The sequence below is a fragment of the Sphingomonas sp. 22R3R2A-7 genome (assembly GCF_036856055.1).
Classification (GTDB): domain Bacteria; phylum Pseudomonadota; class Alphaproteobacteria; order Sphingomonadales; family Sphingomonadaceae; genus Sphingomonas.
Map to the genome: position 1 here is coordinate 3,247,336 of NZ_JASPFR010000001.1, position 453,093 is coordinate 3,700,428.

Here is a 453,093-nt window from a genome sequence, read left to right on the forward strand (position 1 = left end):
ACGAGCTGGCGGCGTATCCGCAGGCGTTCGAGCAGAGCTGGGTCAAGAAGGAGCTGTCGGTCGTCCGCAACGTCGTGCCGCTCGTCAAGAAGTTCGGGGACTTCCTCGGGTCGGGGCTGGCGGGCGTGACGATGTGGCTCGAGCATTGGGGCTTGAAGGTGCCGTTCACGCTGCATCACCATCCCGACCACGAGAGCCTGTGGCGCAAGGACCTGGTCAAGCCGATCGTCTATCCCAAGGCGGACGGCGTGCTGACCTTCGATCGCCTGTCCTCGGTGTTCATCTCGAACACCAATCACGAGGAGGACCAGCCGGTCCATCTGACGCTGAAGGACCCGTCGGTTCCGATCGCGTACAACCTTCCGTTGTACGACGAGCCGGCGCAACGCTATTGCCCGGCTGGCGTTTACGAGGTGGTGGGCGAAGAGACCGGTGACCCCAAGTTCGTCATCAACGCGCAGAATTGCGTCCACTGCAAGACCTGCGACATCAAGGACCCCACCCAGAACATCAACTGGGTGGTCCCCGAAGGCGGTGGAGGCCCGAACTATCCCAATATGTAAACGCCTGTTGCTCGGTCTCGTCATCGGCATGGCGCCCAGCGCCGCCATGGCGGGGACGAGCGACTTGTCGGCCTATCTCCAGGCGCGTGCCGCCGATGCCGATGGCCGGGTCGATGTCGCGGTGGCGGCCTATGCACAGGCGCTCGCGGCGGATCCCGCTGATCCGGTTCTCGCGATCCGCGCGTATCGCGAGGGGATCGAGGCGGGCGACATGGCGCTGGTGGACCGCGCGGCGCGCGTTCTGAATGCGGCCGGGGTCGCGCCTGCCGACGCCGCGCTGTTCCCGCTCGCGGAGGCGGCGCGCAAAGGCAATGCCAGCGCCGCAAGCGCAGCGGTCGCTACGCTGGCCAAGGGACCGCTCGTCGTGCTCGCGCCCTCGCTCTACGGGTGGATCGCGCACGCGGAGGGGCAGGATCCGACGCCCGCCCTGGCGACCGCGGCAAGGGACCCGGTCGCCAACCGTTTTGCTGCCGAAACGCGCGCGCTGCTCGCCAACGCGCCTCGCAAGCAGGCGCTTGCGATCGGCGTCTCGCGGCTGCTGGGACGCCTGGCGGGGGATCTCGTTGGCGGCGAACCCTCGCCGCTGTCCGTCGCGCTGGCGCAGGCGGCCTTGCTCGCCGATCCCGGTTTCGATCGCAACCGCGTCGTCTCTGGCGGCGGGGCTTGCGCGGAACGCGATCGTCGATCGCGCGCTCGCGGTGCTCGACGGCGTCGATCCGAAAGGGGCGTTCGCCGATGCCGCGATGAACCAGCGGATCGATATCCTGCTGAATGCGGACCGCGAACCCGAAGCGCTGGCACTGGCGTCGGCGCGCGCGGAGGCGAAGACGGCGGCGGTCGCGGACTGGCAACGCTATGCCGACCTGCTTGTGACGACGAACGATCCCGTCGCGGCGGCGCGGTGGTACGGCAAGGTGGTCGCGGCGAACGACGCGACGTGGAGCGCGTGGCTGCAATATGGTGGCGCGCTCGATCAGGCGGGGCGGTGGCCCGAGGCCCGCGTTGCGCTCGCCAGGGCGGTCGCGCAGGCGCCGACCGAACCGCTCGCGCTGAATTATCTGGGGTTTGCGCAGATCGAGCATGGCGACGACATCGCCGCGTCGACCGGCATGCTCGAGCGTGCCAGCCGGCTCGATCCGCAAAATGCGTCGATCACCGACTCGCTCGGATGGGCGTATCACCTGTCGGGCAGGACCCCGCGCGCGCTCCCGCTGCTCGAACGGGCCGCACAGGCCGAACCGACCAGCATGGAGATCAGCGATCATCTCGGCGATGCCTATTGGACCGTCGGACGGCGATACGAGGCACGCTATGCCTGGCGCGCGGCCAGCCTGACCGCGGAGGCCAAGGACATGCCGCGGATCGCCGACAAGATCGCGAATGGCCTGCCCGGAGCGGCGCGGCGATGACCATGATCGCCGAACCCGCGCCCGCCAAGATCAACCTCGCGCTCCACGTCCGCGCGCGCCGGCCCGATGGCTATCACGAACTCGAGACGCTGTTCGCCTTCGCCGCGGACGGTGATCGCGTAACCGTCGAGATCGCGCAGACCAACAGCTTCACGATCGTCGGCCCGTTTGCCGCGGCGCTTCTCCCGTCTGGCGGGTCGGACGTCCACGAAACGCACGCGCACGCCGCTGCCCGGGAAACGTCCGGGAACGCCCCTTGGCACGGGAACCTCGTCACTGCGGCCGCCGACGCGTTCGGCGCCATGTTCGCCATCGACGCGCGCCACGCGATCATCCTCGACAAGCATCTTCCGATCGCTTCGGGAATCGGTGGCGGCTCGGCGGATGCGGCGGCGGCGCTTCGCGCGCTCGCCCGGCTTCACGGTATTGCGGCAACCGACCCGCGCCTTCACCAGATCGCCGCCCGCCTCGGTGCGGACGTGCCGGCCTGCCTTGTCAGCCGTACGACGCTTGGCGTCGGCAAGGGCGAGGTCCTGGTCGAACTCGCCGGGCTGGCCGGAACACCCTTGCTGCTGGTCAATCCCGGCGTCGCGGTGTCTACCGCGACGGTCTTCGGCGCCTGGGACGGGCTCGATCGCGGACCGATCCCCGAAGGCGATCTGCTTTCGCGTGCGCGTGCAAGCCGCAACGACCTCGAGCCACCCGCGGTCGCGCTCGCACCGGTGATCGCAGAGGTGCGGTCCTTTCTCGACGCCGCTGACGGCGTGGTGTTGGCGCGGATGTCGGGCTCGGGCGCGACCTGCTTTGCCGTGTTCGATACGATCGCGGCGCGCGATGCCGCCGCCGCTGGGGCAGCGGCCCGGGGGTGGTGGACGCTGGCGACGACGCTGGTGTGACCCGCGAACGCGATCGGACCGATGTCGACCGACCTCGGGGCGCCAAACGTGCGGGATGTATCATGTTCCGCTCTTGTTCTTGGAGAACAAATGGAATACATTGCGTTTGACGCGTTGAATGGCATGCGCGCTTGGTTTAGCGATGGGAGCTTCTTCGATGGCCGCTAATTTGAAAGTGATCAACACCGGCATGGCAACCGCAACCAACGACCGCCAGAAGGCGCTCGACGCCGCTCTCGCGCAGATCGACCGTGCGTTCGGCAAGGGCTCGGCGATGCGCCTGGGTTCGAAGGAAACGATGCAGGTCGAGGTCATCTCGACGGGGTCGCTCGGGCTCGACATCGCGCTTGGCGTCGGTGGCCTGCCGCGCGGGCGCGTGATCGAGATCTACGGCCCGGAAAGCTCGGGCAAGACGACGCTTGCACTGCACGTGATTGCCGAGGCGCAGAAGACGGGCGGGACGGCTGCATTCGTCGACGCCGAGCATGCGCTCGATCCGGTCTATGCCAAGAAGCTGGGCGTCAATATCGACGAACTGATCGTGTCGCAGCCCGACACCGGTGAGCAGGCGCTCGAGATCGTCGACACGCTGGTCCGCTCGAACGCGATCGACGTGCTCGTCGTCGACTCGGTCGCAGCACTCGTGCCGCGTGCGGAAATCGAGGGCGAGATGGGCGATAGCCATGTCGGCCTCCAGGCGCGCCTGATGTCGCAATCGCTGCGCAAGCTGACGGGGTCGATCAGCCGTTCGCGCTGCATGGTCATCTTCATCAACCAGCTGCGGATGAAGATCGGCGTGATGTACGGGAACCCCGAAACGACGACGGGCGGCAACGCGCTGAAATTCTATGCGTCGGTGCGGCTCGATATCCGTCGCACGGGTGCGATCAAGACCGGCGAGGAAGTCACGGGCAACCAGACCCGCGTGAAGGTCGTGAAGAACAAGGTCGCGCCGCCGTTCAAGCAGGTCGAATTCGACATCATGTACGGGCAGGGCGTCTCGAAGCTCGGCGAGATTCTCGATCTCGGCGTGAAGGCCGGTCTCGTCGAGAAATCGGGTGCCTGGTTCAGCTACGACAGCGTCCGTCTCGGCCAGGGCCGCGAAAACTCGAAGACGTTCCTCAAGGACAATCCCGAGACCGCGGATCGTCTCGAGAAGGCGATCCGTGCACGCACCGAGAAGGTCGCGGAAGAGATGATGGCAGGTCCCGAAGCCGACGACGACGTCTGATCGCCGGCACCGGACTGACCGGATTTGGAAAGGCCCGTCGGCAACGGCGGGCCTTTTTGCGTGAGAGATGGCGAGCACCGTAATTGCGCCGGGATAGGTGCGCCGCGCGGTTGTCAGCGTCTCGGTATCGTCGGGCGGATCGACGGCGAGATCTGGCGCTGGCACTGCGTATCGGCCGATCGATCCGCCATGATCGACGATGACGTATCGCCTCGTCTTGGGATGCGGCGCGGTCTATGACGAGGCATGACCGAGGCGTATGACTGGACCAACCGCGTAGGCGATATCTGGGCAAGCGAGTGGGTGCGCACCGACCGGAGCTTTGCCGGCCTGTCGCGACATCTCGACGCTGCCGTCATCGCCGCGACCAGCAAAGATACCCGAACGATCGTCGATATCGGATGCGGCGCAGGCGGGACGTCGCTCGCGATCGCGCGCGCGATCCGCACCGCGGTCCCGCGCGCGCGTATCGTTGGCATAGACCTGTCGTCACGGCTGATAGAGATTGCCCGGTCGCGCGTGCCCGCGGAAGCCGACTCCGGCCGGCTTGTCTTCACCTGCGGGGACGTCACCGCGGCAATCGACGACTGGGCGCCGGTCGAACTCTATATGTCGCGCCACGGTGTCATGTTCTTCGCCGACCCCGTCGCCAGTTTTGCAGCGCTCGCGCGCGCGGCAGCGCCGGGGGCGACCCTGATCTTTTCGTGCTTTGCTGACCGCGCCGCAAATCGCTGGGCGACGGAGACGACCGCGACGGGCGGCGACGACGACGGGGCATCCGGGGCGCCCGTATCGACTGCGCCCGGACCGTTCGCGTTCGCCGATCCGGGGCATGTCGATGCCATCCTGACGCGTGCGGGCTGGCAGACGACATCGCCGCACTATGTCGAGTTCGCCTATCGTGCGGGCGAGGGCCCCGATCCGGTTGCGGACGCGGTGGCGTATTTTCGCCGTATCGGTCCCGCCGCATCGTGGATCCGCGATGCGCCCGACGACGAGCGCGCCGCGAGGATCGCGCATCTTGTCACGGCCTGCGAGCGTTACCGTGTTGGCGACGTGGTGGAATTTCCTGCGGCGGCCTGGATATGGACGGCACACAAGCCCGTCGCCCCTTGTGAAAGCACGACGTCATGATCATCGTTCACCATCTCGAAAACTCCCGCTCGCAACGTATTCTCTGGATGCTCGAGGAGCTTGGTCTTCCCTATGACATCAAGCGCTATGAGCGGAACAAGGAGACGATGCTCGCGCCGCCGGAGTTGAAGGCGGTGCATCCGCTCGGCAAGTCCCCCGTGATCGACGACCGCGACGCCGATGGCGGGCTGGTGATCGCCGAGACGGGGGCGATCGTCGAATATCTGGTCGACAAGGCGGATGGTCGGCTCGGCGCGCCGTCGAAGCGCGCCGCGGCGCTGCGCTACCGCTTCTTCCTCCATTATGCGGAAGGCTCGATGATGCCCCCGCTGCTGTTGAAGCTGGTGCTCGCGCGGATTCCGGTCATGGGGAAGATCGCGGTGAAGAAGATCCAGCCGATGATCGACGTGCATCTCGATTATGTCGAGTCCGAACTGTCGCAGCGGCCGTGGTTCGCGGGGGACCAGATGACCGCCGCGGACATCATGATGAGCTTCCCGCTCGAGGCCGCGCGGAGCCGGGGCGGTCTGAACGAGACGCGGCCCGCGACGATGGCGTGGCTGAGCAAGATCCATGCGCGGCCCGCATATCAGGCGGCGCTCGCCAAGGGTGGGCCGTACGCCTACGCCTGACGCACGGCCCCGCGATGTTCAGGCCTGTCCCGGTCCGATCTTGTCGTAGCTGTCGATATTCACCTTAGGCCCGTGGCCGGTCGGTGCCGCGGGCGGATCGCGATCGGCGGGTTCGCGTTCGTCGAGCCCGCCCTCCCATTTCGCGACCACCGTCGCTGCGACCGCATTGCCGATGACGTTCGTCGCCGAGCGGCCCATGTCGAGGAAATGGTCGACCGCGAGGATCAGCAGGATGCCCGCCTCGGGGATCTTGAACATCGACAGCGTGCCCGCGATGACCACGAGCGACGCGCGCGGCACGCCGGCAATCCCCTTCGACGTCACCATCAGCACGAGCAGCATCGCGATCTGCTGCCCGATCGGCATGTCGATGCCGTAAGCCTGCGCGATGAACAGCGACGCGAACGTCATGTACATCATCGACCCGTCGAGGTTGAAAGAATAGCCGAGCGGCAGCACGAAGCTGGCGATCCGCGGCGGCACGCCGAACCGGTCGAGCGCCTCGAGCGTCCGCGGATACGCAGCCTCCGACGACGCCGCGGAGAAGGCGAGGATCAGCGGATCGCGGATATAGCGCACCAACAGCCGCGTGCGCGGGCCGATCAGCACGAAGGCGATCCCGATCAGCATCACCCAGAGCAGCGCGAGCCCGAGATAGAAGGTCAGCATGAAATAGCCGAGATCGCCGAGGATGCTCGGGCCCCGTTCGGCAAGCGTCGCGGTGACGGCGGCGAAGACCGCGAACGGTGCGAACCGCATCACATAATTGGTGATCTGCAGCATGACCGCGACGAGCGCCTCGATCGCCTTGACGAGCGGGGCGGCCTTCTCGCCGACCGCGGTGATCGCCACGCCGACGAACACCGAGAACACGACGATCTGAAGGATCTCGTTGCTCGCCATCGCCGCGATCATCGAGTCGGGGACGATGTGCGAGATGAACTTCGCCAGATCGAACGCCGCGGCATCGACTCCGCTGGAGGCGGTCGCGGGCGGAATCGCAAGCGCAAGCCCGACACCCGGCTGGAGCACGTTCACGAGGATCATGCCGAGCGTCAGCGACAACAGGCTTGCGCAGATGAACCAGCCGAGACTGCGCAGGCCCACGCGGCCAAGCGCGCCGGTATCGCCCATATGCGCGATGCCGACGACGAGCGTCGAGAAGACCAGCGGGGCGATGATCATCTTGATCAGCCGCAGGAACAGCGACGTCACGATCGAGAAATAGCCCGCGATGTCCTTCAGTTGCGCCGCGGACTGCGCCGTGCCGTCGTCGATCGACGCGTTCAGGATCCAGCCGACGGCCATGCCCGCGACCAGCCCGAACAATATGTAATAGGTAAGCCGCTTGGCCATTAATCGCTCCCGAAACTCGCCGGCGAGGGAAGGGGATTGCGGCGCCCGGGTCAAGGACCCTATCGTCCGGCGATGTCGATCCCGTCCAATTTCCCCACCCGTCGTCACCTGCTCGGTGCCGCGGCCGCGCTCCCGCTGCTGTCGTTCGGCGCGGTCCTGCGCGCGGCCGAGCCCGACCTGTCGGCGCTGTCCGATATCACCGGCGCGGCCAGGCCGATCGATGCCGCCGAACGCGCGGCCCGGCTGGCGCGCGCGCAGATGCTGATGAAGGCGGCGGGCATCGGCGCGGTGCTGATCGAGCCGGGATCGTCGATGATCTATTTCACCGGCGTACGCTGGGGGCGCAGCGAACGGCTGACCGCGGCGATCCTGCCGGTCGAGGGCGAGCCGTGCATCGTCACGCCGTTCTTCGAGGAACCGTCGGTGCGCGAGACGCTTCCGGTGCCGGCCGAAGTGCGCGTGTGGCAGGAGGACCAGAATCCGCTGGCTGTGGTGGCGGGGTTCCTGCGCGATCGCAAGCTGGCAGGGCGACCGGTCGCGGTTGAGGAGACGGTCCGCTTCTTCGCCTCGGACGGGCTGACACGCGCGCTGCCGGGGGTGACGATCGTCTCCGCCAATCCGGTCGTCCGTGGCTGTCGGATGATCAAGACGCCCGCCGAGATCGCGCTGATGCAGATCGCGACCGACGTGACGCTCGCCGCCTATCGCTGGACAAAGCCGCGAGTCGAGACGGGCATGACCGGTGCCGAAATCGGCGCGCTGATGACGGCGGCGACCAGGAAACTCGGCGGCGCGCCCGAATTCGCGCTGGCGCTGATCGGCGAGGCGTCGGCCTATCCCCATGGCAGCCGGGAGGTTCACCGCATTGCGGACGGACAGGTGGTGCTGATGGACTGCGGCTGCACGGTGCAGGGCTATCAGTCCGACATCTCGCGCAGCTGGGTCCACGGTGCCGCGTCGGCCGACCAGCGCAAGGTATGGGATCAGGTCGCACGCGGCCAGCAGGTCGCCTTTGCTGCGGCGCGGATCGGGGCCACCGCGGGGAGCGTCGACGATGCGGTCCGCCGCTATTACGAGACGCTCGGCTACGGCCCCGGCTATGTATTGCCGGGCCTGTCGCACCGGACGGGCCACGGGATCGGCATGGATGGGCACGAGCCGGTCAACCTCGTCCGCGGCGAGACGACGCGGCTCGCGGCGGGCATGTGCTTCAGCGACGAGCCGGGGATCTACAGCCCCGGCCGCTACGGCATCCGGATCGAGGATTGTTTCCACATGACCGATGCCGGCCCACGCTGGTTCAGCACGCCACCACAGTCGATCGACGAGCCGCTGGGGTGAGGGAAGTCGTGCTTCGGGCGGTTCAGGCCGCCTGGGTCATCCACTGTTCGGCCTTGGCCAGCGCCGGTGCGTCGTCGACGTCGATCCAGTCGAGGTCGCTGCAATCGACGACCCGCGCGGTGCCGCGGGCGGCGAGGATACGGACGCCCTCGGTCAGCGACGGCGCCTTGAGCGTCGCCAGCGCGGCGATCAGTGCTGGCCCGATCGCGAACACGCCCGTGTCATAGGCATCGTGCGGTTCGAGGCCCTTGCCGATCGCAGTGATCATGCTGCCATCGGTCGCGACGCAGGTGACGTCTTCGGGATCGACCCAGGGATGGCCGAGCCGGCGGTCGATGCCGAGCCGCAGTCCGTCCCCCGCGCCCGCCTTCGCCATCCGCGCATAGAGCGTTGGGACGACGAGGTGGTCGCACATCGCAAGCACGGCCTCCTCGCCCTGGAGCGCGGTGCCGGCAGCCAGGACGGAAACGCCGTTGGGCTGACGATGGTCGGCGGCGATCGTTTCGACGATCAGCGGCCAGTTATGGCTGGCAAGATACGCCTCGATCGCGTCGCGGCCATAGCTGACCGTCACGAATGCGCGCTTGATGCCGGCAGCAGCCAGTCCCTCAAGCGCGTGCGCGATCAGCGGCCGCCCCGCCACCGCGCAGAGCGGCTTGTACGGGGCGGAGGAACGAAGGCGGCTGCCTTCCCCGGCGGCGAGGATGACAGCCGTCTCGATCATGTCAGGCGGCCTTGATGAACCGCTCGACTTCGATCTGCGCGAGATCGTCGGTCATCTGCGTGCGCGGGTGCTTGCAGAAATAGGCCGAGGCGGGATCGATCACGCCGGCGATGCCGCGGTCCTTGGCGATCTTGGCGCAGCGGATCATGTCGATCGCGACACCCGCCGAGTTGGGGCTGTCCTCGACCGAGAGGCGCAGCTCGAGGTTCATCGGCACGCCGCCGAACAGCTGGCCTTCCATGCGCAGGAAGCAGACCTTGTTGTCGTTCTGCCACGGCACGTAATCCGACGGGCCGATATGGACGTTGTCGTCGTCCATGCGCTCGGCCGCGACCGACTGGACGGCTTCGGTCTTCGAAATCTTCTTCGACTCGAGACGGCGATGGTTCGACATGTTGAGGAAGTCGGTGTTGCCGCCGGTGTTGAGCTGGTAGGTGCGATCCAGCTTCACGCCGCGCTTGGCGAACAGGTCGGTGAGCACGCGGTGGACGATCGTCGCGCCAAGCTGTGCCTTGATGTCGTCGCCGATGATCGCGACGCCGGCGTCCTCGAACTTCTTCGCCCAGACGGGGTTCGATGCGATGAAGACGGGGATGTTGTTGACGAACGCAACGCCCGCCTCGATCGCGCACTCGGCGTAGAATTCGGTCGCTTCCTGCGAACCGACGGGCAGGTAGTTCATCAGAACGTCGGCGCCCGACGCCTTCAGATCCGCGATGACCTGCTCACGCGTCGGCTCTGCGGCGTCGGCGAGGAGGAACGTGCGGTCGTCCTTGAAGTCGGCCATGTGGTCGGCGACGCCGTCCAGCGTCTTGCCCATCTTCACGATCGTGCCGGTGTTGCCGACATTGGGTGCGAACACCGCGGTGCAGTTGGGCTTGGCGAAGATCGCCTCGGCGACGTCCTTGCCCACCTTGCGACGATCGACATCCCAGGCCGCGACGACCTTGATGTCGCTCGGCTTGTAGCCGCCCATGTCGAAATGCATCAGGCCGACCTGGTCGTTGGCCCCCTCGCGATAATGCTCGAGACCCTGCACGAGCGAGCTCGCGCAGTTGCCGATGCCGACCACGGCGATCCGAATGCTATTCATTATTGACCCTGTTCCTTAAGAAAGATGCATGCGCGACGCGGTCTTTGGTCGCGGCGTTGTGGTATTACGAACGAAAGCGCGCTCGACACGACGGTGCCAGACGAGCCCGACGATGGCGACGAGCGTCAGAGGGACGATCTCGAACCACCAGAAGATGCGTGGGTTGCCGGCGAAGCAGGCGACGAAGATCGCCCATACCCGGACATTCGCGGTAAGCAAGGCCATGAAGCGCAGCGGCGCGACGGCGCGGACCGCGTAGCGATGACCGAGCTCGACCGGATCGGCCGCCTGGCCCAGCGCGCGTTCGAACGGCATCGCGATCCGGTCGATGCGGCTGGCGACGCCATCATAGAAGCGGACCAGCGCATTGCCCGTCGGGACGGGCGGCGCGGCAAGCGCCACTCCCTTGATCCGGCGATGGAACCGCGAGCGCTCGCCTTCATACAGATTGGACTGCACCGCATGCGCGCCACCGGCGGCAAAGGCGAGGACCCACCCCTCCGCGGTGCCGGCCGTCACCGCCAGCGCGACATAGATCAGCGCGAAGACGCCGTGATCGCAAAGCCCGTCGAGCATGCGTCCTAGGGGGCTCGCGGTCTTGGTGGCGCGTGCGACCATCCCGTCCAGACCGTCGGCGATCAACCAGCCCACGGAAAGCACGAGACCCAGCACCGCAAAGGCCGGTCGATCCCACTGCATGTACGAAAAGGCAGCGAGGCCGCCGAGGCAGAGCCCGGCTATCGACACCGCGTTGGCCGACACGCGACGCGCGAGCGCGATCGGCAAAAGCGCGCGGCCTGCCGGGTGAATCAGCCAAAGGTTAGATGGGATCTCGATCCGGCGATCGCGCGATCCATCCGGTGGAGCCACTGTCATAGGATTTTCATAATGCGCGCCGCTTGAGACTTATGCAAGATGGCGCGGTTAACCCGTTGGAACGCCTGACCGCAATTCTTCGATCCATAGCGTGGCGTTTCCGTCGGACGGTGCGCGCCAGTCCCCGCGCGGCGACAGCGCGCCGCCCGCGGAGACCTTCGGGCCGTTGGGCATGGCCGAGCGCTTGAACTGGCTGGTCGTGAAGAAGCGGTGCAGGAACTTCTCGAGCCAGTGCCGGATCGTCGGCAGGTCATATGCGACGCGGGCCGTGACGGGGAGGTCCGCGGGCCATGCGCCCACCGACGCGTCGCGCCATGCGTGCCACGCCAGAAACGCGATCTTCGACGGCGCGAGGCCGTGGCGGATCACGTAATGCGCGAAGAAGTCGTTGAGCGCATAGGGCCCGATCATCGACTCGGTGCTCTGCAACGCGCCGTCCGCACCGGCGGGCACGAGCTCAGGCGAGATTTCCTGCGCGAGGATCGTCGACAGGATCGCGTCGGTCGTCGCGTCATACTGGTCGGTCCGGATGCACCAGCGGATCAGGAACTGGATCAGCGTCTTGGGCACGCCGCTGTTGACCGCATAATGACTCATCTGGTCGCCGACGCCGTAGGTGCACCAGCCGAGCGCCATCTCGCTGAGATCGCCCGTGCCGAGCACGATCCCACGGCGCTGGTTCGCCAGGCGGAAGAGGTAATCGGTGCGCAACCCCGCCTGCACATTCTCGAAGGTGATGTCGTAGACGGGTTCGCCGTCGCTGAAGGGGTGGCCGATATCCTCCAGCATGCGCTGCGCGGCGGGGCGGATGTCGATCTCCTCCGCGGTGATGCCGAGCGCGCGCATGAGCGCCCAGGCATTGGCCTTCGTGCCTTCGCCGGTCGCGAAACCGGGCATCGTGAAGCCGAGGATGTTCGTGCGCGGGCGGCCGAGCCGGTCCATCGCCTTGGCCGCGACGATCAGCGCGTGCGTCGAGTCGAGCCCGCCCGAGACACCGATCACGATCGTCTCGGCATGCGCCGCCACCAGCCGTTTCGACAGCGCCTCGACCTGGATGTTGAACGCCTCGTAACAGTCCTCGTCACGCCGCGCCGGGTCGTTAGGGACGAACGGAAAGCGGCGCACCGTGCGGGCGAACGAGGTGTCGTCGTGGCCCGGTGCGTGATCGAACGCGATCCGTCGCATGCGCGTTTCGGGGTGGCCGGCGAGGACCGCGGCGTCGTTGAACGTGCCGAAGCGCAGGCGTTCCTGCGTGATCCGCTCGCAATCCACGTCCGCGACGACAAGCTCCGGCTCGGTCGCAAACCGCTTCGACTCGGCGAGCTGTTCGCCAAGCTCGTGGATCAGTCCCTGGCCGTCCCACGCGACTTCGGTCGTGCTCTCGCCCGGTCCCGCGGCGGCATAGACATAGGCGCACACCGCGCGCGCCGACTGTGCCGCGGCCAGCATCGCCCGTTCGCGCGCCTTGCCGATGACGATGTTCGAGGCGGACAGGTTGCAGCAGATCAGCGCGCCGGCGAGCGCGCCCATGGTCGAGGGCGGAGTGGGCGCCCAGTAATCCTCGCAGATCTCGGCATGGAAGACGAAACCCGGCAGATCGCGCGCGGCGAAGGTCAGGTCGGTCCCGAACGGCACGGTTTCACCGCCAAGCTCGATCGTCAGGCCGGCCAGCCCCGCGCCGCTCGCGAACCAGCGCTTTTCGTAGAATTCGCGGTAATTGGGCAGGAACGACTTCGGCACCACGCCGAGAACGCGCCCGCGCGCGATCGCCAGCGCACAATTGTAGAGCCGCCCGCCACGCACCAGCGCCGCACCGACGAGCAATACCGGCCGCAGCGTCGCGCTCGCCGCAACGACCGTAGCGATCGCCGAGAGCGTCGCGCGTTGCTGTGCGGTCTGGAGGTGGAGATCGTCGATCGCATAGGAAGTGAGGTTGAGTTCGGGGAACACGACGAGGTCGACGCCGCGGTCATCCGCCTCCTGCGCGAGCGCGATCGTCGCTGCGGCGTTGGCGGCGGTATCGCCCACCGAAGCCCGCGGGGTCGCTGCGGCAACCCGGATCAGCCCGTGGCTATGGATCGCGTAGAATGGATGCGTCATGCGCCTCCGATAAACGCCCCCGGCGCGCCACGCCACCGGCTTGCGAAAAAGGGCGGAGGCTTGCGAAAAAGGACCGCGGCGCACCGCAGTCGCTGTGCACACAGTGGCGCCGCGCGGCATATCGTGAGAAGGCGGGGGGCATGAAGACCCGCTCGATCCGGCTTTTCGCGCTTTTGTTCGTGAGCGCGTTGTACTGGCAGCTGGTGGGTCAGTGGTCCGGCGTGGCGGAGCCCTGGGATGCGGGTGGCTATTGGCGGCTCTGGTATCCCGTTTCGTTGGCATTGTCGGCGGTCGCGGGTTTTGTGCTGCGATCGCGCTGGGGACTCGCCGGGGCGGTCGTCACCGTCGCGCAACTGCTGGTGATGGCCGTGCATGCGCAACCCGGCGCGCTGATGATCGGCGGGATGATGATCCTGTGTATCCTCGCCATCCCCGCCGCGGCGGTGTCTGCGCTGGCGGGCAGGCTGCGCGCTCGGGCCCGCATTGACGATGGGAAAGGCGGGGCCGGGTCGCTATGACGCGAGGCGCCTTGGTGCGGCCGCACCGATGCTTCAGGCGTCGAAAGGGAGGGGTGTTTTGACGATCACGATGTTCGGAATCAAGCAGTGCGACACGGTTCGGAAGGCACGGACGTGGCTCGATACACAGGGTGTCGCCCATGCATTCCACGATTTTAAGACCGCCGGGATCGATGCCGGACATCTCATGGACTGGATCGACCGTGCCGGCCTCGATGCCGTGCTGAACCGCGCGTCGACGACGTTCCGCAAGCTGCCCGAGGGCGATCGGGCCGATCTCGACACCGATAAGGCGGTCGCGCTGATGATCGCGCAGCCCTCGACGATCAAGCGTCCCGTGCTCGACACCGGTGCCACGCTGCTGTTCGGGTTCAAGCCCGAGCGCTATGAGGCGGCGGGGCTGGGAAACAACTGAGGATCGAGTCGATGCCAAAAGCACAGTGGAACGGTCGCGTGATCGCGAGCTCGGACGATACGGTCGTCGTCGAGGGCAATCACTATTTCCCCGCCGACAGCGTGGATGCCGCGCTGCTCGAAGACAGCCCGACCCAGTCGAATTGCCCGTGGAAGGGAGTGGCGAGCTACAAGACGCTGGTTGTCGACGGCAAGCGCAACGTCGACGCGGCATGGTATTACCCCGAGCCCTCCGCCAAGGCCGCGCCGATCAAGGGACGCTATGCTTTCTGGAAAGGCGTCGAGATCGTCTGAGCGTCGCGCTTGCCTATCCCGCCAGTCCGGCGCAGTCTGTTAACCTGAATTAACAGGGCGCCATCGGGTGCAGTGGGACAGGGCAGACGGGAATGATCTTCGTGAGGCGGGGGCCGATGTGGTTCAGGATCGCTACCGTCCTGCTGGTCCTGTGGGCGCTGATCGGCTGCTTCAGCTGTATCCAGCAAATGCGACTGGGCGCGGACGCGATGGGCGCCGCGACCGATTACGACCGGGCGCTGTATGCGGCGTTGCCCGGCTGGTATGATCCGGTGTTCGCCACGGCGGTGCTGACCGGGCTGGTCGGTGCGATCCTGCTGTTCATGCGCCGCGCCGCGGCCCGCCCCTTTCTCATCGCCTCGCTGCTCGCCATCGTCGTCCAGTTCGGCTGGCTTTTCACGGCGACCGATATCGTGGCGCAAAAGGGGATGGCCGAGACGCTGGCGGTCCCCCTCATGATCGCCCTGATCGCGCTCGCGGCGATCCGGCTCGCGACGCATGCGCGGCGCAACAGCTGGACGGTCTGACGCGGGCTTGCGACGCGAACGGGACGTGGTCTGGGCGAGCGGCGTTGCGGACGCTAGGATAGCGGCATGTCAACGACCTACACCCTCGATACCGCGACGAGTCGCGCGAACCCGACCCCGGCCCCGCTCAAGCGGCTGACGATCCCGGCGATCCGCCGCCAGAAGGGGGCGACCCCGCTGGTGATGCTGACCGCGTACACCGTCCGCAATGCGCAGCTGCTCGATCCACACTGTGACATGCTGCTCGTCGGCGACAGCCTGGGGCAGGTCATCTACGGGCTGCCGTCGACCGTGCCGGTGACGCTGGAGATGATGGCGGCGCATGGTGCCGCGGTGGTCCGGGGCAGCTATCACGCGGTGGTCGTGATCGACATGCCGTTCGGCAGCTATGAGGCATCGCCCGAAAAGGCGTTCGAGAGCGCCGCCTGGCTGCTCAAGCAGACGGGTGCCGCCGCGGTGAAGCTCGAAGGCGGCACGGCGATGGCGCCGACCGTCAAGTTCCTGACCGAGCGCGGGATCCCGGTCATGGGCCATGTCGGGCTGACGCCGCAGGCGGTGAATATCCTGGGCGGCTACGGCGCGCGCGGGCGGACGCCCGAAGAGGCTGCGAAGATCGTCGCCGATGCGCAGGCGGTCGCCGAGGCGGGTGCGTTCGCGCTCGTCATCGAGGGCGTCGTCGAACCTATCGCGATCGAGATCACCCGCACCGTCGCCTGTCCGACGATCGGCATCGGTGCATCCGCCCTGTGCGACGGACAGGTCCTTGTCGCCGAGGACATGCTTGGCCTGTTCGACCGGACCGCGCGGTTCGTGAAGCGGTTCGAGGATCTTGCCTCGAAGATTTCGGGCGCGGCGGAAACCTATGCCGCCGATGTCCGGTCGCGCGCGTTTCCCGGACCCGATCAGACCTACGCACCAAAGGACTGATGCGCGCAGGAGGGGCGGGCGCGGGGGCAGGATCGATCCGGCTTCCGTTTCGTCCGAGTGGCCGCTAAGGTCCCGCCTCTTCACAGCCATTCCCGGTTTTGTTCCCTCCATAGTTTCCGGAGTTACCCTTGGCCCTGCCGCCGAAAACCGATCAAGCCTTTCTCCGTGAGGTCGACGAGGAGCTGCGCCGCGACCAGCTCGCCGGGTTCTGGACGACCTGGGGCAAGTGGGTCGCCGTCGCCGTTGTCGCGGCACTCGTCGCGCTCGCGGGGTACATGTACTGGCAGCACCGCCGCGAGACCACCGCGGGTGTCGAGGGCGAGCAGCTTCAGATCGCCTATGACGCGCTGTCCGCCGACAAGGTCGCCGAGGCGAGCAAGACGCTGACCCCGTTGGCGACGTCGGACACTGCCGGATACAGCGCACTCGCGCGGTTCACCGAAGCCGACATCCTGCTGCAGAAAGAAGATATGAAGGGCGGCGCGGCCAAGCTCGCGGCGATCGCCGCCGACACGTCGGTTGCCCAGCCGTTCCGTGATCTCGCCCTGATTCTGCCAGACGTCGGCGGAGTATGACACGCTCAAGCCGCAGGTCGTCGTCGAGCGGCTGCGTCGCCTCGCGGTCACGGGCAATCCGTGGTTCGGGAGCGCGGGCGAAATGGTCGCGGTCGCCTATCTGCGACAGGGCCAGCGTCCGCAGGCGGGGGCCATGTTCGGCCAGATCGCGCGCGACGCGGGCGTGCCGGAAACGATCCGTCAACGCGCGGTTCAGATGGCCGGTGTACTGGGCGTCGATGCCGTGGTCGATACGGCGGCGTCGAAAGCCAGCGGCGCAGCGCCAACCGCATCGAACACCGGGACTGCTTCTAACGAGGATACCAAAGCGCAATGACGAAGTCTTATCGGGTGACGGTCGCAGTGGCTGCGCTCATGGCACTGAGCGGCTGCGGTATCTTCAAGGGTAGCGTGAAGAAGACACCGACGGTCGGCGACCGCGTGTCGATCCTGACCTCGGAAAACGGCGTCGAGACGGACGCGACGATCGCCGACGTCCAGGTCCTGCTGCCCGCGCCGGCGGTCAACGACGCCTGGGCGCAGCCCGGCGGCAACCCGGCCAAGTCGATGGGCCAGCTGGCGCTTGGCGCGCAGCTCAACCGTGCGTGGCAGGCGACGATCAACGGTGGTTCGAACCGCGAGCGCATGGCGGCATCGCCGGTCGTCGGCGAGAACAAGCTGTTCGCGATGGACGTCGGCGGCATGGTCCATGCCTATGCCGCGGATACCGGGGCCGCGCTCTGGACGGTGTCGATCACCGAGGGCAAGACCAACCAGTCCGCGCGCTTCGGCGGCGGCGCGAGCTATGACGACGGCAAGGTCTACGCCACCGACGGCGTCGGCGACGTCGTCGCGATGAACGCCTCGGACGGCGCCATCCTGTGGCGCGCGAAGCCGGGCGGTCCGCTGCGCGGCTCGCCGACGGTTGCAAACGGCGCGGTCTATGTCCTGACGCAGGACAACCAGATCTTCTCCATCAACCAGGGCGACGGCAAGATCCAGTGGGTCCAGTCGGGCACGCTCGAAACGCAGGGCGTGTTCGGCGTCGCGGCGCCTGCGGTCAGCCAGGGCACGGTCGTCTCGGGCTTCTCGAGCGGCGAACTCAGCGCGTACCGGTACGAGAACGGCCGCATCCTCTGGCAGGACGCACTGTCGCGCACGTCGATCACGACGTCGGTATCGAGCCTGTCGGACATCGATGCGGCGCCGGTGATCGACGGCGGGCGCGTCTATGCGGTCGGGCAGGGCGGTCGCATGGTGGCGCTCGAGCTGGCAACCGGGCAGCGGCTTTGGGAGCAGAATTTCGCGGGTATCTCGACGCCGTGGATCGCGGGCGAATGGCTGTTCGTCGTGACCGATGACGCGCGGCTGGTCTGCCTTTCGCGATCGAACGGCAAGGCGCGCTGGATCGCGCAGCTCCAGCGCTTCGACAACGAGAAGAAGAAGAAGGGCCCCGTGACCTGGTACGGTCCGGTGCTCGCGGGTGAGCGGCTGCTGCTCACCAATTCCCGCGGCGAGATCGTCTCGGTCAACCCCGGCGACGGCAAGGTCGCCAACACGATCGAGACCAAGACGCCGTTCACGCTGCCGCCGATCGTGGCCAATTCGACGCTCTACACGCTCGACCAGAAGGGCAAGATCACCGCCTATCGCTAAACCCGGCGCCCCTCTCCCGTGGGGGAGAGGGGTAACAGGTGACGACGGCCGCTTCGCACGCTAAGGGCGGGCCATGTCCAAACTCCCCGTGGTCGCAATCGTCGGCCGCCCCAATGTCGGCAAGTCGACCCTTTTCAACCGCCTCGTCGGCAAGAAGCTTGCGCTGGTCGACGACCGCCCCGGCGTCACGCGCGATCGTCGCGAGGGCGACGCGTCGCTGATCGGGCTTGAATTCCGCATCATCGACACCGCCGGATACGAGGATCACGACGCGCAGACGCTGCCGGGCCGGATGCGCCAGCAGACCGAGGCGGCGGTCAACCAGGCCGATGTCGCGCTGTTCCTGTTCGACGCGCGTGCGGGGATCGTACCGCTCGACGAAGAGATCGCCCGCTGGCTGCGCACCGCCGACGTTCCCGTGATCCTGGCGGCGAACAAGGCCGAGGGACGCGCGGGCGAGGACGGTATCCTCGAGTCGCTCGCGCTGGGTTTCGGCGATCCCGTCCAGCTCTCCGCCGAGCATGGCGAGGGGATGGGCGATCTTTTCGAGGCGCTGCTGCCGCTGCTCGAGGGCAAGGACGAGCTTCCCGAGGAACAGCCCGACAACGAATATGAGGGGCCGCTCAAGCTCGCGATCGTGGGGCGTCCGAACGCGGGCAAGTCCACGCTGGTCAACCGTATCCTCGGCGAGGACCGGATGATCACGGGGCCCGAAGCGGGGATCACGCGCGACTCGATCAGCGTCGACTATGACTGGCATCCGACCGGCGGCGAAGCGCGCAAGGTCCGGCTGATCGACACCGCGGGCATGCGCAAGCGCGCCAAGGTGCAGGACAAGCTCGAGAAGATGTCGGTCGAGGACGCGCTCCACGCGGTCGACTTTGCCGAGGTGGTGGTCTTGTTGCTCGATGCCACGCTGGGCCTCGAGGCGCAGGATCTGCGCATCGCGGACAAGGTCCTGCAGGAGGGGCGCGCGCTCGTGATCGCGCTCAACAAATGGGATGTCGCGGAAAGCCCGTCGTCGCTGTTCAACGGCGTCAAGCGCGCGCTTGAGGACGGGCTGAGCCAGGTCAAGGGCGTGACCGTGATGACCGTGTCGGGCGCGACCGGCAAGGGGATCGACCAGCTTCTTCAGGCGTGCTTCGACACGCGCGAGGCCTGGTCGAAGCGCGTCGGTACGGGCGAGCTCAACCGCTGGTTCGAACGCGCGATCGAGGCGACGCCGCCCCCGCGCCGGGCGGCAAGCGGATCAAGATGCGCTACGTCACGCAGGTGAAGTCGCGTCCGCCGAGCTTCGTCATCTTCGGCACGCGTGTCGATCAGCTGCCCGCGAGCTATGAGCGCTATCTGGTGAACTCGATGCGCAAGGATCTGGGCTTCGGCGCGGTGCCCGTGCGGCTGATGTTCCGCGCGCCGAAGAACCCGTACGACGAGGACAAGTAAGCGGGGCGGCGGATGATGCATATCGATGCCAGGGGACTGCGCTGCCCCTGGCCCGCCGTGCGGCTTGCCAAGGCGCTGCGGCAGGGTGCGGACGCGGTGACGATCGCTGCCGACGATCCGCAGGCGCCTGCCGAGCTGGCGCTGGTCGCCGCGGCGGCTGGCGCCGATATGTCGATCAATACGGATGCAGTTGCGCCAACTTTTGTCGTGACACGCCGGCCGGTCGGCAACACTGTCTTTACACAATCGCCATAAGGTCGCGAACGTCCTTCATGGCAGTCCAGCCGAACGGGAGAAGGTGTCGGTGTCGTTCGAGGGAAGCACTCTGGTCAACTGGCCTGCGTTTCAGCAGGCCCGCAGCGAACTGGGGGGCGGGTTCATCCGCATCCTCGGCTATTTCCGCGAGGATGGCGTCAAGTCCGTCGCGGCGATCGAGGCGGCGATGCGTGCGGGCAGTGCGGCGGCGCTGATCATTCCCGCGCATACGCTGAAGGGGGAGGCGCGCCAGTTCGGCGCAGAGCCGCTCGCCGATCTCGCCGAAACGATCGAGACGATCGCGCGGGACTGTATTGAAGTGCATGATACGCCTGAGGCCGCGCTTGAGCATGTCGCACGGCTGCGCCCGCTGTTCGGCGAAACACTGACGTTGCTCGAGCGCGAAGCCAACCCGGTGGTCGCGCGCCGTCCGGTCGGCGGTGGCTTCGGGCGTCGTGCCGTACCCACCGGTTTCGGCACCGAATAAACGCGCCGTCAGGCCGCGATCGTTCTTGTAAGACGCGCGGCCCGCTGACCCCGATCGCTCGCGATCGTGGTCAGCGGATACCGCGTCGCTCACGCCTTCAGATAGGGCGCTGCGCCGGCTTTGGGCGAGTCGTGCTCGGAAATCGAGTTGAGCTGGATGTAGTTGTGGATGCCCATCCGGGCGATCATCTCGAACTGGCGCTCTAGCGTGTCGACATGCTCTTCCTCGCTGGCGAGGATCCGCGCGAACAGGTCGCGGCTGATATAATCCTTCACGCTCTCGCAATAGGCGATGGCGCCCTTCAGCTGGACCGTCGCCTCGACCTCGAGCGCGAGGTCCGACTTCAGCACCTCCTCGACCGTCTCGCCGATCCGCAGGCGGCCGAGCAGCTGGAAGTTGGGAAGGCCATCGAGAAACAGGATGCGCTCCGACAGCCAGTCGGCATGCTTCATCTCGTCGATCGATTCCATGCGCTCATATTGGGCGAGCTTGTAGACCCCCCAATGTTCGAGCATCCGGTAGTGGAGCCAATATTGGTTCACCGCGGTCAGCTCGTTCTTGAGCGCCTCGTTGAGCAGGTCGATTACTTGGGGGTCGCCGCGCATGGCCATATCTCCGTCACCTCTGGCGATCATGTAGCGGGGTGACAGACCAGACGGCAAGCCCGGATACTGGCCGATTTCCGAGAGTTATTAGATGCAAACGCTATGCAGCAGCGCGTTCGTCTTCGATGATCGCGCGCGCGACCGACGTGCATTGCCCACATTTCGGCCGACGACCGAGTGAACGAAACGCCTGGCATGGCGTGGTGCATCCGCCCCGCGCGCAGCTGCGGACATCGGATTCTCGTATGGCATTGCAAACGCAGACGACCATGAATGCTCCTCTATGAGGCGCATGATCTAGCGATAATGCGAACCAGTCGCAAGCGCTTTTGCGTTTAATTCGCAACAAGCCTGGTGTCCGGCGTGGGGGCACTGCCACGCCGGATCGATTGACTCAGGCCAGCGCTGCGTCCGTCCCCATGAGCTTGGGGAAGAAGCCTTCGTGTGCAGTTCGAAGCGTATCCAGCGTGATGACGTCGTCGCGGTCGGGGCGTTCGAAGATCAGGCGCTTGCCGCCCGTGCGGCCGAGTGGCTCGGCTTCGACGTCGGCAGCATGCGCCGCACCGAGGAAGTCGAGCAACGCATGATCTTCGACCGTGACGATGTAGACGCCCTGGTCCTCGGCGAAGAACGCGCGCGCGCAGTCGAACGGCTGCTTGCGGTCGATCATCGCGCCAATGCCGCCCGCGAGCGCCATCTCGGCAAGCGTTACCGCGATGCCGCCGTCCGAGACGTCGTGGACCGCGGTCAGCTGGCCGAGGCTGATCGCCTCGCGGATCAGGTCGCCTACACGGCGCTCGGCGGCGAGATCGACGGGCGGCGGTGGGCCGGCGTCGCGCTGTTCGCGACCATGGCATTCGCGCAGCCACAGCGACTGACCGAGATGCCCGCCGCGCGTGCCGACCGCGAGAATGATGTCGCCCGAGCCCTTGAACGCGATCGTCGCATTCTTCTGCCAGTCGGCGAGCAGGCCGATCGCGCCGATCGCGGGCGTCGGCAGGATCGCCGAGCCGCCGCCGGTCGCCTTGGATTCATTGTAGAGCGAGACGTTGCCCGAGACGATCGGGAAGTCGAGCGCGATGCACGCGTCGCTCATCCCCTCGAGGCAGCCGACGATCTGCCCCATGATCTCGGGCCGCTGCGGGTTGGCGAAGTTGAGGCAGTTCGTCACCGCCAGCGGCAGCGCGCCGACCGCGGTGAGGTTGCGCCATGCTTCGGCGACCGCCTGCTTGCCGCCCTCGACGGGATCGGCGAAGCAATAGCGCGGCGTGCAGTCGGTGGTCATCGCCAGCGCCTTCTGCGTGCCGTGGACGCGGACGACCGCGGCGTCGCCACCGGGGCGCTGCACCGTGTCGGCACCGACCATGTGGTCATACTGCTCCCAGATCCAGCGGCGCGAGGCGATGTCGGGCGAGCCCATCAGCGTCACCAGATCGGCGGCGATGTCGTTGCTGTGCGGCGCGTTCTTGAGCGGCGCGGGCTTGGGCGTCGGCACGTGCGGGCGATCGTAGAGCGGCGCCTCGTCGGCGAGCGGCCCGAGCGGAATGTCGCAGACCGTCTCGCCCTTGAACGTCAGCACCATGCGGCCGGTGTCGGTGACGCGGCCGATCACCGCGAAATCGAGCTCCCACTTCTTGAAGATCGCCTCGGCCTCGGCCTCGCGACCGGGCTTGACGACCATGAGCATGCGCTCCTGGCTCTCGCTCAGCATCATCTCGTACGGCGTCATGCCGGTTTCGCGCTGCGGCACGTCGTCCATGACGAGTTCGATGCCGACGCCGCCCTTCGACGCCATCTCGACTGACGAGGAGGTGAGGCCGGCTGCGCCCATGTCCTGGATCGCGACGATAACGTCGGTCGCCATGAGTTCGAGGCAGGCCTCGATCAGCAGCTTTTCGGTGAAGGGATCGCCGACCTGGACGGTCGGGCGCTTGGCATCCGAGATCCTCGCCGAAGTCCGCGCTCGCCATCGTCGCGCCGTGGATGCCGTCGCGACCGGTCTTGGAGCCGACATAGACGATCGGATTGCCGATGCCGCTGGCGGCCGAATAGAAGATCTTGTCCTGATCGGCGATCCCGACGGTCATCGCGTTGACCAGGATGTTGCCGTCATAGGCACTGTGGAAGTTCACCTCGCCGCCGACCGTCGGCACGCCGACGCAATTGCCGTAGCCGCCGATGCCGTGGACGACGCCCGAGATCAGGTGGCGCATCTTGGGATGATCGGGCCGGCCGAAGCGCAGCGCGTTCAAATTGGCGATCGGCCGCGCGCCCATCGTGAAGACGTCGCGCAGGATGCCGCCGACGCCGGTCGCCGCGCCTTGGTACGGCTCGATATACGACGGGTGGTTGTGGCTCTCCATCTTGAAGATCGCCGCCTGGTTGTCGCCGATATCGACGACGCCGGCATTCTCGCCCGGGCCGCAGATGACGCGCTCGCCCTTGGTGGGCAGCTTCATCAGGTGGATCTTGCTCGACTTGTAGCTGCAATGCTCGGACCACATCACCGAGAAGATGCCGAGCTCGACGAGATTGGGCTCGCGGCCGATCGCGTGCAGGACGCGCTCATATTCTTCGGGGGACAGGCCGTGGTCGGCGACGATCTGGGGCGTGATCTCGGTCATGGGGCGGGCTTTAGCGGGGTAGGGCGCGCCCGTCACCTGTGCGCGCCCCGACAAATTGCGCGCAGGGTGGATTTATGCGGCTCCGGCGTTTGTCGAAAACCCCGTCATCCTGACGAAAGTCAGGATCCAGAGCCACAGAGTGCAGCATTCGGTTACCTTGGATCCTGACTTTCGTCACGATGACGGGCGGGGCGATTGCCCGCGCGCCCGGTCTAATCAGCCGTACGGCGGCTGCGTGTAGCCCTTGGGGCTGAGCGTGAAAATCTCGCAGCCGGTCTCGGTGATCCCGATCGAATGTTCGAACTGGGCGGACAGCGAGCGGTCGCGCGTCACGGCCGTCCAGCCGTCGTCGAGCAGCTTCACGTCGGGGCGACCGATGTTGATCATCGGTTCGATCGTGAAGATCATGCCGGGGCGCAGTTCGGGGCCGGTGCCGGGCTTGCCGACATGGACGACCTCGGGTGCGTCGTGGAACAGTCGGCCGACGCCGTGGCCGCAGAAATCCCGGACCACGCCGTAGCGATGCTTTTCGGCATGACGCTGGATCGCGTTGGCGACGTCACCCATGCGGTTGCCGGGCTTCGCCTGCTCGATACCCAGCATCAGGCACTCATACGTGACCTCGACCAGCCGCTTCGCCTTGATCGGCACGTCGCCGATCAGGTACATCCGGCTCGTGTCGCCATGCCAGCCGTCGAGCAGCGGGGTGACGTCGACGTTGACGATATCGCCCGATTTCAGCGTCTTCTCGCTCGGAATGCCGTGGCAGACGACATGGTTGATCGAAATGCAGACGCTGTGGGTGTAGCCGCGATATCCGAGCGTCGCTGGCACGGCGCCCGCAGCGGTCACGAAGTCGTAGATCAGCCGGTCGATCTCGGCCGTGGTTACGCCTGGCACCATGTGCGGCACGATCATGTCGAGCGTCTCGGCCGCAAGCCGGCCGGCCTTCATCATGCCCTCGAACGCGGCGGGACCATGAAGCTTGATGGCGCCGGTGCGTGCCTCGGGAGCGTCGGACGTGACGGTTACATATTCGGTCATGGTGAAGGATATAGCGTGGCGGCGGAGCTTTTGCGAGGCTATGCAAAGGCCATGGGACAGGAACGCATCTGGACGGCCGCGCTGACGATCATCGGCGACGAAATCCTGTCGGGCCGGACGCAGGACAAGAACGTCGCGCAGATCGCGGCGTGGCTCAACGTGCAGGGCATCCGTCTGGCGGAAGTGCGTGTGGTCGCCGACAGAACGGAGGCGATCGTCGAGGCGGTCAACACGCTCCGCGCGCGCAACGATTATCTGTTCACGACCGGCGGGATCGGGCCGACGCATGACGATATCACCGTCGATGCGATCGCCGAGGCGCTCGGTGTTGCGGTCGAGCATCATCCCCGCGCGATGGCGATCCTCGAGCGCTATTACGCGACCCGCGGCGGGCTGAGCGAAGCGCGCGCGCGGATGGCGCGGACGCCTGCGGGGGCCGAACTGATCGACAACAAGGTATCGGGCGCGCCGGGTATCCGGATCGGCAACATCTTCATCATGGCGGGTGTCCCGCATATCACCGCGGGCATGCTCGACGCACTGACGGGGACGCTCGAGGGCGGTCGCCCCGTGGTGTCGAGGACGATCGGCTGCTGGGTTGCCGAGAGCGAGGTCGCCGACCTGCTGCGCGATGCGGAAAAGGCGCATGAAGGCGTTGCGATCGGCAGCTATCCCTTCTTCCGCGACGGGCGGACGGGCGCCAATTTCGTGGTGCGCAGCGCCGACACGGACCTCGTCGACCGGTGCATCGCCGATCTCGTCCGCGATCTCGAGGCCGCGGGGCGGGTGGTCGCACCCGACGGGATCTAGCCGCCTCCGGGCGACGGTGTCGCGCGCTCGCGGCGATGTTCGCGGATCACGCAACGCGCTTGCATGGCGTTGCGATCTCGGTCTAGCTTCTCAAAAAATAATGGAGAGGCTGTATGACTGCGAGCAATGTAATGCTGACGATCATTGGATGTATTGCCGCGTTGCCGATCTTGGCGCTCGCCTTCGTTGCGTTGCGCCCGGTCCGTTCGGGTCGGCCGATCGACTGACGGCAGCCTGAACAGGATTTGGCGTCAAGCCGCCGCGCGCGCTGACTGCGAACCGACGCGCATGCCGGTGACGCTGATGACGAGCGTCTCGATCTGAGCTTCGGTATAGCCCGCGTCGAGGAACCGGGCGATCTCGCCCGTCGGCAGCGCGAAGCCGCGGCGCCAGGCATAGACCGCAAGACGGCGGAGCGCTTCGAGACGCGGGTCGGCGAGGCGCGACGCAGCGCCCAGACCAAACAGGCTGCCCATCGCGCGCGAAACACGGCCGGGGGTCGTCAGGCTTCGCAACGTGTCGCGCTTCGCCATCGCGATGACGCTCCATTCGATCGCGGAGAACCCCGTCGGCGCGGCGGCGGCGGAGGCTGCGCGGCACCCTGAGGGCGCGGCGAACATGTTGTCGAGGTCGAGATATGCCATGCTGAATCCCCTTGTCCCGTGATCGCGCATCGACACTGCCGGCAAGCGTGACGCACGCGTCCAATCGCAGGCTCGTCTGTATCGAGGCGTGTAGTGCCAATTCCCGTCGGGCCGCCGAAGCTGGCCCTGAAGACGTCAACCGGTCCCGGTCGAAGCTTCAATACCAGTCGGTATATTAAGTGGACGCAGAGGCGTCAATCACATTCTGTACTGGCCGGTAATTTAAGCGGGTCGCATACCGCGTCGCTGTCGCCGGCAGATGTCGACCGGTCTCAGCGCGTCGGCCAGACCATCATGCTCGTCGCGACGAGTTGCTTCAGTTCGTCGCACGTCGCGCCCGAACCTCCCTGGATAGCCAGCCCCTGCATGATCGCGAACAGGTACCGCGCCAACGCGGGCGACTCGAGCCCGGGGGGAAACTCGCCTGCAGCCTTGGCCTGGTCGAAACGGCGGATGAGCGCGGCCTCGGAGGATGCGCGCCGCTTGACGACCTCGGTCTTGATCGGCTCGGCCTCGGCACCGCAAGCGACCGAACTGATGACGCCGAGACAGCCCTTGGGATCGCAGCTGCTCGTCTGCATCTGCAACGCGCCCATCAGCAACCGCTCGGCCACCGCGCGCGCGCTGGGTGCATCGAGCGCGGACGTCATATAGGCCAGTTTCTCGCGCTCGTAGAGGTCGAGCGCCTTGTGGAACAGCGCTTCCTTGTTGCCGAACGCGGCATACAGGCTTGGCTTGGTGATCTTCATCTCGGCGGTCAGCTCGGCCATCGATGCCGCTTCGTAGCCGTTCCGCCAGAACACGCGCAAAGCCGCCGCAAGCGCCTGATCGAGATCGAACTCCCGAGGGCGGCCCTTCGGGGCGGTGAATGCGCAAATCCTATTCATACCGCTTGGTATATAGGCCCGGTGCGGAAAACGTCCAGTGATCGCACGGGGTTTGCCGGACGTGCCGGCGCGCGGGGCGGCGGCCCCGTGCTGGCCGTGACGGAACGCGAGCAGGGCTTGGTCGCTTTGGCACGGACAGGTGGCGGTCGCCGCCATCGTGGTGAGACAAGGACAACGGCATATGAAGATCGGATTCATCGGCTTGGGCCAGATGGGGATCGCAATGGCGACCAACCTGATCGACGCGGGACATGACGTCACCGTGTGGAACCGGTCGGCGGCAAAGGCTGACCCGCTGCTGGCACGCGGCGCGACGCTGGCGGCGACGCCGGCTGACGCGGCGCAAGGCGAGGTGGTGATGACGATGCTCGCCGACGATGCCGCGCTGGAGACGGTCGTATACGGCGAGCGAGGCATTATCGGCTGCCCCGCCTTGCATGTGTCGCACAGCACGATCAGCGTCGCGCTCGCCGAGCGGCTGACGGCGGATCAGGGGAATGATGGGGGATTCGTATCGGCGCCGGTGTTCGGACGGCCACCGGCCGCTGCGGCGGGGGCGTTGTTCGTCGTCGCGGCGGGGGCGGATGAGCGCATCGATCGGTGCGACGAACTGTTTGCGGCGATCGGCCAGCGCGTCTTTCGCGTCGGCGATGCACCGTCGGCGGCAAATCTCGTCAAGCTCAGCGGCAATTTCATGATCATGGCGGCGATCGAGTCGATGGCCGAGGCGATGACGCTGGCGGAGAAGGGCGGGGTCGACCGCGCGATGCTGCTCGAAGTGCTGACGGGGACGCTGTTCGGGGCACCGGTCTACAAGACCTATGGCGAGATCCTCGTCGAGGACCGCTTCACGCCGGCAGGCTTTGCCGCGCCGCTGGGGCTCAAGGACATGAACCTCGTCGATGCCGCCGCAGGGACGCTTCGCACGCCGATGCCCGTCCTCGGCGTGGTTCGCGATCACCTCCGCGCGGCAATCGCGCAGGACGGTCCAGACGTCGACTGGGCAGCGGTCGGGCTCGTCGCGCGTCGCAGCGCCGGCCTCTAGCGTCAGACCGCGTCCCGCCCCCGAGCAGCGTCTGCAAACGGGGGCGGACGACGAGGAAGCCGAGATAGGCGCGTTCCATGAGCCGCAACGCCAGCGGGTTGCGGGCGAGCATGCCGAGCGGCCGCAGCACCGGGATCGCGCGCCACATTGCGGCGAACGCGGCGGCGCCGGATAGCAGCATGCCGTCCTCGCGGGCATGAAACCGCGCCAGCAGCGCGCGCCGGTCGATCGGACACGTCGCGTCGGGGCTGGTCGCATCGATGAATTCGATCGCACCGCGCCGATCGAGGCGTCGCATGATCGCAATTTCCCGTCGGCATAGCGGACAGTCGCCGTCATGCCAGACGGTCAGGCGGGTCATCGGGCGCGATCCGTGTTGGTCGCGCTGATCCGCGCTGCAAGCACCGTCGCAAAACCCAGCCAGCCGACAAACGGAACGCCGAGCAGTGCCGCCGGGCGGTCGACCTTTGCCGCGGTCGCGACGTAAGCGCCGCCGGTCGCGACCATCGCGCCGGCGACGGCGGCGCTCGATCGCAGTGCATGCTTGCGGAAGAACATCTCGGTCCAGCCGCCGACCATCGCGGTGTTGAGCAGCCAGAGTCCGACAGCGCCCGTACGCATCGTGCTGGCGGGCTGACGGAGCAGGCGATAGCCGCCCACCGCGAGCCCGGTCTCGAGCACGGGCCAGACCGCACCGAAGACCGCATCGGGCGGCGTGAAGGACGGCTTGTCGAGCCGCTTGTACCAGCGCCGGGTCGCGGGGTGCGACGGATCGGGCGCGTTGCGTCGCCCGATCGCCGCACTCACGCCGAGCACCGCGACGATGATGAGCGCAGACGCGGCGCGTGACAGCGCGGGGCCGCCCGAGTTGACCGCATCGTCCGCGGCATCGGTAGCGGGGAGGGGGTGCGCCATGACTCAGCGCGCCGCGAGATAGCGTTCGAGATCGTCACAGCCGCCGATCGTCTCGCCGTCGATCACGATCAAGGGCGTCGTCGCGATGCCGTGCTCGGCCTTGAACGCCTCGACCGCGTCGCGGTCGCGCAGGATGCGGTCATCTATGTCATAGCCTTCCGCCTGCAGCAACTGCTTCGCACGGATGCCGAACGGGCAGACATGGTCGGGGAGCACCATCCGGTGCAGCGTGGCGGTACGGGGTTCGGTCATCATCGTCCTCGCGGTCGCGCGATCCGATCATCGGACCGCGCGCATGCCGCTATAGCGCGGGACCGGGGCGGACGTTCCGTGGCCGCGCTGTCGAACGCCGCGCGCATCTCAGCGTTTGAGCGCGCGCCGTATTCTCGACCAGCTGACGAACTTGAAATTCTGCGTGTCGGGCGCATTGTCGCCGTCCTGCGCGACGAACAGCCCCGTCGGATAGTCCGGCCCGAAATTGCCGAGCGCGAGTTCGATCCCGTCGGTCTCGCTCGTGCCGTCGATCGCGCCGCCACCGATACGGAACCGCCCCGCAAAAGTCGCGCCGGGCAGTCGGTAAAGCGTGTAGGCATTGTCACCCTGACTCGAGGCCACGAGATAGCCGCCGGTCCGGCCCGACGGGGCGAGCGCAACCCCTTCGGCATCCGCGACGAGCGTCTTGCCGTCGACCTTCGCGATCGGCGTCGCGGTCGGCGCGGCCGCAGGCTCCGCGTCGAACCGCCAGAGCCCGACATCCTCCTCAGCGACGTAGAGCAGCCCGGTCCGGTCGTCGACGACGCAGCCTTCGGCCTGGCTGGCAAGCTTCATCGAGCGCACCGTCGTGACTTTGGGGGCGGCAGCCGAGAGGTCGATCGCGACCTGGTCGATCCGGCCGTCCTTCAGGACGACAAAGCCGAACAGCGCCTTGTCGCGTGCGCGGGTCCACAGGCACATGCCATAGGCTTCGCCGGGACCGACGGGAAACCGGCCGAGCGGCACCAGTCGTGCCGCAGCCGTGTCGAGCACGAACAGCGCGACGTGCGCCGTCGCCAGCTCCGCACGGTCGCTCGCGGCGGCGATCACGCGCCCGCCCGACGTGCGAATGTCGACATTATTCAATCGCGCGGCGGGGGTGAAGCTCAGCCGCTTGCCGGCAAGGCTGTAGACATGAATCCCCACCTGCTTGTCCGTCCCGATCACGAGGCTTTTCGCGGGATCGGCCGCGTTGCGCCAGATCGCGGGATCGTCGGCCGCATCCGACACGCTGTCCACCGGATCGGTCTCGGCCGTCGCCGCCACCGTCGCCGCCACCGTTGGCACGGCGGCTGGCGTCATCGTCGTCTGCGTCACGCAGCCGCACAGCAGGAGCGCGGCAAGGGGAAACGCGCGCATCAGAACGTCACTCGCACGCCGCCGGTGTAGCGGCGTCCGAACGTCTCGTGCTCGATCGTGTAGGCCGACGATCCGGCATAGCGGCGACCGGGACCGTTCAGCAGGTTCGCGAAATCGCCGTAGATCTCGACGTTTCCGTTGATCGCATAACGTACGCTCGCGTCGAGTTCATTGTCCTTGGCCCAATAGAAATCGCCGCCGTCGATCCCGCGGACGAGGCCCGAGATATTGGCGGTGCCACCGATCGCATCGAGCCATGCCGACCGGTTCTGATACGAGACACGCGCCGAAAAGCCGTATTTCTCGTAATAGGCGATCAGGTTGTAGATCGCGTCGGAGGCGCCGGGAAGCGGGACCTTGCGCGACGGCAGCGCGGCGGTGCCGGGGGTTTCGGCGCGGCTCTTGTTGATCGTCGCGTTGAGCTGGACGCCGAACCCGCCCATCCATTCGGGCAGGCCGAGATCGGCGACGAACGGATCGAGCTGCTGCTGGATCGCGCCTTCGATCCCCATGATATAGCCGCTGCCGCCGTTGACGACGGTCGAGAAGACATAATCCGAGCGATCGACCCCGTTGGTGTTCAGGATCGACCGGCCAAAGCTCTGCGTCGAGTCGAACAGGACGTCGGTGACGTCCTTGTAATAGGCGCCGATCGACAGGAAGCCGCGCGGCATCGTGTAATATTCGACGTAGAGATCGACACCCTTGGCCTTTTCGGGCTTCGCGTCCGGGTTGCCGCCGCTGATCGTCCGGTTCGCGTCGTCATAAGACAGGTTGGGGCGAAGCTGGTCGTAATCGGGGCGTGCGGCGCCGGTGTTGAACGACAACCGCGCCTTCATCCGGTCGTTGACGTCCCAGTTGAGGTGAAGGCTCGGATAGACGAGCGTCTGGCTCGATTTCACGTCGAGCAACCCGACGGTCGAGAAGGCCTGCGCATCGTTGCGGATATGCTCGACGCGCGCGCCGCCGATCACGCTGCCCCAGTTGGTTGTCGCGGTCGCCATCGCATAGCCCGCATAGACCTGCTCGCCGACGTCGTAGAAATTGGCATCGGTACGCACATAGCTGCCGACGGCCTGTGCCTGGTCGACAAGCCCGAGGACCTTGTCGCGGTCGAAATACTGGAAGGTGTAGCCGAGCGGGATCTCGCCCTGGAACCCGCCGGGCTTGGCGATCGCCGCATAGTTGGTCGGAATGCCGGCCGCGGCGAACTGCGCGGGCGTGCTCAGGTCGAGCAGATATTCGTTCGAGATCTTGGTGCGGTCGTCATAGCGGATGCCGGCCGCGAACACCGTCGAGGCCCCGAACACCGTCGCCGCACGGCTGATGTCGAGCTTTGCGGTATAGGCCTCGGTGACGTCCTGCGCCTTGAGCGAGCGCAGGCGCGAGAGGGTGCGCGGGAAATCCTCGATCGCGGTCACCCGGTCGCCGCGCGAGAAGGTGCCGTCTGGGTTGCGGATCGTGCGGTACAGCTCGACCTTCGCGAGCTGCGGATCGGTCAGGTCGTAGCCGACGGTCAGCCGGTTGGCGGCGTTTGCGCCGTTGGTCCCGAACGAGGGGCTGTCATAGTTCAGCTGCGCGGGCTGCGACCGGTCGTCGATCGAGCGCGTGAAGTTGCCGCGCCATGCGACCTTCCAGTCGCCCAGCTCGTGATCGCCGCCCAGCGTGTTGGTGAACACCGACTGCTTGTACTTGCGCACCGTGAAGTTCGAATTGAGATCGACGCCGTACACCGTGCCGAGCAGCGGCGTGTTGCCCGTGCAGACGTCGGCATAGCCGGTGGTCCCCGAGGCGGGACGCGCGTTCACCGAACAGGCGGCGGTGCCATTGGGTGTGCGCGATTGCTGGTCGTCGAGATCGAAGATGTAGTTGTTGCGCTGCTCGTCGTCCTGAAACGCCGAATAGATGGTTTCGGCGAACAGCTTGTGACCGGGGGCAGGGCGCCAGTCGAGCCGGGTCGACAGCGAATAGTTCTTGCGCGTCAGCCGGTAGAGCTTGTTCTCGGTCTCGCGCGCCCAGTTGCGCGTCTGATAGCCCGGGCGGAGGTCGCGATCGACCGCCTCGAAATCGGTCTCGAAATTGTCGGTGACCATGCCGCGCCGATACAGGCTGGCGGACGAGACGATGCCGAACTCGCCGATTCCCGTGTCGATCCGGTCGGACACGACGAGCGAGCCTTCATATTCCGTCTTCTTGCCCAGTTCGACATGGCCCGCCCCGCCCTTGGCCTGCACCTTCAGCCCTGGATAGTCGAAGGCCGAGCGCGTGATGATGTCGACATTGCCCGCGATCGTCTCGCCGGTCATGTCGGGGGTCACCGCCTTGCGGACGATGATCTGCGACGCGATCGCCGAGGGGATCGAGTCGAAGCGCGCATCGCGGCCCTCCGGGCTGACGACGTTGATCCCGTCGAACGACAGCGTGGTCCAGTTGATCGGCGCGCCGCGCAGCGTGATGTACCGCGCCTGGCCCTGGTCACGCTGGACGCCGACGCCGGGCAGCCGGCTGACCGCCTGCGCGACGTTCTGGTCGGGCAGGCGCCCGATCGAGTCCGACGCGATGACCGAGACGAGCGACGGGCTGGTCCGCTGGATCTGAAGTGCTGCGGCTTCGGACTCGGCGATCGGCCGCGAACCCGAAACCACGATCTCCGCATCGGCGTCAGGCGCCGACGCCGTCATCGCGACGTCGAGCGGCACTGCGGCGTCCGCGACCGTCACGCTGCGCGTGACGTCGGGGAAGCCGACATAGCGGATCACGACATCGTGCGTGCCTGCGGGGACGCCGGTCAGCGAGAACCGCCCCGTCCGGTCGGCGGCGGTGGCGAGGCCCAGCGCGGGGATCGATACCGACGCGCCATCGAGATAGTCGCCGCTACCCTGCTGCGACACGACGCCGGTGATGCTGCCGCTCGCGCGCGGCGCTCCGGCGGGGTCGGCTTTCGTCTCGGCGCGCGCAATGCCCGATGCGAGCGGCATCACCGCACAGCCGAGCAACAGCGCGCGCAGGAGAACGGGACCGCGTGAGCGGTGCGACAGGCCGATGATCATGATACTTCCCCCAGTGGTCCAGCTGGTCGGCTGGCCTGCGGGGGTGCCTATGGGACGCGGATGGCATCTGGGTGACGTGGCGGTGACAGTTCGGTGACGCGGTCGTCACCCGTGTCGTTCGGGACGTGGATCGCGGTATCGATCGCTCAGAAGCATCTTGCGCCGTCCGCGCCGAGCCGATAGACGCTCGCCATCGCAGTGCGATGCGGTTCGGCTGGTCGATCGACCAGCGCGAATACGGCATGCGGGTGTAGCTCAATGGTAGAGCTTTTGCTTCCCAAGCAAGTGACGAGGGTTCGATTCCCTTCACCCGCTCCAGTCGTTGCGACAAAAACCCCGAGATCTGGAACTTTGGGCCGCAGGGCGTTCTCTAAACGCGTCTGCGAAAGACGGGCGCCGCCTGGGTGAGACGGCGCCCGGGATAGCTTATTCGAACAGGATGACCGCCTTCGACACGGTCATGTAGATGCCCCACAGGATGGGGATCCCGACCGCGACCCAGGCAAACACGACCATGGGGCTCGATGCGGTCTTCGCCTCGAGCGCTTCGGCTGCGGACGTCGACCCGTCGATGGTGATGGGGGCGGGGGTCTCGTCCGCCGGCATGTGGAAACGGTCGGCGACCGGCTTGACGAACAGGTTCGCGACGAACCCCACGACGAGCATCGCGGCCAGCATCAGGAAGATCGGCTGATAGACCTGATCGCGCGGAATCCCTGCGGCGATCCGGCCGTCCCGCATGTTGGCGACCAGCAGCGGCCCGACCACGCCGGCCGTCGACCATGCGGTCAGCAGGCGGCCATGGATCGCGCCGACGAACTTGGTCCCGAATATGTCCGCGAGATAGGCAGGCACCGTCGCAAAGCCGCCGCCATAGGTGGAGGCGAGGATGCAGAAGACGAGGATGAACAGGCCGAGGCTGCTGCCCGCCAGTGCGGGTGCCGCGATACCGTAGAGCACGGCACCGATCGCGAGGATGACCGCGTAGAGCGGCTTGCGCCCCAGCCGGTCGGAGAACCATGCCCAGAAGAAGCGGCCACCGATGTTGAACAGGCTGATCGCACCGACGAAACCGGCGCCGACTGCGGCGGCTGCGACCTTCTGGCTTTCCGAAAACGCGGTGAAGATGACGCCGGGTGCATCGATCAGCCGCCCGCCGAATATCTCCTGCAGCATCGGCGAGGCAACGCCAATGATACCGATCGACGCCGAGACGTTGAGCAGCAGCACGACCCAGATGAGCCAGAATTGCGGCGTCTTGTGCGCGTCCTTCAGATGGACATTGAAGCGGCTGATCGCGGCCTTCGCATCCGTTGGCGCCGTCCAGCCTGCGGGCTTCCACCCATCGGCGGGCACACGATATCCGAGCGCACCGGCCATCATGAACACGAAATAGATGACCGCGAGGACGAGGAACGTCTGCCAGACGCCGACGCCCGTGGGGCTCGCGAAATACTTCATCAGCGCGTTGGCGAGCGGGCTGCCGATCATCGCGCCGCCGCCAAAGCCCATGATCGCCATGCCCGTCGCCATCCCGCGGCGATCGGGAAACCATTTGATGAGCGTCGAGACGGGCGAGATATAGCCGAGACCGAGGCCGATGCCGCCGATCACGCCCGAGCCGAGCCAGATCAGCCATAATTGGTGCATCGACACGCCGATCGCGCCGATCCCCATGCCGCCGCACCAGCAAAAGGCCGCGACCACGCCAGCCTTGCGCGGACCCGCGCGCTCGAGCCAGCCACCCCAGATCGCGGCGGCCGCGCCGAGCACGACGAAGAACAGCGTATAGGTCCAGACAAGATCGCTGACCCGCCAGTCGCACGTCGTGGTCGTCAGCGCCTGCACGAGCGTCATGTTCTCGCAGACGACGGGATCGGTCATCCCGATCGCGCGCGACAGCGGCAGCCAGAAGACGCTGAAGCCATAGGCCATGCCGATGCACAGATGGATGGCGAGCGCACAGGGCGGGACCAGCCAGCGATTGAAGCCTGGCCTCGCCACCGTGCGTGCCCGGTCGAGCAGGCCCCCGGTCAATCCATCCGCCATGATCATCATCCTTTAGTTATTGCGATCACCCATGCGGGCGGATTGTACGAAAAGAAACCCGACTTAGGTCTCGGCCCGGGACAATCGCATGCGCCGCGACGATCAGTCGGCGAACCGGATCTCGAGTGGCTCGAGGTCGGCGATGGTTGCGCGAACGTGCTGGCCGGGCGTGATCGGGCCGACGCCCGCGGGTGTCCCGGTGAAGATCAGGTCGCCCGGCGCGAGCTCGACGAAGCGCGACAGCGCGGCGATCACCTCGGCTACCGACCAGATCATCATCGACAGATCGCCGGCCTGCCGGGGCTCGCCGTCGATCGTCAGCGCGATCGGTCCTGCCGCGGGCGGCGTACCGCGCGTCAGTGCCGCGATCGGGGCGGACCGGTCGAACCCCTTTGCCATGTCCCACGGGCGCCCTGCCTTTTTCGCAGCGCCCTGCAGGTCGCGCCGCGTCAGGTCGATGCCGACGGCATGGCCGAAGACCGTCGCGAGCGCGTCATCGACAGCGATGTCCTTTCCGCCCGCACCGAGCGCGACGACGAGCTCGACCTCGTGATGCAGGTCCTGCGTCATGCTGGGATAGGGCAGCGTGCCGCCGCCCGGCACGACCGCATCCGCGGGCTTGGTGAAGAAGAACGGCTCCTGCCGCTCCGGATCGGAGCCCATCTCGCGCGCGTGATCGGCATAGTTCTGACCCACGCAGAAGATCCTGCGGACGGGAAAGCGATCGGTCGCGCCGGCGATTCCGATCGTGGGGGCGGTGACAACGGGACACTGCATCTGGTTCTCCTCCGATAGCCCGGGCTCGGGTCGGAGCGCGTTGGACCGCGCGGCCCGGCATTGCAACGCTGTGGCAGGCCCGTCCTCCAGGGCATCGCCCGCCAGAGACGGTAACGGTGCGCGACCGTACGCAACGCGTTGAACGGGAACGCCGTGATAGGGCGGAGGGTTACGGCTAGGTAACGATAGGAGATTCGCCATGGCCACACAGCCCGTACGTTTTGACCCCTCGGTCGAGACGATCGCCGACGACGAGGCGGAGACGCTTGCATCGCTCAAGGACAGCTTCCGCGAGATCCTCGACACGACGTCGAAGGATTATGGCCATGCGGTCCGCGCAGTGCATGCCAAGGCGCACGGCATCGTCCGGGGCGTGTTCACCGTCGCCGAGGGATTGCCCCCGGTCCTCGCGCAGGGAATCTTCGCGACGCCGGGCACGCACGACGCGATCCTGCGCATTTCGACCAACGCGGGCGATATCCTCGACGACAGCGTGAGCCTGCCGCGTGGCATCGCGCTGAAGATCCTCGACGTCGAGGGAAGCCGGCTGCCGGGCGCGGAGAACGCGACCACGCAGGACTTCATCATGGTCAACGGACCGGCGTTTGCCGCGCCCGATGCCAAGGCATTCTCGAAGAACCTCAAGCTTTTGTCGAAGACGACGGATCGGCTCGACGGTCTGAAGAAGGCGATGTCGGCCACGCTGCGCGTCGTCGAATCCGCGCTGGAAGCCGTGGGCACGGAATCGGCGACGCTGAAGACGATGGGAGGCGCCAAGCCCGTCCATCCGCTCGGTGAGACCTATTTCTCGCAGACGCCGTTCCGCTACGGCGCGTATATCGCCAAATTCGCGCTGTTCCCGGTCGCCCCGGAACTGACGCGGCTGACGGGTGACATCGTCGACATCACCGCGCGTCCCGATGCGCTGCGCGAAGTCGTGCGCGAGGAGTTGATCGAGCATGGCGGCACGTGGGAATTGCGTGTGCAGCTCAACACCGATCTCGAGACGATGCCGATCGAGGATGCGTCGGTGGAATGGGACCAGGCGCAAAGTCCGTTCGTGACGGTCGGCAAGCTGACCGTCGAACCGCAGCTGTCGTGGGAAAACGGCGCGAGCGAAAAGACCGAGGACGCGCTGTCGTACAGCGTCTGGCACGGCGTCACCGATCACCAGCCGCTCGGCGGCATCAACCGCGCGCGCAAGGAAACCTACGAACTGTCGGCGGATTTCCGCGGCTCGTTCAACGGCTGCCCGATCCATGAGCCGTCGCGGATGTCCGAAATTGCCTGACCAGGCGGGGCAGGGTGGTCGCGGCCTGACGCTGTTTCATGTCAGCGACGTGCATTTCGGTGCGGAGGACCCCGCGGCGATCGCGTGGTTCTCCGCGTGCGTGAAGGCTGAGCGTCCCGATGCGGTGATCATGACGGGCGACCTGACGATGCGCGCGACCAAGGCGGAGTTCCAGCAGGGCGGCGACTGGCTGCGAAGCCTCGGCGTGCCCGTGACGCTCGAAGTCGGCAACCACGACATCCCATATTACTGGGACCCGTTCCGTCGCCTGTTCGCCCCCTATCAGCGTTATGCGGCAGTCGAGACGATGATCGAGCGGCCCCTCGAACTGCCCGGGATAACCATCGTCCCGCTCAAGACGACCGCGCGCGCACAATGGCGGTGGAACTGGTCAAAGGGCCGCGTCGGCTCGGGATCCCTGTCGCGCGCGCTCACGCTGATGGGACAGGTGCCCGCGGGCAATCTGATCTTCGTCGCCGCGCATCATCCGTTGATCGAGGGCGGGACCAGCGCCACGGGCAAGACGCGCAACGGCGACGTCGCGCTGACCGCACTGGCCGATGCGGGCGCGCATGCGGTGCTGTCGGGACACGTCCATGATCCCTTCGACGTGCCCGTCGAGCGGAGCGGTCGGACCGTCCGCATGATCGGCGCCGGGACGTTGTCGAAGCGGACTCGCGGCAGCCCCGCGGCGTTCAACGAAATCCGCATCACCGGCGGTTCGTTCGAAACGATCCCGCGGACGCTGGACACGATCCCCGCCTAGTCCGCGTCCGCTGCGACCGGGACCATGAAAAAGGCCGCCGCCCGGTTTCCCGGACGGCGGCCTTTTTGCCGTCAGCGTCTGACGCGCCCGATTACTCGGGCGTGTTCAGATAGTCGCCGGCATCCGCATCGGTGCCGGTGCCCGACGTGACGACGGTTGCGAGCGGGTCTTCACCCGCGCCGCCGGAGTCGCGCGGCGAGCGGGCCAGCTCGGCGTCATGCTCTTCCTTCGCCGACTTCGGCGCGATGATCGAGGCTTCGGCCATCTTGCGCTGCGCGACGCGCATCGACGCGTCGCGGCTGTTCGCCACGACCCGCAGGCGGTTGAGGCCAGCGCCGGTGCCTGCCGGGATGAGCCTGCCGACGATGACGTTTTCCTTCAGGCCCATCAGCATGTCCTGCTTACCCTGGACAGCCGCTTCGGTGAGGACGCGCGTGGTCTCCTGGAACGATGCCGCCGAGATGAAGCTGCGGGTCTGCAGCGACGCCTTGGTGATACCGAGCAGGATGGGCTTGCCCTGCGCACGCGCCTGCTTCTTGTCGAGCTTGTCGTTGGTCGCGTCCATTTCCTCGCGATCGACCTGCTCGCCCTTCAGCAGCGTGGTGTCGCCGCCGTCGGTGATCTCGACCTTCTGCAGCATCTGACGAACGATCGTCTCGATGTGCTTGTCGTTGATCTTCACGCCCTGGAGACGATAGACCTCCTGGATTTCCGACACGAGATACTCGGCGAGGGGTTCGATACCCATCGTCTCGAGGATGTCGTGCGGATCGGGCGAGCCGCCGATCAGGTTGTCGCCGCGCTTGACGTAATCGCCTTCCTGCACGTCGATGACCTTCGACTTGGGCACCAGATACTCGACGACGTCGCCGCCATCCTCGGGCTGGATGCCGATCTTGCGCTTCGCCTTGTAATCCTTGCCGAACACGACGCGGCCCGAGATCTTGGCGATGATCGCCGAGTCCTTGGGGATACGCGCCTCGAACAGCTCGGCAACGCGCGGCAGACCACCGGTGATGTCGCGCGTCTTGGCGCTCTCGCGGCTGACACGGGCCACGACGTCGCCGCCGAACACCTGTGCGCCATCCTCGACCGACAAGGTCGCACCGATCGCCAGCATGTAGCGGCCGGTTTCGCCCGACGTCTCGTCGAGCAGGGTCATGCGCGGACGCAGATCCTCCTTCGACTTGGTCGCCGCACGATATTCGATCACGACGCGCTGGGCGATACCCGTGGCTTCGTCGGTCTGCTCGGTGAGCGTCTTGCCCTCGATCAGGTCGACATATTTGATCGTGCCCGGGTTCTCCGTGATCACCGGCATGGTGAACGGATCCCACTCGGCCATCCGGTCGCCGCGCGACACGATGTGGCCATCGTCGAACAGCACATAGGCGCCGTACGGGATACGATCGACCGAGAGCTCGCGGCCGTCCATGTCGACGATCGCGATTTCGCCCGAGCGGCTGAGCACCACGCGACGGCCACGCTGGTCGACGATGATACGCAGATCGCGGAACTGCACCGTACCGTCGGCATGCGCCTCGAGGTTCGACGTTTCGTTGAGCTGCGCTGCACCACCGATGTGGAACGTACGCATCGTCAGCTGCGTGCCCGGCTCACCGATCGACTGCGCGGCGATGACGCCGACAGCTTCACCGATGTTCACCGGCGTACCGCGGGCGAGATCGCGCCCGTAGCACTTGCCGCAGACGCCGATCTTCGACTCGCAGACCAGCGGGCTGCGGATCTTGCACGACTGCGTGCCGAGGCCCTCGATCGTCGTGATCATCGGCTCGTCGAGCAGCGTGCCCGACGGGATGATGACCTTGCCGGTCTTCGGATCGACGATGTCCTCCGCGGTCGTACGACCGAGGATGCGCTCGCCGAGGCTTGCGATCGTCGAACCACCCTGAAGGATCGCCTTCATTTCGAGTGCGCGCGTCGTGCCGCAATCGGGTTCGATGATGACGCAATCCTGCGACACATCGACCAGACGACGCGTGAGGTACCCCGAGTTCGCCGTCTTCAACGCCGTATCCGCGAGGCCCTTACGCGCGCCGTGGGTCGAGTTGAAGTACTCAAGGACGGTCAGGCCTTCCTTGAAGTTCGAGATGATCGGCGTCTCGATGATCTCGCCCGACGGCTTGGCCATCAGGCCACGCATACCGGCAAGCTGCTTGATCTGCGCCTGCGAACCACGAGCACCCGAATGGGCCATCATGTAGATCGAGTTGATCGGCTTTTCACGGCCGGTCTCCTTGTCGACCTTCACCGCACGGATCTCGTCCATCATGGCGTTCGCGACCTGGTCGCCGCAACGGCTCCAGGCGTCGATCACCTTGTTGTACTTCTCCTGCTGCGTGATCAGACCATCCTGATACTGCTGCTCGAAGTCCTTCACGAGCGCCTTGGTGTCGTCGACCAGACCCACCTTGGCGTCCGGAATGATCATGTCGTCCTTGCCGAACGAGATGCCGGCGCGGAAGGCGTGGCGGAAGCCGAGCGTCATGATCGCATCGGCGAACAGCACGGTCTCCTTCTGGCCCGTGTGACGATAGACCTCGTCGATCACGTCGCCCACGTCCTTCTTCGTCAGAAGGCGGTTGACGGTGTCGAACGGCACCTTGTGGCTGTGCGGCAGGCACTCGCCCAGCAGCATGCGGCCCGGGGTCGTCTCGTAGCGCTTGAGGTACTGCTTGCCCTTCTCATCGGTCTGCGGGACGCGGCTGATGATCTTGGTGTGCAGCGTGACCGACTGCGCGTTCAGTGCCTGATGGACTTCCGACATGTCGGAAATCATCATGCCCTGACCCGGCTCGTTCTCCTTCATCATCGACAGATAATAGAGACCGAGGACCATGTCCTGCGACGGAACGATGATCGGCTTGCCGTTGGCGGGCGACAGGATGTTGTTCGTCGACATCATCAGGACGCGCGCTTCGAGCTGGGCCTCGAGGCTCAGCGGGACGTGCACGGCCATCTGATCGCCGTCGAAATCGGCGTTGAACGCGGAGCAGACCAGCGGGTGAAGCTGGATCGCCTTGCCCTCGATCAGCACCGGCTCGAAAGCCTGGATGCCCAGACGGTGAAGCGTCGGCGCACGGTTCAGCATGACCGGATGCTCGCGGATCACCTCGTCCAGGATGTCCCAGACTTCCTTGCGCTCCTTCTCGACCCACTTCTTCGCCTGCTTCAGGGTCATCGACAGACCCTTTGCATCGAGACGCGCGTAGATGAACGGCTTGAACAGCTCGAGCGCCATCTTCTTCGGCAGGCCGCACTGGTGCAGCTTCAACTCAGGCCCGGTCACGATGACCGAACGACCCGAATAGTCGACGCGCTTGCCGAGAAGATTCTGGCGGAAGCGGCCCTGCTTGCCCTTGAGCATGTCGGACAGCGACTTGAGCGGACGCTTGTTGGCGCCCGTGATCGTGCGACCGCGGCGGCCGTTATCGAACAATGCGTCGACGGCCTCCTGGAGCATGCGCTTCTCGTTGCGGACGATGATGTCCGGCGCGCGGAGCTCCATCAGGCGCTTGAGACGATTGTTGCGGTTGATCACGCGGCGATACAGATCGTTAAGATCCGACGTCGCGAAACGACCACCGTCCAGCGGCACCAGCGGGCGCAGCTCGGGCGGGATGACCGGCACGACCTCGAGGATCATCCACTCGGGGCGGTTGCCCGAGATCGATGAAGCTCTCGACGACCTTCAGCCGCTTGATGATCTTCTTGGGCTTCAGCTCGGACTTGGTGACCGCGAGCTCTTCGAGCAGCGTGGTACGCTCACCCTCGAGATCGAGCGATTCGAGCATGATGCGGACCGCCTCGGCACCGATACCGGCCGAGAACGCGTCCTCGCCATACTGGTCCTGCGCGTCGAGGAGTTCGTCCTCGGTCATCAGCTGGTACTTTTCGAGCGGAGTCAGGCCCGGCTCGATGACGATATACGCCTCAAAGTACAGCACGCGCTCGAGCTGCTTCAACTGCATGTCGAGCAGCAGGCCGATGCGCGACGGCAGCGACTTCAGGAACCAGATGTGCGCAACCGGGGCGGCGAGCTCGATATGGCCCATCCGCTCGCGGCGGACCTTCGAGACGGTAACCTCGACGCCGCACTTCTCGCAGACGATGCCCTTGTACTTCATGCGCTTGTACTTGCCGCACAGGCACTCGTAATCCTTGATCGGACCGAAGATGCGCGCGCAGAACAGGCCGTCACGCTCGGGCTTGAACGTGCGATAGTTGATGGTCTCGGGCTTCTTGATCTCGCCGAACGACCACGAGCGGATCTTGTCCGGGGACGCGATGCCGATCTGGATCTGGTCGAACGTCTCGGTCTTGGCGACCGGATTGGCGAAGGGGGTCATCTCGTTCATGAGCTGTCCTTAGGAAGAATCTTCCCCCCTACCGCGTGCGGGAGGGGAGGGGCCCAGCCTCTTCAGGCTGGGAGGGGGTGGGCGCCCGGCATCGACGTCGCGTTTCGCTGCCGGCCGGGAGCCCACCCTCGGTCCCCTCCCGCGAGCGGGAGGGGAGGGCAAAGGATTTACTCCGCCGCGATCTGGATGCCGTCGCTGTCGAAGCCGGGTTCCGACTGCTTCAGGTCCACATTCAGGCCGAGCGAGCGCATTTCCTTGACGAGAACGTTGAAGCTCTCCGGGATGCCGGCCTCGAACGTGTCGTCGCCCTTGACGATCGCCTCGTAGACCTTGGTGCGGCCGACCACGTCGTCCGACTTCACCGTCAGCATTTCCTGCAAGGTATACGCCGCGCCGTAGGCCTGGAGGGCCCAGACCTCCATCTCGCCGAAGCGCTGACCGCCGAACTGCGCCTTACCACCCAGCGGCTGCTGCGTGACGAGCGAGTACGGCCCGATCGAGCGTGCGTGGATCTTGTCGTCGACCAGATGGTGGAGCTTGAGCATGTAGATATACCCAACCGTCACCTTGCGATCGAACTTGTCGCCGGTACGTCCGTCGAACAGGTCCGACTGGCCCGACGGATCGAGACCCGCCAGTTCCAGCATCGCCGACACGTCCGCCTCGCGCGCGCCGTCGAACACCGGCGTCGCCATCGGCACGCCACCCTTCAGGTTCTTGGCCAGCTCGATGATCTCGTCACCCGAACGGGCGTCGATTTCGTCGTGATACTGCTCGCCATAGACGGTCTTGAGGCGATCGCGGACCGCTTCCGGCATCGCGCCGGCCTTGGCCTCGGGATTCTCCTCGCGCCACGTCTCGAGCGCCGCGGTGATCGACTGACCCAGGCCGCGTGCGGCCCAGCCCAGATGCGTCTCGAAGATCTGCCCGACGTTCATGCGGCTCGGCACGCCCAGCGGGTTGAGCACGATATCGACCGGCGTACCGTCGGCGAGGAACGGCATGTCCTCCGCCGGCAGGATGCGGCTGATGACGCCCTTGTTCCCGTGACGGCCGGCCATCTTGTCGCCCGGCTGCAGCTTGCGCTTCACCGCGACGAACACCTTGACCATCTTCAGCACGCCCGGCGACAGCTCGTCACCACGCTCCAGCTTCTCGCGACGATCGTGGAACTTGTCGGTGATCAGCTTGGCGGCATCGTCATACTGGATCTTGACCGCTTCCAGATCGCTCTGGATCTTGTCGTCGGCGACCGCGAACTTCCACCACTCGTGGCGGTCGACGCTGTCGAGCAGATCCATGTCGATCACGACGCCCTTCTTGACGCCCTTGGGCGCCGAGGTGGCCGTCTGGTCGAGCAGCATCTCGCGGAGACGCGACCAGGTCGCACGGTTCAGGATCGAACGCTCGTCGTCCGAATCCTTCTTCAGCCGCTCGATCTCCTCGCGCTCGATCGCCATCGCGCGCTCGTCCTTGTCGATGCCGTGACGGTTGAAGACGCGAACGTCGACGACCGTACCCGACACGCCCGGCGGCAGGCGAAGCGACGTATCGCGCACGTCGCTGGCCTTCTCGCCGAAGATCGCGCGGAGAAGCTTCTCCTCCGGCGTCATCGGCGATTCACCCTTGGGCGTGATCTTGCCCGCGAGGATATCGCCCGGCTCGACCTCTGCACCGATGTACACGATGCCCGCCTCGTCGAGGTTGCGAAGCGCTTCCTCGCCGACGTTCGGGATGTCGCGCGTGATGTCCTCAGGCCCGAGCTTCGTATCGCGGGCCATCACCTCGAACTCGTCGATATGGATCGACGTGAACACGTCGTCCTTCACGATCCGCTCGGAGATCAGGATCGAATCTTCGTAGTTGTAACCGTTCCACGGCATGAACGCGACGAGGCTGTTGCGACCCAGCGCCAGCTCGCCGAACTCGGTCGACGGACCGTCGGCGAGCACGTCGCCGGCCTTCACCACGTCGCCCACCTTCACCAGCGGACGCTGGTTGATGCAGGTCGACTGGTTCGAGCGCTGGAACTTCATCAGCGTGTAGATGTCGACGCCCGACTTGCCGGCATCGATCTCGCCGGTTGCCCGGATGACGATACGTGCCGCGTCGACCTGGTCGACGATGCCCGCACGCTTGGCCGAAATGGCGGCGCCCGAGTCACGCGCGACCGTCTCTTCCATGCCGGTGCCGACGAACGGCGCCTCGGCCTGGACGAGCGGAACCGCCTGACGCTGCATGTTCGAGCCCATCAGCGCGCGGTTGGCGTCATCGTTTTCCAGGAACGGGATGAGCGATGCGGCGACCGAGACCAGCTGCTTGGGGCTGACGTCCATCAGCGTGATGTTGTCGGGCAGCGCCATCAGGAATTCGCCCGCCTGACGCGACGACACGAGCTCCTCGGTGAAGCCGCCGTCCGACGTCAGCTCGGCGTTGGCCTGCGCGATCGTGTGCTTGGCCTCTTCCATTGCAGACAGGTACACGACGTCGTCGGTCACCTTGTGGTCCACGACCTTGCGGTACGGAGTCTCGATGAAGCCGTACTTGTTGACGCGGCTGAACGACGCGAGGCTGTTGATCAGACCGATGTTCGGGCCTTCCGGCGTCTCGATCGGGCAGATGCGGCCGTAATGCGTCGGGTGAACGTCGCGGACTTCGAAGCCTGCGCGCTCACGCGTCAGACCACCCGGTCCAAGTGCCGACACGCGACGCTTGTGGGTAACTTCCGACAGCGGGTTGGTCTGATCCATAAACTGCGACAGCTGCGACGAGCCGAAGAATTCGCGGACCGCGGCAACCGCAGGCTTCGCATTGATCAGGTCGTTCGGCATGACGGTCGAGACGTCGACCGACGACATGCGCTCCTTCACGGCGCGCTCCATGCGGAGCAGGCCGACGCGGTACTGGTTCTCGAGCAGCTCGCCGACCGAACGGACACGACGGTTACCGAGATTGTCGATATCGTCGATCTCGCCCTTGCCGTCCTTGAGGTTCACGAGCGTCTTGATGACCTCGAGAATGTCCTCGGTGCGCAGCGTCGTGACCGTGTCCTCGACGTCGAGGTCGAGACGCATGTTGAGCTTCACGCGGCCGACGGCCGACAGGTCGTAGCGATCCGGATCGAAGAACAGACCCGAGAACAGCGCCTCGGCGGTCTCGAGCGTCGGCGGCTCGCCAGGGCGCATCACGCGGTAGATGTCGGACAGTGCCTGCTCGCGCTCTTCGGCCTTGTCGACCTTGAGCGTGTTGCGGATCCACGGGCCGGTCGCGACGTGATCGATGTCGAGCAGCTCGAGACGCTCGATACCTGCCTGGTCGAGCAGTTCGAGGTTCTCGGCGGTCACTTCGTCACCGGCTTCGATGTAGATGCGGCCGGTCGACTCGTCGATCAGGTCGTATGCCGAATAGCGGCCGAAGATTTCCTCGGTCGGGATCAGCAGGTCGGTGAGGCCGTCCTTGAACGCCTTGTTCGCCGCGCGGGGCGAAATCTTCTGCCCGTTCGGGAACACGACTTCGCCGGTCTTCAGATCGACGATGTCGAACATCGGCTTCTGGCCACGCCAGTTCTCGGCCTGGAACGGAACGATCCAGCCACCCTGGCCGCGGACGAACGTCACGCGGTTGTAGAAATAGTTGAGGATCTCTTCCGACGTCATGCCGAGCGCGTAGAGCAAAGCCGTCACGGGCAGCTTGCGCTTGCGATCGATGCGGACGTTGACGATGTCCTTCGCGTCAAATTCGAAATCGAGCCACGAACCGCGATACGGAATGACGCGCGCGGCGAACAGATACTTGCCCGACGCGTGCGTCTTGCCGCGATCGTGATCGAACAGCACGCCCGGCGAACGGTGCATCTGGCTGACGATGACGCGCTCGGTGCCATTGATGAAGAACGTGCCGTTCTCGGTCATGAGCGGCATGTCGCCCATGTACACGTCCTGCTCCTTGATATCGATGACCGACTTGGCCTCGGTATCGGGATCGACCTCGAACGCGGTCAGACGCAGCGTGACGCGCATCGGCGCGGCGTAGGTGATCCCGCGCTGGCGGCATTCCTCGACGTCGAACTTCGGCGGCTCAAGGACGTAATCGTCGAAATCGAGATAGGCGGTGCCGGCGAAATCCTGGATCGGGAACACGCTGCGCAGCGTCTTCTCGAGACCCGAGACATGGCCGATCGACTTGTCCGAACGCAGGAACTGCTCGTAGCTCTCGCGCTGGACCTCGATCAGGTTCGGCATCTGCACGACTTCGTGGATGTTGCCGAAAACCTTGCGGATGCGGCGCTTGGCCGTGCCGCCTTCGTTGATCGCCTTGGAAGCCATAGGTTATTTGCCCTCAATAAACTGACGGGTCAGCCGTAATTTCGTGCCCGGGAACCCCCGGACGGGACGTGCATTAACGACAAAAGGCCGCGCGCATCAGGTGCGGCGGCTTTCGGCGTATGAAACCCCGGCATCCAATACGATCGACATGCTGCGCGACGGCGTGTCATTTCCCGGATGCTGTGGTGAGGGACCCATATAGGTGATGCGAACCGCGCTGTCAAAAGCCTCGTGCTGCAGTGTCACGGGCCGCTCCCATCGACGGTGCGGCGCGGACGCATCCCGGCCATCGGGACCGCGCGGCCGAATTGTAAAAATAAAAGGGGTTATTCGGCAACGTTTTGCTCATCGCCCGTTCCGACATTCGCCTCGCAACCGAGGAGAAGGGATGACAGTACTAATTCGGATCAGTAGGTGGGAAGGGTGTACCGGGACTGGCCCGTTGCCGCGACGAGCACGACGTTTGTGACCTCTCCCAAAACCATGCGCCACAGCGCGACAGCGATACTCGCGCAGCAGGGGGCATGCCGGTGATCCACGAGAAATTCCCGAAGCCCTTGCCGCCGATGCCCGCCCGGCTATCGCCACTCTCGAGCGATGGCCGGACGGCGCCGGGATACGTCGTGCCGTATGCGAGCGGCCTGCCGCGCATCCTGTTCGTCCATGATTACGATCCCGTTTCGCGTCAGACCCAGGTGGAGCTTCGCGGCATCGGTTATCCGGTCGCGTGGATCGGCCGCGGCGAGGAGATCGCGGCGGGCGTTGCCTTTGGACCGGACGTGGTCGTCGGTGACCGTGCCGCGCTCGGCGGGCGTATCGACGAGCTCCTGGCCGCCTTGGGTGGCACGTGCCCGATGGTTGTCATCAAGCCGGCGGGCCCTGTCGGGCGATCGCCCGATCGGCGCCCCGCGGGCGGATCGCATCTCGTGCTCGGTGTGCTCGACCAGGCCTACAAGATGGACGCGCTGACGGAGATGCTGACGGCCGTCACGCCGCAGCGGCGCGACGCGGCGGTGCTCGAGCGCGCGATGCTCGATGCGCTGGCTGACGGACGCTGCCTGCTCGACAATCTCTACTATGACTTCCTGCCCAAGATCGATCTCCGCCGCGACACGATCGCCGGTTATGAGGCGCTGGCAAGGCTGCGCAACCTCCCGTCGATCAACCCGGAGATCCTGTTCACCGCGGTCATGGACCTGCCGCTCGAGATCGCGGCGACGCTCTGTGCGGTGCGGGCCGCGCTTACCCTGTGGCGTGCGCTCGCCATCGAACAGCGATCGGCGGCGGTCGCCGTGAACTGCAGCCAGGCGGTCCTCGCCGATCCGGGATTCCAGGAGGCGCTGCAGCGCGAGGTCCGCGACCGCGCGGTGCCGGTCGGCGTATTGCTCATCGAGATCACCGAGGACGCCCGGCCCGTGCCGATCGCTGCCCTGGTCACCGACATGACGACGCTGCGCGAGGCCGGGATCCGGTTTTCGCTCGACGACTTCGGCAAGGGCGCGACGAACTTCGATCGTGTCTTCAACCTGCCGATCTCGGAAGTGAAGATCGACCGGGGCTTTTTCCGGCAATGTCTCGAACATCCCGATCGTCTTGGCATTCTCGAGCAGGTGATCCGGTCGTGTCGGCAACGCGGTGTCCAGACCGTGATCGAAGGGATCGAGACCGAAGAGCATCTCGTCGTCGCCAGACGGCTGGGCGCAACGCTCGCGCAGGGCTTTTACTGGGGGCGGCCGATGCCGGCAGGGACGTTCGCGCATATCCGGCCCTATTGAGCGGCGGAGAGGCGGATCGTCTGGTCGTTCGTGCCGTGCAACTCATCGCATGCCGGCTTGCCGTCGTCCCGGGTTCCGGGTCCCCGCGCAGTCTTGCGTGAGGGAATTCCGACGATGTTGACCAAACCGGGTGGGGCAGGGCTGATCCCGCCGGCCATGCTTCTGCTGACCTTGGCGAGCGCAAGCAGCGCACAGACCACGTCGCCGACCACGACCGAACCCGTGCGGGGCCTCGAAGCGCTGCAGGCGAATGCCAACACGCCGATCCCGGTCCCCGATACGCCGACACTCGTCCTGCCCAGTGCGGCGCGGCCGGCGCGCGACCCCGGGGCCCAGCGCCAGCCACGGCAGGCCACGCAAGCGTCGCCGACCGATCGGCGGCAGCGCGGATCCGAACCGGCGCCAGCGGCGCGCGAACCGCGTCCCGGCACGGGTAGCGACCGCGCCAGGCCTGCGCCCGTCGCGCGGCCTGCGTCACAGCCAGCGCGGGTCGAGCAGGACGTCCGCCAGCCCGACGAAGCGCGCGTGCCCGCGTCGGTGCCTGCGACCGCGCCGACACCCGGCTCGGCATCGGAACCGCAGACCCAAGTTGCACCGGTGCCGGCGCCCGTCGCGCCCGCCGCAGAGCCGGCGGCTTCGTCGCAGACCTCCATCGCGGCCCCCGAAACCGGGCGGTCGATGCCGTTCTGGCTATGGCTCGCGGTGATCCCGCTGGTGTGCGGCGTCGTCTGGCTGCTGCAGCGCCGCCCCCGAACCGCAAAGCTCGAAGATCATCGGGCGGACGTGCGGGAAACGGCTGATCCAGCGCCGGACGCTTCGATCGTCCAGCCGGCCGCAGACATCGGAGCGGGCGTTGCTGACACGCGGCCGTCGCCCCGGCCCGTCACGCCTGCGATGCCAGCCGCTGTCGCGATTCCACCAGCCGCAGCCGCAGCCGCAGCCGAGCCGGCCGCGCCACGCTTTCTCGAACCGCGTGCACCGACGCGGGCACGCGCGCGACTTTCGGTCGAGCTTCGCCCGCTCCGGGCCGGTCTCAACCTGCTCAGCGCGACGGCCGAATGCCAGATCGTCGTCACCAACACTGGGGTCGAGCCCGCAAGCGGCATTCGCATTCACGCCAGCCTGCTGACCGCGCATGCCGGGCAGGATGCGGATCTCGCAGCGATCAATGCGGCGCCGGTGACACGACCGGCGACCGCGCCCTTCGCGCTCGCCGCGGGCGAGAGCCGCGTGGTGCGCACGGTCTCGGCGATACCGCGCGATGCCATCCACGGCATGACCGCGGCGAACCGGCCCATGTTCGTGCCGATCGTCGCGGTCAACATCCTGTACGACCGTGGCGACGGTCCGGCGCAGACCGCGCGCGCCTGGGCGATCGGGGTCGAGCGCGTCGACTCGGCCAAGCTCGCGCCGTTCTGGCTCGATGCGCCCGCGCGGATGTACGATAACATCGCCGCACGTCCGCATGCGGTTGCCGTCGATCGCTGAGGTCGGCTGCACCGTCGGGCTTCGGCCCGGCCAGGCGGCCCTCGCGGGACCCGTCACGGCTGCAATAGAAAAAGGGCGACCCCATCGCTGGGGCCGCCCTTTTCTGTAGCTGCGACCAGCAGGGGCAAAGCCCCTGCTTCGTCGGTCGGTGCGCTGCACCGCCGGCCGGCCTTGCGGGGAGTGCGCTTCAGCGTGGCTGAAGCGTCTCTCCCGCTGCGGCTTACTTGACCTCGACGGTCGCGCCAGCTGCTTCGAGCTGTGCCTTGATCTTGGCGGCTTCGTCCTTCGACACGCCTTCCTTGACGGCCTTGGGAGCCGACTCGACCAGCGTCTTTGCTTCGGTCAGGCCGAGCGACGTGATCGCGCGGACTTCCTTGATGACGTTGATCTTCTTGCCACCGTCGCCGGTCAGGATGACGTCGAATTCGGTCTGCTCTTCAGCGGCCGGTGCGGCTGCGCCGCCGCCAGCTGCCGGTGCTGCAACCGCTGCTGCGGCCGAAACGCCCCACTTCTCTTCGAGCAGCTTCGAAAGCTCAGCTGCTTCGAGAACGGTCAGTTCGCTCAGGCTCTCAACGAGCGCGTTCAGGTCTGCCATGATAAATCTCCATCTCGGGGCATGTGCCCCATCAGTTCAAAAAGTAACGAAAGAGCCTGCAAGATCAGGCGGCTTCCTTCTCCGCGTAGGCGGAAAGCACGCGCGCGAGCTGCGCTGCCGGAGCCTGCGTGATCGTCGCCAGCTTCGTGGCAGGTGCCACGATGAGGCCGAGGATCTTGGCACGCAGTTCATCCAGCGAGGGCAGCGTTGCGAGCGCCTTCACACCGTCGACGTCGAGGGTCGTCGCGCCCATCGCCCCACCCACGATTTCGAACTTGTCGTTCGTCTTCGCGAATTCCACGGCCACCTTGGCGGCCGCGACGGGATCGATGGAGCTGGCCAGACCGACCGGACCCGTGAGCATGTCGCCCAGCGAGCTGTAGTCGGTGCCGTCCATTGCGATCTTGGCAAGCTTGTTCTTCGAGACCTTGTAGGTCGCGCCGGCGTCGCGCATCTTGTTCCGCAGCACAGTGGACTGTGCGACGGTCAGGCCGAGGTTGCGCGTCACAACGACGACGCCGACCTCGGAGAAGGTGCGGTTCAGCTCGGCTACGGCCGCGGTCTTTTGATCACGATCCATGCCATTCTCCACGTTTTCAGGTTCACCATTTGCACGGTGGACCCGGTTACTAACCGGAGGCGCAGACAAGCCCGCGCTTCCGGGTGTCTCGTCGATGGGGCATGGGAGAGGGCAGGCGCCGGAAGCGCTCCGCAAAATCTCATTCCCCGTCTAGGTGGGAGATTAAGCGCCGGCAAACCCGGTGCACCCACTGTCTCGGACGGAGTTCGGCAGGCGGACCCGCCGAACGAAGCCGCCGCATAGCCGAATCGGTCGCGAAGTCAACCGCCCAGATGCGGTCCGGCGGGTGTCGCGGAACCGTCACGCGACTGACGCGAAGGTGTCTCCGTTCCTTCACCGCACTGCCGCTTTACCCGGCCAAAGCTCCCCGCAGCGGTCAGATCGGCCGATCCGGGGGGACGTATGAAAATTCCGACGAACATGACGATGGCCTATCACGATGGCGATATCGACACGAACACCAGCGCCAATCCGCATCTGAACGATCTGATCGCGGTGCGCTATTCCCGTCGCCAGACGCTGATGGGCGGCCTGTCCGCCGCGACCGCCGCGGTGTTCGGCGGCATGCTGCTCGCCGGTTGCGACGAGGATGACCCGCGGCGTGCGGTTACCGTGCAGGCCGGTGCATCGGGCGCGACCTCGGCAGGCAAGACGGTCACGCTGACAGGCACGGTAGCGTCGGGCAGCGCGACGGGCGTCGCCTGGGCCCAGACCGGCGGCCCGGCCGTGACGCTCGCCAACGCGAACACCGCGACCGCGACCTTCACCGCGCCCAGCGTCGCTGCCGACACCACGCTCACCTTCACCTTCACCGGCACCAGCACCGACGGCATCCGCAGCGAGACCTCGACCAGCGTCACGGTCAGCCCGGCGCGGCTCGACTTCACCGCGGTTCCCAAGAGCCTTGCCGATGTCGTCGCGGTGCCGGCCGGCTACAGCGTCACCGTCCTCTACCGCCTGGGCGATCCGATCGCGAGCGGCGTCGGCGCCTATGCCAATGACGGCAGCGACACGAACTTCGCACGCCGTGCGGGCGACCATCATGACGGCATGAGCTATTTCGGGCTGGCCGCGACCGGCAGCACCCCCGACGCCAACGGCAACACGCGCGGCCTGCTCGTGCTCAACCACGAGAATATCACCCAGGCCTATCTGCACCCCAACGGCGCGACCAGCACTGGCGGCGCGATAGGTGCGGGCGGTGTCCGCCCCGAGTCCGAGGCGCTGAAGGAGATGGAATGCCACGGCGTCTCGGTGATCGAGATCAGCCGCTCGGCCACCGCCTGGAGCTATGTCCCCGCCTCGGCGCTTAACCGCCGTATCACGCCGCTGACGCCGATGAGCTTCAGCGGTCCTGTCCGCGGCAACGCACTGCTCAAGACGCGCTATTCGACCGACGGCACGGCGGGTCGCGGGACGATCAACAATTGCGCGAACGGCACGATGCCGTGGCACACCTATCTGACCAACGAGGAGAATTGGGCGGGCTATTTCCGTCGCCAGTTCGGTGACGTCGCCGCACGCGGCGGGTCGACCGCCAAGCAGAATGTCTCGCTCGCCCGCTACGGCATCCGCGAGACCGCCAACGCCACCACCTTCAACGGCAATTACGGCTGGGCCTCGGTCGTACCCGCTGACGCTGCCAACACGCTCTATGCGCGCTGGAACGTCACCACGACCGCCGCGACCGATGCCACCGGCGATTTCCGCAACGAGGCGTTCCAATATGGCTGGGTGGTCGAGATCGATCCGTTCGATCCCGCCTCGACCCCGCGCAAGCGCACCGCGCTCGGCCGCATGAACCATGAGGGTTGCGAGATCGGCCGGACGATCGCGGGCGTCAAGCCGGCCTTCTACATGGGCGACGATGCGCAGAACGAATATATCTACAAGTTCGTGTCCGCCACGCCCTGGTCGGCGGCAGACGCGACCGCGACCAACCGGCTCGCGATCGGCGACAAATATCTCGACTCGGGGACGCTCTACGTCGCCAAGCTCAACGCCGACGGGTCGGGCCAGTGGCTGCCGCTGGTGTTCGGGCAGGGGGTGCTGACCAGCGCCAATACGACCTATCCGTTTGCGGATCAGGCCGATGTGCTGATCAACGCGCGTCTGGCGGGCGACGTGCTGGGCGCGACCAAGATGGATCGTCCCGAATGGACCGCGGTGAACCCCGCGACGGGCGAGATGTACTGCACGCTGACCAACAACTCGTCGCGCACCGCGGGCAATGTCGATGCGTCCAACCCGCGCGCCTATACCGACCCCAAGACCACCGGCGGCCAGACCACCGGCAACGCCAACGGCCATGTCATCCGCCTGCGCGAGACCGGCGACACGTCGGAGGCGACCGCCTTCACCTGGGACATCTACGCATTCGGTGCGGGCAGCGATCTCGACGCGACCAACATCAACCTGTCGGGGCTCGACGCGACCAACGACTTCTCGTCGCCCGATGGCCTGTGGTTCGGCCTGCCGAGCAATCCGACCGGCAATGTCACGCCGGTGATGTGGATCGAGACCGATGACGGCGCCTATACCGACGTCACCAACTGCATGCTGCTCGCGGCGATCCCGGGCCGTGTCGGCGACGGCGGCACGCGCGCCGTGACGAGCACGCTCGGCGGGACCAGCAACACCGTGACGACGCGGATCGGCAAGGCACCGGCCACGACGCTGCGCCGCTTCCTGGTCGGGCCGAAGGAGTGCGAGATCACGGGCATCCACTCGACCCCGGACGGCCGCTCGCTGTTCGTCAACATCCAGCATCCCGGCGAGAATGGTGGTCCCACCAACATCACCAGCAGCTGGCCCGCGAACCAGGCCGGTGCAGTCGCGACCCCGTCGCGTCCGCGCTCGTCGACGATCGTCATCACAAAGAACGATGGCGGCATCATCGGGCTGTAAGCAGGGCAGGGGGCGGGTCCTGTCACGGACCCGTCCCCCGCGTCCGGCGTTACCTGTCCCGAACGCGCATCCCGCGTCTCCGGAAAGGTTCGACCATGACTCTCCCCGCATCGCCCGTCTGGTTCATCACGGGTTGCTCCACCGGCTTCGGCCGCGATCTCGCCAGGCTGGTCCTCGATCGCGGCTGGCGTGCCGTCGTCACCGCGCGTGACGCCGACCGGGTCGCCGATCTCGTCGAGGGGCATGACGAGACCGCGCTCGCGCTCGCGCTCGACGTCAACGACCAGGCGCAGGTCGACGCGGCGGTTGCCGCGGCCAACGCGAAGTTCGGCCAGATCGACGTGCTCGTGAACAATGCTGGCTATGGCTATCAGGCGACCGCCGAAGAGGGCGACGAGGCTGAGATCCGCGCCCAGTTCGACACCAACGTGTTCGGGCTGTTCGCGATCACCCGCGCGGTCCTGCCGATCATGCGCGCGCAGGGCAGCGGCAACATCGTCAACTTCACCTCGGTCGCCGGGCTCATCGGGTTTCCGGGATCGGGCTATTATGCGGCATCGAAGCACGCGGTCGAGGGCTGGTCCGACGCGCTGCTCGCGGAGGTGGGGCCACTCGGGATCGGCGTGACCTGCGTCGAGCCGGGGCCGTTCCGCACCGACTGGGCAGGGCGATCGCTGCGTCAGACGCCAAGCCGGATCGCCGACTATGCCGACACCGCAAAGGCGCGGATGGAGGGGACCAAGCAGGTCAGCGGCACGCAAGCCGGCGACCCCGTCCGCGCGGGCGAGGCGATCATTGCGGCGGTCGAGCAGGAAAACCCCCCGCGGCATCTGGTGCTCGGCAAATGGGGCTATGACGCGATCACCGCCAAGCTGAAGGAGCGGCTCGAGGCGATCGAGCGCGCGCGGGACGTGAGCCTCGGTGCCGACTTCCCGGAATAAGCGCCGCTCGATGCGCGGGGCCAATAGCTCCAGACAAAGAAAAGGGCCGGGATCGCTCCCGGCCCTTTCTCATGTCTGAAGCAGGGCGGGCGTAAATCCCGTCCTCGTCGGTCGCGGTGGAACCGCGCCGGCCGGCCTTTCACCGCACGTGGCTGGCTCAGGCCAGCCACGTGCGGCTCAGGCTCAGGCGCCAGCCACTTCGGTCGTGTCGACCTTGATGCCTGCACCCATGGTCGACGAGATCGCGACCTTGCGGACGTACTTGCCCTTGGCGCCCGACGGCTTGGCCTTGACCACGGCGTCGACCAGCGCGTCGAAGTTCACGCGCAGGTCTTCGGCCGGGAACGACGCCTTGCCGATACCCGAATGGATGATGCCGGCCTTCTCGACGCGGTATTCGATCTGGCCGCCCTTGGCGTCCTTGACCGCCTGCGCGACGTTCATCGTCACCGTGCCGAGCTTCGGGTTCGGCATCAGGCCCTTGGGACCCAGCACCTTACCGAGACGACCGACGATGCCCATCATGTCCGGGGTTGCGATGCAGCGATCGAAATCGATCGTGCCACCCTGGATGGTCTCCATCAGGTCTTCCGCACCGACGACGTCTGCGCCTGCTGCGAGAGCCTCTTCAGCCTTCGCGCCGCGGGCGAACACGCCGACGCGGACGGTCTTGCCGGTGCCCTTGGGCAGCGTCACCACGCCGCGGACCATCTGGTCGGCATGACGCGGATCGACGCCGAGGTTCAGCGCGACTTCGATCGTCTCGTCGAACTTCGACGTGGCGCCCGAACGTGCCAGCGCGATCGCCTCGTCGATGGCGTGCAGCTTGACGGTGTCGACCGTGACGGCCTTCTGCTTCTTGGTCAGCTTTGCCATGATATCAGCCCTCCACCACTTCGAGGCCCATTGCGCGGGCGCTGCCTTCGATGATCTTCGTCGCGGCGTCGATATCGTTGGCGTTGAGGTCCTTCATCTTCGTCGTGGCGATCTCGCTCAGCTGGCTGCGCTTGATCTTGCCTGCGACGACCTTGCCCGGCTCCTTCGAACCCGACTTTAGACCGGCGGCCTCCTTGATCAGGTACGATGCCGGCGGGGTCTTCGTCTCGAACGAGAACGAGCGATCCGCATAGACCGTGATGACGGTCGGGATCGGCATGCCCTTCTTCAGTTCGCCCGTGCCGGCGTTGAACGCCTTGCAGAACTCCATGATGTTCACGCCGCGCTGACCCAGCGCAGGCCCGATCGGCGGCGCGGGCTTTGCCTCGCCTGCAGGGACCTGCAGCTTGATGTATCCGGTAATCTTTTTAGCCATGTCACTCTCTTGATAGGGGCTGCGAACACGATCGCGTTCCGCCCGGTTTCGAGTCTAGCGGTAATGACGGCTCGCGTACGACGCGCGCCTCCCGCAGGTTCCACCATCGGATGTTGGAAGCTGGCGCGCATAGCCGACGAACCCGGCAAGTGCAAGGTCGCGGGCCGCCGATATCGCGGCGCTTGCGGTCACCCCATGGCGCGCACGCCCAACAAGACGCGCAGTGGCGCTGCGTGGGTTTGCACAGACGGGGTGATCGCGGCGTCGGGCGCGCAAGCTGCCTGGCAGGCTTCCTGAAAATGAAAGTCATTACAAACTAACAGTTGCGACTATTTGCCGTGCGTATATCTACATCAACAGTCTGATGGATCAGGCACATGCTACATGACGAGCGATGAAAATGAGGTTTCTCACAATTATATTGTGCACTGCACTCGGGATCATGGTTCCGACCGGCTTTGTACTGGCCTGCTCGCTCATTCTGGATATGCCTGTCGTTATACTTATTGTAGGAATAGTATTCGGATTCGCAGCGACATATGCGCTATCCGTCATTTCCGAAGGCGAGGGTGACGAGGCGGTTGCCATGCAGAAAAGATGGGATGTCGCGATGCCGGCATCTATCATATGTTTGTCTGCAGCGCTTATTCTGAGCGGTCTGTATTTGTACATATCCGACAGACCCTATTATCTTTTGTACAAGAACATGCCGCATATTGCAGCGGCGATGATCTTTCTGCCGGGGGCGCTTATCGGTTGCGGCGCGATTCTGTGCATGCTTGCGGCATACGCATTCGCCACGCGATTGCAGCGCCACGAGCATTGAAAGATGGCGATGACGCCGACTTGGTGCGCGTGCAGTCTATAAAGGAGGTGGGGCGGGGGTCTTGAAGCCCATTTCCATGAGTGTCGGCATGAGCGCGATCGATAACCTTACCGGTACAGAGACTTGCTGGGACATGACCGAGTCCCGACACGTCGTCGACGCCATCGCGCGAACGATGCCGATCATCCGGTTCGGGCTGGACGGGACCGTGCTGTTCGCGAACGATCGCTATCTGAACATATTCGGTATGGACGCGGTCGATGTCATCGGTCGGCATCACAGCGTCTTCATCCGTCCGCACGAAGCGGCGAGCGCCGGATATGCGATGTTCTGGAATACGTTGCGAACCGGGCGGTCGATGCAGTCCGAGTTCTGCCGGGTCGGAAAGGACGGTCGGGAGGTCTGGCTCCAGGCGACCTACATGACGATCGGCGACCCCGTTGGTGAGCCGCGCGAGATCCTGAAGATCGCGCAGGACGTGACGAACGCGCGCGAACATGCCGCCGATCATCAGAGCATGCTCGAGGCGATTTCGCGGTCGACGGCGATCATCGAATTCGCGCTCGACGGCACGATATTGTCCGCCAACGCACATTATCTGGCGATCACGGGCTATACCGAGTTCGCCATCCGCGGCCGTCACCACCGCATGTTCCTCACCCCCGAAGACGCGCATGATCCGAGCTACGACCGGTTCTGGGAGCGGCTTCGCCGTGGCGAGTTCATCCGTTCGGAATTTCGCCGAATCGGCAGCGACGGCCGGCCGATCTGGCTGCAGGCGAGCTATAACCCGATCCTGGACGCGAACGGCAAGCCCACCCGGATCGTCAAGATCGCGACCGACATCACCGAATCCGTCGAGCTCCACAACGAGACCACGCGCCATGCGTTTTCGGACGCGCTGACCGCGGTTGCCAATCGGCGGCGGTTCAACATGACGCTGGTCGACGAAATCCGCCGGGCGGCAAGGACAGGGAATGACCTGTCGCTGATCCTCGTCGACATCGACTATTTCAAGACCTTCAACGACACCTATGGCCATCAGCAGGGCGATGCGTGCCTGAAGGCTGTCGCCAATGCGATCCGCGGCGTCGTGCGGCGGGCCAGCGATCTGGTCGCGCGCTTTGGCGGCGAGGAGTTTGCCGTGCTGTTGCCCAACGCAACCACGCGTACGGCCGCGATCGTCGCGGAAAATATACGCGCCGCGATCGAGGCGCTGCAGGTCGAGCATCCCGATCCGTCGAAAGCGGTGCTGACGGTGAGCGCGGGCTATGCGTCGCTCGGCTCGGAGCGGCTGACCACCGATCTGCTCGCCACCGACCTGATCGAACGCGCCGATCGCGCGCTGTACCGTGCCAAGGCGGCGGGGCGGAACCGGGTGTCGGGCGAGGCAAGGGTCATGCCTCAGTCCCTCGTGAAGACGGTCCCGAACGCGTCGAAGCCGGTGACCTAACCGCGTGCCCCGCACCCGCATTACCGATCGCTACACGCTGAACAGCCGTGAATATTCCTGCTCGGGGCGCCCATAGGTCCCGCCCGCGAGCGCAATGAGTTTTGCCCGATCCTGTACGACGACCCGCGCCCGGATGGCGCGGATCGCGCGTTCCTCCTCGAGCCGGTGCAACGCGTCCGTCACGCTGCTGCGGCGAACGCCGAGCATCAGCCGGAATTCCTCGTGCGTCATGCAGATCTCGTCGCCCTGCACGCGATCGTGATACAGCAATATCCACCGCGCCATGCGACGTTCGATCGAATGGGCGAGCGACGATACGATCGTGCGCCCCATCTGCAGCATGAACACGTGTACGAAGCGGAGCAGCGCCGCGCGCAGCGTCGCACTGTGATCGACCGCCGCCATCAATGCTTTCGACGACACGCGCAGCGCATGGCCGGTCTCGGCCCGCACCGTGACGTCATAGGGTGACCGGTCGGTGCCGAGGAGGCGTGGCCAGCCGATGAACCCTTCGACCCCGACCAGGCCAATCGCATAGCTACGATCGCCGTCGAGCGTTTCCAGCACCCCGGCAATGCCCTGTTCCAGCAAACAGATGCTCTCGATCGGATCGCCCGCGCGCGTGACGAAATCGCCCGCGGCAAAGCAGACCGGCTCGAGATGGGGCATCAACAGCGCGAAGTCGGCATCGGACAGGCTGGCCAGAAGCCGGTTGTTCGACCGGCCTTCGAACCGCGGGGATTCCCCTGCAAACATCGTGTGCTGAAGGCTGACAATCGGTGGCAACGCCGTCTCCGCTGATTACCGGCGCGACTGATTGGCACGGTTCCGTACAGAAACGTGGACACCTCCCGTTTGTTCATGCTGCACAACAGGAGTAAGATATGTTCAATATTTCAAAGCGTTCGTCCGCTCGCGCGGTCGTCCTGGCAAGCCTGCTCACCGCGTCGGCGGGCGTGCTCGCACAGTCCGCTCGCCAGCCCAGCGCACCACCCCCGCCGCCGCCGCCGGCAACCGCGACACAGCCTCCCAAGGCCGCGCCCGACATGCAGATGGTGCTCGACGCGCTGGCGGGTCTGGGCGGCAAGCCGATCGAGACGCTCACCCCCGCCGAAGCCCGGATGCAGCCGTCCGCTGCCGACGGCGCGAAGGCGGTGATGGCGAAGAAGGGCATGCCGACGACGCCCGATACCGCCGTGACGACGAAGGACGTGCCCTATGGCTCGGACCCGAAGCAGTTCGCCCGCATCTACAAGCCTGCCGCGGCGCCCGCCGGTGGCGCACCGATGCCGGTGATCGTCTATTATCACGGCGGCGGCTGGGTGATCGCGGACGTCGGCACCTATGACGCGGCACCGCGGGCGATGGCACAGGCGCTGAATGCGGTCGTCGTGTCGGTCGAGTATCGCCACGCACCCGAGTTCAAATTCCCGGCACAGCACGACGATGCGGCGGCAGCCTATCGCTGGACGCTGCAGAATGCCGCGAGCTGGGGTGCCGATCCCGCGAAGATCGCGGTCGCAGGGGAGAGCGCCGGCGGCAACCTCGCGGTCGCCACCGCGATCTACGCGCGCGCCAACCGATTGACCCTGCCGCGGCACATCGTCTCGGTCTATCCGATCGCGAACAGCAGCAAGACGCTGCCGTCACGCCGCGATTCAGCCAATGCCAAGCCGCTGAACGGTGCGATGCTGAACTGGTTCGGCCATTATTACCAGACGAGCCCGGCGGATGCGCAGGATCCGCGTCTGAACCTGGTTGCGGCAAACCTGCGGGGGCTGCCGCCGACGACGATCATCAACGCGCAGATCGACCCGCTGCGGTCCGATGGCGAGACTCTGGCGACCGCGATGCGGACCGCGGGCGTGAAGGTCGAACAGAAGACGTTCCCGGGTGTGACGCACGAGTTCTTCGGCATGGCCAAGGTCGTGCGTGGCGCCAAGGATGCGAACGACCTTGCCGTAGCACGGCTGAAGGCGGCATTCGCAGCGGCGCCGCGTCGTTGATACCTCGATCGGGCGGCAGAGCCGTGCCGCCCGATCATGTCGAAAAGGGGAAGGCAGGATGTCCTCGTGGCGCCGTGACTCGCTCGCTGAACGACCAGCGGACATCCTGCGGCATCACGACATAGACATGTGAAACGGTTGGCGGTGTTGTGCGAGGCGCCGAAGTCTCCGCGCGAACGCTGGTCCAAAACAGGATTGGCCCCGTCAAGCATGGCGGGGCCAATCGATATCGTTCGTGATCCGGGCGAAAGCTCAGTCCTTGGCGCTGCCCGGTTCCGCCATCTTGCGATGCTGTTCCGCGAGCACCGAACCCGGTGTGACATTGGCAAGAACACCCTGGATCTTCGTCTTCCAGCCCGAGAAGATTGACGGCTTGCCACCCATCAGCGCGTCCCAGCCATCCTTTGCCACGTCGGCGGGGTCGCTCTTGTTCGGATCGGTGCCCACGTCGGTATCGTTCATGTCGGCGCGATCGAAGAATTCGGTATCGACCGGGCCGGGCATCAGCGTCGTCAGCGTGACGCCGTCCGCCTCCTTGATCTCGTTGCGGAGCGCCTCGGTGAAGCTGTCGATGAACGCCTTCGAGCCGTTATAGACCGCCTGGAACGCGCCGGGGATATAGCCTGCGACCGACCCGGTCACGAGCACCTTGCCGTCGTTGCGCGCGACCATCGCGGGCAGCACCTTCTGGATGAGGTAGAGCGTGCCGGTGATGTTGGTATCCACCACGTTGCGCCAGTCGGCGAGCGTCTGGTCGAGGAAGCCGTGGCCGAGACCTTGGCCGGCGTTCGCGCACAGCACGTCGACCTTGCGGCCATTGGTCGCGGCGAGCAGCGCGTCGACGCCCTCGATCGTCGAAAGGTCCGCTTCGACCGCGGTCACCTCGGTGCCGAACTGCTTGAAGTCGGCGGCGGCGGACTGGATCAGCGCTTCGTTGGCGACGACGAGGATGTCGTAACCGTCCTTTGCGGCAAGCGTCGCGAGTTCGAAGCCGATGCCCGTCGAGGCACCGGTGATGATTGCGAATTTATCGGCCATGGTCTCGTATCCTCTCAATTGAAGCCGGGTTTCAGCACGACTTTTGTCACTTCGTTCTGATTGTTCTTGAACATGTCATAGCCCTTGGGCGCGTCCTCCAGGTCCATCCGGTGCGAGATCAGGAAGGTCGTGTCGATCTTGCCTTCCATGATCGCGTTGAGCAGCGCGGGCATGTAATGCTGGACATGCGTCTGCCCGGTCTTGAGCGTGAGGCCCTTTTCCATGAGCGCGCCGAGCGGGAACTTGTCGATGAACCCGCCATAGACCGCGGGCATCGACACGCGCCCGCCCTTGCGGCAGGCGATGATCGCCTGGCGGATCGAATGCGCGCGATCGGTGCCGAGGAAGGTCGACGCCTTGATCTGGTCGAGCACGTTGTCGACGAAGAACCCGTGCGCCTCCAGCCCGACGCTGTCGATCACCGCGTCGGGGCCGATCCCGCCGGTCATCACCATCAGCGCCTCGTAGACCGCGCTCTCCTCGTAATTGATCGTCTCCGCGCCGAACCGCTTGGCGAGTTCGAGACGGCGAGGAAAATGGTCGATCGCGATGACGCGCTCGGCGCCCATCAGGAACGCCGACTGGACCGCGAACAGACCCACCGGGCCGCAGCCCCAGACCGCGACCGTGTCGCCGGGCTCGATCTGCGCATTCTCCGCCGCCATCCAGCCGGTCGGCAGGATGTCCGAGAGGAACAGAACCTTCTCGTCGTCGACGCCGTCGGGAATCACGATCGGGCCGACGTCGCTGAACGGCACGCGGACATATTCCGCCTGACCGCCCGCATAGCCGCCCGTCATGTGGCTGTAGCCGAACAGCCCCGCCATGGGCTGGCCGTACAGTTCCTGCGCGATGTCCTGGTTGTCGGCAGGCAGGCCGTTGTCGCACGCCGAATATTGATGCTTGCCGCAGTGATAGCAGCTGCCGCACGCGATCGTGAACGGAACGACGACCTTCTGACCCTTCTTCAACGTCGACTTCGCGCCGACCTCGACGACCTCGCCCATGAACTCGTGGCCGAGGATGTCGCCGGCCTGCATCGTCGGAATGTAGTTGTCGTAGAGATGCAGATCGGATCCGCAGATCGCGGTCGCGGTAACCTTGATGATGCAGTCGCGCGGATTGACGATTTCGGGATCGTCGACGGTATCGACGCGGACGTCGTGTTTGCCGTGCCAGGCCAGCGCGCGCATCAGGCGGTCTCCTCTTCATGCTGCTTGCGGTTCATCGCGGCGGTCGCGATCTCGCCGGTTTCCATCAATTGCTTGAACCGCCGCAGGTCGCGGCGTGCCTGGATCGCGGGTTCGCGCTGGAACATCTTGGCGATGAGCTTTCCCACGACACCGGCGGGTGGGTCGTACAGGATCGAAACGGTGACGACGGTGCCGCGCGCGCCGGCGTCGCGGAACTCGACGCGGCCGCTATTGGCGACGTCGGCGCCGTCTTCAGATCGCCACGCGATGAAGCCGTCCGGGGCCTCGTCGGTAATCTGCGAGGTCCACTCCACCGTCTTGCCGGCGGGCGCCTTGACGACCCAGTGCGAGCGCTTGTCGTCGAGCAGATCGACGCGCTCGACATTTTCCATGAAACTGGGAAGATTCGAGAAATCGCGAAAATAGGCGAACACGTCACTAACCGGACGGTTGATCGTCACCGCGCGTCCGACGAAGGATTCGCCCTCTCCCGTGACGAAGCCGGCGACTTCGGTGCCGCCGCCATGCTTCCACGTGGTCGGTGGCGCGTCGTCGCCATGCTGAGCGGCCTTTGTGACGTCAGCGGATGCCATGCCCGATCTCCTGTAACAATGTCAGGCGGTCAACGCGCGATGAGGCGACGCGGCGCGTTCGGTGCGCGTTCTACTCACCGCGCCGATGACACATCTCATCCATGATCGCAGGCGTTGTTGATATCGATCAATAGGAAAATATCCGGGACGACCGCGCGCGTCGGAGATTGTGCAGGCTCTACGGCTGCCATCGCAAATCCTTGGAGCGTCACAGTATTACGCAAGGTGAATGCTCGTCGCCGATGGATGCTCTCGGCGATGCCGCGGCGCAATTCGTCGACAGGCGCAAATCAACTCTTAGACTTGCCGCCCGGGGACCAACAACCTTCCGGGCTATGCTTGCTTCGTGTACCGCGCGATCCGCTGGCGGGGGTGGTGGTCAGCGTCGTAATCAAGCGTCGGATTTGCGCACCGGGGCAGCGTGCTGCATGGCAATCCCATGCTCGTACTTCTCGCCGTCTCGCTTATCGGAAGTTGCCTGCTTCCCCTCATCGCGCGGGTGATGACGCGCGGAGCGGGGCTTGTCGTCGCGCTGTTTCCGCTCGGGCTGTTCGTCGCGTTCGTCCGGATGTCCGACATCGTCGAACGCGGCTGGGTGCGCACCGAGCAGCGCAGCTGGTCGCCGGAGATCGGGTTCGACCTGACATTGCGCCTCGACGGCTTCTCGTTTCTCTTCTGCCTGCTGATCACCGGGATCGGCACGTTGGTGATGGCCTATTCGGGCGGCTATCTGACGGGCAAGCCACAGCGGCAGCGTTCCCGGTTCTTCACGCTGATCCTGCTGTTCATGACCGCGATGCTCGGGACCGTGCTCGCCGACAACCTGCTGTTGATGGCGACGATGTGGGAGGCGACGAGCATCCTGTCGTTCCTGCTGATCGGGTTCGACAGCCGCTCCGCCCGCGCGCGTCGTGCGGCGGTGATGGCATTGCAGGTAACCGCGGGTGGCGGGCTGGCGCTGGTCGCGGCGGTCGTGATGATCGGCCATGTCCTCGGAAGCTATTCGCTTGCCGAGGCGGTCAATCGCAGTGGCGAACTCGCTGCATCGCCCTGGGCGACGCCGATCGTCATCGCGGTGCTGGTCGCAGGCTTCACCAAGTCGGCGCAGTTTCCGTTTCACTTCTGGCTACCCAACGCGATGCAGGCGCCGACGCCGGCATCCGCCTTCCTGCATTCGGCGACGATGGTGAAGCTCGGCATCTACCTTCTCGCGCGCTTCGAGCCGCTGATCGCCGCAACCGGGTGGGGCCGCACGGTCATGATCGTCGTCGCATGCGTGACCATGGTGATCGCTGCGGTCCAGGCGCTGCGGGCGGAGAGTTTCAAGGCCGCGCTCGCCTATTCGACGATTGCCTCGCTCGGCATCCTGGTATTGCTGATCGGGCTCGACGGGCCGACCGCGACGGTCGCGATGATCGGCTTCCTGATTGCGCACGCGCTGTACAAGGCCGCGTTGTTCTTCTGTGCAGGCTCGGTGCTGCACTTGACGGGGCAAGGGTCGCTCCGCTCGCTCGGCGGGCTTGCGCGCCGGATGCCGATGACCGCGATCGCGTGCACGGGGGCCAGCCTGTCGATGGCAGGGATCCCGCCCTTTTTCGGCTTCATCACCAAGGAATTCCTGTTCCAGGCGCAGATCGAAAGCAGCTGGGAAAGCGTCCCGATCGCGATCGCGGTTCTTGGTCAACGCCGTGATGGTGGGCGTCGCGGCGGTGGTGACGCTGCGACCGTTCTTCCTCGCATCGGCCGAACCCGTCGAGATGCGCCACCGCGAGAGCATCTCGCTGGGTGTGCCGCCGCTGCTGCTGGCGATGCTCGGGCTGTTGCTCAGTCTCGATCCGAGCTGGATGGAGCGCGTGGTGATACGGCCTGCCGTCGCTGCCGTGTATCGCCGGCCGATCGATGTCGATGTCGCGGTGTGGCACGGGATCACGCCGATGCTCATGCTTAGCGGCCTCGTCGTGCTGGTGGGCGTCGTCATCGCGGTATTCTGGGCGCCGATCCACACGATGCTGCGCGGCAGCGACCGGTTCGAGCAATTCGGTATCGAGCAGTTCTGGGAACGCAGTCAGCGCGCGATGATGGCATTCAGCGCCCGGACGGTGGCGTGGACCGAACATGGCGACCTCCGCGTGCTGCTGGGAGTGGTCATCGCCACGATCACGGGGATCGCCGGGTGGGCGATCGTTGCCGGCGCGGGGCCGCTTCGGATCTCCCCGGGTGCTGCGCCCCATCTCGCCGATATCCTCATCGCGCTCATCGCGGTCGCCGGTGCGGTCGTGGCCGCGCGGTCGGCAAACCTGCTGACGACGATGCTGGGGGTCGGCCTGACGGGCTTTGCGGCCGCGATCCTGTTCATGGCCGGCGGCGCACCCGATCTCGCGATCACGCAGTTTGCGGTCGAGGCATTGCTGGTCGTCATGCTGACCGCGATGCTCGCGACGCTGCCGCTCGTCGCATCGCGCACGCGAACGGTGTCGCAACGCGGCGTCGACGCGCTTCTTGGGGCGGCACTGGGGACGATCCTGTTCGTCGCGACGCTCGACGCCGCGGCGATCGACCATCCTGCGCTTGCGTCCGACTTCTTCGGCCAAATGAGCTATATCGCAGGGCGGGGGCATAACGTCGTCAACGTCATCCTCGTCGACTTCCGCGCGTTCGATACGCTGGGCGAAACCGTGGTCATCGCCGCCGCAGCGATATTGGGGGCGGCGTTGCTCCGGGGCGTCGATGCCAATGACGGCGATGCGCGGCACGATGTCCATTTCAGTTTCTCGACCACCGCCAAACCCCTCTTCATCCTGCTCATCGCCGCGTCGCTCGTGATCCTGTGGCGCGGGCATGATCAGCCGGGCGGCGGCTTTATCGGAGGTCTGGTCGGGTCGCTCGCCTTTGCCGTGCTGTCGCTCGCCCGCGGTCCCGTCGCGGCAGCGGGCACGTTGCGCGTTTCGCCGATCACGCTGGTGGGTGCCGGGCTGCTTCTGACGATCGGGAGCGGGCTGGCGGGGATGTTGGCGGGGGACGCCTACCTCACGCATCTGTGGTGGGAGCCGGACAACTGGCTGCCCAAGATGGGTACCACCATCGTGTTCGATGTCGGCGTCTATCTCGTCGTCCTGGGGGCTGTATTGACCTATCTGTTCGGGCTCCAGCGGGAGGCGGCGCGATGATCCTTCTCGATGCGCTGGCAGCGGCGGTCATCATCGCCTGCGCGCTGTACATGATCCTGTCGCGCAACCTCGTGCGTATCCTGCTCGGCCTCGCGCTGATGGCGACGGGGGTGAACGTGATGCTGTTCGTCGTCGGCGGAAACGGTGTGCGACAGCCGCCGCTGATACGCGATGGCGAGCAGGTCCTTGGGCCATCCGCGGACCCGACCAGCCAGGCGCTGATCCTCACCGCGATCGTCATCGGCTTTGCGCTGACGATCGTGCTGGCGACGATCGTGCTGCGCGGGTGGCGTTCGACAGGGTCGCTCGACGCGCGCGACCTCGAAGCCACCGAGCAACAGCGCGACGCCGAATCCATCGGGCCAGCGTCATGAACGACGCCGTCACGCTGCTGGCGCCGGTCGCCGTGCCGTTATCGGGTGCTGCGATCGCGGCGCTGCTGCGGAACCACGCGTCGTTGTGCAGGGCCTGGTCGGGGCTGATGACCGTGCTCACGCTGCTGGCAGCGGGAGCGTTGCTGGCGCGCGCGATCGATCCGGCGCCGCTCGCGATCGTCGTCTTTGGCGGCTGGCCGCAAGGCATCGGCATCGGCTTTGCGGCCTGGCTTCCGGGCGCCGTGCTTGTCGTCGTCGTCGCGCTGGTCGCAACCGCGGCGGCGATCTTCGCGATCGCCGATATCGGCGCACGTCGCCGGCGGGCGGGCTATGACGCCCTGATGCTCGCGCTTGTCGGCGCGGTGAACGGTGCGCTTCTGACCACCGACCTGTTCAATCTCTACGTGTGGTTCGAGCTTGCGCTGGTCGCGGCGCTGGGCCTGATCCTGCTCGACCGGCGGCGTCATCAGGTCGGCGGCGCGACGCGGTACGCGGTGTTCGGCATGGTTGGCGCAACCGCGATCCTTGCGGGGATCGGGCTTCTCTACGGCGCCACCGGAACGCTCGACCTTGCGAGCCTCGCCGCGATCCTCAAGACGCAACCGCCAAGCGTCGCGACGAGCGTCGCGGCCGCGCTTCTGCTGTCGGGCTTCGCGCTGAAATCGGGCCTCGCGCCATTTCACGTCTGGCTGCCTGCCTCCTACGCATCCGCGCCGCTGACGGTGGCCGCGGTGTTCGCGGCGTTGATGACCAAGATGGGATTCTACGCGCTGCTGCTGGTCATGGCCGGCGTTTTCGGCGCGGGCGCGGCGCAATTGTCGCCCGTCATCGCGATCCTCGCGGCGGCGACGATGCTGCTGTGCGCGCTCGCGACGCTGGCGCAATCCGACATGCGCCGCCTGATCGGTTACCATGTGGTGGCGCAGGTCGGGTATATGGCGGCGGGGCTTGCGATCGGTTCGGCGGCCGGGCTCGCGGCGGCGACCTTCTACATGGTGCATTCGATGATCGTGCAGGCCAATCTGTTCCTCGGCATCGGCGCGATCCGGCGTGCGACGGGCAGCTGGGACCTGAAGCGCGCGGGCGGCATGGTCCGCTCCGATCCGATGTTCGTGTTCCTGTTCGCGGTTCCGATGCTGTCACTGGCAGGGATCCCCCCGCTGTCCGGTTTCTGGGCGAAGCTCTTCATTCTGCGTGCGGCGGTCGCCGGCGGAATGGGCTGGATGGCACTCGTCGCGCTGATCGCCGCGATGCTGACCATCGTGTCGGTCGCCAATCTGTGGGCGGAGGCCTGCTGGAAGGCCAGCCCGATCAAACGCCAGGCGCGCGCGATACCGCATGCGATGCGCGCGGGGATGGCGGTGCTGTCGATTGCGACGATCGCGATCGGGCTGTTCCCGCAACCGCTCTGGATCGTTGCAAAGGCGTCCGCGCATGCGCTGATGGAGCTCGGCCAATGAAGGCTATCCGCCGTTTCGTCGCCGTGCCCGCACTGCTCCTCGTCTTTCTCTGGGATCTCGTCGTCTCGTCATTCCGCGTCGCCGCGATCGTGCTCGGCAGGCCGGTACGGACTCATCCCGCGATCCTGGTTCTGGTCACCGACCTGCGACGCCCATGGGCGGTCGCGCTGCTCGCCTATCTGACGTCGCTGACCCCCGGTTCGACATGCCTTCATGTCTCCGACGACCGGCGCACATTGTATCTGCACGTCCTCGATGCGCGCGATCCGGCCGCCACGATCGCGCGGTTCCGGCGCCTCTACGAACGCTGGGTCAAGGTACTGGAGGCATGATGGCGTTCGACCTTTCCGCGATCGTCTGGGGGATGATGGCGATGCTGTGCCTCGTCACCGGCTTGGCGGCGTGGCGGATGCTCCGCGGTCCGACGTCCGCGGATCGGTTCGTCGCGTTCGACATGCTCACCGCGGTCGCGGTCGCGTTCTCCGCGTTGATCGCGGTGGCGTCGGGCAGGAGCGGGTTTCTCGACGTCGCGCTCGTGCTGTCGCTGGTCAACTTCGTCGCGACCGCCGCGTTTGCGCTCTTCCTCGAACGAAAGACGCGCTCATGACGGTGCTCGGGCTGATCCTCATGGGGGCGGGCGTCCTGTTCCTGCTGGTCGCCGCGATCGGACTGGTGCGGCTGCCCGATGCGCTGCAGCGGATGCACAGCGCGACCAAGGCAGGGACATTGGGAACCGCGCTGGTGATCCTCGGCGCGATGCTCACGGGTGAAGTCGCACGCCCGCAATCGGGGTTGCTGACGATCATCTTCCTGCTGGTGACGCTGCCGCTGGGAGCGCAGCTGCTCGGGCGCGCAACCTATGTCGCCCGCACGCCGCTCGAAGGGCTCGAGGACGACCCGCTGGCGGAGGACGAGGGATCGGGGCTGACACGGAAATAGCCGGATCGACCGTGCAGACGCGGGCACCGTCTTCGCGCGAAGCCATCGGGAAGTCCGGCGGCGGGTGCCTGGATCGAGATGATGGTGCCGGTTGCAGGAATCGAACCCGCGACATCCAGTTTACAAAACTGGCGCTCTACCAACTGAGCTAAACCGGCCTGAATCGCCTCATGCGTCAGGTGACGCCGAAGGTCCAGCCTTCGGTGGCCGCAATATGCGCTGTCATTGCAGGCGGGTGCCAGAATTTTTCCGTACACGCGTGCCGACGAAGCCATGCCGCGCCGACGATCGCATCGGTCGAGTGATCGTCATACTGGCGAAGCGGGGCGTGCGCCGCCGAACCGAACGCCGCGAGCGCGGCATCGAGCGCGCCGGGGTCACGGATCTTGCTGCGTCCCGCGGGCACTCCCGCGGCGCGCGCGGCGATGCTCGTGTAGATTTCGACGATCGTCGCTCTGGACGCCGACGGCGGATCGAACGGCCAGACGGGTATCGCCCGATCGAGACGGTGGAGCAGGCGCATGCCCGCAAAGCTCGCCTTGGCGACCTGCGCGGCGCCGATCGCGTCGTAGACCGTCGACGGTTTTCGTCCCCCGTCGCTCGCGATCTCGCAGCGCCGCCAGTACAGGAAATTGGCCTTGGTACCGTCCGCTGCGCCCAGGTAGAAATGTGTGCCGCGTCGCCGTTCGATGAACGAAGCGGCGCCCAGGTCGGCGTCGTCGCTCTCCGCGTCGACGCTCGCCCACAATGCCCGCGCATCCGAAGTCGCGGCGTCACCGGGAAGGTGTGCGCCCCGTTCGACGAACGGCGCGGAAAAGCTGAAATCGAACCCGACGAGCAATGGCGCATCGCGCTTCGTGAGGAGCCAGTCGAGAACGGCGGTCCGCGACCAGACGCCGTCGGGCGCGGGGACCAGCACGGGTGCCGCGGATCCCTGCTCGCACAGCGCGACGGCGATCCCCTTGTGGCGTCTGCCCTTTGCACCGGACCAGTCGATCACCGCAAACTGCTGGAAATGCGCGGGTGTAGCGATCACCCTCAGCGGCTGCTCGCACGCGTCGCCGCAAGGATCGCAGCGGTGAACCCGGCAACGTCGAACCGGGCCGCACCGGGATCCTCGCCACGCCGGACCACCACCAGACGCTCGGACGGGACGACCATGACATATTGCCCGCGATTGCCCTGCGCGGCGTAGCTCCCGGCGGGCAGGCCCTGCTTTTCGCCGAACAGCCACATGGTCGCGCCATAGCCGGGGCCCGTTGCGGGTTGCGGGCCGCTCGGCGTGGTCATGTACGTCATCCACCCCGCAGGCAGCAGGCGCGTGCCGTTCCAGACGCCATCGTCGAGCCACAGCTGGCCGAGCCGCGCCAGATCGCGCGCGGTGCTCCAGACCTGGCTGGAGAGGATGTAATTGCCCTGCCAGTCGGTCTCGGCGACGCTGTGCGTCATGCCCAGCGGGGCAAAGAGCGCGCGCTGCGGGAAGCCGCGATAGCGGTCGCGCATGACGCCGCGCAGGCTGTGCACCGCGAGCAAGATGTCGTTGTTCGCATAGCGGAAGCGCGTGCCGGGCCTCGCCTCGAGCGGCCAGGCCGTCGCCTGCTCGGTCACGGTCGTCCCGCCGAAATAGATCGCGTCGGTGCGGTTGCCCGCGGTGTCGCTGTGCAGCCCGCTCGCCATGCGCAGCAGCTGGTCATAGGTGATCGCGCCCCGCGGATCGCCCGCCAGCGGCCAGTTCGTCGTGCGCGCGCCGGGCGTCAGCTTCGCGTCGTGGAGCGCGATCCCGAGCAGCGTGCCGGCGATGCTCTTGCCGACCGACCAAGTCCGGTTCGAGACGAACGGCCCGAACCCGTCGCGGTAGCGCTCGGCGACGACCTTGCCGTCCTTGACCACGACGACGCCGACCGTTTCCGACTCCGCGCCATAGGTCGCACGGTCGAACGCCGTCGCGACGGCCGCGTGGAGCGGCTGAATCGTCGAGGGCGTGATCCCGGCGTCGCCGAGCGGCCAGGGGCGGGGGTCGGCAGCGGCGGGGCGGGGCGCCGCCGCCGGAGTTGCGCTGCGACCCGCGACGCTGCCGATCGGCGCGGTGGTGCAGCCGTTCGCGGCAGTCCAGCTGACCCTGCGCGGGGGCATCGCCGGATCATAGGCGACCGTCACCACGCTGCGCGCCCGGTCGACCTGCGCCGTCAGCGTCGGCACGATCGCGTCATATTGCGGGTAGATGCCGCGAAGCTCGTCCCGGTCGATCTGGCCCGCGGTCCGGCCTGCGTTGAACATCCCCGCACAATACATCGCCGCCTTGTACCCCGCCGCGATCGCCCGGTCGTGCGTCGTCGCGGCGGCGGCCGGGATCTGCTGCGCCGTCGCCGTCGCTGTCGCCGTCGCCGTCGCGAGCGGGGCTGTCAGGACGAGGAGGGGGACGAGCGCGCGGCTAGCTGTCTTTCGCATGGCGCCGGTCGTCCCACCAGGCGAGCCGCTCGGCAAGACGTTTCTCGAAGCCGCGATCGGTCGGCACGTAGAAGCTTTGCGGCGCCATCTCGTCGGGCCAGTAGTTCGACCCCGAAAATGCATCCTCGGCATCATGGTCGTAGGCATAGCCCTTGCCGTAGCCGATATCGCGCATGAGCTTGGTCGGGGCGTTGCGGATCGCGGCGGGGGGCATCAGCGAGCCCGTCTCGCGCGCCGATTTCCACGCCGCCTTCTGCGCCTTGTACACCGCGTTCGATTTGGGCGCGGTCGCCAGATAGACGCAGGCCTGCGCGATCGCGAGCTCGCCCTCCGGGCTGCCGAGAAAATCGTAGGTGTCTTTCGCCGCGATGCATTGGACCAGCGCCTGCGGATCCGCGAGCCCGATATCCTCGACCGCGGCGCGGGTCAGGCGGCGCAGCAGGAACAGCGGCTCCTCGCCCGCGGTCAGCATCCGCGCGAGATAATAGAGCGCCGCCTGCGGATCGCTGCCGCGGATCGATTTGTGGAGCGCGGAGATGAGGTTGTAATGCCCCTCGCGATCCTTGTCGTACACCGCGACGCGGCGTTGCAGGAAGTTCGACAGCCCCGCCGGATCGAGCGGTTCGGGCAGGTTGACCGAGAACAGCGTCTCCGCCTGGTTGAGCAGGAACCGGCCATCGCCGTCCGCGCTCGCGATCAGCGCGTCCTTGGCGGGCGGCGTGACGGGTAGGGGGCGCTCCATCACCACCTCGGCACGGTCGAGCAGCTGTTCGAGCGCACCGCGGCCGAGCCGTTCGAGGATCAGCACCTGCGCGCGGCTGAGCAACGCGGCATTGAGTTCGAACGACGGGTTCTCCGTGGTCGCGCCGACCAGCGTGACGGTGCCGTCCTCGACATAGGGCAGGAAGCCGTCCTGCTGCGCGCGGTTGAAGCGGTGGATCTCGTCCACGAACAACAAGGTGCGCTTGCCCATCCTGGCGTGCTCGCGCGCCTCGGCGAACGACTTCTTCAGCTCGGCCACACCCGAGAACACCGCCGAGATCGCGACGAACCGCAGGTCGACCGCGTCCGCGAGCAGCCGCGCGATGGTGGTCTTGCCGGTGCCGGGCGGGCCCCACAGGATGATCGAGGACAGTCGTCCCGCCGACACCATCCTGCCGATCGCACCCTCGGGGCCGGTAATGTGGTCCTGCCCGACCACCTCGTCGAGCGTGCGCGGTCGCAGGCGATCCGCGAGTGGCGCGTTCTCGGGGGGCGTTTCGGTAGGGGCGGCGGGTTCGAAGCCCGCGAAGAGGTCGGCCATGCGGCAGAGATAGGGGCGGGGGGCGGTTTGCCCATCCATGCGCGCCGCTCCGCACCAATACGTGATGGTCCTCCGAGGAAACCGACGATCGAAAGTCGGCAGGATTTCCCGCACGCCCCTTGAACGCGAAACAGTCTGCGATATATCTCAGTTCATGAATGAAGATATATCGGAGAACACTCAAATGCGTTTTGGTATGGGATATGGTGCTTGGACCGGTGGCCCGCGTGGCGACGGCGAAACGCGCGGTCGCGGCGGGCATGACGGGCATGGACGGCACGGGCATCGCGGAGGCCCTGGCGGTCGGCGCCGGCTGTTCGATGGCGGCGAGCTGAAGCTTGTCATGCTGAAGCTGATCGCGGACGCGCCGCGCCACGGCTACGACCTGATCCGCGAGATCGAGGGGCTGACCGGCGGCGGCTATGCGCCGAGCCCGGGGGTCGTCTATCCGACGCTCAGCATGCTCGACGAGATGGGGCTGATCGAGGAGCAGCAATCGGAGGGCGCCAAGAAGCGCTTTGCGGCAAGCGACGAGGGTCGCACGCATCTCGCCGAGAACAGCGCGGTCGTCGATGCGCTGTTCGCGCGGCTGGCGGCGGTGGGCGCGGAATCGGAGCGGACCGACGGCGCGCCGATCCGGCGGGCAATGGGCAATCTTCGGCAGGTGCTCCAGCACCGGCTGATGCGCGAGGACGTCAACGAGGATACGCTGCACGATGTCGCGGCGCTGATCGACGAGGCGGCGCAGAAGATCGAGCGTCTGAAGTGAGCGTCTCGGTCGCACGCGTGCCGACGCATTCGGCGAGCAGGTATCTTCAGCAGCTTGCCAAGCACTGGGGCCACAAGATGGACGTCACGATGTCGGAAGAGGAGGGCCGTATCGCCTTCCCGAACGGTGTGGTGCTCGAGATGCGCGCGGACGGCGAGACGCTCGACGTCGCGCTGACGGTGCCGGACGGCGAGGATGTCGGACGGATGCGCGGCGTGGTGTCGAGCCACCTCGATCGCTTCGCCTTCCGCGAGGCGCCGCTGACGTTCGACTGGGTGACCGTCTGACGCTGACCGGTCCGCTGACCGTGGTCGATCAGGCGCGCCCGCGACGCGCCATCACCGCGAGATAGGTGTCGAGCACGGTCTGGTTGATCACGTCCCAGCGATAGCCCGCCGCTTTGGCATGCCCGGCATCGCCCATCGCGTGGCGCAGGCCCGGCTCGGCGACGATCCGGCCGATCGCGTCGGCATAGCCGGCGATGTCGGTCGGCGGCACCAGGAACCCGGTGCTGCCGTCGTCGATCAGGTCGACTGCGCCAGTCGCACGCGCCGCGACGACCGGAACGCTCGCCGCCATCGCCTCGAGCGTGACGTTGCCGAACGTCTCGGTCACGCTGGGATTGAAGAACACGTCCATCGACGCGACCGCGCGGCCAAGTGCGTCACCCGACTGGAACCCGGTGAACACCGCTTCCGGGACACGCCCTGCAAACCAGTCGCGCGCCGGGCCCTCGCCGACCACGACGACGCGGTGGCGGACGTCGCGGCGACGCAGTTCGGTCAGCACGTCGGCAAAGACGTCGAGCCCCTTTTCCTTCACCAGCCGGCCAAGAAACCCGACGACCATCTCGTCATCGGCAATCCCGAGCGAGCGGCGCCACGCCAGATCGCGTCGTTCGGGAGCGAACCGGTCATGATTGATCCCGCGCGACCAGATGCCGATCGACGACTTGACGCCCCAGTGCCGCAGCAGGTCGGCCATGCTCGGCCCGGGCACGACGACCTCGTCGACCAGATTGTAGAAGCGGGTCAGGCGCTTTTTCGCGAGCGGCTCGAGGAACCCCATCTTGTAATAGCGGAAATAGGTCTCGAACCGGGTGTGGAACGAGGCGACCGTCGCGATGTCGCGCTTGCGTGCATAGGCGACCGCCGCGTGGCCGAGAAACTCGGGCGCGGAGACATGGACGATATTGGGCGCAAACGCGTCGATGTCGCGGCGGACGCGCGGCGTGATCCCGAGCGCAGCGCGATATTCGCCGCGCCCGCCGACGAGCGGGATCGCGGGGACGTCGACCAGATCGCCGATCGCGGGAAAGGCGGGCTTGGCGACGGTCGGCGAATAGACGCGGACCTTGACGCCGCGCGAGAGGAGATGTCCGACGAGCAGGTTCAACGACTGGTTCGCGCCATCGCGGACGTAATTGTAATTGCCGCTGAAGAGGGCCACGCGGAGATCGGTCGGCTGCATCACCCGGGCGGATAGCGTCGCCCGCCCGCAAGCGCCAGACAATCCGGCCGCGAAGCGCCGCCGGGTCGCATCGGGGCGAACGATGTTCCCTTATCGTTCCTGTTGGGCTAGACCGCCGGCATGGCAAAGATCCAGAAGCGTTACGTGTGTCAGGCCTGCGGTTCGGTCGCCTCGCGCTGGGCGGGGCAGTGCGCGGACTGCCACGAGTGGAACACGCTGGTCGAGGAGGCGAACACCGCCGCGACGCCGTTCCATTCGAAGCACAACCTCCAAAGCGGTGGCCGTGCGATCCAGCTCGTCGGGCTCGATGCCGAGATCAAGCTGCCCGACCGGATGGCGACCGGGATCGCCGAGCTCGACCGCGCGCTGGGCGGCGGGTTCGTCGAGGGGTCGGCGACGCTGATCGGCGGCGATCCCGGGATCGGCAAGTCGACGCTGTTGCTGCAGGCCGCGGCGAAGATGGCGCTCGCGGGCCAGTCGGTCGCCTATGTCTCGGGCGAGGAGGCGGCCGATCAGGTCCGGCTGCGCGCGCGACGGCTGGGGCTCGGCAATGCGCCCGTCCAGCTCGCGGCGGCGACCTCGACGCGAGACATCCTGACGACGCTCCAGACGCGACCCCCGCGCTGCTGGTGATCGATTCGATCCAAACGATGCATTCGGACCTGATCGAGGGGGCGCCCGGCACGGTCAGCCAGGTCCGCGCGTCGGCGCAGGAGCTGATCCGCTTCGCCAAGGAGCGCGGCACCGCGGTGGTGCTGGTCGGGCACGTCACCAAGGACGGCTCGATCGCGGGGCCCCGCGTGCTCGAGCATATGGTCGACACGGTGCTGAGCTTCGAGGGCGAGCGCAGCCATCAGTACCGCATCCTGCGCGCGATCAAGAACCGCTTTGGCGGAACCGACGAGATCGGCGTCTTCTCGATGCAGACCGAGGGGCTGGCCGAGGTCGGCAACCCGTCGTCGCTGTTCCTGACGCACCGCGACGACGCGATGACCGGCGCGACGGTGTTCCCGGCGCTGGAGGGGACGCGGCCGGTGCTCGTCGAGATCCAGGCACTGACGGTGCGACTGGCATCGGGCGCGACTCCGCGGCGCGCGGTGGTCGGATGGGATTCGGGGCGACTGGCGATGATCCTCGCAGTGCTCGAGGCGCGGTGCGGGCTGAGCTTCTCGACCGCCGAAGTCTATCTCAACATTGCCGGGGGATACCGCGTCCAGGATCCCGCCGCCGATCTCGCGGTCGCGGCGGCGCTGATCTCGGCAATGGCGGAGCGGCCGGTGCCCGTCGATGCGGTCGTCTTCGGTGAGGTTGCGCTGTCGGGCGAGATCCGCCCGGTCGCGCACGGTCCGCTGCGCCTGAAGGAGGCCAGCAAGCTCGGGTTCGATTGCGCGCTCGTCCCGGCATCGATGACGGGGGAGAAGAGCGGGATGAAGCTGTCGGGATTCAAGACGCTGGCCGCGTTCGTCGACCACATGCTCGGGCGCGGCTGACGGCGCTGGCGGCGACAAGCCGCATCGCCGCACTAGCGGATGCCCGCGCACGTCCCTATTCCAGAGCCATGAACCTGTCCGCCCTCGACGTGATCGTCCTGCTCGCCGTTGCCGGTTCGGCTGTTCTCGGCCTGTTGCGCGGGTTCGTCACCGAAGTGCTGTCGATGTTCGCCTGGGTCGCGATGGTGGCGATGCTCAAGCTGTTCCACATCCCGGTCGCCGCCGCGCTGACCCCCTCGTGGGGACGGTGAGCGGGGCGGCCGTGCTGGCGTTCGCGATCATCACCGGGCTGACCTATATCGGTGGACGGCTGGTCGCCAACGCGATCGGCGCGCGGACGCGGACATCGATCCTGGGGCCCGTCGACCGTGCGCTGGGGTTCGGGTTCGGGGCGCTCAAGGGCCTGATCCTCGCCAGCCTCGTGTTCCTGCTGGCGACGCTGGTCATCGACACGATGGGCGGCGGGCCCGCGCGGCGGCCATCGTGGATGACGGGGTCGCGGACCTATCCGCTGCTGAATGCGACGAGCGCCAGCATCGCCGACTTCGTCGACCGTCGTCGTCGCGGCAAACCGGTGTTCGGCGCGCGAACGCCGGCATCGCCCTCTGAAAACGCAAGTGAGCCAACGTCATGAGTGCCACGCTGTACAATGCCGAGATCCTGCGCCTCGCCGCGTCGATCCCGCACAACGAGCGGCTGTCAGAGCCGATGGCGACCGCCGAGCGACGCTCGCCAATCTGCGGGAGCCGGGTGACGGTCGACGTGACCGTCGACGCCGATGGCCGGGTCGACACGGTCGGATTGCTGGTCCGCGCCTGTGCGCTGGGGCAGGCGTCGTCGTCGCTGCTGGCGGCGAACATCGTCGGGCGCGATGCCGCCGAACTCGGCGCGATCCGCGATCTCGCTGACCGCATGGCTCGCGCGCGAGGGCGATCTGCCGGAATGGCCGGGGCTCGACATCTTCGTTCCCGCGCTCGACTATACCGCGCGACATCCCTCGATCCGGCTCGCGTTCGAAGCGGCTGCCGACGCCGCTGCCGCCGCTGCGAAGCAGAGCGGTTCGCGAGCGGATGCCGACCAGCGATCGGCGACCGCCTCCGCCGGGGCCGACGTCTGATGCACGACGGCACGACGCCGTCACTGCTTCGCGACGGGGTGGTCCTGCTCGGATTCGGGCTGGTCTTCGTGCTGCTGTTCCGGCGGATCGGGCTCGGCGCGACGCTCGGGTATCTCGTCGCCGGCGCGGTGGTCGGGCCGCATGTCCTCGGGCTGGTCGGCGATGCGGAGGCCAAGCTTGGCATCGCCGAACTCGGTATCACGCTGCTGCTGTTCATCGTCGGCCTCGAGCTCAACCCGACGCGATTGTGGCGGATGAAGCACGAGATCTTCGGGCTCGGGCTGATGCAGGTGGTCGCGTGCGGCTTGGCGATCACCGCGATCGTGTGGCTCTTCGCGCATTTCTCGCTGCCTGCCGCGCTCGCGCTCGGATTGCCGCTCGCGCTGTCGTCGACCGCGCAGGTGCTGCCGATGCTCCAGTCGTCGGGCCGGATGCGGACGCCCTTCGGCGAACGTGCCTTCTCGATCCTGCTGTTCCAGGATCTGTCGATCGTGCCGCTGATCACGATCGTCGCAGCGATGAGCCGCAACCCCGCCGACGCCAACGCGCCGCCGGGATGGCTGCTCGCGATCTACACCGTCGTGGCCGTAGGCGGACTGATCATCGCGGGGCGCTTTCTGCTGCGGCCGTTTTTCCGGCTGATCGGCAATCTGGGCGAGCGCGAGATGTTCGTGTTCGCCGGATTGTTCACGGTGATCGCGAGCGCGGCGGTGATGGAATGGCTCGGGCTGTCGACCGCGCTCGGCGCGTTCATCGCGGGCGTGATGCTGGCGGACAGCCCGTACCGGCACGAGCTCGAGGCCGATGTCGAGCCGTTCCGTTCGATCCTGCTCGGGCTGTTCTTCCTCGCGGTCGGCATGCTGCTTGATCTCGGCGCGATCGCCGAGCGGCCCTTCTTCGTGCTGGCGATGGCGATCGCGTTGATCGCCACCAAGACCGGCGTGATCATGGCGATCGGGCTGGCGTTCAAGATGACCTGGCGACAGGCGTTTGCGCTCGGCCTGTTGCTCAGCCAGGGCGGCGAGTTCGGGTTCGTGCTGTTCGCGCAGGCGCAGGCCGGGCTGCTGATCGATCCCGAGGCGGCAAGCCTGTTCGGCGCGATCATCACCCTGTCGATGGCGACGACGCCGTTCCTGATGGGGATCACGCGCCGGTTCCGCGCCGAGCCGATTGCGGCGGGTGGCGACCGCGATGGTCCGACGGCGGACGGATCGAACGCGATCATCGTCGGCTATGGCCGGTTCGGGCAGACGGTCGGGCAGATGCTGCTGGCGCAGGACATCCCCGTCACGCTGATCGATACCGATATCGAGATGATCGATATCGCCGGCGAGTTCGGCGCAAAGGTCTATTATGGCGATGGCACGCGGCTCGACCTGTTGCGACAGGCGGGCGCGGCGGAGGCGGAACTCATCTGCTTTTGCATGGACGGCGACCAGCTCGATGCCGAGATGCTCGACACGATCCATCAGGCGTTCCCGAAGGCGGCGCTCTACGTGCGCGCCTATGACCGCCGCGCGCTGGTCAAGCTCAAGACGTCGGCAGCCGACTATGTCGTGCGCGAGGTCCTCGAATCGGCGGTGAAGATGGCGCGGCTGGCGCTGCGCGGGCTGGGGGTCACGCCCGCCGAGATCGACCGGGCGGAGGAGCGGTACCGGTCGCGCGACAAGGAACGGTTGCGGATCCAGGTCGCCGCGTCCGACATCGGCGCGGCGCGGGCAGAGACCGCGCAGCGCTTTCCATGGGGGAATGATCCGCGATGATACCCGTTTCATTCCTCGTGATCGCCGCTGCGCTGTCCGGTGCGATCGCCGTCGCGGCGGGGGCGTTCGGTGCGCATGGTGCGAGCGGGGCGGCGGTCGAATGGCTCAAGACCGGCGCCCAATATCAGCTGATCCATGTCGTCGCTGCGCTGGTGGCGATACGGATGGAAGCGCGCGGGCCGGCCTGGCTGTTCGTCGGCGGCGCGGCGATCTTCGCGGTGACGCTCTATGCGATGGCGCTCGGGGCGCCGCGGTGGCTGGGCGCGGTCACGCCGATCGGCGGCGTCCTGCTCATCGCTGGCTGGCTCTGGCTGGCGTGGAGCGCGCGGGGCTGAGGGGCCCGCGCGGCGCGTTTAGCGCTTCTTGCGACAGGCGTCCGAGCAATAGGTGACATTGTCCCAATCGCGCGCCCATTTCTTGCGCCACGTGAACGGACGCTCGCAAGCCGGGCAGATCTTGGTCGGCAGGTTCTGCTTGGCGACGCCGTTGGGCATTATCGCGCCTCCGCGTCGAGGAAGCCCGCGACGGTCGACAGGTTCACGGTCTTGTCGAGATAGGTCTGGCCGATGCCCCGCGCGAGCAGGAACGGCAGCGTGCCTGCCGCCATCTTCTTGTCATGGCGCATATGATCGACGAGCCGGGCACCGGTCGCCGATATCCCGGCGGCGGCGAGGCCATCGGGCAGCCCGACGGCACGCCAATGCGCCGCGACGCGCGTCGCGTCCTGGCCCGGGCAGATGCCCTGCGCCGCGGAAAAGCGGAAGGCGAGCGCGCATCCTGCGGCCACGCCTTCACCGTGTATCAGCGCCTGCGAAAAGCCCGTCTCGGCCTCCAGCGCGTGGCCGAAAGTATGGCCGAGGTTGAGCAATGCGCGTGTCCCGGTCGTCTCATGCTCGTCAGCGGCCACGATCCGCGCCTTGGCGGCAACGCTGTGCGCGATCGCGTGGGTGCGCAGCGCGACATCGCCCGCGAGCAAGGCAGCGCCGTTCGCCTCGCACCATTCGAAGAACGCGAAATCGTCGATCAGGCCGTATTTCACGACCTCGGCATAGCCCGCGCGCAGCTCGCGTATCGGCAAGGTGTCGAGCAGTTGTGGATCGATCAGCACCATCGCGGGCTGGTGGAAGGCGCCGATCAGGTTCTTGCCCGCGCGCGTGTTGATTGCGGTCTTGCCGCCGACCGAGCTGTCGACCTGTGCCAGCAGCGACGTCGGGATCTGGACGAACTGGCACCCGCGCTTGAGGATCGCACAGGCGAATCCGACGAGATCGCCGATCACGCCACCACCCAAAGCGACGACGTGATCGCCGCGTTCGATGCCGAGGTCGAGCAGCCGGTCGCACAGCGTCTCGAGCGTCGCCCAGCTTTTCGATCCCTCGCCGGGGGGCAGCACGATCGCCTCGCTCGCGACGCCGTTCTGCGTCAGCGAGGCTTGGAGCGTCGCGAGATGACCGGTCAGGTTCGCATCGGTGACGATGGCCATCGTCCGCCCGCGCGCGAGCGGCGCGAGACGCGCCCCGGCGGCGGCGAGCGATCCGGCCTCGATATGGATCGGATAGCTCCGGGCGCCGAGGTTCACGGTGATCGTCGTCATAGTCCGATGGCTTTCAGGATGGACGCAACGGTCGCTTCATGCGGGGCCTTGTTGCTCGCGATGTGGATATGCGCCTTGGCGTAGATCGGGTTGCGGATGCGCGCGAGTTCGGCGAGCACCTGGCCCGCGTCCCGGTTGCGCAGCAGCGGCCGCGTGTTGCGCCGGCCGACCCGCTCGACGAGAATGTCGGGATGCGCGCTGAGCCAGATCGCGGTCGCTTCCGCGAGGATCAGGCTGCGCGTTTCCTCGTTGATGAACGCACCCCCGCCGGTCGCGATGACCTTGGGCTTGCCGTCGATCAGTCGCGCGATCACGCGGCGTTCGCCGTCGCGAAAATACGCTTCGCCGTATTTTTCGAAGATCTCGCTGACGGTCATTCCCGACGCCGCCTCGATCTCGTGATCGGCATCGACGAACGGCAGGCGGAGGCGTTGCGCGAGGCGGCGGCCGACCGTCGTCTTGCCCACGCCCATCAATCCGACGAGGACGAGGGGGCGGCCGCTCCAGGGGGCAATCGGGTTGTGGCTTTGCAACATCGCGGGCCGCGCTATACAGCGACGCTGCGCGGGGGAAACGCCAACCACGTGCGTAATTGCTCTGTTCGCCTTCTTCGTATCCGTCTCAACAAGGTTTTGCGTATGTCCCGCCTGATAGTCTCGGTCGTCGTCGTTCTGGTCGTGGTCATCGGCGGGCTGTTCCTGCTCGCAGGGCGCGCCACCGAACGCCCCCAGACGCAAGTCGAGAAGGCCGTGACGCTTGCGAACCTTTCCTAAGGTCACGCTGGCGGCGCTGGCCGCGACCTGCGCGCTCGCGGCGCTGGCGCCGGCGATCGGGCAGGATCGTCCCGAATCGATCCTGCCCCCGGGTTCGGTGACACGACGCCGGCGCCGGCACCGACCCCGCGGGCACCGTCCTCAGGCGCACCGGCCCAGCCCGCCCGGCCGGCTCCGTCCGGCCAGCCCGGAGCCCCCGCACAACCGGTCGCACCCGTTCCGGCGCCACCAGGCGGTCTGGCGACGATCCAGCCGCTGCCGCCCTCGTCGCCTCCGACGGGGCCGGACGGGGCGCCGATCGTGCCCCCGGTCGGCACACCGGCGCCGATCGATCCCGCGGTCGTCGCGCAATATGAAATGCCGGCCTTCGCGCGCCGCTCGCTCGATCGGGTCGGCGCGATCGGCCAGACCGAAGGCGGCCTTGCGGCAGACGCCTTCGGTGCGGCCGATGGCCCGTATCTCCAGACGCTGATGCGCCGGCTGACCGCGCCGCTGCCGTCGCGGTGGATGTCGATCCTGCTGCGGCGCGTGCTGGTATCGCGCGTCGAGACACCGGCAGGCGTCAACGGCGCGGATTTCGCCGCCGAGCGCGGCTGGCTGTTGCTGCGGATGGGCGAGATCGGTTGCAGCGCGCGCGGTCGTGCAGGGCGTCGACACCGCCAACTACACGCCCAAACTCTATCAGGTGGCGATGAACACCGCGCTGGCGACGGGCGATCCCGGCGGTCTGTGTCCGCTGGTCGACGGCGCAATACAGCGCGTGCCGGCGCGAAGCTGGACGCTGGCGCAGGCGATGTGCGCGGGCCTGTCGGGCGAACCGTCGCGGGCGGGAACGCTGATCACCGCGGCGCGGCGGCGCAACGTCGCCAGCGGCGTCGACATGCTGCTGGCGCAGAAGGTCGTCGGCGCCGGCGGGCAGGGCCGCCAGGCGGTGACGATCGAGTGGGACGGCGTCGATCAGCTGACGACATGGCGGCTCGGGCTGGCGATGGCGACGGGGGTGGTCGTTCCCGATCCGTTGTTCGCCACGGTCGGACCGCAAGCGACCTATTGGCGCGCCTTGTCTCCCGGGCTGACGATCGGCAACCGGTTGGCGGCGGCCGAGGCGGCAGCGGCGCAGGGTGTGCTGTCGAATGCCGCGCTGGTCGACCTGTACGGGGCAGCCGATGGTGACGACAGCGTCCAGAGTGCGGCAACCGCGACCGCGCAGGACCTGCGCACCGCCTATGCCGATCGCAACGCAGAGGCACGGCTGACCGCGCTGCGATCGATCTGGGGGGCGAGCACGGATGCCGCACCCGCCTATGCGCGACTGGTACTGACGGCGCGGGCCGCGGTGCGGATCCCGGCGGCGCTGGGCAAGGGAGATGCCGACCGGCTGGTCGCGTCGATGCTGTCCGCGGGGCTGGACCACAGCGCGTCACGCTGGCTCGGCGTCGTCGATCGCGGCGGGGACGCGTGGGCGATGCTCGTGCTCGCCGACCCCAATCCGGGGGCCCGGTTGAGCTATGGCGATCTCGCCTCCTATTCGGGCGGACCCGGCGATTCGGCGCTGAAGCAGCGGATGCTGTTCGCGGGGCTCGCGGGGCTCGGCAGGCTGAGTGCGGGCGATATCGAGCGGGCGGCACAAGCGCTCGGCGTGCCGATCGGGACGGAAAATGCCTGGACGCGCGCGCTCGACCGCGCGGCGCGCGCGGGACAGCCCGGAACCGTCGCGCTTCTTGCCGCAACCGGTCTGCAGACGGCACGCTGGCATGGTGTCCCGCCCGAGGCGCTGTACCGGATCGTCGCCGCGCTGCGGGCCGTGGGGCTCGAGGGCGAGGCGCGGATGCTGGCCGCCGAAGCGATCGCGCGCGCGTGACCGCGGCGCCGGCCCGACCGCGTGCGCGAGGGCCTCGTGATGCATGACGGCGACGACGACGGCGTCTCCGCCGACACGCTTGCGTCGGGGAGGAGCGCGGACCTCGCCGACCGTGCGCTGATCGACCGGTTTCTCGAGATGATGGCGGCGCAGGCAGGGTCGGCGGCGAACACGATCGCCGCCTATCGCAGCGACCTGTCGCTGGCGTCCAAGATGCTCGATGGCGATCTGGCGACCGCGGATGGCGAGGCGCTCGTCCGGCTCTCGGCGACGTGGCGTGACCTGTCACGCGCGACGATCAGCCGGAAATCGGCCGCACTGCGGCGGTTCTACGGATTTCTTGCCGACGAGGGGCACCGGGAGGACGATCCGGGCAAGGCGCTGCCCCGGCCCGGAACGGCCCGGTCGCTCCCCAAGATCCTGGGGCATGACGACGTCGACCGGCTGTTCGCGGCGATCGTCGCGCGAATCGGGCGCGATCCACCCGACCCGCGCGATGTACGACTGTCGTCGCTGATCGAGCTGCTCTACGGCTCCGGCCTGCGCGCGACCGAGCTGATCAGCCTGCCGCGCAATGCGGTGCACCCCGATCGACCGTTCGTCATCCTGCGCGGCAAGGGCGGGCGCGAGCGGCTGGTGCCCATATCCGATCGCGCGCGCGCCGCCGTCGCGCTCTGGCGCGCGCATGTCCCCGTCGATTCACCTTGGCTGTTCCCCTCGGGCAAGCGGCATCTGTCGCGCATCCGCCTGTACCAGCTGGTCAAGGCACTCGCTGCCGAGGCAGGGGTGCCGCCCGACCGCGTGAGCCCGCACGTGCTGCGCCACGCCTTTGCCACGCACCTGCTTGCCGGCGGGGCCGATCTGCGCGCGCTGCAGGCGATGCTGGGCCATGCCGATATCGCCACCACCGAGATCTATACGCATGTCGAAGCGAGCAAACTGGTCGAACTGGTCAATACGCGCCACCCGCTGAACGACGCCGCGAACCCGCCCCGCGTTGACGTTCAAGTCCGCGAGCCGTAACCGGCGCGGATGCCAAGCTTCCTCGACTTCGAGAAACCGATCGCCGAACTGCAGGGGCGGATCGACGAACTCCGTGACACCGCGACCGACGGCAGCGTCGATCTGTCCGCCGACATCGCCCGTCTGCAGGCCAAATCGGACAAGCTCCTGAAGGATACGTTCGCCCGGCTGACGCCGTGGCAGAAGACGCAGGTCGCGCGTCATCCAGAGCGTCCGCACTTCAAGGATTACGTCGCCGCGCTTTTCGACGAGTTCATCCCGCTCGCGGGCGACCGGGCGTTCGGTGACGACCAGGCGATCCTGGGCGGGTTCGCGACGTTCCGCGGGCGCAGGATCATGGTGCTGGGGCACGAGAAGGGCGACGATACCGCCAGCCGTCTCCGCCACAATTTCGGCATGGGCAAGCCCGAGGGCTATCGCAAGGCGATCCGTCTGGTCGAGCTGGCGAACCGCTTCGGATTGCCGATCGTGACGCTGGTCGACACCTCGGGCGCGTTCCCCGGGATCCAGGCCGAAGAACGCGGCCAGGCCGAGGCCATCGCGCGCTCGACCGAGGCGTGCCTCAACGCCGGCGTCCCGATCGTTTCGGCGATCGTCGGCGAGGGCGGGTCGGGCGGCGCGGTCGCGCTGGCCGCGGGTAATCGCGTGCTGATGTTCGAACATGCCGTGTATTCGGTGATCAGCCCCGAGGGCTGCGCGTCGATCCTGTGGCGGACCGCGGACAAGGCACCCGAGGCGGCCGAGGCGATGCGGATCACCGCGCAGGACCTGAAGACGTTCGGCGTGATCGACACCGTCGTCGCGGAACCGCTCGGGGGTGCCCACCGCGATTCGGCAACGGCGATCGACGCGCTCGGCACCGCGATCTCGGCCGCGCTCGACGAGCTCGTGCCGCTATCGGCGGGGGATCTGCGCAAGGAGCGTCAGGCGAAGTTCCTCAAGATGGGACGCCTCTGAGCGTTCCTGCCGGGCAGGGCGTCCAAACGAAAATGGGCGGCGGATCCTGTGATCCGCCGCCCATTCGCTGTGCAATCCGGTAAAGGATCGCGGAGGATCAACCAGCCGTCATCTTGCTGCTGACGTTGTTGAAGGTCTTGTTCAGGCTCGTGCCCAGACCCTGCATCGCGGCGATGGCTGCGACGGCGATCAGTGCGGCGATCAGGCCGTACTCGATTGCGGTCGCGCCCTTGTTGTCCTTGAAAAGCTTGCGGATCATCTGCATTCCGGTCTCCATCGTTAAAAAGCTTCAGTCACCCGGCCGGCCCGGATCGACCGGAACAGCAATTCCGATCCCTAGGCGCGAGCGATTGAGAAATTCTTAAAACCGCAAATCTTTCGTATGCTTAGCGGGCGGCCGCGACCCGGGTGTGGAGCATGTTCCACAGGGACGAGGTGCTGTCGGCGAGCATCACAAGCCCCGTCATCATGCCGAGCACGACGAGGGCCAGGATCAGGCCATATTCGACCGCCGTCGCCCCGCGGAGGTTCCCGAGCAGCGTGGTGGCCACACGCAGGACGCGGGCACAGACTGGCTTTACGCTTCGGAGTTTCGGCCTCATGCCGCGTCGTAATAGAGTCAGGAGCTTAACGAATGGCCAATGATACTGCGCTGTTGCCCGTCGTCGCGGCGGCGTTGGTCGACGCGGATGGTCGCGTACTGTTGCAGCAGCGACCCGCGGGCAAATCGCTTGCCGGGCTCTGGGAATTTCCCGGGGGAAAATCGAGCCGGGCGAGACGCCCGAGGACGCGCTGATCCGCGAACTTGAGGAGGAACTGGCGATCATGGTGCCGCATGCGTGCCTCGCGCCGGCGGTCTTCGCGAGCGCGCCGCTGGGCGACCGGCACCTGCTGCTGCTGCTGTTCGTCACGCGGAAGTGGACGGGCGTTCCGCGCGCGCTCGAGGCGGACGCGCTGCGGTGGGTCCATCCGCGTGACATGCACGACCTGCCGATGCCGCCTGCCGACAAGCCGCTCATCGGCCTGCTGGACGCGCTGCTATAGCTGTACCGAAAAATCTGGTCAGCTGATCGAATACTGGATCGGCTTGAACGATCCGCCGTTCGACTGCAGCGCCGAGCACGCGGTCAGTCCGATGATCAGGTCCATCTCGGCGCGGAACGTGATCGTATCCCCGGCGCGGCTGAGTGGCGGCTCGACCGTGAACGCGCCCGTCGACCCGTCGATCGGCACGTTCATGAAACAGTTGAACGCGGTGGGGATCGCGTCGGGCTCCACGCCATAAGGCGCCAGCGCTTCGGCGAGATTGCCGAAGCATCCGCGGTGTGGATCGGTATCGCCGTAGATGATGGCGAAGGTTTCACGCGAGCACGGCGTCAGCAGGAAGTCGTGCCGCCCCACGTCGTCGCCGATGATGTCGAGCATCACGTTGCTGCGGTTCGAATAGAGCCGATCCCCCGTCGTGAGGTACAGTCGGCTGGCGTAATCGAGCGTACGCCCCGACGAGATCACTTCGCGTATGTCCGTACGGCTGTACGCGAGGAGATCCGCGACCTGACGGCCTTCGGGATCGATGACGGTCAGAGTCTGGCCGCGATCGAGCGTGAACCCGGCGCCGGAGCGCGGTGCAATCGTATCAACCATGCGCGCTGCTCCGCTTGAAGGGACATTTCCACGAGTCGTCGACGACCCGGCCGCTATATTGCCGCGCTTCGCTCGATTCTCCGTGACGCGCGAGCATCGGGTTCATCGTCCCCGCCAGTTGCAGATCGCGATCGAGGATCGACGTCCGCAGCTTGTCATAGCGTTGCTGCGTGCGCAGCACCTCGAACTGGTCGTGCAGGTTGAACACCATCGCCGGCGTCTGGAACCGGCGCGCGGGGCGGCTCGCATTGGGGTGAAGGCCGACGACAAAAAATGCCTCGCCCGAAAAGCTCAGCGAGAAATGCGGATCATCCGGATCGGCGCTCACCGACGGATCGGGGCGGTTGCCCAGCCATTCGTCCTTGTCGCTGAGCGACTGCGCGCGCGCCCAGAGATGCGCTTCGAATTCCTCTTCGCTCAGCTGCTCGGGGCCTTCGAACAGCACGACCATCGTGCGGAAGATGGCGCGATCCTTCTGGTATTTTCGTACCGTGTCGGCGAGCATCGGGAGGATCCGCAGATCGTCCCAGGCCGAGCGCACATCGCGGGCGACGACGATGTCCATCTGCCCGCGACCAAGCGCGGATTTGGCGCCGACGCACGGAAAGGCGGTAGCCTGAACCGTCGCGATGAACGCCTGGGCGAGAGGGTGGTCATTTTGGGTCTGGGGGAGATACATGCCGACGCCGAACAGTCCACGACGCACAAGGTTTCATCTGCGAGCGGAGTCGTTGACCTCGATCAGTCAGAAAACTTGCAGCCGGCATACTTCAGTTCGTACAGGCAGGCGTAGACAGCCGGCGGCTTACAGGCAGGGTGGACGGGCGATGGCGACCGCAAAGGGATGGGGATGCTGACAGGTAAGTTTCTACTAGGTCGCGGTCGGGATGAATTGACCGAAAACGAGGCCATGATCCTCGAAAACAGCGTCCATGACGTCAAGACGATGCCCGGCCGGTTCCGGCTCGTCCGCGCAGGCGAACCCGTGGAAACGAGCACGTTGCTGCTCGAGGGGTTCATCTGCCGCTACATGGACGACCGTGACGGGCTGCGGCAGCTCGTCGCGGTGCACGTCCCCGGCGATTTCGTCGACCTGCACGCCTTCCCGATGAAGCGGCTCGATCACGACGTCGCGACGCTGGGACCGGTCAAGGTCGCGTTGTTCGAACATGCCACGCTCCAGACGATCACCGAAAACCACCCGCATCTCACGCGGATGCTGTGGTTCAGCACGTTGCTCGACGCCGCACAGCACCGCGAATGGATCTTCCGGATCGGACGACTGGGCGCGGAAGGCCGCATCGCGCACCTGTTCTGCGAGATCTATACGCGGTTGCAGATGGTCGGACTGGCCAGCGACGGTCGGTTCACGCTGCCGATGACGCAGCCGGACCTGGCCGAGGCCTGCGGCATCACCGGGGTCCATGTGAATCGTGTCCTGCGGATGCTTCGCGAGCGCAACTTGTTGACTTTCAAGGCAAATGCTGGACACATCATTGACTTCCCGGCGCTTGCCAAGATCGGCGAATTCGTTCCGGACTATCTGTATGGCAAGGCCGAAACCGAGTCGGGAGCGTCTCATGATCGATAGAATGAAATCCGAAGACACGCCGGGCGTTGCCGCCGCGGAAAGCGGCGAAGTGACGCTGGACGGCCCCGATGGCGTGGCGATCACCTTCAGCCCCGCGGCAGCGCGCGAAACGGGTCAGCGCTTGATCCAGGCGGCCGATATGGCCGACAAGCAGCGCAGGGATGCTGCAATGGCCCCCGGTGGCGATGTGGGGGATGGCGATGACGACGAGGGTGATGAATAGCCTGAGGGCTACGGTCCGGCAGGCGGATCGAACGCGGCGGTTCTCCTGGCGCGGCCTGGCGAGCATGGTGCCGCTCGCCGTCGCCGTCTCTGCGGCCGCACCAGCGGCGGGACAGGAGGCCGCTGCCGCACCAGCGGCGCGGTCTTCGGCGTACGACAGCGTCGACCCGATGATCGGCACCGGCGGCGAGGGGCATACGTTCCCGGGCGCCAGCGCGCCGTTCGGCATGGTGCAGCTGAGCCCGGACACCGATACCGGGTGCGAGATCCGCAAATGCTATGCGCACGCCGCGGGCTATCGCTACGACGACCCGACCATCCAGGGTTTCAGCCACACGCATTTCTCGGGCGCCGGGCATTCCGATCTGGGTGACATCCTGGTGATGCCGATGTCGGGCGACGTGACGTCGTTCGATCCGGGGGATCCGGCGAAACCGGGGACGGGATACCGGTCGCGGTTCAGCCATGCGAGCGAGATCGCGCAGCCGGGCTATTACGCGGTCACGCTCGACGACGCGAAGGTGCGTGCCGAGATGACCGCCGGGACGCGGATCGGCGTGCATCGCTATCGCTTCCCCGCGGCAACCGCCGCGCATCTGATCATCGACCTGCGCAGTTCGCTTTATGCGTACCCCGGCAAGATCCTCTGGTCGTCGTTGCGGCTGCGCGCCGACGGGACGCTGACCGGGATGCGCGAGACCCGCGGCTGGGCGCCGGGGCGCAAGCTGTTCTTCGCCATGCGCTTTTCCAAGCCGATCACCGCGCACGCGTTCGTCAACCGAGAGACGGACGTACCGTATAGGGGCTTCCAGGGACCGGGGCGCGGCACCGATGCGGTTCCCGAGCTGCTCGGTCGCGCGCTCGAGGCGCGGCTCGATTTCGGGCCGCTCGATGCGCCGCTCGAGGTGCGCGTCGCGGTGTCGGGGGTCGACGAGGCGGGCGCGATCGCCAATCTCGACAGCGAACCGGGCGGGTTCGACGCGGTTCGCGCCGCGACGCGGTCCGCCTGGACCCAGGCGCTCGACGCGGTCGCGATCGCCGCCGCGCCGAAGATGCGGACGAACGTCTATACCGCGCTGTACCACAGCCTGCTCGCCCCCAGCGTCTGGAGCGATGCGGATGGCCGGTTCCGCGGTCCGGACGATCAGGTGCACAAGGCCGACGGCTACACCGTCCGATCGACGTTTTCGCTATGGGACACGTTCCGCGCCGAGCATCCGCTGCTGACGCTCGTACAGCCCGCACGGACCAGCGACGATATCGTCCGGTCGCTAATCGCAAGCCGGACGTTCAGCCCGCACGGGATCCTGCCGGTATGGCAGTTCGCCGGACGCGAGACGTGGACGATGATCGGCTATCATGCGGTTCCCGTCATCGCCGATGCCTATCTGAAGGGCGTGCAGGGCTATGATGGCAATGCGGCGCTCGACGCGATGGTCGCGAGTGCGGACTATGCCCCCTATGGCGGGCTCGGCGACTATATCGCGCAGGGCTATGTCCCGATCGATAAGGAGCCGGAGGCGGCGTCGAAGACGGTCGAATATGCCTATGACGACTGGACGATCGCGCGGATGGCCCGCGCGCTGGGACGGAACGACGTCGCCGCGCGGTTCGAGAAGCGCGCGGGCAACTGGCGCAACAGCTTCGACGTCAAGACCGGGTTCCTGCGCGCGCGCAAAAGCGACGGCAGCTTTCGCGTCCCGTTCGACCCGACCGCGATCAATTACGGATCGGACTATACCGAGGGCAATGCCTGGCAATATTCCTGGTTCGTGCCGCACGACCAGGGCGGGCTGTTCCGCCTGCTCGGCGGCGACAGGAAGGTCGTCGCCAAGCTCGATGCGATGTTCGACTTCGACAATTCAAAGATCGACTACAGCCATGCCGAGGATATCGCCGGGCTGATCGGCCAATATATCCATGGCAACGAACCCAGTCATCACGTCGCCTATCTCTATGACTTCGCAGGACAACCCTGGCGGACGCAGGAGCGGTTGAAGCAGATCGTCGAGAGCCAGTACAAGCCGACGCCGGACGGGCTGTCGGGCAATGACGATCTGGGCCAGATGTCCGCCTGGCTCGTCTTTACCGCGCTTGGCTTCTATCCGGTGGCGCCGGGCACCGGCGAATATGTCATCGGCCGCCCGTTCGTCGATCGCGCGGCGTTGACGGTCCCCGGCGGCAAGACGTTCACGATCGTTGCGGACGGACTGACGCCCGCCAACGCCTATGTCGGGCGCGTCACGCTGAACGGAAAACCGCTCGCGAAAAGCGTCGTCACCCACGCGCAAATCCTCGCCGGCGGCGAATTGCGGTTCGTCATGCAAGCCAAACCCAACGTGAAATGGGCGACGAGCAAGGCTGCGCGTCCCTATTCGATGACGCCCTATTAACCGCGCCGCGATGACTTCGCGCACCGCCCACTTTTCGAGGCGGGCGGTGCACGGGGTTTCGCCACGCAACTTTATTGCTATGCTGCGGCCAACATCGTCCGGGAGAACCATGTGCATTTTCTACCTCTCGTCTTCAGTGCAGCTGCGCTGATGGCGTCTACGTCCGCGATCGCGCAAACTGGTGCGGCGCCTGTCGCGCCCGCCGCCAACCCCCTGCTCGCCGACTGGACGGGCCCGACCGGCGGCGTGCCGCCCTGGGACAAGGTTCGACCCGAGCTGTTCCCACAGGCGTTCGAGACCGCGCTCGCCGAGCGCACGGCCGAATATCGCAAGATCGCGGACAATCCGGCCAAGCCGAGTTTCGCCAACACGATCGTGCCGATGCAGCTGGTCGGCAAGCGCTATGGCCAGGTGATGACGCTGTTCGGCGTGATGACCAGCAACATGAACACGCCCGCGTATCAGAAGCTCGACCGCGAATGGTCGCCGAAATTCTCCGCCGCGTCGGATGCGATCACGTTCGACAAGCCGCTCTTCGCGCGGATCCAGGCGATCTACGACGCGCGCAATTCGAGCGGGCTGAACGCACAGCAGATTCGGCTCGTGACGCGGATCTACGACAGCTATGTCCGTCAGGGCGCCAAGCTGAACGATGCGCAGAAGGCGCAGCTGTCGCAGTACAACCAGCAGCTTGCGACGCAGTTCTTGACATTCGGCGAGAAGCTGCTCGCGGACGAGAGCAAGGCGATCTCGGTCACCGACGAGGCGCAGCTCGCGGGGCTTCCCGACAGCGTGAAGGCGGTCGCCAAGGCCGCCGCGGCCGAGCGCAAGCTGCCGGGCTACGCGATCGTCAACACGCGCTCCGCGGTCGATCCGGTGCTGACCTACGCCACCGACCGCGCGCTGCGTGAGAAGGTGTGGCGCGCGTTCGTCAATCGCGGCGATAACGGCGATGCCAACGACACGAACGCGACGATCGCGCAGATCGTCAAGCTGCGTGCCGACCGCGCGCACCTGCTCGGGTTCAAGACGCATGCCGACTGGCGGATGCAGGACACGATGGCCAAGACGCCCGCCGCGGCGATGGACCTGATGATGCGCGTCTGGCCCGCCGCCAAGGGGCGCGTCGCCGAGGAGGTGGCCGACATGCAGAAGATCGCCGGCGCTTCGCTGACGATCGAGCCGTGGGATTACCGCTTCTATCAGGAGAAGGTGCGTAAGAGCCGCTACGATCTCGATCAGGCGCAGCTGAAGCCGTATTTCGAGCTCGGCAACATCATCCAGGGGTCGCTCTACGCCGCCAACCGGCTCTACGGTCTGAATTTCAAGGAGATCACCGGCACCGTTCCGGTGTTCGAGCCGAACATGCGCGTGTGGAGCGTGACGGACAAGGCCGGCAAGGATGTCGGGCTGTTCTACCGCGACGACTTCGCGCGGACGGGCAAGCGGTCGGGCGCCTGGGCGAACACCTATCGCGGCCAGCGCGGCCTTGCCCCGGCACAGCTCGTGCTGTCGTCGAACAACAACAACTTCGCCAAGGGCGCACCCGGCGAGCCGATCCTGATCAGCCTCGACGATGCGCAGACGCTGTTCCACGAATTCGGCCACGCGATCCACGCGATGCTGCAGAACGTCGAATATCCGGGACTTGCCGGCACGCCGCGTGATTTCGTCGAATATCCGAGCCAGGTGAACGAGCATTGGCTGCTGACCCGCGACGTGCTCGACAAATATGCGCGGCATTACCAGACCAAGGCCGCGATGCCGCAGGACCTGCTCGACAAGATCGAGAAGTCGCGGACGTTCAACCAGGGGTTTGCGACCGCCGAATATCTGTCGTCGGCGATCGTCGACATGAAGATCCACACCGTCGCGGACGGCGTGATCGATCCCGACAAGTTCGAGGCGGCGACGCTTGCCGAGATCGGCATGCCCAAGCAGCTGGTGATGCGTCACCGCGTGCCGCAGTTCCAGCATCTGTTCTCGTCCGACAGCTATTCGGCGGGCTATTACAGCTATTTGTGGTCCGAGACGATGGACGCCGACACGTTCGCGGCGTTCGAGGAAGCGGGCAGCCCGTGGGACAAGCCGACCGCGGACAAGTTCGCGCGCATCCTGCTGTCGACGGGGAACGAGACCGATCGCGCCGAAGCCTATCGCGCGTTCCGCGGCCGCGATCCGGACGTCAACGCACTGCTGAAGAAACGGGGCTTCGATCCCACGCAGGCCGGGAAGGGCGCAAACTGATGGCACCCGATCAGAAGACACGCCTCAAGGCGATCATCGGCGGATCGACCGGCAACCTCGTCGAGTGGTTCGACTGGTATGTCTATTCGGCGTTCACGCTGTATTTCGCGCCGCATTTCTTCCCGTCGACGGACCGCACCGCGCAGTTGCTGAGCGCGGCGGCGATCTTTGCGGTGGGCTTCCTGATGCGGCCGATCGGCGCGTGGATCATGGGGGTCTATTCGGATCGCCACGGCCGCAAGGCGGGGCTCACGGTCGCGGTCACGCTGATGTGCGCAGGCTCGCTGATCATCGCGTGTACGCCGGGATACGAGACGATCGGCGTGTTCGCGCCGATCATGCTGGTGATCGCGCGCCTTATGCAGGGGCTGTCGGTCGGCGGCGAATATGGCGCGTCGGCGACGTATCTGACCGAGATGGCGGGCAAGGATCGCCGCGGCTTCTTCTCGTCGTTCCAGTATGTCACGCTAATTTCAGGCCAGCTGCTCGCGATCTGCGTACTGCTGGTGCTGCAGTCGACGATGAGCGAGGCGGCACTCGATTCCTGGGGCTGGCGCATACCGTTCGCGATCGGTGCGGTCCTGGCCGTGGTCGTGTTCTACATCCGCCGCGGGCTGGCCGAAACGCAGAGCTTCGAGAATGCCAAGTCCGAGGCGGGCGACGGCAAGCCGAAGTCGGGCTTCCTCCAGCTCGTCACCAAGCATCCGCGCGAGACGATGACGGTGATGCTGCTGACCGCGGGCGGTACGCTCGCCTTCTATGCCTACTCGATCTACATGCAGAAGTTCCTGGTCAACACCAGCGGGTTCAGCCGCGAAGTGGCGAGCCAGATCAACGCGGCCACGCTGTTCGTGTTCATGCTGTTGCAGCCGGTCGCGGGCGGTCTGTCGGACCGGGTCGGGCGCAAGCCGCTGATGATCGCGTTCGGCATCGCCGGTGTGTTGTTCACCTATCCGATCTTCACCGCGCTCGAGACCGCGACCAATCCGATCTATGCCGGGTTGCTCGTGATGGCGGCGCTGGTGATCGTGACGGGCTATACGTCGATCAACGCCGTCGTGAAGGCAGAGTTGTTCCCGGCGCATATCCGCGCGCTGGGCGTCGCCTTGCCCTATGCGCTCGCCAACACGCTGTTCGGCGGGACCGCCGAGGTCGTCGCGCTGAAGTTCAAGGATGCCGGGTTCGAACGCGGCTTCTACTGGTATGTGACCGCGATGATCGCGGTGTCGCTGGTCGTGTATCTGATGATGAAGGATACGCGGACGAACAGCCAGATCGTCGAGGACTGACGCCCGCACACCCACTCCGTCATCCTGACGAAAGTCAGGATCCAGAGCCCAATGACGTAGCGGTCGTGGTTCTGGATCCTGGGTCGAGCCCAGGATGACGGATCGGGGCAGGCGTGCACGCCCGGCCTCGCCTCAGCGCGGCAATTCTATGATCGCGTCGAGCCCGCCGCCCACGCGGTTTACAAGGCGGATCTCGCCGCCGGCCTCGCGGATGATGGCGCGGGCGAGCGCTAGGCCCAGCCCGATCCCCCCGGTTTCGCGGTTGCGCGACGTCTCGAGCCGGGTGAACGCATCGAACACGTCGCCCATCCGGTCCTCGGGGATCCCGGGCCCCTGGTCAGCGACGACGATCGCGACCGCACGCGCGTCCGCCTCGACGCGGACCTCTGCCGATCCACCGTATTTGACCGCGTTCTCGATCAGGTTGCGGACCGCGCGACGGATCAGCGACGGCCGCAAATGCATCCGCAGCCGGTCCGCCTCGACGAACGTCACGTCGTCGCCGATATCGCGGAAATCCTCGACCACCGCGTCGACCAGTGCGGCCAGATCGACATCGGTCGGTGGCTCGCTCGGGCGACCCAGCCGGGCGAGCGACAGGATGTCGTCGAGCGTGCGGTTCATCTCGGCGATCGTCTCGGTCATCCGTGCGCGATCGGTATCGTCGTCGACCGATTCGATGCGGACCCGCAATGCCGCGAGCGGGGTGCGAAGGTCGTGGCCGATCGCGCCGAGCATCCGATCCTTCTCGTCGAGCATCGCCGTGATGCGCAGCCGCAGCGCATTGAACGCGACGATCAGCGCGGCGACGTCGTCAGGCCCGTGCGGCGACAGCGGCACACCGGGCTCGCCGGGGCGAAAGCGTTCCGCCGCCTCGCGCAGGTCGCGCAACGGCCGGGACATCCGCCGCACGATCCAGAGCACGGGGAGCAGAACGACGCCGTAGAGGATCGCGGTCTGCGTCAGCACGGCGATCAGAAGTCGCCAACCCGGTTGCGGCCAGGGCGCGGTGATCGCCAGCCAGCCATGGCCCGGCTGCTCTACCGCGATCAGCAACGTGCTGCCCTGCCGGTCGGACCGGTGATCGGCGGACGTGGTATCGGATGCCTTCTGGCCGTTCCGGTGCCGCGACCGGTTGGAGTCATCGTCCTCGGGGCGCAGCCCGGTATCGATCCGCCCCACCACGACACCTTGATCGGCGAGCTGACGGCGAAGCTCCGCGGCGACCTCCGGATGGCGTTCGGTCGTGCCGTGCCTGATCGGATTGGCGGGCAGGCGCCGGATCCGCCCACGATCCGCGGTGAGAACGCGGCCGCCATGTGCCTCGCGGTCGAGCGCATCGGCAATCCGCGTCGCGACCGGACGCGTCGCCTGCGCGAGGCGAAACTCCGCACGGTCGCGCAAGATGAGCGTGAAGTTGATCGCCTGCGCGACGAACAGCGCGATCGCGATGAGCAGCGCCATCTGGCCTGCGAGGCTGCGCGGCCAGGGGCGGGTGCGGATCGCGGGGGACCGGCTCAAAGGCGGATGACCTCGGCGGCGAGCGTATAGCCGCCGCCCCAGACGGTCTTGATCAGTTCGGGCGTCTTGGCATCCGCTTCGATCTTGCGGCGCAGGCGGCTGACCTGGTTGTCGATCGCACGGTCGAACGCTGCGGCCTCGCGTCCCTGTGTCAGGTCGAGCAGCTGGTCGCGCGTCAGGACCTGGCGCGGTCGCGTGACGAGCGCGAGCAGGAGGTTGTATTCGCCGGTCGACAGCGGCACCGAGACGCCCTCGCGATCGACGAGCGCGCGTTCGCCCGATTTCAGCACCCAGCCGGCAAAGGCGTAGGAATTGGCCTCGGGGGCGTGCTGCCGTGCACCGCCTGCCGTCGCACGGCGGAGAATGACCTTCACGCGCGTCGCGAGTTCGCGCGGAGAGAAGGGCTTCACGACATAATCGTCGGCGCCCATCTCGAGCCCGATGATCCGGTCGGTCTCCTCCGCGCGCGCGGTCAGCAGGATGACGGGGACGTCGCTGGTCGCGGCGATGTGCCGGCACAGGCTCAGCCCGTCCTCGCCCGGCATCATAATGTCGAGGATGACGAGATCGATCGCATAGGCGGTCAGCCGCGTCCGCGCGCTTTCCGCATCGCCCGCCTGCGTGACGCGGAACCCCTGTTTGCTCAGATAGGCAGCCAAAGGCTCACGGATCGAACGCTCGTCGTCGACGAGCAACAGATGCGGCATGTCTCCCATGGGGGCGACGTCTAGCATGGTGCGTGTCCATGTGAAGCGTCGGACGGATTTGCTCCGTCCGACGTGTGGGTGTCATTCGCCGGTCGTCGCCGCGTCAGCCCGATCGGCCTCGTCCAGAGTCGGCAAAGCGGTCGCGCCCATCGCATGGTGCCGACCGCGGCCGGGACCACGCCGCATCGCGCGACCACCCGGGCGTTCGCTCGCGTCGAGGCGGCCATCGCGGTTGGCGTCCATCCGGTCGAAGCGTTGCGCGGCGCGGTCGCTGAACTCGGCGCGGGTCACCACGCCGTCGTCGCGGCCGGCGCCGGCGCGCTGACGATCTGCGCGGCCCATGCCGCCCCGTGCGCCCCGATCGGGGTCGCGACGAGCATTGGCGTGATCCGCTCCCGCAGCCCCGCCCTGCGCCGCCCTGCGCTGTTCGCGGCGCTCGCGCATCGCCTCACGCCGTTCTTCGCGGAAGCTGCGTCGCTCCGCCGCAGTTAGGATGCCGTCGCCGTCCGAGTCCATCCGGGCGAACCGCGCATCGGCGTCCGCGATCGCCTCGGCGCGCGTCACCGCGCGCATCGGGCCACCGCGCCGTTGCGGACCGCGATTCATCATCTCCGGGCGAGCCGGGGCGGTGGTCTCCTGGGTCTGTGTGGCGAGCGTCGCCGACAATGCGGCGCGATTGGCGGCGGCGGTGTCGGCGCGGCTGCTCGGTGCCGCGGGGGCGGATTGCGCGGCGCAGGCGGTGGCCGCGATGGTGCCGGCGGTAAACGCCAGGGTCAAAATGGTCTTGCGCATCTGCGATCTCCGGTCGGGTGGGGGCGATCCCCATCGAATGTCCGACGTCTGGGCTCAGGCTGTCGCATGGCTATGTCACCCCGTCGGCAAAGTGTCGCAACTTGTCCCAGTGCAGGTTCAGTGCGCGCCGGAGTGATGGCTCGGTGTGCAAGTCAGGCGAAGATCGCGACGCTCTGCATCTGTTCGGCGATCGGCAGCCCGTCGGCGTTCCAGATCGCCATGGTCTGGCTCGAACTCCCGGCATGGACATAGTCGGTCGTCGCACGCAGCAGCCACCAGCCGTCACGCGTCGTCGGCTGCGGCCCGAGGATGTTGAGCAGCCAGGTCATCGAGCTGAGCGGGGCGGGGCCGCCGAGCAGCTTGAGCGCGGAGGGCGGCAGGCAATCCGCCACCGCGATCAGTTCCACCATCGGGTCGAGCCCGTCACGATCGGCAAGCCTTGCCCAACGCAGCCATTCAGCCGCGCCGACCCCATCGTCGCGCCGGTCCACCAGGTCGAAATTCTGCGAGAAGGCGACGCCGCGATGCCCGCGATAGGTCGCCGTTTCAGAATCGGGCGCGGGAAACTCGGGGGTCGCGCCCGTCCGGTGATCGATCACCGACTCGATCGCGCGCATGAACACGAACGTCGCGCGCAGCCCGAGACCTGCGGCACTCTCCACGTCGACCTGGATGAACGCGGCATTCCGCCCGCGGCGCAACCGGCTGGCGCGCAGCGTGATCGCGCCCGACAAGGGGCCGATGAACGCGATCTGTGCCGAACGCAGCGGTGGCAGGTCGGAGTCGGATCGTTGCGCCACGTGCAGCGCCAGCGCGGCTGAAAAGCCCCCATAGGCCGTCCGCCCCTGCAGCCAGTTCTCGGGGATGCTCCCGCGCCAGCCGTCGTCAACGGGTTCGAGCGCCGCGATGGCCTGTCCGAGACTCGTCATGCGCCCAGCAACCGGTCACGAAGCTCGCGCTTGAGCACCTTGCCGATCGCGCTGCGCGGCAGCTCGGCGACGGCGTGGATGCCCGCCAGACGCTGCGTCTTGCCAAGCTGCGCGTTGGTCCAGGCAAGGATCGCGGCGGGGTCGGCGTCATGCGTCCGCGGAACGATGATTGCCACCGGCGTCTCGCCCCACGCCTCTGACGGCATGCCCACCACCGCGCAGTCGGCGACGTCGGGATGGCGGGCCAATATAGCCTCGAGATCGGACGGATAGACGTTGAAGCCGCCGGAAATGACTAGGTCCTTCTTTCGGTCGAGCAAAGTCAGGAAGCCGTCCGCGTCGAACCGCCCGACATCGCCGTGGCGGATGTAGCGGTTGCCCGCCGCATCATACCATTCCGCCTCGCGCGTCGCCTCGTGGCGACCATGATAGCCATTCATCATCGCGGGGCTTCGGCCGACGACCTCTCCGGTCTCGCCCGGCGCGACCTCGTTGCCGTTATCGTCGATCAGCCTGATCTCGTGGCCCGGCATCGGCTGGCCGACCGTGTGCAGCTTCGTCGGGTTCGCACTTGCGTTCAAAGCGCAGCTCGCGCCGCCTTCGGTCATGCCGTAGAATTCGACGAGCAGGCCGGGCCACCGTGCGACGACATCGGCCTTGAGAGCGGCGGAGAAGGGCGCGCTGGTGCTGGTCTTGAAGCGGAATGCGGACAGGTCGAAATCGGCGAAATCGGGCAGCGCCATGATCCGCTGATACTGGACGGGAACGAGCATCGTGTGCGTCGCACGGTGACGCTCGGCAAGCACGAGATAGGTGCGCGCATCGAACTTGCCCATCAGCACGACCGTCCCGCCCCAGCCAAGTGTCGGCAGCACGCTGACCAGCGTCGTGTTCGAATAGAGCGGCGTCGCGATCATCGTGACCGCGGTGTCGAACCCGGCCGCGGCGTTGCGCGCGATATGCGCCCAGCGCATCGCGTGGCTCTGGACGATCCCCTTCGGCGTCCCCGTGGTGCCCGACGAGTAGATGATGTTGAACGCGTCCTCCGGGACGATCGACACGTCTGGCGCGACCGCATCCTCCGCGGCCAGCCACGCCTCGAACCGCTGCGGCCCGGACGGGACCTGCGGATCGGCATCGGTCGGGCCGGGGGCGGAAGCAGGATCACCTGCGCGGTGACATGCATCGGCCGAAGCACGTCCGCCTGCTCGGCATCGACGAAGACGATCGGCGCGCCGCTGTCGGCGATCATCGCGCCGATCGCATCGGGCGTGGCGGAGGGCGCGATCGGCGTCGCGACGCAGCCCGCGCGTACCGCACCGAGGAAAACCGCCATATACTCGACCGACGGCGCGGCGACGATCGCAACCGCCATGCCCTTGGCAACGCCGTCACGACGCAACGCGCTGGCGACCCGGTCCATCAGGCGGTCGAGCGTCGCATAGTCGATCGCATGGCGGGAATCCGCGAGTGCGAGCAAGTTTCCGCGTTCGCGGCCATGCGCGTGGATCAGATCGGGGAGCGTGGCAAAGCCCGTGGCGAGCATGTCGGCGGCGGTCGTCATCGATCCCTGGCTATGCGAATTATCGCGCGAATGCCATACGCCATGTTCGAAAACCCGAATCGTGAAGGCTCTTGCCCATGCTGTTCTACGATAGCGCGTCACCGGCCCCCAATCCGCGCCGGGTCCGGATATTCCTCGCCGAGAAGCACGTCCGGGTGCCGATGGCGCAGGTCTCGATCCCGAAGGCCGAGCACAAGGCGGCGGCGTATCTCGCGGTGAACCCGCATGGGCAGACGCCGGCGCTCGCGTTCGACGATGGCCGCGTGCTGACCGAGAGTGTCGCGATCTGCCGCTATTTCGAGGCGCTGCATCCCGACCCGCCGCTGTTCGGGCAGGGGGCGCTCAACATCGCCGAGGTCGACATGTGGACGCGCCGCGTCGAGATGCGGCTGATGACGCCGCTCGGGCTCGTCTGGCAACATACGCATCCGTGGACCGCGCGGATCGTGAAGCCGCAATATACCGAGTTCGGCGAGACGCAGCGCCCGCGCGTGCTCGCGGCGATGGCAGAGTTCGACCACGCGCTGAGCGGCGGATCGTGGCTCGACGGCGTGCGGTACACGATCGCGGACATCGTGCTGCTGACGACGATCGACTTCGCGACCTTCGTGGGCATCCCCATGCCGGGCGAGCTGGGCAATCTGACGGACTGGCACCGCCGGGCCTCCGCGCGGCCCAGCGCGCAGGCCTAGCAGCGGACAGGCGTCACCGATATCGAGGCGGCGGCCCCGACTTTGGTCGGGGATGATCGAGATTGCCGAAACTTCCTTTGCAACACGTCGGCAAAGCTGCCATGAAGCCCGCATACCCGACTTTCAGTTTCGTAGACGAAGCGAAGTGACGGAGGCAATGTGCCGTCGACATGATCGATGTCCGGCCATTCCAGGGGCATGCAGGCCAACAGGTCGCGCCCGGTAACGAGGTTGGAGAGGGGATAAGGCGGAAGGCCGGCATGGCCGGACCTTCCGCCGTCCTTCTGTTTCCCAACGTCCTGCACACATCAGTCGCACATCCAGGCGGAATGCACGTCATTCCCGGATCGATCAGGCGCAGCGTCCCACCCATCGACACCCAGAGGATTTCGAAGAGCGGTTTTGGCCGACCCGGACGTTTCACGGGCTGTCGTTCGGCCCTGGATCCGTAATATTACGTAGCAATTTGCTACGCTTTTACCGCTTGACGATCGTCGCTGTGAGGCATCTATTCGAAGTTGCGGTACGGGCCATCAGTGCTCCGGCCGGACAGGGAGAGAGATGTGGCCAAGCAGCGCTATTTCGTCGCGTGCGCATTTTCCGTACTCGCATGTGCACTCGTTTCGCCGGCTGCGGCGCAGGTCGGGGGCGATCCGCGACCTGTCGGCTCGGCGGGGCAGTCCGGGGCGCAAACGGGCGCCGACGCGACGCTCGGCAGTTCGTCGAATGCGGCGTCGTCGAATGCCGTGCAGAACGGCAGCCCCGACATCATTGTCACGGGATCGCTGATCCGTGGATCGTCGGAGGATGCCGCCGCGCCGGTCGACGTGATTTCGGGGGACGAGCTCGCCAAACAGGGCGCGCCCACCGCGGTCGAGCTGCTCAAGAATCTGCCGACATCGAACGGCGTCACGGGCGACGCGAACCAATTCGACAGCCGCAGCCAGGGCAATGAGGGCGTCGCTTCGGTCAATCTGCGCGGGCTCGGCCCGCAGCGCACGCTCGTGCTGCTCAACGGCAAGCGGCTGGTGCCGGTCGGGGGCGGCATTCCGATCGTCGACATCAACCTGATCCCGTCGGGTGCGATCGGGCGGGTCGAGGTGCTGAAGGACGGGGCCGCCGCGACCTATGGCTCGGATGCGATCGCCGGCGTCGTCAACTTCATCACGCGCACCGACCAGAAGGGCTTCCTCGTCTCCGGCGACTATCGCTATATCGACGGGTCCAAAGGTGATTACGGCACCGCGATCAGCTATGGCCATAGCGGCAACGGCTTTCGCATGCTCGCCTCGTTCGGGTATCAGCACCGGTCGGAATTGCGGACCACCGACCGCGACTTCACGATCCAGCCCTATGCCAACAATCCGCAGGGCGGCTGGACGGGGGCGGCAACCCGGGCAATTTCGACTTCAACGCGACGGTGCCGTTCGTCGACCCCGCAACCGGGCGGTTGTTCACCGGCTATGGCGCGACCGGCGCGTCGAACGGTGTCAACTTCATCCGCGATCTCGGGTGCGAATCGCTCGGCGGATTCCGCAGCACGCCCGGGTCGAGCACGCCGACGCCGACCGCGGTTGGCACGATCGCGGTGCCGACGGATCGGTGCTTCAACAATTACGGGCAGTTCGGCAATCTCGTCGAGCCCGAGGATCGCTATCAGGCCTATGCCGAATTCGCGATCGACCTGACGAGTTCGCTGCAGTTCACCGCGAGTGCACTGTACGGGTCGACCTCGACGCGGATCACCACGTCGCCGACCTATCTACCGACCTTGCCGCCTTCGGCCAACGCCGCCGGCGGGGGTTCGGGGTTCTTCCAGGTGCCGACCTACGCGCCCGCGCTGCGTGATTATTGCCAGACCTATGGAACTGCGGCGGGGTGTCTCACGGCGAACGGGACGCCACTCGCGCCTGCGCTGGCGTTCCCCGTCCTGTTCCGGCCCGCATTGCTCGGCGGCAATCCCGTCTTCCAGGGGGGCGACAATGATCGCGGATCGGCGTTTTCGAAGCGCCAGTCGGACTCGATGCGCTTCACCGCCGATTTGTCCTGGGAAGTCACGGACCGCATCAACCTGACCGCCAGCGGCACCTATTCGGAATATTATCGCGAGAATGAGGGGACCGACACGTTCGGCGACCTGCTCCAGAACGCGATCGCGGGTTTTGGCGGCGCGAATTGCGCGTTCGCGACCACCGCCTCGCGCGCAGGGCTCAGCGCTGCCCAGATCGCGGCGCTCGCGGGCACCAACGGCTGTACCTTCTTCAATCCCTTCTCGACCGCGGTCGCGGTCAACCCCGTCACCGGTCAGGCCAATCCCGCCTATGCCGGATCGCGCGGCACCAACGGCCTGAGCACGACTCCGGGCGCCGGGCTGGTCAACGACGTTGCGACGGTCGACAATTTCTTCCGCACGACGCGTACCGTCTACGACACCAAGCTGTTCGTCGGCGACCTCGTCCTTGGCGGGCGGACCGGGCTGCGGCTTCCCGGTGGCGATGTCGGCTTCGCGATCGGTGGCCAGTATCGCCGCAATCATTATTCGGTGAACTACAACGCGGACAGCAACCTCGCGACCAACCCTTGCCCCGGCTCGCCGCTCAACCCCAATGCGACCTGTACGCCGCAGACGGGCGCGCTCGGCTTTCTCGGGACCAATCGCAATGCGTCGTCGGTCGGCGACGTGAAGGCGCTGTTCGCCGAACTGCAGCTGCCGATCTTCCAGGCGGTCAACGCGCAGCTTTCGGCGCGCTATGAGGATTATGGCGGAGCGGTCGGATCGACGTTCAACCCGCAGGGGCGCCTGCGTGTCCAGGTTGCGCCGTGGCTCGCGCTGCGCGGCGGTGCGGGCACGACGTTCCGCGGCCCGCCTGCGCAGCAGCTCGAGGGCAACCTGACCGCGCTGCAGATCATAGGTACGTCGTTCCGCGCGGTCGATATCAACGGCAACCCCAATCTGTCGCCCGAGAAGGCGACGACGTACAGCGGTGGCGTGATCGTCGACATCGGCGGCTTTAACGCGAGCGTCGACTATTTCCGCTATGACCTGAAGGGGCCGATCGAGCAGGAGCCGACGCAAGGCATCGTCAATGCGCTGTTCGGCGCGAGCGGCATCGCGAACTGCGGCAATGCGGCGTTTGCGGCGCTCCAGCAGCGGTTCACCTTCACCGGCGCGGGTTGTGGTGTCGCGAACGTGCAGCGGTTGCGGACGGTGTACGTCAACAGCGCGGACGTGACGACCTCGGGTCTCGACGTCCAGGCGACCTATCGCGGCGACATCGGGCTCGCGACCGTCACCGTCGGCGCGACGGGCACCTATGTCATCGAATACAAGACCAAGGACGTGACGGTCGAGGGGGTCGTCGTGCAGCCGGCGTTCAACGGTGTCGGCCTGCTCAACTACCAGACGACCGCCTATCCGGTGCCCGAGATCAAGGGCAATTGGTACGTCCAGGGCGACTATGACATCGCCAGCCTTCGGCTCCAGTTCAACTATATCGACGGCTACACCGACCAGCGCGGGGCGGCGATCTTCGGGCCGAACTTCGGCGCGCTGGCTGGTGCTTCGGTTACGGGGGGCAAGGAGATCGGTGCGTTCAAGACGATGGACGCAACGCTCAGGATCGCGTTGCCGACGGGATCGACGATCTCGCTGTCCGCGCTCAACATCTTCGATCGTGCCCCGCCCTTTGCCCGACTGGATCAGAATTACGATCCGTTCACGGCATCGCCGCTGGGCTTCACCGCAAAAGTCGGTTTGTCGCAACGATTTTGATTTTCTCGACACCTGGCCTCGCTTTCCTGCATCGGGTATGGTCCAAGCAGGTCGTGAGGCCAGTAACGAGTTGAGAGGATGATCATGGCGACAGCGTTCAAGACGCACCCCGAGATCGCAGACGCATTGGCCATGAAGCGTCGCGGATTGACGCTCACCCTACTCACGCTGACCTATTTCTTCAGTTACATGGACCGGCAAATCCTTGCGATCCTGCTCGAGCGGATCAAGGCGGATCTCGTCCTCACGGATACGCAGCTGGGGCTTTTATCCGGGCTCGTCTTTGCGATCTTCTATGCGACGCTCGGCATTCCCGTCGCGCGGCTTGCCGACCGGACCAGTCGTCGCAACATCATCGCGGTCAGCCTGACGATCTGGAGCGCGATGACCGCATTGTGCGGGTTAGCGCAGAATTTCACACAGTTGATGTTGTTCCGTATCGGCGTCGGGATCGGCGAGGCGGGGTCGAGCCCGCCAAGTCACTCGATCATCGCGGATCTCTATCCACCCGAAAAGCGTGCCAGCGCGATGGCGGTCTATTCGCTCGGCGTCGTCCTGGGGGCGGGGTTCGGCACGCTGATCGGGGGTGTCGTCGCGCATGCCTATGGCTGGCGGATCGCGATGATGACGGTCGGGCTGCCCGGCATCGTCCTCGCCGTGGTGGTCCGGCTGTTCATGGTCGAGCCCCGCCGCGGCCTGTCGGATGCCAGTCGCGTGGCGGAGCAACAGGCGATGCCGAGTATCGCGCAGGGCTTTGCATCGATGTGGGCGAGCGCGCCGGCGCGCCATCTGGTGATGGGTGTGACGCTCACGTCGATGATCGGGTATGCGCTGACGGGCTGGGGGCCGAGCTTCATGCAGCGCTCGCTCGGGATCTCGATGCTCGACGTGTCGCGCTACATCGCGCTGCCGGGGGCGCTGTTCGGCGCCATCTCCGCGCTGGCAGGCGGCAAGATCGCGGACGTGCTCGCCAAGCGTCACGGCTTGCACGTCCAGTCCTGGGTGGTGCTTGTGATGAAGGCACTCGCGCTGCCGTTCGCGCTGGCCTTCTACATGATCGACGTGCCCGCGATCGCGATCGGCAGCTATTTCATCTACCTGATCTTCGCCAATTCCTACCTGGGACCGAGCTTCGCGCTGATCCAGCATCTTGCCCCCTTGCGGATCCGTGCGATGTGGGCGGCGATCACGCTGCTCGTCATCAACCTGATCGGGCTGGGCCTCGGCCCGACGATCGTCGGCTGGCTGAGCGACATCCTGAAGCCCGGCTTTGGCGAAGACTCGCTTCGCTATGCGCTGGTCATCGTCGTCATGATGACGCCCTGGGCGCTGTTCCACTATTGGCGTGCAGGCGTGCTGCTCAAGCGGGACGAGGACATCGTGACCGCCGCGCGCGCACACTGAAAGATTGGCGCGGGGCGGGCGGATGCCCGGTCCGCGTCAAACTACCGGTCTTGCGGACGTGCCGTGTCAGTCCTGGCCCATGCGGTCGTCGAACAGGCCGTAGAGGATCGTCGAGGCGTAGAGCTGGATCGCTTTTTCGCGGGGCATCGTCGCTGCCCATTTGCGCATGTCGAACGCCGCATTCTGCAACGCCATCAGCGCCTGCGCCGCGATCAGCGCGTCGACCGCACGGATCGACCCTTCGCCGATCCCGTCCATCATCATGCCCGCATAGCGCCGCGCGATGCCGTTCGACCGTTCGACCATCGCATCGCGCACGCGCGGCGGGAGTCCGCTGAGCGCGGTCGTCCGCAGCAGCGGCCCGCTCTCGGCGAACTGGACGTCGAGCAATGTCGCCAGCGTGCTCGACAGCCGGTTCCAATAGGTGCCGCCCTGCGCCTCGCCACGTGCCTGCGCATCCGCGATCGTGTCGAAGCTCCGCTTGTAGCAGGCGATGACCAGATCGTCCTTCGCATCGAGATGGTGGTAGAAGCTGCCTTTGGTGACGTTCAGCTCGGACGCGATCTTCTGTACCGAGGCGCCGCGATAGCCGAGCTCGTTGATCAGCCGCGTCGCCGCCAGCAGAAAGGCCTCGCGCCCCGGTTCGGCATCGTCGTGGCTCAGGTCGATCAGCTTGGGGACCAGCGCGCGGAGGGGCCCGCGATCCCGTGCGCAAATACGTCCATCAGCCGCGTCTCGACACGCGCATATTGGTCGGGCTCGTACCGCGTCAGCCAGATCGGCAGCCAGAACGTGTTCTCGAGCAGGACGTGCGCACGCGCGCTCTGGATGTCGGTCTGCGCACGGCCCGTCGAAGGACCCCATAACAGTCGCGTGCGACGGAACACCTCGCGCCAGCCCGCCATCAACCGGCTGCGGATCGGATCCTCGGTTGCGCGCAGGTCGGACAGGACGGCGAACGACTTTTCCTCGCCGCGCTGGACGCGTCCGAGCCGGGCCATGTTGAGCGAGAGATAGCGCGCGACGCGTTCGCGCGGCGTCGCTTCCTCCATCGCCTCGTCGAGCATGCGCAGGAGATAGTCGAGCGTGTTCTCGAACGCGGCGGCGGCAAGGTCTTCCTTGCGCTTGAAATAATAGGTAACGCTCGTCGTGTTGAGGCCGACGCGGCGCGCGACGTCTGCAAACGTCATGCCCTTCGCGCTCTGTTCGTTGATCGCCTCTGCCGCTGCGGCAAGTATGGCGTCACGTTTCGCGCGGAAGCGCTTCGTGCCCTGTTCGCCCTCGTCGCCTGCCGCTGCCGGAATCTTCATCGAAACACCCTAACAGTTTCAATTTGAAGATACAGTGCTTTTTAGGCGCTTTCGCCGTGGCTTGTAAAAGGCGTGTCTGACGCCTCGTTCGATGCTTTACCGAAGATGCGGTATGGTTTACCCGGGTCATGAAACGGGATTGCGAAGGAGGCCGCACGTGGATTTCACCTTGAGCGAACGAGAGACGTATTTTCGCGACCGGGTGCGGGATTTCATCGACCAGAACATCCGTCCGCGACAGTCCGATTATGACGCGCAGGCGCATGAGGGCGAGCGCTGGAAGGTGATTCCGGTCATCGAGGAGATGAAGGAGAAGGCCAAGGCCGCGGGGCTCTGGAATTTCTTCATGCCGCCGCATTCGGGCCAGACGCATGTCGATGATTCCTTCGCGTTCGAAGGGACGCAGCTGACCAATCTCGAATATGCGTTATGCGCGGAAGAGATGGGCAAGGTCAGCTGGGCGAGCGAATGCTTCAACTGTTCCGCACCCGATACGGGCAATATGGAGGTGTTCCACCGCTATGGCACGCGCGAACAGAAGGAGGCGTGGCTGGGGCCGCTGATGCGCGGCGAGATCCGGTCCGCGTTCCTGATGACCGAACCCGCGGTGGCGTCGTCGGATGCGACCAACATCGAGACGTCGATGGTGCGCGACGGCGATCATTACGTGATCAACGGGACCAAATGGTGGTCGTCGGGTGTCGGCGATCCGCGGTGCAAGATCGCGATCGTGATGGGCAAGACGAGCCTCGAGGGCTCGCGTCACCAGCAGCAGAGCCAGATCCTCGTGCCGATGGACACGCCCGGCGTGACGATCAAGCGGATGCTGTCGGTCTACGGCTATGATCATGCGCCGCACGGGCATGGCGAGGTCGTGCTCGACAATGTCCGCGTGCCCGTCGAGAACGTGCTGCTGGGCGAGGGACGCGGGTTCGAGATCGCGCAGGGCCGGCTTGGACCGGGCCGCATCCACCACTGCATGCGAACGATCGGTGTGGCCGAGACCGCGATCGAGGCGATGGCGCGGCGTCTGCTGACCCGCGTCGCGTTCGGCAAGCGGATCGCGGACTTCTCGGTGTGGGAGGAGCGGATCGCCACCGCGCGGATCGATATCGAGATGACGCGGCTGTTGTGCCTCAAGGCGGCGGACATGATGGACAAGGCGGGCAACAAGTCCGCGCAGATCGAGATCTCGATGATCAAGGTCGCCGCGCCGAACATGGCGCTCAGGATCCTCGACGACGCGATCCAGGCGCATGGCGGCGGCGGCGTATCGGGCGATTTCCGGCTGGCGCACGACTGGGCGGCGATGCGGACGCTCCGGTTCGCCGATGGTCCGGACGAAGTCCACAACCGCTCGATCGCGCGCAACGAATTCGGGAAATACGGCGACTTCCGCAAGGGTGGCGTATCGAGCGGGGATATCGGGGTGAGCCGGTAAGCCCGCAACGCCTTCACTTAGTCTGCCTTCGTCATCCTGGGCTCGACCCAGGACCCAGAGCCACAAGCGCGACGACCTTGGCTCCGGGTCCTGATTTTCGTCAGGATGACGGTCTTGATCCGGAGCGCATCGACCCATGAAAGCCGCCGTCCTTTTCGAAGCCAATACCCCACTCAGCATCGAGGACGTCACCGTCTCGAAGCCGGGCCCGCGCGAGGTCCTGATCCGGACAATGGCGGTGGGCGTCTGCCGTTCGGACCTGCACTTCGTCGACGGCGCCTATCCGCATGCGATGCCGACGATCCCCGGCCACGAAGCCTGCGGCGTGGTCGAGGCGATCGGTGACGAGGTCGGCATGGTCAAGGTCGGCGACCATGTCGTGACGTGTCTGTCGGCGTTCTGCGGTCACTGCGAATTCTGCGTCACCGGGCGCATGGCGCTCTGCATCGACGCTTCGGTGCGTCGTCCCAAGGGCGCCGCGCCGCGGCTCATGCTCGGCGACCGGCCGATCGCGCAGATGCTCAACCTGTCCGCCTATGCCGAGATGATGCTGGTTCACGAGCATGCGTGCGTCGCGATCGATCGCGACATGCCGATGGATCGCGCCGCGTTGCTGGGCTGTGCGATCACCACCGGGGCAGGCGCGGTGTTCAACACCACCGACGTGACGCCGGGCGAGACGGTGTGCGTCGTCGGCTGCGGTGGCATCGGGCTCGCGGCGGTGAACGCGGCGAAGATCGCGGGCGCCGGCAAGATCATCGCGCTCGATCCCGTACCCGAAAAGCGGGCGATGGCGGAGAAGCTCGGCGCGACGCACAGCATCGACGCGTTGTCGGATACCGCCGCCGACGAGGTCGTCGCGATCACCAAAGGCGGCGTTCATCACGCGATCGAGGCGGTCGGGCGGGCGCAATCGGCCGCGACCGCGGTCAAGGTGCTGCGCCGCGGCGGGACCGCGACGATCCTCGGGATGATGCCGCTCGGCGAGAAGGTCGGGTTGTCGGCGATGGACCTGCTGTCGGGCAAGCGGTTGCAGGGCGGGTTCATGGGGTCGAACCGGTTTCCCGTCGACATTCCGCGTCTCGTCGATTTCTACATGCGCGGATTGCTCGATCTCGACACGATCATCGCCGACCGGATGCCGCTCGAGCGGATCAACGACGCGTTCGACGAACTGCGGCGCGGCGACACGACCCGCAGCGTGATCACCTTCGCATGAGCAGCGACGCAGCCAGCACGATGGTCGGCACGATCGCGGTCGGCGAGAAGGACCGGCTCGATCTCGACCGGCTGACGGCCTGGATGGACACGAACGTCGACGGATTTGCCGGGCCGCTGACATACGCCAAGTTCGCCGGCGGTCAGTCGAACCCCACCTACCGGCTCGACACGCCCGGGCGGGCGTATGTCCTGCGACGTAAACCGTTCGGGCCGATCCTGCCCTCCGCGCACGCGGTCGACCGTGAATATACGGTGATCGCCGGCCTCCATCCGACGGGCTTTCCGGTGCCGCGGCCATATGGGCTCTGCGAGGATCCCGGCGTCATCGGCGCGGCGTTCTACGTGATGGAGATGGTCGAAGGACGGACCATCTGGGACGGTTCGATGCCCGGCGCGACGCGTGCCGATCGTCGGGCGCATTATGATGCGATGGTCGACACGCTCGCCGCGCTTCACAATACCGATCACGTCGCGGCCGGGCTCGGCGCCTATGGCAAGCCTGGCAATTATTTCGAGCGACAGGTCGGGCGGTGGACCAAACAATATCGCGCGGCGGAGACCGAGCGGATGGATTCGGTCGAACGGCTGATCGAATGGCTGCCGCGCACGCTGCCCGAGCAGACGCGGACGTCGATCGTGCACGGCGACTATCGTATCGACAACATGATCTTCGCACCCGCCGAGCCCAGGGTGATCGCGGTGCTCGACTGGGAGCTGTCGACGCTCGGCGACCCGCTCGCCGATTTCTCCTACCTGCTAATGAGCTGGGTGACCGAGCCCGAGGGACGCTCCGGCGTGCTCGGAATGACCGGGGACGAGACGGGGATCCCGACGATCGAGCAGGTCGTCGAACGCTATTGCGCGGCAACGGGGCGCGACGGCGTTCCCGATCTCAACTGGTATTTCGCGTACAATCTCTTCCGCCTGACGGGGATCGTCCAGGGGATCAAGCGGCGGATCATCGACGGCACGGCGTCGAGCGCGCAGGCGGAGAAGACGGTGGCAAAGATCCACGGTCTCGCGGACGCGGCCTGGGGGTTCGCGGTCAAGGCGGGGGCGTGAGACGCGCGACATGACGTCCCGTCCTTTGGCGAGACTCAGTCTTCGCTGATGACGGGTTTGGAGGAGCGGTAGGCGTTCACGCCGTCAATCGACGGAACAGGGAGCAAGCAGATGTCACAATTCGACCTGACCGGAATGGTCGCGATCGTTACTGGGTCGTCGCGAGGCATCGGCCTTGCGTCGGCGCGCGAACTCGCCGAGCACGGCGCGAAGGTCGTCATTTCGAGCCGCAAGCAGGACGCGTGCGATAGTGTGGCGCGCGAGATCAATGCCCGGCACGGCGATGGCACCGCGATCGCGATCGCGGCCAACATCTCCGACAAGGCGGGATTGCAGGCGCTGGTCGACCAGACGCAGGCGGCGTTCGGCAGGATCGACATCCTCGTCTGCAACGCGGCCTCGAACCCCTATTACGGGCCGCAGGCGGGTATCGCCGACGACCAGTTCCGCAAGATCCTCGACAACAACATCGTCTCGAACCACTGGCTGATCCAAATGGTCGCGCCGGAGATGATCGAGCGCGGCGCCGGGAGCATCATCATCATCTCGTCGATCGGCGGTCTTCGCGGCTCGCCGGTGATCGGCGCCTATTGCATCAGCAAGGCCGCCGATATGCAGCTCGCACGCAATCTTGCGGTCGAGTTCGGTCCGTCGGGCGTCCGCGTCAACTGCATCGCGCCCGGCCTCATCAAGACCGATTTCGCGCGCGCGCTGTGGGAGCATCCCGACCGGATCGAGGCCGCGAATACGCGCGTGCCGCTGCGACGGATCGGCGAGCCGCACGAGATAGCGGGCGCGGTCGTGTTCCTCGCATCGTCCGCGAGCAGCTTCATGACGGGACAGACGATGGTCCTCGACGGCGGGGTCACGATTTAACGGAGGGCATCATGCGATTTCAGGACCGGTCGATCATCGTCACCGGCGCGGGCTCGGGCATCGGTCGGGCCGCGGCATTGCTGTTCGCTGCGGAGGGCGGCCGGGTGGTCGTCGCGGATCTCACCGAGGGCGCCGACGAGACGGCGCGCATGATCACCGATGCGGGGGTACGGCAAGCGCGATCCGGATGGACGCGGGATCCGAGGAGGATGTCGTCCGCACGGTGGCGCTGGCGTGCGACAGCTTTGGCGGGCTCGACGTGATGTTTGCCAATGCGGGGATCTCGGGCGGGATGGCGAACCTGTTCGATACCGAGGTGGCGCTGTTCACGGAGGTGCTTCGCGTCAACCTCATCGGGCCGTTCCTTGCGGTCAAGCATGCCGCACCGCGGATCGGCGAGCGCGGCAAGGGGGCGATCATCCTGACCGCGAGTGTCGCGGGGATCCGGTCGGGTGCCGGTTCGCCCGCCTATTCCGCCTCCAAGGCCGGCGTGATCAACCTTGCCGCGGTGTCGGCACAGCAATTGTCGGGGTCCAACGTCCGGGTCAACGCGATCTGCCCGGGCCTGACCGAGACGGGGATGACCAAACCGGTGTTTGATTATGCCCGCGAATCCGACAAGATGCACCGCGTCGGTCGGTTGAATCCGCTTCACCGCGGCGCGCAGCCCGACGAACTCGCCAAGGTCGCGCTGTTCCTCGCGTCGGACGATGCCAGCTATGTGAATGGCCAGGCGATCGCCGTCGATGGCGGGCTGTCGTCGAGCCATCCGGTGACGCGTCAGGACTATGGCAAGACCGCGGTCTGACGCGGTCCCGGGGTCGGGCGGGGCGCTGTCGGCTCAGCGCCGCATCCGGATCAGTCCTTCCTGTGCGACGCTTGCGACCAGCCGGCCGTCGCGCGAGAAGATCTTGCCGCGGTTGAAGCCCCGCGCGTGGCCCGACCAGGGTGCATCGCAGGTGTAGAGCAGCCAGTCGTCGGCGCGGAAATCCTCGTGCAGCCAGAGCGAGTGATCGAGGCTCGCGGTCTGTAGCCCCGGCGTGATCCAGTTGACGCCGTGCGGCAGCAGCGCGGTCCCCAGCAGCGCCATGTCCGAGGCATAGGACAGGACCGCGCGGTGCATCGCGGGGTCGTCGCCGATCGGCGCGACGATGCGAAACCAGTTGGCATGGTTCGGCGCCTGCGCGGGTGGATCGATCCAGCTGCGCGGGTTGACCGGGCGGACCTCGATCGGGCGCCAGCGGAGCATGTGCGCGCGGAATTTTTCGGGGATGCCGTCGAGATTCTCCAGCCGCAGGTCGCGGTCCGAGCGGAGCGTCTCGGGTGGCGCGACGTCGGGCATCACGTCCTGGTGATGCAGGCCGTCCTCGGGCGTCTGGAACGATGCCGCCATGTTGAGGATCGGCTGCCCCTTCTGCATCGCGATCACGCGGCGCGTCGCAAAGCTGCGGCCCTCGAAGTCGCGGACCACGCGGTAGACGATCGGATAATCCTCGTTACCCGGGCGCATGAAATAGGCGTGGAGCGAATGCGCCGCCTTGGGCGCCTCGGTCGAGCGCTGCGCGGCTTGCAGCGCCTGCGCGATCACCTGACCGCCGAACACGCGACCGACACCGCCGGGCTGGCGCTTGCCGACATACAGGTCGGTATCGACCTCCTCGATCTCGAGCAGGTCGACAAGGCCCTTGGCGAGGGCTTCGGGGGACGTATCGGCAGTATCCACGCGTATCTGACCTCCATGCTCTCCCGCGAAGGCGGGAGCCCAGTCTGGGCCCCCGCCTTCGCGGGGGTACAACGTAGCGTCAATAGCCCGCTGCGATGGCCAGTCGGTCGGCATGGAAGTTGGCGTCGCCGAACAGCTCGGCGAGCACGCGGGCGCGCTTCATGTAGAAGCCGATGTCATATTCGTCGGTCATGCCGATGCCGCCGTGCATCTGGACGCTTTCCTGCACGCTGAGCGTCGTGGCGAGCGCGGTCATCGCCTTGGCGACCGAGACAGCCTCGTCCGCGCGGTCGCTTCCCAGGTCGAGCAACTGCTGCGCCTTGAGCACGGCGGCGCGCGCGACCTCCATCTCGGAGTAGAGATGCGCGGCACGGTGCTGGAGTGCCTGGAAGCTGCCGATCAGCGTGCCAAACTGCTTGCGCTGCTTCATGTAACCGATCGTCATGTCCATCGCGCCGCCGCCGACGCCGAGCAGCTCGGCCGACGCGCCGGTGCGGCCCGCGCGCAGCAGCCGGTCGAGCGGGGCGCGGCCGGCATCGACCTCGCCGATCACGGCGTCCGCATCGACCTCCACGCCGTCGAAGTCGAGCCGCGCGGCAAGGCTTGCATCCGCGAGGCGTTCGGCGTTCGCGCTGAGCCCGGCGGCGTCTTTCGGCACTGCGAACAGCGTGATCCCGTCGGCATCGTCCGCGCCGCCTGCGGTACGCGCGGCGACGATGATCAGGTCGGCGGTGTGGCCATGCGCGACGAAGCGCTTGGCGCCGGTCAGTCTGAAGCCGTTGCCTGCGCGTTCGGCGGTCATCGCGATGCTGTCGCGGTGCTTGGCAGCCTCGTCGATCGCGAGCGCAGCGACGGTCTCGCCGGCGATGATGCCGGGGAACCAGCGTTCGGCCTGGCCGGTGCCCTTGAGCGCCTCGACCGCGGCGACCGCAGTGGTCAGGAACGGGGAGGGCGACAGGTTGCGGCCGATCTGTTCGAGCACGACGCCCGCCTCGACATGGCCGAGCCCGAGTCCGCCCTGGTCCTCGCCGATCAGGATGCCGGTAAAGCCCATCTCCGCGAACTGCTTCCACAGGTCGCGCGAGAAGCCGGTCTCGTCCTCGGCGTCGCGGAGCGCGCGCATGTGGCTGACGGGGGCGTGTTCCGCCACGAAGTCGCGGATCGTGTCCTGAAGGACTGTCTGGTCGTCGTCGAGATAGAGTGGCATTTCTGTTCCTTCTGCTCCCTCTCCCCGCCGGGGTGAGGGGCGGGGTGAGGGGTGGTGGGGCGGATCGTCCGAGCCTCACTGCCCCTCACCCGCCTTCGCTTCGCTGCGGCACCCTCTCCCCGGTGGGGAGAGGGAATGAATTTACGCCGGCAGTTCGAGGATCCGCTTGGCGATGATGTTGAGCTGGATCTCGCTCGTCCCGCCCTCAATCGAGTTCGCCTTGGTGCGCAGCCACGACCGCGGGATCGCACCGCCGCGCGAGCGGTCGCTGTCCCATTCGAGCGCGTCCGAGCCGCCCGCCGCCATCATCAGTTCGTAGCGAGACTTGTTCAGCTCGGTGCCGTAATATTTCATCATGCTCGGCTGCGCGGGATGCGCCTTGCCCGCCTTCAGTTCGTCGATGAACCGCTCGGACATCGCCCCGAACGCCTTGGCGCGCACCTCGAACAGCGCGATCGATGCGCGCAGCAGCGGGTCGGCGAGGCGGCCGTCATGGCCGAGCCCGACAGTGGCGATCGCGCCGTCGATCAGCGGGTTGCCGCCCGACGAGGCGAGCCCCATCCCCGAGATCATCTCGCGCTCATGCCCGAGCAGATATTTGGCGACGTCCCAGCCCTTGTTCTCCTCGTAGACGCGGTTGACCTTGGGGACCTCGACATTGTCGAAGAAGGTCTCGCAGAACGGCGAATTGCCGCTGATCAGCAGGATCGGCTTGGTCGAAACGCCGGGGGTGGCCATGTCGAACAGCACAAAGCTGATCCCGCCCTGCTTCGAAGTCTTGTCGGTGCGGACGAGGCAAAAGATCCAGTCCGCCTTGTCGGCATAGCTGGTCCAGACCTTCTGGCCGTTGACGAGATAATGGTCGCCCTTGTCCTCGGCCGAGGTGGCGAGCCCGGCAAGGTCGGAGCCCGCATTGGGTTCGGAATAGCCCTGGCACCAGCGGATCTCGCCGCGTGCAATCTTGGTGAGGTGATCGAGCTTCTGCTCCTCGGTGCCATATTTGAGCAGCGCCGGTCCGAGCATCGAGATGCCGAACGAATTGAGCGGGTTGCGGGCCTTGATGGCGGCCATCTCCTCGCGGAGGATCTTGGTCTCGGCCGGCGACAGGCCGCCGCCGCCATAGGCCTTGGGCCAGTCGGGGACGGTCCAGCCCTTGGCCGCCATCCGGTCCAGCCACTGTTTTTGCGCGGGGCTCGATGGCTTGAACTGGCGACCACCCCAGCAGACGTCGTCCTCCGAGCGCACCGGCTTGCGCATCTCGGGCGGGCAGTTCTCCGCGAGCCAGGCGCGGGTTTCGGTGCGGAAGGTGTCGAGGTCGGTCATCGTGTCTTCCTTTCTCCCACTCCCCTGCGGGGAGAGGGTGGGGTGAGGGGCTGCCAGGGGCGGAGCACTGCTTGGCGGCCCCTCACCCCGGCCCTCTCCCCCGAGGGGAGAGGGAGTAGAAGTTACTTGATCTTGCCACCGCTGGCGGCGGCGTCCTTGAGCGACTTGGCGACGGGGAACCCGTATTTCTCGAGCCCAGCGACGACCTTCGGCAAGCCTTCCGACTGCGCCCAGAACATTGGGCCGCCGCGATAGACGGGCCAGCCATAGCCGTAGATCCAGACCACATCGACGTCGGACGCGCGCTGGGCCTTGCCCTCCTCGAGGATCAGCGCGCCTTCGTTGACCATCGTGTAGAGCGTGCGGACGACGATCTCCTCGTCGCTGATCTCGCGCGGGGTGACGCCGGACTTGGCGCGGAAATCGTCGATGATCTCGGCCACGCGGGGGCTGTTCGAGGGCGTGCGCTTCTCGTCATAATCGTAGAAGCCCGCCTTGGTCTTCTGGCCCCAGCGGTTTTCGGCGGCGAGTGCGTCGCGGATATTCTCGATCCGGCTCGGGTCGCGGTGCCAGCCGATGTCGACGCCGGCGAGGTCGCTCATCTGGAACGGACCCATCGGCATGCCGAACGCGACATGGACCTTGTCGATCTGCTCGGGGCTCGCGCCCTCGAGCAGCAGCTTAGTCGCCTCGACCTGGCGCGGCATCAGCATGCGGTTGCCGATGAAGCCGTAGGTGACGCCCGCGACGACCGCGACCTTCTTGATCTTCTTGGCGAGCGCCATGACGGTCGCGAGCACATCGTCCGCGGTCTTGTCGCCGCGGACCACCTCGAGCAGCTTCATCACATTGGCGGGTGAGAAAAAGTGCATGCCCACGACGTCCTCGGGACGCTTCGTGCAGGCCGCGATCTCGTCGATGTTCAGATAGGAGGTGTTCGAGGCGAGGATCGCGCCGGGCTTGGCGATCGCGTCGAGACGCGTGAAGATGTCCTTCTTCACCTCCATCGTCTCGTACACCGCCTCGATGATCAGGTCGCACTCGGCGAGATCGGCGAAGTCGAGCGTGGGTTTGAGCGCGCCCATCGCCTGCTCGACCTGCTCTGGCTTCATCCGGCCCTTGGCGGCGGTCGCCTCGTAGTTCTTGCGGACGACGCCGGTGCCGCGGTCGAGCGCGTCCTGCTGCATCTCGACGATCGTGACGGGAATGCCCGCGGACAGGAAGTTCATCGAGATGCCGCCGCCCATCGTGCCCGCGCCGATCACGCCGACGCGTTTGATCTCGCGCAGCTTGGTGTCGGCGGGGACGTCGTCGATCTTGGCGGCCTGGCGTTCGGCGAAGAAGATGTGGCGTTGCGCAGCGGACTGGACGCCCATCATGAGCGCCATGAACTGCTCGCGTTCGAACGCGACACCCTCGGCGAAGCTGGAGCCGTGGGCCGCCTTCTCGACGCAGGCGATGTTGGCGGCGGGCGCGTCGAAGTTGCGGAAGCGGCGCGCGTTTTCCTTCTTGAACGCGGCGACCGCGTCGGGATCGGCCTCAGCGGTCTTCTCCGACGCGCGGGGCAGGGGGCGCTTGGCCGCGATCTCGCGCGCGAAGGCGATCGCGTCGGCCTCGAGGCTGTCCTCGCCGACAATCTTGTCGATCAGCCCGGCGTCGAGCGCCCTCTTCGCGGAGATCGGATCACCCTTCGCGGTCATCTCGAGCGCGAGCTTGACGCCGGCGATGCGCGGGATGCGCTGCGTGCCGCCGGCGCCGGGGAGCAGGCCGAGCTTCACTTCGGGGGTGCCGATCTTGGCCGAGGGGACGGCGACGCGGTAGTGGCAGCCGAGCGTGACCTCGCACCCGCCGCCGAGCGCGGTGCCGTGGATCGCGGCGACCACGGGCTTCGACGACGCCTCGATCATGTCGACGACGGTCGGCAGGCCGGGCTCGATCATCGGCTTGCCGAACTCGGTGATGTCGGCGCCGGCGAAGAAGGTCCGGCCGTCGCAGCGGATCACCATCGCGGTGATGCTCGCATCGGCGACGCCTTCCTTGATCGCGGCTTCGAGGCCCTGGCGGACCGCGGCGCCGAGTGCGTTGACCGGCGGATTGTTCGAGATGATGACGAGCACGTCGTCATGGCGTTCGGTGCGGATCGGGCTGGTCATATACTCTCCTGCGGTTTGAACGTCATGCCAGCGAAAGCTGGTATCTCCTCGTAACGGGGAGACCCCAGCGTTCGCTGGGGTGACGGAATATCTGGATGGCGGCAAATCAGGTCATCGCCGCATAGATCATCGTCTTGAGTTCGCGGCGGATCGGGTAGAGACTGCTGGGCGAAACCTGCGTCATGAACACCATCGACAGCCGCTCGACCGGATCGATGAAGAACGCCGTCGAGAACATCCCGCCCCAGTAATATTCGCCCTTCGAACCGGCGATCATCGACCTGGCGGGATCGATCGTGATGGCAAAGCCGAGACCGAAGCCGGTGCCGGCATTGGCCGCCTCGCTGAACAGCGACTGCGACAGCGTCGCGAGATCCGCCCCGCCGGGCAGATGGTTCTGCGTCATGAGGTTGAGGGTCTTGCGGCCGATGATGCGCGCGCCGTCGAGCGTGCCGCCGTTGAGGCACATCCGGCAGAAGCGGTGATAGTCGAGCGCGGTCGACACGAGCCCGCCGCCGCCCGACAACAATGTCGGCGGACGGCTCCACGCGCTCTTCTCGCCGCGGTCGAGCATCGTCCGTCCCTTGCCCGGTGCGACGGTGTAACAGTCGGTCAGACGATCGACCTTGTCGGCGGGGACCTGGAAGAACGTGTCGTCCATCTTGAGCGGGACGAAGATCCGCGTGGTGAAGAACGTGTCGAGCTTCACGCCCGCGATCCGTTCGATCACCGCCCCCAGCACGTCGGTCGCGACCGAATAGTTCCACGACGTGCCGGGCGAGAATTCGAGCGGCAGCGCCCCCAGCGCGCCGATGAAACCGTCGAGATCGAGATTGCCGTGCCAGTTCTCGATCTTGCCCTCGCGGTACGCGGCATCGACGTTCGAGCGGTTCTGGAACCCGTAGGTCAGCCCCGAGGTATGGCGCAGCAGATCGATCATCCGCATCGGTTCGGCGGTCGGCTTCACCGCGAACGGCACGCCTGCGCCGCCGCCATTGTAGACGCCGATCCCCTTGAACTCGGGCAGGACGTGGTGGACGGGCGTATCGAGCGCGACCAGCCCCTGCTCGACCAGCATCATGAACGCGATCGAGGTGATCGGCTTGGTCATCGACGCGATCCGGAACAGCGAGCTTTCGTCGATCGGCGCGCCCCCTCGCGGGCGAGCCCCTGATGCGAGAAATGCACGATCTCGCCGTCGCGCGCGATCAGCAGCTGCGCGTTGGGAAGCCGTCCCGACGCGACATACCGGTCGCGAAGGAGCGTATCGATCGCGGTAAGGCGTGCAGGATCAAAGCCATGCCGTTCGGGATCGCCGAGGATCGTGCCGGTCATCGCGCATGCCTCATGATGTACCATACCCCCGGTTCGAACATTGTTCATGCTATTGCCTTGAGCGCGGCGTAAATCAACTCTAAACCCACTGCCAGTTGGGCGATAAGCCAAACCCGAAATTCATATTTGGAGTGGACCGGCCTTGGTACAAGAACCGATCATCGCCCTGGACCCGCGCTGGCCCGTCATGTCCATGACCGAGACCGAGCGGCTGCTGACCGCGGCCGGAAGCAAGTTCGAGATGGACGTCGTGACGATAGGCGGCGTGGAGACGCGGATCTGGAAGAACGCGCCGCCGTCGCTGCGCTATCTGATCGAGGCGGCCCGCGCACATGGCGAGCGTCTGTTCACGATCTACGAGGACGAGCGCGTCAGTTACGAGGCGACATGGCGCGCGGTCACGACGCTCGCGGCGCATCTGCGCGCGCTCGGGGTGGGGCCCGGGGACCGCGTCGCGCTGGCGATGCGCAACCTGCCCGAATGGCCGGTCGCGTTCTTTGCCGCCACCGCGATCGGCGCGATCATGGTGCCGCTCAATGCATGGTGGACGGGAGCCGAGCTTGAATATGGGCTTGCCGATTCCGGTGCGCGGGTACTGATCGCCGACGACGAGCGGCATCACCGGCTCGAGACCGCCTATGCATCGCTGCCGTCGCTCGAGCATGTGCTCGTCAGCCGCGCGGTCGAGCCGCTTGGTGGAATCGCGTCGCCGCTCGAGCAGATCATCGGCGCGCCACAGGCGTGGGCGACGCTGCCCGAACAGCCGCTCCCCGACGCGACGATCGCGCCCGACGACGACGCGACGATCTTCTATACCAGCGGCACGACGGGGGCGCCGAAGGGGGCGCTCGGGACGCATCGCAACATGATGTCGAACATCATGACGGGCGGGTATTCGGGGGCGCGGTCGGCGTTGCGCCGCGGCGAAACGCCGCCCGAACCGGTACCCCGCGTCAGCCTGACGGTGATCCCGATGTTCCACGTCACCGCCTGTTCGGCGGGGATGATGGGGGTGATCGCGACAGGCAGCACGATGATCTTCATGCGCAAATGGGACACCGTGCGCGCGATGGAGATCATCGAGCGCGAGAAGGTGAACGTGACCGGGGGTGCCGACGATCGCGTGGCAGCTGATCGAGCATCCCGACCGCCATCGCTACGACCTGTCGTCGCTCGAATCGGTCGCCTATGGCGGGGCACCGTCCGCGCCCGAACTGGTCAAGCGGATCCATGCCGAACTCGGCGCGCTGCCCGGCAATGGCTGGGGCATGACCGAGACGATGGCGACGGTGACGCATCACGGCGCGGAGGATTATCTTAACCGCCCGACCAGCGCAGGGCCGCCCGCGCCGGTGGTCGACCTGAAGATCGTTGCCGAGGACGGCGTCACCGTGCTGCCGCTGGGCGAGGTCGGCGAATTATGGGCGCGCGGGCCGATGATCGTGAAGGGGTATTGGAACAAGCCCGACGCGACCGCGGCGACGTTCATCGACGGCTGGGTGCGGACCGGCGATCTTGCCCGGCTGGACGAGGAGGGGTTCTGCTACATCGTCGACCGCGCCAAGGACATGATCATCCGCGGCGGCGAGAACATCTATTCCTCCGAGGTCGAAAACGTCCTGTACGAGCATCCTGCGGTGACCGATTGCGCGCTGATCGGCATCCCGCACCGTACGCTCGGTGAGGAGCCCGCGGCGGTGGTTCATCTGGCGCCCGGCATGCACGCGACCGAAGCTGAACTCCAGGCATGGGTGCGCGCCCGGCTCGCTGCGTTCAAGACACCCGTCGCGATCCATTTCGTTGGCGAGACGCTGCCGCGCAACGCCAATGGCAAGATCCTCAAAAGGATCTTCAGTCGCTGTTCGCCGACCGCGCGATGGCGAGCGCCTGAGACGGCGTGTCACCCCCCGGCGACGATGACGGGCGTGCGGTAGCGTGGCGCGCGCGCCACGCACTGACCGTCGCCTGTTATCGCCGCCTCTATCCCTGCTTGTAACCCGCTGCGATTGCGACAAGGAGAGGGGGAAGCAGAGGGTGGCGACATGACGAACGACGAATCTTCCGGAGAGCCGGCCTTGTCCGCCGATGTTGGCCAGAACCGGGATGTGGCAGACGGTTCGTCACCGGGCAGCGGCGCGGATGGCGCGTTCGGATTGCCGATCGGCGTCGGCGTCGAGGACGCGATGCGGATCGCCCAGCGACGCGACCGGTTGCTCGCCGCGCTGACGCTGACCGCGGGCGTCGGGCTGGTCATCGCCATGCCGTTCGCGCTGAAGGCGGGCGCCGAATTCTTCCTGCCGCTGACGACGGCATTGGTGATCGCGGTCGCGTTGATCCCGGTGCTCGAATGGCTCGAGCGGCGAGGCGTTCCTTCGGCGATCGCGGCGCTGGCCTGCATCCTGGTGTTCCTCGTCGCGGCGAACATCGCGATCGCAGCGATCCTGGTCCCGGCGACCGACTTTTTCCGCCTGCTGCCGACCCGGCTCGACCGGATCCAGAGCAATCTTGCGCCCCTGCTCGACCTGTATTCGAGTCTCGAAAAATATGTGAACCGGACGCTGCGCCAGGTCGCATCGACCCCGATCAAGCAACCGGCGACGGCAGGTGTCGCCGCGCCGAGCTCGATCCTCGAATTCGCGGCGACCTCGGCGCCGGCGGTGATCGTCCAGCTGCTGTTCGGTATCCTGATCGTGTTCTTCTTCCTGTCGGGATGGACCGGCATGCGGCGGCAGACGATCACGGGACGGACGAGCTTCGACGGCGCGATGGCGACGGCGCGCGTGATCCAGGACGTCGTCGACGACGTGTCCGCCTATCTGGGGACGATCACGCTGATCAACGTCACGCTCGGCATCGTCACCGGGGTCGCATTGTGGGCGATCGGTATGCCCTATCCGGCGATGTGGGGCGGGATCGTCGCGTTGCTGAACTACATCCCGTATTTCGGGCCGGTGATCGGCGCGTTCCTGCTGGGGCTGGGCGGGTTGATGACGTTCTCGGACATCTGGATGGCGATGCTGCCGCCCGCGCTGATGTACGGGCTCCATCTGGTCGAGGCGAATGCGATCACGCCGTTCATCGTCGGTCACCGCCTGACGATTTCCCCGTTGCTGATCCTCATATCGCTGAGCTTCTGGGGATGGGTCTGGGGCACGCTCGGCGCGTTGCTCGCGGTACCGCTTCTCATCATCCTGCAGACGGTCCTGGGGGCGGCGGGGAAGCCCGATATCGCGGGGTTCCTATTCGAACACGGCACGCTGGTACAGAACAAGACGGGGCGAAATCGACGTCGCGGCGACGCATCCGAGCAACAACGTGAAACGGGGGGTTGACGGTATCCGAACCCTCGCCTAGTTGCCGCCTCCACGCTGTTTCAGCGGGTGTAGCTCAGTTGGTTAGAGCGCCGGCCTGTCACGCCGGAGGTCGCGGGTTCGAGTCCCGTCACTCGCGCCATCGTTTGGATGGTTCGAGAGAGTGTTAAGGTTTTGACGAGCCTTCCGCTATGACCCCAGGGTCGCTAGGGGTCGTCATTGGGAATGCGGGTGTAGCTCAGTTGGTTAGAGCGCCGGCCTGTCACGCCGGAGGTCGCGGGTTCGAGTCCCGTCACTCGCGCCACCCTTGATGGGGTGGCCGAGATTCCTTTCCAGATTTAGGCGTGCCGCGAGCATCCCTCCCACATACCGTTTGTGCTGAGTAGAGACCGAGTAGCTCCGTCAGGAGCGTATCGAGGGCTCGTATCGAAGCAACGTAGCCGCGCGCCAACCTGTCCTTCGATACGCCCTCTCGATACGCCGCCTGCGGCGACTACTCGACGGCTACTCAGGACGAACGGCAGGAGGGGGGCAGTGGAGCGCCTCGGCTCAGGGAGACGGCAGGTAGGGCTGGGCTACCGCCCGATCTCCATCCAGCGCAGCACCGGCTTCAACGGTGCGATCCAGATCAGGCCGGTAAACAGATAGAACACCAGCTGCGCCAGCCAGTGCCAGCTGCCGACGATGGTCGACAGGCTCACGATCGCCACGCACCACAGCATGATCAAGAGCAGGATGCCGAGCATCCCAACGGGTTTGCGCCAGCTCGGCGTCATAGCGTGATCCATTCGCGTTCGGTGGCGATGGCGTGGAGCGGGACGTCCCACGCATCGGGTGTCAGCATTTCGACCTCCTGCACTGACAACGCAACCCCGACGCGCCACGCATCGGGGTGCGCAAGGAACGCGCGGTCGTAATAACCGGCGCCCTGGCCGATCTGGTTGCCGCTGCGATCGAAGCCGACAAGCGGGGCCAGGATGATGTCGGGCGCCAGTTCGGCCGCGTCCTCGGCGGGCTGGTGGAGGCCGAACGGGCCGGCGATCAGCGCGGCTTCGGTCTCCCATGCCAGAAAGCGCATCGGTAGCGACCGACGTACCACGTGCGGGAGCGCGATGACGCAGCCCGCGTCGACCGCGGCGCGCGCGAACGGGGACGGATCGGCCTCACCGCCGAACGGGACATAGGAGGCGATGGTCATTCCCGGCTTCAGTCGGGCCAGGAACGCCGAGGGCACGGGGATAGCGACTGGGGCGCACGCGTCTCGTGCGGCGCGTAGCGCGGCTCTGAGCACGCTCTTCTCGGTCATGCGGGCAAGCCGTCGAAAGGCGGTGGTGTGGCGGGCCCACCATGGCCGTGTGCCGGGTTATCCACTGACGCACGGTACGTCAGGTGGGGACCATGTGCTTCGGACCAGGATCCTAACAGGGACAGCCCCCTATGGATGATGAATAGCCTCAGGGATAATAAAGGCTCGTACCGGGCAGAACCCGCCATGCTCAATCTAGGCGCTTGGGGGGCTTTGCTCAAGGGGGCTTTGCTCGAGCGCCTGTGCGAGGCCCTCGAGCCGATCGGCGATCCGGGTCAGCGCGATCTCGCTCACCGCGGCGCCTTCGGGCGGGCGATGCGCCGCTTCGTCGAGATCGTCGGCGAGCATGAGCGCGACGAACAGCATCGCGCGCTCGGCGCTGAGCCCGCCTGCGGCACGATCGGCCACCGGCCAGCGCTCGGCGAGCATCGCGCCCAGCATCCTGACACGCGATTCCTCCCCGTCGCGACAGGCGACCGCGTGCGGACGGCCGCCGATATCGAGCATGACCTGCGCCATCAGTTGGCGCTGCTGCGGGTGATGACGTCGTCCAGCGCGGCGACGGCCTCGGCCATGCGCGCCTTCAGCGCGGCGTGGCGCCGCGCCAGCGCCGCGCCGCTCTCGGCACGCGCGTTGATCGCAGCTTCGATTCTGCCCGATCGCGGCGTCGATCCGGTCGACGGCCGTCGGCGCGTCGGGAAGTGTGTCTGACATGCCATGCGAGATAGCATGGCAGGGAGGCGCGACAAGCCTGGATTGGAACAGTTTAGACCAACCCACGGTGTTGACAGGGCGGCCCGCCGCCCCGCAAAGGCAGCGCGCCCGGAACGGACTCACGGGCGTAGCGGAGATAAAGCCATGACGGTCAAGGTTGCGATCAACGGTTTCGGGCGCATCGGCCGTCTCGTTGCGCGTGCGGTGCTCGAACAGGCTGACAGCGCGCTCGAGCTCGTGGCGATCAACGATCTCGGCGATGCGAAGTCGAATGCGTGGCTGTTCAAGCGCGACAGCGTCCACGGAAAGTATCCGGGCGAGGTATCGGCCGAGGGCAACGAACTGGTGGTCGACGGCAAGCGCATCCGCGTCACTGCCGAGCGCGACCCCGCCAACCTGCCGCACGCCGAGCTGGGCGTCGACATCGTTCTCGAATGCACGGGCTTCTTCACCGACAAGGCGAGCTGTCAGAAGCATCTCGACGCGGGCGCGAAGAAGGTGCTGATCTCGGCACCGGGCAAGGGCGTCGACCTGACCGTCGTGTACGGCGTCAACCACGACCAGCTTACCGCCGAGCACACGATCGTCTCGAACGCGTCGTGCACCACCAACTGCCTCGCGCCCGTCGCCAAGGTGCTGAACGACGCGATTGGTATCGAGCGTGGGCTGATGACCACCATCCATGCCTATACCAACGATCAGAAGATCCTCGACCAGATCCATCCCGACCTGCGCCGCGCGCGCGCCGCGGCGATGTCGATGATCCCGACCACGACGGGCGCTGCCCGCGCGGTCGCCGAAGTGCTTCCCGAACTGAAGGGCAAGCTCGACGGGTCGGCGATCCGCGTGCCGGTGCCGGACGTCTCGCTGGTCGACCTGACCTTCACCCCGTCGCGCGACACGACGCGCGAAGAGGTGAATGCGGTGCTGAAAGCGGCGTCCGAGAGCGGCCCGCTGGTCGGCGTGCTCGACTGGTCGGACGAGCCGCTCGTCTCGATCGATCTCCAGCATACGCCCGCGTCGTCGACGGTCGACAGCCTCGAGACCGCGGTGATCGACGGCAAGCTCGTCCGCGTCGTCAGCTGGTACGACAACGAATGGGGCTTCTCGAACCGCATGGTCGACACCGCCACCGCAATGGCGAAGTTCATCTAAGGCGGACGGACGCTGCGCTCCATTCCACTAGTCCGTCATCCCGCCCCAAGCCGTCATCCCAGCGAAAGCTGGGATATCCCGGTTCGGGCCGCGGCGGGCGCGCATGGGGAGACCCCAGCGTCCGCTGGGGTGACGGCGTTGGGACGGAGTAAGGGTGTCCATTGGGCAACGGACCATGGCTGAAGCCGTGACGGGCACGATCGCCGGCATCGCGCGGCACGCCCGCGCGAAAGCCCCGATGGAGGTCATCGACCATGTCGAGATCACCGTCGAGGCCGGCCTGCACGGCGACTTTCGCGGCTATGTGAAGCCCGGCGGCAAGGGGCGGCGTCAGGTCACGCTGATCGAGCGTGTCGACTGGGATGCCGCGATGGCCGAGGTCGGCTGCGATATTCCCTGGTACGAACGTCGTGCGAACCTGCTCGTCGACGGCTTCGACCTTCCCCAGATAGCCGGCACGCGCCTGCGCATCGGCATGGACGTTGTGCTGGAGGTGACGCGGCACACCGATCCATGCGAACGGATGGAAGCGCTGGCACCAGGATTGTTCGCCGCGCTCACGCCCGACTGGCGGGGCGGGGCGTGTACCCGTGTATTGATGGGCGGCAGGATCGCCGTCGGTGACGAGATCAGGATCGAGAAACCATGACCAAGCCTTTCAAGACTCTCGACGATATGGGTGATATCCAGGGCAAGCGCGTGCTCGTCCGCGAAGACCTCAACGTGCCGATGGCCGAGGGTCGCGTCACCGATGACACGCGCCTTCGAGCCACCGTCGCGACGGTCGGCGAACTGGCGGACAAGGGTGCGATCGTCCTCGTCCTCGCGCATTTCGGGCGGCCCAAGGGCAAGCCCAGCCCCGACTTCTCGCTGTCGCAGGTCGTAAAACCGTACAGCGAAGTGCTGGGTCGCGAAGTCCGCTACATCGATTGGGAAGGTGCCGAGGATCTGGTCGCGACGCTGGAGCCCGGCGACATCGCGGTGCTCGAGAACACGCGCTTCTTCGGCGGCGAGGAGACCAACGATCCCGCCGTCGTCGCGCGTTTCGCGAGCCTCGGTGACCTGTACGTCAACGACGCCTTCTCCGCCGCTCACCGCGCGCATGCCTCGACCGAGGGTCTGGCGCATGTGCTGCCCGCCTTTGCCGGGCGTGCGATGGAGGCCGAACTCGACGCGCTCCAGAAGGCGCTGGGCGAGCCCGAGCACCCGGTCGCAGCGGTCGTCGGCGGCGCGAAGGTGTCGTCGAAGCTCGACGTGCTGCGGCATCTGGTGACGCGCGTCGATCACCTGATCATCGGCGGTGGCATGGCCAACACGTTCCTCGCCGCGCGGGGCGTCGATGTCGGCAAGAGCCTGTGCGAGCATGAGCTGGCGAGCACGTGCGAACAGATCATGGACGCCGCCGACAAGGCGAACTGCACCGTCCACCTGCCCTACGACGTCGTCGTCGCGAAGGAGTTCAAGCCCAACCCTGCGACGCGCACGATCAACGTTCACGAGGTCGCCGCCGACGAGATGATCCTCGACGTCGGCCCCGCGGCGGTCGAGTCGCTTGGTGACGTGCTCAAGAACTGCCGGACCTTGGTGTGGAACGGCCCGCTCGGCGCGTTCGAAACACCGCCGTTCGATACCGCGACCGTTGCGCTCGCGCGCACCGCGGCGGCGTTGACCGAGGGCGGTTCGCTCGTTTCAGTTGCTGGGGGCGGCGATACGGTAGCCGCACTCAACCATGCCGGAGTGGCGGGGGCATTCACCTTCGTGTCGACCGCGGGTGGTGCGTTCCTTGAATGGATGGAAGGCAAGACTCTTCCCGGGGTCGCCGCGCTCCACGGTTGAAATACGCCGGCATCCGAGCTATGTTTAACATGTTAAACGGAGACTCGGATGCTCGGCGTCAGGCTCGATAGCGAACTCGAAGAACGCCTCGCGGCGGTTGCGCGTACCCAGGGGCGCAGCAAGAGCGATATCGCGCGTGAAGCCGTGCGACGCTATGTCGAACGGCACGACGAGGCTTTTCTCGCGGAGGCGCGGCGGCAGTCGATGAAGGCTGCTGCACGCGACCGCGCGGTACAGGACGAGAATTGGGATTACCTGATCTCGGCGCCGTCCGCGTGAGGATCTTGCGTGGCATGATCGTGGTCGGGGCGGGGCCAGATGACGCCCCCGAAAACCGCGGCCTTTTCTCGTCGTCCAGTCGGATGTCTTCGCCGAGCATGCGACGGTTTCCGTCTGCCCGCTGACCTGCGTCACCAGCGATACGAATCTGTTCCGCGTGCCCCTTGAGGCATCCCCGGACACCGGGCTTCACGACGCCGCCGAAATCCAGGTCGACAAGCTGGATAGTCTCGCCCGCGACGAGATCGTGAAGATTGTCGGCACCATTCCCATCACCACCATGACCAGCGTCGACGATGCGTTGCGCCGCTGGCTCGAGCTTTGAAGGAACAACCATGACCACGACGATCACACCGCAGATCAAGACCATCCTCGACAAGTACGAGGCCACCAGTTCGGCGGTGAAGGCGAACCTCGCGCGCATCCTGATGCAGGGCAAGCTCGGCGGCACCGGCAAGCTCGTGATCCTGCCCGTCGACCAGGGCTTCGAGCATGGCCCTGCGCGCAGCTTCTCGGTCAACCCGGCGGCGTACGACCCGCATTACCATTATCAGCTCGCGATCGACGCGGGGCTCAGCGCCTATGCGGCGCCACTCGGTATGCTCGAGGCGGGCGCGGACACGTTCGCGGGGCAGATCCCGACGATCCTGAAGTGCAACAGCTCGAACAGCTGGGCGACGTCGATCGACCAGGCGGTCACCGCGACCGTGGCGGACGCGGTCCGGCTCGGCTCGGCGGCGATCGGCTTTACGATCTATCCGGGTGCGGACCAGTTCTTCGACCTCGTCGAGGAAATTCGCGAGCTGAGCGAAGAGGCCAAGTCGGTCGGCATCGCGACGGTGATCTGGTCCTACCCGCGCGGCGGCGAGCTGACCAAGGATGGCGAACTGGCGCTCGACGTCGGTGCCTATGCCGCGCACATGGCGGCGCTGCTCGGCGCGCACATTATCAAGACCAAGCTGCCGACCGATCATATCGAGCAGAAGGAATGCAAGTCGCTCTACGCCGGGACCGACTGGTCGAAGCAGGCGGATCGCGTCAAGCACGTCGTCCAGTCGAGCTTTGCCGGACGGCGCATCAACGTCTTCTCGGGCGGCGCGTCGAAGGGCGAGGATGCGGTGTTCCAGGATGCGCGCGACATTCGCGACGGCGGCGGCAACGGCTCGATCATCGGCCGCAACACCTTCCAGCGTCCGCGCGACGAGGCGCTGGCGATGCTCGACCGCATCATCCGCATCTACAAGAACGAGGAATAAGCCGCAGCCGGCCTGCGCGTCATCCCGGCCCTGCGCCGGGGTGACGCGGCAGGTGCGAGCGGCTAGGGGGCCGATATGACCGAAGAAGATCCGCTGGGGCCCCTCGATCCCAATTTCGCCGAAAACTTCCGCCGCGAAATGCGTCGGCCGCCGTGCCAGCTCTATCTCGTCTCACCGCTCGACGTGTCCGGCGACTTTCCCGATCGGCTCGCACGCGCGCTCGATGCCGGGCCGGTGGCCGCGTTCCAGTTCCGCGTGAAGGACATCGACCAGCATGCCGCCGCGGCGCTGGGTGCGCCGTTGCGCGCGATCTGCGCCGAGCGCGACGTCGCGTTCATCGTCAACGACGATATCGGCCTTGCCAAGCGGCTCGATGCCGACGGCGTTCACCTCGGGCAGGGCGACGGCGATCCGCGCGAGGCACGCGCGCAGCTTGGCCCCAATGCGCAGATCGGCGTGACCTGCCACGGCAGCCGCCATCTGGCGATGGAAGCGGGCGAGGCCGGCGCGGACTATGTCGCGTTCGGCGCCTTCTATCCGACGACGACCAAGACGGTCGAGCATATGGCGGAGCCGGTGACGCTGTCCTGGTGGTCGACGCTGTTCGAGATGCCCTGCGTCGCGATCGGTGGCATCACGCCCGAGAACGCGGCGCCGCTTGCCGCAGCGGGCGCAGACTTCATCGCCGTGTCGGGCGCGGTCTGGAACGGTGACGAAGTCGCCGCGATCAAGGCGTTTGGCGAGGTGCTCGCCAAGGCTTGAGCCGGGTGCGGGCCGGGCGGTGCGGAAGCTGCGCCGCCGGCCTTCAGCATGCCGCGCCAAGCCGTTGGAAACAACCGACGCGCCGACCGTTTGGTCCACAGGCGTAACGGTTTGGGACCATGGCATGACGACAGCATTTCTGACGAAGACCTCGGTTCTTGCCGCCTGTCTGCTGGGCGCCGCAACGCCCGCGTTTGCACAGCAGGCGTCGACGGCCCCCGTGCCGATCGATCGCAACGTGCTCCATGTGCAGGTGATTCTCGATCATCTCGGCTTTGGTCCGGGCGTGCTCGACGGTCGCGGCGGACAGTCGCTGGTTGCCGCGCTCAAGGGGTTTCAGGAAGCGAAGGGGCTGCCGATCACGGGCAAGTCCGATCCGCAGACGATGCGCGCGCTCTATCCCTATCGCGCCGCGCGGCCGACGGTGACGATCGCGCTGACGCCCGACATGCTGGCCGGACCGTTCGTCAATCCGCTGCCCAAGGATCCCGCGAAGCAGGCCGAACTCCCGTCGCTCGGCTATCGGACGGTGATGGAGAAGCTGGGCGAGATGTTCCACACCACGCCCGCCGTCATCATGGCGCTGAATGCGCCGGGCACGCGACTTTCGCCGGGCACCAAGGTCGTGTTCCCCAATGCGCTGCCGTCGTCGCGCGCCTATGACGAGAAGCTCACGCCCGAATGGCGGGCCACGCTCGCCATGCTCAACGTCGATGCGACGCAGCCGCAGGCCGATCACGTCGTCGTCGACAAGTCGGACAGCGTGCTGCGCGTGCTCGACAAGAACGACAAGCTGATCGCGCAGTTCTCGGCGACGATGGGGTCGAGCCACGATCCGTTGCCGCTGGGCACGTGGACGATCAAGGGCGCGGACTATAACCCCAAGTTCCATTTCAACCCGGCGCTGTTCTGGGATGCGAAAAAGGGCCAGCAGAAGGAGATGCTGCCGCCGGGGCCGAATGGTCCGGTCGGCGTGGTCTGGCTCGACCTCTCCAAGCCGCATTACGGGATCCACGGGACGCCAAGCCCCGAGACGATCGGCCGCGCCGAAAGCCATGGCTGTATCCGCCTGACCAACTGGGATGCCGCGCGTTTGTCGATGATGGTCAAGCCGGGGACCAAGGCGAAATTCCAGGCCTGAGCCGATGACCAGGACGTTCTGGATCATGCTCGGACTGATCGTGGTGATCGGCGGCGGGTTCGCATCGATGCTGTCGTTCGGCAGCGGCGGCGCGCCCGTGGCGGTCGAGCGGGAAGCCGGTGAATCGGCGCCCGCGGAGGACTCGACCAGCGCGTCGCCGGGCAGGCTCGCGGTGCCCGTCATCGGCGTGCGTGCCGGCGCGATCGCCGACAGCTGGGACGATGCGCGCGGTGACGGCACGCGGGGGCACCGCGGCACCGACATCATGGCACCGCGCGGCACCATCGTCGTCGCCGCCGCGCCGGGCCGCGTCGAGAAGCTTTTCGACAGCACGCTGGGCGGGATCACGCTCTATGTCCGTTCGCACGACCGGCACTGGACCTATTATTACGCGCATCTCGCGGGCTATGCCGCGGGGGTCCGCGAGGGGATGGCGGTCAAGACTGGCGATCACCTCGGCTATGTCGGCGATACCGGCGATGCGGGGCCGGGCAATTACCATCTGCATTTCGCGGTCACGCGGACGCAGCCGCAAGACCGCTGGTGGCAGGGGGAGGACGTCAACCCGTACCCCCTGCTTGCCGGAACCCGGGCATCCCGCTAAAGCGCGCGGCTTCGGGTTTCCGCACGGCCTTGCCTGGCGGACGGCCCCTAGCTCTTTCCAGCAGGAATCGGTCATGAAGATCAACGCGGTCGAGATTCGTCCCGGCAACATCCTTGAATATGAGGGCGGCATCTGGCGCGCCGTCAAGATTCAGCACACGCAGCCCGGCAAGGGCGGTGCCTATATGCAGGTCGAGATGAAGAACCTCATCGACGGCCGCAAGAACAATACCCGCTTCCGCTCCGCCGAGAGCGTCGAGAAGGTCCGGCTCGACACGGTCGATTTCCAGTATCTGTTCCGCGACGGCGACGCGCTGACGTTCATGGACAAGGTCAATTACGAGCAGATCACGCTCGATGCCGATATCCTGGGCGACGCCGCGGCGTTCCTGCAGGATGGCATGGACGTGGTGATGGAGCTCTGGGAAGAGCGGCCGATCTCGGTCCAGCTGCCCGACACGATCGAGGCGCTGATCGTCGAGGCGGATGCGGTCGTGAAGGGGCAGACCGCGTCGTCGAGCTACAAGCCTGCGGTGCTCGAGAACGGCGTGCGCGTGATGGTGCCGCCGCATATCGGTGCAGGTACGCGGATCGTCGTCGATGTGTACGAGCAGACCTACGTACGTCGCGCCGACTGATACGCATTGCCCTCTCCCCGCCGGGGAGAGGGTCGGGGTGAGGGGCGGCCCCATAGACACCGCCCGGAACAGCCCCTCTCCCAACCCTCTCCCCGGAGGGGAGAGGGCTTAAGGTAAAAGACATGCCAAGCCATTCCGGCATCATGACCGTCATCGAGCGCGCCGCCCGCAAGGCCGCGCCGCGCCTGCGTCGCGACTTCAACGAGGTCCAGCAGCTCCAGGTCAGCCGCAAGGGGCCCGCCGACTTCGTCAGCCAGGCCGACCAGCGCGCCGAACAGACGATCTTCGAAGAGCTGAGCCACGCGCGTCCCGACTGGGGCATGTTGATGGAGGAGCGCGGCGAGGTCGCCGGCGATCCGAACAAGCCGCGCTTCATCGTCGACCCGCTCGATGGCACGTCGAACTTCCTTCACGGCATCCCGCATTTCTGCATCTCGATCGCAGTCGAGGAGCCGATGGCGAACGGCAAGCGCGAGGTCACGACCGCGCTCGTGTACCAGCCGCTGACCGACGAGAGTTTCTGGGCGGAGAAGGGGCGCGGCGCCTGGCTGACCGACCAGCGGCTGCGCGTGTCGTCGCGTCGCGACCTGTCCGAATCGCTGATCGCGACGGGGATCCCGTTTCTGGGACACGGCGATTTTGCGCAGTGGAGCCGGATCTTCGGTGCAGTCGCGCCCGAGGTGGCGGGGATCCGTCGTCTCGGTGCCGCGGCGCTCGATCTCGCCTGGCTTGCGGCCGGGCGGTTCGACGGCTTCTGGGAATCCAACCTGAAGCCGTGGGACGTTGCCGCGGGGATGTTGCTGGTCAAGGAAGCGGGCGGTTACGTCACGGACTTCCGCGGCGGCGACCGCGCGATGGAGCGCAACGAGTTCCTTGCCGCGAACGACGCGCTGCATTCGCGACTGCATAAGCTGGTGGCCGGCGCGCTGCGCTGAGCCGATCGACGGTTCCGCTCCCGCGAGGGGGGGCGGGCGTTGGTCTGGCCGAGCGGGCGTTCGGGGATTACCTCGGTCGCGTGTCCTCCCCCTCCGTCACCTTCGGCGACACCTCCCCCTGGTGGGGGAGGATCGGATCCGCCAGCATCAGCCGCTCCGTGTCCCCTCTGGATCGGTGATTTGCCCTGCCGTGTGGTCCGGAACCGGACGGGAACTGCTGGCCGGATCCGGTGACGTCACACCGCTTTTACGCCTGCAGCTGCCACGCCCATACCGGGTAACGCAGGTGTCCCGACGGGCTGATACAGCTGTTGCGAGTGATTCTCACGGGCTCCCAGCCTTGCCCCACGGGGCCCATCGGCCTAAAGGCTCCCCATCTGTTCGCACATGCGAGAACCCCTTTGGTCGACCTGTCGCAATATCTACCCATCCTCCTGTTTCTCGGCGTCGCGATCGCGCTGTCGAGCACGTTCGTCTTCCTGCCGATGGCCGTTTCGCGCCTGACCGGGTCGCACAAGCCGACGCCCGAGAAGCTCAGCGAGTATGAGTGCGGCTTTCCCGCATTCGAAGACCCTCGCAGCCAGTTCGACGTCCGTTTCTATCTGATCGCTATCCTCTTCATCATCTTTGATCTCGAGGCTGCGTTTCTGTTCCCCTGGGCCGTCTCGGTGTTCACGCTCGGCTGGACCGCGTGGATCTCGATGATGATCTTTATCGGCGAACTGGCCCTCGGCCTCGCCTATGCATGGAAGAAGGGAGCACTCGATTGGGAGTAGAGCTTCAGCCCGCACCCGGTTCGCCCAGCTCGCTGGTGCCACCCGATCAGGGCTTTTTCGACAGCCTCAATGGCGAACTGACCGACAAGGGTTTCCTGGTCACGTCGACCGAGGAACTGTTCCAGTGGGCCCGCACGGGCTCGCTGTGGTGGATGACGTTCGGGCTCGCCTGCTGCGCGGTCGAGATGATCCACGTGAACATGCCGCGCTATGATCTTGAGCGTTTCGGCGCTGCGCCGCGCGCGTCGCCGCGTCAGTCGGACGTGATGATCGTCGCGGGCACGCTGTGCAACAAGATGGCGCCTGCGCTGCGTCGCGTCTACGACCAGATGTCGGAGCCGAAATACGTGATCTCGATGGGATCGTGCGCGAACGGCGGCGGCTATTATCATTATAGCTATAGCGTCGTCCGCGGTTGCGACCGGATCGTGCCCGTCGACATCTACGTCCCCGGGTGCCCGCCGACCGCGGAAGCGCTGCTGTACGGCATCATGCAGTTGCAGCGGAAGATCCGGCGGTCCGGGAGCATCGAACGGTGAGGGCGCCCGCACCAGCCTATGCCGCCAATGACGGCACCATCGACGCAGCGCGCGCCGCGCTCGGCGGCATGCTGCTCGACGCGGTCGACAAGGTCGGCGAGGTCGCCCTCCACGTCCGTCGCGAAGACCTGTACGACGCGATGATCGCGCTGCGCGACACGCCGGGGCTTGCCTATCAGCAGCTCATGGAGATCGCCGGCGTCGACTATCCCGATCGCGCGGAGCGGTTCGAGGTCGTCTATTGCATGCTGTCGCTCACGCGGAACCACCGCCTGCGCGTGCATGTCGCGACCGACGAGGAAAAGCCGGTGCCGTCGGTGACCGACATCTGGCCAGTGGCCGGCTGGCTCGAGCGCGAAGTGTACGACATGTACGGCGTGCTGTTCAGCGGTAACCCCGACCTGCGTCGCATCCTGACCGATTATGGCTTCCGCGGTCATCCGCAGCGCAAGGACTTCCCGCTGACGGGCTATGTCGAGCTGCGTTATTCGGAAGAGGAAAAGCGCGTCGTGTACGAGCCGGTGCAGCTCGCGCAGGACTTCCGCACGTTCGACTTCATGAGCCCGTGGGAAGGTGCCGAATACGTCCTTCCGGGTGACGAGAAGGGCGCATTGCCGCAGGCCAAGGGCGCACAGACGCCGCTCTCGGCCGATACGATCGTCAAGGCGGATGCCGCGCAGAGCACGACCAAGGCGCCTGACGCGCCGAGCGAGCCCTATGCGAAGAAGGACGTCCAGAACACATCGCAGAGCGGTGCGGGAGAGCCCGATCCGGGCAACCAGAAGCAGGACAAGCCCGTGGAGTCGGACGTGATCCCGACCAAGGGTGGAGGACAGAACCAGTGAGTCTCTACGTAGAGGAGCTTCTGGGCGAGGCGGATGCAGCCGATCCCACGACCGGCGACGTCACGATCCAGAACTACACGATCAACTTCGGTCCGCAGCATCCCGCGGCGCACGGCGTTCTGCGCCTCGTCATGGAGCTCGACGGCGAGATCGTCGAGCGCGTCGATCCGCATGTCGGGCTGCTCCACCGCGGCACCGAGAAGCTGATCGAGTACAAGACGTACACGCAGGCTTTGCCCTATTTCGATCGTCTCGATTACTGCTCGCCGCTGTGCATGGAGCATAGCTGGGTACTCGCGGTCGAGAAGCTGCTCGACCTCGAAGTCCCTGAGCGCGCGCAGTATCTGCGTGTGTTCTTCGCCGAGCTGACGCGCATCTCGAACCACATGCTCAACCTCGGCAGCCACGTCATGGACGTCGGCGCGATGACGCCGAACCTCTGGATGTTCGAGATCCGCGAGGATTGCATGAACTTCTTCGAGCGCGTGAGCGGCGCGCGCATGCATTCCAACTATTTCCGTCCCGGCGGCGTGCATCAGGATGCGCCGCTCAAGCTGCTCGCCGACATCGGCGACTGGCTCGACACGCGGCTGCCGCGGCTGTTCGAGGACGCGATCTCGCTCGTCGCGGACAACCGCATTTTCAAGCAGCGCAACGTCGACATCGCGGTCGTCAGCCGCGACGATGCGGTCAAATGGGGCTTTTCGGGTCCGATGATCCGCGGTTCGGGCATCGCCTGGGATCTGCGCAAGTCGCAGCCCTATGACGTCTATGCCAAGATGGACTTCGACGTGCCCGTCGGCACGCGCGGCGACTGCTATGACCGGTTCATGGTGCGCGTCGAGGAAGTGCGTCAGTCCGCACGGATCATGAAGCAGTGCCTGCGCGACATGCCCGAGGGGCCGATCGCATCGCTCGACCGCAAGGTCGTGCCGCCCAAGCGCGGCGAGATGAAGCAGTCAATGGAAGCACTGATCCATCACTTCAAGCTGTATACGGAGGGCTTCCACGTGCCCGCCGGCGACGTCTATGTCGCGACCGAAAGCCCCAAGGGCGAGTTCGGCGTGTATCTGGTCGCCGACGGCAGCAACAAGCCGTATCGCTGCAAGATCCGCCCGACCGCGTTCTCGCATCTCCAGGCCTTCGACTTCATGGCGAAGGGCCACATGCTGGCGGATACGACCGCGATCCTCGGCGCGATGGATATCGTTTTTGGTGAATGTGACCGCTGATGGCTGAAGCTCCGAAAATCCCCGACGAGGCAGAGACCCGCGCACGCTGGGGCTCGTTCGCCTGGACGGACGAGAACCAGGTGAAGGCGAACGAGATCCTCGGGCGCTACCCCAAGGGCCGCGAACAGTCGGCGTCGATCCCGTTCCTCGATCTCGCGCAGCGCCAGGTGGGTGCGGAAACGCAGACTCAGGGCTGGTTGCCGGTGCCGGTGATCGAGTTCGTTGCGCGTCAGATCGGCGTTCCGTACATGCGCGTGTACGAGGTCGTGACCTTCTACACGATGTTCAATCTCGCGCCGGTCGGCCGCTATCACGTGCAGGTCTGCGGCACGACGCCGTGCATGCTGCGCGGGTCGGACGACGTTCTGGCGGCGTGCAAGAACCGTGGCCTCGTCAAGGGCGGCACGACCCCCGACGGCATGTTCACGCTGACCGAGGTCGAGTGTCTTGGCACCTGCGCGAACGCGCCGATGGTGCAGATCAACGACGATAACTTCGAAGATCTCGACTACGACAAGACGACCGAGATCCTCGAGGCGCTCGCCAATGGCGGCACGCCGACGCCGGGGCCGCAGTTCGGTCGTCGTGCGAGCTGCCCCGAAGGCGGCCCGACCTCGCTCACCGCGATGGTCGACGCGAACCACGATTACCGGGGGAGTGGGCCTGATGCTCGCCGACAAGGACCGCATCTTCACCAACGTCTACGGTTTCCAGCCGTGGAACATCGACGCAGCGATCATGCGCGGCGATTGGGACAATACCAAGGACCTGATGGCGCTCGGCCAGGACGCGATCATTGACGTGATGAAGGCGTCTGGTCTGCGTGGCCGTGGCGGGGCAGGGTTCCCGACCGGCACCAAATGGTCGTTCATGCCCAAGGAGCCAAAGCCGGACCGGCCGAACTTCCTCGTCATCAACGCCGATGAATCCGAGCCAGGTAGCTGCAAGGATCGCGAGATCATCCGGCACGATCCGCACAAGCTGATCGAGGGCGCGCTGATCGCCGGGTTCGCGATGCGTGCGCGTGCCGCGTACATCTACATCCGCGGCGAATATATCCGCGAGGCCGAGACGCTGTTCGCGGCGGTCGCCGAGGCCTATGATCGCGGCTTCATCGGCAAGAATGCGTGCGGGTCGGGCTACGACTTCGACGTGTTCGTCCACCGCGGCGCGGGCGCCTATATCTGCGGCGAAGAGACCGCGATGCTCGAAAGCCTCGAGGGCAAGAAGGGCCAGCCGCGGCTGAAGCCTCCATTCCCGGCGGGCGCGGGGCTGTATGGCTGCCCGACGACGGTCAACAACGTGGAGTCGATCGCGGTTGCGCCGACGATCCTGCGCCGCGGCGCTGCGTGGTTCTCGAGCTTCGGCGCGGAGAACAACCGCGGTACCAAGCTATTCCAGATCAGCGGGCATGTGAACAAGCCGTGCGTCGTCGAGGAAGAGATGAGCATCTCGTTCCGCGACCTGATCGAGACGCATTGCGGCGGGATCCGCGGTGGCTGGGACAATCTGCTTGCGGTGATCCCGGGCGGCTCCTCGGTGCCGCTGGTGCCCGCCGCGCAGATCATGGACTGCGCGATGGATTTCGACGGTCTCAAGGCGGTCGGCTCGGGCCTCGGCACCGCGGCGATCATCGTCATGGACAAGTCGACCGACATCGTCCGCGCGATCAGCCGCATCTCGTACTTCTACAAGCATGAGAGCTGCGGCCAGTGCACGCCGTGCCGCGAAGGCACCGGCTGGATGTGGCGTGTGATGGAGCGGATGCGCACCGGCGACGCCGAGCTGTCCGAGATCGACATGCTCCAGCAGGTCACCAAGCAGGTCGAGGGTCACTCGATCTGCGCGCTCGGCGACGCCGCAGCGTGGCCGATTCAGGGCCTGATCAAGCATTTCCGCCCAGAGATGGAGCGCCGTATCCGCGAACGTGGTGGCGACACCGCGCCGATGATGGAAGCCGCAGAGTAATGCCTACAGTCAAAGTCGATGGCGTAGAGATCGAGGTGCCGCAGGGCGCCACCGTGCTGCAGGCGTGCGAGCTTGCCGGCAAGGAGATCCCGCGTTTCTGTTATCATGAGCGTCTGAGCATCGCCGGCAATTGCCGGATGTGCCTAGTCGAAGTGAAGCCTGGTCCGCCCAAGCCGCAGGCGTCGTGCGCGCTGCCGGCCGCGGACAAGCAGGAGATCTTCACCAACTCGCCGATGGTCAAGAATGCCCGCGAGGGCATCATGGAATTCCTGCTGATCAACCATCCGCTCGATTGCCCGATCTGCGATCAGGGCGGCGAGTGTGATCTGCAGGACCAGTCGGTCGCCTATGGCCGCGGCCATTCGCGCTATGACGAGAACAAGCGCGCGGTCACCGAGAAGTATATGGGTCCGATCGTGAAGACGGTCATGACCCGCTGCATCCAGTGCACGCGCTGCATCCGCTTTGCCGAGGAAGTCTCCGGCGTCGAGGAGATCGGTGCGATCTTCCGCGGTGAGGACATGCAGATCACCTCGTATCTCGAAAACGCGGTCAAGAGCGAGCTGTCGGGCAACGTCGTCGACCTCTGCCCGGTCGGTGCGCTGACGTCGAAGCCCTATGCGTTCGAGGCGCGTCCGTGGGAACTGCGCAAGACGCTGACGATCGACGTCATGGACGCGGTCGGCACCAACATCCGGCTCGATAGCCGTGGTCGCCAGGTTCTGCGCTGTGTCCCGCGGATCAACGAGGACGTGAACGAGGAGTGGGCGACCGACAAGACGCGCCACGCGATCGACGGTCTCGTGCGTCGTCGTCTCGACAAGCCCTATGTCCGCGTCAACGGCAAGCTCCAGCCCGCGACGTGGGACGAGGCCTTCGCGGCGATCAAGGCGGTTGACGCCGGGTCGAGCGTGGCTGCGGTCGCCGGCGACCTGGTCGACTGCGAGACGATGTACGCCGCCAAGGCTTTGCTCGCGAAGATGGGCTCGACGATGCTCGAGGGCCGTCAGACCGGCATGGCCTATGACACGTCGAGCATCGCTGCGGTCAATTTCAACACGACGATCGCGGGCACCGAGCGCGCCGACGCGATCCTGCTGGTGGGCACCAACCTGCGCTGGGAAGCGCCGCTGGTGAACACGCGGGTCCGCAAGGCGATCAAGAAGGGCGCGAAGGTCTTCGCGATCGGGCCGGAGACGGACCTGACGTACAAGGTCGAGTGGCTTGGCGACGATCTGGCGCTGCTCGGCAATCTGCCCGACGCAGTGACCGAGGCGTTCGGCAAGGCCGAGCGTCCGATGGTGATCGTCGGTGGCGCGGCGCTGAAGGGCGGCCATGCGGCTGCGCTGAAGCTGGTCGATACGCTGGGGCTCGTGAAGGACGACTGGAACGGCTTCAACGTCGTTCATATGGCGGCGTCGCGAATGGGCGGGCTGATGCTCGGCTATGCGCAGACGGGCGGCATCGCCGACGTGATGGGGGCGAAGCTCGGCTTCTTCCTCGGCGCCGACGAAGTCGATTTCAGCCAGTTTGCTGGCTTCAAGGTGTTCGTGGGGCATCACGGCGACAAGGGCGCGGCGGCTGCCGACGTCATCCTGCCGGGCGTGACCTATGCCGAGAAGTCGGGAACGTGGGTCAACCTCGAGGGTCGCGTCCAGCGCGGCGAGCGCGCGGTGTTCGCGCCGGGCGACGCACGTGACGACTGGTCAATCTTCCGCGCGCTGTCCGAAACGCTCGGCCACACGCTGCCGTTCGACAGCTTCGAGGGTCTGCGCGAAGAGATGTTCTCTGCCGTTCCTGCGCTGCGTCACCAGGCGCTCGCGACGTTCGACTGGGCGGTGCCGTCGGGCACGGACGCCGGGAATAAGGGTGCCCACGGCGTCCTCGCCGGCTATCCGATCAAGGACTTCTACCTGACCAACGCGATCTGTCGCGCATCGCCGACGATGCAGCGCTGTTCGGCAGAACTTCTCCACGGGGAAGACTTTGCGGAGGCCGCCGAATGATCTCCTGGTTCGAACCGGCGCTCGGCTATGGCTGGGCGTATTTCATCGCGACGATCATCGACATCCTCGCGATCGCGCTGCCGCTGATGCTCGCGGTGGCGATGATCATCTATGCCGATCGCAAGATCTGGGCGGCGATGGCGCTGCGTCGCGGTCCCAACGTCGTCGGCCCCTTCGGCCTCCTGCAGAGCTTCGCGGACGGCCTCAAGGTCTTCCTGCAGGAGACGATCGTCCCGGCCGCGGCCAATCGCGGTCTGTTCCTGCTGGCGCCGATCATCACCTTCACCACGGCGCTGATCGTGTGGGCGGTGATCCCGTTCCAGACCGGCGTCGTGCTGGCCAACATCAACGTCGGGCTGCTGTACGTGCTCGCGGCGTCGTCGCTCGGCGTGTACGGCGTGATCCTGTCGGGCTGGGCGTCGAACTCGAAATACCCCTTCTATTCGGCGCTGCGTGCGGCCGCGCAGATGGTCAGCTATGAGGTCGCGATCGGCTTTATCCTGATTTCGGTCGTGCTGTGGTCGGGCAGCTTCAACCTGTCGACGATCGTGCTGTCGCAAAAGTCGCATGTCTGGTTCTTCAACGGGTACATCCTGAACCCGCTGCTGTTTCCGATGGCGGTGATGTTCTTCATCTCGAGCCTCGCCGAGACGCAGCGCGCGCCGTTCGATCTGACCGAGGCGGAGAGCGAGCTCGTCGCCGGGTACCAGACCGAATATTCGTCGATGGCGTTCGCGCTGTTCTGGCTCGGCGAATATGCCAACGTCATCATGATGAGCGCGCTCAACGCGACGCTGTTCTGGGGCGGCTGGTTGCCACCGGTCGACTGGGCACCGCTTTATTACGTGCCGGGGATCATCTGGCTGTTTGCGAAGATCCTGTTCTTCTTTTTCCTGTTCAGCTGGGTCAAGGCGACCGTGCCGCGCTATCGCTATGATCAGCTGATGCGGCTGGGTTGGAAGATCTTCCTCCCCGTCTCGCTGTTCTGGGTTTTCCTTGTGTCGGGCTATCTCATGCTGATGCGCGTTGGAGTGGGTTCATGAGCGTCGCTCAGATCATCAAGTCGTTCACCCTGTGGGAGTTCGTGAAGGCGCACACATTGACGCTTCGCTATTTCTTCAAGGAAAAGGCGACGATCAACTATCCGTACGAGCGTAACCCGGTCAGCCCGCGGTTCCGCGGCGAGCATGCGCTGCGTCGTTATCCCAATGGCGAAGAGCGGTGCATCGCGTGCAAGCTGTGTGAGGCCGTGTGCCCCGCACAGGCGATCACCATCGAGGCCGAGCCGCGCGACGACGGCTCGCGCCGGACGACGCGCTACGACATCGACATGACCAAGTGCATCTATTGCGGGCTGTGCGCCGAGGCGTGCCCGGTCGATGCGATCGTCGAGGGGCCGAACTACGAATTTTCGACCGAGACGCGTGAAGAGCTGATCTACGACAAGTCGAAGCTGCTCGATAATGGCGACCGTTGGGAAAGCGCGATCGCGGCGAACCTTGCCGCCGATGCGCCGTACCGTTAAGCGAGCGCCGCGATGACCCAGATTAACTCCGTCATCCCAGCGCAGGCTGGGATCTCGTGCCGCAAGGGCGCGCTCTGCAACCGGAACGCCCCAGCTTTTGCTGGTGTGACGCGGAGGGTGATACCGTGATCCAGGCACTCGCCTTCTATCTGTTCGCGTTCGTCGTCGTGCTGTCGGGTGCGATGACCATCGCGTCGCGCAATCCGGTCCACTCGGTGATGTGGCTGATCCTCGCCTTCTTCAACGCCGCTGGTCTCATGATCCTCGTCGGCGCCGAGTTCATCGCGATGCTGCTCGTCATCGTCTATGTCGGTGCGGTCGCAGTGCTGTTCCTGTTCGTCGTCATGATGCTCGACATCGACTTCACCGAGATGCGCGCGGGCGTCGCGCGCTATTTCGGGATCGGTCTGGCACTTGCCGTCGCGCTCGCAGCCGAGGTCATGATCGCGGTCGGCGCATGGAGCACCGGGCCGATCCAGCTCGCGCGCCGTGCGGCGCCGATCTCCGACACCGTGCCCAACATCCAGGCGATCGGTAACCTGCTCTACACGCGCTATCTGTTCGTGTTTGAAGTCGCCGGTCTGGTCCTGCTGGTCGCGATGATCGGGGCGATCGTCCTGACGCATCGTCAGCGTGGCGGGGTCAAGACTCAGAATATCAGTCGCCAGAACGCGCGCCGTCCGCAGGACGCCACGCGCAACACGAGCCCGGTCGTCGGGCAGGGAGTCGAACTGTGACGATCGGTCTCGTCCATTACCTGGTCGTCGCGGCGATCCTGTTCACGATGGGGGTGCTCGGCATCTTCCTGAACCGGAAGAACCTGATCGTCATCCTGATGGCGATCGAGCTGATCCTGCTCGCGGTGAACATCAATCTGGTCGCCTTCTCGGCGTTCCTGAACGATCTCGTCGGGCAGGTCTTCGCGATGTTCGTGCTGACCGTCGCTGCGGGTGAGTCCGCGATCGGTCTTGCCATTCTCGTCATCTATTTCCGCGGTCGCGGCACCATCGCGGTCGACGACGTCAACCGGATGAAGGGGTAATACGGTTGATCCAGCTTATCGTCTTCCTGCCGTTACTGGCCGCGATCGTTGCCGGATTCGGCAACCGCGCGATCGGCAACGTGCCGGCGAAAATCGTCACCACGGCTGCGTTGTTCGCGTCGTGCCTGTTGTCCTGGCCGATCTTCCTCGGCTTCATGGCGGGCACCAGCACCGCGACCGTCGCGCCGCTGCTCGACTTCATCCAGTCGGGCGACATGAACGTCGCGTGGTCGCTGCGCGTCGATGCGCTGACCGCGGTGATGCTCGTCGTCGTCACGTCGGTCTCGGCGCTCGTCCATCTGTATAGCTGGGGCTATATGGACGAGGATCCCGACCAGCCGCGCTTCTTTGCGTATCTGTCGCTGTTCACCTTCGCGATGCTGATGCTCGTGACCGCAAATAACCTCGTCCAGATGTTCTTCGGCTGGGAAGGCGTGGGTCTCGCGTCCTACCTCCTGATCGGGTTCTGGTTCCGCAAGCCTTCCGCCAGCGCCGCCGCGATCAAGGCGTTCGTCGTCAACCGCGTCGGCGATCTGGGCTTCATGCTCGGCATCTTCGGCACGTTCCTCGTGTTCGGCACGGTGTCGATCCCCGAGATCCTGGCGGCTGCACCCGGCATGGCCGGATCGACGATCGGGTTCCTCGGCTACCGCCTCGACACGATGACGGTGCTCTGTCTGCTCTTGTTCGTCGGCGCGATGGGCAAGTCGGCGCAGCTCGGCCTGCACACCTGGCTGCCGGACGCGATGGAGGGCCCGACGCCGGTGTCCGCGCTGATCCACGCGGCGACGATGGTCACCGCGGGCGTGTTCATGGTCTGCCGTCTGTCGCCGATGTTCGAGATGAGCCCGGTTGCGCTGACCGTGGTCACTTCGGTCGGTGCCGCGACCTGCCTGTTCGCCGCCACCTGCGGTCTCGTCCAGACCGACATCAAGCGCGTGATCGCCTATTCGACCTGTTCGCAGCTCGGCTACATGTTCTTTGCAGCGGGCGTCGGCGCGTACGGCGCGGCGATGTTCCACCTGTTCACGCACGCGTTCTTCAAGGCGCTGCTGTTCCTGGGTGCCGGTTCGGTGATCCATGCGATGCACCACGAGCAGGACATGCGCTATTATGGCGGGCTGCGTAAGAAGATCCCGGTGACGTTCTGGGGCATGATGGCGGGTACGCTCGCGATCACCGGCGTCGGCATCCCCGGCATCTTCGGGAACACCGCGTTCGGGTTCGCAGGCTTCCATTCGAAGGATGCGATCATCGAGGCGAGCTGGGCTGCGGGGCAGCCGGGCGTGTGGTTCGTCGGCGTGCTCGTCGCGCTGCTCACCAGCTTCTATTCGTGGCGCGTGATGTTCCTCACCTTCTGGGGCAAGCCGCGCTGGGCCGCATCGGATCATATCCAGCATGCGCTCCACGACGCCCATGGCCATGACCATGCGCACGACGCGCATCATGCCGACGACCATCATGCGAACCCGGCCCAGGCCGAGGACGCAGGGCACGCGCCGCACGGTCATCACGACGCAGCGCATGCACCGGCGGAAGGCGATGGCGGGTATCACCCGCATGAAAGCCCACTGCCGATGCTGATCCCGCTGATCGTCCTGTCGATCGGCGCGGTGCTCGCGGGCTTCGTCTTCCACGGTTACTTCATCGAGCCGTCTGCGGGCGAAGAGTTCTGGAAGGGCGCACTCGCGTTCCGCGAACATCTGATGCACGAGATGCACGGCGTGCCTCTGTTCATCAAGCTGTCGGCGACGATCGCGATGCTGCTCGGGCTGCTGACTGCCTGGTACGCCTATATCAAGAACCCGTCCTTCCCGGGCAAGGTGATCGAACAGTTCGGCGTGCTCTACGACTTCCTGCTGCATAAGTGGTATTTCGACGAGCTGTACGACCTGATCTTCGTCCGCCCCGCCTTCGCGATCGGCCGCTTCCTGTGGCACCGCGGCGACGAGAAGACGATCAACCGGTTCGGCCCAGACGGGTCGGCGTGGCTGGTCCAGATCGGCGCGCGCGTCGCTGGCCGCTTCCAGACGGGATATCTCTACACCTATGCCTTTGTCATGCTGATCGGCCTGACCGCAGCCGTCACCTGGGCGATCGGACTCTATTGATGACCGGCTTTCCTATCCTCTCCGTCCTGATCGCGGTCCCGATGATCGCGGCCATCGCGTGCCTGTTCGTTTCGGCGAACACCGCACGGATGCTCGCGCTGGCGGCGACGCTGATCGACTTCGTTCTCGGCATCATGCTGTGGATGAACTACGACATCGGCGGCGCGCAGTGGCAGTTCGTCGAGCATGCCCCGGGCATCTTCGGCCCGTTCGGCTGGTCGCTCGGCATCGACGGCTTCGCGCTGATGCTGATCATGCTCAGCGTGTTCCTCATGCCGATCTGCATCGGTGCCAGCTGGCGCTCGATCACGACCCGTGTGCCCGAGTACATGGCCGCGTTCCTGTTCACCGAAGTGCTGATGATCGGCACGTTCGCGGCGCAGGATCTGTTCCTGTTCTACGTGTTCTTCGAAGCCGGCCTGATCCCGATGTACCTGATCATCGGCATCTGGGGCGGGGCGAACCGGATCTACGCGTCGTACAAGTTCTTCCTGTACACGCTGCTCGGCTCGGTCCTGATGTTCATCGCGATGTTGTACATGGCGAAGACCGCGGGCACGACGAGCATCCCGGCGCTGCTGAACTACGACTTCCCGGCGCATGTGCAGACATGGCTGTGGCTGGCGTTCTTCGCATCGTTCGCGGTCAAGATGCCGATGTGGCCAGTCCACACCTGGTTGCCCGACGCGCACGTGCAGGCGCCGACCGCAGGGTCGGTGATCCTGGCGGGCGTGCTGCTGAAGCTCGGTGGATACGGTTTCCTGCGCTTCCTGCTGCCGATGTTCCCCGAGGCTTCGGGCCAGCTGACCTGGCTGATCTTCGGACTGTCGGCGGTCGCGGTGATCTACACGTCGCTCGTGGCACTCGTGCAGTCGGACATGAAGAAGCTGATCGCCTATTCGTCGGTCGCGCATATGGCGATCGTCACGATCGGCCTGTTCGCGTTCAACCGGCAGGGCATCGAAGGCGCGATGATCATGATGCTGAGCCACGGGCTGGTATCGGGCGCGTTGTTCCTGTGCGTCGGCGTGATCTACGATCAGCTCCATACCCGCGAGATCTCGCGCTATGGTGGTCTCGCGATCAACATGCCGCGCTACGCGGTCCTGTTCCTGTTCTTCACGATGGCGTCGATCGGTTTGCCGGGCACCAGCGGCTTCGTCGCCGAGTTCCTGTCGCTGATGGGCACCTATCAGGTCTCGACCTGGACGGCGTTGCTGTGCACGACGAGCATCATCCTGGGCGCTGCGTACATGCTGTATCTGTACCGTCGCGTGGTGTTCGGCGAGATCAGGTCGGACGACGTTCGCGGAATGGTCGACCTGTCGGCACGCGAATTCTGGTTGCTCGCACCGATCGCGGCCGTCGTGCTGTGGATGGGCGTGTATCCGGAGAGCTTCCTGGCACCGATGCGCAAGGACGTGAGCGTGCTGCTCGCCCGCGTCGACCGCGCCAAGCCCGCCAGCGACTCGAACCCAACTGCGGGGAAGCCCGCCACCGTGCTTGAAGCCGCGCACGGGGAGGCACACTGATGGATTACGCCGCTAACATCGCCATGACCTTGCCCGAGCTCGTGCTCGCGCTCGGTGCGATTGCGCTCATGCTCGTCGCCGCCTGGGGTGGGGAGAAGGCCACACGCGCGATTTCGATCGCTGCCGTCTTCGTCCTGGTCGGTGCGGGTATCGCGTTGACCGGCCCGGCATCGTCGGGTGGTTATGCCTTTGACGGCATGTTCCGCGCCGACGCGTTCGGCACGTTCGCCAAGGTCCTGATCTACATAGCCTCCGCGGTCGCGATCATGATGGCGCCGAGCTTCTTCGCGCGGACCCAGGGCGACAATCTGCGTCCTGAATATCCGGTGCTGATCCTGCTGTCCGCGTGCGGCATGGGGATCATGGTATCGGCGAGCGACATGCTGACGCTGTATGTCGGCCTCGAGCTGCAGAGCCTTGCGGCCTATGTCCTTGCGAGCTTCATGCGGCGCGACGGACGGTCGGCGGAAGCGGGCCTGAAGTATTTCGTGCTCGGCGCGCTGGCCAGCGGCATCCTGCTCTACGGTATCTCGCTCGTCTACGGGTTCAGCGGGACGACCGTGTTCGCAGGGATCGCTGATGCCTATGCCGGCACGCCGTCGCTCGGGCTGCTGTTCGGCCTGGTGTTCGTGTTCGCCGGGCTCGCGTTCAAGATCAGCGCGGTGCCGTTCCACATGTGGACGCCCGACGTCTATGAGGGCGCACCGACCCCGGTCACCGCGTTCTTCGCGTCGGCGCCCAAGGTCGCCGCGCTTGCCATGTCGGTGCGCGTCGCGGTCGAAGCGATGGGGCCGGCGACGGACCAGTGGCGCCAGATCGTGATCTTCGCGGCACTCGCCTCGATCATCCTCGGCGCGGTCGCGGCGATCGGCCAGACCAACGTCAAGCGGCTGCTCGCCTATTCGTCGATCAACAATGTCGGCTTCGCGCTGATCGGTCTTGCGGCAGGTACGCCCGAGGGCGTGTCGGGCGTGCTGATGTACCTGACGATCTACGTCGCGATGACGCTGGGCTCGTTCCTCGTCGTGCTGCAGATGCGCGGCGACGATGGCCAGCCGGTCGAGAGCATCGCCAGGCTGTCGGGGATGTCGCGGACGCGGCCAGGTCTCGCTGCGGCGCTGGCGATCTTCATGTTCAGCCTTGCCGGCATCCCGCCGCTGTTCGGCTTCTACGCGAAGTTCGCGGTGTTCAGCGCTGCGGTCGACGCCGGGCTGTTCCCGCTCGCGGTGGTCGGCATCGCCGCCTCGGTGATCGGCGCTTATTATTACCTGCGTGTCGTCAAGACGATGTATTTCGACGATCCGGCCCCGGCGTTCGCGCCGATGGACAACAAGGTCGAGGGCGGCCTGATCGCGCTGGCGGCGATCTTCGTGTCGCCGGCGGGCTATCTGTTGATCCCGGTGATCGGCGCATGGACGATGGCTGCGGCACGGGCGCTGTTCTGACCACGATCAGGACCGTTGCGGAGACAGGATCGACCAATGCCGACCTGATGGCGCTCGCACGCAGCGGTGCGGCGGACGGTCTGTGGCTGCGTGCGGTTCGTCAAACGGCGGGGCGCGGGCGGATGGGACGCGCGTGGAATTCGCCCGAGGGTAATCTCTACGCGAGCACGCTGGTTCGCCTCCGCGCGGGCGACCCGCCGGCCGCGAGCCTTGCGCTCGTCGCGGCGGTCGCATTGCAGGAAACCGTCTCGACCTTCCTCGTCGCCGGCATCTGTCAGGGCACCACCGACTCCAGCGCGGTCCTCGCGCTGAAATGGCCGAACGACCTCCTGCTCGCGGACGCGAAGCTTTCCGGCATCCTCCTCGAGCGCGCGGATGATGCGGTCATCATCGGCTACGGCGTGAACATTGCCCATCATCCCGATCTGCCCGATCGCCGGACGACCGATCTCGCGGCGCACGGCGTGGTCGTCGAGCCCGCCCTGTTCCTCGACATCCTGGCGGATGGCGTTGCGCGCTGGGTCTCGCGGTGGCGCACGGAGGGGATCGCGCCGGTGCGCGAGCGCTGGGTCGATTGTGCGCACCCGGTCGGCACCGCGCTGACGGCGCATCTGCCAGACGGCAGCACGGTCGAGGGACTGTTCGCGGGGCTGGACGCCGACGGTGCGCTGATCCTGCGCGTGGCGTCGGGCGAGCGCCGCGTCATTCACGCCGCCGACGTCTTCCTGCTGTGATGCCGCCAGTCGCCATCGCCCGACGTCTGGCCTATGCCCGACGCGAACGGAAAGGTTGAAGGCCCCATGCTGCTCGCCATCGATGCCGGCAACACCAATGTCGTGTTCGCGCTCGTCAACCAGACCGAGCGCGGCAGCGATATCGTCGCGCGTTGGCGGATCGCGACCGACCCGCGGCGTACCGCGGACGAATATGCGGTGTGGCTGAGCCAGTTGATGCAGCTTGGCGGGCACGACCGCTCGACGATCGAGGGTGTCATCGTCGCGACCGTCGTGCCGCGCGCGCTGCACAATCTTCAGGTCCTGGCGTCCAAATATTTCCATACCACGGCGCTGATTGCGGGGCAGGCGCCGGTCGAATGGGGGATCGCGATCGACGTCGACGAGCCCGCATCGCTCGGCGCGGACCGCGCCGTCAACACGATCGCGGCGCATGCGCTGCACAAGGGCGACCTGATCGTCATCGACTTCGGGACCGCGACGACGTTCGACGTGGTCGACTATACCGGCGCGTACAAGGGCGGGATCATCGCGCCGGGGATCAACCTGTCGCTCGATGCGCTCGTCACCGCCGCGGCGAAGCTGCCGCGGATCGCGATCGAGGCACCGGGCGATATCAGCGTCATCGGCGTCAATACCGTCTCGCAGATGCATATCGGCATCTATTGGGGCTATGTCGCGATGATCGAGGGGCTGGTCGCGCGGATGAAGGCCGAGATCGGTCGCCCCGTGAAGGTCGTCGCGACGGGCGGCCTTGCCACACTCTTTGAAAAACAGACCGACGTGTTCGACGTCATCGAAGCCGACCTGACGATCCAGGGGCTGGCGATGATGTGGGCGCGCCACCATATCAAGGGCCACTAGGGCTCGCGCCGACCGGCCTGCGGGCCGCATTTCCATGTAATACCGAAAGTAATCAATGACTCCGAAGAACGAACTTCTTTTCTGTGGCCTGGGTGGCTCCGGCGAGATCGGCATGAACGTCAACCTTTATGGTTGCCAGGGCAAATGGGTGATGGTCGATCTGGGCATCACGTTCGCCGATCCGCAATATCCGGGCGTCGACGTGATCCTGCCAGACCTGTCCTTCATCGAGGACCGGATCGACGACCTGCTCGGGATCGTCATCACGCACGGGCATGAGGATCATATCGGCTCGCTGCCGTATCTTGCCGAGGACCTCGGTGTGCCGATCTATGCGACGCCGTTCACGATGGGGCTCGTCCGCGGCAAGCTCGAGGAAGAGGGCATCGCCAACCGCGTGAAGCTCAAGATGATCCCGATGGGGGGCAGCTTCCAGCTCGGGCCGTTCGGCTTCACCTTCGTCGAGATGTCGCATTCGATTCCGGAAGCGAACGCGCTGCTGATCGACACGCCTTACGGCCGCGTGTTCCACACCGGCGACTGGAAGCTCGACAAGAACCCGGTGATCGGCAACCCGACCACGCCCGAGGGGTTCATGGCGATCGGCGACAAGGGCGTCGACGTCCTCGTCTGCGACTCGACCAACATCTTCAACACCACCGCGTCGGGCAGCGAGAGCACGGTCCGCAAAGGTCTGTTCGAGGAGGTCAGCAAGGCCAAGGGCCGGGTGATGATCACCAGCTTCGCATCGAACGCGGCGCGTCTGCACACGTTCGGTGAGGTCGCCAAGGAAACCGGGCGCAAGCTGTGCGTCACCGGGCGTTCGCTCGACCGGATCATCAAGGTCGCGCGCGCGACGGGGTATCTGAAGGATTTCCCCGAGACGATCGATCCCGACACCGCGATGCGCCTGCCCAAGAACAAGGTGTTGATCATCGCGACCGGCGGGCAGGGCGAGGAGCGCGCGGCGCTCGCGCGGGTCGCCAATGGCAGCCACACGATCACGCTCGACCCCGACGATACGGTGATCTTCTCGTCGAAGCAGATCCCGGGCAACGAGGTGCAGATCGGCCGCATCCAGAACACGCTGGCGGCCAAGGGCATCCGCATGATCACCGAGCGCCAGGCGCATGTCCATGTTTCGGGGCATCCGGGCCAGCCCGAGCTCGCGCAGATGTACGACTGGCTGCGGCCTGACGTACTGGTGCCGACGCATGGCGAGATGCGCCACATGATGGAGCATGCGCGCTTCGGGCTCGAACAGGGCATTCCGCGCGCACTGGTGCAGAGCAACGGCGACATCGTGCGGCTGGCGCCAAAGGGCCCGGTCAAGATCGGTAACGCCACCGTGGGGCGCCTCGTGCTCGACGGCGACGTCATCCTGCCTGCCGACGGCACGACGCTGAACGAGCGTCGCAAGCTTGCGATCAACGGCCAGATCTCGGTGGCGGTCGCGATCGGCAAGGACGGGCGGATGCTCGGCCAGCCACAGGTTCGCGTTCAGGGCGTGCCAGTCGAGGAGGATCGTGCGGCGTTCGTCGCGGATGCGGTCAAGGCGACCGCGGATGCGGTGCGGGGCGGCAAGCGCGACATCGACAAGCTGCGCGAGCAGGTCCGGCTCGCCGTGCGCAAGGTCTCGACGCGCTGGACGGGCAAGAAGCCGATCGTCGACGTCCTGCTGATCGAGGGCTGAGCCCGTGCGCTGGACCTCGGCACTTGCGATCTACGTCCTGTTCTGGGCGTTTTCGGTGTTCCTGGTCCTGCCGTTCGGCGTGCGGACGACGCGCGAGGCCGGGGGCGATCATGTCCCCGGCCAGTCCGAAAGCGCGCCGCACGAATTCAGCGCAGGCCGCGTCGCGTGGCGCGTGACGATCGTCGCGACCGCGCTGTTCGTGCTCTTCCAGCTCAATTACCACTATGGCTGGGTCACGCCGCAGATGGTCGACTTCTTCGACACCCGCGACATGGTCCGCCGCTAAACGCCAACGACGCCGCGCGGCGTCAGCGCAGCCGCTCGATCGCCTGTGCGAGCGCGACGTAGAGCTTTCCCATATCCGACGACAGCAGCGTGACGCCCAGCGGCGAGCCATCGCGCTGCGCGAGGATCGAGCGCAGCATCGATTCGAAGTCGTGGATGTAGCGGTTCACCATCTCGCGGAAGCCCGCATCCTCGTCGTACAGCCCGGCGATCGCCCGAACCTCTCCCGCGTCGAGGATCCGGACCGCGCGGCGCGTGAAGACGCCGCGATCCCCCTTGAGATACGCCGCCCATGCGCTGTCCGAGACTTCGGGCGCGAAGGTCTTTGTGATGTCGATCGAGGCGGAGTTCAGCGATTCGATCAGCAGCGAAACGCGGCGCGCGAACGTGTCGCGGTCGGCGGTCTCGCGTTCGCTGCGCGCATCCTCGATCCGCGTCTCGACGATCGCGGTCTGGTCGGCGACCACCTGAACCTGTCGCGCGAGCCGCTCGGTAGCCCGCGTCGCGGCATCGACCGCGGCGTCTGCTGACTCGGCAATCGCCTGGATCTGGCGGTCGACGGTATCGCTCGTCACCCGGCGCATCGCGGTGCTGCTGGCAGCCTCGAGCGCGGCCGCGGCGTCGGGAATGACCTTGGCCAGCGTCTCGCGTGCATTGTCGGCAGCGGCACTGGCGGTCTCGCGGACACGCAGCAGCGCCTCGACGAGGCGCGGAGCGGCGTCTTCGGCAAAGCTGTTCGTGCGGCCGATCGTCTCGTCGACCATCTGACCGAGCGCATCGGCCTTCGCGCGACCCGAGGCGAGCGTTTCGATCAGCGTGTGCGAAAGCCGGTCGAGGACGTGGCGCTGTTCGGCAATGACGCCGGCAATCGCATCGATCGCGTCGTGCGTGCTCTCGGCGGCGGTGACGAGCGCGAGCAATTCGGGTTTTGCCGCGACGACGATCGCCTTGCTTTGCCCGACGCGCGCATCGAGACGGCTGAGCGCGTCGGGCAGCGTCTCGTCGATCTCGCGCGCGGCGGCGTCGAGCGCGATCAGCAGCGATTCGGTCGTGCCGATCGTTCGGTTGGCCATCGCCTCGCCCGACTTGAGCGCCTCGGTCATCGCATCGGCAGAGCCACCAAGTGCGCTGATCGATGCGGCGAGCAACTGCGTCCGCTCGAGCCCCTGGCGGTGCAGCGTCTCGATCCGCGTCTCGACACCGCCGAGCCCGGAATTGAGTGTGTCGACGATCGCATCGCCCGATGCGCGCTGCTGGTCGAGCCGTTGCGCGACGCGTCCGATCGCATCCTCGACGCTGGCGACCTGGTCGGCGAGCGCCTCCGCGCTCTCGCGCGTCGCGGTGTCGAGCGCGGCGTGGTTGGTGCGGACCATCGCCAGCATCGCGTCGCCCTGCGCGGCGATCCCCTTGCGCGCCTCGTCGACCGCGTCGGCGGTCCGGCCGAGCAGCGCATCGACCGCGGTGGACATCGAATCGGTGACATCCTCGAGCCGTGCGCCTGCGGTCTCGCTGGTCGCCTCCATGCGGACGATATGCGCAGCGAGGCGCTGTGCGGCACCGCTCGCCATCGCATCCGCCTCGCGTCCGCGCTCGGCGAGCGCGACGATCTGCGCGTCGAGCGCGGCGGCATGCGTGTTCGCCGACAGGCCGATCTGGCGGAGATTGTCCGCCATCGTTTCGGTCTCCGCCTGCGCACGCGGCAGCGAGGCGAGCAGGACGCCGAGCGAGGTCTGCGTCGCATCTGCGGCCGCGACCAGGCTGCGGGTGTGCGCATCGGCGCGTTCGATCTCGGTCGCGAACCCGGCACCGATCGCGCCGAGGAATTGATGCGCGGTGTCGCCCATCGTCATCAGTGTATCGACCTGATCGGCGAGATCGGCACGATTACGGTCGATCGTTCCTGCGATCGCGGCAACCGTGCGCTCGAGACGCGCCGCCTCGTCCTGCATCGCGCGCGCGGTCACCCCGAAGCGCAGCGTCTCGCTCCGGCTGGTGCGCATCGCGAGCAGCCAGATGATGCCGACCAGCGCGGGGACGACGCACAGCGCCGCGATCAACTGCACGAGCGTGACCGGATCGATGCTGCCGATGGCACCGCGAACGATCCACGCCATGCTGCCGAGCCAGACCGCCACGACGCCACCCGCGACGAGCGCGAGCGTGCGGCCCTGGTCCCATGCGTCGTCGGTCGGGTCGTTATAGTCTTCGGTAAACACGGACGCGGGTCCCTTCAAAGGCGGTGGTGGGACGTCCGCACGAAACGGGTCCGGTGCGGGCTCCGCACGTAGGCCGATGATGGAAGAACCCCCGTTCATGATCTGGGTTTTACCATGATTTCGCGATCGACAAAGCGAATAGCGCAACCTCCTCTTAAGCCTATCGCATCTAGGGGTCGGCTCATGGCGTATGATCCCGGAGCAATCGATGCGGCGCTCGCGGCCGCGGTGGGCGACGAACCGCTGCTGATCGCGGAGCTGCGGCTCGCGTTCATTGCCAGCGTCGAGGGGGCGCTGACGCAGATGAGGATGTCGACCGACATAGACGCGTGGACGCTCGCTGCGCGGCGCATGAAGGGGCTTGCGGCAAGCTTTGGTGCGGTGCGGTTGATGGCGGCGGCGACGGCGGCGATCGACAGCACGCCGCACGATACCGAGGTGATGCGCCGGATCCATCACGAGATAGCGCGTCTCTAGCGAGCCCGGTCGCATCCGCGCGCGGAATAATGCGAAATTGATCTGCATCAGGCCCGGCGTTTGGCTGGCTCGCGGGGACGAACGGTCCTATTGGCATGCTGCGCGGGCTTTGCATCTCGCGCTATGGAGCCTAACAGCCGCAGATGCTTGCCGGGCTTCTCTTCGCTATTCATGACGCCGACGATCGTCCCGATCGTCTTGCCGCCACCCTGCCGTTCAGCGGCGTGACGCTGATCGAGTATCAGGCCAGACTGCTGATCGCCGCGGGCGTACGGCAGATGATCGTCGTCGTTGCGCGGCTGACGCCCGAACTGCTCGGCGCGATCAACCGCATCAACCGCCGTGGCATCACCGTCGACACGGTCCGGTCCGCGAGCGAGGCGATGGAAAAGCTTCATCCGCTCGCACGCGTGCTGATGCTCGGCGACGGGCTCGTGACGACCGAAAGCATCGTGGCCGCGATCGCCAACGAGGGCGGCGATGCGCTGCTCGTCGTGCCCGAGGACGATGCGGGGCCCGGCTTCGAGCGGGTCGGCGGGCAGATGGCCTGGGCGGGTGTTGCGCGGCTCGACCCTGCGCGGATCGCCGAAGTGGCGGGGCTGCCGCAGGATTACGACTTGCAATCGACGCTGCTTCGGATGGCGGTGCAGGCGCGCGCGGTGCAGATCCTGTTGCCGACCGACGCGATTCGCAGCGGCCACGGGATCGAACGCGAGGCACGCACGCTCGAGGAGCGTGGCCGCGCGGTGCTCGCGACGATCGTATCGGGACGCAGCGGCTGGTTCGACCGCTATGTACTGGCGCCGATCGCGCGGCTCGCGCTGCCGATGCTGGTCGACCGGAACGTTGCGGGTACCGCGGTCGGCGGCGGCGCGGTGGGCGTCGCGCTGGTCGGGCTGGTCGCGATGGGGTTCGGCTGGCTGACCACGGGCCTCGTGCTCGCGAGCGTGGCGGGGATCGGGCTGGCGATGGGGGCGGTGCTGAGCGGGCTACGCGACGACGAAGCCGTCGCCGTGGTCCAGACGCGCGGCATCGGCATCGTCTGCGCGCTGGCGGTGCTGGTGTTCGCCTATTTCACGACCGGGTACAGCGGCGATAACACCATGCTGGCGGTCGCGACCGCGCTCGTCGCGATCGCCGCGCTGGGCGAACGCGCGATCGTCGAACGCGAGCGACGGCTGTGGTGGGGTAGTGCACCGGCGTATCTGCTGGTCGTGACGCTGTTCGAGCTCATTGGGTTTCCGCTGGCCGGCCTCGTCGCCGCGGCGGCCTATGCAACGGTGACACTTGCCGCGGCAATCGAACGACTTCGTCTTCAACCTTAGTCTCGTTTTAACGACAAGCCGCTAGTCCCGGCGAAATGTCGGTCGGTCCTGACCCGATGCGTGATGCCGCTTTGTCCCGCCTGCATGCCATCGCGCGTGCCGAGCGCGCGCGGTCGCGTGGCGAGGATCGGCTCGACGGCGCCATCGCCGACTTTTTCCTCGATACCCCGGCACGGCTGGATGACCGCGCGCGTGCGTTGATCGCGCAGTGGCTGCGCGGTGTCGTCGGGGGAATCGAGACCGATATCCGACGGCATGCGGCGCGACTGCTCGTCGCCGCGGGAGAGACCGCGCGCGCAGAGGCGATGCTGACGCAGGGCGGCGCGATGCTGCGGCTGACGCGCGCCGGACTGTTGCGCGACCGGGATCTGATGGGCGAACTGATCGCGCGGGTTCGTCACGACCTGATCGCGCAGGCGCTGCCGAGCGCAATTTCCGGGCCCGATACCGCCAGCCTGCTCGTCCGGCTGGCCGCGGTGCCGGATACGATCGTCGCGACCGCCGCGACCGCGCTGCTGGTGGCGGACAGCCGACGGCGTACCGCCAACGAGACGGGCGCGGGCGCGCGCAGCGAACTCCCCGCCGAACTGCATCACCGGCTCGTCTGGTGGGTTGCGGCGGCGATCCGCGAGGGCCTTCACGATCTGATGAAGGATGCGGGCGTACCGTCCGCGACCGGGGGCGTGGTGCAGAGCGACCGGGCGATCACCGATGCCGCGCTGCGCTGCCTGGCGGCGCACGACGAAGGCGAGCGGCTCGAGGCGGTCGCCGCGCGGCTCGCGCTCGCGATCGACGCGCGACCCGACGAACTGCCCGCGTTGCTCGTCGAGGCGCTGGGCGACCGCCGGCTCGCGCTGTTCATCGCGGTGCTGGCCTCCGCGACGGGCATGGATTTCGACCAGGCACGGGCGATCGTCGTCGATCCCGAGGGCGACCAGCTCTGGCTTGCCTTGCGCGCGAACAACCTCGACCGCGAGACGATCGCGCGGATCGGGCTTGCCCTGTCCGAGGCGGATCCACGACGCGATATCGAGAGCTTCGCCGAGGCGCTGGACGGCATCATGGCGGTCACCGAGGCGGATGCGCGGGCTGCGATCGCACCGCTCTCGCTCCACCGCGATTTCCGGGTTGCGTTGCGCGCGCTCACGCGTTCTGACCGGTAATGACGACGCACGCTTCGTTTCATCACCCGGCCGACGATCCGGCCGTGGCGCAGGCCGCGGTCGCGCGCGACGGCGTGCTGCTGTCGGCGGACCCGGTACTGGTGGCGTTGAACACGCGCGCGGGCGGCATGATCGGCGCGCCGCTCGCGGTGCCGCAACTCGCTGCGATCACGAAACTGTCGCAAAGGCTCGGCATCATCGTCTCGCGCGGGACGGTCATCGCCGACGACGATGTCGATATCGACCTGTGGGTCCGCGCGCAGCCCGATGGCGACCATATCCGCCTGACCGTCAGTGGCTGGCGTGAGGTCCAGCCGTCCCGGGCGCCCGCCTCGCCACGCCGTGCGGTCCTCGACTTTCAGGCTACCGGGGCGGATCTGCGTTGGGAGACCGATGCGAGCCTGCATCTGACGTTCGTCTCGCTCGACGCGGGGACCAGATACGGGTTCGATCCGCTCGCGCTGCTGGGCCAGCCGATCTCGGCGATGGTCGCGCTCGATGCCGACCAGAACGAGGGCGCGGCGATCCTCGATGCGCTGTCGCAGCGGCGCGCGTTCGCGATGCTGCCCGCGCGGTTTCAGGGGACGGGGCTGAGGGTCCGTCTATCCGCCGAGACGCGCCATGACGCGCACGGCGCCTTTGCCGGCTATGTGGGGGGCGTTCAGGTGGTTACCGATCTCACCGCGGGCGGCGAGCGCGGGGTGGTCGAGGCCAAACCGGAGTCGGATCAGCTGTCGCCGACCTTCACCGCGGGGCTCGACCGCGCGCTCCGCAAGCCGCTGGCCCGGATCGTCGCGAATGCCGACAGCATCCATGCGCAGGCCGATGGCCCGGTGCGACACGATTATGCGGATTATGCGTCGGACATCGCCAATGCCGGGCGTCATCTGCTCGCGCTCGTCGACGACCTGGTCGATCTGCAGGCCGTGGAACGACCCGATTTCACGCTGCTGCCGGAGCCGATCGACGTCGCCGACATCGCACGTCGGGCCGCGGGTTTGCTGTCGGTCAGGGCGGCGAACGCGGATGTCGGCGTCGCGCGGCCGGCGTTCGACGCGAGCATCGCCGCGCAGGGCGACTTCCGCCGCGTGCTGCAGATCCTGGTCAACCTGATCGGCAACGCGGTCCGGTATTCGCCAAAGGGGGGCACGGTCGTCGTGACCGCGAGCACCCATGGTGATCGCGCCACGGTGACGGTCGCGGACGAGGGCAAGGGCGTCGCGCTTGCGGATCAGACGCGCATCTTCGAGAAATTCGAGCGGGTCGATCCGTCGGAGCCCGGCGGCAACGGGCTGGGGCTCTATATCGCGCGGCGGCTTGCGCGTGCGATGCGCGGCGACCTGACGATCGACAGCGCGGCCGGCGAGGGTGCGCGGTTCGTGTTGACGTTACCGACGCAGGCGGCGCGCGACCAGGATCAGCAGCAGCCCTAACACGGCGAGCGCGGCGCCGCGGTCCGCCCATGGCCGCTGGTCGAGCATGAAGCTCGACTGCGGCCAATGGACGTAGCCGAGGCCCTGGCCGATCCAGAGGAACCCCATCAGCGTGCAGACCACGCCGATGACAATCAGGATCGGCCTGAACTTCATCTCAGCACCCGATCTTCGAGGCAGGGACGCGCATCAACGCGATGCCATCGGCGTGTAGTCACGCTGCGTCGGGCCGCTGTACAGCTGACGCGGACGGCCGATCTTCTGGTCGGGATCGGTGATCATCTCGTTCCACTGCGCGACCCAGCCGACGGTGCGCGCAAGCGCGAACAGCACGGTGAACATCGAGGTCGGGAAGCCGATCGCCGACAGGATCACGCCCGAATAGAAATCGACGTTCGGGAAGAGCTTCTTCTCGATGAAGTACGGATCGTTGAGCGCGAGACGCTCGAGCTCGATCGCGACGTCGAACACGGGGTCAGTGACGCCCAGTTCGCCGAGCACTTCCTTGACGGTCGTCTGCATGACGGCCGCGCGCGGATCGTAGTTCTTGTAGACGCGGTGACCGAAGCCCATCAGGCGGAACGGATCGTTCTTGTCCTTCGCGCGCGCGATGAACTCGGGGATCCGATCGACCGTGCCGATCTCGTGCAGCATGTTGAGCGCGGCTTCGTTCGCGCCGCCATGCGCGGGGCCCCACAGGCAGGCGATGCCCGCCGCGATGCACGCGAACGGGTTGGCGCCCGACGAGCCGGCGAGACGGACGGTCGAGGTCGACGCGTTCTGCTCGTGATCGGCGTGGAGGATGAAGATGCGGTCCATCGCCTTCTCGACGATCGGGTTCACGACGTACTTCTCGGCGGGGACGCCGAACGTCATCTTCAGGAAGTTGCCGGTGTAGCTCAGCGTGTTGTCCGGATAGACGAACGGCTGGCCGACGCTGTATTTGTACGCCATCGCGGCGATCGTCGGCATCTTGGCGATCAGGCGGTGCGACGCGATGACGCGCTGTGCCGGATCATGGATGTCGGTCGAATCGTGATAGAAGGCCGAGAGCGCGCCGACGACGCCGCACAGGATCGCCATCGGATGCGCGTCGCGACGGAAGCCGCGGAAGAACTGCGCGAGCTGCTCGTGCACCATCGTGTGGCGCGTGATCGTGTTCGAGAAGGTCGCGAGCTCGTCCTCGCTCGGCAGCTCGCCGTTGAGCAGCAGATAGGCGACTTCCATGAAGTTCGACTGCTCGGCGAGCTCGCCGATCGTGTAGCCGCGGTGCAGCAGCGTGCCCGCGTCACCATCGATATAGGTCAGCTTCGACTGGCACGATGCCGTCGAAGTGAAGCCCGGATCATAGGTGAAATTGTCGGTTTGTGCGTACAGCTTGCGGATATCGATGACGTCGGGGCCGACGGTACCCGACATGACCGGGTAATCGAATTCCTTGCCATCGACCTTGAGGTTTGCGGTCTCGCTCATGCTTGTATCCTTCCTCGAAATCTTATCAGCTTGCCATCCGGTCGGCGATCCGACCGAGGCTCTCGTCGCGCCCGAGCAGGTCGAGCACGTCGAATATTCCCGGTGACGTCTTGCGTCCCGTCAGCGCGGCGCGGAGTGGTTGCGCGACCTGGCCAAGCTTGAGGCCCCGCGCTTCGGCCACGCGCCGTACCGCGCCTTCGAGGGCCTCCGTATCCCACTGGTCGAGCGCGTCAAGTTCAGCATGGGCGTTCCCCAAAATCGCACTCGCCTCACCTTGCAAAAGGCTCGCCGCGGCGTCGTCCATCGCCAATGGACGCTGGCTGAAGAGGAAATTCGACCCCTCGGCCAGTTCGTTCAGGTTGGCGGCACGCGGCTTCAGGACAGGCATTGCACGCGTGAGCAGGTCCAGTCCGCCGGTCGGCAGGTCATGGCCGAGACGATCCGCCGCAAGCTGCGCGAGCCGTGCGTCGTCGGCCTCGCGGATATAATGACCGTTGAGGTTTTCGAGCTTCTTGAGATCGAAGCGCGACGGTGACTTGCCGACGCCGCCGAGGTCAAACCATTCGACGGCCTGATCGCGGCTGATGATCTCCGCGTCGCCATGTCCCCAGCCGAGCCGGAGCAGGTAATTGTCGAACGCCTCGGGAAGGATGCCCATCTCGTCGCGGTACGCCTCGATCCCGACCGCGCCGTGGCGCTTCGACAGCTTGGCGCCGTCGGACCCGTGGATCAGCGGGATGTGTGCGTAGATCGGATCGGGCCAGCCGCCCTCGATCGCGTCCATCGCGCGGTAGATCGGCAATTGGCGGAACGCGTTGTTAAGGTGATCGTCGCCGCGGATGACGTGCGTCACGCCCATATCATGATCGTCGACCACGACCGCGAGCATGTAGGTCGGCGTCCCGTCGGAGCGGAGCAGGACGAGGTCGTCGATCTCCTCGTTGCGGACGGTGACCGCGCCCTGAACCCGGTCCTCGATCGTGACCGCGCCTTCCTGCGGTGCGCGCAGGCGGACGACATGCGGCAGATCGGGCGCCTCGCTCGCCGGGCGATCGCGCCACGGGCTGCGGATGCGCAGCGGCTTCTTGGCTGCCTGTGCCTCGGCGCGCATCGCCGCGATCTCGTCGTTGGTCATGTAGCAGCGATAGGCGTGCCCCGCCTCGACCATCTGGTGCGCGACCTGCGCGTGACGGTCGGCGCGGGCGAACTGCATGATCGCGTCGCCGTCCCAGTCGAGCCCGAGCCAGCGCATTCCGTCCAGAATGGCGTCAATTGCCGGCTGGGTCGAGCGGACCCGGTCGGTATCCTCGATCCGGAGCAAAAACTTGCCGCCATTCGCCTTTGCGAACAGCCAGTTGAACAGCGCGGTGCGCGCGCCGCCAAGATGCAGGAACCCCGTCGGCGACGGAGCGAAACGGGTAACCACGGGTGCGGCCGAACCGACGGCATCCGTATCAGATATTGCGCCCAACCGCGGGTGCTCCCAGACTGTAGAAACGATGGAGAAACGATGGCCATGACAGCCGTCGCCGCCCCTAGCATGCGTCCGTGGCGGCGACAAATGGGCGTGCCGCAATGGGCGGTGGCGGCAGGCATCGCGGTCGAGCGCTGGCTGGAGGCGGAGCGCGATCAGCTCGCCTTGTGGCTGCCGGTGATGACGGGGGGCGGGGTCGCGTTGTGGTTCGCGCTGCCCGGTCCGGCGGCGTGGCGCGTCGCGTTGCTGATGCTGGCGGCGATATCGCTGGCGGGACTGGCGATCGGGCAGGGCGGGCGCGCGGCGCGGGCGCTGGCGATCGGGGCGCTGGCCGCGGGCCTCGGCCTTGGGCTGACCTGGCTGAGGTCAGACAGCGTCGCGCGTCCCGTGCTTGGCGGCCCGACCTTCGCCACGTTCCGGGCGCGGGTCGAATCGATCGAGCCGCTGGTCGACCGCGACCTCGTCCGTCTGACGCTGCTGCCCGAGGGCGCGGGCGCGGATGGGCAAGGGCGGCCGGTGGCATTGCCCTACCGGATCCGCGTCAACCTCGCCGAGCATGACGTGCCGACGCTGCTCGGGCGAGGTGCGGTCATCGGTCTGCGCGCGCGGCTGATGCCGCCCGCGCTGCCGGCCGTTCCGGGCGCCTATGACTTTGCCCGCGTCGCGTGGTTCGCGGAGATCGGCGCGACGGGCAGGGGATTCGCGCCGGTCCGGGTGATCGTGCCGAGCGGCCGGGGGCGGGGATACGCGTGACGCTGTCGCAGCATATCGAATCGCGACTGACGGGGAGTGCAGGGGGCATCGCCGCGGCGCTGGCGACGGGCGATGTCGGGGCGATCAGCGACGCGGATTCGCAGGCGATGCGCCGCGCCGGGCTAGCACACCTCCTGTCGGTCAGCGGGCTGCACATCACCGCGGCGGTCGCGGCGACGATGCTGGTGGTGATGCGGCTGCTCGCGTTGTTTCCCTGGCTGGCGCGCCACGTCCGGCTGCCGCTGATCGCGGCGATGGCGGGGGCTGCCGCGGCGATCGGCTATACGTTGCTGACGGGCAGCCAGGTGCCGACGATCCGATCCTGCGTCGCCGCGCTGCTCGTGCTCGCGGCGCTGGCGATGGGGCGCGAGGCGATGACGTTGCGGCTGGTCGCGGCGGGGGCGATGTGCGTGATGCTGGTGCGCCCGGACTCCGCCGCGGGGCCGAGCTTCCAGTTGTCGTTCGCCGCGATCACGGCGATCATCGCGCTCCACGAACATCCTGCGATCCGGGAATTCTTCGGTGCGCACGAAGAGCGCCGTCTGGCGCGGGTCGCCCGCGGGCTCGGATCGCTGCTGCTGACCGGGCTGGTCGTCGAGATCGCGCTGATGCCGATCGCCGTCTATCACTTCCACAAGGCGGGCGTTTACGGCGCGTTCGCCAATATCGTCGCGATCCCGCTGACGACGTTCGTGATCATGCCGCTTGAGGCGCTGGCGCTCCTGCTCGACGGGGTCGGCGTTGGCGGGATCGTCTGGCCCCTCGTTCAGCTGCCGCTCGACGCACTGCTCTGGCTGGCACACCGGGTCGCCGCGGCGCCCGGCGCGGTCCGATCGCTGCCCGCGATGCCCGACGCGGCGTTCGCGGCGATGGTGACCGGCGGGCTGTGGATCGCGGTCTGGCGGACGCGCTGGCGGCGGCTGGGTGCGGTCCCGCTTGCGATCGGCGCGATCTGGGCGCTGACGACGCCGCCGCCCGATATCCTGGTGACCGGCGACGGGCGGCACGTCGCAGTGCGGACGGCGGCGGGGCTGGCGCTGCTGCGCGACCGGGCGGGGGCGTATATGCGCGACACGCTGGCGGAAAATGGCGGCGTCGACGGCGAGCCGTTGCTGCTGGCGGATCAGCCCGATGCGCGGTGCAGCCGTGACCTGTGCATGACGGATGTCGTGGCAGGCGGACGGCGCTGGCGCGTGCTGGCGACGCGCAGCATGTATCGCGTGCCGATCGCCGAACTCGTCGCCGCGTGTCGCGCGGCGGATATCGTCGTCAGCGAGCGGGGGCTGCCAAAGACGTGCGAACCGCGGTGGCTGAGGCTTGACCGGTCGACGCTGCAACATACCGACGGTGTCGCGCTGACGTTGCGGACGGGGCGGGTGGCGACGGTCCTCGAACCTGGTGACCGGCATCCCTGGCGTATGCCACCGACGCTCGAACGATCCGCGGGGCGGTTCGGCCACGGGGCCGGGCGCCGGGTCCGGTCCTGGTCGTAAGCGGAGCGCACCGACGTTCGGGATGACAACGCGCTCGTGCTAACTCCTGACGGGATTTTCTGGCTGGTGGACCGTTGGCGGTAATGGCTTTGCTGTATCGTGCGGGCTGGATCAGTTCCGGCTCCCGCATCGAGCCTGGGCCCGCGCTGAACGGTTTGCGTATCCGGGACTAACGGGACGAGGCTCTTGGCTCTGGATCCTGACTTTCGTCAGGATGACGGGGGTAAGCCAGAGCCGGAATAGGAGTGAGGCTTTTTTCCGGTCCTGACAGCTGGCGAAAGGGTGCAGGAAAGCGTCGACCGCTTCGTCGCCTCCCTCCCGCGTACCCCATAGTCAGTCGTAACGCCGCAGGATGCCCGACAGCTTGCCCTGCACACGGACCTGCGCGGGCGCGTAGCGTTGCGGGTCATAGGAGCGGTTGGCGGGATCGAGCCGGACCATCGCGCCTTCGCGGCGGAAATATTTGAGCGTCGCCTCGCTGTCCTCGATCAGTGCGACGACGATCTCGCCGTCGCGGGCGGTCTCGGTGCGGCGGATCAGCGCATAGTCGCCATCGAGAATTCCCGCATCGACCATCAGAATCGCCGGACACCTCGAGCGCATAATGCTCGCCCGAGCCGAGCAAGGCGGCGGGGACGGCCAGCATCGAGCTGCCTTCGAACGCCTCGATCGGCACGCCTGCGGCGATCCGCCCGTGCAGCGGAATCTCGACGACGTCGTTCGCGGCGACCGGGATATGCGCCGGGCGCACGCTGGGCGACGGCTCGGCGTTTGCCGGAGCGGCCGGGGGCGCGGGCTTCGCGGCGGCCGATTTCGTCGCGGGCATGTCCGGACGCTCGGGCATCCGCAGGATCTCGAGCGCGCGCGCGCGGTTCGGCAGGCGGCGGATGAAATTGCGCTCCTCGAGCGCGCTGATCAGGCGGTGGACGCCCGATTTGGATTTCAGGTCGAGCGCGTCCTTCATCTCCTCGAACGAGGGCGAAACGCCCGTCTCTGCGAGGCGATCGTTGATGAAGCAGACAAGCTCGTGCTGCTTGCGCGTGAGCATAGCGGTTCTCCGTCCGGAACAGACGAGGAACTTCTATGGAACACAATGTCCGGCGTCAAGCGATCCGTCAGGCGATGATGAGGATTTCCGCCGAGTCGCCCGCACGCGCGGCCGGCGCGTCGCCGTCGCGGACGATCAGGCAGGTCGACCGCGCGAGCGTGAGGAGCATCGAGCTGTCCTGGATGGTCGAGGCATAGGCGCGCCCGTCGCGCAGTTCGGCGCGCATGTAGTCGGTACGCGACTCGTTCGGCGGCAGATCCTCGCCGAGCAGCGCGTGCGTCGTCTGCGGGAGCGGATCGCGCGCGCCGAGCATATGCGCGACGACCGGGCGGACGAACAGGATCGCGGTGACGAAGGCGGAAACGGGGTTGCCGGGCAGGCCGAGCAACATCGTCCGACCGAGCGTCCCCGCCATCATCGGCTTGCCCGGGCGAAGCGCGATCCGCCAGAAGTCGATGCTGCCGCCCGCCGCTTCGATCGCGGGGCGGACGAGATCATGGTCGCCGACCGACGCGCCACCGGTCGTCACGAGCAGGTCGGCGTCGACGCCTGCAAATGCGTCGCGCAGCGTGTCGAGACGATCGGGCAGGATGCCGAGATCGACGATGTCGACGGGCAGATCGGCGAGCAGCGCCGCCAGCATGATGCCGTTCGATTCGGGCAGGGGGACGGGATCCTCCGTCGAACCGGGGGGACGAGTTCGTCGCCGGTCGCGGCGACCGCGACGCGCAGGCGCCGCCCGACGGGGAGCGCGCCATGCCCGCCGGTCGCGGCGACGGCGATGCGCGCCGGGCTCAGCCGGTCACCCTGGGCGATCAGCCGCGTGCCGGTGGCGAAGTCGAGGCCCTTTCGGCGCGTGTTGCGGCCTTCGTACGCGGGGCCATCGCCGTCGAGCGACAGGCGGTCGCCGTCGCGTGCGGCCTCTTCCTGGACGAGCACGGTGTTCGCGCCGGCGGGCATCGCCGCGCCCGTGAAGATGCGCGTCGCCTCGCCCGCGCCGACGGTACCCGCAAAGGGGCGGCCCGCAGCGCTTTCGCCGATCACGCGCCACGGCCCCGGCATGTCGGCAAAGCGGATCGCATAGCCGTCCATCGCCGAAAGATCGGTTGCGGGCTGGGTCCGGCGCGCGAGGATATCCTCCGCCGCCCAGCGCCCGATCGCGGCGCGCAAGGGAACGCGCTCGGCAGGAACGCGCGCGGCCATCGCGAAAAGGCGGGCCTGGGCTTCGGCAACGGGGACGAGAGGGGGCATGAAGGCTCCGGTGGGCAGGCGTGGGAAAGGATGCGGGGGGATCGATGCGGGGGCTGGAGGCAGATGGGGTAAGCGGCTGGTCGTATGAACCCGCGAACGGGGATAGCGGGCCGCGTTACGGGTGGCGATGGTGCGATAACGTCCCGACCCGCCGAGACGTTGCGGATCGCGGTGCGCGACGGTGCCGCATGCAAATCCTGTCGTCAGCCGCGGCAAAGCGCGCTAACCTGGATTGGCTGATCGGGCGCAACCCGGATCGGTACAGATCGCGTCGGTGCCCCTCGGGGCTTGAATGGGAATGCGGTGCGGGGTTCGCCCCAATGCCGTGGCTGTCCCTGCAACTGTAAGCGGCGAGCGACACGCACGCGCCCCCTCAAAAAGGGCAGCCACTGGGCCATCGGCCTGGGAAGGTGTGCGTCGAGCCTTGACCCGCGAGCCAGGAGACCTGCCGGCGTCTGGTCGCTCTTGTCCCGGTCCAGGGGGTGACCGAGGCACGGCAAGCGCCGTCTGAGCGACGACCATGTGGCTGGGGCCGCATCGGCGACGCGTGCCGGCCGCTCATGGCGTCCGGCCGGCGCACGTCCCGGCCGTTCGCGCGGCAGGCCCCCGCCCGCGTCGGACGCCGGGGGGTAGACATGACGAGCTTGACGATCGAACGACCGGTGCGAGGCTCCGTGCGCAAGCGTGTGGGTGTGATGTTCGCGATGCTGGTCGCCGCGAACATCGCCGCGTGGGGGTGGGCGTTCTCGCTGTTCCACGAACAGCCGCTGATGCTCGGAACCGCATTGCTCGCCTGGGGGCTTGGCCTGCGTCACGCGGTCGATGCCGATCACATCGCGGCGATCGACAATGTGACGCGCAAGCTGATGCAGGAGGGGCAGCGGCCGATCGCGGTCGGATTCTGGTTTGCGATCGGGCATTCGGGGATCGTCCTGATCGCCGCGGTCGCGATCGCGCTGACCGCCAATGCGCTGTCGCAGTTCGAGGCGTTCAAGCAGGTCGGCGGCGTCGTCGCGACGATGATCTCCGCGCTGTTCCTCTTTACGATCGCGGCGATGAACCTGATCATCCTGCGATCGGTGTGGCGGACGTTCGGGCACGTCCGGCGCGGCGGGGCCTATGTCGAGGAGGATCTCGACCTGTTGCTCGGCAATCGCGGGCTGCTCGCGCGGCTGTTCCGGCCGATGTTCCGGCTGGTGACGCAAAGCTGGCACATGGCGCCGCTTGGCTTCCTGTTCGGGCTGGGGTTCGACACCGCGACCGAGGTGGCGATCCTGGGGCTGTCCGCGAGCCAGGCGGCGGACGGTCTGTCGATCGGCACGGTGCTGGTGCTGCCGGTGCTGTTCGCGGTGGGGATGGCGCTGGTCGACACCGCCGACGGCGTGGTGATGCTCGGCGCGTACGAGTGGGCGTTCGTGAAGCCGATCCGCAAGCTGTACTACAACATCACGATCACGCTGATCTCGGCGATCGTCGCGATCGCGATCGGGGGAATCGAGACGCTGGCGCTGATCGGGTCGAAGCTGGGGCTGAGCGGCGGCGTGTGGGACGCTGCTGCCGCGCTGGGGGAAAATTTCAACGGGCTGGGGTTCGCGATCATCGCGCTGTTCGTCGCGTGCTGGGTGCTGAGCTTTGCGATCTATCGGTGGAAGCGGTTCGACGAGATCGACGTGGTGCGGGGGTAAGGTCTTCGCTGATCCTCCCCCGCCAGGGGGAGGATTGTGAGGGCGATGTGCATTGGCAGCCTTTGCGAATTGCTCTAAGTTGGTCCTCGAGGATTGGTTCTACCGATCCTCGTTGATCGCGCCGGTGCCCTTCGGGGCTTGAATGGGAATGCGGTGCGGGGGCTTTGCTCCCAATGCCGCGGCTGTCCCTGCAACTGTAAGCGGTGAGCGAGACGCACGGGCCCTCCAGCGCGGGGGCAGCCACTGGGTCGCGGACCTGGGAAGGCGTGCATCGAGCTTTGACCCGCGAGCCAGGAGACCTGCCAGCGTTATGGTCGCTCTTGCCTTGATCCAGGGGATGGTCGCGGCACGGTAACCCGTCTGAGCGACGAACATGTGCGGCCGCGAGGTCGTGCGTGCGTGTGGCTGCGGACGTGCGTCCGTCCGTGGCCGTCGTTCCGACGCCGTGGAGAGCAAGCATGTCCGATATCCAGCCGAATCCGGCCCCCGAGCCTGGCCAAGGTTCCCGTCACCATCGTCACCGGGTTCCTGGGGGCGGGGAAAACGACGCTGATCAGCCACCTGATCCGCAATGCGGGCGGGCGGCGGCTTGCGGTGGTGGTCAACGAATTCGGCACGCTCGGAATCGATGGCGACATCCTGAAGGGTTGCGCGATCCCCGATTGTCCGGCGGAGAACGTCGTCGAGCTGGCCAATGGCTGCATCTGCTGCACCGTCGCGGATGATTTCATCCCGACCGTCGAGACGCTGCTCGCGCTCGACCCGCGGCCCGACCATATCCTGATCGAGACGTCGGGGCTGGCTTTGCCCAAGCCGCTGCTCAAGGCGTTCGACTGGCCCGCGATCCGGTCGCGGATCACGGTCGACGGCGTGATCGCGCTCGCCGATGCCGAGGCGGTCGCGGCCGGGCGGTTCGCGCCCGATCTCGCCGCACTCGATGCGCAGCGCGCCGCCGATCCGAGCGTCGATCACGAGACGCCGCTGTCCGAGGTTTTCGAGGACCAGCTGGCGTGTGCGGATCTGGTGCTGCTCACCAAGGTCGATCTGGCCGGGCCCGAGGGCGTCGCCAGGGCGCGTGCGGTGATCGCGGCGGAGTCGGCGCGGCCGCTGCCGGTGATCGATCTGACCGACGGGGTGATCGACCCGCGCGTGATCCTGGGGCTCGGCGCGGCGGCGGAGGACGATATCGCCGCACGCCCCTCGCATCACGACGGCGAGGATGATCACGAGCATGACGATTTCGACAGCGTCGTCGTCGAGCTTGGCGAGATCGCCGACCCCGCCGCCCTGACCGCACGGATCGATGCGCTCGCCCGCAGCGCGGATATCCTGCGCGTGAAGGGCTATGCCGCGGTTGCGGGCAAGCCGATGCGATTGCTGGTGCAGGCGGTCGGCGCGCGCGTGCGGACGCAATATGACCGGTTGTGGCGCGCGGACGAGCTGCGGCGCACGCAGCTGGTCGTCATCGCCGAGCATGATCGCATCGACGCGGTGCAGATCAAGGCCGCGCTGGACGCCTGACGACGATGCACGTCGTCTTTCGCGAGACGCATGGGCTGGAGGAAAGCGCGGTCCCGCAGGACCTCGCGCAGACCCCCGCAGACCTTGTCGTCCTGTCGTTTTCTGACAGCGACCTCGGCGCATTCGCGGCGGGGTGGCGGCGCGCGGATGCGGCGGGAAGCCCGTTGCCGTCGGTCCGGCTCGCCAACCTGTCGACGCTCGCGCACCCGCTCTCGGTCGATACCTATGTCGAGCGGACGCTGGCGGGTGCGAAGGGCGTGCTGATCCGGCTGATCGGGGGCCGCGCCTATTGGAGCTATGGCCTGCAACAGGTCGAGGCGCTCGCGCGCGAGAAGGGGATCGCGCTGGCGGTGCTGTCGGCCGATGGGCGGATCGATCCGAGGCTCGATGCCGCATCGACGATCCCGGTATCGACGCTCCGGCAGCTGGCGCTGCTCTGCGATACCGGCGGCACGGTCGCGGCGCAGGCGGCACTCGCGCAGTTCGCGCTTGCGGCGGGGCTGTATGCGGGGCCGGTGCCGGGCGTGCGGACGATCGCCGAGGTCGGTGGGTGGCAGCCGGGCGGGGGCGTGTCGTGCCCCGCGGCGTTCGCGCTGACCGCCGAGCGCCCGCGCGTGCTGCTGATATTCTATCGCTCCTATCTGACGGCGGCGGACCTGCATCCGATCGAGGCGTTGCATGCCGCGCTCACCGGACACGGGTTCGACGTGCTGGGCCTGTTCGCGCCGTCGCTGAAGGCGCCCGACGCGGCCGGGTGGCTCGCGCGCTGGGTCGCGGCGCTGGCACCTGCGGCGATCGTCAACGCGACCGCGTTTTCGGCGCGGGGGTCCGGCGAGGCGACACCGCTCGACGGTGCAGGGGTGCCCGTGTTCCAGATCGCATTGGCGACCTCCGATCGCGCCGCCTGGGCCGGGTCGAGCCGCGGGCTGTCCCCGGCCGATCTCGCGATGCACGTCGTGTTGCCCGAGGTCGACGGGCGACTCTTCGCAGGCGTCGCGAGCTTCAAGGAGGATGGCGCGCGCGACCGCGCGCTCGAATATGCACGTCGCGAGCACCGCGGCGACCCGGCCCGGATCGCTGCAATCGCGGCGCGGGTGACGGCCTGGGTCGGTCTCGCGCGCAAGCCGGCGGCCGGGCGCCGGGTCGCGATCCTGCTGTCGACCTATCCGGGCAAGGCGTACCAGATGGCGCATGCGGTCGGCCTCGATGCGCTGGCATCGACGGACGCGATCCTCGAGGATCTGGCGGCGGCGGGGTATGCGCTCGGCGAGGGACCGCGCGAAAAGCCCGAGTCCGCGTTGGCGACGCAGCGGATGACGTGGCCGCTCGCGGCGTATCAGGCGGCGCTCGCGCGGCTGCCGCGCGAAGTGCGCGATGATCTCGAGCGGAGCTGGGGGGCGCCCGACAGCGATCCCGCGTGCGTGGGCGGCGCGTTCGAGTTCGCCGCGGTCGAGCATGGCGGCGTTCTGGTCGCGCTGCAGCCCGAGCGGGGACGGCGCGACGTGCGGAGCGGGGAGTATCACGACCTGTCGCGGTGTCCGCGCCACGCCTATGCCGCCTTCTACCTCTGGCTGCAGGCGCGGGGGACCGACGCGCTCGTACATGTCGGCGCGCACGGGACGCTCGAATGGCTGCCGGGAAAGTCGGTGGCGCTGTCGGACGCGTGCTGGCCCGAGGTTCTGGTGGGGGCCATGCCGGTAATCTATCCGTTCATCGTCAACGACCCGGGCGAAGCCGCGCAGGCCAAGCGGCGGATCGGCGCGGTCACGCTCGGCCATGTTCCCCCGCCGCTCGAGCGCACGCGCAGCGGCGCAGGGCTCGGCCGGCTCGAGGCGTTGCTCGACGAATTCTCGAATGCGGACGGGCTCGATCCGGCGCGACGCGACCGGCTGCAACGCGACATCCGCGACGAGGCGAGCGCGACCGGGCTTGCCGCGACGCTGAACCTCGACACCGCGCAATCGTCCGCGGACGCGATCACGCGGATAGATGCGTTCGTGTGCGACGTGAAGGAGTGCCAGTTCGGCGACGGGCTGCACGTCTATGGTCGCGGCGAGCAGGGCGAGGCGGAACGCACCGGGCTGCTGACGGCGCTGCGGGGCGCGCGCGTCGCGGGAGGGCCGTCGGGTTCGCCGTGGCGTGGACGCGCGGACGTGCTGCCGACGGGGCGGAACCTGTACACCACCGATCCGCGCGCGGTGCCGTCGCGGACCGCGCATGCGCAGGGCGTGACGCTCGCCGACGAGCTGATCCGGCGGCATCTGCAGGATCATGGCGACTATCCGCGTACGATCGTGGTCGATCTGTGGGCGTCGGCGACGATGCGCACGGCGGGCGAGGAATTCGCGATGGCGCTCCACCTGCTCGGCGCGGAACCGGTGTGGGACCTGCAGTCCGACCGCGTCACGGGGATCGAGATCCTTCCGCTTGCACAGTTCGACCGGCCACGCATCGACGTCACGCTGCGCGTGTCGGGGTTGTTCCGCGATGCATTCCCGACGCTGTGCGCGATGTTCGGACAAGCCGTCCGCGCGCTTGGGCGACGTGACGAGCCGGCGGCGTGGAATCCCTTCGTCGGACAGGCGGCGACCGCGCGCGTCTATGGCCCGGGGCCGGGTCGCTACGGGCTGGCGATGGGGGACGCGGCAGAGACCTATACCGCCGACGCCCGCCTAGCCGCGGGTGAGGCATGGCTTGCGGCCTCGAGCCATGCGCTTGACGGCGAAGCGGGGGATGACGGGCGCGACGTCTCCGATCCGCGCGGTATCCGCGACCGCGTTGCCGCTGCCGACGCGTTCGTCCATGTGCAGGACCTGCCCGAGACCGACCTGCTGCTCGCCGCGGATTATGCGGCGCACGAGGCCGGATTCGCGGCGGCGCAGTCGGTCGCGGGTGGCAGCGCCGCGCTGTACCACCTCGATGCGCGCGACCCGGATCGACCGCGCGCACGCCCCTTGCGCGAAGAGATTGCGCGCGTCGTCCATGCGCGCGCGGCGAACCCCGCCTGGGTCGACGGGATGCTGCGCCACGGGTTTCGCGGGGGGCGGAGATCGCCGCGACGCTCGATCACCTCGGCGCGTTCGCGCACCTCGCCGACGCGGTCTCGGTGGAGCTGATCGACCTGTATTTCGATGCGACGCTGGCACGCGAAACGGTCGTGGAATTCCTCGAAGCCGCAAATCCCGCGGCACTGGCGGCGATGCGCGCGCGCTTTGCCGCGCTGCACGCCGCCAATCTGTGGCCGACGCGGCGCAACTCCATTCTCGCGCAACTCGGCATGCCCGCTTGAGCGCGTTCGTCGTCAAGGGCTGGTGCCCCGATGCGTGGCGGCCGATGATGGCGGGCGATGGCTTGCTCGTGCGCGTCCGGCCACGGCTCGGGCGGGTGCCGCGCGCGGCGCTCCTTGGCCTGTGCCGGGCAGCGCTGCGACATGGCAATGGCGAGATCGACGTGACCAGTCGGGCCGGGCTGCAGATCCGCGGCGTCCGCGAGGATAGCTGGCGCGCGCTCATCGACGCGCTGCTCGAGCTCGGGCTGATCGATCCCCACCCCGGCGTTGACGCGCGCGCGGCGCTTCTCGTCGCGCCCGATCACGTGCCGGGCGACGATACGCACCGCCTTGCGGGAGCCATGTATGCGCGGATCGCCGAGCTCCCCGAGCTGCCGGGCAAGGTCGGCTTCGCGATCGATGCCGGGACCGCGCCGGTGCTGCAGGATGCACCGGCGGACTTCCGGATAGAACGGGGGGCGTCGGCCGGGTTGATCCTGCGTGCGGAGGGGCGGCACCGCGGCACGCCGCTCGGGCAGGGGCGTGAGATCGATACGCTGGTCGCGCTCGCACGCTGGTTCGTCGAGACCGGCGGCGCGGACAGCGGCCGGATGGAACGGCATGCCGCGGCGCTGCCGACATGGGCGCGCGAGCAGGAGTCGCCCGCGATGCCCGCGCCCCGTATCCGGCCGGGCGTCCATCCGCTCGGGCTGGCGGTTGCGCTGCCGTTCGGGCGGATCGCCGCGGCGGCGTTCATGCGGTGGCTGGAGGCCGAACCGGCAATCGGTGCGGTACGCGTGACGCCCTGGCGCATGCTGCTCTGCGAAGCCGCGGGGGCGATCCGGCTCCCGGCCGACAGCGACGCGCTGATCGTCGACCCGATCGCCCCCGTGCTGCGCGCCGATGCCTGTGTCGGCGCACCCGCCTGTCCGCAGGCGAATGCGGCCACGCGCGCGCTGGCGCGACAATTGGCGCCGCATGTCGGTGGCCGGCTCCATGTCTCGGGCTGTGCGAAAGGATGCGCGCGCGCGGCGCCGGCCGATGTCGTGCTGACGGCGCGCGACGGCGTGTTCGACCTCGCCTTCGACGCGCGCGCCGGCGCGCCGCCCGTGCATGCCGGTCTCGACGCCGCGCAGATCCTCGCCCATTTCGGAGCCGCCTGAATGCCCTACGCCTATGAAACCGATGGCGCGGCGATCTATCGCCAGTCGTTCGCGATGATCCGCGCCGAGGCCGATCTCGCGCGGTTCGCGCCCGGCGACGAGCCCGTCGCGGTGCGGATGATCCACGCCGCCGGGCTGGTCGAACTCGCTGCGCATATCCGCTTTTCACCCGGTTTCGGCCACGCCGCGCGCACCGCGTTGCGGGCCGGGGCGCCGATCCTGTGCGATGCGCGGATGGTCAGCGAAGGGATCACGCGCGCGCGGTTGCCCGCGGAGAATGCGGTGATCTGCACGTTGCACCAGCCCGAGACGATCGTGCTCGCGACCGCGATGGCGACGACCCGGTCGGCGGCCGCGCTGGAGGCCTGGCGGCCGCATCTGGCGGGCGCGATCGTTGCGATCGGCAATGCGCCGACCGCGCTGTTCCATCTGCTCACGATGCTCAAGGATCCCGCGTGTCCCCGGCCGGCGGCGATCATCGGATGTCCCGTCGGGTTCGTCGGCGCCGTTGAATCGAAGGACGCGCTGTGGACGGCGCAACCCGTGCCCTGCGTGATCGTCGAGGGCCGGCTGGGCGGCAGCGCGATCACCGTCGCCGCGGTCAACGCGCTGGCGAGCGCGGCGGAATGATCACCGTACAGCCTTCTGCGGTGCGATGCGGCACGATCCACGGCGTCGGCCTCGGGCCGGGGGCGTGCGACCTGATGAGCGTGCGCGCCGACCGCCTCGTCCGCGGCGCGCGCCACATCGCCTATTTTCGCAAGGCCGGCCGCAGCGGTCATGCGCGCAGGATCGTCGACGGCATGCTGCGCGACGACGTCACCGAATTCGCGATGGAATATCCCGTCACCACCGAAATCGCAGTCGCCGACCCGCGCTACAACGACTGCCTCTCGGCCTTCTATGCGGGCTGCATCGACCATCTGGCGGGCCTGGTGCGCGGCGGCGAGGATGTCGTTGTCCTCTGCGAGGGCGACCCGTTCTTCTATGGATCGTTCATGCACCTCTATACGCGGTTGCAGACGATCGCCCCGGTGTGCGTCGTGCCGGGGATCACGGGGATGTCGGGCGCATGGACCGCGAGCGGGGCGCCGATCACCTGGGGCGACGACGTCCTCACCGTGCTGATGGCGACGCTGCCCGAGGAGGATCTCGTCCGGCGGATCCGCGACACCGACGCGCTGGTGGTGATGAAGATCGGCCGTCATCTGGGCAAGCTCCGCCGCGCGGTGGCAGCTGCGGGGCGCGAGGACGAGGCATGGCTGGTCGAGCACGCGGCGATGCAGGACCAGCGGGTCACGCCGCTGGGCGAGGCGGACGCGGTGACGCCCTATTTCTCGATCCTGCTGATTCACGGACAGGGGCGGCGGCCATGACCGGGTGGCTGACGATCGCGGGGCTGGGGCCGGGCGATCCGGACCTCGTCACGCCCGAGGTGACCGCGGCGCTGGCGCAGGCGACCGACGTGATCGGCTATGTCCCCTATGTCGCGCGGGTCGCGGCGCGAGACGGTCTGACGCTGCATCCCAGCGACAACCGCGTCGAGCTCGACCGGGCGGCGCACGCGCTGCGGCTGGCGGACGAGGGGCGGCGCGTCGTCGTCGTGTCGTCGGGCGATCCGGGCGTGTTCGCGATGGCGGCGGCGGTGTTCGAGACGCTGGAGGCGGGGCCGGCGGCATGGCGCACGCTCGATATCCGCGTGCTCCCCGGCATCACCGCGATGCTCGCGGCAAGCGCGCGGGTGGGCGCACCGCTCGGGCATGACTTCTGCGTGATCAACCTCTCGGACAATCTGAAGCCATGGGAGACGATCGAACGCCGGATACGTCTCGCCGCGGAGGCGGACTTTGCCATCGCGTTCTACAACCCGCGGTCGAAGGCGCGGCCTGACACGCTCGACGATGCGTTCGCGGTCCTTCGGGCGACCTGCCGCGACGCGCGTCCGGTGCTGTTCGCGCGCGCGGTCTCGACGCCTGACGAGGTGCTGGACATCGTGCCGCTGCCCGATGCGCGCGGCGCGATGGCGGACATGCGGACGATGGTGATCGTCGGGTCAAGCCAGACGCGCATCATCGCGCGGCCCGTGGGGCCGATCCTCTATACCCCGCGGTCGGCGTCGTGATCGAGCCAGCGCAGGACGTCCTCAACGCCGTGCACCGCGCGTCGGGCGGGCAGCGGGGGGCGATCGATCATGACGACCGGGATGCCGCGCCCGCGCGCGGCGTGGAGTTTGGCGACCGCGCCCGGCCCGCCGGCATTCTTGCACACCACGAGGTCGATGCCTTGCGCGTCCATCAGCGCGCGGTCGCCCGCTACGTCGAATGGTCCACGATCGACGACGAGGCAATGATCCGGCAGCGCGGGGGCGCGCTCCGGCTGGTCGACGAAGCGCAACAGATACTGGTGCTGCGGCTGCGCCGAAAACGCGTCGACATGCATCCGCCCGAGCGCCAGCATCACGCGTCGCGGCGGTCCGGCGAGCGCGGCGACGGCGGCATCGAGATCCGGCACGCGCGTCCAGCGATCGCCCGCGGCGGGTGCCCAGGCGGGGCGGGTCAGCGCGATCAGCGGCACGCGGGCCCGCGCCGCGGCGGTGACGGCATTGCCGCTCATCCGTGCAGCAAAGGGGTGCGTGGCATCGACGATGTGCGTGACGCGGTGATCGCGCAGGTACGTCGCAAGGCCATCGACGCCGCCAAACCCGCCGATGCGGACCGGGATCGGCTGCGCCCGTGGCGAGGCCGTGCGTCCGGCAAAGCTCAGCACCGCACGATCGCCGCGCATCGCCAGTCGTGCGGCGAGCGCGCTGGCCTCGGTCGTGCCGCCCAGGATCAGGATATTCGGCATGGCTGACACTCCCTGGCTGACGATCGTCGGGATCGGCGAAGACGGCGCCGCGGGGCTGTCCGACGCTGCGAAGGCGGCGATCGCGGCCGCCGACATCGTGACCGGCGCCGCACGCCACCTCGCGCTGATGCCCGACCTTGTCGGCGAAGGAAAGGCGGAGCGCCGACCATGGCCGGTCCCGTTCGAGTCCGGCATCGACGCGCTGCTCGCCGAGCGCGGACGTGCGGTGGTCCTGTTCGCGTCGGGCGATCCGTTCTGGTACGGTGCAGGGACGTCGGTGACGCGGCATCTGTCGCCTGACGAATGGGTGGCGCATCCCGCGCTCTCGACCTTCACGCTCGTCGCGGCGCGGCTCGGCTGGGGCATCGAGACGACGACCTGCCTGGGTCTCCACGCCGCACCGCTGACGAGGCTGCGACGTCATGTCGTGCCCGATGCACGCGCGATCGTGCTCGTACGGAATGGCGCGGCGGTGCGGGCGCTGGCGGAGTATCTGTCCGATCTGGGGTTCGGCGCGTCGCGGATGCACGTCCTCGAGGCGATCGGGGGCGCGCGCGAACGGCATCGCGAAACGACGGCCGCCACGTTCGGGCTCGACGACGTCGCGCATCCGGTCGCGGTCGGTATCGTCTTTGCCGGGGCGGGGGCGGTGATGCCGCGCGCGTCCGGGATCGAGGACAGCTGGTTCGCGCATGACGGCCAGATCACCAAGCGCCCGGTTCGCGCGCTGACGCTGTCCGCGCTCGCGCCCCGGCCGGGCGAGCGGCTGTGGGATATCGGCGCGGGGTCGGGATCGGTCGGGATCGAGTGGCTGCTCGCCGATCCGTCGATGCAGGCGCTGGCGTTCGAGGCCGATCCGGTGCGCGCCGCGCGTGCGCGTGCGAACGCAGCAACGCTCGGCGTCGAGCGGCTCGAGGTGATCGAGGGGCGGGCGCCGGAAGTGCTCGCAGGCCATGCCCCGCCGGATGCGGTGTTCGTCGGGGGTGGTCTTTCGCATGCGTTGCTCACCGCTTTGTGGACGACGCTTGCCGCTGGTACGCGGCTGGTCGCCAACGCGGTGACGCTCGAATCGGAGGCGCTGCTCGGCGAATGGCATGCGGTGCACGGCGGGACGTTGCTGCGGATCGAGCTGGCCGAGGCGGTTCCGCTCGGCACGCGGCGCGGCTGGCAGGCGCGCTATCCGGTGGTGCAATGGAGCGTCGTCCTGTGATCGTCGCGGGGTTCGGCTTTCGTGCCGCAGCGGGGCTCGACGCGCTGCGTGCGGCGCTGGCGACTGCGCAGCACGGATGCCCACCGGTCGAGATCCTCGCGGTACCGCAGGACAAGATCGCGCTCGTGCAGGCCCTTGCCGACCTTCTCGCGGCCGACTGTGTTGAGGCGCGAGCACGCGGATGCCCGCTGACCGTCATTGGCGTGTCGCCCGCCGCGTTGCAGGCGGTGCAGACACCGACGCGGTCGATCGCCAGCATCCGCCACCGCGCGACGGGCAGCGTCGCCGAGGCGGCGGCCCTCGCCGCGGCAGGGCCGGACGCGGTGTTGCTGACCAGCCGCCACATCTCTCCCGACCGGATGGCGACGTGCGCCATCGCGCGGGGTACTTGCCGAGGATTCCACGCATGACGGTTCATTTCATCGGCGCCGGACCCGGCGCGCCCGACCTGCTGACGCTGCGCGGCCGCGATCGGATCGCCGCGTCGCGCGTGTGCCTGTATGCAGGCTCGCTGATCCCGGCGGCGATGCTCGACCATTGCCCGCCGGGCGCGCGGGTGATCAATAGTGCGTCGCTGTCGCTCGACCAGATCATCGACGAGATCCGTGTCGCGCACGACGCCGGGCACGATGTCGCGCGATTGCATTCGGGCGATGTGTCGATCTGGTCGGCAATGGGCGAGCAGTTGCGCAGGCTGCGCGCGCTGGGCATCCCCGTGACGATCACCCCGGGCGTCCCCGCCTTCGCGGCCGCCGCCGCCGCGCTCGAGGTCGAGCTGACGCTCCCCGAACTCGCGCAGTCGGTGGTGCTGACGCGGACGCCGGGCCGCGCGAGCACGATGCCGCCCGCGGAGACGCTCGCGGCATTCGCCGCGACGCGGGCGACGCTCGCGGTTCACCTGTCGGCCCATAACCTGGCAAAGGTCGTCGCCGACCTGACCCCGGCCTATGGCGCGGATTGCCCGGTCGCGGTCGTCTGGCGCGCGAGCTGGCCCGACCAGCACATCATCCGCGCTACGCTGGCGACGATCCAGGGCGCGGTCGCGGGACAGTCGGAGCGGACCGCGCTGATCCTCGTCGGGCGCGTGCTCGACCCCACGGATTTCGCCGAGAGCAGCCTGTACGCGGTCGATTATGACCGCCGCTTCCGCCCGCAATCGGCGGATCTCGCGGTTTGCGGAGCACGAGGCGTGACGCCCGGCCTGCTCGTCGCCGCGCCCGCCTCCGGCACGGGCAAGACCACCGTGATGCTCGGGCTGCTGCGGGCGCTGCGTGACGACGGGCTGGTCGTGCAGCCGTTCAAATGCGGGCCCGACTATATCGATCCCGGCTTTCACCGCGCGGCGAGCAGGCGGGCGTCGTACAATCTCGACAGCTGGGCGATGCCCCCGGCGATCCTCGATACGATCGCGGCGCGGAGCAGCGATGCGGATCTCGCGCTGGCGGAAGGGTCGATGGGGCTGTTCGACGGCGTCGCGACCCCCGGCGCGGTCGGCAACGGCGCCAGCGCGGACATCGCCCGGCGGATGGGCTGGCCGGTCGTGCTGGTCATCGACGTGTCGGGGCAGGCGCAGTCCGCCGCGGCGACCGCGCTGGGCTTCAGCCGCTACGATCCGAGCGTGACGGTCGCGGGGGTGATCCTCAACCGCGTCGCCAGCGACCGGCACGAGCGGCTGGCGCGCAGCGGGATGGCGGCGGCGGGGATCCGCGTGTTCGGTGCGCTGCCGCGACGCGGCGACCTGAAGCTGCCCGAACGGCATCTCGGGCTCGTCCAGGCGATCGAGCATCCCGAGCTCGAGGTCCAGATCGACGCCTATGCCGCCTTCCTGCGCGCGCATGTCGACCTGCCGGCGCTGCGGGCGGCGGCTGTCGCGAACCAAGCGACCGGGACGCCCGGCGACATGCCCGCCGTCTGGCAGCGGCCGCCTGCGCAACGGATAGCACTGGCGCAGGACGCGGCATTCTCGTTCACCTATGCGCATGTGCTCGAAGGCTGGCGGCATGCGGGGGCGGAGATCCTGCCCTTCTCGCCGCTCGCGGACGAGGCGCCCGCGCGCCATGCCGACCTCGTCTGGCTGCCGGGCGGCTATCCCGAGCTCCATGCCGGTCGCCTGGCGCAGGCGGGAAATTTCCGCGCCGCGCTCGTCGAGCATGCCCGCACCCGCCCGGTCCACGGCGAATGCGGCGGCTACATGGCGCTCGGCGAGGCCCTCATCGATGCGGGCGGTGTCGCGCACCGGATGGCGGGACTGTTGGGCCTCGTCACCAGCTATGCGCAGCGCAAGATGCATCTGGGCTATCGGCGTGCGGCGTTGCAGGCGCCGATGGCGGGGTTCGCCGCGGGCGACTTGCTCGCGGGGCATGAATTCCACTATTCGACGATCATCGAACAGCCCGATGCCCCGCTTGCCCGCGTCGCGGATGCGCAGGGCGCCGCGGTGCCCGAGACGGGATCGCATCGTGGCCACGCAACGGGATCGTTCTTCCACATGATTGCAGCCGCCGGATGACCGAGCAGAGCCCCACGGGCTCCGATACGCCTGCAGCCGGGTTCGTCTCGTTCGTGGGCTCGGGGCCGGGCGACCCCGAGCTGCTGACGCTCAAGGCGGTCGCGCGGCTGCAAGCGGCGGACGCGGTGCTGTTCGACGACCTGTCATCGGGGGCGGTGCTCGGCCACGCGCGCGCGGGCGCGGACCTGATCGCGGTCGGCAAGCGCGCGGGGCGCCCGTCGCCAAGCCAGGCGCACGTCTCGCAATTGCTCGTCGACTATGCGCGGACGGGCGTTCGCGTGGTCCGCCTCAAGTCTGGCGACGCGGGGATCTTCGGGCGGCTGGAGGAGGAAATCCTCGCGCTGCGCGACGCAGGGATCGCGTTCGAGATCATTCCCGGCGTCAGCGCGGCGAGCGCGGCGGCGGCGGCAGCGGCAATCCCGCTGACGCGGCGGCTGGCGGCGCGACGCGTCCAGTTCGTCACCGGGCACGACGTCACCGGCCATTTGCCCGAGCAGCGCAACATGGCCGCGCTCGCCGATGCCGATGCGACGACGGTGGTGTTCATGCCCAAGCGCACCTTTCCCGCGCTGGCCGCCAGCCTGATCGACCACGGGCTCGCGCCCGACACGCCCGCATTGATGGCGGAGAATGTCGGGCACCCCGACCAGAGCCTGACGCGCGCGACGATCGCATCGCTCGCCGAAAGCCTGAGGGATACGGTGTCGAGCAAACCCGCGCTGATCCTCTACGGGCCGTTGATGGAGCCGTGATCGCGCTCGACCTGATCGGCATCGGGACGGGCAACCCCGATCACCTGACGCGTGCAGCGGTCGCGGCGATGAATGCCGCCGACCTGATCCTGCTGCCGCGCAAGGGCGATCGCAAGTCCGACCTGATCGACCTACGCCGCGCGATCTGTGCGGAGATGCTGACGACACCAATATCGACGCGGATCGTCGAGTTCGACCTGCCCCAACGCGACGAGGCCGGGCCCTACCGCGTCGCGGTCGATCGCTGGCATGATGCCATCGCGCGCGTATGGACCGCGCGGATCGGGGAGCATCTTCCCCGCGAAGGCGGGCGGGTCGCGTTGCTCGTCTGGGGCGATCCGTCGCTGTACGACAGCAGCTTGCGCATCGCCGCGCGGCTGGGGGCGGGTGGCATGGCGCTGACCGTGCGGGTCATTCCGGGGATCACCAGCCTGCAGGCGCTGACCGCGGCGCACGCCATCCCGCTCAACGACATCGCGGCGCCCGTGCTAATCACGACGGGGCGCCGGTTGCGCGACGAAGGCTGGCCCGACGGGATCGATACGCTCGCGGTGATGCTCGACGGCGGCTGCGCCTTCACCACGCTGGTGCCGGATGACGTGACGATTTGGTGGGGTGCCTATCTCGGGATGCCGCACGAGGCGCTGATCGCCGGTCCGCTGGTGGAGGCGGGACCGGCGATCACGCGCGCACGCGCCCGGCTCCGGGCGGATCATGGCTGGATCATGGACACCTATCTGTTGCGTCGGGGTGTGCATGATCCGGTGCGGGATCAGTCGTGCGTCTTCGTCTCGGGCATCGCGACGAGATAGAGCACGAAGCCGCAGGCCGCGATCGCGGCGAGCGTGAGGAAGCCGACGCTGTACCCGGCCCATACGATGATCGACCCCGCCAGCGTCGCCGACAGCGCCGCACCGAGCCCCTGCGTGGTCGCCACTGCACCCTGGCTGACGTTGAACCGGCCCGAGCCCTTGGTCAGGTCGGCGATCACGACCGGGAACAGCGCGCCGAAGATCCCTGCGCCGATGCCGTCGAGCGCCTGGACCCCGACGAGCCAATAGGGGGCGTCCGAGACCGTGTACAAGGCGCCGCGCGCCGCGAGGAAGGCGAAGGCGACGAGGAAGATTGGCTTTGTCCCGATCCGTTCGGTGTGCCGCCCGACGAAGATCGCGACGGGTACCATCACCAGCTGCGCGGCGACGATGCAGGCCGCGGTAAGCGAGGTCGCCTGATCCTTGCCCAGCGTCTTGGCGAGCAGCTGGCTGACCGACGTCAGCATCGCCGCGTTCGCGAGGTGGAACAGGAAGGCGATCGCCGCGAACACCATCAGCGGACGGTTCTCCACCAGCGTCTTCCAGCCGCTCGCCTCCTCGCAATCCTCCTCCGGTTCGCAGTCCAGACCGCGCGCGACCGCGTTGTCGATCTGGTCGTTGGGGACGTGCGATGCGGTGAAGATGCTGGCAACGGTCAGCGCGCCCATCAGCCAGAACACGACGACGGGCCCGAACTTCCACGCCAACGCGCCCGCCAGTGCCGCGGAGACGGCGTTGCCGGCATGGTTGAACGCCTCGTTGCGCCCGACCCGCTTGGCGAAATGCTTTGCGCCGACCAGCCCGAGCGTGATCGCGGAGATCGCCGGCGCGAAGACGGCACCGGCCACCGCAGCGATCGACTGCGTCACGGCGACCGCGGTGAAGCCCGAGACGATCGGCAGCGAGATGCTTGAGATCGTGACGAGCAAAGCGGCGGCCATGACGATCCGCGGCTTGTTCTTGCTGCGATCGATCAGCCCGCCTGCGGGTGTCTGCGCGAGCAGCCCGACGATCCCGGCGATCGTCAGGACCAGCCCGACCGTCGCTTCGTTCCAGCCATGCGCGGGACCGCGGACCGCGATCAGGTAGATGGCGAGATAGGGGCCGAGACCATCGCGAACGTCGGCCAGGAAGAAGTTGAGCGCATCGAGCGTCTTGCCCGGGGTCTTGGCCGGCGTCTTGCGGGGCGGGGCGGCGCGTCCCGACGGAACCGATGTTGCTAGCGTTGCCATGCGTGATCCTCAGCGGCGGGAAAGGGGGCGGTACGGGGGCGGAAAGCGGGGTCATGCGTCAGCCGATCAGCAAGCGGGTGCCGAGCGCGGCGATCAGCGCGGGGATCATCGTCACGATGCCGATCCTGAGAAACTGCCAGAAGCCGACATCCTCGCCTTCGCGGCGGATCGCCTGCAGCCACAGGATTGTCGCGAGCGATCCGGTGATCGACAGATTGGGGCCGAGGTCGACGCCGATCAGCAACGCATCGACGACGATCCGCGGCGGATGCGCCTGCACGACGGCGGTACTCGCGATCAGCCCAGCGGGCAGGTTGTTGATGAGGTTCGACCCGAAGGCGAGCGTCGAACCCGCGACCGCCGCCGCCTGCACGGGATCGGCGGACATCGTGCGCAGCGTATCGGCGATCCGGCCGATCACGCCGGTATGATCGAGCGCCTCAACAAGTACGAACAGGCCCGCGACCAGCGGCAACACGCTCCACGACACGTCGCGCGCGACGGCAACGACCGATCTGCGGGTCAGCGCGCAGACGACGAGCGTGGTCGCGATCCCCGCGACCGCGGTCGGCAGGCCGAGTTCGACGTCGCGCGCCGATGCGACGAGCAGGATCGCGGCGGTGGCGACGATCCCGGCGAGGACCGCCTTGCCCCCCGGCGACAGCGTGGCGGTCCCGGCGTCCGGCGAATCCCCGGTGGCACAGGTGCCGGCGATCCGGCTGCGCTCGACCCAGCGCAGTGCGAGGAAGGTGACGACGATCGATGCGACCGAGGGAAGCGCGAACGATTTGAACCATTGGCCGAGCGGCGGCATCGTCCCGCCGTACAGCACGAGATTGGCGGGGTTCGAGATCGGCAGCACGAAGCTCGCAGCGTTGGCGATCAGCGCGCATGCGAACAGCAACGGCAGCGGCTCTGCCCGGGCACGCCGCGCGGCGACGTAGACCGCGGGCGTCAGCACGACCGCGGTCGCGTCGTTCGACAGGAACGTCGTGGTGACGATCCCGGCGGCGTAGACGAGCAGGAACAGCCGTGGCTTGGATCCCCCGGCATGGCGGACCGCGGCGGCGGCGACCCAGTCGAACAATCCGTTCTGGCGCGCGGTCTCGCTCAGCAGCATCATGCCGATCAGGAACAGATAGACGTCCATCCCCTTGCCGACCGCGACGAGCGCGAGTGGCACGGGGAGCAGGCCGAGCAGCAGCAGCAGCGCCGCGCCCGACACTGCCCAGACCATCTCAGGCCAGCGGAACGGCCGCGCGATGATCCCGGCCGTCGCCGCGGCGCAGATACCCCAGGTCGCACCCGTTGCCAGCATCACCGTCTCGGTCCGTCTCTAGGGTTTGGTGGTCTAAGGATATGATGACGTGGGATTGTCGATCGGCGTGCGATCGCGCTTATTCGGTAAGCTCGCCTAGCAGTTCGCGCGTCCGCTCGATGCGGCGGTCGACGTCGTCGATCCGCTCGCGGACGAGCCAGCGCCGCTTCGACGCCTCGAACGGCGGCGGCAGAGTCGCCTTGGGATCGCCCATCGTGAGCGCGATCGCCCCGGGGCCGACGTCGATCTGGCGGATGTCCGCCTGACACGCGAGCGCGCCGATCCGCGCCGCATCGAGCAGACGGAGAGCAGCGTCAGGCACCGTGCCGAACCGATCCTCGAGCTCGACCTGGAACGCGTCGAGCGCGGCCACGTCGTTCAGGTGCGCGAGCCGGCCATAGAGCGTCAGGCGAAGATCGGTCTCGGGGATCCAGTCCTCGGGCAGCATGCCACCGATCCCGAGGTTCAGCACCGGCTGCCATCGATCCGCCGGCTCGCCGCGCGCGACCTTCAATGCCTGGCCGAGCAGATGCTGGTACAGATCGATGCCGATCAGCTTCATATGCCCCGCCTGCTCCTCGCCGACGAGATCGCCCGCACCGCGCATGTCGAGATCGCGCGCGCTGATCGCGAACCCCGCACCGAGCTGGTCGAATGCCTGGAGCGTGCGCAGGCGCTTCATCGTGGCGTCCGCGATCGTCGCGTCGCCCGCGGTCAGCAGCAGGATCTGTCCGCGTCGTCCACCGCGACCGACCCGGCCCCGCAGCTGGTGCAGTTGCGACAGTCCGAAGCGGTCCGCGTGATGGACGATCATGGTGTTTGCGCGGGGGACGTCCAGCCCGGCCTCGATGATGTTGGTCGCGAGCAGGACGTCGCCGTCCCCCGCTGCGAACCCGGCCATCGCCTCGTCGAGCGTGGTCGCATCCATCTTGCCGTGCGCGACGACGAGCCCGAGCTCGGGAACGAGCTTGCGCAGCGTTTCGGCCAGCGGTTCGATATCCTCGATCCTCGGTACGACGACGAAGCTCTGACCGCCACGCGCGCGCTCGCGGCGCAGCGCCTTGCGCACTGCAAGCTCGTCGAACGTGGCGATCGTGGTCCGGATCGGCTGGCGTCGCGCCGGCGGCGTCGCGATGATCGAGATCGCCTGAAGCCCGACCATCGCCGACTGGAGCGTACGCGGGATCGGTGTCGCGCTCAGCGTGAGCACGTGCCCGGCGCCAATCTCGCGCAGCGACTGCTTGGCCTTCGCGCCAAACCGCTGTTCCTCATCGATCACGACGAGCGCGAGGTCCTTGTAGGTGACGCTCTTGGCACCCAGCGCGCTGGTCCCGACGACGACCGCGATCGATCCGTCGGCAAGACCCGCGCAGACCCGCTTGCGCTCGGCGGCGCTCGACAGGCGCGACAGCGACGCCACCTCGTAACCCGACCCCGCAAAGCGCGCGCGCATCGTATCGAGATGCTGGCGGACGAGCACGGTGGTCGGCGCGACGAGCGCGACCTGACGGCCCGCGAGCGCGACCAGCGCGGCGGCGCGCAACGCCACTTCCGTCTTGCCGTAGCCGACATCGCCGACGATCAGCCGGTCCATGGGCGTGCCACTGGCGAGGTCCGAGCAGACCGCGGCGATCGCGCGTGCCTGATCGGGGGTTTCGGAGAATTTAAAGCCTGCCGCAAACGTCTCGTACGCTGCAGGGTCCGGCGCGATCGGATCGGTCGTCCGCGCGCTGCGCTCGGCGGCGAGATCCTTCAGCGCACGCGCGCTGTCGGCGATCGCCGCGTCGATGCCTGCGCGCCGCTTGTTCCAGCTGCCGCCATCGAGCGTGTCGAGCGTCACCGCATCGGCATCCGCGCCATAGCGCCAGATCCGGTTGGCTTCGGCGACGGGGACGAGACGGCGTGCGCCCTTGGCATATTCGAGAACGATCGCGTCGCTCGCGGTCGCCTCGTCCATCTGGACGGTCTCGATACCCCGCACCGCACCGATGCCGTGATCCTCGTGGACGACCAGATCGCCAATGTGGAGCGCACGTCCCTCGTCGAAGCCCATGCCGGTCGAGATCGGACCATCGTCAAGCCTCGCGCGGCTGCCGAGCAGGTCGGCGGCGGCGACGATCGTCAGGCCGTCATGCACGAACCCGCGCTCGACCGGCGCGCACAGCAATGCGATCGTACCCGCCGGTACCTTGCGCGCATCGGCGAGCGTCGCGGCGGTCTCCACCGTCATGCCGAGACGCGGCGCCAGGAAACGCAGGTCCCGCGCGGATCCCGCGATCGCCAGCGGTGCATCGGCGGTCACCGATTTGGCGTAGCGGCGGAACGCCCGCACCGGATCGCGGCGTTCGACGAAGCGCGGGGTCTGCTCGACTGGCTCGTCCTCGCGGATGATGCGCGACGCCTTGGTCGACGCGTCCCATGCCGCCGCGTCGACCAGCCTGGGTGCCACGGACCGCTTCGCCGCACCGTCGAGCGCGAGCGCGAGGAAGCGCGCGCGGCGCGCGCCGACGGTCGGGTCGAGATACATCACGGCATCGGGCAGATGGTCGGTGATCGAGACACCCTCGCCAAGCGCGGGTTCGTTCGCGCGACCGATCATCACCTCGGCAACGTCGTCGAGCCCCCGTTGCGTGACCGCGTCATAGGGGCGAATGCTCGTGACGATCCCGTCTTCGAACGCGATCCGCACCGGATGGACCTGGTCGGTAGGGAAGATGTCGACGACGTTGCCGCGTACCGCGATCTCGCCGGGTTCGTCGACGCGGTCGTCGACGACATAGCCCAGATATTCGGCCAGATCGGGCAGGCCCGCGATATCGATCGGCGCGCCGACCTTCAACAGCGGCGGTGCCTCGTCGAATGCCGACGGAGCAGCGTAGCGGACCGCGCTCGCCTCGGCGGAGAGAACGAGCAGGATCGGGGCGGGTGACGACGCCGTCGCGGCGATCCGCAGCCGCCGCAGCGCGGCGACGCGCTGGCCGATATTGGCGGCGCTGGCGGGGGCGTCATCGCCGGGCAGCGCATCGCTCGCGACGAGATGGATGACCGTCGTGTCGGGGGCAAACGCGCCGGCAAGCCGCGCGATCAGATCGGCGCGCTGGTCGTCCTCGACAACGAGGATGCAGCGTGCGGCGTTCGTTGCAACGATGTCCGCGGCGACGATCGCGGGCAGGCTGGCCTGTTGCCGGAGGTCGGTCTCGCCCGGCAGGGTGATATTGTCGGTACGCTTAAGCATGGCCACTCCCTGCGGGCCATTGCCGCGCTTTTTCTGAACGGCGCGAGAACATCAGCGTTCCCAGCGACATGGCGGGTGAGCAAGATAAAAATAGTGCGCTGGACGGTGAACCTTTTGTAAAATTCCCCGCACCGACGGCGCGCGAAATGATCCGTGGCGCGGGCGTGCGGTGATGCCTAGACTGGTCGCTCATGCGGGGATGGCAGGAGATGAAGATTTGACCGAGTTGCCGTTCACGCCCGATCGACGCCGCGTGCTCACGGATGCCGTGACGGGTGGTCTGGCCGTCGGCTGCCTCGCGCTGTTCGGGGGCTGCACGCGCGGCGGAAACCGGCGTGCCAACCCTCAAGCGCATGTCGCCCGCGCTCGATCGCATCGTGGCGCCGGGGACGCGGGTCGAGGTGATTGCGACGGGGATTCGCTGGGCGGAGGGGCCCGTTTGGGTGCCGGACGGCGGCTATCTGCTTTTCTCCGATCCGCCTGCCAACATCGTGCGACGCTGGACGCGCGCAACGGGGACGAGCGTCTTCCTCACGCCCTCCGGGGCTGGGGGCACCGATCCCAAGCTCATCCGCGAACCCGGCGCGAACGGACTGACACTCGACAGGCAGGGCCGGCTGCTGCTCGCGAACAGCGGCGGCCGGACGATCGACCAGTTCGATCTCGCGACGCGGCGGCGGACGGTGCTGGCGGAGCGTTTCGAGGGCAAACGCTTCAACAGCCCGAACGACATGCACGTCGCGCGGGACGGTGCGATCTACTTCACCGACCCGCCGTACGGGCTGGCGGAGGGGGACGATTCACCGCTGAAGGAAATGCGCGTCAACGGCGTGTACCGGCGGCGGCCGGGTGGTCGCATCGACCTGCTCGACGCGACGCTGACGCGGCCGAACGGGATCGCCTTGTCGCCCGACGAACAGCGGCTCTATGTCTCGGTGTCCGACGAGGTCGCGCCGCGGATCATGGTCTATGATCTCGATGCGCGCGGACAGGCGCGCAATCGCCGCGTGCTGCTCGACGCGGCACCGATGAAGGCGGCGGGCGGCGCGGGGCTCCCCGACGGGATGAAGGTCGCGCGCGACGGGACCCTGGTCTGCTCGGTACCCGGCGGGATGATGATGATGACGCCTGAGGCGGAACCGATCGCGCTGATCGCGACCGGCGCACCGATCGCGAATTGCGCGTTCGGCGAGGGTGGTCGCGCGCTCTACATGGCGGCGAACGACCGTGTGCTGCGCCTGCCGCTACGCGCGGGGTGGCAGGGCTGATCGCCGGCGTCAGCGCGGCAGTTTCATCCCCAGCAGGACGAGCCGGTTGCCGGTGATCCCGAACCCGTGCGGGACGCCCGCGGGAATAAGCAGGACGTCGCCCGGCGCGAGCGACCGGGTGGTGCCGCCGACGATGCGGTCGCCCTCGGTCAGCTCCGGCTTGACGGGCCGCGGTGCCACCAGCGTTCCGCCCGACAGCAGCGTACCCTTGCCGGCGATGACGATCGCATATTCGGCCTCTGCCGGATGCACCGCGGGACGGCCCGGCGCCTTCCAATATTCGAGCGCCGCGACCGTCTTGCCGTCGCGGACCAGCGGTTGCCAGGCAAAGCCCTGACCGGGCTTCATCGCCTTCGCCATCGCCGCGACCTGCGCGGTGACGTCGGGACCGGTCGCAAAGCGCGTCGGGTCGGCCGTCTGCGCCATTGCCGGCACACTCGCCACGAAAAGCGCGAGCGCGGCGGCCTTGACGCCGTTCGCCGCGATCATGCGGTGCCGCCCAGCCGGATCGTCCGCCCCTCGCGCGCGGAGCGATAGATCGCCTCGACGATCCGCATGTCGCGCAAGCCCTCTTCGCCGGACACGATCGGTTCGCGACCGCTGCGAACGCACTGCGCGAGGTGATCGAGCTGGCCGGCGAACTGCGTCCTGGCGGGGCCGGGCGGCGGCGTGACCTGTTGCTCGCGGCCGTCTTTGCCGGTCCACATCTGGTTGCCCTCGTAGCGCGTCGCGGGCTCGAGTTCGATCCGCCCCTTGTCGCCCATCAACAGGATATGGTTCTGGTTCGCGCTGTACATCGACTGGCAGCCGGCGATCGCGCCCGAGGGAAATTCGAGCGTCCAGTCGATCATGTCCTCGACCTCGGCGAAACGCGGGTCGCGGCGGTCGGTGGACTCGCGCGCGGTCACCGCGATCGGCTCCTCGCCGGTCATGTAGCGCGCCGCCTGCAGACTGTAGATGCCCATGTCCATTAACGAACCGCCGCCCGACAGAGCGCGTTTCAGACGCCATTTCGACGGATCGCCCTGCGTGAAGCCATGCTCCGAGCGGACATAGCGGATCTTCCCCGCAGCGCCTGCGCGCGCGAGCCGCATCGCCTCCACGTTGAACGGTTCGAAATGGCAGCGATATCCGATCATCAGCTTGCGGTTCGCGGTCTTGCACGCGGCGATCATCGCCTCGCATTCGGCGACCGAGACCGCCATCGGCTTTTCGCACATGACGTGCTTGCCCGCCTTGGCCGCGCGTATGGTGTATTCGGCGTGGAGCGCGTTGGGCAGGCACACATAGACGATGTCGATGTCCGGATTGTCGCGGATCGAGTCGAAATTGGCGTAGGAATAGATCGCGCTGGCGGGCAGGCCATGCTCGGCCGCGACGCGCTTCGCCTTGGCGGGATCACCGCTGACGATCGCCGCGAGTCGGCTGTGCGTGCAGTTCTTGAACTGCGGGATGATGACGCCGAGACCGTAGGAGCCGAGCCCGACGATCGCGTAGCCGAGCGGCCGGTCCGAACGCTCCGCCGCGCAGGCCCCCGAGGTCAGCGTCAGCGCTGCTGCCGAAATGATGAGATCGCGTCGTGCGATGTCCATGGCGATTTCTCTCCTATGCGACTTGATCGAGGACATGGTGGACCGGGCCGCGGTCGGGCGCAACCGCGGGGGCCGGCGATCAGAACCGCGCGCGCATGCCGAGCCGGTAGAAGCGGCCAAGCGTGTCGTAGAGCGCGGGATTGACGTCGAGACCGGTGTTCGTCTGCGGTGCAGGCTCGGGGTCGTGATCGAACATGTTGTCGACCTTGAAGAACAGGCTGACCTGCTTGGAGAGGTTCACCGATCCGCCGAGATCGAAGTAGAAGGCGCCCTTCATCGTGTTGTAGTCGATCGTCGGATGGTTCGCGGTCGAGATCGGGCAAGCGGTCGTGCAGACGACATACTGGTTGCCGAAATTGCCGTCGGAGAACCAGCGTTCCTGCAGCGTCAGGCTGAAGACGTCGTTGTCGTAGCTCTGCGTCGCAAGCCATTTCCAGTCGGGGGTCGCCCCATTGTTGGCACCCGCCTGATCAACCGTCGCGACCCCTTCGATGCCGGCCTTCACGAGGAATTCGCGGACATTGGTGCCGAGCGCGCGGATCGTGAAATTGCCCGGCAGGCCGAGCGGCTGCTTCCACTGATAGCTCGCCTCGATATCGAACCCGCTGGTCTTCCACGAGGCGAGGTTGAACGGCTGGACGTTGATGAAATTGCCCCCCTGCGTCGGGCTGTTGAGGACGAAGCCGCCGCAGAACGCCTGATTGCCCTCGAAGCAGAAGCGGACGATCTGGTCCGCCGACAGCGTCGAGATCACGCCGTCGAGCTTGATGCTGTAATAGTCGAACGACAGGCTGAGACCGGGCAGCCAGGACGGACGCGACAGGACGATGCCGGCTTCGGTATTGCGCGCGATCTCGGGCTTCAGGTTCGGATTGCCGATGGTGTTCTGGAACGCCTGGACGCCGCCGCCGGGCGGGAAGGGGTTGGTGAAATTGGGCAGCGTCGTGACGGTCGGCGCGGCGAACAGTTCGGACAGATTGGGCGCACGCACGTCGCGCGACGTCACCGCGCGCAGGCGGATGCCGTCGAACGGCGTCTCCCAGGTGCCGCCGACCTTCCACGCCCAGATCGTACCCGACGTGCTGTAATGCGTGACGCGGCCCGCACCGTTCAGATTGGCGCGGCCGACCGCGTCGCTGCCGAACAGCGGCAGGTTGAGCTCGAGAAAACCTTCATACACCTCGTACTTGCCGCCGCCGTTCTTGTAGTTGCCCGCCGCCCAGTTGCTCCCCAGCGTCGAGTTGAGCAGCGGGTCTGCGGGATAGTCGGCGCTGTTCGGGCTGAGCGGCGTGACGCCGGCGCCGTAGGGATCGCCGTGCACGCGGTAGAACTCGCGGCGATATTCACCGCCGAACGCGACGGCGAGCGGTCCTGCCCAGAGGCTGAGCGGTTCGCCCGAGAAGTTCAGGCTGGCGACGTCCTGCGTCAGCTTGGTCCGCTGCAGCGGGCCGTTGGCGGGCGTGACATAGGCGAGCGCGGCCGACGAAGGCTGCGCGCCGCCGAAGATGTTGATCGGCTGGCATCCGGCCGCACGCGCGGCGGCATCCGCGCAGACGATCGCGCCGTTCAGCGTGATCGCGTTGGCGGCGGCGACATAGCGGTTCTGCAGCACGGTGTTGTCGACATCGATATGCGCGAGTGTGATGCCATGCTCGTAATAGCCGTCATAATTCCACGCGGTGCCGCCGACGTCGAACCGTCCCTTCAGCCCGCCGACGAAGCGGTACTGGCGGCGGTCGGTCTGCACGAGCGGGTCGGGAAAATTGCCGTTGCTGGTGCCGAAGCCGAACTGCGTGATGCCGGCGGTCGCGCAACGGTCGCGGACCAGCTGCGGCAGATACGGATTGGCGCACTGCACGGTGAGGTTCGGGCGGTTGTAGCCCGGGCTCGGCTGGTTGCTGGTCTTCACCTGTGCGAGGTTGACCGTGACATAGGCTTCATTGTTCTCGGCAAAGTCGAAGCCGACGCGGGTGAAGCCGTTGAGGCGTTCGAGCGCGGATTTGAGCGACGCGCCAGACCCCGGCGCGCCCGACAGGTCGCCGCCGACGCAGAAGCTGTTGCCGGGGAAGCAGCCGGTCACGCCGCCGGTGCCTGTGGGTCGCCCGTTCGATCCGTAATTGAAGTTGAACGGCGCACCGTTCTGGTCGAACGCGATGCCCTGCAGCGGGCCGTTGTTGATCAACCCGAACCGCGCATATTGATAGGGCTGCGCGTAATCACGGTAGTTGAACTGCGGCAGGCCATTGTTCGCCTGCCCCGTATTGACCAGCGTCGTCGCGCGGTACCAGTCGCGCCCCTTGGCGAGATCGGTGCCGAAATCGCCCAGGCCGACGCCGTCCTCATGGTCGTATTCGGCGCTGACGATCAGGTGCAGCCGGTCGCCCAGCAGCGCCTTGCCGAACGCCGCCTGGACCAGCGCCTGCTGGTCGTCGCCGTAATTGGTGATGCCGCCCTGGATATTGCCCTTGAACCCGGTGAACCGCGTGTCGGTGATGAAGTTGACGACGCCGCCGACCGCGTCCGAGCCGTAGGACGCGGACGCGCCGCCGGTGACGACGTCGACGCGCTTGACCAGCAATTGCGGGAACATGCTGATGTCGGGCACCCCCGTCACGTTCGCGCCGACGACGCGCTGCCCGTCGAGCAGCGTCAGCGTGCGGATCGGGCCAAGCCCGCGCAGCGAGAAGGAACTGAGCCCCTGCGTACCGCTCGACGTGCTGAACGTGCCCGTCGATGCGCCGGTCGATCCCTGGAGCGAGGGCAGTTGCGCGATCGCGTTGAAGATGTTGGGCTGTGCGTTCTTGAGGATCTGATCCTCGCCGATCACCGTCGTCGGCGTCGGCGCGTTGAACCCGCTCGACGTGATACGCGTGCCGGTGACGACGATGTCCGCCGGCGACGCGGCTTGTGGCGTTGCCGCGCTGTCCTGCGGCGGGGCGGCGGGCGTTGGCTGGAGCACGGGCGCGGGACTGGTCTGCGCGAAGGCGGGCGCACAGGCCAGCGCGGTCGCTAGGACATACAGGCTGGTAGCGTTACCAAATAATGCTGCGAGAGTGCGCCCGGCGTGCGTTTTCATCATCCATCCCCGTTTGATGCACGGGGAGGTCGACTGGCTGTCCAGTTCTACCCCGTTTCGTTGCAGCCATGGTGTACGATATGGCGGGGCATCGGGCATCTACGACCAACGTCGCAATTCGGTGGGGGGCCGGCTGTGGTGCCCGGCCGGTGGGTCGTCAGGGCATCAGCCGCTTGCGCCCCTGCGACAGGTGCCAGCGCATCGCGAGCGCGGCGCCGTCGGCGTCCTGTGCGCGGATCGCTTCGACGATCGCGTCATGCTCGTCCATCATCGCCTTGATCGCCTCTGGCGGGCGCGACCGCGAGATGTCGACGCCGGCACGCAGGATCCGCATCACCGCGTCCTCGAGATGGTCGAAGACATGGACGAACGCCGCGTTCGCGGTCGCCTCGACGATCGCGCGGTGGAGCAGCCAGTCCTCGTCATGCGCGGGGGCGTTGGACAGCAGCGCGGCGCGAAGCGCCTCGAGCGTCCGTTCGATTGCATCGAGCTGCTGGCGCGACCGGCGTTGCGCCGCCAGACGCGCGGCTTCCGCCTCGAGCACGAACCGCACCTCGTACGTCCCGAGCGTCGTCGCCAGCGCATCCATCGGCATGTGCGTGCCGAGCCGTTCGGACGGACGGCGCTTCACATAGGAGCCTGCGCCGCGGCGCGCCTGGGTGATGCCGTCCGACGCGAGCCGGGCAAGCGCCTCGCGGACGATCGTCCGCGACATGCCGAACGTCGCCGCGAGCTGTGCCTCGGCGGGGAGCCGGTCGCCGACCGCGAGCCCGTCGCGCGCGATGATCTGGACGATCGCGGTATAGGCGCGATCCGCCAGTCGACCTTCGGCCGGAAGCGACCGTTCCACGCGTGTCTCCTGAGACAGGGTATTGGAATCAGACGACATAGCTCATGGCCATGACCATCGCGAGCCCCACCACCGAGATCGTCGTCTCCAGCATCGACCACGTCCGGAACGTGTCCGCGGTGCTCGTCCCGACATAGCTCTTGACCAGCCAGAAGCCCGGATCGTTGACGTGGCTGAAGAACACCGAGCCCGCGCCGACGGCGAGCACGACGAGTTCGGGCGACACGCCCGACCCGGCGACGACGCCCGGCATGATCCCGACGGCGGTGATCGTCGCGACCGTCGCCGACCCGGCGGCGAGGCGGATCCCGACCGCGACCAGCCAGCCGAGCAGCAACGGCGATATCGCGTACATCAGCACCGTCCGCGCGAGCAGGTCGGACAGTCCGGCGGTGACGAGCACCTGTTTGAGCGCACCGCCCGCACCGATCGCGAGCAGGATCGCGCCCGCCGCGCCCATCGTCTCGTGCCAGACGGCATCCTGGATCGCCGCCTCGCGCAGGCGTCGCCCGAACAGCAGCGGCAGCGCGAGCAGGTTGGTCAGCAGCAGCGCGATCACCGGGTTGCTCGCCGCGACGAGCCATGCGGTGCCCTTGAGGCCGGGGATCATCTGGCCGAGCTCGCCCGTCGCGATCATCAGCACGGGCAGCAGGACGATCAGCAGCGCGGAGGGGCGCGGCGGGGCAGGGATCGACAGCCCGGCATCGTGGAGCACCGGCTCCACCAGCCGCACGCCGCGCGTCGTGAACCGGGCGAGCACGGGGCCGGCGAGGATCGCTGTGGGGATGGCGATGATGATGCCGTAGAGCATCGTCCGCCCGAGATTGGCGCCGAGCGCCTCGACCGCGAGCAGGGGCCCCGGATGCGGCGGGACGAGCGCGTGCACCACGCCGAGCCCGGCGAGCGCGGGCATGATCAGCCTGAGCTTGGCGGCGTCGCGGTCCGCCGCATCGCTGCCCGCCATTTCCTCGGCGGCGGCGACCACGATCGGCAGCAGCAGCACGAGCCCCGTCTCGAAGAACAGCGGCAGCCCGACGACGATCGCGATGCCCAGCGTCGCCCAGGGCGCCGCGCGCGCGCCGGTCAGCTGCAATGCCCCCTTGGCAAGCGACGCGGCGGCGCCCGACAGATGCAGCATCGCGCCGAGCGAAAGCCCCAGCGCGACGACGAGCCCGGTGCCGCCAATGATGTCGCCCACGCCCTTCTGCACCGCCTTGGCGACGTCGGGCAGCGGCAATCCGGCGAGGAGGCCGACCGTGAAGGCACCGCATAGCAGACCGATGAACGGATGCAGCCGTCCGCGCACGATCATCACCACCGCGAGCAGGATCCCCGAGACCGCCGCGATGACCAGACGCAAGTCGCTGCCGATCACCGATGCGTGCCCGGCAGGCGTGATGTCGGCAGCGCAGATCGGGTCTGCTGGGGTCGTGCCATCGTGCATGTCCTCTCGATCCGACGGCGTCTTCGCCTGTCGCTCATGGCAGGATCTGTACGACAGACTTTTTCAATCTGGCAAGAAAAAGGCTTGATTGGGAACAAATGAACGCGCCATACCGAAAACCTGTCCAACCGAATCCGCACAACCGGATCGCAGAAGCAACAGTCGAAGCCGGGTCGCGGTGATGTGCCGCCGCCACAAAAGGCCGCGAAAACAGGGAGGATGACCATGGAAGCGACCGCATTCGACATCCGCGATCCGTCAGCCGCAGCCGCAGCCGCGAACGGCACGCCGGGCGCGCACGGCACGATGCCCCGTCTCACGCCGACGCAGATCAAGGTGCTGCGCGGCGTTCATTCGGGATTGCTCAACAAGCAGATCGCGTTCGACCTCGGGATCGCCGAGGCCACGGTGAAGGTCCACATGACCGCGCTGATGCGCAAGCTCAACGTCCGCAACCGGACGCAGGCGGCGATCGTCGCGCAGGGTCTTGCGATCGGCGGATCCTAGCACCGCCGCATGGCGCGGCCGGTGCGCTCTGCGCCGGACCGTCCCCATGCCCGACGACGAGAACGACGATAACGACGGCCGTGGCACATGCTGCGCGGACGGCCTGGCCCTACACGACGCGACCAGCGACGGGAGACGGATGATGGATGTGAGATGGCTGCTTTGCGGGGTGGCGCTGCTGCTCCCGTCCCCGGCTCTGGCAAAGACCAGCTCGGTCTATCTCAGCGCGCCGGGGGATCCGCGCGCGATCACCGTCCGCGGGGTCGGCGATGGGCGGGCCGACGACAGTGCTGCGATCCAGCAGGCGATCGATGCCGCCGCGGCGGACGGGAAAGGCGGGGTCGTGTTCCTGCCGTCGGGCCGATACCGGATCAGCCGGACGATCTTCGTGCGGTCTGCCGTGCGGATCTTCGGCGTCGGTGCGACGCGACCCGAAATCCTGCTGGGCGACGGTGCGCAGGGGTTCGGATCGGGCGTCGCGGCGATGGTCAGCTTCACCGGCGAAGACCAGTACCGCGTCGGCAAGGCGCCCGTGCCGCCGCGCACCAGCGTACCGTTCGACCCGAGCATCTTCGATGCGACATCGAGCACCTTCTATTCGGCGATCTCGAACGTCGATTTCAGGATCGGCACGGGCAATGCCGGCGCCGTCGCGGTCCGGTTTCGCGTCGCGCAGCACGGGTTCATCCGGCACTGCGACTTCCATATCGGCTCGGGTCTGGCGGGCGTGTATCAGGCGGGCAACGAGTTCGAGGACCTTCGCTTCTTCGGCGGACGCTATGGGATCATGTCCGAAAAGACGTCGCCGGCGTGGCAGTTCACACTGATCGATTCCGACTTTGACGGGCAGCGCGATGCGGCGATCCGGGAACATGAGGTCGACCTGACGCTCGTGAACGTCGCGTTCCGCAACACGCCGGTCGGGATCGAGATCGACCGCGGCCATTCGGACTCGCTGTGGGGCAAGGACGTCCGGTTCGAGAATGTCAGTCGCGCGGGCGTCGTCATATCCGTCGAGAACAGCGTCTTCACGCAGATCGGCTTCGACAACGCCGTGGCCGCGAACACCCCGACCTTCGTCAGCTTCCGCGACAGCGGCAAGACGATCGCCGGCGCCGCCGCGCGCTACCGCGTCAACGACTTCTCCTATGGGCTGAAGCTCGCCGGTCTCGGGACGATCGGCGCTTATGCGACCGATATCGACATGGCGCCGCTGTCACGGTTGCCGGCCCGGCGCGCGCCCGCAATCCGCGCGCTGCCACCGGTACGGTCGTGGGCGAACGTCCGCGATCTGGGCGTCAAGGGCGACGATACGACAGACGACACCGCCGCGCTGCAACGTGCGATCGATACGCACCGCGTGCTGTATCTGCCGATGGGTCGGTACCGCGTGACGGAAACGCTCAAGCTGCGCCCTGACAGCGTCCTGATCGCCCTGCATCCGAGCCTGACGCACGTCTATCTGCCCGACGAGACGCCCGCCTATATGGGGGTCGGCGGCGCCAAGGCGTTGATCCAGAGTGCAAAGGGGGGCGATGCGATCGTGTCCGGGCTCGGGCTGTGGACGGGGGTGTCAATCCGCGTGCGACCGCGCTGCTCTGGCGCGCGGGCGAGGCGTCGCTGGTCAACGACGTCAAGATCCAGGGCGGCGGCGGGACCGTGCTGACCAAGGGGAGCCCGATCGGCTTCGGCGACCCCCGCGCGCGCTTCGACGGCCAATATCCCAGCATCTGGGTGACCGATGGCGGCGGCGGTACCTTTGCCGCGCTCTGGTCGCCGAACACGCTCGCATCGGCCGGGTTCTACGTGTCGAACACCAGGACGCCGGGGCACGTCTATCAATTGTCGGCCGAGCATCACTATCGGGCGGAAATCGTCCTCGATCATGTCGAGAACTGGGAGTTTCTCGCTCCCCAGACCGAACAGGAGGTTCGCGACGGGGTCGAGGCGGTCTCGACCGAGATGCGGAACTCGCGCAATATCCTGTTCGCCAATTACCATGGCTACCGCGTCACGCGGACCGCCGGACCGATGGACGCGGCGGTCAAGCTCTACGCATCGGGCGATATCCGCTTTCGCAACGTCCATGTGAACGCCGAGAGCGGGTTCGCGAGCTGCGACGCCAAGGGGTGCGGGACGTTTCTGCGCGCGAGCAAATACCCGTTCGAGAACGCGATCCTCGACGTGACACGGCAGCAACAGGTGCGCGAGCGCGAGTTTGCGCGGCTCGATGTCCCGGCGGCACCCGCGCTCGCCGCGACGACCTCGGCGATCCCCGTCTCGGCCGGCGTCGAAAAGCTCGCGGGCGGGTTCTACTCGATCGCCGGCGGCGCGGTCGACGCGCAGGGCAAATTATACTTCATCGACCGTCATTTCCAGCGCATCCACAGCTGGACCAAGGCGGGTGGGCTGTCGATCGTCGCGGATGCGCCGCTCGATGCGGTCAACCTCGCGGTCGACGGCTCGGGGAGCCTGCTCGTCCAGTCCTCGGCGGGCCGCGACGGCAGCGTGTACAGCATCGATCCCGCCAAGCCTGACGACGTCCGCGTGATCGCACCGACCGCGACCCGGCCGCACCGCCAAGCGCGCACGCTGATGCCCGTCAACGTGTGGGCAAACGGTGAATTCGACGACCGGATCGACCCTGTGACCTATCAATACCCGACGATGGCCGACCTGTTCGCCGCCAAGCTGGGCGAGACGCGCGCGCAGGAATATGTCTCGCCCGACGGATCGCTCTCGCTGCCCGCTTTTCGCGTGTGGAACCAGGGGCCTGACGATCATCGCGGGTGGCGCTGGTCGGACACGCTCGACGCCTATGGGCTGGTCGGCACCCGGCCGGGCGAGCGCGTCGTCCTGACCAACGGGTCGGAGAACCGGACGTATAGCGGGCTGGTCGGCGACGCAGGACAGGTAACCGACCTGAAGGTCGTCGCCGATCGCGGCGGAGAGAGCGCGACGCGCGACGCGGCGGGGAACGTCTATGTCGCGAACGGGCAGGTGTTCGTCTATCGGCCCGACGGCGCGCTGGCACGACGGATCGACGTGCCCGAACGCCCGCTCCAGCTCGTGATCGGCGGGGAGGGGGGCGTACGCTGTTCATCCTGACGCATCACGCGCTGTACGCGACCGCGCTCTGAGGCGGGGCGGCGAACGCTAAAAAGCGGGACGGTGCGATTGCGTCGGGCGGGGCGGCGGGCGAGAAGCGCGCATTCCCACAGGAGACTGCCATGCGTTTCGCCCTTGCCCTCATGCTGTTGCCGACGATCCCGCTCGTCCTGACGGGTGCGTCCGCACCGGCCCAGACGCCGCAAGCGTCGAAGACCGGGGTGCAGGATGCCGCGCTGCTCGCGTTTCTCGACGAGTCCTATGACGCGCAACTCGCGCTCAGCCCGGAATCGCAGACGCAGCTGGGTCTGAAGACGAATTACGATCGGCTCGACGACTATACCGACGCCGCGGCGCTGAGGTCGCAGGCGCTGTCGGAGCGGCAGCTCGTCGCGATGCATGCGCAGTTCAAGCCCGAGATGCTCGGCGAAAGCGCACGCGTCAGCTACCGGCTGTTCGAATATGAGGTCGCGCGCGGCCGGGCCTCTCTGCCGTTCCGGACGCTGCGTTTCCCGGTGTCGACCAATGGCAGCCCGGCGGGGGACATCCCCGTGCTGCTGATCAACAACCACAAGGTGGCCAGCGTCGCGGATGCGCAGGCCTATATCGCACGGCTTCGCGAGACCGAGCGAGTGATGCGCGAGGTGTCGGCGACGATGCGGGCTCAGGCCGCCGCCGGGATCATTCCGAACAAGGTCAATTTCGCCCCCGCACGCGCCGATGCACGCGCGGTGATCACGGGTGCGCCGTTCGACACGGGGCCGGATTCGACGATCATGGCCGACTTCGCGAAGAAGGTCGCGGCGCTGGATGCACCCGCGACGACCAAGACGAAATTGCTGGCGGAGGCGCGCGCCGCGCTGACGGGGCCGTTCCGTCGCGGCTACGACACGATGTTTGCGACGCTCGACGCGATCGAGCCGCTGTCGAAGGGCAATTTCGGCGCGTGGAGCCTGCCGAACGGCGCGGCCTATTATGCCGATCGGCTCAAGAATTCGACCACCACCGACCTCACCGCGGACCAGATCCATGAACTCGGCCTCAAACAGGTCGCGGCGATCCGGCAGGAAATGGAGGCGATCAAGCGCGAAGTCGGGTTCACGGGTACGCTCGAGCAGTTCTTCGACAAGATCCGGACCGATCCGGCGCTGAAATATCCCAATACGGCGGCGGGTCGCGAACAGTATCTGGGGGATGCGCGCGGTGTGATCGCATCGGTGATGGTGGCGGCACCGCGCTATTTCCGGACCTTGCCCAAGGCGCCGCTCGAGGTGCGCGCGGTCGAGAAATGGCGCGAGGGGACGGCGTCGACCGCCTTCTACAATCCCCCGTCGGCGGACGGATCGCGGCCGGGCATCTATTACGTCAACCTCGTCGACATGAACCAGACGCAGAAGGTGCAGGTCGCGGGCATCGCCGCACACGAAGGCGCGCCGGGTCATCATTTCCAGATCGCGCGACAGCAGGAGCTGACCGGCATCCCGAAGTTCCGCAAGTTCGGCGGATATGGCGCGTATATCGAGGGCTGGGGGCTGTATTCGGAGCGGCTCGCGAACGAGATGGGGGTCTACAAGACGCCCTATGACCGGTTCGGGATGCTGTCGCTGCAGGTGTGGCGCGCGATCCGGCTCGTGCTCGACACCGGCATCCATTCACGCCGATGGACGCGCGAGCAGGCGATCGCGTATTTCAAGGCGAACAGCTCGGTCTCGGACACCGACATTGCCCGCGAAGTCGATCGTTATTTCAACTGGCCGGGCCAGGCGACCAGCTACATGGTCGGGCAGCTCAAGATCACCGCGCTGCGCAAGCGCGCCGAACAGGCGCTGGGGCCGAAGTTCGACATCCGCGACTTCCACGAGGCGGTACTCGACCAGGGCGCGCTGCCGCTCGACGTTCTGGACGAGCAGGTCGAGCGCTACATCGCCGCGCATAAATAGGCGAGACCGGGGGTGACGGCGGCACGGCAGGGCCGGTCGCCGTCACGACAGGTGGAGCGGCGTCGATCACGGGGATGATCGACGCCGTCTTCGTTCAGACGCGGCGGCGACGCGTCGCGGTGGTTGCGCCGAAGCCGGCTGCGGCGGCACCGACCAGCAGCGCGATGACGATCATGAACGACGTCCCTGCGGCGGCACCGGCGGCGGTGTCGGTCGCCGACTTGGCGGTGTCGATCGTCTCGTTCTTGGTCTTGACGAACTGCGCCTTGGCACGCGTCACCTGTGCCTGAGCCTCGGGACGGCTGATCTGGCGCTGCGCCGCGACGATGTCGACGATCCGGCGTTCGGCCTGGACGCCGTCCTGGCCACCACGGGCAAGCGCGGGGAGCTCCTTGGCGATTTCCTTCTGCGCCTGTTCCGGCGTCATCCGTGCCGGGTCGGACGGTGCGTCGGAGAGATAGGCAGCGGCCTCCTCGCGGACGTCGCCCGTATCGACGCCGGCGACATCGGCGACCTTGGGTGCTGCAGCACCGATACCGGTGCCGGCAGCCGATGCGACCGAACCGACGGTGCGGAAGGCCCCACCGATGATCCCGCCGACGGCCGAGGTGAGCAGGTACATCGTCAGGATCAGCGTCACGCCCCAGACGACCAGACCGTGAACCAGCCCGTCGAACCGGTCATGCACGCCGGCAACGCGCGCCGCCGCATAGCCACCCGCGCCAAGCGCGATGACGGTGGTGATGAGCCAGTAGATCCCGGCACCGATGCCGAAGCCCGCCGCGCCCGGCGTCGTGCCCTCGACCGGATCAACCATCGTCAGGCCGATGCCCGTGCCGAGGATGCCGAGCACAAGCTGAACCGCGATCGCGAGCACGACGCCTGCAAAGATCGCGCCCCACGACAGGCGCGTCACGCTTTTGCCGTAGCGTGCGTCGTCGACCGGCAAAACGCCGGGTGTCACATTGGTCGTCATAGAATCTCCTGTTGTATCAAAGCTGTCGACGGACGCGCTTAGTCCTTGTCGTCCGTATCGATGGGGGTGTGGCGGGGTGTTCGGCACGCGCCTGACGCGCGCCGGCCGCGGTCTCGCGCGATCCCTGCTGCTCGACCACCGGATTGCCGATGATCTTGCCGATCGCTTCCTGCACCGATCCCTTCGCCTGCCGCGCACGGCCCTTCGAGGCCGCGTCCGCCGGCTCGATGCCGTCTGCCTTGGTGCCTTTGGGCTTGGGGGTGGTCATGATGCAGTCTCCAGCGGTGGGGTGCCGCGATCGTGCGAAATCGTCACCGACTCGCCGTCGAAGCCGCGCGCGCGCGCCCAGGCCGCGGCGGCGTTGCGGCGATTGACGCCGATCTTCGAATAGATTCTGCGCGACGTGGTTGCGCACGGTGTTGCCCGAGACGTCGAGCGTTCGCGAAATCGATTTGTCGTCGAGCCCGCGACAGATCAGCGCGAGCACGTCGCGTTCGCGCGGGGTGAGTTCGTCGAGCCCGACGCCCGGCGGTTCGGCCTGCGGCGTCCGGATCCGCGCGAGCTTTTCCATGATCGACCGGCTCAGCCAGCTCGTATCCTGCATCACCGCCTCGATCGCGCGGACCAGCTCGCGTTCCGACGCCTTGCGCACGCTGATGTCGCGCATCGCCCACAGCACGCACGTCTCGCCCGCGAGCTCGATCTGTTCGGCGGATACGATCCCGTCGAGCACGTCGCCCGCCTTGGTCCTGATCCGCACCTCGCGGTCGCGGATCGATCGGCCTGCGCGGATTTCGGCGTCGATCGCGTCATCGAGGCCCGGCGTCTCCCACAGGCCGACCTCGCTCAGCGGTCGGCCGATGATCTCGTCCGCCGAAAAGCCCGTCAGGTCGGTGAACGTCTCGTTGACGTCGCACAGCCGGTTGCCGTCGAGCGTACCGATCGCAAGCGCGACGGGCGCCCAGGCAAAGGTCCGCGTGAACCGTTCCTCGCTCTGGCGCAGCGCGGTCTCCGCCTTCCGGCGCGGCTCGAGATCGGCGAACGTCAGCAGCATGCAGGGCTCGTTGCCCATGTCGATCGGCTGACCCGCGACGATCACCAGCTTGGTGCTGCCGTCGGGCAGGGTCAGGTCGGCTTCCATCTGTGGGATCGTCCGCCCCTGGCACAGCCGTTCCTTCGCGAGGTCGCGCTTCTCGGCGTTCGCCAGCACGTCGATCGCATAGAGCGTCTCGCCCAGCACCGCGTCCTGCGTATGACCGGTCATGTCGAGGAAACCCTGGTTGACCTTCACATAGCGCAGATCCGCCAGCCGGCAGATGATCGCCGGCGCGGGGTTGGCGTTGAACGACTGTTGAAACCGATCCTCCGCCTCGAACTGCGCCGAGACGTCCTGGATGATCATGACGAGGCATTCCGGCTCGTCATTGTCGTCGGTCAGGACGAGGCTCCGCACCTGATGCGTCCAGCGCGGTTCGTCCTCGCCGGCGACCGCGACCTCGACGACGACTTCCGAAAACGCCTCGCCCGATACGACGCGCTCGATCGGGTAATCGTCGCCGGCGACCTTGTGGTTGTTGCGGTAGCGCAGCTGGAAGCGCTGTCGATAATCATCGACCGTGCCGCCGAGCTGCACGACCGCGTCGACCCCGTGCATCCCCAGCGCGGCATCGTTCGCCCACAGGATCGACTGATCCGGATCGACGAGGATCACGCCTTCGTCGAGCCCCGCGATGATCTGGCGCAGGTGGCGCAGATCCGCGGAGTCGCGAAGCGTCTTGAGGACAGGGGCCGTCGCCATGACTTAGTCGCGACGTCCGTGGACGAGCCATGCGATGCCGTAGCCGATGGCAGCAGCGCCGAGTGCCCAGAGAAGGGGAGCATCCTCGGCGGATGCCTGCGCTGCATGCGCGCCACGACGGGCAGCTTCGGCAGCACGCTCACCGGCATCGCGCGCCTCGGCGCCGATCTTGTCGGCAAGCTCGGGTGCGCCGTCGACCGCATCACCGATCGCGGACTTCGCGCGGCCATAGAGGTTCTGCGCGCCGCCCGCGACCTGGTCGACGACGCCGTCGACCTGCCAGTCGCGGCTGTTGACGGTGTCGCCGACGGCCTTCTCGACCTTGCCGCCGACGTAGCGCGTACCGCCCTGGAATTCGTCCTTGTTCATGTCGTCATCCTTTGGTTGAGGGGATCGATGGGGTTCAGGGCAGCACGCCGCAGCCCGCCGCGGCCTTGCCCACTTCCAGCGCGATCGCCGGATCCTTCACTTCGCCCGCAACGCGGATCAGATCGGACGGGGTAAGCACGCCTGGCGTCGTGTCGTCGCGACGATAAGCGGTGGCCGCCTTGCCCAGACGCTGGAGCTGGCCGAGCGAGAGATTGGCCTGGAGCCGCGTGCCGACGCAATCCGCGCGCGAGGCGTCGAGGCCGTAGCGCTGCAGGCCCGTTGAAATGCGCGTCGCCGGAGCCGCACATCCAACGATGGGCAGGGCGAGTGCGAACGGCGCGATGATCGCGATCACTCTTTTCAAGGCTGCATCTCCGGCTCTGCCGGGCGCATCATCGCATCCGGACCGGACGCTTAAACCTCAAGCCGGTTTGCAAGTTCCTGGTATTTATGTGTCTATAATTGGGCCAAAAATACCATCCTGCTCCGGGTTAGTCAGCACCCCTGTCGTGGTACATCCGGGCGAATTTCTCATGAAGTCGCCGCGTCGCGACATCGTCCGCGACGCTCGCGCGGCCCCGATGCCATTCGGCACGGCGCTGGAAATAGGCGGCGTCGTCTTCGTCCTTCGCCTGATCGATCTGGTCCGTCGTCATCACAGTGCATCCCTCATGTTTGCCACGTTGATAGACGCCGACAGATCGCTGTGCGTGATCCGCAAGGACTATGCCGGGGGTAGAATCGTCAGCGGGCGCCCCGCGGACCTTTTCACCGGCGGCAAGATGCGGTTACTGTCATGGGAGCGGTATCAATTGTGATCCACTCCATGAGGTGGACGCGCGCCAATGGACGAGGATCTTTACCCCATGCGACTTCGAACGCTGTCAGCAGCCTTGACCCTGCCGCTTCTCGCAGGGGCCGCATTGGCCGCGGAGCCGGCGCGGTTCAGCCGGTTCACCTATGAGGGGCGCTCGCAGGAACGCGTGACGGTCGGTCCCGGCGAGTATCGCAATCCGATCCTGTCGGGCTATTATCCCGACCCGTCGATCACGCGCGTCGGCGACGACTATTACATCGTGCTGTCGTCGTTCGCGCATTTTCCGGGCCTGCCGATCTTCCGCTCGAAGGATCTCGTTAACTGGACGCAGATCGGCAATGCGATCGATCGCCCCGAGCAGCTCGATTTCAAGGGGATGCGCACCTCGCAGGCGGTCTTCGCGCCCGACATCTCGTATCACGACGGCGTGTTTTACATCGTCAACACCTGCGTCGAGTGCAAAGGCAATTTCGTCATCACCGCCAGAGACCCGGCCGGACCCTGGTCGAACCCGATCTGGTTGCCGTTCGAGGGGATCGACCCCTCGATCTACTGGGAGGGCGACCGCGCCTATATCGTCAACAACCGGGCGCCCGACGAGCCGCCGCGGTACGACGGGCACCGCGCGATCTGGATCCAGGAATATGACTGGCGAGCCGGCAAGATGGTTGGCGAGAGCACGCAGCTGATCAATGGCGGGGTCGATATTACCAAGAAGCCGGTCTGGATCGAGGGGCCGCATATCTTCCGCAAGGACGGTTTCTACTATCTGAGCGCGGCGGAGGGCGGCACGAGTGTCAATCATTCGCAGGTGATCCTGCGCGCCAAGGCACTGCGCGGGCCGTACCAGCCTTTTGCCGGCAATCCGATCCTGACGCAGCGCGACCTTCCCGCCGATCGGCCCGATGCGATCACCTCCGCGGGGCATGCCACGCTGATCGAGACGCAGACCGGGCAATGGTGGGCGAGCTTCCTTGCGGTGCGCCCCTATACTGGCGACTTTTACAATATCGGGCGCGAGACGTTCCTGCTCCCGGTGACGTGGAAGGATGGCTGGCCCGTGATCCTGCCCCGGGGGAAGGCGATCCCGTTCGCCGCGACCGCCCCGGCCTTGCCACGCGGTGCGAAGCCCGTGCTGCCGACCAGCGGCGATTTCGGCTATGTCGACGAGTTCGACGGCAAGACGCTCGCGATGCAGTGGGTCGGCGTGCGGACGCCGCGGACGCCGTTCTACACGCTCGATCGTGGCGACCTCGTGATCACCGGCGGCGCGCCGATCGGCGACATCACCGGCGTTCCCGGCTTCGTCGGACGCCGCCAGCAGCACCACGTCGCGACGATCGGCACCACCGTCCGCTTCACCCCTTCACAGGACGGCGACCGCGCGGGGCTCGTCGCGATGCAGAGCGACGCGAGCTATCTGTTCTTCGGCATCACGCGCATCGCCGGCACACCCGTCGTCGCGCTCTACACGCGTGACAAGGGGGCGCCGAGCGGCTGGTCGGATCGGCACCGCTTCAAAAGACCGGGCCTGTGACGCTGACGCTTCGGGCCGACGGCGGGACGCTGGCATTCGATTACACGGTTGCGGGGACCAGCCGGACGCTGGCGGACAAGGTCGATGCGCGGTTCCTGTCGACGCGCACCGCAGGCGGGTTCACGGGGACGCTGGTAGGTCCCTATAGCTGGTCGCGATCAAGCCAATGACGAGGATTGGCGCGCCCGGAGGAGTCGAACCCCCGACCGAGGAGGTAGAAGCTCCTTGCTCTATCCAACTGAGCTACGGGCGCGCACGGCCACCGATTAGCGCGCATTGCGCGGGCTTGGAACCATGATCATAACCCGGCGATGAATATCGTCGAAAACGTTCCCCCGCACCCGTCGCGGCGCATGCGGTACAGGGTGGCCGGTTCCGCTATTTCGACTTCGTGATGGCGGCATTCGTCACCATCCTGCTGTTGTCGAACGTCATCGGGGCGGGCAAGCGCGCGGTCATCGATCTGCCGCTGATCGGGGTCTGGCCGTTCGGGGCAGGGATCCTGTTCTTCCCCGTCAGCTACGTGCTCGGCGACATCCTGACCGAGGTGTATGGCTATGCCTATGCACGCCGCTGCATCTGGGCGGGGTTCGGCGCGATGCTGTTCATGGTCGTGATGTCCGCGGTCGTGGTCGCGTTGCCGCCCGATGCCGGGTGGACCGGGCAGGCCGCGTATGAGTCGGTGTTCGGGCAGGTTCCGCGGATCGTGTTCGCGTCGATCGCCGCTTTCTGGGTCGGGGAGTTCGCGAACAGCTTCGTGCTCGCGCGGATGAAGATCTGGACGGGGGGCCGCATGCTGTGGACGCGCACGATCGGCAGCACCATCGTCGGGCAGGCGTTCGACAGCCTGATCTTCTATCCGCTCGCTTTTTACGGCGCGCCCGACTGGCCGGTCGAGGCGATGCTGCTGGTGATGGTCAGCCAGTTCGCGCTGAAGGTGTCGTGGGAGGTGCTGCTGACGCCGCTGACCTATCTCGCCGTGGGATGGCTCAAGCGGCGCGAGGGGGTCGACGTGTATGACGAGGGGACGAACTTCTCGCCGTTCCGAACGCGGGTTTGACAGTCCGTCATCCCAGCGGAGGCTGGGATCCAGGGCCACAAACGATGCCGTTCCTGGCTCTGGATCCTGGGTCGAGCCCAGGATGACGGTCTATGCGCTGACGGGTTAGGCGCTGACGGCTTCCATCAGGCCCTCGAACAGGCGACGACCATCGGTGCCGCCGTGCGCGGCTTCGATGCGGCGTTCGGGGTGCGGCATCATGCCGAGCACGTTGCCTTTGTCGTTGAGCAGGCCCGCGATGTTGCGCGCGGAGCCGTTGACGCTTTCGGCATAGCGGAACGCGACGCGGCCTTCGCCTTCGAGGCGGTCGAGCGTCTCGGTGTCGGCGAAGTAATTGCCGTCGTGATGCGCGACCGGGAAGGACACGCGCTCGCCCGCCTTGTAGCCCGACGTGAAGCGCGACTGCGCGGTCTCGACGGTCAGCGCCACGTCGCGGCAGACGAAGTTCAGCCCCTCGTTGCGCATCAGCGCACCGGGAAGCAGCCCCGCTTCGGTCAGCACCTGGAAGCCGTTGCAGATGCCGAGCACGGGCAAGCCCTTGCCCGCCTGCTCGACGACCGCGCGCATGATCGGCGAGCGTGCGGCGATCGCGCCCGAGCGCAGATAGTCGCCGTAGGAGAAGCCACCGGGCACTGCGACCAGCCCGACATCCGCGGGGAGGTCCGCGTCACCGTGCCAGACCATCAGCGGCTTGACGCCGGTCACTTCCTCCAGCGCGACGGCGATGTCGCGGTCGCAGTTGGAGCCTGGGAACACGATGACCGCGGTCTTCATGCGCGCTCGACCCGGTAGTTCTCGATCACCGTGTTGGCGAGGAGCTTGCGGCACATGCCGTCGATCGTCGTGTCGTCGGTATCGTCGGCGACCTCGAGTTCGATCAGCTTGCCCTGACGGACGTCCTGCACGCCGTCGAAGCCGAGGCTGCCGAGTGCATGATGGATCGCCCGGCCCTGCGGATCGAGCACGCCGGGCTTGAGTGTCACGAAAACCTTCAGTTTCATTTACTTGCCCCGGTTCTTGCGATGCTTTTCGAGGTCGAGGACCGAATTGTCGCCACCTTCGGGCAACAGGCCAAGACGGCGTGCAACCTCTTGATAGGCTTCGACTTCGCCGCCCAGATCACGGCGGAAGCGATCCTTGTCCATCTTCTCGTTGGTTTCCATGTCCCACAGACGGCAGCCATCGGGGCTGATCTCGTCCGCGAGGATGATCCGGCCATAATCGTTGTCGAAGATGCGGCCGAATTCGAGCTTGAAGTCGACGAGGCGGATGCCGACGCCGGCGAACAGCCCACACAGGAAATCGTTCACGCGGATCGCGAGGTCGGCGATGTCGTGCATCTCCTCCTGGCTCGCCCAGCCGAACGCGGCGATATGCTCGTCGGAGATCATCGGATCGCCGAGCGCATCGTCCTTGTAGTAATATTCGATGATCGTGCGGGGCAGCTTGGTGCCCTCCTCGATCCCGAGACGCTTCGAGATAGAACCCGCGGCGACGTTGCGCACGACGACCTCGATCGGGACGATCTCGACCTGGCGGATCAGCTGCTCGCGCATGTTGAGCCGGCGGATGAAGTGCGTGGGCACGCCGATATGATCGAGCAGCGTGAAGATGTGCTCGGAAATCCGGTTGTTGAGCACGCCCTTGCCGTTGATCGTGCCCTTTTTCTGGGCGTTGAACGCGGTGGCGTCGTCCTTGAAATACTGGATCAGCGTGCCGGGCTCGGGACCCTCGTAGAGGATCTTGGCCTTGCCTTCGTAGATCTGGCGGCGGCGAGCCATGCGCGGTCCCCTGAAAAGTGAGCGGCCCCGGCCCCCACGAAACGGATCGCGGAGCCGGAGCCGGGATAGGCCGCGCCTATAGGCGAAGGGCGCGGGGGTGCAATCGGATCGGTACGCTATCCGGTATGCGTTACGCGCGGCGCCGATCACGCGGGCTGGTCGATCGGTGCTGCGCGACGAGGCTGGTGGCGCGTCACGTGGCGGACCACCGCCAGCAGCGGTTTTTCGAGAACGAGGTGCGCGACCAGCCCGACGGCCAGGCAAAGCAGGACGATCAGCACGACAAAGCCCTGCTGCGGGAGGTGACGGAACGCCTCGATCTTCATCACGCGGCCATAGCCCATCATCACGAACACGTGCGTGAGGTAGAGCGCATAGGACGCGTCGCCGAGCAGGACGAGGAACCGCGCGATCGCGCCGCGTGGCGCGCCGATCGACAGCGCGCTGGCGACGACGAGAGTGGCGGGAATGCCCCAGGCGAACACCCGCGGCAGTGCCGGCAGGCCGGCCGTGCCATCATGCGCGATGAACAGCGGCGCGGCAGCCATCAGCCCCATCAGCGCCAGCGCTGCGACCGGAGGCACGGGCCAGCTGCGGTTCCGGCGACTCCAGGCCGCATAGGCGTAGGCCAGGAACAGTCCGAAGCAGAATTCGAGCGGCAACGGACTCGTGAGGAACGACGCCGTGTCGCTCGCAGGCAGAAGCGCGCCGGCGACCTGCAACGCCAGGATCGCCGCCGTCGTGGCAAACACCGACACGGTCGCGGAGCGCGCCTTGAGGGTCGCTGCGAACAACAGGTAGAAATAGACCTCGTAGACGAGCGTCCACGAAACGCCGAGAATCGTGTCGCCGGGGAGCAACAGGAGGGCGGCGACGACCCTGCTCGCGGGAAAATGATGCGTGGCGAGGAATCCCATCGCCGAGATCGTCAGGACGCCAAGGCAGCACAGCCAGTAAAACGGGTAGATCCGCGTCGCACGACGGAGAAGGAAGGCGCCCGGCGTCGGCGGCGCGTCGGTACCGCGGAAGCTGACGTGGAGCATGATGAAGCCGCTGAGGACGAAGAATATGTCGACCCCGGACGCACCCGATGTCGTCAGCCAATCCGGACTGAATCGGTGGACCGCCCCGTTCGATTGCTCGAGCGTATGATGAACGACCACCGCAAGCGCGGCGACCGCGCGCAACATCTGTACGCCGTATAACTCGGCCTGCCCCGATCGCTGATTCGTCATGCCTGCGCCCCCGCTGCACCGCTGCCGCCATGCAGCGACTGTATTGGTCAGCAGGCTGCAAGTGCAGAGCTAGCGAGGGTTGGGACAAAAGATAGAGCGGGGTCCGGAAATCATAAGGATCAACGTTGCGCGCAAATGATCAGGTAACCGCAAGTCTTTGACTATATTGGGGAGCGCGCCATTCGCCGGTTTCAATGACCTTCTGCAGGATCTCGCCTGCGCGCCAGACCTCCTCGTGGCTCAGGTACAAGGGCGTCAGGCCGAGGCGGAGGATGTCGGGGTCGCGGAAGTCGCCGATGACGCCGCGGGCGATCATCGCCTGCGTGAGGGCATAGGCGTCGGGGTGGCGGAAGCTGATATGGCTGCCGCGCTGGGCGGGATCGCGCGGGCTCACGCATTCGAGGCCGAGCGCGTCGCCGGCGGCGGCGAGGATGTCGAAGAGCTGCGCGCTCTTGGTGGCGACCACGTTCTGGTCGATGTCCGCCCAGAGATCGAGTGCGGCTTCGAGCGCCGCGGTCGACAGCATCGCGGGGGTGCCCGCCAGCCAGCGTTTCATCCCCGGCGCGGGGCGATAGGCATCCTCGAACGCGAACGGGGCTGCATGGCCCATCCAGCCGGACAGCGGGCTGGCCAGGACTTCCTGCCAGCGCTTGGCAACGTAGAGGAAGGCGGGCGCGCCGGGGCCGCCGTTGAGATATTTGTACGTGCAGCCGACCGCCAGATCGGCGCCCGCGCTGCTCAGGTCGATCGGCACCGCGCCGACGCTGTGGCTGAGATCCCAGAGCATCAGCGCGCCCGCGGCCTGCGCGCGTGCGGTCCAGGCGGCCATGTCGAAGCGTTCGCCGGTCTTGTAATGGACGTGCGTCAGCAGCAGCACCGCGGTGTCGTCGTCGAGCGCGTCGGCGACTTCCGCGCGCGCGACGACCTTCAGTCGGGCGCCGGGGACGCAGGCGACCGCGCCCTCGGCGATGTGGAGGTCGGTCGGGAAGTTGCCCGACTCGCTCAGGACGGTGTGGCGGTCGGGGTTGGCGCGGAGCGCGGCGACCAGTGCCTTGAACAGATGCGTCGAGGTCGTGTCGCCGATGATGACCTCGTCGGCGGCGGCGCCGATCAGCGGGGCGATCTTGCCGCCAATCCGCTGTGGCGCGTCGATCCAGCCTTCGTTCCAGCTGCGGATGAGGCGGTCGCCCCATTGGCGAGTCGCGACGTCGGCGAGCGCGGCGGGCGTCGCCCTGGGAAGCGCGCCGAGCGAATTGCCGTCGAGATAGATCACGCCGTCGGGCAGCGCGAACTGCTCGCGATACGCTGCCAGAGGATCGGCGGCGTCGAGCGCGCGGGCTTCGTCGAGGATCATGGTCGGGCCTTTGTGGGTGCGGGCGGGTCTAGGGTCATTTCAGGGCGGCCGCGATCAGCCGTTTCGCCTCCGCCCAGGCGGGCGTCTCGGGCGCGACGAGCTCGACATGGCCGGTCGCCGGGATCGTGTGGAGGACCGCGGTGTCGCCGACGTTTCTTGCCTTGGCGACATAGTCGGTGGCGAAGGGAAATGGGATGATCCGGTCCTCGCGGCCGTTGACGAGGTCCTGCGCGATGCCGAGCGGGAGGAGGCGCGGTACCGAGGTGTCGGCATAGACGTCCGCGCGCGCCGGGCTGGGCGTTCCGACGAGCTTGGCAACGACCTCGGTGCCGCAGCCATTGGCAGGCGTCGCCGCCGTCGCCTCGAGATCGGGAAGGCCGCCGAGGCTGATCACATGGTCGATGCGCAGCGGCGCGCGGGTGTAGAGCGGGCTGGTCGGGGCGAGTTTCGCGCGCGCGGCAAGCCAGAGCGCGAGATGGCCGCCCGCGGAATGGCCGATCGCAACGATGCGGCGCGTGTCGAGGTCGAACGTCGCCGCGTTCGCGCTCAGCGCGTCGGTGGCCTTCGCCGCGTCCTCGAACGTACCCGGATAACCCCCGCCGGCGCGGTCGACGCCACGATAGTCGATGTTCCAGACCGCGATGCCGTCCTTGCGTAGATCGTCGGCGACCCAGTTCATCAGGCTGCGATCGGCGATGCTCGTCGTCCAGCAACCGCCGTGCACCATCACGACGACGGGGAAGGGGCCCTTGCCCGCTGGTCGCCAGACATCGACCTTCTGCATCTGGTCGGGGCCATAGGCGATGGTCGCGTCGGGGCTGGGCTTCGGGCGTTTGACGAGGTCGGGCCAGGTCAGGAGTTTGGGTGCGGGCGGTTCTGCGGTCACGGGTGTGGAGATGGCAGCGAGCGCGAGAAAGGCAAGGCGGATCATGGGGTTGCGGGGCCTTTCCAGGACTGGACGGGGGTGCGGGGCGGTCGTAGCGGGACGGTGGCGAACGTTGCGGGTTGGTGCAAGATGGGTTGGGGGCCTGGCTCTGAATCCTGTCTTTCGTCAGGATGACGGGGAGGGGGAGGATCGGCGCGGGCGTTTGAGCCTGTTCGCGGTGTTGAGAACAACAGTGGAACCTTCGCGCGGCGCTTGCTATCCCACATCAATCTATGGTCACCGATTTCAAAGATCCCTTCGACTCCATCGTCGACGCCCCCTTCGACAGCGCGCTGAGCGAGCGGTATCTCGTCTATGCGCTCTCGACGATCACCGCGCGATCGCTGCCCGATGTGCGCGACGGGATGAAGCCGGTGCACCGGCGGCTGCTCTGGGCGATGCGGCTGCTGAAGCTCGATCCGAGCCAGGGCTACAAGAAATGCGCGCGCGTCGTCGGCGACGTGATCGGCAAATATCACCCGCATGGCGACCAGTCTGTCTATGACGCGATGGTCCGCCTCGCGCAGACCTTCTCGCTGCGCTATCCGCTGGTCGACGGGCAGGGCAATTTCGGCAATATCGACGGGGATAACGCCGCCGCCTACCGCTATACCGAGGCACGGCTGACGCAGGTCGCGGTCGACCTGATGGACGGGCTCGACGAGGATGCGGCCAATCTTCGCCCGACCTACAATGGCGAGGACGAGGAGCCCGAGCTGTTCCCCGGCATGTTCCCCAATCTGCTCGCGAACGGCGCGAGCGGGATCGCGGTCGGGATGGCGACGAGCATCCCGCCGCACAACGCCGCGGAGCTGATCGAGGCGGCGATCCTGCTGGTCGATCAGCCCGATGCCGACAATGACGCGATCCTGGCGCATGTGACGGGGCCGGACTTTCCGACCGGCGGGCTGGTCGTCGATCCCCCCGCGGTGATCCGCGAATCCTATGCCACCGGGCGCGGCGGGTTCCGGGTGCGCGCGCGCTGGAGCATCGAGCGCGAAAAGGGGGGCATGTGGACGCTGATCGTGTCCGAAATCCCTTATGGCGTTCAGAAGGGCAAGCTGATCGAACAGATCGCAGACCTGATCAACGCCAAGCGCCTGCCGATCCTGGCGGACGTGCGCGACGAATCGGACGCCGAGATCCGCATCGTGCTCGAACCGCGCAGCCGCACCGTCGATCCGCAGGTGCTGATGGACGGGCTGTTCCGGCTGACCGATCTCGAGACACGGGTGAGCCTCAACCTCAACGTGCTCGACAAGGATCGCACGCCGCGCGTGATGAGCTTGCGCGAGGCGCTGGCGGCGTGGGTCGAGCATCAGTTCGTCGTGCTGACGCGGCGGACGCAGCACCGGCTGGAGAAGATCGCCGACCGGATCGAGCTGCTCGACGGCTATCTGGTCGCCTATCTCAATCTCGACCGCGTGATCGAGATCATCCGCACCGAGGACGAGCCGAAAAAGGTGATGATCGCCGAGTTCAACCTGACCGATCGTCAGGCGGAGGCGATCCTGAACATGCGGCTGCGATCGCTGCGGCGGCTCGAAGAGTTCGAGATCAAGACCGAGCGCGACAAGCTCGACAAGGAACAGGCGTCGCTGACCGCGTTGCTCGCCGATCCCAAGCTGCAGAAGAAGCGGATGAAGGCGGACCTGCGCAAGATCCGCGACCGCTATGGCGCCGAGACGCTGCTCGGCAAGCGGCGGACGACGATCGAGGAGGCCGCGCCGACGCGCGACATTCCGCTCGAGGCGATGATCGAACGCGAGCCGATCACGGTGATCCTGTCGCAACGCGGCTGGATCCGGGCGATGCGCGGGCACAACGACCTGGCGAGTCCCGAGGCGCTGAAGTTCAAGGAGGGCGACGGCCCCGCCTTCGCCTTCCACGCGCAGACGACGGACAAATTGTTGCTGGCGGCGGAAAATGGGCGGTTCTTCACGCTGGCGGCGGACAAGCTGCCGGGCGGGCGCGGCTTTGGCGAGCCGGTGCGCGCGATGATCGATCTCGACGGCAGCGTCGGGATCGTCACGTTGTTGCCGGCGGCGCGGCAGGCCAAGCTGATGGTCGCGGCGACCGATGGCCGCGCCTTCATCGCGACCGCAGCCGACGTGATCGCGGAGACGCGCAAGGGCAAGACGGTGATGACGCCGCGAATCGGCGAGAAGGTCAAGCTGGTCCGCCCGGTCGACCCCGCGGACGATTATGTCGCGGCGATCGGCGATAACCGGAAATTGCTGGTGTTTCCGATCAACGAGCTGGTTGAGATGAGCCGCGGACAGGGGGTGCAGCTGCAACGCTACCGCGACGGCGGGCTGGCGGATGCGATCACCTTCGTGTTCGCCAACGGGCTGAGCTGGGCGATGGGCGGCGAGACCAAGCGGACGCGGACCGAGGCGGATCTCGGACCGTGGCGTACCGCGCGCGGCGCGGCGGGGCGGATGCCACCGACCGGGTTCCCGCGCGACAACCGGTTTGGCTAGAGCGACGCGACGATAGACCGGCACCCGCGGCCAAAACATTGCCAACCGGTTGCAGTTCCAGTCACTCCGGGTCTTTTGTAAATTTTATGCCGTATTAACGAAGCTTGGGTACGAGGGGGCATGGAATCGGTCCTCCACGACGCCGAAGCGCCACCGATCGTACCGGCCGAACTGGTCGCGCGAGGGCTTGAACTCATCCCGATCCCGATGGTCCAGGTGACGCTGGATCTGGGGCGACTTGATTTCTATGCGATGAACCGCGCCTATCGTCTGGCGGGGCTTGGCGTCGTGCCTGGCCGCTCGCCGATGCTGGCCGATCTGACGCCCAGGATCACGGCCTTCATCCGGTCGGCGCAGACGCGGACGGACTTCGACTGGTCGCTGGGCGAGGCGATCGACTGCCGCTTCTACCGCGTGACGATCGCGCGGAGCGGGCCGCACGTCCATGACCGGTGCACGATCAGCTTCATCGACCAGACATCGCGGATCCAGACCGAGCGCAGCATGCAGCGCGAGATGACGACCGACAGCCTGACCGGGCTTCCGAACCGCGAGGGGTTCGAGAATCTGGTCGAGGGGATCGAGCATCGCGACTCGCATGCGGTGCTGGCGATCGATCTCGAACGGTTCGGCCGGTTGAACGCATGCCTGGGATCGCTTGCGGGCGACGAGATGCTGATCACCGTCGCGCGTCGCCTCAAGGGGGCGCTGCGCGCGTGCGACACACTGGCGCGGATCGGCGGGGATCAGTTCGCCGTGCTGATGACGATCGACGAAAACCCCGACGAGGCTCACCGGCTGGCCGAACGGATCCAGCGCACGCTGGTCGCACCGTTCCGGCTGACCGACTACGAGATTCGCGTCGAATGCTCGATCGGCATCGCCTATGGCCGGGACGAGCCCGGCGACATCGCGGAGCTGATCCGCAACGCGCAATTCGCGGTCAAGCGCGGCAAGCTCACGGGGCGCTCCGAGACGTACAAGCGCCAGGAATTCACGATCGCGCGCGAACAGTTCGGGCTCGAGACCGCACTGCGGCGTGCGATCGAGAACGACCGGCTCCGGCTCGCGTTTCAGCCGATCTGCGACCTCGCGACGCAGCGGATCGTCGCGTTCGAGGCGCTTGCGCGCTGGACCGACGACGATGGCTGCGAAGTGCCGCCGTCCAAGTTCATTCCGGTTGCCGAGGAATGCGGGCTGATCGTGCCGCTCGGTCGCTGGGCGATCGATGCGGCCGCGCGGACGCTGTCGGCATGGGACGCCGCCGCGGGGGATCATGCGGTGTCCGCGTCGCGGTCAACCTCTCCGCGATCCAGCTGCAGCGCGACGCGATCGCACCGGTGGTCGAAGCCGCGTTGCGCCGGTCCGGGCTGACCGGCGACCGGTTCACGCTCGAGCTGACCGAGAGCGCGATCGTCACCGATCCCGATGGCATCGCGACCGCGATGCATGCGCTGAAGGATCTCGGCACGACGCTCGCGATGGATGATTTCGGCACCGGCTATTCGAACCTCGCCTATCTGCAGAAGCTGCCGATCGACATTCTGAAGATCGATCGCAGCTTCGTGACCGGCATGCTCGCCGACCGCGACAAGGTGTCGATCGTGCGCGCGATCCTGAGCCTGGCGCAGGCGCTCAACATGAAGACCACCGCCGAGGGGATCGAGACCAACGAACTCGCGCAGACGCTGGGGGCGCTGGGCTGCACCTATGGGCAGGGCTATGTCTTTGCGCGGCCGCTCGAGGCGGACGCGGCCTTTGCATCGATCAGCCTGAATTAGCGCGCGGTTCGGACAGCGCGTCGCGGACCGCCGAGTCGGCGATCGCATCGACCCGCGCCGCATCGGGAAAACCCTCGACGATCCACTGCGTTTCGATATGCCGGCGCATCGCCGCGACGTCGGGGCCTTTACGCAACCCGCGTTCGACAAGCGCACCGCCGCTGATCGGGAAGGCGGGCGGCGTCCAGTCGGCGATCGGAGCGATATCGTCGCCCGCAATCAGCAACCGGTCGACCGCGCCCGCGACGCCGCAGCGATAGGCGAGCGCACGCGGCCCTTCGTCGCCGGCACCCTGCGTCGCGGCGACGACGCGCTTGCGATTGGTGTTCGACAGCTTGAGCCGCGCGGCCACGCTATCGCCGTCGGCGGTCGGGATCAGCGTGGCGAGGCGACGGATCGGATCGGGCTGGATATCCGCTGCGTGCTCCCGCTCGGCCAGCGCGGCGAGCCGGGCAACGCCGTCTGCATCGATTTCGGGCAACACCGCACGCCAGATGCCGCGTTCGACCATGAGCCCCATGACCGATACCGCACGCCGCGCGACCAGCAGTTTGAGCAGCTCGGCGGCGATACGTTCGCGCGACAACGCCATGAGGTCGTTCGCACGCTCGGTACAGGCTTCGAGCCCGGCCGCGTCGGCCTCGGTTCCGAACCGCGCGTGAAAGCGGAAGAACCGCAGGATGCGCAGATGATCCTCCGCGATACGCTGCCGCGGATCGCCGATGAAGCGCACGCGCCCCGCGAACAGGTCGTCGAGACCGCCGAAATAGTCGAAGATCTCGCCGCTTGCCGGATCGGCGTAGAGCGCATTCATCGTGAAGTCGCGGCGCGCGGCGTCCTCGCGCCAGTCATCGGTATAGGCGATCGTCGCATGGCGGCCGTCCGTCGCGACATCGCGCCGGAGCGTCGTGATCTCGACCGGACCGCCCTCGGTGACCGCGGTGATCGTGCCATGCGCGAGCCCCGTGGGGACCGCCTTGATCCGCGCGTCGGCAAGCCGGTCGAGCACCTCCTGCGGCGAATGGCGGGTCGCGATGTCGACATCGAGTGCGTCGGGCGCGGCAGGGGCAACGCCGAGCAGCGTGTCGCGGACCGCGCCACCGACGAATCGCGAGTCCGCGCCGCCGCCGAGCACCGCGGTGAGCGCCTCGAGCCCCGGGCGCGTCCGCCACGCCGCCTGTGGCAGGGTCACGCCCATTGCAGCCGCCGTGCAAGGTTGACGATCATCGCGGCGGTTGCGCCCCAGATGCGACGGTCGTGCCACAGGATCTCGTAATAATGCCGCATCCGTCCCTGCCATTCGACCTGTGCCGCCACGTGGTTGTCCGGATCGAGCAGAAACGCCAGCGGGACTTCGAACACGCTTGCCACCTCGGCCTCGCTTGGCTGGAGCAGAAGGTCGGGGGGACCACCCCGATCACCGGCGTGACCTGAAACCCGGTTACGGTGCGATAGCCGTCCGCCTGCCCGATGACCGTCACATGGTCGCGTGAGAGGGCGATTTCTTCCTCGGCTTCACGCAAGGCCGCGGTGACGACGTCCTCGCCGGCATCGACGCGTCCGCCGGGAAAGGCGATCTGACCGGCATGCTTGCGCAGCGTCTCGGTCCGCTGCGTCAGGATGACGCCGGGCTCACGCCGCTCGGTGATCGCCACGAGCACCGCCGCGGGCCAGGCAGGTACGTCCGGGGATGTCTCGACGTCCGGATGATCGCCGCTGAGCAGAACGACATCGGGCGCCACGTCGCGCGACAGTGCGGCGTGCAGTCGATCGGCCAAGCTCACGCAGCGATGTCTTCCGGCGGATCCTGCGTGGTACCGGGTTGCAGCGCGAAGAACATGCCATCGCTCCACAGCCCGACGGGCTGGTCGTCGCTGGCAATCGCACGCTCGGCGAGCTCGTAATAGACCGACCGCGCCACCAGCGCTTCCATCCCGCCGCGCACCATAAGATAGGGCCGGGGCCCGTCGGCATCCTCGACGAACCGAAGTGGATGCCGCTCGCCCGCGGTGACGAGATCGCCGGTATTGAGACGGAAGGTGAGCCGCGACGACGCACCCGCGCCATCCGCCTTAACTTCCACGGCGACGAAGGGGACGTCCTCGACGACGATGTCCAGCTTCTCGACGGGGGTCACCAGGACGTACTTGCCGTCGGCCTCGCGCCGCAGGATCGTGGAGAACAGCCGGACCATCGCTTCGCGGCCGATTGGCGTGCCCTGGTGATACCAAGTCCCGTCGCGGGCGATGCGCATCTCGCTATCGCCGCAGTGGCTGGGGTTCCATTTGTCGACGGGCGGCAGTTTCTGCTCGTCGGCAAGCCGTGCGATCTCGGCGAGGCTCAACGAGGACAGGTCGGGAAGCGGGTCCATGGGCATTGGCGCGAGGTAAGGAGCGGCGGGCCCGTCGTAAAGCCTTGGTACGGTCGAAGCGGGGTGATTGATGACGCTTGATATGTACCAAAACGGTCTCGCCCCGCTTCAATATCCGCGTCGCCCGAGCGCGTCAGGCGTCGATCCGCGCGCGCGGCGCCAGCAGGCCGGGCATGTCGGGAACCATCGGTCCCCGCGCCAGGAGGCGGTGGCGTTCGACCGGACCCGGGGCGTCCCAGGCGGTGGTGCGCTCGGCGCTGAAGTCGAAGAACCGGCCATAATAGTCGGGATCGCCGATCAGCATCATCGCGTCGCCAAGGCCGGTCGACTCCGCGGCCGCCAGCGCGCTGCGCATCAACGTCCGTCCGACGCCGCTGCCCTGGTGGCCGGGCGCGACCGCGACCGGGCCGACCATCACCAGCGGCAGTTGTCCGGCCGCGGTGACGAGCGCGATCGGCCAGCACTGGATCGACCCGACGAGCGTGCCCTCCTCGATCGCCGCGAAGCTGAGCGACGCGATTGCCGTCGCGGACCCGCGGATCACATAGGCCGTGCGGCGATGGCGATCGGCGCCGAACGCCTCGTCGAGCAGCGCTTCGACGGCATCGGCCGATACGTCGTGCAGGGGGATGATCTCGATCACCGGTGTCTCCAGCGCCGGTACGGGAGAGCGTCCGGGGCCGCGCGGTTTACGCACGGCGCCGTCGAACGCAAGCGGAACCGATCGCGCGCGACGATGGCGCACGGGCTTCCCTCCGGTAACGGCTCTGCTAGAGCGCGCCGATGCAAGACAGTCTTCAGCTCGAAGTGCACGACATGGAAGTGCAGGTGCTCACCGGAATCTATTCGGAGGAGACGCACCTGCCGCAACCGCTGCGCATTTCGCTTACCGTCGACCTGACGTGCCCGAGCCGGTTCGACCCCGATACGCCGCTGTCGGCGTCGAAGAACTATCTCGATCTCAAGCATGCGGCAACGACCGCGCTTCCCGAGGGGGTGCATTTCACGCTCATCGAGGCGGTCGCCGATCATATCTGCGAGACGCTGTTCCTGCAGGACGCGCGTGTCCAGCGGGTCGTCGTCAAGATCGTGAAGCTGGCGATCGCGGAGGCAGGCGAGGCGATCGGCATCACGCTGGTCCGCCATCGGCGCTGACCGCGTGATCCTGACGCTTGCACCCGGCGGGGACATCGCGACGCTGGTGCGCGACGCCGCCGCCGATGGCGCGGAGTCGATCGTGGTCGTGATCGCGCCCGGTGCCGATCCGCTCGCGGCGGCGCTGTCGCGTGCGGCCGTCGGGCCGCTCGCCGTCGAACATGCGCCGGGGGTGCGCATCAACGCGGTCGCACCCGGTGCGACGACCGCGCCCGATGTCGTCGCGAGCGCGGCCGCGTTTCTCGACAATGCGCGGTCGACGACCGGGCAGATCCTCGAACTGCGCTAGCTTAGCTCGGCGCGCGGCCGCACGAACCAAGCGCGGCGATCACGAACCGGTAGTCGTCACGCGCGATCTGCGCATCCGAAGGCGCAAGTGACGCGGTGCTGCGGTCGGGCAGTGCCGGGGGCAGGCCGCAGGCGAGCCGGTACCAGAGCAGGGTGCCGCGCGCCGGTGGACCTGCCGCCTCGTCGACGATCTCGCTCAAAGCCACCGCCCAGCGGGGCTGCTCGCCCGGACGGCGCAGGATCGACAGCGAGACGGGGCGCTGGTCGGCGGTCGTCAGGAATATCTGCGTCTCGCCTTCGCCCGGCAGCGCCCCGGGGACATGGAACGCGTTGCCCGTCCCCGTGATCACGGGCGGCGCGTCATTCGCGAGGATCGCCTTTGTTATCGCGCGCACGCGCGTGTCGAGCTCGGGGGTCCAGTCGCGCTGTGCGGTGCGGCCGGCCAGCTGGACCTGCGTCGGCGTGCCCGCGACCGGACGCGCGAACACGAGGACGCGCGCGCGCTTCAGCTTGGGAAGGCGCCCGTTTGCATCCGGCGCGACATCCAGCAGATAGCCGATCCGCGGCGCCACGCCGTTGCTGCCGCGGATCAGCGCGGTGACGTCGAGCTCGACATAGAAGCGGGTCTGGCCCGGTGCCACGCCCGCAGCCTCCGCGCCCTTGATCCGCGTCGTCGAGCGAATCACGCCGTCGGCGATCACCGGCGCGCCGAGAATCAGGTCGGCGAGATCGGCATAGCCAGCGCCGGCGTCGCCGCCTTGCGACGAAACGGGCGCGCCGTCGCCCCGGATCGGGACAGGTGCGCCGGCCGAATCGCCTGTCGTTCCGGCATTCCACTGCCGATCGAGCTCCTCCGGCGTCATGGTGGTGACGCCGTCGGTCGCCGGGCCGGGTCTCGCCTCGGGGGGTGATGCCGGGCCGGGGCTGGCATCCTGTCCCGACACGGGACCGGGCACCGTCAGGGCGGGGGCGGACGCCTGTGGCGGGGTTTGCGCGCCGACCTGCTGCCAGGGCACGGACGTCGTTGCAAACAGAGCCGAAATAGTAAGGATCGACGGAATGTGGCGGGTCAGGGTCATCGCCCTTGGCTACGCGATGGCGGATGAACGTTACAGAAATAAATCTGCCATCGAGCGCTTGTACGTTTGTTGCGTCTGACAAAGCGTTTGCGTGTCGCAGGACGTGGCGATAGACATTAGGCACTGCCGCGTGGAATTTTGCTTCACGGCACACGTTTGCGTTGCGCCTGCCCCCATGCGCGACCGCGTGAAGGCAGACAGAATAAGGGAGTGTCGTTGCTGAATGGCCTATGTTGACCAGAAGATGTCCTCAGGCAAAATCGTCGCGATCATCATCGTCGCGCTGATTCACGCTGCCTTGGGCTATGCTTTCGTCACCGGCCTCGCGTACCAGTACGTGAAAAAGGCCACCGAAAAGTTAAACACGTTCGACGTGGAGCCGCCACCGCCGCCTCCTCCGCCGGACGAGCCCCCGCCGCCGCCGCCTGACCAGCCGAACCTGCCGCCGCCGCCCACCACTGTCGTGGTGCCGCCGCCGGTCGTGGTGACGCCGTCGCCTGCGCCTGCGATCACGACGTCGAACATCATCCCGCTGAGCCAGCCGACCGCTCCGCCGGCGCCTCCCGCGCCGCCGTCGCCACCGGCACCGCCTGCACCTCCGGCCGTCAGCAAGGCTGCCGGCGCGAAGGGCAACCCGGCTTCGTGGGTCAGCGTCGACGACTATCCGCCAAGCGCCATCCGTGCGGGTGAGCAGGGCGCGGTCGCGATGCGCTGGGATATCAACGCCCAGGGTCGCGTCGAGAATTGCACCGTCACGACGTCGAGCGGTTCGCCTGCTCTCGATCGTGCAGCGTGTGCCGCGATGACGCGACGTGGTCGCTACTCGCCGGCGCTCGACCAGAACGGCAATCCGATGCGATCGAGTGCGACGCAGCGTATCCGGTGGACGTTGCCGGAAAATTAATCCGCGTCTCGGCGCAACAGACCAACGAATCTTAAGAGGATCATCCGACCATGTTCACCACTATCCTTGCCGCGGCGGCGCCCGCAGCAGCCGAAGCCAACCCGTACGGCCTTGAAGCGGCACTTCGCGAAGGCGGTCTGATTTCGCAGACCGTGTTCGGCATCCTGGTGCTGATGTCGGTGGTGTCGTTCTACATCCTCTTCTCGAAGCTGTTCGAGCAGCAGAAGATCATTGGCCAGGGCAAGCGCGTCCGTCAGGCCTTCTGGTCGTCGAACAGCCTGCGCGAGGGTTCGGCCAAGCTCGAGAAGAACTCGGCCTACAAGCAGATCGTCGACGACGGCCTGGCCGCTCAGGAGCAGCATTCGAAGCTGACCGATCCGGTCGAGGCGCATGACTGGCTGCACGGTTCGCTGGCGCGTTCGGAAGCCGCGATCAACTCGAAGCTGGGTGGCGGTCTCGCCTTCCTCGCGACGGTCGGTTCGGTTTCGCCGTTCATCGGTCTGTTCGGTACGGTTATCGGTATCTACCGCGCGCTCGTGAAGATCGGCGCATCGGGCCAGGCATCGATCGACAAGGTCGCAGGCCCGGTCGGTGAAGCACTGATCATGACCGCGCTCGGTCTGGTCGTCGCGGTTCCTGCCGTTCTGTCGTACAACTGGCTGCAGCGCCGCAACAAGTCGATCGCAGAGGACCTGTCGGCCTTCTCGAACGACGTGCTGGGCTTCCTTGCTTCGAACGGCGCCGTGCGTCCGATCCTCGCATCGGGTGCCAAGCCCGCTCCTGTGAAGCCTGTCACGCCGACCACGACCGCCGGCCAGACCGGTGGCGTGCCGCGCGCCAACTAAGACGCGAAAAGGCGGGGCTGCTGGCGACAGCGGCCCCGCTTCATTGCCGCCGGCGGTTCCGGCGGCGATTAAATGGATAGGATAGTTCGCACATGGCGATGAGTGTTGGTGGCGATTCCACCGAGAGTTCGATATCGGACATCAATACGACGCCGCTGGTCGACGTCATGCTCGTGCTCCTGATCATCTTCCTGGTGACGACCACTGTTGCGGTCCAGGCAGTGCAGCTGAAGCTTCCCGAGGTTAAGTTCGACCCGACGACCACCAAGCCCGAGAACGTCTCGCTGTCGGTGACCACCAATGCCGATGGCAGCTGTGCGGTGTATTGGGGTCTGTCCCCGGTCACGTCGACCGAGCTGCTCGATCGCGCCGTGGCCAAGCTGAAGGCGGAGATCGATCGTCAGGGTGGCGTGAACGCTGCTGGTCTGGAACTGCCCGAAGCGCATATCCGCGGCGACGTGAACACGCCGTACAAGTGCATCGGCGGGACGATCTATACGATGCAGCGCGCCGGCTTTGCCCGCGTCGGCTTCATCTCCGAGCCGCCCCCGGCGGCACCACCGAACGCTGACGGTCGCTCGGACGTATTTAGGAGTAGCATAATATGGCAATGAGCGGCGGCAAAGAAGACGGCTCGCCGATGATGGAAATGAACATGACGCCGTTGATCGACGTCCTGCTCGTTCTCCTCATCATGTTCATCATCACGATCCCGATCCAGACGCACGCGGTCAAGGTCGACCTTCCGGTCAACAGCCCGAACCCGCCGCAGAACCCGATCGACCCCGAGAAGAACAAGATCTCGATCGATGCCGCGGGCACGGTGGCGTGGAACGGGTCGCCGGTCGACGAGGTGACGCTGCGTCAGTATCTCGACCAGACGGCAAGCATGAACCCCGAGCCCGAACTTCACTTCCAGCCTGATCCGCAGGCACGGTACGAAGTCGTGGATCGCACGCTGGCCGTCGTGAAGCGGTCGGCGATCAGCAAGCTCGGCTTCATCGGCAACGAGCAGTATCGCAACGACTTCTAAGTCACGCGACAGCTACAGAACGACGTCCAGGGCGGTCCTCACGGGCCGCCCTTTTCGTTTGTCCGCCGGGGATGCCGTACCGCCCATCCGCCTCGGTCCTGCGCAGTAAGAATCACGTCTTGCGACTCGGTCACGGAAGTGACACACCAGTGTCACAAAAGTGAAACCTTCCGGCAAGGAAGGGCGATAGGAGACGAAGTCATGCGCATTTCCGGGTTGGTGATCCTCGCGCTCGCCGGTGTCGCGGCTCCGGCATTGGCCGCCGATCAAAACGGGTATCAGGCGATCGTGGCGGGCGACCTCGCGACCGCCGAACGCAGCATTGTCGCAGAGCGACAGATCTATCCCGATCGTCCCGAACTGATGCTCAATCTGGCCGCGGTGTACCGCAAGACGGGACGCGCGACCGCGGCCCGCGCCTTGTACGCCGAGGTACTCGAGCGGCGTCCGGTCGCGATGGACATGCCATCGGGCGAAGTCGTGTCGTCGCATGAACTGGCACGTCGTGCGCTCGGCACGCCGTCGGTACAGCTCGCCACGCGGTAAAGCCGCAAGCGTTACGCGAGGGGGTGTTCGGCGCGCGGGGTTACCCGTCGCGCCTCGCACCGTTCCTGATGTGTAAGCGGATGCCCGCGACTAGAGCCGGGGCAGCGTCACGCCGCGCTGTCCCATATATTTGCCTGCGCGGTCGGCATAGCTCACCTCGCATGGCTCGTTACCCTGCAGGAACAGGAACTGGCAGGCGCCTTCGTTCGCATAGATCTTGGCGGGGAGCGGCGTCGTGTTCGAGAATTCGAGCGTCACATGGCCCTCCCATTCGGGTTCCAGCGGGGTCACGTTGACGATGATCCCGCAGCGCGCATAGGTCGACTTGCCGAGGCAGATCACGAGCGTGTCCCGCGGGATCCGGAAGTATTCGACGGTCCGCGCCAGTGCGAAGCTGTTTGGCGGGATGATGCAGACGTCGGTCTTGCGGTCGACGAAGCTGTTCGCGTCGAAGTTCTTTGGATCGACGATCGCGCTGTCGACATTGGTGAAGATCTTGAACTCGTCCGCGACCCTGGCGTCATAGCCATAGGAGGACAGGCCGTAGCTGATACAGCTGTCGCGTCGCTGCGCTTCGTGGAATGGCTCGATCATCGCGTCGCCAAGCGCGCGCTCGCGGATCCAGCGGTCGGACATGACGGACATGATAGCTCCCCTTCGCGCGGGGCTTTCGCGCGGATGGCGTGCCACGGCAAGGGGGGAAGCTCGACAGCGCGCAAACCGACGATAGAGAAGGGCGCCTGCCGGCGAGCCATCGCCGAGGGACGGGGGACGGGATGCGCATACTGCTATGTGGCTTGGGCGATATCGCGCGAAAGGCGTATCTCCCCGTGCTGGCGTCGACGCCGGGGCTCGACGTCCATCTCGCGACGCGCGATCCCGCCACGCTGGCCAGCCTCGGAACGATGTATCGGATCTCGGGGCTGTATCCGAGCCTCGACGAGGCGCTTGCCACGACGGGCTTCGACGCGGCGTTCGTCCATAGCGCGACGGCCGCGCATCCGGCGATGGTCGAAACGCTGTTGCGGCGGGGCATCCCGGTGTTCGTCGACAAGCCGCTCGCCGACTCGTGGGAAGACGCTGAGCGGCTGGTCGACCTCGCCGTGATGCAGGGATGTCTGCTGCGTGTTGGCTTCAATCGCCGCTACGCACCCGGCTATGCCGCGCTGCGCGACACGGCCCGGTCGTTCGTGCTGATGGAAAAGCACCGGTACGCACAGCCTGACACGCCACGTCGCGTCGTGTTCGACGACTTCATCCATGTCGTCGACACGTTGCGCTTCCTGGCACCGGTGGCGACGCCGCGCGTGACGATCGAGACGATCGTTCGCGACCGACGGCTGCACGGTGTGACGATGACGCTGGCGGGGGACGGATTTCACGCGGTGGGGACGATGCAGCGCGACTCGGGACTCGACGAGGAGCGGCTGACCGTCATCGGCGATGACCGGACGGTGTCGGTGTCGAATATGTCCGACTCGATCGAGCGCGACGGCGTCGAGCGCCACCGCCGTCGGGGCGACTGGACCCCGGTCGCGCGCCAACGCGGGTTCGAGGCGATGTGCGCGGACTTTCTCGACGCGGTCCGGACAGGGCTCGCGACCGATGCCGCCGATATCGTCGAGACGCACCGGTTGTGCGAGGCGATCGTACGGCATGCGGACGGGGACCGACGACCGCTGCGGACCTGATCCGACAGGGGTCAGCGGATTCCGAGATCCGCGGGGCCAAAGGCGTCGGGCAGCAGGTCGGACAGATTATAGCTGCGGATCGCATCGCCTTCGGCCGCGCCGCAATGAACCGGCAGATCGCGTCCGCCCAGCTGCGCGGCCTCGTTGATCACCTGGCGGCATCGGCCGCACGGGCTGACGGGGGCGATCCCGGTCGCCCTGCCATCCGCGTCCATCGCGCCGCCGATCACGCCGATCGCCACGACCTCGCGCAGCCGGCCCTGCGCGCTTGCCGACGCAATCGCGACGGTCTCCGCGCAGAGCGACAGTCCGTAGCTCGCATTTTCGACATTCGCGCCGGTGACGATGCTGCCGTCTTCGAGCAGCACGGCCGCCCCCACCGCGAACCGCGAATAGGGGGCATGTGCATGTCGCGCCGCATCGCGTGCCGCAGCGATCAGGCGGGTTGCTTGCTCGGTATCGAATATCTCGCTCATCGTGCCACTACGTCCCAATTCACCGGTCCCTTGATGCCTTCGATGCGGCGAAAGCTGCTTGCACGCCACATCCGCCACGGCTGCGCCGCATAATCGGGCGTGACGATATCGGCCATCGCCCAGATCGGTCGCGGCAGTGCAGCGGACAATCCATAGGCCGACTCGACCGACTTGCCGATGCGGAGCAGCACGGGCTTGGCCGTGTGCGTCTCGACCATCGTCACGAACCGCGTCAGGTCGCTCACGAGCGTGGCCTTGTCGGGGCGCGCGGTGCAATCGTCGCGGAACTGGATGTCGATCGCGACCGGAAGCGCATCCTTCGCGGCGGGAACGAAGGTGTTGAACGCGTTCGCCTGATCGACCGCGGGCTGGCAGAGCGAATAGAGGTGAACCGCGCCACGCCGCAGTCCTGCCTCGGGCAGCGCCGCCCAGTTCGCTTCGAACGCGGGATCGCGCCGGTCGCTGCCCGAGGTCGCGACAATGTACGCGAAGTCGGCCCCGCGCGCGCGCACCGTGCCCCACTCGACCGGCGGGGGTTCTCACCGAGATCGATGCCCTGCAACGGGTAGAGCGCTGTCGCGGGATGCCACTGGGTCGCATAGGCCCAGCCGCCGATCCCGAGCCCGCCGGCGCCGAACAACAGCGTCGCGATCTTCAACATGGTATTCGCCATCAGCGTTGCTCAGCCGCGCAGATGCAGCACGCAAATGAGCGTGAAGAGCCGGCGCGCGGTGTCGAAATCCACCTCGATCTTGCCCGAGAGGCGATCCTTGAGCAGTTCGGCGGCCTCGTTGTGGATGCCACGCCGGGCCATGTCGACGGTTTCGATCTGGGCAGGCGTCGCCTGGCGGATCGCCTGGTAATAGCTGTCGCAGATCGCGAAATAGTCCTTGATCGGTCGGCGGAAACGGCCGAGCGCGAGCACCAGTGTCTCAAGATGCGTGTCGTCCTCACGGTGGATATGGATGCCGAGACGACCTTCCTCGGTCTCGAGCTTGATTCGGTAGGGGCCGGCATAGCCGTCGGCATGCTGGCGTTGCGGCGCGAAGTGATTGCCCTCGATCAGGTCGAAGATCGCGATCCGCCGCTCCTGTTCAATGTCCGCGGTGCGCCACGCGATGGTGCGCTCGTCGAGCTGTACGTCGATGATCCGCGGGTCGGCCATGCGACGTTCGATAGCGGTGGTCGTTACGCCTGTCACTTCTCCGCTGCAGCCGCATGACGTCGCGCCGTCACGGCTTCGCCACTTATCCCCATCATTCTGACGCACCCGGCTTGGAGCGACGGAGCGCAGTGCGTATTACGCGGCATGGCAACTCTCGCATTTCCCGTCCCCGCTGTGGCCGAGCCGCAGCAGCTACCCCGTAACGTCGAAGCCGAGGCGGCGATGCTCGGCGCGATGATGATCGACAACCGGCTCGCCGACGATCTGGTCGACAAGCTCGAGCCGGGGCATTTCTTCGAACCCGTCCACGGGCGGATCTTCGCGGCGATCAAGACGCTGCGCGGCAACGACATGCTGGTGACGCCGGTCACACTGCGGCCGATGTTCGATGCGGACGAGGGCATGCGCGAGCTTGGCGGACCCGCGTATCTTGCCGGGCTGACGGGCAGCGGCGCGGGGCTGATCGGTGCGCGCCAGTTCGCGCAGCAGATCTATGACCTTGCGATGCTGCGCGCGCTCGTTTCGGTCGGGCGCACGCTCGTCGACCGCGCGATGGACACGTCCGAAGAGGTCAATCCGCGCGCGCAGATCGAGCTCGCCGAAGAGGAGCTGTTCAAGGTCGCGGCCGATGGTGGCTCGGAGAATTCGGTGAAGTCGTTCGCGCAGGCGACGACCGCGGCGGTCAAGATGGCCGAGCGGGCGCTGAACTCGGGCGGCAACCTGTCGGGCGTGACCACGGGTATCGATTCGATCAACGCGAAGATCGGCGGCATGCATCACAGCGATCTCATGATCCTCGCCGGGCGTCCGGGCATGGGCAAGACGTCGCTCGCCACCAACATCGCGTTCAACGCCGCGCGGCGCTGGATGCGCGACATGGCCGACGGGATCGCGCCGAAGGACTCGGTCGGCGCGAAGGTCGCGTTCTTCAGCCTCGAAATGTCCGCGGATCAGCTGGCAACGCGTATTCTCGCCGAGCAGTCGCAGATCTCGTCCGAATCGCTCCGCATGGGCAAGATCAGCCGCACCGAGTTCGCGCAGCTCGCGGCTGCGGCGGCCGAGCTCGAGAACCTGCCGCTGTTCATCGACGATACCGGCGGTCTCTCGATCGGTGCGCTCCACACGCGCGTCCGGCGGTTGCAGCGTCGCCACAACAACGAGATCGGGCTGGTGGTGGTCGACTATCTCCAGCTGTTGTCGGGGTCGGGCAAGAGCAAGGATGGCAACCGCGTTCAGGAAATTTCGGAGATTTCGCGTGGGCTCAAGACGCTGGCGAAGGATCTGAACGTGCCTGTGCTCGCTCTGTCGCAGCTGTCGCGTGCGGTCGAATCGCGTGAGGACAAGACGCCGATGCTGTCGGATCTTCGCGAATCGGGGTCGATCGAGCAGGACGCGGACATGGTCTGGTTCGTGTACCGCGAGGATTATTACGTCGCGTCGAAGGAGCCCAAGCGCCCGACCGAAGGCGACAGCGCGAAGATCTTCGAGGATCACGCGTCATGGGCGGCGGAAATGGAGCGCGTCTATGGCCTGGCCGAGCTGATCATCGCCAAGCAGCGCCACGGCGCGACCGGCAAGGTGCGGATGAAGTTCGACCCGACGATCACGAAGTTCTCGGATCTGGCGGAGTATTGAGCCGCTTATGTCCCTCTCCCCGCCGGAGAGAGGGAAGGGGCCCGCGGCCCTTGCCGTGGGAAGGGTGAGGGGTTTGAGGCTCGGGACGTTGCATCCCAACGCCCCTCACCCTTCCGTCGCCTACGGCTCCTCCCTCCCTCTCCCCGGCGGGGAGAGGGACACGGATCAGATGATCGGGTCGTAGCCGCCGGGGGCGTGGATGCCGCATTCGACCTTGTCGAAGCTGCGCCACCGGCCCGCGCGGGGATCTTCGCCAGGCGCCACCTTCGTCGTGCACGGCGCGCAGCCGATCGAGAGATAGCCCTGCGCCTCGAGCGGATGCCGCGGCAGGTCATGCTCGGCGAAATAGGCGTCGAGCTTGGCCTTGTCCCAATCCGCCAGCGGGTTGATCTTCAGCCGGCCCTCATCCTCCTCGAACCGGGGCAGCGCGGTGCGCGTGCCCGACTGGAAGCCCTTGCGCCCCGAGATCCACGAATCGAACGGGGCCAGCGCACGCCGCAGCGGCTCGACCTTGCGCAGGTCGCAGCAGCCGTCGGGATCATAGGACCAGCGCAGGCCCGCCTTGTCCTTGATCGCGAGCAGCCGCGGATCGGGACGGAACACGCGCAGGTCCGTGAAGCCGAGTCGCTCCGCCAGCTCGTCGCGATACGCCAGCGTCTCGCCGAACATCTTCTGCGTGTTGGTGAAGACCACCGGCACGTCGACATCGACCTGCGCGACCATGTGCAGCAGCACGGCCGACTCGGCGCCGAACGACGACACCGCCGCGATCCGCCCGCGTAGTTCGCCCGCCAGCAATTCGCGCAGCATGTCCTGCGCGGACACGCCCTCGAACCGCGCCTGCATCACCTGCGCATCCGCGCGGGTGAAGGCGGGCGTGACGTCAATCATGTCGAGCTGGCGCGCGGGTTCACCCATGGCGCAGCTTCCAGATCGGTACCGCGCCGTCCGCTGCCTTCTGATAGGGCGAGATCATAGCGTTCGAGGCTGGCGCGCAGCACGTCGATGTCGATCGGCGCCTGCGGCGCGAAGCTGTCGAATCCGCAGCGCCGCATCAGCGGGATCTGATCGACGAGCACGTCGCCCTGCGCGCGCAGTTCACCGGTATAGCCCGCCTCGCGCAGGATCCGCGCCGACGAATAGCCGCGCCCGTCGCGATAGCCGGGAAAGCTGACCTCGATCAGCGCGAGCTGGTCGATCTGCGGCAACAGCGCGCGCGCATCGTCGCCCGCTTCCAGCCGCACGGCGGCGGCGTTGCTCTGGCCGATGAACAGATCGAGCGTCACCGCGGGCTCGTCATGCGGCTCGTCGTCGCGGAAGCGGAGCAGCGTCTGGTCCGGATACTCAACCATAGATCGCCTCCTTGAACGTCTCGAAGCCGACGCGGCGGTAGGTGTCGAGGAACCGCTCGCCGGGGTCGCGCACCTGCAGATAGCGGTCGGTGACGCGTTCGATCGCGTCGACCACGCCGTCCTCGGAGAAGCCGGGACCGGTGATCTTGGCGAGGCTCACATCCTCCGCGCCCGATCCGCCGAGCGAGAGCTGGTAATTCTCGGTACCCTTCTTGTCGACGCCGAGGATGCCGATGTGCCCGGCATGATGGTGCCCGCAGGCGTTGATGCAGCCGCTGATCTTGAGCTTCAATTCGCCCAGGTCACGCTGGCGATCGAGACTGCCGAAGCGCGTCGCGATCTTCTGTGCGAGCGGGATCGAGCGCGCATTGGCGAGGCTGCAATAATCGAGGCCGGGGCAGGCGATGATGTCGCTGATCAGGTCGAGATTGGCCTCGGCCAGACCCGCCTCGTTGAGCGTCGACCACACCGCGTGCAGATCGGCGATGCGGACGTGCGGCAGGACGATGTTCTGCGCATGCGTGACGCGCAGCTCGTCGAAGCTGTAGCGCGTGCCGAGATCGGCCATCACGTCGATCTGGTCCGCCGACGCGTCGCCGGGGATGCCGCCGACGGGCTTCAGGCTGATGTTGACGATCGCATAGCCCGGCTGCTTGTGCGCCTTCACATTCTGGTCGAGCCAGACCGCGAAGTCGGGGTCGCTGCGGTCGATCTCGGCGGTCGCGTTTTGCTCGAATGCGGGCGCGCCGAAATGGCTCGTGATCCGCTCAAGCTCGGCGCGGGGCGGATCGAGGCCGAGGCCCTTCACCGCGGCGAATTCCTCCTCGACCTGGCGACGATATTCGTCGGGGCCGATCTCGTGCAGCAGGATCTTGATCCGCGCCTTGTAGATGTTGTCGCGGCGGCCATAGCGATTGTAGACGCGCAGGCACGCCTCGAGATAGCTCATCAGGTCGTCGGCAGGAACGAAATCGCGGATCTCGTGGCTGATCATCGGCGTACGGCCCATGCCGCCGCCGACATAGATCTTCGCGCCGAGTTCACCGTCGCGGACGTGCAGCCCGATGCCGATGTCGTGCAGCCGCATCGCCGCGCGATCCTCGTCCGCCGCGATCACGCAGATCTTGAACTTGCGCGGGAGGTAGGTGAATTCGGGGTGGAACGTGCTCCACTGACGGATCAGCTCGGCCCAGGGGCGCGGATCGGCGACCTCGTCCGCAGCGGCGCCGGCGAACTGGTCCGAACTGATGTTGCGGATGCAGTTGCCCGACGTCTGGATGGCATGCATCTCGACCGTCGACAGCTCCTGGAGGATGTCCGGGGTCTGGTCGAGCTGGATCCAGTTGAACTGGATGTTCTGCCGCGTCGTGAAATGCCCGTAGCCGCGATCATATTTGCGCGCGATGTGGCCGAGCATCCGCATCTGCCGGCCATCGAGCGTGCCGTACGGCACCGCGACGCGCAGCATGTACGCGTGCAGCTGGAGGTACAGCCCGTTCATCAGTCGCAGCGGCTTGAACTGGTCCTCGGTCAGCTCGCCCGAGAGGCGGCGGCGGACCTGGTCGCGGAATTCGTCGACGCGCTGGTCGACAATCGCCTGGTCGTATTCGTCGTACTTATACATGGGGGGTTCCCGGTAGAATTTGGTTCGCGCGAAGGCGCGATGGCGCGAAGAAGATTGGGTTCACGCGGAGGCGCGGAGACGCGGAGGAGAAAGAACCCGCGTCAGCGGGTATCGGATCTGTCTCGATCAGCGATTTTGAGTACCGCTGCGCGGCACGCGCAACATCTCCGCGTCTCCGCGCCTCCGCGCGAACCACCTTCTCACTGACTTCTTCGCGCCTTCGCGCCTTCGCGTGAATCATATGACCCAGCTCCCCGCAGAGGGATCCGCGGGCTTGAGAGTCAGGTCGGGCCGCATCGTCGGGCCAAGCGCCCGAATACGGTCCTTGATATGCGCAGGGCGGGGGCCCTCGTCGGTCTGCGTCGCCTCGATCAGATAGGGGACGTTGACGCGGCGTGCGCCTTCCTCCGCCTGGAGGATCGACTCACCCGCCACGCCGACATCGACCGCGTCCTCGATATGGCGCGACCAGCCATTGCCGGTCCACCATATGACGTCGCCCGTCGGCAGATCATTTCCCGTCAGCACTCTCACGCCTGCACCTCGTCACCCATAGCATCTGCCACCCGAGCCCAACGCGCGAGCTTGTCGGTCGCGTCGGACAGTTCGACGACTTCGCCTACCACGATGATTGCCGGGCTGGCGACACGTTCGCGGGCCACCATCGGTCCGAGATCGGCCAGCAATGTCCGCATCGCGCGCGAGCCCTGCAATGTCCCACGTTCGAGTACCGCGACCGGCATGTCCGGCGCGACGCCGTCGGCGATCAGCTTGTCGGCGATGTCGGTCGCGGTCGCGATGCCCATGTAGATCACGAGCGTGCGTCCCTGTCCGGCAAGACCCGACCAGTCCTGTTCGGTCAGCCCCTTGCACTGACCGGCGACGAAGCTGACCGCGCTGGAATGATCGCGGTGCGTCAGCGGCAGCATCGCTTCGGCCGCACAGCCGAGCGCCGCGGAGACGCCCGGGATCACCTCGACGGGCAGGCCTGCGGCGCGGACCGCCTCGACCTCCTCGCCGCCGCGGCCAAAGACGAAGGGATCGCCGCCCTTGAGACGGACGACGACCGCGCCCGTCTTGACGTGCGCGATGATGAGCGCGTTGATCGCCTCCTGCGGCAGCGTGTGACGCGCGCGCTGCTTGGCGACCGAAATGCGCTGCGCACGGGGCGATGCGAGTTCGAGCACGCGCGGATCGATCAGACCGTCATGCACGACGACATCGGCGATCCCGAGTGCCTCGACCGCACGAACGGTGAGCAGCCCGGGATCGCCGGGACCGGCACCGACGAGAATGACGCGCCCACGCGCGTTCGGATCCAACAAACTAGCCATGATAAGGAGATGGGGGCTCGCCGTGCGAAAGGCGACACCAGCATTATTTGGCCCGATCCTAGTCCTGCTTTCCCCAAATGCCGTTTGTGGACTGGTGGCGTCGAAATCGGCGCGATAGGGGCGGTGATTAACCGTCGATCCAGCGACGTGAGGATATCTTGATGAAGCGCCCGATCTGCCTTGCCGCCTTGCTGCTCGCGACCACTCTCATCGGCGCGGTGCCGGCGGCGGGGCAGGCGCTTCCGCCGCCCACGCCGATCCCCGGCGACGGGCCCGAGGATGCGAAGCTGAAGCGGCTGTTCTACGACAGCGACGAGCGCGATCTCCGCAACGATCCGATCCAGGCGATCTTCCGCGGCGATCTGCGCTATGCGGCAAGCTTCGGCGAGTATCTCACCGACGCACGCACCGCGCGCGACCGGCGCAACGCCGAGAGCGACCTCGCGGCGATCACCGCGATCGACCGCAGCAAGCTGACCCGCGTCGACCAGATCGCCTACGACGTGTTCCGCTATGGCAAGGAGGTGGCGTTGCGGGGGCTTGCGCCCGACATCGTCGCCATCGACCGGCTGCTGCCGATCAATCACTTCGGCGGGTTCCAGACCTTCTATCCCGATTTCGCGTCGGGCACCGGCGGGGCGCCGTTCAAGACGGTCATGGACTATGACAATAACCTGCGCCGCAACGCAGGGTACGCAGCCGTGTTCGACCGCGCAATCGCGCTGATGCGCGAAGGCATGGCAAAGGGGGTGACGCAGCCCAAGCTCGTCGTGCGTAACATGATCGGCCAGTTCGACAACCTGATCGCGCAGGGCGTCGAGAAATCGACCTTCTATGCGCCGGTGACGCTGTTCCCGGCATCGATCCCGGCTGCGGACCGGACGCGGCTCACTGCGGCATATGCAAAGCAGGTCCGCGAGGTCATCAACCCGGCGCATGTGAGGATGCGCGACTTCCTGGCGAACGAATATCTCGCCAAGGCGCGTGACACGGTCGGCCTTTCGGCGCTGCCGGGTGGCGCGGCGCTGTACGCGCAGCGGATCGAGGACAGCACGACGTTGCGGCTCGAGCCCGACGCGGTGCATCGGCTCGGCCTGTCCGAAGTCGCACGCATCACGCGCGAGATGGAGGCGCAGAAGGCCGCGGTCGGCTTCAAGGACAGTTTGCCGGCATTCTTCGACTATCTGCGCACCGATCCGAAATTCCAGCCCAAGACCGCGGATGCGGTGCGGCTGGGCTATGAGGCGATCGGCAAGCGCGTCGATGCGCGGATCGCGACGCAGTTCTCGCTGGTCCCCAAGAGCCCGCTGGCAATCCGCCCGGTTCCCGATTTCCGCGCGAAGACCGATGCCGGCGGCTCGTACCAGCAGGGGACGCCCGACGGGACGCGGCCGGGGATCTTCTACTACAACACCTATGACCTGCCGACGCGCTATCTCTGGGGGATGGAGACGCTGTACCTGCACGAGGCGGTGCCGGGGCATCATTACCAGATCAGCCTGGCACAGGAAAACGTCGCGCTGCCCGCGTTCATCAGGTTCGGCGGCAATACCGCCTATGTCGAAGGCTGGGCGCTGTATGCCGAGACGCTTTGGAAGGAACTCGGCGTCGAGACCGATCCGTATCAGCGGATGGGCGGGCTGAACGACGAGATGCTGCGCGCGATGCGGCTGGTCGTCGATACGGGGATCCATGCCAAGGGCTGGAGCCGTGACAAGGCCATCGCCTATATGCTCGAGAATTCCCCGATGGGACGAACCGATGCCACCGCGGAGGTCGAGCGCTATATCGCGATCCCGGGGCAGGCGCTGGCATACAAGATCGGCCAGCTGACGATCATGAGGGTGAAGGCGAAGGCCAAGGCCGCACAGGGTGCAGCATTCGATCCGCGCGCGTTCCATGCGCAGGTGCTCGATACCGGCGCGCTGCCGATGCCCGTGCTCGAGAAGAAGATCGACGACTGGCTCGGCGGAGTGAAATGACGGCGTGTGCGGCGCCGCCTGTCGCCCCGCGTCAGGCGTCGCGCAGGCCGATGCCGATGCTCGCGCGCGCGGTTTCGGATTCGCTGCTGACGACGGGGTAGGCGCAGTAATCGGCAGCGTAATAGGCGCTTGGCCGGTGGTTGCCCGACCAGCCGACGCCGCCGAACGGTGCGCCTGACGAGGCACCGTTGGTGGGCTTGTTCCAGTTGACGATGCCGGCGCGGATGTTCGCCCAGAAACGGTCGTAGAGCGACGGGGTCTGGCTGATCAGCGCGGCGGACAGACCGTAACGCGTGTTGTTCGCCTCGGCGATCGCGGCGTCGAAATCGTCGGTGCGGAAGACCTGCAGGATCGGTCCGAACAGCTCGAGGTCGGGGCGGTCCGCCATGTCGGTGACGTCGATCATCGCCGGACGCAGGAACGGCAGCGTGTCGACCGGGCGCTCGAGATGCCGGATCGGGCGTCCGCCGCGCATCAGCAGGGCGAGAAAGCTCTCGGTCAGTTGATCGGCCGCGTCATTGTCGATCACCGGGCCCATGAAGGGCGCCGGGTTGGCATGCGGGTGGTCGACGATGATCCGCGTGATCATCGCCTCGATCGTGTCGAGCAGCGGCTGGGCGAGGCGCTCCTGGACGATCAGCCGTCGCGCGGCGGTGCAACGCTGCCCGGCGGTGGTGAAGGCCGACTGGACCACGAGCACCGCGGCGGTGTGAAGGTCGGGCGTGTCCCAGACCATGATCGGGTTGTTGCCACCCATTTCGAGCGCGAGGATCTTCTCGGGCTTTTCGGCAAAGGCGCGATTGAGCGCGAGCCCGGTATGCGCAGAGCCGGTGAACAGCAGTCCGTCGATATCGGGATGCGCGGCGAGCGCCTTGCCCTCGGCGGGGCCGCCGACGAGCAACCGAATGCAATCCTCGGGCACGCCCGCCGCGCGGTAGCATTCGACGAGGAACGCACCCGTCGCCGGGGTCTTTTCGGACGGCTTGAACACCACCGCATTGCCGGCGATCAACGCCGGCACGATGTGGCCGTTGGGAAGGTGCGCGGGGAAATTATACGGGCCGAGCACGGCGAGTACGCCATGCGGCTTGTGACGCAGCGCGACGCGGCTGTTCATCGGCGCCTCCATCCGGCGCTGCGCGGTGCGCTCGGCATAGGCGCTGACCGAGATGTCGACCTTGGCGATGACCGTCTCGACTTCGCTCCGCGCTTCCCAGACCGGCTTGCCCGTTTCGCGCGCGATCAGGTCGGTGAATTCGTCGTTGCGCTGGCGGACGACGTTGGCGAAACGGCGCATCGTCTCGATCCGGAACGCGAGCGGTTTCGATGCCCAGCCGGCCCAGCCGCCACGCGCCATGCCGACTTCGGCATCGACATCGCCGATCGGGTGGCGCCACAACAGGACACCGGTCGCAGGTTCGTAGGAAAGAATTTCGTCGGCCATGTCCGGCTCTTGCCTGAAATTCCAGGCCGTTTCCACTATGGCGCTCGGCGTCTGCATTGCGTTGCTGGCCGCGGGATCAGGCGAGCGCCGCTCCCATCGCCCTGATCACCGCGATCTTGGCCTCGAGCGCACCCCAGTCGTCGTGGTCGGCGATACCCGACCAGATAGACTCGACCTCGTCGATCAGCATGCTGCACGGGCTTCCCGACCAATAGGGATGCGCGCGGTCCTTGCGCGCAGCATAGCCGGCGAGTCGCGTTCGGACGTCGTCCCATGGCGCGCCATATTCCGGCGGCAGGTCGCCCCCGAACGCATCGAAGAAGAAGCGATCGAGGCTGCTGCCTGTCGTACGAAGCGCCAGCTCGGTCGCCTGGACCAGTGCACGATCGCCATCAGGATCGCTTGGCTGGACGCCGAGGCGCCAGAGGATCGCCTCGCTGACCTCGGTCTGGTAGCGTGGGCCGAACGTGTCGAGGGCCGTGATCAGCGGTTCACTCTCGGCAAGAGGCCTGAGCGAGACCGCGAGCTGCATCACGTCCCAGTGGATTGCCTCGGGCTGGCGGCCAAAGGCGTACAGGCCTTCGTGATCGAAATAGGCGGCGGTGAACCCCGGGTCCCAGGTCGGTGCGAACCGCCACGGGCCGTAGTCGAAGCTCTCTCCGGTCACGTTGATATTGTCCGAATTGAGAACGCCGTGAACGAAGCCCGCCGCCATGTAGCGTGCCGCGAGGCGCGCGGTGCGGGCCACGACGCGGTCGAGCAGCCGGACGGGGTCGTCGCTGTCTTCGTCATAGAGGTTGCGCAGCGTGTAGCCGACGAGCTTGCGCAGGCTGGCCTCGTCGCGTTCGTAGGCGAGCCGCTGGAACGTCCCGATGCGGACATGGCTGTGGTTCAGCCGGACGAGGACGGCTGAGCGCGTCGGGCTGGGCTCGTCGCCGCGCTGCAACCGCTCGCCCGTCTCGATCAGCGACAGCGTGCGCGAGGTCGGGACGTTCAGTGCCTCGAGCATCTCGGTCGCGAGGATTTCGCGCACACCGCCCTTCAGCGTCAGGCGACCGTCGCCCGCGCGGCTCCACGGCGTCTGGCCCGATCCCTTGGTGCCGAGATCCATCAGCCGGCCGCGATCGTCGCGCATCTGCGCGAAGGTGAAGCCGCGGCCGTCGCCGAGATCGGGATTGTAGTTGCGAAACTGGTGCCCGTGATAGCGCAGCGCGAGCGGGCCGGGCAGCGTGTCCGGCAGCGGCGCGAAACGTCCGAAATGCCGGGCCCATTCCGCATCGTCGAGCCCTGCGAGCCCAACCTGTGCGGCGGCACGATCGTTCCGGAAGCGCAACATGGTGTCGGGGAAATCCGCCGCCGTGACGGGATCGAAGAACGCATCCCCGAGCGTGAGGAGCGTGGTTTCGGGGCGATAGGCTGGGGAGGCTTGCGGGTCGATGGGCATGCAGCGATATGGTGGCCGCTACCCGAAGGACGCAACCATGGCCGCTTACGAAAACCTCTATTGGTGGTCCAACGACGGGCTCAGGCTGCATGCGCGCGACTATCCGGGGGGCGAGCCGGGGCGGCCGCCGATCCTGTGCCTGCCCGGGCTGACGCGCAACGCGCGCGACTTCGACGCGCTGGCGGCCCGGCTTGCGGGGCGCTGGCGCGTGATCGCGGTCGATTTCCGGGGCCGTGGGGAGAGCGCGTTCGCGAAGGACCCGATGTCCTATGTCCCGCTCACCTATGTCCAGGATGTCGAGGCGCTGCTGACCGAGCAGGGGATCGATCGCTATGTCGCGTTCGGTACGTCGCTCGGCGGGATCGTAACGATGTTGATGGGCGGGCCCGCGCGGGGTCGTATGGTCGCCGCGTTGCTGAACGACGTCGGCCCCGAGATCGACGCGCAGGGCTTGTCGCGGATCAGGGGCTATGTCGGCAAGGCGAGCGTCTTCCCGACCTGGATGCATGCCGCGCGCTGCGTCGCGGAGAACAACGCCGACGTCTATCCCGACTGGTCGATCGAGGACTGGCTGGCGATGGCCAAGCGGCTCTACCGGCTGAACAGTGCGGGGCGGATCGTGCTCGACTACGACCTGAAGATCGCCGAGCCGTTTAGGGTCCCGGGGAACGAGGCGGGGCCGGACATGTGGCAGGCCCTGGGGTCGTTGCGCGACGTGCCGACGCTGATCGTCCGCGGCGGCCGCTCCGACCTGTTGTCGGCCGCGGTGGCGGAGCGGATGGCGGCGTCGCTCGACGAGGCCGAGCTCGTGACGGTGCCGGGGGTCGGTCACTCGCCGACGCTGAGCGAGACGATGCTGCATGGACCGATCGACCGGCTGCTCGACCGTGCGCTTGAGAGGGCGGCCGTCGCGACCTAAGGGAACATGCGAACGGCATCGCCCCTGCGCGGTCCTCCAGGCTTTTCTCACTCGGGATATTTCATGACCTCACCTGCCGACGCGCATACCCATGTCCGCCCTCTCAAAGGCCGCCGCGCGATCATCACGGGCGGGACGACGGGGATCGGCCGGGCGATCGCCGTGCTGCTCGCGTCGCAAGGCGCGAAGGTCTATATCTGCGGTCGCGACGAACAGTATCTGCGGGATGCGCTCGCCCTGATCCGCGAGGTCGGTGACGGCGACGGGATGATCACCGAACTGGCCGATCCCGACAAGGTCCGCGCGTTCTTCGATGCGGGCGAGGCCTATCTCGGCGGCTTCGACATCACCGTCGTCAACGCCGCGGTCGCTGCAGGCGGGCTGACGCAGATGGACGAGGACGCGCTGCGCTATGCGATCGCGGTCAATTTCACCGCCTATCTGCTTAGCGCGCATCATGCCGCGCACCGGATGACGCCGATCGGCGACCTCGTCCTGATCGGCTCGCTCAGCGCGCATATCCTGGGACCAAGCTCGACCGTCTATGCGGGCATCAAGTCGGGGATCGCCGGCTTCGCCGAGGCGCTGCGTCGCGAACTGGGGCCCAAGGGGATCCGGGTGTCGCTGATCGAGCCGGGCAAGGTCGGCTCCCACATGCAATATCCCGACGTGCCCGACGAGAAGCAGCGGGAAATGGTCGCGGCGGAGCAGATGCTGCGCGCCGAGGACATCGCCGCAGGCGTCGAGTTCCTGCTGACGCAGCCGACGCGAAGTGTGATCCAGCAGCTCGTCATCGTGCCCCGCGCGCTCGAGGGGGAATAACGCAGGTGGACGGCGCAGCCTCGTCGAAGGCCACACCCGCACCGTCATCCTGACGAAAGTCAGGATCCAGCGTGACCGAGGGCCGTCTTTCGTGGCTCTGGATCCTGACTTTCGTCAGGATGACGATCAGGAACTGGCGGTATCGCCTGACGCATCAAGGAGAATAGCATGTTCGATCAGCTCGTCTTCACCCCCGCGGACATCGACCTGTCGCGCTCGCCGCTGGCGGGGAAGGTCGCCGCCGAGACCTATGTCCTCGGCGCGTTCAATCCCGGGATGACGCGACTGGCGAACGGCAACCTCTTGATGATGGTGCGCGTGGCCGAGGCGTTGCGCGAGCCGATCAAGGGCGGCAACGTCCATGCGATCCGCTGGCAGGACGGCGCCTATCTGCTCGATCCATGGCCGTTGCAGCTCGTCGACACCGCCGATCCGCGCAAGTTCATGATGCGCGGCGGCGGGTGGAAGGTGATGGCGCTGACCTCGCTGTCCTGGTTGCTGCCCGTCGAGCTCGACCCCGAGGGCCGCGCGGTCGTCGCGGTGCATTACGACAAGGCGATCGCGCCGCGCACGTCGTACCAGTGCTACGGGGTCGAGGATGCGCGGATCTCGAAGGTCGGCGACCGCTATCTGATGACCACCTGTTCGGTCAGCCCCGAGCGGCATTCGACCACGCTTTACTCGTCCGACGACGCGCTCGACTGGCAGCTCGAGGGGATCGTCCTCGATCACCAGAACAAGGACATGCTGATCTTCGAAGGGCTGATCGACGGGCAATATTGGGCGCAGACGCGGCCGCTCGGCGACCTGTATTTCGCCTATCCGCCGGGCAGCGAGTGGCGCGCCGGCCCCTCGATCAACCTGTCGCGCTCGCCCGATGCGCTGCACTGGAAGCCGCACGACAAGCCCGGCATCCGGCCGCATGCCGCCACCGTGTCGACCGCGCGGATGGGCGGCGGCGCCCCGCCGATCCTCACCGATCGCGGCTGGCTGACGCTGTGGCACGGTGTCGAGCCGTCGGGCGTGGTCGGGATCTATCGCACCTATTGGTCGATCCTCGACAAGGACGATCCGTCGATCACGATCGCGACCGAGCACGCCCCGCTGCTCGAGCCCAGCCCCGCGCTGACCGAACCGCTGAAGGACAGCCTGTATCTCGACAATGTCGTCTTCACGACGGGCATCGCGGACGCAGGGGATTTCTACGTCGTCGCGAGCGGCGAGGCGGATCTGGCGTGCCGGATCACCCATATCCCGAAGCAGGTCTTCGCAGCCTGAATGCGGCGACCATGCGAAAACGCTGTTGAGCCTTGAACCCGGCGACGGGAATCGGCATCGCTCGGGCATGGCCGCTCCCGTCAACATCCTCCACCTCCATTCCTCGTTCGATCTCGGCGGCAAGGAGGCGCGGGCGGTACGGCTGATGAACGCGTTCGGCGATCGCGCGAAGCACAGCATCGTGTCGGGCGTGCCCGATGCGCTGGGCGCGCAGGCGTCGATCGCCAAGGGCATCCGGTACGAGATCGCGCAGAACCCGCCGCCGCTGACCGGCAAGCCGTCGGTCAAGCGCTACGAGGCGATCGCGCAGTATATGCGGCGGTTCGACCTCGTGCTGACGTATAATTGGGGCGCGATCGACGGGGCGATGGCGCGCCGCGCGTTCGGCAAGGGGGCGCCGCCGCTGGTCCACCACGAGGACGGCTTCAACGCGGACGAAGCGGGTGGCCTCAAGATCGAGCGCAATATCTATCGTCGGCTCGCGCTGGGGGCGGCGCACGCGCTGGCGGTGCCCTCGGAAGTGCTCGAGGACATCGCGCTGCGGACGTGGAAACAACCCCGCGAGCGCGTCCACCGGATCGTGAACGGCATCGGCACCGCCTATTACGCGCAAAAGCCCGACCCCAAGGCGATCCCCGGGTTCGTCCCGAACAGCAAGGAGGTCGTGATCGGCGCGCTCGCCGGACTGCGCGAGGTGAAGGACCTGGCCGCGCTGGTGCGTGCGGTCGGCGGCGTATCGGGGCGCGTGCGGCTGGTGATCATCGGCGAGGGTCCGGAACGCGCCCGGATCCAGCAGGCCGCCGCCGCAATGGGGCTTGGCAAAGTGCTGGTGATGCCCGGTTTTCTCGACCGCCCCTATCGCTACATCGGCCATTTCGACATTCTCGCGCTATCGTCGCGCAGCGAGCAATTTCCGATCTCGGTGGTCGAGGCGATGGCGGCGGGGCTGCCGATCGCGAGCTATCCGGTGGGCGATGTCGCCCGGATGGTGTCGCCGGAAAACGCGCCCTTCATCACCGCCAATGCCGACGAGGTAAAGCTGCGCGACGCGTTGCAGGCGCTGGTGTCCGATCCTTCGTTGCGCGCGACGATCGGCGCTGCGAACCGCGCGCGTGCGACGGCCGAATTCGACGAGTCGGTGATGATCGCGCGCTATCGGACGCTGTACGAAGAGGCGCTGGGGCGGGCGGGCGCGTTGACCCCGCTCTGAATTTGCTCGCACGTTGCGTCCTTGCGATATAGGGGGCCGTATTTTCCGGGAGAGGTGACGTCGTGTTCAAGGGCCTGAAGCCTATCGTCTATAACGGTCGCGAAGTGTGGCCGCTCGTGGAAGGCGGCAAGGGTGTCGCTGCGACCAATCACGCGTCCGCCGGCGCCTGGGCTGCAGCGGGCGGCATCGGCACGGTTTCCGCCGTGAACGCAGATAGTTACGATCCCGACGGCAAGATCATCCCGCAGGTCTATGCGGCGCTGACGCGGCGCGACCGGCACGAGGAGCTCGTCCAGTACGCGATCGACGGTGCGGTCCAGCAGGTCGAGCGCGCGTACGAGATCGCCGACGGCAAGGGTGCGATCAACATCAACGTGCTGTGGGAAATGGGCGGCGCGCAGCGGATCCTGCACGGTGTCCTTGAGCGGACGCGCGGCAAGGTCGCGGGCGTCACCTGCGGCGCGGGCATGCCGTACAAGCTGTCCGAGATCACCGCGTCCTACGGCGTCAGCTATCTGCCGATCGTCAGCTCGGGCCGTGCGTTCCGCGCGCTGTGGAAGCGCGCCTATTCGAAGGCGGCCGAGTGGCTCGCCGCGGTCGTGTACGAGGATCCCTGGCTGGCGGGCGGGCATAACGGCCTGTCGAACGCGGAGGATCCGCTCAAGCCGCAGGATCCCTATCCGCGCGTCAAGGAACTGCGCGACGTGATGCGCGAGGGCGGCATCTCCGACGACGTGCCGATCGTGATGGCGGGCGGCGTGTGGTACTTACGCGACTGGAACGACTGGATCGACAATCCCGAGCTCGGCACGATCGCGTTCCAGTTCGGCACGCGCCCGCTGCTGACACGCGAAAGCCCGATTCCCGAGGGCTGGAAGAACGCGTTGACGCAGATCGAGGAAGGCGACGTGCTGCTGCACAAATTCTCGCCGACCGGCTTCTATTCGTCCGCCGTGCGCAACCCGTTCCTGCGCAGCCTCGAGGCGCGTTCGGAGCGCCAGATCGCGTTTTCGACGCAGGAGGCGGGCGACCATGTGTTCCAGCTCGACGTCGGCGTGAAGGGCAAGAACTTCTGGGTCACGCGCAACGACCTGCTGCGCGCCCGGCAGTGGTTCGGCGAAGGGCATACCGATGCGCTCAAGACGCCCGACAACACGCTGGTGTTCGTCAGCCCAAACGAGAAGGGCATGATCCGCAAGGATCAGGCGGACTGCATGGGCTGCCTGTCGCAATGCTCGTTCTCGAGCTGGGCGGATACCGAGACCAATTCGACGGGGCGCCTCGCCGACCCGCGCAGCTTCTGCATCCAGAAGACGTTGCAGGACATCGCGCATGGCGGCGATATCGAGCAAAACCTGATGTTCGCGGGTCATGCCGCGTATAACTTCAAGAAGGACCCGTTCTACTCGAACGGCTTCGTGCCAAGCGTCGGGCAGCTCGTCGATCGGATCCTGACGGGCGACTGACCGCCGCTCGACGGTGTTGGGGAGGGGGCGATGACCTTGCATCTCTGGTGGCTGTTCGTCGTCGCGGTGTTCTTGCTCTGCGGGACGCCGGGGCCGAACATGCTGCATGTGATGACGCGAAGCGTCGCGTTCGGTGCGCGGCGCAGCATCGCCGCGATGGCGGGATGCCTGTGCGCGCTGGTGCTCGTGCTGGCAGCCTCGGCGGCGGGGGTATCGGCGTTGCTCGCTGCCTGGCCGCGCGTATTCGACGCGTTGCGCTATGCCGGTGTCGCCTATCTCGTGCTTCTCGGGATCAAGGCATGGCGTGGCGCCGGTGCGCCGGTCGATGTCGGATCGGACGCGCTGCCCGTCGCGGCGTCGGCGCGGCGGCTGTTTCGCGGCGGGTTCGTGATCGGGATCAGCAACCCGAAACTGCTGCTGTTCGCGGCGGCGTTCCTGCCGCAGTTCGTCGACAGGGGATCCCCGCAGGCGCCGCAGTTCGCGATTCTGGTCGTCACCTTCGCGGTCGTGGAAAGCTTCTGGTACGGGGTCTACGCGATGTGCGGGCGCACGCTGGCGCGGCATCTTCGGCGGCCCGCGTTGCGCCGCGGGTTCGATCGCGCGACGGGCGGGATCTTCATCGGGTTCGGTGCAGCGTTGCTCGGCACGCACGCCTGAACACGGTTTGCGCGGGCCATTGGCCAGCCCGCGCGCCCGATCATTTTGCCACGGTGCCGACGACCGCACCACCGGTGCCGCCGATTGCCGCACCCTTTTCGACGCTACCGCCGGTTGCTGCAGCGACGCCTGCGCCGCCCGCTGCGCCGATGCCCGCGCCCTTCAGCGTCGAACACGCGCTCATCGAAACGGCGGATGCGACCAGCAAGGCGGAAACTGCGATCTTCTTCATGGGGATACTCCTTCTCTCCGGGGGTATCCAACTAATGCCGCGTCGCAGCATCGGTTCCCAAAAACCGGTCAGGCCCAGCCTTCGAGCACCTGATCGGGGGGCGGTGTCCGTCCGCCCACATGCGGATATTCTGGATGACCTTCTCGCCGGTCGCGATCCGGCCTTCGAACGTCGCGGAGCCCATGTGCGGCAGCATCACGACGTTATCGAGCGCGAGCAGCCGTGGATCGATTTCGGGCTCATGCCGCCAGACGTCGAGTCCGGCGCCCGCAAGCCGCCCCGATTCGAGCGCGTCGATCAGCGCGTCCTCGTCGACGATGCCGCCACGCGACGCGTTGATCAGAAAGACATGGGGGCGGAGCAACGCGATCCGACGCGCGTCGATCAGGTCGCGGCTGTCGGCATTGAGCGGCGTGTGGAGCGTGACGATATCGACCGCGGCGAGCATCTCGTCGAGCGAATCATGCCACGTCGCACCCAGCGCCGTTTCGAGCGACACGGGCAGCCGGCGCCGATTGTGATAGTGGACGGACAGCCCGAACGCGGCCGCACGCCGCGCGACCGCCTGGCCGATCCGACCCATGCCGACGATGCCGAGCGCCTTGCCGCCGATCCGGTGGCCCAGCATCCCGCCGGGGCTCCAGCCGGTCCAGCTTCCCGAGCGAACGAGCTTTTCACCCTCCGCCAGCCGGCGCGGCACCGACAGGATCAGCGCCATCGTCATGTCCGCGGTGTCCTCGGTGAGGACGCCAGGGGTGTTGGTGACGATGATCCCGCGGTTGCGTGCGGCCTTGAGGTCGATGTGGTTCACCCCGGCGCCGTAATTGGCGATCAGGCGGAGGCGGTCGCCGGCACCGGCGATCAGCGCGGCGTCGATATCGTCCGTCACCGTCGGGACGAGCACGTCGCAGTCCGCCATCGCGGCCGCCAGCGCGTCGCGCGACATCTTCTCGTCGGCGCGGTTGTTGTGCGTTTCGAACAACGCCTCCATCCGGTCCATGACCACGTTCGCGAGTTCGCGCGTGACGACGACCTTCGGATTGGGGCAGCGACGGGTATCGGGCATGCCGACGGCTTGGCGAACCCCGTCGCAGGCGTCAACGAAGAAGCGGCACAGTCGCGTCGCACGTGCCGGTTCCCGCGATTACGTGCGATCGCACTGGCCTGCGCTTAGTAGTTGAAACCGGAGCATTCGGCGCGATAGGGATTGGCAACCCGCGGGCTGCGTCGGGCTACAGGATATCGCCATGCGCCTCTTTGCCGTCGGTTTCGCCGTCACCGCCACGTTGCTTCTGATCGTCGAACCGGCGGCGGCGGCGGCGGCGGATCCGGACCGGAAGGTCCCCTATTATGCGTCGATCGCGGCGGGGCGGGCCCGGACACGGACGGGGCCTGCGCGCACCTATCCGGCAAGCTGGCTGTACCAGCGCGCCGACCTGCCCGTGAAAGTCGTCGCGATCCACAAGGAATGGCGCAAGATCGCCGACCCCGATGGTACCGAAGGCTGGATGCAGGCCAATCTGATGAGCGCGACGCGGACCGCGATCGTCCGCGGCGGGGTGCCCATCGATCTGCGCGCGCGGCCAAGCGAAAGCGCGAAACTGCTCTGGCGTGCTGCACCCGGCGTGGTCGGACGGCTGAGCCAGTGCGCGAACGGCTGGTGCCTGATGGACGTCAAGGGGCAGGCCGGGTTCGTCAGGGTCGATGCGCTCTGGGGTGTCGATGCGGACGAAACGCTTCCCTGATTGACGGCGGGGCAGGCGCTCGTCACGCGGCAGGCATGATCGATATCGCAAACCTGCCGATGCCGCTCGTAGCCGCGGTCCTTCTCGGCGGGCTGGGCGCGATCTTCGGAAGCTTCATCGCTGCGCTCGTGATCCGCTGGCCGCAGGATCGTTCGGTGGCCGAGGGGCGGTCGTGCTGCGATCATTGCGGCCGCGTGCTTCGCCCGATCGAGCTGATCCCGCTCGTCAGTGCGGCGCTGACGCGAGGAAGATGCAGGCATTGCAGCGCGCCGATCGATCCGATCCACTGGCGGATCGAGGCCTGCGCGGTTGCGATCGGCGCGGTCGCCGGGATGGTTGCGCCCAGTGCGGAGGGCGTCGCCGGTGCGGTCTTTGGCTGGATCCTTCTCGCGCTTGCCGCGCTCGACATCGTCGCGTTCTGGCTTCCCGACCGATTGACCGGCCTGCTTGCGATCGGGGGCGCGATCGGTGGGATCGCCGGTATCGGACCGATCGCGATCGACCGGCTGATCGGCGGCGGCGTGGGCTATGGCAGCTTGTGGCTCATTGCCGCCGGTTATCGACGGCTGCGGGGCCGCGAGGGGATGGGCGCCGGCGATCCGAAGCTGTTCAGCGCGATCGGGTTATGGGTGGGATGGCAGATGCTGCCCGCGATCCTGTTGATCGGCAGCATGATCGGGTTGGGAGTCGTGCTGTCGGCGCGGCTGCGCGGCGCCGCGGTGACCGCGGACACCGCGCTCCCGTTCGGCGCATTGCTCGCGATCGCCGCTTATCCGGCCTGGCTATTCATGATAACGACCGCGCCATGATCGGATTGCTTTTTGCCGCTGCGTTGCAAGCGTCGTCCACCGCGTCTCCACCGACCGTTACTCCGCCGACTGGGGGGCAATCGGGCAGCGCGGCGCCCATGCTCGGTCCGATCGGCAAGCAGGTCATGCCGGCAAAGGGGTGTGCCGCGTTCCTGTGGGGGACGACCGACCGGACGCTGGTGGCGATGGCGGGGGCGGAAACGGGGCGGATCCGCGTCGCGATCGACGGCAAGCCGATCGATTACCTGCGCGCCGATGAAAGCGGCGCCGGCGGTTTCGGCTTTGCCGGGGTCACGACCTATCGCGGCGGCGATCTGACGATCGCGCTCGACATGACGATCGTGTCGCGCGACGACCTCGCGTCGGGGGCGATGATCCCTGCGGCGACGCTACGGATCGACCGGCCGGGACGCGATACGGTGATCCTGCCGGTCGCGGGCATGGTCGGCTGCACGTAAATCGCAACGGTGCGAAACTTTCAGAACTTTCGAGCGTTCGGAACAGCTAACGGGGATGAATCGAATGCGGTCGCCCTATTCAAAGGGGACTCGCAGTTAGCGTGACAGGTTCGACCGGGCGGCATTATTGGCTCGCCATCGCTTTGGCGGCGAGCGCCAATGGCCTCATCCAGCCCGCCGCGGCGCAGCTCGCACAGCCCGGCTCTGCGCCTGCCAAGGGGCCTGACGCCCCTCGTGCCGCTGATCGGCAATCGTCGACTCCGGCCTCCCCTGCGACCGACGCGCCGATCGTTCCCGACGCCGAGTTCAACAGCGCGCTGCCGCCCTTGTCGGGCGATATCAACGCGGCGCTCGAGCCGATGATCGCCGACACGCCGCAGACCGCGCCAGCGACGCAACCGGCCACGTCGAGCGCTCCGGCGGTTACCGCGTCCGGCGATGTACTGCCGCCGATCGGGCCGAACGATCCGCAGCTCGTCGAGCCGCTCCCCGCGCTCGCCAGCTACGACACCGCGCCGCTGGCGACCGGTGCCGACGTCCGCGACAAGAATGCGCCCGAAATCCGGTACGACGCCGAGATCAAGGGGCTTGCGGACGCCGGGGACGGGCTGGAGGCACGGTACAAGGCGTTGTCCGCGCTCAAGGGCGGCGGCAAGGCCGCCAACGCGACGCAGGTGTCGGCGCGGGCGAAGGAAGACGAGGCGCTGGTCGTCCGGCTGCTGAAATCGCTCGGCTATTACGATGCCACCGCCATTTCGACGATCGAGACCGCCGCCGGAACGCCCGGCCGGCTGAAGGCCATCGTCAGCGCGCAGCCCGGCCGGCTGTACACGCTGTCGTCGATCGTGGTTCAGGCCGCGCAGACGACCCCGCCCGATCTCGTGCGGCAGCAATTGCCGCTCAAGGTCGGCGATGCGATCCAGGCCGACCGCATCCAGGGCGCGGAGGCAAACGTCTCGCTGACGCTTCCGCAAATGGGCTATCCGTTCGTCAAGGTCGGCGAGCGCGATATCCTGCTCGACGACGAGTCGCCGACCGCGACGGGCGCGTATACGCTTCCGGTCGATGTCGGGCCGCGCGCGTCGTTCGGACAATTGCGCACCGAAGGCGACACGGTCTTCAATATCGAGCATCTGAACGTCTTCCCGCGGTTCGAGCCGGGCGAACTGTACGACAATCGACTGACCGACGACCTGCGCAACGCACTGGTCGCGACCAGCCTGTTCCAGAGCGTTTCGGTGGTCCCGCAGCGCACCGGACAGATCAACGCCGATGGCACCGAGCAGGTCGACCTGCTGGTTCGTCAGACCAAGGGCCCGGCACGAACGCTGGGCGGCAACGTCGGATTCTCGACGGGGCAGGGTTTCCGCGCCGAGGGTACCTGGCAACATCGCAATCTGTTCCCGTACGAAGGCGCGCTGATCGCGTCGGTGATCGCGGGGACGCAGGAGCAAGGCGTCGCGGGGACGTTCCGCCGTGCCAATGCCGGCCGCCGCGATCGGACATTCAGCCTGACCGCGGGTGCGAACCACTCGAATTACGACGCCTATGAAGCGTTCACGACGAGCGTCGGCGTCCGCTGGAGCTACGATCTGACGCCGATCTGGCAGAAGCCGCTGACCTATTATTATGGCGGCGAGCTCGTCGGCACGAACGAGAGCGTCTACGACTTCGCGCGTGGCGAAAACGTCCGGCGGACCTATGGCATCGTCGCGTTGCCGGGGCAGGTGCTGTTCGATCGGTCGGACAGTCTGCTCAATCCGAGCAAGGGCTATCGCCTCCGCGTCAATCTGAGTCCCGAAACGTCGGTGCAGGGGGCGGTCAGGCCCTATGTCCGCGCGATGGTCGAGGGGACGTTCTACTACCCCGTATCGAGCAGCATCGTGATCGCCGGCCGCGCCAAGGCGGGGACGATCCAGGGCGTCGCCCGCGACGACCTGGCGCCGTCGCGTCGCTATTATGGCGGCGGCGGCGGATCAGTGCGCGGGTACGGCTATCAGCGGCTGGGGCCGTTCGATCCGAATGGCGATCCGGTCGGCGGACGCAGCCTGAACGAATTCGCGCTCGAGGCGCGGTACCGGTTCGGCGATTTCGGGATCGTCCCGTTCGTCGATGCGGGCAACAGCTACGAAAGCACGACGCCCAACCTTTCGAGCCTGCGCTACGGCGCGGGTATCGGCGGGCGTTTCTATACTAGCTTCGGGCCGATGCGCGTCGATATCGCGACGCCGCTGAACCCGCGCGAGGGTGACGGCAAGGTCGCACTCTACATCTCGATCGGGCAGGCATTCTGATGGCCGAAAACGGCACCCCTCCCGCTCACGACCCGGTGGTCGACCCTGTGACGAACGCGGACGGCGGGGGCATCGACAAGCGCCCCCTCTGGCAACGTATCCTGAAATGGATCGTCCTGACGGTGGTCGGGATCGTCGTCCTGCTGTTGCTGGTGCTGTTCGGGATCAACACCGATCCCGGCCGTCGCCTCGTCGCGGACCAGATCGGCGGCTACACGACCGCGTCGGGGCTCAACATCAAGGTCGGTCGGATCGATGGCTCGATCTATGGCGCGATGACGCTGAGCGATCTGCGCGTGTCCGATACGAAGGGCGTGTTCCTTACCAGCCCACGGCTGGCGGTCGACTGGCGGCCGTTCGCGTTCGCGCGCAATCATGTCGACGTGCGCGCGTTGACGACCCCGCTGGTGACGCTCCAGCGCCGGCCGATTTTGAAGGCGACGCCGAGCGATCCCAACGCGCCGCTGCTGCCCGACCTCGACATCGACGTGAACCGGTTGCGGATCGATCGATTCGTGATCGGCAAGCCGGTCACGGGGCAGACGCATATCGTCAGGATCGATGGCGCAGTGCATATCGCCGACAAGCGCGCGCAGCTGACCACCAACGCCGCCGCACTGCGCGGGCCGGGCGTTGCCGGTGGCGATCGGCTCATGCTGCGGCTCGACGCGGTGCCCGAGCAGAACAAGTTCGACGTCAATCTCAAGCTGGCGGCGCCGGTTGGCGGCGTGGTCGCGACGATGGGCGGGCTGAAGGCCCCACTGACGGCGACCGTCGACGGCCGCGGCAGCTGGGCTGCATGGCGGGGACGCGCGATCGCCACGCTTGGCGGGGGGCAACTCGCCAATCTCGCGCTGACCGCAAAGAACGGACATATCGAGGTGCGCGGCGCGACTCGCCCGGGCCTCTATCTCGAAGGGCCGGTCGAACGCCTGACCGCGCCGCAGCTCGACGTCGCGATCGACACGACGCTGAACGACCGCAAGGCGGATACGCGGATCACGCTGAAGTCGGATGCGCTGGCGGTGGACGCCGGCGGGCTGATCGATCTCGCGAACAGCCGGTTCGGTAATTTTGCGGTCGACGCGAAGCTGCTGACGCCCGGTGCGATTTTCCCCAACCTGCGCGGCCGCGACGTGACGGCGCGCGTCGTGCTTGACGGTGCGTTCGCGACACCGACGGTCGACTACAAGGTACGTGCCGCAACGATCGCATTCGGCGACATGGGCGTCGAGAATCTCTACGCCGAGGGTCTGGCACGCATCAACAGCGACCGGATCCTGGTACCGATCAAGGCCCGCGCACGTCGCGTGACGGGGCTCAACGCGGCGGTCGGCGGACTTGCGACCAACGTCGCGATCGATGGCGATTTCGCGATCTCGGGCGTCAACGTCCTGTCCGACAACCTCAAGATCCGATCGGACAAGATCGACGCGACCGCCGTGGTCGTCGCGAACATGGCGACGGGCCGCTATACCGGTGCGCTGAAGGGCCGGATCAACAACTACCGCGTCGACGGTATCGGGATCGTCAACCTGTCGACCGACGCCAAGCTCGTGCCCGGGGCCAATGGTGGTTTCGGGATCACCGGCCGCGTCGTCGCGCAGACGTCGCAGATCTTCAACGAGGGCGCACGCACGTTCTTGGGCGGCAATGCGATCATCCGTTCGGACATTGGCTACAGCCCCGAGGGGATCGTCACGTTCCGCAACCTGCGGATGAATGCACCCCAGTTCCGCATCACGCGCGGCGAGGGGCGGTTCGATCCGGCTAGCGGCGTGGTGCTGGTCAATGCCGACGCGTATTCGACGGTGTATGGCCCATTGTCCGCGCGCGTGACGGGCAGCGCGACCGCACCCGTCGTCGTCCTGCGCGCACCGCGGCCGGGCGTCGGCGTCGGTCTCGTCAATCTCCAGGCGCGGATCGTCGGACGCAACGGCGCCTATGCGGTCGTCGCGAGCGGGGGGACCAATTACGGTCCGTTCACCGCCGACGTGCTCGTGACGCCCGCGGCGCAGCTGGCGGTCGACGTCAGACGGGTCGTATTCGCAGGGATCGTCGCGAGTGGCCGGGTCGTGCAGACGGCACCGGGGCCGTTCGCGGGCGCGCTGCAGTTCGCGGGGCAGGGGCTCCAGGGGAACGTCCGTCTGGGCAACCAGGGCGGCTATCAGCGCGCGGATGTCGCCGCGCGGGCCTATGGCGCCAAGATTCCTGGCATGGTCGACTTCACTATCGGGCGTGCGATCGTGAACGCGCACGCGGTGATGTACCCCAAGGCGCCGGAAGTGATCGCCGACGTCCAGGTCGCCGACATGCGCTACGGTGAGGTCGTGCTGTCGGCCGCGCGCGCGAAGGTGAACTACGTCGGTGGCCGGGGTACGGCGCAGGCGCTGGCGACGGGGTCGAGCGGCGTACCGTTCCGCATCGCCATGAACGCACAGCTCAGCCCCGATTCGTATCTCGTCGCGCTCAAGGGCCAGGCGAACGGCATCGATTTCCGCACGGCCAATCCGGCCCGGATCAGCGCGACGGCAGGGACGTACCGGCTCGCGCCGACGCGGATCGATTTCGGGCAGGGACCGAATGCGGGCGCGGCGCGCCTCGCAGGAAGCTATGGCAGCGGGCTCAATGCTCAGCTGCGGCTCGACAAGCTCGATCTCTCGATCCTGAGCGCACTCATGCCGAGCCTCGGTATCGGCGGCAACGCCACGGGAAGCCTTGACTTCGCGCAATCGGGCAACGCTGCGGTTCCGACGGCGGATGCCCGCATCACGGTCCGCAACTTCACGCGGACCGGGATCGCCGCGATTTCCGACCCCGTCGACATCGTGTTCGCCGGGACGCTCGGCGCACAGGGCGGCACGGGGCGCGCACTTGTCCGCCGCGGGCCGACCGTCGTCGGCCGGATGGTCGCCAATCTCCAGCCGCTCGGGGCGGGAGCCTCGTGGTCGGAGCGGCTGATGGCTGCACCGCTGTCGGGGGGATCCGCTACAATGGTCCGTCCGCGGTGCTGTTCAGCCTGGCGGCATTGCCCAACCAGCAACTGTCGGGGCCGATCGCGATCGCTGCCGATTTCTCCGGCCGGTTGCAGGCGCCGCGGCTGAACGGGCTGATCCGAGCGGACTCGCTGACGTATGACAATGAGCAATATGGCACGCGGCTGTCGCAGATGCGGATCAACGCGCGATTCAATAATGACCGCCTCGAGTTGACGCAGCTGGCGGCACGCGCTGGCGACGGTACCGTCCAGGCACAGGGCAGCGTCGGGCTTGCGGCAGACAGCGGGTTCCCGATCGATCTGCGCGCGACGCTCAACAATGCACAGCTTGCCAAGAGCGATGCCTTGAGTGCGACGACCACGGGTACGGTGCGCTTCACCAACGGCCGCGACGGTGCGCTGTTGCAGGGCGATCTGCAGGTTCCCGAGGCGCGATACGAGATCATCCGCCAGGGTCAGGCCGAGGTCCCCGAGCTTACGGGCGTACGTCGCAAGAGCGAGATCCGCCCGGGTCGACCGACGGACCGTCCGGCGCGTGCGGCTCCGGCCGGGCTCATAAAGCTCGATCTGCGCGTGCGTGCGCCCAACCAGCTCTTCGTGTCCGGCATGGGCCTTGAGTCGGAGTGGGAGATGGACATGCGGATCAGCGGGACGTCGGTCGCACCGGTCGTGACCGGTGGCCTCGATATCGTCCGCGGCACCTATTCCTTCGCGGGCAAGCGGTTCGAAGTGAACCGCGGCACGATCCGGTTCCGTGGCGGTGCGTTGACCGATCCGGACATCAATATCCAGGCGACGACGACGACCAACAACATCACGGTCGTGATCAACGTCACGGGTACCGGCGAGCGGCCGCAGATCGCGTTCACATCGACTCCCGCGTTGCCGCAGGACGAGGTGCTGAGCCGGCTCCTGTTCGGGACGAACCCGGAAAATCTGTCGGCGACCGAGGCGATCCAGCTTGCGGCCGCGCTCAATTCGCTGCGCGGGTCGGGCGGAGGCGGGCTCAACCCGCTCGGCAAGCTGCGGTCCGCGACGGGGTTCGATCGCCTGCGCGTGCTGGGTGCCGACGAAGCGAGCGGGCGCGGGACCAGCCTCGCGGCGGGCAAGTACCTGACCGACAACATCTATGTGGAGATCGTGACCGACGCGAAGGGCTTCACGTCGACGCAGCTCGAGATCGCGTTGACCAAGGCGCTGAGCCTGTTGTCGTCGACCGGGTCGCAGGGTGGTCAGAACGCGAGCGTGAAATACTCGAAGGACTATTGAGCGCCTCGCACCGCGGCGGGCGACAGCAAACGATAAGAGCCGGCATCCGATCAGACGGGTGCCGGCTTTTTCATGTCATCGCGAAATGATGTTGCCTTTGAGGGCGGCCGGCTGCGCGCGCCGGTCGATGCCGCTTGGATCGAACTAGCGAAAATTACGCGCTTCTGCGTTCGGCCCCGGCAATGACACGGGGAGTGGAGGCCGTGCTTACGCGAGCAGGATCGCTCCAGCGTAAGACCAAAATCCCTTACGGATCGCAGGCTTTTACAAAACGCCTCAAACCCAAAATGGCGTTAAATAAACTTGAAATCCATTGTCACAAAAGTGACCCGGCGATCTCAGACTGCGCGTCACTCCGCGTAATCATGCGATCGCCGGACCGTTAACGATTTACCAGGGACGGATCTGCGTGCCGTACACCAGCGAAAGAATGAACTTCAGCATTTTTTGTTCTCCCTTGTTTGCGCCTGTTGATGCGCAATACTGAGTTAACGCGCCGTTAAGTAAAAAACAACGTGGTATACGACGTATTAACCATCTTCACGTCCCGTTGCGGGAAGGCTTAACGCATTCTTCAGGCGTCGCCCTTAGCGTCGGCACCATGAGCGAGCCCTCCTATCGCCTGTCCGCCCCGTGCCGGGTTGCGCGCCTAGCGGCCTGCCATGCAGCGGTGTGCGCATGACCGGAGGCGAGTCATTGGCAAATGAGATCGCGCAGCCGCCGGTCGCGTTTCACGGCTGGCAGTTTGTCATTCTGGCCGAGGTCGGCAACTTCGTGAATCTTCGGCGCCACGTCGGCCGTCGCAGGGCAGATACGCTCGTTGCAGACATAGCGCTGCAGAATCGCGACCCTGCTGCCGCAGTCGCGAACCGAGGTGGCTGCGCGGGATCTCATCGACATCAGCCTGCAGGGCGACGCGCAATCCGAGCTCGATCTCGTGCTCAATCAGATCGAGCGCGCGTTCACCACGCCGTTCGATATCGACGGTGAGTGCTATCTCATCCAGCTGACGCTCGGGGGCGCCTCGGTTCACGCGCCGCAGCATGACGAGGTGCGGCTGATCGAGGAGGCGGAACTCGCGCTCGCGGATGCGCGGATCGAGCATGGTCCGATCGCGCGCGATGCGTCGATCGCCAATGCGTCGGTGGATCGCCAGCTTCTCGCGCGCGAACTGCATCAGGCGATCGGGGGCGATCAGCTGTTCCTGCAGTATCAGCCCAAGGTCCATCTGCGGCGGCAGGAGGTGTCGAGCGTCGAGGCACTGGTGCGGTGGCGCCACCCGACGCGCGGTCTGGTCCTGCCCAGCGACTTCATCCCGATCGCCGAAGACAGCCGTGATATCGTCACGTTGACGCTGTGGACGATCGAACAGGTGATTCGCGACCAGCGGATCCTGGTCGCGCGCGGCCATGATCTCCCGATCTTCATCAATATCGCCGGCGTGCTGCTCTCGGATGCGCGATTCGTGCGACAGGCCTGTGCCTTGATCGAGAAAAGCGGGGCGCAGCTCGGTTTCGAGATTACCGAGACGTCGGTGATTCGCGATCCGGACAGCGCGATTCGCAATCTTCAGGTCTTTGCGGACATCGGGATCGTCATCGCGATCGACGATTATGGCGCCGGGCTTTCGTCGCTCGCCTATCTGAAGCAGCTGCCGGCGAGCGAACTCAAGATCGACAAGCTGTTCGTGACGCAGTTGACGAGCTCGAACCGCGATCCGCTGATCGTCCGTTCGACGATCGACCTCGCGCACGCGCTCGAGATGGAGGTCGTCGCCGAGGGAGTCGAGACCGCATCGGCAATGGCGCTGTTGTCCGTCATGGGGTGCGACATGGTGCAGGGGTTCCTCATCAGCCGCCCGATCGGCATCGACGCGTTGCTGCCATTCCTCGACGAAGAGCGTCATCTTGGTGTCGCGCAGGAGATTCGCTCTCCGTTCGGCCGCGTCTCTGTCGTCGCAAAGGCGGGTTGAAGTCCGCGTGTTAGCGCCTGTCAGGTTCGTTGCCGGGCTTGCCGCGGTTTCACTGATATTCGCAACGGGGCCTGCCATCGCCGCGACGGCCAGAAGCGCGCAGGAACGGTTCGACGTCGCAATCGCCGATGTGAAAGCAACGATGCAGGCCGATCCCCATACGGTCGTGCGCAAAGCGCTCGCAGCGGAAGCCCTGGCGAACCAGATCCCAGATCGTCGGCGCCGGCATATCGCAGCGGCGACTGCGGACTGGCTTCAGGGGGAGGCCTATCTCCGGTTGGATCAGCCGGACCGGGCAGCGCCGATCATCGAACTTGCTCTCAACACGATCACCAAGTTTGACAAAGGGTCGAACCTCCACGGCAACATTTTGCTCACGAGCGGTGGGGCAAATGGCGAACAGGGCGAAGCCGGGGCTGCGTTGGCCAACTATCTCGCTGCGCATGATATCTTTCGGCAGACATCCGACACGCGCAATCGCGCCAAGGCTCTCATGCTGATCGGCGGACTTTACGCCGACGGCAAGGATCCGGAGACGGCGCTGCGCTATCTCGGACAGGCGCTGGATCTGTACAGCGGGGATCCCGGCGTACTGGTATCGATGTACAATAATCGTGGGTCGTATCTGCAAGATCTGGGGCGGTATCCAGAGGCGGAGGGGCAATTCCGTCTGGCGCTGAAAACCGTCAAGCCAATGGACAGCCCGTTGCTGGAGTCGTTGATCCTTGGCAACATCGCGCAAACCAAATTACAAGCCGGAGATCCAAAGCGGGCGCAAGTTGCAATCAACGAAGCATTGCAGATCGCATCGCGCGATGACGCTCGACAGGGTCTGCTAAGACTCCTCCCGGTCGCTGCACGGCTTGCCTTGATGCGGCACGATGACGCGGGGGCGGCATCCCTGATCTCGCCGCTTTTTGACGGTGTCGACCTGTCCAAGACCAATTTGCCATTCCGCGAGGCGCATGCCGTCGCCTACGACATCTACAAGGCGATCGGGCGGCCCGACGAGGCGCTCGTGCATCTGGCGGCGCTGAAGCGGCTCGACGATCAGGCGACGAAGCTCGCGACGAACACGAGCACCGCGCTGATGGCCGCGCGGTTCAACTTTGCGAACCAGGAACTGAAGATCTCGAAGCTCCACGCCGACGAGCTCCAGCGCAGCGTGGCGTATGAACAGGCGCGCGCACGGACGCAGCGCCTGCTGTTTCTGGCGGGAGCGGCGGCGGTTCTGGCGGTGATCGGGATGCTCGCGGTGGGCCTCATCACGATCCGTCGCAGCCGCGACAAGGTGCGCGCCGCAAACGACGATCTGGCGGTGACGAACGGCGCGTTGGCAAAGGCGCTGGCGGCGAAGACCGAATTCCTGGCGACGACCAGCCATGAGATCTGTACGCCGCTGAACGGCATCCTGGGTATGACCGAGGTGATGCTGGCTGACGCCGCGCTCGATACCAGGCTGCGCGACCGGTTAGGCGTGGTCCACGGCGCGGGCGTCACGATGCGCGCGCTGGTCGACGATATCCTCGACATCGCGAAGATGGAGACGGGGAACCTGACGATCGAGCATGGCCCGCTCGACCTGTGTTCGACGGTGAGCGATGCCGCGCGGATGTGGGAGGTCCAGGCCGAGCGGAAGGGGCTGGCGTTCACCATCGACATGGCGGGGTGCCCGGCGACGATCATCGGCGATGCGGCGCGGATCCGGCAGATCGTCTTCAACCTGTTGTCCAATGCGCTGAAGTTCACGCATGCGGGCGCCGTTACGGTGACCCTGCGTTCGAGCGAGACGCGGTTGCTGCTCGATATCACCGATTCGGGGATCGGCATCCCGGCCGACAAGCTCGCCGATATCTTCGAATCGTTTCGTCAGGCCGATGCGGGAACGACGCGCCAATATGGCGGTACCGGGCTTGGCCTCGCGATCTCGCGCAATCTCGCCCGGGCGATGGGGGAGATCGTCGTCGAAAGCGTGGTTGGGCAGGGCACCATTTTCACGCTCGACCTGCCGCTGATCATCGCCGACAGCGTCGTGCGGTCGGAGACCGGAGGCGGTTCGGTGGCCGCGGCGTCGTTCCTGATCGTCGATCGCAACCCGATCATGCGCAGCATGTTCAAGACGCTGGTCGCACCTTATGTCGACTCCGTGCTTGCCGTCGCGTCGGTCGACGAGGCGGTTGAGACGCTGAAAGCGACGCGCGTTGCAAACATCCTCATCGACGACGTGACCGTGCACGCTGCCGGGGATGTCACTGCGGCGATCGCGCGGATCCAAGCTGCGGCGGGCGATGCGGCCACCACGCTGCTCTGGCCGGCGTCACGTTTGCCCGAACTCGACGCGCTGATCGTCAAGCCGACGCGTGTCGTCGGGAAGCCCGTTTCGGGGACCGAACTGCTCGCGGCCCTTTTTGACAGCGCCGGAATGCAAAACAACTTAATTGCCGATCTTGTCTCCGAGGCAGCTTGAAGCGTACAGCCTTTTGTAACGGAATGCCTGCCTGCCTTGCCGGTCCCGTCGCGGAGGAAGTCTTGAACATATTGTTCATTGAGGACGATCGAATGAATCGCCGGGTCGTCGGCGATATGCTCGGTGTTGCCGGTGCGACCATGACCGAAGCGGAGAGTGCGGAGCGCGGCCTCGAGATCCTCGATGCACAGGATTTTCAGATGGTTCTGGTCGATCTCCGGATGCCGGGGATGGACGGGATTACGGCGATCACGATCATTCGCGCGCGCGGCGACGAGAAGGCCAAGGTGCCCATCATCGTCATTACCGCGGACGTCGCGCCCGATTTGCGCGAGCGGTGCATCGCCGCGGGGGCCGACGACGTCATCTTCAAGCCGGTCGCGATGGATGCGCTGTTCGAGGCGATGGGCCGCATCCTTGCGCGCGACGCGCGCGGCGATGGTCCGGGAAGCAGCAGCCTCATTCTGTAGCGTGGCGGGTGTCAGGCGCGATCACAGCGCCTTTTCATAGACCTGATATTTCTTGTTCATCCGGCTCTCGATCGTTTCCGCGATCGAGCGCATCCCCTGGTTGTCGTCGAGGATCCAGCCGATCTCCGCGCGCGTCGCACCATAGTTGGCGAGCGATGCGCGACGGATATATTCGATCATCATGAAGGCGAGCTGGCTCGCCATACGCGACGACTGGAGCTCCTTGACCACGCCCATCAGCGGCACCCGGACCGTGCGCACCCGGGGCTTGCGCAGCCAAAGCAGCAGCTTGGCCCAGCCGAACGGGAGCAGATTGCCGTTCAGCGGCTTGATCGCCTCGTTCATGTCGGGGAGCGTGATCATGAACGCGACCGGCTTGCCATCGACTTCGGCGATGCGGATCAGGTCGTTGAACACGATCGGCTTCAGCTTGACGCCGACGTCCTTGATCTCGGGCGGAGTAAGCGGAACGAAGCCCCAATTGTCCGACCATGCGTCGTTGAGGATCCCGAGGATGATCGCCGCTTCGGTGTCGAACTTCGACTTGTCGACGTTGCGGATCACGATCCGGCCATTCTTCTCGCCGGACTTGATGATCCGCTGGACGATCGGCGGAAACTCGCGCGTGATATCGACCTCATAGGTCATCAGCTGCTTGACGGGCAGGTTGCCGGCGCGCTCGATCCAGCCGCGATATTGCGGCTTGGCGTGGCCCATCATGATCGTCGGCGCATGGTCATACCCCTCGATCAGAAGACCGGGCTCCTCCCAGACGGACATGCTGATCGGACCCAGCACGCGCGTCATGCCCTGATCGCGCAGCCATGTCTCGGCTGCAGCGAAGAGCGCCTGAAAGACGTCCTCGCGCTCCGCCTCCATGAGCCCCCATTGGCCGACGCCTGGGCCGAACCCCTGTTCGGGGGGCATCGTCAGGGCCAGCGTGTCGATATGTGCGGAGATGCGACCCACGACGCGCCCGTCCTGCTCGGCGAGAAACAGCTGCGCCTGGGCGTGGCTGAACCAGCCGTTCTTCTCGGGCGTGATGAGGCCGAGTGCCTCGGACTTCAGCGGCGGCACCCAGTGCGGATCGTCTGCATAGAGGCGGAAGGGCAGGTCGATGAACGTCTTGCGATCGCGCGTCGTCTCGACCTTGCGGATCGTTATCGTACCAGCCATTCGATCGCCCCTCGAAGCCCATTCACCAGGGCAAGCGGATAACCGCCGCCCGAGCGATCGTATAGCCGCTATTCCTCGGTACGGAACAGGACCGCTTCGCCGATCAGGAAGAACAGCAGGAACGGCGCCCATGCCGCGAGAAACGGCGGATAGGCCCCCAGATTGCCCATCGCGAGCGCGAAATTGTCCGCGACGAAATAGGCAAAGCCGAGCCCCATGCCGATCACCGCGCGGATGAACAGCTTGCCCGATCGCGCGATCCCGAAGGCTGCGACGGCGCCGAGCAACGGCATCAGCACCGACGAGAGCGGCCCAGACAATTTATGCCAGAGCGACCCCTCGAGCGCCTTGGTCGGCCTTCCGGCATCGGCCAGATCGGCAATCGCGGCCTTCAACGCGCCGAACGAGAGGCTGTCGGCATCGACGGTCGCCAGCGTGAACTGATCGGGCCTGACGTCGCGCCCGACCACGACCGTCCCGATCTGCGAGAGATTGCCGCTGGCGACGTCGAAGCGCGTCGCGGGGCCGATCTCCCAACCATTGGCGACGCGCTTGCCATGCGGTGCGCGGACGATCGAAACGAGATTGCCGCCTGCGCGATCGTACAGCGTGATGCCGCCGAGACGCGTTGCGGCAGCACGGCCGCGGATCTGTTCGACCTGGATGAGATCGTCGCCGTCGCGCACCCAGACATTCGCCCGGTCACCGCGGTCGATCGGCATCTTGCCGTAATTGACCTTCTGCCACTGCGTCAGCGTCGCGGTTGCCCGCGAGACCACGCGATCGTTGAACGAAAAGCTGACGATGGCGACGAGAAGGCTCGCGATCAGCAGCGGTGCGAGCACCTGATGCGCGGACAGCCCCGACGCCTTCAGCGCGATAATCTCGCTGTTCTGGTTCATCGTGATCAGCGTCAGGATCGTACCCAGCAGCACGGAGAATGGCAGCGCGAAGGCGATGATCTGCGGCGCGCGCAGGCTGACATAGTGCCACACCTGCGCGTCGCCATTGCCGGCAAAGGCGAGGATGTTGCCCGACTCACTGAGCAGGTCGAGCGCCTGCAGCACGAGGACGAGCGCCGCGAGGATGCTGAACGTCCGCGTCATGAACAGCCGGCCCATATAGACGGCGACCGTGCGCGACGGGAACATCATCACCCGGCTCATGCCGCACCCTCCTTGTCGCGGCGGCGGCCGGGCAGGCGGCTCGTGACCATCTTGACCGTACGGCTGATCCCGCGCTCGAGCGCGCCGATCGGTTCGCCGCCGGGCACATAGGCGATGGTGTAGTACATCCAGAGGATCAGCCCGGCGAAGACGGTAAACGGCACCCACAGCGCGATCAGCGGGTCGATCCGCCCGAGCTCGCCGACATCCGCGGCGTATTGGTTGACCTTGTGATAGGTCACGATCATCACGATCGACAGGAAGACCCCAAGCCCGGATGTCGAGCGTTTCGCGGGCACGCCGAGTGCGACCGCGAGCATCGGCAGCAGGAACATCATCGCCACCTCGGCAAGCCGGAAGTGGAATTCGGAACGGCTTGCATCGCGCAACTCGGGTGTCGCGGCCTCGTGGCCCGCGCGCGCGAGTTCGGGAAGCGTGAATTCCAGATTGCGACCGCCGCGGACGCGAAAGCTCTCGAACTTCGGCAGGTTGATCGGCAGATCGTGGCTGCTGAACGTGAGGACGCGCGGTGTCCGGAATTCGGGGCGTTCATGGATCAACGTGCCATTTGCGAGCCGGAAGATGATCACGTTGGGATCGTCGGTCGCGAGGAACCGGCCCTTGGCCGCGGTGACGCCGATCCAGTCGTTCTTCGGCGTCTGCGCATGCACGAAGATCCCCGACAGCTCGCGCCCCTTGTCGCGGCTCTGCTCGATGCGCAGCGTCATCCGGTCGCCGAGATGCGTGAATTCGCCGACCTTGATCGACGCGCCAAGCGCCCCGGTACGCAGCTCGAAACGCAAGCCCTCGTAATAATAGCGGGCGATCGGCTGGAGATAGCCGACGATCAGGAGGTTGGCGATCGCGAGGACGGTCGCGAACATGTACGGCACGCGCAGCAGCCGCGTGTAGCTCATCCCGACACTGCGCAGGACGTCGAGCTCCGACGTGGTCGCGAGCTTGCGGAACGCGAGCAGGATGCCCAGCAGCAGGCCGATCGGGATGCCGAGCCCGAGATATTCGGGGAGCAGATTGGCGAGCATGCGCCAGACGACGCTGATCGGACCGCCCTCGGTGGCCACGAAGTCGAACAGCCGGCGCATGCGGTCGAGCACCAGCAGCATCGCCGCGATCACCAGCGTCGAAAAGAGCGGGACCGCGATCAGCCGGGCCATGTAGCGGTCGATGGATTTCATGAGGCGGGGGCTCTGCGAGACGCGCGGACGGAGGAGTAATCGCGGGTCTATACCAGCTTTCGTGCCGGGATATAGAGGTGGTATGGCGCGGAGGTCGCGGCCTATTCCGCAGCGATCTGTCGCGGCGGCGATGGCCGGCCCGGCGCCATCGCGGCGATCACGGCCCGTTCGAGTCCGGCGAGCGTGAACGGCTTGCGCAGGACCTGGTGATCACCGAACTCGCTGGTCGCCGACTCGCCGGCAAACCCCGTCACGAAGAGGACCGCGACATCGGGGAAGATCGGGCGCAGCGCCGCGATCATCTCCGGGCCGGTCTGGCGCGGCATCAGCACGTCGGAAATGATCAGGTCGACCGCGCCGTGGCGCGCAAGCAGAGCGGCGGCATTGACCGGATCGTCGCACGGGATCGGGTTGTGGCCGAGTTCCTCGAGCGCGTTGATCGTCGATGCGAGGACGCGCGGGTCGTCCTCGACGACCAGGATACGCAACCCCGCACTGTCGACCGCAGGCTCGGCCGCCTGTTCCGACGCTAGAACGTCGGTGTCGCCCCCGTCCGTTTCGCCGGATGGTTCGGGATCGGCCTCGACGACGGGGTCGGCAAGGTCGCGCGGCAGATAGAGCGTGACCGTCGTTCCCTCGCCAACGGCGCTGACGATTTCGATCTCGCCGTCGAGCTGGCGAACGAGCCCGAATATCTGGCTGAGCCCGAGACCCGTTCCCTTGCCCGTTTCCTTGGTGGTGAAGAAGGGTTCGAATACCCGTTCGGCGATGTCGGGACTCATCCCGCTGCCGTCGTCGGCGACGGCGATCGTCGCATAGTCGCCGGCAGGACAATGGCCGACCGCGTTGGCGGCCAGGCCGACGGCGCCCGTCGTCACGGTCATCGTCCCGCGCCCGTTCATCGCATCCCGCGCGTTGACGGCAAGGTTGAGAACCGCATTTTCGAGCTGGACGCGGTCGGCGCGAACCCGCCAGCCGTCGGACCGGTCGACCACGGTGAGCGTGATCGCATCGCCCAGCGTGCGGTCGAGCAGGTCGGACATGCCTTCGACCAGCCCGGCGATGCCCAGCGTCTCCGGCTTGAGCGAGATCCTCGCGGCTGAACGCGAGCAGCCGCCGGGTCAGCGCCGCTGCCCGGTTGGCACCGTCGGTCGCGCTTTCGATGTGACGGCGGGCGGTGAGGGGATCGCGGATGATCGACCGCTGCGCGAGTTCGAGGCCGCCAAGAACAACCGCAAGCATGTTGTTGAAGTCATGCGCGATTCCGCCGGTCAGCTGGCCGACCGCATCCATTTTCTGGATCTGGCGGAGCTTAGATTCCTGGACGCGCAATTCGGTCGTCGCCTGCTCGACCGCCGCCGAGAGCTCCTCCGCCCTGCCGCGCTCCATGTCGGCATCGGCCTGTGCATCGACCCGGTCGCTGACCGCGCGGATCGTGAACCAGCCCAGCCCGATCGCACCGAGCACGATCAACATGCCGAATACGGCGAGCACGCCGGCAATCGAGCTGGATCGTTCGACGGACCCCATCGCGCCCGAGGTCCGGCTGTCGAGCAGCGCCCGCTCCCTCGCGATCAGCTGGTCGAGGGTGCGGTTGATCGCGAGGAGCGTGGGGGCATTGCGGCCCTGGTAATAGCGGGCGAGCGCCTGGCTGTTCTTGCCGTAGTTGGTGCTCAGCGCGGTCAGCGACAGCTCGCGGCCGCGATCCTCGTACGCGGTGCGCAACTCGGCGACGCGCGCCGACTGCTCCCGATTGTCGAAGGTGAGCCGCTCGAGGCGGTTGATCTGGGTCCCGGCAAGCACCCATTCCTCGAAATAGAGCCGGCCCAGTTGCTTGTCGCCGCTGATGACGTAGCGGCCGAGCGAGGCTTCGGATCGTGCGATCGTGCTCGACAGCGTCCGCGCGAGGATCATCACGTCATAGCTGTGCGCCTGAAGGCGCAGCGCGCGGTCGCGCTCGCGATTGGCGCTGCTCAGCGTCGATATCAGCGCGACCAGTACCGCCGCGCCGAGCAGTGCCATCACGATGAGCGTGATGGTCCGCCAGGTCCCGCCGCCCCCAACGGCGATAGCGTCGGCCTCGTCCTGCGTCACGGACGAACGATAGCCTGCGTTATACCGACGAGGCAATGTCAGCCCGGAGATGGCGGACGCGGTAGCGTTTCGTCGGCGGATCGCGGGGATGAAGGTCAGCCGATCACGCCAACCGCGCGTCCGGCCTCCTGGAACATGGCGAGGATCGTCTGCACCTGCTCGTCGGTGTGCTCGGCACATAGCGAGCAGCGGAGCAGGAAGGTGCCCGCGGGCGTCGCGGGGGCGCGCCATATTGACGTACAGCCCGCCCTCGAGCAGCGACTGCCAGATCGCGATCGCCTGTTCCTGGTCGGTGAGGATGATCGCGATGATCGCCGAATCGGACGTCTCGGTGCCGAGCTTGAAGCCCATCGCTTTCAGGCCCGCATGCATCGCCCGCGCGTTCTTCCAGAGCTGCGCGCGCTTGTCGTGCGCGGTCATCAGCTTGCGGATCGAGGTCGCGGCGGTGGCGACGACCGAGGGCGGCAGCGAGGCGGTGAAGATGTAGGGACGGCAGGCGAAGCGGACCATCTCGAACTTGGGATGGTTCGACACGACGAAGCCGCCGACCGTGCCGACCGACTTCGAAAACGTGCCGACGACGAAATCGACCTGATCGGTGAGGCCCATTTCCTCGTACACGCCGCGGCCATTGGGACCGAAAAAGCCCATCGAATGCGCCTCGTCGACCAGCACCATCGCGCCATGCTTTTTGGCGACCGCGACCATCTCCTTCAGCGGCGCGATGTCACCGAGCATCGAATAGACGCCTTCGAGCACCACGAGCTTGCCGGCTTCCTTGGGCAGGCGGCCGAGCCGCTTGTCGAGATCGGCCACGTCGTTGTGGCGGAAGCGGACGATCTCGGCATTGCCCTGCTTGCAGCCGTCGTAGATCGAGGCGTGGCTGTCGGCGTCGAGGATGACGTACTCGCCCTTGCCGGCGAGCGTCGAGATGATCCCGAGATTGGCCATGTACCCGGTCGAGAACACGATCGCGCCGGTCATGTCGTAGAAGTCGCGCAGCGCCTGTTCGACATCGATGTGATCGTGGAACGTGCCGTTGAGCATGCGGCTGCCGTTGGTGCCCGAGCCGAACCGGTCAAGCGCGGTCTTGCCCGCCTGGATGACGTCGGGGTCGAACGTCATGCCCATGTAATTGTAGGTGCCGAGCAGGATCGTGTCCTTGCCGCGGATCACCGCCTGCGTGGGCGACTTCACCTCGTCCATCACGATCGTGAACGGGTTGCGCACGCCGGACCGCACGAGCGCCTCGCGCTCGGCGATCAGGCCGTCGAACTTCGACATCAGGTCGCGTTCGGGGGCGACCTCGGCGACGTCGACGGGGAGGGCGTGGGCGGTGGTGGCGGCTTCGGTCATGTTCGGTTCCAGGAGGTTGGACTGTGATAACGCCTCAGACCGTTCGTCCCGAGTAGCCATCGAGCCTGTCGAGAGCCCGTATCGAGGGACATGTACCTCGATACGGGCTCTCGACTATGCTCGATCCCTACTCGGCACGAACGGCAATGGGGTCAGGCCTTCAGTTTCGCCACCGCGTCGACCAGCTGGCCGACGGTCTCGATCTCGGCCTGCATGTTCATCGTGATGATGATGTCGAATTCGTCCTCGATCGCGGCGACGAAATCCATGACGGTCAGGCTGTCCCACTCGAGGTCGCCCTGGAACGTGGTCGCGTCGGTCAGCGCGACGCCTTTCTTGTTGAACGGCTCGATCTGCGCGGTGACGGTGTCGTAGATCTGCTGGCGGTCGCTCATGATAATCCCTTCGGTCTCGCGCACATCCCTGACAGGGAATTGCGGCGGCTTTTCGGCGCTATAGCAGCCCCGCGGCGCGATACCATGCGGCGGTTTGCGCGAGTGCCTGCGGGGTCGGGACGGCGGGGGTCCACAAAGCGGGCGGGGGCGGCTGGTGCGACACCCAGTCACGGTGGCAGAAATAGCGGACGCGGTCGCGCGTCAGCCGCGCCTTCTTGCCGCGCATCAGACGATCCGCAGCGGAGGCCAGCAGCATCAGCATGCGCGGCGTCGGCAGCACGCGGACCGGCTTGCCGACCGCGGTGCCGATCGCGCGCGCGAAATCACGATTGTCCCAGCCGGTCGCGACGCCGTCGTCGGGCTCCATGATCGACGGCGCGGCGGGGATCTCGGCGAGCGCGAGCAACAGCGTCGTCAGGTCCTCGACATAGAGCAGCGAGATGCGCGTCCCCACCGGCGGCACGGGTACGAAGCCCGACCGCGCCGCCTTGAACACGTCGAGCAGATCATGGTCGCGCGGGCCGAAGATCGCGGGCGGACGGACGATCGTCCAGTCGAGACCCGACGCCTTGACGCGCGTCTCCGCCTCCGCCTTCGACCAGCCGTAGTTCGAGAGCCCCGGCTCACGTGCCGCGAGCGACGAGACATGGATGAAGCGACGGATGCCGGCGAGCCGCGTCGCCTTCAGTATCGCCTCGGTGCCGGCGATGTTGCCCTCGGCGAATGCGGCGCGGTCGGGCACGTTGACGACGCCCGCGACGTGGATGACGATGTCGGCACCGTCGACCAGCGTGGCGAGGCTCTTGGGGCGATCGAGCGCGCCTTCGATCCAGGTGACGCCGGTCCGCTTGGCCTGCGGCTTGCGGGCGAGCGCGCGGATCGTGTGGCCGGTCTCGAGCGCATGGTCGATCAGGTGGCTGCCGACGAACCCCGTGCCGCCGGTGATGGCCAGAATCATGGTCGCGTTCCCGGGGTGAACAGAGCGCGGCCGATCACAGCAGCGCCAGATGGTTGCGGTGGACCAGCGCGGACCGCGGCGCGTAGCCGAGGATCGCCGCATGATCGTCGCTGTGCCGGCCGAGCAGGCGTGCGGTGTCGGCGGCGTCGTATTCCGCGAGGCCGCGCGCGATCGTGCCCGCAGGCCCCTCGATCGTCACCAGATCGCCGCGCGTGAAACCGCCGTCGATCCGGGTCGCGCCGGCTGCGAGCAGGCTACGGCCCTGGCCAAGCGCGGCTGCCGCCCCCGCATCGACATGGATCGCACCCTTCGCGGTCAGCCCGCCCGCCAGCCAGGCTTTCCGCGCAGACGCGGTGCGTTCGGCGGTGAAGAGCGTGTGCCGGGCAGGGGTGGAGAGCGGATGCGCGACCCGGCCCGAGGCGATCGCCAGCGGGATGCCGGCGCCGGTCGCGATCCGCGCGGCGGCGATCTTCGAGGCCATGCCGCCCGAGCCCATACCGGAGCCCGACCCGTCGTCCGCCATGTCCGCGACCGCATCGATCCGATCCACGCTGGCGATATGCGTGGCGGACGGATCGGTGTGCGGGTTGGCGGTGTAGAGCCCGTCGACGTCGGAGAGCAGGATCACGCCCTGCGCGCCCGCCGCCTGCGCGACCCGCGCGGCAAGGCGGTCATTGTCGCCAAACCGGATCTCTGCGGTCGCGACGCTGTCATTCTCGTTGATGACGGGGACGACTCGCAGCGATAACAGCCGGTTGAGCGTCGCGGCGGCATTCAGATAGCGGCGGCGGTCCTCGAGATCGTCGAGCGTGACGAGCATCTGCGCGGCGTTGAGCCCTTGCGCCGCGAGCAATTCGGCCCAGACCTGGCTGAGCGCGATCTGACCGGTTGCCGCGGCGGCCTGCGCGTCTTCGAGACTGGCGCGCCCACCCCTCGGCAGCCCGAGTCGGCGCGCGCCGAGTGCGATCGCGCCGGAGGAGACGATCGCGATCTGCTGGCCCTCGCTGGCGCGCGCGGCGATGTCGGCGACGAGCCCGGTGAGCCAGTCGCGCCGAACGCTGCCGTCGGGATCGACGAGCAGCGCCGAGCCGATCTTGACGATCAGCCGCGCGCAGGACGACGGTGGAAACATCACTGCTCCCTCTCCCCGCCGGGGAGAGGGCCGGGGTGAGGGGCGGCCATGGGCGGTGTCGCCTGGAACAGCCCCTCACCCAACCCTCTCCCCGCAGGGGAGAGGGCTTTAAGGGTCAGAGCGGCGACCATGCGACCGGGACTTCGCCCTCTTCGAGGTCCTTCGCGGCGCCCGGCGCCGGGCCGATCGCGCCGATCAGCTTGTCGAGGACCGCTTCGATCCCCGCGCCGCTCGCGCCCGAGATCGCCATGACCTCGGCGCCGCTGGCTTCCGCCAGCTCCGCGGACAGCGCCGCGATCAGTTCGGCATCGAGCATGTCGACCTTGTTGAGCGCGACGATGACGTTCTTGTCGGTCAGCCCCTCGCCGTAATTCTCGAGCTCGTCGCGAACGATGCGGTACGATTCGGCGACGTCGGCGTCGTTTGCATCGACCAGATGCAGCAGCACGCGGCACCGCTCGATATGCCCGAGGAACCGGTCGCCGATCCCCGCACCCTCGGCCGCGCCCTGGATCAGCCCGGGAATATCCGCGACGACGAATTCGCGCTGCTTGTGGCGGACCACGCCCAGCTGCGGGCGCGTGGTCGTGAAGGCGTATTCGCCGACCTTGGCCTGCGCGTTGGTCACCTGGTTGATGAAGGTCGACTTGCCCGCGTTGGGCAGCCCGACGAGACCCGCGTCCGCGAGCAGCTTCAGCCGCAGCCAGACCCATGCCTCGCCGAACGGCCAGCCGGTGCCGTGCTGGCGCGGCGTGCGGTTGGTCGAGGTCTTGTAGCTGGCGTTACCGCGCCCGCCGTCGCCGCCGCGGAACAGCACTTCGCGCTGGCCGACCTGCGTGAAGTCGATCAGCACCTCTTCCTTGTCCTCCGACAGCACCTGCGTGCCGAGCGGGACGCGGATGACGAGGTCCTCGCCGCCCGCGCCGGTACGGTTCGAGCCCGAGCCGCCCGAGCCGCGCGGTGCGCGGAAATGCTGCGTGTAGCGGAAGTCGATCAGCGTGTTCAGGCCGGCGATGCATTCGAACACGATGTCGCCGCCCTTGCCGCCATTGCCGCCATCGGGGCCGCCATATTCGATATATTTCTCGCGGCGGAAGCTGACGGCACCGGGGCCGCCCTCACCCGAACGTACGTAGATCTTGGCTTGGTCTAGAAAATGCATCGCCGCCCCATAGCGAAATTGGCGAAAATCTCCACCCTCTCCGATTCGGGGATGTTCAGGCCGGTGGGGAGGCGGCGGCGTCCTTGCTCGCGAGCAACGCGTCGAGCGCGAGTTCGCGCGCCTTGGTCGTCGGCAGGCCGAGCGCACGCGCCATCGGCGCCCCCATCAGCGCGTCGCCGAGTGCCATCAGCACCAGCGTCAAGGTCTGCTCCTGGATCGGGCGCGTGCCGGGCAGTTCGCCGCCGGCAAGTTCGTCGACCAGATCGTGGATCGCGGTCAGGATCGGGTCGAGCGCGACCGTATTGCCCGACAGGATCATCCAGCTCGCCAGTGCACCCGCGCCGCCCTTGCCGAACGCGTCGAACGTCATCTCGACCACGTCGCGCGGATCGCCGTCGCCGCTGCGAACCTGGAGTACCGCGGCGCGGATCGTCCCGACGATGTCGGCGGCCATCCGCGTGATCAGCGCAGTGTGCAGCCCGTCCGCGGACCCGAAATGGTGGAGCAGATTGGCATGGGTGCGGCCGACCCGCGCGGCGACTGCCTTCAGCGTGACCCCGCCAGGACCGCTTTCGATCAGCAAGGCGCGGGCGGCTTCGACAGCCGCCTCACGCGATTCGGTGGGAGAGAGGCGTTTGCGGAGCGTTGACGGCACGGAACGGAGAACCTATTTACATCGTTGTAAGTAACGTGTTTCCATTCCTGTTTGGAGGTTTCCGTGGCGAAAGCAACCACGCCCGCCGATCTGACCATCACGCCGCGCGACCGACGCTTCGGACGCGGCGCGGCGATCTGCCGCTGGTGGCTCAATGACGATCCGATCGCGACCGCGTTCTACAACGCGCTGTCGGTCACCTTTCCCAAGGGTGAAGGCTATTTCGTCGACAGCGTCCGGCAATTTCGCGAGGGGACGCCGCCCCGGCTGACGGGCGAGATCAACGCCTTCATCAAGCAGGAGGTGATCCACACGCGCGAGCATGTCGCGTTCAACCGGCATGTCACCGACCAGGGCTATGACGTCGCGCCGCTGATGGCCGATGTCGATGCCGCGCTGGCGCTGACCAAGGGGCGTCCGCCGATCGCGAGCCTCGCGGCGACCACCGCACTCGAGCATTTCACCGCGATGCTGGCGCACGAGCTGATCGCAAATCCGAAGCATCTGCGCGGTGGCGACCAACAGGCGGCCGCGCTGTGGCTGTGGCATGCCGCCGAGGAAATCGAGCACAAGGGTGTCGCCTACGATACGTGGCTGCATGCGACCCGCGACTGGCCGCGCCTCACGCGCTGGCGGGTGAAGTCGCTGGTGATGCTCATCACGACGTGGCGGTTCTTCACCGGCCGCGCGCGCGGGATGGCCGAACTGCTGCGGCAGGACGGTCTGACGGGGCCACGCGTCTGGGCGCGGATGGCGTGGTATGCGTTCGGCAATCCGGGGATGGCGCGCAAGATAGCGGGCGTCTGGGCCGCCTATTTCCTGCCGCGGTTCCATCCGTGGAAGCATGACGATCGCGCGCTGATCGGATTGGCGGAGAGCGAGTATGAGGCGGCGGTGCTCCCGGTGGCGAAGCGGGTGGCTGCGGTGGCGTGACGCGGCCCGTTATCCTGACGAAGGTCAGGACCCAGAGTAGCAACGGGACCGCCCGTAACCCTGGATCCTGACTTTCGTCAGGATGACGGTCGAGGTCACAGACTGTCGTCCAGCGCACCACCCCGGCGGAGGCTGGGGCCTAGTTAGGGGACGGTGCTGGCGACGGACATCGCTTCGTTGCTGCGATCGCTCCACCTGGGCCCCGGCCTTCGCCGGGGTGGTGGTAAGCGCCGAGTAAACAAAGGCTAAATCACGCCGCCAGCGGCATGGGTGCACATCGGTCTTCGAGGTCGAGTTCGAGCAGCACCGCGGGAGCCTCGCCACCGCGACCGAGCGACGCGCGCGGTTCGATCTGCCCGGTCGGCCGGAAGCCGAGCTTTGTCAGCACGCGGCCCGAGGCTGGATTGTCGACGAAGTGGAAGGCGCTCAGCCTGCGCAGGCCCAATGCGTGGCGGGCCATCGCGATCACCGCTTCACCCGCCTCGGTCGCGAGGCCACGACCCCAGGCGTCGGGGGTCAGCCAGTAACCGAGCTGATGCGTCTCGCCGTCCGGGTCGATCGCGATGCCGCCGATCAGCCGCGGTGCGCCCGCTTCCATCGTCTCGATCAGGAAGCGCGGATCGTGCCCGGCACGCGGCTGGGCGAGAAACGCATCCGCATCGCTGACGGCGTAGGGCCACGGCGCGCGCGCGAGCTTTGCGATCACGGATTCATGGCCGATCGCCTGCGCCAATGCGGGCGCGTCCTCCGGCCAGCCGGGGCGTAACGTCAATCTTCTGGTGCGCGCGAACATGCCTTGCTCTCCTCGACGCATCGCACCTGTCCTCCTGCCACATCCGAATGACGGGGCAGCGACGGGCGCGGGGAGGGAGCAATAAAAAGGGAGCCGGGGTGACCCGTCTCCCTTGTTCAGGTTCGCTTTCGCGACCCGGGTCCCCCTGGTGGGCAACCCGGACGGTTACCCGATGTTATTCGGCTGCGACTGCCATATCGGCGGCATCGTTCGCTGCCAGCTCGACCGAGCAGAACTTGCGACCAAGTTTGCCCTGGCTGAACACGACGCGACCATCGACGAGTGCGAACAGCGTGTGGTCCGTGCCGATGCCGACATTGGTGCCCGGGTAGAACTTCGTCCCGCGCTGACGCACGAGAATGTTGCCGGCGACGCACGCCTGGCCACCGAACTTCTTGACGCCGAGGCGACGACCGGCTGAGTCGCGACCGTTGCGCGAAGAGCCGCCTGCTTTCTTATGTGCCATCTGAAGCTACTCCTTATGCCTGAGCGGCCGGGGCATCAGCCTCGGTCTGCTTGGCGGTCTGGCCACCCACGGACACGATCTTCAGGATCGTGTGCTGCTGGCGATGGCCGTTCTTGCGACGATAGTTGTGACGACGACGCTTCTTGAAGACGATGACCTTGTCCGCCTTCGCCTGCGCGATGATCTCTGCGGCGACGGTGAAACCCTCGACCGAGCGCAGCTCCGAGCCTTCGCCCGCCAGCAGCACATCGCCCAGCGTCACCGACGCACCTGCATCGCCCTCGATCTTCTCGACGACGATCTTATCTCCGGCGGCGACGCGATACTGCTTGCCGCCCGTGCGCACGACTGCGAACATGGCCCTTGTCACTTTCCAAATACATGTGCCCCACGAACGCAGGGTCCGCCGGGAGAAGCCGGGGAGCTAAGCGAGGGGCGCCGTCCTGTCAACCATCAAGGGGTCGCAACCGGTAAATCTCGCGTGAAAACGCTCCCCGATCGATCCATGCGCCGATTCGCGGGTGCGGCCGGCGGCTTTAGTGGCGGTGAAGCTGGCGCAGCGTGTAGCGGCCGTTCGCAAAGTCGCCGAACAGGCCGCTGATCGCGGGATGATCGACGGGCTCATCGGTCAGAATCAGGAACGAGGTTCTGCTGGCTGACATAGGCCACATAGGTGGACTCCATGTTTTCCGCGAGCAGGTGGTAGAAGGGCTGGTCCTTCTTCGGCCGCATCTGCTCGGGAATCGCCTCGTACCACTCGTCGGTGTTCGCGAAGACCGGATCGACGTCGAAGATGACGCCGCGGAAATCGAACATGCGGTGACGCACGACGTCGCCGATCGAAAAATTGGCGTGGACGATCGGCGGTGCGATCACGTCCGACGCTCCACCCTGCCGGGCGATGGCAACGCTGCCTTCGGGAACCGCGATATCGGGGGCAGCGGGATCGGTGGGGATATCATGGTGAGGCATGCTGCCAATCTAAGCGCTGTTTTGCGCCGCACAAGCGGTGTCGCCGGGCGCGGGCAGGGCGACCCTCCCGTGTCATCGGCTTGGGCGGCATGCAAAATCGCCAAAACCCCTATTGCGTTCACCGCATGTCTGATTTAGAGGCCCGCCCTCGACCGATCGGAGGCGCTGCTCGCAGCACTTCGGATGACCTTGCGGAGAGGTGGCAGAGTGGTCGAACGTACCGCACTCGAAATGCGGCGTACCCGCGAGGGTACCGTGGGTTCGAATCCCACCCTCTCCGCCACTTTATTACCCCTAACGCTCTGTAAGCGCTAGGTTTTGTGCTGGTCTTCGGTACCTCTACCCTCAACTCTACCCTAATCCCTGCGAATCAGCCGAGCGCCTGCTTTACGGCGCCGCTGTTTGACCGGATGTAATTGAGCAACGCCTTACCGCCGACGCCGGTGTCGAGCCCCTTCGACACGAAATCGCCTGCGTCGATCGCGTTGACTACCTTCAGGTTGACGGGGCCGCGCCGCTGCCGACGCCGCCATTCGCCCGATGCCGCGGATCGCCGCGTGTCAGGATCTCCTCGCCCCTCTGCGCGATGATCGGCACCTCGTCAGGCCGCAGCCCGGCAATACCGCCGGTGTGGAACCGGGCTGCGGCAGCGAACGCATCGGAGCCTATCAAACGCGACCCTGAAGTATTCTGGCCGGCGATGCCGCCGGTATGGTTTGCGGGGACGGGTACAGGTACGCCAAAGCCAAAAACCGACAGCACACCCTTTGCGATGTTCAATGCGATCTGCTGCAGGATCATCTGGGCAATGAGCTGCAGAAAGTTTGCCGCGAAATCGAGGAACGCCGTCTTCAGGGCACCGAATGCGCTTTCTCCCGCGACCAGCGCCTGCACGAACCCGTCGATTGAAGAGGTGAGGGTGTTCGCGAATGCATCCGCGATCTGCTGCACCGATATGTCGAGGATCGTCCCCCATTCCGCAGATGCCTGCTTCGCGATGGTCAGCTGCGTATTGATGGTAGCCAGCTGCGCAGCCGTCAGCCCCAGCGGGTTGGCATCCGGCGACAGCGTCCGGTAGAACTCGACCGCCTTGTCGATCGCGCCCTGCAACTGGCCGTTCACCTGCCCCAGCAGCGGCAGCAGCGTGTCCGCCTCGGCGTTCAGCCCGTTGTCGCGCAGGAACGTGATCTGCTCCCGCATGGCATCGCGCTGCGACGTCAGGTCGGCGACGGGCTTGTCGACGTTCGCGCGCTGGGCCTCGAACGCATCCTTCGCGTGCGCCGCGTCGAAATACGCGCCGGTGACCTCGCGCAGCTTCTCCAGCCGCAGCGCCAACCCGGCATCCTCTGGCGCGACACCGGCCTGCGTGGCCTCATCCTTCGCCTTCCGAACGGCGTCCTCGATCGTCGCCTTGCGCTGGGCAGCCAGCAGCAGTTCGCCCGACAGGTTCACCTGCTCGCGCAACTGCTCGGTATCCTGCACCACGGCCGCGCTGGTCTGATCGACCTTCGCCAGATACGCGTCGCGCTTGTCGGCCAGCTTCTGCTGCGCGTCGTCATAGTTGCCGATCGCGTCGGCCTGATCGACCTGGAACCGCGACTTCCCGTCTGCCGGGAACAACCCCTTGGTGGGATCGACCGGCTTCCCGTTGACGGTCACCGTGTAGTGCAGGTGCGCGCCGGTGCTGTTGCCGGTGTTGCCCGACTTCGCGATCGCCTGGCCGGCCGTGACGACCTGCCCCTTGGCGACCACGTTGTTGTCCGACAGGTGGCCGAACTTCGAAATCGTCCCCTTGCCGTGGTCGATGTAGACGAACTTGCCCAGCTTCGAGTCGGTGCCGGTCTCGATGACGACGCCGTTCGCCGGCGCGCGCACCGTGGTGCCCGTCGGCACGGCGTAATCGACACCCTTGTGAAACGTCGACGCACCCGCCTTCGGGGCAGCGCGCGCACCGAAACCGGACGAGATGCGACCGTCGACCGGCGCTTGGAACACCGTCTGCTTGGCGAGCCGTTCCTGTTCGCGCTTGCGCTCGTCGGCCAGTCGCTTGGCCTGATCGGCCTCCTGTTTGCGTTCGTCAGCAGCCTTCTTCAGCGCGACCGTGCGCGCCTCTTCCGCCTTCTGGCCGATGTACGCCTGCTTCGTGGCCTCGCTGGCGAATTTGAAATTCTTCTCGACATACTCGGTCGCCACGCGGCGGGCTTCGTTCGTCGCCTCGACCACGGTCTTCTCGGACTTCGCCGATTCGGTCTGCGCGGCCAGGTCGACCGACTGCTTCTTCGTCAGTTCACCGCGGACGGCGATGGTGTCGTTGACCTGCTTCTGGGTGCCGTTCAGCGCGGCGTACTGCTTCTCGAGGCCCGCGACCTGGTTGCGCAGAATCGCGATGTCGGCGTCGAGCGCACCCGCGAGGCCGGGGTTCGCACCCTTGGCCGCTTCCTTGTTCGCAATGACCTGCTTCGCGCGCGCGATCTGTGCGGCGACGTCGGCTGCCGACTGCGCGCCGGCGATCGCGCGGATGGTCTGCGACGCGATGCGCCCGAGGCCTTCCAGCTCCTTGGCGATTTCCTTGATTGGCGCGGTGTCCGACAGCACGTCGAGGAAGTCCTGCCACGCGTTGCCGAGCGACCGGGTGGCTTCCGCCCACGATCCGCGCGACTTCTGCGCCGCGTCTTCCTGCTGCTCGCTGAAGATCCGCAGCGCCTCATTCCGCGCCTCGGCCGCCTTACCCTGGTCGAACAGCGACTTGATGTTGTCGCGCTGCGTCGAGGTGAGGAAGTTCGTCGCGTCGTCCAGCTTCTTGACGCTGTCATACCCGCCAGTGAACGCCTCGGCGACCTGCTGCGCGGCATCGACCACCTTGATGCCCAGCACGTCGGCCAGATCCTGCGCGGCCTTGCCGAACTCGACGATCCGCGTCTGGTCGACGCCTTCCTTGACGAACGTCCGCACGACGGTGACCGCGTCGGCCGCCGACAACCCGTAGTGATCCAACGCTTCGGAAGCGTCGTTCAGCGCCTTCGCACCGTACGACGCGCCGTCGGCCGATGCCGCCAGCAGCCCCATGAACTTCCGGGTGCGCTCGGCTTCGTCAGCCGCGTTCTTCAGCGCGAACACGACGGCGCCCATGGTCGCAACGAACGCCAGCAGCGCCGGGTTGGTCAGCGCTGCGACGATCGACGATCCGACGCGCGGGAAAATCTGAACGATCTGCCCCGCCTGCTGGCCGAGCGTCTGTGCGAGCGACGTGCCTGACGCCAACTGGGTCGCGACGTCGTTGACCTGATAGCCAAGGTTCTGGAGCTCGTATGGCTTCAGGCCGAACAACGCTGGCTTACCACCGGCGCTCTGCCGGTTCAGCGACGCGGCTGCCTTGTCGGCGTTGTTCTTCAGCAGGAGTTCGGCAGCGGCCAGTTCGGTCGCGCTGATCTTCCCGGCCTTGTACAGCCGCGCCGCCTCGGCCAGTTCCGTGTTCAGGTTCGCCTGCACCACAGCCAGCGGGTTCAGTTCGGCCCGCAGCCGCGCCGTGGCGTCGTTCAGCTCCTTTTGCGCGCGACCGGCTGCCTGCGCCGCCTCTTCCTCGTCACGCAGCTGCTGGGCGAACGCGGTGTCGGCAGCGCGGCCGGCGGAACCACCGTTGCCGTCGATCCGTGCCCGCGCCCGCAGCGCGTTGTTCGTGAGTTCGGTGGCCTGCGCGCGGTCGCGCTCTGCGTTCGCCGCGGCCTCGGTGGCGATCGCCTGCTTCTCGAGCAGCCCGAAGGTGGCGCCATTGTCGACGGCTGCACTGCGGTCGGTGCGGGTGACGCGCGCGATGTTCCGCAGCACGGCAGCATTGCGCTGTGCCGACGCCGTCTGGTTATCCAGCGCCCGCGCGTAATCGTTGGCCTCGCCGCTGGCGAACGTGCTGACGGCACCCGCGAGACGGGTCTGCCGCTCCAGTTCGGCCATGCCCGACGCCGCGCGCGTATACCCGGTCTCCTGCTGCGCGATGACCCGCTGCAGCTTGGTGGCCTCCGACTCCAGGCGGCGCATCTCGTCGGTGACTTCGCCGATCTGCGCGCGGAGAACGTCGGCGTTGCCGTTCGTCAGCAGCGCGTCGACCAGTGCGACACGCAGCTGTTCCGCCGCGCGCGCCGCGCCGCGCTGCTGGGCTTCTAGTGCCGTGTACTGCGCCTTGTTGGCAGCGATCGCGCGGTTCTGCCGCTCAAGGGCGGCCGCGCCCGCGTCGCCGGCGTCCGCGGTCTTCGCATACGCGCGGTCCAGCTGCGCAAGCACGCCGAGGATCTGCTGCATGCCGCCGGCTGCCGTCTCGCTGCCGGCGGCGACCTTCTTCTGGGTGCCGATCAGTTGCTCAAGCGCGCTGCCGATCGCCGTGACAGCCTTGGTCGCCTCGTCGCGTGCGCGGATGACGAGTACGCTGTCGACTTGCTTACTAGCGCTCATTGAACGCGTCCCGTTTCGCTGCCGAAGCCTGGCGCCACTGCGGCGATGAAGACCTGCGCGATATCCTGCGGAGGATGTCCGGCAATCGTATGTGCGGCAACGACCGCGGCCTGGATCGACGTCAGAAGCCCTTTTGGGACATCCGCAAAAGGTTGACCGCTGCTGGTAGCAACTAGGTCTCGCGCGACATCTGGATCGATTGCCATTCGCGAGATGGCAAACGCGACGTCGTCGATTGTGATGCGAGGCATGCCTGCCACTACGGACAGGGCTGCCGGGTTTCGTGCGATGATGTCCGAAAGCTGTTTAAGAGATAAGACTGTATCCATGGCGTCGGTTCACTCCGTTGTGGACAAGCATTTACCACGGGGCGGCCGCAAACCAGAATTATGGAGAGATGATACAGTTTCAACTGAAAGTTGAATATCAACTATACTAGTTGTAAGTGCAGCAGTAACGAAGTTTTAGCTTTACGCCGGCTAATGAGCGGGAGTAATTGTTTGCAGTTGGCTCGAAAACGGAGTCGATACGGACGGTAATCCGTAACTGCAGGCATCGCCTTTCCAGTATCCGCTTTGAGCGGTGCACTACGGCCGGGCGACGATGGGGAGTCTATGACTCGTCGTGTCTGCTGCACGATATTGCCGCCCGTCGTCGTCCGGTCACCAAGCGGCAATTTGGCCCGGACACTCACCAGCAGGAGTTATGTTCGTGGTCGATCAGCTGAATTTGAACACCGGCGCCCTTCGTGAAGAGATCGCTGGATACATCAACATGCCTGAGACAGGCGATTACGCGGCAGATTGCGCAACCGGGCGCCGATTTGCGGACGCCATCATTTCGCGGATGTCGACCGATGCGGGGCTGCCAATGCTTGCTAGCGTGACGCGTGGCGCTGTCGATTTAGGGCGTTGGACACCGATGCACGCGGGCTTTTACCAGAGGATCGCCGAGCACTGCGTCCGGTTGGCTTAAGAAGTGAGGGAAGCATGGCAGTTCTTGAGTTTTGGGGACTGCGGCGGGTTATGGAAACGACCGGCGTCTCGAAATCGGAGCTTTACCGATTGATGCGAGCGGGACAATTCCCGCAGTCACGCCCTTATCTGCATTCTCCGAAGCGCCGGTTCTGGCTGTCATCAGATATTCAGTCTTGGCAGATGATGCAGGTAAATAAAGGCGATATCCAGGAACTCACACAGCCTGGTAGTGATTTTGACGGGCTTCTCAACTTGTAGTTGTATTGGCCCTTCGAAATTACGGCGTTGTGCGCATTCGAGTTATACACGAGTCGTCCCGCGAAAGTACGGGCTGGTGTCTCCGCACTGGCCCGTACATTTGTGGGATGCGGTACAACTCACGGAGATACATCACATGGCCAACGCGAAACCCCGCCCCACCGGCAACGACACCCTCGAAATCGATCGCAAGCGCCTGCCAGATGGCAAAACCAACTGGTCGGCCAGTGGCGCGCTACCCGATCCCGTCATCCCGGAAGCTGGCATCGTTCCGCTGAAGGCGATCAACGCGATCGTTTACGGCGCACAGCAGACTGCAATCCCCGGTTCGCTGTTCGTCCCGCCGACGGCGGCGCAACGGGCCGAGCTGCTGCAGGGGCAGTACCCAGCAGCTGAAGAGCCTTCGACGGCGGAGTTGTCGTTGTTCTCCGAGCAGCAGACCGAGTTCGCCTAAACGAGTTGGCCGCCTGCGGCTTCACTCCACCGCAGGCGGCCTTCATTTTAGGAGGCGATAGGAGCCCGATCACATGGCCGACGTAGTCAACGACTCATATGCCCAGATCATGCGCAAAGGTGCCGCATTCACAGCTGCGGCCAGGGTCCAAGAGGCTGGCCTGAAGCCGCTCAAGGCAACCGGGCAGATCGTCTACAATACGAAGGAAGTCGTCCGAGGCAGCGTCCTTAAGGATGACGTACGGTCGGTCTCGCCGAAGACGATCTTTATGCCGGTGACGGCGGCGGAGCGTCGGGAGTTTCTTTCGGGCGAATACCCGATCGCAGTTGAGCCAACTGCCGCTGAAATCGCGGCGTTCGTCTGACATACAAAAAGGGCGCCAGGGCTTCCCCCGGCGCTCCTTCCGATCAGACCGCGCTTGGGAGCGGCCCGTTCTACCGTATTAACTCAGATCCCGTTCGAAAGGTTCGTGTCGGGATCATTCGTACGCGTATCATCGGCTTGGTTTTGCCCGGTCGCGCGTACCGCGTCTGCCTTGTTCTCGAGGCTCTGTTCAGCTGCATCGCTGCTCACGTTGTCCGCAGCGTCTTCTAGGTTATCTGCGACGGCCTCAGTGTTTGCTTCGATGTTATCGGCCGCCTGCTCGCGCGGGCTTGAGTTGCATGCCGACAGAGAGATGAGGCCGGCAGCGATCGCGATTGCAAATGTCTTTTTCATATTCGTACCCCTTAGGCCTGAAAGACGGCCGAATTCTTGCAATTAACCGCGACCCATTTCGTTGCATTCTCGTGTCATTCGCCGATGCCATGATCGACTCTTAGCTATGCTCGTCTCGTGTCACGGGAAGCGAGCGCGCAATATATGCAGCCATAGGGAGGTGATTTAGCGTTCACTCAGCGGGTAAAGTCGGTTGATCTCTAAAGGTGAGTGGAAAACCGACTTTAACGGTCGCTCCATATTAAGTATGCATAACTGAGTGCGGAGCGATAAGTGAGTCTGACTACCTCAGAAAGAATTTAGGTCGTCGAAGCCGCTGGTGGCAAAGTGCTTGGTGATGCGGCATTTACCGGCAAAACTTGCGTTGTCGCGGCAGGAACAGGCGTCATCGCGAATACCGGCTGCGGCGTTCCCTTTTCACCATTTGGAACGCGAAAGGGTAGGCGCGGCCGTTCCAGTTTACTGTTATAGCAACACGTTGCGGCAAAACCTTTGACTTGATCTTCTCAAGTACGATCCGGCCCGCATAGCTGTCGCCGGGATCCACCGTAGTCATCTGCACAGTGCTGTCACCTAACGCTTGGCGCGTCTGGTCAAGCTGGCTTTGTATGGCTGCAATGCCGACGCCAGCGCCTGCGATGGACGCAGCGGCTGCAACTTGGCCGGCCTGACTGGGTGCAGAGTAAACCGACCTATATGTGGCCCGTGGCGTGTACAGCGTGTGCGTGTACGTATCGCGCTGGTTCGCTGCTGCTGCCGCCGCGATGCCGCCAGCCGCAGCGACAGCAATCGACGCCCACATGGCGCGATTCTTGGCTTTGGATTCCAGTTGCTCGCGACTTAATACCGCAATCTTCTGCTGCCCGGCCGAAACGTCGAAGTTTGTAACGTCAACATTCGCAGGTAATTTGCCGTCGTTGTAAACCGCAACACTGAACGCCAAGCTGCCATGATCCATGGGCAGCGGTGTTAGTTGGACAACACCATCAGGCATCTGCAGGTCGATCGTGGGCACACCCTGCTGGAACCGCACTGTCTCCATTCCGACCGGGACCGGCTGAAGTAAAAACTTTGGGCCACCTGCCGTAGCTGGTTGAGCGATGAGCATCACCGCGGCCGCAAATGCGGCATAATTCCGAACGATCACTAATTCCCCCTATTGTTATAGATCCTGCCGCCCCCACGGTCACGGATCGGCTGCTATCCTGGGGCGAATTACATAGACGAGCAACAGGGGAAATACCCTGATATTGGATCTATCCCTGCTGTGCTAATATGCGGCCCCACCCGCCACACCGTGCCGGGTCTGGCGGAAACTATCGCCGGGACAATGCTGCCGCCCAGCGAAGCCAGAGATCGCCGAGATACCGGTCAGTCCTGTCTTTGCGATGCGTACCGACCGGCAAGAGATACGCTCGCGCTGTCGCTCTGTGCACGCTGCCGTACGTGCCTTTGAGCCTGATTGCGTTCCCCATCTGTTCCGCTATGATCAGCGCATGGAACACGCACCCGAGTCGATGCGCAACGGCGCCCAGTCCTTCAGCCAGACCCATATCTTGATCGCTGAAATCCTGCCCGACCTCCGCCCATGCGAGATGCAGACCATTTATTTCCAAGCGATGGAGGATGGCCCGGAGTCCTTGTTGGCACCGATCGAGGCAGAGTTCGCGCGCCGTGGCCTATCGCCATACGCGACCTACTCAACCGACTACATTTGATGGGCGGCGTGATCACCGCCGAACGGATCGCCATGCTCATCGACGGGGCGCCTCCGTGGGCGGTAACTGGCCTCAGCGCGTACGACGAGACTTTGCGGGCAGCTGCTCGGTTAGAAGTCGCGCAGCATGTGTACGGTGGCCTGTTCCAGCCGTTGAACGCTGACGGCGCGCAGATGCCGTTGCCGTGGTGATTTCCCGATGACGATCGCCATCGCACCAGCGACGGCGTTCTCATGCACGGTCACCCGCGTACACGACGGCGACGGACCCCTATGGTGCTCGAACAGCGTCAAGGTTCGGATTGCCGGCGTCCAGGCGCCTGATTTCGAAAGCGCATCACCTTGTCGTGCGGCTGACCCGCGACGGGTAAACTATCGCTGTGACAACGCCGCCGCCAAACGCAGCCAGAAAATCGTCGAACGCCTCGTGCTGCAAAAGACGCTGCAGTGTGAGGCAACCGGCAAGAGCTACAGCAGGGTGGTTGCTCGATGCACGCTGCCGGACGGACGGTCGCTGTCATGCGCGGCGATCGCTTCCGGGGCGGCGGTTCGGTGGGACCGGTACTGGCGACAGTATCGCATGGGTGAATGCGGATAAAGCCGAGCAATTGAAAGGGGCGGCCCGTAACAGCCGCCCCCGCTATCAAAATTTGGGCGTGTATGGCTTGTATGGCTTTGGGGCGTACGGATCGGCCGTCCCCACCTTGCCGTTATAAGGGTTCACGTTCGGCCGGCTGCTCCAGTTATCGACCTTCGTCTCGTTCGGAGCAGTTCGAACGTGAGGCGGTACGTAAACGCCTTCACGGGTCGTATGACCGCGGACAGCCACTGAACTCTGGGCGCTTGCGCCATTGGCTATCGCCGGCAGCATTAATGCCGCGCACAAAATCAACCTCATCAAACTTCCTCCTGTCGCTAAACACGAAGCGTAGTCTGCCGAGGTCTAAGGGCGGGTAGAGATTCGGTCCAATGGATCGGTTTTGGATCAAATTCTCTGGGAGAAGAGATAACTAGCGTTGCTTCGGATAAGCGGTGGCTCCGTATTAATGAGCCATTCCACTGCCCTAAGCTATTAAGGTCGTGTCGGATAAACGGCAGTACAAACGTTTGGTCCGACTCTAATTCCCTTTTCAGCTATTCGACCGCCATTGCTGAGGTGGGTGCAGGGAGGTCGTCTATTGGGTTGACCATCATCGACCGGTGAAGCTGAAAAAGGCGGATATGCGCGCGCCTTGACAGGTCGCACCGCGCCTCGTGAACGCGCTGCCGCTCCTGTTGGCACCGCAACTCATGATATGCGCGAGCGCGTTCAGCTTCTTCAGTCATCATAATGCCCCCTCCATCTCACGCGATATTCTGGAGGCGGGGTTGCCAAAAAATGAAAGAACCGGACTGCCTCAAATACGAGGCGAATGTAGCGCTTTGGGTCGTTAGAGCCTTCTCGGATCTCTAACTCGTCTTGTACTGGCAGCGTCATCAAATCAATGTGCGGGCTAAGTATCAGGTGGGGAGAGGTTCATGCGTATCGATGGAACGTCGGCTGGGGATAACCTTCAGGGCACCGACGGCGACGACGTTATCAACGGCTTCAGCGGGTTCGACCAGATCAACGGCAGGGGCGGAAACGACGTCATCGACGGCGGCGCTGATAGCGATAGTATCGAGGGCGGCGCGGGTGATGACGTCCTTGATGGGGGCGATGGAAACGACTTCATCACGGATTTCGCGAGCGGGTCGGACACGCTGCGCGGCGGCACCGGGGCGGACTCGATCAGTGTCGGCCATTATGGCTCAATTGGTGCGCTTGAAACATTGGTTGTCGAGGCAGGGACTGGCGACGATCGGGTCGAACTCAATTCCGCAGCGCGAGGTACTATGACCGTCGACTTGGGCGATGGCGCAGATAAGATATCTCTCGGGTTTATATCAAACGCGGCCGTGACGATCAGCACCGGCGCTGGTCGTGACACAGTGACGCTTCAGCAGTCAGCGTTTTTGAATTCGGCACCCGTGCTGACTGATTTTCAAGTCGGCGACCTTGGCGACGTGTTCGACATCGGTGATTATCTGGCGCGGAACGCATCAAATTTTGATGGATCAAATCCGTTTGGAGCCAGCGGACATCTGCGCCTACGCCAGTCGGATGCCGATGCATTGCTCGAATTTGATCGCGACGGCATTGTTGGAACAGGGTCGAGCTTCACGACGCTGATCCGATTCAGTAACGCCGATGCGAGGGCGTTCACAGCCGCCAATATAGGCGGGTACGCGCCCTCTGGCGATCCAGTTCAAGGCGCAGTAATCTCCGGCACCGAAAATTCGGAGAGCCTGACGGGAACCGTCGGTGCAGACACCATCACAGGGTTGGGTGGGTTCGATCAGATCGACGGGCGCAATGGGAATGACATCATCGATGGAGGTGCGGGGTCAGACAATATCCAGGGCGGCTTCGGCGATGACGTAGTCGACGGCGGCGATGGGGACGACTTCATCAGCGACAATGGTGGCTCAGACACGCTTCGCGGCGGGACGGGAAACGACATTATCACCGTTTCCCACTCCCCCAGTGGCCCGACGACCGTAGCTGAGACGATACGAGTTGACGGTGGATCGGGCGATGACCGCGTCGGATACTATGTGTTCACAACCGGCACGGGTACTATTGATCTTGGCGAAGGTGCGGATCGGCTCATGTTGGGGAACGGTCCAGGCGCCGTACGAGCAACGCTAGGCGCTGGGCGCGACCAAGTAGAACTGTCGAGCTTCGCGGCCCAAAATGCGGTCCCGGTAATCACCGACTTTACCAGTGGGGTTGCCGGCGACAACATTGAGATTACGTCTAATTTCGCCTTTGGCTTCCAAGGCTGGGACGGGTCCAATCCGTTCGGTGCGAGCGGTTATCTTCGCTTGGTTCAAGCGGGACCGGACACTCTATTTCAGATTGACCGCGATGGCGCATTAGGCCGTAATGCCGGTTTCCAGACGCTTGCCCGCCTAGAGAATGTTAGCGCAGCATCGCTTACTGCGGACAATTTTAGCGGGTACGCACCGACCTTCATCGCCGCGGCCGACCTCGCGACTGCATTCGTGACGGCGCCCACGTTGGTTACTGAAGGTGTGGATTCCTCGTTCACGCTAGGACTAACACTCAAGAACGTGACGAATGTCAGTACCGCGGTGACGATGTCGTTCTTGAACGATCGATCGACCGCCGCCAACGGCGCAGACGTGAATGTAGGCAGCTTCTCTGGCACCTTCTCCGTTACCCAATCGGCCGCAGGCGACTACCTGATCAACCTTGGTAGAATTGCCGTGCTGGACGATGCCGCAGTCGAGAGCGAAGAAACCATAGCAATCCGGATTACCGCAAGCGGCCAGACGTTCGAGACCGGCACTGACAGCATCGTCGTTGAGATCAAACTACGTAGCGACGATCCTTCGGGCACGGCAGATTCGGATACGCTGATCGGGACACCAGGCGGCGATGTGCTGCGTGGACTCGCAGGTGCGGACTCGTTGTCTGGCCTGGCGGGACGCGACCTGTTGGAGGGCGGATTAGGCAATGACCTTTTGCTCGGCGGTACTGACGGAGACGTTTTCCTGTTTACTGGCAGTGGCTTAGGCAATGACCGTATTGGAGACTTTGGCCTAGACGATGTGCTCGTGACGACCCGAAAAATTATAGACAAGGATGGTGACGGGGCGATCTTGTTCGGGTCAGACCGCGACCTCGATTTCACGGGAGGCGGTCAAGTGGTGATTACGACAGATGCAGGCGCGCGGCTAACGAGCCTGGAATATGACGGCGCCTTCGCTGTCGGCGACCTGACGTACTTTGTTTATAGTCGGATCGGGTCGGTGGCGGGGGTTTCGGACGCAGACCTACTACTATGAAAGAATGATCCTACGCTTGTAGCATCGCCGAGCGTGCTCAGAATATACCGCCTCTGCGGCGTCGTGCGCGGTGCGCGCGGCCATGCCACAAGCGGTAGACTATGCGAGGCGTACATCCCAGCAATTCGGCCATCTGATTGTCAGTCCGGCCGAGCCGATACAGCCGCATGATCTGCTCATTCCTATCGGGCTTGCGTAACGCTCGGGGGCGTCCGGTTGATATTTGCTCGGGAGGTTATGCAGGACCGTAAGCAGCCAGGCGGGAATCTTAGGTTCATGGAGCGCGCCGCGATCGAGAACGCGGTGCGAGACGGAGGCGACTGGGTCTTAGCAGCAATCGTTATACCTCGTGCCAGTGAACAGCTCGATCATTGTTGATTGGCATAGCGAGTTAATCGCCGGTGCAGCGCCTCCTTGCGCTCTGCCGCAACATTGAAGGTTACTACGGCGCTAACCATCAATATTTGGAACGATAGGAAGTCAGCGCGACTTCTAGGCTCATCTGTAAACGCCATTCTCGACTGGATCTGATGATGAGCACGAACCTGGTATCCGCTGTCTTCGATAATCACGCCGAGGCAGAGCGCGCCGTGTCCGATCTTCGCGCTGCGGGTGTAAACGACAGTGCCATTTCCATCGTAGCCCAGCACGACGGCAAGAACACGACCACAGATGGCAACGGCGACACCCGGGAGTTCGTCGGCAAGGTTGCTGCCGGCGCTGGTATCGGCACGCTGCTCGGTATCGCTGCGCTTGCCATTCCAGGCGTCGGTCCACTGGTCGCTGCTGGCGCGATCGCATCCGCGGCGATCCCCGCTGCTGCGGTAACTGGGGCAGCCCTTGGCGGCGCTGTCGGCGGGCTGGAGAAGGTGATGACTGACCACGGTGTCAGCCGCGTCGATGCCAGCTATTACGAAGGCCGGATCAACGAGGGTGGCGTTTTTGTCTCGGTCGACACCAGTGCGGCAGGTATCACGTCTGAGGAAGCAGCTGACGTGCTATATCGCTCCGGCGGGCACACCTCGACGCGTACGAAGGTCTCGATGGCATGATGTCTGTCTAGGCCGAACACGATACGACGGCACGGCCTAGGCCGTGCCGTATCTGTTAGAGCCCGACGCGCAGGCCCAGCGAGAAGTAATGCGGCCCTGCATTGCCCTTTAGGCTGAGCGTAGGGGCGAGCGGGAATGCAACCGTCCCGTATGGTCGAACGTCTTCGCCGACCCGTACCCCGGCGCCGATTGTCGCCGACAGCGGAATTGAGTACGTCGCTTCAACGCGGCCGTAGGGCTTCACCGCCGTATTATCGCACTTGGAGTCCTTCGCGTACTGGCCGTTGCGACTGTCCCGGCAGCGCTCATTTCCGCCGTTGCTGTCCTGATAATAGCGATCGTTGTTCCCCTGATAGAGGAATAGACCTGCGGCTGGAGTCAGGCGAAAGCCACCCGCGCCGAATGAATAGCCAGCGCCAAGTTCCCCGCCCCATTCGCCGTCGGCACGAGCACCGTTTGCTTCAAGCACCAGTTGAGCCCTTGCTGGTACAGCTGCGACGCAAGCAGTTAGTGCGCCAATTATGGCGATCGTCAATTTCTTCATAGTGCCCCCATTTGCTCAATTTTGAGCGGTCTGGGCGGATAGCGGGCAACTCGATCGCGGGAAAGCGCGGAGAACATTCAAAATCGACCATTCTTTTTACAATGGCGGTATTCAAACGGCACGGGCCAATGGCCGCCGCCTCGTCGTTGCGTATAATTAGTTTGTGCGAATCAACGAGTTCGGCGCGGCTTGACAGTTCAGTTACCGGTGCGAAATGTAACGGCATGGCGCACAGTTTCACCGCTTATATCGACGAGGCGGGCGACCCTGGTATCAAAGCCAAGACGCCGGTTGGGGCGTCCGAGTGGTTTGTTGTGTCAGCTGCAGTTGTTAGCACTGAGCGCGATCATGACGTTGTAGACTGGCTCCGCGACATGCGAGAAGCGGTGCGCATGCAGCAGCGGCAGACGTTGCATTATCGCAATCTCAGCCAGAGCAACCGTCACCGTGTTTGCCGCATGCTTTCGACGAAGCACGTCCGGCTATTCACGGTAGCCAGTCACAAGACAAATATGCGTGGGCGCCGGAATCACAGGATCGGCAAGCCTTTGGGCAAGGACGAGTTTTATAACTGGTGCCTGCGATTGCTACTCGAGAGGGTCACATCATGGTGTTCTCGTCGAGCCGTGCTGGAGGGTTTGGAGAACCGCAGCGCACGCATCGTATTCAGCGAACGCGGTGGCCACGATTACCATCATCTCAAGGCGTATCTAGATCTGCTCGAGGCGCAGGCGGTATCAGGGCATGGAGTGAAACTAGCTCGTGAGATCGTGCCTGGTGTCATCACACCGGACCTGGTGGAGGTGCAACGACACGACACCCTTGCCGGTTTGCAACTTGCCGATATTGCCGCCAGTGCCTTCTTCCAAGCTGCGAACATCCGAACTGCTGAGGACCTAGAGCCGGCCTTCGCCCTCCAACCGCGCGTTGCCCGGGATTTGCGTGCACGATCCGCGGCCGATTTCGGCTTGTTGCGGCTACCATTTAAGCAGCACGGCGAAATACCAGAGGTATCTCGGCCGCTGTTCGAGAAGTTCGGTTATTCTTGGGAATGATTGACGGGCCCCGGCCTTCGTTCACCAACCAGTGGGCAGGTCACTATCCGCGAGCAACCATCTGATTGACTGCCGTCACGCGCTTTGGCGATCGGGCAAAAGGGTGTTCCGGCGCATCCCGTCGAATATTATGTTACTCGCCGGAGTCAGGCTCTTCAATGTCACGGCGCATCGTCTGAATCATCTCGTCCCACGAACGAGTCGGCCTGACTCGTTTGGAATGCCGGTATGGGCGATTCGATCACGCTCTTACGATGCAATTGGGCTCGGCCTGGTTAGGCGCAGAGGCTTGTCACCCTCTGGTGCATCGCAATCCTGGTGACAGCCAAGCGATCAAATTCGCGTAACGCGGCTTTGAGGTCACCACCACTGAACCGAGCGTGGACGGCAGCAGCGATGACGCGCTCTTCCTCCCGATCGAGTTCCTCGATCGGATCCTGTTCCATACCGATTTTCATTGGCGGGGGCTCCTTATAGAGGTGGGGTAACACGGCTATGGAAACGCACCAACATCAATTTCCGGCTCGCTCGAAGGCCGCTGCCATCAATCCTGTCATTCGAGCGATCAGGCGAACGGTATCGACCGTTTGGACTTGGCGGTTGCCCGGATCGCGTCGAAAGCGACCAATCCGGTCTGTTGACGCTGCAACCAGCCCCCAAACTCTACGGTCGGCACCCAGCCGGATCGGTATGACCGCCATCGACCTGTAGCGATCTGCGTCATATTCGCGCCGGCATCCCGGCGGGACAGGGTAGTCAGCGGCGACCCTCGGTTCGTGACAGTCTTCGATTATTGTATCCCGATTACTGACCCAAGCCGCGCCGACGAAGCCTTCATTGCGCCGCCAGCTCCGGGGTTGACGCCGCTCATCAAGCTTTTCTGCCCGTAAGGCAGCTATGCGGTTGAGTATTTCACCATCACCGTCCCCGTTATTATCAGCCTCGACACGGAAAATGGAGATTGCCCATGCTTCACCGGTTTCAAATCCGATGGATGAAATAAGATACCTCCCAGCGAGGTCGATCATCCCCTGCGCGGCCCCGAGCGCATCCGCTTCCGGTATAAGGAGGGTCTGTTCTAAAGCTTCTCTCATTGTGCGATTCGCGTCGATGAGTTCGAGCCGTCGACGGTCAAGAGCCCCTAATCCTTCCAGCCGAATCGTAAGCCCGTCGCGTTCGTCCAAGAATTGCTGTGCCTGCCCTTCCAAGGCTGCCGCCCGTGCAAGAAGCTCTGGCGCCTCATCTTGAATAATTAGGAGAGCAAGTCCGCCTAAGAAAACTACGGCCGCACCGAAACATACGAGAAGCCCTTTCAGCGTCAGTATGCCTGAGCCGAGTGCTGGTACCATAGGTCCTTCCATCCCACCGCCGATACCGGATACCAGTGCTCCGCCAAGCACGCAGCCAACATTTATCCATTTTTGAAACCGGCGAACACGCCGCACCCAGCCGATGCCGGTAGACATCATATTATCACGATGGATTCGGAGCGATAATCGTTCGTCAGGCATCAGGTATCGTCGAAGAGAATGACCCTAGTTACAAGCACGAAGATACTGCGCAGACCCCTACTGCGGATACGAACATTGTCTTGGCAATTGCCTGCCTCAGGGCGTCGCGCGGTACTGGCACGTCGACTGACACGTAACCTTGGTTCGCTGCTCTGTGCGTGCCGTATAGCCCGATCCATCACCGGTTATACTGGCGCTAGGCGCGCGGCAATGCGGGCACCGGTAACAGCATACGCGTAGCCGTCGGTGTAGAGGCATAGGCAACTGGCGCATGCCAAGGGCTTCTGTACCGAGCCGTGCAAACGGTGTGTCTCGTCGACCGTGAACGTCCGCCCGCAGGCTAAGCTCAGCAGCCGTTCAATCCGGCGTTGCTAGCATTCCTACTTGGCCACGTTGAGACGACTGCTGACGTGCACGGACACATGCTATCCGCTGCGGGTCCTCCTGCGTCCTACGACGTGCTGGCGCGGAACGCGGAGTCCCTGTTTCCAACCCATTCCAAACCAGCGTCAGAGCAATATGCGGAAATTCGCACGCTAGACCCGTATGCTGTTACAGGGTCAGGGGCCTGTAACATGACCTGTAACGCGGAAACCCGCAGAAAACCGCCATTGTTACAGCGTTACAGGTGTTACAGGGGTCTAATAGATAGTGGTGAATTGATGGGGTGAGGTGCGACCTAGGTTGAGACCGTGGGTGGTATCGCGGGGAAGCCGTGACACGACAGACTATGGCGATCGACCTGTAACATGTAACACCTGTAACAATGGCAGATTTCTGCGGGTTTTGCCGTTACAGGGTGGTGACGATTTCTGCAAAACAGGCTGTAATCCGGTGTGCACTCGAGAAAGTCATGCCTTTCGCCAGCTTTTCGGGAGTTTAAGCGCGTTCACGGAATAGCCGGAATTGGTGGAAACCAGCCAGGCCGCTTTCGGGTGAACCACTGGCTAAGCGGACGTTCGTTCATACGGTACGACGGGGCGGCTAGGCTGTCGGGCAGAAGCTTTATGTCAGCATCTGGCCAGATCTGCCGCTCAGCAAGCCGCGAGGGAACGGCAGGAAAGTCCTACTTCGCCCCAATCAAGCAACCGGCGGTAGTCGACCAGATTCAGCCGTTCGGCGGCGGCCGGCCTGACGGCAGCTTACGCTACAGCCTGTCGCTGATGGTCAAAAGATGTCCGGCTGCAGCGCCTCCGCACCCGGAAGATCAAAACCGCCTCCAAGGCGACCTTCGCCAGCAACCCATGCGTGATTGCTCAATGGTTTCGATTGGCTACTAACGAGCGGGAGCTCGCGAAATTGGTGCAGGCTCCATCACTTATTCCCGGGGGCGCATGACACCGCACGACTTCCTGAAGAAATGGCGCAATGTCGAGCTGAAGGAGCGATCGGCCTCCCAAAGCCATTTCAACGACGTGTGCGCGCTGCTCGGCATCGAAGATCCGGTATCGGCGGACCCCAAGGGCGAATGGTTTACGTTCGAAAAGGGCGCCAATAAGACGAGCGGCGGCAACGGCTGGGCCGATGTGTGGCGGCGCGAATGCTTCGGCTGGGAATATAAGGGCCGGCACGCCAATCTCGACAAGGCCTACGCCCAGCTTCTCCAATATTCGGTGGCGCTCGAAAATCCGCCGCTGCTGATCACTTCGGACATGAACCGGATCGTGATCCGCACCAACTGGACCAACAGCGTCCAAGAGACGCACGAGATCGCGCTGGAAGACCTGACCGATGGCGCAGTGCGCGATCGGCTCAAGGCGGCGTTCACCGATCCCAAGCAGTTCAAGCCAGCCAAGTCGCGCCAGGAACTGACCGAGGAGACCGCGCGCGAGTTCGTGGCCATTGCCCAGCGGCTGCGCGACCGGCGCCACGAGCCGCACCGCGTGGCCCATTTCGTCAACCAGCTTGTCTTCTGCATGTTTGCCGAGGATGTCGGGCTGCTCCCCGACGATATGTTCACCAAGATGCTGAGCGCCAGCAAGGCGCGGCCCGAAAGATTCGAAGGCAATGCCGCCAAGCTGTTCGGCGCGATGGCGACCGGTGGCGACATCGATTTCACACCGATCGACTGGTTCAACGGCGGGCTCTTTACCGACAACAGCGTGCTCCCGGTCGATGGCGAGGATATCGACCAGCTACTCGCCGCCGCCCGGCGGGACTGGTCGCAGATCGACCCGTCGATCCTCGGCACGCTGTTCGAACGCGGACTGGACCCGGCCAAGCGCAGCCAGCTGGGCGCGCATTACACTGATCGCGACAAGATCATGATGATCGTTCGCCCGGTTGTCATCGAACCGCTGGAGGCTGAATGGGCCGAGGCACTGGCAAAGATCACCGCGCTGATCGAAAAGGCACCCAAGCGCACTGCCGAAAAGCTGCTGACACCGGCGGAACGCGGGCGGGCGACGCGGATGCTGGCAGAGGCGACGGCGATCCATTCGGCGTTCATCGAGCGGCTGGCCAATTTCCGCGTGCTCGATCCCGCCTGCGGATCGGGCAATTTCCTCTATGTCGCGCTCAAGGCGCTAAAAGATATCGAGCACCGCGCCAATCTGGACGCCGAGGCGCTGGGCCTGCCGCGCGGCTTTCCCCGCGTCGGACCGGAATGCGTGCTGGGGATCGAGCTTAATCCCTATGCCGCCGAACTGGCGCGGGTGAGCGTGTGGATCGGCGAAATCCAGTGGATGCGGCGCAATGGCTTTGACGCGGCCAAGAACCCGATCCTGCGACCGCTGGATACGATCGAGTGTCGCGATGCTGTGCTGAACGCGGATGGCACGCGGGCGGAATGGCCGGAAGCGGACGTCGTGGTGGGGAATCCGCCGTTTCTTGGCAACAAGAAGATGATCGGCGAGCTGGGCGAAGATTACACGTTGGCACTGCGCAAGGCGTGGCCGGACGTGCCGGGCGGGGTCGATTTGGTTTGCTACTGGTTCGCGAAGGCGTGGGCGATGATCGAGAGCGCTCGATTGCAGCGCGCCGGGCTAGTCAGCACCAACAGCATCCGGGGCGGTGCCAATCGGGAAGCTCTAAAGCCAATCGTCGAACATGGCAGCATCTTCGATGCCTATAGTGACGAGGGGTGGACCGTCGATGGTGCAGCGGTCCGCGTCTCGCTGGTATGCTTTTCAAAGCAACCTAGTGGAGGGGCGAAGCTCAACGGGAAAATGATCAGCAGAATCTATTCTGACTTAGCTGAGCTAGGCAGTGGAGCTGATCTCACTTCTGCGGCCCGCCTTTCGGAAGATCGCGGCGTGGCGTTTCAGGGACCCGTGAAGGTTGGACCATTTGACGTTGAAGGCTCGCTGGCGCGGACCTGGCTGCAGGCGCCGGTGAACCCCAATCAGCGATATAACAGCGATGTCGTTCGACCGCTGTTGAACGGGATGGATATCACTCGGCGCGCATCCGATCGATGGATTGTTGATTTCGGCATTCTGGACGTAGCTCACGCTGCGATGTACGAGGCGCCGTTCCAGCACATTCTAGCGGCAGTGAAGCCGCTGAGAGATGAGAATCGCAGGGAGAAGCGCCGACTATTTTGGTGGCAACACGGTGAAACCGTCCCTGGTATCAGACGTGCGGTAACAGGCCAAAGCCGAGCTATTTTTACGCCACGAGTTGCTAAGTACCGGCTTTTCATCTGGGCGGCTTCCACAGTTATCCCGGACTCGGCCGTCGTAATCTTAGCTCGCGACGACGACACCAGCTTCGGTATCCTTCACTCGCGCTTCCACGAACTCTGGTCGCTGCGCATGGGCACCTCGCTGGAGGACCGGCCTCGCTACACCCCTCAACCACCTTCGAGACCTTCCCCTTTCCCGAAGGCCTGAGCCCTAACATCCCCGCTGTCGAATACGCCGACGATCCCCGCTCCCAGGCGATCGCCGCCGCCGCCGCGCGGCTGAACGAGCTGCGCGAAAACTGGCTCAATCCCGCCGATCTGGTGGTCCACGAGCCCGAAGTGGTGCCCGGCTATCCCGATCGCATCCTGCCCAAAGACGAGGCCGCGGCGAAGGAGCTGAAGAAGCGGACGCTGACCAATCTCTACAATGCCCGCCCCCAATGGTTGGCGAACGCGCACGCGGCGCTCGATGCGGCGGTGGCCGATGCCTATGGCTGGAGCGAGGACTGGCGCGCCGGCCGGCTGGACGAGGACGAAATCCTCGCCCGCCTGTTTGCGCTGAACCAAAGTCGTTCGGCTGCGAAAAAGTAACGCCAGCTAGTCGCAATTGGAAGCTAAGCTGAACGTCGGCTCCCCCACATTAGCGGACGTTCGACATACTGCTCTGGAGCGGCAGATATGTTCCACTTCTCGCCATTCAACGCGTTACCGTCGGGGCAGGTGTGCCTACATGAACAAACGACCGGAGTTGGGAATAGGGCATTGGCCGGTGAATGGCCGAAAGTGGGTCGGTAGCGGACATTCGACGCGATCGGCTCCGGAACGTCCGGAAAGGGAAAGAAAGCGGACCGAGCGCTACAGGAAAGGCAGGTTGCGTTAGCGAACGCCGCCTGGCGCCGTTGGGAAGCGCTTGCGAAGGAAGAATGTCTTCTGACCTACGGGATAGTCGTCTAAGGTGCCGAATACCTCGAAGCCTAACTTCTCATAGAACCCGCGAGCCTGAAACTCGGAAGTATTAAGCCACACGCCGACGCAGTCGTTGGCGTGGGCAATCTCCTCGGCCCGTTCCATGAGAGTCTTCCCATAACTCTTGCCCCGATATTCTTCTGGGACGGCTAGAAGTTCCACGAAGAGCCAATCATAGGCGCATTCGCCCCTAGGCCGCCGACATGATTGCCGGCCTCGTCAGCCAGAAGCAGGGCAACGGGACGGATGCGTGGGTCGCCTGCCCGCGCCGTATTATAAGCCCGCAAAGGCCGGAGAACCGCCTTCCGGTCGGCTTCCGAAGGGTTCTCGCGAGTAACGACGTGTAGGGTCATGATGGGACCATACGGCGCATTTTTTCGATTTCAACGCCGGCTTTCGGCGCAGATTATGGCGTGGTCAGGTTTGGCATCATCGTCATGAACAGATGTCTGCCTTTGATACCGCGAATTGCCCACCGAAACGTCCGGTGTGGGCGGAAATGACGACTACCGCCCGATTGCCTTATCCATTCTAAGTCGTGCACTGGCAGCTGTTTCACACCCATCGCCCGCATCATAAGGACAGGGTGGTAACGGGTGGGGTGCATCAGGAACCTGAATAGGCTGGGCTGCGGAACCACGAATTGCAGTGAGTAGACTTTTCGGAGCCAATATCTCTACCGGCCCAATACCTCGTATGGTCATGACAGATCGCGTGGGATCGTTATGCGTTTGCGCAATGCCCGGTTGCGGTAGAGCAACAGCTATGACTGCCAAGGTCGATATCCGATACAGCACGCGGTTTCTCCCGAGATATCGCCATCGTACTACACTACTGAAGCTTTATCGTCCGCGGAGATCGGCTAACCCATATTCGATGCAAAGCATCTAAATTTCGCATCCAGAAAGATCGCGGCGATGAACGGAAGTCCGTTTCCGAGATTGCGAGCTGCCGATCGGAACGACTGTTATTGAGCGTTTTAAACCGCTCGCCGATCGCACTCCGACTGGCAGGTCTTCCGGCGGCAGGTCACGGCGACGTCCCCACGTCGCGAGCAATGACACGCTGTAAGCCATATTCCCGGTTATACCGGCGAGCCTTCTTTTCGACTGTCCACCCAGGTACCTTACGCATCGCGCGACCCAGCATCTGCGCGGTCTGCTGATTGTACAGCCCGCGGTCCTTCTTCAGGCATTCGACCCAGATCTCGAGCAAGCATGTCTCGTTTCGAACGATAGCTTTGCCGGTAGCGTCCCGGTCGTCATCAACGCTGCCGCTCATGATCGGGGTGTCCAGCCATGCGCCGATCTGACCCGCTTGAGCCTCATCCGCGCTTTCCACCTGCGCAGATTCCTGGTGCTGAACTGCGATCGCCTGCGCGGCCTCACCAGTCAGATAGAGCGGCAGGTCGCCGACCGGCTGCTCCAGTCTCATTGCGCGATACAGCACCACGGCCTCGGCCCAGAGCTGATCGACTTCAGCGCGCAGCCGATCGATATCGATCGATTCGACATGGCAGCCGATGGGCCAAAAACGACGGTTGCCAGTATCGTCCTTCAGGAACTTAAAATCGTTGGTCGAGCCGCAAAAAATGGATTGCCGGCGATATTCCTGGGCACGTTTTGCGTACGCAAGGCGAACCTTGTCTGTTTGGCGGCTGACGAACCCCTTGATGTGTCGGACGTCGGCGCGGGTAAATCCGGCCAGCTCGGGGATCTCGAGTATCCAAGCCTTCTGCATCGCTTCGACCATGGCGCGTGTGTCCGTCATGTCTCCCTCGAGCTCGGCGGCCCAATTCTTAGCGAGTGTGCTGATGAAGGTGGACTTCCGCTTCCCCTGCAGGCCCTGCAGGATCACGACATAGTCCCACTTGCAGCCGGGCTCGAATATACGCGCGACGCCGGCGGTCATCATTAGCCGTGCGATGTCGCGGCCGTAGGCGTCGTCAGGTGCGCCCAGGTAGTCGATGAACAGCCGATCGACTCGCGGCGTGCCGTCCCACTGCTGCGCGGACAGGTATTCGCGCACCGGGTGAAAGCAGTTCTTGCGGCCGACGATGTTGATGGCTGCTCGTAGATCGCGATCCGGCACCTTGATGCCGTACCCGCCTTGCGTTTTTGGCGCTTCGATCATCGCGCGGATCAGATCGTCCTTTTCCTCAGTCCAGAAATCGCCATTGGCGCGGTCTCGCAGCGTCCAGATGGGGCCCGACAACTGCACAAATGGCTTCGCCTGGTTCTTGCGGTTCGGGGATCGGAGGCCGGGCGTACCCCGCTGAACGATCTCCTGGCTAAATTCGTTGAACGCCGTCACACCGGCTGTCCGCTTATCGTTTTCTACGATCAGCCGCAGGTTATGCAGGTTGGGTTCGATGCTGCCTTTCTCGCTGATGGCCAGCAGCGTTTTCCAGTCCAACGCCGTATCTGTGAGCCCAATATCAAAAACGGCGTCGTCGAACTTAATCGTCGGCGTGGGCTCCTTCAGGAGGTCGTCGACGTCACTGACGTCGCTGGTGCCTTCCGACTCGTCATCCGGCAGATCGTCGAGTTCGGCTATCTGCGCGGCTCGCAACGCGTCGAAATACCACTCGCGAACGGTCAGCATGGTAACGGGTTTGCCGCGGTATTTACCGAACGAGCGCCATTTGATCCGACGCATTTCGCGGATTTGCGCCTCCCCAGTGAATTTCTTCGAGCGACGCGTGTGCTGCAGCCAGAGGTCGAACCCCTCCTGCGACCCGCCAAACTGGTGGTGCAGCGCCTGGCCGAGTTCGGATCCAATCGTCATAGTGGAGATCGGACACCGGAATTAGGCCGAGTTCCCGTTCCAACTGTCCGGGGTCAAATGTCGCGGGGGGGATTGTTTCAAACGGAAATGTGCGAGCGTCAACGGCGCCCAACGTTTCAATGAGGTCTGCGGCGATCCAAGGCTGCTCAAACCGATCGAACTCGAACGGCCGGACCCATTCGTATGGCTTGCCTGTGACAGGATGAATAGACGGCGCTAGCACCAGTTGCTTGCCCGTTCCAAATAGCTCAATTTCCCAGTCGTTGGACCATCCGCCGTCTGCGCGACGATGCTTGCCTTCCGATCGTGCCAGGAGCTTGGACCCGAATGGCCTGTCAGTGACAAAATAGTGGTGGCGTGATGCGCCATCGCTGCCGGAGCGCACTTCCGGCAAATCAGCGCGAGCGACACCGGGGAACAATGTGGCGAATGCCGCCCACGCCTCGTCAGCGAGTTCAGGGATGCGGATGTCGATGTCGATGGCGTGGAGGAAACCCCCGCTAGCCAGCGCAGACGGTTGGCCGAGGCGGACCCCGACATTGTTACCGGCCTCGTACGAGGCGCTTAGACTTTCAACAGTTGCCACCGGCGCGTCAGGCCAACCGATTCCATATGCCGGCTGCTTGGAAGACGGTTTAAGCCAGTGAATAGCAAAGCCTGCTTGAACAAGTTCGCCAACTTGGTCGAGGATTGTTTTGTTTGCAGGGCATGAAGACGAGACAAGAGAAAGACGTTTCCGGGCAATGGACATAATACAACGAAGCCTTGTGTTGGCCCCAAAATCTGCTATGTATTCCGTGTCGAGCGGATTCGCAGAATCCAGGGAGCCCGAAGCGTGGTGATCGCTTCGGGCTTTCTGTTTTTAAGCGGCGGGCGTAATTACCGGCGATAGGTTTGGCAGGTCGAGTAAGCGGTCTCGCTGCTGAGCCGTTAGCCCGGCAAGGCCGCCGGTCAGAACAAACCTTACATCCTCACCGTCGACGAGGATGTTCAGCTTTGCCGCTCGGGCCGCCCTCCATCCGATGCAGCGACTAATTCGCTGCCGTGTAGCCGTTTCGACTTTACCGACCTGCTGGGCGATCGCGGTGTCCATGCCTTCAGCGCGAAGTTCTGCGATCCGGCGCTGCTGCCACAGCGGCCAGGGGATCATGCGCCGCGGCCTCACTGCGCACCCGCTTCGTCAGCAACGCACTGCAGTCGTGCAGACTTCGCGAGCGCCATCGCGCTTGATGCCCTCGAAGTCGTCGAGGCTTGAGCTGGGGCTGTGCCTTCCTTGGAAGATGCTGGCGGCTGCTTTCGGTGTTGGCCTTGCACACTTGGCAAGGCTCCGGCGAAACCCTGCAGCCCCAATGAGCCGCCAAGCGCGAGCAGCGTGGCCGGATCGGTCTTCATTTGCTGGGTCACTGTGCGACCTCCTGAATTTCTGCTTCGATCTCGAGCTGACGTCTCAGCGTAGCCGGCCCAGTCCCAGGCGCCACGCCCGGCACCGACGTCGCAAAAGACGTTGCGCCCCTCGGTAGAACGCATCGCAGCGCACAAGGCTGAAGCGTTGCCTTGGCCGTGTTCCATTCCAGGCCTGCTTTGGAGGCGCAGCACGGCATCTTCCGCGGCGGCAAGGCTGGCTAGCGCGCGTCCGAATACCGCGCCGGCCGCTTTTGCAGCCTCAAGCAGTGGTGGTACCAGTTCAGATCTGATGTGCTGCCCCTGAAGACGTCTGCGCGCAGCGATTGCGTTTTCCGCATCCTGCCGAGCACCTGGCAGCTGCTTGTCGACAAAATTGATAATGCGGACGCATGCGGCCTGCGCCTCGATAAGCTCGGCCCGTTTCCTCTCGGAAAGCTGTTCGTGAGGCCGCGGCAGCTCCAGAACGTCGGCCTCCACGTTGACCCGCCGTGCTGCGTCATCGGCCGTGATGGCCAGTGCGCTGGCATCGTATTGCGTCTTTGCCGTAGCGCGCTTGGCCTGCAGGTTTGCGACCTGTTCTTGAGGAGATGCCATTAGCGGTCTCCCTGCGCGGCGGCTCGAGAGGCGATGACTGCGTCAAGCCACGGCCGCGGCACCCCGGAGGCGCCGTTGTAGCCTCTACCGATCTTGATGGGATACGGCAGGTCGCCTTTACTCGCCAATGCGTAATACTGCTTCTTGCTATAGCTTATGTATTCTGCGGCCTTCAACGGCGTTAGCAAGGGGCCAGATGCAGGAATTCCATCCCAAGGGCGAATAGGCTGGTTATTATCCACGGCGCGACTCCATCTCGTTTGGTGCGATGTGGACACATACCATCTTTCTTTACGGACTCGTAATTTCGGAGGGCAATTCAACTTTGAGTTGAATCGGATATAGAAACGAACTCCAGTCTCTCATCAGATCTGCTCGTCTCTGTAGTGCTGCGCCGCGCCGATATGCCTTTCGGACCTTTGATCCAATCTCGTGTGCCAGCGCCTCTTCTGAAACTTCATCAGCGTGCGTGGTTTCATTCGCCGACCAGTCCTTAAACGCGGAGCGGAAGCCGTGTGATGTGACGTGGTTCATTCCCATCCTGCGCAACAGCATGAGCAACGACATTCCTGACAGGGGTGCCGACGGCCGCCCGCTGTGGAAGATGAAGCCGTCTGCCTTTTTCGGTTTGATCGATTGCAGAAGCTCTAGAGCTTGCCGGGAGAGCATGACTGTATGGGGGCGGCTAGTCTTCATTCGGGCGGCGGGGACAGTCCATTCCGATCCGGTGATTTCCTCCCACCGTGCGCCAAGCACTTCGCCTGTCCGAGCCGCGCACAGGATGAGGAATGTCATCGCTCGTGCCGACATGGCGCTACGCTTCTCTAGTTCCTGCATAAATACTGGCAGTTCGGCGTAGGGCATGGCTGCATGGTGACCTCGCGACAGCGTCACCTTTTTGGCAGGAGCACATCCAAGTGTCCTCGCCACTGCGCTGGGTTGACCACGTCCGCCGGCCGCAACCCTAAAGCCTTCGCTGCGGAGATTACGCGTTCGATCTCGACCGCGAACTCGGTTGGCGGTTTCCGGCTTGGTCAGCCAAATCGGTTGAAGGCATTCTACTACATCCTGCGTCGAAACGGCGGCTATAGGAATGTCTTGCAGCCTGGCGGCATGTTCTCGGAGACTGTTGCGCCATTGCTGCCGGTGTTTTGGGTTTCGCCAACCAGCCTCGACGTTATCGATATACGTTTCGGCGAAGGCGCCAAACGTTTCGACTCGCTCCGCTTGCCGTAGGGCTTGACGTTCGGCTTTCCTTACCTCGATCGGGTTCCGGCCTGCTGCCAGATGGCTACGTGCTTCACGAGCAGACTCCCTAGCTGTCGCCAAGGATACGCTTTTGAACGAGCCGAGGCCCATTTCTCTGCGGCGCTTGTCCCACGAGTATATGAAAACCCAGCTGCGGCCTCCATTTTTGACCTGGAGGTATAGGCCGTCACCATCCGCATGCAGGCCGGTCGAAGTTATTAGCTGTGCCGTACGGGCATTCAGCTGAAACGATGTCTTGCTCATGTACCCTAACGCCTACCCCACTCGCGATAGGTGTCTATATCATCCCCAACTCAGATCACCGAATCCTGGCGTTTTCAACAAATGCTTGAATTAGCGGAATATTATGAGGGGTGGGGGGTCCAAACCGCACTACTTCAGACTACGGTTCGAATCCCACCCTCTCCGCCATTTAACATCAGTCCAGCAATGACTTACCCTTCGGGGTGCAGCGATTTCGTTCGCTCGGCGGCGCACCGGGACACAGGCGGCTGCTGCATCCCGGCGCGCGTCGTCCATCTCAGAACGCGGCGGAGAGTCCGGCAAACGCGATGACGCTGTCGCGATCGTCGCGCAGCGCATAGCCCGAGACGCCGCCACGAAGCGAAAGCGCGCCCGCGATCTGGCCGTCGACGCCCATCGCATAGCTCATATAGTTTCGATCGGCCCGCTCGACGCCGCTGGTGAAGCTGATCGGTGCCCCGGCGGGCGTCATCACGAGCATGCGCGGATCGTCGTCGAATTCACGCTCATAGCCAGCGCGCGCGAAGACGCGTACCGGCTGCCCCGGCGTCGAGCGGACGACCGCGCCGAAGCGACCGGTCAGGCTCTCGATCTCCTGCTTGCCAAAGCTTGCCGACGTCGAAAGCCCGCCGCTCTCCGCGTAGCCCGCGATGCGGACCCGGTCATATTGAACCGCAACGTCCGGTCCGAACGCGATACCGCCGCGCGAGACGAGGTCGAAGGCGGCGGTGACTCGCCCCGCGACGTAGTTGCCGTCGGTCTCGCCATCATGCGAGCGGATCGCCGGTCCGAGCTGCACCGTGCGGCGGATCCGGCGATAGTCGATCTCGCCGTACGAGCCGTCGGCGAGCAGGCGGACGGGGCCCAGTTCACCACGCGCATAGCCGCTCGCCGACCAGGCGCGGGGCTTGTAGCTGCCTGCGCCCGACTGGAAGTCGCCCTTGCCGTCCGAATATCCCCCGGCGATGCCGATTCCCGAGGCGTCGCCGATCGCGAGGTCGGCACCCATCGTCCCGCTGAACCCGCGTTCGTTCAGCCCGACGCGCTGCGCCGAATTGCCGCTCGAATAATAATGATAGGCGGCACCGCCGAAGATCGACAGCCCGCGTCCGACGCGCTGCGAACCGCCACGCTCGGGGCCTTCGAGCAGGTCGCGTTGGGCCCTGAACATCGCCTGCGCGGCATAGCCGAGCCCGGCGATCTGTTCGGGCGCCTTGACGAGGCTTGCAACCGCCTGCCCCTGGATCCGCTGCGTGATGCCCGCGGGGTGGACGCTGTCGGCGAGGATGTAGGTTTCGTTCGCGTTGGGCGATACGAGTGTCGACCGCGTGCAGGCGAGCGACGACGGCACGGTGCAGGCGACACCCGTGATATTGGTATAGCCATAGGTCGACGGGCTGGTGACGAGTTCGTTGAACAGGCGATCGGTGTCGAAATACAGCGCGTTGACGTTCGCGGCCGCGAGCGCGGCGGCATAGGTCCGGTTGAACAGCTGGATTCCCGCGGCACCGCCGGACTGGACCGCGAGCGTGACGATGCGCGTCGCGCCCGACGTCTGCAGGCGCGACACCTGCGCGGCGAGCTGCGTCGCGGCGGTCGTCAGCGTCGCGTTGTTCGTGCTGCCCGCCGCCTGAAACGCGAAATAGTCGTTACCACCGCCCTGGATATAGACGAGGTCACGCGGCCCGAAGCTGCCGCCCGCTGCGAGGAAGTTGCCGATCTGCGTGGTGATCGGAATCGACAGCGCGTTCGCCGCGGTCACGCGCGCGCCACCAACCGCATAGTTCGTCCCGCCCTTGCCATAGACGGGGTCGAGCGGGAGCCCGAGTCGCGCGGCAAGGACTTCGGGGGCGACCGGGTCGGGGTTGGTCGTGAAGCTGCCCGCATCGCGCGCGAGCCGTGGATCGAGCGTCAGATAGTAACCGCCATCGGCGAGGCTGTCGCCGAACACGATCATACGGTCGACAGGGTCGCCCGCGCTCGCCGTGCCGGCGGTCTGTGCGTGAGCAGGGCTGGCGGCCGATAGAATCGAGCCGAGCAGCAGCGCGACTGCGTAAGTGCTTTTCATGATGCCTCTCCTGGCGGCGAGGGATCACTGTCCATCGCTCGGGCGACAGTGTTGGGTCCGGCGCGGTCCTTCGTCAAGCGGTCGCATTTTCACGACGGTGGGTAATTGCAGCACTTTACGAGGCGCATGCGGGTTGGCGGCGGGCAGGGCTTTGCTATGGGCGGCCGGCGGGTTTCGCGTCGAGGCGCGCAAGGAGGCGAAGATGACCGGTGGAGCTCAGACAATGCAGGCACGGCTTATCGAGATCGCCAAGCAGGGCGACATCGCGTGGTTCGCGGCAAACCCCGATCGTCGTATCCGCATCCGCCAGGCCGTGGCGCAGGAATTCGCCGACGACATCGGCGCCTCGCCGGTCGGCATGATCTGGTTCGCGCTGGTGCTCGAAGCACAGCCGGGCGCGCGGATCCGCCAGCCGATCGCGCTGCCGATCGGCTTCGCGATCGACGACATGGACGACGCAGCCCTGTTCAGCCTGTTCCAGCGGGCAGCACCTGCAGATGCCAAAGCGCTGCTGTCGCGGCTGCGCACGACGAAACTGCCGAACGCCTGAATCCGAACGCCAGCTGCTGCATCCGATTGCCGGGAGCAGCGCTGGACGCCAATCCCGCATGTGCAAATCAGGCTGACACGCCGTCGGCGGCATCGTAAGCGCGGGTGATGCTTTACCGATCGCGAGTTATCCTGCCGTTCGTCTGCCTGATCCTGTCATCAGGATGCGATCGGCCCCCGACATCTGCGACGGACCGGAACGTCGCCAAGCAGGATCCCCTCGTGCAGGATCTCGACCGTCTCGAGGCGGGGGTGCGGATCGCAGCGGCGAACAAACGTATCGACGAGCTCGAGCGACAGGTCGGGGCGTTGCAGGCGACGCCAGAGAAGCTCGATCTGGATCTACTCACCCGTCGCGTTGAGGTACTCGAGGTCAAGGCCAATGGCAGCACCTCCGACCTGACCGAATCCTCAGTCAGTGATACCAGCGGCACGAGCAGAAGCTCGCTATCGGCGGCGCCGACGTCCGAGCGCGCTGCGACCCCCGCCAAACGCAAGCCGGCGCCGACGCCTCCCGACGCCAAGGCGCGACCACGGCTGGCGACGCCGGACGAGATCAAGGATTTCACCAACCGTAACTGACCGTCGAGGCTGGTTGATGATGGGGCCAGCGGACCGGAGCGACCTGACGCCCCGCGCGCCGCCCTATTGGACGACTGGGTGGGCAGAGCAGCGCTCAAACCCCGCTTGTACCGGGATGTGCACGATATTTTCCTGCCCTGTCGCGCCGTTCAAAACGCTTTTTTAGCCATTCGCCTCTAGATCGGGAGACCAGCAAATGGACCCGCGTGGCTGCCCATCTGCTCGATCGACACGATCAGGTTGCGGTGCTGGGAGCGCGTTATGTCCATCTCGTTTTATAGCGTGGCGAGTAAGCCGGACAATGAGTCCGATCGCGAGAAGGCGATCGCCAGAACCGGTATTCTTGCCGAGCCGCATCAGGAAAAATTTCATTCGATCCTGGACTGCGTGAGAGGGGCTTTGCACGCGCGCGCCGCGGCCATCACGATCGTCTATCAGGACTCGACGTATCTCGTCTCCGCGCTCGGATTCGACGCGGGCATCTACAAGCGATCCTCGTCGCTGTGCGCGCATACGATCCTGTCGCCCGATTCCCTTACCGTCGTGCCCGACACCGCCGCGGACGAACGGTTTGCGGGTAATCCCTATGTCGACACGATCGAAGGCATACGGTTTTACATCGCGGCCCCGCTGCTCGACGAGAATGGCGCGGCACTCGGCGCGCTGTGTGCGTTCGACCAGAAGGCGCGTGAGGTGGTCACGGAGGAGGACAGGGCGATGCTCTGGGAACTCAAGATCAAAGCGGAAGCGATCGTGAACAGCATCAGGGGTGATGGTGAGGAGATCCGGAAGGAGACCCTTGTCGCTCCGACAGGGGTGTCCGAGGCTGAACGGTGAACGTCTACCGGCATATTGCGAGCGATTCCTCGCCCGATCTCAGTGAAAGGCGCTATTCGACCAGGCGGGCCGTCGATCTGGACGTCTTCCTGATAACGCCGCTTGGCGACGCGCATCCCGCCAATATTCAGGACGTGTCGTCGCGCGGTTTCCGGATCCGGTCGGACTATGGAGTCACGATCGGCCGCTTCCTGACGCTCGATATTCCGGGGCTCACGCGGTATTCGGGCTGGGTAGCCTGGTCGTATCTCGGCGAGTTCGGGCTCGAAGCCGCGACCCCGGTTCATAACGACATCGTCGACCATATCGTCACTCTGGGCGAACAGGCGACCGCGGCACCAGGGGCAAATTGCCTGCCCTTTACGATCTGATCTAGGGCAAACGCGAGGCGCGGTATCGCGCTTGGACGCTAGAATTGGAGGCCCGACCGGGAATCGAACCCGGGTGCGAGGATTTGCAGTCCTCTACGTCACCACTCCGCCATCGGGCCTCGATGCGCTGCGGAGGGCGCAGATGCGTGCTTTTACCGGGCGGGTCAACCGCCCGAGCGAAATTTGCGCCTAAAATAACCTCGAAGCCAGTCCGAGAGTGGGATCTGGCCGTCATGGTCGCCGCTTGTCGTGGTGCGCAAGTTGCTGCACTCAGGTGTCAAGATTCTGCGATTAAACGGGGATTCTGGTGAAAACGATCGATGTGAGGGGAGGGACCAACCTTGGCGGCGTGCAGCCGGAGATCTTTGCGATGCCGCCCGGCATGGCGATCCGGTACGACAAACCCTGCGCCGCGCTGACCGACCTCATCACGGGCTATCACGTCTATCGGTCGTCGGGGCCGGAAAGCCTTGGCCAGGTCGACCGTTTCCTGCCCGGTACCGCGAATGTCCGGTTCACGATCGATGCGGGGCCGGTGTCGGTCTCGATCGGGCGCCGAACCTTCGCCGACCTCCCGCCCGCAACGCTGTACGGGCCGACCGGAACCGCGCTGAAGGCGATCACCAATGGCGGGATCATGATCGGGTTCGGCGTCAGCGCGCTTGCCTGGAGCCGGTTGTTCAGACGATCGGCAGGCGACTACTGCAACAAGATCGTGCCCCTGGGCGAGGCGATGGGGCCGATCGCGACCGGACGGTTCATGGATGCGCTGCGGCTTGCCGCGTGTGACGACGAGGTCGCGCCCACGCTCGACGCAATCCTGTGCGACCTGCTCGGGCCACCGCCTGCCGAAGCGGCGCTGATCGGGCAGCTGAGCCACATGATCGGGCGGGACGGATCGCACGACGTCGCGACCGTCGCCGCCGAGCTGGGCATCACCGGCCATGCCCTGCGGCGTATCTCGGTCCGGCATTTCGGGTTCACGCCCAAGATGCTGTTGCGCCGCGCGCGCTTCCTGCGGTCGTTCCTGCGGCTGTTCAGGACCCCCGGGACGGTCGATTATTCGCTGATCGACCCGAGCTATTTCGACATGTCGCATTTCCTCCGCGACGCCGATACGTTTCTCGGGATGACGCCGCGGCGGTTCATGGCGAGCAGCACGCCATTCCTCGACGCAAGCGTCCGCGCGCGCGCCGCCGTGCTCGGCGCGGCGACGCAGGTGCTGCACGTGCCGTCGACGATAGCCCCGATCGGCAGCGGGACGCCGGCGCAGGGACCGCAGGGCGATGCTGCGCCGCGCGGTACGCAACCCGCGCCCGTGTCTGGGGCGCCGGCTGGATCATCGCCCTTGCCCCCGGGCATGATCGAGGCCGCGACGATCGCCGCGATGGCGTCGACGTCGATGCCGACGATGGCAGCCCAGGAGGCTACGCCGCTCGGCCTATCCGACGGCGACACGCCGCCTGCACCCGATCCGGATTGAGGTTGCGGGCGAATTGATGCGATAGCCCGAGGCGGACGTGCTAGGCCGGGGGTGAGGTGTGCCGCAACCATGCGTGCGCCCTCGGCGTCCCGCCCGCGGCATCTTGGTGTCACACGGGCGGGCGGGGCGCCCATCGCTTCTTGTTGAAATCGCCCGGAATCCGCTGCGGACCTCGCGCCACGATCCGGCTTCGTCGGCTTTCGCTGCGATTTTCACCCCGCAGTCGCTTGGCGCAACGGCAGCGGCACGGTACAGCTTGGCCAGCAAACAAGTGTATTGCGCACCTAAAACAGTTGTGCGACAGGATAGGCCATGACGACGATCAGCACCGATACCACCAGCTCCGGCTTCGCAGCGATGCGCCATGCGATGGTCGCCAGCCAGCTTCGTACCAATGCCGTCAACGACCAGCGTGTCGTCGCCGCGATGGCGCGTGTTCCGCGTGAGGATTTCCTGCCGGCGAACGTGCGCAGCATCGCCTATCGCGACACCGCGATCGCGCTCGGGGCGGGGCGTTACGCGAACCTGCCCATGGCGACGGGGCGCTTGCTGACCGAGGCGTATCTCACCGCGACCGACCGGGTGCTCCTGATCGGCGCGGCAAGCGGCTATACCGCGGCGGTGCTGTCGGAAATCGTCGCGTCGGTCGTCGCGGTGGAAAGCGACCCCGCTTTGATCGCCGTCGCGCGCGAGGCGCTGGCCGGCATCGACACGGTCGAACTCGTCGAAGGGCCTCTCAACGAGGGCCATGCGGCAGGCGCGCCGTACGACGTGCTGATCATCGACGGTGCGGTCGAATCGATCCCCGACATGTTGGTGGCGCAGCTTCGATCGGGTGGGCGCGTCGCGGCCGGTCTCGCCGAGCGTGGGCTGACGCGGCTCGCATCGGGGCGCAAGACCGATGGCGGGTTCGCGATGGCGGCGTTCGTCGACGTCGAGTGCGTGGTGCTGCCGGGATTCGCAACTCCCCAACCCTTCAAGTTCTGAGGCACGACCATGCCGCGCGCCGCATCCTTCCGCTTCCTGCTTGCTGGTGTGGCGCTGATCTATAGCGCTGCACCGGTCGATGCGGAGACGTTACGCGAGGCGCTGGCCAAGGCCTACACGACCAACCCGACGATCACCGGACAGCGTGCGACGTTGCGCGCGACCGACGAGAATGTCCCGATCGCGCGCGCGGCCGGACTGCCCGCTGCGAACGCGACCGCGGACTATTCTGAGTTCGTCCTCAACGCGTCCAACTCGTTCGTCGTGCCACAGCGCCAGGGCGTGGCACGCGCCAACGTGTCGATCCCGCTGTATCTCGGGGGGCAGGTCCGCAATTCGGTCGCCGCGGCGAAAATCCGCGTCGAGGCGGGCCGCGCGACGCTGCGCGGGGCCGAGGCCGATCTCTTCACCAACGTCGTCGCCGCCTATATGGACGTGATCCGCGACGAGGCGATCGTCGGGCTGAACACGCAGAACGTCCGCGTTCTCGACGTCAATCTGCAGGCGAGCCGCGACCGGTTCCAGGTCGGCGATCTGACGCGCACCGACGTCGCGCAGTCCGAGGCCCGGCTGGCACTCGCACGCGCGCAGCTGCAGTCGGCGCAGGCGCAGCTGATCTCCAGCCGTGAGGGGTATATCCGGCTCGTCGGCACGCCCGCGGGAACATTGGAGCCGCCGCCGACGCTGCCGCATCTGCCCGACAGCCCGGCGTCGGCGGTGACCGTCGCGATCGAGAACAATCCGGTGCTGATCGCAGCCGCCAAGGAACGCGACGCCACGCGGTACGACATCGGCGTCGCGCGCGCGACGCGCCTGCCACAGATCAACGCGGTCGGCGGGAGCAGCTACACCAATTATCTCGGCTCGATTCCGGCGGTCGGCGGTACGGGCACGACCGGCTCTGTACCGAACGCGAACAAGTCGGTTCAGGCCGGGCTGTCGTTGACGATGCCGCTGTTCCAGGGCGGGCGCCCCGCTGCACAGGTCCGCCAGGCCGAGGCGCTCAATGCGCGCGCGATCGAGAACGTCACCGCCGCAGAACGCAACGTGATCTCGCAGGCGCGCTCGGCCTTTGCGGTCTGGCGGTCGTCGGAGCAGGTGATCCAGTCGTCCGAGACCGCGGTGAACGCGAACAAGCTCAGCCTCGAGGGCGTGCGCGCGGAAAACAGCGTCGGCACGCGAACGATCCTCGACATCCTCAACGCCGAGCAGGAGCTGCTCAACAGCCAGGTCACGCTCGTGACCGCGCGCCGCGACGCCTATGTCGCGGGCTTCGCGCTGCTGGCGGCGATGGGGCAGGCCGAGGCGCGCGATCTCGGTCTGGACGGCGGCGTTCTCTACGACCCGGTCGTCAATTATGACCGCGTCCACAAGAAGATCTGGGATTTCGGCGGCGATGGCCAGGCGCTGCCGGTGGCGACGCGCACCGTCCAGTCGCCCACGCAGACCGCCGATGTGCGGCGTGAACTTGATCCGTTGCTCGACAGTCCGGTTGACAGGAACCCGGCATTGACGACAGGTAGGGACGCGCCGAGCCGCCAATAGGGGCGGGACCGGCCATGGGGTTTGGGATGGTCCGGATGGGGGATATCAGCGCGGAGCCGTCGATGGAGGAAATCCTCTCGTCGATCAAACGGATCATCGCCGAAGAGGGCGATGGCATGCCGAGCCGCCAGCGGCGTCCGGCGCGCACGATGCAGGCATCACCGTCGGTCGACTATGACGACGAGATCGACGACGACGAAATTCTCGAACTGAGCGACCCGATGCCGATGGTAGACCGTACGCCCCGCCCGCCGAAATCGCCGGTGCTGACGTCGGTGGATCCGGTGCCCGAACCGCGGCACGCCGAGCCACGTCACGTTGAGCCACGGCCGGCCGCGCCTCGCCCGCAGGCGCAGCAGGCCCCGGTTCCGGAAGAGCCCGCCGAGCCGATCGTGTCGCGCGAAACTGCTGCTGCAACGCGCGCGCCGCTCGAGGCGTTGACGCGCATGATGGTGAAGCCCGATGCAAACAGTGACGGTACGCTCGAAGGGCTGGTCCGCGAGATGCTGCGGCCGATGCTGCGCGAGTGGATCGATGCGAACCTGCCGCATATGGTCGAGGACATGGTCGCGCGCGAAATCGCCAAGATCATGAACCAGCAGCCCTGACCATCGGCGGGCTGACGGAACGCGGCCCGCCTATTGTTTCCCGAGTTTTGACCTGACGCTGCCATGGCTGTGAGCTATGGAGGACGTACCGATAGCGGGAGGGGAGGCCCAAGTGCGGCTGCCTTCCGTCTTCCGTCGCAAATCGGGTGTTCTGGCAGCAGTCCGGCGGAACCACGGCGCGACGGACTTGGTTTGGTTGGGCATGTCCAGACTGCTCGCGCCCGATACAGACACTGATGCCTTGAGTGTGAGCGCGCACCTGCACGACATCATGCCCGCCGGCGCCGGGAGCGACATCTTTTTCGCGGCGGTGAAGACCACGCGGATGCCGATGGTCGTGACCGATCCGCACCGGCCCGACAACCCCATCATCTTCTGCAACGAGGCGTTCTCGTTCCTGACCGGTTATTCGCAGGACGAGATCCTCGGGTATAACTGCCGGTTCCTGCAAGGGCCCGAAACCGACCGCACCGTCGTTGACGAGATCCGTGCCGCGATCGCCAAGCGCGAGGAAATCGCGGTCGAGGTGCTCAATTACCGCAAGAACGGCTCGACCTTCTGGAACGCGCTCTTCGTGTCGCCGGTCTTCGGTGATGACGGCGAACTCCGCTATTTCTTCGCGAGCCAGCTCGACATTTCGCGGCGGCGCGAGGCGGAGGAGGCGCTGCACGAGGCGCAGCGGATGGAGGCCGTCGGCAAGCTGACTGGCGGCATCGCGCATGATTTCAACAACCTGCTTCAGGTCATCCAGGGCTATGCGGATATCCTCGATGCCCGGATCGACGCGAGTGACCGCGCGGCGCGGCGCGCGGTGGATGCGATCGCGACGTCGGCATCGCGCGCCGCGACGCTGACCCAGCAATTGCTCGCCTTTGCGCGCAAGCAGGAGTTGCGCGACCGCCTGCTCAATCTCAACCAGCTGATCGGCGACTTCCGGCCGATCCTCGATCGCAGCATCGGTGATGGCGTCGTGCTCAAACGGAAACTGGCCAACGACCTGTGGAACTGCCGGATCGATCCGGTCCAGGCCGAGATGGCGTTGCTTAACGTCATCGCCAACGCGCGCGACGCGCTCGGCGGCGCGGGGACCGTCACGCTCACGACACGCAACGCGGTTCTGCCCGAGGATGACGGCGTGGCAAAGCTCGAGCCGGGCGAATATGTCGTCCTCAGCATCAGGGATGACGGGCCCGGCATCGATCCGGCGACCGCGGACAAGGTGTTCGAACCCTTCTTCACGACCAAGGAGATGGGGAAGGGCGCGGGGCTCGGTCTGGCGATGGTCTATGGTTTCGTGCGGCAGTCGGGCGGGCTCGCCACGATCCAGAACGCGCCGGGCGGCGGTGCCGAGGTCTCGCTCTATTTCCCGCGCGCGAGCGGTGCGGTCGAGCGCAAGCCGGCCGGGCCGATCGCGCCGCGTACCGGCGGCGCCGAGCGTGTGCTGATGGTCGAGGACCAGATCGAGGTGGGCGAGCTCGGCAAGACGATCCTCGAGGATCTTGGCTATGACGTCGTGCTGGTGAACAGCGGGCGTGCCGCGCTCGATACGCTCGCGGCGGATACCGATTTCCGGCTGTTGTTCACCGACATCCTGATGCCCGGCGGCATGAACGGCGTCGCGCTGGCGCAGAGCGTCCGGCGGGACTTCCCGCATATCGCGGTGTTGCTGACCACGGGCTTTGCCGACGAGGCGATCGACGAGGGGAGCCGGTCGTTCGAACTGATCCGCAAGCCCTATCGGCGCAACGAACTCAACCAGCGGATCTCGCGCTGTGCTCGACAAGCCGGGTGCGCGGACGTGAGGCTGGTCTAGCCCGGACGCGCTCGCTAAGGCGTCGGACATGAGCGAGCTTCCCAAAACCTTCGACCCGGCCTCCATCGAATCGCGCTGGTATGCGCATTGGGAGGCCAGCGGCCAGTTCCGCCCCGACCGCCCGAATGCGGAGCCGTGGACGATCGTCAACCCGCCGCCTAACGTCACGGGCAGCCTGCATATCGGGCACGCGCTCGACAACACGCTGCAGGACATCCTGACGCGCCATGCCCGCCTGAAGGGCAAGGATGCGCTTTGGGTGGTCGGTACCGATCACGCGGGCATCGCGACGCAGATGGTCGTCGAGCGCCAGATGGGTGCGATGTCCCCGCCGCAGAAGCGCACCGACCTCTCGCGCGAGGCCTTCATCGCCAAGGTCTGGGCATGGAAGGAAGAGAGCGGCGGCGAGATCACGCAGCAGCTCCGCCGGCTCGGCTGCTCGATGGACTGGGCGAACGAACGCTTCACGATGGACGAGGGCTTTTCGAAGGCCGTCCTCAAGGTGTTTGTCGACCTGCACAAGCAGGGGCTGCTCTACCGCGACAAGCGCCTCGTGAACTGGGATCCGGGTCTCGGCACCGCGATCAGCGACCTCGAGGTCGAGACGCGCGAGATCAAGGGGAGCTTCTGGCACCTGCGCTATCCGCTGGCCGACGGATCGGGCTTCATCGAGGTCGCGACGACGCGCCCCGAGACGATGCTCGCCGACATGGCGGTCGCGGTGAACGCGTCCGACGCGCGTTACACCGCGCTGATCGGCAAGCAGGTGAAGCTGCCGATCACCGGACGGCTGATCCCGATCATCGCCGACGACCATGCCGATCCAGAGTTGGGATCCGGTGCTGTCAAAATCACGCCGGGGCACGACTTCAACGATTTCGAGGTCGGCAAGCGGGCAGGGATGGCCGCGGGGACGATGCTCAACATGCTCGATGCCAAGGCGCGGGTCGTGCAGGTGTCCGACGGGCTGATTCCCGCCGACCTGCTCGGGCTGACGACCGCCGAGGCGCGGAAAGCTGTCGTCGCGCAGTTGAAGGCCGAGGGCTTCCTGATCGCGCATGTCGACAAGGACGGCGTCGAACACGACGCCGAACCGCGCACGATCCAGACGCCGTACGGCGATCGCTCGGGCGTGGTGATCGAGCCGTGGCTGACCGACCAATGGTATGTCGACGCCAAGACGCTCGCGCAGCCAGCGATCGAGGCGGTCCGCGTCGGCGCGATCGATATCGTGCCGAAGACCTGGGAGAAGACGTTCTTCAACTGGATGGAGAACATCCAGCCCTGGTGTGTGTCGCGCCAGCTCTGGTGGGGGCACCAGATCCCCGCGTGGTTCGGGCCCGACGGCACGCCGTACGTCGCCGAGACGGAGGCCGAAGCGCAGGCGCTGGCCGGCGCGGGCGTGACGCTGGTGCGCGATCCCGACGTGCTCGACACGTGGTTCTCGTCGGCGCTCTGGCCGTTTGCGACGATGGGCTGGCCCGAGGAGTCCGACCCCACGCTCGGCGGTCGCTATCCCAATGACGTGCTGATTTCCGGCTTCGACATCCTGTTCTTCTGGAACGCGCGGATGATGATGCAGGGGCTGCACTTCATGAAGGACGTGCCGTTCCGCACGCTCTACCTGCACGGGCTCGTCCGCGCGGCGGACGGTGCGAAGATGTCCAAGTCGAAGGGCAATGTCGTCAACCCGCTCGGGCTGATCGACCAATATGGCGCCGATGCGCTGCGCTTCTTCATGGCGGCGATGGAGAGCCAGGGCCGCGACATCAAGATGGATGAGAAGCGCGTCGAGGGCTATCGCAACTTCGCGACCAAGCTGTGGAACGCCGCCCGCTTCGCGCAGGCCAACGGCATCGTCGCGAGCACCACCCTCGAAGCCCCCCGCGCGGAACTCGCGGTCAACAAGTGGATCATCGCCGAGACGATCGCGACCGTGCAGACGGTCGACCTCGCGCTCGCCGACTACCGGTTCGACGGCGCCGCCAACGCGATCTACCAGTTCGCGTGGAGCCGCTTCTGCGACTGGTACCTCGAACTCATCAAGCCGCAGATGGTCGATGACGTCCGCGGCCAGATCGACGACGAATCGAAGGCGGTCGCGGGCTGGGTGCTCGACCAGATCCTGGTCCTGCTCCACCCGTTCATGCCGTTCATCACCGAAGAGCTGTGGCATGCGATGGGCCCCCGCGATCACGACCTGATCGTCGCGCAGTGGCCAATGGCGGATGCGCGGTCGCTCGATCCCGAGGCGAGCAGGGAGGTCGACTGGCTGATCCGGCTGGTGCAGGAAATCCGCACCGCGCGCAACGAGCTGAACGTGCCGCCGGGTGCGCGTCTGCCGCTGCACGTCCGTGATGCCAACGCGGCGACGCTCGCGCGGCTCGAACGCCAGGCCCCTGCGCTCGCCCGCCTCGCGCGCGTCACGCATGCCGAGGGCGAAGCCACCGGCGGCGCGGCGCAGGTCGTGGTCGACGAGGCGACGTTCGTCCTGCCGCTCGAAGGCGTGATCGATCTCGAGTCCGAGCGCACGCGTCTGACCAAGGCGATCGCGGCGGCGGAGAAGGAGCGCGACGCGCTCGCAGGGAGGCTCGGCAATGCGAGCTTCGTCGAGCGTGCCAAGCCCGAAGCGGTTGAGAAGGCCAAGGCCGACCATGCCGACAAGGCCGCCGAAGCCGCACGGCTGCAGGCGGCGCTGGGACGGCTGGGCTGACCTGACCCCGTCCGATGTGCGGGACGGGGCCGGGGCGTGCGTAACGCATGCTGCGAGCATGCGGGGTCAGGGTCGGTCCTGACCCCATATGCAAAGGGAGGGGACCCGACTGCGATGCCTGATGCGACGGACACGGCTGCACCAAGGACCGGCCAGCGCGACCTGACCGCGGGGCCGATCGGCAAGACGTTGCTGGCGTTCGCGCTGCCGACGCTCGGGTCGTCGATCCTCCAGTCGCTCAACGGCTCGATCAACGCGGTGTGGATCGGCCAGTTTCTCGGCGAGCGTGCGCTGGCGGCGACGACCAACGCGAACATCATCATGTTCCTGCTCGTCGCGGCGATATTCGGCTTCGGCATGGCGTCGACGATCCTGATCGGCCAGAACATGGGGCGGCGTGACATCGATGCGGTGCGGCGCGTGCTCGGCACGTCGTTCGGGCTGTTCACAATCATCTCGGTGCTGACGGTGGGGATCGGCTGGCTGGTCGCGCCGGCGATCCTGCGCGTTCTGGCAACACCCGCCGAGGTCTATCCGCTCGCGCTTGCCTATCTACGCGTGATCTTCGTCGCGATGCCCGCGGGGTTTTTGTCGGTGCTGCTGACGATGGCGTTGCGCGGTACGGGCGATTCGCTGACGCCGCTCAAGTTCATGGCGCTCGGCTCGGTCGTCGACGTCGCGCTCAACCCGCTGCTGATCCGCGGCTGGGGGCCGATCCCTGCGCTCGGGATCGAGGGATCGGCGCTCGCGACGCTGATCGCCAACACGGTCTCGTTCGCCGCGCTGCTCGCCTATATCTATGCGAAGGACCTGCCGATCCGGCTGCGTGGCGCGGAGCTGCGTTATATCCTGCCCGACCGCGCGCTGCTGCGGACGATCGTAGTGAAGGGCGTCCCGATGGGGTTGCAGATGCTCGTCGTCTCGACCTCCGCGCTGGCGATGATCGGGCTCGTCAACCGTCACGGCACGACGACCACCGCAGCCTATGGCGCGACCAACCAGCTCTGGACCTATGTCCAGATGCCCGCAATGGCGGTCGGCGCCGCGGTCAGTGCGATGGCGGCGCAGAATATCGGCGCAGGGCGCTGGGACCGGGTCGATCGCATCACGCGGGCCGGGCTGGTGATGAACCTTGCGCTGACCGGCGGCCTCGTCGCGCTGTTGACGCTGCTCGACCGGCACGTGCTGTGGCTGTTCCTCGGGCAGGATGCGGGCGCGATCGGCATCGCCACGCGGATCAACCTGATCGCGGGGTGGAGCTTCATCCTGTTCGGCGTGTCGATGGTGCTGTCGGCGACGGTGCGCGCGAACGGCGCGGTGGTCGGCCCCTTGCTGATCCTCGCGGTCGCGATGGGGCCGGTCCGCTTCGGGCTCGCCTATGCGCTGGAGCCCATGCTCGGCGCGGATGCGATCTGGTGGAGTTTCCCCGCGGGATCGCTCGCGTCGATGCTGTTGACGATCGCCTATTATGCGCGAGGCGGATGGCGGCGGGGACGGATCGTCGCGCCGGGATCAGTCGGGGCTGCGGGAGCGAACGCGCAGGACGCCACCGGTGATGGCGCGGGCGAGCAGACCAGGGCCGATTGCGAACCGACCGCTCGATCGATGCCCGTCGGCTGAGCGTCGCCGCCAAGCGTCTGATCAGCGCTCCGGCGGAACGGAAACCGGCGCCATCACGCGGATGATCCCCGCGGCAACCTTCGCGGTCACGGGTGTCTTTGCCAGCACCTCGCCGTCGATCGAGATGGGCAGCTTGGGTATCGTCGTGATCTTCAGGCTCTTGCCGCGAAAGTCACGGACCTTTTCATGGCGCGACTCGTGGCGGAAGACGCTGGCGAGCCAGTTCATCACGAGCCGCCGCTTCACATGACCCATCACCGCCTGGACGACGATCTCGCCCGAATCGACCGCGGCGGCATCGACGAGTTCGGTACCGCCGTGGAACGGACCATTGGAGATACGGACCTCGACGACGCGCATGCGCACCGCGTCGTCACCCTCGCCGACGATCAGCGTGAAGGGCCGGAAGCGCGCGAACTGATACGCCGCCCAGCCGAGATATCCCACCCGACCGAGGATCTTCTTCAGGCCGTGGGGCACGGTTTCGGCGATCTTGGGGCTGATCCCCATCGCCGCGCAGTTGGCGAAATAGTCGCCGTCGATCATCCCGAGATCGATGCGCCGCGGTGCCCCCGTCCGGATGACATCGACCGCGCCTTCAACCGTCAGCGGGATGCCGAGCGTACGCGCAAAGCTGTTCGCGGTGCCGAGCGGGAGAACGCCGAGAATCACGTCATGACCGACCATCAGATCGACCAGCCCGCTGATCGTGCCGTCGCCGCCGCCCAGAATCAGCAGATCGGGCTTTTTGCCAAGCGCCGTCCTGACCGTCTGCTCCAGATCGTCGGGATCGTCGACCGCATGCGCATCGACCGGAAAGGGCAGGCCGGACATGCTCGCGCACGCGCGCTTGAACATCTTCTGCCCCTTGCGCGACTTCGCGTTCACGACGAGGGCAGCCGACTTGATCGGGGCGGGATCGGATGGGGCGGTGGTCATCGAGCGCACAACGCACGGAACGCGGTTTCGCACCCGTAACGCTTCACCGGAAAATTCTTCGTGCGTGAAGCCCGCGCTTGCCTCGCTTCCTGCCATCCCGCAAAGCCCTTCGCATGTCCGCAAGCTATCCCGCGCTTCGCCTTCGCCGCACGCGTTCGACCGGCTGGAGCCGGCGCCTGCATGCCGAAACCGTACTCACCCCGGCCGACCTGATCTGGCCGCTGTTCGTCGTCGAGGGGGAGCGCGTCGAACAGCCGATCGCCAGCCTGCCCGGCGTCTCGCGCTGGTCGGTCGACCAGATCGTCGCGCGCGGTCGCGAAGCGCGCGACCTCGGCATCCCCTGTGTTGCATTGTTCCCGTATACGCAGCCCGAACGGCGGACCGAGGACGGCCGCGAGGCGCTCAACCCCGACAATCTGATGTGCCAGGCGATCCGCGCGCTCAAGGATGCGGTCCCGGAGATCGGTGTGCTGACCGACGTCGCGCTCGACCCCTATACCAGCCACGGCCATGACGGGCTGGTCGATGCGGCGGGCTATGTCGTCAACGACACGACCGCGGAGATGCTGGTCGCGCAGGCGCTGAACCAGGCGGCGGCGGGCGCGGACATCATCGCGCCGAGCGACATGATGGACGGCCGGATCGGCATGATCCGCACCGCGCTCGAGGCGGAGTCGCATCACAACGTCCAGATCATGTCCTATGCCGCCAAATATGCGAGCGCCTTTTACGGCCCGTTCCGCGATGCGGTCGGCAGCCGCGGGCTGCTGAAGGGCGACAAGAAGACGTACCAGATGGACAATGCCAACGCCGAGGAGGCGTTGCGCGAGGTCGCGATGGATCTCGCCGAGGGCGCCGACACGGTGATGGTCAAGCCCGGCCTGCCCTATCTCGACATCATCGTCCGCGTGCGCCAAGCGTTCGAGGTGCCGGTGTTCGCGTATCAGGTGTCGGGCGAATATGCGATGCTCGAGGCGTCGGTCGCAGCCGGGGCCGGCGACCGCGATGCGCTGGTGCTCGAGACGCTGATGGCGTTCAAGCGCGCGGGATGCTCGGGCGTGCTGACCTATCATGCGGCACACGCGGCAAAGCTGCTGAATGGGTGAGTTTCGGCTGGACGCCGGCCGGCTGATCCTTCGGTCGTGGCGTGACGGCGATATCGAACCCTTTGCCGCGATGGGGCGCGATGCCGAGGTGATGCGCTATCTCGGCCGCCTGGCGACGCGCGCGGAGGCAGAAGCCGCGATCGGCCGGATGGTCGAGCGCCAGCAATCCTGCGGCCACTGTTTCTGGGCCGTCGAGCGCAGGGCGGACGGCATGCCCCCGGCCTATCCGATCGGCTTCGCCGCCACATCCTCTATCGTATCGAGCGACCTGCCAATGCCTGAGTCCCCCGTGATGGCGCGGTGGTGCCGCACTTTGTTCGTGCTGACGATTCTCGCCGGGTCGTTCCTGCTGTTCCTCGTGCAGCCGATGGTGGCGCGGATGGCGCTGCCGCGGCTCGGGGAGCCCCGGCGGTGTGGAATTCGGCGATGCTGGTCTATCAGGCGTTGCTGCTCGGCGGCTATGCTTATGCGCATTGGCTCGGCCGGGTGAAACCGCGCGCACAGGCGGCGATCCATCTGGGCGTGCTGGCGGTGGCCGCATTGTGGCTGCCGATCGGGCTGTTCGCACTTGACCTGCCAACCGATGCGCAGCCCGCGGTCTGGGTGCCGTGGCTGCTCGGCCTGTCGATCGGGCCGCTGTTCTTCGCGGTATCGGCGCAGGCGCCGCTGATCCAGCGGTGGTTCAGCGTGTCGAGCGGCGGGGCGGATCCCTATGCGTTGTACGCCGCCTCCAACCTGGGCAGCTTTGCGGGTCTCATCGCCTATCCCCTGCTGGTCGAGCCCTTGTTCGCGATCCGCGGGCAGAGCCTGATCTGGAGCATCGGTTATGCCGCGCTGGCGGTGCTGGTCGCCGTCTGCGCGACGCGGTTGCCGCGGACCGCGACCGCGGAGCACGTCGCCGCGACCAGCCCAGCGCCCGGGCGCATGCAAGTCCTGCACTGGATCGCGCTGGCGCTCGTCCCGTCGGGGCTGATGCTTGCGACCTCGACCTATATCACCACCGATATCGTCGCGATGCCGCTGCTCTGGGTGCTCCCGCTTGGGCTGTATCTTCTGAGCTTCTCGATCGCCTTCGCGCAGGACCGCACGCTCGCCGATCTGCTGACCCGGATCGCGCCGGTGACGATCCTGCTGTTCGGCGGCATCATCATGGGCGGGTTCAACGACAAGCCGCTGTTCAGCGCGGGGATCGCGCTGACGCTGCTGTTCATGGTGTCGGTCGCGTTGCATACGGCCATGTACCGGCGTCGACCGGCGGCCGACCGCCTGACGGGCTTCTATCTCGCCATGTCGGTGGGCGGCGTGCTCGGCGGCGTTTTCGCGGCATTGCTCGCGCCAGTGATCTTCGACTGGACCTATGAATATCCGTTGCTGATCCTGGCGGCGGGCGTGCTGGTGCCTCAGATGTACCTGACCGCGACGTTCCGGTCGCTCTGGGTAGGCGATTCCACGCGCCGGCTCGTCGCGCTGGGCGTGATCGTCGTGATCCTCGCGGTCGCGGCAGGAATGCGGATAGCGAATCCCGATGGCATCATCGGCGACCAGCACCAGGGGGCGGCGTTCCTGCTGATCGCGGCGATCGGGCTCGTGACGCTGGGCGCGCGGCTGCCCTATGCGATCGTGCTGGCGAGCACGCTGGTGATGTTCGGCGGATATCGTGCGTTGCAGCTCAGCGCCGAAAGCGGCGCGCGCGAGCGGAGCTATTTCGGCGTGTACACCGTCCGCGGCGACGGCGCGGTCCGCGAACTCGATCACGGGACCACCGTGCACGGGTTGCAGCTGCGCGGATCTCCCGCGCGCGAACGGACGCCGACCACCTATTACGTCGCAAATTCCGGGATCGGCCAGGCGATGCAGGCGCTCCCGGCGCTGTACGGACCGCGCGCACGCGTCGGCGTCGTCGGGCTGGGGACGGGGACCTTGTCCTGTTATGCCAGGCCCGGGCAGGCATGGCGGTTCTACGAGATCGATCCGGCGGTCGTGCGGATCGCGCGTGATACGGGACAGTTCACCTACCTCTCGCAGTGCCTTCCGAAACCCAGCATCCGGATCGGCGATGCGCGTATCGTGCTCGCGGGCGAGCGCTCGTCGAGCCTCGACCTGCTCGCGCTCGACGCCTTCTCCTCGGATACCGTGCCGATGCACCTCATGACGCGCGAGGCGTTCGCGACCTATGGCCGCGTGCTGTCGCCTCGCGGGCTGCTCCTCGTCCATATCTCGAACCGCTATCTCGACCTGCAGCCCGTGGTCGCAGCCGCGGCGCGGGAGGGCGGCTGGACCGCGACACACCTGCTGTACCGGCCATCCCCGACCGAGAGTGACCGTGCGTCGCCGTCGGACTGGATCGCGCTCTCGCGGGATCCGCGCGTCATCGACACGCTGACGACCGCCAACCCGGACTGGACGCCAATCGGCGCGAAGGCCGGGACGACACCATGGACCGACGACTATTCGACGATCCTGCCGTTGCTCAAAGGCCTCTGGTAAGCCTCGCGAAACGGAGTCAGGCGGCGGGCAGCGTCGCCTGGATACGCCCGATCGTCTCGCCGATCCGTTCCGAGATCGGCCTGCGTGCGCTCGCGGACAGCGTCGAGCGCGGGATAGGCCGGCTCGAGCTTGGCGGCGCGATCCGTCGCGCGCCGTTCGATGTCGGTGACGAGCAGCGACGCCTGCGCGCGCCAGTCGTCGAGCTGCGCAAGATCGGTCTGTGCGGTAAGCCACGCCTCGCTTCCGACGGGCTTGCCGCGCGCCGCGCGCGCCGTTCGCTCCGCGCTCACCGACGCCTTGGCGAACCCGGCAGCGACAGCCACGCGCCGACCCTCGTAGCGCGCGATGTCGGTATCGAGCGCGGGATCGGGCTTCGCGACGACCGTCTTCACCTCGGGCTCGGCAAAACCGATGCTTTCGGCGGGACGAATCCCGAGCGACGGATAGACGGTCGTGTCCTTGCCGCACGCGGCGGTGGCGAGCAGCATCGCCGCGAGCAGCGCGGCTCCGGTCGCGGGGATGGGGCGGCGCGTGATGGCGTCGGAGGAAAGAGGGCGGGCGGCGCGGTCGTGTTTCATGCCGTTCGCTGTATGCCGACGGCACGCGCCGCACAACTTTATCGCCAAGCACCCTTGCGCCACGAAAAATGCCTGCTATCAGCGCCCCTCCAGTGCACCCATAGCTCAGCTGGATAGAGCATCAGACTACGAATCTGAGGGTCGGGCGTTCGAATCGCTCTGGGTGCACCAGGATTTCCCGCCTCACGGCGGCTTTGTCGCGCAGCCTCTGCACGGCGATGCACCCATAGCTCAGCTGGATAGAGCATCAGACTACGAATCTGAGGGTCGGGCGTTCGAATCGCTCTGGGTGCACCATTCTCCATCGATGCCATCATGACGGTCCCTGCGGGCGGTATGCGCGCGACTGCGGTCTTTTCGCGCGGTTCGGAAAACTTACGCGAAGATCGTTCGGGACCCGCTTGCATAGCCCGAAACGGCTGGCTATACGCGCCCCTCCAGTCACCGGCCGGGCCCCGCAAGGCCCCGCGCCGGACTCCGTCGGGGAGTAGCTCAGCCTGGTAGAGCACTGTCTTCGGGAGGCAGGGGCCGGAGGTTCGAATCCTCTCTTCCCGACCATTTACGCGCATGGCTTCAAGGGCTGCGAGGCGCGTTCAATCTTGATTACATTGTCGTTGTTCAGTCGATGAGCGGGTTCCGGCGCGTGCAGTCGTGCTGGGTCACGCGTCACGACCGGTGGTCGGCTTTACGAGCGGCAACCACACAGCGGGTCAATGGCCACGCCTGCCTGAAGTCTTGAGTCTGTGATGAAGGACTGGTGACCCCTACGAGAGGGGACATGATACCCAGGAAATGGCGGAAAACCGCCGTTTTCTGGTATCTCGCCGGACGGTCTCTGTACCCATCCACTGTACACACCGGACGGCCGTTCCGACCGGTTTCGAGCGGGTTCGCTCTGCAGCGTTCGCCGTTCGAGGTCAACGGCGAGCGTCCTCAATTGGTTGAGAGCGGCGTGGCCACTCTGGGGCGCCGCTGGCACTTAACTTCCTCGATGCGGATCAGCATGCGTTTGCTGTCGATGTCGTCGGCCTTGAGGTGCGCAACCTCGGACATACGAAGGCCCGCGCCATGGGCGACGCCCAGCGCCGCAGGGTACTTGATGTCCGGCGCCGCGTCGAGCAGCCGCGCCACTTCCTCGACGTCCAGCACGTCGGGCAGCCTGGGGGGCGAGGCGCCAGGACCAGCTTGCGCGACAGATCGGGCCCGTCGAGCGTCACGCCAAGCAGGAACCGCAGCGCCGATACTGTGGCGCCGATGACGGACCCCCGCCACCGTGCTTGCGCGGGTAGAGCTGGAAGCGACGTACATCCTCCGCGGTCGCGGTCTCCGGCAAGCGGCGCAGGCAAGCCGCGAAGGCGCGAATGTGGCGGACATAGTCGTGCTGGGTACGCGACCGCAGTCAGCGCATCGCCATGTCGTCGAGCATGTGCTGACGCCGCGGAGTCACGGGTGTTTCGGTTGGTAAGTCGCCATGGGGAGTTCCTCCCGTTGGAGGAACTCAATCGTCTGCCGCCGCTGCCGCAGGACCAAACCTCAGCGCGGCCGTGCTACCTCACCGCCACTACCGCTGCGCGCAGCGGCTTCGTGCTGTGGCTCGCGCTGACGCGAAGCTGGCGGCTGGTCTCGACCAACTCACGCCATCTACCAGCAAAGGCGTGAAGGGAGGCTTTTCGCGTAATCTGCCACTCACGCTGCGAGGGACCAATGCTTGTCGTTGCGACCCATCCCGGCCCAGCCCGCGCTGAGTCAAAGGGGGCGGGACCTGGCGTGACGGAAAACACCTGTTTGTCGTGCAGTCGTGATTACGACTGGGTTTTTCACACATTTGACCGCTGATGGAGACACTCCGCGCAGGTCGATATGAAGCCGACAGCTAAGCCGTTGCTTCCAGCTCACGTAAGCTGCGGCCGCGCGTCTCTCTACCTGAGCGTCCGATCAGTACCGCTGACAGCGTCATTGGTATGATCAACGCGATCGCCGCGCCCCCCATCGTCGGGATCAATCCAGCGAAGGCCCCCAGTTGGACAGCAACGCCACCAAATTTGCTACTACCCGCGATAAGCCCGGTAGCGCGTCCACGGACGCGTAATGCGTAGTTTTCGGCTGCATAGGGAAGTAGCACGGCGATTAATCCGTTTGTGCCAACCACCAGTAACGCGATCACTGCGATGAGCAGTGGTGGCCAAGCCAGGGTAGGCGCCGGCAGTAGGGCTCCGGCAAGCCCGGCGAGTGTGAGAAGCACAGTGCCGATCAGAGTGCGCTTGCTGCTCCAACGGCTGTAAAGGAAGGCCGCGATCATGATCGTGGGCAGGGCAACAAGTGCTGAGCTGGCGATAATTCCGCTTGCAATTTCGGCACTGAAGCCTCGATCTTGAAGATCCGAAGGCAGCCATAGCAACAAGCCGAAGTTGACGAAGCTCCAGGACAGGGCCGTGATCACCAGGGCGATGGTCAATTCGCGGTGGTGAGCCGCTGCGCTGCCAGCGTCCGCTGGGGCTGCTTGTGGCGCACGCCTGACGATGCCAAACTTTCGAGCCATGTCAGCTAGCTCGGCGTCCATACCCCGTTCCAACAGAAAGCGCGGGGACTCAGGAATCCACCTTGCCATCGCAAGCAGCAGCAAACCGGTGGGAAAGCCCTGCAGCCACAAGCTACGCCAGCCGAACAGGGGCTCGAACAGATGCGCGGCACCGCTCGCTGCGAGGTAGCCACCGACCAGTCCCGTGCCACCAACCAGCACAAGAACCCAGCTTCTGTGCCGTGGAGGCATGATCTCCGCCAACAGCGTGTAGACAACGGGCAGCATTCCGCCAGCCGAGCACCCCATCAGAAAACACATGACCAGGTTCCAGCTGTAGGAAGGCATAGCTCCGCAGATGGATGTCGAAACGAACAGGATCGTCGACAACAGGATCGACACACGCCGACCATAGATGTCCGCAAGCCACCCCCACAGAAACGAGCCAACTGTGGTCCCCGTAAGGGCAACGAACGGAAGCAGGGCAACGGTCGATTTGGCGAGCCCATACTCGCCACGCATGCCGGGGAGCACGAAGCCGAGCGTTGCTGGCTTCATAGTGTCGATGATGAGCCCGAGGGTAAGCACCAGCAGAACGGCAGCATGCGAGCGCGTCAGAGGGGTATCATCGGGCGCTTCATATGCGACGCCAACGCCTGCACTGTGATCAGGCCGTTTCTTGGGTAAAGCGCCAAAGATAGCTGCCGGCACGCCGACGCCGATCAGCGCCATGCCCAGGTACATCCATCCGTCCATCGGCATACCCGACAGGTGATTGCCCATCGTATGGGCCATCGCGAGCATCGGTAGGTGAAGTGCAACCCCAACGCTGATCGCCGCACAGCCTGCCCAGAAGAGCGGCCAGCGCTCGCCGACAACCGAGTTTCCGCGGCTGCTACTGCCATTCGCCATTCATTTTCCCCCACCAGCAGTTGCGACATACGCCGCACGGCTTGCCAGCCGCAAGCAGAGCACCTGCCGGCGGGGCATGTTGCGGCTTATGGTTGCCGAATGGCTTTCAAGCCTGCGGCTCACCAAGCTGAGCGTCCATAAGTGGGCGTTTTCGACCGATCCCTTTTTCCGATCGGCGTTATGTTTTTGAAAGAAAAGTGCGGCAGATTTAGCGCAGACTACGGTCGTTATCAAATAGTGAAACTGCTTGACCACCGCGAACCGTGTCCTATCTAGAAAGAGCGGGCCGGGCCCCTCTGACAATTTCCCTCGGGTGATTGTGATGTCGGACCGCATCGGGTTATCTCGATATAGGCCTGGCCGCTTTGCCTCCTGTCGTCGTTGATGATCCGATCTTTCGATCACCGATTGAAAAGAGGCTCTGAGCATGGAAACCAACAGACTCTCCGAGCTGCATCAGCAGTTGGACGAGCGCGCGCGTATCGCGATGGCGCGCCGAACTTCAATTTCTCCAATTCTGCTGCAATTGAAGCGCCTTGAGTTGCGCCTGAAAGACTACTTGTGCGCACCACCCGCGAGATGCCGCCCGTCCTGACCGCTGATCCCGCCCCACGTCATCACGTTTGTTAGAGGTCCCCATGCCTGAGCTGCTCTCCCTATTATTCCTCGGTACGCCTGTCTGGATGTGGCTGGCATTTCTCGGCATCGTCGCAACGTTACTGATCCTCGATCTGGGTGTGTTGCACCGCGGACAACGGGAAATCGGGGTACGCGAGAGCCTTGCATTGTCAGCAGGCTACATCACGCTGGGACTGGCGTTCGGCGGATGGATTTGGTGGTATATCGGGCCTACTGCCGGCCTCAACTACGTGACGGGCTTCGTCATCGAGAAGAGCCTCGCGATGGATAACGTGTTCATCATCGCCATGATCTTCGGCTACTTCGCCATCCCCCGGATCCACCAGCACCGCGTACTGTTCTGGGGCGTCCTGGGTGTCATTGTCCTGCGCGCAGTGATGATCGGCTTTGGCGCGGCGTTGGTCGATCGGTTCGAATGGGTATTATACGTCTTTGCGGCCTTCCTGGTTTTCACCGGTATCAAGATGTGGCTGAATGCAGACACGGAATATGACGTAGCCAGTTCGCCCGTTTTACGCTGGGTTCGCCAGCGCATGCCGGTTACCGACCAACTTCACGGGGAACGATTCTGGGTGAAAGAGCAGGACCCAGCAACTGGGCGCATGCGCCGGATCGCCACGCCGTTACTACTGGCTCTGGTCATGATCGAATGCGCTGACGTCATTTTTGCGGTCGATTCTGTACCGGCTATCTTCGCGATCACAACGGATCCATTTATCGTCTACACGTCGAACATCTTTGCTATCCTTGGGTTACGCGCGCTCTATTTTGCGCTCGCCGCAATGGTCGACCGGTTCCATTACCTGAAATACGCCTTGGCTGCGTTGCTGGTGTTTATTGGCTCGAAAATCTTCGTTGCCGACATGTTCGGGCTCGCCAAATTCCCGCCCGCAGCGTCGTTGGCGGTCACCTTTGCAATACTGGGTTGCGGCGTCGGCTGGTCCCTGTGGAAAACGCGACCGGCTGCTTCGGCCTGAGTTTGAACGCGTCCGCCGGCATTGAAAGCGGACCGGTCATACGCTGTGGGTATAGCCGTACTCCATTTACCGGGACTGGCGTTTACGACGCACAGGGATAAGGTGGCTACTGATTATGACCGTCCGGCTGTCCACCAACATGGTCAAAAAAGGGATCAAGATGCGCGCCGTTTTAGCCATCATCGCGCTAGTCTCTGCTCAACCTTGCTTCGCGCAAACTGACCTGAGGCCAGGCCCGCCTGCAGGTCGGCCTTTGGAGGCAGGCACTGCCGGATGGAGCATTACCGTTGGCGTCGCGCCAGTCCTCAGTCCTGCATGGCAAGGCTCGCGAGACATGGCCTTGGCGATTTTCCCCGACTTGCGGATCAACTACAAGGACGTGATCTTTGCCTCAATTCCTGACGGTTTGGGCTGGAATGTGGTGAACCACGACGGGTGGAAGGCAGGACCTCTGGCCAAACTCCGCTTCGGGCGGGATGAGGAGCGCGGGGGATCGCCGTTCCTCATTACAGGCGGGAGTGACGCGCTACGCGGCCTCGGCGACGTAGATGCAGCTGTTGAGACGGGAGGCTTTATCGAGAAACGGGCTGGGCCATGGCGTGGACGGATCGAGGTTCGTCGCGGCTTCGGCGGGCATGACGGCGTTGTCGCCGACGGGTCAGTTGCTTACCAAGCGCGCCGGGGACGGACCATCATCAACGTCGGGCCTCGCGCAACGCTGGCAAGCCGCGAGTATATCGAGACGTATTTCGGCATCGATGCGGTCCAGTCGCAACGGTCCGGGCTTAGACCGTATTCTGCGTCAGGCGGACTATTGTCCTACGGTGTAGGCGGTACCGTAATTCGTCCCCTGAGCCGGCGAAGCGCCGTCACGCTTTTCACTGGCCTGGATCAACTAGGTCAGAACGCAGGCGATTCACCTCTCGTCCGCGAACGTGGGCGCCGGACCCAATTCACCCTAGGTCTCGGCTACGGATTTAGGTTCAACCTCTAATCGAATCAGACGCATATACCCTACGCCGGTAGCCAGCGACCAAGCCTGAAATAACGAGGATCGCGGCAGCGCCGGTTGCTACGGCAATAGGTCCTGCAGCTTGGCCACCTGCAGCGAAGATAGCAGCAAGAGCCCAAAGGAAAACAGCTGCGTACGGCAGATTGCCACGTCCTCGGACCAGCACGGTGGCCGCGATGAGTCCAGCAATCACGATCACCGCTGCACCGATTACCGGCGCGGCTGCACCGCCCTCCATGCCGTGATACCTCAGGCTAGCTGCGATGTTGACGGTGGTAGCGACGGTCAACCATGCGGCGAGCGCGCTCAACGGAAGGTACGCACACCACCACGCGGTTTTCGACACCGCCGCATTCGACAGGGCATGATAGGCAACGATCAGGCACGTCAGCGTGAAGGTAATGATCAGAACCGATACGAAGCTTAACCCGTAAAGCTGTGTGTAAGCAGCCCAGAGTGCGTTCCCCAAAAATGCGCCCGCTGCCGGCCAGCGCAGGCGATGAAGCAATGCATTTTGGCGCTGTGCGGGCAGGGCCTGATAAACAGCAAACACCGTGGCTCCGAGGTAGAGCGCGCCCCAGATCGAGAATGCCCAGCCTGCCGGGGTTATCAAGGTTCGGACCGCCAGAGACCGGGATCCGATAGGCTCACCGATCCCAATCTGCGGTAAAAGAGGCGTTAGAATTTGAAGCGCTGCTGTCAGCAGCACCGCGAGATGCGGCAGATCGAACGCGGTCCGTTGGGGTAAGGTATTCGTTGCCATTTTTCCACAACGGCCGATCAGCTTACGCGTTGCAATGTCACAAAGAAACTCGCTCGCATTCAGCGCTATCGTACTTAAACGGTCCTCGGGCGCCTGACATATTGTCATTTACCCGAGGCTTCAGTGGGACGACCCAGAGGCCTTTATCCACGATCCCGGTTGCGACGCGAAGGCGGTATCTTATCGTGTTCTAAAGTGCAGAGGATAAGACGCAATATACCAGCACCGGTACGCCAACCAAAACGATTAAAAGTAACAGGTTGAGCTCCATAAGTCGGCTCAGCCAGTCCTTACCTTCATTCTGCCGGGCTTCGGCATCAGCCTTAGAATAGTCTTCTACAATCTCCAGATCGAATTTGTTCGAGAAAAAACTTTGTGGTCGCATCCGCAAGAAAGGCTGAGGTGCTGGATTGGCAGCTTGATGCTGACGGTCATCCTGACACAAATCATCGGATTTCGAGACTTGGTTTTCCACTACACGGTTTCCACTTATTCGAGATCATGGGCGCGCAGAACGCGTCCCAAAGGTCAGATCGAATAAAGCCCGAACTCGAGCGGCAGTGGCCGCGAGCTCGGGCTAAGCGCGTGCGGCGAGTTGGCCGGCGTGGTCGCGGAAACGCTTATGTGTCGCAGGAGCGTACATGTCAGTAACATCGGGGACCCGTGTCCTAATGTCAACTCGTGCAAATCCATTTGCTCTCCTATTGACCTTGACCGGCTAAACCCTAGCTTGAGGGAGCGGGCCGGGCCCCTCTGGCGGTCGTCTCAGGACGAACGTGATGTCGGACCGCATCGGGTTATCTCGATGTCTAGGCCTGGCCTGTTTGCCTCCTTTCATCGCGACTGATCCGATCGTTCAATCGTTGGTTGGAGAGCGGCTTTGCCTATATTTTCTCACAAGTTGACCCAGTTGCATGCCCGGCTGGATGAGCAGATCCGCGTCGAGATGAAGCGACGCATGCCCGATACCTTGCGGCTATTTCGGCTGAAGCGGTTGCGTCTCGACGTGAAGGACCGCCTGCACGCACGCGCCTTGCGGCCGCAGTTCAGCTGAACCGACACGCTGAACCATCGTTGTAGAATCATCGTCCGTTAGGATTGGCTTCACCGATCAGAATGGATCGGATGGCAAAAGGAGAGCGAAAATGGCCTATTTTCTAACTGCCGGCTTGGTGCTTGCCGCCACCGGTGCCGCCCTCGGCATGACCGTGGATCACCAGAACGAGGTGGATCACCGCAGCGGTCCGGTCGCCGTCAAATATCGCGGTGACGTTGTCATCACGCACAAACAGGTGGGCGCGGTTGCTCCCGGCGGAAGAGCGTCGTCGCTGCGCTGCGACTGGGCGGCGAGCATGTCGGTGGCGCGACACGCGGTCGCGGCATCGGGTACCAGGCTGGTGCGCAGCATCGACAGCGAACCGGTTATTTCGGGCACCCGGCCCGGCTGGTGCGTTGCGAGCCATGGCGCGATCAAGAAGGAGGTCGCGACGAAGTCCGCGGACATGCAGCAGCATCTGGTAAAGCTGGCGCAGGAAGACGAGCGTATGCTGCGCGTCGAGCTCGACCGGATCCACGGTCCGCAGCGCGCAGGATGATCCGGCGCGTTCGATTGGCGGGCGTGCTCGGTGCCGCAAGTTGCGGCCTGATCACGCCCGCGTTTGCACAGGATGCCGGGTCGGTAACCTTGGAAATGATGAGCGAGGAGGAACGGCGCGGGCTGAGCTGGAGTGAGGGACGTGCCGCGCTGGCAGGCGATATTCGCGTCTCGCGCGGCCGGCTCGATGCATCGGCGCGCGCAGTAACGCTTCGGAACAGCGTGCGACACGGTGGCGCCGATGCGGTCGTCGACCTTTCGGTGGGAACCGACTGGGATCTGGGTGCGGTGCGTATCCGTACCGACGCCACCGGCCACGCATTCGCGGGCGCGCGGAGCCGCATGGACTATGTCGAGGCCGGCGTGTCGGCGAGCTATGCCTATGGTCCGCTTTACGCCACGGTCGGCGTGATCGGCGCGCCGTCGCAGCGCGCGATCGGTGGCAGCAACGTGTATGTCTATGCGAACGCCAATGCCGGTATTCCTGGTACGCCGCTGACGATGCTGGCCGAGGTCGGCCACTCGTCCGGCAGCGTCCGCGACCCCAGTCGGGTGCAGCGTCTTCGTCCGGGCGGCAGTTACACCAACTGGCGGCTGGGTCTCGAGCATCGTCGTGACCGTCTGACGATCGGCGTCGATTATATTGGGACTGACGTCTCCCGCACCGCCACTGCCAGCAGGTTTGCCGATCAACGCAACGCCGGAGACAGAATCGTAGGGCGCGTACAGGTTTCGTTCTGACGATTACCGCGGTCGGTGAGTGCCCATTAACGCTGATGTGTATACGATCTGCCTCGGCAGAACCGTCTGTATATGTTAAACGAACGGCCGGTGCGGTTGAAAAATAGCCTGACGTCGCGCTGCTGATCGTATCGACCGGGATCGAGTCCGAGAACGCCCTATCCGTCTCGATCATCGTTCGTTTGCGGGATTAGAAGTCGCGGATGGTAAGTTTTGCTGGCGAGCGAACTTGTTTGCTGCCGCCTTCACGATATCGGGCTGATTGCTATTAAAAAGGCCGTGACAAACTATCGGGAATAGCACGCAACGCGATTGCCGTTCGAAGGCATTTATGAAGATGCGCGCCTACCAACGGTTGGTCACCAGCATCCGCGACCGCCAAAGCCTGACCGATACCCGTTATTAGACGTTCGAGGCGCTGAGCGGTTGTTTCGCCGTCCATCATGGCTTCAAAGCCTTGATCATTTTAGCGTACCCGGCAGCACGAGCCAGATGAGCGATGCGAGCTGAAACGTCGTTACTGGCTTCGGCCTGTTCCCGCGCGCGCGCTTCGTTACGAACAAGAGTGCTCAGATCGCTCGAGTTGGACACGTTTATGCTCCTATCAAGCGGGAGCGCTCCAGCGTCTCTCAGTCGCCGCCATGCCATTAGCGAGTCGCGGCGATGTACCGACCCTGTACATGCCGTTAACCCGATGCCAACCTCACTTATGCTACCGTCCCCCATGGTAAACCTAACCGGCATAGTCGACGAGGTAGCGCGGCTGGACGCGCTTCGTGCTCTCGATATGCTCGACACTCCCCCTGAAGCCGAGTTCGACGCCATCGCTGTAGGGGCGCGGCACCTCTTTGGCTGCAAGTTCGCTTTCGTTTCGTTAGTTGACGCGGACCGGCAGTGGTTCAAGGTAGCGTGCGGCGTTGAGGCTAGCGAGACACCACGAGATGTGTCTTTTTGCACCCATACGATCGCTGCCGACGATCTGCTCGTCATTGCGGACACGCGCGAAGACCCGCGCTTTGCAACCAATCCTATGGTGGTGGAAACACCCTTTGTGCGTTTCTATGCAGGCGTGCCGTTGCGAGTGACACCACCAGGAGGAGGTGCCGCGCTGCCGATCGGCACCTTGTGCGTGGCTGACGACAAACCGCAGGATCCGACCCGCGAAAAGCTGGAGATACTCGCCGGTATGGCGCGGGTCGTCGAAGCGCTGCTTGAGGCGCGCCGGACCAGCAAAGAGAACCTACAGCTGGCGCTTGATCGCCAGGAGGCCCTCGGTGACATGGCCCGCACGCACAGACTGCTCCAGCACGCCGAACGCATGGCAAGGATCGGGTCGTGGCGCCTCGAGCTTGAAGGCGGACGGATACACTGGTCCGATCAGACCTACGCGATCCACGGCCTGGCACCGGGCTCGCAAGCGCAGCTTGCCCTAGCTATGCAGTTCTACCCCGAAGACAATCGTGCCAAGTTGGAAGCAGCGCTAGACCGCTGTGTGCGGCAAGGGACTGCATGGGATCTGGAGCTGAACTTCACAGATGCGCAGGGGCGGCCCCGTCGCGTGCGCACATTGGGTGAGATCGATGAGCGCGCCGGTAAGCGTGTCGCCGTCATGGGAGTGATCCAGGACATCACGGACCGGTACCAATTCGAGCGCCGCCTGGTTGCGGTAGCTCGAACCGACGAACTGACGGGCATACCAAGCCGACGCGCTTTTAACGAAGAATTGGAAGCTGCGCTCGATCGCGCCCGGGAAGGCGCACCGCTTGCTATCGCAATCATCGATCTGGATCGGTTCAAGGAGGTCAACGACCGGCTTGGCCATGCGACAGGGGACAAGGTTTTGCAGGTGATGGCCGCCAAGCTGCAAGCAGTACAGTATCTGGGCGATCACTCCATCGCCCGACTGGGCGGGGACGAGTTCGTGCTGATCCTACGCGGACGGCGTACGCACGAAGAACTCGTCCAAGACATCGCGCGATTGCTCGCAGACCTACGCTACGCCGTGCCTGACGACCGTAGCGTTATAACGGTGTCTGCGACGATCGGAGCCTGTGTCTATGGCGCAAGTTATGTCGATCGGGCTTCGTTGCTTAAAGAGGCAGACGAGGCTCTGTACCGCGCGAAGCGGATGCAGCGAGGCACGGGCGCTATTGCAGGCAACAGCGCCCATATCCAAAGTTTGGTTGGTGAGCCGCGATAATCTGCTTTGACCCCGGCACCTGGTTGGCGAGAATAGGATTCAGGCATTTTGCATGTGACAATGAGCCGATGAGCACCGGACTGATGAAGATCCCCGTCTTGCTGGTATCCGGTGTCCTGTACTGGCTTTTCGTCCGCTGGGTGACAGGCGCGGCGGAACCCTGGGATGCCGACGCCTACTGGCGTCTCTGGTACCCGTCCTCGTTGGGCCTAGCTGCGCTAGCAGGGGCAGCGTTCAAGACGAGGGGGTGGATGGCAGGAGTTATCCTGACGTTTGCCCAGCTTCCTGTGATATGGCTCAACGCTGGGACTATCTCGCTCTGGGTAATCGGCCTGGCAATGTGCTGCGTCCTCGCTGTGCCGGCTGTCGCAATCTCAGCTTTTACCGGCTGGTTTGCGGCTCGCTCACGACCGTTGTGACAGGTCGCGAATGGATCCGCCGGTGCATCAGTAAAGATCATGGTAGGACCTGTTCGCCCGCGCTGGACGGTGCCCTTACCGTGTGCAGCGAGCCGGAGTGTCGACCGGAGGATGGATCGTGTTGAAGCGAGTTGGACCGGCGGTGGCGGCGATGGGATTGCTAGCCACCGCCGCGGCATCTGCCACGATACGGTCGCCCGTGGGTCTGCAGTGTACGGCGGTAACAACCTGGGCTTGCGCGGAAGCGAAGACCTGCAAGCGACGCGAAGGCGAGGCCAAGGAAAGCTACAGCTTCGACTTGGTAGCGAAGACGTATCAGGCACCGCATGATCGAGGAGCGATCGCCGCGTTCGAAACTGACGACGGCGGCTTCATGACCTTCCTGCTCAGTGGCGGCCCACGTTACGTCCACAAGAACGTCGACGCCGGCGATCCGATGACGTCGTTCCTGTACATGTCGTCGATGGATATGCGAGAACTGCGGTGCAATGCACGCTACGCGCCGGATGCATCAGCGGTTGCATCCGGCGCCAGTCGCAGTCTTACCGGTCATTACCACCTGTTAGGTGTGATGGAGACGGGATCGGAACTGCTGCTACGTCCAGATCAAAGCTTTGTCTGGTTCATGAGCTACGGCGCCGCGGATCAGGCGGCGGAGGGCAAGTGGCGGGTCGATGGCGACGCGGTCCTGCTGGAGGCCGGAACCGGACCCGGCGCTGCCGCAGAACCGGCCTTCCGGCAATTGCGGTTGCTGATTGACCATGGTGCGCTGCTGCTGAACGGCACGGATAAAGGCCGGTACGAGCGGCATGCGTAACGCTGGAGTTGATCCTGCGTACTGGCGGGGTAGTACCGCGAACATGGATCATCGTCACCACCGCGCGACCACGTCGCCGACGCGCTTCACCCTGAGGCGGTTTCCGGTGCGAGCGATGGTCGCCGTCGCGGTTGCCAGCGCGTTGGCGGCATCGCCAGCCGTGGCCCAATCCGAGCATGAGGTGCTGCCGACGCCGGCATCGCTAACGCAGGTCCTGTCCTGCCAGTCGCGCGACGCGCTCGGAACCTTCGCCGAGTTGCTTTTCCTGCAGTATCGCCCGCCAGCGTGGATGCGCCCGAGTAAACTTCCTAAGGCGCTCGACGGCATGATCGGGTTGTATGGCTTCGCGGTCGAGGGCAACGTCTCGGTGTTCGGGGAGCCGGTCGACCACGTCTATTTCATGAGCGACTGGGTCGTTGCGCTGCTACCCCGCGCAAGCGCCGAGCGGGTGATTGCTGCCCAGAAGATGACGCGGGCGCCGATCGCGATCACGGAACAATATTACCGCTTTGTCGATCCCGAAACCGGGCCGATGATCGGCGGGTTCGCGCCGACCGGTGATGCGATGGCGAAAATGTTAGTCGATGCCTTCGGCGGCGATCCGGCCGCGAAGTCTGCGAAGGTGCCGCCATCGACGGATCCGAAAATGCTCCTGGTCGGGTGCAATTACGCCGTGGCGTCGCAGGAAGATTTTCTAGATGCGGCACGTGGCGCCGAGGATACCATGCGCAAGGCAGGCGCGGATATCCGGCGGATGGCCGAAGAAGGTGAGGCTCGCCCGCCACGGTGATCGTCTTGCGGAAGGCGCAGCCGGGAGTACCGTAATTTCAGTGCGACTTGGCAGGATGCCTTCGGATTGCGCAGACCTCCCAATCGCCGAAAACCCGCATCCACGGAATGCATCATTCCGACCGTCTAGTCGACGGGAGTTGCCATCTAAAACACGGCGCGCCGATACGTCGAAGACTTTTACCGCTGTCGGACGGCCGAGAAACTAACGAAGATACCCCGAACTATTCCTGTCGCCAAACTCGGGCGAACGCCCAAGAGCAACCCTGACTAGTATCCCGAATCCTCTGGTATCCTAAACTCTCTTTAGACAGAGCAATAGCGTCATTTTCCGTCTACTTCTCGAATAATGGTGTGAAGCCACTTTAGCAGAAGCGTTGCTGACAAAATGGCAACCCAAGAAAATATAGGATCCGCTTCTTGGACTAAACCGACCTGAGCAATCCAAATTGTGGCGGTCAGTATTGCCATTGTAAGCGATGTTTACAATATTTTTCCCGCTCTCGCTTCCGATCGCCAGAGCAAATCGCAAAGCAACGCTATAAATAGTGCAAGAAGGATATTAATAGATTCTATAATCTAAAAACTCCCGTTTGCATTACAAATATGAATTCAAAGTCAAGTTCGTGGGCGCCTGTCGAGAATTCCGCTTGCCGCCCGACTGGCCGCGTGGAACTCAACACGCCGGAACAGCAGGTCGAGGTCTTCCCGGCTCACATCGAAGGTTTCTCCGAGATCCGCGAGCGCAAGGTCGATGTCTAGGGGGTGCGGGATGCTTAACTCGGATGCAGCAAGCTTGTGACCTACTACCGGGACTGCGCGGTGCGGGTAGGAATGGCCCGAAACCCGGTGGAACGCGATGCCAGCCAAGATTAGGATCAGTGAATTAACGCCGACCGGGACGAGAGGGAAAGCGTAACCAGCTTCCAGCACTGAAGGCCCACCGATCACTGCTGTCAACGCAGCAGCCCCGCCGGGGGGATGAAGGCAGCGTAGGAGCGACATGACCAGAATTGCCCCGCCCACAGCAACCCCTGCCGCCAGATACGGTATGGGTACGAAGCGGGCCGCTGTTACGCCGACCAGCGCCGATATGATGTTACCGCCGACCACTGACCAAGGTTGTGCCAATGGGCTCGCCGGGACGGCAAAAATTAGCACTGCAGAAGCGCCGATCGGCGCCACCAGCAACGGGAGCGGCCCAGATCCGTGCAGCGCCATAGCGCACACGAGGCTCGTCAGTGCGACCCCGATTACCCCCCAATACACGCAAAAAGGCGGTCACGCAGGGTTGCACCAGCAAGCATCATGGGGAAAAATGGCCGTCTCATATTCTCAGATTACCTACAACGATGGAGACCAAACCGCGGTAACCACATCAACTACAACTGCTCAATTGTTAGCAGAATTGCCAAGCTCGGTGTGTCGGATATGGCAGGCACGCGACTGAGCCTCCTTACGAACTGAGCTTACGCCGAACCGGACCCTGCAACGTTCTACCGATCCTTGTGCCATGGGGGCATGATCGCGGTCCACGCTGAAGGCGTGACATTAGAACGACTACCCTGTGGCGCTTGGGCAACAGAACCTGGAGCGATCATCAGGAATGCTTGAGTGCATGTACCATCTGCAATGCATCCGGCTTGAAATCGGCCCCGATTTGCGTCTTCTTCCGCGGTAGGTAGCGGCACCGCGGACACAATCGACAATCGATCGGCTGGCTGGCGCATGGGGGGGACATATGGCTCTATCTGAGCTGAGCGTAGCATTCTTTTTGCAGGTCTTCGTCATCGTCGCCGCATGCCGTGCGATGGGCTGGATCATGAAGCGCTTCTTCGATCAACCGCAAGTCATCGGGGAGATGATCGCCGGCGTCATCCTGGGGCCGTCGCTGCTCGGGCTGCTTGCGCCCGACGTCCAGGCGATGATCTTCCCCAAGGATGCAAAGCCGGTGCTGTATGTCTGTGCCCAGCTCGGCGTCGGGCTCTACATGTTTCTCGTCGGCCTTGGCTTCCGCACCGACCATTTCCGATTGAACGCAAGGAGCGCGGTTGCTGTTTCAGTGTCTGGCATGGCCGCGCCTTTCCTCGTTGCCGTGGCGCTCACGCCGTGGCTCCTCAACCTCGATCTCTTCGGCAAAGGCATAACCAGCGTCCAGGCGACGCTTTTCATGGGTGCCTGTATCTCGATCACCGCGTTTCCCGTGCTCGCGCGCATCATTCAGGAACGCGGGCTGACGAAGACGCCGCTCGGTTCGCTGGCACTGTCTGCCGGTGCAATCGACGATGCCGGTGCGTGGACGGTGCTCGCGATCGTCCTGGCGAGCTTTGGCGGAGGTCCGGAGGTCGCCATCAAGGCCATCGTTGGCGGCGGTCTGTTTGCCGCGTTCATGATTGTCCTGGGTCCAAAGCTGCTGGCGCCACTTGCCCGTTGGGCGGAGCGTGAAGGTAAGGTCACCCCGCAAATCCTGGCCGTCGTGGTCATGCTGTTTGGGTTGAGCGCTTGGGCTATGGACGCTGCCGGACTGCACTCGGTGTTCGGAGGCTTTCTGCTCGGTGTGGCAATGCCGCGTGGGCTGCTGACCCGTGAGATTAGAAAGCAGGTTGAACCGTTTACCACAGCGCTGCTCGTGCCGATGTTCTTCGCCTTCTCAGGGCTCAACACGCAACTCACAATGGTCAACAGCCTCAACCTGGCTGCCATCGCTACCGTGATTCTAGTGGGTTCGGTTGCGGCCAAAGGGTTGGCATGCTGGGCGGCAGCCCGTGTCACGGGTCAGGACAATGCGACCGCCATGGCGGTCGGCACGCTGATGAATGCACGCGGGTTGATGGAGCTCATCATCATCAACATTGGTCTGCAAAAGGGCATCATCGGTCCTGCGCTGTTCTCGATGCTGGTCGTCATGGCCATCGTGACGACGCTGATGGCATCGCCCCTGTTCGAGCTTGTGTATGGTAGAAAAGCGCGGGCGTCTGGCGAGCTTGGCCAGCTTAATGAGGTAGACGATAACGAGGACATAGTAGCCGCCCCTGCCAAAGGCCTCGCCTGACATCTCGCGTGAAGTACATATGAGTTAGGGCAGCGCCACCCGCCAACCAGCGAGCTGCTGCGATTCAAATCGGACCTTCGATTGTTCATACGCCACAACAGACGATGCTAATTATAAGCTGTCCCGGCTCAATCATGCGGTGGCTCAAGCTGCTACCGGGTGTTCTGATCTTCATGCCCGCGGTCGGCCAGGGGCAGCGGGCTGGATTATGGGAGACCCGGGTCAGCATCGCCGGTGCTGCGCAAGTTGCACCAGTCCGATCCTGCGTCGCTGCCGATGCACCGTTGCACTCGCTCAGTTTATGGCCTGCGAACTGCACTGCCGCCAAAGTCAGGAAAACAACTGCCGGGATCGTTTCCAGGGTGGAATGTGAAAGTGGCCAACCCGGTACGCTGCTGATCATACAACGGGAGCTATCAGGTGATCTGGCCCGCCAGTATCGGCTTTCCACCGAAACCTTGGTGGCACGGGCAGGCATGCAGGCGGAGTTGGCTCAGTCCTTCGACACGACAAGCCGCTATCTGGGGCCATGCCAGGGGGACGACCGCGAAGCGGTGTCCGACGAAGAAAAAGTACCTGAAACCACGTGGACAGCCCTGGGGTTTGCGCTGGTCTTCGTCCTCCAGGGGATGGCGTTCGTCGGACTGGCATATGCGACGTACCGCGGGATGGCCTGGCTGTCGTCGCGGCTGGGACGTCGCGCCTACGAACGAGCCGTGGTTGCTAACATCACTGTCGACGGGGCAGGCGCGGCAACGATACCCGTGCTTGCGACCTTCACCGGAGTCCGCGGTCTGCCGTGGTGGTATGCGGTCGCGTCGAACAATGCCAAACCGCTGTTCGTGATCGAACCTGACGGCATTCGTTTCCGCGTCGCTCGCCAGCGGAAACGTCGTTATGCCGAAATCGAATGTGTCGATGTCCGGCAGGGCAGGGGCACCGTCAATCTTGACTTCACCTTCTACGGATCGCTGCTGAACTTCACGGCCAATCTCGGTGCCGTGCCGCTGGCCGCCCATGTGCTAGCTTTGCTGCCTGGAGCCGTGCCGCTGTCTGCGCGCGCCCTCGCCGTGAAGGGAATCGGCATATGAACGGACTTATTCTGTCCATGTTCGTCAGTACGATCCTGAGCGGCGTGATTGCCACTGTGAGGGATCGTTCTGTGATCCTGTGGACGATCCTAGGCGCGCTCACCGGCCCCATTGCCGTCGCGTTGCTCCTGTGTCTGCCATCGCGAAAGGCGGTCGTTACACCGACACCGATCCGGTCACTCGCTAGCGAAATTCGCGAACTACAGGAACTGCGGGAGCGAGGTCTTATCTCTGACGACCAGTTCGAGCAGGGCAAGGCACGGGTGCTGGCCTGGCCGGTCGGATCGACAGACCCACATGCGCTGGGATCAGCGCGGGCCTTGGCAGATAGCGGTTGGACATGGGCGAGTTATCACCCAGCCGCCCGCGCCGCCTTTGTCGATCTGGCGCAGCGACATCATCTTGATCTGCAATGGCCGGACGACGTGTCTTTCGAGGTCGTCTGCACCCTCCCCGTGCAGCCGGGGCTTTCCTTCGCGGTCACGCTGGCGCTCGAGAAGGGCTCGATCCATTGCTGGGGCGATGGGTGGGCGCTTGATGGGGCGGCCCCTGGAAATCCGGAAATCGGCTTGCCGGCTGACCTCGCGGAAGGGCTTGAAGCCTTGATAGCTGGATCAGGCCGATTGCTGGTGCGAACGGCCTACCGCGATACGTCGCCGTTTTGGACATCGTTGCAGGTGCAGCGGCACGGCCGCTGGCGAACGGTTGGGTATCAGGCGGGGATCCCCATCCTGCCACTGTGGCGGCGTATGATTGTCAAAAACGAAGCCGCCCTGACCATGCCACGACAATGAATTCCTAGCGCAAGTTCTCGTCGCTGACTGTTTGGGCAAGCAGGAAGCGGCGACCATGAACAACCACGCGGGTCTCCGCCGTCGTTAGACGATGTCACGACGGCGGCATGCTCGTCTGTTTACGGCTTCAGGTTATTCTCTTTGAGCGTTTTGCCATCGGTGGCGAACTCAGCGTAGTCGCTTTCCTTGATGTCATTGGTGGCGAGCTGCCCGTCGAAGTCGAGCCGCAGCACATGGAAGTTGCTGAGCGCGCCCGGCGACATCAGCCGCACGCCCGACCACGCGGGGCGCTGGCGATTTGATTCAGTGAACCTGCGCCCAATCTGCAAATTAGACCGTTGCGTTCATAACGTCCCGGAGCCGTATTGGAGAAGTGAAATGGCACTAGAAAACATTGTTAACGCGGCCAAGTCTGCTTTGAAGGATGTCGTCTCGTCGCCATCTGCTGACCCAATTTCCGACCGTGACGAGGTTTTGCAGGACTTACATCTGGCCGAAAAGGCATGGGCGACCGACGGTGTTCATTCAGGAGTATGGTTCGTCCGTGACGGCGAGCATGTTGCCTTCACGCCCACGACGCGAAATGGGGCGACACTGACGATCGGTGGTCAAACGACGAACTTCATCCCCGCTGACCGCTTTGCCGACTACCTAGTGAACATGCGGGCCGCTATCGAAGCAGGCGAATTTGATCGTGAGATAGCAGGTGCGCTCCATGGTTCGGCTAACGTCGGGGGAATTGCCGAGGTTGCGCTTCCGCCGGCTAGAGAAGGCAGTCCGCAAGATATCCGGCAAGTGCAACAGGATGCTGTACTAATTCGTGAGGGGCGCAATCCGGACGGATCGTTATCTGCAGTCGTGAGCAGTGGTTCTTAGCAACTACTGCGAACAGAGGTGGCTCGGCAGAACTGGGGAGGGGCCTCTGTCTCACCTGTCCATTTTCCAAAAACTGTTCCCGATTGTACCGATAGTCGTATTGCCGCACGCGACCGTTATGCCACCATGTTCGTTGCAACCGCTTGGGCAAACTTTCATGGCCCCACATTGAAGGAGCAACACGATGTCGGACCTCAGCCTACACGACCTGTCAAAGAAGATGGCAAAGTTGGACTTCACGATGATGGCCACTCGCTCACCCAATGGCACCCTGACAGCCCGCCCGATGAGCAACAACGGCGATGTAGAATACCAAGGCGACAGCTACTTTTTCGCCTACCAAAACTCGCGAAAGATTACTGACCTGCGTGCCGATCCGCACGTCACGCTTAGCTATACCGGTGCCGTCGGTATGCTCGGCGGTCCCCCGCTGTTTGTAACTGTCGAAGGCGCCGCTGCGCTGATCGAGGACAAAGGCGCGTTCGCCGATCACTGGACCAAGGATCTCGATCGGTACTTTCCCGAGGGCATCGACACACCCGGTATCGTAATGATCCGTGTCGATGCAAAGGCGATCCGCTACTGGGATGGTAGCGATGAGGGCGAGATCACAATCTAAGCAAGTCACCTAAAGCCCGTATCACATAGGACTTCCGCGGCATTCTCGCGGAAGTCCTAACTTTCGCGACAGCAGGACAGCCGATTGCTGTGTAACCGTCGATGCTGATCGGCGCGGCTTGTCAGCGCTACATGCGACCCGCCCAAGTGTCGCAAAACACCTGTTTGTCGCACAGTCGTGATTGCGACTGGGTTTTTCGCATATCTGACCGCCGAGGGAGACTGTAAAGAAGGGGAAAGTGGCCCGTCCGCTAGTGAGGGGCAGATAGCGTTAGCGGACGTTGGCTGACGCTGCGGTCTTTCTCGAAAAGGATGCTGAATTGAGCAAACTGGCTTCGAAAATCTCGAACTAGCCAAATCCATCATATCCACTATGCTGGATATATGGAAAACGAATCAGCTATCGCTGCGCTTGGTGCGCTCGCACAGGCCACCCGCCTCGATGTGTTCCGCCTCTTGGTGCGGCACGAACCGGACGGCATGGCAGCGGGCGAAATCGCTCGCCAGCTCGACGTACCGCAGAACACCATGTCCGCGCACCTCGGCATCCTCGCGCGGGCCGGCATCGTGCGCTCCGAACGGCATAGCCGATCGATCATCTACCGCGCCGATCTGGACGGGCTGCGCGCGCTGACGCTGTTCCTCGTCAAGGACTGCTGCGCCGGCTCGCCTGAACTGTGCGCGCCGCTCTTGGCCGAACTCACCCCCTGCTGCTGAAAGGACGCCCCGTGGCCGTCGATATCGTGATCTATCACAACCCCGAGTGCGGCACGTCGCGCAACACGCTGGCGATGATCCGCAATGCCAGCATCGAGCCGCATGTGGTCGAATATCTAAAGACGCCACCCTCGCGCGCGCTGCTGGTCGATCTGATCGATCGCGCCGGGATGACGCCCCGCGATCTGCTGCGTGAGAAGGGGACGCCCTATGCAAAGTTGGGCCTGGGCGACACGTCGCTGTCCGACGTAGCGCTGGTGGACGCGATGATGGCGCATCCGGTCCTCATTAACCGGCCGCTGGTCGTCTCGCCGCTAGGCGTGAAGCTGTGTCGACCGTCCGAAGCAGTCCTCGATCTGCTGCCCGAGCCGCAACAGAAAGCGTTTGCCAAGGAAGACGGCGAACAGGTTGTTGATGCCTCGGGTCAGCGCATCGCCTGATGCTGCTCGCGCTCACTATCTTCGTCATCACGATCGCCCTCGTCATTTGGCAACCCAAAGGCCTCGGCATTGGGTGGAGCGCGCTGGGCGGCGCGGCGGTCGCGCTGCTTGTTGGGGTCGTCTCACTTTCCGACGTACCTGTGGTGTGGGGGATCGTCTGGAATGCGACCGCGACGTTCGTCGCGATCATCATCGTCAGCCTTCTGCTCGACGAAGCCGGATTCTTTGAATGGGCGGCGCTTCACGTTGCCCGCTGGGGCGGGGGGCATGGTCGCAGGCTGTTCGTGCTGATCGTCCTGCTCGGCGCGGCGGTATCGGCGCTGTTCGCCAATGATGGCGCGGCGCTGATCCTGACGCCGATCGTCATCGCGATGCTGCGCGCGCTGGGATACGAGGACAAGGCGACGCTGGCTTTCGTGATGGCTGCGGGGTTCATCGCCGATACCGCCAGCCTGCCGCTGATCGTCTCCAACCTCGTCAACATCGTTTCGGCCGACTTCTTCCGGATCGGCTTTGCCGATTATGCCTCGGTGATGATGCCGGTCGATCTGGCGTCGATCGCCGCGACATTGGTCGCGCTGCTGCTGTTCTTCCGGCATGACATACCGGCGAGCTACGATGTGGCGCAGCTCCGCACGCCCGGTGATGCGATCCGCGACTGTGCCACGTTCAACGCGGGTTGGGTCGTTCTTGCCCTACTGCTCGCCGGCTTCTTCCTGCTCGAACCCCTCGGCGTGCCGGTCAGCGCCGTGGCCGCTGCCGGCGCAGTCCTCCTGCTCATCATCGCCGCGCGCGGTCACGTCATCCAGACGCGAAAGGTGCTGGCCGGCGCGCCGTGGCAGGTCGTGATCTTCTCGCTCGGCATGTACTTGGTCGTCTATGGCCTCCGCAATGCGGGCCTGACTGACCACCTTGCCAGCCTGCTCGATCGTACCGCGCAAGGCGGTGTGGGGGTGCAGCGTTCGGAACCGGGATCATCGCCGCGCTGCTGTCGTCGGTGATGAACAACATGCCAACCGTGCTGGTAGGCGCGCTGTCGATCGACGCGACGCACGCCACGGGCGCGATCAAGGAAGCGATGATCTACGCCAACGTGATCGGTTGCGACCTTGGCCCAAAGATCACGCCGATCGGCTCGCTCGCGACGCTGCTCTGGCTGCATGTCCTCGGGCAAAAGGGCATTCGGATTGGCTGGGGCTATTACTTCAAGGTCGGCGCGACGCTGACGATCCCGGTGCTGCTGGTGACACTCGCGGCACTCGCGATCAGAATCAGCATGGCATGACGGCTCTCGTATATTTGGCCGCGTCGCTCGCGGAAATAGCAGGCTGCTTTGCCTTTTGGGCATGGTTGCGGCTGGGCAAATCTCCCCTGTGGCTGGCTCCGGGCATAGTCTCGCTTATGCTGTTCGCCTGGCTGCTGACACGCGTGGATAGCGATGCAGCGGGGCGGGCCTACGCGGCCTATGGCGGCGTCTACATCTGCGCATCGTTGATCTGGCTGTGGGTTGTCGAAGGGGTGCGGCCCGATCGCTGGGACACGGGTGGGGCCGCACTTTGCCTGATCGGTACCTGTATTATTCTGCTTGGCCCAAGGACCGCCTGATGCCGCTCCGCACCCTTTCTGATCCCAACCATCTGCCCGCGCTTGATCGGCGCTATGCGCTCGATCGTCCCGCCCTTGGCCTCGGCGCTGGTGATCCGCCTCCGCGCATCTTGCTGCTTTATGGCTCCCTTCGGGAACGGTCGTTCTCGCGACTTTGCATCGAGGAAGCTGCTCGCCTGCTACAATTTTTCGGCTGCGAAACACGCATCTTCGATCCTTCGACCCTGCCGCTACCCGACCAAGTGACGGGGGACGATCACCCGGCCGTTCACGAACTGCGCGAACTGTCGATGTGGTCGGAAGGGCATGTGTGGTGCAGCCCCGAGCGGCACGGCCAGATCACCGGCATCATGAAGCTGCAAGTCGATCACCTGCCGCTGTCGATGGGTGGGATGCGCCCGACGCAGGGCCGCACGCTTGCCGTCATGCAGGTGTCGGCCGGGTCGCAGTCGTTCAACAGCGTGAACACCCTTCGCGTCCTTGGCCGTTGGATGCGAATGGTAACGATCCCCAACCAGTCCAGCGTCGCGAAGGCGTTTGCGGAGTTCGAAGAAAACGATCGAATGAAGCCTTCGGCCTACTACGATCGGATCGTGGACGTGATGGAAGAGCTGGTACGCTTCACGGTCCTGCTACGCCCGCACACTGCCCAACTGGTCGATCGCTATTCCGAGCGAAAGGAGGCAGACGTGCCGATCGATAGCGCCACGGACCTTTCGAGCATCGCAACCTCGCCAACGTACCGGAAAGGCGAGTAAAGTTCGCTTAGTGTGGCAAACCGCTCCTGCAGACATTGTGCATGACTGAGGGCGCTTCTAGATGCATCAGATGAAACGCCGGGCTCGCCCATTCTCCAAGATATTGCATTCCATGGCGTTTTTCGTCCTGGCGGTGATGTTGCTGGTCCGGCTTGGCCCGCTCTGCGAGACGATGGCGATGGCCGCGCCTCCGGCTGCGTCCGCGATGATAGACTGCGCCAGCAAATCAGCAGGCGCTCCCATCAAAAAGGCCCCTGCATCGGCCTGCGCCATACCGTGCGTTGCTGTTGCCGGCGAAACCGTCGAGCATATCGGGCTGGTTCCTTCCTCCCGTCTATCGCCGTGGCCGGCTCCACAGACCGGCCTTCTGGGCATGGCATACGCTCCGGCCACACCCCCTCCGCAAACCGTGTGACGTCGAACACCATCACACGTAAATTTCGGAGAATATCATGACCAAGTTCAAGCTCATCAGCGCTGCCTTCGCCCTCACGCTGTCGACTGGCGCATTCGCCGCTGTCGCCAATTGCTGCGCCGACATGGCGTGTTGCAAGGACGGTGCGGACTGCTGCAAGGATGGCACAAAAGCTAAGGCTGCTGACTGCTGCGATCATGCCAAGGACGGCATGAAGCGCGGTTAAAAGCTAGATAGGGGTGGGCAACTGCCCCTATTTTCCTGGTCTGCATCTACGCGCCGCGACACGTCGCTGCGGCGAGCGGAGAGACACCCGCAGGTTGAGGCTCTTCCCCGAACCGCATCCATCGTTCGTCCCACACCGCCTACGCCAAAACTCCTATGCGCCTAGACCTATCCCCCCTAGGGGATAGGATACTGCATGACCTCACTTTCAGATCTTCTTGCACAGGGCACGGCCCACGCTTGGCTTTTCGTTCCTACCGCGATCCTGTTGGGTGCGCTTCACGGCCTTGAACCCGGCCATTCCAAAACGATGATGGCAGCCTTTATCATCGCGGTGCGAGGGACGGTGAAGCAGGCAGTGCTGCTCGGCCTCTGCGCGACGCTCTCCCATACGGTGATCGTATGGGTGATTGCGTTGGGTGGGCTCTACCTCTGGCGCGGGCTCGCTCCAGAAACGATCGAACCCTATCTGCAGGTTGCCTCTGCCGTCATCATTATCGGCATGGGTGCATGGATGCTGTGGCGAACGCGTCGCGAGCAAAGCTTGTCCGCCCTGCACGATCACGATCACGATCACGATCACGATCATAGTCATGCCGATCACGGCCACGACGGTTCAACCCGAATCGACACCGGCCACGGCATAGTGCGGCTGGACGTTTTTGAGGACGGCGTACCGCCCCGATTCCGCCTGACGGTCGAGCGCGGTGATACCTGGGCCGCGGGCGACGTGACGCTTGAAACCGAACGCCCCGACGGCACCCGCCAAGCCTACAACTTCGCACAACAAGCGGGCTATCTCGAATCCCGTGAAGAAATTCCGGAGCCTCACGAGTTCGTTGCACGCCTCGCCCTGGCGCATGGCGGCCACGCGCACAGCTATGATGTGGCATTCACTGAACATGATCACGGACATGACCATATGCATGAAGAGCTGCGCGGCCTCAGTGAAACCGCCGGCTACCAGGACGCACACGAACTCGCGCATGCAAATGACATTCGTCGCCGCTTTTCAGACCGCGAAGTTACCACCGGCCAGATTGTCATCTTTGGCCTGACCGGTGGGCTTATCCCATGCCCGGGTGCGATCACGGTCCTGTTGCTCTGCCTGCAATTGAAGGCGTTCACGCTCGGGGCGGCACTGGTACTGTGTTTCAGTATCGGGCTCGCACTGACAATGGTTACGTCCGGCGTGATCGCTGCAATGAGCGTGAAGCACGTTTCCAAGCGGTTTAACGGATTTGGCGAGATTGTCCGCAAGGCTCCCTACATTTCGGGTGCCCTTATTCTGGTGATCGGGCTGTACCTGGGTATCAGCGGGTGGACGCACCTGCCAACGACGTGAACTTTGGATCGGAACTACAGTGAGCCATGCCTCTAACCCTGACCTGCTCAACCGCCTCAAGCGGGCGCAGGGCCATCTGGCGACGATCATCAAAATGATCGAGGAAAGCCGCGACGGCCTTGAAACAGCGCAGCAGCTTCAGGCGGTCGTCAGCGCACTCGACAAAACCAAAACCCTTCTCGTTGCCGATCATATCGAGCATCATCTGGAAGACGTGGTTGGCCCTCTGTCGCGCGAGGCTCGTCAAAAGCTCTCCCGTCTCACCGACTTAGCTAAATATCTTTAGCGGGCTGCGGTGCGAACGGCGTTCCCAATTAGGATCCTGAAACGGGAAAGCTTGCGGCTTCTCAGAAGCCGTCGTTCACCCAGGTTTCAAGAACCCCGAAGTCGACCGCCAGCGCCTCTCGCTCTATTTGGGAAGCCGTATGGTAACACCGAAGGCCCGCTCGGATCGGGACAGAAGAGCATCGCCGCCATGACCAAAGGAGATGGCGCGAACCAGGGCAAGGCCCAGCCCGTGCCCGTTGGTGGTGCGTGACGCCTCGGCGCGGGCGAAACGCTGAAACAGGCGCCTGGCATCAGCGGGGGGAACGCCCGGGCCGTTGTCTTCCAGCGTCATCTCGATCGCATCCTGCGTCGCCGTTGCAGCCAGTGTCGCTGTGGTGCCGGGAGGCGTGTGGCGCAACACGTTCTCTAACAGGTTGGATAGCGCCTGAGCCAGCAGACGGCGGTCGCCTTCGACATGCAAGTTGGCCGGTATATCTGTCGATAACAGATGGCCACTGGCCTCGAAGTCGGGGCGATAGGTCTCGGCCATGTCCTCCAGCAGCGCCGACAGGTCGATCGACCCCAATGCTCGGCGTTCAGCCAGTCCTTCGACCTCGGCGATGCGCAGCAGCGCGGCGAATATCTCCAGCAGATCGTCGGCTTGCCGCCGTGCCGCCTCGATCGCGCCTGGATCGCCGTCAGCGGCGCGATCGAGCTGGTTGCACAGGCGGGTCAGAGGCGTGCGCAGGTCGTGGGCGACATCGGTCGACACCTGCCGCAGATTATCCATCAGCGCGGCGATGCGATCGAGCATCCGGTTGAGCGTGGCGGCAAGGCGATCAAACTCGCTATCCGAGCCGTCGCGCGGCACCCGTTGCGTCAGGTCGCCGGCGATGATCGCCTGTGCCGTGGCGTCGATGCGCGAGAGCCGACGCCGGGTCAGCCATCCGACCAGCACCGCAGCACCAATCCCCAGCGCCAGCATCGCCGCGAGCGCGGTCGCGAACAGCGACGCCAGTGTCCGGTCGATCGCGGCAAGGTCGCGCCGATCAGCAACGACGACGAGCATCCCGCCGCGCAGCGGCGTCACGAGCGCCTGACCGACGCCGGTCGCGTCGCCGCGGCGGAACCCGAAATGCTCCTGATAACCGGGTGTTGGTGCTGCAAGCGGGATGATCGTCGCCGCAATCGTCCGGCCGGCGCGGTCGATCAGCAAATAATCGAGGCTGGCTTCGTTACGCGCATTCTCGCGCAGGCGGATCGCCTCGGACACCGCTGCCAGATCGCCTTCGCGCGCTTCTGCGACAAGCGCGCGTGTCTCCACCGCGACGCGGTGGTCCAGTTGCTCCTCCAGTGCCTCGTGCGTCACCTCATAGGCGATGGTACCGATCGCCAGGGTCGCGGCGCTGAACGCCAGCGCGACCAGCACAACGATGCCGAAGGTCGAGCGCCAGAGGCGGGCGAGCATCTATTCGCCCCGGATCATATAGCCGGCACCGCGCACCGTCTCGATCGCATCGGCGTCGAAGCCGGCGTTGAGCTTGGAGCGCAGCCGGCTCAAATGCGTCTCGACGATGTTGGTCTTCGGATCGAAATCGAAATCCCACACCCGCTCCAGCAGCATGGTGCGGGTCATCACTCGGCGCGGGTTGCGCATCAGCTCGGCGAGCAGCGCGAACTCGCGGGGTTGCAGGGTGACGCGCCGGCCATCGCGCTCGACCGTGCGGCGATGCAGGTCGAGGATGATATCGCCGACCCGGAGCAAATGCGTATCATCGCCGCGTGGTGCTGGCCGACGCGACAGCGCATTGAGGCGGGCGACCAGTTCGGAGAAGGCGAAGGGCTTGACCAGATAGTCGTCGGCGCCGCCCTCCAGTCCCTCGACGCGATCGGCGATCCCGCCCACTGCCGTCAGCATCAAGACGGGGGTCACGTTACCGGCCGCGCGCAACGCCTTCACCAGCGCCAGCCCGTCGAGACCGGGCAGCATCCGGTCGACCACGATCGCATCGAACCCGCCGCCGGTCGCCTGGAACAGTCCGTCGCGACCATCCTCGCTGACCGCGACCTGGTGTCCTGCTTGCCCCAGCCCTTGCGCCACGAAGGCGCGAGTGTCGGCATCATCCTCGACGATCAATATCCGCATCACTCACCTATCGCGCACCGGCCTCCACGCGCCAACCACCGCCCAGCGCGCGGAACAGTGCAACCTCGTTCTGCGACACCGCCACGTCGGATTGGACCTGTTGCAGGGTCGCCGATGCAGCCGCGCGCTGCGCGTCAACCTGGAGCAGACCGGGCGCGTCGCCGAGGCGGACCCGGGCAGCGGCCCGCCGCGCATAGGCTTGAGCCTCACGCGCGGCCGTCGCCAGATCGCGGTTGCGGCGGGTCTCGGCGTCGTAGGCGGCAAGCGCCGTCTCGACCTCGCGCAGCGCGCGCAGCACCCCCACGTCCCACCCGGCCAGTGCCGCGCGCTCGCTCGCGCGGGCCTGTTCGAGACGTGCGCGTGCCGGTGCCTGGTTGGGAAAGGCCCAGCTGACAAGCGGCGTCACCACCGCACTGATCCCGCCGGAAAGCAGCCCGACGGCCCCGCCCAGATTGACCCGTGGATAGAGGTCCGCGCGTGCCACGCCGATCCGCGCGGCCGCGGCGGCAAGGCGGCGCTCCGCCTCGCGCACGTCGGGGCGGCGCAGCAGCAGTGCGGTCCCGTCACCGACCGGAGCCGCCCCGTGCAGCCGCGGCGCGGCGGTGCAGGCGAAGCGGTAGGCGCGGGCCTCGGCGGGCGGGCGACCTTGCAGCGTCGCGAGCCGGTACAGCGCATTGGCGCGCTGTGCCTCGAACGGTGCGATGGCGGCGCGGGTGGCAGCGGCGATCGTCGCGACCTGCGAAACTTCCAGCGGCGACACCTCGCCGGCTCGCAATTGCTCGCGCACCAGAGCGACCGAACGATCCTGCGCCGCAGCGACCTCGCGCGCGGTGGTGATGGCGCGGGTCGATCCGCACAGGTCGACATAGGCCAGCACGGTATCGGCGACGACCGCGACGCGCAGTCCGTCGACGACGGCCGCTTGCGCCTCGGCATCAGCGCCCGCGGCGGTCGCGGCCGAGCGAAGCCGACCGAACAGGTCGAGATCCCAGCTCGCGGTCGCGGCGATATCGTAATCCGTCGTCGGCACATTGCCCGACGCGCTCGGCTGTCCGGCGGGATTGTCGACGCCAAGCGCGCTCTCGATGGTCGTCTGCGGCAATCGCGCCGCCTGTGCCTGACGCAAGGCCCCGCGCGCACCGTCGAGATTGGCATAGGCGACCCGTAGGTCCGCGTTGGCGGTCAAGGCCGAGCGAACCAGTCCGTCGAGAACGGGATCGTCGTAGAGCCGCCACCAGTCGTCGGGCACCGGCGCGATCGATGCGACGGGAAGCCGGGCGAAGTCGGCCGTCGCGCTGGGCGGGGCGATCGTCGGCGAGGGGGCCGGCACACCCATGCAGGCGGACGCGAGCAGCGCTGCGGCGGGGACCAAGCGACGGATCATGCCAGCGCCTCCGTGGATGCGGGAGCAGGCGGCACGGCGCGCTCCTCGCCATAGCGGGCGTAGAGCGCGGGCAGCAGCAGCAGATTGAGCGCGGTCGAGGAAATAAGGCCGCCGAGGATCACGATCGCCATCGGATGCTCGATCTCGTGCCCCGGCGCATTGCCCGCGACAATTAGCGGCACGAGCGCGAGGCCCGCGCAGGCAGCGGTCATCAGGATCGGCACCAGACGCTCTTCCGCGCCGCGCAGCACCAGTTCGCGCCCGAACGTCATGCCCTCATGGCGTTCGAGATGCTGATAGTGCGAGAGCAGCATGATGCCGTTGCGCGCGGCGATGCCGATGACGGTGACGAACCCGACCAGCGAGCCCAGCGACAGCACCCCGCCGGTCAGCGCGACCGCCATCACACCCCCGACCAGCGCGAACGGCAGGCTGACCGCGACCAGCGCGGTAATGCGGCGCGAGCGGAACTCCATCCAGACGAGCAGCAGGATGCCGACGAGGCATAGCGCACCGATGCTCCAGAGCTGGCTGCGCGATTCCTTCAGTGCGGCATATTCGCCCAGCACCTGCGGGTGATAGCCGGTCGCGAACGGCACCTTGGCGACAGCCGCATCGACCGCCTGCGCCACAGTGCCCAAGTCCGCGCCCGCGACGTTCATCGTCACGTCAAGGCGACGCTGGCCGTTCTCGCGCTTCACCTCGTTGGGCGCGGGCGCGATCTCGATATTGGCGATATCGCCGAGCCGCACCGGCGCGCCGGTCACGGGTGCCTGGATCATCAGGTCGCGGAGCGCATGGACGCTGTTCCGCACCCTCGGCTCGCCCCAGACCGCGACGTCGAACGCGCGCTGGTCGCGGTAGATTTCCCCGACCTTGGTCTGCGCGACCAGCGCCTGCGCCTGACGGCGGACCTCGCCCGCGGTCAGACCGAGCCGCGCCAGTTCGGCAGGCCGCGGGCGGATGCGGATCTGCGGCACCAGCACCTGGCTTTCCAGCTTCAGGTCAGACACGCCCTGGATGCCGCCGATCGCATCGCGGACGCGCGCGCCGGCCGCGCGCAGCTCCGCCTGGTCGGGGCCGTAGATACGCACGACGATCGTCGCGCCGGCACCGGTCAGTACCTCCTTGATCCGCTCACGCAGGTAGGTCAGCACGTCGCGGTAGAGGCCGGGATAACCCTCGACCACCTCCTTGATCCGCTTCACCGACGCATCGTAATCGGCATTCTCGTCGAGGCTGATCCAGAGTTCGGTAAAGTTTGGGCCGACCACCTCGTCGGCCTGCTCGGCGCGGCCGATATGCGCGCCGAAGTTGCGGACGCCGGGAATGCTGCGCAGCTCCTTCGACGCGCGGATCGTGATCCGGTCCATCGCCTCAATTGAGGTGCCCGGCTTCTCGACGAAGTGCATCAGGAAGTCGGTTTCGCGGAAGTCGGGAAGGAACTGGTCCTTGAAGGTCGCATATCCGACACCCGCCAGCAGCAGCCCGCCCGCAACGATCCCCACCGCCAGCACCGGCCGCCCGACGACCCGCGGTAGGAAACCGATGTAGCGCCGCTTGAAAGCGGCGACGATGCGGGTGTCGCGCTCCTCGGTCAGCGGCGCGTTCGGCAGGAGCAGCAGACACATTGCCGGCGTGACGGTCAAAGCGACCAGCAGCGACATCCCGATCGCCAGCACATAGGCGATGGCGAGGGGCTGGAAGAAGGTGCCCGCGACCCCGCCAAGGAAGAAGATCGGGACGAACACCAGCATCACGATCAGCGAGGCGAACACCACCGCGGAGCGCACCTCCAGCGACGCGGCCAGCACTACCGCGAAGGCCGGCTTGGGATCGGCGGACTCGCGGTTAAGGCGCAGGCGACGCGCGATATTCTCCACGTCGATGATCGCATCGTCGACTACTTCGCCCAGCGCGATGACGAGGCCGGCGATAATCATCACGTTGATCGTCCCACCCGACCACAGCAGCATCAGCCCCGCGCCCAGCAGTGACAGGGGGATCGCGACGAGGCTGATCGTCGCCTGCCGCCAGTCGCGGGTGAACAGGAACAGCACCGCCGCGACCAGTGCGCAGCCGATCATCAGCGCGCGGGTGAGATTGTCGATCGAGCGTTCGATAAAGGTCGCCGGCCGGAAGATCGTCGTGTCGACCTTAACGTCCTTGAGGCCGGGCTTCAGTTCGTCGAACGCGGCCTCGACCGCGCGGGTCAGCTCGAGCGTGTTCGCGGTAGGCTGCTTCTCGACGATCAGCATGATGCCGGGGCCGTCGTCGATGATGGCGTTGCCGATCGGTGCGTTGAAGCCGTCGACCACGCGCGCGACGTCGCCGATCCGCACGGGCGCTTCGCCTGCCTGCTTGACGATCGCCTGCTTGAGGTCAGCCGCAGTCTGAACGGTGCCCGCCTGCTGAACCGCAAGCCGCTGGTTGGGCGTATCGACGAACCCGCCGCCCCCGACCAGAACCGCGTCGCCCGCTGCCGCGCGTACCTCCGCCAGCGTTACGCCGGAAGCGCGCAGACGATCGGGGTCGATCAGCACTTGCAACTGCCGATCGCGCTGCCCCCAGACCGCGACGTTGGCGACGCCGGGGACCGCCATCAGCCGTGGCCGGATCGTCCAGCGGACCAGCTCGGACAACTGCATCTGGTCGAGTTTCGTCGACGACAGTCCGACCTTCATCGCGCGACTGGTCGAGGACAGCGGCGGCATCAGCACCGGTTGGCGCGCCACGAGCGGCAAGCGCGGCTGCACCTGGGCAATCCGTTCCCCGACCATCTGCCGGGCACGGATCACGTCGGACCCGCGCTCGAACAGGATCTGCACCGACGACAGGCCCAGCACTGACTTGGATCGCAGCGTCATCAGGCCGGGGACGCCGTTGACCGCGGTCTCGATCGGCACCGTGACGAGGCTCTCGACTTCCTCGGTCGACAGGCCCGGTGCCTCGGTCTGGATTTCCACCATTGGGGGCGCGAACTCGGGAAATACGTCGAGCGGCACGTCGCGCCCGGCGCGGACGCCCAGCACGACCAGCAACGCGGCGAGCGCGAGAACGAGGACGCGCTGCGCCAGCGCGAAATGGACGAGCCGGCCAAGCATCAGTGCGCCGCCCCGAATTCGGTGCCGAACAGCTCCGCCGCGCCGTCGGTCACGACCTGCGCCCCGTTGGACAGTCCGCGCGCCAACAGCGCCCGTCCGCCGCTCTCCGATGCCACCTCGACACGCTGGCGGACGAAGGTGTCGGGCGCGGTCTTCTGATAGACCCACTCGCCGCCGTGGATATCACGAAGGATCGCAGCAGACGGCACCGACAATCCCTCGGTCTGCCCCGCAAGCGGCAGGTCAACGGCGACACGTTGCCCTACGCGGAAGATACGATCGCGATTGTCGACGGCGTAATACAGGTCGACGGTGCCCGCGACGGTGTTGGCCGATGGCGGCGCCTGCACCGGACGGGCGCTGCGTGGCGCGCCGGCGTCGCCGAGCGTGCGGACCATTGCGGCGGCCTCTCGACGCACATTCCCCATGTCGCTGCCGAACACCGACGCGCGGACCCACAGCACCGCTTGCGAACCGAGTGAGGCGACCGCAGGCCCGAGCAAACGGCGCTGCTGACGTGCCGCGCCTAGCGCCGCCTGCGCTGCTGCCAAGGCTGCTGCTGCTTCGTCTCGCGCCCGAACACTGCCGGCTTCCTCGCGCACCAGGCTCTCGGCCCGGTCGAGCGCGATCCGGGCGAGGCGGGCCTGCGCCAATGCGCGCGCCAGTTCGGCATCGGCCGCGGCCTGCTGGCTGCCGATCTGCTGGAGATTGGTCGTCGAGTTGACCGGCACACCATTGGCGCTGATCGGCGGGACCACGATTTCGCCGGCCACCTCACGCGTTGCGGTGGCCGATCCTCCGCCGACGCGCACCAGGCTGATGCTCAGGCGATGTTGCGCCTCGGGCGTTAGCGTCAGCTTTAACAGCTCGCTTTCGTGGGCGATCGTCTCGGCATGGGCAGGCGGTGCGGGCGGCTTCGCGGTCTTCTCACTGCAACCGGCAAGCAGGATTGGGATCAGAAAGATGGTCTGGCGCATCGTGACGGCTTAGTCACGAAAGAGTGGGCGCTGCTGGAGCCGACTATACAAAGTCCCAATGTTGCCGGTCATCCACGAGTTTCAATTTGAATTTGATGCTCCGACCTGATGATCGTCGGCTCCGGGGGTGTGTGTATGGAGAGGGTCGACGTGACGAGAGAGCATCCCGCCCGTAAAGTTGCTGAAATCACCCTCGGCTTTTGGTTAGCCAAGGTCGTCGCCACTACATTGGGTGAGGTTGCGGGCGACGCCATCGCCCAGACGCTGAACCTAGGCTACATCGCCGGACTTGCCATCACCCTGGGCCTGCTAGCGGCCTTCCTCGTTGGGCAGGTTCGTGCCGACCGCTATCATCCTTTTCTGTTCTGGGCGACGATCGTCGGTACGACCACGGCGGGAACCGAAATAGCTGACCTGTCGACGCACACCCTCAACCTTGGCTATAACACAACGTCAGCCATCCTTTTTGGTGGCATGTTGCTGATCCTCGGCATTTGGTATCTCAGGCGGGGCACCTGTGACGTGAGCGCGGTGGTCGACCGTGAGAGCGAATTGTTTTTCTGGGGCGCCGTTCTGTTCTCGAACAGTCTCGGCACGGCGTTCGGCGATGGTCTCGTCTATGTTTTTGGCCTCACATACACCACTGGATCGTTAGTCTGCATGGCTGTGATCGGCGCGGTGTTGCTTCTGCACTATGTTGCCCGGGTCAACGCGGCATTCATATTCTGGGCCGCATTCGTTTTCACTAGGCCCTTCGGCGCCGACTTCGGGAACTTGCTCACGAAGGAGGCTGCCAAGGGCGGGTTTGGCCTCAACACGTTTGCGACTGCCTTGGTCTGCGTCCTGTTGCTCGCGGTAATTGTCGTATTCTTCGAACGTCGGCAACGCCGTGTTGATGGACGGAGCAGTATCGCAGCCTGAACGGCTAAGCTGATACGACGTCGGGGGCCTTATAGCCGATCCCCTTTCTCGAATGGGAACCCGGCCCGGGAACGATGGGCAAAAGCGACGATTGAGCTACCCCCGCTGCAAGCCGCTTTCCCAAAAACCGTTCCCAAAACTTTTTCTCGAAATGGCGTCATCTCGACGGAGTTATGAGGATGACGGGCACGCTCTTCAGGCGACGCAAAACACATGTTTGTCGACAGCACTACGCGCAAATCCACCATGGGTGAGTGAGAGCGGCATAGCAGAACCTCCACGTTGACATGAGTGTCCGACAAACCCTGTCGGATTGGGAAAATGTGCGACAACCCTGCTAGCATGGTTTTCCGTCAGGGGAGCAACGACCGCGATTTCGGCACGACCTCTCCACAACCGGACAGTTCACTACCGGCCGAGATTGCTCGCTGCTGTGCTGACATCCGCGGCCCCGCGAGTGGCCGGTCCGTCGGAACCCCGACGTTCCCGGTAACCCTTTGGAACGACCGCTTCGTCCCATTTCCCGCCGAACGGCCACGGTTGCGGCTGTCGACCAGACCCGGTCGTTCAACGCTTCGGCAATGACCAAGCTCGGCCGGCCGGCGTGAAAAGTCTTCGCCGGGAACCCGCTAGCCGGCGTTCCGACTGGGAGGCCTCGAGCGCCTCGAACCGGCACGAGCTGTGACGGTCCGGCGGCGCTAACTCAGGTTCGTCCGCGCGTAGATATCTACGGGTGGCGGCCAGAGGTAACGCGGTGAACCGGGGTGCTTCAGCGATCACGCACATGGTCGCCGTCACGCGGGCGGGGCGGACCGTGTGTGCAATTAAGCAAGGCCGCGCCTCGCCGGCCCGAAGGTCGCGGACGGCGTCATCGGGGATCAGTTCAGGGCAGCTTCGGGGGTTGGAGGGAGTCCGCGGGACATGAAGGCCAGCGTCTTCGCCTTGCGTACTTCCGGGGGTTCCTCGGGTGCCGCGCCGATGCCGAAAGCCAGACCCGCCCAGCGGCCGGGGCCATAGTGGAGGAAGCGAGCGTCCTTCTCGCCGATGCGGTAGAGGAACTCGAACACCGACTTCTCGCCGGCGGCCGGCATGAAGACCTCCAGTCGCTCGTAGTTGACCGCCTGATCATCCTCGATGCCGCCGTCGCCCTCAGCCCGGCCGGACGCGCTTCGATAGTCGGCGAGGTTCGTCACGCGCGCGTGCCAGCTGACGCTGCGTATGTACCAGCATCGGTAGGCGTTGCCGTTCACGACGCCCGAGCCGAGTTCCACTTCGCCCTCCCGGTTGAGGACGTGTTCGCGCACCGTGAGCGCGTCTTCGAGTTTGATCAAGTCGGTTCCCCCGCTGGCAGCGGGGAGAGATACAAGCCAAACACCACCACCGGATTACCGCATCCGGTTAACGCCAATGGAGCCGGTCCACCGGCGAGTCCTTGAGGGACCGGCGCGGTTTGGCCGCGCCGACCCTGGTTGGGGTCGAGCCTGCTCGGCCGACCAGCAGGCGCCCGTGCGACGGGCGCCACCACCGCAGCTGCGGTCGGTGAGATGCCGCATGTGAGCGGAAAATCACGATCGACATTCGAGAGAGGAAAATGAACTCATGAAAAGAAATGGATCAACGCGACCGGTCGCCGCGCAGCCGGACCGGAACATCGAACTCAGTCCGGTCGCGGCCGCGACGCGAGCAAGCCTGGCCAGGCCCGCAGGCACGTCACGCTGCCGCGGGCCACCACGCGCGGCACCCCGACCCTGAGCCGGTCGGGGTGAACTCACCGCGGGACGCGAACCCCCCTTGTTCGCGTCCCGTGGTCCTCACCCCAACCGGCCAGTCGGTGGCCGAAGCAGTCCTTCGGTGAGCATTGGCCGTGTCGCTGCGCCTCGCGCGCGGCGTCTAGAGTAGGAGCCCGATTTTGAACATGACTCGAGCTGCGTTCTCGAGAGGGGAAAAAGCCGCTTGCAAGCGGCCAGGCTTAAGACAAATTTAACCGTCTGATCCCTATGATCCGTCGAGGTCGTCGCTTGGGTCTCATTTTCCTCTCTACCGTCTTCTCCCGATAACCTCTGTAGAACGCGGGCGCTCGCGCGCAGGGGAGGTTGGATCTGGATTTGGCGCTCAAGGCGTTTCATTCCGAGGGGGCTTGAGCAGATTTCCATGGTGGCGGCGCGGGCGGCCGCGCGGCGTCCGGCACGCCGTCACCGGATCGCGTCCCGATTTCTCCTTGCCGCGCCGCCGACCCATCGTCGGTTTACGCCGATGCTGGATCGCCGCGTCCGACGAGGAGCCGCGATTGCTCCAGGTTGGCGAACGATCCTTCCAGTTCGTGCGGATGCCATATGTACATCATGCGCGGCTCGCGTTCGGAGGAGGCGTCCAGCACGCGGAGGTCGATGCGGACCGGTGGACATCGCGTGCTTCCCGCCGCGACATCTTCGAACTGTATGGACTCCAGCAGGTACCTTACGCCCAGCTCGATGGCGCGATCGACGTGCCGCCTCGCGGCGGCGGTGACAGCGGCTAGCAGGGAGCACATGTCGGCGCGGGCATTCCAGATCGAGCTGATGGATCTCGACGATATCGGCCGCCTTTTGCTTCAGCACCTCGTCCTTCGGACGATGGCTTTGCCAGTCGAGGGTGCGCACGACCAGGGTCGTCATCGCGTCCAAGGTGATGGAGGCGAGGATTTTGGAATGTCCGGGTTGGTCGGATACGACGCGCGATAGCCGGACCGCAGCCATCGGAACGTCCGGGCAGTCGGTCTGTAGCTGACGCGCGGTCAGGACGCCAAGAAGTGCGATGTCGTCGAGTGCGACGAGCGAAATTTCTTCCATTTGTGTCTCCTTTGCCCGCGCGCTGCGCGTGGCGTTTTTTCCCCTCCTCATTGAAGGGCAAATGACCTCGTTCGAAACGGGATCGGCGAACGGCGCAGCCGGTCGCGACGTTTTGCAGCGGACCCGCCAGGCTCCGCTCCGCTTCTTGCCGTGCGGAAGCGCGGCTAAACCGCGGTCGGCGGGACGCTTCCGTCGCGCGTCCTCTCGTGGGTCTCGCGGATGGCGCGGGCGGTGCTCGCGATGCGATCCCAAGCGCGACGGATGCCGGCGGACAGGTCGTCTGCGGGGAGTCCTGCGAAGTGGAGGAGGTTAGTGCCGTCGCTCGAGGCAGCGAAATAGCCGCCGATCTCTCTCGGCGCGACGATGACGAGTGGCAACTCGTCAGACGGAGCCCAGATCCTGCATTCTGGAACCAGGGTCACGCGCTTGCTGCGACCTGATGCGTACTTCTCTGCCGAGGGTACGATGAGCCAGACGCGTTCGAGCCTCGGTTCGTCTTCGCTGATGTCGTACTGCAGCGAGACGACCACGACGCCCGACGAGGCGGCCTTCTCTTCGATGGCGGTGAATTCCCGGTCGTCCGGGATGATGATCGACTCGATCGCGAAGTTTGCGATGCCGTTTGGATCAAGCAGCCGCCCGGCAGCGGCGTGGTGGGAACGGAGTTCGTGCGGAGTTTCGCCGTCGATCATAGTATGGCCTCATGTGCGGACGAGCAGCGGCGAGGGAAGCCATTTTCCCATCTACCCTCTCATCCATGAGCATCGCGCACGGGATGCCGAGGCGCTGGGCGCCAGACGTTCTCGATGCCGACGAAACCTCGCGGCGCCGACGCAGATCCCCGAGGTTTCCGTCGGCAAGCCGGTCTCGACCGTTCTCGCGGTCCAGAAGCGCGTGCTGCCAGGCATTGCCGTAATGCAAGTCAAGGCATGAGGTCGCTCATGATCGGCTACGCGACCAGCGAGTGCTCGACTAGGCCGGTGCGGCGGACGTCATTGCTTCGTCTCTTCTGAAGCGACCGCGCCCATCGTCATCGCCAGCAGCGATGCGCCGCGTTGTTCGTGATCAAGCTTCAGAAGCCGGACCCAGTGCGCAATGTGTTTGCCTGCCGCATCGACGCCTTTGCGCTGCAACTGCGCGGTCGTCAGGTTCGTGTCGTTCTGGATAACCGACGCGATCGACAGCGCGTAGAAGTCGATGATGTCGTCGGCGATCAACGCTTGATCGGGAGAGTTCGCAGCAAGGTACTGCATGACTATCGGCATGATCTCCTGGAACAGGTCGATCTTCGCCTGGTCGTCTACCTTCATGATGTCCGCGGGCATGCTGGCGTCCTCCGTCCGTGGAATGTATTGCCTGGAACCGTGAAGTGGAAGGCCGGGACGACGAGTCTCGCAGGTACCGGAGCCGTCATGAATCATCCGCGCGAATGGTTTCAGCCGAAAGTCGTCGGTATCGGTTGGTCGCCTCGAACGTGGGAGGGCTGGGCGGTGATCGTCGCCGTGATCGCGATTGGCTGCGTTGTCGGTCGCGTCAACGCTTGACCAGCAACAGGTGCGAGATCGTCATGTTGCATGCGCCGAGGAACCTGGCTTAGGTTTGGCCATGGAAAACACCGAACCGCAGTTTGACCTTATTGGCCAGCTTCGCTCGCTCATCGCGCAACGAAACGAGGCAGCAGAGGCGTTCGAGATATTCAAGCAGGACGCCGTGCTGGCGCCTGCTGCTGATCTGGCGAACGGCGACGTCTCCTCCGACGAAGCCGCGAACGTGGCAGCAGAGGAAGTCGACACGTTCAAGGCTCAGACCGAAGGGCTTCTGGCCAGCGCTACCGACGACGAACTTCTGGCTGCGTACCAACAGACACAAGGGGAGGTTGGCGATCTCGCCGCCGAGGCGCTCCGCGATGAAATGCGGCGTCGGAACCTTGAGGAATGAACAGACCGAGCGCCAACCGGGACATCTGGAATGTGTAACCGAGCACGGTTCAGCGGCGAACCCGAGACCATAGTCGAGCGCTTCGGGGCGAACCGGTTGGCCGAGAAGCCGATGGACAACCGGTTCGATCCGAAGGAGCTGCGCCCGTTCGGACGAGCGTATGTCGTGCGGAACGAAGGCGTTCACCCTGTGCTCGACGTCATGGAGTGGGACGTTCTGGCGGGGCAGGCCAAGCAGGCTGGTCGCAAGGTTGCGCAGACGAACGTGCGCACCCTGCATCTTCCGCAATGGCGCTCGCTCGTCAGCGACCCCGCCAACCGGTGCCTGATCCCGCTGACGGAGTTCTGCGAGTGGGCACGCGAGCCTACCGATCTCGGCGACGGCAAGAAGCCTATCAAGGGAGAGATGTGGTTCGCGGTCACCGATCTGCCCGTGTTCGCCATCGCGGGCTTCTGGCGACAGGTCGGTGACCAACGCTACTTCGCGATGGTCACCTGCGACGCGAACGAACTGGTGGCGCCGATCCATCCCAAGGCGATGATCACGATCCTTCGGCCGGATGATCACGAACGTTGGCTGACGGGCAGCTACGACGACGTGCTGGGCTTGCAACGGCCATATCGGGCCGATCGGATGTCCGTACGTGGCCCTGTCTTTCCCACCCGCAGCAGCAACGCCCGTGCCTGAACGGCCAGCCATGTCCGAGCGCGAGGTGTGGGAGAAGGCGTTGACGATAGCAGCGGAGTTCGGAGACGACGACCCGGAGCATTTTTCGGCGAGGTTCTTCGACATTCTCCGCGACACCGGCAGTCCGCAGGACTGGCGCCGGGTAGCGGCTGCTGTCGATATCATTGCTGCCGCAACTCGACATTAGTGGCGATCCGTCACCGATCGTTTGGCTCCGTGACACCGCCCGTGCGTTTGATCGGCGAGGAGACTGACATGGCGAACAGAGAGAAGATCACGGACGGTGCCAACGAGCGGGCCATCGACGAGCCTATCGCCGGCACGGCACCTGGCATTCCCGATGAGGCACTTCTGCCCGGCGAGGAACTGTTGGAAGCGCCCAGCGACGAGGAAGTCGCGCGGATAGCTGCGAAACTCGGAGCACCTGATCCAGGCAGATGACGTGTCATCCTTGCGATAGGCCGGGAGCCTCCGGATCGACCGGGGAGGCTTCGTCGGAAGGTTGGTAGCGCAATGTCCATTGGGGGAAGCCTCCCGGTGCGATCTCGATGTCGGGAAGGCCAATGGGGTCGGACCCGGTCTCGACCCACCCCGCGCCGAGGCAACGACTGCATGCCGTACGCTTGCAACGGAAGCTGACGAGATCGATCTCCGTGTTCCACTGCCCCCTGCCTTGGCATGTCGGGCACATGGCATCCAGGCTACCCTTGCGGGGCTGAAGCGGAACGATGTCGAATGCGTGCGGACTGTCGGGGCCGTCGCAATGGACGATGTTGCTGGCGTGGCTCATCGCGGCTTACTCGCGGTGCTTTTGGCCGAATGCAATATGTGATGCTGTCCCTAGGCCCGGACCGTCGGCACCTGTGCTATGTCCGTCGTCCATGCGGGCGAACGCATCTCGGAACGCATTTTCCACTCGCGCTTGAAGCCCTGCGTCGCTGTCACGGCCGTCCACGTGCCGAATTTGCCGTTGATCGCGTCGAGCGCGCCCATGAGCCGGTCCCGCTTGGCCGTATCCTCCTCGAACAGCGTGCGCGGCCGCTCGTCTTCGGGCAGCAGGTCGTCGAGCATGATGCCAGCCTTCGTGTAGGCGTAGCCATCGCGCCACGCCTTCTCAGCGCCTCGCCTGGCCGCCGCGACGAGTTCGAGGCTGTCGTTGGTCATTGGGTGCAACGTCACCATCCTCGACCCGCCGTATTGCGGCCGGTCGGGTTTGTGCTTGTTGGTGTGGAAGAACGCCGTCAGCCGAGCTGCAACCAGCCCGTGCGATCGCAGCTTCTCGCCTGCCCGCAACGCGTACTGCGACAGCGCGCCCATCATCTGTTCGAAGTCACAGATCGGCGTCCCGAATGATCGGGTGACGGCCATGCCCTTCCGCCGCGGTTCGACCGCCTCAACTGCGTTGGATGGGACGCCCCGTAGCTCGGCAACCAGCCTCTCGAGGACGACGGTTCCAACGGCGCGAGCCTGCTTCATCGGCATGTCGCGCAACGCCCCCGCGGTATGGATTCCCAGGCCGGTCAGCTTGCGAGCAGTCGCGCCGCCGACGCCCCAGACGTCTCCGACAGGGAAGGCGTGCATCACATCGCGCCGCACGTTCTCGTCACGAAGATCGGCCACACCGTCGAACTGCGGGTTTTTCTTGGCCGCCGCGTTCGCCAGCTTCGCCAGCGTCTTGGTCTCCGCAATGCCGACGCACGTGGGTATCGTCGTCCATAACTGGACCTGGGCACGCATCGCGTTCGCGTGGGCCACAAGATCGCGCTTTTCGAATCCGGCGAGATCCAGGAATGTCTCGTCGATCGAGTAGATCTCGAAGTCGCGGGCGAAGGACTCGCAGGCGGCGATCACGCGGCGCTGCATATCGCCATAAAGCGCATAGTTCGACGACCGCACCTGGATGCCATGTTGCTTCACCTTGTCGCGTAGGTGATGGATCGGATCGCCCATCTTGATACCAAGCGCCTTGGCTTCCGCCGATCGGGCGATTGCGCACCCGTCGTTGTTCGACAAGACGATGACCGGGACCCCGACCAGGCTGGCGTCGAAAGCGCGCTCGCAGGAGACGTAGTAGTTGTTGCAGTCGATCAGGGCGATCGGCGTGCTCATGTCATCTTGCGCGCCACGCCGACGACCGTGCCCCAAATCTCGACATGCTCATCGACCAGAATTTCCGCGAACCCTTCGGCCTCGGGGACAAGCCAGTGGCGGCCGTCGACATATCGCAGACGCTTCAGGGTCCGTTCGCCGTGCACCAAAGCGACGACGATGGCACCCGTTCGCGGCGCCTTAGCCCGGTTCACGACGAGCAGATCGCCGTCGATAATCCCGGCTCCCGCCATCGACCGCCCCTCGACGCGCATGACATAGCTGGCGGCTGGATGCTCGATCAGCCACGCGCTCAAGTCGATCGGCTCCTGCATGTCGTCCTGCGCAGGCGACGGGAAGCCGGCTGGCGTGTGGACCAGGAAGAAAGGCACCTCACACGGCACCAGCTCGAACGGGACGTCGTGAAGTCGCAGCGCATCGTCACGACGCTGCAGAGGGACAACGACCGGGCGGCCCAAGTTGGTTGAGAGCATGACCTATAGGATCGCGGCGAAGAGGAGCTGGTCGTGCTGCGCAGCCAGGACGGACCGTGCGTCCTGAGCGGCGCCGACGGCTTGCCGGTACTCCACGGTCCCGAACCGTTCGGCCTCGTCGAAGCTGAATGGCACGGGATCTATCGGTGGATAAACGTTGTCGTATATCGCGCGGGCAGCCGCTCTCAGCCGCAGATCGTGCTGCATTTCGTTGCTCCATCAATGTCGAGTCGCCGCGAGCGGCATGCCCATAGCTAGGCGCGATCCCGATTGATTCTGCAAGAACATTGCAAGAACATAGACAGGGTGCAATTGGCGGGCCAACGATCCGAAGGGCTCTTGCGGTCTAGCCCGTTCAGGGCCGCATCAACAAGAGCCTCGGCGGTAATGTAGGAGTTCTCGAGGAACACGGCGTCCGTCATTCCCTGGGATGTGAGGAACTCCGTCTAGATAGTCCGGGTCAGGATGGCCTGCTCGCGGAGTCGCTTTGCTCGTATTCTAATGCGCGCGGTCCCACGTTCAGCGCCGACCCACTATCTATGCGACCTCAGGCCCCCGGTGCAGTACCCAGGCCCCCGGTGCGGTACCCAGGCCCCCGGTGCGGTACCGGGGTGTCGAGCACGGCGAATGTTTCGGGGGATGATATGACAGGACTTTCTGGGCTCCAGGCGACCAGCGCGATCAAGGACGAGTGGAAATATCCTGCGGCCAGCCCGAACGGCAGCGGGCTGTTGCAGGTCGATACCGCGCCGGATCACCACCTCCATTGGGAAGAGTACGGCAATCCGGTCGGCGAGGTCGTCATGGTTCTTCACGGCGGCCCCGGTGGTGCCTGTGCGCCAATAATGGCACGTTTCTTTGACCCCGGGCGCTACCGTGTCATTCTTTTTGATCAGCGCGGATGCGGGAAGAGCAAACCGACCGTTGCCGAGGCGGGTCCTGCCGTCGCACTTGACCACAATACGACCGATCACCTCGTCGATGACATAAACGCGTTGCGGGATGCTCTGAGCATCGACGCGCCGATGCACGTCTTTGGCGGCAGCTGGGGTAGCACACTTTCGCTCGTCTACGCGATCCGCCATCCGCGGAACGTCGGTTCGCTCACCTTGCGCGGCATCTTCATCGGCGACCGCGAGGATCTGCGCTATATGTATCAGGGTAATGCCGCGACCTTTGCCACCGCCCCGTTCGCTCTTACCGAACCCGGCAGCTACGTAGCGTATCCAGACGAATGGAAGGCGTTCGTCGAGGTCATTTCCCCCAACGAGCGGGGCGACATGATGGGGGCCTACAAGGCGATCTTCGACATGTCTCCGGCCAGTGACGCCGAGCACGCGCTCCAGCGGCGCGCTGCCCTAGCTTGGTCGGTCTGGGAAGGAACCATCTCGAACATGATTCCCAAGGACGATGGTCCGAGCAAATTCGGCGATGCTGCCTTCGCTCTATCGCTTGCGCAGATCGAGGCGCACTACTTCGCCAATCATCTGTTCCTGGAGCCGAACTACATCCTGGGCAACGTCGACAAAATCGCGGGCATTCCGACGCATATGGTGCACGGCCGCTTCGATCAGGTATGTCCGCTCACGCAGGCATCGCGCCTAGTTGAAGCAATGACCGCCGCAGGGATCGCGCCGATCACCTACGTGCGTACCAACGCAGGCCATAGCGCGATGGAATTACAGACCGCGCTCGCCCTGACCACGATCATGGATGGATTACCACCTATCCACGTATCTGGTACACGCGCGGGATAGACGATCGTCCCGCGATCAGAACTGCTCGGCGGATCACGATGAGACGGGACACTCGTCGCAGACGTAGGCGTTTCACTTCGCCTGACCCACGGTGTCTCAGATATGCTGTCCCGCTCAACACGTTGAAGCTCGACCTCGGGGTCATGACAATAACGATGAAGATGATGCTGTCTGGTCCTGTAAACGTTGCATCCACGACACGATTTTGTTTCGTAACCGGACGTATCTCGAATGGCACACGCTGTCGGACTTGATACGGTCCGCGCACGATAATGAGGCAGCAAAACCTGACCATCAGTTCGGGATCAGGGTGTAACTCTCTTCAAACGGCTCAGTTTCGGTACAGAGGGATAGACAGGTTTCGGACCTGTCGTGTGTGGGTCGGCCTGCGATATCGCTTGATGCGCACACATCCCGAGAAACGTTTTATGACTCCTTTGCCACCGCCGCGAACTTCTATGCGTCCGCGTCTACAGTCGGTTCCGAAAATGTCGCTGGTGAGCCTTATCCCGGCCATTGCTGCGCTTCTTTATCCGGGGATCCTGGACCTGTTCCATTTCCTCGTCGGAGTACAGGGCGAGGAAGTCACGGCAGCTAGCTGGGCGCTTGCTGAAATGGCGCTCGTCGCGGCGTTCGCGCCTACGGCCATAGGCATCGCCTTGGCCGTTTCGACTACCGACGTCGTGGCAGACTCATACGAGAGCCAGACCAGAGCGCGCAGGCTGGCGCTCGCTACGGTCGCGACTCCCGCGCTCTACACGATGCTGGGGGTGATGCAGGCCTTGGCGGGGAGTCGCGTTCCCGACGAGGCTGCGTGGGCCGTCCTGTGGGTGGCGGCCATGCTGCTGCTGATGTTCGCCCCTGTTCGACGCACGAACGCGGACCAGATGGTGCATAGCGGCGGACTTCGGGTGGCTCACGGCGTAAGCGCCCTGATACTGGTCGTCTTCGTGGCCTTCCATCTTACGAACCATCTGCTGGCGTGGAAGGGAGAGGCCGCGCACGCCGCTTTCATGAATGCGGGCCGTCGCGTGTATCGATCCGATATCGGAGAGCCCGTTCTGGTCGCAGCGATGCTGTTCCAGGTTTTCAGCGGTATCGTCCTGGCTTGGCGGTGGAGTGCAGTCCGAAGCGGGTTTTTCCGCACCTTTCAGATCGCATCCGGGTTCTATCTCGCGGTCTACATCGCGGGACACATGAACTCCGTCTTTGTCTACGCACGCGCCTACCTCGGTATTGCTACAGGGTGGGATTTTGCGACCGGTGCGCCGAACGGCCTGATTCACGACGGTTGGAGCGTCCGCCTCATCCCGCACTACGCGCTGGCGGTATTCTTTGTGATAACGCACCTCGGATCCGCAGTCCGGGTGGTCCTGATTGCCCACGGCGTCCGCCGGCATGTCGCGGATTGGGTTTGGGCAGGCGGAGCGGCGGTGGGTTTCGTGATGGCCGCCGCGATACTCATGGCAATGACCGGCATGCGACTGCCCGACGGTCTCTAGGCACGAATGCAGGCCTCCATGCCGAGGAGCGGTTCCGGGTTAACGAACGTCCCGGCCAGCGCCGTTCGGCCTGATCTAGCGGCATTCCTCGGGATTGCCGATCAGGCCCCGTCGCTTCGGGCGGGAGCGGCCTGCTCGAGCATCAGATCGAGAAGTCGATTGACGATGCTGCCTGCCGCGTTGCCGCGCCCTGGCGGATGCGGCGGAACCTTCAGGTTCAGGCCGCAAGCAAGAGTCCGGAAGACCAGCGACATCGTCAGTGTGTCGATGGGGGAGCCTTGTTCTCGCCGGCGAACCGTTCGGCGATGATGCCCGCATGAAACTCGGTCAGACGAGTCTCGTGCGCGAAGAACCGCTCCGCGAAGGCAGGATTGCGCTGCGCATGCAGCTGCAACTCCATCGTCATGATGTCCCAGTCGAGATCGGCGTTCAAGGTGTCCAGCCGGTCTTTGAGCTGCGTCTTGAGCGTAGTCGGATCGAGTTGCATGATCCGGTTGAACTCTGCGATCTCGTCGTCCGCATAGCGTTCCAGGAGAGCTAGCATGATCGCCTCCTTGGACTCGAAGTTCGAATAGATCGCACCTTTGGAATACCCGGCCTGCGCCGCGATCCGGTCAATCGAGGCGCCCCCATACCCATGCTTGGCGAATACCGTGCGAGCTGCGTCGAGCAGCTCCTCGCGCGTCTGTGCGTGACGTTCCGCCCGACTTATCCGCGCGCGCTTTTCCATGATGCCGGCAATAATCCATTAGCAGTGTCGTGCCAGCGCGGATCTAGACCGCGCCGGCTGGAGGACGAAGGACAAATTCGGCCATTCGTCTCCGATACAGCTGCGGGCGCTACGCGGCTACCGACCGCTCATGCGCGCGTTGTTCGAGCAGCGCGGTCATGTAGCCGGTCTCCAGGTTGACGAACTGCTCCGAGGCCGCGGCCCCCTCGAGGGTCCGGTCCGGCATGAGACCGTCGCCCATCCGATCGATCTGGACTGAGAACCACTGCATCAGATGCCCGATCTCCAGTGTCTTCTCCGGCGTAGGTGCGGTGTCGACTTCGCCTGAGATCAGTTTGCGGGCGATTTCCGGATCGGCGATGAAGGGGCGTGCCATCCCGACGAGATCGAGATCTCCGTTCTGGATCGCCTCGATCATGCCTTGTACAGACCGGAAGCCGCCCGTCACCAGGACCGGCATGTTCGCTGCCGCACGTACGGCTGCTGCGAACTCGACGAAGTACGCCTCCCGCTTGCGGGTGCTGGCGGGAATGGCGTCCGCCCCCTCATCCTTGACCGAGATGCCGACGACCTTGGGCTGCTCGAGCGATCCGCCGGAGAGCTCGAGCAGATCCAGGGAGCTGTCGTTCAGCAGGCCTACGAGCGCGATGCACTCGGCGTTGGTGAAGCCGCCCTTCTGGAAATCCGATGCATTCAACTTGATACCGATCGGAAAGTCCGGCCCGACCGCCTCGCGAACCGCCGCCATCACCTCCAGAAGGAGCCTCGACCGGTTCTCGAGCGAACCGCCCCAGCGATCGGTGCGCCGGTTGGAAAGGGGGCTGAGGAACTGCGAGATCAGGTACCCGTGAGCCGCGTGGAACTGAACTCCCGTGAAACCTGCTTTCTGCGCCAGGCCGGCAGCCGTCGCGAACTGCGCGATCGCCCGCGCTATGTCCGCCTCTGTCATCGCCTTCGGCTTGGCGAAGGTCAGCCCGAGCCCGCGTGGAACGTCGATGTCGACGTCGGAGGACGACAGGGGCTCCGGGTTGATGAAGTCCGAGACCTGGCGGCCCGTGTGGCTGAGCTGGGCCCAGAATGCGCTCCCTTCGCTGGTCGCTGCCGCAGCGACCGCAGCAAGCCGGTCAAGCCCGGTCTCGTCCGAAAGTACTACGTTGCTCGGGCGCTCGAGATGCCAGCGATCCACCTGTATGTTGCCGCTGAGAATGAGACCCGCGCCCGACTGCGCCCAGCGCTCGTAGAGCGTCACGAGGCGTGACGTGGCGTGGTTTTCAGCGTCTGACAGACCCTCGCTGGTCGCCGCCTTGACGATGCGGTTCGAGATGACGGTGCCATTGGGAAGGACGACGGGGGTACCGAGCAGGCTGGTCATATCTGATCTCCGAATTCTTGATTATTTGAAATACTAATTGGTATCCGAATATCAATAGGTATCTGGCAATCTTTCTTCGTGGCGACTGTTTTCGCCATTCGAGCATCGAGAGGGACACTGTATTTCTCTGCTTCGCTGCCCAGTTTGTCATAGTGCGTCGGCGCAGGGGGCGAGTGTTCTGCCGACGTCTCGTCTGGACCAGCCGCACGGATCTCCGGACCTTAACTGTCGGGACATAGAGGGTCGGCGGAGAGGTGCGGGGGATCCGGCGAACGGTCATTCGGCGCCACGGGTGCGCTTGACGCGGGCTGCCAGGGGAAGCAGCCCGCGCGAAGGCCAGATGAACCGTGATACGGTCTTAGTAGTCCCAATAGGACGGAACGTACGTGAACGTGTCGCCGTCGACCGCGACGTGCCCGACCGACGGAAAGGCAAGGTGGGTGGCCACGACCAGTTCGCCGGACTCGGCGAATTCCCGGAGCAGCCGAACCCGTACCCGCGCTGCTTCCTCGGGATCGTGCTCGAAGCCGTTCTGCCAGTCGGGGTGGTCGAAGCCCGGCGGGAAGATTGCGTCGCCGGCGAACGTCAGCCGATCTCCGCCGGACGAGAGACGCACGATGCTGTGCCCTGGGGTGTGGCCACCTGTGCGCGAGACGAGCACGCCCGGCGCAACCTCGTATTCGTCGCCGAAGGTGTGGATCTGGCTGCGGTATTCGTCCGCGAACCGGGTTGCCGTCTCCCTGAGCACGTCCGGCACCGGCGCCGGCATGACGGTGTGCGTAAAGTCTGGCGCCTTCCAGAAGTCGACCTCGGACTGCGCGACATGGATACGCACGTCGGGACTGAGCTTGCTCTTCACGTCGTCGACGAGAAGGCCGCCAACGTGATCCATGTGCATGTGAGTGATCACGATGTCAGTCACGGCCGAGAGATCGATACCGGCTGCCTCGAGCCGCTTCGGGAACTGCCCGGCCCGGGGGAAACCGGGAAACTGTCCGCCAAGGCCCGCGTCGACGAGGATGATCTGATCTCCGGTTTGCACCACGACCACGTTGAGAGGCCAGTCGAGCCCCTCCGGCGGCAGGAACTTCTCCTTCAACCAGCCTGCCCGGCTGTCCGGATCGGCGTTCGTCGCCAGCGTGGTGGTCGGCAAGGGCAGCACGCCGTCGCTGATCACCAGGACGTCTATCTCTCCGACGCGTAGCGCGTAGCGGGAAGAGACCATCTCTTCGGCTTGCGTTCGACCGGGATGCGAAATCTTGGCGTGCTTCATCTGATTGTCCAATCTGGATGTTTGTCGCAGCGAGCGAACAGGGCACGAGACGATCGAGACTGGTCGACGCGACCGGGGTAGATGCATCGACGACGAATCGTTCGGTACGTGTGCTGGGCGGGCAGGGATCGAGTTCGTCGAGAGCAGGTAGCTCGACCAGCCCGATCGTCTCTCGCATGACCTTCGCGATCGAAATAGAACCGAGACTACGCGGGAACGATGTACCATCGGTCGATGCCGACGCGGCTACGGCCGAGGCGGGCGGCTGCATCCGTGAGGCGCTGCTCGGGAGATCCTGCGCCGCCCCTACGAACCGTATCTATGCGCCGGCGGCGGAACGGACGGAATGCTGGCTGCATGTAGGAAGGTAGAGATGGAACGTGGTTCCGCGTCCGACGGCTGTTTCGACCCTGACCGTCCCGCCGGCGTCGCGGGCGAAGGCGAACACCTGACTGAGTCCGAGACCGGTACCCTTGCCGGCACCTTTGGTCGTGAAGAAGGGTTCGAAGATCCTGGCGGCGGTTTCCGGGCTCATCCCCGTCCCACTGTCGCTGACCGAGATTTGGACGAAGCGCCCTGCGTCGAGGTCGGGCGCCCGCGGATCTTCGCGTTCGAGATCGACGTTGGCGGTCGTTATCGAAATGGCGCCCCCATCGAGCATGGCGTCCCTGGCGTTGACGCTGAGGTTCAGGATCGCGTTCTCGAGCTGACTGACGTCTCCGCGGGTGTCCAACAGGTCGCCGCCGAGGAATACGTCCACCGTGACACCGCCCCCCAGCGTTCGCGTCAGCAGATCGACGATCCCGGATATCACCGGGTTCACCTCGATCGCGACGTGTCTGACGGGCTCCTTGCGCGCGAAGCTGAGCAGACGGGTGGTCAGGGACGTCGCCCGCCGTACAGCTTCGTCTGATCGGTCGAGGCACCGCCCGATCCCATCCTCCGACGAACCAAGCCTGTGTCGAAGCATCTCAAGACAGCCCGAGACGACCGCAAGCATGTTGTTGAAGTCGTGCGCGATGCCGCCGGCGAGCTGCCCCAAGGCGTCCATCTTCTGCGCCTGCAGGAGAGCTCCCTCGACGTCGCGACGAGCTAGCACGGCTTCGGCCCTTTCCGTCGAGGCGATGGCGACGAGCTCCAAGGCGTGCCACCGTCGCAGGACCGCCCACAGCAGCGAAGCGGTGAGAAGCCCAACGAGGGCCACGGCGACGCCGATCGCCCACGCCTCACTCCTCCAACCCGCCAGCAGGGTCTTCTCGTCCCGTCCGACGGCGACGTGGATCGAGAAGTCGTGCGTGATCGTCGTCGCGACGAGGCGTGGCCGCGACGACCCGTCCGCGGCGGTCGGCTCTTCTCGCCGAACGCCTGGAACGTTGCCGCTCGCGGCGCCGGCCGGTCCGCTGGAGGCTACATGAGGATCCGACGAACCCTCGTTCGGGAACGCCGTGATCAGGTCGCCGCCCGGACGGCGCAGCGCGATGAACTCGCCGGGCAGAAGGCGTAGGGTCTCGTAGAACCGGTTGAAGTAGTTCAGCCGGATCGCGCCTATCACGATGCCGGCGAAACTGCCGTCCGGACCTGAGAGCCTCCGAACGAGGTAGACCGTCGGCTGCTTGGTGAACCGATCGACGAGGGGCTCGCTGATGTACGGGGCGTCCGGCGTCCTTTCGATCATCGCACGGAAATACGAACGGTCGGAGAGGTTCCAATACCGTACGGGCCACTCTCGCGAGTAGTTCGCTATCCTACCATCCGCGGCGACGATCGTGACCGCTTCCAGTTGAGGAAGGCCTGACAGGCGGGCCCGAAGCTCCTGATGCATGGCCTTCGTGGACGCCCGTCTGGCGACAGTGCCGCTCGTCATTTCGCCGCTGGCCGCAAGGCGTGCCGCGACGCCGTCGAGCACGAGTCGAACGCTCTGGAAGGAACGCTCCGTCTCGCCCGCCAGGAGAAGATCGAGGGTCCGCAGTTCCCGCTCGGCGTCGTCCAGTCGACCGGCATGGCGCGCCACCACCAAGGCCAGCGCGGCGGCTGCGAGCGACGCGACGAACAACGTTCCCAGCAGGACGAGGAGGCGGGCCGCCGGCACACGGACGTGTGTGCGAGGCGACGATGAAGGAAGAAGCGTAGCCGAAGGCGGTCCGACCGGGTTGCCGATCACGACGGGCGTCCTGTCGGACGGCGAAGAGGCGTGGGCGTGAAACATCCATTTGCATGCGGTGACGTCCTCGGACGACTCTCCACGGAGGCGCCCTCGATGCCGCTGGAGGGCATGCGACAAAGGCGTTCGGGCCGTGACGCCGGTCCGTCCGGTTTGGTGAGGATGTCCATTATTAATGGGGTAGGTTCGGCAGGGAGCGACTTCCAGAACCGAGACGCGCGGAAGGGTCTGTACCAAGTCGTTCGGCCACCATCTGCATACCGGGCAGGAGGAGGTACTGGTCCCGTCACGCGCCGATTAGACCTTTTGTATAGCTAGGACGAACGTGGCGTTGGGCTGATGGGTGACCTCTGCAGCGGCATATCCGCTATGAGGGACCAGTAACTTGTCCAGTTTGCCCCTGTTTGCGGTTGTCGACGACGACGAGGCGATGCGGGAGGCACTCGCCGATCTCATCGAGGTGTTTGACTTCGACTGCCGCACCTTCGACGGAAGCGAGAGCTTCATGGAGGCGTACGAGCCCGAGCGCTTCGTCGCGCTGATCACCGATCTGAATCTGCTGGGTGAAAGCGGGTTGCAGCTTCAAAGGCGACTGTTCCGGATCGATCCGTCGTTTCCGGTCATCATAATTTCCGCCCAGGGAGATGCCGCGACCCGTACTCGCGCGATGAGTACCGGCGCGTTGGCCTATCTGACCAAGCCGCTCGACGACAGATTGCTTCTCAAGCATCTGCAGGGGGTTCTCGACGACCGCGCGGCGGTGGGGCGGTGCTGATGCGGACGGGGATCGGCAGTGGATGGAAGCCGGGAAGTCCACGGTTGAACACCCGTTGGCCGATCAGCCGAACGAGCTTCGATCGCGATCGTCACTGTTCGGCCGTTCGCCCGTGAGCGCTTCGTCATCGATTTTCGACGTGCCGGAACGCAGCGTCAAGACGCCGGGAGGGGCCGTCTTCCGCGCTGGCGACGACCTTGCCGAGCTATGTTCCGAAAGCGTCATAGTCTTCGGCCTCGACGGCACCATCCGGGCCTGGAACGGGCGGGCCGCCGAACTCTACGGGTTCACCGCCGAGGAGGCCATCGGTAGCCACGTCGACATTCTGGCCGCTCCGGGGCATCTTCCCAACGATGCCGCGTACGAGGTTCTCGCTCGGACCGGCAGCTGGTCCGGGCAGCTGCGACGCCTGACGACGGGGCTGAAGGAACGGGTCGTGTACTCGCGCTGGACGCGGCATGCGGATGCATCGGGCCGGATCGACGGCACGATCGAGTTCAGCTCCTTGGTCTCACAGGATGAGGCCTATGCGCGATTTACGGCAGCAGAGGAGCGTTACCGGCAGCTGTTCATGCGAGCGCCGGTGGCGCTGATGCTCGCGGACGGGCGAGGTATCGGGCGGCTCGTTCGTGAACTGCGCGCGGCTGGAATTACGGACCCCGCCGCATATGTTGAGGCGAACCCGGAATACCTCGATCAGGCCTTGGACATCGTCGCCGTCGCCGAGGTCAACGACCACGCCACGACCCTGTTCGGAGCGGCGTCGGCGCATGATCTGGTCGGTCCCGTTCGCGCGCTCTGGGTGGATTCGCCCGATACCTTCAAACGTGCGCTCATCGCTCGGTTCGAAGGGGTCCCGTACTTCGCCGAGGAGACGAGGATGCGGACACGGGACGGTCGCACGATAGACATCCTCTTCTCTCTGGCGTTTCCATCTCCCGACACCTTCCTGGGTGCCAGCCTGATGGGCATGCTGGATATCACCGATCGGCGGAACGCCGAGACCCAGCTACAGAAGTTGCAGTCCGAGTTCGCCCACGGAGCTCGCATCTCGATGCTCGGTGAGTTGACCGCGTCCGTCGCTCACGAATTGACCCAGCCGCTGGGTGCGATCTCGGCTAACGGACAGGCGGCGCTGCGGTGGCTCGACAAAACCTTGCCAAACCTCCCCCGGGCGACCGATCGGATCGCCCGCATCATCACCGATGCGCATCGGGCGGCGCAGATCATCCAGCGGATCCGCGGTATGGCGAACAACGTCGCTGCCGAAAGGCGGTTGACGGACATGAGCGAAGTGGCGCGTGAGGTGCTGCTGTTCCTTCGTCACGATCTGGACGAGAAGCGCGTCGCCGTTTCCGCGGAGTTCGCCGCGGGACTGCCGCCGGCCCGGTGCGACCGGATCCAGATCCAGCAGGTCATGGTCAACCTGATCATCAACAGCATGCAGGCAATGAGCCAAGGGCACGGTTCCGAGCGAAGCGTCCATCTGCGGACATACGTCGACCATGCAGGCCACGTCGCCTTCTCGATCCGGGATAGCGGGCCGGGCGTCGATGCCGAGCACATGGACGTCGTGTTCAACGGTTTCTTCACGACGAAGGTCGACGGCATGGGCATGGGGCTGACGATATGCCAGTCCATCATCGCTGCGCATGGCGGTGAGATCGGAGTGTCCAACATGGCCGATGGCGGCGCATGCTTCCACTTCGCGATACCCGCCGAAGGTGTCGGCGGCCCATCCTAACAGGGAGGTGGGACGAGACCGCCTGACACCGGATCGGAACGCCATAGCTGAGGGCCGCCCATCGGATCGCCGCGTCGCCGGGACCGCCGGCCGCGTTGGCAGACGGCTTGGACGCCGGTGGGCGCCGGGTGCGGATCCCAGCCGGTGATCCCGCGTGCTATACTCGATCGTCCGTCCATTGGCCCGCCAAACGGGCAAGCTGTCGACGCGCCCGATCCAGGGCCTCCGCGCACTCTTCCGGCTGAGCGAACTGGACCGGCTGCGCGTCGACGAAGGTGGGTTCGTCCACGCCCATGAACCCGAACGCGGCCCGAACCGCAGGGGTGAGGCCATCCATGTGGGCCAGCGGGGATCCCGCTCGCATGTCTACGCCCCGGGTGGTGATGAAAAGCACCTTCTTTCCGCCGAGCCGTCCGACGTATCGTCCGTCGGCAGCGACGTCGTAGGTGACGTTCGTTCTCACGATGGCGTCTATGAACGCCTTGAAGGTGGAGGGCATCGTGAAGTTGTACATCGGCATCGCGAAGACGAGGAAATCGGCCGAGAGCAGGCGCTCGCATAGCGCGTCCGACTCAGCCAGCGTCGCGCGCATGTCGGACGTCCTGTCGTTCGCCGGGGTGTAGGTGGCCGTTATGAATTCCGCGGTTACGTGCGGAGGGGCCTCTCGTGACAGATCCAGATGGTCGACGGACATGTCGGGGGATCGGGAAAGCATCGCTTCCACGAAGCCCCGCGAGAGCGAGCGGGATTTGGAGATTTCGCCCCGGGGGCTGGAATCGACGTGCAGCAGTCGCATTGTCGTGCCTCTTCGATGAATGGTTCGTGGAACGAGGCCGGGACGGTTCAGGCACCCGCCGCGATAAGCTCGCGAAGCGTTCCGCAAGCCTGCTCGAGGTGGCCCTTGCGGAGATTGGTGACACCCAGGAGGAAGCCTGGCTGGGCATCTTCCCTGTTGTGATGCCACACGGACATCGGAAGGGGGCGATCCCGCGACCGAGTGCCTGCTGGGCCAAGGCGACGTCGCTGAACCCTTTCGGCAGTCGGATGGGCACGGCAAGACCCGACACGTCCTGCATGATGAGATCCTGGCCGAGGCATTCGCGCAGCGCGTTCCGCCTTTCCATGTAGAGGGCCTTCATATGGCGCAGGTGACGCAGGTAGTGGCCGTCCGCCAGAAAGCTCGCCAGCGCGAGCTGCGTCGTAGGGTTCGGTGCCGGATTGAGGCAGGCCGCGACCTCGCCGAACCGTTCCGCCATCGCCAGCGGTGCGACGAGGAACCCGAGACTGAGGGCGGGACTGAGCGTCTTGCTGAAGCTGCCTACGTGGACGACGCGCCCATGGGTGTCCTCGGCAGCGAGTGCGGGTGCAGCACGTCCGGTGAGCTGGAGTTCGCTGAGATAGTCGTCTTCGACGATCCATGCGTCTTCGCGCTTCGCCCAATCCAGCAGTTCCCGGCGCCTCGACGGCGACATGGTGACGCCGGTCGGCGCCTGCTGACCAGGCGTCACCACCGCCAAGCCCGCGTCGGGAGCGAGCGCGATCCCGCGATCGACCCGGATGCCTTGGTCGTCGACCGGAACGGGGACGACCTTCATGCCGGCGAGTTCGAGACCCATCTTGGCGATCGGGTATCCGGGATCCTCCATCCAGACGGAGCGACCGTGGAGCTGCAGCGTCGTGATGGCGAGGAAGAGGCCGTTCTTGTAGCCGCTGGTGAGAATGATCTGATCGGGAACGCAGCGGATGCCACGCGAGATGGCGAGGTAGCTGGCGATCTGCGCCCGTAACTCTGGATGCCCGCGAGGATCGGGGGGACCTACTGGCGCCATTGCGTCCTCGCGGACCGCCCGGGTCCGAATACGCGACCACAGCTTGGCGGGAAAGGCGTCCTGTGCGGGTACGCCGATCTGGAATGGCAGAGGCGCCAACGAGAAGCCGCGCTCGATGCCCTGCAGCGGGCGAGCGATCTGCCGTGTCGGCAGGGTGGGCGTGACGGGCTTGCGGCCTGCGACGCGGGTCCCTGCGGCCCCTGCGGAGACGACGAGGAATTCGTCCGTGAGCCGTTCGTACGCGGCCTTCACCGTTCCTCTCGCGACCCCAAGCCGCGTTGCCATGTCCAGCCATGACGGAAGTCGCGCGCCGGGCTCGAGAAGGCCGTCCATGATCGCGCTACGGAGGTTCGTCGTGATCTGCTCGGTGATGGGTACCGGCTTGGACCTGTCGATCGCGATCGAGAACCGGTCGTTGGTGAGTTGCAGTGTCATTTCCGTAGGCCTCGGTTCTGGCGTTCCTAAAGCGGATCGGTAGAAGGAGTTATGATCAGGGGTGCCGAGACTGTCGAGAATGGGTCCACCTATACATTGGTTCAGGTAGGCGGTCGGACAGGCGGATGGAGACCGATGCCGGAGCTTGATCCCGCACGACGCGTCGGTAGCGGACGAGCATGAGTGTTCTCTACGGGCCATCGGTGGAGTCCGGCCTCCACTGCATCCTGTGGCTCATCGGACAGGATGGTCGTTCGGTCAGCAGCCGGGATCTCGCCGACTTCCAAGGTGCCTCTCCCTCTGTGTTAGGCAAGATCATGCCGAAAATGGAGAAGGCGGGACTGGTCGTCTCGAACAGCGGCATAAACGGCGGATACCGTTTGGCGCGGCCGCCCGGGGAGATCACGATGCTGGACGTCGTCGAGGCGATCGACGGGCCGAGTGCCATCTTCCAATGCCGCGATGTCCGACGAGGTTGCGTGCTGATCAGATCGGATCCGCCGGAGTGGATCACGGGGGGTGTCTGCGGCATTCACGCCGTGATGCTCAGGGCCGAGGCCGCGATGCGGTCGGAACTTGCCCGCACGACGATCTTGGATCTGGCGCAAGGGTTCAAGACGCCGCCGGGCTTCGGCGCCGAAGTTGACGCATGGTTCGCCGATCGCGGCGTAGCGCGAGAGGCGTCGCGTGCCGACGCCGTCCAGAAGAGCTTCGAGCGTAGGCAGAACGATTCCGGTTAGCGTCAGCCGATGATTGATGCTGTTCTTCTGCTGGCGGAACGATCGACGCGAGATCGAGCCGTCCGCGGCGGCCGCCCGCCGGTTCAGCCCTTCGCCGCGGTGGCGGCCAGTTCCTCAAGATCGAGATCATGTTCCAGGTCGTGTAGCGTCTCGTCGTCGATCCGTCCGGTACGATGCAGTTCGACCATGTGATCGCGTCCGGCCTTCACTGCGGCAATGATCACGTCGAAGTGGCTCGCGATCGCCAGCGTGCGCTCCTCTGCCGTTCCTGCAAAGGCGTCCCCCGCCGTCGCGCGCGTCTGATAGCGTCGCAGCAGTTGCGCGTGGACGAGGCGTCCATCCGCGTCATACGCCTCGCGTTCCACCGCGGTCAGCTGGGCGCGGAACATCGCCGACTCCGCGGCGTAGAGATCGAGCGGTGGCAGCGAGCCTGGATCCTCTGCTGGCTTTGCGCGCCGAATGACCCAGCCGAGCGACGTGCCCTGCACCAGAACAGTGACGAGGATGACCGCGAAGGCGGTCACCAGCATCAGATCGCGCGCCGGCATCGTCTCGGGCAGCGAGAGCGCCACCGCCAGTGTCACCACGCCGCGCATCCCCGCCCAACTCATTACCAGCGCGGCGCGCGGCCCGAGCGGACGGGCGTTTTTCCAACCGAGGCGGCGCAACACCGAGAGGATCGCATCGGCGCCGAAGATCCAAACGAACCGCGCGAGGATGACGGCTGCGACGATCAGGATCACGGGGGCCGCCATCGTGTCGATCACGACGCCGACGCCGCCGACGCGGTCGAGCAAGCCTCGTAGCGAAAGACCGATCAGAGTGAACACCGCCGCTTCGAGCAGGAACACCAGTACCTCCCAGAAGGCGAAAGCCCGGATGCGCACGCTCGCGCTGAATACGACATGCTGATACCAGCCACAGGTAAGCCCAGCCGTCACCACCGCGATGACGCCCGAAACATGGAGAAGCTCGCCCGCGATATAGGCGCTCCAGCAAACCAGCACCGTAGCCGCGATCATCAACGTGTCGTCTCCCAGGCGGCGCAGCAGGAGCACCCAGAGGGCTCCGATTCCGGCACCGACCGCGATGCCGCCGAGGACCAGCATGAAGAAGCTCCCCGTAGCCGCACCGAGGCTGAACGTCCCGGTGAGCACCGCGGCGACGGCGAAGCGGAACAGGACCAGCCCGGCGGCGTCGTTGAGCAGGCTTTCGCCCTCGAGGAGCGTCGAGAGCCGCCGGGGCAGCCTGACGCGCTGGAGCACGGCGCGTGCGGATACCGCATCGGGCGGCGACAGGATCGCGCCCAGTGCGACACAGGCGGCCCAGGGGAGATCGGGAAGCAGCAACTTCGCAACCACTGCCACCACCGCTGTCGTGAAGAACACCGCGCCTACTGCCAGCGAGAGTATCCCCGCCACATGGCGGCGGAAGGGCGCGATAGCGGTGAACCAGGCGCCGTCCATCAGCAGTGGAGGCAGGAAGAGGACGAGGACGAGTTCGGGATCGATCTCTATGCCGGGAAGGCCGGGCACGAAGGCGAGCGCGCCGCCGCCGACGATTAGAGCTGCAGCGGGAGGCAGCGAAAGCCGTTGGGCGAAATAGTGCAGCCCGACCACTACCAGAAACATGGCGATGATCAGTTCGAAGCCCGCCGTCGGATGCATGATACCCCTCCCGATATCGCGAGCAGAGCGCATGCTCGCGCAGCTTCATAACCGAGCGTCGCCAGATGACAATGCGACCGACCGCCGAGGATGTTTCGTAGGCTCCAGACGGTTGATTTCGTACCCGGACAAGATGGATATGGGCCGCTATCCGGGCTGGAACCTGTTGCGAACTATGGACAACGAGGCTCCGCGCATGCCGCAGTCAGCCACATCTGGACCGAGGTCGTGTGCGAAACCGCTTCGGACGTCTGGGCTATTCCATCCGCGTGAGCTGCGGCATCATCGAAAGTCGGTCAGGTTTTCGCTGACGGCCCGCTTTTAAAAATTCGAGTGTTCGCATTCGTGAGCGACGACGCGTCACCGCATATCCGCTCCTTTCCACAACGACGCATGTTCCGGCTGCCGACGGGGACCCCGCTTTCGCCGCGTCGGTGGGTTCAGCGACTGTGGTAGGGGGGAGGGGCCTAAGTGGATTGCGAGTCTCCGGGGACGGGCCTGAGCTGGCCGACACCGCCCCCGCATCAACCCCCCGTTGCACTATCCGGGCTTACCGCCGTACGAGACAGAAACAACAGCGCGATCAACGCCGCCGAAATGAGCGGCAGCAGCACGACGAGCACGTCCGTGGGAGAACCTCCTTCGGCCAGTATGGCGCCGGCCAGCAACGGGCCGATGACGGCGCCGATCCGTCCGAAGGCGACCGCCGCGCCCGCCCCCGTTCCTTGCCATCGGAAAGGGTAGCATTCCGCGGAGAGACCATAGATGGCGAATTGACCGGCTGTGATGCACGCGCCGACGATGGACGCCGACGCCACCGTCGCTGCGAGACTGCCGGACATCGCCAAGGCTGCGGTGCCGACGATGGCGCCGGCGTACGTGAGCACGAGCGTCCGGGTCCTGCGCGCACGTCCCATGAGGATGCCGCAAGCCACGGCGCCAGCCGTTCCCGCGATGTTGAAGCCCAGGGACGCCAACAGCGCCTCGGACCTGTCGGAGCCGCGGCTGACGAGCAGGGAGGGCAACCAGTTCACCATGAGGTACAGGACGAGCAGCGTGCACAGCGATGCCAACCAGAGCGAAAGGGTTGCGCGCGCACGCCCATCGCCGAACAGAATCCGACGCGTGCTTGCTCGGCCGGACTCCATGGCCTGCCTATCCTCACGACGTTGACTGGACTGGTCGGAAGGCATCGCCACGGCGACGATGGGCGCAAGGATCAGGGGGCCGGCGCCTCCGAGATAGAATATCCAGCGCCAGTCGCCAGCCGCCGTCGTCAGGCTGAACAGAACGGCCACCGCGCCTCCGAGCGGCATCCCGGCACTTACCATCGTCACTCTGCCGGCCCTTCTGGCGTTCTCCGCGTGGGCCGCGACCAGAGCGATCAGGCTGGGAAAGGTGCTGCCGAGGCCGACCCCCGTAAGGACGCGAATGATCAGAAGCGATTTTAGGTCGAAGGCCGAGACGGTGCAGATCGAGAAGACGCCGAACATCGCCAGGGAACCGACCAGCACGTTCTTTCGGCCTATGCGGTCCGAGAGCCAGCCGCCGATTGCCGCACCGACAAGCATTCCGACGGTGCTGCAGGCGAAGACGAGCCCCAAATTGTCCTTGAAGACGTGAAGCGCGGCAGCGAGCGCGGGCGCGGCCACGCCCGCCGACTGCAGGTCATATCCCTCCACCATCGACGCGGCGAAGCAGAGGCCCGTGACGGCCCAAGGATGCGAATTCGGCATGTTACGGACTCTGTCTCAAGATCGTGTGGACGACCCGCCGGACGGCTTGGTCGGGCATACCTGCCGTATCGGCGGCGAGCCGTTACGGTGAGCGGGATTGCGGAGGATCGACCACGCCATCGGATACCAGGATGATGGCTCATCGGTCCGGGGCGCGTACATACCGAGCGGGGCATTCGACACTACCGCGCGACGCTCGCCGCTGGAAACCGCAGTGCGACGGAGGTTCCGCTCCCGAACTGGCTGTGGATTTCCGCCGTGCCCCCTGAAGTCCGCATGAACTGGTGCACCATGGCGAGACCGTAACCGGTACCCCGTCCCCCTTGCTTTGTAGTGAAGCGGGGCTCGAAAGCGCGCGCCCGCGTTGCCTCGCTCATGCCTTCGCCTCGATCCGTGACCGAGATCACGACGTCCGTTCGCGCGAGCAGCTCCTTCTGGACGACGTCGATGGAGATCGTGCCACCATTGGCCGACGCATCGCGTGCGTTCATCACCAGGTTGAGCACGGCCGTTCGCAGGCCGACGGAGGAGCAGCGGATCGGGGGAGGTCCCGTTGCAGCGTCATCTGGAATGCGACATTGGGTTCGCAGAGCGAGGCAAGCACATCTGTGAGCGGCGAGAGGGCGAGGTCGACGTTCACGAGATCGTCGTTCGTCTCGGCAGTGCGCTCCCGTGCCGAGGCCATCGTCTGGCGTACGAGAGCACTCGCGCTTTCGAGCGAGACCCGGGCACGCGCTACTATCGGCAGCAGCGATGATGTCGCCATGACGCTGGGGTTCCGACCGATGATGTTGACCGCCGCGCTCACGACCTGGATGAGGTTGCCCAAGTCGTGAACGATGCCGGCTCCGGCATCGTCGTCTGCGAGCTTGTGGACGCCTACACCGCAGATCACCGGAGCGTAGGAAGAGTTCTGTTCAAGACCGAGCACGACGTTCTCCCTGCTTTTCATGCCCAATCGTGAGCCATGGCGCGACGTTAGTCCTGACTTTGATGGGGATCGATCCGGCGAAAGGACGTGGCGAAGCCATACCGCGGTATAGGGGGCAGGACCTTCACGGGCATCTTCGACGACAGCGTGCGGCGGCCGGGCACGACGACGGATGAAGGTCCGGGGCCGCCACCTTAACGACGTCGGACGATGTGCGAGTTCGGCCGCCCGCGAGTTCGAGGGCCGCCAGGGGGCGATCCGTGGCCCGTGGCCATCAGATCGCGTCGCGCATAGCCTGCGGTAGTGCCTGCCACACGCTGACGAGGTGGGTGACGAATGTCGTCTTCATCTTCTTCATCATGCTTGCTCGGTGGAGCTTCACGGTGATGTCCGAGATCCCGAGGTCGAACGCGATCTGCTTGTTCAACGCGCCTAGGACCACGGCCTTCATCACCTGCCGCTCGCGGGGAGTGAGGCTTTCGAACAGGAGAATGCTTTCCCGCACGGCAAGATCATCGGATCGCTTGCGGAGGTCGACCGCAATCGCACGGTCTACGGCGTCCAGAAGGGTCTGGTCCCTTACCGGCTTTGTCAGAAACTCGACCGCTCCTGCCTTCATCGCCTGGACCGTCATGGGTATGTCGCCATGGCCGGTAAGGAAGATGATCGAAGCGGAAATCCCGGTGGCGGCCAAACGGCCTTGGAATTCCAGGCCGTTCACACCGGGCATCCGCACGTCGAGGATCAGGCACCCTGGACGATGGAGCACGTCCGCCTCGAGCAGCGACGCGGTCGACGCGAAGGAAGCGGTCTCAGTGCCCACCGAGAGGAGGAGTTCGCAAATCGATTCCCGGACCGCGTCATCGTCGTCCACCACGATGACGAGGGGGCCATCGGGTCGCGATTGGTCGAGTTCGTTCATTGCCCTGATCCAATTCCGCGCTTTTCGGGGCGTCGACGCCAAGAGGTCCTTTCGGCTGCAGGCGCGGGTGACCCACCCACGACAGGGGCGACTTCCGGAGTACAGCGCCGGAGCAACTGTCGCATGCGGTGCCGTTCCATGTTCAACCTCCTCCATCGGTATCGGCGGGGGTGACCGGAATTACGACGTCGAAGATCGCGCCGCCCGCAGCCGCATTCGATGCAGTGATGGTGCCGCCGTGCGCCGCGACGATCGACTGGCAGATTGCGAGCCCTATGCCCAAGCCGTCGTCCTTCGTACTGAAGAATCCTTCGAAGACGCGGTCCAGGTCGCCTTCCGGGATCCCCGGTCCGGTATCCTGCACGCACAACCCGATGCCCGCCTCGGGAACGAAAGTCCTGACATGGATTTCCCGGCGGCCATCGCCGACGGACTTCAGGGCTTGCGCGCTATTGACGAGGAGGTTGACGACAACTTGCTGAAGTTGAACGCGATCACCGCGAACTGGTGGCAGACCTACCGCCAAGTCGAGGCGCAGGCGAATGTCGTGCTCGTCTGTGTCATGCCTGACGAAGCTGACCGCCTGAACGACGACTTCGTTGAAGTTGAGCGGTCCACGGTGAGGTGCCCGGTGTCGGGCCATGTCCTGGATCCGGTTGATGACGTCGTTCGCGTGCTGAGCGCTGCTCACGATCCTCTGGTTCAGTTGCGCTACCTTCGCCAGGTTTGGCGGGTCCTTCGCTAACCAGCGCAGGCTGGTCTCCGCATTCGTCAACATGGCCGAGATGGGCTGCTTGACCTCGTGCGCGAGGGATGCGGTCAGTTCGCCCAACGTCGAGATCCGCGCAGCGTGCGCGAAGTCCGCCTCGACGCGTCGCACCTTCGTCTCGGCCGCGATCCGTTCGGTATTGTCGATCATCAGCAAGATCGTGGACTCGAGACGGCGCCCGCGGCCAGGGAACATGACCATGAACAGCACGTCTTGAAGATGTCCGACGAGGTCGCGAACCTGTATCTCCTCGACGTAGGTCGGCAGACCCGAACAGTACGCCTGCAGGAGGCGGAGATGCGAGCCTGGGGCTGCCGCGAAGAGATATTCCACCGACCTGATGAGTTGGGAGGGATGTGACGCACGCAGGAGCGCGACGGCTGCATCGTTCACCTGCGTCACGAGAACGATCTCCCCCGCCAGATCGACGAGTGCGGGGTGCTCCGCGAGATAGGTTGGGAGATCCGTCACGCCGTTTTCAGCAAGGCGGTCGAGAATCTTACCTGCTGGTACTGCATCGACCTGCCAGATCGGGATCGGCATGGCCGAAAGCATGTTGCGCCAGCGATCTTGGCGGGATTGCAGTTCACGTAGAGCGCTGGCCGCACTGACCGTGCCACTGATCGTCAGAATTATGATGCCGTGTAGGCCGGTCTGCGTCGAACGCTGCGCGGTCAGGGATACGGCGTCAAGCCAGCCCACCGTCCCGATATGTCGAAGTTCCGGCGCGTCGTCTCCCTTGATGCTCACGGCGCGCAGGATGTCGGCGAGCGCAGCGTGACTCTGTTCCGGCCATAGATTCGCCACGGGCCACGTAAGCAGGTGTTCACGGTCCATAGGCAGGCCGAACAGGCTTATGGCCGCGTCGCTCACCTCGACGACGCGGATGGAATCAAGGACTGTGTCCAGCTCGTCGCGGCGCCAGTCGGGTTCATCCGAGGATGACCAGTCGGTCCGCTCTCCGTCGGATCCTAGAAGCGGATGTGCCTCGCCGATTTCGAAATGCCAGACAGCGCTCGACCCGGAAGCTTGCCGATCCGACTTCGCGGACTCGGGCGGGTGCGTCGTTACGCCAACGCGGACTTGTGGCGGTGTCTGGGGATGAGGGACCGAGTCATCGGCGTTCTTTGTCACTTTACGTCGATCACCACGAGAGAAGCCGTTCGCCGCATAGGGCGGTGGCGGTCGATTGGCCGCATCTCAGAAGGAACGCGGACCGTTGTGCGGTGGTGGAAAGGTTCAAGGACACGCAGCTTGATCGTCCCTCGTTCAGTTACGCTAGCAGCTTCAGCGCCGCTTGCACTCGTCGACGTTCTAACACGGATCACAGCGGACGTGTTAGTGTTTCGCGTCGGTCCTTTCGCGTCCGGCCGTCGCACTGGGGGCGTGGCACAGTTCAGGAAGCCGTCCCGCGGACAGTAAAAACTTCGGAGCTCGAACCTCACTAAGAACAGTCGCAGCATCAGTGCGGGCGCTTTGGGATCGGCCCTATCTCGTTGGCGATGAGGGACTTCAACGCCTCGCACGCAGGCTGCAGGCGCGCACGATTCAGGTTCGTTACACCCAAGAGGAGGCCTGCGTGCCGTCCCGCTTCCCTAGTGTACCATGGGGAGAGGGGGGCGGGGTTTATCCCTGCTTCCAGCGCGAGCCGACAAAGGGCCACATCGTCCGTTCCGGTGGGTAGTCGGGTCAGGACGGCCAAGCCCGCCATCGCGTCGGATCCGAACGCGGGACCGAGATCGCAATGCAGGGCGTGGCTTCGCTCCCGATACAATGTCTTCATGTGACGAAGATGCCGCAGGTAGTGTCCGTCGGCGAGAAACTCCGCCAAGGCCAGCTGAGTGGTCGAGTTGGATGCGGGGTTGAGGCAGCCGGCGACCTCTCCGAACCGCTCCGCCAGCTCCATTGGCGCCACGACGAAACCGAGGCCGAGCGTGGGGCTCAGCGTCTTGCTGAACGTTCCGAGATGTATCACGCGCCCCCGATCGTCCTCCGCGGCCAGTGCATTCCGTGCCCGGCCGGAGAGCTGGAGTTCACTCAGATAGTCGTCCTCTATGATCCAGGCGTCCTCGCGTGCCGCCCATTCGAGCAGCTGACGCCGACGAGCCGAACTCATGGCGACACCGGTCGGAGCGTGCTGGCCCGGCGTCACGATGGCCACGGCAGCATCGGCTGCCATCGATATGCCCGCCTCGACGTCCAGTCCGTCGCCGTCAACCGGAACTGCTACGGCGCACATCCCTGCCAGCTGCAGCGCCATGCGCGCCAGTGGATAGCCAGGATCCTCGACCCAGCCTTTCCTGCCGTGGCACTGCAGCGTCATGAGCGCCACACTCAACCCATTCCGATAGCCGCTGGTTACGATGATCTGATCCGGATGGCAGCGTATCCCCCGGGCAATCGAAAGATAGCTGGCGATCTGCGTGCGGAGCATCGGGTGGCCTCGGGGATCTGGAGGCCCGCCTGGTGCCGAAGCCTCCTCGCGAACCGCGCGCATCCGCACGCGAGACCATAGTTTCGCGGGGAAGGCATCCTGAGCTGGAACGCCCATCTGGAAGGGGAGGGGAGGAAGGTCGAACCCTCGTTCGAAGCCCTCCAGCGGACGCTTGATGCGGACGGGTGCAGCGCCCGCCTGTCGGCTACGCGGTTTAGCCACCCGAGTGCCTGCCGCGCCGGCGGAGAAGACTAGCGCCTCGTCGGCCAGTGTCTCGTAGGCGGCTTTCACCGTTCCGCGTGCTACTCCCAACTGTGTTGCCATGTCGAGCCACGAAGGAAGTCGAGACCCTTCTTTCAGATGACCATTCAAGATGGCATCTCGCAGATTGTCCGTTATCTGATGAGTTAAAGATTTCGCTATGCTTCGATCTACTGCAATGTCTTGAACGGCTACTGAGATACCTTCGGGCATGGCGCTCAGATCCTGTTTATGAACGTTATATCCAGTGATGACGCATTATGATTGACCGGGCGTTTTCTGTCGATGGCACTGCGCGGCTATCTTTTGAGACTGTCGAGCCTTGGGGCTCTCCGCTCCATCAGACGGTCACCAGATCGTTATGCTACTGACGACATTAGGCAATGTGGGCATTTCCGGAGGATTGGATGGGTGGCGGGCGACCGTCTGCACCGTAAAAGAGCGATCGAATTCACCCAAAAGTGTTACCTGCGGGGACGATCGTGTGCGTCCTGCTTTGCCTTGCCGGTGGCGCTGGAACGAGGATTGCCGTGGACGATCGACGCCCCGGTTCGAGCAAGAGACCCGCCGCCATAGGGCAACGCATCGCGCCGACGTGACGCACAGATCGAGCCCGGAAGTGCCTGATGGCCGATTTCGACAGAACAGGTGATCGGCTAAAGGATGATCCGCGGCTTAGTTTTTAAGCTCGAGAACTGGCTTTTATCCAACGTCACCAGCAGCGTTGCAAAGCCCGTTTGCAAGGGCAACGGGCGAATGGATCAGGCGCGCGTAACTCTCAGAGTCTGCGAAAAGGCCAAACGGCGGGCCCAGAGGCAAGCGGCGGCGCGAAAACGCTAGAGCCGATGGATATGGCGCGCCGCGACCGATCGCCGGCGACCCGACCGTACAGGACAAGGGACCTGAACCGTCGGGTCTCCGCGCGGCTGCTATCGAGGAGAGTATGCTCCGAGGTTTGCGATCTCGTCAGCGCCTCACGAACGCGAGCAGATCCGGGTTGATGACGTCGGCATGCGTTGTCAGCATGCCATGCGGAAACCCCTTGTAGATCTTCAGCGTTGCGTTCTTGAGCAGCTTGGCCTGAAGCATCGCCGCGGCGGCATAGGGCACGATTTGGTCATCATCCCCCTGCATGACGAGCACGGGCACGGTGATCGCCTTCAGATCCGCGGTCTGGTCGGTCTCGGAGAATGCCTTGATGCCCTCGTAGTGCGCCACCGCGCCGCCCATCATGCCTTGGCGCCACCAATTCTGGATGATGCCCTGCGAGACCTTCTCGTGGGGCCGGTTGAAGCCGTAGAACGGCCCTGACGCGACATCGAGAAAGAACTGCGCGCGGTTGTCGGCCAACGCCTTGCGGAACCCGTCGAACACGGTGATCGGGGTGCCACCCGGATTGGCTGCGGTCTTCAGCATAAGCGGCGGAACCGCGCTCACCAGCACAGCCTTGGCAACGCGAGCCTGGGGCTGACCGAATTTGGCTACATAGCGCGCGACCTCGCCGCCCCCGGTCGAATGACCTATATGCACGGTGTTCCGCAGATCGAGATGCTCGACCACGGCTGAGGCGTCGGCGGCATAATGGTCCATGTCGTTGCCGTTATCCGCCTGCGACGACCGGCCATGTCCGCGGCGGTCGTGGGCCACGACACGGTAGCCTTCGCCGAGGAAGAACAGCATCTGCGCGTCCCAGTCATCCGACGACAGCGGCCAACCGTGATGAAACATGATCGGCTGCGCATTCTTCGGACCCCAGTCCTTGTAGAAGATGTCGGTGCCGTCCTTGGTCTTGATGAATCCGCTGCTCATTCCGGTAACTCCGTCTTGTTTGGGGGCGAGAGGTGATTCTGCGAAAGCTATCTGTGGCAGCAGCGTCGCCGCGGCCACGGTTCCGGATCCGAAAATCACTGCTCTTCTGGACAACTCGCGTGTGAGGTTTGACATCTCGGTGTCCTGATATTGCGCAGCTGTGGCGGCTCCAGCTGTCCGCCACGCCTCTGGTGCAACTGTGGCGATAGCGACCGGACCATCCGGAGCGATCGTCGCGATCGGCGAGAGTGGCCCGCATGGCCGCTCGCCGTCTTGGATCGCTTCCCTAGGAAGCCTTCGTAACCCCAAGCAGACCGCCGCCCGTCGCGTCGATCACCTGACCATTGACATAACGTGCGTCGTCAGAGGCGAGAAACGCGATGATGTCGCCGATGTCGCGGGGCTCTGCGACGCGGCCCGCGGCGCTCATGCTTGCCGCCCACGCCTTGGCACCCGGTTCCGCGAACCAGGTACTCATGTCCGTGTCGGTGAATCCTGGTGCGACCGCATTGACGGTGATGAGCCGCTCGGCCAAATCCCAGGCCACGGTACGAGTCAGCGTGCTGATGGCGCCCTTGGTCGTGGCGTACATCGTTGCCATGGGGCTTGCCATGTAAGCGGCTGCCGATGACACGTTGATGATCCGACCACCGTCACGCAGTCGGCTGAGGCCGTGCTGAATGATGAAGATCGGAGCTTTGACGTTGACGGCGAAAAGGCGGTCGAAGTCCTCTTCCTTGACCTCGGCCACCGTGCCGTAGACGACTTCGCCGGCGTTGTTGACGAGGATGTCCAAGCCATCCGCATGCTGGTCGAATGCTTCCCAAAGCGTCTCCGCTGCGTGTGGAACGGAGAAGTCCGTCTGTATTGCAAATGCCGAGCCGCCAGCGGATCTCGATGCTGGCAACTACTTCCATGGCCGCCGCTTCCTGCTTTCCATAGTGCACGCCGACACGAGCGCCATCACGAGCAAGTCGTTGGGCCGTATAGCGCCCGATCCCGCGACTCGCGCCGGTGACCAAGGCCGTCTTTCCCGCTAGATTCGACATATTGGTTCACCTTTGTTTAAGCTTGGAACTAATGCGCCGATATTCGGCAGCAAGAATCTTGCTGTAAACTCGGCAGTAAGTCGCGCTAGGACCGAGATCGATATAAGGCGATGTACCAAGCGTGCGGGTACCATCGTCGGCAACGTTGAAACTCGCACCGATGCAGTAACCGCCGCGACTGCCAGCAACGCTTAGCCAAGATCGACCAATGAATAGCGACCGCAGTGCACGTGGAGCATTCGGCATGACCGCGGCTGCCACCTGAAGGCGGCTGAGATTTGGCTCATGCGGGTCAGCACTTCCGCCCATCGGACCGGATGGGGGCTGGGAATGGTACGATCATTTTCGGATATCTTGGGTCTGTCGTTTCCAGAGGCGCGGTCTACTTGGGCTGCACCGCTCATCCCCGCCACAGGGAGTCTGGTCATGCTGACCACGCCGTACATTGATCTCGCCGTCCGCCAACGCCCTGAAAGCGGATCCGATCGCGTCGCGCTCGCCTTCAACGCGAGGCGCGTCTGTGCCGGGTTACCGGGCCCTGCCACGCTACGCGGCTTCGGGCTGTCCGCGCATGCGGACGGAACGCATCGCCGGGAAGTCGATCACGGGCTTGCCAGCCAAAGGAACGAACAGGCGGAGCGGTCGATCATCGCGCCCTATCTCGCCTACGCCGACAAACTCTGGAAGGCAGCATGAGCATGACGCACTCCCCGGTCGGAGACGCCCGGACGGAGTTTCGGCGCATGATGACATTGATCGTCGCCGCCGCCGCGGCTCTCTTCGCCGCTGCAGTGTGGTACATGTCGCTGTTCATGTCGCTGACGGCCCCGATGGTTGGCATGCTGGCCCTCAGCGTCTTCGTCTCGGTGCTGCTGGGATGCGGACTGTTCGCCGGTGCCTTCTTCAGCAACAATAGTGGTCTCGATCAACGGGTCAGCGGTGCCGCGCACTTGGCACGTTCGAGGGAGCCCAATCCATTGGCGCTGCCCGACAGCGTGGTGTTCCAGCGCCGCACGATGGAATTCACCGACGAAACCCTGCCGGCCCCGTTGCTCAAGGATCATCGAACCAAGGCCGGCACGTGGGCTCTCATCCATGTGCTGGACGGAGCACTGCAGTACGACATCACGGACGATCGACGCCTATCCGCGTCTGTGGTCCTGACCGCCGGCGGGCCGCCAGGCATCGTCGAACCGACGATCCTGCATCACATCGCGCCGATCGGTCCCGTCCGATTCCACGTGGAGTTCCTCCGCGATGCAGACGCGCTGGCCCCCGCCGCCATGCTCCGCACGCCCCGGCCACAAGGACAAAACTCATGAAGATCTTCCAAATCGTCGCGGCTTCGGCACTGCTGCTGGGCACGACAGAGCGCGCGAGCGCGCAGGAGAAGCTGGCGGAATCCGCTCGGGACCTCGTCCAGGACCTTCATACCGCCTTCGGCGAGCACCATGCTCGGGCGGTCCACGCCAAAGGCATCATCCTGGAAGGCAGGTTCGAGCCGACGAGCGCGGCGCGAACGCTCAGCCGCGCTTTGCTGTTCGAGACGACCACGCCAGTCACAGTCCGCTTCTCCAATTTCACCGGCTTTCCCGACATCCCTGACAACGATCCGGGGGCCAATCCTCGCGGCATGGCGATCAAGTTCGGTTCGCGGACCAACCCTTCTCTTGATATCGTCACGCACAATTTCGACGGGTTCCCGACGCGCACCGCAACCGAGTTCGGCGCGCTGCTGCGAGCAATCGGCAACAGTGGTCCAGGAGTTGCCGCGCCGACGCCGCTCGACGCCTTTCTCGCGGCCCATCCCGACGCCAAGACGTTCTTGACGACCCAGCATCCAGCCCCACTCAGCTATGCGACCACCGCATACTTCGGGGTCAATGCGGTCATCTTCACCGACCGCAAAGGCCGCACGCGACCGGTACGCTATCGCTTCGTGCCGGCGGCCGGCGAGAAGTACTTCGGCGCCGGAGTCGGCCCTACGCCGAACTACCTGCAGCCCGAGATCGCCAAGCGCGTGAAGGATGGGCCCGTCCGGTTCGACTGGTACGCGCAACTTGGTCAACCCGGAGATCTGCTCGACGACCCGTCGATCGCGTGGCCCGCGAGCCGCAAGCTGGTCAAGCTGGGTACGATCACGATCGACGCCTTGGCGGCGAACACCGCGGAGGCCGACCGCGCGCTGATGTTCCTTCCAGGGAGGATGCCGGACGGGATAGCGGCGGCGGACCCCATGCTCGCGGTACGCACCGAGGCCTATCCGGTCTCGTTCAGCGAGCGCCAATAACCCCTTACGAATTCGCACGACGCTGGTTCCGGCGGACGGCGTGGCTCCAATGAGACGATGGGATTTATACGATGGTGACGCCACTCAGCGCCCAGACTATCGCGCTAGTCAAGGCAACGGTTCCTGCGCTCGTCCAGCACGGCACGACGATCACCGCGGTCATGTACGATCGCCTGCTGCGCGACGATCACATCCGCAAGCTGTTCAACCACGCCAACCAGGGGGAGGGCGGCGGGCAGGTCCATGCGTTGGCAGCCGCCATCCTCGGGTATGCGCAGAACATCGAGAATCTGGGAGCGTTGGCGCCTGTCGTCGAGCGCATCTCCCAGAAGCACATCGGCTACCACATCCTGCCCGAACACTATCCGTACGTCGCGACCGCGCTGCTCGGAGCGATCAAGGAGGTGTTGGGCGACGCCGCGACCGATGAGATTCTGGAGGCCTGGGGCGAAGCATACTGGTTCCTTGCCGAAGTGCTGAAGGCGAGAGAAGTGGTCATCCGCGACGAGATCGAGCACAGCAGCGGCGGCTGGACGGGGTGGCGCTCCTTCGTCGTCGCCGACCGCATCCGCGAGAGCAGCGTGATCACCTCGTTCATTCTTTCACCTTTGGACGGGGGCCCGGTCATTCGGCATAAGCCGGGCCAGTACCTGACGTTCCGGCTGGATGCGCCGGGTCAGCCCGATCTGAAGCGCAACTATTCCATTTCATGCGGTCCGAACGACGATCACTACCGTATCTCGGTCAAGCGCGAGGCCGATGGACATGGCGGTTCCCGGTACTTCCACGACGACGTCCAGATCGGCGATGTCGTGGAGACCACGCCACCGGCAGGCGACTTCTTTCTGGAAGAGTCGCCCCAGCGTCCGGTCATCCTTCTTTCGGGCGGGGTCGGCCTGACGCCGATGATCAGCATGGTGGAGGCGATCGCCGCCGATCACCCGGATGTTGAAGCACACTATATCCATGGTACGATGAGCAGCGCGACCCACGCCATGGACACTCACGTGCGTGCCACTGCGGAAGGGCACGGTAACATTGCCGTCGCAACGTTCTACAGCCAGCCGAGGGCCTGCGATGTGCCTGGTGAAACACATGATGTCAGCGGCTTCGTGACCACCGAATGGCTCGCGGAGAATACGCCGCTGCACGATGCGGACATCTATCTGTGCGGCCCCAAACCGTTTCTACGCGCATTCGTGAGCGGTCTGGCGCTCGCCGGGGTTCCGAGCGATCGGATTCACTACGAGTTCTTCGGCCCTGCCGACGGGCTGATCGGGACGTGAGGGGCGGCGGCGGGCGTGTCCCGCCGCCTGATCAACGATCCGGGCCACGTAGCCAGCCATCGCAAGGGAAGCCCTTGCGCGGCCCGTAGTTCGTCCTCGCTTCATTCCGACAAGCTTCGCGGCCAACGCGCCGACCTTCTGCAAGGTCGGAGACCCCGCGCTCACATACCTACAGTCCGAGCAGGATCAGCAGATGAATAATCACTCAGAGCATCCAACCGGGACGGGCCGACGGTTGGGTGCTACCGAAGAGTTGTTCTGGCTCTACAACTTCGCATCGCCGTTCCACTTCGTGATGGCGGCGACGATCACGGGCCGGGTGGAGGTTGGCGAATGGCGCAGGGCGCTCAACGCCCTGCAGATGCGAAATCCGCTGATGCGCATGCGCATAGACCCGATGACGAGAGCCTTCGTGGCGAGCGACGCCGAGATCCCTCTTCGCGGTGTTTCGGCGAAGACGTATACTTGGCAGGAGGAGATGGAGCGGGAGCTCGTCACGCCGTTCTCCGAGAACGCCATGCCATTGATACGCGCTACCTGCATATCCGGCCTCGATCGGCAGACGATCCTACTGGCAGCTCACCATTCCATCGCGGACGGAATCTCGATTTCGTTCGCGCTACATGACCTTCTACGGGCGATCGCCGGTGCCGAGCTCGGTTCGACAGGGATCCCCGAGGCACATGAGTCGACATTCCTTCCATCCCGCCTTCCTCCATTCCGCGGTGATCCGATCGCTCCGGCCCCCACGGCGACGGATCGACAGATCAGGGTCGAGGGTGCCGAGCTGAGCAGGGAGGATACGAGCGCGCTGCTGGCTGCGTGCCGTCAAAACGGCACGACGCTGCAAGGTGCCCTTTGCGCCGCACTGGTCTCGGCGGGATCCACCATGTCTGCCGCGTGGCGGGACGGGCCGGTGCGCATTCTCGTCCCAGTGAGTACGGACCCTGCCTCGGAACGCGGCGTCCATTCCCGCGTCGCGATCACCGTCAACGTCGTGACGGCCGCCGCAGGTAGGGTTCAGAGCGGATGGGCGCTCGCTTCCGAGCTCAAGGGTCAACTTCTGCCGGCGCAGGAACAGGCGACCATTCGGGGCGCGCTTTCAGCGTTGACCGAGTTGATCGGCTCTGGTCCGACCATAGAGACGGCGGCGGGCGTGATGACCTCCTTGTTCGGTTCGGAAGGCATGGTCACCAACGTCGGTGCATTACCCTTCAGCCCTTCCTACGGTCGGTTCGATCTGGAGCGGATGTGGGGCCCGGCCATCCTGACCGGTTCGCCTGGTGAGCAGGTGCTCGGCGCTCTGACGGTGAACGGAGCTCTCCATCTGACCTTGTCAAACCAAGCTCCCCTCGTGCAGTTGATGCCATCGGTGGTCAATGAGTTGATGAGTCTTATAGGTTCGACATGACCAGAACTCGATGGTACCTTATCGGAGCGCCAAGGTGGCCGCTTGGGTGCGCCTAGTCGAGCCAAGTTTAGAACGCTTTCAACTTCAGAGCTCGTCTGCCTTGGATAGACCTATGCCACGCCCGCTATGAATATTCACCGCGTTCAGTAGACTGTTTGCGATATTGCGCGCGCGCTCCAGTATGAGGATGCGTGCCGGCGCTGTGCCGATCTCGATGAGCGTTTCATCGAACAGTGCCAGCCACTGCGCGAATTGACGTCGGTCAAGATCCGGAATCACGACGTGCTTCAGCATCGGGTTCCCAGTGAATTCGCCGGAACTGAATAGGACCGACCGCCAGAAAAGGTTCATGCGCTCCAGGTGCGGCGCCCAGTCGGCGACATGGCTGGCGAAGATCGGGCCCAGCATCAGATCGCTTCGAATTTTGGCATAGAAGCGATCAATCATCGTTGCGATGAACGTGTCGTCTATGCCGAGCGACAGTGCATGTGCACGCTTGGCGGCTCTCGCGTCGCGAGCATGTTGGCTTTCGTTCACGAGCACGCGCCGGCAACGCTCGACGATATCGAGAGGGCCATTCCCGTGCCCACACCGGGAGCGCTTTCGATATGGATGTTGCCGCCGACTGCCCCGGCGAACCGTGCAACCATCGCGACTCCAACGCGGCTACCGCAGTGATCGTGCACAGTGACGCTCTTTTCGCGCGGACTGACGTTCGGGACGCTTGTGACGATATGGATGAGGTTGCCCAGGTCGTGGAATGCACCCGGCTGTTCGGAGGCTTTCGACGGCGCGCCGCGCCGAGGCTTCGAAATGCCGAACGGCCGGGCCGCGGGTCGGTTTGGTGACCCACTTGTTTGCTCAGCATGCATCGGTCTTGGCCCTTCTCTATTATTCTCTCCCCACTTTCAGCGCCCTAGCGTCTTGTTACTAGAACTGAGCGATGAAATTGAGGCTGTACCAAGTCGGGCCGACCGGTGTGGGGGTGGAGGATCGCCAGCTGGATGGTACTCTTCATTTGGGCGATCTTGGGTCTGTCGAGGTGCACGCCGTTGTCTATTTAGGGGACACTTGCACATCCCATTCAACAGGGACGATCACGATGCCGAACACCCCCTATATCGACTTGGCCGTCCACCACCGGCCCGAGAACGCCTCAGACCGAGTGGCACTCGCGTTCACCAAGGCCATGCGGTTCTGTGCCGACACCTTCTTTGCCAAACGATACGGCCATCGCGCCGTGGTTCTCGAAACGATCGCGGCAGTGCCTGGCATGGTTGGCGCAACGCTCAAGCATCTACGCGCGCTGCGCGACATGTCCGACGATCACGGCTGGATCCGGACCCTCCTAGAGGAAGCCGAAAACGAACGGATGCACTTGATGACATTCATCGAGGTGGCACAGCCAACGCGTTTCGAGCGTTTCGTCATCATATCCGCGCAATGGGTGTTCTATCTCGCCTACTTCCTGCTCTACCTTGCTAGCGCGAAGACCGCCCACCGCGTCATCGGCTATTTCGAGGAGGAGGCCGTCTACAGCTACACGCTGTATCTTCAGGAGATCGACGACGGCCGGGCCGCGAATGGCCCTGCGCCGGATATTGCAAAGCACTATTGGAAGCTCCCCGCCGATGCCACGCTACGTGATGTCGTGCTGGTGGTGCGTGCCGACGAAGCGCATCATCGCGATGTGAATCACGGTCTAGCAAGCGAGATGAGTGGCGATGCCGCGGCGTTTGCTCATGTATCTCCTTATCCCGAGCACGCCGACACGATCCGTAAGGTCGCGTGATCGGGTGCGACACTGAACCACGGTTGGTTTGAGGTACGTTCTGACGCCTAAACCCCGGACCTTCAGTTCCTGGGGCCAACCGACGAGCCTACGGCAGACACGCTACGCGGAGCATTTCGTAGGCTCGTATGTTAGCTGCCGTCGGACCGTCCTCGGGACGCGAGCGCGACCGCTTGATGAACGCTGGAGACCGAACGGCTTGAGATCCTACCCTCTACGAGGAACGACGATGCTGGATAGCAGGGCGTCGATGGCTCGTCGTAGTTCGCGGTCGATCTGCAGGACCATATGAGCGAAACGCGGCTTCGCCAGCACCTCCGCGAGTGCTGGCGATGGGCGAACTCCTGGCCACATTCCCGCAAGCAGCGACATGGTCATGGAGAAGACCCAGCCGCAGTCCTCGAGTGACGAGCCCGGCATTCGCTCACTCAACGCGCCGACGAGGCGCGAGGAATGATCGGCCATCGCAACCTTCACGTCTTCGATCCTTGAAACTGATACGTTGCGCTCGAGGACCAGTCCGAAGATGGCGACCAGTTCGCAGAACCGAGGCGAAGCGATGAGAGCGTCTGCCCACGACGCCGCCAGTCCGCCGAGATCGCCGGGACGGCAGCCTCGAGTCAGGGCGCTCGCATCGGTGCAGAAGCGTTCGAGTTCGACTAGGAACAGCGCGAGCAGCACATCTTCCCTGTTCTCGAAGTATCGATAGACGTTGGACTTCGTGAACCCGGCACGCGCGGCGATGGCGTTGAGCCCGGCGCCTGAAGGCCCTATCTCGTCGAACAGCTCGGCGGCGGCGGTGAGGATGCTCAGCCGGCGAACGTCCTTCTGAGCTGCCTGCCTTGCGCGTATGAACTCGGCCATGGGGCGCTTTCACGCGACCTGGCCTGGATGCGCAAGCGCTTTGTCAGGGTCTCAGGCCATGCCGCGGGTAACGGACGCCAGTGAGCTCTTCCGATACCGACCATAGCCGATCGGACGTCAGATCGTCCGTAGCTTTCGCCGGAAGCCTCAACCGCCCCGGTGGACCCTTCTGCTGGAACATTCTGGTGGGCCCGAAATAGTCCAGCTTCCCGACGTCCGACGCCGCCGCGGCTTGAACGATCGGCAAGGCCCCGGACGCCGCATCGTGCGACGCTATCGCCTGCAGGGCATGTATGAGGAGGGCCTTCCCGCCCGTCGGTTTCCCGGCACCGTTCTCGATGAGATTCGTCCTCGCATGGCCTGGATGCGCCGACGCTGCGGTCAAGCCCCAGCCTTGCTGGTCGCTGCGTTGCTGCAGCCCGCGGGCAAAGAGGAGATTGGCCAGCTTGGACTGCATGTACGCCGTGTTCGGGACATAGGCGCGTTCCGACTGCAGGTTTTCGAAATCGATGGTTCCGAACGCCGCGATACCTGACGCGACGGATACGACGCGAGCATCGGCGGCTGCGGCCAGAAGCGGAAGCAGTCCCCCCGTGAGCGCGAAGTGGCCGAGATGGTTCGTGCCGAACTGAACTTCGAACCCGTCCTTGGTGAGACGGCGCTCGGGCGGCGCCATCAGCCCGGCGTTGTTGACGAGGATGTCTATGGGCAGCCCCTTGGTCGATACGCGCGCGATGAAGGCGTCGATGGAGGTCAGATCCGCCAGATCCAACTTCTCGAACGTGACCTCGGCGACTGCGGTCGTCGCGATCTTGGCGCGGGCGATCGCCCCCCGTTCCGCATCCCGCCCAGCCAGAACGACCGAAGCGCCTGCTGCAGCCAGGGTCTTCGCGACCTCGTATCCCAAGCCCCCGGCGGCGCCGGTGACTACCGCCCTCCGGCCCGCGAGATTACGAACGTCTTTCAACTCGAACGCCATGTGCCGATTTCCTGGAAGATGAGGAACATCAATAGGAGACCATCGGTCTTCTAGATAGTCTTCTTTTAGATGGTAGAGGCTTGGCAGCGACGTACCGGAGCAGTGGGCGGGTCTTCATAGCCGGCGCGCCAGCACATCGGCGTGTCCGAAAGCGGAAGCACGCTCGCGCCTACGTGGACGCCGAGCTCGTCGATCATGAATTCGCGGCTCGCCTCATTGCCAGCCCAGACATTCGGATGTCCTCGTCGACTCCGTTGAATCACCGGAAGCGGCTCGGAGGCGTACTTCAGAACAGCCCCAACGCTTCGACTTCGTCCGCCGAGACTGAGATGCCGAACCTATCTGCGAGCACGGTCAGGTAGGCTTGGCGGGTGTCTATGACGGTCGTCCTGCGCTCCGATCCCACGGTTTCCTGCAGTTTGCGGTCAACGAGCGATACGAATCCCTGAGGCAGCACTGCGTTCACGAACTGCTGGTTGCGGAAGAGGCTCTCGGGCGCCGTGGACGTCCAGTGGTTCGCAAGCACCAGATCGGCCTGGAAGACTTCGCTCAGATCGAAGCTGTACTGCGCCTGGAGATCTCCCTCAGCACCCGCCGCGCCGTCGGAGTTCGCAGGTATCCGGCTGAGCACCCAGTTCGACGGTTCGGGCTGCTGCAGGAGGTATCGAGCGCCGTCGGGAGCCTCCACCCGTTCTCCGTCAACGAGCCTCATGGGGGGCACGAAGCTCCCGCCGAAGCCGGCGTCGGCGATCCACTGCTCGTCCTCGACCGTCACGAGGATAAGGCTGTGGGTCTTCGGAGGAGTACTCTCAGACCCCAGCCAGACCCGAGCAAGCAGCGTCCGAGCCGTGAAGCCGATAGACGTCAAAGCATCGAGGAAGAGCTGGTTCTGTTCGAAGCAGTATCCTCCACGGGCACGTCCGACCAGCTTCTCGTACACCGCGTCGCTGTCGATTTCGACTGGCCTCCCTAGCTTGACGTCAATGTTCTCGAACGGGATCGCGAGCCGGTGTGCGAATTGGAGGCGGGACAGCGTCTCGACGTCCGCTACCGACACGTCGGACAGGTTGATGCGCTGAAGATAGCCGGTGAGATTGAACACGTTCGGAGAACTTCCATTCTGGTGGGCAAATTGCTGGCTAAGAGGCAGGCGTCGGCCTGGCATCCGCCGGTCGTGACGGATTCGCCGTGGCCTGCAGCTAGGGATGGGAGGCTAGCGGGCACCCCGGGCACCCGCCCTTCGCGGACCGGCGACGTCCTCATTTAGCGACTCGCTTTCGGGGGAGATGGTGCCGAAGAACCGGGCTAGCGCGGTGCCGACTTGTTTGCTCATCTCGTGGAACGCCTCCGCCGTCTTGCCGGACGAGTGCGGTGTGAGGAACGTGTTGGGAACCCCATCCCATCGGGCCGCGGGGGTCGGTTCCTGCTCGAACACGTCCAGCGCAGCGCCGCCCAGTCTTCCGTCCCTCAGGGCTTCGATCAGGGCGTCCTCGTTCACGAGGCGACCTCTCGAGACGTTCACGAGATATCCCGTGGGGCCCAGCGCATCGAGGACCTCGCGTGATACGAGGCCGACGTTGTGATGAAGTCGGGCCGCCACTACCAGGTAATCGCTCTCGCGCGCCAGTTCGATGAGGCTTCCGGCGCGCGGCCACCTCGCCGGTTTCTCCCTCGGGCCCCACCAGGACACTGACATGCGCATCGCGGAGGCGCGGTTGGCCACAGCACGGCCGATCCGTCCCAGGCCCACGATGCCGACCCGAGCGTTGGAAAATGACCGGTTGGGAAGTTCGGCGGCCCGCTCCCAACGCCCGCCTCGAACGAGGCGATCGCCTTCCAGAAGAGCGCGGCGGTGCATGATCATCGTGCCGAGGGCATGATCGGCGACATCCTGCTCGTTCACGTTTTCGACATGCGAGAAGGCGATGCCGGCCGCCGCCAGCCGGTCGACGTCGATCCCATCGTACCCCCGCGTAGCGCAGACCACGAGGCGGAGCGCGGGCATCATCGCCAGGAGTTGAGTGTCCAGCGGCGCGTCGCCGGCCGCTACGACCACTCCGGCGTCCAGGTAGATCGCCGGGTCCTGTGCGAGCCATCCACGGATGACGGTGTAGTCACGCGAGAGCGGCTGGACGAGCTTGTCCAAAGCTGGGCTGGCGATCACGACCTTGAAGATGGATGTCATGGAATCGATACTTCTCTAGAAAAGGGAATGCACTGGCCGCCTGCTCGGCGGTGACGATCGTGTCTCCCGAGCGGCTCGCGCGCACCGCGCCTTGCGGAAGTGACGGTTGGGCTGGAAACGGCATCCGAGGTGCGCCGCGCCGCCCGCCAACTTCTCCAACGAACCGGGAAGCCTCCGATCGATGACAACAGCATCTTCAGCACCGCGACCAGCTGGTACGCCTGTTCCAAGGAGAAGCCGGTCAGCGTGAGCATGACGGTGGCCCATTTGGCATAGAAGTCGAGCGATCGTCCCGGGCTTGCAGACAGGTGCGCGATGCGGTCCCCCGCGTTCATTCCGCACAGGCCCCGGACCGACACATGCGCAATGTGCCGAGCAGCGTGGCGACGGATTTGTTCAGAACGTGGCGAACGTCCGGATCCGCGAGCGTGTCACCAGCGAACGCCTCTGCGGCGTTCGAAAGACACAGCTCGTCGGGAAGCACGAGCACGCCCATTCGGGACAGCACCAGGCGAAGATGGTCGAGGCAGCAGGCTCCGCCTTCCAACACCGGAGACGCGGACATGATCGCCGCGACCTTGCCGCGGAACGGAGCTGCCGACTGCTCGCCCGGTGCGGCGCGGGAACACCAGTCGAGGGCGTTCTTCAGGATCGGTGGAAGCGATCCGTTGTATTCAGGAGAGGCGATGAGAAAGCCGTCGTGCCCGGCAATGATCCGTCGCAGGGTCATGGCGCCTTCGGGAGCGTCGTCCGGGCGCACGCCGGGGTCGTAGATCGGAAGGGCCAGATCCCGAAGATCGAGGATCGACATCCGCGCGCCCAGCGTCCGGCCGGCGAGCACCGCCGACCCAATAAGACGCCCGTTGAACGATCCCCGTCTCGAACTCCCGGCGAATGCCAGGATGGCGGCGCCGGGATCGAACGAACGCTTCAGCTCCGCAGCCGCATCGTCTTGCCGGCCGCCGTCTGCTTCGGTCAGAACAAAGCCCGGCCCGGGGAATCCTCGACCACGCACGCCGGTACGCGGCGCAGCGCTTTCGCAGTCACGTACGGTGGTCTTCATAATGATCGCCTCGTTGTGCATGTCTCCTTTTTTAGAGGCGGCCTCTCGACCCGTAAGGTCCGAGAAGCGGCGCTCGCACTATACCAAGCGGGACGAGGCGGTTTTGGCGTCGCAGCAGGCGGTAGCCGCGCGCCTCATAAAAGCCGTTTGAGAAAAGCTGGAACGACGACGGCAGTCAGACCCCGACCACCAGTGCCTTGGTACAGTGAAGTACGCAGCTCTCGGTTCTCGTGCCGCGTTTCGGCGGCTCGTAGTGATCGATGGGTGAAGCGCGGTCGGCGCTTTCGGAAATTCATCGAAAGGCAGAAGTCATGAAGATCGTCGTCATCGGAGGAACGGGACTGATCGGGTCCAAGGTCGTGACCAAGCTGACCGCACTGGGCCATGAGGCCTTGGCCGCCGCCCCGAACACGGGCGTCAACACCATCACCGGCGAGGGTCTGGCCGAGGCGCTGGAGGGTGCGCAGGTCGTGGTGGACATGGCGAACTCGCCATCGTTCGAGGACCAGGCCGTGATGGATTTCTTCCAGACGGCTGGGAAGAACCTCATCGCCGCCGAAGCGGCGGCCGGCGTCAAGCTGCACGTCGCCCTCTCGGTCGTAGGTACGGAGCATCTTCAGGGCAGCGGCTACTTCCGCGCCAAGCTCGCGCAGGAAGCGCTGATCAAGAGCGGTCCCATTCCCTACACGCTGCTGCATGCGACCCAGTTCATGGAATTTCTCCGCGGGATCGCGCAGTCGGCCGCTGATGGGAACACGGTGAAGCTGTCCCATGCCTACATCCAGCCGATGGCGGCCGAGGACGTTGCGGACGCGGTCGTTGAGGCGGCGCTGGCGCCGGCGGCGAACGGCACGGTCGAAGTCGGCGGCCCCGAGAAGTTCCACATGGACGAGCTGATCGCCCGAGTGCTCGAGTTCGACAAGGATCCCCGCAAGGTCGTGACCGATCCCGACGCGCCGTACTTCGGAGTGAAGCTCGAAGAGGGCTCGCTGATCCCAGGGCCCGACGCCAAGCTGGGTGCGACCAAGTTCGACTGGTGGATCGAGAACGTAGCTCCCCCACCCAAGCGGTAAGCAAGCCGCGCGATCCGGATCCTGATGGGTTCGGATCGCTCCCTGGGCGGGTCTCGCCGGCATGATCATGAAGGTATCGAATATGAAAAAGCTCGCCTTGGGCGTGGCGATCACGCTCGGCGTCGGAGCCGTCGCGAACGGCGCGTACATGCTTTACTCGCCCACCGGCTGGTACTTCGCGGTTCCCGGCGTGACGACCACCGGGCCGTTCAACCAGCACTTCATCCGCGACATCGGGCTGATCTTCCTCCTCCTCGGTGCGTCGTTCCTGGCTGGTGCTGCCCGTCCGCCCCACCGGATCCTCCTGTGGGGCGCACCTACGGTCTGGCTATGGGGTCATGCGCTCTTCCACTTCTGGGAGGTCGCCGTCGGCATCTGCGGGCCATCCGCGATCGCACGGGATTTCCCGGCGGTCACGCTTCCGGCGATCCTCGCCACGCTCCTCACCCTCTGGGCGGTTTCGGACGCACGTGACGGCCGGAATCCGGCCTGACCGCCTTACCACGATCAACTTCAAGGAAAACGAACATGAAGCAACGCATGAACATCTTCGCCGCAGCACCCGAAGCCATGAAGGGCATGATGGCCGTCGAGGCGACCATCGACGGTTCCGCGCTCGAGCACAGCCTGATTGAACTGGTGAAGATCCGGGCTTCGCAGATGAATGGCTGCGCGTTCTGCATCCACATGCACGTGACGGACGCCGTCAAGCACGGCGAGTCGGACATGCGTATCCATCTGCTCGGGGCCTGGCGCAGAATCGCCGTCGTTCACCGACCGCGAGCGCGCCGCGCTGAACTGGACCGAGTCCCTCACCAACGTCGGCGAGACCCATGCGTCCGACGAGGACTATGCTCTCCTTCAGAGTCAGTTCGACGAGAAGGACATCGCATCGCTCACGGTGCTGATCGGCGCGATCAACTTCTGGAACCGGCTCCAGATCGGTCTTCGTGCCGTGCACCCGGCCTTAAAGCCGGTAGCGGCCGCAGCCTGAGCTCGGAGGAGCGCCGGCGACGCCGGCGTTCCTCATTCGAATGGACGAGGAAACAGTCGATGAAACTCTATTACAGCCCCGGCGCCTGCAGCCTGGCAGGCCACGTTGCTCTCCACGAGGCGGGATCGCCGTTCGAGACGGAGACGGTCGATCTCAGCACGAAGATCACTGCCTCCGGTGGTGACTTCGAGGCGATTACCACCAAGGGGTACGTGCCAGCGCTAGTCTTGGATGACGGCGAGCTGCTCAGCGAGAACATCGCGGTGCTGGACTTCATCGCCTCGCGGTACCCGAAGCTGGGCCTCGACGGCGAAATGGGTCGGACGAGGCTCATCGAGGCGTTGGCCTACATCTCAACCGAGGTGCACAAGAGCTTCAAACCGTTCTGGCGCGGCGGCAGCGACGCGGAGAAGAGCGCTGCGAGTGCCTACATCACGAAGCGGATGCAGTACCTCGCCGACCGGGTGAAGGGTGACTACCTGCTGAGCGATCAGCCGACGGTGGCCGATTTCTATCTGCTAGTGACGATGCTTTGGGCTGAGCGCTTCGGCGTCGTCATCCCGACCGCGCTGCAGGGCGTCTTCGCTCGCCTTAAGGCGCGACCGGCCGTCCAGGTAGCATTGAAGGCCGAGGGCTTGATCTAGCCATATCGCGTGGAGCGAAAGCCCTCTTCCCAACCGGTCCTCTCGATCTTCCCGTGATCGGGGGGACCGACCGTTTTCCCCCGAAAGGATATTCATGAACCGCATCGACAGTCGGACCGTCGCACCTGCCGGCATGCGTGCGCTCTTCGGCGTGCACTCGTACCTTCACTCGCAGACGGATCTTCCAAAGCCCCTTATCGACCTGGTCTTCCTCAGGACTTCGCAGATCAACGGGTGTGCGCATTGCATCGACATGCATTCCCGGGACCTTCTCAAGGAGGGGATGGACGTCGAGAAGCTCGTCCTCGTTCCTGCATGGAGGGAGGCGGGTGCCCTCTTCGACGCCAAGGAGCGTGCCGCGCTCGCGTGGACCGAGTCCGTGGCCCGCGTTGCGGATACGCAGGTGCCGGATGCCGACTACGAGACTGCTTCTTCGGCTCTGTCGGAGAAGGACCTCGTGGACCTTACGATCGCGATCGGTCTCATGTCCGCCTACAATCGGCTGGGCGTTGCCTTTCGCCTGCCGGTCGCCGCAGCGGGCGCGTGATCCGCGATCTCCTAGGGACGACCTCCGGAGAAGACTACTTGCCGGCCCATATGTCGCCGGTTGGGTAAGATGGACGGCTCGCGCGCGATCTTTCGTGAGCGAGCCGTACCGATAACAGACGAACTGGCACGGCTTGCGGGCAGCCTAGGCGCTATGGTTCGAGGCTGGTTTCTCGCGGCGTCATCCACCGGCGGCGGACGCGTTCGATGCCGAAGCCATGAAGGCGCGCAGCCGCGGCACGAAGAAGTCGAGAAAGACCGTGACCCGCGCGGGAAGTCGCTGCGGACCAAGATAGAGTGCAGCGACCTGCTCCTCGTCGCCGACACCGGCCGCCGCAAGGACTTCGACAAGCCTTCCGGCGGCGATGTCGGCGCGAGCGTGGTAGTCGCCCAGTCTCGCCAGTCCGGCGCCCGCTACCGCGAGACGGCGAACCGTTTCCCCATTATTCGCAAGCAGGGTGCCTGCCACCATGCGATCGATGATCCGCCCACCCGTGCGCATCGGCCACACCGGCTGCGCCCGGCGGAAGTTGAAGCCCAGGCAGTTATGTCGATCGAGGTCGTCGACGTCTTGGGGCACGCCCATTGCTTCCAGGTAGGAAGGGGAGGCCACGATGACGCGGCGAGCCGTTCCTATCTTCCGTGCGATCAGGGAGGAGTCGACTAGGCCTCCGACGCGGAACGCTATGTCGGTCCCTTCGACGTACAGATCCGCCATTTCGTCCGACAGGGAGAGATCGACGACGATGTTCGGGTGTGCCCGCCAGAAGGCCGGTAGGAGAGGCTCGACGGCAATCGCGCCAAAGCCCACGGACGCATTGACGCGCACGGTGCCGCTCGCTCCGGCACTGCCAGCGGCGACCTCTAGCTCCAGCTCGTCGAGATCCGCCAGCAGACGTTGCGATCGCTCGTGGTAGAGGTGACCTTCCGCGGTAAGCGCCAGACTGCGTGTCGATCGTTCGACCAGACGCACCCCGAGCCGGCTCTCGAGCCGTGCGATCAGCTTCGACACCGTCGATGGGGTCGTCGTCAGTCTGCGTGCGGCCGCGGAGAAGCTTCCGGCGGCTACGACCGACACGAAGACGTGCATCTCGCCAACCCTGTTGTCCATTTCGCGGCTCCGTCTGTGAAATTCGTTCATAGTTCATATGGAGCGGTGATGCATTATCGACGGAGCCCTACGGAGCCATATCATCGTTCACATCGGCGGCGCCCGGAGGGTGCCTTTCGATCGGGAATAACGAGAAGGAAGTCTCATGGATCTGCAACTGAACGGCAAGGTCGCCCTGGTCACCGGCTCAACCGCGGGCATAGGACTGGAAATCGCCCGGCGGCTTGCCGCAGAGGGCGCCGACGTCGTCATCTGCGGCCGGACAGAGACGAAGCTGGCAACCGTGGCCTCTGAAATAGGGGCGCGGAGCGTACTTGCCGATCCTTCCACGGCGGAAGGCGCGGCGACGCTGGTCGAAGCGGTTCCCGCGGTCGACATCCTGGTGAATAATCTGGGCATCTACGAGGCCAAGCCGTTCGACGACATCACCGACGACGACTGGCGCCGCTTCTTCGAGATCAACGTGCTTTCAGGCGCAAGGCTCGCACGAGCCTATTTCTCGGGTATGCTCGAACGCGACTGGGGACGGGTGATCTTTGTCGCGAGCGAGTCTGCCGTGATGGTGCCGACGGACATGATCCACTACGGCATGACGAAGACGGCGCAGCTGGCGATCTCGCGAGGGCTAGCAGGTCTCACTAAGGGTACGAACGTCACGGTGAACACCGTGTTGCCGGGCACGACGCGTTCGGACGGGATAGTCGATTTCCTGAAGAGCGTCGCCGCGGACCCGGACGCACCTTCGGAGGAACTGGAACGTGCCTTCTTTGCGAAGGATCGGCCGACCTCCCTGATCCAGCGCATGATAGAGCCGGAGGAGATCGCGTCGCTGGTGGCCTACGTAGCGAGCCCTCTTTCATCCGCCACGAATGGAGCCGCATTGCGGGTAGATGGTGGTATCACCCCAACGATCCTCTGAAACTCCCCCGCCGGCTCGCCAGTCGGCGGGGAGTCGCATCCGACGTCGGAGCCTGATCGAAAACGGTCAGGACAGCCAGTATCCGTTGGCGGCGGCTATGGTCTGGAAGTTCGTGGAAACCACGTGGGAGGTGGCGATCAGCGCCTGAGCATCCGCTTCATAGATTGCACGAAGTTTCGTCCGGACGGCCTCATCGGGCTGAGTGAACTTCACAGCTAGGCGGGAGAGCTTGAGCGCCAGCTCGAACCCTTCTTCGGGGGATGCCGTCTTCAGTGTCGGCAGGTATCCGGTCATGCGGCTTCTCCGTGTGGGACGCCCGGAAGGCGGCGTCCATTTCGGAGCTGTCGCCGACGGCGCTCCGCAGCGGTAGGCCCAAGATCTGCCGCTTTCGATGCACCAGGTGACATCGCGGGCAACCCGTGCAGGCCGGCCGGTCGCGAGAAGGCTTTCGCGACCGGCAAATGGGCCTCTAGGCCGCCAACAGGGTGGAACGGCCGGTGGCGGCGTTAGATAGCTCAGCATCATGTTCGCTGACGTACTCCGCAAGCGAAGTTTTCCCGGCGTCGATTGCCAACGTCTTCCCCGCAAGTACGATCGTAAGGTCGGTGATGCCGACGAACCCCAGGACCTGACGCAGATAGCTGCTGGCCGTATTCGCCGACGCATATGGCGCATCGGGGCCGAAGTCGCCGCCGGTCGCGATGATCGCCGTAGCCGACTTGTTCTTCAGCATGCCTTCGTAGGACTGGGACACCGTAACGCCGGATCGGACGATCTGGTCGAGATAGGCCTTCAGAAGAGCCGAGATGGAGAAGTTGTGCATCGGCGTACCGATCAAGATGTGATCGGCATTCTTGAGTTCGGCGATTAAGTCATCGGAGATGCGGATGGCCGCGCTGTGCTCTGTGGAGTGGTCTTCGTAGGGCGTGAACGCGCCGCCGATCCACGCGGTATCGACGAACGGGATGTTGCTTCTGGGAAGATCGCGATGCGTCACCGTTCCGTCGGGGTGAGTTGCCTTCCACTTGTCGACGAACGACGCGGTGAGCGCTCGTGACACGGACTGTTCGAACCGGGGACTGGAATCGACGACTAGGAGATTGGGCATGGTCTACCTCGTTTACGTTGGGGAAGGTTTCGCAGAGACCCGTCTGCGATCGGCAGCGCTCAGCGCATCTCGTTGTGCGGTCCCGTCTGTCGCAGCAGGGCGTGGAACTGCCCCATCAGGCTCGCAACGCCGAGACTGGTTTCAGCGTCGTCGGTTCCGTCGCCGAAGGGCGCAGCTCGACCTGGAATGCGAAGCTCCTCCGGCATCACGAGGACACCGAGCCGGCACAGGATGGTCCGCAGGTGGTTCAGAACACTGACGCCCCCCGTGGCAGCGTCGCATACCGTCATCAGCACGGCGGCTTTGCCCTTGTAGGGGGCCAGCCCATCCAAGCCGAAGGATGGGCGCGAGCTCCAGTCCAGCGCGTTCTTGAGCAGCGCGGGAACGGAACCGTTGTACTCCGGCGTCGCAATCATGAGGCCGTCGTGCGCGGCGAGAAGCTGTCGCAGGATCAGGACGGCCTGAGGTAGTTCGTCCTCTTCCAGATCGTGATCGTAGATCGGGAGATCCAGGTCGCGCAGATCTACCAGCGTGACGTCGGACCCGAGGCGGATCGCCTCCTCGACCGCGATGTTGAGGAGCTTCGCGTTGCGCGAGCCGGCGCGGGAACTGCCGGATAGGGCGATGATGGCGGCCGAATCGAGCGAGCCGTATCCGTTGAGGCGAATGGGCGAAGTGTCGTCATCGTGCATGTTCGAATGCCGGCCTCGTTCTTGGGGTGCGGATCGGCGGCCGTTTAGGGCTGAGATCGAGCGCGGGGAGTGGCGGCGAGCCGCCGCCACCTTGACGGGTTTCTCTTTCCTTTCCGGCGGTACCTCTCGGGTCAGGTCATCGGGTTACGCGGCGGGTCGGTCCGACCGGAAGGCCCGAGACGTGGCTCGATGAATGTACCAACGGACATCGCAGCCGCCCCCGAGTCCTCGCAGCGGCGTTTCGCCGGTCTTCGGAAGTGGTGGCGGAAGGTCTCGCGGATTCGACCGGGTCGGATCAGGTCCGAGGCGAGCGGAGCTGACCGGGCGTCGTACCGAAGACGCGTTTGAATGCGTGCCCGAAGGCGCTAACCGAGGAATATCCGTAGCGGTCGGCTATGAGCGCCAGATTGCCCATGGGCAGACCCAGATCTCGGCGGGCCAGCTGCATGCGCCACCGAACCACGTAGTCTAGGGCGGTAAGACCGACCTTGCGCTTGAAGCGTTCTGCGAAACTCGAGCGTGACATCGAGCAGGCGTCCGCAAGCTCAGCCAGCGTCCACGGATGCACAGGTCGCGCATGGATCAGCCCAAGCGCCCTTCCGATCCGATCGTCCCGCTGAGCGTCCATCCAACCGGGTCGTATGCCTTCGCGATGGGACGACAGATGCGCGCGGACGAGTTCGATGAACATCAGGTGCATCAGCGTACCGGCGACCACGCCGCTGCCCGCCCCGCCGCCCTCGATCTCCTTGACGAACCGGGCGAGCAGCCAGTGCACCGCCTGCGCGCCTTCCGTTTCCCGTCTAAGAAGGACGCAGTCCGGCAATTCACCGGTCAGCAGCGGTTCGGACAGCTCGTCCAGCACCATCTTGCCGCCGACGACGTGGAAGTCCTCGCCCGACCCGAGCACGGCCGTTCCGTGCCTCGCCGCGGCGAATACCCCGTCGGCCGGCTCGGCTGGCAACTCCAGGTCGCTCCCGAGGACGAACGGCGTACCCCTCGAGAGCATGAAGCAGTCGCCGCTCCGAAGTACGATCGGTTCGACTTGGCCGTCGATAAGCAGGCGGGCTTCGCCCTTCAGCACCGCATTGAACTTGAGGCCTCGGAAGCTCGGGACCTGAAGAGCCCAGGGTCCGCCGGCTTTGAAGCCGGTGGATACGAGGCTGTGCGCACCGAGTAGTTCAAGCACGTCACTGAGCGGATCAACCATGGTCCGGACTATCACGATACGATTTCGGTTTTTCAAGCATAGATCGTATCACGGGTCGCCTGCTACCGGTATTGCATGTCAACGAGCGAACAGGTCCAAAACATGACGCAGCAGCATCCTCTCAAATCTGGTTTCGATGCCTACAGCACGGCGATGGACGTGATCGCCGGCGTGAATCTCTCCGGCAAGGTAGCCATCGTGACCGGTGGCCATTCGAATCTGGGGCTCGAGGCGGCACGCGTTCTGGCGGGGGCGGGGGCTCACGTCATCGTGCCGACACGATCCGAGGCTGGCGCGGTCCAGGCCAAGGAAACCATTCCGGGCGTCGAGACCGCGACGATGGATCTGATGGATCCGGCGTCGATCGACGCGTTCGCGGAGGACTTCCTTTCTACCGGTCGCAGTCTGGACATCCTTCTCAACAGTGCAGGCATCATGGCTACCCCGCTGGCGCGCGATGCCAGCGGCAACGAAGCCCAGTTATCCACGAACCACCTGGGACATTTCCGGCTGACCTCTCGCCTATGGCCTGCGCTGGTCGCGGCGAAGGGGGCCCGGGTGGTCTCGGTGTCCTCTCGTGGTCATCAGATCGCCGGTATCGACTTCGACGACGTCAACTTCGACCGTCGGGACTACGACAAGTGGGTCGCCTACGGTCAGTCGAAGACCGCGAATGTCCTCTTCGCGGTCGCATTGGACGAACGGGGCGCCCAACACGGGGTGCGAGCCTACTCGCTCCATCCCGGGTCGGTGTTGGGACCGCTGGCTCGTCATCTGACCGACGAGGAGATCGATCTCGTTCGGGGCGCGTCACGCTTCCGGCGAAGCGATCGTAGCCCCCGACAGGGACATGAAGTCGACGGAGCAGGGCGCATCCACCCTGGTCTGGTGCGCTTCCAGTCCGCTGCTGCGCGACATCGGGGGCGTCTATTGCGAGAATAGCGACGTCGCGCGCGTCATGCCCGAGGACGCGCGCGAGCGTTTCGGCGTTTTCGCGCGCGCGATCGATCCGGAAATTGCGGAACGGCTCTGGGCGTTGAGCGTGGACATGACCGGCGTCGACATTCCCAAAGGAGAATGACCGCGGAATTGCGACCCGTCCCTGCCATCCGCGAATTATCGGCGGGTACGAAGACCGAAGCGGAGCGCAGGCTGGGACGCAGGGGAGCCGTTAAAGATTTCCGCATGCCGACTTTTCCGCTTCGGAACATCTCTCGACCGGAGAAGGCCAAGCGCTCCGATAGCTGCGGGATCTTGGGGGAGGGGCGCCACCTCTGATCAGGGGTGCGTTGCCAGAACCGCATTTGGTCCACTCGCTTGCGTGGTTCTCGGTTCTACTCCGTCTCGGACGATCCCCTAGGGTTCTCCCACCGACGTCGCCAGCGGGCGATCGAGCACTTGGACCTGGGCGGCGAGCTGAAAAGCGAAAGTCGTCCGGTATGAACTGATTTCGCGCTTTCGGTCGCAGGAACGGTTCTGACCTCGTGCTCGTCCGCAGGCGTTCGCCGCAAGGCGCGTCGGATGCACATGCAAGGAGAATCCCATGAATATCAGAGCAGTCGGCGCATTGTCCCTCGGCCTTATCGCTGCCTCGGCAGCGGTCGCGGCAGTCGGCACGTCATCTGTGCACCGGGGGCACTCCGCCCCTTCCAAGGTGTCCGTAGTCTATCAGCACGAGCTCCCGAACGTTCCGGGCAAGAGCATCAAGGGCGTTCTCGTCGAATACGGTCCGGGCGGATCGTCGCCTGCCCATACGCATCCCGGTTCGGCATTCATATACGCGACCGTCCTCGAGGGAGCGATCCGCAGTCAGGTCAACGGCGGCCCGATCAAGGTCTATCGCGCCGGCCAGAACTTCTCGGAATATCCCGGCGATAGGCACGGGGTGAGCGCGAACGCCAGCAAGACCGTGCCCGCACGTCTCCTGGCGGTATTCGTCGTCGATACCGCCGCGAAGGACCTGGTCCTCCCCTATAGGTAGCTCACGCTTCGACGATGCGGGCGGATGAGGAATCCGTCCGTGGTTCGACGCTCGCGGTCCAGGGCCGAGAGCCCGCGCCGTGGAGACGCCGAAAGCTACAAGGAAACGGAATGCCATGAAGATCGTCGTGATCGGCGGAACTGGTCTTATTGGCTCGCGGACGGTGGAAAGGCTCCGCCGGCGAGGCCATGATGCGGTTGCCGCCTCGCCGAAGACCGGCGTCGATACCCTGAACAACTTGGGACTCGCGGAGGTGCTGGAGGGGGCCGCCGTCGTCGTGGATCTCGCGGACTCTCCGTCATACGAAGAGGGGGCGGTGATGCACTTCTTCGAGACGACCGCCCGGAATCTGATAGCGGCGGAGCTGAAGGCCGGGGTGAAGCACCACGTCGTCCTCTCGATCGTGGGTTCGGAGCGCCTGCCCGACAATCCCTACTTTCGCGCGAAGATGGCGCAGCAGCGGATCGTCGCCAGTTCGCCGGTGCCGCACACGATCATTCACTCTACGCAGTTCTTCGAGTTCCTCCCGGGCATCGCCGATGCAGCGACCTCCGATGGGGTCGCGCGACTCTCACCGGCCTTCGTGCAGCCGATCGCGGCGGACGACGTCGCCGACATCATCGCCACCATCGCGACGGAGCAGCCGCAAGATGCCGTCGTCGAGATCGCGGGGCCCGGAAGTTTCAGGCTGAACGAGATCGTCGAAAGGTATCTGCAAGCGATCGGAGATGACCGGCGCGTCGAACCCGACGTCCATGCGCGCTACTTCAGCGCGGAGCTCGAAGAGTTGACCCTCGTTCCCGGTGGTTCCCCGACGATGGGCCACACGAGCTCCCGCAATGGCTCGCTCGCCGAAGGCGACCCACCCGTGAGCCCGCCACGGAGCAGGCATCGGCACTGACTAACTGAACGGAAAGGCGAGTTACGTGATGACGATGCGATCCACGCTCATCGACGGCATAGAAGCCATTGTCCTGCCACCCGTGCGCGATGTGGACGGCTTTACCGTCCGGCGAGCTCTACCTTCCGCTCATCGGCGAATGGTGGGACCCTTCATATTCTTCGATCTTCTGGGGCCGGCGGTTCTCCGTGCGGGCGACGGCTTCGACGTGCGGCCGCATCCTCACATCGGTCTGGCCACCGTGACCTATCAGATGGCGGGCAGGGTGATCCACCGTGACAATCTGGGCGCGGTGCAGGCGATCCGGCCGGGCGAGGTAAACTGGATGACCGCGGGGTCCGGCATCGTCCATTCCGAACGTACGCCCCCGTCCGTGCGGCGGGATGGAGGCTCTCTCTACGGCATCCAGGCCTGGGTGGCCCTGCCCAAGGCTCTCGAGGAGACGAGACCGGGGTTCTTCCACCATGCCGCCGGGGAGATTCCCTCGGTCGACGCCGAAGGCGTTTCGCTGTCGCTGATAGCTGGTACGTCGGACGGGCTGACGTCGCCCGTCGCGACGCTGTCGGACATGGTCTACGCGGATGTCTCTCTCGCTGCCGACGCCCGCTACCGTGTTCGTGCCGACCACGTGGAGCGCGCGATCTACGTGTTGACGGGCGCGATCGAGGTCGTCGGTCAAACCGGTTCCTTTGAAGCGCATGAACTGGTGATATTCAAACCGGGCGAGGAGATCGTCCTTAGGACGCGTGCCGGGGCCCGGTTCATGCTCATCGGTGGTGAGCCGTTCCCCGAAGCACGCCACGTGTACTGGAACTTCGTGTCGTCTTCGTTGGATCGCATTGAACAGGCGAAGGCGGACTGGCGCGAACGGCGCTTCGGCTCAGTGCCGGGCGAGCACGAGTTCATACCGCTGCCTGCCGATACGGCGCCCCGGGCCTGAACACGCCTCACACAAGGAGCATCCCGTGCCGACGCGCCCTTTCGATTTTGAGAATTCCGCCGGTCATAGGCTTTCCGGACGCATTGAGCTTCCTGCCGGGCCTGCCCGGGCATGGGCTCTGTTCGCTCACTGTTTCACCTGTGGAAAGGACAACGTGGCGGCAGTGCGGATTTCGCGGCGGCTGGCCGGTGCCGGCATCGGCGTGCTCCGCTTCGACTTTACGGGGCTTGGGCGAAGCGACGGGGATTTCGCACGGTCGGGCTTCAGCCACAACGTGCAGGATCTCGTCGCGGCGGCGAGCAGCATGACGGACGCCGGAATGAAGCCGGCGCTGCTGATCGGTCACAGCCTGGGTGGCGCGGCGGTCATCGCGGCCGCCGGCTCGCTTCCCGGAGTAAGGGCGGTAGCGACGATAGCCGCTCCCTTCGACGTAGCCCACGTGCTTGCGCAGTTCGATCCCGAGTCGTTGGCGGAGATCGAACGGGAAGGAAGCGCGGCCGTTCTTCTGGCGGGGCGACCTTTCACGGTCGGTCGCGAGCTCGTCGACGACATGCGTCAGCAGGATCAGGAGACGAGAATAGCGGAACTGAAACGGCCGCTTCTGCTCCTTCATTCACCAGTCGATCAGGCGGTCGGCATCGAGAATGTCACCCGCCTGTTCGTGGCCGCCCGGCATCCCAAGAGTTTCGTGTCGCTGGACGGAGCAGATCATCTCTTGTCGAAAGTCCGGGACGCCGACTTCGCCGCCGACATGATCGCGGCGTGGGCCTCACGCTATCTACCGGCGCCGGCGCCTGCCGGCGCAAGCGTATTCGACGCGGAGGCGGAAGAGACGGGGCTGGGCAAGTTCCAGCTGGCCATGCGCGCCGGCCAGGCCAGCTTCATTGCGGACGAACCGGAAAGCATGGGCGGGCTGGGGTCCGGGCCCACCCCGTTCAACCTGCTATCGTCCGCGCTTGCTGCCTGCACCACCATGACGCTGCGCATGCTCGCCGATCGGAAGGGCTGGAAGGTGGACCGGATCCGAACGGCGGTGGCGCATCGCAAGGAGGCGGGAACGGAGCCGGCGGATCTCTTCACGAGGCAGGTGACTCTGGAGGGGAATCTCGACGCCGATCAGCGCAACGCGCTGTTGGCGGCGGCGGATCGCTGTCCAGTCCATAGGACGCTCGAGCGGGGCGCTAGATTCGAGCCCGTGAACGACGACCTGACCCTTCCGTAACGTCCGTCCCGTTCAAATCCTCGAATGGTTGCACCGGTAGTCCGGACGAGCTCCTCCCCCGACATTCCAGGAATGATCATCATGACGACACAGATGCATATCGACTTCGTATCCGACGTTTCATGTCCCTGGTGTGCCATCGGGCTCGCGAGTCTCGAGGACGCACTCCACCAAATCGGCGACGCCGTTCACGCGGACATCGATTTTCAGCCTTTCGAACTGAACCCGTCGATCCCATTCGAAGGTCAGAACATCGTCGAGCACGTCGCCGAGAAATACGGTTACACGCGGGAACAGAGCGAAGAGAACAGGTCTGTGCTTATCGAACGCGCGAAGGACGTGGGGTTCGATATGGCGATCGACGCGGACAGCCGGATCTACAACACCTTCGACGCCCACCGCCTGCTTCATTGGGCGTGTTCGACTCCCCATCAACTGGCCCTGAAGCACGCGCTGCTTCGAGCGAACTTCTCCGACGGTAAGAACCCGGGTGACCCGGAGGTGCTAGTGGCCGCGGCAGAGGAAGCCGGACTCGACGTCGAGCAGGTACGGGAGGTTCTGAGTTCGGGACGGTACGCCGCGGAAGTCCGCGCGGAAATGGCGCGGTGGCAGGCTCGCGGGATCGCATCGGTTCCGGCGATCATCGTGAACGGAAGGCACCTCATTTCCGGCGGGCAGCCTGCCGAGGTGTTCGCTCGGGCGCTCCGGCAGATCGCTGCGCAGGGCTTGGTATAGGTCGTTGCTCGAGTCTCGGTGCTGGTCCGGCGCAGGGCGATAATCGAGTAGGGGCTGGCACCAAAACCAGATTGGACAGCGTCGTATGAAGATCGTCGTCATGGGTGGAACCGGGCTCGTCGGAAGGAAGCTCGTCCGTATACTGAGGAACGAAGGGCACGAGGCCATCGCAGCTTCGCGATCGACCGGTGTGGATCTCCTAACGGGGGAAGGTCTTCATGAGGTTCTCTTGGGGGCGGAGACGGTCGTCGACGTCTGCAACCTCAGCTACGGGGACGCCGACGACCTGAACGCGTTCTTCGAACTCGCAGGGAGCAACCTATTCGAGGCGGAGCTCCTGTCGGGCGTGTCGCATCATGTCACGCTTTCCGCCGTGGGGACCGATCGCCTGGCCGACCGCGGCAACTTTCGTGCGAAGGCGACGCAGGAAGCCCTGGCCGCGGGCGCGGGCGTCCCGCACACGATCGTTCGCTCGACGCCCTTTTTCGAATTCATCTACGGAATTGTCGACGAGGGAGGGGAGGGCGACCTCATCCGTCTTCCGCCGATCCGCGTACGGCCCATCGCGGCCGACGACGTCGCCGAAGCCCTCGCTAGGATCGCACTGGGTCGGCCGGCTCATGGCGTGATCGAACTGGCGGGTCCGGAAGTCCGCCTTTTGGCTGAGATCGCGGAGGAGATCCTCGTAGCGAACGAGGATACCCGCACGCTCGTGGTCGACGTCGAGGCGCGTTACTTCGGCGCGCGCGTGGGCGACGAGCCCCTCGTCGGTGACGGAGGTCATCGTTTCGCGTCTACGAGGTTCGACGACTGGCTGCGCAGCTCTCTTCAACCAAACTTTGCCGAAGCATAGGACTCACAGATGAACGCATCGATCGACACCACCGTCCCGCCATCCGGGGACGGCTGCGTGGAATGCCTGGCAGCCGGTGGATGGTGGTTCCACCTTCGTCGTTGCGCGCAATGCGGTCATGTCGGCTGCTGCGATTCGTCGCCGAGCGGCCATGCCACCCGACATTTTCACGAGACGGGTCATGCGTTCATGCAGTCCTTCGAGCCGGGGGAGGATTGGGGCTGGGATTACGTGCGGGAAGAGGAGGTCGAACTTCCGGACCTGGCGTCCCCTACGAGCCATCCCGTCGCTCAGCCGACCCCTGGGCCGGAGGGTCGCGTTCCCGACGATTGGCGCGTCAGGCTTAACTGACGCGAGACGGGCGACATCCGCCCATGACGAGGCACCCGCGTTTGCAGCGGCTCATGACTGGAAAGAACGACGTGAAGACTATTGAGATAGGCGTCGACACGTTCGGCGACATCACGCGAAAACCCGACGGCACTCTGGTGTCGGCAGCCGAGGGAATCCGCAACGTCGTCGAGGAGGGAGTGCTCAGTGATCAGGTCGGCATCGACTTCTTCGGCGTGGGAGAGCATCATCGGGAGGACTTCTCCGTCTCGTCGCCGGAAACGGTACTAGCGGCGATAGCGGGCCGGACCGAACGCATTCGTCTCGGATCCGCCGTCACCGTTCTCAGTTCAGATGATCCGATCCGCGTGTTCCAGAGGTTCTCAACGCTCGACGCGATATCGAACGGTCGTGCGGAAGTGATCCTCGGCCGAGGATCGTTCACGGAGTCCTTCCCGCTCTTCGGTTTCGAAATGTCGCAGTACGAGCGGCTTTTCGAGGAGAAGCTCGACCTGTTCGCGGCCATTCGTCGCCAGCAGCCGGTCAGTTGGCGAGGGTCCTTCCGCACGCCGCTTCGCGACCAGTCGGTCCAGCCTCCAGTAGAGAACGGATTGCTGAGGACGTGGATCGGCGTCGGCGGCAGCCCGGAGTCGGTCGTTCGCGCCGCGCGCTACGGTCTGCCGATGATGCTGGCGATAATAGGGGGAGATCCCGCTCGGTTCGTCCCCTACGCCGACCTCTATCGGGACGCGCTCGGCAAATCCGGCTCGCAGGAACTGCCCATCGGTGTGCATTCTCCCGGCCATGTCGCGCGTACCGACGAAGAAGCACGAGACGAGCTGTGGTCCGACTATCGGCAGATGCGCGATCGGATCGGGGCGGAACGGAACTGGCCTCCGATGCAGCGTGCGGAGTTCGATGCCGAAGCGGATCGTGGGTCGCTCTACGTGGGATCGCCCGAGACCGTCGCGCGTAGGATCGCGTCGACCATAAGGACGTTGGGACTGTCGCGGTTCGAGATGAAGTATTCCGCGGGCTTGCTCCCTCACGAAAAGCTCATGGACTCGCTGGCGCTGTACGGTCAGCGCGTCATACCGATGGTCCGTGACATGCTGTCCGCCGGCGGAGACGGCGAAGCATGATGGTCTTTGGATCGCCGCTGAGCGCTTGAGGAGCTAGGTTTATTGTTTGCGGGCACTGAAACCGTACGTCGCGGGAAGCCGTCCGATGATGCGGCAATCATAGATCTGTTGATTGCGTCCTTCACCAGTCTCTACTCGACGATCGGCGAGAGCATGTCTGCGGAGAGACGGCGTTATCTGAGCGACCGAGCCGGCCGACGGGCCTCCGCCATATCCTTTGTTCGCGAACTTGACGGTCTCGTGATCGGCACGCTCACGCTCACGCCACCCTCGACCCATTCCCAAGCATGGGTCGAGGGGGCATGGTATCTTGGCTTGCTCGCAGTGGACAGACACGCGCAAGGTCGTGGAATTGCAGGTTCGCTGATCCGGCATGCCGAACGGTACGCACGTGCGGCCGGCGCAACCGCCATGTGCCTGCACGCCCGGCGAGGAATACATAGGCAGGCTCGCCTCTACCTCGCTTGCGGATACGGCCGCGATCCCGTTGGGGATCTGGCGGTGCAGCCCTATCAGGAAGGGTACCTGAAGGTCCTGATTGATCCAGACGAGAAGCCGACCGCGTAGGCCAGCTGCGGCTGTGGCAACGGCTGTTTGCAAGGTGGCTTCGTCTTCGCGAGTTGGTAAGGCGTTGGCACGCGTATCGTCGTTGCGATTCAATAGATGACGGGCGATCAAGATGCTTCATCAGCGGCCACGCCGGTTCGCCGTCGATCATCCGCTTCGCAGCCCTTGAGTCCGAGAGCCGGCGCCGGTTCGAAGTGAATCGCACGGATCCACTTCGACGAGGCTTCGCAAATCCGATCCGATCGCCACGGAATGCGGCGGTATAAACTAGGCCGCCATGAGTTCGTCCGCGGGGCCGAAAAACTCATAGTGGATTCGTGAGCTCGGGACGCCCGCCATGGAGAGGTCGGTGATGTAGGTTCGCAGGAATCCCTTGGGACCGCAAACGTAGATGTCCGCTTCCTCGAGTGGCGTATGACGAGTCAGCCATTCGATGGGCACGTATCCTTCGCCGGAATGGGTGTCGCCCAGCACGTCCTGCGGCATCGGATGGCTATAGAACGTCGTCACGTGCAGGCCGGGGCAGCTTTCCTTGAGGGCGCGCACGTGCGTGTCCATGGCGTGCGTTTCGCTGCTGAGCGTCCCGTGGACGTAGTGCACCTCGCGTAACGAATGCTCTTTGGCGATCGCCTCGACCATGCTCACCATCGGCGTGAGGCCGACGCCTCCCGAGAGGAGAATGACCGGCCGCTGGTCTTCGTCGGAAAGGAAGAAGTCGCCGGCGGGTGGTGTCGTCTCAAGGACGTCGCCGATCTGTACGTCGTCGTGAAGGAACCGCGAACCGCCGTGGCCGGCGTCCTCGCGCTTCACGGATATCCGGTAGAACTCTCCGTTGGGGCCGCTCGAGATCGAATAGTTCCGTTTCAGGTCAGGTCGACCGGCGGGCTTCAAACGGAAGGTCAGATACTGACCTGGCTTGTGTCGAAGCACGGGAAGTCCGTCGGTAGGATGCAGCACGAAGGAAGTGATCAGGCTGCTTTCGCGTATCTTCTGGGTCACCCGGAATTCCCGCCAGCCGTCCCAGCCGCCCTCGGACGTCACGATCGACTCGCGGATCACGACCTCCCGTGCCTTCAGGATGTCGGCTAGAAACCAGTATGCTTCGCCCCAGGCGGTGAGGATCTCGTCTGTCGCGGCGTCCTCAAGGACGTCCTTGATGGCGGCCAGGAGAGCGTTGGCCACGAACGGATAGTGCTCCGGCAGGATGTGGTAGCCGATGTGCTTCTGCGCGATGCGTTCGACCGCCGGCGCAAGCGCGGCAAGGTTCTCGATGTTCCGGGCATAGGCCAGGATCGCCGCAGCGAGGGCGTGGACCTGAGCACCACTTTCGCCTTGGTTCGAATGGTTGAAGAGCTTGCTGATCTGCTCGTCCTGGAACAGTCGGCCGTACATCGCCGCGGTGATCGCCGTGCCGTGCTCGGCAAGCGCCGGGACGGTAGCCTTCACGATGGCGATCGTTTGGGGAGAGAGTGGCTTGGACATTTCGTTCTTCCTTCTGGCTGGCATTCCGCCGCCCAGAGGCGTCGGAATTTCAAGGGCCGCACGGAACGCGGGGTTCAGCGCTGGTCGGAGCCGCACCCCCGGAACGACACTTCGTCGCCGGTGAACTAAGATGCATTTCGTATGCACCTATTCGATCCTTATAAGATGCTGGTCAAGTACATCTTTCATATTGATCGGCCGGCACCGAAGGCTCATCTGGGACTGATGGCAGATCGCTTTTCTCGAGCTCGAAGGCTGACGATTCACGGGCGTCATGCGTCCGGGCGGCAGGACGGTTCGCGAATGGATTGCGCCATCCATAAGGTCTCCGCCGCACGCCCACTTCGAGAACGCCGATGCAACTGACGCGATATACGGACTACGCCGTGCGAGTGCTCCTGCACGTAGGAGCACGCGACGAGGGCGACCTTTCGTCGATCGCGGAGATCGCCCGGGTGTATGCGATATCCAAGAATCACCTCATGAAGGTCGTGCAGAACCTTGGACAGGCGGGGTTCCTCATCACGGTCCGAGGGCGGAATGGCGGGTTGAAGCTCGGCCGTTCCGCGGACACGATCACGATCGGCGAGATCGTCCGGCACACGGAAACGGGTTTCGACCTGGTCGACTGCGGATCGTGCATCATAGCCCGGGCGTGCACGATGCCGCGCATACTGAACGAGGCGACTCTCGCGTTTCTCGCCGTCCTTGACCGCTATACGCTCGAGGACGTCCTTGCGCGCAGAGCGGATCTTCGTGGTCTGTTCGACAAGCCCATGCCGCTCAGGGAGGCGGTCGTACGTCTCGGCAAGGCCGCGGCCGAGGAGGTCCGATAGCCGGCACGGCGACGAACGTACACGAGCTTCTGCGGGACAAGGTGGGGGTTAGTCCGGCGAGTTGCGGCGAGCCGAGAACCATGCGTCCAGACTCCACGCGCCACCGCCGGCGAATGCGAGGTAGAGGAAGATGAAGCAGTAGAGGATCGCCTCCCCGCCCCCGTTGGCGGCTGGCCAGAACCCCGCCGGCGCATGAGCCATAAGGTACGCGGCCGCCATCTGACAGGAGCATACGAACGCCACCGCGCGCGTGCCAAGGCCGAGCGTTAGGAGTGCACCACCAACGACCTCCAGCAACGCAGCGACGACCAGTTGGACTGGTAGCGGGTCGGGCAGGCCACTCTGAGCAATCGGAAAATGGAAGAGCTTCATGAGGCCGTGCTCCATGAACAGAAGAGCAGCGACGATGCGCAGCGCGCTAAGGACGCGTGGGGCCCAGGTTGTCATCGTCTTCAATCCTTTCGAGGTGACGCGCACCGCGCGGAAGCCTTGGATACTGAGGAATTTGCGCACTGGCCGGGCAGGCTTCTTGAGCGCTGCCCGGATCGGCCCGCATCAACCTCGGGAGGTGTCCGGACGCGTCGTCTGCTTCGCCCAGGCATCGATGCCGAGCCTCTGCGGCAGGCCGTTCAATATCGCGTCCAGTGCATGGCCCGGCCCTGCCGGGCAGCGGCTTTTGAGAACAGCCGTCGTGCGGAGTCCGGCTCCGTTGGTCCAAGTGATCGTGTAGGTCGACGTGTCCGACATCGCCGCTGCGCAGGCGATGGTCGCGGTCTCGCCGTCCGCTGGTTTGAAAGGTGCCAGTTCAGCCTTCAGGTCCGAATACAGGCTAGCACGTCCGCGGAGGGTGCGATCGCCGAGTTCGGCGGTATGGCGTTTGCCGGTGAAGGCGACCATCCCGTCCGATCCTATACGGACGTCATAGACGGGGCAGAAGCCAAAGCACGGACCGACCGAGACCAATACCGATTCCGGGTCATGCGAAGCACCGACCTCCAGTCCGCCGGAGGGGGATCCGGTACAGGCTCCCAGTGACATCAGAGATACGAGCAGGGCGGATTTCGAAAGATACGGCGTCATTATTCTCTCCTGGAAGGTCGCATCGCCCCGGCGGTCAGGCGCTGATCTCAAGACGATGCCGTCGAGTTCGTCCCTTGACGAAAAACGTCGCGCATATGAGGGAGGCGCAGGGTGGAGCTTCAGCATCGCCTGGCACACAGCGTGACGAAGGGCAGGTAGAGCAGTAGCGTAAGCATCGCCGCTATCATTCCGTCCTGGACTGCCGCGCCCACGATCTTGTAGATAGCCACCATCCCGGCGCAGACGACGGCAACGGCGATGAGCTTGGCCAACTGCCGTACGGCTCGCTTACGGATCGAGCCGCATGGGCGCTGCGGCGCCCGGTTCTGGCATACGCCGCCGGACAGACGGGGCCGGTGAAGGGTAGTCATGGCTTCGCCCGGTCGAGCAACCGATCCACCTCGATTTCGGCCCAGGTCGTATAGCCCGCGATTAGGAAGCGGCGACGTTCGTCGTCCGCGTCTCCGGACCTTTCTCGGGACATCACGGCGAACCGCCGCAGGGCTTCGAGTTTCGGATCTGCGAGCCGGTTCGGCAGAGCGCCACCGAACAGTCGGAAGATGAAAAGGCGTAGGCCGTGCGGTGGAGCAAAGCTTCTGGCGTCGTCATGCAGGGACAGCGCGACGACGGTCTGTTCCAGAGCCGACAGAGGACTGTCCAGACTGGCGGATCGAACGACGGGCTGGGATGGCTCACCTCGCGGCGGCCGAGCGTAATTTGAAGAATACCCCGCCACCCGACGTTCGGTTGCGGGTAGCGGTTCGACCAGCTTAGGCAGACCCATCTCGTCCTCCGGCATCTATGGATGCAGTTCGCGGACCGCTCACCGATAGCGGTGTGCGTTTCTTGATCGTTTATCTGCGCTCGACGCGTCGTCGGAGGTAGGCCCATGTCCTATCCATCGTCCTGTACCGTCGACCCCGTTTACGTTTCCGAAGGCGATCCAGCCCTGAACGTGAGGTGGAGGGCATGAGTGCCAATCGGGTTAGTGTCCTAGTCTGGCAGGCGGACGGTCGTTCTGCCGAAGAGCCGGGCGTCGAGCGAGAACGCGCCTGGCCCGACCATGGCAAGCACGAGCGCGTCGATCGCATGGGCGATGAAGGCGCCGTTCAGATCTGGGCCGCCCGCAGCGAGCGCCACCACCGCAAGTATCATGGCGATGGTAGCGGCGGAACGTGTGCGAAGCCCCGTTCCTATGGCGAACGCCAGGAGATAGAAGGCGAAGGGTTGCCAGTCGTCCTTGGCGAACCTGCCCGCTGGGTAGGTCGCTAGGAAGATGGTCACCGAAAGCCGCAGAAGAAGTAGCCCGGCTCCTGGAGCGCCAGCGGGGAACAGCAGGAACCGGTGTCTGCGCATACTGGAACACTATTCGGCACCTTGATGTTCGCAAACATCGAAAGAGTTAGTTTGCGATAGCTCTTTCGAGCCATGTCGAAGTGGTTCCACGGGTTTATGACACGTAGGGGAAACCCGCTGGGGCAGTGATACTCGGACGCATCGGCATCAAGCGTCAGCAATGCTTGGAGGTGCGCAGCCTAGGAGCCGATCGAGGCGTCGCTTACGGGTATGTTTTGCCTCCGGGAGGGCGTAACGTTAAGACGGGGTCGGGTGCCATCATGCTTGCCGCGGGGATGGGGAGGTTGATGATCGCGATCTCCGTTCGACACCTTTTGCGGTTCATCTTGCTCGTCGTCTGCGGCGGCATGAGCGCCGCGGCGATCGCCCAGGACGCTTCGAGCTTGCGACAGATAAGCTGGACGGCACGCGAGGGCGCACCCGGCGCAGTGCAGGCGATCGCACAGACGCCCGACGGGTATTTGTGGATCGGGTCGGCGACCGGCCTCTACCGCTTCAACGGCATCACCTTTCAGCGCATGCCGCGTTCGGTGGGCGCCCGCCGCCAATCCGAAGCAATCGGCGCACTGGCGGTGACCCCTTCCGGTGCCATCCTCGTGGGACATGACTGGGGAGGTCTCTCGATCATGCGGAGCGATCGCCATACGGCGGTCGCGAGCGATGCGATGGGAAGTACCGTTCGACGGATCCTCCGGGACCGCGACGGTGCAATCTGGACGATCGCGGAAGGGCCGAACGCGCCTATCATCTCGCGTTTCCGAGCTGGCCGTTGGCGAACGTTCGCGCGTAACCAAGTCCTCTCTGCGGAGCGTTTCAGCTCGGCCATGCTCGACGGCTCAGGGGTGCTATGGATTACCTTGGGGACCCGCCCATTCTACTTGGACCAGCGGAGCGACCTGTTACGGAGCGTACAGAACCCCGAAACCGCGGGCGGACATCTCGCGCATGGTCCATCCGGCAAGATCTGGCTCGTCGCGCCCAAGGGTATTCACTCGATATTGCCTCCAGTTGCAGCGGCCGATGGGCGGATAGGGCCCGTTGCAATGGCTACCGCCGCCACGCCGGGCGAACGCAACGTCGCCCTGGACGGCAACGGATCCCTGTGGGGGATCAGTCGGGCGAACGGCGTGGGGCGCTACGTCGTGTCCGCAGCGTCCGGTGGGGATGAGCCGGCCACGGCGTCATCAGACGGTTTCCTGAAGGAGCGCTCGGGGCAACTCATGCCGTCCACGGCGATGTTCGATAGGGAAGGAAACCTGTGGGTCGGCAGCGAGTCCGGTCTTGAGCAGTTTGCGCCGGCGAGCTTCGGAACGTTCGGGAAGGGCGGACTCCCGGCCACCACTCGGTGGGCCGGTACGATGGTGATCCAGGATGGCCTGCAGGACGTCTACCTGAGAATGGGCTCCGGTCTCTTCCGGGTTCATGGTCGCGAAGGTCCGGTGCAAATGCCCCATACCGTCGAAGCCGACGATGTGCCCTGTTCCAGCGGCGGGGGCGGCGTATGGATTCGTCGAGCGGACCGGGAGTTGGTGCGCGTTGGCAATCCCGCGGTCAGGCGTATTCCGATAACAGGTTCTCGCGGTCGCGGCCTCGTGGGTGGTTGCGCCGAGGACGCGTCCGGGCGGCTCTGGGTCCTGCAAGCCGGGCGAAACGACTTTGGATATCTCACCGAGCGCGGGCAGGGAGCAGTCCGGCTGGGTTCGGAGGCCGGAAGGATACCGAACGAGATCATCGCCGCCGGCGGCGGGGGCGTCCTGGCGTACGTAGGGCGTGGATCGCTGTGGAGGACGGAGGGGACCATTGTCGAACGCCTATGGGATAGGCGAGACGTAGCCATCGAATTCGTGGAGTTCATGTACCAGGGGCCTCGCTACGTTCTCATGGGCGGCCCGGCTGGCCTCGCGCGCTACGACGGCAAGCGGATACGGGTACTTTCCAGCGCGCGGTTCCCGTTTCTGTCACATCTCTCGGGTGGTGTTCAGACCCGTAGAGGTGAGACATGGCTTCAGAATGCCTCGGGGGTCCTGCGCATGTCGACCGCCGCTCTGGACCGCGCGTTCGAAGATCGTACGGCGGATCTTCCGGTCCGGACGTTCGACGGGGACGACGGTCTTCCGGGTGTCGGACCGTACTTCAGCTTATCGACGTTGGCGGAGGACTTGGCCGGACGCGTCTGGGTAGCCACTAACAACGGCTTTGCCTGGGCCGACCCGGCAAGGCTGCCGCATAACGCGGTGCCCCCTCCGGTCGTGATAACGGGAGTTCGCGTCGGAAGCCGGCGGCTGGCGGCATTCGATGGGCTCGTCCTTCCTGCGGGAGTGTCTCGCATCGAGATAGACTACGACGGTCTCAGTCTGACGACGCCGAAACGCGTCCGGTTCCGATACATGCTTGTCGGCGTCGATTCCAACTGGATCGATGGAGGGGGCCAACGGCAGGCGTCCTATACGAACCTCTCCCCAGGCAGATACCGGTTCCGCGTCGTCGCTGCGAACAACGACGGCGTATGGAACCGCAGCGGCGCTACGCTCTCATTCGTCATACCTCCGACCTTCATGCAGTCGAATTGGTTTCTTGCGCTCTGCTGCCTAGGCGCGGCATGCCTGCTCTGGGCACTCTATTCGGCCCGGATGCGCCACGTCACCGCGAAGATGCGACGGCGACAGTCCGCACGGCTCGCGGAACGCGAGCGTATCGCACGAGATCTCCACGACACACTCCTTCAGGGATTCCAGGGTCTGGTTCTTAAATTCCAGTCGGTAGCCAACGCCATCCCTCAGAACGAGCCAGCGAAGAAACTGATCGATCAGGCACTCGACAGCGCTGACGAGGTGCTGAGCGATGGGCGCGAAAGCGTCCTCCAGCTTCGAAGCTCGGGAACCGATGATCTGCCCGCCATGCTTGCGGAGACCGCCGCACGATTGAAGTCGGCCGAGCCTACGGAGTTCGAGATGGTCATCGAGGGAAGCCGTCGCGAACTGGATCCCGTCGTACGCGAAGAGCTCCGAAGGATCGGCGACGAGGCGCTGATCAACGCGTTCCGGCATTCGAAGGCGAGTCTGATAGAGGTCGTCGTATCCTATCACCGGTCGGCGTTGCTCATGGGGATCCGCGACGACGGCGACGGCATAGATCCGGAGATCATTCGGGACGGTGGGCGGCAAGGCCATTTCGGACTAATAGGCATGCGTGAACGCGCGGCGCAGATCGATGGGGAGATCACCATAGCGAGCCGCATCGACATCGGCACCGAGGTGCTCGTCAGGATCCCCGGCCGCGTGGCGTATGTAGTTCGAGGTCGCGGTGACTGGCGACTTGCGGTACGGCGCTTCCTAGGCATGGGTCGACGATCATCATGACAACCGCAGGAAACGCTCAGATCCGCGTGATGATCGCGGATGATCACCCGGTGCTCAGGGCCGGCATCGCCGCCATGATCGATGGACAGAGCGACATGTGCCTCGTCGCCGAGGCAGCCAACGGAGCAGAGGCGCTAGAGAAGTTCCGGACTTCCCGTCCCGACGTCGTGCTGATGGATCTCCAGATGCCACGCATGAACGGCGTCGACGCGATCATAGCGATCCGGAAGGAGGCTCCGACCGCCAAGATCATGGTGCTGACAACCTACGCCGGAGACGCCCAGGCATTGCGCGCGCTGAAGGCTGGAGCAACCGGCTATCTGCTCAAGAGCGTAGTCCGGAAGGAACTACTGGACACGGTTCGTGCCATTCACGCAGGCCGCCGCCACGTGCCTGCCGAGATTGCCCAGGAGATCACGTTTCATGCCGCCGGCGAGGCGCTGAGCGACCGCGAGATCGGCGTGCTCAGCCACGTCGCGGCAGGCCGGCCGAACAAGGAGATCGGATGGCTGCTGAAGATTTCGGAAGATACGGTGAAGGCGCATCTTCGAAGCATCTTCGCAAAGCTTGGCGCACGCGATCGGACCCACGCAGTCATAGTCGCGGCGAAGCGCGGCTTCATCGACATCTGAGCAGGTGCGGGGCGCCAAGCGTCGGCAGCTCACCGTTCGGGTTCGAGGTCGGGACAGCGCGCGGCTCCGGCCGTTAGTCGGATTTGAAGCCGATCGCCTTGTGCGTGTTGTCGCAGAACGGCTTGGTGGCGCTGCCACCGCACCGGCAGAGGCGAGCGCTCTGAAGGCAGGCAACCGTTCGCCCGGTACCGCTCACGATCTCCAGGTTTCCTCTTATCTGGAGCGGGCCGTCCAGCTCGGGCCTGATGTCGAGCGGACCGTCGCGCGTCGTCAGAAGCGGCGTCTTGCGCGTTTCGGGTTCGCCGGTCGCCTTGAAGCCGACGTACTTGTGCGACTTGTCACAGAACGGCTTGTTCTTCGAGGCGCCGCATCGGCAAAGCGTGGCGCGGAACCCGGCAGGACTTCCGTCCAGCACGAGCTCGGCGCGGGCGGCGTACGGTCCGTCCTCGCGCAGCGCGATGAGGTTCACCGGGGGAGCCTTCTCGTCGTGTCCGTCCTTCCGGCGATAATGCAGCGCGCCCGACGGACAGTTGCGGACGATCGCAGAGAGGTCCTCGTAATCCGTGGCGTCCGGAAAGATCCATGGACCATCGACGTTGGCGAGGAACGTTCGCGGCGCGCCCGTGACGCAGAACCGAGCATGTATGCAGCGTTTACCATCATAGGAGATCTCGATCTCCCTTCCTTCGACGACATCCACTCCGTCGGGAGTTCGCGATGAGGGTGGGGGCGGCGCCAAACTCGATTGCGCCTCTGACATCTGGGGTGCGTTCGCTTCGGCCACGTGAGCGGCCGCGGCCGGATCCGGGGCATCTCGCAGGCGCTCGTGCAGTGACTGCAGTACGCGGGCCGCTTTGCCGATGCGGGGAGCCCTGTCGGCCATCGCGTCGGCCACGGCTGCTATCTCCGCAAGCCGCTCCACGTAGAAACGGCGGGCGGATGAACCCGGGGGAGGGCAGCGGCCTCTCGCAACGCAGTGAACGAGACCCCGGCGTTGCAGTCGGGATTCGAAGGCCCCGCCGGCAGTCGTGCTGCGTGTTCCGCCAACGGCGTCAGCGCTCGCATGAGACTGATGGCCACGTCGACGTAGAGGGTCTTCTCAGGGCTGGGGCTTGGCAGAACGTACGAGGCCGCGAGCAGACGCAGCGTGAGACCGTACGTCGCGTTGGCCAGATCGACGACGGCGACCGCTTCCGGGTCCTCTATCCACACACGGCCTTCGGGGCGGGGCGGCTTGCGGAGAACCGGATTGTGCGCGCTGGGGAAGGCAGGCGCGAAGTTGGGGTTTGCCGTCCGCATCTCGGTGAACTCCTCACGGATACGCACGAAGCGCTGGTAGTGGGAGTCCGCCGTCTCGGTTGGGGCACCTTCACCTTCGACGATGATCGCGTCGAATGCGGCTAGCGCCGAACTCAGGTCTGTAACGACCTTCGCGCCACCGAGATCGACTTCGGTGGTCGACAGCTGAAGGGCGGGGGCGCCGCAGAAGGTCTCGCTCTCACCATGGCTTTCCACCATCGCCCTCAGGTTCGCCCCCATGGTCTCGTAGAATATGCCGACGGTCTCGTAGTCGAAGGCCGCCGGGGTGAGACGCAGCGGGCGTGGCGTGCGGGTCGCGTTCAGTTCGGGTGCGAAGCCGGACCCGTCCGGCTCCGTAGAGCCGTGGGGACGTTCAAGATGCACGAAGTGCTGTAGTACGGACTCGCTGAAGGGAGCGAGCTTCACGACGACGCCGGCCGGCAGATACCCGGCGTCGAGGGGAAAGTTCGTTCGCCCGAAGCGGGGCGAGCCGCCGAGCGACGCGGTGATGTTCCATACCGCGACGAGATGACCCATCTCGTCGATCGCGACGTCGATGATGGCACGTCGCCAGCGCCGCACTGCGTCGGCCTCGCGCTCGCTCAATTCCTCCTCCGAACCGTCCTTCAGGCTGAAGGCGGCGTAGAGGTAGGTGCACATGAGGTTGTGCTCGAGCTCCGCTGCCTCGTAGAGCGAATGCATCAGCTTCTCGCGACCGATGGCCGCTCCGACGTCAGCTGTTCCGTCCATAGGTATCGGTTCCATCGTGAAGCCGCATGTAGCGACCATTGCTCTGCACGACGGGATAGCCCTCCGGTGGCAAAGGCTTAAGGACCGAGACCGATCGTTTCTGCTGTACCAAGCTGTTCGGGCGTAAGACGCGTGCCGGTCGAATCGTGATCGCTGATCGACGGTACATTTGATTCGCACGCTCTTGGGTCTGTAGCGTTCGGGCGAGGGGAGTAGACGTGTCCTGCATGCCGATGGTGGTGACACGAGGATAGAGCGATGGAAGCAGCGGTCGTCGAGAACCCCAATCAGAGGCGATTCGAATTGCCGATCGGCGACGACGCGGTGGCCGCGGCGTACTACCGCGTTGAAGGCGACAATCTGGTGTTGATCCACACGGAAGTGCCGTCGGAGTACGCCGGTCAGGGAGCGGCTACCCGCCTGGCGCTAGGGACCTTCGACTTGATCAGGGCCTCCGGACGTAAGGCGATCCTGCGTTGTCCTTTCATGGTGAGGTTCTTCGCGAGCCACCCCGAATATGCGGACGTCGTGGCCGGCTGAACCAGCTGCCGATTATGCCCGCCCAATCGAAAGGACATTGGTCGCAATGAACGACGAATACGATCTGCAGCGCTTTGTCGCTGCGCAGGACCCTGTCTACGTCGACGCCTTGGACATCCTGCGCAAAGGCATGATGTGCTCGCCCTACATCGACTTCATTTTCCCGCGGTTCGAAGACGACCTGGATGTACCCGCGGGGGGCAGCTTCGTCATCCGTTCGCTGGACGAGGCGCGGGCGTATCTGGCCTACCCCGTCCTCGGTAATCGCTACCGCGAGTGCGTCCGAGCGCTCTCTTGGCTGGCGGACCGGGAGGTTTCGAGCGTGTTCAGCGCCACGGACGTGAAGAAGCTGCATTCGTCTCTGACGCTGTTCGCCGAAGCGTCGAACGAGTCCGTGCTGCGGGAAATGCTCGACATCTGGTTCGACAATCTGGCGGACGAAGATACGCTAGCTCAACTTGATCTGACCGCCTGATGGAATGACTGTGCTGCGCTGGGCCATGCTTTGAAAAGGCCAACAAGTGAGGATGGCAACAGGGTGTAGCTCGCATGCTCGTCTCGGACCGAAATCAAGGATCTGGCTGATCTGGCGAAGCACGTCAGCGATCCGACGCGGCGGTCCATTCGGACGTCATCGGGATCGTGCTGACATCAGTGGCATCGCCCAGGTCGTCGATCGTCGCACGACGTTGCGGTCCTTTATTGCCCCGCCGATTAGACCGTGGATACGCTCGCGGTGTCGAAACCTTGCCGTCGGCCCTCGTTGAGCAGTTCGTCGGTGGCGTCGCCGTCGCCGCGCGATGATCCTTCCCAGACCGCGATGGCGAGTTTCCGGTTGGCGTCCACGCGACGTGTCTCGCTTATGATCCGGGCATTGCCGACCGTGAATGCGGTTTCGTCGTCCTCGGCGAGATCGAGCGTGATGAGATCATCTCTGCGATCCGCCGCATCGACCAGCCGATCGTAGATCTCACCCCAGTTTCCGGGTCGGTCGATAACGGACACGCGTCGGAACGTGGCGCGCGAGAATGGCAGTACGATCAAAGCGGGTATGTCCATCTTCTCGGCGACGCTCAACGCGACGAGGTCCGCTCCACAGGCGGCGGCGCATACGAGCCGATCGACCGACTCGACCCGGAAGAAGGCGGCGATGCGCTCCTCCACGATGCGAACGTTCTTCTGGGGAAAGCGTGCGGGCGTATCGCCTGGGGTGTCGGCCCGTCGGCCTGCGAGGGCCGCCGCCGTCATGAATCGCCGTTCGGACATGATCACCTGCTCTTGTTAGTGTTCGGGTCTGGGCGAACGGTGGTACCGGGTTCGACCGGCACCCGACCATTTCTAACATAGGCGATGCCGAGCGGACATTGCAGGGCATATCGCCCTGGTACATCCGTATCGGATGCGAAGCGGCTTCGGACGGACCATCCGGCGCGGTATCGATGGTTTGGCGCCATCGATCGAGACCTTACGGTCCGCAGACGATGCGAAAAGGGGGCTCCGTCTTGCCGCACGTGACTTTCATTCATGGCATCGCGAACAAGCCGCCGGCGGATCGGCTGCATGACGAATGGCTTCGCATTCTGACGAATGCCGGGCTGAACCTGGGCACCGAAGGCGTGACCACAAAGATGGTGTATTGGGCGGACGTGCTGCACGAAGCGCCTGAAGCCATGACGGCAGGCGCGGAGGCGGCGACCAGCGCGATCGGCACCGACAGCGCGGGGGAGGCCGATGCCCCCCTTGGTCCAACGCTCAGCGAAGCCGAATTCATCGCGGGTCTGTCGGCGAAGGTCGGAGGGGTCCTGGCCGCCAGAGAGAGCGGCCAGGACATCTCCGATACGGACGTCGGTCTGGAACGGATACCGCTGCCCTGGTCGGTCAAGAAGCGGTTCCTCGAGGCCTACCTCCGCGATGTGCACCACTACCTCTTCAACGTTGAAAGCACTCCGCGAGAAGGCGAGACCTACCGTGTCCAGGACGCCATCCGATGCAGGTTCGTGGATGCTCTCCGCCGGGCCCCTGGGAGCGGACCGCACATCGTGGTCAGCCACAGCATGGGGACGGTCATCGCGTACGATTGCCTAAAGAACGTGGTGGACTGTCCGGCCATCGATGCGTTGATCACCATAGGCAGCCCCTTGGGCGTCGACGAGGTGCAGGATCGTCTGTTGCCCGGCTGGTCGCGCGATGACGGGTTTCCGGCGAACGCCGGCAGTTGGCGTAACTTCTCGGACCGGCTTGATCCGGTATGCGGCTTCGATACGCGGATCGCGAACGACTTCCTCGTTGGCGGTAAGCCAGCGGTCGTCGACACGATCGTGCGGAACAGTGGCGCCTGGCGCCATTCGATCTCCAAGTACCTCGGCCAAGACGAGGTCCTGTCCGCGATCAGGCAGGAGCTCGGCCTTTGAGCGACAACAGCGTGGAAACCTGTGCCGAGCGGCGTTCCCGACTGCGTGCACATGCAGCATCTCTCGTCATCGCTCTGGAAGACGGAGACGACGGAAAGGTCGTAGAAGCGCGACCGGTGATCATCGACCTGAAGGAAGAACGGGAATTCGATCTGCTCGATCGCTTGGCGGATGCCTTGCGGGCTCACGGCGATGACGACGGCCTGCTGTCGAGGGACGTGGGGCAGGCGTTGATTGAGATCGGGCGACCCCGGCTTGCCGTGGACGTTCTCAATGCGCTGATCGGACGCATGGCGGAGGGCGGCAAGGTCTGGGTGGACGCCAAGGGCGTACTCGGTCGAGCCTGGAAACAGCAGTACCTCGACACGGAGAACCGCGAGAACGCCAGGGCGCAGATCTCGTTTCACGAAGCTGTTGACGCCTACTCGTCCGCGTACGCCGCCACGGGGTGTACGAACGATTACGTCGGCGTGAACCTCATGGCTCTTCTGGCACACGCCGAGGTTAATGGCTTAAAAGTGAAATACCCCAAGACGGCTGTCGAGGTCGCTGAGGAGTTAGATCTTTGCCTTGGGGGCAGGGCGAGCGGCGACCGCGACGTTTGGCACCATGCGTCGCTGGCCGAAATCGCCATTGCGCTTGGCGACCTGGAACGTGCGGAGGGTCACGTCACCGAATATCTGGCGTCGGACGGTCTCAAGGCGTTCGGACTGTACGGGACTCTTCGTCAGTTCACCGACCTTTGGAACTTGGGTGCGACAGAGGGACGTGGGCGGAACATCCTCGACGCACTGAGAGCGAAGACGCTGCGTCTGCCGGGCGGCTACGTCGAGATGAGTACAGATGCTCTGCGTCGCATTATTGCCGAGCCCGAGGAACGACGCGTACAGGCCATTCTCGGCCATGACGGGCAAATGACCCATCGTCAGTTGCTGCTTGGCGTCGAACAGGCGAAGTCAGTAGCGCTCATCGAAGACGGAAGTACTTGGCCTATTGGGACGGGGTTCTTGGTCAGAGGTGGGGATTTCATTCCCCATCTTGAAGACGAGATTGTCCTTCTGACCAATTCCCATGTCGTAAGTAGCCGAGAGGCCGGGGCGTCGCCGCCGGAGGAATGCATCGCAGTCTTCGACCTGCCTGGACCGGATAAGATACGGGTGGCGATCAAGGAGGAGATCTGGTCTTCGCCGGCCTCCAAGCTCGACGCGATCATCCTGCGCCTCGCGTCCGGCGTCGGGACCACGCCGTGGTTAAAACTCGCACCACGGCTTCCCGTGTTGGACAAACAAAGCCGCGTCTACGTCATTGGACACCCGCAGGGACGCGAGCTCACCTATTCCCTTCAGGATAACGTTCTTCTCGACCACGAAGGTCCGGACGCGGGCACCCCCGTTGATCCGGCTGTTCGCAAGTTGCAGTACCGAGCGCCTACCGAACCAGGCAGTTCGGGCAGTCCGGTCTTCAATGGCAGTTGGAATGTCATAGGATTGCATCACGCGGGCGGAGACATGCCTCGGTTGAATGGTAAGACCGAGGAGTGGCCCGCAAACGAAGGCATTTGGATAACGTCGATCCGGGAAGCGGCGGCAGCATCGGTGGCGGTAGTTACAGATACGTCTAAGTAGCCAAGCTACCACTCGTCAGAGGGTTTACCGCTTCGAAGTCTGCCGCGAGAGTTCCTTTGCCGAGCGCCATATGCGGCAGTTGCCGCCGCTGACCATTGGCGCGACCGCTCTCAAACAATTCTACTTCAGCTCGGCGCCCAGTTTCGACCACGTGACGGTCTTGATGCCGTTCTCCTTAACCCACCCTGGCGGATTGGCCGGCGCTCCCGCCTTCGGGTGAACCGCGACCACGCGCTTGCCCAACGCCAAGCTCTTTTCCACCTCCCACTTGACCCACCTGCTCGCAGCCGTGCTCGCCGAAAGGTAGACCACGGTAACCGAGGTACGCTCGATCCGTTCGGTGATCTTTTGCTTGATGTATGCGGCGCGGTCGCTGTCGTAGGGTTCGCGGACCGAATGGTCGTTGAATTCGATGTCGCTGTTCTCGTTTTTCGCGTGGGCGCGCAAAAGATTGACCTCGGCCATGTCCTCGGTGGCGAAACTGATGAAGACGTTGCGCTTTCCTCCCTGCAAGGCCGCTTTGGCCTTCTGTTCGAGCGAACGGATGTCACCGAGCGTGTTCCAGCCGCCGCCACCGCCGCCGCCCATGTCAGTTCTCCTCGAACTTGAATTCGTTGCAGGCGATGCACGCACCGCACGGTTCCTCGGCGCCCATATGGCACGAGTAGGTGTCCGCGATCCCCTTCTCAGCGGCCAGTGCCACGACGTCCTGCTTGTGGAACTGCGCGAGCGGCGCGAGCACGCGGATCTCCCTGCCCATGCAGAGGCTGATCATCGCCTCCGCGTGTTTCAGGAAGTCCGCGGTCTGGTCGGGGAAGAGCGCGGTGTCCTCGTGGAGCAACCCGATCGACACGGCGTCCGCGTCGCGCTGCACCGCGTGTGCGGCCGCCGTCAGAAGGAACAGCATGTTGCGTCCAGGCGTGAACGCATCCTCCAGCACGTGAAGCGAGGTGTCGGTAAGACCCGATCGGATCAAACGGCCGTAGCCGCCGAGCTCGGCGACGGAGGGCTCGGGAAGGCCGAGGCGCGACATCGCGACCCGGCATGCCGCGAGCTCGCGGTCTCGGGCGCGCTGCCCGTAGTCGATGAAGAGCGGATGTTGGCGGACGCCTTCCTCCTGGGCCAGTTTAGCTACCAGCGTCGAATCCAGCCCGCCGGATACGAGAGTGACGATGCTCATGCGGCCAAAGTCTCCGTTTGCGTTGTTTTCGCGACCCGCATCACGATCCAGATCGCCCAGTCCAGCAACCCGACGGGCACTCCGATGTCATCGGCATGGACCCGCAGCGCAGTCTCGCCTCGAAGATAGGGCGACAGTGAAGATGTCGCCCGGATCGGCGTCGGCGACAGGGTGAGCGCCGTCATGTAGTTCAGCACATGGCGGTCGAGTATCGCGAGTTCGTAGCTCAGCCCAACATTCCTGACGAACATGCTCGCCTGTTTCGGTCCTATGCCCGGAGCGTTTCCGACGAGCCATTCTCGAACAGCTTCACCGGTGCCCGCGGTCTGGATGAGTGCGCATAGCGTGCCGGCTTCAGCGCTCACAGCTAACCGCGTGAGCGCCAACTGGCGCGCACGCGCTTGCGGAAACCGGTAGCGGCGACATGTGCCTGAAACCGTCAACGGCGCGCTGAGAAGGTCGGTCAGCCGATCGGTCAGGTCGGGCTGGTCCGCACGGGCGGAATGCAGCAGTCCGCTTCCGTCGAGCCGATCGGCGGCGGCCACCGCCAGCGCGTATGGCACTTGGCTGCTGAGAAGGCAGCAGGACAGCTCCCACCACAGGCGATCTTCTTCACGCACGCGCGGCGCCGCGGTCGCACGCTTGGCGATGTCGGGACAGATCGCCGCCACGGCTCTCTGCAGTTGCATGGGCGCGAAGGCCGTCACTTGAACAGGTCCGGGATCTGGCTTGCCAACTGGATGGCGTTCTCTCGACCTAAAAGTTCGCGCACCAACGCCTCCAACCTGTTGCTCGCAGCACCCGTCTGGAGCTCGTCGGCGAACTTGGTTAGCACGTCGAGGTTGTGGAACGCGACCTTGCCGGCGAAGTCGACCAGGTCGTCGTCCATGGCGGCGGCGGTCACCGGCGAGGTGGCGACGCGGGCCTGGTACGCGAAGAAGTCGAACTGCTGGAAATGAAAGAGCTTCCGGGTGAGGCCGTCGGCGACCACGCGACACCATTCGAGACCGTCGAAACTGTCGGCACCGGCCGCGGCGAGGAGGGCGATGCTCCAGGGGTTGCCGGTGCCGAGCAGATGGAGGGGCTGATAGAAGGGCAGGGTGTCGAGCGCGTCCCTGATCCTTCGGACCGTGCGGGCGCTCGATATCAGCCCGGGGCCGAGTTCGCGTTCGGGAATTGCGATCATGGGAGGTCCGAGCTTGTCCGCGATTTCACGGATTATGGCCGGGAGGTGTTCGAGGTCATAGCCGCCGTCGTGCTTGGGAGCGTGGACTATCGGAATGATCGGCTTCGTCGTGGCCATCGCGTCGCGCGTCACCGCGGCGACGATCTGCTTCGCTGCGACGGCCGGTGATCGGGACGGCTGCAGAACGTCGAACGAGAAGGCGTAGTCGTGTGGAACGTCTTCGAGCGCCGGGCGCAACAGATCCGCGGTCCAGCTCGGGTCGCCGCGGCGGTAGGCCTCGTAATTGCCCGAGTCGACAAGCACCACGGCGCCCTGCTTGCGCAGTCGGGTCAGCTGCCGGACGATGCCCTTGTGGCGCCGTTCGGGGAGAAGGTCGTAGGCGGAGATGAGAACGGTCTTCGCGCCGAACAGTCTAAGAGCCCTCACGGCTTCGATCGGCTTCAGGTGTGTTTCGTGCGAACTGACCGAGAAGAAGAGGGATGGCAGCGTCACGTTCCCGAACGCGCTTGGGCGTGGGGCGGGAGTGCGCGCAGGAACGATGCTGGCAAGTTTCCGTACGAGCTGCTTGAAGCCGTCATGGCCGCTTCCGCCGTTCCAGTTCTGTATCTCGACGGTGCTGAGCTGGCCGTACGCATAGGGAGCGTTGCAGGCCTCGACGCGGACGGGGACCATCGTCCTCCCGTGCTGCCGCGCGAGGGCGAGCTCGTCGCGCACGCTCTCGCTGGTCCGGGCGGCCGGCGACCAGATCGGGATGACGCAGCCGGCTATGGGCATCTCCCGCTCGATCGCCTCGACGAAGTCACCGACGATCATGTCGTCCCAGAAGATCGTCCACTGCGGACGAAGCAAATTGGCGAGATGCGCCGCCGCCGCCGCCGCGAGCGGGTCCCTGCTGGAGTAGACGATGTAGACGTCAGCCAACGCCAGATTTCCCATCGCCTCGTAGCCCAGCGGGCTCATCGTACAGTGAGGGATCGCTGCCGCTGGTCTCGTCCGGCGTCGCGGCCCAGGCGACCAGATAGAGCGAGGAGGCGAAATCGTTTGTGCGGGTGGGACGGTCTCCTGATCCCGAGGGCAAGCCGCTAGGCGAACTAGCCGCCTCGTCGAGGACGACGACGGGCAGGCCGGTTCGGATCGCGGTCCGCATCCTGTCGTCCGCTGACCCGTCCATGCCTTCTTCTAGTACGAGAAGCGCCCCCGATGAGGAGTTCATAGGCATCGGGTCGCCTAGCGAGGGCGCCCACGCGGTCAGTCCCAACTCCCGCAACCGGAAGCGGGCCTCCTCCATCGTCCACCGCCGCCCGATGGTGTCGACGGCACCGGCGATCTCGATCGGCCCCGGGGTGTGACGGCTGAGCGGGATCAGGGGGGCGGGATCGTCAGCGGGTAGGGGAAGCGTCCGGGTCTCGCAGTACGCCGCCACGGATTGCGATGCCAGAAGCGCGGCCTCGTAAGCGGGCATTCCGGCCTCGGCCCAATGGTAGGCGAAGATGGCGCTGAACACGTCGCCGGTTCCGATCTTGAAGACCCTGGTGGACCGGAAGGCGGGCACGTGTCTCGGCGCCGCTCCTCGTTTGAAGACGGTGGCGCCGCGGATCCCGGCCTTCACGACGACGACGTCGGCACCTTGCCGATCCATCGCGCGGCCGGCCGCTATCCCGACGTCCCCCGTTTCCTCCATCGTGCCGATCTCGAGCTCGTTCATGACAAGCGCCAGGCTTCGCGCCCGCGATCCGTTCGCGCTGAAGGGCGCCGGAGAGTGATGGGTCTGCGGATCATAGACGACCCTGCCACCATGAACGACGGCATCGCCTTCGACGAACCCGAAACGGAGGATCGCCTCACCGTGCACTGAGATCGGATCGGCTACGGCGATCATCGAGCGCCGCGGCTCGATATGCGGGCTGGATAGCGGGTGGAAATACGCGAACGCGGTGGCCGTATCGATTTGATGCCTCCGAACGGCTATCCCGAGCGCCTCGATGTTTCGGGCACCCGTCTCCATCGAAGCCGCCACGTAGGTGTGCAGGATCGAAGTCGGCGAGAGCGCGCTGACGGCCGCTGCAGCCCGTCCGCCCGATCCGAAAGTGGCGTTCCAGTGCGGTACGTCGCAGAATTCGCGGTACAATCCTCCGGCGATGTCCAACTAGCGTTCCTGGCCGGCAACGATATCATGCAATATCAATCGCTTCCGACGTCGTTCATTGTTTTTAATCATCACGGACAAGTCTGCCCGATCGAAGCGGGCTCGTCGTCTAATATTGCATCCGAAACGGTGGAAACTTTGAGCAGGGGGGCGGTCCCTCGAGAGATGCGACCGATCAGGATGCATCGGGTTGTCGGAGCGTTGCGGACGAGAGGCGGGGATCATACCTGCTATCCTGCAAACGGGGGTCGCGACGTCGCGAACTGCCGTCCGCTGAAAAAGACGGCCAAAAGGGGACGAACAATGGCAAAGACCAAGGTTTTCGTGAGCTACGATCATTCCGAGGACGCCAAATACAAGCGGCTTCTCCAGGCATGGGACGCCAACCCAGACTTCGATTTCGAGTTCGACAGCCGCGGCCCGAATGTGGCGATTAACAGCACTGACGCGGCCGTAGTCAAAGCGGCGTTGGTGAAGACCATGAAGACCGCGACGCATCTTCTGGTCCTGGTCGGCGAGAAGAGTTCGACCAGCGACTGGATCAACTGGGAGATCGCTCGGGCCAAGGAATCTGACGTAGAATTGAAGATCGCCGCCGTGAAGCTGACCGGAAGCAGCGTCTCGCCAGCGGGCCTGTTGAACGTTGGTACGGCGTGGGCGACGAGCTTCACGCGTGACCGCATCGTCGACGCACTGAAGGTCGCCAAAGGTCGGCTACTGAAACGAACCATTCTCGCCGCGTCGTGGCGGCGAGGATGGCAACCGCCTCGAAATTTGCATCGGCGAGACAATGAGCATCGACACCCGAAAACTGTGCTTCGTCGTCATGGGATTCGGTAAGAAAACGGACTTCGAGTCGGGGCGGACCCTTGATCTGGACGCGACGTACGAGGCGATCGTGGAGCCGTCAGCCTCGGCGCTTGATCTGCGCTGCATCCGCGCGGACGAGATCATGCATTCCGGCGTGATCGACACGGCGATGTACGAGATGCTCCTTCGCGCGGATCTCGTGATCGCCGACATCTCGACCGGCAACGTCAACGCCGTCTACGAACTCGGCGTCCGGCACGCACTGCGTCCGAACTCGACTATCATCATGATGGAGAGCGAGGGGAGCCTGCACTTCGATCTGAACCATGTTGCCACGTTCAAGTACGAGCACATGGGACAGGACATCGGGTCGCGTGAGGCGGCTCGCGCGCAGCGGGAACTCACTGCGCTCATCCGCGAGGTCATGGTCGCGGAGCGACCTGACAGTCCCGTGTACACATTTCTGCCTGCGCTCCAGCAGCCCAAGCTAACGGAAGAGGAGTTCGCCGAACTCGTCGACGAGACGGAAGCGGCGCAGGAGCAGTTGTCCGGCTACCTGAATGCCGGTGAGGCTGCCGGCAAGGCCGACCGATATGAGATCGCGGCGGGGGAGTTCGCCAAGGCCGCCGAGATGAAGCCCGACGATCCCTACATCGTCCAGCAGCTTGCACTCTGGACCTACAAGAGCGCCCTGCCTTCGGCTCTCGACGCGTTGATGACCGGATTGCGGCTAATCGAACCGTTGCGCCCGGACCGGTCGAACGATCCAGAAACGCTCGGGATCGCAGGCGCTATGCGGAAACGGCTGTGGCTTCTGACGAGCGATCGGGTGCAGCTCGACACCGCGATTCGCTACTATGGGCGCGGCTTCGAGGTTCGGAGGGACTATTACAACGGCGAGAACCTCGCCACCTGCTACGACTACCGGGCCGAGGAGCAGACAGAGCCGGCCGAGGCCCAGTTCGACCGCATGTCGGCTCAAAAGGTCCGTGGCATGATCGTGGAGATACTCACCGAGGTCCGCGCAGCGGCCAACTTCGATCAGCGATCGGACCGGCACTGGGTTCTGGCCACGCTTGCGAATTGTTCGTATGGCCTGGGGCAGGAGGCGGCCGGTGACGAGTTCGAGGCTGCATTCTTCGGCGAGGACCCAGCGGACTGGGAGAGGCAGACCTATCTCGGCGGCAAGACGGCCGCACAGGCCGCCGCTGCTAGGCTGGGGCAGCCAGGCGCCAAGTCAGTCGAGAATATCGGGTCTCGCAAAGCATGAAGAGAGAACACGTCCCACTCAGCATGTGCTCTAGAAGAGCGTCGATCTGTGCTTCTGCGTGACTGCTGTCGCGTATGCCAGATTGGGGTTGCGTATCGGCCTCCATCATAGCGCTCGGACGGATTGTTCCAGCGTCGGCTGACGCGGCGCATGCGTGGCCGACTTCATCACGGATAGCCTACAGCGGCATAGCTGCCGGCGCGCGGATAGTTGGACAGGATCGTCTGGTTGTCCTTGTCTTCGGGCTCGAGTTCGATGGTCCACCGCTCGTTGCCGAGCTGATTCTCGATCGCTGCGGCGAGTGCCGGCATTGCGTGGTTGCCATATCCTCCGCTAATCGAACCAGGCCTACAGCCTCGTTGAACGCCGCGGGATCCACACCCGTTGCCGCGAAGCGGGCGCGCAAGGCGTTGAGCATGGCGTCACGTAAAGATTGCCGGCAGGTTGGTCCTCTGACCGATGGGCGTGCCGCAGCGCCGAACAAGGGTGGAGAGTTCGTCGGCCACATCCTGTTCCGATGGCAGTTCGGCAAGCCGGTCGAGTACCGGCCAGGTATCGCTCAGCTTGACCGCCGCGTCGAAGAGCTTGTGGCTTATCTGCGTTTTCGCGGCCGAGGCTAGATCGTCGTCGTGCATGTCAATCTCGTCCGCAATGTCGACGGCTACCGGCGATCGTGGATGTTCACATGGGGAGCGGGCGCGGAAAGAGGGATGCTACATGAAGGTGACCACGGCGGTTCGCGGGATGCGGCATGCGGAATGCGACGGGTTCGCTCACGTCTTCCGGGTCCATTGGCGACCACGAACCTTGCGGATTTCGTCCGAGCCGGCCACGTGTCGCTCCCTCAGGAGGACACATGGCCTACCCCAAAGTTACAATCCCGCAGATCCCGGATGACCAGACGCTAGAGGCGATCGACGCCTTCCTCACTCAGCTCAACGGCTGGGTCTTGGTCTACGGCATCATCGACGACGACCGCTTGGCGCTGCGCGTTGGCGGCTATCGGGTTGCGGGTCAGAAGCCCATCTTACGGGATCACGATCCCGAACGTCCGGAGCAGGATTTCCGGCGAACCCACTTCAACTCGATGACGTTCGAGTTCGAGCATTTCGCTGAGGGGCTTGAGTTCCACGAGCGGTTCCCCTGATGTCCGTGGAGCGTCTTGAGCGCATCGTCGGGAAGGCCGTGCCCATCCTTTTCGATCAGATAGAGGGAGGCCGTGTTCCCGTTCAGAGCGAGGCGTCGCTGCAGCTCCATCTCGGTCGCATCATCGCCACCGTCGCCGACCTCGAGATGGTCAGCGCGAGGGAAACGTTTTCGATCGAACTCGAGAAGCCGCTGGGCGAGAGGTCGGGCAGGGGGCGTCTGGACATATGGTTTCGGCTCACCACCGCTGACGACCGCGATTGGCGCTGCGCGATGGAGCTCAAATTCTTCAAGAAGGCGAGCCAAGCCGAGCCGGTGAACCGCCATAAGGCGTTGCTCGACGTTGCGAGGCTGGAGACTTGCGGCGACGTGGCGGATGTCGGTTTCATGCTTATCGCGACGGACCATCCGCACTACGTCGACTGGAACGCCTACTCGCCCGACACGGCCGACTTCGACTTTCGGCACGGTCGTCGCTACGATGCTGGGTACGCAATGACCTACCGGACCCCGGGATCGGCGTTGAAATCTATCACGCTCAGGAACGATTACGAGTTCCTCTGGACCGATGCGACCCAAAGGCTGCGATACCTTCTGCTCCGGGTGCCTGTTCACGAGCACCAAATCTCGGCTGTGACTCTTGGGCTGAAGCGGTAGATACGTTTCGAGACAGGGGTTGCAGTCCCTGCTCGAATACGCAGTCTACGGGCTAGGCGTCCTGTAGTGAACGGTCGACTTCCGTAGTGGCGATCGTTGGGAGTCCCCTTCTCCTAGCGTGGCCGATCGATGATCTTGAGCACCGTCCCTGACGTCTGTTACGGTCGGCCCGTCAGACTTCGTCCAGGTAGCCCCGCATTGATCCGATCGCGTCTGGCGTCATCCGTATGCGTCTCACCCGCGTGTCGGCTTCGTCCGGCCAGCTGACGATCAGGCCGGCGGCTTCGAGTTTCTTCATAGACCGTAGCGCTGTGGTGATGGGTACGCCTGCACCGTACGCGACGCTCGTGGTAGACGGGTCGCGGCCGTCCTCGTGGCATAGGAAGAGCTCGAGCAGGATGTCCCATGCGGCCTCTTGGAACGTTTTGGTGTGCTCGCCGAACCATCGTCGGCGGGCCCGACGGTGATCGAACAGCGTCTGGGCGCGCTCCCTATGGGTTGGGCGGTTTCCCGGACCGTTCGGAGGCCCGGCCACTTCCTGGGCCCAAGCGGGTACGGTCCCGTTCCGATCGTTCGCGGAGTTCGGATCGGACCAGGTGTCTGGGAAGCGGGATAGAAGTACGCGCGGACGGGTCATTGACCGATCAACCGTTCGTCGCGGAGACTCACGATCGCGTGGCGGCCCACGATCAAGTGGTCGAGGAGCACGAGCCCAAGGCCGCGACAGATCTTGTCGAACGCCACCGTGGCGTCAATGTCTGACCGGCTGGGACGGGGGTCGCCGCTGGGATGATTGTGCACCAGTATCAGTGAGGTGGCGCCGATCTCGAGGGCCCGGGCCACGATCTCACGTGCGTAGAACGGCGCGGTGTCCACTGTGCCGGTCGTCGTTTCGTCGAGCAGGAGTTCGTTCTTCCCGTTCAGGAATAGTGTCCTGAACCGTTCCTGGTTCGCGGTGCTCATGTCGACGTGGAGATAGTCCCGCAGGGCGGACGAAGTGCCGATCACCGGCTTTTCGACGACGAGCCGCCGGAGCGACAGGAGGACGGCGGATCGGCACCATCTGAAGGCCTCGATCGCTTCGTCGTCCGCACCCGCCCGGCGTAGTCGGGTGGTCGATCCCGCGAGAATGGCCGTGAACGACCCGAACTCCCGGATCAGTTGGCCTGCGACTATCGCCGGCTGCTGAGCGGCCGATCCCGAACGCCGGAGAAGGTACTCGATCGCCTGGCGCTCTTCGCAGAGCGATGGCGGGACCAGACCCCCCATGCAAGGAGCAGGAGGGTCGGATAGCTCGATGCCTCCTCCATGACCTGGTAGCCTAGACGCCACATGCCTGGAGTGACCGCTCGCGTCACGTGCGCGGTCGTGGATATTAGTTGCAAGGCGGATGCGGCGAGGATCCACCATCTACCGGACCTCGCGGCGTAGATGGCCAGACCGACGAACAGGCCGACGTCTATCGCGAACATCGCCAGCTCGATGCTGCTGAAACGCGAGACGAACGATGGCCGTATGACCACGGTCAGGATAGCCGCGACCATCATCAGCGTGGCGACGCCGACCTCCGGCTCGCTCAGTGCTTCCCACCATTGGGAACGCACCTCGCGCCCCGACCACGCGAGCGCGGTCAGTACGCAGAGAAGCAGCCAGAAGCCGGTGACGTACAGGTGCATTCGGGTGCTCGACCATGATCCGGCGCCGCGGTCAATCGGCCTGGACGAGTTCGGTTTCTAGGTGGTCGGATATGCCACTCTGGCGGTTGCCGGGCTCGTTGGGCACGCACGCGCCTGGACCATATCCCGGCACTTCGAAGATGCCGATCATGTTCGTCATGACGCTGTGGGCTTTCGAGATCTTCGCCTGCGACGCGAGCTGCATCTCGAGGCATTCCGTCATCAGCCTCATCGCCTCGATCGACTGGTCGTCGATGAAGACGCGGGCGTCGGTGCGTTCGCCCTGCATGGCGAGCAGGCAGCTCAGCGTGTCGGTGATACCGCGGTTGGTGGAGCGCTCGGCTGAGATGACGGCCTTGCGGGTGTTCTGGACGTGTTCTGCGGTGACGCGTGGCATGGGGTTCTCCGCCTCGGGCGGTGAACCCGAGGTCATCTTGCGTGGGGCCGCTCGAGGCTGTTCGCGACGCGTTGGGCTGCCGAGTCGTAGATCGCCGGCGAGGCGATCAGGACGAGCGCGACCAGCACCGCCATCGCGAGGATCATGATGACGCGCTGGAATGGCGCGTCGGGTCGTTGATCCTGCCCACCGGGTATAGGAACGACCGCGTCGAAGACGAAGGTCGCTCTCTCCTCCCGAACTTCGGTGGGCGGCGGCAGATCTGCACCGGCGACGGACGGCTCGACCATCGACAACGGCGGTCTAGACAGAGACTGTGGAGGGGCACCGAGCGGGCCGGTCGTCGGCGTGCCTCTCATGGCGGGCTCTTCCGTCGCGCAATCGCCCGCATCCGCCTCGAACCGCCGCAGCCTGTCGGCGGCGGAAAGGCGCGAAAGGCCTCCGAGCTTCCGCCGTGCAGCGAAGATGTGGGTGTTCACCGTCGATCCGGCGATGCCGAGCTCGTGAGCGATCTGCTCGGTCTTGCGCTCGTGATGGGCAAGCCGGAGGCAGTTTCGCTCCATCGGCGTCAGTGATTCTGTATTCGGCACGGTCCATGGCCGTCCGGCTATGCCATCGATGAAACCAAACTGGCTACTAGCTTGGCGTAGGGGGTATCGCTTGCTTTCCCGCGCTTTCGGACTCCTCGCTGAGGCCCTTGCCGGACGGCGTGGGGGACGCGGCGGGCGGTGTGCAGGGCGCGACATCGGCGACGCGACCGATGCGCTTGCGACGTCTCAGTCAGACTGTAGCTCGGACAGTGCCTGCTCGATCAGAGCTCGCCCCGTCTTTGAAAGCGTGAGGGCGGAATCGGTACCGACCGCCAACCCGTCGGCGAGAAGGACCGCGCGCCAGCGCCGACGGACGCCTTCGGATTGGCGCGATCGGAAGGGAGCTCGGACGAAGCGCTCTTCCGGCCAGCCGTCGGCCACGTAGAGGCCAAGCAGTTCCTCCAGCAAAGGGTCGCTGATGTAATGGGTTGGCATGGTGCTCCGGAACACCTCGCGGTCTCGAAGCATCCGCCTGGCGATCGTCTTCAGGTGTTCCGGCGCTGGCTTCGGGATGTCGTCGTCATGCATGAACGGATCGATCGTCACCCTCGGCTCCTGGTTGCGTGGCGCATGGGATGGCTCAAGTAATCGATCCGACATGATCGGTGTCAACGGAAGTCGGAGCCGGACCGGATGCATCCTGCTGCGCCGCATCACCACGACGGGGATCCAGGGTAGAGGGGTGAACCCTTGGAACATATGCACATGTGCATATGTTCTATCTGGTATGACTGACGATCCCGAGCGAACGAATAGGCGAATGCCGACCCCGGATCCGGGGTTTCTCCGCCTTATCGAAGAGGCGAACGAGGCCCGACGATTTCGTCGGTTGGCGTTGGATCCCGCCATCAATCACCGTGTTCAGGCGGCCGCGGCGCTCGAGAAGGCGTTGGTCGGTCCGCTACCCGACGTCGTTGATCTAGGCGAGTACATGACGCGGATCGTGACGCTCTATCAGATCTGCGACGGTGCGATCGGGGGATGCAACACGGCGATCGCGACCGAAGGCCTGCCGGGTTCCTGGATATCGCCCTTCGGCATGGCCCTGATTGACATGATGCACTTCGTCACCGCGGGCGTGTCCGACGACGAGCAGGTGACGCTGCGGTTGTCGATCGCCCGCGATCGCGGGCGCCTCGCGGCCGCGTTGAACGTCCGTGGTGCCTTCTCGGCACTTGCAGCCGCTTCCGCGACCCGCGGCCTTCTGCGTGCCTGCGCGATGATCGATGGCCTTGGCGGACACGTCGAGCGCTTCGTCAATGTCGACCGGATGAGTATCGAGATGACTTTCGACAAATCTGGCGGCCGTCGGTTTCTGGATCAACGAACAGGTGGCGGCCGGAGTTGACGGTCTCGATCGTTCGAAAGGTACGGGCAGACCGCTGCGATCAAGGCGAGCAGAAGATCCGCATGCTGACGTTCGCGCGGGCAGCCGATGTCTGCAATGAGGCTAGATAGTACGTCATCTGCCGAACCCGGGGCGAAGGTGGCGTCCGTTGCAGCTGCGTGATCAGGTTGGCCCGTTCGAGGATCCGCCCAGCGAAGATCCAAACCTCCCGAGCGTACATCTGTGAACGCAGCGCGTCGCGAACGATGGGCCAGGCGCTGTCGACGTTCGGCCCCTTCACGATGCGGCGTGTGAGCCGGCCATCCTTGATGGGCACGTGCTTTCGCCACTCGCCTCTTCTGTCGGGAAACTGGTGTGTCGACGTCATCATGCTGAGACTGGCCTGCGCCTGGCGGCCCACTTCCTGCAGCGAGTTCAGACTCATGATCGTGTCGTCGACCTTCGCATGTATCATCACGACGCGCCTTCCCGTCTGATCGACGCAGATGAAGTCGCACGTTTCCGTTCCGCCGTCGTCGCACACGACGATCGAGAACTGATCGAGCAGGGCGGCCATTTTTGGATCGACCGCGCGGATGGCATCGCGGCGAGTGTTGTCCAGTCGGCCGCGGCCGGCGTACCCGAAGTGCGCGTAGACGCCGCCGAACGCGCTGCAATTCACCCAGTCGTCGATGGACGACGTGCCGGTACCTTTTTCCGACGTGATCTGATTCAGCCAGGGCGATGCAACGACGGCTTCGAGCGGGCCTCCCGCCTGGTCGCGGGCGACGGTCTCGATCGAGATGGACGGCTTGTAGAAATGCTTTTGGGCGTAGACGAGGGCGGGGTCGGCGGGCACGACCCGAAAGGCCTGGTTCCGCGACAGCATGCCCGAGAGTAGCTGAGATCGTTCGCGTCGCTTCACCGCGTTGGAAAGCCGCCCGATCAGATGCGCGTCCAGCTCGGGGATGTCGAGGATGTACTGGCCACGCCGGCGAATGTTGCCGGTGACCTCGTAATTCACTGCTCCGTCGAACCGCTGACCGTCGACCTCTAGCCGGAACTTGCCGTCAGCATCCACGTCGAGACAGCGATCGGCATGAGCCAGTGCCTGGGTACGGGCGGCGTCCCATCCATCTGGCACTTCGTCCCCGCCTTCGCCAATGATCTCGGCGAAGTCGAACAGGATGTTCTGCGGCTTCGCCCGCGCGGCCTCTGGAGCCGGAAGAGCCTGAGCAAAGCGACCGAACGCCGCGCTTGGCGCAAATGCCGAGTCCAGCCGATCAGCTAAACCGTCTATCCATTTGGCGTAGTCCTCGATCGAGACATAGCCGGAGTTCGCGTCGGAAACGGTCGCGCGCTGAAGTGAAAGGTAGCGCGATGAGGAGGCGCCCGCATTCGCCTTCATGAGCGCTCGAACCGACGTCGTCGCCTGCATCCCCTGAGCGAGGTCGTAGAAGCCAGCGCCGAAGTCGCGCATGCGCGCCGTGACGGACCTGATGCCCATGTCCGAGATATCGAGGCTGACGGCGGACGCGACGGTCACCCGCCATGTCTCGTCAGCCGAAGAGATAGGCACAAGTCGTTGCAGCTCTTCCGGTCCTTCGGCTTCGAGACCGAGCCGGACTGGATCGATCACGAGGCCTTCGGTGTCGAGAAGGAAGATGCGGTCGCGTACACTGACGATTGCCATCACTCCGAGCGTCCAGCTCGGCATGGCCTTCCTGGTCAGCAGCGGAGAGTTGCCCCATGCGACGTACGCCACGAGCCGGATATTCTGGGGATCGTCCGCCTGTGGAACGAGGACTGTCGCGTCGTGACGGTCCTCAAGCCCCATCGCGACCGCGGACGCCTCGGCAATCTGGTCCAGGGTTAGTGAGCCACTCGATCGGGTGATGAAGGTCCGTGTTGGCAGTTGGATGTCGGTGAAGCCGATGTCGTGCCGGTCCAGGTCCAGCCGATTTCTGAAGTCTCCCGAGATGTATTGCACGGCGGGCGAGGCCTTGCGCAGAGTTTCGAAAAAGTTCGTCTCGCGTCGAAGCGCATCCGCCGGATCGGTCTGGAAGCGCTCCTCGTATCCAAGATATCGCCCGAAACGCTCCGCCAGATCCTCGCCCACCAAGCCGCTTCCCATCACGAGCGCGCACTCGTGATGGTCGCGTCTGCGATAGCGCAGCACGCGCCCGACCTGCTGGATGACGGCCCGGCTGGTGCCGAACGGCTCGAGGACTGCGACGCCACAGAAGCGGCTGTCATCGACTCCCTCGAGGAGCTTCCACTGATGCAGCCAGAACCTGACGTCCTGCGCTTCTGGAGCATCGAGCGCAGCGATGGCGTCGTTGAATCGAAGCGCGCCGGGGGCGTTACGTCCCTCCTGTTGATGGATCAGGACCGACCGTTGACCACGACGTTGAAGCTCCTCCCTGATGGCAACGAGGCTACCATGCGTTTCTGCCCGGACGATGATCCGGGCTTCGCCCGGCGCGTCCGGCATCACCTCACGTCCGACTTCGTCGGCGAACCTGATCAGCCTGTCGGCGAACGGTTCTTCCGGATCCGTGCCCGGCGATGGCTGGATTCTCACGTCACGGACCAATCGCATGTCCCGCGCCTCCTGGAATGACAGGCTGAAGGCGAACCGGCCGTCGATGTCGAAGTAGCGGAAGTCGTTCCTGTATGGGGTCGCACTGAAGAGGACGGTAGGCAGACCCAGGCTGCGGATGCACTGCGACCAGACGAAGGCGGGCTCGTAGTGGCTTTCATCGACGATCACCAGGTCGAACGCTCGGAGTTTCGCTAGAAGCGCCTGCCTCGCGTCTTCGTCTATGTCCGCTCCGCGACCGTTGTCGGGAGGGATTGCTTCGGGCCCAACTGGACGTCTGCCTGTCAACTTATGTGCTGGACGGTCAGGACGGAGTATCTGTTCGAGAGCGGCGAAGGTGCCGACGACGACGAGGCGTTCGTCGTCGATGGCGGCAAGGGCCTCGGCATCGCTCGGAAGGAGACGGCGAACTGGTCCGTTCCGAACGCTCGCACCGGGCGATGGATCGTCGGCGAGGCGAGGGCGGACGCTGGTCCCATCGTAGATCGCATCGAACCGGCTCCACAACCGGGTGTGGAGATCGCGAAGCATCTGGTCGACCAGCGCTTTGCGAGGAGTGATGACGAGGGTGCGTCTGATGGAGGGCACCGCACATGCGAGCGTGGCGATGACGCCGGTCTTGCCGGTGCCCGTCGGCATTTTCACCAGCGCAGCCCCCGGAGTGGCAACTGACGTTCGGCGAGCCGCGATGTGGGCGAGGGAGAGTCCTACCGCACGTCGCTGCGGCGCCCATAGTCCACCGTCGGGCAGGTATGCATGCTGATCCGTGGCGGCGTTCCAGAACACCATTCTCCCAAGCGGGCTGATCAGGTTTGCGAACTCGGCAAGCATCGCGGGCGTCGCGACCTCGCGGTCGAGAGATGTCTTGCCGCCTCGGCGATCGATCGTCGGATCGTCGTGCGAGCCGAGCGAGAACAGGTCCTCCAGATCCAAGCACGTCGCTCCCCAACCCCTGGTCAGTCCTAGGGGGCATTCCGGGACCTTTCCATCATATATCCGCGCAGGGAACCCGGTCCTTCAGGGCCGGGCGGAATGCGCGCCTTTCCTAGGTTTTGAAGAGAAGGAGTATTGATACCCGTCGCCACGTTGCAGGATGCGGCAATGGCGATGCGAGACGTCGCGGATCATGCCCGCGGCTGTGCCAATGTTGAAGTTTCCCACTTTCCGCACGGCGACGCGACCGACATGTCGCCCCGCGTGCTTGCCCGCTGGAACGTCGGCTGCGACGAGATCGCCGGTGGCGAAGCCGAATACGCTCTTAGTCCGCATCAGATAAAGGCGGATCAGAAATACGGCAGGGATGCGAAACATCGCCGAATGCTCCCACTTGTGGAGCCTTTCGGCAACTTGCGCGACCCGGCGATCGGCGATCGGCGATTTCCTCGCGCGCGCCTTCGTTGTAGGCGAGA

Annotated in this window: 410 protein-coding genes, 10 tRNA genes, 33 pseudogenes and 2 riboswitches (2 of these 455 cut by a window edge); of the genes and pseudogenes, 245 read left to right on the top strand and 208 right to left on the bottom strand. The window is 65.3% G+C overall.

The features are described from left to right. The 6 genes from QP165_RS15530 to QP165_RS15555 form a co-directional block, all read left to right on the top strand. On the top strand, window positions 1-563 hold the final stretch of the coding sequence (locus tag QP165_RS15530) for an electron transfer flavoprotein-ubiquinone oxidoreductase (protein WP_056022236.1). It extends 1,099 nt beyond the left edge of the window; only the last 563 of its 1,662 coding nucleotides appear in the window; the start codon falls outside the window, past its left edge; it ends in the stop codon at window positions 561-563. A 563-nt stretch (window positions 564-1,126) separates the two neighbouring features. After that, a complete protein-coding gene (locus QP165_RS15535) occupies window positions 1,127-1,972 on the top strand; it encodes a tetratricopeptide repeat protein (RefSeq protein ID WP_333996300.1) in 846 nt (281 codons plus the stop codon). 2 nt (window positions 1,973-1,974) lie between these two features. After that, window positions 1,975-2,868 (top strand): 4-(cytidine 5'-diphospho)-2-C-methyl-D-erythritol kinase, encoded by an 894-nt coding sequence (locus QP165_RS15540; protein ID WP_333997051.1) that lies wholly within the window; start codon window positions 1,975-1,977, stop codon window positions 2,866-2,868. Window positions 2,869-3,025: 157 nt separating this feature from the next. Further along, entirely contained in the window at window positions 3,026-4,099 is a 1,074-nt protein-coding gene (gene recA / locus QP165_RS15545; RefSeq protein ID WP_056021090.1) for a recombinase RecA, read from the top strand. Between the two features lie 246 nt (window positions 4,100-4,345). Further along, window positions 4,346-5,233: a class I SAM-dependent methyltransferase gene (locus QP165_RS15550; protein ID WP_333996301.1), complete on the top strand. Its 888-nt coding sequence runs from the start codon at window positions 4,346-4,348 to the stop codon at window positions 5,231-5,233. Continuing rightward, on the top strand, window positions 5,230-5,865 hold the full coding sequence (locus QP165_RS15555; protein WP_056021100.1) for a glutathione S-transferase family protein: 636 nt from the start codon (window positions 5,230-5,232) through the stop codon (window positions 5,863-5,865). Before QP165_RS15550 ends, QP165_RS15555 begins: the two co-directional genes overlap by 4 nt. Window positions 5,866-5,883: 18 nt before the next feature. Here the strand turns inward: QP165_RS15555 and QP165_RS15560 are convergent, their stop codons facing one another. Continuing rightward, window positions 5,884-7,221, bottom strand: a complete 1,338-nt coding sequence (locus QP165_RS15560) for a dicarboxylate/amino acid:cation symporter (protein ID WP_056021103.1) — start codon at window positions 7,219-7,221, stop codon at window positions 5,884-5,886. A 72-nt stretch (window positions 7,222-7,293) separates the two neighbouring features. Between QP165_RS15560 and QP165_RS15565 the strand changes: the two genes are divergently transcribed. Then, complete coding sequence (locus QP165_RS15565) at window positions 7,294-8,562, top strand: M24 family metallopeptidase (RefSeq protein ID WP_333996302.1); 1,269 nt, start codon at window positions 7,294-7,296, stop codon at window positions 8,560-8,562. A gap of 22 nt (window positions 8,563-8,584) precedes the next feature. Here the strand turns inward: QP165_RS15565 and QP165_RS15570 are convergent, their stop codons facing one another. From QP165_RS15570 to QP165_RS15585, 4 genes are read right to left on the bottom strand one after another with little or no spacing between them, the layout of a single operon-like run. Then, on the bottom strand, window positions 8,585-9,286 hold the full coding sequence (locus QP165_RS15570; RefSeq protein WP_333996303.1) for a phosphocholine cytidylyltransferase family protein: 702 nt from the start codon (window positions 9,284-9,286) through the stop codon (window positions 8,585-8,587). A 1-nt stretch (window position 9,287) separates the two neighbouring features. After that, a complete protein-coding gene (locus tag QP165_RS15575; protein WP_056021109.1) occupies window positions 9,288-10,379 on the bottom strand; it encodes an inositol-3-phosphate synthase in 1,092 nt (363 codons plus the stop codon). Window positions 10,380-10,394: 15 nt separating this feature from the next. Then, entirely contained in the window at window positions 10,395-11,255 is an 861-nt protein-coding gene (locus QP165_RS15580) for a CDP-alcohol phosphatidyltransferase family protein (RefSeq protein ID WP_333996304.1), read from the bottom strand. A gap of 48 nt (window positions 11,256-11,303) precedes the next feature. Then, window positions 11,304-13,355 carry an NAD(+) synthase gene (locus QP165_RS15585; protein ID WP_333996305.1) on the bottom strand — a complete coding sequence of 684 codons (2,052 nt, stop codon included), beginning with the start codon at window positions 13,353-13,355 and terminating at the stop codon, window positions 11,304-11,306. Between the two features lie 140 nt (window positions 13,356-13,495). On the opposite strand from QP165_RS15585, the gene QP165_RS15590 reads away from it, so the two are divergent. The 11 genes and pseudogenes from QP165_RS15590 to QP165_RS15640 all read left to right on the top strand — a co-directional run bounded on the left by QP165_RS15590 (window position 13,496) and on the right by QP165_RS15640 (window position 20,430). Then, window positions 13,496-13,873: a hypothetical protein gene (locus tag QP165_RS15590; protein WP_333996306.1), complete on the top strand. Its 378-nt coding sequence runs from the start codon at window positions 13,496-13,498 to the stop codon at window positions 13,871-13,873. Window positions 13,874-13,931: 58 nt separating this feature from the next. Further along, window positions 13,932-14,288: an arsenate reductase gene (locus tag QP165_RS15595; protein WP_333996307.1), complete on the top strand. Its 357-nt coding sequence runs from the start codon at window positions 13,932-13,934 to the stop codon at window positions 14,286-14,288. A gap of 11 nt (window positions 14,289-14,299) precedes the next feature. Then, window positions 14,300-14,581, top strand: a complete 282-nt coding sequence (locus tag QP165_RS15600; RefSeq protein WP_333996308.1) for a DUF427 domain-containing protein — start codon at window positions 14,300-14,302, stop codon at window positions 14,579-14,581. A 116-nt stretch (window positions 14,582-14,697) separates the two neighbouring features. Continuing rightward, on the top strand, window positions 14,698-15,108 hold the full coding sequence (locus QP165_RS15605) for a hypothetical protein (RefSeq protein ID WP_333996309.1): 411 nt from the start codon (window positions 14,698-14,700) through the stop codon (window positions 15,106-15,108). Window positions 15,109-15,174: 66 nt separating this feature from the next. Beyond that, window positions 15,175-16,035 carry a 3-methyl-2-oxobutanoate hydroxymethyltransferase gene (panB, locus tag QP165_RS15610; protein WP_333996310.1) on the top strand — a complete coding sequence of 287 codons (861 nt, stop codon included), beginning with the start codon at window positions 15,175-15,177 and terminating at the stop codon, window positions 16,033-16,035. 128 nt (window positions 16,036-16,163) lie between these two features. Next, window positions 16,164-16,610, top strand: a complete 447-nt coding sequence (locus tag QP165_RS15615; RefSeq protein WP_333996311.1) for a tetratricopeptide repeat protein — start codon at window positions 16,164-16,166, stop codon at window positions 16,608-16,610. A gap of 133 nt (window positions 16,611-16,743) precedes the next feature. Beyond that, window positions 16,744-16,926 (top strand): hypothetical protein, encoded by a 183-nt coding sequence (locus tag QP165_RS15620; protein ID WP_333996312.1) that lies wholly within the window; start codon window positions 16,744-16,746, stop codon window positions 16,924-16,926. Beyond that, window positions 16,923-18,245: a PQQ-binding-like beta-propeller repeat protein gene (locus QP165_RS15625; protein ID WP_056021131.1), complete on the top strand. Its 1,323-nt coding sequence runs from the start codon at window positions 16,923-16,925 to the stop codon at window positions 18,243-18,245. The genes QP165_RS15620 and QP165_RS15625 overlap by 4 nt, the downstream gene beginning before the upstream one ends. Window positions 18,246-18,318: 73 nt before the next feature. Beyond that, window positions 18,319-19,688, top strand: a pseudogene (gene der, locus QP165_RS15630) (ribosome biogenesis GTPase Der). Between the two features lie 15 nt (window positions 19,689-19,703). Next, window positions 19,704-19,943, top strand: a complete 240-nt coding sequence (locus tag QP165_RS15635) for a sulfurtransferase TusA family protein (protein ID WP_333996313.1) — start codon at window positions 19,704-19,706, stop codon at window positions 19,941-19,943. A gap of 49 nt (window positions 19,944-19,992) precedes the next feature. Further along, the gene (locus tag QP165_RS15640) at window positions 19,993-20,430 is read left to right on the top strand and encodes an Hpt domain-containing protein (protein ID WP_082446028.1); all 438 of its coding nucleotides are present in this window, start codon (window positions 19,993-19,995) and stop codon (window positions 20,428-20,430) included. Window positions 20,431-20,519: 89 nt separating this feature from the next. On the opposite strand, the gene bfr is transcribed toward QP165_RS15640, so the two are convergent. From bfr to map, 4 genes and pseudogenes are all read right to left on the bottom strand, one after another. Continuing rightward, complete coding sequence (gene bfr, locus QP165_RS15645; RefSeq protein WP_056022246.1) at window positions 20,520-21,035, bottom strand: bacterioferritin; 516 nt, start codon at window positions 21,033-21,035, stop codon at window positions 20,520-20,522. Between the two features lie 100 nt (window positions 21,036-21,135). Then, complete coding sequence (locus QP165_RS15650) at window positions 21,136-21,306, bottom strand: (2Fe-2S)-binding protein (RefSeq protein WP_082445953.1); 171 nt, start codon at window positions 21,304-21,306, stop codon at window positions 21,136-21,138. Between the two features lie 123 nt (window positions 21,307-21,429). Continuing rightward, window positions 21,430-23,659, bottom strand: a pseudogene (gene purL, locus QP165_RS15655) (phosphoribosylformylglycinamidine synthase subunit PurL). Between the two features lie 216 nt (window positions 23,660-23,875). After that, window positions 23,876-24,703, bottom strand: a complete 828-nt coding sequence (gene map, locus QP165_RS15660) for a type I methionyl aminopeptidase (RefSeq protein WP_333996314.1) — start codon at window positions 24,701-24,703, stop codon at window positions 23,876-23,878. A 51-nt stretch (window positions 24,704-24,754) separates the two neighbouring features. On the opposite strand from map, the gene QP165_RS15665 reads away from it, so the two are divergent. Continuing rightward, entirely contained in the window at window positions 24,755-25,513 is a 759-nt protein-coding gene (locus QP165_RS15665) for a competence/damage-inducible protein A (RefSeq protein ID WP_056021146.1), read from the top strand. Between the two features lie 251 nt (window positions 25,514-25,764). Here the strand turns inward: QP165_RS15665 and QP165_RS15670 are convergent, their stop codons facing one another. Then, the gene (locus QP165_RS15670) at window positions 25,765-26,157 is read right to left on the bottom strand and encodes a hypothetical protein (protein WP_333996315.1); all 393 of its coding nucleotides are present in this window, start codon (window positions 26,155-26,157) and stop codon (window positions 25,765-25,767) included. Between the two features lie 272 nt (window positions 26,158-26,429). Then, window positions 26,430-27,044 carry a TetR/AcrR family transcriptional regulator gene (locus QP165_RS15675; RefSeq protein ID WP_056021153.1) on the bottom strand — a complete coding sequence of 205 codons (615 nt, stop codon included), beginning with the start codon at window positions 27,042-27,044 and terminating at the stop codon, window positions 26,430-26,432. Window positions 27,045-27,225: 181 nt separating this feature from the next. Between QP165_RS15675 and QP165_RS15680 the strand changes: the two genes are divergently transcribed. Continuing rightward, window positions 27,226-28,089: an NAD(P)-dependent oxidoreductase gene (locus QP165_RS15680; protein ID WP_333996316.1), complete on the top strand. Its 864-nt coding sequence runs from the start codon at window positions 27,226-27,228 to the stop codon at window positions 28,087-28,089. A 25-nt stretch (window positions 28,090-28,114) separates the two neighbouring features. Here QP165_RS15680 and QP165_RS15685 read toward each other — a convergent pair. From QP165_RS15685 to QP165_RS15705, 5 genes and pseudogenes are all read right to left on the bottom strand, one after another. Then, window positions 28,115-28,450 (bottom strand): annotated as a pseudogene (locus QP165_RS15685) (thiol-disulfide oxidoreductase DCC family protein); the annotation flags it as partial. After that, window positions 28,447-29,004: a TspO/MBR family protein gene (locus tag QP165_RS15690; RefSeq protein ID WP_333996317.1), complete on the bottom strand. Its 558-nt coding sequence runs from the start codon at window positions 29,002-29,004 to the stop codon at window positions 28,447-28,449. The pseudogene QP165_RS15685 and the gene QP165_RS15690, both read right to left, overlap by 4 nt. Window positions 29,005-29,007: 3 nt before the next feature. Then, window positions 29,008-29,256 (bottom strand): glutaredoxin domain-containing protein, encoded by a 249-nt coding sequence (locus tag QP165_RS15695; RefSeq protein ID WP_333996318.1) that lies wholly within the window; start codon window positions 29,254-29,256, stop codon window positions 29,008-29,010. Window positions 29,257-29,364: 108 nt separating this feature from the next. Beyond that, window positions 29,365-30,396 (bottom strand): phytase, encoded by a 1,032-nt coding sequence (locus QP165_RS15700; RefSeq protein ID WP_333996319.1) that lies wholly within the window; start codon window positions 30,394-30,396, stop codon window positions 29,365-29,367. After that, on the bottom strand, window positions 30,396-33,446 hold the full coding sequence (locus QP165_RS15705; RefSeq protein WP_333996320.1) for a TonB-dependent receptor: 3,051 nt from the start codon (window positions 33,444-33,446) through the stop codon (window positions 30,396-30,398). The genes QP165_RS15700 and QP165_RS15705 overlap by 1 nt, the downstream gene beginning before the upstream one ends. A 244-nt stretch (window positions 33,447-33,690) precedes the next feature. On the opposite strand from QP165_RS15705, the gene QP165_RS15710 reads away from it, so the two are divergent. Next, a tRNA-Gly gene (locus QP165_RS15710) sits at window positions 33,691-33,764 on the top strand. A 108-nt stretch (window positions 33,765-33,872) separates the two neighbouring features. Here the strand turns inward: QP165_RS15710 and QP165_RS15715 are convergent. Next, on the bottom strand, window positions 33,873-35,495 hold the full coding sequence (locus tag QP165_RS15715) for an OFA family MFS transporter (protein ID WP_333996321.1): 1,623 nt from the start codon (window positions 35,493-35,495) through the stop codon (window positions 33,873-33,875). Window positions 35,496-35,597: 102 nt separating this feature from the next. Continuing rightward, window positions 35,598-36,272 (bottom strand): fumarylacetoacetate hydrolase family protein, encoded by a 675-nt coding sequence (locus QP165_RS15720; RefSeq protein ID WP_333996322.1) that lies wholly within the window; start codon window positions 36,270-36,272, stop codon window positions 35,598-35,600. A 199-nt stretch (window positions 36,273-36,471) separates the two neighbouring features. Here QP165_RS15720 and QP165_RS15725 point away from each other — a divergent pair, with 199 nt between their 5' ends. Continuing rightward, window positions 36,472-37,563 (top strand): catalase family protein, encoded by a 1,092-nt coding sequence (locus tag QP165_RS15725; RefSeq protein ID WP_333996323.1) that lies wholly within the window; start codon window positions 36,472-36,474, stop codon window positions 37,561-37,563. Beyond that, a complete protein-coding gene (locus QP165_RS15730) occupies window positions 37,556-38,329 on the top strand; it encodes a metallophosphoesterase family protein (RefSeq protein WP_443019311.1) in 774 nt (257 codons plus the stop codon). The genes QP165_RS15725 and QP165_RS15730 overlap by 8 nt, the downstream gene beginning before the upstream one ends. A 91-nt stretch (window positions 38,330-38,420) precedes the next feature. Here QP165_RS15730 and rpoC read toward each other — a convergent pair whose 3' ends face one another. From rpoC to QP165_RS15745, 4 genes are all read right to left on the bottom strand, one after another. After that, the gene (gene rpoC / locus QP165_RS15735) at window positions 38,421-41,996 is read right to left on the bottom strand and encodes a DNA-directed RNA polymerase subunit beta' (protein ID WP_443019312.1); all 3,576 of its coding nucleotides are present in this window, start codon (window positions 41,994-41,996) and stop codon (window positions 38,421-38,423) included. After that, window positions 41,908-42,708, bottom strand: a complete 801-nt coding sequence (locus QP165_RS20105) for a hypothetical protein (RefSeq protein WP_443019313.1) — start codon at window positions 42,706-42,708, stop codon at window positions 41,908-41,910. Before QP165_RS20105 ends, rpoC begins: the two co-directional genes overlap by 89 nt. A gap of 167 nt (window positions 42,709-42,875) precedes the next feature. Continuing rightward, entirely contained in the window at window positions 42,876-47,033 is a 4,158-nt protein-coding gene (gene rpoB, locus QP165_RS15740; protein ID WP_333996324.1) for a DNA-directed RNA polymerase subunit beta, read from the bottom strand. Window positions 47,034-47,129: 96 nt separating this feature from the next. Beyond that, window positions 47,130-47,279, bottom strand: a complete 150-nt coding sequence (locus QP165_RS15745; RefSeq protein WP_333996325.1) for a hypothetical protein — start codon at window positions 47,277-47,279, stop codon at window positions 47,130-47,132. A gap of 278 nt (window positions 47,280-47,557) precedes the next feature. Here QP165_RS15745 and QP165_RS15750 point away from each other — a divergent pair, with 278 nt between their 5' ends. After that, on the top strand, window positions 47,558-48,808 hold the full coding sequence (locus tag QP165_RS15750; RefSeq protein WP_333996326.1) for an EAL domain-containing protein: 1,251 nt from the start codon (window positions 47,558-47,560) through the stop codon (window positions 48,806-48,808). A 114-nt stretch (window positions 48,809-48,922) separates the two neighbouring features. Then, complete coding sequence (locus QP165_RS15755; protein WP_333996327.1) at window positions 48,923-50,296, top strand: hypothetical protein; 1,374 nt, start codon at window positions 48,923-48,925, stop codon at window positions 50,294-50,296. A gap of 220 nt (window positions 50,297-50,516) precedes the next feature. Here QP165_RS15755 and rplL read toward each other — a convergent pair whose 3' ends face one another. Both rplL and rplJ read right to left on the bottom strand, forming a co-directional pair. Further along, a complete protein-coding gene (gene rplL / locus QP165_RS15760; RefSeq protein WP_031392842.1) occupies window positions 50,517-50,891 on the bottom strand; it encodes a 50S ribosomal protein L7/L12 in 375 nt (124 codons plus the stop codon). Between the two features lie 64 nt (window positions 50,892-50,955). After that, window positions 50,956-51,471 (bottom strand): 50S ribosomal protein L10, encoded by a 516-nt coding sequence (rplJ, locus tag QP165_RS15765; protein ID WP_031392843.1) that lies wholly within the window; start codon window positions 51,469-51,471, stop codon window positions 50,956-50,958. A gap of 402 nt (window positions 51,472-51,873) precedes the next feature. On the opposite strand from rplJ, the gene QP165_RS15770 reads away from it, so the two are divergent. Together QP165_RS15770 and QP165_RS15775 are read left to right on the top strand one after the other, a co-directional pair. After that, the gene (locus QP165_RS15770) at window positions 51,874-54,378 is read left to right on the top strand and encodes a PhoX family protein (protein WP_333996328.1); all 2,505 of its coding nucleotides are present in this window, start codon (window positions 51,874-51,876) and stop codon (window positions 54,376-54,378) included. 95 nt (window positions 54,379-54,473) lie between these two features. Further along, window positions 54,474-55,319: an oxidoreductase gene (locus tag QP165_RS15775; RefSeq protein WP_333996329.1), complete on the top strand. Its 846-nt coding sequence runs from the start codon at window positions 54,474-54,476 to the stop codon at window positions 55,317-55,319. Window positions 55,320-55,502: 183 nt separating this feature from the next. Here QP165_RS15775 and rplA read toward each other — a convergent pair whose 3' ends face one another. Both rplA and rplK read right to left on the bottom strand, forming a co-directional pair. Next, window positions 55,503-56,195 carry a 50S ribosomal protein L1 gene (gene rplA, locus QP165_RS15780; protein WP_333996330.1) on the bottom strand — a complete coding sequence of 231 codons (693 nt, stop codon included), beginning with the start codon at window positions 56,193-56,195 and terminating at the stop codon, window positions 55,503-55,505. Window positions 56,196-56,199: 4 nt separating this feature from the next. After that, window positions 56,200-56,631, bottom strand: a complete 432-nt coding sequence (rplK, locus tag QP165_RS15785; RefSeq protein WP_056021197.1) for a 50S ribosomal protein L11 — start codon at window positions 56,629-56,631, stop codon at window positions 56,200-56,202. A gap of 442 nt (window positions 56,632-57,073) precedes the next feature. On the opposite strand from rplK, the gene QP165_RS15790 reads away from it, so the two are divergent. Then, on the top strand, window positions 57,074-57,457 hold the full coding sequence (locus tag QP165_RS15790; protein WP_333996331.1) for a hypothetical protein: 384 nt from the start codon (window positions 57,074-57,076) through the stop codon (window positions 57,455-57,457). Between the two features lie 88 nt (window positions 57,458-57,545). Continuing rightward, window positions 57,546-58,910 (top strand): sensor domain-containing diguanylate cyclase, encoded by a 1,365-nt coding sequence (locus QP165_RS15795; RefSeq protein ID WP_333996332.1) that lies wholly within the window; start codon window positions 57,546-57,548, stop codon window positions 58,908-58,910. A 30-nt stretch (window positions 58,911-58,940) separates the two neighbouring features. Here QP165_RS15795 and QP165_RS15800 read toward each other — a convergent pair whose 3' ends face one another. Next, a complete protein-coding gene (locus QP165_RS15800; protein ID WP_333996333.1) occupies window positions 58,941-59,696 on the bottom strand; it encodes a Crp/Fnr family transcriptional regulator in 756 nt (251 codons plus the stop codon). Window positions 59,697-59,794: 98 nt separating this feature from the next. On the opposite strand from QP165_RS15800, the gene QP165_RS15805 reads away from it, so the two are divergent. After that, window positions 59,795-60,916, top strand: coding sequence for an alpha/beta hydrolase (locus tag QP165_RS15805; RefSeq protein ID WP_333996334.1), 1,122 nt, complete (start codon window positions 59,795-59,797; stop codon window positions 60,914-60,916). A gap of 252 nt (window positions 60,917-61,168) precedes the next feature. Here the strand turns inward: QP165_RS15805 and QP165_RS15810 are convergent, their stop codons facing one another. Genes QP165_RS15810 through QP165_RS15820 form a run of 3 tightly spaced genes read right to left on the bottom strand, consistent with a single transcriptional unit; the run spans window position 61,169 to window position 63,740 of the window. Then, window positions 61,169-61,954 (bottom strand): SDR family NAD(P)-dependent oxidoreductase, encoded by a 786-nt coding sequence (locus QP165_RS15810; protein WP_333996335.1) that lies wholly within the window; start codon window positions 61,952-61,954, stop codon window positions 61,169-61,171. 14 nt (window positions 61,955-61,968) lie between these two features. Further along, window positions 61,969-63,147, bottom strand: coding sequence for a zinc-dependent alcohol dehydrogenase (locus QP165_RS15815; protein WP_333996336.1), 1,179 nt, complete (start codon window positions 63,145-63,147; stop codon window positions 61,969-61,971). Beyond that, on the bottom strand, window positions 63,147-63,740 hold the full coding sequence (locus QP165_RS15820) for an SRPBCC family protein (RefSeq protein ID WP_333996337.1): 594 nt from the start codon (window positions 63,738-63,740) through the stop codon (window positions 63,147-63,149). The genes QP165_RS15815 and QP165_RS15820 overlap by 1 nt, the downstream gene beginning before the upstream one ends. Before the next feature lie 439 nt (window positions 63,741-64,179). Between QP165_RS15820 and QP165_RS15825 the strand changes: the two genes are divergently transcribed. The 7 genes from QP165_RS15825 to mnhG are packed head-to-tail and all read left to right on the top strand — an operon-like array spanning window position 64,180 to window position 69,680. Then, entirely contained in the window at window positions 64,180-65,688 is a 1,509-nt protein-coding gene (locus QP165_RS15825; protein WP_333996338.1) for a proton-conducting transporter transmembrane domain-containing protein, read from the top strand. Continuing rightward, entirely contained in the window at window positions 65,597-66,907 is a 1,311-nt protein-coding gene (gene mbhE, locus QP165_RS15830; protein ID WP_333996339.1) for a hydrogen gas-evolving membrane-bound hydrogenase subunit E, read from the top strand. Before QP165_RS15825 ends, mbhE begins: the two co-directional genes overlap by 92 nt. Then, a complete protein-coding gene (locus QP165_RS15835; protein WP_333996340.1) occupies window positions 66,904-67,281 on the top strand; it encodes a sodium:proton antiporter in 378 nt (125 codons plus the stop codon). The genes mbhE and QP165_RS15835 overlap by 4 nt, the downstream gene beginning before the upstream one ends. Next, the gene (locus QP165_RS15840) at window positions 67,278-68,741 is read left to right on the top strand and encodes a proton-conducting transporter transmembrane domain-containing protein (protein ID WP_333996341.1); all 1,464 of its coding nucleotides are present in this window, start codon (window positions 67,278-67,280) and stop codon (window positions 68,739-68,741) included. Before QP165_RS15835 ends, QP165_RS15840 begins: the two co-directional genes overlap by 4 nt. Further along, window positions 68,738-69,073, top strand: coding sequence for a Na+/H+ antiporter subunit E (locus QP165_RS15845; RefSeq protein ID WP_333996342.1), 336 nt, complete (start codon window positions 68,738-68,740; stop codon window positions 69,071-69,073). The genes QP165_RS15840 and QP165_RS15845 overlap by 4 nt, the downstream gene beginning before the upstream one ends. Continuing rightward, window positions 69,073-69,348 (top strand): monovalent cation/H+ antiporter complex subunit F, encoded by a 276-nt coding sequence (locus tag QP165_RS15850; RefSeq protein ID WP_056021236.1) that lies wholly within the window; start codon window positions 69,073-69,075, stop codon window positions 69,346-69,348. The genes QP165_RS15845 and QP165_RS15850 overlap by 1 nt, the downstream gene beginning before the upstream one ends. Further along, the gene (mnhG, locus tag QP165_RS15855) at window positions 69,345-69,680 is read left to right on the top strand and encodes a monovalent cation/H(+) antiporter subunit G (protein WP_056021239.1); all 336 of its coding nucleotides are present in this window, start codon (window positions 69,345-69,347) and stop codon (window positions 69,678-69,680) included. The genes QP165_RS15850 and mnhG overlap by 4 nt, the downstream gene beginning before the upstream one ends. A gap of 82 nt (window positions 69,681-69,762) precedes the next feature. Here mnhG and QP165_RS15860 read toward each other — a convergent pair. The 4 genes from QP165_RS15860 to QP165_RS15875 all read right to left on the bottom strand — a co-directional run bounded on the left by QP165_RS15860 (window position 69,763) and on the right by QP165_RS15875 (window position 73,431). Then, a tRNA-Thr gene (locus tag QP165_RS15860) sits at window positions 69,763-69,838 on the bottom strand. 17 nt (window positions 69,839-69,855) lie between these two features. Further along, entirely contained in the window at window positions 69,856-70,716 is an 861-nt protein-coding gene (locus QP165_RS15865; RefSeq protein ID WP_333996343.1) for a hypothetical protein, read from the bottom strand. Window positions 70,717-70,718: 2 nt separating this feature from the next. Then, window positions 70,719-72,128, bottom strand: coding sequence for a serine hydrolase domain-containing protein (locus tag QP165_RS15870; protein ID WP_333996344.1), 1,410 nt, complete (start codon window positions 72,126-72,128; stop codon window positions 70,719-70,721). Continuing rightward, window positions 72,112-73,431 (bottom strand): replication-associated recombination protein A, encoded by a 1,320-nt coding sequence (locus tag QP165_RS15875; protein ID WP_333997053.1) that lies wholly within the window; start codon window positions 73,429-73,431, stop codon window positions 72,112-72,114. Before QP165_RS15875 ends, QP165_RS15870 begins: the two co-directional genes overlap by 17 nt. Before the next feature lie 343 nt (window positions 73,432-73,774). Between QP165_RS15875 and QP165_RS15880 the strand changes: the two genes are divergently transcribed. Both QP165_RS15880 and QP165_RS15885 read left to right on the top strand, forming a co-directional pair. Beyond that, the gene (locus QP165_RS15880; protein WP_443019315.1) at window positions 73,775-74,200 is read left to right on the top strand and encodes a PadR family transcriptional regulator; all 426 of its coding nucleotides are present in this window, start codon (window positions 73,775-73,777) and stop codon (window positions 74,198-74,200) included. After that, window positions 74,197-74,487, top strand: a complete 291-nt coding sequence (locus QP165_RS15885) for a DUF2218 domain-containing protein (protein WP_333996346.1) — start codon at window positions 74,197-74,199, stop codon at window positions 74,485-74,487. Before QP165_RS15880 ends, QP165_RS15885 begins: the two co-directional genes overlap by 4 nt. A gap of 28 nt (window positions 74,488-74,515) precedes the next feature. On the opposite strand, the gene QP165_RS15890 is transcribed toward QP165_RS15885, so the two are convergent. Beyond that, window positions 74,516-75,670 (bottom strand): glycosyltransferase family 4 protein, encoded by a 1,155-nt coding sequence (locus QP165_RS15890; RefSeq protein ID WP_333996347.1) that lies wholly within the window; start codon window positions 75,668-75,670, stop codon window positions 74,516-74,518. Window positions 75,671-75,790: 120 nt separating this feature from the next. Between QP165_RS15890 and radA the strand changes: the two are divergent. The 5 genes and pseudogenes from radA to QP165_RS15915 all read left to right on the top strand — a co-directional run bounded on the left by radA (window position 75,791) and on the right by QP165_RS15915 (window position 80,375). Beyond that, window positions 75,791-77,160: pseudogene (radA, locus tag QP165_RS15895) on the top strand (DNA repair protein RadA). Window positions 77,161-77,228: 68 nt separating this feature from the next. After that, a pseudogene (locus tag QP165_RS15900) lies at window positions 77,229-77,794 on the top strand (CvpA family protein). Then, window positions 77,791-78,277 (top strand): annotated as a pseudogene (locus tag QP165_RS15905) (iron-sulfur cluster assembly scaffold protein). The pseudogenes QP165_RS15900 and QP165_RS15905 overlap by 4 nt, the downstream one beginning before the upstream one ends. Next, on the top strand, window positions 78,277-80,040 hold the full coding sequence (locus QP165_RS15910; RefSeq protein ID WP_333996348.1) for a cation:proton antiporter domain-containing protein: 1,764 nt from the start codon (window positions 78,277-78,279) through the stop codon (window positions 80,038-80,040). Before QP165_RS15905 ends, QP165_RS15910 begins: the two are co-directional and overlap by 1 nt. Beyond that, entirely contained in the window at window positions 80,037-80,375 is a 339-nt protein-coding gene (locus tag QP165_RS15915) for a DUF423 domain-containing protein (protein ID WP_333996349.1), read from the top strand. Before QP165_RS15910 ends, QP165_RS15915 begins: the two co-directional genes overlap by 4 nt. Before the next feature lie 18 nt (window positions 80,376-80,393). On the opposite strand, the gene QP165_RS15920 is transcribed toward QP165_RS15915, so the two are convergent. The 3 genes from QP165_RS15920 to QP165_RS15930 are packed head-to-tail and all read right to left on the bottom strand — an operon-like array spanning window position 80,394 to window position 82,170. After that, window positions 80,394-80,534: a DUF2256 domain-containing protein gene (locus QP165_RS15920; protein ID WP_333996350.1), complete on the bottom strand. Its 141-nt coding sequence runs from the start codon at window positions 80,532-80,534 to the stop codon at window positions 80,394-80,396. After that, window positions 80,534-81,634: a 3-dehydroquinate synthase gene (gene aroB / locus QP165_RS15925; protein ID WP_333996351.1), complete on the bottom strand. Its 1,101-nt coding sequence runs from the start codon at window positions 81,632-81,634 to the stop codon at window positions 80,534-80,536. The genes QP165_RS15920 and aroB overlap by 1 nt, the downstream gene beginning before the upstream one ends. Continuing rightward, window positions 81,631-82,170, bottom strand: a complete 540-nt coding sequence (locus tag QP165_RS15930; RefSeq protein WP_333996352.1) for a shikimate kinase — start codon at window positions 82,168-82,170, stop codon at window positions 81,631-81,633. The genes aroB and QP165_RS15930 overlap by 4 nt, the downstream gene beginning before the upstream one ends. Before the next feature lie 102 nt (window positions 82,171-82,272). Between QP165_RS15930 and QP165_RS15935 the strand changes: the two genes are divergently transcribed. From QP165_RS15935 to QP165_RS15950, 4 genes are all read left to right on the top strand, one after another. Next, the gene (locus tag QP165_RS15935) at window positions 82,273-82,407 is read left to right on the top strand and encodes a hypothetical protein (RefSeq protein ID WP_268795896.1); all 135 of its coding nucleotides are present in this window, start codon (window positions 82,273-82,275) and stop codon (window positions 82,405-82,407) included. Window positions 82,408-83,047: 640 nt separating this feature from the next. Continuing rightward, entirely contained in the window at window positions 83,048-84,268 is a 1,221-nt protein-coding gene (locus QP165_RS15940) for a hypothetical protein (RefSeq protein ID WP_333996353.1), read from the top strand. Between the two features lie 39 nt (window positions 84,269-84,307). Beyond that, window positions 84,308-85,291 carry a tyrosine-type recombinase/integrase gene (locus QP165_RS15945; RefSeq protein ID WP_333996354.1) on the top strand — a complete coding sequence of 328 codons (984 nt, stop codon included), beginning with the start codon at window positions 84,308-84,310 and terminating at the stop codon, window positions 85,289-85,291. 9 nt (window positions 85,292-85,300) lie between these two features. Beyond that, the gene (locus QP165_RS15950; protein WP_056021275.1) at window positions 85,301-86,248 is read left to right on the top strand and encodes an acetyl-CoA carboxylase carboxyltransferase subunit alpha; all 948 of its coding nucleotides are present in this window, start codon (window positions 85,301-85,303) and stop codon (window positions 86,246-86,248) included. A 97-nt stretch (window positions 86,249-86,345) separates the two neighbouring features. On the opposite strand, the gene QP165_RS15955 is transcribed toward QP165_RS15950, so the two are convergent. Both QP165_RS15955 and QP165_RS15960 read right to left on the bottom strand, forming a co-directional pair. Then, the gene (locus QP165_RS15955) at window positions 86,346-86,513 is read right to left on the bottom strand and encodes a Flp family type IVb pilin (RefSeq protein WP_056022269.1); all 168 of its coding nucleotides are present in this window, start codon (window positions 86,511-86,513) and stop codon (window positions 86,346-86,348) included. A 121-nt stretch (window positions 86,514-86,634) separates the two neighbouring features. After that, window positions 86,635-86,850 (bottom strand): Flp family type IVb pilin, encoded by a 216-nt coding sequence (locus QP165_RS15960; protein WP_333996355.1) that lies wholly within the window; start codon window positions 86,848-86,850, stop codon window positions 86,635-86,637. Between the two features lie 32 nt (window positions 86,851-86,882). Between QP165_RS15960 and QP165_RS15970 the strand changes: the two are divergent. Continuing rightward, window positions 86,883-87,208: pseudogene (locus tag QP165_RS15970) on the top strand (NUDIX domain-containing protein); the annotation flags it as partial. Between the two features lie 102 nt (window positions 87,209-87,310). Here the strand turns inward: QP165_RS15970 and QP165_RS15975 are convergent. Both QP165_RS15975 and gntA read right to left on the bottom strand, forming a co-directional pair. Further along, window positions 87,311-87,892 (bottom strand): urea carboxylase-associated family protein, encoded by a 582-nt coding sequence (locus QP165_RS15975; protein ID WP_333996356.1) that lies wholly within the window; start codon window positions 87,890-87,892, stop codon window positions 87,311-87,313. After that, complete coding sequence (gntA, locus tag QP165_RS15980) at window positions 87,885-88,571, bottom strand: guanitoxin biosynthesis heme-dependent pre-guanitoxin N-hydroxylase GntA (protein ID WP_056022271.1); 687 nt, start codon at window positions 88,569-88,571, stop codon at window positions 87,885-87,887. Before gntA ends, QP165_RS15975 begins: the two co-directional genes overlap by 8 nt. Window positions 88,572-88,742: 171 nt before the next feature. On the opposite strand from gntA, the gene QP165_RS15985 reads away from it, so the two are divergent. From QP165_RS15985 to QP165_RS16005, 5 genes are all read left to right on the top strand, one after another. Beyond that, window positions 88,743-89,483 carry a Crp/Fnr family transcriptional regulator gene (locus QP165_RS15985; protein ID WP_443019318.1) on the top strand — a complete coding sequence of 247 codons (741 nt, stop codon included), beginning with the start codon at window positions 88,743-88,745 and terminating at the stop codon, window positions 89,481-89,483. A 1-nt stretch (window position 89,484) separates the two neighbouring features. Next, the gene (locus QP165_RS15990; protein ID WP_056021287.1) at window positions 89,485-89,706 is read left to right on the top strand and encodes a hypothetical protein; all 222 of its coding nucleotides are present in this window, start codon (window positions 89,485-89,487) and stop codon (window positions 89,704-89,706) included. A 64-nt stretch (window positions 89,707-89,770) separates the two neighbouring features. After that, window positions 89,771-92,098 carry a GH92 family glycosyl hydrolase gene (locus QP165_RS15995; protein ID WP_443019379.1) on the top strand — a complete coding sequence of 776 codons (2,328 nt, stop codon included), beginning with the start codon at window positions 89,771-89,773 and terminating at the stop codon, window positions 92,096-92,098. 111 nt (window positions 92,099-92,209) lie between these two features. After that, window positions 92,210-94,345, top strand: coding sequence for a M3 family metallopeptidase (locus QP165_RS16000; RefSeq protein ID WP_333996359.1), 2,136 nt, complete (start codon window positions 92,210-92,212; stop codon window positions 94,343-94,345). Further along, window positions 94,345-95,634 (top strand): MFS transporter, encoded by a 1,290-nt coding sequence (locus tag QP165_RS16005; RefSeq protein ID WP_056411074.1) that lies wholly within the window; start codon window positions 94,345-94,347, stop codon window positions 95,632-95,634. The genes QP165_RS16000 and QP165_RS16005 overlap by 1 nt, the downstream gene beginning before the upstream one ends. A gap of 132 nt (window positions 95,635-95,766) precedes the next feature. Here the strand turns inward: QP165_RS16005 and QP165_RS16010 are convergent, their stop codons facing one another. The 5 genes and pseudogenes from QP165_RS16010 to QP165_RS16030 all read right to left on the bottom strand — a co-directional run bounded on the left by QP165_RS16010 (window position 95,767) and on the right by QP165_RS16030 (window position 101,147). After that, window positions 95,767-97,098 carry a sensor histidine kinase gene (locus tag QP165_RS16010; RefSeq protein WP_333997054.1) on the bottom strand — a complete coding sequence of 444 codons (1,332 nt, stop codon included), beginning with the start codon at window positions 97,096-97,098 and terminating at the stop codon, window positions 95,767-95,769. A 53-nt stretch (window positions 97,099-97,151) separates the two neighbouring features. Then, a complete protein-coding gene (locus QP165_RS16015; protein ID WP_056021299.1) occupies window positions 97,152-97,871 on the bottom strand; it encodes a response regulator in 720 nt (239 codons plus the stop codon). Between the two features lie 72 nt (window positions 97,872-97,943). After that, window positions 97,944-98,654: a hypothetical protein gene (locus tag QP165_RS16020; protein WP_333996360.1), complete on the bottom strand. Its 711-nt coding sequence runs from the start codon at window positions 98,652-98,654 to the stop codon at window positions 97,944-97,946. 152 nt (window positions 98,655-98,806) lie between these two features. Further along, complete coding sequence (locus QP165_RS16025; protein ID WP_333996361.1) at window positions 98,807-99,583, bottom strand: thioesterase family protein; 777 nt, start codon at window positions 99,581-99,583, stop codon at window positions 98,807-98,809. Beyond that, a pseudogene (locus tag QP165_RS16030) lies at window positions 99,580-101,147 on the bottom strand (class I adenylate-forming enzyme family protein). Before QP165_RS16030 ends, QP165_RS16025 begins: the two are co-directional and overlap by 4 nt. A gap of 77 nt (window positions 101,148-101,224) precedes the next feature. Between QP165_RS16030 and QP165_RS16040 the strand changes: the two are divergent. The 4 genes from QP165_RS16040 (at window position 101,225) to QP165_RS16055 (ending at window position 107,015) form a co-directional block, all read left to right on the top strand. Further along, entirely contained in the window at window positions 101,225-101,839 is a 615-nt protein-coding gene (locus QP165_RS16040; RefSeq protein ID WP_333996363.1) for a glutathione S-transferase family protein, read from the top strand. A gap of 563 nt (window positions 101,840-102,402) precedes the next feature. Next, window positions 102,403-103,527 (top strand): TonB-dependent receptor plug domain-containing protein, encoded by a 1,125-nt coding sequence (locus tag QP165_RS16045; protein WP_333996364.1) that lies wholly within the window; start codon window positions 102,403-102,405, stop codon window positions 103,525-103,527. A 335-nt stretch (window positions 103,528-103,862) separates the two neighbouring features. Then, window positions 103,863-105,611 carry a TonB-dependent receptor domain-containing protein gene (locus QP165_RS16050; protein ID WP_333997055.1) on the top strand — a complete coding sequence of 583 codons (1,749 nt, stop codon included), beginning with the start codon at window positions 103,863-103,865 and terminating at the stop codon, window positions 105,609-105,611. A gap of 84 nt (window positions 105,612-105,695) precedes the next feature. Continuing rightward, a complete protein-coding gene (locus tag QP165_RS16055; RefSeq protein WP_333996365.1) occupies window positions 105,696-107,015 on the top strand; it encodes a spinster family MFS transporter in 1,320 nt (439 codons plus the stop codon). Between the two features lie 66 nt (window positions 107,016-107,081). On the opposite strand, the pseudogene QP165_RS16060 reads toward QP165_RS16055, so the two are convergent. After that, window positions 107,082-108,325: pseudogene (locus QP165_RS16060) on the bottom strand (TetR/AcrR family transcriptional regulator). 157 nt (window positions 108,326-108,482) lie between these two features. Between QP165_RS16060 and QP165_RS16065 the strand changes: the two are divergent. The 5 genes and pseudogenes from QP165_RS16065 (at window position 108,483) to QP165_RS16085 (ending at window position 113,733) form a co-directional block, all read left to right on the top strand. Continuing rightward, complete coding sequence (locus tag QP165_RS16065) at window positions 108,483-109,766, top strand: acyl-CoA dehydrogenase family protein (protein WP_333996366.1); 1,284 nt, start codon at window positions 108,483-108,485, stop codon at window positions 109,764-109,766. A 136-nt stretch (window positions 109,767-109,902) separates the two neighbouring features. Then, the gene (locus QP165_RS16070; RefSeq protein ID WP_333996367.1) at window positions 109,903-110,985 is read left to right on the top strand and encodes a Zn-dependent alcohol dehydrogenase; all 1,083 of its coding nucleotides are present in this window, start codon (window positions 109,903-109,905) and stop codon (window positions 110,983-110,985) included. Continuing rightward, window positions 110,982-112,049: a phosphotransferase family protein gene (locus QP165_RS16075; RefSeq protein ID WP_333996368.1), complete on the top strand. Its 1,068-nt coding sequence runs from the start codon at window positions 110,982-110,984 to the stop codon at window positions 112,047-112,049. The genes QP165_RS16070 and QP165_RS16075 overlap by 4 nt, the downstream gene beginning before the upstream one ends. Before the next feature lie 111 nt (window positions 112,050-112,160). Beyond that, window positions 112,161-112,925 (top strand): SDR family oxidoreductase, encoded by a 765-nt coding sequence (locus tag QP165_RS16080; protein ID WP_333996369.1) that lies wholly within the window; start codon window positions 112,161-112,163, stop codon window positions 112,923-112,925. A gap of 11 nt (window positions 112,926-112,936) precedes the next feature. Continuing rightward, a pseudogene (locus QP165_RS16085) lies at window positions 112,937-113,733 on the top strand (SDR family NAD(P)-dependent oxidoreductase). 33 nt (window positions 113,734-113,766) lie between these two features. Here QP165_RS16085 and QP165_RS16090 read toward each other — a convergent pair. The 5 genes and pseudogenes from QP165_RS16090 to QP165_RS16110 all read right to left on the bottom strand — a co-directional run bounded on the left by QP165_RS16090 (window position 113,767) and on the right by QP165_RS16110 (window position 120,666). Then, window positions 113,767-114,648 (bottom strand): acyl-CoA thioesterase, encoded by an 882-nt coding sequence (locus tag QP165_RS16090; RefSeq protein WP_333996370.1) that lies wholly within the window; start codon window positions 114,646-114,648, stop codon window positions 113,767-113,769. Between the two features lie 79 nt (window positions 114,649-114,727). Further along, window positions 114,728-115,855 carry an acyl-CoA dehydrogenase family protein gene (locus QP165_RS16095; RefSeq protein ID WP_333996371.1) on the bottom strand — a complete coding sequence of 376 codons (1,128 nt, stop codon included), beginning with the start codon at window positions 115,853-115,855 and terminating at the stop codon, window positions 114,728-114,730. Window positions 115,856-115,996: 141 nt separating this feature from the next. Next, window positions 115,997-117,178: an acyl-CoA dehydrogenase family protein gene (locus QP165_RS16100; RefSeq protein ID WP_333996372.1), complete on the bottom strand. Its 1,182-nt coding sequence runs from the start codon at window positions 117,176-117,178 to the stop codon at window positions 115,997-115,999. A 122-nt stretch (window positions 117,179-117,300) separates the two neighbouring features. Further along, complete coding sequence (locus QP165_RS16105; RefSeq protein ID WP_333996373.1) at window positions 117,301-119,331, bottom strand: 3-hydroxyacyl-CoA dehydrogenase NAD-binding domain-containing protein; 2,031 nt, start codon at window positions 119,329-119,331, stop codon at window positions 117,301-117,303. A 106-nt stretch (window positions 119,332-119,437) separates the two neighbouring features. After that, a pseudogene (locus tag QP165_RS16110) lies at window positions 119,438-120,666 on the bottom strand (serine hydrolase domain-containing protein). A 187-nt stretch (window positions 120,667-120,853) separates the two neighbouring features. Between QP165_RS16110 and QP165_RS16115 the strand changes: the two are divergent. From QP165_RS16115 to QP165_RS16130, 4 genes and pseudogenes are all read left to right on the top strand, one after another. Beyond that, window positions 120,854-122,557, top strand: a pseudogene (locus QP165_RS16115) (class I adenylate-forming enzyme family protein). A gap of 292 nt (window positions 122,558-122,849) precedes the next feature. Further along, a complete protein-coding gene (locus QP165_RS16120) occupies window positions 122,850-123,998 on the top strand; it encodes an AI-2E family transporter (protein WP_156350475.1) in 1,149 nt (382 codons plus the stop codon). A 44-nt stretch (window positions 123,999-124,042) separates the two neighbouring features. Then, a tRNA-Asp gene (locus tag QP165_RS16125) sits at window positions 124,043-124,119 on the top strand. Between the two features lie 85 nt (window positions 124,120-124,204). After that, a tRNA-Asp gene (locus QP165_RS16130) sits at window positions 124,205-124,281 on the top strand. Between the two features lie 271 nt (window positions 124,282-124,552). Here QP165_RS16130 and QP165_RS16135 read toward each other — a convergent pair. From QP165_RS16135 to QP165_RS16150, 4 genes are all read right to left on the bottom strand, one after another. Next, window positions 124,553-124,753, bottom strand: coding sequence for a DUF2842 domain-containing protein (locus tag QP165_RS16135; RefSeq protein ID WP_056021349.1), 201 nt, complete (start codon window positions 124,751-124,753; stop codon window positions 124,553-124,555). Further along, window positions 124,750-125,283: a 5-formyltetrahydrofolate cyclo-ligase gene (locus tag QP165_RS16140; protein WP_333996374.1), complete on the bottom strand. Its 534-nt coding sequence runs from the start codon at window positions 125,281-125,283 to the stop codon at window positions 124,750-124,752. The genes QP165_RS16135 and QP165_RS16140 overlap by 4 nt, the downstream gene beginning before the upstream one ends. Window positions 125,284-125,478: 195 nt before the next feature. Continuing rightward, entirely contained in the window at window positions 125,479-125,802 is a 324-nt protein-coding gene (locus QP165_RS16145) for a cell division protein ZapA (RefSeq protein WP_056021355.1), read from the bottom strand. Next, window positions 125,802-126,002, bottom strand: coding sequence for a hypothetical protein (locus QP165_RS16150; protein WP_333996375.1), 201 nt, complete (start codon window positions 126,000-126,002; stop codon window positions 125,802-125,804). The genes QP165_RS16145 and QP165_RS16150 overlap by 1 nt, the downstream gene beginning before the upstream one ends. Window positions 126,003-126,141: 139 nt before the next feature. On the opposite strand from QP165_RS16150, the gene gap reads away from it, so the two are divergent. The 29 genes and pseudogenes from gap (at window position 126,142) to QP165_RS16295 (ending at window position 153,200) form a co-directional block, all read left to right on the top strand. Next, on the top strand, window positions 126,142-127,152 hold the full coding sequence (gap, locus tag QP165_RS16155) for a type I glyceraldehyde-3-phosphate dehydrogenase (RefSeq protein ID WP_333996376.1): 1,011 nt from the start codon (window positions 126,142-126,144) through the stop codon (window positions 127,150-127,152). 175 nt (window positions 127,153-127,327) lie between these two features. Then, a complete protein-coding gene (locus QP165_RS16160) occupies window positions 127,328-127,801 on the top strand; it encodes an MOSC domain-containing protein (protein WP_333996377.1) in 474 nt (157 codons plus the stop codon). Further along, on the top strand, window positions 127,798-128,988 hold the full coding sequence (locus QP165_RS16165; protein ID WP_333996378.1) for a phosphoglycerate kinase: 1,191 nt from the start codon (window positions 127,798-127,800) through the stop codon (window positions 128,986-128,988). Before QP165_RS16160 ends, QP165_RS16165 begins: the two co-directional genes overlap by 4 nt. A 48-nt stretch (window positions 128,989-129,036) precedes the next feature. Beyond that, the gene (gene relB, locus QP165_RS16170) at window positions 129,037-129,267 is read left to right on the top strand and encodes a type II toxin-antitoxin system RelB family antitoxin (protein ID WP_333996379.1); all 231 of its coding nucleotides are present in this window, start codon (window positions 129,037-129,039) and stop codon (window positions 129,265-129,267) included. A gap of 58 nt (window positions 129,268-129,325) precedes the next feature. After that, window positions 129,326-129,592: pseudogene (locus QP165_RS16175) on the top strand (type II toxin-antitoxin system PemK/MazF family toxin); the annotation flags it as partial. A gap of 10 nt (window positions 129,593-129,602) precedes the next feature. Then, the gene (locus tag QP165_RS16180) at window positions 129,603-130,523 is read left to right on the top strand and encodes a class I fructose-bisphosphate aldolase (protein ID WP_056021373.1); all 921 of its coding nucleotides are present in this window, start codon (window positions 129,603-129,605) and stop codon (window positions 130,521-130,523) included. 75 nt (window positions 130,524-130,598) lie between these two features. Then, complete coding sequence (gene thiE, locus QP165_RS16185) at window positions 130,599-131,285, top strand: thiamine phosphate synthase (protein WP_333996380.1); 687 nt, start codon at window positions 130,599-130,601, stop codon at window positions 131,283-131,285. A gap of 124 nt (window positions 131,286-131,409) precedes the next feature. Next, window positions 131,410-132,426 carry a L,D-transpeptidase family protein gene (locus QP165_RS16190; RefSeq protein WP_333996381.1) on the top strand — a complete coding sequence of 339 codons (1,017 nt, stop codon included), beginning with the start codon at window positions 131,410-131,412 and terminating at the stop codon, window positions 132,424-132,426. Between the two features lie 4 nt (window positions 132,427-132,430). Further along, entirely contained in the window at window positions 132,431-133,030 is a 600-nt protein-coding gene (locus QP165_RS16195) for a M23 family metallopeptidase (protein ID WP_333996382.1), read from the top strand. A 73-nt stretch (window positions 133,031-133,103) separates the two neighbouring features. Next, entirely contained in the window at window positions 133,104-133,667 is a 564-nt protein-coding gene (gene efp / locus QP165_RS16200) for an elongation factor P (protein ID WP_056021388.1), read from the top strand. 122 nt (window positions 133,668-133,789) lie between these two features. Beyond that, window positions 133,790-134,602 (top strand): inositol monophosphatase family protein, encoded by an 813-nt coding sequence (locus QP165_RS16205; protein WP_056021390.1) that lies wholly within the window; start codon window positions 133,790-133,792, stop codon window positions 134,600-134,602. 401 nt (window positions 134,603-135,003) lie between these two features. Continuing rightward, complete coding sequence (locus tag QP165_RS16210) at window positions 135,004-135,378, top strand: NADH-quinone oxidoreductase subunit A (protein ID WP_056021392.1); 375 nt, start codon at window positions 135,004-135,006, stop codon at window positions 135,376-135,378. Beyond that, window positions 135,369-135,917, top strand: a complete 549-nt coding sequence (locus QP165_RS16215) for a NuoB/complex I 20 kDa subunit family protein (protein ID WP_082445964.1) — start codon at window positions 135,369-135,371, stop codon at window positions 135,915-135,917. The genes QP165_RS16210 and QP165_RS16215 overlap by 10 nt, the downstream gene beginning before the upstream one ends. Next, window positions 135,914-136,762: an NADH-quinone oxidoreductase subunit C gene (locus QP165_RS16220; protein WP_056021396.1), complete on the top strand. Its 849-nt coding sequence runs from the start codon at window positions 135,914-135,916 to the stop codon at window positions 136,760-136,762. Before QP165_RS16215 ends, QP165_RS16220 begins: the two co-directional genes overlap by 4 nt. Window positions 136,763-136,782: 20 nt before the next feature. After that, window positions 136,783-137,994 carry an NADH-quinone oxidoreductase subunit D gene (locus QP165_RS16225; RefSeq protein ID WP_443019380.1) on the top strand — a complete coding sequence of 404 codons (1,212 nt, stop codon included), beginning with the start codon at window positions 136,783-136,785 and terminating at the stop codon, window positions 137,992-137,994. Then, window positions 137,994-138,650: pseudogene (locus tag QP165_RS16230) on the top strand (complex I 24 kDa subunit family protein); the annotation flags it as partial. The gene QP165_RS16225 and the pseudogene QP165_RS16230, both read left to right, overlap by 1 nt. A 10-nt stretch (window positions 138,651-138,660) precedes the next feature. Beyond that, window positions 138,661-139,962 carry an NADH-quinone oxidoreductase subunit NuoF gene (gene nuoF, locus QP165_RS16235; protein ID WP_056050371.1) on the top strand — a complete coding sequence of 434 codons (1,302 nt, stop codon included), beginning with the start codon at window positions 138,661-138,663 and terminating at the stop codon, window positions 139,960-139,962. Beyond that, window positions 139,962-141,968: an NADH-quinone oxidoreductase subunit NuoG gene (gene nuoG / locus QP165_RS16240; protein WP_333996383.1), complete on the top strand. Its 2,007-nt coding sequence runs from the start codon at window positions 139,962-139,964 to the stop codon at window positions 141,966-141,968. Before nuoF ends, nuoG begins: the two co-directional genes overlap by 1 nt. Then, window positions 141,965-143,011: an NADH-quinone oxidoreductase subunit NuoH gene (gene nuoH, locus QP165_RS16245; protein ID WP_056021405.1), complete on the top strand. Its 1,047-nt coding sequence runs from the start codon at window positions 141,965-141,967 to the stop codon at window positions 143,009-143,011. Before nuoG ends, nuoH begins: the two co-directional genes overlap by 4 nt. Further along, window positions 143,008-143,493 (top strand): NADH-quinone oxidoreductase subunit NuoI, encoded by a 486-nt coding sequence (nuoI, locus tag QP165_RS16250; protein ID WP_333996384.1) that lies wholly within the window; start codon window positions 143,008-143,010, stop codon window positions 143,491-143,493. The genes nuoH and nuoI overlap by 4 nt, the downstream gene beginning before the upstream one ends. A 125-nt stretch (window positions 143,494-143,618) precedes the next feature. Next, a complete protein-coding gene (locus tag QP165_RS16255; protein WP_056021408.1) occupies window positions 143,619-144,230 on the top strand; it encodes an NADH-quinone oxidoreductase subunit J in 612 nt (203 codons plus the stop codon). Beyond that, the gene (gene nuoK, locus QP165_RS16260; RefSeq protein ID WP_443019319.1) at window positions 144,227-144,535 is read left to right on the top strand and encodes an NADH-quinone oxidoreductase subunit NuoK; all 309 of its coding nucleotides are present in this window, start codon (window positions 144,227-144,229) and stop codon (window positions 144,533-144,535) included. The genes QP165_RS16255 and nuoK overlap by 4 nt, the downstream gene beginning before the upstream one ends. 5 nt (window positions 144,536-144,540) lie before the next feature. Next, on the top strand, window positions 144,541-146,646 hold the full coding sequence (gene nuoL, locus QP165_RS16265; RefSeq protein WP_333996385.1) for an NADH-quinone oxidoreductase subunit L: 2,106 nt from the start codon (window positions 144,541-144,543) through the stop codon (window positions 146,644-146,646). Next, window positions 146,646-148,178 (top strand): NADH-quinone oxidoreductase subunit M, encoded by a 1,533-nt coding sequence (locus QP165_RS16270; RefSeq protein ID WP_333996386.1) that lies wholly within the window; start codon window positions 146,646-146,648, stop codon window positions 148,176-148,178. The genes nuoL and QP165_RS16270 overlap by 1 nt, the downstream gene beginning before the upstream one ends. Continuing rightward, on the top strand, window positions 148,178-149,623 hold the full coding sequence (gene nuoN, locus QP165_RS16275; protein WP_333996387.1) for an NADH-quinone oxidoreductase subunit NuoN: 1,446 nt from the start codon (window positions 148,178-148,180) through the stop codon (window positions 149,621-149,623). The genes QP165_RS16270 and nuoN overlap by 1 nt, the downstream gene beginning before the upstream one ends. Beyond that, a complete protein-coding gene (locus QP165_RS16280) occupies window positions 149,590-150,357 on the top strand; it encodes a biotin--[acetyl-CoA-carboxylase] ligase (RefSeq protein WP_333996388.1) in 768 nt (255 codons plus the stop codon). Before nuoN ends, QP165_RS16280 begins: the two co-directional genes overlap by 34 nt. Before the next feature lie 66 nt (window positions 150,358-150,423). Then, entirely contained in the window at window positions 150,424-151,221 is a 798-nt protein-coding gene (locus QP165_RS16285) for a type III pantothenate kinase (protein WP_056022295.1), read from the top strand. A 55-nt stretch (window positions 151,222-151,276) separates the two neighbouring features. Next, window positions 151,277-152,914, top strand: a complete 1,638-nt coding sequence (locus tag QP165_RS16290) for a ribonuclease J (protein WP_333996389.1) — start codon at window positions 151,277-151,279, stop codon at window positions 152,912-152,914. 4 nt (window positions 152,915-152,918) lie between these two features. Next, on the top strand, window positions 152,919-153,200 hold the full coding sequence (locus QP165_RS16295) for a DUF1467 family protein (protein WP_056021424.1): 282 nt from the start codon (window positions 152,919-152,921) through the stop codon (window positions 153,198-153,200). 22 nt (window positions 153,201-153,222) lie between these two features. Here the strand turns inward: QP165_RS16295 and QP165_RS16300 are convergent, their stop codons facing one another. Then, window positions 153,223-155,415 carry a hypothetical protein gene (locus tag QP165_RS16300; RefSeq protein ID WP_333996390.1) on the bottom strand — a complete coding sequence of 731 codons (2,193 nt, stop codon included), beginning with the start codon at window positions 155,413-155,415 and terminating at the stop codon, window positions 153,223-153,225. Between the two features lie 183 nt (window positions 155,416-155,598). On the opposite strand from QP165_RS16300, the gene QP165_RS16305 reads away from it, so the two are divergent. From QP165_RS16305 to QP165_RS16320, 4 genes are all read left to right on the top strand, one after another. Then, window positions 155,599-155,892 (top strand): Hpt domain-containing protein, encoded by a 294-nt coding sequence (locus QP165_RS16305; protein ID WP_333996391.1) that lies wholly within the window; start codon window positions 155,599-155,601, stop codon window positions 155,890-155,892. A gap of 143 nt (window positions 155,893-156,035) precedes the next feature. Beyond that, the gene (locus QP165_RS16310; RefSeq protein WP_333996392.1) at window positions 156,036-157,217 is read left to right on the top strand and encodes a hypothetical protein; all 1,182 of its coding nucleotides are present in this window, start codon (window positions 156,036-156,038) and stop codon (window positions 157,215-157,217) included. A gap of 71 nt (window positions 157,218-157,288) precedes the next feature. Beyond that, a complete protein-coding gene (locus QP165_RS16315; protein ID WP_333996393.1) occupies window positions 157,289-158,380 on the top strand; it encodes a DUF2336 domain-containing protein in 1,092 nt (363 codons plus the stop codon). Then, on the top strand, window positions 158,380-159,813 hold the full coding sequence (locus tag QP165_RS16320; RefSeq protein WP_333996394.1) for a sensor histidine kinase: 1,434 nt from the start codon (window positions 158,380-158,382) through the stop codon (window positions 159,811-159,813). Before QP165_RS16315 ends, QP165_RS16320 begins: the two co-directional genes overlap by 1 nt. Here the strand turns inward: QP165_RS16320 and QP165_RS16325 are convergent. The 3 genes from QP165_RS16325 to gltX are packed head-to-tail and all read right to left on the bottom strand — an operon-like array spanning window position 159,769 to window position 162,757. Beyond that, the gene (locus QP165_RS16325; protein ID WP_333996395.1) at window positions 159,769-159,969 is read right to left on the bottom strand and encodes a hypothetical protein; all 201 of its coding nucleotides are present in this window, start codon (window positions 159,967-159,969) and stop codon (window positions 159,769-159,771) included. The two genes, QP165_RS16320 and QP165_RS16325, sit on opposite strands and share 45 nt — an antisense overlap. A gap of 33 nt (window positions 159,970-160,002) precedes the next feature. Further along, on the bottom strand, window positions 160,003-161,286 hold the full coding sequence (locus QP165_RS16330) for a citrate synthase (RefSeq protein ID WP_056021445.1): 1,284 nt from the start codon (window positions 161,284-161,286) through the stop codon (window positions 160,003-160,005). Window positions 161,287-161,311: 25 nt separating this feature from the next. Further along, window positions 161,312-162,757 carry a glutamate--tRNA ligase gene (gene gltX / locus QP165_RS16335; protein WP_443019322.1) on the bottom strand — a complete coding sequence of 482 codons (1,446 nt, stop codon included), beginning with the start codon at window positions 162,755-162,757 and terminating at the stop codon, window positions 161,312-161,314. Window positions 162,758-162,796: 39 nt separating this feature from the next. Here gltX and QP165_RS16340 point away from each other — a divergent pair, with 39 nt between their 5' ends. Then, complete coding sequence (locus QP165_RS16340; RefSeq protein ID WP_333996397.1) at window positions 162,797-163,513, top strand: DUF4131 domain-containing protein; 717 nt, start codon at window positions 162,797-162,799, stop codon at window positions 163,511-163,513. After that, window positions 163,510-165,006: a ComEC/Rec2 family competence protein gene (locus tag QP165_RS16345; protein WP_333996398.1), complete on the top strand. Its 1,497-nt coding sequence runs from the start codon at window positions 163,510-163,512 to the stop codon at window positions 165,004-165,006. Before QP165_RS16340 ends, QP165_RS16345 begins: the two co-directional genes overlap by 4 nt. A gap of 333 nt (window positions 165,007-165,339) precedes the next feature. Here QP165_RS16345 and lexA read toward each other — a convergent pair. Together lexA and QP165_RS16355 are read right to left on the bottom strand one after the other, a co-directional pair. Then, window positions 165,340-166,054, bottom strand: a pseudogene (gene lexA / locus QP165_RS16350) (transcriptional repressor LexA). Between the two features lie 67 nt (window positions 166,055-166,121). Further along, window positions 166,122-167,305: pseudogene (locus QP165_RS16355) on the bottom strand (molybdopterin molybdotransferase MoeA). A 255-nt stretch (window positions 167,306-167,560) separates the two neighbouring features. Continuing rightward, window positions 167,561-167,772: riboswitch (cobalamin riboswitch) on the top strand. Between the two features lie 228 nt (window positions 167,773-168,000). Here QP165_RS16355 and QP165_RS16360 point away from each other — a divergent pair. The 7 genes and pseudogenes from QP165_RS16360 to cobJ all read left to right on the top strand — a co-directional run bounded on the left by QP165_RS16360 (window position 168,001) and on the right by cobJ (window position 177,064). After that, window positions 168,001-168,990 (top strand): HoxN/HupN/NixA family nickel/cobalt transporter, encoded by a 990-nt coding sequence (locus QP165_RS16360; RefSeq protein WP_443019381.1) that lies wholly within the window; start codon window positions 168,001-168,003, stop codon window positions 168,988-168,990. 105 nt (window positions 168,991-169,095) lie between these two features. After that, window positions 169,096-169,311: riboswitch (cobalamin riboswitch) on the top strand. A 156-nt stretch (window positions 169,312-169,467) separates the two neighbouring features. Further along, on the top strand, window positions 169,468-170,511 hold the full coding sequence (gene cobW, locus QP165_RS16365) for a cobalamin biosynthesis protein CobW (protein ID WP_333997056.1): 1,044 nt from the start codon (window positions 169,468-169,470) through the stop codon (window positions 170,509-170,511). Between the two features lie 5 nt (window positions 170,512-170,516). Then, window positions 170,517-173,800 (top strand): annotated as a pseudogene (gene cobN, locus QP165_RS16370) (cobaltochelatase subunit CobN). Beyond that, window positions 173,797-174,942: a cobalamin biosynthesis protein CobG gene (locus QP165_RS16375; protein ID WP_333996400.1), complete on the top strand. Its 1,146-nt coding sequence runs from the start codon at window positions 173,797-173,799 to the stop codon at window positions 174,940-174,942. The pseudogene cobN and the gene QP165_RS16375 overlap by 4 nt, the downstream one beginning before the upstream one ends. Next, window positions 174,943-175,572 (top strand): precorrin-8X methylmutase, encoded by a 630-nt coding sequence (locus QP165_RS16380; protein ID WP_333996401.1) that lies wholly within the window; start codon window positions 174,943-174,945, stop codon window positions 175,570-175,572. Further along, a complete protein-coding gene (gene cobI, locus QP165_RS16385) occupies window positions 175,569-176,318 on the top strand; it encodes a precorrin-2 C(20)-methyltransferase (RefSeq protein ID WP_333996402.1) in 750 nt (249 codons plus the stop codon). Before QP165_RS16380 ends, cobI begins: the two co-directional genes overlap by 4 nt. Continuing rightward, a complete protein-coding gene (gene cobJ / locus QP165_RS16390) occupies window positions 176,315-177,064 on the top strand; it encodes a precorrin-3B C(17)-methyltransferase (protein WP_333996403.1) in 750 nt (249 codons plus the stop codon). The genes cobI and cobJ overlap by 4 nt, the downstream gene beginning before the upstream one ends. On the opposite strand, the gene QP165_RS16395 is transcribed toward cobJ, so the two are convergent. Further along, on the bottom strand, window positions 177,040-177,789 hold the full coding sequence (locus QP165_RS16395) for a cobalt-precorrin-6A reductase (protein ID WP_333996404.1): 750 nt from the start codon (window positions 177,787-177,789) through the stop codon (window positions 177,040-177,042). The genes cobJ and QP165_RS16395 overlap by 25 nt on opposite strands. Here QP165_RS16395 and cbiE point away from each other — a divergent pair. From cbiE to cobF, 6 genes and pseudogenes are all read left to right on the top strand, one after another. Further along, a complete protein-coding gene (gene cbiE, locus QP165_RS16400; protein WP_333996405.1) occupies window positions 177,788-178,999 on the top strand; it encodes a precorrin-6y C5,15-methyltransferase (decarboxylating) subunit CbiE in 1,212 nt (403 codons plus the stop codon). The two genes, QP165_RS16395 and cbiE, sit on opposite strands and share 2 nt — an antisense overlap. Beyond that, window positions 178,981-179,409: a cobalamin biosynthesis protein gene (locus QP165_RS16405; protein WP_333996406.1), complete on the top strand. Its 429-nt coding sequence runs from the start codon at window positions 178,981-178,983 to the stop codon at window positions 179,407-179,409. Before cbiE ends, QP165_RS16405 begins: the two co-directional genes overlap by 19 nt. Continuing rightward, window positions 179,406-180,182, top strand: a pseudogene (cobM, locus tag QP165_RS16410) (precorrin-4 C(11)-methyltransferase); the annotation flags it as partial. The gene QP165_RS16405 and the pseudogene cobM, both read left to right, overlap by 4 nt. Window positions 180,183-180,188: 6 nt before the next feature. Continuing rightward, window positions 180,189-181,508 (top strand): cobyrinate a,c-diamide synthase, encoded by a 1,320-nt coding sequence (locus QP165_RS16415; RefSeq protein ID WP_333997057.1) that lies wholly within the window; start codon window positions 180,189-180,191, stop codon window positions 181,506-181,508. After that, window positions 181,505-182,260, top strand: coding sequence for a uroporphyrinogen-III C-methyltransferase (gene cobA / locus QP165_RS16420; RefSeq protein ID WP_333996407.1), 756 nt, complete (start codon window positions 181,505-181,507; stop codon window positions 182,258-182,260). The genes QP165_RS16415 and cobA (QP165_RS16420) overlap by 4 nt, the downstream gene beginning before the upstream one ends. Next, window positions 182,257-183,072 (top strand): precorrin-6A synthase (deacetylating), encoded by an 816-nt coding sequence (cobF, locus tag QP165_RS16425; RefSeq protein WP_333996408.1) that lies wholly within the window; start codon window positions 182,257-182,259, stop codon window positions 183,070-183,072. Before cobA (QP165_RS16420) ends, cobF begins: the two co-directional genes overlap by 4 nt. Here cobF and QP165_RS16430 read toward each other — a convergent pair. The 3 genes from QP165_RS16430 to QP165_RS16440 form a co-directional block, all read right to left on the bottom strand. Continuing rightward, window positions 183,033-184,304: an MFS transporter gene (locus QP165_RS16430; RefSeq protein ID WP_333996409.1), complete on the bottom strand. Its 1,272-nt coding sequence runs from the start codon at window positions 184,302-184,304 to the stop codon at window positions 183,033-183,035. The genes cobF and QP165_RS16430 overlap by 40 nt on opposite strands. A 58-nt stretch (window positions 184,305-184,362) precedes the next feature. Continuing rightward, on the bottom strand, window positions 184,363-185,625 hold the full coding sequence (locus QP165_RS16435) for an arsenic transporter (protein ID WP_333996410.1): 1,263 nt from the start codon (window positions 185,623-185,625) through the stop codon (window positions 184,363-184,365). 76 nt (window positions 185,626-185,701) lie between these two features. After that, window positions 185,702-188,857, bottom strand: coding sequence for a helicase-related protein (locus tag QP165_RS16440; RefSeq protein ID WP_333996411.1), 3,156 nt, complete (start codon window positions 188,855-188,857; stop codon window positions 185,702-185,704). 335 nt (window positions 188,858-189,192) lie between these two features. On the opposite strand from QP165_RS16440, the gene QP165_RS16445 reads away from it, so the two are divergent. Beyond that, window positions 189,193-190,125, top strand: a complete 933-nt coding sequence (locus QP165_RS16445) for an SMP-30/gluconolactonase/LRE family protein (protein ID WP_333996412.1) — start codon at window positions 189,193-189,195, stop codon at window positions 190,123-190,125. A gap of 9 nt (window positions 190,126-190,134) precedes the next feature. On the opposite strand, the gene QP165_RS16450 is transcribed toward QP165_RS16445, so the two are convergent. The 5 genes from QP165_RS16450 to QP165_RS16470 all read right to left on the bottom strand — a co-directional run bounded on the left by QP165_RS16450 (window position 190,135) and on the right by QP165_RS16470 (window position 197,018). Beyond that, window positions 190,135-190,614, bottom strand: coding sequence for a cupin domain-containing protein (locus tag QP165_RS16450; protein WP_333996413.1), 480 nt, complete (start codon window positions 190,612-190,614; stop codon window positions 190,135-190,137). After that, on the bottom strand, window positions 190,611-191,717 hold the full coding sequence (locus QP165_RS16455; RefSeq protein ID WP_333996414.1) for a Gfo/Idh/MocA family protein: 1,107 nt from the start codon (window positions 191,715-191,717) through the stop codon (window positions 190,611-190,613). Before QP165_RS16455 ends, QP165_RS16450 begins: the two co-directional genes overlap by 4 nt. A 79-nt stretch (window positions 191,718-191,796) precedes the next feature. After that, window positions 191,797-194,793 (bottom strand): TonB-dependent receptor plug domain-containing protein, encoded by a 2,997-nt coding sequence (locus QP165_RS16460; RefSeq protein ID WP_333996415.1) that lies wholly within the window; start codon window positions 194,791-194,793, stop codon window positions 191,797-191,799. A 157-nt stretch (window positions 194,794-194,950) separates the two neighbouring features. Further along, entirely contained in the window at window positions 194,951-195,643 is a 693-nt protein-coding gene (locus QP165_RS16465) for a FadR/GntR family transcriptional regulator (protein ID WP_235532340.1), read from the bottom strand. A 28-nt stretch (window positions 195,644-195,671) separates the two neighbouring features. Continuing rightward, entirely contained in the window at window positions 195,672-197,018 is a 1,347-nt protein-coding gene (locus QP165_RS16470; protein ID WP_056022310.1) for a GntP family permease, read from the bottom strand. Between the two features lie 375 nt (window positions 197,019-197,393). Between QP165_RS16470 and QP165_RS16475 the strand changes: the two genes are divergently transcribed. The 3 genes and pseudogenes from QP165_RS16475 to QP165_RS16485 all read left to right on the top strand — a co-directional run bounded on the left by QP165_RS16475 (window position 197,394) and on the right by QP165_RS16485 (window position 202,642). Further along, complete coding sequence (locus tag QP165_RS16475; protein WP_056022313.1) at window positions 197,394-197,594, top strand: helix-turn-helix domain-containing protein; 201 nt, start codon at window positions 197,394-197,396, stop codon at window positions 197,592-197,594. Between the two features lie 142 nt (window positions 197,595-197,736). Further along, window positions 197,737-200,734 (top strand): annotated as a pseudogene (locus tag QP165_RS16480) (glycosyl hydrolase family 28-related protein). A gap of 90 nt (window positions 200,735-200,824) precedes the next feature. After that, on the top strand, window positions 200,825-202,642 hold the full coding sequence (locus tag QP165_RS16485; protein WP_333996416.1) for a DUF885 domain-containing protein: 1,818 nt from the start codon (window positions 200,825-200,827) through the stop codon (window positions 202,640-202,642). A 94-nt stretch (window positions 202,643-202,736) separates the two neighbouring features. On the opposite strand, the gene QP165_RS16490 is transcribed toward QP165_RS16485, so the two are convergent. The 4 genes from QP165_RS16490 to QP165_RS16505 are packed head-to-tail and all read right to left on the bottom strand — an operon-like array spanning window position 202,737 to window position 206,140. Beyond that, entirely contained in the window at window positions 202,737-203,618 is an 882-nt protein-coding gene (locus QP165_RS16490; RefSeq protein ID WP_333996417.1) for a hypothetical protein, read from the bottom strand. A 16-nt stretch (window positions 203,619-203,634) separates the two neighbouring features. Beyond that, window positions 203,635-205,416, bottom strand: a complete 1,782-nt coding sequence (locus QP165_RS16495; protein WP_333996418.1) for a PAS domain S-box protein — start codon at window positions 205,414-205,416, stop codon at window positions 203,635-203,637. Window positions 205,417-205,419: 3 nt separating this feature from the next. After that, window positions 205,420-205,785 (bottom strand): CsbD family protein, encoded by a 366-nt coding sequence (locus QP165_RS16500; protein WP_056021520.1) that lies wholly within the window; start codon window positions 205,783-205,785, stop codon window positions 205,420-205,422. Between the two features lie 34 nt (window positions 205,786-205,819). After that, window positions 205,820-206,140: a hypothetical protein gene (locus QP165_RS16505; protein ID WP_235532360.1), complete on the bottom strand. Its 321-nt coding sequence runs from the start codon at window positions 206,138-206,140 to the stop codon at window positions 205,820-205,822. Here QP165_RS16505 and QP165_RS16510 point away from each other — a divergent pair. Together QP165_RS16510 and QP165_RS16515 are read left to right on the top strand one after the other, a co-directional pair. Next, window positions 206,127-206,603, top strand: a complete 477-nt coding sequence (locus QP165_RS16510; RefSeq protein WP_333996419.1) for a hypothetical protein — start codon at window positions 206,127-206,129, stop codon at window positions 206,601-206,603. The genes QP165_RS16505 and QP165_RS16510 overlap by 14 nt on opposite strands. A gap of 48 nt (window positions 206,604-206,651) precedes the next feature. Further along, window positions 206,652-208,309 (top strand): annotated as a pseudogene (locus tag QP165_RS16515) (glycoside hydrolase family 43 protein). 7 nt (window positions 208,310-208,316) lie between these two features. Here QP165_RS16515 and QP165_RS16520 read toward each other — a convergent pair. Continuing rightward, window positions 208,317-208,392 (bottom strand) — tRNA-Arg (locus tag QP165_RS16520). Between the two features lie 141 nt (window positions 208,393-208,533). Here QP165_RS16520 and QP165_RS16525 point away from each other — a divergent pair. Continuing rightward, complete coding sequence (locus QP165_RS16525) at window positions 208,534-209,199, top strand: queuosine precursor transporter (RefSeq protein ID WP_333996420.1); 666 nt, start codon at window positions 208,534-208,536, stop codon at window positions 209,197-209,199. Window positions 209,200-209,304: 105 nt separating this feature from the next. On the opposite strand, the gene purQ is transcribed toward QP165_RS16525, so the two are convergent. The 6 genes from purQ to QP165_RS16555 all read right to left on the bottom strand — a co-directional run bounded on the left by purQ (window position 209,305) and on the right by QP165_RS16555 (window position 214,500). Continuing rightward, window positions 209,305-209,973, bottom strand: a complete 669-nt coding sequence (purQ, locus tag QP165_RS16530; protein ID WP_333996421.1) for a phosphoribosylformylglycinamidine synthase subunit PurQ — start codon at window positions 209,971-209,973, stop codon at window positions 209,305-209,307. Further along, window positions 209,970-210,200, bottom strand: coding sequence for a phosphoribosylformylglycinamidine synthase subunit PurS (gene purS / locus QP165_RS16535; RefSeq protein WP_333996422.1), 231 nt, complete (start codon window positions 210,198-210,200; stop codon window positions 209,970-209,972). Before purS ends, purQ begins: the two co-directional genes overlap by 4 nt. Beyond that, entirely contained in the window at window positions 210,201-210,980 is a 780-nt protein-coding gene (purC, locus tag QP165_RS16540) for a phosphoribosylaminoimidazolesuccinocarboxamide synthase (RefSeq protein ID WP_031396310.1), read from the bottom strand. A 146-nt stretch (window positions 210,981-211,126) separates the two neighbouring features. Then, window positions 211,127-212,215, bottom strand: coding sequence for an acyltransferase family protein (locus tag QP165_RS16545; RefSeq protein WP_333996423.1), 1,089 nt, complete (start codon window positions 212,213-212,215; stop codon window positions 211,127-211,129). A 139-nt stretch (window positions 212,216-212,354) separates the two neighbouring features. Further along, complete coding sequence (kynU, locus tag QP165_RS16550; RefSeq protein ID WP_333996424.1) at window positions 212,355-213,569, bottom strand: kynureninase; 1,215 nt, start codon at window positions 213,567-213,569, stop codon at window positions 212,355-212,357. Between the two features lie 34 nt (window positions 213,570-213,603). After that, window positions 213,604-214,500, bottom strand: a complete 897-nt coding sequence (locus tag QP165_RS16555; protein WP_333996425.1) for an alpha/beta hydrolase — start codon at window positions 214,498-214,500, stop codon at window positions 213,604-213,606. 227 nt (window positions 214,501-214,727) lie between these two features. Here QP165_RS16555 and parC point away from each other — a divergent pair, with 227 nt between their 5' ends. From parC to QP165_RS16570, 3 genes are all read left to right on the top strand, one after another. Further along, a complete protein-coding gene (gene parC, locus QP165_RS16560) occupies window positions 214,728-216,977 on the top strand; it encodes a DNA topoisomerase IV subunit A (RefSeq protein ID WP_333996426.1) in 2,250 nt (749 codons plus the stop codon). 120 nt (window positions 216,978-217,097) lie between these two features. Next, a complete protein-coding gene (locus QP165_RS16565) occupies window positions 217,098-218,351 on the top strand; it encodes a diguanylate cyclase domain-containing protein (protein ID WP_333996427.1) in 1,254 nt (417 codons plus the stop codon). Continuing rightward, a complete protein-coding gene (locus QP165_RS16570; protein ID WP_333997058.1) occupies window positions 218,309-218,758 on the top strand; it encodes an EAL domain-containing protein in 450 nt (149 codons plus the stop codon). Before QP165_RS16565 ends, QP165_RS16570 begins: the two co-directional genes overlap by 43 nt. Here QP165_RS16570 and QP165_RS16575 read toward each other — a convergent pair. The 4 genes and pseudogenes from QP165_RS16575 to QP165_RS16590 form a co-directional block, all read right to left on the bottom strand. Then, window positions 218,745-219,956, bottom strand: coding sequence for a CCA tRNA nucleotidyltransferase (locus tag QP165_RS16575; protein WP_333996428.1), 1,212 nt, complete (start codon window positions 219,954-219,956; stop codon window positions 218,745-218,747). The two genes, QP165_RS16570 and QP165_RS16575, sit on opposite strands and share 14 nt — an antisense overlap. Then, a pseudogene (locus QP165_RS16580) lies at window positions 219,947-220,542 on the bottom strand (CoA pyrophosphatase). Before QP165_RS16580 ends, QP165_RS16575 begins: the two are co-directional and overlap by 10 nt. Next, window positions 220,539-221,135 (bottom strand): DUF1285 domain-containing protein, encoded by a 597-nt coding sequence (locus tag QP165_RS16585; RefSeq protein WP_333996429.1) that lies wholly within the window; start codon window positions 221,133-221,135, stop codon window positions 220,539-220,541. The pseudogene QP165_RS16580 and the gene QP165_RS16585 overlap by 4 nt, the downstream one beginning before the upstream one ends. Window positions 221,136-221,262: 127 nt before the next feature. Continuing rightward, window positions 221,263-221,772, bottom strand: coding sequence for a GNAT family N-acetyltransferase (locus tag QP165_RS16590; RefSeq protein WP_333996430.1), 510 nt, complete (start codon window positions 221,770-221,772; stop codon window positions 221,263-221,265). Between the two features lie 140 nt (window positions 221,773-221,912). On the opposite strand from QP165_RS16590, the gene QP165_RS16595 reads away from it, so the two are divergent. Both QP165_RS16595 and QP165_RS16600 read left to right on the top strand, forming a co-directional pair. Further along, the gene (locus tag QP165_RS16595; RefSeq protein WP_056021574.1) at window positions 221,913-222,284 is read left to right on the top strand and encodes a dihydroneopterin aldolase; all 372 of its coding nucleotides are present in this window, start codon (window positions 221,913-221,915) and stop codon (window positions 222,282-222,284) included. Between the two features lie 4 nt (window positions 222,285-222,288). After that, window positions 222,289-222,573, top strand: coding sequence for a Rossmann fold domain-containing protein (locus QP165_RS16600; protein ID WP_333996431.1), 285 nt, complete (start codon window positions 222,289-222,291; stop codon window positions 222,571-222,573). 1 nt (window position 222,574) lies between these two features. Here the strand turns inward: QP165_RS16600 and QP165_RS16605 are convergent, their stop codons facing one another. After that, window positions 222,575-223,651 (bottom strand): hypothetical protein, encoded by a 1,077-nt coding sequence (locus QP165_RS16605; RefSeq protein ID WP_333996432.1) that lies wholly within the window; start codon window positions 223,649-223,651, stop codon window positions 222,575-222,577. 223 nt (window positions 223,652-223,874) lie between these two features. Between QP165_RS16605 and QP165_RS16610 the strand changes: the two genes are divergently transcribed. The 5 genes from QP165_RS16610 (at window position 223,875) to QP165_RS16630 (ending at window position 226,979) form a co-directional block, all read left to right on the top strand. Beyond that, window positions 223,875-224,555 carry an energy transducer TonB gene (locus QP165_RS16610; RefSeq protein ID WP_056021581.1) on the top strand — a complete coding sequence of 227 codons (681 nt, stop codon included), beginning with the start codon at window positions 223,875-223,877 and terminating at the stop codon, window positions 224,553-224,555. Between the two features lie 50 nt (window positions 224,556-224,605). After that, window positions 224,606-225,400 carry a MotA/TolQ/ExbB proton channel family protein gene (locus QP165_RS16615; protein ID WP_056021583.1) on the top strand — a complete coding sequence of 265 codons (795 nt, stop codon included), beginning with the start codon at window positions 224,606-224,608 and terminating at the stop codon, window positions 225,398-225,400. A 92-nt stretch (window positions 225,401-225,492) separates the two neighbouring features. Continuing rightward, window positions 225,493-226,014, top strand: coding sequence for an ExbD/TolR family protein (locus QP165_RS16620; RefSeq protein ID WP_333996433.1), 522 nt, complete (start codon window positions 225,493-225,495; stop codon window positions 226,012-226,014). Then, entirely contained in the window at window positions 226,005-226,433 is a 429-nt protein-coding gene (locus QP165_RS16625; RefSeq protein WP_056021590.1) for an ExbD/TolR family protein, read from the top strand. The genes QP165_RS16620 and QP165_RS16625 overlap by 10 nt, the downstream gene beginning before the upstream one ends. A gap of 201 nt (window positions 226,434-226,634) precedes the next feature. Continuing rightward, entirely contained in the window at window positions 226,635-226,979 is a 345-nt protein-coding gene (locus QP165_RS16630; RefSeq protein ID WP_056021593.1) for a tetratricopeptide repeat protein, read from the top strand. A 90-nt stretch (window positions 226,980-227,069) separates the two neighbouring features. On the opposite strand, the gene dcd is transcribed toward QP165_RS16630, so the two are convergent. Further along, entirely contained in the window at window positions 227,070-227,624 is a 555-nt protein-coding gene (gene dcd / locus QP165_RS16635; RefSeq protein WP_056021596.1) for a dCTP deaminase, read from the bottom strand. Between the two features lie 131 nt (window positions 227,625-227,755). Between dcd and QP165_RS16640 the strand changes: the two genes are divergently transcribed. Then, a complete protein-coding gene (locus QP165_RS16640; RefSeq protein WP_333996434.1) occupies window positions 227,756-228,670 on the top strand; it encodes a Gfo/Idh/MocA family protein in 915 nt (304 codons plus the stop codon). A gap of 11 nt (window positions 228,671-228,681) precedes the next feature. Here the strand turns inward: QP165_RS16640 and QP165_RS16645 are convergent, their stop codons facing one another. The 3 genes from QP165_RS16645 to QP165_RS16655 all read right to left on the bottom strand — a co-directional run bounded on the left by QP165_RS16645 (window position 228,682) and on the right by QP165_RS16655 (window position 230,311). Then, on the bottom strand, window positions 228,682-229,146 hold the full coding sequence (locus QP165_RS16645; protein WP_333996435.1) for a cytidine deaminase: 465 nt from the start codon (window positions 229,144-229,146) through the stop codon (window positions 228,682-228,684). Next, on the bottom strand, window positions 229,143-229,658 hold the full coding sequence (locus tag QP165_RS16650) for a glycoside hydrolase family 25 protein (RefSeq protein ID WP_333996436.1): 516 nt from the start codon (window positions 229,656-229,658) through the stop codon (window positions 229,143-229,145). Before QP165_RS16650 ends, QP165_RS16645 begins: the two co-directional genes overlap by 4 nt. Before the next feature lie 170 nt (window positions 229,659-229,828). Continuing rightward, complete coding sequence (locus QP165_RS16655; protein ID WP_333996437.1) at window positions 229,829-230,311, bottom strand: UPF0262 family protein; 483 nt, start codon at window positions 230,309-230,311, stop codon at window positions 229,829-229,831. A gap of 144 nt (window positions 230,312-230,455) precedes the next feature. Here QP165_RS16655 and QP165_RS16660 point away from each other — a divergent pair, with 144 nt between their 5' ends. Then, the gene (locus QP165_RS16660) at window positions 230,456-231,946 is read left to right on the top strand and encodes a replicative DNA helicase (protein WP_056021608.1); all 1,491 of its coding nucleotides are present in this window, start codon (window positions 230,456-230,458) and stop codon (window positions 231,944-231,946) included. 165 nt (window positions 231,947-232,111) lie between these two features. Here the strand turns inward: QP165_RS16660 and QP165_RS16665 are convergent, their stop codons facing one another. From QP165_RS16665 to cobA (QP165_RS16685), 5 genes and pseudogenes are all read right to left on the bottom strand, one after another. Then, window positions 232,112-232,864: a phosphoadenylyl-sulfate reductase gene (locus QP165_RS16665; RefSeq protein ID WP_333996438.1), complete on the bottom strand. Its 753-nt coding sequence runs from the start codon at window positions 232,862-232,864 to the stop codon at window positions 232,112-232,114. Next, window positions 232,857-233,298: pseudogene (locus tag QP165_RS16670) on the bottom strand (DUF934 domain-containing protein). Before QP165_RS16670 ends, QP165_RS16665 begins: the two are co-directional and overlap by 8 nt. Next, entirely contained in the window at window positions 233,291-234,922 is a 1,632-nt protein-coding gene (locus QP165_RS16675; protein WP_333996439.1) for a nitrite/sulfite reductase, read from the bottom strand. Before QP165_RS16675 ends, QP165_RS16670 begins: the two are co-directional and overlap by 8 nt. 237 nt (window positions 234,923-235,159) lie before the next feature. Further along, the gene (locus QP165_RS16680; protein ID WP_333996440.1) at window positions 235,160-235,456 is read right to left on the bottom strand and encodes a DUF2849 domain-containing protein; all 297 of its coding nucleotides are present in this window, start codon (window positions 235,454-235,456) and stop codon (window positions 235,160-235,162) included. After that, on the bottom strand, window positions 235,453-236,256 hold the full coding sequence (cobA, locus tag QP165_RS16685) for a uroporphyrinogen-III C-methyltransferase (protein WP_333996441.1): 804 nt from the start codon (window positions 236,254-236,256) through the stop codon (window positions 235,453-235,455). The genes QP165_RS16680 and cobA (QP165_RS16685) overlap by 4 nt, the downstream gene beginning before the upstream one ends. Window positions 236,257-236,417: 161 nt before the next feature. Between cobA (QP165_RS16685) and QP165_RS16690 the strand changes: the two genes are divergently transcribed. After that, window positions 236,418-238,238 carry a DUF885 domain-containing protein gene (locus tag QP165_RS16690; RefSeq protein ID WP_333996442.1) on the top strand — a complete coding sequence of 607 codons (1,821 nt, stop codon included), beginning with the start codon at window positions 236,418-236,420 and terminating at the stop codon, window positions 238,236-238,238. Window positions 238,239-238,269: 31 nt separating this feature from the next. Here QP165_RS16690 and astD read toward each other — a convergent pair whose 3' ends face one another. Beyond that, on the bottom strand, window positions 238,270-239,682 hold the full coding sequence (gene astD, locus QP165_RS16695; protein ID WP_056022331.1) for a succinylglutamate-semialdehyde dehydrogenase: 1,413 nt from the start codon (window positions 239,680-239,682) through the stop codon (window positions 238,270-238,272). 76 nt (window positions 239,683-239,758) lie between these two features. After that, on the bottom strand, window positions 239,759-241,126 hold the full coding sequence (locus tag QP165_RS16700; protein WP_333996443.1) for a protein adenylyltransferase SelO family protein: 1,368 nt from the start codon (window positions 241,124-241,126) through the stop codon (window positions 239,759-239,761). A gap of 37 nt (window positions 241,127-241,163) precedes the next feature. Between QP165_RS16700 and QP165_RS16705 the strand changes: the two genes are divergently transcribed. The 6 genes from QP165_RS16705 to QP165_RS16730 all read left to right on the top strand — a co-directional run bounded on the left by QP165_RS16705 (window position 241,164) and on the right by QP165_RS16730 (window position 247,478). Next, complete coding sequence (locus tag QP165_RS16705; RefSeq protein WP_056022334.1) at window positions 241,164-242,045, top strand: alpha/beta fold hydrolase; 882 nt, start codon at window positions 241,164-241,166, stop codon at window positions 242,043-242,045. A gap of 63 nt (window positions 242,046-242,108) precedes the next feature. Continuing rightward, window positions 242,109-242,867 carry an SDR family oxidoreductase gene (locus QP165_RS16710; protein ID WP_333996444.1) on the top strand — a complete coding sequence of 253 codons (759 nt, stop codon included), beginning with the start codon at window positions 242,109-242,111 and terminating at the stop codon, window positions 242,865-242,867. A gap of 168 nt (window positions 242,868-243,035) precedes the next feature. After that, window positions 243,036-244,145, top strand: coding sequence for a glycosidase (locus QP165_RS16715; protein WP_333996445.1), 1,110 nt, complete (start codon window positions 243,036-243,038; stop codon window positions 244,143-244,145). Window positions 244,146-244,212: 67 nt separating this feature from the next. Then, on the top strand, window positions 244,213-245,355 hold the full coding sequence (locus tag QP165_RS16720) for a glycosyltransferase family 4 protein (protein ID WP_333996446.1): 1,143 nt from the start codon (window positions 244,213-244,215) through the stop codon (window positions 245,353-245,355). 62 nt (window positions 245,356-245,417) lie between these two features. Next, complete coding sequence (locus QP165_RS16725) at window positions 245,418-246,821, top strand: NAD(P)H-dependent flavin oxidoreductase (RefSeq protein WP_056021641.1); 1,404 nt, start codon at window positions 245,418-245,420, stop codon at window positions 246,819-246,821. Window positions 246,822-246,851: 30 nt separating this feature from the next. Continuing rightward, entirely contained in the window at window positions 246,852-247,478 is a 627-nt protein-coding gene (locus QP165_RS16730; RefSeq protein WP_333996447.1) for a LysE family translocator, read from the top strand. Window positions 247,479-247,518: 40 nt separating this feature from the next. Here QP165_RS16730 and QP165_RS16735 read toward each other — a convergent pair whose 3' ends face one another. Together QP165_RS16735 and QP165_RS16740 are read right to left on the bottom strand one after the other, a co-directional pair. After that, window positions 247,519-247,710, bottom strand: coding sequence for a hypothetical protein (locus tag QP165_RS16735; RefSeq protein WP_200916249.1), 192 nt, complete (start codon window positions 247,708-247,710; stop codon window positions 247,519-247,521). Window positions 247,711-247,778: 68 nt separating this feature from the next. Beyond that, window positions 247,779-248,776: pseudogene (locus QP165_RS16740) on the bottom strand (2-hydroxyacid dehydrogenase). Window positions 248,777-248,957: 181 nt separating this feature from the next. Between QP165_RS16740 and QP165_RS16745 the strand changes: the two are divergent. The 5 genes and pseudogenes from QP165_RS16745 (at window position 248,958) to QP165_RS16765 (ending at window position 257,283) form a co-directional block, all read left to right on the top strand. Then, window positions 248,958-249,455 (top strand): SH3 domain-containing protein, encoded by a 498-nt coding sequence (locus QP165_RS16745; RefSeq protein WP_333996448.1) that lies wholly within the window; start codon window positions 248,958-248,960, stop codon window positions 249,453-249,455. A gap of 35 nt (window positions 249,456-249,490) precedes the next feature. After that, on the top strand, window positions 249,491-250,264 hold the full coding sequence (locus tag QP165_RS16750) for a prepilin peptidase (RefSeq protein WP_333996449.1): 774 nt from the start codon (window positions 249,491-249,493) through the stop codon (window positions 250,262-250,264). Window positions 250,265-250,362: 98 nt separating this feature from the next. Next, window positions 250,363-250,722, top strand: coding sequence for a hypothetical protein (locus tag QP165_RS16755; protein WP_333996450.1), 360 nt, complete (start codon window positions 250,363-250,365; stop codon window positions 250,720-250,722). A 101-nt stretch (window positions 250,723-250,823) separates the two neighbouring features. Beyond that, window positions 250,824-253,016: a BamA/TamA family outer membrane protein gene (locus QP165_RS16760; RefSeq protein WP_333996451.1), complete on the top strand. Its 2,193-nt coding sequence runs from the start codon at window positions 250,824-250,826 to the stop codon at window positions 253,014-253,016. Then, window positions 253,016-257,283: pseudogene (locus QP165_RS16765) on the top strand (translocation/assembly module TamB domain-containing protein). Before QP165_RS16760 ends, QP165_RS16765 begins: the two are co-directional and overlap by 1 nt. A gap of 693 nt (window positions 257,284-257,976) precedes the next feature. Here QP165_RS16765 and QP165_RS16770 read toward each other — a convergent pair. Beyond that, on the bottom strand, window positions 257,977-258,177 hold the full coding sequence (locus tag QP165_RS16770) for a hypothetical protein (RefSeq protein WP_333996452.1): 201 nt from the start codon (window positions 258,175-258,177) through the stop codon (window positions 257,977-257,979). On the opposite strand from QP165_RS16770, the gene QP165_RS16775 reads away from it, so the two are divergent. The 3 genes from QP165_RS16775 (at window position 258,158) to QP165_RS16785 (ending at window position 262,192) form a co-directional block, all read left to right on the top strand. Next, window positions 258,158-259,255 (top strand): EAL domain-containing protein, encoded by a 1,098-nt coding sequence (locus QP165_RS16775; protein WP_333996453.1) that lies wholly within the window; start codon window positions 258,158-258,160, stop codon window positions 259,253-259,255. The two genes, QP165_RS16770 and QP165_RS16775, sit on opposite strands and share 20 nt — an antisense overlap. Before the next feature lie 142 nt (window positions 259,256-259,397). Further along, the gene (locus tag QP165_RS16780) at window positions 259,398-261,722 is read left to right on the top strand and encodes a tetratricopeptide repeat-containing sensor histidine kinase (RefSeq protein WP_333996454.1); all 2,325 of its coding nucleotides are present in this window, start codon (window positions 259,398-259,400) and stop codon (window positions 261,720-261,722) included. A 62-nt stretch (window positions 261,723-261,784) separates the two neighbouring features. Beyond that, the gene (locus QP165_RS16785; RefSeq protein WP_056022353.1) at window positions 261,785-262,192 is read left to right on the top strand and encodes a response regulator; all 408 of its coding nucleotides are present in this window, start codon (window positions 261,785-261,787) and stop codon (window positions 262,190-262,192) included. 21 nt (window positions 262,193-262,213) lie between these two features. Here the strand turns inward: QP165_RS16785 and QP165_RS16790 are convergent, their stop codons facing one another. The 11 genes and pseudogenes from QP165_RS16790 to QP165_RS16840 form a co-directional block, all read right to left on the bottom strand. Further along, window positions 262,214-263,368 (bottom strand): N-acetyltransferase, encoded by a 1,155-nt coding sequence (locus tag QP165_RS16790; protein WP_333996455.1) that lies wholly within the window; start codon window positions 263,366-263,368, stop codon window positions 262,214-262,216. A gap of 68 nt (window positions 263,369-263,436) precedes the next feature. Next, the gene (gene lptG / locus QP165_RS16795) at window positions 263,437-264,534 is read right to left on the bottom strand and encodes an LPS export ABC transporter permease LptG (RefSeq protein WP_333996456.1); all 1,098 of its coding nucleotides are present in this window, start codon (window positions 264,532-264,534) and stop codon (window positions 263,437-263,439) included. Continuing rightward, the gene (gene lptF / locus QP165_RS16800) at window positions 264,531-265,730 is read right to left on the bottom strand and encodes an LPS export ABC transporter permease LptF (protein WP_333996457.1); all 1,200 of its coding nucleotides are present in this window, start codon (window positions 265,728-265,730) and stop codon (window positions 264,531-264,533) included. Before lptF ends, lptG begins: the two co-directional genes overlap by 4 nt. A 101-nt stretch (window positions 265,731-265,831) precedes the next feature. Further along, on the bottom strand, window positions 265,832-266,773 hold the full coding sequence (locus QP165_RS16805; protein ID WP_333996458.1) for an ATP-binding protein: 942 nt from the start codon (window positions 266,771-266,773) through the stop codon (window positions 265,832-265,834). 106 nt (window positions 266,774-266,879) lie between these two features. After that, window positions 266,880-268,004, bottom strand: a pseudogene (locus QP165_RS16810) (CHASE3 domain-containing protein); the annotation flags it as partial. Further along, window positions 267,920-269,180 (bottom strand): annotated as a pseudogene (spt, locus tag QP165_RS16815) (serine palmitoyltransferase). The pseudogenes QP165_RS16810 and spt, both read right to left, overlap by 85 nt. Window positions 269,181-269,332: 152 nt before the next feature. Beyond that, window positions 269,333-269,575 carry an acyl carrier protein gene (locus QP165_RS16820; protein WP_056021671.1) on the bottom strand — a complete coding sequence of 81 codons (243 nt, stop codon included), beginning with the start codon at window positions 269,573-269,575 and terminating at the stop codon, window positions 269,333-269,335. A 58-nt stretch (window positions 269,576-269,633) separates the two neighbouring features. After that, the gene (locus QP165_RS16825) at window positions 269,634-270,533 is read right to left on the bottom strand and encodes an NAD-dependent epimerase/dehydratase family protein (protein ID WP_333996459.1); all 900 of its coding nucleotides are present in this window, start codon (window positions 270,531-270,533) and stop codon (window positions 269,634-269,636) included. A 34-nt stretch (window positions 270,534-270,567) separates the two neighbouring features. Next, complete coding sequence (gene proB / locus QP165_RS16830; RefSeq protein WP_333997059.1) at window positions 270,568-271,665, bottom strand: glutamate 5-kinase; 1,098 nt, start codon at window positions 271,663-271,665, stop codon at window positions 270,568-270,570. Window positions 271,666-271,780: 115 nt separating this feature from the next. Beyond that, the gene (gene obgE / locus QP165_RS16835) at window positions 271,781-272,827 is read right to left on the bottom strand and encodes a GTPase ObgE (protein WP_333996460.1); all 1,047 of its coding nucleotides are present in this window, start codon (window positions 272,825-272,827) and stop codon (window positions 271,781-271,783) included. Window positions 272,828-272,882: 55 nt separating this feature from the next. Then, entirely contained in the window at window positions 272,883-273,482 is a 600-nt protein-coding gene (locus tag QP165_RS16840; protein ID WP_333996461.1) for a TetR/AcrR family transcriptional regulator, read from the bottom strand. A 63-nt stretch (window positions 273,483-273,545) separates the two neighbouring features. On the opposite strand from QP165_RS16840, the gene QP165_RS16845 reads away from it, so the two are divergent. Next, window positions 273,546-274,415 carry a metal-dependent hydrolase gene (locus QP165_RS16845; protein WP_333996462.1) on the top strand — a complete coding sequence of 290 codons (870 nt, stop codon included), beginning with the start codon at window positions 273,546-273,548 and terminating at the stop codon, window positions 274,413-274,415. Window positions 274,416-274,665: 250 nt separating this feature from the next. On the opposite strand, the gene QP165_RS16850 is transcribed toward QP165_RS16845, so the two are convergent. From QP165_RS16850 to hspQ, 4 genes and pseudogenes are all read right to left on the bottom strand, one after another. Further along, a complete protein-coding gene (locus QP165_RS16850) occupies window positions 274,666-275,208 on the bottom strand; it encodes a GNAT family N-acetyltransferase (protein WP_333996463.1) in 543 nt (180 codons plus the stop codon). 175 nt (window positions 275,209-275,383) lie between these two features. Continuing rightward, a complete protein-coding gene (gene rpmA, locus QP165_RS16855; RefSeq protein ID WP_031393730.1) occupies window positions 275,384-275,674 on the bottom strand; it encodes a 50S ribosomal protein L27 in 291 nt (96 codons plus the stop codon). 13 nt (window positions 275,675-275,687) lie between these two features. Continuing rightward, window positions 275,688-276,032, bottom strand: coding sequence for a 50S ribosomal protein L21 (gene rplU / locus QP165_RS16860; protein ID WP_031393729.1), 345 nt, complete (start codon window positions 276,030-276,032; stop codon window positions 275,688-275,690). Between the two features lie 178 nt (window positions 276,033-276,210). Then, window positions 276,211-276,490, bottom strand: a pseudogene (gene hspQ, locus QP165_RS20110) (heat shock protein HspQ). Window positions 276,491-276,839: 349 nt separating this feature from the next. Between hspQ and QP165_RS16870 the strand changes: the two are divergent. Then, window positions 276,840-276,929 (top strand) — tRNA-Ser (locus QP165_RS16870). A gap of 212 nt (window positions 276,930-277,141) precedes the next feature. Here the strand turns inward: QP165_RS16870 and QP165_RS16875 are convergent. Continuing rightward, complete coding sequence (locus QP165_RS16875; protein ID WP_333996464.1) at window positions 277,142-281,089, bottom strand: peptidoglycan DD-metalloendopeptidase family protein; 3,948 nt, start codon at window positions 281,087-281,089, stop codon at window positions 277,142-277,144. After that, the gene (locus QP165_RS16880) at window positions 281,086-281,418 is read right to left on the bottom strand and encodes a hypothetical protein (RefSeq protein WP_333996465.1); all 333 of its coding nucleotides are present in this window, start codon (window positions 281,416-281,418) and stop codon (window positions 281,086-281,088) included. The genes QP165_RS16875 and QP165_RS16880 overlap by 4 nt, the downstream gene beginning before the upstream one ends. Before the next feature lie 382 nt (window positions 281,419-281,800). Between QP165_RS16880 and QP165_RS16885 the strand changes: the two genes are divergently transcribed. From QP165_RS16885 to QP165_RS16900, 4 genes are all read left to right on the top strand, one after another. Continuing rightward, window positions 281,801-282,064, top strand: a complete 264-nt coding sequence (locus QP165_RS16885) for a hypothetical protein (RefSeq protein ID WP_333996466.1) — start codon at window positions 281,801-281,803, stop codon at window positions 282,062-282,064. A 14-nt stretch (window positions 282,065-282,078) separates the two neighbouring features. Continuing rightward, entirely contained in the window at window positions 282,079-282,324 is a 246-nt protein-coding gene (locus tag QP165_RS16890; protein ID WP_333996467.1) for a helix-turn-helix transcriptional regulator, read from the top strand. Window positions 282,325-282,460: 136 nt separating this feature from the next. Continuing rightward, window positions 282,461-282,778, top strand: coding sequence for a hypothetical protein (locus QP165_RS16895; RefSeq protein ID WP_333996468.1), 318 nt, complete (start codon window positions 282,461-282,463; stop codon window positions 282,776-282,778). 73 nt (window positions 282,779-282,851) lie between these two features. Continuing rightward, window positions 282,852-283,142, top strand: a complete 291-nt coding sequence (locus tag QP165_RS16900; RefSeq protein WP_333996469.1) for a hypothetical protein — start codon at window positions 282,852-282,854, stop codon at window positions 283,140-283,142. Window positions 283,143-283,225: 83 nt separating this feature from the next. Here the strand turns inward: QP165_RS16900 and QP165_RS16905 are convergent, their stop codons facing one another. Then, a complete protein-coding gene (locus QP165_RS16905) occupies window positions 283,226-283,495 on the bottom strand; it encodes a hypothetical protein (protein WP_333996470.1) in 270 nt (89 codons plus the stop codon). Between the two features lie 385 nt (window positions 283,496-283,880). Beyond that, window positions 283,881-284,642 (bottom strand): hypothetical protein, encoded by a 762-nt coding sequence (locus tag QP165_RS16910; protein ID WP_333996471.1) that lies wholly within the window; start codon window positions 284,640-284,642, stop codon window positions 283,881-283,883. A 349-nt stretch (window positions 284,643-284,991) separates the two neighbouring features. On the opposite strand from QP165_RS16910, the gene QP165_RS16915 reads away from it, so the two are divergent. From QP165_RS16915 to QP165_RS16930, 4 genes are all read left to right on the top strand, one after another. Next, window positions 284,992-285,213: a hypothetical protein gene (locus QP165_RS16915; protein ID WP_333996472.1), complete on the top strand. Its 222-nt coding sequence runs from the start codon at window positions 284,992-284,994 to the stop codon at window positions 285,211-285,213. After that, on the top strand, window positions 285,213-285,404 hold the full coding sequence (locus QP165_RS16920; protein ID WP_333996473.1) for a DUF6771 family protein: 192 nt from the start codon (window positions 285,213-285,215) through the stop codon (window positions 285,402-285,404). Before QP165_RS16915 ends, QP165_RS16920 begins: the two co-directional genes overlap by 1 nt. 7 nt (window positions 285,405-285,411) lie before the next feature. After that, on the top strand, window positions 285,412-285,810 hold the full coding sequence (locus QP165_RS16925) for a thermonuclease family protein (RefSeq protein ID WP_333996474.1): 399 nt from the start codon (window positions 285,412-285,414) through the stop codon (window positions 285,808-285,810). 920 nt (window positions 285,811-286,730) lie between these two features. Continuing rightward, complete coding sequence (locus QP165_RS16930) at window positions 286,731-289,106, top strand: beta strand repeat-containing protein (RefSeq protein WP_333996475.1); 2,376 nt, start codon at window positions 286,731-286,733, stop codon at window positions 289,104-289,106. Between the two features lie 37 nt (window positions 289,107-289,143). Here QP165_RS16930 and QP165_RS20115 read toward each other — a convergent pair whose 3' ends face one another. After that, window positions 289,144-289,329, bottom strand: coding sequence for a helix-turn-helix domain-containing protein (locus QP165_RS20115; protein ID WP_443019382.1), 186 nt, complete (start codon window positions 289,327-289,329; stop codon window positions 289,144-289,146). Between the two features lie 310 nt (window positions 289,330-289,639). Here QP165_RS20115 and QP165_RS16935 point away from each other — a divergent pair, with 310 nt between their 5' ends. Beyond that, a complete protein-coding gene (locus QP165_RS16935) occupies window positions 289,640-290,158 on the top strand; it encodes a general stress protein (protein ID WP_333996476.1) in 519 nt (172 codons plus the stop codon). 55 nt (window positions 290,159-290,213) lie between these two features. On the opposite strand, the gene QP165_RS16940 is transcribed toward QP165_RS16935, so the two are convergent. Then, entirely contained in the window at window positions 290,214-290,702 is a 489-nt protein-coding gene (locus tag QP165_RS16940) for a hypothetical protein (RefSeq protein WP_333996477.1), read from the bottom strand. Between the two features lie 224 nt (window positions 290,703-290,926). Between QP165_RS16940 and QP165_RS16945 the strand changes: the two genes are divergently transcribed. Beyond that, the gene (locus tag QP165_RS16945) at window positions 290,927-291,757 is read left to right on the top strand and encodes a DUF3800 domain-containing protein (RefSeq protein WP_333996478.1); all 831 of its coding nucleotides are present in this window, start codon (window positions 290,927-290,929) and stop codon (window positions 291,755-291,757) included. Between the two features lie 275 nt (window positions 291,758-292,032). Here QP165_RS16945 and QP165_RS16950 read toward each other — a convergent pair whose 3' ends face one another. Continuing rightward, a complete protein-coding gene (locus QP165_RS16950) occupies window positions 292,033-292,215 on the bottom strand; it encodes a hypothetical protein (protein ID WP_333996479.1) in 183 nt (60 codons plus the stop codon). A gap of 54 nt (window positions 292,216-292,269) precedes the next feature. After that, entirely contained in the window at window positions 292,270-293,268 is a 999-nt protein-coding gene (locus QP165_RS16955; protein WP_333996480.1) for a hypothetical protein, read from the bottom strand. Window positions 293,269-294,602: 1,334 nt separating this feature from the next. Here QP165_RS16955 and QP165_RS16960 point away from each other — a divergent pair. Then, on the top strand, window positions 294,603-297,101 hold the full coding sequence (locus QP165_RS16960; RefSeq protein WP_333996481.1) for a class I SAM-dependent DNA methyltransferase: 2,499 nt from the start codon (window positions 294,603-294,605) through the stop codon (window positions 297,099-297,101). Window positions 297,102-297,235: 134 nt separating this feature from the next. Continuing rightward, window positions 297,236-297,484 (top strand): hypothetical protein, encoded by a 249-nt coding sequence (locus tag QP165_RS16965; RefSeq protein WP_333996482.1) that lies wholly within the window; start codon window positions 297,236-297,238, stop codon window positions 297,482-297,484. A 285-nt stretch (window positions 297,485-297,769) separates the two neighbouring features. Here the strand turns inward: QP165_RS16965 and QP165_RS16970 are convergent, their stop codons facing one another. The 7 genes from QP165_RS16970 to QP165_RS17000 form a co-directional block, all read right to left on the bottom strand. Further along, window positions 297,770-298,021 carry a GNAT family N-acetyltransferase gene (locus QP165_RS16970; protein WP_333996483.1) on the bottom strand — a complete coding sequence of 84 codons (252 nt, stop codon included), beginning with the start codon at window positions 298,019-298,021 and terminating at the stop codon, window positions 297,770-297,772. Window positions 298,022-298,888: 867 nt separating this feature from the next. Further along, complete coding sequence (locus tag QP165_RS16975; RefSeq protein WP_333997060.1) at window positions 298,889-300,571, bottom strand: virulence-associated E family protein; 1,683 nt, start codon at window positions 300,569-300,571, stop codon at window positions 298,889-298,891. Further along, a complete protein-coding gene (locus QP165_RS16980) occupies window positions 300,486-301,397 on the bottom strand; it encodes a bifunctional DNA primase/polymerase (RefSeq protein ID WP_333996484.1) in 912 nt (303 codons plus the stop codon). The genes QP165_RS16975 and QP165_RS16980 overlap by 86 nt, the downstream gene beginning before the upstream one ends. A gap of 111 nt (window positions 301,398-301,508) precedes the next feature. Then, window positions 301,509-301,796, bottom strand: a complete 288-nt coding sequence (locus QP165_RS16985) for a hypothetical protein (protein WP_333996485.1) — start codon at window positions 301,794-301,796, stop codon at window positions 301,509-301,511. Window positions 301,797-301,807: 11 nt separating this feature from the next. Then, complete coding sequence (locus QP165_RS16990; protein WP_333996486.1) at window positions 301,808-302,644, bottom strand: hypothetical protein; 837 nt, start codon at window positions 302,642-302,644, stop codon at window positions 301,808-301,810. Between the two features lie 291 nt (window positions 302,645-302,935). Further along, window positions 302,936-304,156, bottom strand: a complete 1,221-nt coding sequence (locus QP165_RS16995) for a tyrosine-type recombinase/integrase (protein WP_333996487.1) — start codon at window positions 304,154-304,156, stop codon at window positions 302,936-302,938. Between the two features lie 277 nt (window positions 304,157-304,433). Further along, a complete protein-coding gene (locus QP165_RS17000; protein WP_333996488.1) occupies window positions 304,434-306,224 on the bottom strand; it encodes an autotransporter outer membrane beta-barrel domain-containing protein in 1,791 nt (596 codons plus the stop codon). Window positions 306,225-306,426: 202 nt separating this feature from the next. Between QP165_RS17000 and QP165_RS17005 the strand changes: the two genes are divergently transcribed. The 4 genes from QP165_RS17005 (at window position 306,427) to QP165_RS17020 (ending at window position 308,563) form a co-directional block, all read left to right on the top strand. Further along, window positions 306,427-306,774 carry a hypothetical protein gene (locus tag QP165_RS17005; RefSeq protein WP_333996489.1) on the top strand — a complete coding sequence of 116 codons (348 nt, stop codon included), beginning with the start codon at window positions 306,427-306,429 and terminating at the stop codon, window positions 306,772-306,774. A gap of 221 nt (window positions 306,775-306,995) precedes the next feature. Beyond that, a complete protein-coding gene (locus QP165_RS17010; RefSeq protein ID WP_333996490.1) occupies window positions 306,996-307,355 on the top strand; it encodes a hypothetical protein in 360 nt (119 codons plus the stop codon). A 261-nt stretch (window positions 307,356-307,616) separates the two neighbouring features. Next, the gene (locus tag QP165_RS17015; RefSeq protein ID WP_333996491.1) at window positions 307,617-308,192 is read left to right on the top strand and encodes a GAF domain-containing protein; all 576 of its coding nucleotides are present in this window, start codon (window positions 307,617-307,619) and stop codon (window positions 308,190-308,192) included. Continuing rightward, complete coding sequence (locus QP165_RS17020; RefSeq protein WP_333996492.1) at window positions 308,189-308,563, top strand: hypothetical protein; 375 nt, start codon at window positions 308,189-308,191, stop codon at window positions 308,561-308,563. The genes QP165_RS17015 and QP165_RS17020 overlap by 4 nt, the downstream gene beginning before the upstream one ends. A gap of 45 nt (window positions 308,564-308,608) precedes the next feature. Here QP165_RS17020 and QP165_RS17025 read toward each other — a convergent pair. Next, window positions 308,609-308,682 (bottom strand) — tRNA-Cys (locus QP165_RS17025). A gap of 188 nt (window positions 308,683-308,870) precedes the next feature. On the opposite strand from QP165_RS17025, the gene QP165_RS17030 reads away from it, so the two are divergent. The 7 genes from QP165_RS17030 to QP165_RS17060 all read left to right on the top strand — a co-directional run bounded on the left by QP165_RS17030 (window position 308,871) and on the right by QP165_RS17060 (window position 319,332). Further along, window positions 308,871-310,046 carry an AraC family transcriptional regulator gene (locus tag QP165_RS17030; RefSeq protein WP_333996493.1) on the top strand — a complete coding sequence of 392 codons (1,176 nt, stop codon included), beginning with the start codon at window positions 308,871-308,873 and terminating at the stop codon, window positions 310,044-310,046. Window positions 310,047-310,358: 312 nt separating this feature from the next. Next, the gene (locus QP165_RS17035) at window positions 310,359-311,033 is read left to right on the top strand and encodes a protein-L-isoaspartate O-methyltransferase family protein (protein WP_056021713.1); all 675 of its coding nucleotides are present in this window, start codon (window positions 310,359-310,361) and stop codon (window positions 311,031-311,033) included. A 9-nt stretch (window positions 311,034-311,042) separates the two neighbouring features. Further along, the gene (locus QP165_RS17040) at window positions 311,043-312,578 is read left to right on the top strand and encodes a TolC family outer membrane protein (RefSeq protein ID WP_333996494.1); all 1,536 of its coding nucleotides are present in this window, start codon (window positions 311,043-311,045) and stop codon (window positions 312,576-312,578) included. Window positions 312,579-312,613: 35 nt separating this feature from the next. Beyond that, entirely contained in the window at window positions 312,614-313,186 is a 573-nt protein-coding gene (locus tag QP165_RS17045) for a DUF2497 domain-containing protein (RefSeq protein ID WP_333996495.1), read from the top strand. 247 nt (window positions 313,187-313,433) lie between these two features. After that, entirely contained in the window at window positions 313,434-314,999 is a 1,566-nt protein-coding gene (locus QP165_RS17050; RefSeq protein ID WP_333996496.1) for a histidine kinase famiy protein, read from the top strand. A 28-nt stretch (window positions 315,000-315,027) separates the two neighbouring features. Beyond that, the gene (locus QP165_RS17055; RefSeq protein WP_333996497.1) at window positions 315,028-317,712 is read left to right on the top strand and encodes a valine--tRNA ligase; all 2,685 of its coding nucleotides are present in this window, start codon (window positions 315,028-315,030) and stop codon (window positions 317,710-317,712) included. 114 nt (window positions 317,713-317,826) lie between these two features. Then, window positions 317,827-319,332 carry an MATE family efflux transporter gene (locus QP165_RS17060; RefSeq protein WP_333996498.1) on the top strand — a complete coding sequence of 502 codons (1,506 nt, stop codon included), beginning with the start codon at window positions 317,827-317,829 and terminating at the stop codon, window positions 319,330-319,332. Between the two features lie 21 nt (window positions 319,333-319,353). Here the strand turns inward: QP165_RS17060 and QP165_RS17065 are convergent, their stop codons facing one another. Then, the gene (locus tag QP165_RS17065; RefSeq protein WP_333996499.1) at window positions 319,354-320,271 is read right to left on the bottom strand and encodes a diacylglycerol/lipid kinase family protein; all 918 of its coding nucleotides are present in this window, start codon (window positions 320,269-320,271) and stop codon (window positions 319,354-319,356) included. Between the two features lie 113 nt (window positions 320,272-320,384). Between QP165_RS17065 and hemB the strand changes: the two genes are divergently transcribed. The 3 genes and pseudogenes from hemB (at window position 320,385) to QP165_RS17080 (ending at window position 323,864) form a co-directional block, all read left to right on the top strand. Then, window positions 320,385-321,377: a porphobilinogen synthase gene (gene hemB / locus QP165_RS17070; protein WP_333996500.1), complete on the top strand. Its 993-nt coding sequence runs from the start codon at window positions 320,385-320,387 to the stop codon at window positions 321,375-321,377. Beyond that, window positions 321,370-321,612, top strand: a pseudogene (locus QP165_RS17075) (GNAT family N-acetyltransferase); the annotation flags it as partial. The gene hemB and the pseudogene QP165_RS17075, both read left to right, overlap by 8 nt. A gap of 57 nt (window positions 321,613-321,669) precedes the next feature. Beyond that, window positions 321,670-323,864: pseudogene (locus QP165_RS17080) on the top strand (spermidine synthase). Here the strand turns inward: QP165_RS17080 and QP165_RS17085 are convergent. After that, entirely contained in the window at window positions 323,825-324,442 is a 618-nt protein-coding gene (locus QP165_RS17085; RefSeq protein ID WP_333996501.1) for a hypothetical protein, read from the bottom strand. The pseudogene QP165_RS17080 and the gene QP165_RS17085 overlap by 40 nt on opposite strands. 94 nt (window positions 324,443-324,536) lie before the next feature. Between QP165_RS17085 and QP165_RS17090 the strand changes: the two genes are divergently transcribed. The 3 genes from QP165_RS17090 (at window position 324,537) to QP165_RS17100 (ending at window position 325,000) form a co-directional block, all read left to right on the top strand. Further along, window positions 324,537-324,613, top strand: a tRNA-Arg gene (locus QP165_RS17090). Window positions 324,614-324,662: 49 nt separating this feature from the next. After that, window positions 324,663-324,739, top strand: a tRNA-Arg gene (locus QP165_RS17095). Window positions 324,740-324,923: 184 nt separating this feature from the next. Then, a tRNA-Pro gene (locus tag QP165_RS17100) sits at window positions 324,924-325,000 on the top strand. A 375-nt stretch (window positions 325,001-325,375) separates the two neighbouring features. Here the strand turns inward: QP165_RS17100 and QP165_RS17105 are convergent. Then, complete coding sequence (locus QP165_RS17105) at window positions 325,376-325,591, bottom strand: tyrosine-type recombinase/integrase (protein WP_333996502.1); 216 nt, start codon at window positions 325,589-325,591, stop codon at window positions 325,376-325,378. A 724-nt stretch (window positions 325,592-326,315) separates the two neighbouring features. Then, complete coding sequence (locus QP165_RS17110; protein ID WP_333996503.1) at window positions 326,316-327,755, bottom strand: MFS transporter; 1,440 nt, start codon at window positions 327,753-327,755, stop codon at window positions 326,316-326,318. Between the two features lie 755 nt (window positions 327,756-328,510). Here QP165_RS17110 and QP165_RS17115 point away from each other — a divergent pair. Further along, window positions 328,511-329,488 carry a TerC family protein gene (locus tag QP165_RS17115; protein WP_333996504.1) on the top strand — a complete coding sequence of 326 codons (978 nt, stop codon included), beginning with the start codon at window positions 328,511-328,513 and terminating at the stop codon, window positions 329,486-329,488. A 115-nt stretch (window positions 329,489-329,603) separates the two neighbouring features. Then, a complete protein-coding gene (locus tag QP165_RS17120) occupies window positions 329,604-330,482 on the top strand; it encodes a MipA/OmpV family protein (RefSeq protein WP_333996505.1) in 879 nt (292 codons plus the stop codon). Here the strand turns inward: QP165_RS17120 and QP165_RS17125 are convergent. Together QP165_RS17125 and QP165_RS17130 are read right to left on the bottom strand one after the other, a co-directional pair. Next, window positions 330,472-331,371 carry a hypothetical protein gene (locus tag QP165_RS17125; protein ID WP_333996506.1) on the bottom strand — a complete coding sequence of 300 codons (900 nt, stop codon included), beginning with the start codon at window positions 331,369-331,371 and terminating at the stop codon, window positions 330,472-330,474. The two genes, QP165_RS17120 and QP165_RS17125, sit on opposite strands and share 11 nt — an antisense overlap. Before the next feature lie 82 nt (window positions 331,372-331,453). Then, window positions 331,454-331,738, bottom strand: a complete 285-nt coding sequence (locus QP165_RS17130; protein ID WP_146168893.1) for a hypothetical protein — start codon at window positions 331,736-331,738, stop codon at window positions 331,454-331,456. A 435-nt stretch (window positions 331,739-332,173) separates the two neighbouring features. Here QP165_RS17130 and QP165_RS17135 point away from each other — a divergent pair, with 435 nt between their 5' ends. The 6 genes from QP165_RS17135 to QP165_RS17160 all read left to right on the top strand — a co-directional run bounded on the left by QP165_RS17135 (window position 332,174) and on the right by QP165_RS17160 (window position 337,824). Next, entirely contained in the window at window positions 332,174-332,317 is a 144-nt protein-coding gene (locus QP165_RS17135) for a DUF465 domain-containing protein (protein ID WP_333997061.1), read from the top strand. 91 nt (window positions 332,318-332,408) lie between these two features. Beyond that, a complete protein-coding gene (locus QP165_RS17140; protein WP_333996507.1) occupies window positions 332,409-332,858 on the top strand; it encodes a hypothetical protein in 450 nt (149 codons plus the stop codon). Then, a complete protein-coding gene (locus QP165_RS17145; RefSeq protein WP_333996508.1) occupies window positions 332,855-333,598 on the top strand; it encodes a TorF family putative porin in 744 nt (247 codons plus the stop codon). Before QP165_RS17140 ends, QP165_RS17145 begins: the two co-directional genes overlap by 4 nt. A 787-nt stretch (window positions 333,599-334,385) precedes the next feature. Then, the gene (locus QP165_RS17150; RefSeq protein WP_333996509.1) at window positions 334,386-335,798 is read left to right on the top strand and encodes a diguanylate cyclase domain-containing protein; all 1,413 of its coding nucleotides are present in this window, start codon (window positions 334,386-334,388) and stop codon (window positions 335,796-335,798) included. Window positions 335,799-336,335: 537 nt separating this feature from the next. Next, the gene (locus tag QP165_RS17155) at window positions 336,336-337,034 is read left to right on the top strand and encodes a hypothetical protein (RefSeq protein ID WP_333996510.1); all 699 of its coding nucleotides are present in this window, start codon (window positions 336,336-336,338) and stop codon (window positions 337,032-337,034) included. 115 nt (window positions 337,035-337,149) lie between these two features. After that, window positions 337,150-337,824 (top strand): hypothetical protein, encoded by a 675-nt coding sequence (locus QP165_RS17160; RefSeq protein ID WP_333996511.1) that lies wholly within the window; start codon window positions 337,150-337,152, stop codon window positions 337,822-337,824. Window positions 337,825-338,708: 884 nt separating this feature from the next. Here QP165_RS17160 and QP165_RS17165 read toward each other — a convergent pair. Beyond that, window positions 338,709-339,044 (bottom strand): annotated as a pseudogene (locus tag QP165_RS17165) (HPP family protein); the annotation flags it as partial. Window positions 339,045-339,564: 520 nt separating this feature from the next. Here QP165_RS17165 and QP165_RS17170 point away from each other — a divergent pair. From QP165_RS17170 to QP165_RS17180, 3 genes are all read left to right on the top strand, one after another. After that, entirely contained in the window at window positions 339,565-340,875 is a 1,311-nt protein-coding gene (locus tag QP165_RS17170; protein WP_333996512.1) for a cation:proton antiporter, read from the top strand. Between the two features lie 134 nt (window positions 340,876-341,009). Further along, window positions 341,010-341,966 carry a DUF3617 domain-containing protein gene (locus QP165_RS17175; protein WP_333996513.1) on the top strand — a complete coding sequence of 319 codons (957 nt, stop codon included), beginning with the start codon at window positions 341,010-341,012 and terminating at the stop codon, window positions 341,964-341,966. Further along, a complete protein-coding gene (locus QP165_RS17180) occupies window positions 341,963-342,760 on the top strand; it encodes an SHOCT domain-containing protein (RefSeq protein ID WP_333996514.1) in 798 nt (265 codons plus the stop codon). Before QP165_RS17175 ends, QP165_RS17180 begins: the two co-directional genes overlap by 4 nt. Window positions 342,761-342,879: 119 nt before the next feature. Here QP165_RS17180 and QP165_RS17185 read toward each other — a convergent pair whose 3' ends face one another. Then, a complete protein-coding gene (locus QP165_RS17185) occupies window positions 342,880-343,089 on the bottom strand; it encodes a hypothetical protein (RefSeq protein WP_333996515.1) in 210 nt (69 codons plus the stop codon). A 49-nt stretch (window positions 343,090-343,138) separates the two neighbouring features. Here QP165_RS17185 and QP165_RS17190 point away from each other — a divergent pair, with 49 nt between their 5' ends. From QP165_RS17190 to arsH, 7 genes and pseudogenes are all read left to right on the top strand, one after another. Continuing rightward, window positions 343,139-343,636, top strand: a complete 498-nt coding sequence (locus tag QP165_RS17190) for a hypothetical protein (RefSeq protein WP_146168889.1) — start codon at window positions 343,139-343,141, stop codon at window positions 343,634-343,636. 184 nt (window positions 343,637-343,820) lie between these two features. Then, entirely contained in the window at window positions 343,821-344,255 is a 435-nt protein-coding gene (locus QP165_RS17195; protein ID WP_056418705.1) for a pyridoxamine 5'-phosphate oxidase family protein, read from the top strand. A 383-nt stretch (window positions 344,256-344,638) separates the two neighbouring features. Next, window positions 344,639-344,971, top strand: a complete 333-nt coding sequence (locus QP165_RS17200; RefSeq protein WP_333996516.1) for an ArsR/SmtB family transcription factor — start codon at window positions 344,639-344,641, stop codon at window positions 344,969-344,971. An 11-nt stretch (window positions 344,972-344,982) separates the two neighbouring features. Beyond that, window positions 344,983-345,411, top strand: a complete 429-nt coding sequence (gene arsC, locus QP165_RS17205) for an arsenate reductase (glutaredoxin) (protein ID WP_333996517.1) — start codon at window positions 344,983-344,985, stop codon at window positions 345,409-345,411. Continuing rightward, a pseudogene (locus QP165_RS17210) lies at window positions 345,411-346,696 on the top strand (arsenic transporter). The gene arsC and the pseudogene QP165_RS17210 overlap by 1 nt, the downstream one beginning before the upstream one ends. Then, window positions 346,693-347,016 (top strand): YnfA family protein, encoded by a 324-nt coding sequence (locus tag QP165_RS17215; RefSeq protein WP_333996518.1) that lies wholly within the window; start codon window positions 346,693-346,695, stop codon window positions 347,014-347,016. The pseudogene QP165_RS17210 and the gene QP165_RS17215 overlap by 4 nt, the downstream one beginning before the upstream one ends. Further along, window positions 347,016-347,774 (top strand): arsenical resistance protein ArsH, encoded by a 759-nt coding sequence (arsH, locus tag QP165_RS17220; RefSeq protein ID WP_333996519.1) that lies wholly within the window; start codon window positions 347,016-347,018, stop codon window positions 347,772-347,774. The genes QP165_RS17215 and arsH overlap by 1 nt, the downstream gene beginning before the upstream one ends. 66 nt (window positions 347,775-347,840) lie before the next feature. Here arsH and QP165_RS17225 read toward each other — a convergent pair whose 3' ends face one another. Then, the gene (locus tag QP165_RS17225; protein WP_333996520.1) at window positions 347,841-348,047 is read right to left on the bottom strand and encodes a hypothetical protein; all 207 of its coding nucleotides are present in this window, start codon (window positions 348,045-348,047) and stop codon (window positions 347,841-347,843) included. Between the two features lie 179 nt (window positions 348,048-348,226). On the opposite strand from QP165_RS17225, the gene QP165_RS17230 reads away from it, so the two are divergent. The 3 genes from QP165_RS17230 (at window position 348,227) to QP165_RS17240 (ending at window position 350,045) form a co-directional block, all read left to right on the top strand. Further along, entirely contained in the window at window positions 348,227-348,415 is a 189-nt protein-coding gene (locus tag QP165_RS17230) for a hypothetical protein (protein WP_333996521.1), read from the top strand. A gap of 195 nt (window positions 348,416-348,610) precedes the next feature. Continuing rightward, on the top strand, window positions 348,611-349,759 hold the full coding sequence (locus tag QP165_RS17235) for a nickel/cobalt efflux transporter (protein WP_333996522.1): 1,149 nt from the start codon (window positions 348,611-348,613) through the stop codon (window positions 349,757-349,759). Window positions 349,760-349,778: 19 nt separating this feature from the next. Continuing rightward, entirely contained in the window at window positions 349,779-350,045 is a 267-nt protein-coding gene (locus tag QP165_RS17240) for a metal-sensing transcriptional repressor (RefSeq protein ID WP_333996523.1), read from the top strand. A 123-nt stretch (window positions 350,046-350,168) separates the two neighbouring features. Here QP165_RS17240 and QP165_RS17245 read toward each other — a convergent pair whose 3' ends face one another. Genes QP165_RS17245 through QP165_RS17265 form a run of 5 tightly spaced genes read right to left on the bottom strand, consistent with a single transcriptional unit; the run spans window position 350,169 to window position 357,637 of the window. Continuing rightward, on the bottom strand, window positions 350,169-351,494 hold the full coding sequence (locus tag QP165_RS17245) for a sensor histidine kinase (protein ID WP_333996524.1): 1,326 nt from the start codon (window positions 351,492-351,494) through the stop codon (window positions 350,169-350,171). Next, window positions 351,495-352,172: a response regulator transcription factor gene (locus QP165_RS17250; RefSeq protein WP_333997062.1), complete on the bottom strand. Its 678-nt coding sequence runs from the start codon at window positions 352,170-352,172 to the stop codon at window positions 351,495-351,497. It lies immediately after the preceding gene. A 7-nt stretch (window positions 352,173-352,179) separates the two neighbouring features. After that, entirely contained in the window at window positions 352,180-353,556 is a 1,377-nt protein-coding gene (locus tag QP165_RS17255; protein WP_333996525.1) for a TolC family protein, read from the bottom strand. Beyond that, window positions 353,553-356,660 (bottom strand): efflux RND transporter permease subunit, encoded by a 3,108-nt coding sequence (locus tag QP165_RS17260; RefSeq protein WP_333996526.1) that lies wholly within the window; start codon window positions 356,658-356,660, stop codon window positions 353,553-353,555. Before QP165_RS17260 ends, QP165_RS17255 begins: the two co-directional genes overlap by 4 nt. Then, window positions 356,660-357,637, bottom strand: coding sequence for an efflux RND transporter periplasmic adaptor subunit (locus QP165_RS17265; protein ID WP_333996527.1), 978 nt, complete (start codon window positions 357,635-357,637; stop codon window positions 356,660-356,662). Before QP165_RS17265 ends, QP165_RS17260 begins: the two co-directional genes overlap by 1 nt. A 108-nt stretch (window positions 357,638-357,745) precedes the next feature. Here QP165_RS17265 and QP165_RS17270 point away from each other — a divergent pair, with 108 nt between their 5' ends. Further along, entirely contained in the window at window positions 357,746-358,558 is an 813-nt protein-coding gene (locus tag QP165_RS17270; RefSeq protein WP_333996528.1) for a COG4705 family protein, read from the top strand. An 878-nt stretch (window positions 358,559-359,436) separates the two neighbouring features. On the opposite strand, the gene QP165_RS17275 is transcribed toward QP165_RS17270, so the two are convergent. The 4 genes from QP165_RS17275 to QP165_RS17290 form a co-directional block, all read right to left on the bottom strand. Continuing rightward, on the bottom strand, window positions 359,437-359,889 hold the full coding sequence (locus tag QP165_RS17275) for a hypothetical protein (RefSeq protein ID WP_333996529.1): 453 nt from the start codon (window positions 359,887-359,889) through the stop codon (window positions 359,437-359,439). 861 nt (window positions 359,890-360,750) lie between these two features. Then, window positions 360,751-361,386, bottom strand: coding sequence for a hypothetical protein (locus QP165_RS17280; RefSeq protein WP_333996530.1), 636 nt, complete (start codon window positions 361,384-361,386; stop codon window positions 360,751-360,753). A gap of 164 nt (window positions 361,387-361,550) precedes the next feature. Then, window positions 361,551-362,078: a hypothetical protein gene (locus QP165_RS17285; protein WP_333996531.1), complete on the bottom strand. Its 528-nt coding sequence runs from the start codon at window positions 362,076-362,078 to the stop codon at window positions 361,551-361,553. A 300-nt stretch (window positions 362,079-362,378) separates the two neighbouring features. After that, complete coding sequence (locus tag QP165_RS17290; RefSeq protein ID WP_333996532.1) at window positions 362,379-362,711, bottom strand: hypothetical protein; 333 nt, start codon at window positions 362,709-362,711, stop codon at window positions 362,379-362,381. Window positions 362,712-362,991: 280 nt separating this feature from the next. On the opposite strand from QP165_RS17290, the gene QP165_RS17295 reads away from it, so the two are divergent. From QP165_RS17295 to QP165_RS17310, 4 genes are all read left to right on the top strand, one after another. Continuing rightward, entirely contained in the window at window positions 362,992-363,324 is a 333-nt protein-coding gene (locus QP165_RS17295; protein WP_333996533.1) for a hypothetical protein, read from the top strand. A gap of 30 nt (window positions 363,325-363,354) precedes the next feature. Next, on the top strand, window positions 363,355-364,011 hold the full coding sequence (locus tag QP165_RS17300) for an SOS response-associated peptidase family protein (protein WP_333996534.1): 657 nt from the start codon (window positions 363,355-363,357) through the stop codon (window positions 364,009-364,011). A 10-nt stretch (window positions 364,012-364,021) separates the two neighbouring features. Beyond that, window positions 364,022-364,198 (top strand): hypothetical protein, encoded by a 177-nt coding sequence (locus QP165_RS17305; RefSeq protein WP_333996535.1) that lies wholly within the window; start codon window positions 364,022-364,024, stop codon window positions 364,196-364,198. Between the two features lie 68 nt (window positions 364,199-364,266). Then, window positions 364,267-364,452 (top strand): hypothetical protein, encoded by a 186-nt coding sequence (locus QP165_RS17310; protein WP_333996536.1) that lies wholly within the window; start codon window positions 364,267-364,269, stop codon window positions 364,450-364,452. Window positions 364,453-364,851: 399 nt separating this feature from the next. Here the strand turns inward: QP165_RS17310 and QP165_RS17315 are convergent, their stop codons facing one another. The 3 genes from QP165_RS17315 to QP165_RS17325 are packed head-to-tail and all read right to left on the bottom strand — an operon-like array spanning window position 364,852 to window position 366,800. After that, window positions 364,852-366,120, bottom strand: a complete 1,269-nt coding sequence (locus QP165_RS17315; RefSeq protein WP_333996537.1) for a Y-family DNA polymerase — start codon at window positions 366,118-366,120, stop codon at window positions 364,852-364,854. After that, entirely contained in the window at window positions 366,117-366,593 is a 477-nt protein-coding gene (locus tag QP165_RS17320; protein WP_333996538.1) for a LexA family protein, read from the bottom strand. Before QP165_RS17320 ends, QP165_RS17315 begins: the two co-directional genes overlap by 4 nt. Before the next feature lie 3 nt (window positions 366,594-366,596). Further along, window positions 366,597-366,800 carry a hypothetical protein gene (locus QP165_RS17325; protein ID WP_333996539.1) on the bottom strand — a complete coding sequence of 68 codons (204 nt, stop codon included), beginning with the start codon at window positions 366,798-366,800 and terminating at the stop codon, window positions 366,597-366,599. Between the two features lie 437 nt (window positions 366,801-367,237). Between QP165_RS17325 and pip the strand changes: the two genes are divergently transcribed. Together pip and QP165_RS17335 are read left to right on the top strand one after the other, a co-directional pair. Next, window positions 367,238-368,350, top strand: a complete 1,113-nt coding sequence (gene pip, locus QP165_RS17330) for a prolyl aminopeptidase (RefSeq protein ID WP_333996540.1) — start codon at window positions 367,238-367,240, stop codon at window positions 368,348-368,350. A gap of 488 nt (window positions 368,351-368,838) precedes the next feature. Further along, on the top strand, window positions 368,839-369,852 hold the full coding sequence (locus tag QP165_RS17335) for a hypothetical protein (protein WP_333996541.1): 1,014 nt from the start codon (window positions 368,839-368,841) through the stop codon (window positions 369,850-369,852). A 101-nt stretch (window positions 369,853-369,953) separates the two neighbouring features. On the opposite strand, the gene QP165_RS17340 is transcribed toward QP165_RS17335, so the two are convergent. From QP165_RS17340 to QP165_RS17360, 5 genes are all read right to left on the bottom strand, one after another. Next, window positions 369,954-370,106: a hypothetical protein gene (locus tag QP165_RS17340; protein WP_333996542.1), complete on the bottom strand. Its 153-nt coding sequence runs from the start codon at window positions 370,104-370,106 to the stop codon at window positions 369,954-369,956. A gap of 2 nt (window positions 370,107-370,108) precedes the next feature. After that, the gene (locus QP165_RS17345; protein ID WP_333996543.1) at window positions 370,109-370,582 is read right to left on the bottom strand and encodes a TetR/AcrR family transcriptional regulator; all 474 of its coding nucleotides are present in this window, start codon (window positions 370,580-370,582) and stop codon (window positions 370,109-370,111) included. Between the two features lie 109 nt (window positions 370,583-370,691). Beyond that, window positions 370,692-371,954 (bottom strand): NADH:flavin oxidoreductase/NADH oxidase family protein, encoded by a 1,263-nt coding sequence (locus QP165_RS17350; RefSeq protein WP_333996544.1) that lies wholly within the window; start codon window positions 371,952-371,954, stop codon window positions 370,692-370,694. 358 nt (window positions 371,955-372,312) lie between these two features. Further along, window positions 372,313-373,227: an MBL fold metallo-hydrolase gene (locus QP165_RS17355; RefSeq protein ID WP_333996545.1), complete on the bottom strand. Its 915-nt coding sequence runs from the start codon at window positions 373,225-373,227 to the stop codon at window positions 372,313-372,315. A 319-nt stretch (window positions 373,228-373,546) separates the two neighbouring features. Then, window positions 373,547-375,388 (bottom strand): ATP-binding protein, encoded by a 1,842-nt coding sequence (locus QP165_RS17360; protein ID WP_333996546.1) that lies wholly within the window; start codon window positions 375,386-375,388, stop codon window positions 373,547-373,549. A 394-nt stretch (window positions 375,389-375,782) separates the two neighbouring features. Here QP165_RS17360 and QP165_RS17365 point away from each other — a divergent pair, with 394 nt between their 5' ends. Together QP165_RS17365 and QP165_RS17370 are read left to right on the top strand one after the other, a co-directional pair. Continuing rightward, a complete protein-coding gene (locus QP165_RS17365; RefSeq protein ID WP_333996547.1) occupies window positions 375,783-376,163 on the top strand; it encodes a response regulator transcription factor in 381 nt (126 codons plus the stop codon). A 22-nt stretch (window positions 376,164-376,185) separates the two neighbouring features. Continuing rightward, window positions 376,186-377,907, top strand: a complete 1,722-nt coding sequence (locus QP165_RS17370) for a PAS domain-containing sensor histidine kinase (RefSeq protein ID WP_333996548.1) — start codon at window positions 376,186-376,188, stop codon at window positions 377,905-377,907. A 157-nt stretch (window positions 377,908-378,064) separates the two neighbouring features. Here the strand turns inward: QP165_RS17370 and QP165_RS17375 are convergent, their stop codons facing one another. Together QP165_RS17375 and pdxR (QP165_RS17380) are read right to left on the bottom strand one after the other, a co-directional pair. After that, the gene (locus tag QP165_RS17375) at window positions 378,065-378,703 is read right to left on the bottom strand and encodes an FMN-dependent NADH-azoreductase (RefSeq protein WP_333996549.1); all 639 of its coding nucleotides are present in this window, start codon (window positions 378,701-378,703) and stop codon (window positions 378,065-378,067) included. 247 nt (window positions 378,704-378,950) lie between these two features. Then, a pseudogene (gene pdxR, locus QP165_RS17380) lies at window positions 378,951-380,372 on the bottom strand (MocR-like pyridoxine biosynthesis transcription factor PdxR); the annotation flags it as partial. Here pdxR (QP165_RS17380) and QP165_RS17385 point away from each other — a divergent pair. Beyond that, window positions 380,351-380,911: an RrF2 family transcriptional regulator gene (locus QP165_RS17385; protein ID WP_333996550.1), complete on the top strand. Its 561-nt coding sequence runs from the start codon at window positions 380,351-380,353 to the stop codon at window positions 380,909-380,911. The pseudogene pdxR (QP165_RS17380) and the gene QP165_RS17385 overlap by 22 nt on opposite strands. A gap of 83 nt (window positions 380,912-380,994) precedes the next feature. Here QP165_RS17385 and QP165_RS17390 read toward each other — a convergent pair whose 3' ends face one another. The 10 genes and pseudogenes from QP165_RS17390 to QP165_RS20120 form a co-directional block, all read right to left on the bottom strand. Beyond that, entirely contained in the window at window positions 380,995-382,578 is a 1,584-nt protein-coding gene (locus QP165_RS17390) for a Na+/H+ antiporter (RefSeq protein WP_333996551.1), read from the bottom strand. Between the two features lie 524 nt (window positions 382,579-383,102). Continuing rightward, complete coding sequence (locus QP165_RS17395) at window positions 383,103-384,314, bottom strand: MFS transporter (RefSeq protein WP_333996552.1); 1,212 nt, start codon at window positions 384,312-384,314, stop codon at window positions 383,103-383,105. Between the two features lie 182 nt (window positions 384,315-384,496). Further along, complete coding sequence (locus tag QP165_RS17400; protein WP_333996553.1) at window positions 384,497-384,820, bottom strand: ATP-binding protein; 324 nt, start codon at window positions 384,818-384,820, stop codon at window positions 384,497-384,499. Then, on the bottom strand, window positions 384,805-385,266 hold the full coding sequence (locus QP165_RS17405; RefSeq protein WP_333996554.1) for a hypothetical protein: 462 nt from the start codon (window positions 385,264-385,266) through the stop codon (window positions 384,805-384,807). Before QP165_RS17405 ends, QP165_RS17400 begins: the two co-directional genes overlap by 16 nt. A gap of 253 nt (window positions 385,267-385,519) precedes the next feature. Further along, complete coding sequence (locus QP165_RS17410; RefSeq protein WP_333996555.1) at window positions 385,520-386,167, bottom strand: response regulator transcription factor; 648 nt, start codon at window positions 386,165-386,167, stop codon at window positions 385,520-385,522. Window positions 386,168-386,309: 142 nt separating this feature from the next. Next, complete coding sequence (locus QP165_RS17415; RefSeq protein WP_333996556.1) at window positions 386,310-388,070, bottom strand: PAS domain-containing sensor histidine kinase; 1,761 nt, start codon at window positions 388,068-388,070, stop codon at window positions 386,310-386,312. A 328-nt stretch (window positions 388,071-388,398) separates the two neighbouring features. Beyond that, window positions 388,399-389,844, bottom strand: a complete 1,446-nt coding sequence (gene pdxR, locus QP165_RS17420) for a MocR-like pyridoxine biosynthesis transcription factor PdxR (protein ID WP_333996557.1) — start codon at window positions 389,842-389,844, stop codon at window positions 388,399-388,401. A 753-nt stretch (window positions 389,845-390,597) separates the two neighbouring features. Next, window positions 390,598-391,440, bottom strand: a complete 843-nt coding sequence (locus QP165_RS17425; RefSeq protein ID WP_333996558.1) for an alpha/beta fold hydrolase — start codon at window positions 391,438-391,440, stop codon at window positions 390,598-390,600. 286 nt (window positions 391,441-391,726) lie between these two features. Further along, on the bottom strand, window positions 391,727-392,347 hold the full coding sequence (locus tag QP165_RS17430) for an SDR family oxidoreductase (RefSeq protein WP_333996559.1): 621 nt from the start codon (window positions 392,345-392,347) through the stop codon (window positions 391,727-391,729). Window positions 392,348-392,393: 46 nt separating this feature from the next. Continuing rightward, window positions 392,394-392,489: pseudogene (locus tag QP165_RS20120) on the bottom strand (SDR family NAD(P)-dependent oxidoreductase); the annotation flags it as partial. Window positions 392,490-392,915: 426 nt separating this feature from the next. On the opposite strand from QP165_RS20120, the gene QP165_RS17435 reads away from it, so the two are divergent. The 5 genes from QP165_RS17435 (at window position 392,916) to QP165_RS17455 (ending at window position 397,476) form a co-directional block, all read left to right on the top strand. Next, window positions 392,916-393,185, top strand: a complete 270-nt coding sequence (locus QP165_RS17435) for a hypothetical protein (RefSeq protein ID WP_333996560.1) — start codon at window positions 392,916-392,918, stop codon at window positions 393,183-393,185. A gap of 47 nt (window positions 393,186-393,232) precedes the next feature. Continuing rightward, a complete protein-coding gene (locus tag QP165_RS17440; RefSeq protein ID WP_333996561.1) occupies window positions 393,233-393,811 on the top strand; it encodes a DUF1971 domain-containing protein in 579 nt (192 codons plus the stop codon). Further along, window positions 393,808-394,779: a catalase family peroxidase gene (locus QP165_RS17445; protein ID WP_333996562.1), complete on the top strand. Its 972-nt coding sequence runs from the start codon at window positions 393,808-393,810 to the stop codon at window positions 394,777-394,779. The genes QP165_RS17440 and QP165_RS17445 overlap by 4 nt, the downstream gene beginning before the upstream one ends. Window positions 394,780-394,850: 71 nt before the next feature. Further along, the gene (gene hmpA, locus QP165_RS17450) at window positions 394,851-396,065 is read left to right on the top strand and encodes an NO-inducible flavohemoprotein (RefSeq protein WP_333996563.1); all 1,215 of its coding nucleotides are present in this window, start codon (window positions 394,851-394,853) and stop codon (window positions 396,063-396,065) included. 193 nt (window positions 396,066-396,258) lie between these two features. Next, the gene (locus tag QP165_RS17455) at window positions 396,259-397,476 is read left to right on the top strand and encodes a condensation domain-containing protein (protein ID WP_333996564.1); all 1,218 of its coding nucleotides are present in this window, start codon (window positions 396,259-396,261) and stop codon (window positions 397,474-397,476) included. An 84-nt stretch (window positions 397,477-397,560) separates the two neighbouring features. Here the strand turns inward: QP165_RS17455 and QP165_RS17460 are convergent, their stop codons facing one another. Continuing rightward, a complete protein-coding gene (locus tag QP165_RS17460) occupies window positions 397,561-398,019 on the bottom strand; it encodes a group III truncated hemoglobin (RefSeq protein WP_333996565.1) in 459 nt (152 codons plus the stop codon). Between the two features lie 559 nt (window positions 398,020-398,578). On the opposite strand from QP165_RS17460, the gene QP165_RS17465 reads away from it, so the two are divergent. Further along, window positions 398,579-399,268, top strand: coding sequence for an alternative oxidase (locus QP165_RS17465; RefSeq protein WP_333996566.1), 690 nt, complete (start codon window positions 398,579-398,581; stop codon window positions 399,266-399,268). A gap of 207 nt (window positions 399,269-399,475) precedes the next feature. Here the strand turns inward: QP165_RS17465 and QP165_RS17470 are convergent, their stop codons facing one another. The 6 genes from QP165_RS17470 to QP165_RS17495 all read right to left on the bottom strand — a co-directional run bounded on the left by QP165_RS17470 (window position 399,476) and on the right by QP165_RS17495 (window position 404,380). Further along, window positions 399,476-400,132 carry a TetR/AcrR family transcriptional regulator gene (locus tag QP165_RS17470; protein WP_333996567.1) on the bottom strand — a complete coding sequence of 219 codons (657 nt, stop codon included), beginning with the start codon at window positions 400,130-400,132 and terminating at the stop codon, window positions 399,476-399,478. Between the two features lie 43 nt (window positions 400,133-400,175). Beyond that, window positions 400,176-401,111, bottom strand: coding sequence for an SDR family oxidoreductase (locus tag QP165_RS17475; RefSeq protein ID WP_333996568.1), 936 nt, complete (start codon window positions 401,109-401,111; stop codon window positions 400,176-400,178). A gap of 286 nt (window positions 401,112-401,397) precedes the next feature. Next, entirely contained in the window at window positions 401,398-402,213 is an 816-nt protein-coding gene (locus tag QP165_RS17480) for an arylamine N-acetyltransferase family protein (protein WP_333996569.1), read from the bottom strand. 111 nt (window positions 402,214-402,324) lie between these two features. After that, window positions 402,325-403,296 (bottom strand): NAD(P)-dependent oxidoreductase, encoded by a 972-nt coding sequence (locus tag QP165_RS17485; RefSeq protein ID WP_333996570.1) that lies wholly within the window; start codon window positions 403,294-403,296, stop codon window positions 402,325-402,327. Next, the gene (locus QP165_RS17490) at window positions 403,293-403,631 is read right to left on the bottom strand and encodes a hypothetical protein (RefSeq protein ID WP_333996571.1); all 339 of its coding nucleotides are present in this window, start codon (window positions 403,629-403,631) and stop codon (window positions 403,293-403,295) included. Before QP165_RS17490 ends, QP165_RS17485 begins: the two co-directional genes overlap by 4 nt. Beyond that, on the bottom strand, window positions 403,628-404,380 hold the full coding sequence (locus QP165_RS17495; RefSeq protein ID WP_333996572.1) for an NADPH-dependent FMN reductase: 753 nt from the start codon (window positions 404,378-404,380) through the stop codon (window positions 403,628-403,630). Before QP165_RS17495 ends, QP165_RS17490 begins: the two co-directional genes overlap by 4 nt. A gap of 290 nt (window positions 404,381-404,670) precedes the next feature. Between QP165_RS17495 and QP165_RS17500 the strand changes: the two genes are divergently transcribed. From QP165_RS17500 to QP165_RS17515, 4 genes are all read left to right on the top strand, one after another. After that, complete coding sequence (locus QP165_RS17500; protein WP_333996573.1) at window positions 404,671-405,432, top strand: SDR family oxidoreductase; 762 nt, start codon at window positions 404,671-404,673, stop codon at window positions 405,430-405,432. Between the two features lie 61 nt (window positions 405,433-405,493). Then, entirely contained in the window at window positions 405,494-405,925 is a 432-nt protein-coding gene (locus QP165_RS17505; RefSeq protein ID WP_333996574.1) for a hypothetical protein, read from the top strand. A gap of 35 nt (window positions 405,926-405,960) precedes the next feature. Beyond that, window positions 405,961-407,070, top strand: coding sequence for a carboxymuconolactone decarboxylase family protein (locus tag QP165_RS17510; RefSeq protein ID WP_333996575.1), 1,110 nt, complete (start codon window positions 405,961-405,963; stop codon window positions 407,068-407,070). Between the two features lie 94 nt (window positions 407,071-407,164). Beyond that, window positions 407,165-407,617 carry a carboxymuconolactone decarboxylase family protein gene (locus QP165_RS17515; protein ID WP_333996576.1) on the top strand — a complete coding sequence of 151 codons (453 nt, stop codon included), beginning with the start codon at window positions 407,165-407,167 and terminating at the stop codon, window positions 407,615-407,617. 180 nt (window positions 407,618-407,797) lie between these two features. Here QP165_RS17515 and QP165_RS17520 read toward each other — a convergent pair whose 3' ends face one another. Continuing rightward, on the bottom strand, window positions 407,798-408,727 hold the full coding sequence (locus QP165_RS17520) for a LysR family transcriptional regulator (RefSeq protein ID WP_333996577.1): 930 nt from the start codon (window positions 408,725-408,727) through the stop codon (window positions 407,798-407,800). 145 nt (window positions 408,728-408,872) lie between these two features. On the opposite strand from QP165_RS17520, the gene QP165_RS17525 reads away from it, so the two are divergent. Next, window positions 408,873-409,646: an SDR family NAD(P)-dependent oxidoreductase gene (locus tag QP165_RS17525; protein ID WP_333996578.1), complete on the top strand. Its 774-nt coding sequence runs from the start codon at window positions 408,873-408,875 to the stop codon at window positions 409,644-409,646. A gap of 66 nt (window positions 409,647-409,712) precedes the next feature. On the opposite strand, the gene QP165_RS17530 is transcribed toward QP165_RS17525, so the two are convergent. The 4 genes from QP165_RS17530 to QP165_RS17545 all read right to left on the bottom strand — a co-directional run bounded on the left by QP165_RS17530 (window position 409,713) and on the right by QP165_RS17545 (window position 412,656). Then, window positions 409,713-409,940, bottom strand: coding sequence for a hexameric tyrosine-coordinated heme protein (locus QP165_RS17530; protein ID WP_333996579.1), 228 nt, complete (start codon window positions 409,938-409,940; stop codon window positions 409,713-409,715). Between the two features lie 175 nt (window positions 409,941-410,115). Then, entirely contained in the window at window positions 410,116-410,754 is a 639-nt protein-coding gene (locus tag QP165_RS17535) for an FMN-dependent NADH-azoreductase (protein ID WP_333996580.1), read from the bottom strand. Between the two features lie 59 nt (window positions 410,755-410,813). Continuing rightward, window positions 410,814-411,446, bottom strand: coding sequence for an NADPH-dependent FMN reductase (locus QP165_RS17540; protein WP_333996581.1), 633 nt, complete (start codon window positions 411,444-411,446; stop codon window positions 410,814-410,816). A gap of 295 nt (window positions 411,447-411,741) precedes the next feature. Further along, on the bottom strand, window positions 411,742-412,656 hold the full coding sequence (locus QP165_RS17545) for an AraC family transcriptional regulator (RefSeq protein ID WP_333996582.1): 915 nt from the start codon (window positions 412,654-412,656) through the stop codon (window positions 411,742-411,744). A 102-nt stretch (window positions 412,657-412,758) separates the two neighbouring features. On the opposite strand from QP165_RS17545, the gene QP165_RS17550 reads away from it, so the two are divergent. The 11 genes from QP165_RS17550 (at window position 412,759) to QP165_RS17600 (ending at window position 421,327) form a co-directional block, all read left to right on the top strand. Continuing rightward, window positions 412,759-413,598 (top strand): SDR family NAD(P)-dependent oxidoreductase, encoded by an 840-nt coding sequence (locus QP165_RS17550; RefSeq protein WP_333996583.1) that lies wholly within the window; start codon window positions 412,759-412,761, stop codon window positions 413,596-413,598. Window positions 413,599-413,614: 16 nt separating this feature from the next. Next, the gene (locus QP165_RS17555; protein ID WP_333996584.1) at window positions 413,615-413,737 is read left to right on the top strand and encodes a hypothetical protein; all 123 of its coding nucleotides are present in this window, start codon (window positions 413,615-413,617) and stop codon (window positions 413,735-413,737) included. 462 nt (window positions 413,738-414,199) lie between these two features. Next, window positions 414,200-414,637, top strand: coding sequence for a cupin domain-containing protein (locus tag QP165_RS17560; RefSeq protein WP_333996585.1), 438 nt, complete (start codon window positions 414,200-414,202; stop codon window positions 414,635-414,637). 115 nt (window positions 414,638-414,752) lie between these two features. Continuing rightward, window positions 414,753-415,538 (top strand): SDR family oxidoreductase, encoded by a 786-nt coding sequence (locus QP165_RS17565; RefSeq protein WP_333996586.1) that lies wholly within the window; start codon window positions 414,753-414,755, stop codon window positions 415,536-415,538. A gap of 28 nt (window positions 415,539-415,566) precedes the next feature. Next, the gene (locus QP165_RS17570; protein ID WP_333996587.1) at window positions 415,567-416,478 is read left to right on the top strand and encodes a pirin family protein; all 912 of its coding nucleotides are present in this window, start codon (window positions 415,567-415,569) and stop codon (window positions 416,476-416,478) included. 25 nt (window positions 416,479-416,503) lie between these two features. Continuing rightward, window positions 416,504-417,700, top strand: coding sequence for a bifunctional alpha/beta hydrolase/OsmC family protein (locus QP165_RS17575; protein WP_333996588.1), 1,197 nt, complete (start codon window positions 416,504-416,506; stop codon window positions 417,698-417,700). 81 nt (window positions 417,701-417,781) lie between these two features. After that, window positions 417,782-418,435, top strand: coding sequence for a DsbA family oxidoreductase (locus QP165_RS17580; protein ID WP_333996589.1), 654 nt, complete (start codon window positions 417,782-417,784; stop codon window positions 418,433-418,435). Between the two features lie 85 nt (window positions 418,436-418,520). Next, window positions 418,521-419,288 (top strand): SDR family oxidoreductase, encoded by a 768-nt coding sequence (locus QP165_RS17585; protein ID WP_333996590.1) that lies wholly within the window; start codon window positions 418,521-418,523, stop codon window positions 419,286-419,288. Window positions 419,289-419,297: 9 nt separating this feature from the next. Then, complete coding sequence (locus QP165_RS17590) at window positions 419,298-419,639, top strand: UBP-type zinc finger domain-containing protein (RefSeq protein ID WP_333996591.1); 342 nt, start codon at window positions 419,298-419,300, stop codon at window positions 419,637-419,639. 71 nt (window positions 419,640-419,710) lie between these two features. Further along, window positions 419,711-420,760: an LLM class flavin-dependent oxidoreductase gene (locus QP165_RS17595; protein ID WP_333996592.1), complete on the top strand. Its 1,050-nt coding sequence runs from the start codon at window positions 419,711-419,713 to the stop codon at window positions 420,758-420,760. 42 nt (window positions 420,761-420,802) lie between these two features. Then, on the top strand, window positions 420,803-421,327 hold the full coding sequence (locus tag QP165_RS17600; protein WP_333996593.1) for a GNAT family N-acetyltransferase: 525 nt from the start codon (window positions 420,803-420,805) through the stop codon (window positions 421,325-421,327). A 267-nt stretch (window positions 421,328-421,594) separates the two neighbouring features. On the opposite strand, the gene hmpA (QP165_RS17605) is transcribed toward QP165_RS17600, so the two are convergent. Next, window positions 421,595-422,809 carry an NO-inducible flavohemoprotein gene (gene hmpA, locus QP165_RS17605; protein ID WP_333996594.1) on the bottom strand — a complete coding sequence of 405 codons (1,215 nt, stop codon included), beginning with the start codon at window positions 422,807-422,809 and terminating at the stop codon, window positions 421,595-421,597. A 356-nt stretch (window positions 422,810-423,165) separates the two neighbouring features. Between hmpA (QP165_RS17605) and QP165_RS17610 the strand changes: the two genes are divergently transcribed. Further along, window positions 423,166-423,645 (top strand): Rrf2 family transcriptional regulator, encoded by a 480-nt coding sequence (locus QP165_RS17610; protein ID WP_333996595.1) that lies wholly within the window; start codon window positions 423,166-423,168, stop codon window positions 423,643-423,645. A 48-nt stretch (window positions 423,646-423,693) separates the two neighbouring features. Here the strand turns inward: QP165_RS17610 and QP165_RS17615 are convergent, their stop codons facing one another. From QP165_RS17615 to QP165_RS17635, 5 genes are all read right to left on the bottom strand, one after another. Then, on the bottom strand, window positions 423,694-424,158 hold the full coding sequence (locus QP165_RS17615; RefSeq protein ID WP_443019332.1) for a DoxX family protein: 465 nt from the start codon (window positions 424,156-424,158) through the stop codon (window positions 423,694-423,696). Between the two features lie 42 nt (window positions 424,159-424,200). Further along, the gene (locus QP165_RS17620) at window positions 424,201-424,725 is read right to left on the bottom strand and encodes a DUF6438 domain-containing protein (protein WP_333996596.1); all 525 of its coding nucleotides are present in this window, start codon (window positions 424,723-424,725) and stop codon (window positions 424,201-424,203) included. Window positions 424,726-424,844: 119 nt separating this feature from the next. After that, window positions 424,845-424,997, bottom strand: coding sequence for a hypothetical protein (locus QP165_RS17625; RefSeq protein WP_333996597.1), 153 nt, complete (start codon window positions 424,995-424,997; stop codon window positions 424,845-424,847). Between the two features lie 95 nt (window positions 424,998-425,092). Further along, complete coding sequence (locus QP165_RS17630) at window positions 425,093-425,524, bottom strand: hypothetical protein (protein WP_333996599.1); 432 nt, start codon at window positions 425,522-425,524, stop codon at window positions 425,093-425,095. A 194-nt stretch (window positions 425,525-425,718) separates the two neighbouring features. Continuing rightward, the gene (locus QP165_RS17635) at window positions 425,719-426,009 is read right to left on the bottom strand and encodes a hypothetical protein (RefSeq protein WP_333996600.1); all 291 of its coding nucleotides are present in this window, start codon (window positions 426,007-426,009) and stop codon (window positions 425,719-425,721) included. Window positions 426,010-426,368: 359 nt separating this feature from the next. Here QP165_RS17635 and QP165_RS17640 point away from each other — a divergent pair, with 359 nt between their 5' ends. Next, on the top strand, window positions 426,369-429,440 hold the full coding sequence (locus tag QP165_RS17640; RefSeq protein ID WP_333996601.1) for a sensor histidine kinase: 3,072 nt from the start codon (window positions 426,369-426,371) through the stop codon (window positions 429,438-429,440). Next, window positions 429,437-430,072 (top strand): response regulator transcription factor, encoded by a 636-nt coding sequence (locus tag QP165_RS17645; protein ID WP_333996602.1) that lies wholly within the window; start codon window positions 429,437-429,439, stop codon window positions 430,070-430,072. The genes QP165_RS17640 and QP165_RS17645 overlap by 4 nt, the downstream gene beginning before the upstream one ends. A gap of 73 nt (window positions 430,073-430,145) precedes the next feature. Here the strand turns inward: QP165_RS17645 and QP165_RS17650 are convergent, their stop codons facing one another. Together QP165_RS17650 and QP165_RS17655 are read right to left on the bottom strand one after the other, a co-directional pair. Further along, window positions 430,146-430,967: a CDGSH iron-sulfur domain-containing protein gene (locus QP165_RS17650; protein ID WP_333996603.1), complete on the bottom strand. Its 822-nt coding sequence runs from the start codon at window positions 430,965-430,967 to the stop codon at window positions 430,146-430,148. A 5-nt stretch (window positions 430,968-430,972) separates the two neighbouring features. Further along, on the bottom strand, window positions 430,973-432,121 hold the full coding sequence (locus QP165_RS17655; protein ID WP_333996604.1) for a ferritin-like domain-containing protein: 1,149 nt from the start codon (window positions 432,119-432,121) through the stop codon (window positions 430,973-430,975). A gap of 258 nt (window positions 432,122-432,379) precedes the next feature. Between QP165_RS17655 and QP165_RS17660 the strand changes: the two genes are divergently transcribed. Next, entirely contained in the window at window positions 432,380-432,661 is a 282-nt protein-coding gene (locus tag QP165_RS17660; protein WP_333996605.1) for a GNAT family N-acetyltransferase, read from the top strand. A gap of 46 nt (window positions 432,662-432,707) precedes the next feature. Next, window positions 432,708-433,136, top strand: coding sequence for a DUF1810 family protein (locus QP165_RS17665; RefSeq protein WP_333996606.1), 429 nt, complete (start codon window positions 432,708-432,710; stop codon window positions 433,134-433,136). A 239-nt stretch (window positions 433,137-433,375) separates the two neighbouring features. On the opposite strand, the gene QP165_RS17670 is transcribed toward QP165_RS17665, so the two are convergent. Beyond that, window positions 433,376-433,909: a hypothetical protein gene (locus tag QP165_RS17670; RefSeq protein WP_333996607.1), complete on the bottom strand. Its 534-nt coding sequence runs from the start codon at window positions 433,907-433,909 to the stop codon at window positions 433,376-433,378. Window positions 433,910-434,172: 263 nt separating this feature from the next. Here QP165_RS17670 and QP165_RS17675 point away from each other — a divergent pair, with 263 nt between their 5' ends. Together QP165_RS17675 and QP165_RS17680 are read left to right on the top strand one after the other, a co-directional pair. Next, window positions 434,173-435,072 (top strand): alpha/beta fold hydrolase, encoded by a 900-nt coding sequence (locus QP165_RS17675; protein ID WP_333997064.1) that lies wholly within the window; start codon window positions 434,173-434,175, stop codon window positions 435,070-435,072. Continuing rightward, window positions 435,069-436,697, top strand: a complete 1,629-nt coding sequence (locus QP165_RS17680) for a serine protease (RefSeq protein ID WP_333996608.1) — start codon at window positions 435,069-435,071, stop codon at window positions 436,695-436,697. Before QP165_RS17675 ends, QP165_RS17680 begins: the two co-directional genes overlap by 4 nt. A gap of 120 nt (window positions 436,698-436,817) precedes the next feature. Here QP165_RS17680 and QP165_RS17685 read toward each other — a convergent pair whose 3' ends face one another. The 5 genes from QP165_RS17685 to QP165_RS17705 are packed head-to-tail and all read right to left on the bottom strand — an operon-like array spanning window position 436,818 to window position 441,209. Then, window positions 436,818-437,285, bottom strand: coding sequence for a TIR domain-containing protein (locus QP165_RS17685; protein WP_333996609.1), 468 nt, complete (start codon window positions 437,283-437,285; stop codon window positions 436,818-436,820). Between the two features lies 1 nt (window position 437,286). After that, complete coding sequence (locus QP165_RS17690) at window positions 437,287-437,877, bottom strand: 7-cyano-7-deazaguanine synthase (RefSeq protein ID WP_333996610.1); 591 nt, start codon at window positions 437,875-437,877, stop codon at window positions 437,287-437,289. Continuing rightward, window positions 437,874-438,584: an 8-oxoguanine DNA glycosylase gene (locus QP165_RS17695; protein ID WP_333996611.1), complete on the bottom strand. Its 711-nt coding sequence runs from the start codon at window positions 438,582-438,584 to the stop codon at window positions 437,874-437,876. The genes QP165_RS17690 and QP165_RS17695 overlap by 4 nt, the downstream gene beginning before the upstream one ends. After that, window positions 438,581-440,023 carry a toll/interleukin-1 receptor domain-containing protein gene (locus QP165_RS17700; protein WP_333996612.1) on the bottom strand — a complete coding sequence of 481 codons (1,443 nt, stop codon included), beginning with the start codon at window positions 440,021-440,023 and terminating at the stop codon, window positions 438,581-438,583. The genes QP165_RS17695 and QP165_RS17700 overlap by 4 nt, the downstream gene beginning before the upstream one ends. Beyond that, window positions 439,977-441,209, bottom strand: a complete 1,233-nt coding sequence (locus tag QP165_RS17705; protein ID WP_333996613.1) for a PfkB family carbohydrate kinase — start codon at window positions 441,207-441,209, stop codon at window positions 439,977-439,979. Before QP165_RS17705 ends, QP165_RS17700 begins: the two co-directional genes overlap by 47 nt. 303 nt (window positions 441,210-441,512) lie before the next feature. Here QP165_RS17705 and QP165_RS17710 point away from each other — a divergent pair, with 303 nt between their 5' ends. Both QP165_RS17710 and QP165_RS17715 read left to right on the top strand, forming a co-directional pair. Further along, window positions 441,513-442,049, top strand: a complete 537-nt coding sequence (locus QP165_RS17710; protein ID WP_333996614.1) for a TIR domain-containing protein — start codon at window positions 441,513-441,515, stop codon at window positions 442,047-442,049. Beyond that, the gene (locus QP165_RS17715; protein ID WP_333996615.1) at window positions 442,000-443,289 is read left to right on the top strand and encodes a tetratricopeptide repeat-containing protein; all 1,290 of its coding nucleotides are present in this window, start codon (window positions 442,000-442,002) and stop codon (window positions 443,287-443,289) included. Before QP165_RS17710 ends, QP165_RS17715 begins: the two co-directional genes overlap by 50 nt. 167 nt (window positions 443,290-443,456) lie before the next feature. Here the strand turns inward: QP165_RS17715 and QP165_RS17720 are convergent, their stop codons facing one another. Beyond that, window positions 443,457-443,600, bottom strand: coding sequence for a hypothetical protein (locus tag QP165_RS17720; RefSeq protein ID WP_333996616.1), 144 nt, complete (start codon window positions 443,598-443,600; stop codon window positions 443,457-443,459). A gap of 111 nt (window positions 443,601-443,711) precedes the next feature. Next, window positions 443,712-443,924: a hypothetical protein gene (locus tag QP165_RS17725; protein WP_333996617.1), complete on the bottom strand. Its 213-nt coding sequence runs from the start codon at window positions 443,922-443,924 to the stop codon at window positions 443,712-443,714. 221 nt (window positions 443,925-444,145) lie between these two features. Here QP165_RS17725 and QP165_RS17730 point away from each other — a divergent pair, with 221 nt between their 5' ends. Continuing rightward, a complete protein-coding gene (locus QP165_RS17730; protein WP_333996618.1) occupies window positions 444,146-444,436 on the top strand; it encodes a hypothetical protein in 291 nt (96 codons plus the stop codon). After that, a complete protein-coding gene (locus QP165_RS17735) occupies window positions 444,436-445,092 on the top strand; it encodes a hypothetical protein (protein ID WP_333996619.1) in 657 nt (218 codons plus the stop codon). Before QP165_RS17730 ends, QP165_RS17735 begins: the two co-directional genes overlap by 1 nt. Window positions 445,093-445,264: 172 nt before the next feature. On the opposite strand, the gene QP165_RS17740 is transcribed toward QP165_RS17735, so the two are convergent. The 6 genes from QP165_RS17740 to QP165_RS17765 all read right to left on the bottom strand — a co-directional run bounded on the left by QP165_RS17740 (window position 445,265) and on the right by QP165_RS17765 (window position 448,301). Next, window positions 445,265-445,390, bottom strand: coding sequence for a hypothetical protein (locus tag QP165_RS17740; protein WP_333996620.1), 126 nt, complete (start codon window positions 445,388-445,390; stop codon window positions 445,265-445,267). Between the two features lie 335 nt (window positions 445,391-445,725). Next, a complete protein-coding gene (locus tag QP165_RS17745; protein WP_333996621.1) occupies window positions 445,726-446,361 on the bottom strand; it encodes a JAB domain-containing protein in 636 nt (211 codons plus the stop codon). Continuing rightward, window positions 446,265-446,768: a hypothetical protein gene (locus QP165_RS17750; protein ID WP_333996622.1), complete on the bottom strand. Its 504-nt coding sequence runs from the start codon at window positions 446,766-446,768 to the stop codon at window positions 446,265-446,267. The genes QP165_RS17745 and QP165_RS17750 overlap by 97 nt, the downstream gene beginning before the upstream one ends. Before the next feature lie 31 nt (window positions 446,769-446,799). Continuing rightward, the gene (locus QP165_RS17755; protein ID WP_333996623.1) at window positions 446,800-447,165 is read right to left on the bottom strand and encodes a hypothetical protein; all 366 of its coding nucleotides are present in this window, start codon (window positions 447,163-447,165) and stop codon (window positions 446,800-446,802) included. A gap of 32 nt (window positions 447,166-447,197) precedes the next feature. Then, the gene (locus QP165_RS17760) at window positions 447,198-447,755 is read right to left on the bottom strand and encodes a helix-turn-helix domain-containing protein (protein ID WP_333996624.1); all 558 of its coding nucleotides are present in this window, start codon (window positions 447,753-447,755) and stop codon (window positions 447,198-447,200) included. Between the two features lie 186 nt (window positions 447,756-447,941). Then, on the bottom strand, window positions 447,942-448,301 hold the full coding sequence (locus QP165_RS17765) for a hypothetical protein (RefSeq protein WP_333996625.1): 360 nt from the start codon (window positions 448,299-448,301) through the stop codon (window positions 447,942-447,944). Between the two features lie 214 nt (window positions 448,302-448,515). On the opposite strand from QP165_RS17765, the gene QP165_RS17770 reads away from it, so the two are divergent. Next, complete coding sequence (locus QP165_RS17770) at window positions 448,516-449,103, top strand: hypothetical protein (protein WP_333996626.1); 588 nt, start codon at window positions 448,516-448,518, stop codon at window positions 449,101-449,103. Window positions 449,104-449,143: 40 nt separating this feature from the next. Here QP165_RS17770 and QP165_RS17775 read toward each other — a convergent pair whose 3' ends face one another. The 3 genes from QP165_RS17775 to QP165_RS17785 all read right to left on the bottom strand — a co-directional run. Continuing rightward, complete coding sequence (locus QP165_RS17775) at window positions 449,144-452,617, bottom strand: DEAD/DEAH box helicase (RefSeq protein ID WP_333996627.1); 3,474 nt, start codon at window positions 452,615-452,617, stop codon at window positions 449,144-449,146. 84 nt (window positions 452,618-452,701) lie between these two features. Beyond that, the gene (locus QP165_RS17780; protein WP_333996628.1) at window positions 452,702-452,995 is read right to left on the bottom strand and encodes a hypothetical protein; all 294 of its coding nucleotides are present in this window, start codon (window positions 452,993-452,995) and stop codon (window positions 452,702-452,704) included. Further along, window positions 452,943-453,093: the end of a hypothetical protein gene (locus tag QP165_RS17785; protein ID WP_333996629.1), read on the bottom strand. 266 nt of this gene lie beyond the right edge of the window; the window shows 151 of its 417 coding nt (coding positions 267-417); its start codon lies off the right edge, out of view — the gene reads right to left on this strand; its stop codon occupies window positions 452,943-452,945. Before QP165_RS17785 ends, QP165_RS17780 begins: the two co-directional genes overlap by 53 nt.

What these genes read in the sequence shown, in the direction of transcription:
- QP165_RS15540 (WP_333997051.1), top strand. Translation starts at nt 1,975, where the DNA reads ATGATCGCCGAACCCGCGCCCGCCAAGATCAACCTCGCGCTCCACGTC.
- recA (WP_056021090.1), top strand. Translation starts at nt 3,026, where the DNA reads ATGGCCGCTAATTTGAAAGTGATCAACACCGGCATGGCAACCGCAACC.
- QP165_RS15550 (WP_333996301.1), top strand. Translation starts at nt 4,346, where the DNA reads ATGACCGAGGCGTATGACTGGACCAACCGCGTAGGCGATATCTGGGCA.
- QP165_RS15555 (WP_056021100.1), top strand. Translation starts at nt 5,230, where the DNA reads ATGATCATCGTTCACCATCTCGAAAACTCCCGCTCGCAACGTATTCTC.
- QP165_RS15560 (WP_056021103.1), bottom strand. Translation starts at nt 7,221, where the DNA reads ATGGCCAAGCGGCTTACCTATTACATATTGTTCGGGCTGGTCGCGGGC.
- QP165_RS15565 (WP_333996302.1), top strand. Translation starts at nt 7,294, where the DNA reads ATGTCGATCCCGTCCAATTTCCCCACCCGTCGTCACCTGCTCGGTGCC.
- QP165_RS15570 (WP_333996303.1), bottom strand. Translation starts at nt 9,286, where the DNA reads ATGATCGAGACGGCTGTCATCCTCGCCGCCGGGGAAGGCAGCCGCCTT.
- QP165_RS15575 (WP_056021109.1), bottom strand. Translation starts at nt 10,379, where the DNA reads ATGAATAGCATTCGGATCGCCGTGGTCGGCATCGGCAACTGCGCGAGC.
- QP165_RS15580 (WP_333996304.1), bottom strand. Translation starts at nt 11,255, where the DNA reads ATGACAGTGGCTCCACCGGATGGATCGCGCGATCGCCGGATCGAGATC.
- QP165_RS15585 (WP_333996305.1), bottom strand. Translation starts at nt 13,355, where the DNA reads ATGACGCATCCATTCTACGCGATCCATAGCCACGGGCTGATCCGGGTT.
- QP165_RS15590 (WP_333996306.1), top strand. Translation starts at nt 13,496, where the DNA reads ATGAAGACCCGCTCGATCCGGCTTTTCGCGCTTTTGTTCGTGAGCGCG.
- QP165_RS15600 (WP_333996308.1), top strand. Translation starts at nt 14,300, where the DNA reads ATGCCAAAAGCACAGTGGAACGGTCGCGTGATCGCGAGCTCGGACGAT.
- QP165_RS15605 (WP_333996309.1), top strand. Translation starts at nt 14,698, where the DNA reads ATGTGGTTCAGGATCGCTACCGTCCTGCTGGTCCTGTGGGCGCTGATC.
- panB (WP_333996310.1), top strand. Translation starts at nt 15,175, where the DNA reads ATGTCAACGACCTACACCCTCGATACCGCGACGAGTCGCGCGAACCCG.
- QP165_RS15620 (WP_333996312.1), top strand. Translation starts at nt 16,744, where the DNA reads ATGTTCGGCCAGATCGCGCGCGACGCGGGCGTGCCGGAAACGATCCGT.
- QP165_RS15625 (WP_056021131.1), top strand. Translation starts at nt 16,923, where the DNA reads ATGACGAAGTCTTATCGGGTGACGGTCGCAGTGGCTGCGCTCATGGCA.
- QP165_RS15635 (WP_333996313.1), top strand. Translation starts at nt 19,704, where the DNA reads ATGCATATCGATGCCAGGGGACTGCGCTGCCCCTGGCCCGCCGTGCGG.
- bfr (WP_056022246.1), bottom strand. Translation starts at nt 21,035, where the DNA reads ATGCGCGGCGACCCCCAAGTAATCGACCTGCTCAACGAGGCGCTCAAG.
- QP165_RS15650 (WP_082445953.1), bottom strand. Translation starts at nt 21,306, where the DNA reads ATGGTCGTCTGCGTTTGCAATGCCATACGAGAATCCGATGTCCGCAGC.
- map (WP_333996314.1), bottom strand. Translation starts at nt 24,703, where the DNA reads ATGACCGAATATGTAACCGTCACGTCCGACGCTCCCGAGGCACGCACC.
- QP165_RS15665 (WP_056021146.1), top strand. Translation starts at nt 24,755, where the DNA reads ATGGGACAGGAACGCATCTGGACGGCCGCGCTGACGATCATCGGCGAC.
- QP165_RS15670 (WP_333996315.1), bottom strand. Translation starts at nt 26,157, where the DNA reads ATGGCATATCTCGACCTCGACAACATGTTCGCCGCGCCCTCAGGGTGC.
- QP165_RS15675 (WP_056021153.1), bottom strand. Translation starts at nt 27,044, where the DNA reads ATGAATAGGATTTGCGCATTCACCGCCCCGAAGGGCCGCCCTCGGGAG.
- QP165_RS15680 (WP_333996316.1), top strand. Translation starts at nt 27,226, where the DNA reads ATGAAGATCGGATTCATCGGCTTGGGCCAGATGGGGATCGCAATGGCG.
- QP165_RS15690 (WP_333996317.1), bottom strand. Translation starts at nt 29,004, where the DNA reads ATGGCGCACCCCCTCCCCGCTACCGATGCCGCGGACGATGCGGTCAAC.
- QP165_RS15695 (WP_333996318.1), bottom strand. Translation starts at nt 29,256, where the DNA reads ATGACCGAACCCCGTACCGCCACGCTGCACCGGATGGTGCTCCCCGAC.
- QP165_RS15700 (WP_333996319.1), bottom strand. Translation starts at nt 30,396, where the DNA reads ATGCGCGCGTTTCCCCTTGCCGCGCTCCTGCTGTGCGGCTGCGTGACG.
- QP165_RS15705 (WP_333996320.1), bottom strand. Translation starts at nt 33,446, where the DNA reads ATGATCATCGGCCTGTCGCACCGCTCACGCGGTCCCGTTCTCCTGCGC.
- QP165_RS15715 (WP_333996321.1), bottom strand. Translation starts at nt 35,495, where the DNA reads ATGGCGGATGGATTGACCGGGGGCCTGCTCGACCGGGCACGCACGGTG.
- QP165_RS15720 (WP_333996322.1), bottom strand. Translation starts at nt 36,272, where the DNA reads ATGCAGTGTCCCGTTGTCACCGCCCCCACGATCGGAATCGCCGGCGCG.
- QP165_RS15725 (WP_333996323.1), top strand. Translation starts at nt 36,472, where the DNA reads ATGGCCACACAGCCCGTACGTTTTGACCCCTCGGTCGAGACGATCGCC.
- rpoC (WP_443019312.1), bottom strand. Translation starts at nt 41,996, where the DNA reads ATGATCCTCGAGGTCGTGCCGGTCATCCCGCCCGAGCTGCGCCCGCTG.
- QP165_RS20105 (WP_443019313.1), bottom strand. Translation starts at nt 42,708, where the DNA reads ATGAACGAGATGACCCCCTTCGCCAATCCGGTCGCCAAGACCGAGACG.
- rpoB (WP_333996324.1), bottom strand. Translation starts at nt 47,033, where the DNA reads ATGGCTTCCAAGGCGATCAACGAAGGCGGCACGGCCAAGCGCCGCATC.
- QP165_RS15750 (WP_333996326.1), top strand. Translation starts at nt 47,558, where the DNA reads ATGCCGGTGATCCACGAGAAATTCCCGAAGCCCTTGCCGCCGATGCCC.
- QP165_RS15755 (WP_333996327.1), top strand. Translation starts at nt 48,923, where the DNA reads ATGTTGACCAAACCGGGTGGGGCAGGGCTGATCCCGCCGGCCATGCTT.
- rplL (WP_031392842.1), bottom strand. Translation starts at nt 50,891, where the DNA reads ATGGCAGACCTGAACGCGCTCGTTGAGAGCCTGAGCGAACTGACCGTT.
- rplJ (WP_031392843.1), bottom strand. Translation starts at nt 51,471, where the DNA reads ATGGATCGTGATCAAAAGACCGCGGCCGTAGCCGAGCTGAACCGCACC.
- QP165_RS15770 (WP_333996328.1), top strand. Translation starts at nt 51,874, where the DNA reads ATGAAAATTCCGACGAACATGACGATGGCCTATCACGATGGCGATATC.
- QP165_RS15775 (WP_333996329.1), top strand. Translation starts at nt 54,474, where the DNA reads ATGACTCTCCCCGCATCGCCCGTCTGGTTCATCACGGGTTGCTCCACC.
- rplA (WP_333996330.1), bottom strand. Translation starts at nt 56,195, where the DNA reads ATGGCAAAGCTGACCAAGAAGCAGAAGGCCGTCACGGTCGACACCGTC.
- rplK (WP_056021197.1), bottom strand. Translation starts at nt 56,631, where the DNA reads ATGGCTAAAAAGATTACCGGATACATCAAGCTGCAGGTCCCTGCAGGC.
- QP165_RS15790 (WP_333996331.1), top strand. Translation starts at nt 57,074, where the DNA reads ATGGTTCCGACCGGCTTTGTACTGGCCTGCTCGCTCATTCTGGATATG.
- QP165_RS15795 (WP_333996332.1), top strand. Translation starts at nt 57,546, where the DNA reads ATGAGCGCGATCGATAACCTTACCGGTACAGAGACTTGCTGGGACATG.
- QP165_RS15805 (WP_333996334.1), top strand. Translation starts at nt 59,795, where the DNA reads ATGTTCAATATTTCAAAGCGTTCGTCCGCTCGCGCGGTCGTCCTGGCA.
- QP165_RS15810 (WP_333996335.1), bottom strand. Translation starts at nt 61,954, where the DNA reads ATGGCCGATAAATTCGCAATCATCACCGGTGCCTCGACGGGCATCGGC.
- QP165_RS15815 (WP_333996336.1), bottom strand. Translation starts at nt 63,147, where the DNA reads ATGCGCGCGCTGGCCTGGCACGGCAAACACGACGTCCGCGTCGATACC.
- QP165_RS15820 (WP_333996337.1), bottom strand. Translation starts at nt 63,740, where the DNA reads ATGGCATCCGCTGACGTCACAAAGGCCGCTCAGCATGGCGACGACGCG.
- QP165_RS15825 (WP_333996338.1), top strand. Translation starts at nt 64,180, where the DNA reads ATGCTCGTACTTCTCGCCGTCTCGCTTATCGGAAGTTGCCTGCTTCCC.
- QP165_RS15835 (WP_333996340.1), top strand. Translation starts at nt 66,904, where the DNA reads ATGATCCTTCTCGATGCGCTGGCAGCGGCGGTCATCATCGCCTGCGCG.
- QP165_RS15840 (WP_333996341.1), top strand. Translation starts at nt 67,278, where the DNA reads ATGAACGACGCCGTCACGCTGCTGGCGCCGGTCGCCGTGCCGTTATCG.
- QP165_RS15845 (WP_333996342.1), top strand. Translation starts at nt 68,738, where the DNA reads ATGAAGGCTATCCGCCGTTTCGTCGCCGTGCCCGCACTGCTCCTCGTC.
- QP165_RS15850 (WP_056021236.1), top strand. Translation starts at nt 69,073, where the DNA reads ATGGCGTTCGACCTTTCCGCGATCGTCTGGGGGATGATGGCGATGCTG.
- mnhG (WP_056021239.1), top strand. Translation starts at nt 69,345, where the DNA reads ATGACGGTGCTCGGGCTGATCCTCATGGGGGCGGGCGTCCTGTTCCTG.
- QP165_RS15870 (WP_333996344.1), bottom strand. Translation starts at nt 72,128, where the DNA reads ATGCGAAAGACAGCTAGCCGCGCGCTCGTCCCCCTCCTCGTCCTGACA.
- QP165_RS15875 (WP_333997053.1), bottom strand. Translation starts at nt 73,431, where the DNA reads ATGGCCGACCTCTTCGCGGGCTTCGAACCCGCCGCCCCTACCGAAACG.
- QP165_RS15880 (WP_443019315.1), top strand. Translation starts at nt 73,775, where the DNA reads ATGCTGAAGCTGATCGCGGACGCGCCGCGCCACGGCTACGACCTGATC.
- QP165_RS15890 (WP_333996347.1), bottom strand. Translation starts at nt 75,670, where the DNA reads ATGCAGCCGACCGATCTCCGCGTGGCCCTCTTCAGCGGCAATTACAAT.
- QP165_RS15910 (WP_333996348.1), top strand. Translation starts at nt 78,277, where the DNA reads ATGCACGACGGCACGACGCCGTCACTGCTTCGCGACGGGGTGGTCCTG.
- QP165_RS15915 (WP_333996349.1), top strand. Translation starts at nt 80,037, where the DNA reads ATGATACCCGTTTCATTCCTCGTGATCGCCGCTGCGCTGTCCGGTGCG.
- QP165_RS15920 (WP_333996350.1), bottom strand. Translation starts at nt 80,534, where the DNA reads ATGCCCAACGGCGTCGCCAAGCAGAACCTGCCGACCAAGATCTGCCCG.
- aroB (WP_333996351.1), bottom strand. Translation starts at nt 81,634, where the DNA reads ATGACGACGATCACCGTGAACCTCGGCGCCCGGAGCTATCCGATCCAT.
- QP165_RS15930 (WP_333996352.1), bottom strand. Translation starts at nt 82,170, where the DNA reads ATGTTGCAAAGCCACAACCCGATTGCCCCCTGGAGCGGCCGCCCCCTC.
- QP165_RS15935 (WP_268795896.1), top strand. Translation starts at nt 82,273, where the DNA reads ATGTCCCGCCTGATAGTCTCGGTCGTCGTCGTTCTGGTCGTGGTCATC.
- QP165_RS15945 (WP_333996354.1), top strand. Translation starts at nt 84,308, where the DNA reads ATGCATGACGGCGACGACGACGGCGTCTCCGCCGACACGCTTGCGTCG.
- QP165_RS15950 (WP_056021275.1), top strand. Translation starts at nt 85,301, where the DNA reads ATGCCAAGCTTCCTCGACTTCGAGAAACCGATCGCCGAACTGCAGGGG.
- QP165_RS15955 (WP_056022269.1), bottom strand. Translation starts at nt 86,513, where the DNA reads ATGCAGATGATCCGCAAGCTTTTCAAGGACAACAAGGGCGCGACCGCA.
- QP165_RS15960 (WP_333996355.1), bottom strand. Translation starts at nt 86,850, where the DNA reads ATGAGGCCGAAACTCCGAAGCGTAAAGCCAGTCTGTGCCCGCGTCCTG.
- QP165_RS15975 (WP_333996356.1), bottom strand. Translation starts at nt 87,892, where the DNA reads ATGGTTGATACGATTGCACCGCGCTCCGGCGCCGGGTTCACGCTCGAT.
- gntA (WP_056022271.1), bottom strand. Translation starts at nt 88,571, where the DNA reads ATGTATCTCCCCCAGACCCAAAATGACCACCCTCTCGCCCAGGCGTTC.
- QP165_RS15985 (WP_443019318.1), top strand. Translation starts at nt 88,743, where the DNA reads ATGCTGACAGGTAAGTTTCTACTAGGTCGCGGTCGGGATGAATTGACC.
- QP165_RS15990 (WP_056021287.1), top strand. Translation starts at nt 89,485, where the DNA reads ATGAAATCCGAAGACACGCCGGGCGTTGCCGCCGCGGAAAGCGGCGAA.
- QP165_RS15995 (WP_443019379.1), top strand. Translation starts at nt 89,771, where the DNA reads ATGGTGCCGCTCGCCGTCGCCGTCTCTGCGGCCGCACCAGCGGCGGGA.
- QP165_RS16005 (WP_056411074.1), top strand. Translation starts at nt 94,345, where the DNA reads ATGGCACCCGATCAGAAGACACGCCTCAAGGCGATCATCGGCGGATCG.
- QP165_RS16010 (WP_333997054.1), bottom strand. Translation starts at nt 97,098, where the DNA reads ATGGCGCTGCTCATCGCGATCGCGCTGTTCGTCGCGCAGGCGATCAAC.
- QP165_RS16015 (WP_056021299.1), bottom strand. Translation starts at nt 97,871, where the DNA reads ATGGGAGACATGCCGCATCTGTTGCTCGTCGACGACGAGCGTTCGATC.
- QP165_RS16020 (WP_333996360.1), bottom strand. Translation starts at nt 98,654, where the DNA reads ATGCGCAAGACCATTTTGACCCTGGCGTTTACCGCCGGCACCATCGCG.
- QP165_RS16025 (WP_333996361.1), bottom strand. Translation starts at nt 99,583, where the DNA reads ATGACGAGTCTCGGACAGGCCATCGCGGCGCTCGAACCCGTTGACGAC.
- QP165_RS16040 (WP_333996363.1), top strand. Translation starts at nt 101,225, where the DNA reads ATGCTGTTCTACGATAGCGCGTCACCGGCCCCCAATCCGCGCCGGGTC.
- QP165_RS16050 (WP_333997055.1), top strand. Translation starts at nt 103,863, where the DNA reads ATGCGCTTCACCGCCGATTTGTCCTGGGAAGTCACGGACCGCATCAAC.
- QP165_RS16055 (WP_333996365.1), top strand. Translation starts at nt 105,696, where the DNA reads ATGGCGACAGCGTTCAAGACGCACCCCGAGATCGCAGACGCATTGGCC.
- QP165_RS16070 (WP_333996367.1), top strand. Translation starts at nt 109,903, where the DNA reads ATGAAAGCCGCCGTCCTTTTCGAAGCCAATACCCCACTCAGCATCGAG.
- QP165_RS16075 (WP_333996368.1), top strand. Translation starts at nt 110,982, where the DNA reads ATGAGCAGCGACGCAGCCAGCACGATGGTCGGCACGATCGCGGTCGGC.
- QP165_RS16080 (WP_333996369.1), top strand. Translation starts at nt 112,161, where the DNA reads ATGTCACAATTCGACCTGACCGGAATGGTCGCGATCGTTACTGGGTCG.
- QP165_RS16095 (WP_333996371.1), bottom strand. Translation starts at nt 115,855, where the DNA reads ATGCCACTCTATCTCGACGACGACCAGACAGTCCTTCAGGACACGATC.
- QP165_RS16100 (WP_333996372.1), bottom strand. Translation starts at nt 117,178, where the DNA reads ATGACCGACCTCGACACCTTCCGCACCGAAACCCGCGCCTGGCTCGCG.
- QP165_RS16105 (WP_333996373.1), bottom strand. Translation starts at nt 119,331, where the DNA reads ATGACCAGCCCGATCCGCACCGAACGCCATGACGACGTGCTCGTCATC.
- QP165_RS16120 (WP_156350475.1), top strand. Translation starts at nt 122,850, where the DNA reads ATGCGGATCGCCCAGCGACGCGACCGGTTGCTCGCCGCGCTGACGCTG.
- QP165_RS16135 (WP_056021349.1), bottom strand. Translation starts at nt 124,753, where the DNA reads ATGACGCCGAGCTGGCGCAAACCCGTTGGGATGCTCGGCATCCTGCTC.
- QP165_RS16140 (WP_333996374.1), bottom strand. Translation starts at nt 125,283, where the DNA reads ATGACCGAGAAGAGCGTGCTCAGAGCCGCGCTACGCGCCGCACGAGAC.
- QP165_RS16145 (WP_056021355.1), bottom strand. Translation starts at nt 125,802, where the DNA reads ATGGCGCAGGTCATGCTCGATATCGGCGGCCGTCCGCACGCGGTCGCC.
- QP165_RS16150 (WP_333996375.1), bottom strand. Translation starts at nt 126,002, where the DNA reads ATGGCATGTCAGACACACTTCCCGACGCGCCGACGGCCGTCGACCGGA.
- gap (WP_333996376.1), top strand. Translation starts at nt 126,142, where the DNA reads ATGACGGTCAAGGTTGCGATCAACGGTTTCGGGCGCATCGGCCGTCTC.
- QP165_RS16160 (WP_333996377.1), top strand. Translation starts at nt 127,328, where the DNA reads ATGGCTGAAGCCGTGACGGGCACGATCGCCGGCATCGCGCGGCACGCC.
- QP165_RS16165 (WP_333996378.1), top strand. Translation starts at nt 127,798, where the DNA reads ATGACCAAGCCTTTCAAGACTCTCGACGATATGGGTGATATCCAGGGC.
- relB (WP_333996379.1), top strand. Translation starts at nt 129,037, where the DNA reads ATGCTCGGCGTCAGGCTCGATAGCGAACTCGAAGAACGCCTCGCGGCG.
- QP165_RS16180 (WP_056021373.1), top strand. Translation starts at nt 129,603, where the DNA reads ATGACCACGACGATCACACCGCAGATCAAGACCATCCTCGACAAGTAC.
- thiE (WP_333996380.1), top strand. Translation starts at nt 130,599, where the DNA reads ATGACCGAAGAAGATCCGCTGGGGCCCCTCGATCCCAATTTCGCCGAA.
- QP165_RS16190 (WP_333996381.1), top strand. Translation starts at nt 131,410, where the DNA reads ATGACGACAGCATTTCTGACGAAGACCTCGGTTCTTGCCGCCTGTCTG.
- QP165_RS16195 (WP_333996382.1), top strand. Translation starts at nt 132,431, where the DNA reads ATGACCAGGACGTTCTGGATCATGCTCGGACTGATCGTGGTGATCGGC.
- efp (WP_056021388.1), top strand. Translation starts at nt 133,104, where the DNA reads ATGAAGATCAACGCGGTCGAGATTCGTCCCGGCAACATCCTTGAATAT.
- QP165_RS16205 (WP_056021390.1), top strand. Translation starts at nt 133,790, where the DNA reads ATGCCAAGCCATTCCGGCATCATGACCGTCATCGAGCGCGCCGCCCGC.
- nuoF (WP_056050371.1), top strand. Translation starts at nt 138,661, where the DNA reads ATGCTCGCCGACAAGGACCGCATCTTCACCAACGTCTACGGTTTCCAG.
- nuoG (WP_333996383.1), top strand. Translation starts at nt 139,962, where the DNA reads ATGCCTACAGTCAAAGTCGATGGCGTAGAGATCGAGGTGCCGCAGGGC.
- nuoH (WP_056021405.1), top strand. Translation starts at nt 141,965, where the DNA reads ATGATCTCCTGGTTCGAACCGGCGCTCGGCTATGGCTGGGCGTATTTC.
- nuoI (WP_333996384.1), top strand. Translation starts at nt 143,008, where the DNA reads ATGAGCGTCGCTCAGATCATCAAGTCGTTCACCCTGTGGGAGTTCGTG.
- QP165_RS16270 (WP_333996386.1), top strand. Translation starts at nt 146,646, where the DNA reads ATGACCGGCTTTCCTATCCTCTCCGTCCTGATCGCGGTCCCGATGATC.
- nuoN (WP_333996387.1), top strand. Translation starts at nt 148,178, where the DNA reads ATGGATTACGCCGCTAACATCGCCATGACCTTGCCCGAGCTCGTGCTC.
- QP165_RS16280 (WP_333996388.1), top strand. Translation starts at nt 149,590, where the DNA reads ATGGACGATGGCTGCGGCACGGGCGCTGTTCTGACCACGATCAGGACC.
- QP165_RS16285 (WP_056022295.1), top strand. Translation starts at nt 150,424, where the DNA reads ATGCTGCTCGCCATCGATGCCGGCAACACCAATGTCGTGTTCGCGCTC.
- QP165_RS16290 (WP_333996389.1), top strand. Translation starts at nt 151,277, where the DNA reads ATGACTCCGAAGAACGAACTTCTTTTCTGTGGCCTGGGTGGCTCCGGC.
- QP165_RS16305 (WP_333996391.1), top strand. Translation starts at nt 155,599, where the DNA reads ATGGCGTATGATCCCGGAGCAATCGATGCGGCGCTCGCGGCCGCGGTG.
- QP165_RS16310 (WP_333996392.1), top strand. Translation starts at nt 156,036, where the DNA reads ATGCTTGCCGGGCTTCTCTTCGCTATTCATGACGCCGACGATCGTCCC.
- QP165_RS16320 (WP_333996394.1), top strand. Translation starts at nt 158,380, where the DNA reads ATGACGACGCACGCTTCGTTTCATCACCCGGCCGACGATCCGGCCGTG.
- QP165_RS16325 (WP_333996395.1), bottom strand. Translation starts at nt 159,969, where the DNA reads ATGAAGTTCAGGCCGATCCTGATTGTCATCGGCGTGGTCTGCACGCTG.
- QP165_RS16330 (WP_056021445.1), bottom strand. Translation starts at nt 161,286, where the DNA reads ATGAGCGAGACCGCAAACCTCAAGGTCGATGGCAAGGAATTCGATTAC.
- QP165_RS16340 (WP_333996397.1), top strand. Translation starts at nt 162,797, where the DNA reads ATGGCCATGACAGCCGTCGCCGCCCCTAGCATGCGTCCGTGGCGGCGA.
- QP165_RS16360 (WP_443019381.1), top strand. Translation starts at nt 168,001, where the DNA reads ATGTTCGCGATGCTGGTCGCCGCGAACATCGCCGCGTGGGGGTGGGCG.
- QP165_RS16380 (WP_333996401.1), top strand. Translation starts at nt 174,943, where the DNA reads ATGCCCTACGCCTATGAAACCGATGGCGCGGCGATCTATCGCCAGTCG.
- cobI (WP_333996402.1), top strand. Translation starts at nt 175,569, where the DNA reads ATGATCACCGTACAGCCTTCTGCGGTGCGATGCGGCACGATCCACGGC.
- cobJ (WP_333996403.1), top strand. Translation starts at nt 176,315, where the DNA reads ATGACCGGGTGGCTGACGATCGCGGGGCTGGGGCCGGGCGATCCGGAC.
- cbiE (WP_333996405.1), top strand. Translation starts at nt 177,788, where the DNA reads ATGGCTGACACTCCCTGGCTGACGATCGTCGGGATCGGCGAAGACGGC.
- QP165_RS16395 (WP_333996404.1), bottom strand. Translation starts at nt 177,789, where the DNA reads ATGCCGAATATCCTGATCCTGGGCGGCACGACCGAGGCCAGCGCGCTC.
- QP165_RS16405 (WP_333996406.1), top strand. Translation starts at nt 178,981, where the DNA reads ATGGAGCGTCGTCCTGTGATCGTCGCGGGGTTCGGCTTTCGTGCCGCA.
- cobA (WP_333996407.1), top strand. Translation starts at nt 181,505, where the DNA reads ATGACCGAGCAGAGCCCCACGGGCTCCGATACGCCTGCAGCCGGGTTC.
- QP165_RS16430 (WP_333996409.1), bottom strand. Translation starts at nt 184,304, where the DNA reads ATGGCAACGCTAGCAACATCGGTTCCGTCGGGACGCGCCGCCCCGCCC.
- QP165_RS16440 (WP_333996411.1), bottom strand. Translation starts at nt 188,857, where the DNA reads ATGCTTAAGCGTACCGACAATATCACCCTGCCGGGCGAGACCGACCTC.
- QP165_RS16450 (WP_333996413.1), bottom strand. Translation starts at nt 190,614, where the DNA reads ATGATCGCGGCGAACGGCGTCAAGGCCGCCGCGCTCGCGCTTTTCGTG.
- QP165_RS16455 (WP_333996414.1), bottom strand. Translation starts at nt 191,717, where the DNA reads ATGGACATCGCACGACGCGATCTCATCATTTCGGCAGCAGCGCTGACG.
- QP165_RS16460 (WP_333996415.1), bottom strand. Translation starts at nt 194,793, where the DNA reads ATGAAAACGCACGCCGGGCGCACTCTCGCAGCATTATTTGGTAACGCT.
- QP165_RS16475 (WP_056022313.1), top strand. Translation starts at nt 197,394, where the DNA reads ATGCCCCGTCTCACGCCGACGCAGATCAAGGTGCTGCGCGGCGTTCAT.
- QP165_RS16485 (WP_333996416.1), top strand. Translation starts at nt 200,825, where the DNA reads ATGCGTTTCGCCCTTGCCCTCATGCTGTTGCCGACGATCCCGCTCGTC.
- QP165_RS16490 (WP_333996417.1), bottom strand. Translation starts at nt 203,618, where the DNA reads ATGACGACCAATGTGACACCCGGCGTTTTGCCGGTCGACGACGCACGC.
- QP165_RS16495 (WP_333996418.1), bottom strand. Translation starts at nt 205,416, where the DNA reads ATGGCGACGGCCCCTGTCCTCAAGACGCTTCGCGACTCCGCGGATCTG.
- QP165_RS16500 (WP_056021520.1), bottom strand. Translation starts at nt 205,785, where the DNA reads ATGAACAAGGACGAATTCCAGGGCGGTACGCGCTACGTCGGCGGCAAG.
- QP165_RS16510 (WP_333996419.1), top strand. Translation starts at nt 206,127, where the DNA reads ATGATCGCGATCACTCTTTTCAAGGCTGCATCTCCGGCTCTGCCGGGC.
- QP165_RS16525 (WP_333996420.1), top strand. Translation starts at nt 208,534, where the DNA reads ATGGCGGCATTCGTCACCATCCTGCTGTTGTCGAACGTCATCGGGGCG.
- purQ (WP_333996421.1), bottom strand. Translation starts at nt 209,973, where the DNA reads ATGAAGACCGCGGTCATCGTGTTCCCAGGCTCCAACTGCGACCGCGAC.
- purS (WP_333996422.1), bottom strand. Translation starts at nt 210,200, where the DNA reads ATGAAACTGAAGGTTTTCGTGACACTCAAGCCCGGCGTGCTCGATCCG.
- purC (WP_031396310.1), bottom strand. Translation starts at nt 210,980, where the DNA reads ATGGCTCGCCGCCGCCAGATCTACGAAGGCAAGGCCAAGATCCTCTAC.
- QP165_RS16545 (WP_333996423.1), bottom strand. Translation starts at nt 212,215, where the DNA reads ATGACGAATCAGCGATCGGGGCAGGCCGAGTTATACGGCGTACAGATG.
- kynU (WP_333996424.1), bottom strand. Translation starts at nt 213,569, where the DNA reads ATGATCCTCGACGAAGCCCGCGCGCTCGACGCCGCCGATCCTCTGGCA.
- QP165_RS16555 (WP_333996425.1), bottom strand. Translation starts at nt 214,500, where the DNA reads ATGATCCGCCTTGCCTTTCTCGCGCTCGCTGCCATCTCCACACCCGTG.
- parC (WP_333996426.1), top strand. Translation starts at nt 214,728, where the DNA reads ATGGTCACCGATTTCAAAGATCCCTTCGACTCCATCGTCGACGCCCCC.
- QP165_RS16565 (WP_333996427.1), top strand. Translation starts at nt 217,098, where the DNA reads ATGGAATCGGTCCTCCACGACGCCGAAGCGCCACCGATCGTACCGGCC.
- QP165_RS16575 (WP_333996428.1), bottom strand. Translation starts at nt 219,956, where the DNA reads ATGGGCGTGACCCTGCCACAGGCGGCGTGGCGGACGCGCCCGGGGCTC.
- QP165_RS16585 (WP_333996429.1), bottom strand. Translation starts at nt 221,135, where the DNA reads ATGCCCATGGACCCGCTTCCCGACCTGTCCTCGTTGAGCCTCGCCGAG.
- QP165_RS16595 (WP_056021574.1), top strand. Translation starts at nt 221,913, where the DNA reads ATGCAAGACAGTCTTCAGCTCGAAGTGCACGACATGGAAGTGCAGGTG.
- QP165_RS16605 (WP_333996432.1), bottom strand. Translation starts at nt 223,651, where the DNA reads ATGACCCTGACCCGCCACATTCCGTCGATCCTTACTATTTCGGCTCTG.
- QP165_RS16610 (WP_056021581.1), top strand. Translation starts at nt 223,875, where the DNA reads ATGGCCTATGTTGACCAGAAGATGTCCTCAGGCAAAATCGTCGCGATC.
- QP165_RS16615 (WP_056021583.1), top strand. Translation starts at nt 224,606, where the DNA reads ATGTTCACCACTATCCTTGCCGCGGCGGCGCCCGCAGCAGCCGAAGCC.
- QP165_RS16620 (WP_333996433.1), top strand. Translation starts at nt 225,493, where the DNA reads ATGGCGATGAGTGTTGGTGGCGATTCCACCGAGAGTTCGATATCGGAC.
- QP165_RS16625 (WP_056021590.1), top strand. Translation starts at nt 226,005, where the DNA reads ATGGCAATGAGCGGCGGCAAAGAAGACGGCTCGCCGATGATGGAAATG.
- QP165_RS16630 (WP_056021593.1), top strand. Translation starts at nt 226,635, where the DNA reads ATGCGCATTTCCGGGTTGGTGATCCTCGCGCTCGCCGGTGTCGCGGCT.
- dcd (WP_056021596.1), bottom strand. Translation starts at nt 227,624, where the DNA reads ATGTCCGTCATGTCCGACCGCTGGATCCGCGAGCGCGCGCTTGGCGAC.
- QP165_RS16640 (WP_333996434.1), top strand. Translation starts at nt 227,756, where the DNA reads ATGCGCATACTGCTATGTGGCTTGGGCGATATCGCGCGAAAGGCGTAT.
- QP165_RS16645 (WP_333996435.1), bottom strand. Translation starts at nt 229,146, where the DNA reads ATGAGCGAGATATTCGATACCGAGCAAGCAACCCGCCTGATCGCTGCG.
- QP165_RS16655 (WP_333996437.1), bottom strand. Translation starts at nt 230,311, where the DNA reads ATGGCCGACCCGCGGATCATCGACGTACAGCTCGACGAGCGCACCATC.
- QP165_RS16660 (WP_056021608.1), top strand. Translation starts at nt 230,456, where the DNA reads ATGGCAACTCTCGCATTTCCCGTCCCCGCTGTGGCCGAGCCGCAGCAG.
- QP165_RS16665 (WP_333996438.1), bottom strand. Translation starts at nt 232,864, where the DNA reads ATGGGTGAACCCGCGCGCCAGCTCGACATGATTGACGTCACGCCCGCC.
- QP165_RS16675 (WP_333996439.1), bottom strand. Translation starts at nt 234,922, where the DNA reads ATGTATAAGTACGACGAATACGACCAGGCGATTGTCGACCAGCGCGTC.
- cobA (WP_333996441.1), bottom strand. Translation starts at nt 236,256, where the DNA reads ATGGCTAGTTTGTTGGATCCGAACGCGCGTGGGCGCGTCATTCTCGTC.
- QP165_RS16690 (WP_333996442.1), top strand. Translation starts at nt 236,418, where the DNA reads ATGAAGCGCCCGATCTGCCTTGCCGCCTTGCTGCTCGCGACCACTCTC.
- astD (WP_056022331.1), bottom strand. Translation starts at nt 239,682, where the DNA reads ATGGCCGACGAAATTCTTTCCTACGAACCTGCGACCGGTGTCCTGTTG.
- QP165_RS16700 (WP_333996443.1), bottom strand. Translation starts at nt 241,126, where the DNA reads ATGCCCATCGACCCGCAAGCCTCCCCAGCCTATCGCCCCGAAACCACG.
- QP165_RS16705 (WP_056022334.1), top strand. Translation starts at nt 241,164, where the DNA reads ATGGCCGCTTACGAAAACCTCTATTGGTGGTCCAACGACGGGCTCAGG.
- QP165_RS16710 (WP_333996444.1), top strand. Translation starts at nt 242,109, where the DNA reads ATGACCTCACCTGCCGACGCGCATACCCATGTCCGCCCTCTCAAAGGC.
- QP165_RS16715 (WP_333996445.1), top strand. Translation starts at nt 243,036, where the DNA reads ATGTTCGATCAGCTCGTCTTCACCCCCGCGGACATCGACCTGTCGCGC.
- QP165_RS16720 (WP_333996446.1), top strand. Translation starts at nt 244,213, where the DNA reads ATGGCCGCTCCCGTCAACATCCTCCACCTCCATTCCTCGTTCGATCTC.
- QP165_RS16730 (WP_333996447.1), top strand. Translation starts at nt 246,852, where the DNA reads ATGACCTTGCATCTCTGGTGGCTGTTCGTCGTCGCGGTGTTCTTGCTC.
- QP165_RS16735 (WP_200916249.1), bottom strand. Translation starts at nt 247,710, where the DNA reads ATGAAGAAGATCGCAGTTTCCGCCTTGCTGGTCGCATCCGCCGTTTCG.
- QP165_RS16745 (WP_333996448.1), top strand. Translation starts at nt 248,958, where the DNA reads ATGCGCCTCTTTGCCGTCGGTTTCGCCGTCACCGCCACGTTGCTTCTG.
- QP165_RS16750 (WP_333996449.1), top strand. Translation starts at nt 249,491, where the DNA reads ATGATCGATATCGCAAACCTGCCGATGCCGCTCGTAGCCGCGGTCCTT.
- QP165_RS16755 (WP_333996450.1), top strand. Translation starts at nt 250,363, where the DNA reads ATGCTCGGTCCGATCGGCAAGCAGGTCATGCCGGCAAAGGGGTGTGCC.
- QP165_RS16770 (WP_333996452.1), bottom strand. Translation starts at nt 258,177, where the DNA reads ATGAGATCCCGCGCAGCCACCTCGGTTCGCGACTGCGGCAGCAGGGTC.
- QP165_RS16780 (WP_333996454.1), top strand. Translation starts at nt 259,398, where the DNA reads ATGCAGGCCGATCCCCATACGGTCGTGCGCAAAGCGCTCGCAGCGGAA.
- QP165_RS16790 (WP_333996455.1), bottom strand. Translation starts at nt 263,368, where the DNA reads ATGGCTGGTACGATAACGATCCGCAAGGTCGAGACGACGCGCGATCGC.
- lptG (WP_333996456.1), bottom strand. Translation starts at nt 264,534, where the DNA reads ATGAGCCGGGTGATGATGTTCCCGTCGCGCACGGTCGCCGTCTATATG.
- lptF (WP_333996457.1), bottom strand. Translation starts at nt 265,730, where the DNA reads ATGAAATCCATCGACCGCTACATGGCCCGGCTGATCGCGGTCCCGCTC.
- QP165_RS16805 (WP_333996458.1), bottom strand. Translation starts at nt 266,773, where the DNA reads ATGTCCGACCTGCTCGACCGCACGCTGGGCGATGCGATCACGCTCACC.
- QP165_RS16820 (WP_056021671.1), bottom strand. Translation starts at nt 269,575, where the DNA reads ATGAGCGACCGCCAGCAGATCTACGACACCGTCACCGCGCAGATCGAG.
- QP165_RS16825 (WP_333996459.1), bottom strand. Translation starts at nt 270,533, where the DNA reads ATGATTCTGGCCATCACCGGCGGCACGGGGTTCGTCGGCAGCCACCTG.
- proB (WP_333997059.1), bottom strand. Translation starts at nt 271,665, where the DNA reads ATGTTTCCACCGTCGTCCTGCGCGCGGCTGATCGTCAAGATCGGCTCG.
- obgE (WP_333996460.1), bottom strand. Translation starts at nt 272,827, where the DNA reads ATGCATTTTCTAGACCAAGCCAAGATCTACGTACGTTCGGGTGAGGGC.
- QP165_RS16850 (WP_333996463.1), bottom strand. Translation starts at nt 275,208, where the DNA reads ATGTTCGCGCGCACCAGAAGATTGACGTTACGCCCCGGCTGGCCGGAG.
- rpmA (WP_031393730.1), bottom strand. Translation starts at nt 275,674, where the DNA reads ATGGCACATAAGAAAGCAGGCGGCTCTTCGCGCAACGGTCGCGACTCA.
- rplU (WP_031393729.1), bottom strand. Translation starts at nt 276,032, where the DNA reads ATGTTCGCAGTCGTGCGCACGGGCGGCAAGCAGTATCGCGTCGCCGCC.
- QP165_RS16875 (WP_333996464.1), bottom strand. Translation starts at nt 281,089, where the DNA reads ATGAGCGCTAGTAAGCAAGTCGACAGCGTACTCGTCATCCGCGCACGC.
- QP165_RS16880 (WP_333996465.1), bottom strand. Translation starts at nt 281,418, where the DNA reads ATGGATACAGTCTTATCTCTTAAACAGCTTTCGGACATCATCGCACGA.
- QP165_RS16890 (WP_333996467.1), top strand. Translation starts at nt 282,079, where the DNA reads ATGGCAGTTCTTGAGTTTTGGGGACTGCGGCGGGTTATGGAAACGACC.
- QP165_RS16895 (WP_333996468.1), top strand. Translation starts at nt 282,461, where the DNA reads ATGGCCAACGCGAAACCCCGCCCCACCGGCAACGACACCCTCGAAATC.
- QP165_RS16900 (WP_333996469.1), top strand. Translation starts at nt 282,852, where the DNA reads ATGGCCGACGTAGTCAACGACTCATATGCCCAGATCATGCGCAAAGGT.
- QP165_RS16905 (WP_333996470.1), bottom strand. Translation starts at nt 283,495, where the DNA reads ATGAAAAAGACATTTGCAATCGCGATCGCTGCCGGCCTCATCTCTCTG.
- QP165_RS16915 (WP_333996472.1), top strand. Translation starts at nt 284,992, where the DNA reads ATGGAACACGCACCCGAGTCGATGCGCAACGGCGCCCAGTCCTTCAGC.
- QP165_RS16920 (WP_333996473.1), top strand. Translation starts at nt 285,213, where the DNA reads ATGGGCGGCGTGATCACCGCCGAACGGATCGCCATGCTCATCGACGGG.
- QP165_RS16925 (WP_333996474.1), top strand. Translation starts at nt 285,412, where the DNA reads ATGACGATCGCCATCGCACCAGCGACGGCGTTCTCATGCACGGTCACC.
- QP165_RS16930 (WP_333996475.1), top strand. Translation starts at nt 286,731, where the DNA reads ATGCGTATCGATGGAACGTCGGCTGGGGATAACCTTCAGGGCACCGAC.
- QP165_RS16935 (WP_333996476.1), top strand. Translation starts at nt 289,640, where the DNA reads ATGAGCACGAACCTGGTATCCGCTGTCTTCGATAATCACGCCGAGGCA.
- QP165_RS16940 (WP_333996477.1), bottom strand. Translation starts at nt 290,702, where the DNA reads ATGAAGAAATTGACGATCGCCATAATTGGCGCACTAACTGCTTGCGTC.
- QP165_RS16945 (WP_333996478.1), top strand. Translation starts at nt 290,927, where the DNA reads ATGGCGCACAGTTTCACCGCTTATATCGACGAGGCGGGCGACCCTGGT.
- QP165_RS16950 (WP_333996479.1), bottom strand. Translation starts at nt 292,215, where the DNA reads ATGAAAATCGGTATGGAACAGGATCCGATCGAGGAACTCGATCGGGAG.
- QP165_RS16955 (WP_333996480.1), bottom strand. Translation starts at nt 293,268, where the DNA reads ATGCCTGACGAACGATTATCGCTCCGAATCCATCGTGATAATATGATG.
- QP165_RS16960 (WP_333996481.1), top strand. Translation starts at nt 294,603, where the DNA reads ATGACACCGCACGACTTCCTGAAGAAATGGCGCAATGTCGAGCTGAAG.
- QP165_RS16980 (WP_333996484.1), bottom strand. Translation starts at nt 301,397, where the DNA reads ATGTCCATTGCCCGGAAACGTCTTTCTCTTGTCTCGTCTTCATGCCCT.
- QP165_RS16985 (WP_333996485.1), bottom strand. Translation starts at nt 301,796, where the DNA reads ATGATCCCCTGGCCGCTGTGGCAGCAGCGCCGGATCGCAGAACTTCGC.
- QP165_RS16990 (WP_333996486.1), bottom strand. Translation starts at nt 302,644, where the DNA reads ATGGCATCTCCTCAAGAACAGGTCGCAAACCTGCAGGCCAAGCGCGCT.
- QP165_RS16995 (WP_333996487.1), bottom strand. Translation starts at nt 304,156, where the DNA reads ATGAGCAAGACATCGTTTCAGCTGAATGCCCGTACGGCACAGCTAATA.
- QP165_RS17000 (WP_333996488.1), bottom strand. Translation starts at nt 306,224, where the DNA reads ATGAAAAGCACTTACGCAGTCGCGCTGCTGCTCGGCTCGATTCTATCG.
- QP165_RS17005 (WP_333996489.1), top strand. Translation starts at nt 306,427, where the DNA reads ATGACCGGTGGAGCTCAGACAATGCAGGCACGGCTTATCGAGATCGCC.
- QP165_RS17015 (WP_333996491.1), top strand. Translation starts at nt 307,617, where the DNA reads ATGTCCATCTCGTTTTATAGCGTGGCGAGTAAGCCGGACAATGAGTCC.
- QP165_RS17035 (WP_056021713.1), top strand. Translation starts at nt 310,359, where the DNA reads ATGACGACGATCAGCACCGATACCACCAGCTCCGGCTTCGCAGCGATG.
- QP165_RS17040 (WP_333996494.1), top strand. Translation starts at nt 311,043, where the DNA reads ATGCCGCGCGCCGCATCCTTCCGCTTCCTGCTTGCTGGTGTGGCGCTG.
- QP165_RS17045 (WP_333996495.1), top strand. Translation starts at nt 312,614, where the DNA reads ATGGGGGATATCAGCGCGGAGCCGTCGATGGAGGAAATCCTCTCGTCG.
- QP165_RS17055 (WP_333996497.1), top strand. Translation starts at nt 315,028, where the DNA reads ATGAGCGAGCTTCCCAAAACCTTCGACCCGGCCTCCATCGAATCGCGC.
- QP165_RS17060 (WP_333996498.1), top strand. Translation starts at nt 317,827, where the DNA reads ATGCCTGATGCGACGGACACGGCTGCACCAAGGACCGGCCAGCGCGAC.
- QP165_RS17065 (WP_333996499.1), bottom strand. Translation starts at nt 320,271, where the DNA reads ATGACCACCGCCCCATCCGATCCCGCCCCGATCAAGTCGGCTGCCCTC.
- hemB (WP_333996500.1), top strand. Translation starts at nt 320,385, where the DNA reads ATGTCCGCAAGCTATCCCGCGCTTCGCCTTCGCCGCACGCGTTCGACC.
- QP165_RS17085 (WP_333996501.1), bottom strand. Translation starts at nt 324,442, where the DNA reads ATGAAACACGACCGCGCCGCCCGCCCTCTTTCCTCCGACGCCATCACG.
- QP165_RS17110 (WP_333996503.1), bottom strand. Translation starts at nt 327,755, where the DNA reads ATGGCCCATACGATGGGCAATCACCTGTCGGGTATGCCGATGGACGGA.
- QP165_RS17115 (WP_333996504.1), top strand. Translation starts at nt 328,511, where the DNA reads ATGCCTGAGCTGCTCTCCCTATTATTCCTCGGTACGCCTGTCTGGATG.
- QP165_RS17120 (WP_333996505.1), top strand. Translation starts at nt 329,604, where the DNA reads ATGACCGTCCGGCTGTCCACCAACATGGTCAAAAAAGGGATCAAGATG.
- QP165_RS17125 (WP_333996506.1), bottom strand. Translation starts at nt 331,371, where the DNA reads ATGACAATATGTCAGGCGCCCGAGGACCGTTTAAGTACGATAGCGCTG.
- QP165_RS17140 (WP_333996507.1), top strand. Translation starts at nt 332,409, where the DNA reads ATGGCCTATTTTCTAACTGCCGGCTTGGTGCTTGCCGCCACCGGTGCC.
- QP165_RS17145 (WP_333996508.1), top strand. Translation starts at nt 332,855, where the DNA reads ATGATCCGGCGCGTTCGATTGGCGGGCGTGCTCGGTGCCGCAAGTTGC.
- QP165_RS17150 (WP_333996509.1), top strand. Translation starts at nt 334,386, where the DNA reads ATGCTCGACACTCCCCCTGAAGCCGAGTTCGACGCCATCGCTGTAGGG.
- QP165_RS17160 (WP_333996511.1), top strand. Translation starts at nt 337,150, where the DNA reads ATGGTCGCCGTCGCGGTTGCCAGCGCGTTGGCGGCATCGCCAGCCGTG.
- QP165_RS17170 (WP_333996512.1), top strand. Translation starts at nt 339,565, where the DNA reads ATGGCTCTATCTGAGCTGAGCGTAGCATTCTTTTTGCAGGTCTTCGTC.
- QP165_RS17175 (WP_333996513.1), top strand. Translation starts at nt 341,010, where the DNA reads ATGCGGTGGCTCAAGCTGCTACCGGGTGTTCTGATCTTCATGCCCGCG.
- QP165_RS17180 (WP_333996514.1), top strand. Translation starts at nt 341,963, where the DNA reads ATGAACGGACTTATTCTGTCCATGTTCGTCAGTACGATCCTGAGCGGC.
- QP165_RS17190 (WP_146168889.1), top strand. Translation starts at nt 343,139, where the DNA reads ATGGCACTAGAAAACATTGTTAACGCGGCCAAGTCTGCTTTGAAGGAT.
- QP165_RS17195 (WP_056418705.1), top strand. Translation starts at nt 343,821, where the DNA reads ATGTCGGACCTCAGCCTACACGACCTGTCAAAGAAGATGGCAAAGTTG.
- QP165_RS17200 (WP_333996516.1), top strand. Translation starts at nt 344,639, where the DNA reads ATGGAAAACGAATCAGCTATCGCTGCGCTTGGTGCGCTCGCACAGGCC.
- QP165_RS17215 (WP_333996518.1), top strand. Translation starts at nt 346,693, where the DNA reads ATGACGGCTCTCGTATATTTGGCCGCGTCGCTCGCGGAAATAGCAGGC.
- arsH (WP_333996519.1), top strand. Translation starts at nt 347,016, where the DNA reads ATGCCGCTCCGCACCCTTTCTGATCCCAACCATCTGCCCGCGCTTGAT.
- QP165_RS17225 (WP_333996520.1), bottom strand. Translation starts at nt 348,047, where the DNA reads ATGGCGCAGGCCGATGCAGGGGCCTTTTTGATGGGAGCGCCTGCTGAT.
- QP165_RS17230 (WP_333996521.1), top strand. Translation starts at nt 348,227, where the DNA reads ATGACCAAGTTCAAGCTCATCAGCGCTGCCTTCGCCCTCACGCTGTCG.
- QP165_RS17235 (WP_333996522.1), top strand. Translation starts at nt 348,611, where the DNA reads ATGACCTCACTTTCAGATCTTCTTGCACAGGGCACGGCCCACGCTTGG.
- QP165_RS17245 (WP_333996524.1), bottom strand. Translation starts at nt 351,494, where the DNA reads ATGCTCGCCCGCCTCTGGCGCTCGACCTTCGGCATCGTTGTGCTGGTC.
- QP165_RS17250 (WP_333997062.1), bottom strand. Translation starts at nt 352,172, where the DNA reads ATGCGGATATTGATCGTCGAGGATGATGCCGACACTCGCGCCTTCGTG.
- QP165_RS17255 (WP_333996525.1), bottom strand. Translation starts at nt 353,556, where the DNA reads ATGATCCGTCGCTTGGTCCCCGCCGCAGCGCTGCTCGCGTCCGCCTGC.
- QP165_RS17260 (WP_333996526.1), bottom strand. Translation starts at nt 356,660, where the DNA reads ATGCTTGGCCGGCTCGTCCATTTCGCGCTGGCGCAGCGCGTCCTCGTT.
- QP165_RS17265 (WP_333996527.1), bottom strand. Translation starts at nt 357,637, where the DNA reads ATGCGCCAGACCATCTTTCTGATCCCAATCCTGCTTGCCGGTTGCAGT.
- QP165_RS17270 (WP_333996528.1), top strand. Translation starts at nt 357,746, where the DNA reads ATGATCGTCGGCTCCGGGGGTGTGTGTATGGAGAGGGTCGACGTGACG.
- QP165_RS17280 (WP_333996530.1), bottom strand. Translation starts at nt 361,386, where the DNA reads ATGGAAGAAATTTCGCTCGTCGCACTCGACGACATCGCACTTCTTGGC.
- QP165_RS17285 (WP_333996531.1), bottom strand. Translation starts at nt 362,078, where the DNA reads ATGATCGACGGCGAAACTCCGCACGAACTCCGTTCCCACCACGCCGCT.
- QP165_RS17290 (WP_333996532.1), bottom strand. Translation starts at nt 362,711, where the DNA reads ATGCCCGCGGACATCATGAAGGTAGACGACCAGGCGAAGATCGACCTG.
- QP165_RS17295 (WP_333996533.1), top strand. Translation starts at nt 362,992, where the DNA reads ATGGAAAACACCGAACCGCAGTTTGACCTTATTGGCCAGCTTCGCTCG.
- QP165_RS17300 (WP_333996534.1), top strand. Translation starts at nt 363,355, where the DNA reads ATGTGTAACCGAGCACGGTTCAGCGGCGAACCCGAGACCATAGTCGAG.
- QP165_RS17305 (WP_333996535.1), top strand. Translation starts at nt 364,022, where the DNA reads ATGTCCGAGCGCGAGGTGTGGGAGAAGGCGTTGACGATAGCAGCGGAG.
- QP165_RS17310 (WP_333996536.1), top strand. Translation starts at nt 364,267, where the DNA reads ATGGCGAACAGAGAGAAGATCACGGACGGTGCCAACGAGCGGGCCATC.
- QP165_RS17315 (WP_333996537.1), bottom strand. Translation starts at nt 366,120, where the DNA reads ATGAGCACGCCGATCGCCCTGATCGACTGCAACAACTACTACGTCTCC.
- QP165_RS17320 (WP_333996538.1), bottom strand. Translation starts at nt 366,593, where the DNA reads ATGCTCTCAACCAACTTGGGCCGCCCGGTCGTTGTCCCTCTGCAGCGT.
- QP165_RS17325 (WP_333996539.1), bottom strand. Translation starts at nt 366,800, where the DNA reads ATGCAGCACGATCTGCGGCTGAGAGCGGCTGCCCGCGCGATATACGAC.
- pip (WP_333996540.1), top strand. Translation starts at nt 367,238, where the DNA reads ATGACAGGACTTTCTGGGCTCCAGGCGACCAGCGCGATCAAGGACGAG.
- QP165_RS17335 (WP_333996541.1), top strand. Translation starts at nt 368,839, where the DNA reads ATGTCGCTGGTGAGCCTTATCCCGGCCATTGCTGCGCTTCTTTATCCG.
- QP165_RS17340 (WP_333996542.1), bottom strand. Translation starts at nt 370,106, where the DNA reads ATGTCGCTGGTCTTCCGGACTCTTGCTTGCGGCCTGAACCTGAAGGTT.
- QP165_RS17345 (WP_333996543.1), bottom strand. Translation starts at nt 370,582, where the DNA reads ATGGAAAAGCGCGCGCGGATAAGTCGGGCGGAACGTCACGCACAGACG.
- QP165_RS17350 (WP_333996544.1), bottom strand. Translation starts at nt 371,954, where the DNA reads ATGACCAGCCTGCTCGGTACCCCCGTCGTCCTTCCCAATGGCACCGTC.
- QP165_RS17355 (WP_333996545.1), bottom strand. Translation starts at nt 373,227, where the DNA reads ATGAAGCACGCCAAGATTTCGCATCCCGGTCGAACGCAAGCCGAAGAG.
- QP165_RS17370 (WP_333996548.1), top strand. Translation starts at nt 376,186, where the DNA reads ATGGAAGCCGGGAAGTCCACGGTTGAACACCCGTTGGCCGATCAGCCG.
- QP165_RS17375 (WP_333996549.1), bottom strand. Translation starts at nt 378,703, where the DNA reads ATGCGACTGCTGCACGTCGATTCCAGCCCCCGGGGCGAAATCTCCAAA.
- QP165_RS17385 (WP_333996550.1), top strand. Translation starts at nt 380,351, where the DNA reads ATGAGTGTTCTCTACGGGCCATCGGTGGAGTCCGGCCTCCACTGCATC.
- QP165_RS17390 (WP_333996551.1), bottom strand. Translation starts at nt 382,578, where the DNA reads ATGCATCCGACGGCGGGCTTCGAACTGATCATCGCCATGTTTCTGGTA.
- QP165_RS17395 (WP_333996552.1), bottom strand. Translation starts at nt 384,314, where the DNA reads ATGCCGAATTCGCATCCTTGGGCCGTCACGGGCCTCTGCTTCGCCGCG.
- QP165_RS17405 (WP_333996554.1), bottom strand. Translation starts at nt 385,266, where the DNA reads ATGAAAAGCAGGGAGAACGTCGTGCTCGGTCTTGAACAGAACTCTTCC.
- QP165_RS17410 (WP_333996555.1), bottom strand. Translation starts at nt 386,167, where the DNA reads ATGAACGAACTCGACCAATCGCGACCCGATGGCCCCCTCGTCATCGTG.
- pdxR (WP_333996557.1), bottom strand. Translation starts at nt 389,844, where the DNA reads ATGCCCGAAGGTATCTCAGTAGCCGTTCAAGACATTGCAGTAGATCGA.
- QP165_RS17425 (WP_333996558.1), bottom strand. Translation starts at nt 391,440, where the DNA reads ATGAGCAGCGGATTCATCAAGACCAAGGACGGCACCGACATCTTCTAC.
- QP165_RS17435 (WP_333996560.1), top strand. Translation starts at nt 392,916, where the DNA reads ATGCTGACCACGCCGTACATTGATCTCGCCGTCCGCCAACGCCCTGAA.
- QP165_RS17440 (WP_333996561.1), top strand. Translation starts at nt 393,233, where the DNA reads ATGATGACATTGATCGTCGCCGCCGCCGCGGCTCTCTTCGCCGCTGCA.
- QP165_RS17445 (WP_333996562.1), top strand. Translation starts at nt 393,808, where the DNA reads ATGAAGATCTTCCAAATCGTCGCGGCTTCGGCACTGCTGCTGGGCACG.
- hmpA (WP_333996563.1), top strand. Translation starts at nt 394,851, where the DNA reads ATGGTGACGCCACTCAGCGCCCAGACTATCGCGCTAGTCAAGGCAACG.
- QP165_RS17455 (WP_333996564.1), top strand. Translation starts at nt 396,259, where the DNA reads ATGAATAATCACTCAGAGCATCCAACCGGGACGGGCCGACGGTTGGGT.
- QP165_RS17465 (WP_333996566.1), top strand. Translation starts at nt 398,579, where the DNA reads ATGCCGAACACCCCCTATATCGACTTGGCCGTCCACCACCGGCCCGAG.
- QP165_RS17470 (WP_333996567.1), bottom strand. Translation starts at nt 400,132, where the DNA reads ATGGCCGAGTTCATACGCGCAAGGCAGGCAGCTCAGAAGGACGTTCGC.
- QP165_RS17475 (WP_333996568.1), bottom strand. Translation starts at nt 401,111, where the DNA reads ATGGCGTTCGAGTTGAAAGACGTTCGTAATCTCGCGGGCCGGAGGGCG.
- QP165_RS17485 (WP_333996570.1), bottom strand. Translation starts at nt 403,296, where the DNA reads ATGACATCCATCTTCAAGGTCGTGATCGCCAGCCCAGCTTTGGACAAG.
- QP165_RS17490 (WP_333996571.1), bottom strand. Translation starts at nt 403,631, where the DNA reads ATGAACGCGGGGGACCGCATCGCGCACCTGTCTGCAAGCCCGGGACGA.
- QP165_RS17495 (WP_333996572.1), bottom strand. Translation starts at nt 404,380, where the DNA reads ATGCACAACGAGGCGATCATTATGAAGACCACCGTACGTGACTGCGAA.
- QP165_RS17500 (WP_333996573.1), top strand. Translation starts at nt 404,671, where the DNA reads ATGAAGATCGTCGTCATCGGAGGAACGGGACTGATCGGGTCCAAGGTC.
- QP165_RS17505 (WP_333996574.1), top strand. Translation starts at nt 405,494, where the DNA reads ATGATCATGAAGGTATCGAATATGAAAAAGCTCGCCTTGGGCGTGGCG.
- QP165_RS17510 (WP_333996575.1), top strand. Translation starts at nt 405,961, where the DNA reads ATGAAGCAACGCATGAACATCTTCGCCGCAGCACCCGAAGCCATGAAG.
- QP165_RS17515 (WP_333996576.1), top strand. Translation starts at nt 407,165, where the DNA reads ATGAACCGCATCGACAGTCGGACCGTCGCACCTGCCGGCATGCGTGCG.
- QP165_RS17520 (WP_333996577.1), bottom strand. Translation starts at nt 408,727, where the DNA reads ATGGACAACAGGGTTGGCGAGATGCACGTCTTCGTGTCGGTCGTAGCC.
- QP165_RS17525 (WP_333996578.1), top strand. Translation starts at nt 408,873, where the DNA reads ATGGATCTGCAACTGAACGGCAAGGTCGCCCTGGTCACCGGCTCAACC.
- QP165_RS17530 (WP_333996579.1), bottom strand. Translation starts at nt 409,940, where the DNA reads ATGACCGGATACCTGCCGACACTGAAGACGGCATCCCCCGAAGAAGGG.
- QP165_RS17535 (WP_333996580.1), bottom strand. Translation starts at nt 410,754, where the DNA reads ATGCCCAATCTCCTAGTCGTCGATTCCAGTCCCCGGTTCGAACAGTCC.
- QP165_RS17540 (WP_333996581.1), bottom strand. Translation starts at nt 411,446, where the DNA reads ATGCACGATGACGACACTTCGCCCATTCGCCTCAACGGATACGGCTCG.
- QP165_RS17545 (WP_333996582.1), bottom strand. Translation starts at nt 412,656, where the DNA reads ATGGTTGATCCGCTCAGTGACGTGCTTGAACTACTCGGTGCGCACAGC.
- QP165_RS17550 (WP_333996583.1), top strand. Translation starts at nt 412,759, where the DNA reads ATGACGCAGCAGCATCCTCTCAAATCTGGTTTCGATGCCTACAGCACG.
- QP165_RS17555 (WP_333996584.1), top strand. Translation starts at nt 413,615, where the DNA reads ATGCCCGAGGACGCGCGCGAGCGTTTCGGCGTTTTCGCGCGCGCGATC.
- QP165_RS17560 (WP_333996585.1), top strand. Translation starts at nt 414,200, where the DNA reads ATGAATATCAGAGCAGTCGGCGCATTGTCCCTCGGCCTTATCGCTGCC.
- QP165_RS17565 (WP_333996586.1), top strand. Translation starts at nt 414,753, where the DNA reads ATGAAGATCGTCGTGATCGGCGGAACTGGTCTTATTGGCTCGCGGACG.
- QP165_RS17570 (WP_333996587.1), top strand. Translation starts at nt 415,567, where the DNA reads ATGACGATGCGATCCACGCTCATCGACGGCATAGAAGCCATTGTCCTG.
- QP165_RS17580 (WP_333996589.1), top strand. Translation starts at nt 417,782, where the DNA reads ATGACGACACAGATGCATATCGACTTCGTATCCGACGTTTCATGTCCC.
- QP165_RS17585 (WP_333996590.1), top strand. Translation starts at nt 418,521, where the DNA reads ATGAAGATCGTCGTCATGGGTGGAACCGGGCTCGTCGGAAGGAAGCTC.
- QP165_RS17590 (WP_333996591.1), top strand. Translation starts at nt 419,298, where the DNA reads ATGAACGCATCGATCGACACCACCGTCCCGCCATCCGGGGACGGCTGC.
- hmpA (WP_333996594.1), bottom strand. Translation starts at nt 422,809, where the DNA reads ATGTCCAAGCCACTCTCTCCCCAAACGATCGCCATCGTGAAGGCTACC.
- QP165_RS17610 (WP_333996595.1), top strand. Translation starts at nt 423,166, where the DNA reads ATGCAACTGACGCGATATACGGACTACGCCGTGCGAGTGCTCCTGCAC.
- QP165_RS17620 (WP_333996596.1), bottom strand. Translation starts at nt 424,725, where the DNA reads ATGACGCCGTATCTTTCGAAATCCGCCCTGCTCGTATCTCTGATGTCA.
- QP165_RS17630 (WP_333996599.1), bottom strand. Translation starts at nt 425,524, where the DNA reads ATGCCGGAGGACGAGATGGGTCTGCCTAAGCTGGTCGAACCGCTACCC.
- QP165_RS17640 (WP_333996601.1), top strand. Translation starts at nt 426,369, where the DNA reads ATGATCGCGATCTCCGTTCGACACCTTTTGCGGTTCATCTTGCTCGTC.
- QP165_RS17645 (WP_333996602.1), top strand. Translation starts at nt 429,437, where the DNA reads ATGACAACCGCAGGAAACGCTCAGATCCGCGTGATGATCGCGGATGAT.
- QP165_RS17655 (WP_333996604.1), bottom strand. Translation starts at nt 432,121, where the DNA reads ATGGACGGAACAGCTGACGTCGGAGCGGCCATCGGTCGCGAGAAGCTG.
- QP165_RS17660 (WP_333996605.1), top strand. Translation starts at nt 432,380, where the DNA reads ATGGAAGCAGCGGTCGTCGAGAACCCCAATCAGAGGCGATTCGAATTG.
- QP165_RS17665 (WP_333996606.1), top strand. Translation starts at nt 432,708, where the DNA reads ATGAACGACGAATACGATCTGCAGCGCTTTGTCGCTGCGCAGGACCCT.
- QP165_RS17670 (WP_333996607.1), bottom strand. Translation starts at nt 433,909, where the DNA reads ATGACGGCGGCGGCCCTCGCAGGCCGACGGGCCGACACCCCAGGCGAT.
- QP165_RS17685 (WP_333996609.1), bottom strand. Translation starts at nt 437,285, where the DNA reads ATGGGCGGCGGCGGTGGCGGCGGCTGGAACACGCTCGGTGACATCCGT.
- QP165_RS17690 (WP_333996610.1), bottom strand. Translation starts at nt 437,877, where the DNA reads ATGAGCATCGTCACTCTCGTATCCGGCGGGCTGGATTCGACGCTGGTA.
- QP165_RS17700 (WP_333996612.1), bottom strand. Translation starts at nt 440,023, where the DNA reads ATGAGCCCGCTGGGCTACGAGGCGATGGGAAATCTGGCGTTGGCTGAC.
- QP165_RS17710 (WP_333996614.1), top strand. Translation starts at nt 441,513, where the DNA reads ATGGCAAAGACCAAGGTTTTCGTGAGCTACGATCATTCCGAGGACGCC.
- QP165_RS17715 (WP_333996615.1), top strand. Translation starts at nt 442,000, where the DNA reads ATGAGCATCGACACCCGAAAACTGTGCTTCGTCGTCATGGGATTCGGT.
- QP165_RS17720 (WP_333996616.1), bottom strand. Translation starts at nt 443,600, where the DNA reads ATGCCGGCACTCGCCGCAGCGATCGAGAATCAGCTCGGCAACGAGCGG.
- QP165_RS17725 (WP_333996617.1), bottom strand. Translation starts at nt 443,924, where the DNA reads ATGCACGACGACGATCTAGCCTCGGCCGCGAAAACGCAGATAAGCCAC.
- QP165_RS17730 (WP_333996618.1), top strand. Translation starts at nt 444,146, where the DNA reads ATGGCCTACCCCAAAGTTACAATCCCGCAGATCCCGGATGACCAGACG.
- QP165_RS17735 (WP_333996619.1), top strand. Translation starts at nt 444,436, where the DNA reads ATGTCCGTGGAGCGTCTTGAGCGCATCGTCGGGAAGGCCGTGCCCATC.
- QP165_RS17740 (WP_333996620.1), bottom strand. Translation starts at nt 445,390, where the DNA reads ATGAAGAAACTCGAAGCCGCCGGCCTGATCGTCAGCTGGCCGGACGAA.
- QP165_RS17745 (WP_333996621.1), bottom strand. Translation starts at nt 446,361, where the DNA reads ATGGGGGGTCTGGTCCCGCCATCGCTCTGCGAAGAGCGCCAGGCGATC.
- QP165_RS17750 (WP_333996622.1), bottom strand. Translation starts at nt 446,768, where the DNA reads ATGCACCTGTACGTCACCGGCTTCTGGCTGCTTCTCTGCGTACTGACC.
- QP165_RS17755 (WP_333996623.1), bottom strand. Translation starts at nt 447,165, where the DNA reads ATGCCACGCGTCACCGCAGAACACGTCCAGAACACCCGCAAGGCCGTC.
- QP165_RS17770 (WP_333996626.1), top strand. Translation starts at nt 448,516, where the DNA reads ATGCCGACCCCGGATCCGGGGTTTCTCCGCCTTATCGAAGAGGCGAAC.
- QP165_RS17780 (WP_333996628.1), bottom strand. Translation starts at nt 452,995, where the DNA reads ATGTTTCGCATCCCTGCCGTATTTCTGATCCGCCTTTATCTGATGCGG.